The following is a 456,286-nucleotide window of genomic DNA, read 5'->3' on the forward strand; positions in this document are numbered from 1 at the left end:
TGATGTTCGAGTTACCCGAAACGGTCAACAGGGCTGCCTTATCAGCATTCAGGTTCAGACTAGCGGTGTTGGTCACATTGCCGAACGCATCGGTAGGCGACAGATCACCGGCGTTGAGCGTGATAGTCTCGACGCCCGCCACGTTCACGGTGCCGAAGTTCAGGCTGTCGCCATCCACGGTGGTAACGATGTTGAAGCTATCGGCGGTGCCGGTAGCGTCAGCCATCTTCACGGTCACACCAGCGCCGCCATCAACCAGTTCCAGCGTGCTGTTGTTGGCCATTTTGTCCAGGGTCAAGGTCGACATCGGATTGCCAACATCTGCGCCATGGGTGGTGACATTGACAGCAACAGCCGGGGCGGTAGCCGTGCTCTTCACGTTGGTGATTGCGAAGTCCGACGCAGCAGCGTCCGCTGCACTGAAATCCTTTGCGGTGAAGTCGACGGTGCTACCGGTGACAGGGTCCACAACAGCGGTCCAATGTGCGAACGTCTTCGCTGCAACTGCGGCAGCGATATCGGCCGGGGTCATGTCGCTCGACAGGGTAATGGTGACGCCATCAAACACGATGGTGTCAGCGTCTTCGATCGCACCCGATCCACCGAATGCGGCTTTGAAGACTTCATTGGTAGTTGCATCGCCAGGAGTAGTGACGGTTACAGCCACGGCAGCAGTGGTAGCATCCGTATCGACGATGGCGAAGTCGGTCGCTTTCACGTCGGGGGCCGAAGCAGCATTCTGGGCCTGGAAGGTCACGACGGAACCGTTGACGCCGGTCACGATGTAATGCGTCGACGACTGGTTAATGAACTTCGCTGCGATCTGAGCTGCAGTTTCGCCGCCAGCCAGGGTGATGGTGAGGCCGTCGAAGGTGATGGTGTCGCCACCGCGGACTGCACCCGACGAAGCGAAGTCAGCATTGAACACTTCCTTGACAGCAGCAGCAGAGCTAGCGGCAGAGTTGTTGCTCACGACGTAATTGATGCCGTCCATATTGGCCATGTTGACCGTAGTGGCGGTAGTCACTTTGTCGGTGATTTCCAGCTTTTCGAAGCCGTCGATCTTCCCGGCGAAGGTAGCGTTGGCCGAGAACGCAGCGGCACTGGCACCATTCATTGCGATGGTGTCGACGCCTGCGCCACCGCTCAGGGTAGCGGTCGGCAGAGCGGCGGCGCCGGTGCTGGTCAGGACCAGTTTGTCGTCGCCTGCCCCCAGGTCGACAGCCTTGCTGATGGCGGTTTCTGCGTTGGCGATGGTCACGGTGTCGCTACCTGCGCCGCCGGTGTAGGTGGTGGTGGTGCCGTCGGCGATAGTGAACTCGGCGGTGCCGGCGGTCATGCCGCTGGTGTTGATCGAGGTGGCAGCAGCCAGGCCGCCAGTCGCGGTGGTACCGGCAACGTTACCGGTGCCTGCGACGTTGACGGCGGTAGCCGTAGCCGAGATCAGGGTCGTCTGGACGTCGTCGCCGTTGATGGTGGCGTTGATGGTCTTCGTCGCGCCAGTTCCGACGCTGACGGTGCCGTCGACTTCGGTCAGGTTCAGTGCCAGGGTCGAAGCTGCGCTGCCGATAGCGAAGTCGCCGCCGTTCGACAGGGTGACGGTGGCCAGAGCCGTGTTGCCGGCGCCGACGCTGGTGATGGCGTCAGCACCGCTGGAGGTGTAACCGTCGATGGTGACGGTCTTCAGTGCAGCGCTGCCATCGATGGTGACGACACCGGTTGCCACGCCCAGGGTGTTCTGCGCGGAGACGGCAGCGAGACCTTGGGTGGTGGTGGTGGCGGTTGCATTGACCGTCGACAGCTCCAGGTCGGCCATGGCGGTGTTGGCCTTGCCGGTGAAGATGACGGTGTCGTCGGTGGCGGTAGTGGTGCTCCAGTTGGCCAGCAGAGCACCAGTGTAAACACCTTTGGCGCTGATGCCCGAACCTTGGGTGTCGCCAGTAGCAGTGATCACGATGGGGGCCAGAGAGAATTCATTTGGCTTGATCGCGCTTGCCGACAGGTTCGTGAACGCTTGTGCAACTTCGGCAGCGGTCAGGTCCTTGGCAGCGGTAAAGGTCAGGCCGCCGACGGTAACGGATTCGGTCGCTTTCAGTGCGGTGAACTTGACGCTGGCCACTTCGGTTGCACCAGCCACGGCTGCGCGGCTCTTAGCGGTAACATCGGCGTCCTGCTTGACGGTGACGTCGGTGGTCACGGCGGTGGCAGTGATGTGCACGTCGCCTTGGGTGACGGTTTCCTTGCCGCCGTCAGCGACCAGGGCGCTGACGCCACTGGTGGCTTTCTGGGTCACGCTGATGACCTTGCCGCCTTCCACGGTGATGTCGCCCATCGCGACATTAGTGGTAGTGGCGGCGGTGGCGTTGTTGACCGCTGCTGCACCGGTTGCGACGATGGTGACGTTGCCCGCTGCATCAGTGCCGTTGCCGGTAACGCCGACGTTGATCGCGCTGTGTGCGTCGCTGACGTTGACGTTGACGTTGTTGCCTCCAACAACGTTGATGGTGTCAGCCGCTACGAGAGTATCGACATTATCAACGGTTACGATGTGAGCCGCCGCACCAGCATCCTTCAGCGTGACGCCGACGTCAGTGGTCGCGCCAGCGGTCGCGGTGACGGTGCCACCTGCCTTGAGGACGTTCAGGTTGGTCACGCCGGTGGTGGCGGTGGTGTCGACGGTGACAGCCTTGGTGCCCGACACTTCGACGACTTCGACGCTGCTCAGGGTCGGCAGAGCGATGGCATTGCCGGTTTCGTCAGCGATGCGGACGGTGTCGATGCCGGCGCCGCCGTTGACGACGTCCAGGCCGCTGACGGTGTTCAGTTCGGCGGAAGCCGAGATCGAACCGCTGAAGATATCGTTACCGCCGGTGCCCGCCAGGGTATCCAGGCCTTTGGTGAACGCAGTAGCGGCGCCCTGGACCGGAGCATTGGTCAGGCCGTTCAGGGTGTCGGTGACGGTGTTCTGGTAAGCGGTGACGTCGGTCGAATTGCTAACGCCGCCCAGCAGCGAACGGCCTGCAGCGGCAGCCTGGTCGCCTGCGTACGCGGTGATTTCAGCCGGGGTGTCGATTGCGGTGGTGAACGAGGTGGCGACGGCCAGCTTGTTCTGCACGGTCAGCGCGTCCAGCTTGCCTTGCGCCGAGGTGTTGTCCAGCGCAGCCTGGGTGATCGAAGCAGCGGCGTTGGCTTTGGTCAGGGTGCCCGAGGTGATGGCGTTGACCCAGAAATTGAAACCGTCGAGGTCGGCGTCGCGGCCCAGGACGTTGTGGTAGATCGCGTTAACGAACTTGCCGATGCCGATCTGGCTGTTGTCGGAGCCGTACAGGGCAACCGATTCTGCCGAGTTGTTGAAGCTGTTGACCAGCTGCGCCAGTGCCGTGGTGCCAGCCGTGTCAGCCTGCACAGCAGCGTTCACTTCAGCGAAGGTCTTCGGTGCGCCCATAGCGTCGAGTGCTGCCGAGAAATTCTGCAGGCCGTAGTAATCGGCCGGACGGCCGAAGTACGAAATGTACAGTTGCTGAACTACGCTGGTGTAGTCTTGTGCTGCCATGATTTGAAATCCTTTAAGATTGTGTGGTTAGAACCAAGTCTGCTTCCGTAAGCTCTACAAACTTCCGGAACACTATTTGCAGAACTGCGAAGTATATTGCCAGATCGCCAGACTTGCGTTGTGACAGCGGTCACAAATCAAATTTTTTTTACCGATTAGCGACAAATTTTTTACAGATTCTCTCAAATACTCTCTTCAGAGCTGATCAATATCTGTACAAACTCTTAATTTCTGTTATCTCCCCCATAACGTTGCACCGCTAACGGTAACGCCGGGAATCGTCAGGGACTTGAATATATAGCCGGCCTGCTCGGCATTGGGGCCGCCAAGATAACCGCGAATGAGCGTACTTGTACCCACATCCTCGTACAGCACGCCTTTATCGGTGACGACACCATGGCCAGCGACGTCGACCTGGATACCAGTGGCTTTCACGGACAGTGAAGTTGCAAAGGTCCTTTTTGAGAAGTCCATATTCAATTGACCGGATTCAATATTGGCAGCACGATCAAGCCCATCGCTGTTGATGATGGCTTCGCCGCTCATCAGCTTGAAAGCCGCAGTGCCTTCTTTCGGCATGACTAGCGCAGAATTTTTCAACCGCGTAATGGCATAAGGTGCGTAATAGGTGGCGATCTCCGTGTCCGCGGAGCCGATGCGGCCCGGCCTGGCAGGCAGCCCGGCAATCGCCTGCCAACGTCCCCAGAAAATCTCCTGGACTACTGGCACATCCGGACGTGACGTGTCGACGATCACCGGTGGGGGCGGCGGCGTAATGACCGGCGGCGGTGTGATGACCGGCGGCGGCGTGACGACCGGCGGTTGCTGGGTTTGTTCGCCGACGGGCTTGGCATTGCTCAGCTGTTCCGATCGCTGCGGATCGAGGTTGACGGTTGCCAGCGGCCCAGGCGGCGCCTGCTTCACGGCAGGCTCGTCGCTGCGCGGCTTTTCAACCTGGTCGGGGAACAGCACCGGATTCTGGAGAAGTTGCGGCACGCGGTTGCCGCGCTCCACCTGGAGCAGCAATCCAGCTTGGCCGGCGAATAGCTCGCGGGTATCGCGGCCTTCGCACGGCCCGGTGCCGGCCGCCGAGCAATTCGCGCCGAAGCCGCTCATCACCACGCCGCCGGACAACACGGTCACGCGGGTAGTCTGCTGGTCGGTATAGACGGTAAAGTCGGTGCCGCGCACGCCGATCGCCGCTACCGGAGTGTTGAAGCGAAAGTTCTGGCGCGCCTGCTTGACGCCCTGCCCAGAAATAGACCGCGCCACGCCCTGCAACAGCTCGAGCTTGACATGGGTTTTCGACGAATCGTTCCTGTCGATCGAATAGGCCACCACCCGCGCCGTGCTGTTCGGGCGAAGGATGAGGAAGCCATTGTCGACGGTCCTCATATATATATAGCCATCTGCGCCGGTCGACAGTTCGTCGCCCTCGCCTACTGCGGCATCCTGCGTTGCCGCATTGCGTCCGACCTGGGCTTGGCCGCTGACAAACACGACGCGGCCGGCCTCCGCCGCATATACCATGTCGGCAAACGACCACAGCAGTCCCACGGCTAAAGCAAGTTTTCGTAGCATATAGTTCTCCTTGTCTAGCATTGTCCCTTCACAACTGCTAAAGTCTGTGACCTTCGTCACAATTTACAATATTACGGTTGAGCCCGCCACAACGTAATTTTTACTTGCCAGCAACACAACCCGTTATACTTCAGCTTTCTATCCCTCAAACTTTGATGAGAATTCCCGGTTTCCTTTGCACCGGCCTGCGTGACATCCGCGCTCAGCGTGGACTCATCACGCTCGTAGCGCTCGCCCTGGGAGCGTGGCTGCAATGGCATGGCGGAGCGACCCCGGTCACCGCTGCGGATGAGTGGCTTCGCGACAAATTCATTCAACTGCAGGCAACGACGGAACCGGAACGGCGTGTGCTGGTAATCGACATCGACGAAAGCAGCCTGGCGCAGCATGCATGGCCCTGGCCGCGCGCGCGCATCGCCGACCTGATCGAACTCGCGCTCGCCGACGGCGCCCTCGGCGTCGGCCTCGACATTCTGTTCGAAAAACCGGCAGATACGGCCGGCGATACGCGCCTAGCGATGCTGGCGGCCCACGGCCCTGTCGTCCTGGCCCAGATGTTCGATTACCTGCAGACCGGCGAACCGCTGGCGGGCGGTCACCTGGTCGGTGGCGCTGCTGCACGCGGCCCGATCGGCGCGACCGCCGCGCAAGGCTACCTCGCCAACCATGAAGGATTCGTGCATGCGCGCCAGGCCGGTAATATCGGCGTGGTGCCCGATGCCGACGGCACGCTGCGCCGCCTGCCGATGCTCACCAGCTACCGGACTCGAGTTTACCCGACCCTGTCGCTGGCCCTGCTTCAATGTTGCGGCGCCGCGACAACGGCCTTGCCGCCGGTTCGCGCGATCGAACGCATTCCCTATTCCCGGGACTGGCCTGCCTACGACGTGGTCAAGGCTGGCGACCTGCTGGCCGGGCAGATGCCGGCCGAAATGGCGCGCGGCCGCCTTGTGCTGATCGGCTCCTCCTCGCTGAGCATCGGTGACCGTGTGTCGACCCCACTGCACGCCTCCAGCGCCGGTCTGCTGGTCCATGCCTCGATGCTGACTTCACTGCTCGACCGCCAGCAGGGACTGGCGCCGGCGCCGCTGCCCGGCAAAGCCATTGCCTTTGGCTTCGTGCTCCTTATCGTACTGCTGACCAGCTACACGCTGCCGCGTCGCTCGGCCGCCGCCAACACCTTGCTGCTCGGCGCCGGCGCCCTGCTATGGCTGGGCATTGCCTGGCTGCTGGCGCCGCACGACCCCGATTTCGCGCCTGCCGGGCCGCTGTTCTGCTGCCTCTACCTGCTGGCGGTGGCCGTACCTTTCCATTGGGAGTTGGCGCAGCGGCGTTCGCGCCAGCTGCTGGGCACGCTGCGTCAGTACGTGGCCGGTGAAGTAGTCGACGAACTGCTGCGAAGCGACCTTAAGGATCCGCTGGCGCCGCGCCATCTGGAAGTGACGACCCTGGTGGCCGACATGGAGGGCTATACCACCCAGGTCGAGTCACTATCGCTGGAAGATGCGTCGCGCTTGACTACCGACTTCCTGGAGTGCCTGACCGGTCCTGTCCTGGCGCATCGCGGCACGCTCGACAAGTATACCGGCGACGGCCTCGTAGCCTTCTGGGGTGCGCCGCTGCCGAACGCCGAGCACGCCGACCTGGCGCTGGACGCGGCGGCGCAGATTGTGCATGAGGTTGCGCGGTTCTCCAGCCTGCGCATCGCCAGCGGCAAGCCTGCGCTCCGGGTTCGCATTGGCATCGAGAGCGGCGCCGCGATGGCCGGCGACTACGGCACCGCGGCGCGCAGCATCTACACGGCCGTCGGCGACAGCGTGAACACGGCCGCGCGCCTGGAACAGGCCGCGCGCGACTATCCGCATGACGTGATCGTCGGCGAAGGCACGGCCGCCCTGGCGCGCCGCCATCGCCTATTGCCGCTGGGCGAACGCCAGCTGCGCGGCAAGGGCCGGCCGATCCGCATCTATACCCTGGAGCGCAGCGAATGAAGCGCTGGCTCGCCCATGCTGCGCTGGCCGCGGCTCTGTCGCCGTGCCTGACCCAGGCCCAGGCGCCCGCGAACGAACCCGCAGCCGAGCAGGAGATGCTATACCAGTCTGCGCTGCGCTTGCTGGCCGAGGGCCGCCTGGAAGATGCCGCCGCGATGCTGCAGCGCGTCGTCTCGCAGGAGCCGCGCCATGCCGGCGCCTGGCTGGATCTGGCGATCAGCCAATGCGAACTCGGCAACGCGGCCGAAGCGGAACGCCTGTTCAGAACGTTCGAGCAGCGCTTTCCTTCACCACCTGGCATCGCCGAAACTATCTCCCGCTACCGCGCGACCGGCTGCGGCAAGCCGGCGTCGACACGCCAGGGCAGCACATGGCTGCTGGCCGCCACCCGGGGGCGCGACGACAACGTCAACCAGGGCGCGAGCGATCCGCGTTTCACTATCGGCACCGGCAGCGCCCACACCGAATACGAACTGGCCCCCGCTTTCCTGCCGAAACCCGACAGTTTCAGCCAACTGGGCGTTTCTTACCTGCGCCCGCTCGGCAATTCTGGCATCAGCCTCATTGCCCAGGCCTATGGCCGCTGGCACGACCACGAGCGCGCACAGGACACGACTTCTGCGCTCGGCGCCCTCGAGCACACCTGGAAGGCTGGCGGCTGGCGGCTACGCGGCACGGCCGCGCTCGGCTATGTAACCCTCGATGGTATCCTCTACCAGCGCCAGCAACAGCTCCAGGCGCGCGTGACACCGCCGCTGAAGCTCCCCCAAAACGCCGAGTTCGCCCTATACGGTAACCTGAACCACGTAAACTATCCGACCCGCTCTGCGTATGACGGCAACACGCTCGAACTGGGCGGTGTCTATGGCTATCGCACCATGCACGGCTTGTCCCAGGCGACCCTGACGGCATTGCGGGACGATAGCACCAATGGCCGGCCGGGCGGCGACCGCAAGGGCTGGTTCGGCAGCCTGCAATGGTATGGCGAAGTCAATGACCGCTTCTCGCTCGAAGCCGGGCTGACCCACCAGTACTGGCGCAGCGACGACATCTATTCCGCCGGACTGATCGAGACGCTCCGCCTGCAGCAGTCAACGACGCTACGCGCGGCTGGCAACTGGCTGCTGCGCCCGCATACCAGCGTGGTGCTGGAGTGGCGTGGTACTTTCAACCACGAAAATATCTCGCTGTTCCAATATAATAGCCGGGCTCTGCAGCTGAGCCTGCGTTGGGATAATTTTTGAGCGGTATGTCTTTTGAATTGATTGTTTTCCTGGCCGCTGCAAGCACGGTCGCCCTCGGCTGCCTGCTGCCGTCGCACTGGCTGCCTCTGCTTCCGCATGACAAGCTGTTGCATTTCATCGCGTTCGCGGGCCTCAGCACGCTCGCGCTGCGCATCGAACCGGCTTGGCCGCTGCGCACCGTATGGCTGCTGGGCCTGCTGCTGGCCGGACTGGCGATCGAACTCCTGCAGAAGCTGGTTCCGGGCCGCAGTTTTTGCTGGCGCGACATGGGCGCCAACGCGGCGGGCATCGCCGCGACGGCCCTGGTTTTCGGACTGTTACAGGTAATCTGAGACGCATGACATCATCGAGCAAACGCAAGAACGAAACAGATATCGAAATCGCTCCGAGCGAACTAGTGCCGGACCCCGCAGCGGTGGCGGCAGACGCGCCGGCGCCGCAGGAAGTCAACCTGCAGATCCACCTGCGCAAGATCCCGCTGCTGGCCAACCTCAGCGAGGAAGACATGGCGCGCGTCAAGTCCGACCTGCGTATCCGCCAGTACGCCAAGCGCGACATCGTCCTGCAGAAGGGCGCGCCCGGCGACAGCCTGCTGTTCCTGCTGACCGGTTCGCTGCAGGTGATTGACGTCACCGAGGATGGCCGCGCGGTCGGCCTGCGCATGCTGCAGCCGGGCGACTTCTTCGGCGAGATCGCCCTCATCAATGGAACGATGCGCTCGGCATCGGTGGTGGCGCTGACGCCGGTGCTGGTGGCGCTGCTGCCGCGGGCCACGGCCATGTACCTGTTCTCGCACGCGCCGTCGGTGGCCAACCACATGCTGCGTTTTCTGGCCGAGAAGATCCAGCGCGATTCGGCTTTCCGCTCCCTGCTCAGCATCCACAACACTTCGCGCCGCATTTACAGCTTCCTCGACCTGCTGAAGGAAAAAAAGGAAGGCGACGTGCAAGTGGTGGAAAACCTGCCGACGCACCAGGACATTGCCAACATGATCAATACCAGCCGCGAGACCGTCACGCGGGCCCTGCTGGCGCTGACCCAGCAGGGTATCATCGAGAAGGGCACGCATCGCATCATCATCATCAAGCCGGATGAGCTGCAAAAACTCATCCAAGGGTGAGCCAGGACTGAATTTGCAACAATTGGTAAAACGTAAATTACTACGTAGCACCATGTTATAATCGCCGACTTGTCATCGGGCGTTTGCCCGATCCGGAAGCGCTCCGCGCTGCTCCGATTCCTGATGTAATGATCGAGTCCGTACACCTATGATTTCCCGCTCAATGCTGGGTGGCGTCTGGCGCTACCGTGGTTTCATCACGGGTAGCGTACGCCGCGAATTCCAGGCCAGATACCGCAATTCCCTGCTCGGCGCCGCGTGGACGATCCTGAATCCGCTCGCGATGATCGTCGTCTATACCGTCATCTTCTCCCAAGTGATGCGCAACCGCCTGCCGGGCAACGCCGGCCAGTTCGCATACAGCATCTACCTGTGCGCGGGCGTGCTGACCTGGGGCTTGTTCGCCGAGATCACCACGCGCGGCCAGAACGTCTTCATCGAAAACGCCAACCTGATCAAGAAACTGCAGTTCCCGCGCATCTGCCTGCCGATTATCGTGCTGCTGAATTCCTTGCTGAATTTCGCCATCATCTTCGGCCTGTTCAGCGTGTTCCTCGTCCTCAGCGGCGCCTTCCCCGGCTGGACCTTCCTGGCGCTGCTGCCCGTGCTCGCCGTGCAGCTCCTGTTCTCGATCGGCCTGGCGATGGTGCTGGGCGTGCTGAACGTATTCTTCCGCGACGTCGGCCAGTTCTTTAACATCGTGCTGCAGTTCTGGTTCTGGTTCACGCCGGTCGTGTATCCGGTGACGGCCCTGCCGAAGGAGATCCGCGCCCTGCTGGTGCTGAATCCGATGGCCGCCGTGGTGCAGTCCTACCAGGACATCCTTCTGAACGGCCAGGCGCCGGCCTGGGGCAGCCTGCTGCCGGTCACGCTGCTGGCATTGCTGCTGTGCGCGTTGGGCATGCACCTGTTCCGCAAGCGTGCGGGTGAAATGGTGGACGAACTGTAATGGGCGCGATCAAAGTCGATAAACTGGGCAAGGCCTACAAGCAGTATGGGAACCGCTGGAGCCGGCTCGCCGAGTGGATCCTGCCGGGCAACCGTCCGCGTCACAAGCTGAAGTGGGTGCTGCAGGACATCAGTTTCCAATTGGCGCCGGGCGACGCCGTGGGCATCATCGGCATCAACGGCGCCGGCAAGAGCACCCTGCTCAAGCTGATTACCGGCACGGCGCAGCCGAGCACGGGCAGCGTGTCGATCATGGGCAGCGTGGCCGCCCTGCTCGAACTGGGCATGGGTTTCCATCCCGACTTCACCGGTCGCCAGAATGTGTACATGGCCGGCCAGCTGCTGGGAATTGCGCTGCACGAGATCGACGAGCTGATGCCGAAGATCGAGTCGTTCGCCGAGATCGGTGACTACATCGACCAGCCGGTGCGCGTGTACTCGTCGGGCATGCAGATGCGCCTGGCCTTCAGCGTGGCCACGGTGCGCCGGCCGGACGTGCTAATCGTCGACGAAGCGCTGTCGGTGGGCGACGCCTATTTCCAGCACAAGAGCTTCGATCGCATCCGCGAATTCCGCAAGCGCGGCACGACGCTGCTGATCGTCAGCCATGACCGCGCCGCCATGCAGTCGATCTGCGACCGCGCGATTCTGCTCGACGGCGGCCGCCTGGCCAAGCAGGGCACGCCCGAGGAAGTCATGGACTATTACAACGCCCTGATCGCGGAACGCGAAGGCAGCACCGTGGAACAGGTCGTGACGCCCGAAGGCAGGGTCCAGACCACTTCCGGCAACGGCCATGCCAATGTGATCGAGGTGGCGCTGGAGAACGAGGAGGGCCGCGTGCTCGAGATGCTCAATGTCGGCGTGCCGGCCACGCTGCGCATCCGCGTGAAGGTCAACCAGGCCTTGCCGCGCCTGGTGCTGGGCTACATGATCAAGGACCGCCTGGGCCAGCAGATCTTCGGCACCAACACGCACTACCTCGACCACCCGCTCACCGAACTCGCCGCGGGCGAAACCATCGACTACCGCTTCCACTTCCCGCTCAACCTCGGGCCCGGCAGCTATTCGATCACGACAGCCCTGACCAGCAACGAAACCCACCTGGCCGACAACTACGAATGGCGAGACCTCGCGGCCATCTTCACGGTCGTGAACATGAACCGCCGCGAGTTCGTTGGCAGCAGCTGGCTGGAACCGCAAGTGGAGATCCGACGTTGAACCAGACCCCGCCGAATCAAGTTTCTTTCTACCGCGCCTTCGAAGACCGCTACCGCGGAGCGCGACACACGATCAAGGACCGGCTGCGCGCCTATACGCCATTCACCGCCCCGCTGCTGCAGCTCGGCCGTCCGGCCGTCGCGCTCGACCTCGGCTGCGGCCGCGGCGAGTGGCTGGAGCTGCTGGGCGAAACCGGCTTCGAAGCCAAGGGTGTGGACCTCGACGAAGGCATGCTGGAAGCCTGCCGTGAACGCGGCCTGGATGCGAGCCACGGCGACGCACTGGCTGCGCTGCGCGCCCAGCCGGACGACAGCCTGGCGCTGGTATCGGCCTTCCACCTGGTCGAGCACCTGCCCTTCAACCTGGTACAAGAACTGATTGCCGAGGCATTGCGCGCGCTGCGGCCGGGCGGCCTGCTGGTCATGGAAACGCCGAACCCGGAAAACCTGACGGTTGGCGCCACCAGCTTCTACCTGGATCCTTCGCACCTTCATCCGCTACCCCCGGGCCTGCTGGGCTTCGCGGCCGAGCATGCGGGTTTCGCGCGCCAGCGCATCGTGCGGCTGCAGGAGGACCCTCACCTGCACGCGGACGCTCAGGTGGGCCTGATCACGGTGCTCGAAGGCGTCAGTCCCGACTACGCCGTGGTTGCGCAGAAGACAGCCGCGCCTGAAGCGCTGGCGCCCTTAGACGCCGCCTTCGCGACGCCATGGGGCATCACGCTCGGCCAGCTGGCGCAGCGCTATGAAGAACGGCTTGCCGCCCAGCACGCCGAGATCCACCGGATCCTGGCGCGCATCGAGCTGCACGGCTCGCAGCTGGCCGGCGAGCAGGCCCGCACTGACCGGCAGCTAGACGTGCTCCACGGGCAGCTGGGCGACACGCACCGTCAGCTGGGCGACGCGTACCGGCAGCTGGGCGAGCTGCACCAGCTGATGGACGAAGTGCGCCAGCATTCCGGTCGGCAGGACGAGCGCATCGCCCACGTCGAGGCGCACGCGGCCGAGATGTCGCAGCGCGTGGTCGACCTGCTGTCGAGCACTTCGTGGCGCATTACCGAGCCCTTGCGACGCGTGATGGCGCTGGTGTACCGCCTGCGCAATGCCCGGCGCGAAGGCCGTCTCGGCAGCGCCGTAAAGTGGCGCGCCAAACACCTGGTGCGGCGGACCGGCGGCGCGGTGCTGCGCCGTCCCGCCATGAAGCGCGCTGCGCGCGTCGTGCTGCGCAAGATGCCCGCTCTGGAAGCGCGCCTATATGCGCTCATGCTGAACAACAGCGAGGCCACGCGCGTGGTGCTGGAACCGGAACCGGACGAACTGTCGCCGCGCGCGGCGCGGGTGTACCGCCAACTGAAAGAGGAACAAGCAAGGATGAACAATGCGGATCGTCATTGACCTTCAGGGCGCGCAGTCCGAAAGCCGCTACCGCGGCATCGGCCGCTATTCGCTCGGGCTGGCGCTCGGCATGGCGCGCAACGCCGGTAGCCACGAGGTATGGCTGGTCCTGAACGCCGCCCTCGGCAATGCCATCGAGGACATCCGCCAGGCCTTTGCAGGCCTGGTGCCGCCGGAGCGTATTTGCGTGTTCGACATCGCCGGCCCGACTGCCGAGGCGAACCGCCACAACGCGCCGCGCGCGCGCGCCGCCGAGCTGGTGCGCGAGTACGCGATTGCCCAGCTGCGGCCGGACGCGGTGGTGATCACCAGCCTGTTCGAAGGCTACGTGGACGATGCCGTGGTATCGGTCGGCCGCTTCGCCGATGGCGCCGCGACCGCCGTGGTGCTGCACGACCTGATCCCCTACCTGAACCCGGAACAGTACCTGGCCCAGCCGGAACAGCGCAGCTACTACGAGCGCAAGATCGCCTCGCTGCGCCGTGCCGGCCTGCTGCTGGCAAACTCCGAGCATTCGCGCCAGGAAGCGATTGGCGCGCTGGACTTCGAGCCGGCGCGGATCGTGACGGTGTCGACGGCCGTGGACGAGCGCTTCCATCCGGCCGCCCTGGAACCTGAGCGGCTGGCTGCGCTGCGCGAGCGCTTCGGCATCGCGCGTCCGTTCGTCATGTGCGCGCCGGGCGGCTTCGATTCGCGCAAGAACATCGACGGCCTGGTCGCGGCCTGGGGCATGCTGCCGGCGCCGCAGCGCGCGGCACACCAGTTACTCATCGCCGGCAAGATCAACGATGGCGAGCGCCAGCGCCTTGCGGAGCTGGCGCGCCGCCATGGACTTGGCGCGAATGAACTGGCGCTGACCGGCTACGTCAGCGATGCCGAACTGATCGACCTGTACCGCAGCGCGGCGCTGTTCGTGTTTCCTTCACTGCACGAAGGCTTCGGTTTGCCGGTGCTGGAAGCGATGGCCTGCGGTGCATTGGTGATCGGCGCCGACAGCACCAGCATCCCTGAAGTCATCGGCAATCCTGAGGCCTTGTTCGATGCCCGCCAGCCGGCTGCGATCGCGGCCAGGATCGCCGAGGTGCTCGGCGCCCCGGCGCTGCAGGCGCGCTTGCGTGAACACGGCGCCAACCAGGCCCGCAAGTTCAGCTGGGACCACAGCGCAAGCCGCGCGATCGCCGCACTGGAAGCGAACGTGGCGGCGCGCGCCGGGGCGGCGGCGCCTGCCGGCGCGTTGGCGCCGGCCCGGCCGCGCATCGCCTTCCTGTCGCCGCTGCCGCCGGAACGCACCGGCGTCGCCGACTATGCGGTGCGCGTGCTGCCGACCCTGCTGCCCCACTTCGACGTCGAACTGATCGTGCACCAGCCCGAGGTGACGCTGCCGCCGGAACTGGCGCACCTACCCCGGCATCCGCTCGACTGGCTCGACCAGCATCCGGACCGCTATGCCCACATCGTCTACCAGTTCGGCAACAGCCCCTTCCACAGCCACATGATCCCGCTGCTGCAGCGCCATCCGGGCGTAGTGGTGCTGCACGATTTTTTCCTGAGCAGCATGCTCTCGTATGAGCAGATCACCGGTGCGATGCCGGGCGCGTGGACCCGCAGCCTGCTGCATTCGCACGGCTATGCCGCGGTGCAGGTCAGTCTGGCGCCAGGCGGCGTCGACCGCGCCAAGGAAGACTACCCATGCAACCTGGAGATCCTGCAGGACGCATCGCACGTGATCGTGCACTCCGAATATGCGCGCCGGCTGGCGCGCGACTGGTATGGCCCGGAGGCCGGCCGCGACTGGAGTCCGGCGCAGCTGCCGCGCGCCGCGCCGCTCGAAAACGACCGCGCCGCGGCCCGTCGCGCGCTCGGCATCGCCGACGACGCCTTCCTGGTCTGTAACTTCGGCTTCGTCGCGCCTACCAAGCACTGCCTGGAGCTGCTGCAGGCCTGGCTCGCATCGAGCTTGCAACACGACGCCCGCTGCCACCTGGTATTCGTCGGCGCCAACCATGGCGGGGATTACGGACGCCTGCTGACCGACACTATCGACGCTGCGGGCGCCGGCAGGAACGTGAAGATCTCGGGTTGGACTTCGGACGACGATTATTTCCGCTACCTGCAGGCGGCCGACATCGGCGTCCAGTTGCGGACCAGTTCGCGCGGCGAAACCTCGGGCACGGTCCTCGACTGCATGATCTACGGCCTGCCGGTCATCATCAATGCCAACGGCGCCATGGCCGAATTCCCGCACGATGCCGTCTGGATGCTGCCGGATGCGTTCAGCCAGCCACAGCTGGTTGAAGCGCTCGAGACGCTGCGCGCCGACGATGCCCGCCGTTTGGCGCTGGGCGCCGCCGGATTCGCGCTGATGGGCACCCGCAACAGCCCGGAACGCGTAGGCCTGATGTACAAGGAGGCCCTGGCCGCGGATGCCTTGAAACAGCGCCAGGGCGGCCCCGCCCTGCTGCGCGCGCTGCTGCGGACCCCCGGCCTCGAATCCGACGACGACATGCTGCAGCGACTGGCACGCTGCGTCGCACGCGCGCCCGACCCGCTGCAGCCGCGCCAGCTGCTGCTGGACGTGACGACGATCGCACGTCATGACCTGAAGACCGGCATCGAGCGCGTGGTGCGCAACCAGCTGCTGGAACTGCTGCAGCTGCGCGCCATCGGCTACCGTGTGGAACCGGTGTACCTCGACACCGCCGGCGGACAGCCGCAGTATCGCTATGCGCGCAACTATGCCGCTCGCCTGCTCGGCATCGAACAGGTGCTGGAGGGCTCGGATCCGGTGGTGGACGTTCTGGCCGGTGACATCTACTACTGTGCCGATCATTCGCCGCATGCGGCGATGGAAGCGGCCCGGAGCGGCCTGTACGCGGCCTGGCGCGCACGCGGCGTGAGCATCAACTTCGTGGTGTACGACCTGTTGCCGGTGCTGCGCCCGGAATTCTTCCCGCCCCGTGCCGACGTCACGCATGCGGCCTTCCTCGACTGCGTGGCAGGTGAAGCCGACCGCTTCATCTGCATCTCGCAGGCGGTATGCGACGACCTGGCCGCCTGGCTCGATACACGTGATGCGCCGCGCCGCGCCGGCCAGCTGCTGACGGCCCTGCACCTAGGCGCCGACCTCGAACTCGAGCAGCCGCACGACACTGTCGAATCGCCGCTGCTGCAGCAGGTTCGCGCCCGCCCCAGTTTCCTGATGGTCGGCACCATCGAACCGCGCAAGGGCCACCTGCAGGCGCTGGAGGCCTTCGAACGGCTCTGGGCTGCGGGCGTAGACGTAAACCTGGTCATTGTCGGCCGCGAGGGCTGGAAACCATTGCCCGATGCCGACCGTCGTACCCTGCCGCGCATCATGGAGCGCCTCCGCGGCAGTACGGAATTGGGCAAGCGCCTGCTGTGGCTGGACGGTATCGACGACGACACCCTGCAGCAGGTTTACCTGGCCAGCACCTGTCTGCTATTCCCGAGCGAAGGCGAAGGTTTCGGCCTGCCGCTGATCGAGGCCGCCCACCACGGCCTGCCGCTGCTGGCGCGCGACCTGCCCGTGTTCCGTGAAGTAGCCGGAGAGCATGCGCATTATTTTGCGGGGCTTGATAGCGAGTCGCTGGCCGCCGCCGTGCGCGAATGGCTTCGTCTGCATGCCGGTGAACGCCATCCCGCGCCCGGTGGGATGACCTGGATGACGTGGGCGGAGCAGGCCCGCGCACTGCTGGCCCTGCTGACCGCGCCGCGCAGCGAGCGCACGACATGAGCCGCCTGTACCGTACCGGCTTGGCAGCGCCCCCAACGCCCCTGGCCCGGCGCGGCGGCGCCCTCCTGCCCTGGCTCGGGGCGGACGGTGTACTGGGACTGGTAGTGGCCGCGTGCCTGGGCCTCGGCTTCGCCTTGTGGCTCTACAAATATCCCATGCTGCGGGGAACGGCGCCATTCTGGTGGCGCGAGGATGCCGACATCACGCAATATCTGGCGGGATTCAATGCCTTTGTCCACGAACCATGGCATTGGCCGCTGCTGCGCATCGATTCACTAAACACGCCGGACGGCACGCTTGCCACCTTCCTCGATACGATTCCGCTGTATGCGATGTTCCTCAAGCTGGTGCACCCCGGCGCCGGCTACTGGAATCCCTATGGCCTGTGGATTGCGCTGTGCTTTGCGCTGCAGGGCGTCGGCGCATGGTGGATCTGTCGCGAAGCAAGGCTGCGCAACTGGGCTGCGCTGGTGGCCCTGGCCCTGCTGCTGGCCGCGTTTCCTGCGCTGACCCGACGCATTCCCCATACCAGCCTGATGTCGCAATGGCTATTGCTGTTCGGTCTGGCGGTCTACCTCCGCAGCGGCCGTCTGGGCCGGATCGCCACGGGATCATGGGTTGTCCTGCTGAACTGCGCCTTCTACATCAACATCTACCTGTTCGCAATGACCTCGGCCTTGTTCGCTGCGGACGTGCTACGTGAACTGCTGCGCACGCCGTACAAGCGCAGCAGCATCGTGCGCGCCTTGCTGGCTCCGCTTGCCGTCTATGGGGTGCTGTTCGCTACCATGCTCGTCACCATGCTGCCGCTGCCGCTCGGCGCGGGCAATGGCGAATGGGGCTTCGGTTACTACTCCATGAATCTGCTGTCCCCGCTGAACGGGGGTCAACTACTGCATTTTGAGCATCCGGAATCCCAGCCCGGCCAGGGTGAGGGACACAATTACCTGGGCATCTTTTTGCTGTCGCTGACGTTCTTCGTGTACAAGCTGCGCCAAGCCCACGACTGCCACTTCCTGCGTCGGCACTGTGCACTGCTGGGCGTGCTTGCAGTGCTGACGCTGTATGCGCTGTCGAATCGTGTCTACCTTGGCGAGACGCTGGTCTACACCTTGCAGCTGCCGCAGCAGCTGGACGGCGTGACCTCGACCTTCCGCTCATCGGGACGGTTCTTCTGGCCGGTGGGATATGCGATCGTCGTCTTCACGGTACTCGGCCTGGTACGCCACTTGAAAGCCGGCCAGGCAGCCGCCGTGCTGATGGTTCTCTTGTTGCTGCATTTCTGGGATCTTCAGCCGCACAACGACCGCGTTCGCGCCGAGATCGCGCAGGCCAGTGGTCACTCCATCAATGCGGCGCAATGGGAAGCGTTCCTGGGCACCAAGGTACGGGCACTGCATTACTATCCGCCTTTCCATTGTGCGCCGACCTCCCCGTCGGCCGCGCTGTTGCCTACGATGGCTTATGCGGTCAGGCACGGTTATTCGATGTCCACCGGGTATATCGCCCGGGCGGTGAAACCCTGCACTGGCTACGCCGCAGATATCATGAACTTGCCGGCAAACACCGCCGTCGTCTTCGACAAACAGGTCTTTACCCGTCAGGATGCCGCAGAGCAGCTCATGGGCGCCAATGCGACCTGCGCCGACATGCAGATCGTGTTTTTATGCCGTCGTGATATCACTAATTTAGACAAAAAAATCCATGAAAAAATTAGTCTCGTTGGTCGCACCTTTTTATAACGAATCGGGCAACGTTCTGGAGTTTTTCAGGCGTGTTGCCAGTATCGCAGACAGCTTGCCGCAGTACCGCTTCGAAGTCATCGCCGTCAATGATGGCAGCCGCGATAACACTTGGGCGGAACTGCTCGAGGCGAAAGAACGCTACCCGTGGACGCACTTGGTCGATTTGTCGCGCAATTTTGGTAAGGAAAATGCCCTGACGGCCGGACTGGATCGCGCCAAGGGCGACGCGGTAGTGCCGATCGACGCCGACCTGCAGCATCCACCAGAACTGCTTGAACAGATGCTGGCCCAATGGGAACAGGGCGCCGAGGTGGTGCTCGCACGCCGGACAGACCGTCAATCTGACGGCAAGCTCCAGAAGCTCTCCGCTGTTTCCTTCTATCGCTTTCATAACAAGATTTCGAATGTGCAGGTGCCGATGGATGTCGGCGATTTTCGCCTGATGGACCGGCGTGTCGTCGAGGCCTTGCACAAACTGCCGGAAAACCACCGTTTCATGAAGGGCTTGTTCGCCTGGGTCGGGTTTCGCACGGTAACGATCCCATATGTCCATGCTAATCGTCATGCAGGAGTGTCCAGCTTCAATGCCTGGAAGCTGTGGAACCTGGCCCTGGAAGGCATTACCAGTTTCTCGACCGCGCCACTGAAGGTCTGGACCTATGTCGGACTAAGTGTCTCGGCCTTGGCGCTACTGTACGGCATCGTGATCGTCGGTCGAACCATGATTCACGGCATCGATGTACCGGGCTATGCTTCATTAATGGCGAGCGGTATGTTCTTGGGCGGTATCCAGTTGATCGGTATTGGGGTGCTTGGGGAATATGTTGGACGCATCTATCACGAGGTCAAGCGCCGGCCAGTCTACCTCGTGCGTGAAGAGCATGCTCATGAAGCTTCTTGAGCAGTTGCTGGCGCGCCACCGCGCACTGATCGTCTTCGGCGCGATCGGCTTGCTGAATACCCTGCTTCATTCATGCACCGTGGTCGGCCTCGTGGAAAATGGAATCGCCGGCCCAGTGCCTGCCAACGTGACTGGCTTTGCCATCGCTAATACCTTTTCCTACTTTGCCAACTGCCGCTTCGCGTTCGGCCAGTCGCCGACCTGGAATCGCTACCGCAAGTTCCTGGCTGTGTCCCTGCTCAGCCTTGCCCTCACTGTCGGCCTGTCAACGCTGGCTGAAGCGATGCACTGGCACTACCTGATGGGTCTGCTGCTGGTATTACTCTTCGGCCCGGTGCTGACGTATGCATTACATAAGGCAGTAACTTTCCACCATGCAACCTAGCGTCATTCAAGCTTCCGCTGCGCAGCGTGACCATGGGCTGGATGGCATGCGCGTGTTCGCAACGCTATTGGTGATCACAATTCATGTTTGCGCCCAAGGATTCTTTCAGATGGGTGAACGGAACTGGTGGGCGGTCAATTGCTATGAGAGTGCGGCACGGGTAGCGGTGCCCCTGTTCTTCATGATCAGCGGCGCATTGCTGCTCCCACGAACGCATACGATCCCGACGATCGGCCGCCGCATTTGGCGCATCGCCTTGCCGTTGCTGGCTTGGTCGGTCCTGTACTTACTATGGTTCCGTCATTCGGGAGAGCATCATCGCGCCTGGCTCAACCTGGTCGCCAACGGTCCTGTTGCGGGCCACCTCTGGTACCTGTACGCTCTGGCAGGCGTGTACGTGTTCCTGCCAGTGCTGGCAGCGTTCCACCAGGCGCTACCGCTACGCGAACAGGTGTTCTGCCTGGTGTTCTGGTTCGTTGCAGCCAGCCTGGTACCGCTTGAAATCTCGTTGACGGGACAGAGGGTGCTCGGCGTCGACTGGGCGGCGCTCCCGCTCTATCCAGGCTACATGGCTCTCGGCGCCATGCTATACCAGCGCCTGCCGCCCGTCCCGCAGCGCACCACGATTCTGCTCGCGTGGACTTCCTGGTTCGTGCTCACAGTAATGATCGCCTTGGCCACATGGTGGCGTAGTCATATCCTCGCGCACGCCGACGAAACTTTCTATGTTTATTCCAGTCCGCTGGTCGTACTGGCTTCCATACCCGCATTCATTGCGTTGCGCGCATTATGCTCAGCGGATACAAAGCCGGGCAGCCCATCGCATATTGCTGTCAAATTTTTCGCCAATGTCAGCTTCGGTGTGTACCTGACCCACGTATGGGTACTGTTCGTGCTGGGCATTTATGGCATTCACTATCGGTTCATCAATCCATGGATCGCCATTCCACTGCTGGTGCTGTTTGCCGCAGGAATTTCAGTCCTGCTTGTGCGCTTGCTACAGGCAATGCCCGTGATTCGCGCCATCGTGCCGCGCTGATACCGGTCGCAGCATGCCACCTTAGTTTGGCCGTGAATCGGTGCGCTCACGAACGGAACACCTGACCTGCTGCTGCCAAACTATGGAAATAAACACGGCTGAAGGAAGCTGAGCCGTCCATTTTCCAAGGAACACATGGCGACCGGTAGCAACAAAGAGGGAAGGCTGGAGAAGCCGCTCGACCAGCAGGGCGGCGGCCAGAGCGCCGGCGTACCCGCCGAGGGCGAAGTCGAAGGCAATGCCTATTCGCCGCTCGGCAATCCCGGCGTCCAGCACTGGCAAGCCACCTTCATCAGCCAGGACGGCCTCCAGGACCGCGGCAACATCTTCTTCGCCGCCGTCGAGATGACGCGCATGCCGATGACCGTCACCGATCCGCGCCAGCCCGACAACCCGATCGTGTTCGCCAACGGCGCCTTCTTCGACCTCACCGGCTACAACAACGACGAAGTCATCGGCCGCAACTGCCGTTTCCTGCAGGGGCCGCAGACCGATCCCCGCACGGTGGACGAGGTGCGCAAGGCCGTCTCGGAAGAACGCGCGGTCGCGGTCGACATCCTGAACTACAAGAAGGACGGCAAGGCCTTCTGGAACGCCCTGTTCATCGGCCCCATCTTCGACAAGGACGGCAAGCTGCTGTACTTTTTCGCGTCCCAGATGGACATCACCGAGCGCCGCACCACGCAGGAAGCCTACCTGCAGGCGCAGAAGATGGAAGCGATCGGCCAGCTCACGGCCGGCATGGCGCACGATTTCAACAACCTGCTGCAGGTCATCAACGGCAACCTCGAAGTCGCCCTGGTCACCCTGGAGCGGCCGGACATGGCGCGCCAGCAGCTCGAGCGCGCCCAGCGCGCCGCCATGCGCGCCGGCAAGCTCACCCAGCAACTGCTGACCTTCGCGCGCAAGCAGCGCCTGGAGCCGAAGCCGGTCAACATCAACAACCTGGTCGTCGATTTTTCCGAGATGCTGGTGCGCACCCTGGGCGGCAAGATCGAGCTGCGCCTCGACCTGCGGCCCGGCCTGCCAGTCTGCATGCTGGACCAGACCCATCTCGAGATGGCCCTGCTTAACGTCCTGATCAATGCGCGCGACGCCATGCCCGCAGGCGGTGAAGTGACGGTCGCCACCTCGATCGTGCGCGGCGAGGATCGCCTGAAAGCGCATGGCCTGCCGCCCGGCACCTATATCTCGCTGTGCGTGATCGACCAGGGCCAGGGGATGTCGCCGGATGTGCTGCGCCGTGCGACCGAACCCTTCTTCACCACCAAGGGCCCCGGCACCGGGCTCGGCCTGGCCATGGTGCACGGCTTCGTGCAGCAGTCACAGGGCCGCCTCGAAATCGCCAGCCATCCAGGCGAAGGCACCAAGGTCACGATGATCTTCCCGGTCGCCGACAACGGCGCCGGCCATGGCGACGCGGCGGCGGGAGCGGGCAACGCGCCATCGGCGGACCAGGCCCGGGCCAACGCAAACAAGCCCTGCGTGCTGGTGGTCGAGGACAACGACGACGTGCGCGAGCTGGCGGAACAGGTGCTGGAGATGGAAGGCTACGCCGTACAGTCGGCGGCCAGCGGCGAACAGGCGATGGAGCTGCTGCGCCAGGACGGCACGGTCGACCTGCTGTTCACGGATGTGATCATGCCGGGCGGGATGAACGGGCTGGACCTGGTCAAGCAGGCCCGCGCCCTGCGCCCCGGCCTGCCGGTGCTGGTCACGACCGGCTACATGGACGAGCTGCCGCGGGGAGGCCGCAGCGGCGGGCTGGAGATCCTGCCCAAGCCCTATCGGCAGGAGAACCTGCTGGAACGGGTGAGGAAGGCGCTGGAGGGAAACCGCTAGCCTGATGCGTCGTTTCCCGGCAGTACCGGGAACGACGCAGCGGCGGATTTACTGCTTCGGCAGGCCGCCCAGCAAGGCCGCCAGCTTCTGCTTGGGCTTGGCCGGCGCCACCGACACGGCTTCGGCCGGGTCCTTGCGCGGCGCGGCGGCCGGCTCGTAGGGCTTGAGGAACCACGGATCGATCTTCTCGCGGCGCGGCGCGCCCGGACCGCGCGGACCGCGTTCGCTGCGCTCGCCACGTTCGCTGCGCTCGGGACGCTCGAAGCTGCGGCCGTCGCCCTCGCGGCGTACGCCGCCACGGCGCTCGCTGCTCGGGCGCTCGCCGGTGCGGCCCGGCGCGAAGCCGGTCAGCTCGCCGCGCGTGATGGTCTGCTTGATCAGCTTCTCGATGTCGACCAGCAGGCGCTCGTCCTTGTCCGAATACACCGACAGCGCATCGCCGGTCGCGCCGGCACGGCCGGTACGGCCAATGCGGTGCACGTAGTCTTCGGCGTTGTACGGCAGGTCGTAGTTGATCACGCACGGCAGGTCGGTGATGTCGAGGCCGCGCGCGGCGACGTCGGTCGCCACCAGCACGTCGATGTCACCGTTCTTGAAGGCGTCCAGCGCGGCGATGCGCTCCTGCTGGGTCTTGTCGCCATGGATGGCCGAGGCCTTGACGCCGGCCTGTTCCAGGTAGCGCGCCAAGCGCGAGGCGCCGATCTTGGTGTTCGAGAACACCAGCACCTGCTTCAGGTCACGCGAGCGGAGCAGGTGCAGCACGACCTCGCGCTTCTGCTCTTCGTCGACCTTGTACAGCACCTGGGTGATCGAGGTGTTGGTCGCATTGCTGCGCGCCACTTCGATGGTCAGCGGGTCGGTCAGGAAGCTGGCGGCCAGCTTCTTGATCTCCGGCGAGAAGGTGGCCGAGAACATCAGGTTCTGGCGCTTCTTCGGCAGCAGGTTGATGATGCGCTGCAGGTCGGGCAGGAAGCCCATGTCGAGCATGCGGTCGGCTTCATCCATCACCAGCATCTGCACCTGGCCGAGGCTGATGTTCTTCTGCTCCACGTGGTCGAGCAGGCGGCCGGGGGTCGCGATCACGATCTCGACGCCGCGGCGCAGGATCTCGGTCTGCGGCTTCATGTCCATGCCGCCGAACACGACGGTGGAACGCAGCGGCGTGTGCTGGGCGTAGGCCTTGACGTTCTCGGCAACCTGGATCGCCAGTTCGCGGGTCGGGGTCAGGACCAGTGCGCGCACGGCGTGACGGGCCGGCGACATGCTGGTATTCGCATGCGGCAGCAGGTTCTGGATGATCGGCAGCGAGAAGCTCGCGGTCTTGCCGGTGCCGGTCTGGGCTGCGCCCATGACGTCGCGGCCCTGCAGCACCACGGGAATGGCCTGGGCCTGGATCGGGGTCGGGTGGACATAGCCCTGGTCCGACAGCGCGCGCTGGATCTCAGGCGCCAGACCGAAATCGGCGAAGCGCACGGTCGGTGCGCCGCCAGCATCATTAATGGTCGATTCAGACATTTCTTCTTTCGGGCGTTACGAACCCTCCCACGGGCCTGCGACGTTTCGCGACGCTTCTGGGAGAAATTCTGCTAAACAATTGCGCTCTACGCCGGGCACGGCCCTGCATAACCAACGCGAGAAACTCCGGGGTAACGGGGACGCGCCTATGCGGCGGTGGCGGCTTGGACGGACGTAGAGATACTAAACCGCGCTCAATTTACCTCAAATCTACCCCACTGTATATGAAATCATGCGTTTTCATCGCCCGATTACCGAGGTTTCATGCACATTTGCCTTTACATTCATTTACTTGGCTTTACCTGTTCCGCCATTCTGCCGACGCAGCTCGCATCCGATAATTGATGCATTGAATCAATAAAGGATCGCACTATGGTCGCAAGCATCAGCAGCAGCACCGTGTCGAACTGGGCCGACTCGGTCTTTTCCAAGCTCGACACCAAGAACCAGGGATACATCGAAAAGTCCGACCTGCAGGCGGCCCTGTCGAAAGCGGGCGCTGCCGGTAACGGCAAGGGCGCGGTGAACGTGGACGACACCTTCAGCGCGCTCGACGGCGACAGCGACGGCAAGGTCACCAAGAGCGAACTCACTGACGCGATGAGCAAGCTGTCCGACCAGCTCAACGCCCAGTTCGATGCGTCCCGCGTCGCCCACGGCGGCCGCGGCGGCCCGCCGCCCGAGGGTCCGCCGCCCGCGGGCCAGGACGGCGGCAACGCCGGCAGCGCCGGCAGCGCCGGCAGCACCAGCAGCACCAGCACCGACTACATCGCGGCCGCCGACACCGACGGCGACGGCACGGTCAGCGACGCCGAACAGGCCGCCTACGACAAGAAGCTGGCGAGTGGCCAGGCTGACGGCAGCAGCAGCAGCAGCAGCAGCAGCAGCAGCGACTCCGCGTCCGGGGGCACCGGGCAGGCGCACCGGAAAGACCCGGCGCGCGAACTGGCGCACGCCCTGAACCTGCTGAAGGCGTATGCGGAGAATGGCGGCGGCGACAGCACCAGCAGCGTCAGCGTCGAGGCCTGAGCCTCAGCGCCCCTGCCATCCCCGGGCGCGCGCCGCGCGCTCGGCGGCGGCATCCAGCGACGCGCCGGCGATGCGCTCGTCGATCGCATCGAGCACCGCAGCCGGCATCCCGCTGCCGGCCTGGCGGTAGGCGCCGGCCGCCGCCTCCCGGTCCTGCGCCAGCACCGGAATCCGCCACGTTCCGGCTTCCCGGCACGCCAGTCCCGCGGTCGATCCCAGCGTGAAGCTGCGGCAGTACTCTCCCCCTTTTGCCACGAAACTGACACCGACCCGTACCGATCCCGCCGGCGCGTCCGCCGCCAGCTGGCGCGACAGCGCATCCGCCAGTTCGCCCCGGGCGACCAGGGCATCGCCCTGCCGGCCGAACGGCGCGGCGCCGCCCTGCAGCTGCTGCCAGCCCAGCGCGCCGGCCAGCACGCCGGCCGCCACTGATGCCGCCATTCCACCCCACTTGCGCCACGACCAGCGCGCCGGCAAGGGCCGCGCGCGCGCCGACGCCAGCACGTCCACGCGCACGTGGCCAGGCAAGCGCGCGGGATCCGCTAGCAGGCGCGCCGGCACCGGCTCGTCGAGCACACCGGCAAAGGCAGCGAAAACGTCGGCGCGCAGGGCGCGATGGCGCGCCACCGCGGCGGCGACCTGCGGATCGTCGCGCATGGCGCGCTCGACCTGCGCACGCAGTTCCGGCGCCAGTTCGCCGTCGGCATAGGCCATCAGGGTTTCGTCATCAAAGCTCATCGTTCCTTCCTTGCCCGGTCGGACAACAGTTCCTGCAGGGCTTCCCGGGCGCGGGCCAGCCGGCTGGTCAGGGTGCCGATCGGGATTTCCAATACCTCGGCCGCCTCCTTGTAGGGCAGGCCGTCCACCAGCACCAAGCCGATGACCAGGCGGTGATCCTCGGACAGCAGGCTCATTGCTTTCTCGATCGCCATCCGCTGCTGGTGCGCCGCCGCAAAGTCGTCGCCCACGTGCTCGCCCTCTTCCTCCGGCGCGAACAGCTGGTCGCGCCGCGCGCGCGAACGCACTTCGTCGATCCACGCGTTCTTCACGATGCGGAACATCCAGCTGTCCAGGCGCGTGCCCGGCTGCCACTGCTCGGCGCGGGTCAGCGCGCGCTCGACGGCAATCTGCACCAGGTCGTCGGCATCTTCACGGTGAAAGCTGATCGAACGTGCAAACCGGCGCAGGCGCGGCAGCAGGCCGGCGATGTCGTTTTCCAGGTTGTCGCTCATGGTCTACAAGACAGAACGCTTGGGGGAGGGATTTTCTTCCCTGCCCCAAGCGTTTTATTGTTCAGGTCAAACATATGCATATTATCATCCACCCATGAAACGTCTTTATGTCCTCCTGCCTATCCTGCTTTTCTGTGGCAGCGCTTCGGCCCAGCTGCGCCTGCCGTCGCTGGGACTGCCGCCCTCCCTCGGCCCGCTCGACAGCCTGCGCCGTCCGGTGCAGCAGCTGGCCGACCGCGTCGACCTGCCCGACTTGCGCGCAGTGCGCCTCGACACGGTCGGCCGGCTGCTGCGCGCGCATCCCGACGTGCTGGAAGCCGATCCGCACGGGGAACCGGTGGTGCGGGCGCAACTGCTGGCCTGGTCGCCCTCCGGCGCCGGCCTCGCGGCGGCGCGCGAAGCCGGCCTGCGCGTGCTGCGTGAAGAACGGTTCGAGGAGCTCGGCCAGAGCCTGGTGGTGCTGGGCGTGCCCGACGGCAGCGCCACTGCCGCCCTGCTGGAGCGCCTGCGCGCGCTCGATCCCGAGGGACAGTACGACTTCAACCACGTGTACACCGGCAGCGGCGTAGCGGCGCCGGCGTCGCCGGAACAGGACGCATCGTCCGCAGCGCCCGGCGCTGCGGACGGGACCGCCGCCAGGATCGGCCTGGTCGACAGCGGCGTCGACGCCGGGCATCCCGCGCTGCACGGCAGCACGATCCGGTCCTGGGGTTGCGACGCGCCCCATCCGGATGCGCACGGCACCGCGGTGGCCGCACTGATGGTCGGGCGCGACGGGCGTTTCCGCGGCGCCCTGCCCGGCGCCAGGCTGTATGCCGCCGACATCTATTGCGCCGATCCCGCGGGCGGCTCGGCCGCCCGGATTGCGGCGGCGCTCGGCTGGCTGGCGCGGGAACGGGTCGCCGTGATCAACCTGAGCCTGGTCGGGCCGCCCAACCAGGCGCTCGAACGCATGGTCGCGGCGATGGTCGCACGCGGATACCTGCTGGTCGCCGCGGTCGGCAACGATGGCCCGGCCGCGCCGCCGCTGTATCCGGCCAGCTATCCGGGGGTGGTCGGCGTCACCGGGGTCGACCGCCGCGGCCAGCCGCTGCCGGAAGCCGCGCGCGGACCGCAGGTGCTGTTCGCGGCCCCGGGCAACAATATGGTCAGCGCCAGTCCCGGCGAGCCCCCCTACCGTGCGGTGCGCGGCACTTCCTACGCCGCACCGCTCGTCGCCGGCCTGCTCGCGCCCATGCTGGCGCGTCCGGACCGCGCACAGGCGCAGGCTGCGGTGGCCGCGCTGGCGCGCCGGGCCGGCGACGGCGCCACCGTCAGCAACACCTTCGGCCACGGCATCGTCGGCGCCGAGCTGCGCATCGATCCTTCACGCCTGCGCTGAAAATTTTTTTAAATTTTTTTTCGAAGCAATGGAATAAACGGCTGAGCAGCATCGTTTTCCCTACAACGGCGGCGGACAGTCCGCGCCAACTCAAGGAGAAACGACATGCACACCAAGACCAAGACCATCGCCCGCCAGATCACCCTGATCGCTGTCCTCGGCCTGAGCGCCTCGGCCCACGCCCAACTGCTCGGCGGCGGCCGGCTTGGCGGCTCGCTCGGTGGCTCCATCGGCGGCTCGCTCGGCGGCGCCGGGCAGTTCGGTTCGATGGGCGTGCCGGTCACGCGCGTCGACGCGCTGGGCGAAGCCCGCCGCGCCACCCGCGCCGCCGACACCGAAACGCTGCGCCGTACTGCGTCGGCCGATGGCACCGCATCCGGCCAGGCGGCCGTCAACGCTGCCGCCGGCGTGACCGGCAACGCTTCCGCCGCCCTGGCGCAGGCCGGCTCGCTCACTGCCGGCGCAGGCAGCGCGGCCGATGCGGCCAGGCGCGTCCCCACCGGCGCACCGGCCGCACCGGCCGCGCCGGATGCGCAGGCAGCAAGCACGAAGCCGGCGGCACTGCCGGCTGCGCCGACCGCGCAGCTCCTGGCCGGCGGTCACGGCAACATCGACGGGAACGGCGATGCAGCGCTGGGCGGATCCGGATCGGGCGCCGGCAGGAGCGCCTCGGGCGCCTCGACGCAGGCAGTGCGCGGCGTCACCGCGCCGGTCGGCCAGGGCGCCAGGACGCAGGCTGCGGCGACCCGCGGCTACGGCGCAGCGAGCGCGGCGAACGTCAGGAACACCGCGCGCGCGACCGGCCAGGGCGCGGCCTCGGGCGCCAGCGGCGCCGGCAGCACCGGCGGCAAGGCAGGGATCAGCGCCAGCCTGGCGCTCGGCGGCAACGCTTCGGCGGACGCAAGCGCCGGCAATTAAGCGGCAAGCAGGGAATCGGGCAGCGAATCGGCGGGTATGTGGCTCAGGAAGTAATCAGCCCGTGCTCGTCGAGCACGTCATGCAGCAGTTCCAGCCGGATCATCGGGTTATCCAGCATCAGCATGTTCTGCTTCTGCTGGTTCGGCAGCGGCAGCAGTTCGCACCAGCGGTTGGCGACCCAGCCGCAATCGTCGAGGCGGAACGGCGGCTGCACCGGCCAGCGGCTTTGCGGCACGTCGTGCAGCGAGGCCAGCACGCGGTCGAGGGCGTCGGCCGCGCCCTTCAGGTCGGACGGGATCCGCACCGCGTGGTCGTCTTCCAGCAGTTCGGCCTCGGCCATCCACAAGCCGTTGCTGCGGCGCTCGCTGCCCAGCACCTGGAAGCGCGCGCCGCCGCGGCATATCACCTGCAGCAGGCCCGGGGTCGAGGCCGTGGTGTCGTGTACCGAAGCCAGCGTGCCCGATCCGACGAAGCGCTCCAGCCCCTGCGGCGTGCGCACTTCCTGTCCGTGGGTCAGCAGCACGACGCCGAATGGCGCATCCTCCGTCAGGCAATGGCTGATCATGTCGAGGTAGCGCACCTCGAAAATCTGCAGCGGCAGCACGCCATCCGGAAACAGGACCGTGCTGAGCGGGAACAGCGGTAAGGAGATCGTGGCCATGCGCGCATCATGACAGATTCGCCGCGCGGGACGGAGCACGATTCAATCGCCCGGCCCCTGCACCGGAAGCTCGCGTACGGCCTCGAACAAGAGCGCCAGGCGCCAGCGCAGACGGCTCCAGCCGGGGTCGGGTTGGGGCAGCACCCGCACCAGTACTTTCGAGGCCGGCGCGGCGTCGCAGGCGAAGGGAAAGTCGCCGGTCTGCTCGAAGGGAAGGCGCACCACGTGCCCCGGCAGCACCAGCACCTGGCCGAACACGTGCGGCGCCAGGTCGCGGTTACGCAGCAGCAGCACGTCGCGCACGCCCAGCGTCAGGCGCACCTCGGCGGGCAGCGGCGCGGGGCCGGCCTGGCCGCGCAGCACCGCCGCCCCGCGCGGGAATTCCAGCACGCGTTCGCGGGTCGGATAGTGCAGCGGCGCCAGGGCGGCCCACAGCAGTACGGCGGCCAGGCCCGCGGCCAGCGACCATTGCAGGCGGCGCAGCAGGCTGGCGGGTGGAGTGGAGTTGGAGGCGTGCATCGGCATGGTGGAATGGGTGTCATAATTGTAGCCGCGGCAACAGTAACGCGCCAATGCCGCCGACTGTTGTGCGCCTTGCCGCACCACGGACGGGTATGCTCTTGCCTACCACCACGCCTTGCCGCGTACGACCTACATGCCCCTTTCCGATCCCGCCACCCATCGCGCTTCGCCACGCAGCCCGGCTGCCGTCCCGCTGCTGCTGGCCGCGCTGATCTTCCTGGTGGCGCTGATCGTGACCTATGTCGTGGCGGACAACGTCGAACGCAGCGCCGAAAACGAACTCGAAGCCACTTTCAATTACCGCGCCCGCGACCTGTCGGCCGTACTGGTGCGCCGCATGGCGGTCTACGAGCAGGTGCTGCAGGGCACGCGCGGCTTCCTGCGCGGCTCGGTCGACGTCAGCCAGGCCGACTTCGCCGACTATTTTGCGGTCCTCAAGCTCACCGACAGCTTCCCCGGCATCGAGGCGCTGGGCATCGCCGCCATCATTCCGCCCGACCGGCTCGCCGCCCACATCGCCGCGATGCGCGCCGCCGGCTTCGCCGAGTACGAGGTCAAGCCGGCCGGCCCGCGCGACTTCTATACCTCGATCACCCACATCCAGCCCTTCGGCGGCCGCAACCTGCGCGCCTTCGGCTACGACATGTTCAGCGAGCCGGTGCGGCGCGCGGCGATGGAGGCGGCGCGCGATACCGGCGCGGCGGTGGCCACCGGCCGGGTCACCCTGGTGCAGGAAGGGGCGCGCAACGTGCAGTCCGGCTTCCTGATGTACGTGCCGGTCTACCGCACCGGCCTGGCGCACGTTAGCGAGCAGGAGCGCCGCGCCGCCATCGCCGGCTGGGTCTTCGCGCCTTTCCGCATGAACGACCTGATGCGCGGCCTGGGCGGCGAGCATGTGAGCGACCTCGAGATCGAGATCTACGACGGCAAGCAGGCGATTGACGCCGCCCTGCTGTACCGCTCGCCCGGCGCCCGGCCTGCCGGCGCCCACGCGATGTTCTCGCACGCCGAGATGATCGATACCGCCGGCCGCACCTGGCTGCTGTCGGTGCGCTCCGCGCCGCAGTTCGAGGCCACCCTCGACAAGCGCCCCACTACCGCGATCGCGGTGACCGGGGTCGGCCTGGGCCTGCTGCTCAGCCTCGTGGTATGGCTGCTGGCGACCGAGCGCCGTCGCGCGCTGCAGCTGGCGAACGGCATGACGCTCGAGCTGCGCGAATCGCACGACCGCATCGACGCCGAGCGCCAGCGCATCCGCCTGATCCTGCAGAACGCCTACGACGCCTTCCTCGCGGTCGGCCCGGACGGCCGCGTCACCGACTGGAACGCCCAGGCCAGCAAGCTGTTCGGCTGGACCGAGGAAGAAGCACTCGGGCGCGAAGCCGCCGAGCTGATCGCCGGGCCGCCATGGCGCGAGCGCTGGCGCGCCCATTTCGCGGCCTTTACCGCGCGCGGCGAATGCGCGCTGCTGGCCGGGCCGACCGAGCTGAAACTGTCGGACCGCCACGGCCGCGCCTTCCCGGTCGAGATCGCGGTCACCGCCCTGCCCTCGGACGGCGGCTTCGGCGCGATCGCCTTCGTGCGCGACATCCGGCCGCGCAAGGAGGCCGAGGAACGCGAGCACCAGCGCCAGCAGCGCCTGGTCGAAGCGCGCCTGGCCCTGCAGCGCTCGCAGAAGCTGGAAGCGGTCGGCAAGCTCACCGGCGGGGTCGCGCACGACTTCAACAACATCCTGCACATCATCAGCGCCAACGTGCAGCTCATGATGCGCAACGAGGAAAGCAGCCGCAAGCGCCTGCTCAACATCATGGACGCGGTCGAACGCGGCAAGAAGCTGGCCGAACAGCTGCTGGCCTTCGCGCGCCGCCAGCCGCTGCACCCCAGCGTGGTCAACCTGGCGCAGCTGATCGAGCGCATGGACAGCCTGCTGCACCGCGCGGCCGGCGACGCGATCCGGATCGAGTTCGCGCTGGCCGCGAAGCTCTGGAATACCCTGGTCGATCCGAACCAGCTGGAGAACGTGCTGCTCAACCTGGTGATCAATGCGCGCGACGCCATGAACAACCAGGGCCGCATCACGATTGCCGCCGACAACGTCAGGGTCGACGAAGGCAGCGAGCTGGCCGACACGCATATCCAGCCGGGCGAGTACGTCCGGGTCGCCGTCAGCGACACCGGCAGCGGGATGCCGCCGGAGGTGATGGAGCGCGCCTTCGAGCCCTTCTTCACCACCAAGCCGGAGGGCAAGGGCACGGGCCTGGGACTGTCGATGGCGCACGGTTTCGTCAAGCAGAGCGGCGGCCATATCCGCCTGGCGAGCACGCCCGGCGAGGGCACCACGGTGACCATCTTCCTGCCGCGCGCCCTGCAGGAGAAGCCGGACCCGATGTACATCCGGACCCCGCATTAAGGAGAACCCGTGGCGCTTCCCAACCGCCCCGTTCCCGCCGACAGCGGCTTCGACCACACGCTGGGGCTGCTGTCCGAAGGCTACCGCTTCCTGACGGGCCGCTTCGAGCGCTTCGGTTCCGACATCTTCACTACCCGCCTCATGCTGCGCAAGGCGCTGTGCGTGCGCGGCGAGGACGCGGCGCGCATGTTCTACCAGCCGGGCCGGTTCACGCGCCGCCACGCGCTGCCGCCGACCACCCTGGCGCTGCTGCAGGACTTCGGCAGCGTGATGGCGCTGGACGGCGAGGCGCACCGCAAGCGCAAGGCGATGTTCATGTCGCTGCTCGGACCGCTGGAGCGCCAGCGCCTGGTGGGGCTGGCGGCGGCGCAGTGGCGCGCGCAGTTCGCGCGCTGGGCCGGCATGCCGTCGGTGGTGGTGCACCAGGAAGCGGAGCTGGTCCTGTGCCGCGCGGTGTGCCAGTGGGCCGGGATCCCGATCAGCGTGGAGGAAGCGCGCGAGCGCACGGCGGAGTTTTCGGCGATGATCGACGGCGCCGCCTCGGCGGGCCCGCGCACCTGGAAGGCGCTGATGCTGCGCCACCGCACCGAACGCTGGGCGCGCGCACTGGTCGACGCCGTGCGCGCCGGCCAGGCCCAGCCGCCTTTCGACAGCGCGCTGAACGCGATCGCGCGCCATCGCGACGCCGACGGCCGGCCGATCGACCGCAAGCACGCGGCGGTGGAACTGATCAACTTCCTGCGCCCGACCGTGGCGGTGGCGCGCTTCATCGCCTGCGCGGTGCTGGCGATGCACGAGCATCCGGCCTGCCGCGAACGGATCGCCGCCGGCGACGACGCCTACCTGACAATGTTCGCGCAGGAAGTGCGGCGCTATTACCCCTTCCTGCCGGCGATCGGCGGACGGGCGCTGCACGATTTCGACTGGCACGGCATGCAGATCGCGAAAGGCACCTGGGTCCTGCTCGACCTGTACGGCACCGACATGCATCCGGCGATATGGGGAGACCCCGAGGTGTTCCGCCCGGAGCGTTTCGAACGCCGCGAGAGCAGCGGCTTCGACCTGGTCCCGCAGGGCGGCGGCGACCCCTATTCGGGACATCGCTGTCCCGGCGAATCGGCGACGATCGACCTGTTGAAATCGGCGGCGAAGCTGTTCGCCACCGGGATCGCCTACGAAGTGCCGCCCCAGGACCTGTCGATCAGCCTGCGCCGCATTCCGACGCTGCCGGCCAGCGGCATGGTGATCGAGAAGGTCAGGGTGCTCGCTTGATCAATCGCGGATCAGGTGGCCCTGCTGCACGCGCACGCGCTCGCCGTTGCCATAGCGCGGACGGCCCTGCTCGGTGAAGGTGCGGTAGCCGCCTTTCGCCATCTTCACGCGCACGTCGGTGTAGGTCACGGATTTCATGTTGCGCTCGACGCGGTTGCCGGCATAGGCGCCGCCGACGGCGCCGGCAATGGTGGCCAGCGTGCGGCCGTTGCCGCTGCCGACCTGGTTGCCCAGCAGGCCGCCGACCACGGCGCCGCCACCGGCGCCCAGGCCGCTGCCGCGCTCGGCCGCGCGTTCATAGGTATGGGTCGAGACCACGGTGCCGCAATTCTGGCATTGCGCATAGTTGCGGTGATGGTCCGGCGCGGCCTGGGCGGCCAGCGGCGCGGCGCCGGCGGCGGCAAAAGCAGCGATCAGGGCAAGGCGGGCGCCGAGTGCGGATACGTTTTTCATGATGTTCCCCTTGGGTGTTGTTGTGTTAAGCATGGACACAGGGTAACTGTGGCGGGCTGTTCCGAAAAGAGCGAATCGGTATCAAATGCAAGTGGTTGTAACTGAGCCATTGCCTCTACACACTAACGGCCGGGGGATGAGGGTTTGGCACGGCTACGGCTCTGATCGATGAACACGCGAATGCCAAATGGTATAGCAGGGTCGTCAACGGTGCCGCCTGTGCGGCACAGAACGGAACATCGGCGCAAGCCGCTCTATCCTCGGGTCTCCTTTCCAATCGATGAAGGACCTGTCCATGGAAAAGCACCCATTCGACGTCGGCGTGGCCTTCGAGCGCATCGAGGAAGCCGTGAAGCCCTGGCCCAAGGCGGCGCTGTTCCAGTTGGCCGAGGAAGGCTATGCCTCCGTCTTCGAGCAACTGCTGGCCTGCATCATCTCGATCCGCACCTATGACGAGGTGACGCTGCCGGTCTCGCGCCGGCTGTTCGCGCGGGCGCGCACGCCGGCGGAGATCGCGCAATGTTCATGGGAAGAGCTGGATGCGTTGATCAGCCCGAGCACTTTTCATGAGCGCAAGGCGAACCAGATCCTGGCCATTGCGCGCGACGTCGAACAAACATTCGGCGGCGCCCTGCCCGGCGAGCGCGAGGTGCTGCTGTCGTTTGCCGGGGTCGGCCCCAAATGCGCGAACCTGGTGCTGGGCGTCGCCTGCGGCACGCCGGTCATCAGCGTCGACATCCACGTGCACCGGGTGACGGGACGCTGGGGCTATGTTGCCGCGCCGACGCCCGAAAAGACCCTGCTGGCGCTCGAGAAAAAGCTGCCGGAACAGTACTGGATCGACATCAATCGCCTGCTGGTGCCCTTCGGGAAGCACATCTGCACCGGCACCCGGCCGCGCTGCTCGACGTGTCCGGTGCTGGACATGTGCCAGCAGGTGGGCGTGACGGAACATCGGTGAACTCGGCAAGTTCCCCTGCCCTCTTACGGGCTTGAGTGGCCTCACGTCAGCCCCCGATGCCGATTCGGATGGCTTATCTCCTGCATAGACTTGAATGACCGATCGCAGGTCTGGCTCATTCATATCAAGAGGAAACGATGAACAGGACATTGAAGGTCATCACCGTGTTGGGGCTTGCGGCCGCTGCGGCCACGGCAGCCTCGGTCTCGGCGCACGACGACGGCAGGGACGATCGCTACGGCGAGCAACTGGTCCGGCTGGGCTACAAGCTGGTACCGCCCGGCGTGAAGCTGAACCTGGAAGGCAAGAACCGGGCCCTGGTCGGCCTGGGCAGCTATATCGTGAACACCAGCGGCTGCATCGACTGCCACAGCCATCCCTCGTATGCGCCGGGCGGCGACCCGTTCCTGGGGCAGCACGAAGTGATCAATGCGCCGGAATACCTGTCCGGAGGACGCCAGTTCGGGCCGACGATCACCGCGCCCAACATCACGCCGGATTACGCCGGCAAACCCGCCGGCCTGACGCGCCAGCAATTCATCCAGACCCTGCGCACCGGGCACAATCCCAAGGATCCGCCGGGCGAGATCCTGCAGGTCATGCCCTGGCCCACCTTCGGCAAGAAGAGCGATGTCGACCTGGCGGCGATGTACGAGTACCTGCGCGCGATTCCTTCGCTACCGGACAATACCCATCCGGGACCGTAGCGCGAATTTCATGCGGCGGCGGCCACGCCCGGGGGCGCAGCCGCATGCGGTCAGGATGATCGGAATTTCAGTATCGCTTCCGGGATGGGGAATGCAAGCAGACAGGGCGGTCAACCCGCTCCGGACCCGGCCGGTATCTGGCTGCCCTGATGGGCCTGCACCACTTTCAGGGTGTCCATCGATTGGCGGAAGGCGGCAATACGCCCGTCCCTGAGGGTGAAGACATGGACCCAGTCGCTGTCGAAGGCTGCGCCGTTGGACTTGACGGTCCACGCATGATGGCCCAGCACGACCACACGGTCGCCGTCGCCGAAGAATTCCTGGGGTTCGAAGGAGCGCAATTGCTGTACCTGGGCCACCATGCCGAAGAATTCGGCAACCTCCCCGCGCCCGCGTCGCCTGCCGGAAAACACCAGCCCGGGCATCTCGGGAATATCCCAGTCGATATCGTCCGCCATGTACGACAGCAGCAGGTCCTTGTCGCCCTCGAGGTAGGCATCGTAGAAGCGCTTCACGAATTCGATATTCTGCTGCGTGCCCATCACCGCTCCTTTCTGGAGAATGGCCGTCGGATCGGCCCGGCCCGGTTCAAGTTCCGGTATTCGCGATGATGGCACAGACCGGGCTTGAACGCCGTCTGTCGTGATTGGTAGGCCTCCCCGGAGTCGAACCGGGCACCAACGGAGTAGGATGGGTAGCCAACCCCTTTCATAGCGCGGCGAAGCTGCGCTATGCAGGAAGTCAACCACCTTCCTCCGAACGCAACGTGCAAGTTTCCAAGCATTACGCTCTCCATCAAGGCACGCTTTTACGCGAACTACGTCTTCCTCACTATCTCGCCGCTGCGATGGGGTCGTGCAAATCCGACAACTTAAGGCCGTCATATATACCCTTGTGAATTTTCACATGACAGGGCGTACATGCTGGAATCTGCTTTCTGTTCAGGATAGCCATGAGTCGATTGAACCCGGTCACCTTTTCCCCCATCTTCTTGACATGGCGTATGTGATGCATCGCCACTTTCTCGTCAGAACCACAAATCACGCAGTTCATCCAGAGTTTGCTTCGGGTACGCAGTGTTATGCTCTTCTGGAGAGCATAATCTGGGCTGGGAACCTCGCCGATCTTGAATCTGGTCGGGTCTCGTTTCCAGTCCACTACCGTCGGGAATGAAATGAAAGCCGTCTTAGCCTTCCGCTTCTTCTCGATCGCCAGCGCGTCACCAAATTTCTGGAAGATTCGTCTAACCGAAGTCCTATGCTTTCCAGCTAAGGTCTTCGCCGCTGAGTATTTCAGGATGTATTGAATCCTGCGTAGATCTGGATAGTTGTCTACGAAGCTATAGAAATTTATTAGCCCTCTCAGCACCGCTCCAGCCATCGAGACGATTTGATCGTCATCGAGGAACATCCATGCAGCCTTTCCGAGCGGGCGCCCGTCAAGGTCGCAGAAGCCTCTGGAATTTAGTCTGGTCACCAGCTTGTCGCACGGTGCAAACATTTGGGGTAACCATCCGGTAACCCGCTTCTGGTAATTGCGGCCGTTCTTATCAACGATACGAACCACCTTCTGCGAATTAGCACCCACCTTAATTCTAGTACCCAAGAAGAAAGCCTCTTCATCTTTGGCATGTCGAATGTGGGTCTTCTCCATGTTCAGAGTAAGTCCGAGTTTGTCCGCCATGAATGCTTTGACCTCATCACGGATTTGCACGGCCAGATGTTTTGGACCATTGATTCCCACACACCAGTCGTCCGCGTATCTTACATACTTCATCCTAATAAACGATCCGTCGTCCCGCATGGGACTGGATTGCTTCTGGGCCGTAAGAAGGGCTTTCAACTCTTTGAGTAGTTCCTTACGTTCGTCGGCGTCTTGTCCGGGCTCGCCTAGTTTCGAGCGTACCCTTTCAATCTGCTTCTGACGGTAGTTGTACTCGGTCGAGGTTCTTTTCTTATCCCCTTTCTCATGTGTCCCAATTAGTCCTGCCACGAACTCATCGAGTTCGTGAAGGAAGATGTTACACAGGATAGGAGATACGATTGAGCCTTGGGGTGTACCGACGACACTGTCTACGGGTGTTTTGAACTCGTAGTAGCCTGCCGTTAGTGCTTTCCTAATCAGGTTTATGAATCTTTCATCCTTGATCCTACGACGCAGGATGTTGATTAGGATGTCGTGGTCAATACAATCGAAGGCAGCCTTAACATCGCCTTCAATGATCCACGTTACTCCGCTCCAGTTGTTGCGGATAGACTTTAACGCTGTGTGGCAGCCTCGCTTGGCTCTGAAGCCATGACTGTCGTCGCTGAAACTGCTCCCATAGGGGCTGTCGTACACAGCTTCGAGGATCATTCTCATGACCTCTTGTACGATCTTGTCCCGAGGAGGAGCGATACCTAGCGGACGGGTTTTACCATTTGCCTTGGGAATGTGAACACGTCGAGCACGGGAGAACTGGAAAGACTCGTCCTTGATGTTCGATATGATCCTCTCAATGGTCCTCAGTGAGAATTCATCGAGTGTAGTCCCGTCGGGACCTGGCGTCATGTTTCCGGGGACGCTTTTGAGCTTCTGATACGCCACGACATACAAGTCGGTTTTGTACATTAGCCTATATAGGTCTCCGTTGACCCAACCGGGTTTGGCGTTGAGTTTACGTAGTGTTTCTAGTCGTTCCAGGTCTTTATTACTCATCCGAGTAAACCTTTCGCTTCTATCGACTTCCTTGCGTCTTCGCTTTCCCTTGCCCCAGAGTTACCTAGGCTGTATTGGGTGTACTTTGGTAGGCCGTGCAGGACTTGAACCTGCGACCCCGGAATTATGAGTTCCTTGCTCTGACCAGCTGAGCTAACGGCCCAACATTTCTACCACAACGGGTACTATCGAATAGTCCGTTGCCGAATCGTTCCACTACGTTGCCGTAACTTCATCGATTCTACCTGAGTTGCATATCTCAACTCAAGCTTCTAGGGATTACTCCCCGTAGGCAATCCCGTAGTTAACACATTCTCGCGGTCCAGTTTTAGGTGTCCCATACATCCTTCTCATCCCTACTTGGGTGCCGGCTGACGAAGAAGCTTGAGAGGTATTCATAATCGCTACCGCTCATTCGTCAAGATGGACGTAAATATGCGTGTCCACCAGTTGCTCGTGATGCTCCGGTCGGATTAGGTTTCAGACAATCAGCCTTCACCATGACTGGCCTAACTGACAGACCTGTTAAGCTTGCATATTAGCTTTCGTCTGCCTTTTGACGGCATGCTGCAGTCCCCTCAAAGTTTCCTTTTCAGGTATCCTAGGGTTTACCTCCCTAGTAAGCCGCTGTTTTACCCACATTGCTTCAGTGGGGTGAAACTATTTTCACAACGAGAATGCGCCCTATCTACGGCGCACTTATGAGTCCGCTGCTCTAACCAGGCATGAGCTAGAGGCCCGAAACTGGTGCATCCTGGGATGTTAAAACTCGCCACTTGCGGGCCGGCGCCGAAGCGGCGAAAACCCGAAGTGGCGAGAGCATATTGCTTTTAGTGCAGGTCCGTCAAGACCAACAAGCTTAGCTGCTCCCCTCGAGGAAACTCTTCAGCTTGTCAGAGCGCGACGGATGGCGCAGCTTGCGCAGGGCCTTGGCTTCGATCTGGCGGATGCGCTCGCGGGTGACGTCGAACTGCTTGCCGACTTCTTCCAGCGTGTGGTCGGTCGACATCTCGATGCCGAAGCGCATGCGCAGGACTTTCGCCTCGCGCGGGGTCAGCGAATCCAGCACGTCCTTCACCACGCCGCGCATCGAGGCATGCAGGGCCGCGTCGGACGGGGCCAGCGTGTTGTTGTCCTCGATGAAGTCGCCGAGATGCGAATCGTCGTCGTCGCCGATCGGGGTTTCCATCGAAATCGGCTCTTTCGCGATCTTCATGATCTTCCGGATTTTGTCTTCCGGCATTTCCATCTTGATCGCGAGGGTCGCCGGATCGGGCTCGGCGCCGGTCTCCTGCAGGATCTGGCGCGAGATCCGGTTCATCTTGTTGATCGTTTCGATCATGTGCACCGGAATACGGATCGTGCGCGCCTGGTCCGCGATCGAACGGGTGATGGCCTGGCGGATCCACCACGTCGCATAGGTCGAGAATTTATAGCCGCGACGGTATTCGAACTTGTCCACCGCCTTCATCAGGCCGATATTGCCTTCCTGGATCAGGTCGAGGAATTGCAGGCCGCGATTGGTGTACTTCTTCGCGATCGAGATCACCAGACGCAGGTTGGCCTCGGTCATTTCGCGCTTGGCCTTGCGCGCCTTCATTTCACCGGCCGCCATCTGGCGGTTGATGTTGCGCAGGTCCGGCAGCGGCAGCACGACGCGCGCTTGCAGGTCGATCAGGCGTTGCTGCAGTTCCTTGATCGTCGGGATGTTGCGGCCGAGGATGGCGCTGTAGGCGTGGCCGGCGTTTACTTCGCCGTCGACCCACTCGAGATTCGTCTCGTTGCCCGGGAAGACCTTGATGAAGTGGGCGCGCGGCATGCCGCAGCGGTTCACGGCCACGTCCAGGATCTGCTTTTCGATGTGGCGCACTTCGTCGACCTGGCCGCGCAGGGTGTCGCACAGCTTCTCGACGACCTTGGCGGTGAAGCGGATGCCCAGCAGTTCGGCGGAGATCGCTTCCTGGGCCTTGACGTAACCGTCCGAGTTATAGCCCTGCTTCTCGTAGGCCTTGCGCATCTTGTCGAACTGCTGTTCGATCGTGTGGAACTTGTCGAGGGCGGAATTCTTCAGCTGCTCGAGCTGCTCGGCGGAATAGCCGGCCGCGCCGGAACTTGCGCTGGCTTCTTCTTCCTCTTCCTCTTCTTCCTCTTCCTCCCCTTCGTCCTCCTCGTCGTCATCGGTGGACGTCGGCGCGACCGCGGTCGGCGAGGTGTCCTCGGATTCGTTCGGATCGACCATGCCGTCGACGATCTCGTCGATCTTGATCTCGTCGCTCTCGATGCGGCGCGAGGCGTCGATGATCTCGGCGATCGTCACCGGACAGGCGGAGATCGCCTGGATCATGTCGCGCAGGCCGTCCTCGATGCGCTTGGCGATCTCGATCTCGCCTTCGCGGGTCAGCAGCTCGACCGACCCCATTTCGCGCATGTACATGCGGACCGGGTCGGTGGTGCGGCCAAAGTCGGAGTCGACGGTCGACAGGGCGGCTTCCGCGGCGGCTTCGGCTTCGTCGTCGCTGGTGACGTTCGGGACGTTGTCGGACAGCAGCAGGGTCTCGGCATCGGGCGCATGCTCGTAGACGGCAATGCCCATGTCGTTGAAGGTGCCGATGATGCCTTCGATCGCTTCCGGATCGACGATATTGTCCGGCAGGTGGTCGTTGATCTCGGAATAGGTCAGGAAGCCACGCTCCTTGCCCGACTTGATCAGGGCCTTGAGCTTGTTGCGGCGAACTTCGATCTCTTCTTCGCTCGCTTCAGTATCCGACGAGAAGGCGTCTTTCAGCAGCGCTTTTTCCTTGGCCTTGCGGTCCTTGGCCTTGGCCTTGTCCGCAGCCTTCAGTTCGGCGCGCTCGACCGCATTCAATGCGGCGACTTCGTCGTTTTCGGGCGTGAATTCCTTGGGCTTGCGACCGCGCCGGCCGGGTACCTTGACGGCCGGCAGCACGTAGCCCGACGTGTCGATCGCGGCAAGTGCTTCCGCGTCGGTCGTCTGGCTCACAGGCGCAACACCCGCGACGCGGGCTTCCGCCTTGTCTTGAGAATTGTCCGCCTTGGCGGACATCCTGGTGGATTTGGTAGCCACTTTGGTTTCGGGTTTCTTGGTTGGCACAGGCGCTTTCGAAGTCACGACGACTACTTTACTAGGTTAAAGATAAAGTTTTGTTACCCGTATTTCTTACCCGCATCTATTACGACACTTTTGCCGCGCTAACTGAAACTCCAGGCCCGCTCTGAGACGAAAAAGCGTTTCAAAGCTTGCAATAGTTAGCGTTTTATTATAGCACGCACCCCCATATTTTCCAGTCAAGAACACCCGTGTCGCCACGGGCACACTTCAGGCAAATTTCGCTGGGGTTTCGTTGGCGGCTTCCCGCATCAAGAGGTCCTGCTGTGCTGTGATTTCGCGATAGCGGGCACTTACCTGATCTGGGGTCAGCCCAGAAGAAAACAACTGGTTCAACTCCTGTTTTAAGACATCCATCTTGATTTGCCGCACAGCACTAGTGAGCCAGACGCGATCCTGTTCAATATCCGATTCGGGTTCCGACGCGATCTCCGCGATCAGGTGGTCATACTCGGTGCTGGACTCCTTCAATTGCTGGGACAACGCGGCGAAGCTGGCGTTCGCGCCCAGGGCCTGGGCTTGTGCGATCAGCCAGCGCAACCGGTCCGCCGGCTCGGCGCCGAAGTGGTCGAAAGCGCGCAGCGCGCCCTCGTCCAGGCCCAGGGCCAGCGAGGGATGGCCCACCAGCATGCGCATGATCTGCAGCTCCAGCCCGACCGGCTCCGGCCGGCCCTGGCGCGGCGGCGCCTTGCGCGCAACCGACACTGGCTTGGACAATTCGAACAAGGCCTCGATCTCCGCCGGCGTCGACTGGGTCATGCTGGCCAGACCGCGCACGATCTGCAGGCGCAGCGCGGTCGGGGCCATCGCCTGCAGCAGCGGCTTGGCCTCGAACTGGGCATGCGCCCTGCCCTCCGGCGTGTCGAGCTCGTGCTCCTGCGTCACTTCGCGCAGCAGGAAGGAGGACAGCGGCATCGCCTCGTCGATCTCGCGGGCGAAGGCGTCGCCGCCGAATTCGCGCACATAGCTGTCCGGGTCATGTTCCTGCGGCAAGAACAGGAACTTGATGGTCTTGTCGTCCGACACCTGCGGCAGGCAGGCTTCGAGCGCGCGGCGGGCGGCGCGGCGGCCGGCCTTGTCGCCGTCGAAGCTGAAGATCACATTGTCGGTCTGGCGCAGCAGCTTTTGCACGTGGGTGCTGGTGCAGGCCGTGCCGAGCGTCGCCACCGCCTGCGGGAAGCCGAGCTGGGCGAGGGCGACCACATCCATATAGCCTTCCGTCACCAGCACATAGCCGGCGTCGCGGATCGGCTGGCGCGCCTCGAACAGGCCGTACAGTTCCTGTCCCTTATTGAACAGCGGGGTTTCCGGCGAGTTCAGGTATTTCGGTTCGCCGCCATCCATCACGCGGCCGCCGAAGCCGATCACCTGGCCCTTGGTGTTCCGGATCGGGAACATCACGCGCTCGCGGAAGCGGTCGTAGCGTTTCTTGTTGCCGCCATCCTCGTCGACCTTGTCGATGACGAGGCCGGACTCGACCAGCGCAAGCGCGTCGTAGTCCTTGAAGACCGAGCGCAGGTTGTCCCAGCCAGGAGGTGCGTAACCCATGCCGAAGCGCGCCGCCACCTCGCCCGTCAGGCCGCGGCCCTTCAGGTAGGCGATCGCATTCGGCGCCTGGCGCAGCTGGGCGCGGTAGAAGTCGCAGGCTTGCTGCAGCGCCTCGGTCAGCGCCATCGACTGGGCCTGCTGGGCGGCGCGCTGGGCCGGCGGGATCTTGTCGTCGTCGTTCGGCACGACCATGCCGACGCCCTGGGCCAGGTCCTTGACCGCGTCGACGAAGCCCATGCCCGAGTATTCGATCAGGAAGCCGATGGCGGTGCCGTGCGCGCCGCAGCCGAAGCAGTGATAGAACTGCTTGGTCGGGCTCACCGTGAAGCTGGGCGACTTTTCATTGTGAAAAGGGCACAGGCCCATGTAGTTGGCGCCGCCCTTCTTCAGCTGGACGTAGCGGCCAACCACATCGACGATATCAATGCGGTTGAGCAGATCGGTAATGAATGATTGCGGAATCACGTTGATAATTACAGTGTTTGTCTAAACTCAGACTATACCGCAGCGCCGGCTAGCAATTGATTTGTAGCAAGGCAACAGGGCATTGCCTTCCTAAATCTGGCTCAAGCGCCCGCCAGCGCTTTCTTCACTTGTGCCGACACGGCCGTCATGTCGGCGCGGCCAGCCAGCTTGGGTTTCAGGATGCCCATGACCTTGCCCATGTCCTGCGGACCGGCGGCGCCGGAAGCGGCGACCGCAGCCTGCACTTCGGCCACGATTTCCTCGTCCGACAGGCCGGCCGGCATGTAGGTCGACAGCACAGCCAGTTCCTTCTTTTCGATATCGGCCAGGTCCTGGCGGCCGCCGGCTTCGAACTGGGTGATCGAATCCTTGCGCTGCTTGATCATCTTCTCGACCACGGCGGTGACCTGGGCATCATCCAGCTCGATGCGCTCGTCCACTTCCTTGCGCTTGATCTCGGCAAGAACGAGGCGGATCGTGGCCAGGCGCTCGCTTTCTTTGGCGCGCATGGCGTTTTTCATGTCATCGGTCAGTTGTGCTTTCAAGCTCATGGATTCTCCGCGATAGGTTTTTGAAAAGGGAAAAAGGCAAAACCCGCTGCGGTATCGACCGGAGCGGGCTTCGACATATTCAGGCCTCGAAAGCCGGGACTGGCACAGGCCGTCACCGGATCAGGCAGCTGAACGGAATTAGTACAGCTTCTTCGGCAGCTGCTGGCTGCGGATACGCTTGTAGTGACGCTTCACGGCGGCGGCCAGCTTGCGCTTGCGCTCTGCAGTCGGCTTCTCGTAGAACTCGCGTGCGCGCAGTTCGGTCAGCAGACCGGTTTTTTCGATAGTGCGCTTGAAGCGACGCATAGCGACTTCGAACGGCTCGTTTTCTTTAAGGCGGATAGTGGTCATGTAAAAATGAAACCGTTGGATTTAGGGAAGAACGAAATTCTAACAGCTTTTCAAGAGCTGTGGTAGGTTTTCTCATCCTGGTCCGGCCATGTGCCGGAATTGCCACAACGAGAAAATCATTCGATGGCGGAGCCTGCCGCAACACCCGAAGCCCAGGCCCACTGGAAGTTATAACCGCCCAGCCAGCCCGTCACGTCGACCGTCTCGCCGATGAAATACAGGCCCGGTACTTTATTCGCCATCATGGTCTGCTGCGACAGCTCGCGCGTGTCCACGCCGCCCATGGTCACCTCGGCCTTTTTATAGCCTTCCGAGCCGGTCGGCACGATGGCCCAGCGGTTGATGGCGTCGCCCAGCTTGCGCAGCCTGGCGTCGGCCATGTCCGGCAGGCGCGCGTCCGGCGCGAAACCGTTCGCGGCCAACAAGCCTTCGGCCAGGCGGGCCGGCAGCCATTGCGACAGGATATTGCCGAGCTGCTTTTTCACGCTGGCCTTGGAAGCGATCAGCTCCTCGGCCACGTCCAGTTCCGGCAGCAGGTTCAGCACGATGGGCGCGCCCGGCTGCCAGTAGCTGGAGATCTGCAGGATCGCCGGACCGGACAGGCCGCGGTGGGTGAACAGCAGGTCTTCACGGAAGTAGCCATACCTGGCCCCCTTCCCTTTCTTCGCCCCCGTCTCGACGTCGACCTCGAGCGCAATCCCCGCCAGCGGCACGAAGGGCTGCCAGCCGGGGCCGTCGAAGGTCAGCGGCACCAGGCCCGGGCGCGGCTCGATCAGGTTCAGGTCGAAGCGCTTGGCGATGCGGTAGCCGAGGTCGGTGGCGCCGATCTTCGGGATCGACAGGCCCCCGGTGGCCACGACCACATTGGCGGCCTCGATGGCGCCGCCGTCGGTGCCGACCACAAAACCGCCGTCCAGCTTTTCCACGCCAGTCACCTTGCACGGCATGCGCCACTCCACGCCCCCGGCATCGCATTCCGCCTTCAGCATGCGAATGATCTGTTCCGAGGAATCGTCGCAGAACAGCTGGCCGCGGTGCTTCTCGTGGTACGCGATGCGGTGTTTCTTCACCAGCGCCAGGAAATCCTGGGCCGTGTAGCGCGACAGCGCGCTGCGGCAGAAGTGCGGGTTCTCCGAGATGAAGTTCTGCCAGCCGGCATTAATGTTGGTGAAGTTGCAGCGGCCGCCGCCGGAGATGCGGATCTTTTCGGCCAGCTTCGCCGCATGGTCGACCAGCACCACGCGCTTGCCGCGCTGGGCCGCTACCGCCGCGCACATCATGCCGGCCGCGCCCGCGCCGATCACCGCTACATCGTATCGTCTTGCCATGCCCATCGTCCCGCCGCGCTTTTGACGCGCACAAAAGACGAGATTGTATCAGTCGCGGATAGCCGGATTCATGCGCAGCCCACGCGCCACCCGCACGCAATGCGCCACCTGGGCCGCGATCGGCGGCGGCACCGGCTGTTCGCCGCGCAGGGCGCGCAGGATCCAGTCGGCGGTGGCGGGCGCGTCGCGCCCTTCCGGGGCCGGGGCCAGCTCGTCGGTCGGGGCGTCGCGCTCGGCCAGCAGGGTCTGTTCGCCGGCGTGGAACCAGTCGATCTGCTGGGCGCGGTTGGCATTCGCCACGGTCTCGCCTTCGGTGCCGCGCATCAGGAAAGCCTCGCCGCGCCCGGCCGGCGCCGCTTTCCTGAAGTACTCGGTGAGCATTGCCAGGTACTCGGGGTGGGTATAGGACACCAGGCGCAGCGCCGGTCCCTCGAAAGGCTGCAGGATCTTGACCAGGGTGTGGGTCGAATTCCGCACCCCGAGGATACGGCGCAGCGACAACTGCCCGGCCAGCTTCGGCGCCAGCGTCTCGATCGGCATGAAGCAGGGCTTGCGATCCGCAAAGGCGTCGAGCATGTCGGCGGTGGAGCCGGTGGGGCCAATGCCCATCTCGGCCAGGATCTCGGCCGTGGTGACGCGCCCCGGATCCTGCTGCACGCCGTGGATCAGCACCGGCACGCCTTCGCGCGCCAGCAGCAGGGCCAGCAGCGGCGTCAGGTTGGCCAGCTTGCGCGAGCCGTTGTAGCTGGGGATGAGCACCGGCGCGTAGTCGCCCGGCGGCGATGGCAGCGGCGCGAACGCGCTTTCCGCGGCATCCATGAAGCCGGCGATCTCGTCCACCGACTCTCCCTTGATGCGCATGGCCAGCAGGATTGCGCCCATCTCGAGGTCGGACACGCGTCCGTCCAGCATGGCTGCGTACAGCGCTCGCGCATCGTCGCGCGTCATGCTGCGTGCGCCCTTCACGCCGCGGCCGATCTCCTTGATGAAGCGGGCCGCCTGGAAGGGTTCGTGATCATGGTCGTGGGGCGTTTGCATGACGACAGCATACCGTCATTTTTTATACATTGCAGTGCAACATCGGCGTTTTCGGGCTAGACTGGTCCTCCCCTTCGGAAAATACGCTGAAAAAAACGTCTAGCCATGCTGATCACGCCCGATATCGAAAACACCAACGTCTCTGCGTTCGCGACCATGCCGTCCCCTAGCGAACTGCATCAGAAACTGCCGCTGACCGACAAGGCCTTCACCACCGTGATGAAAGGCCGCGAAACGCTGCGCAACATCCTCGACCGCAAGGACAAGCGCCTGTTCGTGGTCGTCGGCCCCTGCTCGATCCACGACCCGGTTGCCGGCCTGGATTACGCGCGCCGCCTGAAGGCGCTGCAGGCCGAAGTCGCCGACACCATGGTGCTGGTGATGCGCGTGTACTTCGAGAAGCCGCGCACCACCACCGGCTGGAAGGGCTATATCAATGATCCGTTCATGGACGACTCCTTCCGTGTCGACGTCGGCATGGAGCGCGCGCGCCAGTTCCTGCTCGACGTCTGCGAACTCGGCCTGCCGACCGCTACCGAGGCGCTGGATCCGATCTCGCCGCAATACCTGGGCGATTTGATCGCCTGGACCGCAATCGGCGCCAGGACCACCGAATCGCAGACCCACCGCGAGATGTCGTCCGGCCTGTCGACCCCGGTCGGCTTCAAGAACGGCACCGACGGTGACATCGAGATCGCGATCAACGCCGTGCTGTCCTCGTCCAGCCCGCACTCTTTCCTGGGCATCAACAGCCAGGGGACGGTCTCGATCGTGCGTACCAGCGGCAACGCCTACGGCCACGTGGTGCTGCGCGGCGGCGGCGGCCGTCCGAACTACGATTCGGTGTCGGTCGCGATCGCCGAGCAGGCGCTGAAGAAGGCCAAGCTGCCGGCCAACCTGGTGGTCGACTGCTCGCACGCCAACAGCTACAAGAAGCCGGAACTGCAGCCGCTGGTCATGTCGGACGTGATCCAGCAGATCAGGCACGGCAACAAGTCGCTGGTGGGCGTGATGATCGAATCGAACATCGTCAGCGGCAACCAGCCGATTCCGGCAGACCTGTCGCAGCTGAAGTACGGCTGCTCGGTCACCGACGGCTGCATCGGCTGGGAAGATACGGAAGCGATGCTGCGCAGCGCCCACAAGGAACTGCTGCAGCGGCCGTAGGGTGGGCACCCCGTGCCCACGCGTGACGTTCGCATCACGTTGGCTCCGCGCGTGGGCTCGAAGGGCCCACGCTACGTTACAATGGCGGATTCCGCTTTTCCTGTTCCGCTATTCCCATGATTGTCCTCGGCGTCGAATCCTCCTGCGATGAAACCGGTTTCGCTCTGTACGATACGGAGCGCGGCCTGCTGTCCCATGCCCTGCACTCGCAGGTCGCGATGCACGAGGAGTACGGCGGCGTGGTGCCGGAACTGGCCTCGCGCGACCACATCCGACGCGCCCTGCCGCTGCTCGAGCAGGTGCTGGCCAAGGCCGCGCTGCCGAAGGAGCGCATCGACGCCATCGCCTATACCCAGGGCCCGGGCCTGGCCGGCGCGCTGCTGGTCGGTTCTTCGGTGGCCTGCAGCCTGGCGCTGGCGCTCGACAAGCCGGTGCTCGGCGTGCACCACCTGGAGGGTCACCTGCTGTCGCCGCTGCTCGCCAGCGAGCGCCCGGAATTCCCCTTCGTCGCCCTGCTGGTCTCGGGCGGCCATACCCAGCTGATGCGGGTCGACGGCGTAGGCCGCTACACCTTGCTGGGCGAGACCCTGGACGATGCCGCCGGCGAAGCCTTCGACAAGTCGGCCAAGCTGCTGGGCCTGGGCTATCCGGGCGGGCCGGCCATTTCCCGCCTGGCCGAGTTCGGCGATCCGGACGCGTATAAACTGCCGCGCCCGATGCTGCACTCGAAGGACTTCAACTTCAGCTTCTCGGGCCTGAAGACGGCCGTGCTGACGGTGGTGAAGAACCATGAGGCCGGGATCGCCAACATCTGCGAACAGGACAAGGCCAACATCGCGCGCGGCTTCGTCGATGCGATCGTCGACGTGCTGACCGCCAAGTGCGTGTCCGCGCTCAAGCACACCGGCCTGAAGCGCCTGGTGATCGCCGGCGGCGTCGGCGCGAACCGCCAGCTGCGCGCCTCCCTGAACGCGGCGGCCGCGAAGAAGAAGTTCAAGGTCTACTATCCGGAACTCGAATTCTGCACCGACAACGGCGCCATGATCGCCTTTGCCGGCGCCCTGCGCCTGGAGGCCAATCCGCAGGCCGCGACCCACGATTACGCGTTCAACGTGCGGCCGCGCTGGCCCCTGGACGAGATCGAACCGGCCTGACATCCTGAACTTGCAAGCCTGATATCGATCCTACGGTGTGACCGCTTTCTCCTGAAGGATGGCAAACTCTGTAAGCTGAGTTTTACGGAGGTATCGCATGCGCGTAGTCAGTTGGAATATTCACTGGGGCTGTGGGAAGGACGGGCGCATCCGGATCCACGCCATCATCGATGTGTTGCGAAAGCTGAATCCGGACGTGATCTGCCTGCAGGAAGTGGCGGCCAATCACCCCGAACTCGAAGGCAGCGCCACCGCCTCCCAGTTCAAGCAGCTCGGCGGCGCACTCGGCGGCTACCACATGATCGAACAGGCGCCGAGCGAAATCTACCGTAACAACCTGCCTCGCCAGTTCGGCAATATCCTGCTGTCAAAGTACCGCATCACCCAGGCCCAGCGCCACATGCTGCCATGGCCGGCCGCGCCGGAATATCCGGCCGGCATGCCGCGCGGGATGATCGAAACCGTGCTCGACGCGCCCGGCGGCAAGCTGCGCCTGCTGACCACCCACCTCGAGTACCATTCGCCGCCGCAGCGCCGCGCGCAGCTCATGCGCATTCGCGAACTGCATGCCGAAGCCTGCGCCCGCGCCGCCATCTACCAGCCGGAACCCGAGCTCGAGCCGCCCTTCCAGCTGGGCTTCCGGCCCGGCACCGCGATCTACTGCGGCGACTTCAATTTCACGCCCGACTCCGACGACTACCGCGCGCTGCTGGCGCCGCCCGAGGATGGCGCCTTGGCCCTGGTAGACGCCTGGACGGTTCGCCACGGCGGCATGGCGCGCGCGCCGACCGCCGGGCTGCATGGCTATCCCTGGCCCGACCGCGCCGCGTGTTACGACTACTTTTTCGTGACCGAGGATTTGGCGCCGCGCGTGGCGGAAGTCAAGGTGCAGTCCGAGACTGCCGCCTCGGACCACCAGCCGGTCGTGCTGGATCTGGCTTAGACCGTCTCTTCCTGCCCGGCGAGCTGGCGCAGGGCCTGCTCGAACACCTCGGGTGGCTGGCCGCCCGAGATCAGGTGGCGTTCGTTGATGACGATCGCCGGCACCGAGCGGATGCCGGCGCGCTGCCAGTAGTATTCGCGCTGGCGCACCTCGTCGGCGTAGGTGTTCGAGTCGAGCACGGCGCGCGCCTGCTCCTGGTCGAGCCCGGCCTCGCCGGCGACCCGCACCAGCAGTTCGTGCGAGCTCGGATCTTCGCCCCTGGTGAAATAGGCTTCGAACAGCTTTTCCTTCAGTGCGCGCTGCTGGTCCTGGCCCAGGCCTTCGGCCCAGTGCAGCAGACGGTGCGCGTCGAAGGTGTTGTAGATGCGTCCACGCTTGCTCATGTCGAAGGTGAAGCCGACGTCTTCGCCGCGCTGGCGGATCATCTCGCGCGACTGCTCCTGCTGGGCCGGCGTCGATCCGTATTTTTCGGTGATGTGTTCGAAGATGTCCTGCCCCTCGGGGCTCATGCCCGGGTTCAGTTCGAACGGCTGGAAATGGATGTCCGCCTGCACTTCGCCGGCGACGCGCTCGAGCGCCTGGTCCAGCGATTTCAGGCCGATCGCGCACCAGGGGCACGATACATCCGACACGAAATCAATTCTCATTTTCTTGCTCACGACTCACCACCTTCCTGGAATTGGCGCCGCAACCACGCGGCGTTTGGCATATGGTGACACATCGAGAGAAAGCAGGCAGCGCGGGTACGGAAACCCCGCCCTCTGACCAAAGACAAACCGGGGTCAGACTCCGATTTTTGGAAATGACTAACGAGACATTGCCAAAATTTGGAGTCTGACCCCGGTTTAAGCCAGGTCAGATGGCGGCTTACTTTTTCTTGACCGCCTGCTTGGTGCCGGCGGCCTTGCTGCCGATGCGCGACTCCTTGCCGGCCAGCAGGTTGGCGATGTTCTTGCCGTGGCGGATCAGCAGCAGCGCGCTCATGATGATCACGGCGAACAGGATCTCGTTGGCGCCGAACAGCAGGCCGTAGTAGAACGGCGCGAAGATCGCCGCCACCAGGGCCGCCAGCGAGGAATAGCGGAAGGCATAGGCCACCACCAGCCAGGTCACGAGCGTCGCCAGGCCCAGCCAGACGTTCAGGCCCAGCAGCACGCCGAGCGCGGTGGCCACGCCCTTGCCGCCGACGAAGCGGAAGAATACCGGCCACAGGTGGCCGGCGAACACGGCGATCGCCACCAGGGCGATACCGCCGTCCTCGAGCCCGAAACGGTCGCCGAAGTGCACCGCCAGCCAGACCGGCAGCCAGCCCTTGATGCAGTCGCCCAGCAGGGTGGCGATGGCCGCCTTCTTGCTGCCGCTGCGCAGCACATTGGTCGCGCCCGGGTTTTTCGATCCGTAAGTGCGCGGGTCGGACAGGCCGAAGGCGCGGCTCATCACGACCGCGAAGGAAATCGAGCCGATCAGGTAGGCTGCGATGGTGAAAACAATGGTGTAAATGCTCGAACTGTCCATGCGGTCTCTTTCTATTCATCCCGTGCCGGTCAGGCCGGCGCGTGGAATATACACCATCGGCTGAGCCCGACGCTAATTCAGGGCCTAATTCAGCGCCTAATCGGCCAGCGCGCACTGCACCGGCCGGGCCTTCAGCACGTCGACCAGCACGGCCGGGTCGATGCCGACCAGGAAGCCGCGCCGGCCGCCGTTGATGTAGATCTTCGGCAGGGCCAGGATGCTTTCCTCGACGTACACCGGCATCGCCTTGCGCACCCCGAACGGCGAGGTGCCGCCGACCAGGTAGCCGGAATGGCGCTGCGCCACCTCCGGCTTGCACGGCTCGACCGACTTGCATGGAATGGCGCGCGCCAGATTCTTGGTCGAGACCTTGCAGTCGCCGTGCATCAGGACGATCAGCGGGCGCGCCGCCTCGTCCTGCATCACCAGGGTCTTCACGACCGCATGTTCGGACACGCCCAGTGCGCGCGACGACACCGCCGTGCCGCCATGCTCTTCATACTCGTAGGGATGCTCGGAAAAGACCACGCCGTGCTTGCGCAGGAACTGCGTTGCCGGGGTCTCTGAAATGTGCTCTTTCTTGGCCATGCGTGTTACGCTAAAAGCAAACGGAGGAGTTGCTTATTATGCAGCAAGAAATTCGCTTTGCCACCTTCAACGTCTGCAACCTGGCGCCGCCGGGCGCCAAGCTCTACGAGAACCTGGAACCCAGCACCCCGGAAGAGTACGAAGCGAAGATTGCCTGGACAGCGCACCAGATCGACATGCTCGGCGCCGACGTGATCGGTTTCCAGGAGGTGTTTTCGCAGGCCGCGCTGGCGGAAGCGCTGTCGCGCACCCGCCGCTACCGCGAAGCGATCCACGTCGGCTTCGACCCCGATCCGGGCGCCGACAAGCTGACCCCCAGCGTCTCCCTGGTTTCGCGCCTGCCGCTGGCGGACGCACCCGAATCCTTCCCCTACTTCCCGCCCGGGATCGCGATGCCGCCCGGGAACCGGGACCCGGAACGCTTTACCCGCGCGCCCCTGCACGCGGCGATCGAGGTGCGCCCCGGCCTGACGGTCGACGTCGTGGTCGTGCACCTGAAGTCGCGCCGTCCCGACTACCGCGCCAACGACAGCGGCGACGACCCGCAGCTGTTCGCGCTGGCCTCGCTGCGCTCGCTGATCCGGCGCGGCACCGAGGCCGCCGCCCTGCGCGTGATCCTCTCGAAGATGGGCCGCGAGAACCGCCGCCCGCGGGTGGTGCTGGGCGACTTCAACGACGTCGCCGACGCCGTCACCACCGGCATCGTGCTGGGCATCGGCGGCCCCAGCGGCGAGCGCCTGTACGACGCCTGCCAGCTGCAGCGCCGCCAGGACCGCCTGCGCCACGTCGGTTTTTCCAATCTGCACGAAGGCCAGTACACGACCATCGACCACATCCTGGTGTCCGAGGAGTTCAATGCCGAGCTGCCGGGCGCGCTGGGCGAGATCGCCGACGTGGTCTACCTGAACGACCACCTCGACCTCGGCCTGCCGGAAGCCTCCGACCACGGCCAGGTGCTGGCGCGCCTGCGCCTGTTCGATGCGCCGGGGGAGACCGAATTCTCGGCCACCAAGCCGGGCGGCCCCTATGTTCCGCCCTACGGCGACGCCTGAGGCCGAGCGTTGACGGTATGCATGCCGGTGTCCGGCGTGCTGTCCGCACCGTCCGCGCGTCCTGACGTCCGTCCCGGCTTTTCGACGTTTCAGCGTCCCGATTGCACGGCTCGTCGCATTCCGATAGCTGTTCGTCATCCCCTTCTCTATTCTGCTGCAATCCCCTTGAATAAGAAGAGAGAAGAGCGCCGCCATGAAAATCGAATCCCTGCCGCCCGCCTCCGCCGCCCCCTCGAACCCCGTCAAGGCACGGCGCCGCCACTGGCGCGTCCCCGCCATCGGCGTGGCTGTCCTCGCGCTCGCGGGCGCGGGCGGCTACGCGTACACGCAGGCGGGCAGCGCCAAGCCCGCCCCTGCCGCGGCGGCAAAGAAAGAGCCGGTGCACGAACTGTCGGCGCGCGACGTCGCCCTGGTCGAAGCGCGGCCGCTGGCGCTCACGCTGCCGCTGTCCGGCTCGCTCACCCCGCTGGCCCAGGCCACGGTGCGCTCCAAGGTGTCGGGCGTGGTCAAGCAGACCACAGTACAGGAAGGCATGCAGGTCGCGGCCGGCCAGGTGATCGCCCGCCTGGATGACAGCGAAGCGCGGGCCCGCGTGGCCCAGCAGCAGGCCGCCGTGAACGAGGCCAGCGCGCGCCTGGCGCTGGCGAAGAAGAACCAGGCCAACAGCGCCGCCCTGCTCAAGCAGAACTACATTGCCCAGAACGCCTACGACACCAGCTCGAACGCGGTCGACCTGGCCCAGGCCGCGCTCGACTCGGCACGCGCCCAGCTCGACCTGGCGCGCATCGCCCTGAACGACACCACCATCCGCGCCCCGCTTTCCGGCGTGGTCAGCAAGCGCCATGCCCAGGCCGGCGAAAAACTGTCGCCGGACAGCCCGGTGTTCTCGATCGTCGACCTCAAGCAGCTCACGCTGGACGCCCAGGTCCCGGCGTCCGACATCCCGCGCATCAAGGTCGGCCAGGAAGTCCAATTCAAGGTCGACGGCTTCGGCGAACGCAAATTCGCCGGCAAGGTCCTGCGCATCAACCCGGCCGCCGAAGCCGGCTCGCGCGCGATGCTGGTGTATATCGGCGTCGACAATCCGGACGGCGCGCTGCGCGCCGGCATGTTCGCCAAGGGTATGGTGACGACCGAAAAGACCAGCACCCATCCGCTGTTGCCGCTGCTGGGCGTGCGCCAGGACCACGGCCGCGACATCGTCTACCGCGTCGACAGCGGCAAGGTCGTGGCCCAGCCGGTGAAACTCGGCCTGCGCAACGAGGACGACGGCCTGGTCGAAGCGATCGACGGCATCGCTCCGGGCGCGCTGGTGCTGTCCGTCAAGCTGGACGGCGTCAAGCCCGGCGACAAGGTCAAGCTCCCAAACAATGGATAAGAACTAAGGGATAAGAACATGTGGATGACCCGTATCAGTATCAAGCACCCGGTGTTCGCGACCATGGTGATGGTCGGCCTGATGGTGCTTGGCCTGTTCTCCTACCGCAGCCTGGGCGTGGAGAGCATGCCGAACATCGAAATTCCCGGCGTCTGGATCGAGACCCAGTATCCGGGCGCGTCGCCGGAACAGGTCGAGAACGACGTCACCCGTCCGATCGAGGAAGCGGCGAATACCGTCGGCGGCATCAAGACCATCCGCAGTAACTCCTGGGAGGGCCGTTCCGGCGTCGGCGTCGAATTCCAGCTCAGCGTCGACATGGACCGCGCCGTGCAGGACCTGCGCGACCGCATCGGCACCGTGCGCGGCGGCTTCCCGCGCGAGGTCAAGGAGCCCGTGGTCTACCGCCAGGAAGGCGAGAACTCGCAGCCGGTGCTGCAGGTGGCGCTGCTGTCCAGGGAGCGCAGCCTGCGCGACCTGTCGATGCTGGCCGACCAGGTGATCGTCAAGCGCATCCAGGCCGTGGCCGGGGTCGGCCAGGTACGCATCAACGGCAAGCAGAACCGCCAGGTGCTGGTCGACATCCGCCCCGACCAGCTGCGCAGCCTGAACGTCGGCATCGACGAAGTCATGGCCGCGATCACCGCCACCAACGCCAACCTGCCGGCCGGCCGCATCAGCCATGGCGAGCGCGAAAACCTGGTGCGCATCGAAGGCAAGATGAAGGAAGCGGCCGATTTCCGCCGCATCATCGTGGCCAAACGCGCCAACGGTCCGGTCTACCTGCACCAGGTGGCCGAGATCAGCGACGGCGCCGCCGAAGAGCAATCGATCTCGCGCGTGGACGGCGAGCGCGCCCTCTCGCTGGAGATCTCCAAGGTGCAGGACGCGAATACCGTCGAGGTCGGCGCCAACGTCAAGAAGGCGATCGAGGCGATGAAGCAGACCCTGCCCAAGGACGTGCAGTTCCGCATCCTCGACGACGTGTCAAGCAGGGTCCAGCACCAGGTCGACAACGTCAAGGAGACCATCGTCGAAGGCGCCGTGCTCACCATGGTGATCGTGTTCCTGTTCCTGCATTCCTGGCGCAGCACCGTCATCACCGGCCTGACCCTGCCGATCTCGGTGCTGGCCAGCTTCATCGCGATGAAGTACTTCGGCTTTACGCTGAACTTCCTGACCCTGATGGCGCTGTCGCTGTCGATCGGCCTCCTGATCGACGACGCCATCGTGGTGCGCGAGAATATCGTACGCCACCTCGGCATGGGCAAGAGCCATGTGCGCGCCGCCGAAGACGGCACCAACGAAATCGGCCTGGCGGTGATGGCCACCACCTTCGCGATCGTCGCCGTGTTCGTGCCGATCGCCTTCATGAAGGGCATCATCGGCCGCTTCTTCCTGCAGTTCGGGATCACGGTGGCGGTGGCGGTGCTGGTCTCGCTGTTCGTCAGCTTCACGCTCGACCCGATGCTGTCCTCGGTGTGGCCGGATCCGGTCAAGGACCGCTTCAAGTACCTGCCCTGGCTGGGCCGCCTGATGGCCCGCATCGACCGCGGCATCGAGCATGTGCACGGCTGGTATGCGAAGATCCTGGGCTTTTCGCTGGCCTGGCGCAAGTCCACCCTGGCCTTCGCGTTCGCAGTGTTCGGCGGCAGCCTGCTACTGGTGCCGATGATCGGCGGCGAATTCGTGCCCCAGGTCGACAACGGCTTCATCCAGCTGAACTTCAAGGTGCCGGTCGGCTCCAGCCTCGACTACAACGACGCCAAGGTGCGCCAGATCGAGGCCGCGCTGCGCGAGTTCAAGGAAGTCGAGAACATGCAGACCGTGGTCGGCGCCTGGGACGGCCGCCACACTTCGCAGATCGGCCTCAAGCTGACCGACGTGCGCAAGACCCACCGCCGCTCGCAGCAGGAAATGGAACAGGCGATCCGCGACCGCCTGGCCAGCATTGCCGGCATCGACATGACCGTCGGTAACCGCCCCATCTTCATCGCCATCCTCGGCAGCAACGAGGCCGCGCTCGACCAGGTTGCCCATCGCCTGATCGACAAGATGAAGAAGATCAAGGGCGTGGCCGACATCCAGTACAGCCAGGAAGGGGCGAACCCGGCCACCATCGTCAAGATCAACCAGGAGCTGGCGACCGACCTGGGCCTGTCGGTGCAGCAGATCGGCGCCGCCCTGCGCCCCTTCGTGGGCGGCGACCAGACCAACCGCTGGCTGGCGCCGGATGGCCAGAACTACGAGGTCAACGTGCAGCTGCCGAAATCGGGCCGCCAGAAGGTGGCCGACCTGGCCGACCTGGCGGTGGCCTCGAGCAAGCTGGATGCCAGCGGCAACCCGATCATGGTGCCGCTGCGCCAGGTGGTCGAGTTCGTGCCGTCGACCAGCCCGCAGGTGCTCAAGCGCCAGGCGCTGGAACGCCGCGTGGCCATCATGGCGGGCCTGGACAACCGTCCGCTGGGCGACGTGATGAAAGAGGTCGACCAGGCCATGAAATCGATCGAGCTGCCGGAGGGCGTACGCTTCGACGTCGGCGGCCAGGCCGAACAGATGAACGAGACCATGGGCGGCTTCGCCATCGCGCTGGGGATCGCCGTCATCTTCATCTACCTGGTGCTGGCCTCGCAGTTCGGCAGCTTCCTGCAGCCGATCGCGATCATGACGGCGCTGCCGCTGTCCCTGATCGGCGTGCTGCTGGCGCTGCTGGTCACGAAGAGCACCCTGAACATCTTCTCGGTGATCGGCGTCGTGATGCTGATGGGCCTGGTGACCAAGAACGCCATCCTGCTGGTGGACTTCGCCAACCAGGGCCAGCGGGAAGGCAAGTCGCAATTCGCCGCGCTGATGGAAGCCGGCCAGGTGCGCCTGCGCCCGATCCTGATGACGACCCTGGCGATGATCTTCGGCATGCTGCCGATGGCGCTGGGCCTGGGCGAAGGCGCCGAGAACCAGGCCCCGATGGGCCGCGCGGTGATCGGCGGCGTGATCACCTCGACCCTGCTGACGCTGGTGGTGGTGCCGGTGGCATATACCTACCTGGACAGCTTCGGCAAACGGGCGAAGCGCTGGTTCCAGAAGGGGCATGAGGCCGAAGCCGAAGCGGATTCGGCAGAGGGACAGGCAGTCTGATCCGTCGTTCCCGCAGGCGGGATGGTGCCCCGGCACCATCCCCCAAGTGAAGCCGGCAAACCGCGAACGAACCTGGGTCCCCGCCTGCGCGGGGAGTCGTTTCCGGCAGTGCCGGGAACGACGGCGAGGCTAACTAAGCCGAATCCTGTTCCGGCTCGGCCACTGCCCCCGATTCCTCGTCCGGAGAGGCATCACCCTCCTCCCCCTTGTGCTGCTTGGCTTCCTGCTTGCGCCGCGCCTTTTCTTCGGCTTTTTTCTTTTTCTCCAGCTCCCGCTGCCGCTTTTCGTATTGGAAATTCGTCTTGGCCATGGTGTCCTCGTGCATGTGGGAAGGGTGCTACTAAACCATTATGACTCACCAGACCCGCCAGGTCTTGAGAATTAACCACGCGGGTGGTGCTGGGCATGCAGATGCTTCAGGCGCTCGCGCGCCACGTGCGTGTAGATCTGGGTGGTCGAAATGTCCGAATGGCCCAGGAGTAGTTGCACCACGCGCAGGTCGGCGCCGTGGTTCAGCAGGTGGGTGGCGAAGGCGTGGCGCAGCGTGTGCGGCGACAGCGGCGCCGTGATGCCGGCCTTTGCCGCATGTTTCTTGATCACGATCCAGAACATCTGGCGCGTCATCGGGCCGCCGCGGCCGGTCACGAACAGGGCGTCGTCGCGCTGCCCGTTCAGGATCGCGCCGCGCGCTTCCTTCATGTAGCGCTCCAGCCAGTGGCGCGCCTGTTCGCCGAAAGGCACCAGGCGGGTCTTGCTGCCCTTGCCGGTAATGCGCAGCACGCCGTCGTTCAGGCTCAGTTCGACCATCTTGAGGCCCACCAGTTCCGACACCCGCAGGCCGCTCGCATACATCAGCTCGAGCATGGTGCGCTCGCGCAGGCCGAGCGGGGTCGAGACGTCCGGCGCGTCCAGCAGGGCCTCGACCTGGGCTTCGCTCAAGGTGTGCACGAAGCGGGCCGGCTGCCGCGCCGAAGGCAGGTTCAGGCAGGGGTCGATCTCGATGCGGCGTTCGCGCAGCGCCAGCTGGTAGAAGCGGCGCAGCACCGACAGCCGCCGGTTGGCCGAGCTGGGCTTGGTGTCTTCGTGGCGTTCGGCGAAATAGGCGGCGATGTCCTGCGGCTGCACCGCATGCAGGCTGGCGCGGTCCGGACGCTTGTTCTCGAGCCAGCCGGCGAACAGGCGCAGGTCGCGCCGGTAGGCGTCCAGCGAATTCTTCGCCAGCCCGTGCTCGAGCCAGAGCGCGTCGCAGAAACCGTCGATCAGGGAAAGATTGACTGCTGCTGCCATGGCACGTCGTTAGGAAGCGCGCCTTCGTGGCGCAGCAGCCAGCGCTTGACCGTCAGCGTGAAGCCGTGTTCGTCGTCGCTGCTGGCGAATCCGCCCAGGCCGCCGCTTGCCGTCACGCGGTGGCAGGGAATCACCAGCGGGAACCAGTTGGCGCCGCAGGCCTGGCCGACCGCGCGCGGATGCGATTCCAGCAGCTTGGCGACCTGGCCATAGGTCAGGACCTTGCCGCGCGGGATGGCCTGGATCGCGTCCCAGACGCGGCGCTGGAACACGCTGCCGGCCTCGACCAGCGGCAGCTCGAAACGGAAATCGGCGTCGCCGAAGTAGCGCGTGACCTGCTCGGCGGCCTGTTCGGCGGCGGCGTCCTGCGGCGCTTTTTCGGTGTAATGCGGCGGCAGGTAGACCAGCTCGCGTACCCGCGCCTGTTCGCCCTGCGCTTCCGTGCGGATACCCATCGCGCCGAACGGCGCCGCGACGATGGCGCTGAAGAGTTCGCTGCCCTGTTGTGTGTTCATCGATTCAGTGTAGCAAAAAAAAACGCACCCTCGTGGGGTGCGCTCTTAGTCGGTTCACGTTTGCGGCCACTCGGTCAATGCCGGCGGCATCTATAAAACGTGTGTCTCCTCAACATTTCTCCGGTAGATCCAATGCTGGATTACCGATTTCTTCTGCCTCTCCCCAACTGTATCCGGGCCTTCGAATGCACCACCTTGGTGCTAAAGCTGCGCCATCATAACGCATTCGAATAAGAAAAGCGTAGTTTTTTATATACATTCACGAAATATATTTCAGCTATAAATCATGTGCGGCAGCCACAGGCTGATCGCGGGAATGTAGGTAACCAGCAGCAGGAAGCCGATCATCGTCAGCAGCCAGGGCAGCACCGCCACCGTCAATTCGGAAATCCCCATTTTGGTGACGCCCGAGGCCACGTACAGGTTCAGGCCGACCGGCGGGTGGCACATGCCGACTTCCATGTTCACGACGATGATGATGCCGAAGTGGACCGGGTCGATGCCGAGCTGGGTCGCGACCGGGAACAGGATCGGCGCCATGATCAGCACGATCGAGGACGGCTCCATCACGTTACCGGCCAACAGCAGCAGCACGTTCACGACCAGCAGGAAGCCGATCGGGCCCAGGCCCTGGGTGGTGAGCCAGCCGGCCATCGCCTGCGGCACGTTCTCGCTGGTCATCAGGAAGGAGAACAGCACGGCGTTGGTGATGATGTACAGGAGCATCGCCGACATCGCCGCCGAATCCAGCAGCACCTTGCCGACCTGGACCAGCTTCAGGTCCTTGTAGACGAACACCGCGATCACGAAGGCGTACACGGCGGCGATGCCGGCCGCTTCGGTCGGGGTGAACACGCCGCTGTAGATGCCGCCCATCACGATCACGATCAGGAACAGGCCCCAGGCGCTGCGGCGGAAGGCGGTCAGGCGCTCGGCCCAGGTGGCGCGCTGCATGCGCGGGTAGTCACGCTTGCGGGCGATGACCCAGGTCGTCAGGCCCAGCAGGAAGGCCAGCAGCAGGCCCGGCACCACGCCCGCCATGAACAGCTGGCCGACCGAGGTGTTGGTGGTCACCGAATACATCACCATCACGATCGAGGGCGGGATCAGGATGCCGAGCGCGCCCGAGGTCGTGATCACGCCGGCGCCGAAGCGCTTCGGATAGCCCTGCTTGACCATGGCCGGCAGGATGATCGAGCCGATCGCCACCACCGTCGCCGGGCTCGAGCCCGAGACCGCGGCGAACAGCGCGCAGGCCAGCACGCCGGCCAGCGCGAGGCCGCCGTGCCAGTGGCCGACCATCGAGGTGGCGAAGTTGATCATGCGCCGCGCCACCCCGCCGTGGGTCAGGAAGTTACCGGCCAGGATGAACAGCGGGATCGCCATGATCTCGAAGTTGTCGATGCCGGTGAACAGCTTCATCGCCACCGACTCGATCGGGACGTGCGTCATGGTGAACAGGAAGGTCAGCACCGTCAGGCCGAGCGAGATCGAGACCGGCATGCCGGTCAGCATCAGGACGATCAGCAGCGCGAAAATAATGGCGGCGTTCATGTGGATTTCCTTGCATCTTCGATTTCGTCTTCCAGGCCTTCGACGTAGGCATGGTCATGGCGCGGCAGTTCGCCGTTGCGGACAAAGTGCCAGGTCACTTGCAGGAAGCGGAAGCACATCAAATAGGAGCCCAGCGGCAGCGCCATGTAGACGATCCACATCGGGATTTCCATGTCGGCCGAGGTCTGGTCGGTGCCGGCCAGGCGCAGGATGAAGTTGAGGCCCAGCGTGCCGATGATGCCGGTGAACAGTGCGCCGGCCAGCAGTGCGAACACGATGAGCTTGTTGCGCCAGCGTTCCGACAGGCGGTTGACCAGCACGTCGACGCCGACGTGGATGCCGGTGCGCACGCCGTAGGCGGCGCCGAACTTGGCCATCCACACGAACATGAAGGTGGACAGTTCCTGGGCCCAGCTGGTGTTCAGGCTGATGAGCCAGTCCTGCAGGCCGGGGATCGGCAGGCCGGACAGGTAGCGGTGCAGCACCGCGATGAAGATGATGAGAGTGGCGCCGGCCATCAGGCTGGCGATGATCCACTCTTCGAGGCGATCGAGGAATTTCATGGGAGTTCCTTGGCAAATACGTCGCTCCCGCGGCAGCGGGAACGACGTGCACAAGCTAACGAAAACCGGAGTCCGGTCTTACTTTACCGAAGCGGTGGTCTTGTTGATCGCGTCGATCAACTCCGGACCGACGCGGCCCGCCATCTGCTTCTGCACCGGCACGAGGGCCTTGCGCCACTCTGCCTGCTCCTGAGGCGTCAGGTTGTAGATGGTGGTCTTGCCCGCCTTGCGGATGGCGTCCAGGGCCATGTCGTTGTCCTGCTGGGCGATCGCCTTCTCGTACTTGGTGGCGTCGGCCATGGCCTGCTGCAGCTCGCCGCGCACGTCGGCCGGCAGGCCGTCCCAGAACTTCTTGTTGACGATGACGGCATAGCCCAGGTAGCCATGGTTCGACATGGTCACGTGCTTCTGCACCTCATGCATCTTCTGGGTGTACATGTTCGACGGCGGATTCTCGGTGCCGTCCACCACGCCGGTCTGCAGGGCCTGATAGACTTCCGAGAAGGCCAGCACCTGCGGGTTGGCGCCCAGCGCACGGAACTGCGCGTCCAGCACCTTCGAGCTCTGGATGCGCATCTTCAGGCCGCGGAAGTCGGCCGGCTTGTGCAGCGGCTTGTTGGCCGACATGATCTTGAAGCCATTGTCCCAGTAGGCCAGGCCGGTAATGCCCTTCGGCTCCAGCTTCTGCAGCAGGCTCTTGCCGATCGGGCCTTCGGTCACGGAGTACAGCGCGGCCTTGGTCGGGAAAATGTAGGGCAGGTCGAAAGCTTCGAATTCCTTCACGCCCAGCGGCGCGAACTTGGCCAGCGAGGGCGCCAGCATCTGGACCGCGCCCAGCTGCAGGGCTTCGAGTTCTTCCTTGTCCTTGTACAGCTGGCTGTTCGGGTAGACTTCGACCTTGACGCGGCCCTTGGTGAGCTTTTCAGCCAGTTCCTTGAAACGCTCGGCGGCGCGGCCTTTCGGGGTGTCGGTCGCGACGACGTGGCTGAACTTGATGACGATGGGGGCCTGGGCCGATGCGTTGAGTGCGAAGCTTGCGCCCGCAACCATAGCAAGTGCCGCGACCATGGATTTGATCTGCATGATGTTGTCTCCGTTAAGTATGTTTTTTATATGTGATGCAGTCTGCTGAGCTTTTCATCCGCTCGCTATTGTGGAAAACCACAATAGCTTCTTTTCAGCAAAAGTAACACGTTATTGCATGAGAAACACATTTTCGATCCCACGCCCCGTGCCGGACGGCCCCTGGCGCTGGCTGGTGCCGGTACTGCTGGTGCTGCTGTTCCTGCTGGTGCTGCTGTGGCTGCCCTGGCAGGCGCGCCAGATGGAGGCCAACGAGCGCCAGGAACAGCTGATCGCCGACACCCTGTGGGTCGAGCAGACCCTGCGCTTCGAACTGGCGCGCAGCGAGGAAGCGCTGGCGACCCTGGGCGCCGACCTGGCCGCCGACACCCCGCCCACACCGCAGGCGCTGCAGGCGCGCCTGGCGCAGATGTTCAAGAACGGCCACGAACTGCGCCGCGTGGCCTGGCTGGACGCCGACGGCCGCCTGCTGGCCATGCGCGGCAGCGAGCTGCCGGGCAGCGGGCTGACCCAGTCCTCGCGCGAGGCGCAGGCGATGTCGCGCACCACGCGCAGCGGGCGCTACAGCGATCCCTACGGCGCCACCCGCAACCTGCACGGCTACGTCGACTACCACCTGCCGCTTTACCACCACGGCAAATTCGCCGGCAGCCTGATCGCCACCTACAACCTGCAGACCCTGCTCGACGAGAACGTGCCCTGGTGGTTCGCCCAGGACAACGCCCTGTCCCTGCTCGACCGCGACGACCACGTGGTGGCGCAGCGCGCCGCCGGCGGCCCGGGACGCGGGATCTATACCCACAAGCGCGCGCTCGACCTGCCGGGCGGGCAGATCGTGCTGGCCACCGACAGCGTGAAGGCCGCGCCCAAGCTGCTGCCCAACCTGCTGGTCGGCTCGGTGATCGTGCTGGCGCTGGGGCTGGTGCTGTCCCTGGCCGCGCTGTGGCGCCACATCGCGCGCACCATCGCCGCCGAGAACGCGCTGCGCCAGCAGATGGCCTTCCGTACGGCGATGGAGAATTCGCTGCTGACCGGCCTGCGCGCACGCGACCTGGAAGGGCGCGTCACCTATGTGAATCCGGCCTTCTGCCGCATCGTCGGCCTGCCGGCCGGCGAACTGCTCGGCAAGAAGCCGCCCATGCCCTACTGGGCGCCGGAGGAGACCGTCGAGTACGAGGAGCGCTTCCGCAAGGTCCTGGCGGGCCAGGCCACGCCGCAGTTCGAGACCGTGTTCCTGCGCCCCGACGGCACCCGCGTGCCGGTGCTGGTGTTCGAGGCGCCGCTGGTCGACAGCATTGGGCGCCATACCGGCTGGATGAGCTCCATCCTCGACATCACCGACCGCCGGCGCGCCGAGGAGCTGGCCCGCCAGCAGCAGGAAAAGCTCGAGACCAGCGCGCGCCTGGCGACCATGGGCGAGATCTCGTCGATGCTGGCGCACGAACTGAACCAGCCGCTGGCGGCGATCTCCAGCTACACGGCGGGCGCGCTGAACGTGTTGAACCGGGCAGGCGTGGGCGACGACGCCGGCATGCTGAAGCGCGCGCTGGAGCAGGCGAATACCCAGGCGCGGCGCGCCGGCCAGATCATCCGCAGCGTGCACGAGTTCGTGAAGAAGCGCGAACCGCGCCGCGAGCGGGTCGCCATACCGCAGGTGATCGACGGCATCCGCGCCCTGGTCGACCTGCAGGCGCGCCAGAGCTACGTCACGCTGCAGGTGGAGGTGCCGTCCGACCTGCCGCCGGTACTGGCCGACCGCGTGCTGCTCGAACAGGTGCTGCTGAACCTGACCCGCAACGCGATCGAATCGATGCAGGACATCGACCGCGAACGCCGCGTGCTGCGGATCGCCGCCGCCCACAAGGAGGAGCAGGTGGCGGTATCGGTGATCGACAATGGTCACGGCATCCCGCCCGAGGTGGCCGAGCGCCTGTTCTCGCCCTTCTTCTCGACCAAGGCCGAGGGCATGGGCATGGGCCTGTCGATCTGCCGTACGGCGATCGAATTCCACGGCGGCACCCTCACCCACGCCGACAATCCGGGCGGCGGCACCATATTCACGTTCACGCTGCAGCAGGCGCAGGCTCAGTTGCAGGATAAAATACCGACCTGAAGAACAGGAGCCCCTCTCATGCTGCACATCGTCGACGACGAAGACGTCATCCGCGACGCCCTCGAATGGCTTGCGCAATCGCGCGGACTGGCCGCGCGCGGCTATGCCGGCGGCCAGGCCTTTCTCGACGCCCTGGACACGCAACCCGACCCCCAAGGCGACCGCGGCGAATGCGTGCTGCTGGACGTGCGCATGCCCGGCATGAACGGCATCGCCGTGTTCGACCAGCTGGTCGCGCGCGGCCTGCTGGCGCGCCTGCCCGTGATCTTCCTGACCGGCCACGGCGACGTGCCGATGGCCGTCGACTCCCTCAAGCGCGGCGCCTTCGACTTCTTCGAAAAGCCCTTCAACGACAACCAGCTGATGGACCGCGTCGAAGAAGCCCTGGCCAGGTCGCGCCAGGCCGCCGCCTCCAGCGCCGTGCGCGAACGCCTGTCCACGCTGTCGGCGCGCGAACGCGAAGTCCTCGACCTGATCCTGGCCGGAAACATGAACAAGGTCGTGGCCGACAAGCTGGGCATCAGCATGCGCACGGTCGAGGTGCACCGCGCCCACATCTTCGACAAGATGCAGGTCAAGACCGCGGTCGAGCTGGCCGGCCTACTGAAGTAATTTTCCGTCTGGCACTGGACGTTCCGCCGCTTCAACCCTGGCGCGCCGATGGCGCCGCTTTTGGTTCCGGGACCCGCGCACGGCAGGTTTTCTCCGCAGTTTTTCAGGGGTTCGCTTGTAAAATCAATCTGAACACGCCGTGGCTAAACTGACCACGCCACTCATTTACTTAGGGAACACAGATGAGCGAAAAGACGATTGCAGACAAGATGTTCTTGAGGAACGCGAAATCGATGGTGATCCTGAACGGGAACGTCCATCCCGGGATGGTGTCGCAGATGCCGCCCAACCTGATCAAGAACGACCAGGACAAGGTGGACGTGGTGCTGATGTTCGCGATGAACCGCAAGGAACTCGAACAGTTCTTCCCGACCGCCAAGGAGCGCCTCGGCGAGAAAGGCTCGCTGTGGGTCGCCTACCTGAAGCAGACCGCGTCGAAGGCGACTGATATCAATCGCGACTCGATCAATGCCTATGCGAAGGAAAATGGTATCACCGGCGTCGCCATGATCTCGATCGACGGCGACTGGTCGGCTTTGCGCATGAAGCGCATCGAAATCTAATCGAAGGCGCCGTGGCGCGCCAGCGCCCAGGAAACGTGCTCGCGCACCAGCGCTGACGGATGCACCAAGCGGGCCCGCAACGCCGCCACGATCCGCGGGTCGCCCCTGGCGGACTCCCCAGCCCCGGTTGCCGCATTACCCATCCCCACCGCCAGGTTGCGCAGCCAGCGCTCATGCCCGATCCGGCGGATCGGGCTGCCCTCCATGCGGCGGTTGAATTCCTCTTCTTCCCAGCCGAACAATTCCACCAGTCCGGCCGCGCCCAGGCCGTTGCGCTCGTCGAAATCCGGCAGCGCCGCGCGCTGTGCGAACTTGTTCCAGGGGCAGGCCAGCTGGCAGTCGTCGCAGCCGTAGATGCGGTTGCCGATCAGCGGCCGCAATTCTTCCGGGATGCTGCCCTTCAGCTCGATCGTCAGGTAGGAGATGCAGCGCCGCGCGTCCAGTCGTCCCGGTCCCAGGATCGCATTCGTCGGGCAGGCGCCGATGCAGGCGTCGCACTGGCCGCAATGGGCGCCGGTCGCCTCGTCGACCGGCAGCGGCAGGTCGACCAGGATCTCGCCGATGAAGAAGGTCGAGCCGGCCTCCCGCGACAGCAGCAGCGTGTGCTTGCCGCGCCAGCCCAGCCCCGATTTTTCCGCCAGCGGCAGTTCCATCACCGGCGCCGAATCGGTGAACACGCGAAAGCCGAGCTCGCCGACCGCCGCCTTGACCTTCTCGGCCAGGGCCTGCAGGCGGTTGCGCAGCACCTTGTGGTAGTCGCGGCCGCGCGCATACAGCGAGACCACGGCGGCCTGCGGATCCTGCTGGCGCAGGCGTTCGCGCGCGCGCCAGTCGGCGTCCGACGCCATCGGCAGGTAGTCCATGCGCGCGACGATCGCACGCACCGTGCCCGGCACCAGCTCCGCCGGCCGGGCGCGCTTCATGCCGTGGCTTGCCATATAATCCATCTCGCCGTGGTGGCCGGCATCCAGCCAGGCCTGCAGGCCGGCCTCGTGGCGCGACAGGTCCACGTCCGCGATCCGCACGTCGGCAAAGCCCAGTTCCGCGCCCCAAGTCTTGATGGTGCGCGCGAGTTCGATCAGGTCAGACTGGGATGGGGACATAACTTACTATTTTATTCGATGCAGGATTTTTTGAAAGCTTACCTTCCGGACGAATCGGCGACCCAGGCCCTGGGCGGCGCCCTGGCGCGCGCGCTGGCGCCCGGCCTCGTGATCTACCTGCACGGCGACCTCGGCGCCGGCAAGACCGCCCTCACGCGCGCGCTGCTGCACGCGGCCGGCCACCAGGGCGCGGTGAAAAGCCCGACCTACACGCTGTCCGAGCCCTACCGGATCGTCCTGGATGGGCAGCCGGCCAACCTGATCCACTACGACCTCTATCGCATGTCCAGCCCGGAGGAATTCCTCGATGCGGGCTTCCGCGAAGACTTCGACGGCAGGAATATCTGCATCGTCGAATGGCCCGAAAAAGGCGCGCCGGTGTTGCCGCCACCCGACGTCACGGTATTGCTTACAGTCAGCGGCCTCGGCCGTGAGGTAGAATTGCAGGCGTTGTCTGAATTGGGCCTGCTATGCCTCGAACGCCTGCACTACCCCCCGACGCCCTGATCCCTGGTTCCCCCAAGCGCCGCACTGTCCTGAAAAGCGGCGGTACGCTGCTCCTGTCCGTCCTCGCTCCCGCCCTGCTTCCGTCCTCGGCCATGGCCGCGCAGATCATGGCGGTGCGCGTGTGGCCGGCCGACGAGTACACCCGCGTGACCCTGGAGAACGACGGCGACCTGAAAGCCACCCATTTCATGGTGGCCGATCCGCCGCGCCTGGTGGTCGACATCGACGGCCTGGCGCTGAACGATACCCTGAGGAGCCTGGTCGCCAAGGTCGAATCGAACGACCCCTACATCAAGCAGGTAAGGGTCGGCCAGAACCGCCCGAACGTGGTGCGCCTGGTGTTCGACCTCAAGGAAGAGGTCAAGCCGCAGGTCTTCACGCTCGCTCCGGTGGGCGGCTACCGGCATCGGCTGATCTTCGACCTGTATCCGGTGCGCCAGGTCGATCCCTTGTCCGCCATGATCGCCAGGGAGAACTGGTCCGATGGCGCGGTTCCGGCCACGCCGGCGCCGGCGCCCCAGCCGGGCGACGCCACGGTCGGCCAGGCCGGCCCGGATGCGATCGCCAAGCTGGAAGCCGACGCCGCGCGCGCCGGCAGCACCCCGGCCCAGCCGCAGCCGACCGCGCCGCAAGCCCAGCCGCGGCCGCCCGCCAAGGGCAAGGACGCGGCCGGCAACAACAGCGGCAAGGTGACGCGCATGGTGACCATCGCCCTCGACCCCGGCCATGGCGGCGAAGACCCTGGCGCCACCGGCGCCACCGGCGTGCACGAGAAGGACATCGTGCTGGAGATCGCGAAGCGCCTGAAAGCCAGGCTGGAAGACCTGCCGAACACGCGCGTGATGCTGACCCGCGACGCCGACTTCTTCGTGCCGCTCGGCCAGCGCGTGGAAAAGGCGAGGAAGGTGCAGGCCGACCTGTTCGTCTCGATCCACGCCGACGCCTTCATCCAAGCGTCCGCGCGCGGCTCCTCCGTGTTCGTGCTGTCCGAGAAGGGCGCCAGCTCGAGCGCGGCGCGCTGGCTGGCGAACGACCAGAACAAGGCCGACCTGATCGGCGGCATCAACCTCGGCAGCCAGGACAAGCAGCTCGCCAGCGTGCTGTTCGACCTCTCGACCACGGCCCAGATCAACGACAGCCTCAAGCTGGGCAAGGCGGTGCTGAGCGAGATCGGCGGCATCAACCGCCTGCACAAGGGCTCGGTCGAGCAGGCCGGCTTCGCGGTGCTGAAGGCGCCCGACATCCCCTCGATCCTGGTCGAGACCGCGTTCATTTCGAACCCGGAAGAAGAGGCCAGGCTGAAGGACGACGCCTACCAGAACCAGCTCGCGGACGCGATCACGAAAGGCATCAAGCGCTACTTCGCGTACAATCCGCCGCTGGCGAAGGGACGAACGGCCTGACGCCTGCCGAATCTTAGTCTGAGCCTGGGGAGGATTTGTAATGAGCGCATCTACCATCCAATTCGGGCAACTGCCCGCCCTGCTGCTGCGTGCGCCGGACGGCGCCGAGGCAAGCATCACCCTGTACGGCGCCCACCTGGTGTCCTGGAAATCCGTTTCCGGCACCGGCGCCGCGCCCCAGGAGCGCATGTTCATGAGCCGCCTGTCGGCGCTCGACGGCAGCCGCGCGATCCGCGGCGGCGTGCCGGTGATCTTCCCGCAATTCGCCGAACGCGGCGAGGGCATGCGCCACGGCTTCGCGCGCACCAGCACCTGGCAGGTACTCGACAGCGGCGAGCAGGACGGCGCCGCCTGGGCCCTGCTGGGACTGAACCAGGACGAGCTGTCGCCGCAGGCCTCGAGCGCCTGGGCCTATGCGTTCGAACTGGCGCTGCGGGTATCGGTGCGCGGTGCGGAACTCGACATGGCGCTCGAGGTGCGCAACATCGGCAGCCACCCCTTCTCCTTCGCGGCCGCCCTGCACACCTACCACCTGGTCGAGGACGTCGAAGCCGTGCGCATCGACGGCCTGCAGGCCGAGACCCTGGCCATCACCGACAAGCTCGACCAGGTATTCGAGCGCATCGCCGGCCCGCTCACCTTCGACAACGGCGCCGACAAGCTGCTGCACAGCCAGCGCGGTTTTACCGACGTGGTGGTGTGGAATCCGGGCGCGGCCGATGCCGCCGCGCTGTCGGATCTGGAGGATGAAGAGTACCGGAACTTCGTCTGCATCGAACCGGCCATGCTGGGACCGCAGACGCTGGAGCCGGGCGGGAGCTGGAAGGGCGAGTACCGCCTCAGTTCGATTCCTTGATCATCCGCCCCGCCGTCGACTGCACCGGCCGCGCATTCAGCGGATACAGGCGCGAGAACAGCGCCATCTGCGCCGGCGACGCCTGGCGCGGCTGCTTGAACACCAGCCACAGCACGCCCTCGGTGCAGGGCGGTTCGCTCAGCGAGCCCATGTAGGTGAAGTATTCGCGCTTTTCCGGCAGCGCATCGCTGGGGTCGAGCACGATCGACGGCGACACCACCTCGTTCTTCTCGAGCGGCAGGTTGTCCCAGATGGTCTGCATCAGGCCGTGCGGCTGGCCGCGCTCGAGCAGCACCGCGACGATCGCGATCTTGCCGTCATAGCTCTTGTGCACCAGGTGCATGACCATCTCGGTGCCCTTGCCGTTGATGCGCTCTTCCGACGGGCGGTGGAAGTGGAACTGCTGCAGCTCGTAGGTCTGGTTGCCGACCGTGATGAAGTTGCCGCCGCCAACCGTCACCTGGATCGTGTGGCCGTTGTTCACCTCGTTGAACGAGGACGGGTGGTAGTCGAAGCCGATCTGCTCCAGGTTGACCTTGATGCCGTCGCGCAGGTCGATTGGCGACTGGCGGTTGCCCATGCCGCATTTTGCCCAATCGACATTGATCTTCGACCAGTTGGCGGGGCCGGTTTCGCCCTCGTAGGACCAGACGGTGCCGTGCTTGGGCGCGGCGGCCAGGATCGCGGCCGCGGCCGCTGCCTTCTCTTCATCGCGGCGCTTGGCCTCGGCGGCTTTCTTCACGCGCGCGGACGCGGCGGCGCGCGCCTGCTGGCGCTCGCGCAGCTCGGCCAGGCGCTCGGCGATCTTGGCCGAGAGGGCGACTTCGGCCTCTTGTTCCTTGTCCTCCGCGGCAGCCGGCGCGGGCGCGGCCTTCTTGGGCGGCGCTTCCTTCCTGGCCGGCGCTTCCTTGCTGGCCGATGGCGCTTCCTTGGCGGCCGGCAGGGAGGCGGATGCGGGCCGGGAAATCGAAGCCGCGAGTTTGGCTGCCGCGGCGGGAGCAGGATCGTTCGCGCTCGCGCTCAGGACGACGCAGCTGCAAGCGAACAGGGCGATCAGGTTACGCATGGGATTCCAGTAGTGTTGCTGTCCCCTGCTTTATCGGCGTGACCGACAGTAAACTTGAGCCTTGTAAACGAACAGCGCGCCGTCGATGCGGCGCGCTGGCAAGAATGGCAAGAATGGCAAGAGGCTGGCTCAGCGGCTGAGCATGCGGCGACCGAATTTGTAGATGCCGCCCAGGGCCAGCGGCACGATCGCCGCGCCGACGCCGACCAGCACGATGGCGGTCAGGTGGTCACGCACCACCGGCATGTTGCCGAAGAAGTAACCGGCGGTCACGAGGCCGGCGACCCACAGCACGGCGCCGGTGATGTTGAACATCTGGAAGCGCGTGTGCGTCATCTCCGAGACGCCGGCCACGAACGGCGCGAAGGTACGCACCACCGGCACGAAGCGCGCCAGGATGATGGTCTTGCCGCCGTGCTTTTCGAAGAAGTCGTGGGTGCGCTTCAGGGCGTCCTTGTTCAGCCAGCGGTAATCGTGGGTGAACACGCGGTGGCCGATGGCGCCGCCGATGTAATAGTTCAGGGTATTGCCGGTGACGGCGGCCGTAATCAGCAGCAGCATCAGCAGCGGATAACTCATCTCGCCGGTGGCGCAGAAGGCGCCGGCGATGAACAGCAGGGTGTCGCCGGGGAAGAAAAACAGCACCACGAGACCGGTCTCGCAGAACACGATCGCAAACAGGACCGCGTAGATATACACACCGTACTGGGCCAGCAGGCTGCCCAGCGTCTTATCGACATGCAGGAGCATGCCGAAGAGTTGCATCAGATCCATGATTATCCTAAATGGTAGCGCCGCATCATACCATCAGACCGGTATCGAAAAATGGCCGGCCGATCAACTTTTGGTACAGAATTGACACGGCCCCTGTAAGTTTTCTAAAAGAACAAGGAGAGACGAGATGCAGGCTGTACCGAAAAAGATGGTGGGCGCCCTGGTGCTGGGCATGACGGCGATGCTGGCGGCCGGCGCGAAGGAATTGCCGCCGAAACCCGGCGTCGGCGAGGTGCTGAAGGGCTCGAAGCCGGGCGACTGGCGTCCGCTCGACGCCGAGAACACGCTCTACGTGGAGCTGCCGCAGGGACGCGTGGTCATCGAACTGGCGCCCCGCTTTGCGCCGAACCACGTCAGGAACATCAAGGCCCTGGCGCGCGAGCACTACTACGATGGTTTGGCAATCGTCCGCTCGCAGGACAACTTCGTGGTCCAGTGGGGCGACCCGCACGAAGACGACGAGCAGGCGCGCCAGGTGAAGAGCGCGCAAAAGACCCTGCCGGGCGAGTTCACGGTGCCTTTATCGAATGACAAGCAGTTCGTGCGCATGCGCGACATCGACGGCTTCGCGCCCCAGGTCGGGCACTCCGGCGGCTTCCCGGCCGCGCGCGACCCGAAGGCCGGCCAGACCTGGCTGACGCACTGCTACGGCATGGTCGGCGTGGCCCGCGGCAACGAGTCCGACAGCGGCGGCGGCACCAGCCTGTACGTCGTCACCGGCCAGGCGCCGCGCCAGCTCGACCGCAACATCACCGTGGTCGGCCGCGTCGTGGCCGGCATGCCGCTGCTGTCGACCCTGCCGCGCGGCCCGGCGCCGATGGGCTTCTACGAGCAGCCGGGAATGCAGGTGCCGATTGCCGCCGTGAAGGTCGCGGCCGACGTCCCGGAAGCCGAGCGTGTGCATCTGGAAGTGCTGCGCACCGAAAGCCCCCTCTACCAGGCCGTCCTCGACGCCCAGCGCAATCGCGGCGGGCCATGGAACAAATACTCGCCGAACTACCTGGACCTGTGTAACGCACAAATTCCCGTGCGCGAGCAGAAGCTTTGACTTAGCTAAAACCGGGGTCAGACTCCGTAAGACCGGAGTCTGACCCCGGTTTGGGAAAAATCAAACACCTGCCGTTGGCGCTTGGGCGGCGAGCTATAATTTGCGCATGAACGCCCCGGCCCCCATCCACCGCCCCATCCAGCAGCTCCCTGACCAGCTCATCTCGCAGATCGCCGCCGGCGAAGTCGTCGAGCGGCCCTCGGCCGTGGTCAAGGAGCTATTGGAAAACGCGCTCGACGCCGGCGCCACCCAGGTCACGATCCGCCTCGAGGAAGGCGGGGTCAAGCGCATCGCCATCACCGACAACGGCAAGGGTATCCCGCCGGAAGAGCTGCCGCTCGCGCTGGCCCGCCATGCGACCTCGAAGATCGCCTCGCTGACCGACCTCGAAAACGTCAATACGCTGGGCTTCCGCGGCGAGGCGCTGGCCTCGATCGCTTCGGTGGCGGCCGTTTCAATCACCTCGCGCACGGCGGACGCGCCGCACGCCTGGGAGATCGTCGGCTCGCATCAGGGCACCGTCTCGCCCTCCTCCGGCGCCTTCGGCACCACGATCGACGTGCAGGACCTGTACTTCAACACGCCGGCACGCCGCAAGTTCCTGAAATCCGAGCAGACCGAATACGGCCACTGCGCCGAGGTCGTGCGCCGCATCGCGCTGGCGCGTCCGGACGTCTCGTTCAGCCTGACCCACAACGGCCGCACCATCGACCATTGGAACGTCAGCGAAGCGGCCAAGCGCAGCGCCCAGATCCTCGGCAACGACTTCGCCGAGGCGCGCCTGCAGCTCGACGAAGCTGCCGGCCCGCTGCGCCTGCACGGCTACGTCGGCCTGCCGACCGCCTCGAAGGCGCGCGCCGACGGCCAGTTCTTCTACGTGAACGGCCGCTTCGTGCGCGACAAGCTGCTGGTGCACGCAGTAAAGGCCGCCTACGAGGACGTGCTGCACGGCGACCGCTTCCCCAGCTACGTGCTGGCGCTCGAACTGGACCCGGCGATGGTCGACGTCAACGTGCACCCGTCGAAGATCGAGGTGCGCTTCCGCGACAGCCGCGCGGTCCACCAGTTCGTGTTCCACGCGGTGCAGCGCGCGCTGGCCCAGACCTCCGCCACGGCCCACGGCAACGCGCCGGCCCCGGTCAGCGCGGCCGAGATCACGCCGTCGGGCGGCTCATTGGGCAACTCAGCGGGCGCCTCCTGGGGCGGCGGCTTCGGACGGGACTCCGGCAACGGCGGCACGCCCGCATGGCGCCGTCCGCACGAGCAGACCTCGTTCGGCTCGCAGCTGGCGCCGGCATCCCCCTACGCCTCGTCCTTCCCGGCCGGCAGCCGCTGGGATGCGGCGTCTTCCGGCGGCGGGGTTGCGCAGCGCACCGAGAACTATGGCGCCCTGTTCTCCGCGCCGAAGTCCGGCGATGCCGCGGACGGCAAGCCGGCGCCGTCGGGCTTCGAGATGCCGCTCCCGGGCGCGCCCCAACCGGCCCACGACGACGACTTCCCGCTCGGCTTCGCCCTGGCCCAGCTGCACGGCATCTACATCCTGGCGCAGAACCGCAAGGGCCTGGTGCTGGTCGACATGCACGCGGCCCATGAGCGCATCCTGTACGAGCAGTTGAAGAACGCGCTCGACGCCCAGGCCGGCGGCGAGCAGATGCAGGTGCAGCAGATGCTGATCCCGGTGACCTTCTTCGCCGACGCCGTCGAAGTCGGCACCGCCGAGGAAAACCGCGAGACCCTGCAGTCGCTCGGCTTCGACATCGCCGCCGTCTCGCCGACCACGCTGGCGGTGCGCGCCGTGCCGGTCCTGCTGAAGAACGCCGATGCCCAGACCCTGGCGCGCGACGTGCTGCGCGACGTGCGCGAATACGGCGGCTCGCGCGTGCTGATCGAGCGCCGCAACGAGCTGCTCGGCACCCTCGCCTGCCACACGGCGGTGCGCGCCAACCGCATCCTGTCGCCGCAGGAGATGAACGCCCTGCTGCGCCAGATGGAAGCGACCGAGCGCGCCGACCAGTGCAACCACGGCCGCCCGACCTGGGTGCAGCTCGAAATCGCCGCGCTCGATAAACTCTTCCTGCGCGGGCAGTAAGCCGCATTTATTTATGACTCAGAATCACAAATCGATGGCGGTGGCCATCATGGGCCCGACCGCGTCCGGCAAGACCGCCGCCGCACTGGCGATCGCCAGGGAGATGCCGGTCGAGATCATCTCGGTCGACTCGGCCCTGGTCTACCGCGAGATGGACATCGGCACCGCCAAGCCGACCGCCGACGAACTGGCCAGCGTGCCGCATCACCTGATCGACATCATCGATCCGCTCGAGTCCTACTCCGTCATGCAGTTCCGCGAAGACGCGATCCGGCTGGTGGCCGAGATCCAGGCGCGCGGCAGGCTGCCGCTGCTGGTCGGCGGCACGATGATGTACTTCAAGGGCCTGGTCGACGGCCTCGACGACCTGCCGACCGCCGCCCCCGCTGTCCGCGCCCGCATCGACGAGGAAGCCGCGCGCATCGGCTGGCCCGGCATGCACGCGAAGCTGCGCGATCTCGATCCTGCGACCGCCGACCGGCTGGCGCCGAACGACGCCCAGCGCATCAACCGCGCGCTGGAGATCATCGAGCTGTCGGGCAAGCCGATGTCCGAGCTGCTGGCCAGGCGCGAGAAGACGGCCCTGCCCTTCGAGCTGGTGTCGTTCGCGCTGGAGCCGTCCGACCGCGCCGTGCTGCACAAGCGCATCGCGCTGCGCTTCGACCAGATGCTGGGCGAGCGTGACGACGAAGGTATCGTGCTTGAGGTGGCAAGGCTGCGCGCGCGCGGCGACCTGCATCTGGGCCTGCCCTCGATGCGCTGCGTCGGCTACCGGCAAAGCTGGGAATACCTCGACGGCGCCTACGACCGCCAGCAGCTGCGCGAGAACGGCATCGTCGCCACCCGCCAGCTGGCCAAGCGCCAGCTGACCTGGCTGCGTTCGATGCCGGATCGGATCGCGATCGACTGCCTGGCGCCGGATGCGACCGCACAACTTCTTGCCATGCTGGACAAGCACATTCGAAGCGCGTAACCTTGACAGTTCTGTGTGCGGACGGCATAATGCTCCCCGCTTTGGTGATATAGCTCAGTTGGTTAGAGCACAGCACTCATAATGCTGGGGTCGGTGGTTCAAGTCCACCTATCACCACCAAATTTCAAGCGAGATGGCTTGGCTTGCAAAGGCTGAGCCATTTTGTTTTAGTACCGTTTAGCTGGTGATATAGCTCAGCTGGTTAGAGCACAGCACTCATAATGCTGGGGTCGGTGGTTCAAGTCCACCTATCACCACCAGAATAAAAGCCGCAGATTCGCAAGGATCTGCGGCTTTTTTCTTTCAAGCGAACCGGCGCCAAGCCTTGGTACAATGACATCACCATGACCAAGACCGCCCTCCCCCTCCTCCTCGGCCTGAGCTTGTGCGCCGCGCTGTCGGCCTGCAACAGCAAGACCTCCGCGAACGAAAAGAATTTCGGCGCCGCCATCACCCAGTACTTCGACAAGAAGGGTGAGATGTGCCTGGACCCCGTGACATGGCCGGTCGACGTGTACGAAACCGACCTGCGCCAGCAGAAGCTGTACCCGGACGGCGTGGCGGGCCAGATGGCGGCGCTGGAATCGGCGGGCCTGGCCAAGGGCGAGGACATGGAAGTAGCCGGCGCCCTGGCCGGCGGGCCGAAGCTGAAGGTGCGGCGCTACACCATGGCCGATGCCGCCAAACCTTTCCTGCACGCGAACGCGGGGCAACCGCCGCGCATGTGCTGGGGCCGCAAGTCGCTGGACAAGGTCCTGCGCTGGGCCGACCCGGCCAAGGTCGGCGACCACGATGAGAGCGCTGTAATCTACACCTACACCCTGTCGAACGTGGCCCCCTGGGCCAGGAAACCCCAGATCAAGGAGGCTTTCCCCATCCTCGGGCGGACCATCGACGGGGAACACAGGCAGAAGGAAAAGCTGTACGTCAAACTCACGCCGCAGGGCTGGGAAGGGCTCGGGCTAAATGACTGAGCGAGTGAGCGACTGAGATCAGCGGCTCTCCGGCACGAAATCCCGGATCCGCCGCACCTCCGCCGCATCCAGCTTCTTCAGCATCGCCACCACCAGGTCCACCATCTGGTCGAAATCGCGCCGGTTCAGGATGCCGTTGTGACTGCAGCGGCAGCTTGCGTTCAAGCGCGGTCTGCTTCACGAAAGCGGTCAGTTTCCGGTTCGGCAGCGCCGACGAGTCGTACAGGCCGCGTGCCGTCGAGTATGCCAATAAAATAGCGGCTTTGACAAACCACCCAGGAGAACCCAGATGAGCGACCATGCCGACGAGGTGACGCGCCGCGAGCACGCCGCGCGCCAGGCCATCAAGAACGGCTTCGACATGGAGGACGAGGAATCCGGCGTCGCCATGTTCGTCGCCTTCCACCTCGAAGAGCTCGCACCCGACTACTGGCAGGCGCGCACCGGCACGCCGCGCCCCGATCCGTCCGCGGTGCTCGACGTCCTCGAACTGCATGGCCATTGGGGCGAAGACGACGAGATGGAATACTTCGACTTCACCCTGCCCGGCGGCGTGACCGACTACGTCATCAGCGTGCACTTCGACGCCAAGGGCAAAGTCGCCGAGATCTCGATGGAGAGCTAGCTTGCCTCCACCGGCTGGCGGAAATGCTCGACCAGGAAATCAATGAACGCCCTGGTCCGCGCCGCCTGGTTCCGCCGGTTCAGGTAGTACACGAACAGGTCCGCCGACGGCAGCCGGTACTGCGGCAGCACGATCTTCAGCCGTCCGCTTTCGACGTAGCGCGCCAGGTCCCACTCCGAGCGCACCAGGATGCCGTGCCCATCCAGCGCCCAGCCCAGCACGATGTCGCCGTCGTTGCTCGACAGCGCGCCATGCACTTTCACCACCTCGCTGTGCTCGTCCCCTTCGCCCGCATAAAAGCGCCAGACGCCGTGCGCCTCGTCGTTCTGGCGATGCACGATGCAGCGGTGCGCGGCCAGGTCCGCAAGCGTGGCCGGTACGCCATGCTGCTGCAGATACAAAGGCGAGGCGCACAGGAAGCGCCGGTTGCTCATCACGCGGCGCGCGTTCAGGCGCTTGTCCGGCAGCGTGCCGAAGCGGATCGCCAGGTCGTAGCCGCTCTCCACCAGGTCGACCGGGCGATCGGTCACTTCCATCTGCACCTCGACCTGCGGGTAGCGCTTCGCGAATCCGGAGACGATGGGCGCGATCGTGGTGCGGCCGAAGCCCAGGGTCGCGTTCACGCGCAGCAGGCCCTTGGGCGCCGCGCGGCCGCTCGACACGGCGTCTTCCATTTCGCGGATCGCGGCCAGGATCCGGCCCGCGTGCGCCAGGTAGGTCTCGCCTTCGCTGGTCAGGCTGATGCGGCGCGTGGTGCGGTTCACCAGCCGCACGCCGAGCCGCGCCTCCAGCTGGGCCAGGCGCTTGGTCGCCGCCGGCGGGGTCAGGTCGAGCGCGCGCGCGGCCGCTGCCAGGCTGCCGTGGCGCGCCACCAGCGTAAAGAATTCCATGTCGGCGCTATGGTCGGGGATCATCTGCCATTCACTTCAGGTTAATAATCAATTCAACTTGAAGAAATTATAGGTCGATTGCCGGGAGCTAAGCTACTGACTCCATCACCACACGGCACCCGAGCAGGCACCTACCATGAAAATCGTCGAGATCCGCGAACAGACCCTCCCCATCAGCTCTCCCATCCGCAACGCCTACATCGACTTCAGCAAGATGACGCTGAGCCTGGTGGCGGTGATCACCGACGTGATCCGCGACGGTAAGCCGGTGGTCGGCTATGGCTTCAATTCGAACGGCCGCTATGGCCAGGGCAAGCTGATGCGCGAGCGCTTCATCCCGCGCATCCTGGAAGCCGACCCGGCCTCGCTGGTCAACGACAAGGGCGACAACCTCGATCCGCACAAGATCTGGGACTGCATGTTCACCAACGAGAAGCCGGGCGGCCACGGCGAGCGCTCGGTGGCGATCGGCACCATCGACATGGCGGTGTGGGACGCGGTCGCCAAGATCGAAGGCGTGCCGCTGTTCCAGCTGCTGGCCGACCGCTACGGCAACGGCCAGCCGGACCGCAAGGTATTCGTGTACGCGGCCGGTGGCTACTACCATCCGGGCCAGGATCATGAAGCGCTGAAGAACGAGATGCGCAGCTACATCGACCGCGGCTACACGGTGGTCAAGAAGAAGATCGGCGGCGCTTCGCTGGACGAAGACCTGCGCCGCATCGATTCCATCCTGTCGGTGCTGCAGGACGGCCAGAAGCTGGCGGTGGACGCCAACGGCCGCTTCGACCTCGACACCGCGATCAAGTACGCGAAAGCGCTGTCGCAGTACGACCTGTTCTGGTACGAGGAAGCCGGCGACCCGCTCGACTTCGAACTGCAGGCGACCCTGCGCAACTACTACGACAAGCCGATGGCGACCGGCGAGAACCTGTTCTCGATGCAGGACGCGCGCAACCTGATCCGCTACGGCGGCATGCGCCCGGACCGCGACTGGCTGCAGTTCGACTGCGCCCTGTCCTATGGCCTGGTGGAGTACCTGCGCACCCTCGACATGCTGCACCAGCACGGCTGGTCGCGTAAGCGCTGCATCCCGCACGGCGGCCACCAGATGTCGCTGAACATCGCGGCCGGCCTGGGCCTGGGCGGCAACGAGTCCTACCCGGACCTGTTCCAGCCTTTCGGCGGCTTCCCGGACGGCGTGAAGGTCGACAACGGCTACCTCACCATGCCGGACCTGCCGGGCATCGGCTTCGAGGGCAAGGCCGACCTGTATCGCGAGATGCAGAAGCTCTCGGCCTGAGCATCACGTAGCGGCCGGCGTCACTCCCCGACGTCGGCATCCTCTCCCAGCGCGAACTCGCCGCGCTGGAAGGCTTCCAGCACCGCCTGGGCCTGCAGCAGGTAATCCTCGGGCACGAGGATGCGCACGCCGCCGAGGGCCGGCGCGAGCAGCAGGTCGGTCTGCATCAGGTGGGCGTCGGCCAGCACCGCCGGGATGCCGGAGGCGGCCAGGCAGCCCTGCACCAGGCTGGCTTCCATCGGAATCAGGTAGCGGGCGACTTCGAACAGGTCGCGCCCGGGCAGCAAGGCTTCATCCGGCGTGCCGGCCAGCAGGGTGCTCGATACGTGTGTCATGACGCCTCCGCGAAGGTGAACCGCTCATGCTCATCTTACCAGCATGGGCAATGCCGACAGCAGATACAGCACCACGCCGATCAGGCCGCCCACCACGGTGCCATTGATGCGGATGAATTGCAGGTCCTTGCCGATGTTGAGCTCGACCTGCTCCGACATCTCGCGGCTGTCCCAGTGCTTGACGGTGTCGGCGATGTGGCTGGTCAGGAAGCCCGCGAACTCGGGCGCCGCGCCGCGCGCCGCCAGTTCCAGGTTCTCGTTGAGGGAAGCGCGCAAGGCCGGATCCTCGGCCAGCATGCGCCCGACCCAGGCGCCGGTCGCTTCCAGGCGCCGCCGCAGCACCGAATCTTCCTGGTCGAGGTCGGCCTTGATCCAGGCCTTCAGGTCGCTCCACAGCGCGCCGAGGTAGCCGTTCAGGGTGTCGTCGCCGATCAGGTAGCGCTTGATGTCCTCGCCCTTTTCCTGGAAGGCCGGGTCGGCCTGCAGGCGCGCGATGAAGTCGGCGGTGAAGGCGTCGAAGCGCTGGCGCAGCGGATGCGCCGGATCCTCGCTGACGCGTTTCAGGATGCCGGCCGCCAGCTTGACCGTGAGGTCCGCGCCTTTCCTGCCGATGAGCTCCGAGGGCAGCATCTTTTCCATGAAAGCGTATTCCTCGCGCAGCCAGTCGACGATGCCCTGGGCGATGAAGGCCTGGGTTTCCTCGTTGGCGAGCAGTTTCGCCAGCTGGACGATGCCTTCGTCCAGCAGCTCCTGGTGGCGGCCGTCGCGGGTGACGCTTTCCAGGATCGTCCCGGCGGTCCTGGACAGGTCGACGCCCTGGATCATGCCGTGCACGGCGCGCCGCACGAAGTTCTGCACGGCGGCGTCCTCGATGAAGTCGAGCGCCCAGCCGGCCGTCTTCACCAGGTAGTGGCCCAGGCGTTCCGTGTTCTCCGGCTTGACCAGCCAGTCCGCCACTTTCTGCGCCGGATCGTGGCGCTGGATCAGGCGCACGATCGAATCGGTGTCGAGGAATTTCTCGTGCACGAAGGCGGCCAGGTTGTCGGCGATGCGGTGCTTGTTGGCGGGGATGATCTCGGTGTGGCGCGAGACGAAGGGAATCGGAATGCGCCGGAACAGCGCGGCGACCGCGAACCAGTCGGCCAGCGCGCCCACCATCGCGGCCTCGGCGAAGGCTTTCAGCAGGCCGCTCCACCAGTTCGGCGGCAGAAACAGGGAAATCACGAACAGCGCGCCGGCGCCGGCGAGGAAGGACAGCGCCAGCCGCTTCGACTGGCGCAATTCGGCTTGCTTGTTGTTCATGCGGCCATGTTAACCCGGCCTAGACGATCCCGGCGCGCTGCAGCGTCTCCACACTGGCCGCGCTCCAGCCCCAGTCCGCCAGCACCGCGGCGCCGTCCCGGCCCGGGCTCGAGGGCGCCGCGCCGAGCTCCGCCGCGGTGCGCGAGAAGCGCGGCGCCGGCGCCGGCTGGGTCACGCCGTCGCGTTCGACAAAGGTGGCGCGCGCCGCATTGTGGGGATGCCGCGGCGCTTCCGCCATGTCGAGCACGGGCGCGAAGCAGACGTCGGTCCCCTCCAGCAGCGCGCACCATTCGGCGCGCGTGCGGGTGGCGAACAGGTCGGCGAACTTGCGCTTCAGCTCGGGCCAGTCGGCCTGGCGCCACTGCTTGCCGAACTGCGGGTCGTCGACGCCGGCCAGCGCCAGCAACTGCGCATAGAACTGCGGTTCGATGGCGCCGATCGAGATGAACCTGCCGTCACGGCAGGCATAGCAGTCGTAGAAGGGCGCGCCGCCGTCGAGCAGGTTGGCTTCCCGTCCATCGCGCCAGGAGCCGAAGGCGCGCAGGCCGTACATCATCGCACCCAGCAGCGCGGAACCGTCCGTCATGGCGGCATCGACCACCTGGCCCTTGCCCGAGCTCTTCGCCTCCCAGGCGGCGCACATCACGCCGAAGGCCAGCATCATGGCGCCCCCGCCGAAGTCGCCGACCAGGTTCAGCGGCGGCGCCGGCGGACCGCCGGCCCGCCCCATCGCGTGCAGCATGCCGGACAGCGCCACGTAGTTCAGGTCGTGGCCGGCGGCCTGCGCCAGCGGCCCGGTCTGGCCCCAGCCGGTCACGCGGCCGTAGACCAGGCGCGGGTTGCGGTCCAGGCAGGGGTCGGGGCCGAGCCCGAGCCGCTCCATCACGCCGGGGCGGAAGCCTTCGACCAGCACGTCGGCCTTCGCCACCAGGTCGAGCAGCACCTGGCGCGCACGCGGGTCCTTCAGGTCCAGCGCCAGCGAACGCCGTCCGCGCGCCATCACGTCGAACTTCGTGCCCAGCATCGGATACGGGTTCGGCGCATTCGGATCGGGCTTGCGGTCGATGCGGATGACGTCCGCGCCCATATCGGCCAGCATCATCGCCGCAAAGGGGCAAGGGCCGATGCCGACCATCTCAATTACCTTCAGTCCGGATAAGGGTCCCGGCATGTATGTCTCCGTTGCGAATGGTGGGCACGGGGTGCCCACCTTCACATGTATCGTCACAAGGAACGGGCGATGATCTCTTTCATGATCTCGTTCGCGCCGCCGTAGATGCGTTGCACGCGGGCGTCGAGATACATCTGCGCGATCGGATACTCCAGCATGTAGCCGTAGCCGCCGAACAGCTGCACGCACTGGTCGACGATCTTGCACTGCAGGTCGGTGATCCAGTACTTGGCCATCGAGGCCTGCACGGTGTCCATGCGGCCCTCGATCAGGTCCTGGATGCAGCGGTCGACGAACACGCGCGCAACGAAAGCCTCGGTCTTCGCCTCGGCCAGCACGAAGCGGGTGTTCTGCATCTCGATCAGGGCCTGGCCGAAGGCCTTGCGCTCCTTCGCGTGCTCGACCGTCAGCTTGATGGCGCGCTCGATCGAGGCCACGCCGCACACGCCGACGATGGTGCGCTCGTAGGGCAGTTCCGTCATCAGCTGGGCAAAACCGCGTCCCGGATCAAAGCCCAGCACGTTCTGCGCCGGCACGTGGACGTCGTCGAAGAACAGCTCGCAGGTGTCCTGGCCCTTCTGCCCGACCTTGTCCAGGATGCGGCCGACCCTGAAGCCGGGATTCTCACGGGTCTCCACCAGCATCAGAGAGACCCCCTTGGCGCCCGCGGCCGGGTCGGTCTTGGCGACCACCAGGACCAGGTCGGCCATGTAGCCGTTCGAGATGAAGGTCTTGGAGCCGTTCAGGCGATAGCCGTCGGCGTCGCGGATGGCGGTGCTGCGGATGCCCTTCAGGTCGGAGCCGGCGCCGGGCTCGGACATGGCGATCGCCGCGATCATCTCGCCGCGCGCCATGCGCGGCAGGTATTTGTATTTCTGTTCTTCGGTGCCCTGGTTCAGCAGGTAATGCGCGACGATGGCGTGCACGTGCAGGCCGAAGGCGGTGTCGCCGGCATAGGAGAGCTCTTCGAACACCACGCACTGGTGGGCGAAGCTGCCGCCCGAGCCGCCGTATTCCTCGGGGATGTCGGCCAGCAGCAGGCCCATCTCGCCGGCCTTGCACCAGACCTCGCGGTCGACGTGCTGCTGTTCGCGCCAGCGCTGCTGGTGCGGATTGACTTCGTGGTCGACGAAGCGGCGCACGGCGTCGCGAAAGCCCTCGAGCTCGGCGTCCATCCAGGGTGAGACGTAGTCCATATCTGCCCTCCCCTCAGACGCGGTACATGGTGACGACGCAGGCGCCGCCCAGGCCCAGGTTGTGCTGCAGCGCGACCCGCGCGCCCTCGACCTGGCGCGCGCCCGCGCTGCCGCGCAGCTGGTGGGTCAGCTCGAAGCATTGCGCCAGGCCGGTAGCGCCCAGCGGGTGGCCCTTCGAGAGCAGGCCGCCGGAGGGATTCGTCACCACCTGGCCGCCGTAGGTGTTGTCGCCTTCGACGATGAATTTGTCGGCGCCGCCTTCCGGGCACAGGCCCAGGGCTTCGTAGGTGATCAGTTCATTGTGGGCGAAGCAGTCGTGCAGTTCGACCACGTCGAGGTCTTCGGGGCCGATGCCGGCCTGGGCGTAGACTTTCTGCGCCGCTTCCCTGCTCATGTCGTAGCCGACCAGGCGCATCATGTCGCCCGCCTCGAAGGTGCCGGGACGGTCGGTGGTCATGGCCTGGGCGGCGATGTGGACGTCGGCGCGCAAGCCATGCCTGCGTGCGAAAGCTTCCGAGACCAGCACCGCGGCCGCGGCGCCGCAGGTCGGCGGGCAGGCCATCAGGCGGGTCATCACGCCGGGCCAGATCGCGGGCGCGTCCAGCACGTCCTGTTCGCTCACCTCCTTGCGGAACAGGGCCAGCGGGTTGTTGACGGCATGGCGGCTGGCCTTGGCGCGGATGCGGGCGAAGGCGGCCAGCGGGGTGCCGTACTTTTCCATGTGCGCCAGGCCGGCGCCGCCGAAGTAGCGCAGGGCCAGCGGGATCTCCGGCTTGCCGACCAGGCGGTCGGTGACGGCGTCGAAGTCGTCGAAAGGCGCGGGGCGGTCGGTGAACACCGAGGCCAGGGCGCCGGGGCTCATCTGCTCGAAGCCCAGCACCAGCACGCACTCCAGAGCGCCGCTGGCTACCGCCTGGCGCGCCAGGTACAGCGCGGTCGAGCCGGTCGAGCAGTTGTTGTTGACGTTGACGATCGGGATGCCGGTCATGCCGACGCCATACAGCGCCTTCTGGCCGCAGGTCGAGTCGCCGTAGACGTAGCCGACGTAGGCCTGCTCGACCTCTTCGTAGGCGATGCCCGCGTCTTCCAGCGCGGCGCGGGCGGCCAGCGCGCCCATCTCGTGGTAAGGGGCGCTCGCGCCCGGCTTGGCGAAGGGGATCATGCCCACGCCGCTGACGAATACTTTCTGGCTCATGCCTGTCTCCTTTGTTTTTCAGGTCACCCGACCTAGTTTCAGACAATTATAGGTCAACTGTACTAGTCGATAAAGTATAATCGCCAACATGGAAACGCTACTCGACAGCACCCTCAGGAACAAGGTCTCCGGCACCACCGAAAAGGGCCTGGGCCGGGCCCAGGACATCCTGCAGGCGGCCCGCGCCCTGCTCGCCGCCGAAGGCTATGCCGGGCTGTCGATGCGGCGCGTGGCCCAGGAGGCCGGCATGAGCCTGTCGAACGTGCAGCACTATTACGGCAGCAAGGACCAGTTGCTGGAAGCCCTGCTGCTGACCACCATGGATGCGTTCCAGGCGAGGATGGACGGCATTGCCGCGGCCATGAGCGAGCGCTCCCAGCTGGAGCGCTTCCTGTCCACGGTCGACATGTTCCTGGAAGAGATCACCGATCCGGTCATCCACGCCCTGTTCTTCGAGATCTGGGCGCTGGCCTCGCGCAATCCCTTTGCCTCGCAGTTGATGGACAGGATGCTGGGGCGCGAGCGCAAGACCGTCTATAACATGATCCGCGGCCTGAACCCGGCCATCTCGGATGAGGAAACCATGCAGCGCGCGATCCTGATGGTGGCGCAGGTAGAGGGCCTGATGCTGTTCCGGCTCGACAAGGACCGCCGCCGCGCCCAGTTCGATGCGGTGCGGGCGTCGCTGCGCAAATCTTTGCTTACTCTGGCAACGATGCCCTGATCCGCCGCTATCTGCCGCGTTCCCGGCAGAAAACCCCGCGATCTGCCGCGATGTCGCTTATACTGGACAGGTTTATCTTGTCAAGGAGGCCACGTCCGCATGCACCACAACATCAGCCTGATCACCACCATCGCCGCCGCCCTCGGCTTCGGCCTGCTGTTCGGCATGCTCGCCGTGCGGCTGCGGCTGCCGGCCCTGGTCGGCTATCTCGCCGCCGGCGTTCTGATCGGTCCGGCCACGCCGGGCTTCGTGGCCGACGTCGCGCTCGCCTCCCAATTGGCCGAGATCGGCGTGATGCTGCTGATGTTCGGGGTCGGCCTGCACTTCTCGCTCGACGACCTGCTGGAGGTGAAAGGCATCGCCCTGCCCGGCGCGGTGCTGCAGATCGCCGTGGCCACGCTGATGGGTATGGGGGTCAGCCACTTGTGGGGCTGGGGCCTGGGCGCGGGCCTGGTGTTCGGCCTGGCGCTGTCGGTGGCCAGCACGGTGGTGCTGCTGCGCGCGCTCGAAGACCGCGGCCAGCTCGACTCCTTCAACGGCCGCATCGCGGTGGGCTGGCTGGTGGTCGAGGACCTGGTCACGGTGCTGGTGCTGGTGCTGCTGCCGGCGCTGGCCGGTCCATTGGGCGGCAATGCGCCCGGCGGCCATGGCGCCGGCGATTCGCTGTGGCTGGCGCTCGGCAAGACCCTGCTGTCGGTGGGCGCCTTCGTCGCCTTCATGCTGCTGGTCGGCCGCAAGCTCTTCCCCTGGTTCCTGTGGCGCGTGGCCAAGACCGGCTCGCGCGAGCTGTTCACGCTGGCGGTGATCGCCGCCGCGGTCGGCATCGCCTACGGCTCGTCGGAACTGTTCGGCGTCTCGTTCGCGCTGGGCGCTTTCTTTGCCGGCATGGTGCTGCGCGAATCGGCGCTCTCGCACCGCGCTGCCGAGGAAACCCTGCCGCTGCGCGACGCGTTCTCGGTGCTGTTCTTCGTCTCGGTCGGCATGCTGTTCGACCCGCGCGTGCTGGTCGAGCATCCGCTCGAGCTGCTGGCGGTGGTCGCGATCATCCTGTTCGGCAAATCGCTGGCCGCCTTCATCCTGGTGCTGGCGCTGCGCTATCCGCTCAACACGGCGATCACGGTGTCGGCCAGCCTGGCCCAGATCGGCGAGTTCTCCTTCATCCTGGCTGCGCTGGGCATGTCGCTGGGCCTGTTGCCGGACCTCGGCCAGAACCTGATCCTGGCCGGCGCCATCATCTCGATCGCGGTGAACCCGCTGATGTTCAAGGCGATCAATCCGCTGCAGGAATGGCTGCGTTCGAAGTCGGACCTGGCGCGCAGGCTGGAGCGCTCCGCCGACCCGCTGGCCGAGCTGCCGATGACGGTCACGCACGAGCGCCTGACCGGCCAGGTGGTGCTGGTCGGCTACGGCCGCGTGGGCAAGCGCATCGCCCTGGAGCTGAGCAGGCAGGGCGTGCACTACGTGGTGGCGGAACAGAACCGCGAGATGGTCGAGGAGCTGCGCCGCCATGACCAGCCGGCCGTGGCCGGCAACGCCGCCGATCCGGCGGTGCTGATCCAGGCCCACATCGCGCGCGCCGCGATGCTGGTGATCGCCACCCCGGACACCTTCCACGTGCGCGCCATGGTCGAGACGGCGAAGGCCCTCAACCCGCACATCCGCATCCTGGTGCGCAGCCACAACGAGGAAGAGGCGCGCCTGCTGCGCGAAGAAACCGGCGGCACCGTCTTCATCGGCGAACACGAACTGGCGGGCAGCATGACCCGCCATGTGCTGGATGGTCTGGCGGAAGCGCCGGCGCACTGAGCGTCCGCGGGCCGCCGTCGCCGGCCCAGGCGTGCGTGGCGGATTCTTGTCGTCTTGTACAGTGGTTCCTCAGCCACTGCCGGGATGTCCGGATCCGACGACATGCAGCATGACCGCCACCTGTTTGCCTACCTGAGCGAGCGCCTGCTCGCCTCCGATCCCGCGCTCGAGCGGCTGCGCGGCGGCCTGCGCGCCGTGCTCACCGCCGGCATCTCCGCCGCCCTGTTCCTGCTCCTGACCCGCCTGCTGGGCCTGAAGTACGAGCTGTCCCTGGGCGGCATCGTGGTGCCGATGATCGCCGCCGTCGCCCTGCCGGATGCCGGGCGCCGCCAGCAGCAGGTGACGATGGCCTGGGTGCCGGTGGTCGCCAGCGCGATGCTGGTGCTGGGCAGCCTGGTGTCCGGCAATCCATGGCTGAGCGGGGGCTGCTTCCTGCTGACCATCTTCGCGGCCTTCCAGGTGCGCCGCTTCGGCCCGCGCGCCGGCGGCCTGGGCACGATCGCCTACCAGTCCTTCTTCTACGCCCTGCTGCTCAAGGTGCCGCCTGCGAAGGCGCAGTGGGTTCCGCTGTTCGTGTTCATCGGCTGCGCCATCGCCTTCGGCATCCGGTTCTGGCTCGTGCCGGAGCATCCCGGCCGCATGCTGCGCAGCGAGCTGCGCGCCTGGCGCGCCCGCATCGCCGTGCTGCTGCATGATCTCGCGCGCCGCCTCGAACATGGCGGCAAGGCTGCGGACAAGCGCATCGAGTCCCACCTGGCGGCCCTGAACGAACAGTCGCTCGGACTGGAATCGCGGCTCGCCGATTTCGCGAAGGCGCCGGAACACGGCGATGCCGCCGCCTTGCGCGATGAGGTGCTGCACGGCGAGCTGGCGGCGGAAGCCGTCGACGCGGCCGCGCGCGGCGCGGGCGGCGCCGCCGAACCGGACCGGCAGCGGCTTGTGGAGGGCTTGCGCGCGCTGGCGCACCAGGTCGGCCACGAGCATGCGATCGATCCTGCCGCCTGGGCTGCGCGGCACGAACCCGGCGCCGGCGCACTGCCCGAGGCGCTGCGCTGGCGGTTGCGCCGGGCGCTCGAGTCGCTGGCCAGCCTGCCCTCGCTGCGCCGACCCTTGCCGGCCATGTGCGACGAGCGCCAGCCTGCGCCTGCCTCCGCACCAGGCGGCGCGGGCAGCACGGACCAGGGCTGGCCGGACGACAGCACCCGGCGCGCCCTGCAGGCTTGCGCGGCCGCGCTGGGCGCGCTGCTGGCCGGACACGCGCTGTCGGCGGACCACTGGTTCTGGGCGGTATTCGCTTCCTTCGTGGTGTTCGCGCGCACGGCCACGGTCGGGCAGACCCTGTCGGGTGCATGGCGGCAGATCCTCGCCACGGTCGGCGGCGTTTGCGTCGGCATCGCGGCGGCGGAACTGGTGCACGGCAACCGCGGCGTCGAGCTGTCGCTGCTGTTCGTCTTCATCGCGGCCGGCTTCTACGCCTTCCACGGGCTGCAGAACGTCTACACGGTGCTGCTGAGCGCCATGCTGGCCATGCTGTACGAACTGATGGGGATGGACAGCGAAGGCCTGCTGCTGCTCAGGCTCGAGGAAACCGCGATCGGCGCGCTCAGCGCCATCCTCGCCGCCCGCCTGGTGTTCCCGGTCCATACCCGCGATGAATCCGCGAGCAAGAGCGCCGGACTGCTGCGGGCGGCGGGCAAGCTGTTGAGCGCCGTCTGGAGCGACCCGCAAGCTGCAAGCTTATCCACGGCGCGACGCGAGGCGATGCGCGAACTGGACCGCAAGCGGGAGGCGCTGCGCAAGGCGCTCGGCCCGGTCACCGGGACGGACTATCCGGGCTCGAAGGACAACCGCCGCGAACACGTGGCGCGGCTGGCGCGCATCGCCTACTGCGTGCGCCATGCCTGCGCGGTAGCGCTCTACCATGCGCCGCGGCTGGCGCAAGCGGCATCCCTGCGCGACGCCGCCGACGTGCTGGCGCCGCGGCTGGAGGACTCGGCCGCGCTGCTCGAATCGCCGGAACGGCGCAAGCAGCCGCAGGCGGCCTTGCCGGCGCTGGCGCCGCCCGCGGTGGACGAGGACGCCGACGCCATCCCGGCCCGGCTCGCCGCCCGCTGGATGCAGGAGACCGACGACGCCCTGCGCGCGCTGCGCGACGAGCTGCCGGCGCCAGGTAAACCATGAAAGCGGCCATAAAAAAACGGCGGACATCGCTGTCCGCCGCTTCATTCATTGCTGCCGTCGATCGCGATCAGGCGACCGCTTCGCCGGTCTCCGCGCACAGTTTCAGGCTGGCGTGGCGCGCCGCCTTCAGGCCTGCCATCAGGGCGTCCTTGTGCTCTTCCAGCAGGGAGAACACGGCGTCCTTGGACAGCACGTACTGCTCGAGCAGGGTGTCCTTGAGGGCGACGATCACCTTTTCGTAGTCGCGGATCGCGTCCAGCGTGTAGCTGTACAGCTCATCGGACTTCTCCTCGACCTGGCGCAGGGTGTGCTCGCCCGAGGCGTCGTTGGCAAGCTGGCTGTAGTCGATCTTGGCGCGCGAGTACATCGACAGGCGGCCCACCATCAGGTTCAGCATCTTGGTGATCTTCTCGATGTCGTTCTGGCTGCCGACCGAGATGCCGCGGGCGCCATAGAACAGCTCTTCCGCCGCCACGCCGCCGTACAGGCCGATCACGTCGCGCTCCAGCTCTTCCAGGGTCCGCAGCGACATGTCGTCGCCCGACTGCAGCACGTAACCCAGGGCGCCGATCTTCGACACGGCTTCGGTGCTGATCTTCAGCAGGTGCGATTTCTCCTTCACTTCGTCCAGGCTCATGCCGGCGCGCAGGAAGGGGTCGATCTGCATGAAGAAGTGGCCCAGTTCGTGCACGGCGATGCGCTCGCGCTGCTTGTGCTTCTCGGCGGTGGTGGCGCGGTCGGTCAGGCCGATGGTCGCACGCTCATACGCACGGAACAGCAAGTCGGTGTTGATGATGACCTTTTCCTGGATCGACAGCATCGATGCGCGCTCGACCACGGATTCCAGCAGCGCCGGGCTCAGGTTCTGGGTGATCTCGGCCACCTGGTCCAGGTCGAGGTCGTCGTAGTCGACCAGGCCTTCCTTCTTACGCGACAGGAAGCTGCGCAGCAGCTCGCGGCGCTCGGCCTTGTTCGGCAGGCGGAAGTTGATCTTCACCGAGAAGCGGCGCAGCATCGCTTCGTCCATCTCGGTCGAGGCGTCGTCGAAGTTCGAGGCGACGACCCAGATCACGCCCTGGCCCTTGTCGCTCTTCACGCCGTCCAGCAGGCCCAGCAGGGTGTTGGCGGTGTCGTCTTCCCATTTCTTTTCGCTGCGGCCGCGCGGCATGAACAGGCTCTGCGCCTCATCCAGGAAGATGATGCAGCGGCCCTTGCTCGAGGCCTTGCGGTACAGGGCGTTCAGCGCCTTCGAACCGCCGCCGACGTAGCCCGATTCCAGCGCCGAGCCGGAGGCCTGGATCAGCGGGATGTCCAGGCGCTTGGCCAGGTAGCCGACCAGTTTGGTCTTGCCGGTACCGGCAGGACCGGTCAGCATGACGTTGAAGGGCTTGTCGATGTTGTGCTCTTTGTACAGCTCGCGGTTGCGGATCATGTCTTCCAGGTGGAGGACTTCCTGCTTGATGTCTTCCATGCCGATCAGGTCGTCCATCGAGCCTTTCAGCTTGTCCGGCGAGATCAGCTGGGCGTTGCCGTTCATGCCCGGGATGCCGAATTTCATGGCGTACAGGATCACCAGCAGCACGGTCAGGTCGAGCGCGTGACGCTTCAGGAAGGACAGCACGTCGGAACCGAAGCCTTCGTTCTCGTCCTGCAGCACAGCCTTGTGCGAGGCCAGGTAGTCGTCCTTGGCGATCGAATACGGGATCGCGTTCTTCAGCAGGACTTCACGCTCCAGCGACAGGTGCGAGGTGCTCGGCACCTTCACCACGTGCAGCTGCGGCGCGCCCTTGAACTTGTAGATGTAGCGCGGTGCGTCGGACAGCGGATGGGCCACCAGCAGGTAATCCAGGCGGTCCTTCTGGGCGGCCAGTTCCGTGATCTCGGAAATATTCTGCGAATGGACCACCGGAGAAGGATCCTGCGGGACGTCGGCCTTGTAGATGAACCAGCCAACCAGCATGCCTAACAATACGGCAGTCGCAATACGGACATAAACATTCTTGAAGGCAATTTGGAGTCGGGCAAAATTGGGCATATATCAGTACTCTTTAATCTGAAAGGTGCTTCACGACATTGATATTGCGTGCCTTCCGAAGTGCCGAGTGGACGCGAAAGGCGGCGGTGCATTGGGACCGCATGGGATGCAAACGTAGTCGTCTGCTATTGTTTTGATGCCCGAAGGCAATGGGGATATGGAGACTATACCCCCAAAGAAAAGATAGGTGTATACCGTGCGCCGAAAAAATTTTGAGACACAACACTGATGATCAAAACGCTACCGGTTTTCTTTATGATTTCAACAAGTTAGCTAGAAAAAACGCAAAACAAACGCATTTATTTGCTTATTAACCAAGTAATAAAGAGATAATAAGTTTTGATTCGGATAAGGCAAAAAAGAATTCATTTTCTAATTGCTGAGTTACTGGTAACAAGACGTAACGCGCGCAATTCAAACTGCATTTTTGTTATGCTGGATCAGAACCCGGATGCGTGATCGGAGGGGGCATTGCCGGGTCATGCCGGTATTGTCGCCAGACATTTAGAAGGAATGACCGTGAAACGATACGTTCTTGCCGCAACACTCAGCCTGCTCTTCGGCAGCGCCGCCCAGGCCGCTGCCATCGACCTCGACGCCCACGCCATCCGCATCCATCGCCTTGCCGATATCTCGGCGGTTGCGCGTACAGAAGTGGTAGCACCGCCCTCGCCTTCCATGTCCGAGCTGCCGGAACCGGAAGTGTTTGCAATGATGCTGGTAGGGCTGGTCCTGATCGGCTACCGCGCGAGCCGCGACAGCAGCGAGAAGTTCAAGAAGGACTGACAGGAAAGGACGGGAAGTGATCGACGGCGCCGATGGCGCCGTTGTCGTTTGTGCGGTCGACGTACCGATGTTTCCCATATGGGGACGGAACCGCCGTTCGCAAGAGGCCGGTCAGGCCGCCTCCATGCACAGCGTGTGGAGCTTGAGCAGGGTCGCCCAGTTGCGCGAGGTGGTGGTATCGCCCAGCTGCTTGCCGAGCGCGGCCGCAGCGGCGCTGTCGAGAATGCCGCCCGGGCACCAGACATAGGCGGCGCGCCCGCCCAGCGCGGCCGCACCCGGATGCCAGTTCTGGCCGCACAGGGCTTCGAGCGACTCCCGTATCTGCGGATCGGCATGCGGGCTCGACAGAACGAACACCAGCAGGCGCGCATGGTCCCCGGCCTGGCCGAGCAAGGGATTGCCGGCAATGACGGCAGCGAGTTCTTCGGCGTCGAGCACCAGCACCCGCGCCGCCACGCCCAGTTTCAGCACCAGCGCGTCTTCGATCTCGCCGGCCACCTCGTCCTGCGGCCGCGCCGGCCCGCTGAACACGAGGTTGCCGCTGTTGAGAACACTGCGCACTTCGGCATAGCCAAGATCACCGACCAGCTTGCGGAGGTCGGCCATGGCGATGCGTTTTGCGCGCCCGACATTCACGCCCCTCAGCAGGGCGACATAGCATTTCCTTGTCATGGCGCGCATGGTACCTTGCCGACGGGCGGATGGCGTAACACACTTATGCCGGCCTTAAACCTGCTCCGACCGGCGGGACAGGTCCTTACTTGAGCAGGCCTTCGGCGCGCAGCGCCTGCTGCACGGCCGGACGGGCCGCGATGCGCTGGGTGTAGGCGGCGAACACCGGCCATTGCGCCAGATCAAACTGGACGAAGTTGGCCCAGCCCAGCACCGTGAACAGGTAGCCGTCGGCCACCGTGAACTGCGAACCCATCAGGTAATCGCGGCCTTCCAGCTGGCTGGCCACCCAGCCCAGGCGGTTGCTCAGGTTGGCGCGCGCCGCTTCCTTCATTTCCTCGGTCGAGGTGGGGCGGAACAGCGGGCTGAAGTTCTTGTGCACCTCGGTCGAGATGAAGTTCAGCCATTCGACCAGGCGATAGCGTTCCAGGGTGCCGTTGACCGGCGCCAGCTGGCGATCCGGGGCCAGGTCGGCGATGAACTGGACGATGGCCGGGCCTTCGGTCAGCACGGCGCCGTCGTTCAGCTCGAGCGCCGGCACATAGCCCTTCGGGTTGATCTTCAGGAAATCGGCGCCGCTGGCGGTCTGCCTGGCGCGGATGTCCACTTTCTCGGTGGTGAACTCCAGGCCTGCCTCGAGCAGGGCGATATGAGGAGAGAGCGAGCAGGCGCCGGGGCTGAAATACAGTTTCATGGTTGTCCTATCAAATAAAAGCACGCCGAGAATACAACAGTTTTCGTCGGCTTGCCGGGCCGGCCGGGGCTTTCACCCTAGCCGGGTGGTAATATAATTCCGTTAACAAAAAGCAAGAGGCAAGTATGAACGGGGCTTATCAGCTGGTACCCCTGGCCGATGCCGAACCGGGCATGGTGCTGGGCGAGATGCTGCGCGACGGGAACGGAAACGTGCTGCTGGCGCAGGGCGTGGTGCTGAGCGAGGGCATGCTGGCCTCGCTGGCGCGCCATGGCGTCGAGCTGTTGCCGATCCTCGCCGCCGGCCGTCCCGAACCCGTGGTCGATCCGGCCCGCGTCCAGGACAGGCTGGACCGGGTATTTCGCAAGCACGAGCGCGGCAACCACGGCGACTGGGCCAGCAACATCCTGCGCCAGTACATCGAGGACTATCGCCTTGGACGCGAGGTGCAGCGATGAGCATGCTGACCCCAGAACAATTGGCCAAGGATGTGCAGGACCTGCCTTCCCTGCCCGCCGTCGTGATGGAACTGCTCAGCAACATCGAACAGGAAAATATCGATATCTCGGTACTGGCGAAAAAAGTGTCTTACGACCAGGCCCTGACGGCCAAGACGCTCCGCCTGGCGAACTCGTCTGCCTTCGGCCTGCAGGTCAAGGTAGCGACGATCCAGCAAGCCATCACCTTCCTGGGCTTCCAGACCACCCGCAACCTGATCACGGCAGCCGCCGTCACCGGCTGTTTCCCGAACGGACGCTGCCCCGGCTTCAACGACAAGGCTTTCTGGCGCCATTCGATCGCGACCGCGGCTTGCGCCCGCTCGCTGGCGCGGCGCCTGCGCTTCAACCAGGATGTCGCCTTCACCGCGGGATTGCTGCACGATATAGGCCGGCTGGTGCTGGTGAGCGGCCATCCGCAGGCCTATGCCGAGGTGCTGGCCTGGCGTAGCCGGCACGATGGCGAAATGCTGGATGCCGAGCGCGCCGTACTGGGCGTCGATCATGTGGAGGCTGGCGTCGCCTTGGCCGAGCACTGGAATTTTTCGGACATGATGCGCCAGGCGATTGCCTGGCACCACGCGCCCGAAACGCCGGGCGCGGGTTTTCTGGCTGCCATCGTCCATGTTGCCAACGCGGTCGTGCATGCGCTCGACCTGGCGGGCGAAGAGGATGAATTGGCGCCGTCGCTGTCCAGTGTGGCCTGGGACGCGATGGGCTTGAACGAAGAGGCGTATCTGGATCTGTTCCGGGAAACGGAACAACAACTGGAAGAAATGTCGGCCATCCTGATGGTGTGAGGTCTTTCAACCTCCAGGCTCAAGATGGCCTAAGTAACGGCAGCAGGCGCGAACCGCCGCCGGGTCTGGCCGAAGGCATGACAGGACCGGCTGTCATGCCCACGGCGTCAGTGCGCATAGTTGCCGGATTTGGAAGCGTCGCTCTGGTCTTGCGGCTGGGCTTGCTGTTGCTGAGCGGCTTGCTGCGCAGCGGCCTCTTTTGCAGCTTTCTCTTCGGGTTTCGGACGGCCTTGTGCGTCCGACAGGCGATACTTGGTGCGGCGGTCGCCCATCAGGTCGCGCAGGTCGCGGATGCTCATGCCGGTCACTTCGTGCATACGGATCAGCAGCGACGCGCCGACCGGCAGGCGATGGTGACGGATCTTGCTGATCACCGGCGGAGCGACTTCCAGCATACGCGACAGTGCTGCGTCGTTCTTCAACTGCATCTTGCCGAGCAGGATGTCCAGCAAGTGGTTCGGGTTGTAGCTTTCCTGTGAAGACAGAGCGTGATGTGCCATGATTACCTCGTGAGTGGTTAAAATAGTTCTCTTACGAACTTTGTTAAAGACTTCGTTTCGTCAACATAAGTTCCCGGATCACGTTACCGAACGATCAATCGACTGTGCGCCGACAACGACCCGGACCCCGTGCGCTCCCTAACTCGCTTCCCCTACGAACTTGTTTTTCGAACAAATTATCAAACTCATACGTCGCGTTCACATTCGACCTGAGCACGAAAATCATTGGTCGAAATCAAGCTATCGTTTGGAAAGCTTGTCATACAGTCATTTCAGCACATGGTGACAGATTGTGGCGCACGCAAGAGTTTTCTTTAACTAAATTTGCACTTGCAGTTCCGTAGGAACTCTTTGATTTACAAGAAGAAATAAATCAAGTCGTGCCAGCAAGAACAAACATAACAGCTTGCAATGCGATTTCAATATTTAACAATGTAACCAACTGTATCAGAGATTTTTCCTTAGAAATTTATCATTCCCAGCAGCACCGAAATCCCGCGCACACGCCCATTTCCTGGGGCGTTTCCGATTTACGGTAAACTGGACTTCACTTGTCAAAGCATCAGCCATGCAGAAAAAAGTATTCATCAAGACCTTCGGTTGCCAAATGAACGAGTACGACTCGGACAAGATGGCGGACGTGCTCGGCGCGTCCGAGGGACTCGTACGCACCGACACTCCGGAAGATGCCGACGTCATCCTCTTCAACACCTGCTCGGTGCGTGAAAAGGCCCAGGAAAAGGTGTTTTCCGACCTCGGTCGCCTGAAGGAACTCAAGCGCGGCAAGCCTGACCTCGTGATCGGCGTCGGCGGCTGCGTCGCCTCCCAAGAGGGCGAGGCGATCGTCAAGCGCGCGCCCCACGTCGACGTGGTATTCGGCCCGCAGACCCTGCACCGCTTGCCGCAGATGCTCCAGGCGCGCCGTGCGAGCGGCGCCGCCCAGGTCGACATCAGCTTCCCGGAAATCGAGAAGTTCGACCACCTGCCGCCCGCCAAGGTCGAGGGTCCGGTCGCCTATGTCTCGATCATGGAAGGCTGCAGCAAGTACTGCAGCTACTGCGTGGTGCCGTATACCCGCGGCGAGGAAGTCTCGCGCCGCTTCGAGGACGTGCTGACCGAGGTCGCCGGCCTGGCCGCCCAGGGCGTGAAGGAGATCATGCTGCTGGGCCAGAACGTGAACGCCTACCGCGGCGCGATGGCCAGCGGCGAGATCGCCGACTTCGCCTTGCTGCTCGAATACGTGGCCGCGATCCCCGGCATCGAGCGCCTGCGCTTCGTCACCAGCCACCCGAAGGAGTTCACCCAGCGCCTGATCGACGCCTATGCGACGATCCCGCAGCTCGTGAACCACCTCTACCTGCCGGTGCAGCACGGTTCCGACCGCATCCTGCAGGCGATGAAGCGCGGCTACACCGGTCTCGAATACAAGTCCATCATCCGCCGCATCAAGGCGGTGCGCCCCGACATCTCGATCTCGTCCGATTTCATCGTCGGTTTCCCCGGCGAGACCGACGCCGATTTCGAAGCGATGATGAAGCTGGTGGAAGACGTCGGCTTCGACAACAGCTTCAGCTTCATCTTCAGCAAGCGCCCCGGCACCCCGGCCGCCAACCTCGAGGACGACACCCCGCACGAGGTCAAGCTGGCGCGCCTGCAGCGCCTGCAGGCGAGAATCGACCTGAACACCCGCAAGACCAGCGCCGCCATGGTCGGCAGCGTCCAGCGCATCCTGGTCGAGGGTCCGGCGAAGAAAGGCCAGGGCGAGCTTGCCGGCCGCACCGAAAACAACCGCATCGTGAACTTCGCCCCGGGCGAACTCGGCGAGGCGCTGGTCGGCCAGCTGGTCGACGTGCGCATCACCGAAAGCCTGGATTACACCCTGCGCGGCGACCTGGTCGCCAGCATTGATACGATTGCCAAAGCCAGTTGAAAACTCAAACGCCTACCCAGCCGTCGTACTTCTTCCCCGAGCCGCTCGATAACACGCGGCTCGCCCATCTCTGCGGCCCGCTCGACGAGAACCTGCGCCAGATTTCGGCCGCGCTCGACGTCACGATTTTCCGGCGCGGCGAGAAATTCATCGTCAGCGGCACCAACGCCGAGCGCGCGGTCGAGCTGCTCGAGCGCTTCTACGCGGTGGCCAACAAGGTCGTGCCGATCGAGGAAGTGCAGCTGGCGCTGGTGGAGCAGCGCGCCGGCCTGAAACCGAGCTTCGAACCGCCCGCCGCCGCCGCCGAGGCGAAGAAGGAGCCGGGCGAAGTGGTCAGCGAGGAAGCCGAAGAACTCGAACGCGACGAGTCCGGCGAGCTGGTCAGCCCGATGCTGAAGACCCGCCGCAGCGACCTGCGTGGCCGCACCCCGCACCAGATCCAGTACCTGAAGGCGGTGCTGGAACACGACATCAGCTTCGGCATCGGCCCGGCCGGCACCGGCAAGACCTATCTCGCGGTCGCCTGTGCGGTCGACGCGCTGGAACGCGACGCCGTCAAGCGCATCATCCTGACCCGCCCCGCCGTCGAAGCCGGCGAGCGCCTCGGCTTCCTGCCGGGCGACTTCGCGCAGAAGGTCGACCCCTACCTGCGCCCGCTGTACGACGCGCTGTACGACCTGCTCGGCTTCGACCGCACCCAGAAGCTGTTCGAAAAGCAGGTCATCGAGATCGCGCCGCTGGCCTTCATGCGCGGGCGCACGCTGAACCACGCCTTCGTGATCCTGGACGAAGCCCAGAACACGACGGTCGAGCAGATGAAGATGTTCCTGACCCGGATCGGCTTCGGCAGCAAGGCCGTGGTCACCGGCGACGTCACCCAGGTCGACCTGCACAAGACCCAGCGCAGCGGCCTGGTCGATGCGATGCACGTATTGAAGGACGTGCGCGGCATCGCCTTCAGCCAGTTCTCCAGCGCCGACGTGGTGCGCCACCCCCTGGTGGGCCGCATCGTGGACGCCTATGAAAAATCCGCGTCGATGCAGGAGCTTGGCGCCCTGCCCGGCGTGGCCAAACCGGTAGCCCGAAATGCAAGAAAAAAAGCATAAGCTGGAACTCGACGTCCAGTATCCCGACACCCGCCTGGAAGCGGAGATCACGCCCGCGATGATCGAACGCTGGGTCCAGGCCTCGCTGCTCGGCCCGGCCGAACTGGCGATCCGCTTCGTCGACGCCGCCGAAGGCCAGCAGCTCAACCGCGACTACCGCGGCAAGGACTACGCGACCAATGTGCTGACCTTCGCCTACAACGAAGGCGCCGAACTGGCCGACGACGAGCCGACCCAGGCCGACATCGTGCTGTGCACCGACGTGCTGCAGCGCGAGGCCGAGGAGCAGAAGAAGACGGTCGAGGAACACACCGCCCACCTGGTGGTGCACGGGGTGCTGCACGCGCAGGGCTTCGACCACGAGAACGACGAGGAAGCCGAGGAGATGGAACAGCTCGAGCGCGACATCATGGAAGCGCTCGAGTATCCGGATCCGTACGCCGAAAATTAGAAACAAACTTGGGTCCCCGCCTGCGCGGGAACGACGTGTCAGGCTTTCTTGAGCTGCTCCCCGATCGGCAGCTTCCTCACCCGCTTGCCCGTCGCCGCGAACACCGCGTTCGCGATCGCCGGCGCAATCCCCGACGTGCCGGGCTCGCCGATCCCGCCCGGCTCGTCGTGGCTGTTGACGATGTAGACCTCGACCGCCGGCGCCTCGTTCATGCGCATCACGCGGTAGTCGCCGAAGTTGGTCTGCTGCACCCGGCCCTTCTCGAAGACGATCTGGTCCCACAGCGCGGCGCTGGCGCCGAACACGATGCCGCCTTCCATCTGGGCGACGATGGTGTCCGGGTTGATGTTCTGGCCGCAGTCGACCGCGCACACCACGCGGTGCACGCGCACGTCGCCGTCCGGGCCGACCGAGACTTCCGCCACCTGCGACATGTAGCTGCCAAAAGCGAATTGCGCCGACACGCCGCGCCCGACCTTGCGTCCCGCCACCGGTTTCAAGGGCCGGCCCCAGCCCGCCTTCTCGGCCGCCAGGTTCAGCACCGCCAGCGTGCGCGGTGATTTTTGCAGCAGCGCGCGCCGGAACGCGACCGGGTCGGTCTTGCCCGCATACGCCAGCTCGTCGATGAAGCTCTCGACCACGAAGACGTTGTGGGTGGGGCCGACCCCGCGCCAGAACGCGGTCGGCACGCCCGGCGGCTCGTGGCGCACGTACTCGACGCGCATGTCGGGAATCGCATACTGGATGTCGGCCGCGGCTTCCACGGCGTCGGGGTCGACGCCGTTCTTGACCATCGGCGGCGCGAAGCGCGACATGATCGAGGAACCGGTCACGCGGTGGAACCAGGCGACCGGCATGCCCTTGTTGTCGAGCTTCGCCGACAGGCGGTCGTAGTAATAAGGGCGGTACATGTCGTGCTGGATGTCCTCCTCGCGGGTCCAGATCACCTTCAGCGGGCCCTTGGCCAGCTTGGCCAGCGCCACCGCCTGGATCACGTAGTCGACTTCCAGGCGGCGCCCGAAGCCGCCGCCCAGGTAATGGTTGTGCACCTTGACCTTCTCGACCGGCAGGCCGGCGACCTTCGCCGCCGCGCCCTGCGCCAGCGCCGGCACCTGGGTGCCGACCCACAGGTCGCAGCCGTCGGCGCGCAGGTCGACCGTGCAGTTCATCGGCTCCATGGTCGCGTGCGCGAGGAAGGGCAGCTCGTAGACCGCGTCGATGCGGCGGCCGCCATCCTGTCCCAGCACCTTCAGGGCATCGCCCTTGTTGGTGGCGACCGCGCCGGCGCCCTCCGACGCCTTGGCCATGTCGGCCACGATGCCGGCGGTGCTGACGCCGGCGTTGGCGCCGTCGTCGAATTGCGGCGCGGCCGCCGCCAGGCCCTGCTTGGCGGTCCAGAAGTTATCGGCCACCACCGCCACCGCGCCTTCGATGCGCAGCACCTGGCGCACGCCCTTGACCGCCATCGCCTTCTGCTCGTCCACCGAGGTCACCTTGCCGCCGGTGACCGGCGAGGCCGCCACCGCCGCGATGCCCATGTTGGGCAGGCGGGCGTCGATCCCGAACAGGGCCTGGCCGTTGACCTTGACCGGCGAATCCAGGCGCTTCATCGACTTGCCGATCAGGGTGAAGTCGGCCGCGTTCTTCAGCGTCACGGTCTGCGGGAAGTGCAGCTTGGAGGCGGCGTCGACGAACTGGCCGAAGTGTCCCGAGCGGTTCGAGGCGTCGTGGCGGATGGTGCCGGCGACCACCTTCAGCTCTTTCGCGTCGACGTTCCAGGTCTGGGCCGCCGCCTGCACCAGCACCGTGCGCACCTTGGCGCCGGCCTCGCGCAGCGGCTTCCAGGCGCCGCGTACCGAGGTCGAGCCGCCCGTCACCTGCCCGCCCAGCATCGGGTCGGCGTACAGGCTGTTGTCGGCCGGGGCCTGCTCCAGCTTCACCTTCGACAGGTCGGCGCCCAGCTCCTCGGCCAGCAGCATCGGCATCGAGGTGAAGGTGCCCTGCCCCATCTCGACCTTGTGAATGATCAGCGTGACCAGGCCGTCGCGATCGATGCGGATGAAGGCGTCGTGGGCCAGGCCCGGCGCCTCGTTGGAAGCGGCGGTGGCGGCCTGGCCGACGGCCTTCTCGGAGGGCGGTTCCTTGCGGTCGTTCTGCCCTTCCTTGCCGCCGCCCGCGCGGCTGCAGCCGAACAGCGAGAAGCCGAACAGCAGGCTGCCGCCGGCCACGGCGCCGGCCTTCATGAAGCCGCGGCGCCCACTCGATACTGTCGATACTTTATCTTTGGTTTCCATGTGCGCTCCTGATCAGGCTTTGCGGGTGGGGGCCGGCTGGGCGGCCGGGGCCACGGCGGGCGACGGGGTCCCCGCCGCGATTTTTATCGCCTTGCGGATCCGGCCATAAGTACCGCAGCGGCAGATATTGCCCGACATCGCGCCGTCGATATCGGCGTCGCTCGGCTTCGGGTTCGCCTGCAGCAGCGCGGTGGCCGACATGATCTGGCCCGACTGGCAATACCCGCACTGCACCACGTCCACCTGGCGCCACGCATCCTGCACCCTGGCGCCGACCGGATCGTTGCCGATCGCCTCGATGGTCGTGATCTTCTTGCCCGCCGCCGCCGAAACGGGAGTGATGCAGGAGCGGATCGGCTGGCCGTCCAGGTGCACGGTGCAGGCCCCGCACAGGGCCACGCCGCAACCGAACTTGGTGCCGGTCAGGCCAAGTACGTCGCGGATCGCCCATAGCAGGGACATGTCGTCGGGGACATCGAGGTTGGTCGTGGTGCCGTTGATATTCAGGGCGGGCATGGCAAAACTCCTTCGGTAGCGAATGAGCAACTATATGGCAAGCACGGCCTCAGATGGCGCACACATCCTCGAGCTACGCGAGCTGCATAAAAAACAGGCATCTCGGGTTTTGGTGTATCCTAATGCCCATTGCAACAACGGCTTCACGCCAACTATGCCCGAGCACCCTGCTGACGTCCGCACGGATGTCAAAACCCACCGGTCCCTCTTCGAACGGTTGACCGCACTGATCTCTCCCGAGCCCGAAAATCGCGCCGAGCTGCTCGAAGTGCTGCACGACGCCCACGAACGCAACCTCATCGACGCCGACGCCCTCTCCATGATCGAGGGCGTGTTCCAGGTATCCGACCTGTCGGTGCGCGACATCATGGTCCCGCGTTCGCAGATGGACGTCGTCGACATCACCAAGCCGATCGAGGAATGGCTGCCGGTCGTGCTGGAAACGGCGCACTCGCGCTTCCCCGCCATCGAGGGCGAACGCGACAAGGTGGTCGGGATCCTGCTCGCCAAGGACCTGCTGCGCTACTACGCCGAGGAATCCTTCGACGTGCGCGACATGCTGCGTCCGGCCATCTTCATCCCCGAATCGAAGCGCCTGAACGTGCTGCTGCGCGACTTCCGCGCCAACCACAACCACATGGCCATCGTGGTCGACGAGTACAGCGGCGTGGCCGGCCTGATCACCATCGAGGACGTGCTCGAACAGATCGTCGGCGACATCGAGGACGAATACGACTTCGACGAGGAAGAGGACAACGTCCTGTCGATCAAGGAAGGCCAGTTCGGCCCGCGCTGGCGCGTCAAGGCGCTGACCGAGATCGAGCAGTTCAACGAAGAGATCGGAGTCGACCTGCCGGAAGACGACGTCGACACCATCGGCGGCCTGGTCGCCAGCCACCTGGGACGCATGCCGCACAAGGGCGAAGTCTTCGACCTGGACAACCTGCGCTTCGAAGTGCTGCGCGCCGACGCCCGCCAGATCCACGTGCTGTTGGTCGAAAAACTGCCGACGCGCGATAGCGACGACGAGCACGACTGATGATTTTGCGCCGCCGTACCCGCCCGGCCGTCGCGCCGGACCCGGCGCTGCGCGGCACCCGCCCCAGCTTCACCGCCCTCGGCTTCGCCATCCTGGCCGGCGCCCTGAGCCTGTTCTCCTTCGAACCCTTCGGCTGGTGGCCGCTGCAACTGCTGTCGCTGGCCTGGCTGTTCTACCAGGTCGGCATGGGCAGCTCGACGCGCCGCGCCACCCTGCTCGGCTGGGCCTTCGGCTTCGGCTGGTCGGTGGCCGGCATGCACTGGCTGTACATCTTCATGACCCGCTTCGCGCACCTGCCGGCCTTCCTCGGCGCGCTCGGCGTGATCCTGCTCGGCCTCTACATGGGCCTGTTCGGCGCGCTCACCGCCGGCGTCGGCACCTGGCTGCGGCGGCGCTGGTCGCTGCCGGTCAGCGCCTTCCTGCTGCTGGTGCTGCCGATCCTGTGGGGCGTGACCGAATGGATGCGCGGCTGGGTCTTCACCGGTTTCCCCTGGGCCGCCTCCGGCTATGCGCATGACGGCGCGCCGCTGGCCGGCTTCGCGCCGCTGGTCGGCGTGTACGGCATCGGCGTGCTGGTGGCGATGTGCGCCGGCTGCCTGGTGATGCTGACCCAGCGCCGCAAGCTGCCGGCGGTCGGGCTGTTCGCCGCGCTGATGCTGGCGGGCGCCGGCCTGCGCACCGTCGAATGGACGCAGGTGACGGGCCAGCCGCTCAGCGTGCGCCTGTTGCAGGGGAATATTCCGCAGGACCGCAAGTTCGACCTGGCCTTCCTGACCAGCATCCTGGACACCTATCAAGGCATGATCACGGCCGCGCCGGCCGACCTGATCGCCACGCCGGAGACGGCGATCCCGGTCTTCGCGAACCAGCTGCCCCAGGCTTACCTGGAAGGCCTGCAGCGCTTCGCCGCCGACTCCGGCAGCACGCTGGCGGTCGGCATGCCGCTGCTGGACGGTCCCGGCAAGTACTCGAACAGCCTGGTCACGATCGCACCGCGGCCCCAGGCCTACCGCTACGACAAGGCGCACCTGGTGCCCTTCGGCGAATTCATTCCGCCCGGCTTCCGCTGGTTCACCGACATGCTGAACATCCCGCTGAGCGACGCCACCCGCGGCGGCGAGCTGCAGGCCCCGTTCGCCGTCAAGGACCAGCTGGTGCTGCCGAATATCTGCTACGAAGACGTGTTCGGCGAAGAGATCGCCTACCAGCTGCGCCATGCGCCGCGCCCGGCGACCATGCTGCTGAACGTGTCGAACCTGGCGTGGTATGGAGAGTCGACCGCGGTTCCGCAGCACCTGCAGATCTCGCGCATGCGCACGCTGGAGACCGGCCGCCCGATGCTGCGCGCGACCAATGACGGCGCCACCGCCGTCATCGACCACCGCGGCAGGATCGCGCAGGTGCTGCCCTTCTACAAGGAGGGCGTGCTGACGGCCACCGTGCAGGGCACGACCGGCATGACGCCCTATATCCGCTTCGGCAATTACCTGTTCCTCGCCCTCGGCGCGCTCGGCCTGGGCGGCGCCTGGCTGAGCGGCAGGATGCGCAATCGTCGCCAGGAATCGTGATTCGAATTCGAGTCAGCCGTCAAAAACCGCTAAAATTGGTGTTTTAGCAAACTCACCGTGTTCGTGGCCCGTGTGCCCGAAGCCGAACCATAGCTCCACGCCCAAAAATGCTCACATTCCAACAAATCATTTTGACCTTGCAAACCTACTGGGACAAGCAAGGTTGCGCCCTGCTCCAGCCGTACGACATGGAAGTCGGCGCGGGCACTTTCCACACCGGCACCTTCCTGCGCGCGATCGGCCCCGAACCCTGGCGCGCCGCCTACGTGCAGCCCTCGCGCCGCCCGAAGGACGGCCGCTACGGCGAGAACCCGAACCGCCTGCAGCACTATTACCAGTACCAGGTGGCGCTCAAGCCGGCCCCGGAAAACATCCTCGACCTCTACCTCGGCTCGCTGGAAGCGCTGGGCCTGGACCTGAAGAAGAACGACGTCCGCTTCGTCGAGGACGACTGGGAAAGCCCGACCCTGGGCGCCTGGGGCCTGGGCTGGGAAGTCTGGCTGAACGGCATGGAAGTGACCCAGTTCACCTACTTCCAGCAGGTCGGCGGCCTGGATTGCAAGCCGGTGCTGGGCGAGATCACCTACGGCATCGAGCGTCTCGCGATGTACCTGCAGGGCGTGGAAAACGTCTACGACCTGGTATGGACCGATTGGGAAGAGAACGGGGTCACCAAGCGCCTGTTGTACGGCGACGTGTTCCACCAGAACGAGGTCGAACAGTCGACCTACAACTTCGAACACTCGAACACCGAACTGCTGTTCCAGGCCTTTAACAACCACGAGTCCGAAGCCAAGCGCCTGATCGAACTGGCGCTGACCCTGCCGGCCTACGAGCAGATCATGAAGGCCTCGCACAGCTTCAACCTGCTGGACGCGCGCGGCGCGATCTCCGTCACCGAGCGCGCCGCCTACATCGGCCGCGTACGCACGCTGTCGCGCCTGGTCGCCCAGGCCTATTACGATTCGCGCGAGAAGCTCGGCTTCCCGATGCTGCCCAAAGCCGTTTAAGAACAGAACACCATGAACCAGACCTTACTTGTCGAACTGCAGACCGAAGAGCTGCCGCCGAAGGCCCTCGTCAAACTGGGCGCCGCATTTGCGAACGGCATCGCCAATGGCCTGAAGGCGCGCGACTTCCTCGAAGCCGACAGCGTCGTCACCGCTTACGCCACCCCGCGCCGCCTGGCGGTATCGATCACCAATGTGCGCGCCACCTCGCCGGACAAGGCGATCCGCGAGAAGGTGCTGCCGGTCGCGGTGGCCCTGGACAAGGACGGCAACCCGACCGCGCCGCTGGCCAAGAAGCTGGCCGCGCTGGGCTTCCCCGACCTGAAGATTTCCGACCTCGAACGCGCCCAGGACGGCAAGGCCGAGAGCTTCTTCTACAGCCATACCGCCCCCGGCGGCGTGCTGGCCGACGGGCTGCAGCCGGTGCTGGAGGAATCCGTCGCCAAGCTGCCGATCCCGAAGCTCATGAGCTACCAGCGGCCAGGCGGCGAGACCGTGCAGTTCGTGCGCCCGGTCCACTCGCTGCTGGCCCTGCACGGCGATGCCGTCGTGCCGCTGTCGCTGCTCGGCCTGTCGAGCGGCCGCGCGACCCTGGGCCACCGCTTCCTGTCGAACGGCCAGCCGTTCGAGATCGCCCATCCCGACCAGTACGCCACCACGCTGAAGGAGCAGGGCAAGGTCGTCGCCAGCGCCGAAGAGCGCAAGGAATCGATCCGCACCCAGCTGCTGGCCAAGGCCGGCGCCGACCAGGTGCTGATGCCGGAAGCGCTGCTGGACGAAGTCGCCGCCCTGGTCGAATGGCCGGTGGTGTACGAGTGCCGGTTCGAGGAAGTGTTCCTGTCGGTGCCGCAGGAATGCCTGATCCTGACCATGCAGACCAACCAGAAGTACTTCGCGCTGACGGACAGCGCCGGCAAGCTGCGCTCGCGCTTCCTGATCGTCTCGAACCTGCAGACCGACGACCCCAGCGCCATCGTCGGCGGCAACGAGCGCGTGGTGCGCCCGCGCCTGTCGGACGCCAAGTTCTTCTTCGAGCAGGACAAGAAGAAGTCGCTGGAGTCGCGCCTGCCGCTGCTGGCCAACGTGGTCTACCACAACAAGCTCGGCACCCAGCTCGAGCGCACCCAGCGCGTGACCCGCCTGGCCGGCGCCATCGCGCGCCGCCTGGGCTACGACATGCTGCTGGCCGAACGCGGCGCCCAGCTGGCCAAGGCCGACCTGCTGACCGACATGGTCGGCGAGTTCCCGGAGCTGCAGGGCATCATGGGCACCTACTATGCCCGCAACGACGGCGAGCACGAAGAAGTGGCGCTGGCCGCTTCCGAACACTACCAGCCGCGCTTCTCGGGCGACGCCCTGCCGTCGACGAATACCGGCCTGGCCGTGGCCCTGGCCGACAAGCTGGAAACCCTGGTCGGCATCTGGTCGATCGGCCTGCAGCCGACCGGCGAGAAGGACCCGTTCGCACTGCGCCGCCATGCGCTGGGCGTGATGCGCATGCTGGTCGAGAAGCGCCTGGCGCTGGGCATTTCCGAATTGCTGCTTGACGCCGCCGGCGTGTTCGACACCATGGCCGCTTTCAAGGATCCGAGCCAGGAAGTGACGGCCTTCATGCTGGACCGCCTGCGCGGCATGCTGCGCGACCGCGGCTTCTCGCCGAACGAGGTGGAAGCGGTGCTGGCCCAGAACCCGGACCGCGTCGACGACGTGGTGCAGCGCCTGGAAGCCGTGCAGTCCTTCGCCGCGCTGCCGGAAAGCGCCTCGCTGGCGGCCGCCAACAAGCGCATCACCAACATCCTCAAGAAGAACGAGGAAGCGCTGGCCCAGGCCGGCTCGGTCGACCCCGCCCTGCTGCAGGACGAGGCCGAGAAGAAGCTGTACGCCAGCATGCAGCGCGTGCAGCCCGAGGTCGACGCCGCCTTCGAGCGCGGCGACTTCAGCGGCACGCTCAAGACCCTGGCCCAGCTGCGCGACGACGTCGACGCCTTCTTCAACGACGTGATGGTGATGGCCGAGGACGTCAAGCTGCGCAACAACCGCCTGGCCCTGCTCGCCATCCTGCACCGCATGATGAACCGCGTGGCCGACATCTCGAAGCTGGCCGCATGAAGCTGGTCATCCTCGACCGGGACGGCGTCATCAACCATGACTCCCCCGAATTCATCAAGTCGCCCGCCGAGTGGATCCCGATCCCGGGATCGCTCGAGGCGATCGCGCGCCTGAACCAGGCCGGCTACCGTGTGGTGGTGGCGTCGAACCAGTCCGGCATCGCGCGCGAGCTGTTCGACATCACCACGCTGAACGCGATCCACCAGAAGATGCACGCGGCGGCCCAGCTGGTCGGGGCCGACATCGACGCCATTTTCTTCTGCCCGCACGCGGCGATCGATAACTGCGATTGCCGCAAGCCGAAGGCCGGGATGTTCGAGGAAATCAGCAAGCGCTTCAAGCTCAGCCTGAAGGGCGTGCCGACCGTCGGCGACTCGCTGCGCGACCTGCAGGCCGGCTTCATCAGCGGCTGCGTGCCCTACCTGGTCCTGACCGGCAAGGGCGAAAAAACCCATGCGACCGGCGGCCTGCCGCCGGGCACCCAGGTCTTCCCCGACCTGGCCGCGATGGTGACGGCCTTCCTCAAGCAATCTGCCGCTAGCCCGCCCTCTGCCTGATCTGCTAAGCTAAAGCTGAGCTAAGATAAGCCGAACCACTCGCCCGATCCACGTTCCGGAGACTATTTCTTTGCGTACTGCCACCCTGTTCCTGCGCTCCCTGCTGTTCACGATCATCATGATCGTCGCCACGGTGGTCTGGGCCTGCGTCTGCTTCCTCGCTGCGCCCTTCAAGTACAACACGCGCTTCTGGATCACCTCGCGCTGGAACGTCTTCATCATCTGGTGTGCCAAGGTCATCTGCGGCATCCGCTACCAGTTCAAGGGCTACGAGAATCTGCCGACCGGCCCGGCGATCCTGCTGTCGAAGCACCAGTCGGCCTGGGAGACCATCTTCCTGCTGCCGAACATGACGCATCCGCTGGTCTTCGTCTTCAAGAAGGAAATCCTATACATCCCCTTCTTCGGCTGGGCCATGGCGCTGCTGCGCATGATCCCGATCGACCGCAAGCGCGGCAAGCGCGCCTTCGCCGACGTGGTCAGGCACGGCAAGCGGCGCCTGGCCGACGGCCAGTGGATCATCATGTTCCCCGAGGGGACCCGCATCCCGGTCGGCCAGAAAGGCCAGTACAAGAGCGGCGGCACGCGCCTGGCGATTGCCGCCGACGCCGTGGTCGTCCCGATCGCGCATAATTCAGGTGAGTGCTGGCCCAAGAACTCCTTCATCAAGAGGCCGGGCCTCATCACCGTCTCGATTGGCAAGCCGATATCGCCAGAAAACCACACTCCCGACAGTCTGATGCAAGAGGTCGAAAATTGGATAGAATCGGAAATGCGCGTCATTTCGCCCCACGCCTACTGAGGTACCTGAATGAGCTGGGCGCGCAGACCAAGGCACCATCCAAAGCACCATCGCTGCAGCCCACCATGACCTCCCATAAGATGGACGCGACACAGCTCGAGCTGTTCGCGCAAGAATTGTTCGCGGCGCTCAAACCCGTCGTCGCGCCGCCGACGCCGACGCCGGCGCCGGCCAGGCCGCCGGCCCCGCTGTTCAAGGCGCCGCCCACGCCAACCCGTAGCCTGCCCGCGCCGCCGGTCGGCCCGAACGACCCGCCGCTGCGGAAGATCCAGCTCGGTTCGCACACCGTCCACTACGCCCTGCGCCGTTCGGCGCGGCGTTCGCACGGCTTCATGATCAGCGACGACGGCCTGCACGTGACCTCGCCGAAGCGCGCGCCGATGGACGATATCGAGCGCGCCATCCGCGCCAAGCAAAGCTGGATCCTGACCAAGCTGTTCGAACGCGCCGAGCGGCGCACGTTGCGCGAGCAGCGCACGCCGGTGGAATGGGTCGACGGCGCGCGCCTGCCCTACCTGGGGGGCGAGATCGTGCTGCGCCTGGAGGAGGCCGCGCGCAGCCACTGCGTGTTCGATGCGGACTCGCGCGAGCTGCGCCTGGGCGTGACGCAGGGGCTGTCGGAGTGGCAGGTCCGCGAACGCGTCAAGCTGTGGTTCCAGGCCGAGGCGAAGCGCACGTTCGGCGAACGCCTGGACCTGTACGCGCCGCGCGTGGGCGTACGCTATCAGGCTTTCGCGCTGTCGTCGGCGGGCACGCGCTGGGGCTCGTGCACGGTCGCCGGCAACATCCGCCTGAACTGGAAGCTGATCCACTACCCGCTGGCGCTGCTGGATTACGTGGTGGTGCACGAACTGGCCCACCTGCGCGAAATGAACCACAGCCCGGCATTCTGGGCCGTGGTCGGCGAAGTCTTCCCAGACTACGACGGCGCCAAGGCGGCGCTCAGGAAGCGGTCGATCGAGATGCCGGTGCTGTTTCCCGATTAAAGGGCGCCGCGCAGCTGCAGTTCACCCGCCGCGCGCGCCGCGGCGATCCCCTTCATCGCATCGACTTCCTTCGCGCTCAGGCAGCGGAAGGGAATCGGCAGCGTGCCGCGCTTGAGCACCATCATGAAGCCATTCGTGTAGGTGCGGATGCGCGCCACATCCTCCCAGCCGATCAGGGTCACGCCGGTGTCGCTGGTGCGCACGATGCCGTGCTGGTCGATGGTGAATTCGTAAGTGCGCCGTCCGCGGCGCAGCAGCGCGAAGTGCACTGCTGCCGCCAGGGTGCTCTTGATGCGCAGGTAGAGGCCCATCGGCCAGCGGATGTGGCGGCGGCGGATCAGGTAGCCGCCATGTTCCCACATGAAGCGGGTGTATTCGGCCAGCGTATAGCGGACCCAGAAATGCAGGCTGTACAGCGCTGCGGGCGGATGCACGATCGGAATCGGGGCCGGCGGCATTGCATCGACTCCCAGATCCGTCATCATTTCAGGCGCGTCCATGAGCGCGGCGTCGCCATCCACGTTGCCGCCCGCTCGCGCACGATTAGACCACAACATGTGCATCCCCTTTCGTTATTCAAGCTAAAGAGAATGGTAACAAAAGCTAACGAATAAATTGTCGCAAGAGTTCAACAGTGCGCACGGTCGCGCCGCGATGGCGGCCGGCGAAGGCCAGCGCCTGTTCGCCCATGCGCGCACGTGCGGCGCCATCGCCCAGCAGCCGGGCCGCCTCGCTCATCAGCGCATCGGCATCGGGCACGCGCAGCGCAGCGCCGGCCTCGACGGCTTCTTCGGTCGCCTGCAGGAAGTTGAAGGTGTGCTGGCCGACCAGCACCGGCTTGCCGACGGCGCAGGCTTCGATCAGGTTCTGGCCGCCCAGCGGCAGCAGGCTGCCGCCGATGAAGGCGCAGTCGCAGGCCGCGTAGTAGGCGAACATCTCGCCCATCGAATCGCCCAGCAGGACCTCGCTGTCCACCTGTTCAGGCAGCGCCGACCTGCGCGCCAGGCCCAGGCCGCGCTCTTCGGCCATGCGCGCAACCTCGTCGAAGCGCTGCGGATGGCGCGGCACCAGCAGGAGCAGCATGCCGGCCGGTTTGTCCGCCAGCGCGCGCCAGGCATCGAGGATCAGCGCTTCTTCGCCCTCGCGGGTCGAGGCGCACAGCAGCACCGGTCGCTGCGCGAAACGCGCGCGCAGCATGGCGCCGGTCTGCAGCGCCGTCTCGGGCGGCACCACGTCGAACTTGATGCTGCCGGTGACGGCCACACGCGGGGCGCCGAGCGAGGCGATGCGGGCCGCGTCCGCCTCGGTCTGGGCCGCCGCCAGCGTGATCCCGCGCGCCGCTTCCATCATCAGTCCGCCAAAGCGCCGGCCACGCCGCAGCGAGCGTTCCGACAGGCGCGCGTTCACCAGCGCCACCGGCACATCGTGGCTGGCGCAGCCGGCAATCAGGTTCGGCCACACCTCGGTCTCCATCAGGATGCAGATCGAGGGCGTGAAATGGCGCAGGAAGCGCCCGACCATGAAGCCGGTATCGTAGGGCAGGAAGGACTGGACCACGCGCTCCCCGTGTTTGCCGAACAACGCCTTGCCGGTGGCGCGGCCGGTCGGCGTCATATGGGTCAGCAGGATCCGGCAGTCCGGCCAGGCGCGCAGCAGGGCCTCGATGAGCGGCTCGGCGGCGCGGGTTTCGCCGACCGATACCGCGTGCACCATGATCGTACGGCGCAGCTGCCGGTCCGGGCCCGGCCTGGGTCCATAGAAGCCCAGCCGTTCGCCCAGGTGGCTGCGGTAGCCCGGTTCCCGGCGCCCGCGCCACCACAGGCGGCCCAGCACCAGCGGCAGCGCCAGCCACCACATGAAGGAGTAGAACAGCCGCATCGGATTTACTCCAGCAGGCGCCTGGCGGCGCCGATGACCTCGTCGCTGGACGGCGGACTGCCGGTATCGCCGAGATTCACGATGCGCGGCGACCAGTTGCCCTCGGTCTTCCAGCGCGGCGAATCGCCGTAGATCTCGACCGTCGGCCGGACAAACGCGGCGGCGATGTGGGTCAGGCCGGTGTCGACGCCGACCGCCAGCGCCGCGTGCCGCGCCAGCTCGACCGCATCCATCATCGACAGCTTCGGCAGCACGGTGGCGTTCGGCAGCGCGGCGGCCAGGCGCTCGGCTTCTTCCTTCTCCTTGGGCGAGCCCCAAGGCAGCAGCACAGGCAGCGGCGCCAGCGCGTGGCCGAGCGCGATCCAGTTCGCGGCCGCCCATTTCTTGGCGTCGCGTGCGGTGCCGTGGAAGAACACGGCATAGTCGCTCGCCGGCATCCAGGCCGGACGCTGCTGCGGATCGGGCGCCGGCAGGCCGAAGTCGGGAGCAGAATCGAGTTGATAACCGAGCGCCTCGGCGGCGACCACGCGGCCGCGTTCCACCGCATGGGTGCGCGGCGCCACCGGGATGCTGCGGCTGTGGAAGATGCGCGAGGCGCCTTCATAGCCCGAATCCTCGGTGCCGTTCGCCATGCCGATTTTCTGGCCGCCCTTGCGCACGCGCGCGGCGGCCATGATCAGGCCGGTCTTGATCAGGCCCTGGGTATCGAACACATAGTCGTATTCTTCGGCGCGCAGGTCGCGGAAGAAGGCGCGGACTTCGGCGCGCACGGCCGCCTGTTTCAGTCCTTTTTTCCAGCGCCGCAGCGCGAAGGGGATCACCTTGCGCACATGCGGGTTCAGGCGCACCAGGCTGACGTAGCCCTCCTCCACCACCCAGTCGATCCGGGCATCGGGATGGTGGCGCAGGATGTCGGCCACCATCGGCAGGTTGTGCAGGACGTCGCCCAGCGACGACACCCGCACCAGCAGGATCTTCATCAGAACGGCAGTTCGGCGTCGGGCTTGGCGGCCAGGATCACGCGGGCGAACTCTTTCTGGATGCGCGCCAAGGCCTCCGGGGTCTCGCCTTCGAAGCGCAGCACCACCACCGGGGTGGTATTCGAACCGCGCGCCAGGCCGAAGCCGTCCGCATATTCGACGCGCAGGCCGTCGATGTCGACCACCCGCTCGGCGCCGGGGAACTTCGCATCCGTGCGCAGTTTTTCGATCAGCGCGAAATTCTCGCCTTCCTGCAGGTGCAGGTGCAGTTCCGGGGTGCTGCTGGCCTTCGGCAGCGCGTTCAGCACGCTCGACGGGTCGCTGCTGCGGGTCAGGATCTCGAGCAGGCGCGCGCCGGTGTACAGGCCGTCGTCGAAGCCGAACCAGCGGTCCTTCCAGAAGATGTGGCCGCTCATCTCGCCGCCCAGCGGGGCGCCGGTTTCCTTCAGCTTGGCCTTCACCAGCGAGTGACCGGTCTTCCACATCAGCGGACGGCCGCCGTGCTGTTCGATCCAGGGGCCGAGGTGGCGCGTGCACTTGACGTCGTACAGGATCTCGGCGCCCGGATTACGCGACAGGACGTCGGCCGCGAACAGCATCATCTGGCGATCCGGGAAGATGATCTGGCCATCCTTGGTTACCACGCCGAGACGGTCGCCGTCGCCGTCGAAAGCCAGGCCAAGTTCGGCGTCGCCGTTTTTCACGGCTTCGATCAGGTCCTGCAGGTTTTCCGGATGCGCCGGATCGGGGTGGTGATTCGGGAAGTGGCCGTCGACTTCGCAGAACAGTTCCGTCACCTCGCAACCCATGGCGCGGTACAACTCGCCGACGAAGGCGCCGGCCACGCCGTTGCCGGCATCGACCGCGATCTTGATCGGACGCGCGATCTTGACGTCGCCGGCGATGCGCTGGATGTAGGCGTCGCGGATGTCGTGGGTGCTGTAGCCGCCCGGGGTGGCGGCCGGCGCGAAGTCGCCGCGCTCGATCGATTGATACAGGGCCTGGATGGCGTCGCCGTAGATCGCTTCGCCGGCCAGCACCATCTTGAAGCCGTTGTAGTCGGGCGGGTTATGGCTGCCGGTGACCATGATGCCGCTGCGCGCGTCCAGCACGTTGGTGCCGAAATACACCATCGGGGTGGCGACCATGCCGAGGTCGATCACGTCCACGCCGGCTTCGCGCAGGCCCTCGGCCAGGCTGGCCGCCAGTTCGGGGCCGGACAGGCGGCCGTCGCGGCCGATCACGACCTTGCGCTCTCCCTTTGCCAATGCCGCCGTGCCGAAGGCCTGGCCGATCTTTTTCGCGATGCCGGCGTCGAGCGTACTACCGAGTACACCGCGGATGTCATATGCCTTGAAGATCGTTTTCGAGAGAGGGACCATTATTTATACCTTGAGGAATTGGCGTGGATCGGCTTGCAATCGCTTGCGAAGCTGACATTGTAATGGCAAGCGCGGGAGCTTGGGAACGAAGCGCTCTTCCGTGCGGAGGGCGGTTCGGCTGGCCTGATGGCCGGAGAAAGGGAGAAGCGGAAAAACGGAATTGCGCGGAGAATGATCGGCGATGCTGCAATCCGCCGCCGCGGATCAGGCGGCGGCGAGCGCGGGAGTATTTTAGACGCGCAGTTTATCCAGCGATTTACCGCCTTCGACCCATTCCTTCACCCATTTCGGCTGGCGGCCGCGGCCGGTCCACTGCTGGGATTCATCGTCGGGATTGCGGAAACGAACGGCGACCGAACCCGATTTGCCGGTGGCCTTGACGCCACGGCCGCCAGCGGCGATCAGGTCTTTCAGGGGAACGCCGACGCTTTGTGCGATCGCCATGATCTGTTCACGCGCTTTTTGCACTTCCTGCTGCTCGCGCTGTTTCATTTCCTGCTTGATCTGCTCTTGCAGGTTGCGCAAATCGCCCAAGGACATATTAGACAGATCCATCATCGTTCCTTTGTAAGTGTTAAGTTGAAACAGATTTCATCGAAATCTCACGAATTGTCGCAATATACACCATCCGCAATAATCCGTTAGTTCTTTTTGTTCCAAATCAGCCAGCGCGGGGACTTGAATCGAACAATACGCGCGTACAACCAAACGTAACTGATAATGAACAACAAACAGAAGAATATCAGGGCTCCGGTATTTCGCCAGAACACGGTGGCCGGGATTACCGCCGTCAGTGAAAACAGCCACAAGTAAGGAGAGGTGCGTGCATTACGTTTCATCAGTGCGCGCGCTTCCTTGCGGCCCACGGTCCATTGCACGATACGCCGGAAAATCAGGCTATGCAGATGAATACCATCCGGCATAGCTGGAGATTTCCCTCGTACAAACATTCGCCTATAGGCAGAAAACAAGGTTTCGAAAGCCGGATAAATCAACAGTAATGCGGCATACCAGGTCGATACGGCGGGATTGCGCATCACCAGCAGCAAGGCCAGTTCGCCCAGCATGAAACCGATGAAGTAGGCGCCGCCGTCGCCGAGGAAAATCAGGCCGACCGGATAATTCCAGATGAGGAAGCCGGCAGTCGCGCCGGCCACCGTCAGGGCCGACACCAGCACGAACATGTCGCCGACCTGCCAGGCCACATAGGCCAGCGATACCAGCATGAAAATGGTGACCACGCTGGCCAGACCATTGAAGCCGTCGATGATATTCACCGCATTCGCGATGCCGGCCACCGCCAGTATCGTCAGCGGCAGCACGACCCACGGCGAGATCAGGTTCCAGCTCATGAACGGCATATCCAGCCGCGCGATTTTCGCATCCAGCACCAGATATCCGAACAGGGCCGCAACCATGGTTAATACCAGGCGCCGCGAGGGCCGCACTTTGCCGGTATAGTCTTCGACGATTCCGCCCGCGAAGGCGATCGACGAACAGACCAGCAGCGCCAGCAGCCAATAACCGAGGGAAGGCTCGCGCCATACCGAAATGCCCGCGCTGATGGCCACCGCCAGGAAAATCGGCAGCCCGCCGATGCGCGCCACGTCGTGCAAATGGACTTTCTGAACGCCGCCGAAATTGTTGTCGAGCGCAGGGCCGTGCAATTTCGAATGCTTGATGACCAGCAGGGTCAACAATGCGGAGGCAACAAAGCTCACGAGGAATGAAAACATTTATTATTCTTCAAATGCAATAGCCGACAAGGCAATCTGCATGCAGGCCGTAGATATATGAAGCGGCCGCCGGTTATTCGATGCACGCTACGGCAAAACGCCATTGTACTGGATTAAGGGCCGCGCCCTTGAAGTCAGCAGTTTACGCGCACACCTCCTGTTCCGATTGAGGAAGTTCGGAATGGTTACATTCATAAATCCTCGAAATACATTAGTATCGCCACATGATGAAAACTTATGTGATTGGCGACCTGCAGGGGTGCGCCCATGAAGCCGGCCTGCTGCTCGAAAGGATTGCCGCCGACGCGCACGCGATGGGCGAAGCGCGCATCCTCTTCGTCGGCGACCTGATCAACCGCGGACCGGCATCGCTGACCGCGCTGCGGCGCATGAAGGCGCTGTCCGAAAGCAGCCAGGGGCGCGTCGAAGCCCTGCTCGGCAACCACGACCTGCATTTACTGGCGGTGGCGGCCGGCGTCCAGAAGCTCAGCCGCTCGGACACCCTGGATGAGATCCTGGCCGCCCCCGACCGCGACGAGCTGGTCGCCTGGCTGCGCCGCCGGCCACTGGCGATGTTCGTCGATGCGCATTTGCTGGTACATGCAGGCGTGCCGCCGCAATGGAGCGCCGAACAGACCATGCTGCTGGCGGCCGAAGTCGAAGCAGTGCTGCGCGGCGACGGCTGGGCCGACTTCCTCGCGCAGATGTATGGCAACGAGCCGGACCGCTGGGACGATTCCCTGACCGGCATCGACAGGCTGCGCTGCATCGTCAACGCCCTCACCCGCATGCGCCTGTGCTGGCCGGACGGCCGCATGGACTTCCTGCACAAGGAAAGCGACAAGGGACCGGAGGGCTCAGGCCTGCTGCCCTGGTTCGACGTGCCGGGCCGCCGCACGGCCGACGTCACGGTGGTGTTCGGGCACTGGTCGGCCCTGGGCCTGGTGCTGCGTCCGAACCTGGTGGGCCTGGACAGCGGCTGCGTGTGGGGTGGGAAGCTGACGGCGGTCTGTCTGGACGACCGGTCGCTGTTGCAGGTGGACTGTCCGGAATACCGCCCGCACAGCGGGAAGAAATAAACGAGGCTTTTACTCTTCGGGCACCGCCACGCCAAGCGCGCCCGCAATCGCATCATGCGCCGCCCTGGCCAGCTCGCGCCGATGCGCGCCATGGGTATCGATCGGTTCCAGGCAGGCCAGCCGTGCAATCACCGGCTCGCCGCCGAGGATGCGCAAGATGCTGTCCACGAAGGTGGTCTCGCCGGTGTAGTCGACCGCCGGGTGCCAGCCGCCGGCGCCGTCGAGATAGGACAGCGCATACGGCTGCACCGGCGCCCCGGCGTCGATCGCCGCTTCGAACAGGTTGGCGTGGAAAGGCAGCAGGCTGCCCTGGCTGGAGGTGGTCCCTTCCGGGAAGAAGGCCACGCGCTGGCGCTGGGCCAGGGCGTCCACCAGGCCCTTGAAGATGTGGCGCAGGTCGCGCCGGCTGCCGCGCGCGATGAACACGGTGCCGGCCTGCGCGACCAGCCAGCCGAGCACCGGCCAGGCGCGGATCTCGGCCTTGGCCACGAAGCGGCAGGGATGCAGGGAATTGATGACGAAGATGTCGAGCCAGGAGACGTGGTTCGACACGATCAGTGCGTGCTGCAGGGGCGCGGCGCCGGCGCCATGTTCGAGGTCCACCCTGCAGATGCGCAGCAGGCGCGCCGACCAGCGCCGCACCAGCCGCTCGCGCAGCCCGACGCCGGCCCAGGGAAAGACCAGCGCGCAGGTCGCCAGGCCTTGCAGCAGGTGCAGGATGAGGCGCGCTAGGCGCGCCGCGAGCCGGACGCTCAACGCTCCCAGGCGAGGTGGCCGGCGACGATGGTCGCCTTCACCTGGCCGGACAGCTCGTAGCCGAGGAAAGGCGTGTGCTTGCCCTGGCTGGCCAGCGCCGACGGCGCCACCTGCCAGCGTGCTTGCGGATCGAACACGACCACGTCGGCATGCGCGCCGACCGACAGCGTGCCCGCCGGCAGGCCCGCCGTGCGGGCCGGATCGCGCGTGACCTTGGCGATCGCATGCGCCAGCGCATCCGCGCCATGCTGCTCTTCCACCCACTTCAGCATCAGCGACAGCAGCAGTTCCAGGCCGGTGGCGCCGGGCGAGGCTTCGCCGAAGGGCAGCAGCTTCTCGTCGTCGTCGACCGGGGTGTGATCCGAGCAGACGGCGTCGATGGTGCCGTCGAGCAGGGCGGCGCGGATCGCTTCGCGGTCGCGCTGGCTGCGCAGCGGCGGCGTCAGGCGCGCGTTCGGGTCGAAGAAGCCGATGTCGGCATCGGTCATGTGCAGGTGGTGCACGCCGACGTCGCAGCTGACCGGCAGGCCTTCCTTCTTGGCGGCGCGGATCAGGTCCAGCGCGGCCGCGGACGAGATGCGGCACAGGTGCACGCGCGCGCCCGATGCGCGCATCAGCTCGAAGATGGTGTGCAGGGCGATGGTCTCGGACATGACCGGCACGCCCGACAGGCCCAGGCGCGACGCCAGCGGGCCGGCATGGGCGACGCCGCCGCGGCCGATGTGCGGATCCTGCGGACGCAGCCAGACCGTGTAGCCGAAGGTCTTCGCATACTGCAGGGCGCGCAGCAGCACGGTGGTGTCCTCGATCGGGTGCTCGGCCTGGGCGAAGCCGATGCAGCCGGACTCGGTCAGCTCGGCCATCTCGGTCAGGGCCTTGCCCTTCAGGCCGACGGTCAGCGCGCCGAGCGGATGGACATTCGCCTGGTTCAGGATGCGCGCGCGATGCCTGAGCATCTCGACCAGGCCCGGCTCGTCGAGCACGGGGTCGGTGTCGGGCGGGCACACCAGCGTGGTCACGCCGCCCTGCACCGCCGCCTGCATCTCCGATTCCAGCGTGGCCTTGTATTCGTAGCCCGGCTCGCGCAGGCGCGCCGAGAGGTCGACCAGGCCGGGCGCCACCACCAGGCCGGCGGCGTCGATGGTGCGCGCGGCGTTGAAGCCTTCCGGCGCGCTGCCGAGGGCGGCGATCTTGCCGTCGGCGATAAAGAGGTCCTGGACGGCGTCGATGCCGTTGGCGGGATCGATCACCCGTCCGTTCTTGATATGTAGATTCATCATGCGTACGAGTTTAGGTGTGGCTACCGGCCAGAATGCTCATCACCGCCATCCGGGTGGCGATACCGAAGGTGACCTGCGGCAGGATCACCGCCTGCGCGCCGTCGGCGACGGCCGAGTCGATCTCGACGCCGCGGTTCATCGGTCCCGGATGCATCACGATCGCGTCCGGCTTGGCCAGCGCCAGCCGTTCCGGCGTCAGGCCGTAGCTCTTGAAGTATTCGCCGGCCGAGGGCAGCAACGCGCCCGACATGCGTTCGTTCTGCAGGCGCAGCATGATGATCACGTCGACGTCCTTCAGGCCCTCTTCCATGCTGGTGAACACGCGCACGCCCATCTGTTCCAGGCCGCCCGGCAGCAGGGTGTGCGGGCCGATCGCGCGCACTTCCGGCACGCCCAGCGTGGTCAGCGCATGGATGTCCGAGCGCGCCACGCGGCTGTGCAAAATATCCCCGACGATCGCCACCCGCAGGTTGGTGAAGTCCTTTTTATAGTGGCGGATGGTGTACATGTCGAGCAGGCCCTGGGTCGGGTGCGCATGGCGCCCGTCGCCGGCATTCACCACGTGCACGTGGTTCTGCTTCGTATCGTTCAGGTGCTTGGCGATCAGGTAGGGGGCGCCCGACTGCGCATGGCGCACCACGAACATGTCGGCATGCATGGCCGCCAGGTTGTCGATGGTGTCGAGCAGGGACTCGCCCTTCGAGGTCGAGGACGCCGCGATGTTCAGGTTGATGACGTCGGCCGACAGGCGCTTCGAGGCGATCTCGAAGGTGGTGCGGGTACGCGTCGAGTTCTCGAAGAACAGGTTGAACACGCTCTTGCCGCGCATGAGCGGCACCTTCTTCACCTCGCGGTCCGAGATGCTGACGAAGCTCGAGGCCGTGTCGAGGATGTGGTTGATGATGGACTTGGGCAGGCCTTCGATGGTCAGAAGGTGCTGCAGCTCGCCGTTCTTGTTGAGTTGCGGGTTATGCATTGTCGTCTTCGATGGAAAGCGAGAGTTGGCCGGCGCTGTCGCGCGACAGGGACAGCGACTGTCCCGGCTGGAGGGTAGCCCGGGCGCCGGTGAAATCGGCGGCGACCGGCAGTTCGCGACCGTCACGCTCGAGCAGCGCCGCCAGCATGATACGCTCGGGACGGCCAAAGTCGAACAGCACGTTGATCGCGGCGCGCACCGTGCGCCCGGTGTACAGCACGTCGTCGACCAGCAGGATGGTGGCGTCGTCGACGTTGAATTCGATGCGGGTCGGCTTCACGTCCGGATGCAGGCCCTTCTTCGCATAGTCGTCGCGGTAGAAGGATACGTCGATGAAGCCCAGGCGGCCCTGCAGGCCGAGGTCGGCGGCGAGGCGCTCGGCCAGCCAGGCGCCGCCGGAATGGATGCCGACGATGGCGGCATCGGGTACGCCGGCAAGCCCGGCGCGGACCTGCTCGAGCAGGGTGCGGTACAAGGCCTCGGCGTCGTAACCCGCGTGATCAGTAGGAGTTGGCATGATCGTCAAAGTATTGTTGCAAAATGATGGCGGCGGCCTTGGCGTCGATGACCTCGCCGCGCTTGGCGGGGATCACGGCGGACGAGTAGCGCTCGTCGACCAGCTCGACAGGGAGATTGAAGCGGCCGTTCAGCTGGTTGGCGAAGCGGCGCGCGCGCAGGGTCATGTCGTGCTCGGCGCCGTCCGGATGGAAGGGCTCGCCGACCACCAGGCGCGCAGGACGCCATTGTTCGATGAGTTCGCCGATGAGCTTGAAGCGGGTCGCGTTGTCGACGGCCTTGATGACGGAAAGCGGCTGTGCCTGCCCGGTCAGCGTGTTGCCCATCGCGATGCCGATGCGCTTCACGCCGAAGTCGAATGCGAAAACGATCTCTACCATTACAGGGACGCGGCCCCTTCACGCATGACCGGCCTCGCTGGCGAGCATGAACGGATCGATGCCCAGCAGTTTGATGGCGGCGTTGTAGCGCTCCTCGATCGGCAGGTCGAACAGCACGTGGGCGTCGGCGCCCACCGTGAGCCAGCCATTGCGGGCGATTTCCTCTTCGAGCTGGCCCGGGCTCCAGCCGGCATAGCCGATCGAGACCAGCATGCGCTGCGGACCGGTGCCGTTGGCGACGGCTTCCAGCACGTCGATCGAGGTGGTGAAGGCGACGTCGTCAGTGACGCTGAGCGAGGAAGAATAGCGGCCGCCCGGCGAATGCAGCACGAAGCCGCGGTCGTCCTGCACCGGGCCGCCGAACATGATGGGCTCGTCGACCACGCTGGGACGCAGGCTGTCGGTCACCTTGAGGTCGATGCGGTCGAACAGCACGTCCATGGTCATGTCGGTCGGTTTGTTGATGACGACGCCGAGCACACCCTTGTCGTTGTGTTCGCAGATATACACCACCGTGCCGCCAAAGATGGGGTCATTCATCGACGGCATGGCGATCAGGAAATGATTTGCCAGGTTCAGCTGGAACTGGACCGAGCTCGAGTGCACCAGACTCGCGGGCGCCTCATGGGGCATCCCGGGCATGGTTAGAGATTTGCCGACCTTACTTTTCTTCATACTCATACTCTCTGTTGGCTCACTCTCTCCGACCGCCGGTGGACCAAACGATAAGCTTGGGCTTTTCGCTAGTTTACACCGTTTTCCTTACGCGGCCATGAAGCCGCGTTGCGCGGGGAGCTGGGTCGAAGAATGGTAGACAGTAAAATTCTGGATTACATTGACTCCGCACACAAAGATGACGTTAAGAAACTCCTTGGTCTGGTTCCGGCGCGATCTTCGCATCGACGACCATGCCGCACTGCACCACGCACTGCGCTCATCCAACCGTGTCGCATGCGTGTTCGTATTCGACACCGACATCCTGGCCGGCCTGCCGCGCGACGACCGCCGCGTGCAGTTCATCCATGCCAGCCTTGGCGAACTCGATGCCCGCCTGCGTGAATGGGGAGCTTACCTGATCGTGCGTCAGGGGCGCGCCGCAGACGAGATCGGGCGCCTGGCAGCCGAACTGGAGGCGGAGTCGGTGTTCGCCAACCACGACTATGAACCGCAGGCCATCGCCCGCGACCGTGAGGTCCAGCAGCGCCTGCGCGCGGCCGGCCGCAGCCTGCAGACCTTCAAGGACCAGGTGATCTTCGAAACGGACGAGGTGCTGACCCAGGCCGGCGGCCCCTTCTCCGTGTTCACGCCCTACAAGAATGCCTGGCTGAAGCGCCTGGCCGCCCATCCGGACGCCCTGCAGGCCTTCGAGACCGCGCCCTGGGCCGGCGCGCTGGCGTCCGCCGCTCCGGGGCCTGCCCTGCCGACGCTGGAACAGCTCGGCTTCGCGCCGAATCCCGCGTCCATCGTCCCGTCCGGCATGTCAGGCGCGCAGGCTTTGCTGGATGCCTTTTTGACACGCATCGACAACTATCATACGGAACGCGATTTTCCTGCTCTCGACAGCACCTCGCGGCTGTCGGTCCACCTGCGCTTCGGCACGCTGTCGATCCGCGCCCTGGTGCGCATGCTGCTCGAACGCAGCGGCGACGGCGCCCGCACCTGGTTGTCCGAGCTGATCTGGCGCGAGTTCTACATGATGATCCTGCAGCGCCATCCGCGCGTGGTCACGCATTCTTTCAAGGCGGCGTTCGACAGGCTGCGCTGGGAAGAAGGAAAAGAGGCCGACGATGCCTTCGCGGCCTGGTGCGAGGGCCGCACCGGCTATCCGCTGGTCGACGCGGCGATGGCGCAGCTGAACCGCACCGGCTTCATGCACAACCGCCTGCGCATGGTGACGGCCAGCTTCCTGACCAAGGACCTCGGCATTTCATGGGTGCGCGGCGAGCGCTATTTCGCAGAGAAGTTGAACGACTACGAGCTGTCGTCGAATAACGGCGGCTGGCAATGGGCGGCATCGACCGGCTGCGACGCCCAGCCCTGGTTCCGCATCTTCAACCCGGTCACGCAATCGAAGCGCTTCGACCCGGACGGCGCCTTCATCCGCCGCTGGCTGCCGGCGCTGGCCGCGCTCGACAAGGCGGCGATCCACGCGCCCTGGCTGGCCAAACCGGTCCTGCTCGAGCGCGCCGGCTTCGTGCTGGGCCGCGATTACCCGGCGCCCATCGTCGACCATGAGCAGGCGCGCGAACGCACCCTGGCCCGCTTCGGCGTACTGAAGGCCGAGGCGGATTAAGAAAGCAGACCGTCGATTGCAGCCAGCAGCACGTCTTCCTGGAAGGGCTTGCCGAAATAGGCGTCCACGCCCAGGCCGATCGCATAGTTGCGGTGCTTGTCGGCCGTGCGCGAGGTGATCATGATGATCGGGATGGCCCGCGTGGCCTCGTTGTCGCGCAGGTTGCGGGTCAGGTCGAAGCCGTCCATGCGCGGCATCTCGATATCGACCAGCATCAGGTCCGGGCGGGTCTCCGGCGCCTGCACCAGCTCCAGGGCCTCGACGCCGTCCTTGGCCTGCAGCACCCGGTAGCCTTCGCGCTCCAGCAGGCGCTGGGTCACGCGGCGCACGGTCAGCGAATCGTCGACCACCATCACGGTGGCGCGGTGCGCCGGCTGGGCCGGCATCGCCGGCTGCGGCGGGCGCTGCGTCTGTTCATGCACCGGCAACAGCAGCGGATTCAGGATCAGCACGATCTCGCCCGAGCCCAGCACGGTGGCGCCGGCGATGCCCGGCATGCGCGCCAGCTGCGGGCCGACATTCTTGACCACGACTTCGCGGTTGCCCAGCACTTCGTCGACCTGCAGCGCCAGGCGGTTGACGCCGGCGCCCAGCACCAGCACAGGCGCGGAACGCTGCGCCGCGACGCCGCCCGGCTCGTCCAGCAGCTCGGGCAGGTAGCGCAGCGGCACCGCCTCGCCCTGCACCTGGATCGCGCCGGCCGCGTGCGCGCCCGACAGCTCGGCCTCGCGCACCTGCAGCACCTGGCCGACCAGGTTGGCCGGCAGCGCATAGGTTTTCTGGCCGCTCCTGACCAGCACGACCTGGTTGACGGCCAGGGTCAGCGGCAGGTGAATGGTAAACGCCGCGCCCTTGCCGGCCTCGCTGGCCACCTCGACGCGGCCGCCCAGCGCGCGCGCCTCGGAACGCACCACGTCCATGCCGACGCCCCGGCCGGCCAGTTCGGTCAGCGCATCGGCGGTCGAGAAGCCCGGTTCGAAGATCAGGTCGGCGACTTCGGGCTCGGAGGCCGACTCGCCGGCGCCCAGCAGGCCGGCCGCCGCGCCTTTCGCGCGGATGCGTTCCAGGTCCAGGCCGGCGCCGTCGTCGGCGAAGCGGATCTGCACCTCGTTGCCCTGCTGGCTGACCTGCACCAGCAGCTCGCCGGTTTCCGGCTTGCCGCTCTCGACGCGGCGCGCGCGCGCTTCGATGCCGTGCACGATGGCGTTGCGCAGCAGGTGTTCGAAGGGCGCCGCCATGCGTTCCAGCACGCTGCGGTCGATCTCGACCGCGCCGCCGCGGATGTCCAGGTTGACGCGCTTGTCGGTTTCCTTGGCGGTCTGGCGCGCGACCCGGAACAGGCGCTCGGACAGGCTGGCGAAGGGCACCATGCGCACCCGCATCAGGTCGCGCTGCAGTTCGCGCGTCAGGCGCGACTGCGCGGCCAGGTCGTCGACGGCGACATCCACCGTGCGGCTCAAGCCCTCGTGGAAGGAAGCGACGTCGTTGACGCTCTCGGCCATCATGCGGGTCAGTTCCTGCAGGCGCGTGAAGCGGTCGAATTCGAGCGGATCGAACTCGCGCTCGCCGGCGATCGACAGGCGCGAGGCGATCTGCGACTCGGCCTGCATCTCGACCTCGCGCAACTGGCGGCGCAGGCGTCCGAGGTTGTCCGAGAAGTCGGCCAGCGCCGACTTCAGCGAGCCGACCTGGGTCTCCAGCTTGGAACGCGTGATCGACACTTCGCCGGCCTGGTTCACCAGGCGGTCGAGGATGTCGGCGCGCACCCGCACCAGCGGCGCGCGCACGTCCTGCTGGCGCCGGTCCTGCTGCGGCGCCTCGGCCGCCGGGGCGTGCGGCGCGGCCGGCATCGCGGCCTGGCCGTCCGGCTGCTGCAGCTGTTCGAACAGCAGCAGCGCCTGGTCGTAGTTGGCCAGCAGCTCGTCGAAGGCGGCCGGGCTGGTGGTGCCGGCGTGCAGCATGTTCTCGATCTGGGTTTCCAGCGCATGCGTGTGCTGGCCCAGGCGCATCGCGCCGGCCATGCGGGCGCTGCCCTTCACCGTGTGCAGGGCGCGCAGCAGGCCGTGCGCGACGGTGTTCTCGGCCGGGTCCTGCTGCCACTGGCGCAGGTCCTTGCCGATCTGCGGCAGCAGGTCGGCCGCCTCTTCCATGAAGACCGGCAGCAGGTCCGGGTCCAGCTCGTCGGTGAAGACGGGCTCGGTGGCCAGCACGGGTTCCGGCGCGGGTTCCAGCGAGGGCTCGGGCTCGGGCTCGGGCGCCGCGACGTCAGGCGCTTCCCGGATCGCCTCGGCGGCCGGCTCCGCGGCGGGTTCCGGCTCGGGCTCCGGTTCCGGCTCCGGTTCCGGCGCCGGCGCCACCGCCTGCTCCAGGCTCGGCGCGTCAAACGGATCGTCGAAATAGCTGTCGAACAGGTCGTCGACGGCGGCCACGGCCGGATCCACCGGCTGCGGCTCGGCCGCGCGCAGGCCGGGCGCGGGCGCGTCCGGCTGCGCCTGCTCGAGGCTCAGCGGCAGCGCGCCGGCCGGCAGCGGCGGGTCGGCCAGGATGCTGTCGTAGGTCGCGGCGAACAAGGCGTCCAGGCGCTGCGCCAGCTCCGCGTCGGCGCCGTCGAACACGCTGTCGGCCTTCTTGCGGCCCAGCTCGTCGCGCAGGGCCTGCAGGCGCGCCAGCAGTTCCGGCTGCGCCGGCGCCAGCTCGCCCAGCGAGAACACCTGGCGCATGATGCGCACCCGCTCCACGGTCTCGTCGAGCAGCTGATGCTGTTCCTCGCCCAGCGGCGGCGTCGCCACCTGCAGCGCCTCCTCCAGCGCGAAGGCAATCTCGCGCAGCGCATGGAAGCCGACCGTGGCCGAGGTGCCGCCCAGCGTATGCGAGGCCTTCAACGCCTGCGCCGACACCCCGCGCAGGGGTTCCTCGCGCCACTGCGCGAAGTCGTTCGCCAGCGCGGCGATCAAGTCCTCGGTCTCGCCCAGGTAGATGTTATACAGCGGCAGCGGGATCTCGAGCCCGCCGATGCGCTTGAGGTTCTCTTCGGCCAGCGGGAAGGCGAGCACATTCGGCGGCAGCGTTTCCTCGCGCGCCGGTTCCGGCGCCGGCGCTGCGGGTTCGGCTTCAACTTCGGCTTCAGCGACAGGCGCGAACGCCCCGCCCTCCTGCACCCTCTCCGCGGCGGCGGCCAGCGCCTCGCCGGTGCGCGCCGGATGCTGTCCCGCGGCCAGTTCGGCCACCCAGGCGGACAGCTCGGCATGCGCATGGTCCAGCAGCGCCAGCAGGTCCGGCGTGGCGGCGCGCGACTCGGCCAGCCACAGGTTCATCGTCTTTTCGATGGCGGCGGCGGCGTGCGCGAACTGCTCCAGGCCGACCATGCGGCCGCTGCCCTTCAGCGTGTGGAAGGAACGGCGCAGGCGGGTCAGGGTTTCCTGGCTGTCCGGGCTGGCGTGCGCGGCCGGCAATGTGGCGGCCACCACCTCCAGCACTTCGTGGGCTTCGGCGATGAAAATCTCCAGCAGCTCGGCTTCGACCGCCGCATCGGCGGCCGCTTCCGGCGCCGCGGCCGGAAGCTCAGCCGCGGGCGGGGCCACGGCATCGGCAGCCGGCATCCCTTGTTCCATCGGCGCTTCGGCAGCCTGCGCCTCGCCAGCCTGCGCATCGAAAGGCAGTTCGCGGAACAGCTGCGCCTCGGCGTCGAAGCGGAAGCGGCTGCGCGCGGTCTCGGGATTCTGCGCCAGCGCGTCGATGAAGAAGCCGAGCGCGCCGACGTTCCTGGCCAGGTTTTCCAGCACCCGGGCACGCGCAGCGTCATCTGCTTCGCCGGCGGCCAGCGCACGCACGCGTTCGCGCACATGCGCGCAGGCGCGCACGGCCTGGTCCTGGTCGAGGATGGCAAGCGCGCCCTGCAGCTGGTGCAGCAGCGGATCGGCCTGTTCCAGCGCCTGCTTGCCTGCCTCATCGTGCGCCGGGTTCGCGTAGTATTCCTCGATCAGCTTCTCGACCTGGCGCAGGCCGGTGCGGATCTCGCCCGCCAGCACGGCCACGGTCTGGCCCTGCTGCAGCTCGCGCGCCAGTTCGCCCTGCCAGACCGGTGTCTCGGGCGGGGTCTCGCCCTGCGCCAGCGCCAGCAGACGCTGGCCGACGGCCTGCGCGTGCTGGCCGAAATCCTCGGGCAGGTGGCGCACCTGGTCGAGTCCGTGCTCGACGAACAGCATGGCCGCCGCCATCTCGACGCTGAAGCGGTCGCTGCCGCCGCCGCTCAAGGCCCGGCGCGCGGCCTCGCCCAGTTCGCGCAGCAGTTGCGCCAGCTGGGGGGCGCCCAGCTTGTCGCTGGCGCCGGCCAGCCTGGCCAGCGAGGCATCGAAACCGGCTTCCAGCACCGGCACGTCCGCACTGGCGATCCGGTCCCAGCCTTCCTTGGTCTGGGCCAGCGCTTCCTTCGCATCCTTCAGCGCTTCGCGGTCGATGCGGCCGTAGCGCCGCTCCAGGTAGTCGCGCGGGACCTGGCCTTCCAGGCCGTAGGCATCGCGCAGCAGGCGCGCATCGTCGGCCGGCACGTCGGCGCCCGGCTCCGCGGCCTGGGCGACGAAGAACAGGGCGTCGCGCAGCATCGCCTCCGGCAGGCTGGTATGACCCTGCACCAAGCGGCGCAGCTGCAGGTTGATCTGGCCGAGCAACTGCTTGAGATAGATGTCGCCGGCCAGCTGGCCGTGCGCGGCCAGGTCGGCGACGGTCTGCATCGCCAGCCAGAAGGCATGCGGGCGCGCCTCGCGCTGGGCCTGCGCGATCGGCGCCAGGGCATTGCGCATTTCAGCGGCGGCGTCCGTGCTGCCGCTCTTCAGGAACGGCAGCAGCGCCTTTTCGAAACGCGCGCGGCAGGCCGCCAGGTCGGGCGCTTCCGCCTCGCCGGCCGGCAGAGGCAGGGCCGCATTTGCATCCAGCACCAGCATCTCGCCGGGATGCACGCGTTCCGCGCCCAGCAGTTCCTGCAATGCGCGGTAATACGGGAACAGGCGCACCGGCTGCTGCCTGGCCTGCCCGGCCAGCAGCTCTTCCAGGTATTCGACCAGCGCCTGGTAGGCCTCGGCCACCACCGCCGCGTTCTCGCTGCTGATCGCCAGCGCGCCGTCCTTGAAACGGTCGAGCGCCTGCTCGGCCGCGCCGGTGAAGCGGTCGACGCCTTCCACGTCCACCATCTGCAGCGCGCCATGGGCCTGGTGCAGATGGGTCTTGGCGTGCAGCAGCAGGGTCGGCTGGGCTTCCACGCTGCGTCCCGCCGCGTCCTGCAGCGCCTTGGCCGAACGCTCGAGGGCGTCGCGGATTTCGCCGATCACCCACGACAGGGGACCGGTATCGAACGGGGCCACGGGCTTGGACGGGATCGGGGGCAAGGACGAAGAGTGGTTCATGGATGGTCTTATGCGGCGGAGACGCGGAAGCGCGACACCGAGTTTTTCAGCTCCTGTGCGAGCATGGCCAGTTCACGGATCGATTGCGCGGTCTGCTGCGTGCCGTCCTGCGCCTGTCCGGTGATCGCCAGGATGTGCTGCATATTGTGCGCCACCCCGTTCGCGGACGTCGCCTGCAAGCCGGTCGCGGTCGAAATCCCCTGGATCAGCTCGGCCAGGCGGTGCGACACCCGCGAGATGTCGGCCAGTGCGGCGCCGGCGGCGTCGGACAGGCGCGCGCCCTCGACCACGCCCTGGGTCGATTTCTCCATCGCCGCCACGGCGTCATGGGTGTCGGTCTGGATGGTGCGCACCAGCGCGCCGATCTGCTTGGCCGCTTCGCCCGAGCGTTCCGCCAGGCGCTGCACTTCCTCGGCCACGACCGAGAAGCCGCGTCCGGCCTCGCCGGCGGAGGCGGCCTGGATCGCCGCGTTCAGCGCCAGCACGTTGGTCTGTTCGGTAATGTCGGAGATCAGCTCGGTGATCTCGCCGATTTCCTGCGAGGATTCGCCCAGGCGCTTGATGCGCTTCGAGGTTTCCTGGATCTGCTCGCGGATCTCGCCCATGCCCTTGATCGCGTTCTGCACCGCGGCCGAGCCTTGCTGGGCTGCGGCCACCGACTGGCGCGCCACCTCGGCCGATTCGTTCGCCGACTGCGACACCCCGGTGATCTCGCCCGCCATCTGCAGCATGGTGGACGAGGTGTCCTGGATCTCGCGGGCCTGCTGGCCGGCCGCGACCAGCAGGTCGCTCGAGATCTTCTGCGCCACGTTCGAAGCCTGCGTCACCTTGCCGGCGGTGTCGATCACGCGCACCACCAGGCCGCGCAGTTCCTCGACCGTGTAGTTGACCGAGTCGGCGATCGCACCGGTGATGTCTTCGGACACGGTGGCGTAGACGGTCAGGTCGCCGTCCGCCACTTCCTGCAGTTCGTTCATCAGGCGCAGGATCGCGGCCTGGTTCTGGTCGTTGGTGGCCTTCGCCTCCTCTTCCTTGGCCTGGGCCAGCAGGCGCATCGCTTCCGCTTCCTGGCGGCGCGCATCGGCGCCGCGGGTGCGGTTGCGCGAATCCTGCAGCATCACGCGCGAGATGCTGCCGGCCATCGCCAGGGTGAAGATCGAGCCCGCCACCAGCAGCCAGAACCAGAGGCCCTTGCTGCCTTCGCCGACGCGGAACTCGCCCTGCAGCGCGGACAGCTGGGCGCGCAAGTCTTCGTTGTCGCGGAAGATGGTCTGCTCGGCGGCCTTGGCGGCGGTCAGGTCGGACAGCTTGTCCAGGAACGAGGCCACGACCTTCTGGCAGATATCGAACTTGGACTGGACTTCCTCCAGCTTCGCGCGCAGGTCCTCCTCGCGCACCGGGGCCAGGCCCAGCTGCGCGTTCCCGTTCAGCAGACCGTCGACGGTGGCGCGGAAGGTGGCGGTATCGCGCCCCATCTGGAACGCGGTTTCCGGGCTGATGCCGCCCGAGGTCAGGAATTCGCTGGCGCTGCGCGACAGGCGCTGGGTCAGCATCATCAGGCGGCCGAGCGCGGCCAGTTCGCGCGCGCTGCCGCCATGGGCCGTGCGCTGGGTCAGGATCTGCTCGGTCAGCGCCAGCATTTCCGGCGACAGGACGTCGAGCTGCTTCAGGCTCTTGTCGAAGCCGACCAGCTCGGGCTTCATCTTGAGGATGCTGGCCGCGGCGGCGTCCGAGACCTTCCACTTGGCGCCGGCCTTGCCCAGCTGGCGCGCGGTGTCGCCGGAGGCGGCCGGGATCTCGTTGCCGTTGAAGCTGCCGCCCTTGGCCAGCAGCTCGAGGTCGCGGCCCAGGGCCAGGCGGCTGTCCTGCAGCTGGGAGAAAGCGTCGGGATTGCCCTGCATCGCATTCGGCGCCGCCTTGCCGACACGCTGCGAGTGCATCAGGGCGTCGCTGGCGATCTGGGTCTGGCTGGATGCCACCGCACCGCTGCCGGCGTTGCGCCACAGCGAGAAGATGGTGACGAGGATGCCGACCGCGAAGGCCACCAGCAGGATGCGCAGCTGGCGCGGCAGCGACAGGTGGCCGATCAGCGGCAGGCGCAAGTCTTCGTCGGCGCCCTGCGCCGCGGCGGCCGCGGCGGCGGCGGCGCGCTTCTTGCGGCCGCCCAGGTTGCCGAGCCGCTGTGCGGCATCGTCGGCGGAGCCGGTCGGCACGGCGGCGCCCGATGCGCCTGCCGGTGCGCTCGCCTCGGGCATCAGGCCGATGCCGAACTGGGTGTCGGGCGAAGCCAGCACGGTGGCGCCGTCGTCCTTGTCCTTGGGGAGAAAATTCATCGAGAGTTTAGATGCGAATCCCATTCCAGCTCCAGTCCGAACCTGTTGTCGTTATTGATGTGTGAGTTAAAGGCCGACCTGCAGGAAGCGTTCGTCCTGCGCCAGCGCCGCCAGCGCCAGCGGGGTCCAGGCATTGCCGTCGGGGTCGACCAGGCGGCCGTCTTGCGGGCGCATGTCGGCGGCCTGGCGCAGGCCGTGCACGCGCGCGGCCAGGAAGCCGCAGGGCAGGCCCAGGCCTGGAGCGAAGGTCACCAGCCGCGCCGCCGGGCCTGCCGGTGCGCCGTCCTGTGCACCCTGCGCGCCGAAAAAACGCGCCAGGTCGACCACGCCGACCAGGCTGCCGCGGATATTCGCCAACCCCAGATACCAGGGCTGGGTCAGCGGCACGGTCGTCAGCGCCGGCACCGGGACGATCTCGCCGGCCTCGAGCAGGTCGAGCAGGTAGCGCTCGCCGCCGATCTCGACGCCCAGCTGGTGCGTGCGCCGGCCGCTGCCGGTGCGCGCGGCCTGCATGCGCTCGAGCAGCTCTTCCTGGTATTGCCGCAGGCGGGCGCGGCGGGCGGCCGGATCGAGGCTGGCCATGGTCAGGCGCCGAGCGCGGCGATCCTGGCCAGCAGCGCGGCCGGGTCGACCGGCTTGACGAAATAATCCTTCGCGCCCTGGCGCATGCCCCAGATCCGGTCGGTTTCCTGGTTCTTGCTGCTGCAGATGATGATCGGCACCGAGGCCAGTTCGGGGTCGCGCGTGATCGAGCGCGTGATCTGGAAGCCGTTCGCGCCCGGCATCACCACGTCCATCAGGATCAGCTGCGGTCGGTCGGCGCGGATCTTTGCCAGCGCCTCCTCGCCGTTCTCGGCGGTGGTCACGGTGAAGCCGTTGCGCACCAGGATGTCGGTCAGGTAGTAGCGCTCGGTCGGGGAATCGTCGACGATCAGAATCTTTTGTATGGCCACGATGGGCTCCGGATGGTTCATGCCGCCGGCGCCGTGTGGTCACGCACGGCCGCCAGCAGGCTGTCTTTGGAAAACGGTTTGGTGAGGTAGGCGATCGAACCGACCATCGCGCCGCGCGCGCGGTCGAACAGGCCGTCCTTCGAGGACAGCATCACCACCGGGGTCGCATGGAATTTCGCGCTCTTCTTGATCAGCGCGCAGGTCTGGTAGCCGTCCAGGCGCGGCATCAGGATGTCGCAGAACACCAGCGCCGGCTGGTGGTCGTTGATCTTGGCCAGCGCATCGAAACCATCCTCCGCCAGCACGACCTGGTACCCGGCCTGGGTCAGGAAGATTTCGGCGGAGCGGCGGATCGTGCTGCTGTCGTCGATCACCATGATCTTCAGGCCTGTCGCTTGGGTCGTCATATAAGTTTCACTTCAGCATGAACCCGCACGATAGCATAGGGCGCCGGGCTTGTGCGTGAAGTGTTGCTATACGTCAACTAGGTGAAAACCAAGGTGATGATGACCTGACAAGAAGCTTGGCAAGAAGGCATCGCCGACGTGGCAAATGCCCGCATTTTGCTGATTAAAACGACAACTCAGATGGCGGTCATTTCGAAATCGTCCTTGCGTGCGCCGCATTCCGGGCAAGTCCAGTTCATCGGCACGTCGGCCCAGCGGGTGCCGGGAGGGATGCCGTCTTCCGGGCTGCCTGCGGCTTCGTCGTAGACCCAACCACAAATCAAGCACATCCAGGTCTGATACACCTGCGTTTCATTACTCACGTCGAATCCTTAAAGATTAATGTTGCAGTAGCGGGAGCTTCCAGAACCGTAGCGAGCGGAAGCCGGCGCGTTCGGGAAGCGCAGCCGTACGTCCGGTACGGCGAGCATCGCAGAACGCGCCGGCGACGCGCAGTAGGTTCTGGAAGATCCCATCATCAAGTAAAATGGGAGGAGAGTATCTTAATCTAACGCCTGTGCAAAACCAACCGTCTCCCCTCATCCTCACCTTCGGTCCGGCCGATCCGGTCGGCGCGATGGGCATCCAGTCCGATGTGGCTGTCTTCGCCATGCACGGCTGCCATGGCCTGTCGGTGGTGACCGGGCTGCTGGTGGCCGATTCCGCGCGCGTCGACGACATCCATCCGGTCGAGTCCAGCAGCGTGGTCGAACAGGCCCGCATGCTGCTCGAGGACATGCCGATTGCCGCGATCAAGGTCGGCACCATGGCCAACCTGGAACAGGTCGCGGCGATCGCCGAAATCGTCTCCGACTACGCCCAGGTGCCGCTGATCCTCGATCCCTTCACCTCCGCTCTGCCCGATTGCGGCGTGCGCGACGACGACATGCTGACCCTGATCCATCAACTGCTGGTGCCGCAGGCACACGTGCTGATGCTGTCGCAGCCCGAGCTGGCGCGCTTCGCCGACTGCTGGCGCGACCCGGGCAGCATCGCCACCGTGGCCGAGGACGCGGCCGAGCTGACCGCCTTCGGCTGCGCCCAGGTGCTGGTCACCGGCATCGGCGGCGGCGACGGCGTCCGCGCCGACAACCTGTACGATGCCGACGGCCTGGCGGTCAGTCTGTCCTGGTCCCAGCACCTGCCCGGCCCCTTCGTCGGCGCCGGCAACACGCTGTCGGCCGCGCTGGCGGCGCGCATGGCGCACGGCATGGACGCGATCGAAGCCCTGACCTACGCCCAGGACTACACCTTCGGCGCCCTGCAGCACGCCTGCCGCTTCGGCATGGGCAGGCTCGTTCCCAACAAACTGTACAAGAAGAACAACCATGACTGAACCTATCTCGAAGAATGACACCCTGTTCGCCCGCGCCCAGCAGACCACGCCGGGCGGCGTGAACTCGCCGGTGCGCGCCTTCCGCTCGGTCGGCGGCACCCCGCGCTTCATCACCCGCGCCGAAGGCCCGTACTTCTGGGACGCGGACGGCAAGCGCTACATCGACTACATCGGCTCCTGGGGCCCGGCCATCGTCGGCCACGCCCATCCGAAGGTGGTGAAGGCGGTACAGGATGCGGCCGCGAACGGCCTGTCGTTCGGTGCGCCGACCGAAGGCGAGATCGAGATCGCCGAAGAGATCTGCCGCCTGGTGCCCTCGATCGAGCAGGTCCGCCTGGTCTCCTCCGGCACCGAAGCGACCATGAGCGCGCTGCGCCTGGCGCGCGGCGCCACCGGCCGCGACAAGATCGTCAAGTTCGAGGGCTGCTACCACGGCCACGCCGACTCGCTGCTGGTCAAGGCCGGTTCCGGCCTGCTCACCTTCGGCAACCCGACCTCGGCCGGCGTGCCGGAAGACTTCGTCAAGCACACCCTGGTCCTCGACTACAACAACATCCCGCAGCTGGAAGACGCCTTCGAATCGATGGGCGACACCATCGCCTGCGTGATCGTCGAAGCGGTGGCCGGCAACATGAACCTGATCCGCGCGACGCCGGAGTTCCTGCGCCGCATGCGCGAGCTGTGCACCGAATACGGCGCCGTGCTGATCTTCGACGAAGTGATGTCGGGCTTCCGGGTCGGCCTCGGCGGCGCCCAGGAACTGTACGGCATCACCCCGGACCTGACCGCGCTGGGCAAGGTCATCGGCGGCGGGCTGCCGGTGGCGGCCTTCGGCGGCCGCGCCGACCTGATGGAAAAGATGGCGCCGGTCGGCCCCGTCTACCAGGCCGGCACCCTGTCCGGCAACCCGGTGGCGGTGGCCGCCGGCATGACCACCCTGAAGCTGGTGCAGGAACCGGGCTTCTACGAGCACCTGTCGGGCCAGGCCAAGCGCCTGGTCGACGGACTCACTGCGGCGGCGAAAGAAGCCGGCGTGGCCTTCTGCGCCGATGCGGTGGGCGGCATGTTCGGCATGTACTTCTCGCACCACGTCCCGTCCAGCTATGGCCAGATGATGGCCGGCGACAAGGAGCGCTTCAACCGCTTCTTCCACGGCATGCTGGACGAAGGCGTGTACTTCGCGCCGGCGATGTTCGAGGCCGGCTTCGTCTCCGCCGCCCACGACGATGCGGTGATCGACGAGACCATCGCGGCGGCGAAACGCGTGTTTGCGCGCATCGCCTGATTGCAGGCCTCATTGCAATCCTCATTGCAATCTTAAGACAGGCTTATTTTTACTGTTTGTTGCACGGCGGAGCGTCTGTATGCGTTTCCGCCGTGCTACACTCCGCGCCGACCATGAACAGTCCCTCTAAAAACTTGAATCCTCCGGCGCGCTGAGCCATTCCCCGGCCGCGCCCGTTTTCACCCGCGCAGGCCGAATATGAAGTCCAAGTTCAAGCTCTTCCGGCGTCTCACCGACCACGCCACCCTCAAGTCCCTCGGCCCCGGCCTGATCACCGGTGCGGCGGACGACGACCCCTCCGGCATCGCCACCTATTCCCAGGCCGGCGCGCAATTCGGCTTCAATACCCTGTGGACCCTGGTCCTGACCTATCCCTTCATGGTCGGCATCCAGCTCGTCTCGGCGCGCATCGGCCGCGTCACCGGGCGCGGCCTGGCGGCGAACATCCGCCGCGCCTATTCGCCCTGGCTGCTGTACGTGATCGTGCTGCTCCTGCTGGTGGCGAACGTGATCAACATCGCGGCCGACATCGCCGCCATGGGCGCGGCCCTGCGCCTCGTGACCGGGGTCGGCTCGCCGCACCTGTATTCGCTCGGCTTCGGGATGCTTTGCCTGTCGCTGCAGGTCTTCCTGCCCTACAGCACCTATGTGCGCTACCTGAAATGGCTGACCCTCGGCCTGCTGGCCTACGTGGCCACCGCCTTCGCCGTGAACATGCCCTGGACCGAGGTGCTGGCGCGCACCGTGTGGCCGCACTTCAGCTTCACGAAGGAGTCGGTGGCCCTGGTCGTGGCCGTGTTCGGCACCACGATTTCTCCCTATCTGTTCTTCTGGCAGGCCTCGCAGGAAGTCGAAGAGATCCGCAACGACCAGTCCACGCGCGCCCTGCGCACCCGGCCGAAGGACGCCAGGGCCCAGATGAAGCGCATCAAGATGGACACCCTGATCGGGATGGGCTTCTCGAACCTGGTCGCCTTCTTCATCATCCTGACCACCGCCGTGACGCTGGGCGCGCACGGCATCACCGACATCCAGTCCTCGGAACAGGCCGCCCAGGCGCTACGCCCGGTGGCCGGCGAGTTCGCCTTCCTGCTGTTCGCGCTGGGGATCATCGGCACCGGCATGCTGGCGGTGCCGGTGCTGGCCGGCTCGGCCGCCTATGCCGTCACCGAGAGCTTCCGCTGGCGTAACGGCCTGGACCTGAAAGTGGTGGAAGCGCGCGAGTTCTACGGCATCATCGCCCTGGCGACGCTGGGCGGCGTGCTGCTGAACTTCGCCCCGATCGCCCCGATCGAAGCCCTGATGCTGGCGGCCCAGATCAACGGCGTGATCGCGGTGCCGATCATGACCGTCATGATGATGCTGGCGCATAACCGCAAGATCATGGGCCAGTACACGCTGACCACCCGTCACACCGTCATCGGCTGGTTCGGCGTGGCGATCATGCTGGTGGCGGTGGTGGCGATGTTCGCGACGATGTAGCGTCTTACAGGCAGCCCTCGGTGTACTGCACCTGGGGCCAGTCGCCGGCGTAGATGCGGTCGATCCGCCCTGCGCGTGTTTCGAAGCGCAAGGCACGGCCGTGGGCGGGACGGGTGCTGAGGTAGCGCTCGCGCTCGTCGTATTTGTTCGGCTCGGACAGCAAGCCCGGGTAAGCACGCTGCGCGCGGCGCACCGGATCGCCCGGCGCGATGCCGCGGCTGGTCCGGATACCCCGCTTGAACACATCGATCCGCCGCAAGGTCCCGTCGACGAACATCAGCGCCACCCCGCGATGGCCGGGCAGCGCCAGCTGATCGCAAGTCTGGCTTGCGAGAAGGCCGGGCGCAGTCGCCTGCAGGCGCGGGCCGGCGATGCGCCTTGCCTGGTCGAAGGACATGCCGATCCTGAATGGGCCGAAACCGTCGGGGCCGAGCGTCCATGCGGGCGCTGCACCTACGGACTGGGCGGCCAGGACCAGGGTCAGTGCCAGCGCTGCGGTTTGCCTGTGCATGCCGCCGCCCCTTCGATGGCTATTTCAGCCAGCCGCGGTGGCGGAAGTACAGGAAGGGCGCGATCGCGCTGATCAGCATCAGGCCCAGCGACCAGCCGTAGCCGAACTGCCACTCCAGCTCCGGCAGGAACTTGAAGTTCATGCCGTAGATGCTGGCGATCAGGGTCGGCGGCAGGAAGGCGACCGAGGCCACCGAGAAGATCTTGATGATCTTGTTCTGGTTGATGTTGATGAAGCCGACGGTGGCGTCCATCAGGAAGTTGATCTTATCGAAGAGGAAAGACGTGTGGCCGTCCAGCGACTCGATGTCGCGCAGGATCTGGCGCGCTTCCTCGAACTGTTCCGCATTGAGGAGCCGGCCGCGCATCAGGAAGCTGACCGCACGCCGGGTATCCATCATGTTGCGGCGGATGCGGCCGTTCAAGTCTTCCTCGTGGGCGATCGCATTCAGCGCCGCGGCCGCGTCCTGGTCGGTGAATTCCTTCTGCAGCACGCGCTGGCTGACGTCTTCCAGGCTCTCGTAGATGCCCTCGAGCGCGTCCGCCGAGTACTCGGCGTCGGTCGCGTACAGGTCGAGCAGCACGTCCATGTAGTCCTCGATCGAACCGGGACGCGAGCGGGCGCGCAGGCGCACCAGGCGGAACACCGGCAGGTCGTCGTTGTGGACCGAGAACAGGATCTTTTTCGCCAGGATGAAGGCCACGGTGACGATGCGCGACGGGCCTTCTTCCTCTTCGAGCAGGAAATCGGTGCGCAGGTGCAGGTCGCCGTTTTCCGCCTCGTAGTAGCGGGCCGAAGCCTCGATATCCGACACCTCGTCCTCACCCGGCAGGATGACGTCGTACATGGCCTTGACGACGGCGCGCTCTTCGTCGGTCGGATCGGTCAGGTCGACCCACACGGGCGAAACCTTCTCCAGATCGGCGCGCGAAGCGATGGGCACCTGGTTCAATCGGCCATTTTGTAGGACAAATACATTGATCATGCGCTGCTTTCTCGGCCGGATTCGGAAACAGCGCAAGTGTATACGTAAGCCCTGAGGCCGGCCACCCCGCAAGAAAGTTTTTTGCTGACTTAACAAGCATCAAACCGGGGTCAGACTCCGGTTTTTGGAAATGTTCTGACGGCTCTTTCCAAAATCGGGAGTCTGACCCCGGTTTGACGCAGATTAAGGGAGATCGGCGGCGTTCATGCGGCGCTGGATGACGCCGGTGCGGCGCGACAGGTAGTTGGTCTGGCGGTGGGCGTCGTAGTAGCGCGGGTTCGGCAGCATCACCGCCAGGCGCGCGGCCTGGGCCGGGTCGAGCCGGGCCGCCGTGCTGCGGTAGTAGTGGCGTGCGGCCGCCTCGGCGCCGAACACGCCGCGGCCGAATTCGACCACGTTCAGGTAGATTTCGAGGATGCGCTGCTTGCTCATCACCGTCTCGAGCATATAGGCAATGACCAGTTCCTGGCCCTTGCGCAGGTAGTTGCGCGAACCGGACAGGAACAGGTTCTTGGCCAGTTGCTGCGTGATGGTGGAGCCGCCGCCGATCACCTTGTGGCGCTTGTTGTTGCGCTCGTAGGCTTTTTCCAGCGCTTCCCAGTCGACGCCGTCATGTTCGGTGAAATTCGCGTCTTCGGAGGCGATCACCGCGCGCTTCAGGTTGTCCGAGATGCGCTCGTAAGGCACCCAGACCTGTTCCAGCTTCGCGTTCGGATTCTTTTCGCGCAGGCTCGAGAGCTGCGCGCGCATCATGCTCGTCGACGAGGGATTGAACTGGGTCCACCAGCAGATCATCGCGAAAAAATACAGCTGCACCAGCAGCACGGCCAGCAGCGGCCCCAGGACGATCCACTTCAGCCAGCGCCGGCGCCCCCTGGCACCGGCCTTGCCGGCAGTCTTGCCACCGGCGGCCGCCATGCCCGCCTTGAGCGCTTTCATCATAGTGTCGACCGCATCCGTTCCAAAAGAGTGGCGGTCTGCGGACGCACCCCGCGCCAGATGGCGAAGGCTTCGGCGGCCTGCTCGACCAGCATGCCGAGGCCGTCGCGCACCGCGGCGCCATGGCTGGCGGCGAACTGCATGAACGGGCTCGGCGTTTTCCCGTACATCATATCCAAAGCCAGCGTGCCCTGGCAAAACGCTATCGCCGGCACCGGCGGCATCGCGCTCGACAGGCTGGCGGAGGTCGCGTTGATCACCACGTCGAAGGGCGCGTCGATGTCCTCGAACCCGCAAGCGGATACCTGCCCCGGCTGGTCGACCTGGCCGGCGAAGTGCGCGACCAGGGCGTCGGCGGTGGCGCGCGTGCGGTTGGCGATCACGATCGCCGCGGGGCCGTGCTGCAGGATCGGCAGCACCACGCCGCGCGCCGCGCCGCCCGCGCCCAGCAGCAGCACGCGCTTGCCTGTCAGCGGCACGCCGGCGTTGCGGACGATGTCGGCCACCAGGCCCGGACCGTCGGTGTTGTCGCCGATGATCTCGCCGCCTTCGAAGCGCAGGGTGTTGACGGCGCCGGCCAGGCGCGCGCGTTCTTCCAGCCGGGTGGCGAGGGCGGCGGCTTCCAGCTTGAAGGGCACGGTGACGTTGGCGCCGCGGTAGCCGCCTTCGATCAGCCCCCGCACGGTGTCAGGGAAGCCGTCCAGCGGCGCCAGGCAGCCTTCGTAGACGATGTCCTGGCCGGTCTGCAGCGCGAAGGCCGCGTGGATGTCGGGGGATTTGCTGTGGGCGATCGGGTTGCCGATCACGCAATATTTGTCGCTCATTCTTCTCCGCCTTCTCAGGCGCCTTTTTCTTCACGCAGTTCTGCCTGCAGCTTGCCTTCCCGGGTAAAGGTGAAGGTCGTGATCACGATCCAGAGATCTTCCTTGTCGGTGGAGCGCATATTTGCCGGGAATTTGCCGAACGGCGCCGCCCGGCGCACGATGCCCAGCGCGGCCTGGTCCAGCGCGCGGTTGCCGGAGCTGCGCTCGATGCGCGGCCCGCCTTCCTTTTCATAGATGCTGCCGTCCTGGAAGACCGGGATGTACATCACCAGTTCGCCATACAGCTTGCGGCCGTTCTGCTGCGGGAAGCTGAGGGTGCCGACCTCCTCCACCCGCTTCTGCATCGCCTTGTAGTACATGGCGTAGCCGACCCCGCGCGTGCTGGGGCTGATGAAGGTCTTCTTCGGGCGCTTGTTCTGGTCGGAGATGCGCTGGGTGATCTCGGCCGCCTGGCGCGCGATGGCGGCCCGGGTATCGAGCATGTCGGCGCCGTTGTGCGCCGGGTCGGGCTTGACCTGTTCGGCGGCCGGCGCGGAAGTGAATCCGGACTGGCGGACCTGGGTCAGGACGTTCTTCTGCTGCTGCTCCAGCTCGGCGATGCGGCGCTGCAGGGCCTTGATGCTGTCGCCGTTCTCGATCTTGCGCAGGTCCGGCAGCGGCGACTGGGCGCGCCCGGCATCGGCATTGCCGCCGCCGTCGAGGTTGGCCTGGGCCAGCGCCTGCGCCTTGACGGGGGCGCGCTCGTGCCTGGCGTTGACCAGGATGACTTCCAGTCCCGGATCGGCCGGCTGCAGCCGGAACGCATCCGGCGCGACGAAGCGGATCGCCAGCAGGGATGCATGCGCCAGCACCGAGAAGGCGACGGCAATCATCAGGGGACGGTTGTATTGAAGGCTCTTCACGTGCTGCGGGATGGGACGGTTGGGAGTACGGAACTACCCATTCTACCGTGCAGGGCGATGAGTTTGTTAGCCCTTGGGACAACAAACAGTCTTGCGAGCAACAAAGGCTTGTTGCTCAGCCAACGGTCGTTGCTGGGCGGGCAAGGGATGCCCACCCAACATGGCGCCCGGCATCTCAGGTCGCCGGCACATCCGTCTGCGAAGCCGGATCGGTCACCGTCACCGAGCCTTCGGCCTCGACCGCTTCCGCAGCCGCCGCCTCGCCGGTATCCGCGGTTTCGGCAGCCGCTTCCTCTTCCTCCTCGAGTTCGAGCGCGGCCGCCGCTTCCGGCGTCGGCTCGGCCACCTCGAGCAGGCGGGCTTCCAGCGACAGGTCGACTTCGTCCCAGCGCACGATGTCCATGCGCACCTGGGCGCCGCGCGCCACCTGCTGCATGCCCGGCAGGCGGATCACCAGCGGGATCTCGACCAGGCGCAGAACCTCGTCCTTCAGCACCACCGCATCGACCTGGCGCGCGTTTTCCTGGCCCAGCCAGCGCAGGCACCAGTAGCGCTCCATGTTCTGCTGGAATTCGTTATACGCCGCGTAGGCCGCGTCGAAGGCTGAGACAATCGAGAACAGGGTCGCGTCGCGGTGCTTGAACGGGGCCACCAGCGGCGCCGTCACGCCGTTCGAGGCGCAGGCCAGGATCTGCCACTGGTTCACCAGGTCGGTATAGCGGCGCAGCGGCGAGGTACTCCAGGCGTACTGGTCGACGCCCAGGCCCTGGTGCGGCGCCGCGTGGGTCACCATGCGCACCTGGATCTTGGCGTTCCAGCCGCCCGCGCCCGGCCCCTGCGAGCGATAGATGCCCGGCACGCCGGAGTCGTGCAGCAGCTTGCCCCAGGTGCTGTTGGCGAAGATCATCAGCTCGGCCACGATCTTGTCCAGCGGCGCGCCGCGCTTGCGGCGCACGATGGTGACCACGTCGTCCTCGACGTAGAAGTTGAAGTCGACGCGATTCGCCTGTTCCGGCTTCAGGCCGAAGGCTTCGCGCTTTTTCATGCGGCCGGCTTCGAGCTGCAGCGCCCACTTCCACAGCAGGCCCAGCTCGTCCTTGTGCGGATAGTCGCCCGCGCCGCTCTCCAGCACTTCCTCGGTCACCAGGGCGTCGAGTTCATTAAGGCGCAGGTTGGTCTTGATCGGCACGCGCTCGGCGCGGGTCTCGGTCGACAGCACCGACCAGTTCTCCGGATTCAGCGTGGCGTACAGCGACAGCGCCGGGCAATCCTTGCCTTCGGCGAGAGTGAAGGCTTCCACGATCTCGTCCGGCAGCATGGTGATCTTATCGCCCGGCATATAGACGGTCGACATGCGCGCGCGCGCGATCTTGTCGATCGCGTCGTCCGGACGGATGCCCAGGCCCGGCGCGGCGATGTGGATGCCGACCCGCACCATGCCGTCGTCCAGGTGCTCGACCGACAGGGCGTCGTCGATCTCGGTGGTGGTCACGTCGTCGATCGAGAACGCCGCCACCCTCGCCAGCGGCAGGTCGGCCGGCGCACCCGGCACCGTCACTTGCGGGAAGCCGGCGCCGCGCGGGAAGTGCTCGAACAGGAAGCGTGCCATGTGCAGTTCCTTGGCCGAGGCGATGCCCCTGGTGGTCAGCATCAGGCGCTGCGGGGTGGTCTGCAGTTCGCTGGCGGCGGTTTCCAGCGCCTTGTACTCGATGCTGTTCTTGTCCGGCTTGAAGAGCAGCTGCTGCACCAGCGGCTGCATCGCCGCCGGCAGGCGGCCGGCCTTCAGTTCCTCGACATAGGAGGCCTGCACGATGGCCTGCTGCTTCTTCTTTTCGATACCGGCCAGGGCCGCGCGCAGCGACTGTTCGGGCGCGGCCTTGTAGCGGCCGCGGCCCTTCTTGTAGAAATAGATGGGCGCATTGTGCAGCGCCAGCACCAGGCCGGCGGCCTCGAACGGCAGCGGCGCGTGGCCGAAGTATTCGGCGCCCAGTTCGGTAAAACCGAACTCTTCCTGGCCTGCGACTTCCCACAGGAATTCGAGGTCGACCTCGAGCGCGATCGCCTTGGCCTGCTCCAGCAGTTCGGCCGGGGACGGCTTGTCGAACTGCAGCAGCACATCGCGCGACTTGACCTTGGTCCGCTTACCGCTCGGCATTTCGACCTGGTAGGCCTCACCTGCCTGCGACAGCACGGCGCCGACCTTGAAATCGCCGGATTCTTCGAAAAATACGTTCATATCACTTCACATTCATATCAGATTTCGCCGCCAGGTTCAGCACCGCCGGCAAGAATACCTCGGTGACCAGCAGCAGGCCTTGACGGCGGCGATAGACGCAGCGCCGCGCATGGTAGACGGTATCGGATCCCGGGCTCCGGCCCTCGCGGGCGAGCGCCGCCTGCACGCGCGCCAGCAGCGGATGGCCCGGGCGGATCCGGGCAAATTCGAGTTGCCCGCGCCTGACGCGCGGATCGTGGAACAGGGTCGTGCCGAGCGAGCGCTCGCCCAGCGCCGAGAACAGCGGCCAGTCCTGCGCGGTCGCGCTCAGCGGCACCACGGTGTGGCCGTAGACCACCGGTTCGCCGTCGCAGCGCAGCAGCACTTCACGTTCCCACACGCGTTCCGGCCGGGCCAGGCCGATCGCCGCGGCCTCGTCGGCCAGGCACAGGTTGCCGGCCTGGCGCAGCTTCTGCACGCGGAACTGGCGGCTGTGCGCGATCAGGCGCGCGGTCAGGGAACCGGGCGTGCAGAGCCAGTCGCGCATGGCGGCGCCGGCGCCCACCCCGTCGGCATGCGCGAGCCAGCGGGCCCGGCGCAGCGAGGCCGGCCTCACGACGCCAGGTCCGATCCGGCCACGGCCCTGGTGGATGCGTCGGCGCCGGGGATGCCGCAGAAAGCCAGCACCTCGTCGACATACTGTTCGAATTCCGACACCGCGTGGTCGCTGCCGTCGATCACGTGCTGGCGCGCCCCCGCATAGTGGGCGACCATGTCGCGGTAGTCCAGCACCTCGTCGCCGGTGGCGGCCAGCAGGAAGTAGCGCTCGGGACGCGTGATCCGCGCCACCCGCAGCGCGGCCAGTTCGTCGATGTATTCGCGCTTGAACTCGAACGGCTCGTCCGAATGCCAGGCGGTGGTGACGCCGACGTGCTGGTCCAGGTCCTTCAGCGGATCGACCGCCGGATTGATCAGCACCGCACGGCAGCCGAAGCGCTCGGCCAGCCAGGTCGCGTAGAAGCCGCCCAGCGAGGAGCCGACGATCGCCAGGTTATCCTTGTGGCGTTCGGCCAGGGTCAGCACCAGTTCCATCGCCGCCTTCGGCGAGGCCGGCAGCTGCGGGCAGATCAGCGCGGCCGCGCGGCCGAGCTCGACCATGCGCCGCTGCACCACGCGCGCCTTGAAGGATTTCGGCGAGGAGCGGAAACCATGCAGATATAAAAGGTGCTGCGCAGCACTCATGCCGTCTCGGTCCCCAATGCCTCCAGCAGCTTCTGGTGCACGCCGCCGAAACCGCCGTTGCTCATCACCAGGATGTGGTCGCCCGGCTGGGCGGCCTGCACGATGGCCTGCACCATATAGTCGAGCTGGTCGAAGCTGTGCGCGATCTTCCCCAGCGGCTGCAGGGCGTCGGCCAGCGACCAGCCCAGCGCCTGCTGGCTGCCGAAGCCGAACACCAGGTCGGCATCCTTCAGGCTGCCCGGCAGCGCATCCTTCATCGCGCCCAGCTTCATGGTGTTCGAACGTGGCTCGAGCACGGCCAGGATGCGGCCATTGGTCCCGATTTTCTGGCGCAGGCCGCCGACGGTGGTGGCGATCGCGGTCGGGTGGTGCGCGAAGTCATCGTAGACGGTCACGCCCTTCACGACCCCGCGCACTTCCATGCGCCGCTTCACGCTCTGGAAGCGGGCCAGCGAGTCGATCGCCTGGGCGGGCGGCACGCCGACATGGCGCGCGGCGGCGATCGCGGCCAGTCCGTTGGTGCGGTTGTGGTGGCCGGTCAGGTCCCAGTGCACGGTGCCCTGCAGCTCGCCATTGAACAGGACGTCGAAGCTGGAACCGCCCGGATGCTCCACCAGGCTCCAGTTCACGCCTTCGGATGCGCCGAAGGCTTCCTTCTCGCTCCAGCAGCCGCGCTTGAGCACGCGCGCCAGCGAGGCTTCGTCGCCGTTCACGATCAGGCGGCCGACGCCGGGCACGGTGCGCACCAGGTGGTGGAACTGGGTCTCGATCGCGCCGATATCGGGGAAGATGTCGGCATGGTCGTATTCCAGGTTGTTCAGCACCGCGGTCTTGGCGTGGTAGTGCACGAACTTGGAACGCTTGTCGAAGAAGGCCGTGTCGTATTCGTCGGCTTCGATCACGAAGAAATCGGACTCCGATTCGCCCGACAGGCGCGCCGAGATGCCGAAGTTCATCGGCACGCCACCGATCAGGAAGCCCGGCGAATAGCCGGCATCTTCGAGGATCCAGGCCAGCATCGAAGTGGTCGTGGTCTTGCCGTGGGTACCGGCAACGGCCAGCACCCATTTATTACGCAGAATATGCTCACCGATCCATTGCGGACCGGACATGTACGGCAGGCCGCGGTTCAGGATTTCCTCGATCAGCGGATTACCACGCGTCATCACATTCCCGATCACATACAGGTCGGGACCGAGGGCCACCTGGTCCGGGCTGTAGCCCTGGATCAGCTCGATGCCCTGGGCTTCGAGCTGGGTGCTCATCGGGGGATAGACGTTGGCGTCGCACCCGGTGACGCGGTGGCCGGCCTCTTTGGCCAGGACTGCCAGGCCGCCCATGAAGGTGCCGCAAATGCCGAGGATGTGGATGTGCATGGTTGTTGGAGCAAAAAAGCGAATACGCGATTCTACCCGACGCGATGCCATTTTCCGTTCAAGAGTATGATCACGGACATGATGCCAACGCCAAATGACGACCTCCAACAGTTGCGCGCGCGTATTGCTGCCACTGCCGCGCGCATGATCGCCCAGGATGGCGCCGACTATGCCACCGCCAAGGCCAAGGCCGCACGCCAGGTGCTGGGTGTCGATCGTCCCTCCCCCAATTATTTGCCGGACAATATCCAGGTCGAGGACGAAGTGCGCCGCTACCAGGCCCTGTTCCAGGGGCCGGCCCAGGCCGAGCGCCTGCAGCACCTGCGCAGCGCCGCCCTCGAGGTGATGGAGCAGCTGGCCGAGTTCCGGCCCTACCTCACCGGCGCCGTGCTGAGCGGCAGCGCGGGCGAGCACGACGACATCCACCTGCAGCTGTTCGCCGACAGCGCCAAGGAAGTCGAAATCTATCTGCTGAACCGCAACGTCGACATCGACATCTCGGAAACGCCGCACTTCAAGGGCGGCCGCCACGAGCCGGTCGAGACCGTCAGCTTCCAGTGGAAGAAAGAGACGGTGCACGCCGAACTGTATGAAATGAACGACCTGCGCGGCGCCCTGAAACCGCGCGCCGATGGCCGCCTGCAACGCGTGGACGCGGCCGGCCTGCGCGCCCTGATGACCAATGAGAGCATTGAACAACCGTAGCGAGCGGCAGCAATGCTGGTCGAGAAGCGCAGCTGTACAAATGTACAGCGAGCATCGCAGACCGGCAGTGCAACGCGCAGCAGGTTGTTCGATGCTCTCAAGACGAAACTCTGGAACATGATGAAAAAGAAGAACCTGGCGGGCTACGCCATCCTGGCCGCCGCCTTTGCCGTGTTCGGCGCCATTGCCGCCGTCAAGCAGGAGGCCAAGGGCCCGCTGACCACGAGCTATGCGCCGACCGACGGCCGCCCGCATACCGCCGTCACCAATCTATATGCGCAATCGCTGAACGACCTGTCCGGCAAGCCGCAGGCGCTGGGCCAATGGAAGGGCAAGCCGCTGCTGGTGAATTTCTGGGCATCCTGGTGCGCGCCCTGCGTGCAGGAGATGCCGGAACTGTCGGAACTGGCGGCCAAGGATGGCGGCAAACACGTCAATGTGATCGGCATCGGCATCGATTCGCCCGCCAATCTCAACGAATTCGTGAAGAAGACGAAGGTGTCCTATCCGCTGTATGTGGGTGGCATGAGCGGCACCGACCTGTCGCGCGAGCTGGGCAATGTGAATGGCGGCCTGCCGTTCACGGTGCTGATCGGCGCCGACGGCCAGGTACGCAAGACTTACCTGGGCCGCCTGAAGTTCGATCAATTGCGCGCAGATCTGGCCAAGCTGTAGTCATTCTGCATTCTGGCGGCGCCTTAGCGAACGGTCGTTCACTTATATTCCAGGCGCTTTATATCGCTTGCCAACACACAACGTTGGCGGCAAAATGCCTGTCTTTCGGGCAAACAGACGATACAACATGGCGAAAAAGCTACTGCTGCTCAACGGTCCCAACCTGAATCTGTTGGGGACGCGCGAGCCTGCGGTGTACGGCGCAACGACGCTGGCCGACATCGAGCAGGCTGCCACTGCCCAGGCAGCAGCTGCTGGCGCAAGCATTGCTTGCTTCCAGAGCAACCATGAAGGAGCGCTGATCGACCGCATCCATGCCGCGAGGCTGGAAGGGGTGAACGCGATCGTCATCAACCCGGCCGGACTGACCCACACCAGCGTCGCGCTGCGCGATGCGCTGGCGGCAGTGGAGATTCCGTTCGTGGAAGTTCATCTCTCCAATATTCATAGGCGTGAGGAGTTCCGGCACCACTCGTTTTTGTCCGCGATTGCACAAGGCGTGATCTGCGGGCTGGGAGCTGATGGATATCGCTTTGCCATCGACTTTGCGCTCAAATAGCGTTAATCTACGTCAACTTCACGCATTCTGTGCGGATTTGCGCAACACCTGACGCGCCGCATACTCAACAACAAATAATTCCAAGGGGTTTCACATGGATCTACGAAAACTCAAGACATTGATCGACCTCGTCGCCGAATCGGATATCGCTGAACTCGAAGTGACCGAAGGCGAAAGCAAGGTTCGCATCGTCAAGTCCTCCGCAATCCCGCAGAATCAGGTGGTCATGGTTCCGCCGCAAGGCGTCCAGCAATACTCCGCACCGGCCGTCGCCGGCGCTCCGGCCCCGGCAGCAGCCCCGGCCCCGGCCGCAGCCGCCGAACCGACCGGTCACGTCGTCAAGTCGCCGATGGTCGGCACCTTCTACCGCTCGTCGGCTCCGGGCGCTCCGGCCTTCGTCGAAGTCGGCGCCACCGTGAAGGAAGGCGACACCCTGTGCATCATCGAAGCGATGAAGCTCCTGAACGAAATCGATGCCGACATCTCCGGCACCGTCACCAAGGTCCTGGTGGAGAACGGCCAGCCCGTCGAATTCGGCCAGCCGCTGTTCGTGATCGGCTAAGCGTCAAGTTATATACAGTACGGGGCCAGTCTGCTTTTCGTGAAGCGGCTGGCCCCTGAAGTCTTTCTTCCTGTTGTATCCGGCTTGCCGCCGGCACTCACAGAAAACACCGCATACCATGTTTGAAAAAATTCTTATCGCCAATCGTGGTGAAATCGCGCTGCGTATCCAGCGCGCGTGCCGCGAGATGGGCATCAAGACGGTCGTCGTGCACTCGGAGGCCGACAAGGACGCCAAGTACGTGAAACTGGCCGACGAATCCGTCTGCATCGGTCCGGCGCCGTCGGCGCAGAGCTACCTGAGCATGCCGGCGATCATCAGCGCGGCCGAAGTCACGGACGCCGAAGCGATCCACCCGGGCTATGGTTTCCTGTCGGAGAACGCCGACTTCGCCGAACGCGTCGAAAAATCGGGCTTTGTCTTCATCGGCCCGCGTCCGGAATCGATCCGCATGATGGGTGACAAGGTGTCGGCCAAGCAGGCGATGATCCGCGCCGGCGTGCCCTGCGTGCCGGGTTCCGAAGGCGCCCTGCCGGACGAGCCGAAGGACATCATCCAGACCGCGCGCAAGATCGGCTACCCGGTCATCATCAAGGCCGCCGGCGGCGGTGGCGGCCGCGGCATGCGCGTCGTGCACACCGAGGCAGCCCTGCTGTCCGCCGTGCAGATGACCAAGACCGAAGCCGGCACTGCCTTCGGCAACCCCGAAGTCTATATGGAGAAGTACCTCGAAAACCCGCGCCACATCGAGATCCAGGTGCTGGCCGACGAGCACAAGCAGGCCGTCTGGCTGGGCGAGCGCGACTGCTCGATGCAGCGCCGCCACCAGAAGGTGATCGAGGAAGCGCCGGCGCCGGGCATCCCGCGCAAGCTGATCGAGAAGATCGGCGAACGCTGCGCCGAAGCCTGCCGCAAGATCGGCTACCGCGGCGCCGGCACCTTCGAATTCCTGTACGAAGACGGCGAGTTCTACTTCATCGAGATGAACACCCGCGTCCAGGTCGAGCATCCGGTCACCGAGATGATCACCGGGATCGACATCGTCCAGGAACAGATCCGCATCGCCTGCGGCGAAAAGCTGCGCTTCCGCCAGCGCGACATCATGCTGTCGGGCCACGCGATCGAGTGCCGCATCAACGCCGAAGACCCGTTCAAGTTCACCCCGTCGCCGGGCCGCATCACCGGCTGGCACCCGCCGGGCGGCCCCGGCATCCGCGTCGATTCGCACTCGTACGCCGGCTACTACGTGCCGCCGCACTACGACTCGATGATCGGCAAAGTGATCGCTTACGGCGCGACCCGCGACCAGGCGATCCGCCGCATGCAGATCGCGTTGTCGGAAATGGTGGTCGAGGGTATCCTGACGAATATCCCGCTGCACCGCGAACTGATGGTCGACGCCCGCTTCATCGAGGGCGGCACCAACATCCACTACCTGGAGCAGAAGCTGGCCCACAAGCCGGACCTGCCGAAGGGCGGTGCGATCGGTTCGAAATCCGAGGCCAAGGCTGCAGACCTTAAAGGCGAATAATGAGCTGGACTGAAGTCATAATCGAGATCGCCCGCGAGCACGCCGAGGGCCTGTCGGACGCCCTGATGGAAGCGGGCGCACTGTCGGTCTCGGTCGAGGATGCCGACGAAGGCACCGCCCAGGAAAAGCCGCTGTTCGGCGAACCGGGCATGGTGCCGACCGAGGCCGCCTGGGACCACAGCCGCGTGGTCGCGCTGACCGAGGTCGACGCCGACCAGGCCGCGATCGTGGCCGAGGCTTCCTCGGCCATCGGCCTGAAGCAGGTCCCCGCCTTCAGCACCCGTGCGGTGGCGGATGCCGACTGGGTGCGCCTGACCCAGTCGCAGTTCGAGCCCATCCACATCGGCAAGAACATCTGGGTCGTGCCGAGCTGGCACGAAGCGCCGGACCCGAACGGCCTGATCCTGGAAGTCGATCCGGGCCTGGCCTTCGGCACCGGCAGCCACCCGACCACCCGCCTGTGCATGGAGTGGCTGGAAGCCCACCCGGCGCCGGGCAAGTCGGTGCTGGATTATGGTTGCGGCTCGGGCATCCTGGCGATGGTCGCCAGGAAGCTCGGCGCGCAGGACGTCGTCGGCGTCGACATCGACCCGCAGGCGATCGAATCGGCCGGCCTGAACGCCGAACGCAACCACTGCGAGATCGCGTTCTTCGTGCCGGACGACTTCGTCGCCTCGAAACATGGCGAAGCCCGTTTCGACATCGTGGTCGCCAACATCCTGTCGAGCCCCCTGAAGCTGATGGCGCCGATGCTGTCCGGCCGCGTCGCGCCCGGCGGTTCGCTGATCCTGTCGGGCGTGCTGGCGCGCCAGGCCGAAGAAGTGGCTGCCGCCTACGCCCCCTTCATCAAGCTGAGCGTCTGGGCCGAGCTGGACGGCTGGGTCGCCCTGCACGGGGCTTTGGGTAGCAACTCGGGCGGCAACTAAGCGCATGGCGCTCGCGACCCAGTGCCCCCACTGCCACACCACGTTCCGGGTCGCCTCGGACCAGCTCAAGCTCCGCGGCGGCATCGTCCGCTGCGGCGCCTGCCAGAGCATCTTTGACGGCAGCGCCCACCTGATCGACCTGGACGCCCTCGCCGCCCGCAAGGGCGAGGCCGCGCCTGCCGAGCCTCCGCCACCTTCCGAACCGCCCGCGGCTCCCGAATCCGCGGCGCCCGCCGCTGAAGAAGCGGCCGTCTACACCCTCGATTTCGACCGCACCTTCGACCCGCTCGGCATCCTGCCGAAAGCGACGCCCGCGCCCGACGAGCCATCGCCCGCGCCGCGCGCACAGGTCTGGCGCAGCGGGAGCGTGACGGCAGCCGCGGCCGAGCCGAAGATGCAGGCGGAAGAGGAAGAGAACGAGGAAGAAGCGCCTGAAGCGCCCGCGGCCAACGACGCGGTCGCCAGCGACGCCGACGCTGACGTTGATACTGACGTTGACGCTGATACTGACGCCATCGTCGACACGGCGCCGCCGGCGGTCGAGGCGGACCTGCCGGAGGACGCAGCGGACCTGCCGCTTGCCGCCGACACGCACGAGGCATCGGACGGCCCGCCGGCTCCGGCCCCCGTTGTTACCACGCCTGCCGCCGCCTACGCGCCGCCTGGCCGCATCGAGCCCAGTTTCGACCTCCCGGTGGACGAGGAGCTGGTCGCCCAGCCGCTGCCCGGCGACGAGCACGCCTACCACGAGGACACGCCGGTCGCCGCGGCCGTGAGTGACGCGCCGGACGCTCCGCCCGCCGCCCTGCCCCTGCGCGCCTCGGTCAGCGGCAATGACACGCTGGTGCCGCCGCCACCCGCAGCGCCGGCGCCGGCGGCGAAATCGGCGCGCGCCAAGGCTGTCGAGGCACGCAACCGCCGCTCCAGGCTCACCCCGACCAGGATCGAAGCGCCCAAGCTGCGCGTGCCGGCCAGCGCCGAGGTCGACGAGCCGGAATTCGTCAAGCGCAGCCGCAAGCAGGAACAGTCGGGCCGGACCCGGCGCCTGCTGATGCTCGGCGGCGCCGTGCTGCTGGCGCTGCTGCTGCTGGCGCAGCTGGTGCTGGGCTTCCGCAACGTGCTGGCGGCGCGCTATCCGGGCGCCAGACCGGCCCTGAGCGCCGCCTGCGCCGTTCTGGGCTGCCGGGTCGGCCTGCCGGCCCAGATCGAGAACCTGTCCATCGAAACCGGCGAACTGACGACCCTCGGCGTCGATACCTATGCGCTCAATACGCTGCTGCGCAACCAGGGCAGCCTGGTGCAGGCCTGGCCCAGCATCCAGCTCGAACTCACCGACGCCAACGACAAGCCGGTGCTGCGGCGCGTGCTCGGCCCCGCCGATTACCTGCCGCCGGGCGTGTCCGCCGCCGCCGGCTTCGCTGCGCGCTCGGAACAGCCGGTCCGCCTGAACTTCGCGCTCGCCGGACTCAAGCCGTCCGGCTACCATATCGCCGTTTTCTATCCCTAGTTTCGTTTCACCCCATCCCCAGGATCCATCATGACCAAGACTGCGCTGATCTGCGGCTCGATCGCTTTCGACAAGATCATGCAATACCACGGCCGCTTCGGCGACACCTTGCTGGCCGACCAGCTGCACCGCGTAAACGTTTCCTTCCTGGTGCCGACCCTGCGCACCGAGTTCGGCGGCTGCTCCGTCAACATCGCCTACAACCTCAAGATGCTGGGCGGCGATCCCCTGATCATGGGCACCATCGGCCAGGACGGCGGCGACTACCTCGAGCGCATGGAAAAGCAGGGCCTGGCCACCAACGCGATCCGCACCGTCGGCCACGCCTACACCGCCCAGTGCTTCGTCACGGCCGACCTGGACAACAACCAGATCAACGCCTTCCACCCGGGCGCGATGCAGTTCTCGCACGAGAACAGCCTGGCCGACTACCTGCCGCTGCGCGTGGCGATCGTCTCGCCGGACGGCCGCGACGGCATGATCAAGCACGCGCGCGACTGCGCGGAGCGCGGCGTTCCCCTGATGTTCGACCCGGGCCAGCAGCTGCCGATGTTCAGCGGCGACGAGCTGCTGACCTTCCTCGACCAGGCCAGCTACCTCGCCTGCAACGACTATGAATTCGAAATGGTGATGGACCGTACCGGCCTGGCGCTGCAGGACATCGCCTCGCGCCTGGACGCGCTGATCGTCACGCGCGGCGAGCAGGGCTCGGACATCTATGCCGGTGGCGAGCACCACAAGATCCCGGCGGTGCCGGCCAGCAGCGTGGTCGACCCGACCGGCTGCGGCGACGCCTACCGCGCCGGCCTGCTGTTCGGTATCGCAAACGACCTGGACTGGCCGACCAGCGGCCGCCTGGCGAGCCTGCTCGGTTCGATCAAGATCGCCCACCAGGGCGGCCAGAACCACAGCTTCACTCCGCAAGAGATCGCGGACAGGTTCGAAGCGGCGTTCGGCTACCGCTTCTGAAGTTGTAATTAGAAGAGCGCCTGGCGCAGGAGGTACTGGACGATCTGCAGCAGGATCAGCGCGACCAGTACCGACAGGTCCAGGCCACCCACCGGCGGGATCACGCGGCGCAACGGGCGCAGCAGCGGGTCGTTAAGCGCGTGCACGAAGGGCGCCAGCGGCGCGTGCGGATTGATCCAGCTGAAGATCACCTCGATGATCAGCAGGCCCATGAAGCCGTAGATGATCCAGTTCAGGAAGCGGAACAAGGCATACAGCACGACCGCCTGGCCGCTCCACCCCGCCAGCAGCATCACTGCACTCGCCAGCAGCACGATCAGGAAGGCCCCGATCAGGCTGGCCCAATCATAGCCCCCCACACCCGGCAGGATGCGACGCAGCGGGCGTACCAGCCAATCGGTCAGCGTGAAGGTGAACTGGCCGATCGATGCCGGCGGCCGCACGCGGATTACCTGCATCCAGAAACGCAGCAACAAGACTCCACCGATGACGCCGGCCACGGTATCAACGATCAACTGAAGAATGGGCAGCACAAGCTCTCCTTAAAAAAAAACCGCTGTGTGAATCTCTCACACAGCGGTATTTTGCCTGAACCAGGCAAGAATGGGATTACGGACGGCTGCTGGTCGGGAAAGGCCATGCTGCCGGTGCAACCACGGTCTTCGGGGACGACTGGGCTGCCGAGGCGCCGCTGTCCTGCTTGGCGTCGGTCTTGGTGTCTGCCTTGGCTTCCGGCTTGGCTTCCGCTTTCGCTTCCGGCTTGGCTTCCGGCTTCGCTTCAGCCTTCGGGGCGGCGGCTTTCTTGGCGGCCGGCTTGGCAGCCGGCTTGGCGGCGGCTTTCACTGCCGGCTTGGACTCGGCGGTCTTGGCGGCAGCGGTTTTGGTTGCAGCAACTTTGGTGGCCGGAGCCTTGGCAGCGGCGGTCTTGGTTGCAGCAGCCTTGGTAGCCGGGGCCTTGGCAGCAGCGGTCTTGGTTGCAGCAGCCTTGGTGGCCGGTGCCTTGGCAGCAGCAGTCTTGGTTGCGGCAGCTTTAGCCGGTGCTTTGGCGGCGGTCTTGCTTGCAGCAGCCTTGGCCGGTGCTTTGGCAGCAGCGGTCTTGGTCGCAGCAGCCTTGGCGCTCGTCTTCGGCATTGCCGAAGTCGAGCCCTTGGCGGCGGTCTTGCTTGCAGCAGCTTTCTTGGCCGGTGCTTTGGCAGCAGTCTTGCTTGCAGCAGCCTTGGCCGGTGCTTTAGCGGCGGTCTTGCTTGCAGCAGCTTTCTTGGCCGGTGCTTTGGCAGCGGTCTTGGTTGCAGCAGCTTTCTTGGCCGGCGCTTTAGCAGCGGTCTTGGTTGCAGCAGCTTTCTTGGCCGGTGCTTTGGCGGCGGTCTTGCTTGCTGCAGCTTTCTTTGCCGGTGCCTTGACGGCGGTTTTGCTTGCAGCGGTCTTGCTTGCTGCAGCTTTCTTTGCCGGTGCCTTGACGGCGGTTTTGCTTGCAGCGGTCTTGCTTGCTGCAGCTTTCTTTGCCGGTGCTTTGGCGGCGGTCTTGGTTGCAGCTGCTTTCTTTGCCGGTGCTTTAGCAGCGGTTTTGGTAGCTGCGGCTTTCTTGGCCGGTGCTTTTGCGGCGGCGGTCTTGCTTGCTGCAGCTTTCTTGGCCGGTGCTTTAGCGGCGGTCTTGGTTGCAGCGGTCTTGCTTGCTGCGGCTTTCTTTGCCGGTGCTTTAGCGGCGGTGGTCTTGGTTGCTGCAGCTTTCTTTGCTGCCGGCTTTGCTGCCGGTTTGGCGGCGGCTTTTGCTGCCGGCTTTGCAGCGGCTTTTGCTGCCGGTTTCGCAGCGGCTTTCGCTGCCGGCTTTGCGGCGGCTTTAGCAGCCGGTTTCGCTGCAGCTTTCGCTGCCGGCTTTGCGGCGGCTTTAGCAGCCGGTTTCGCTGCGGCTTTTGCTGCCGGCTTTGCGGCTACCGCTTTCTTGGCGGCGACGGGTTTTTCTGCTGCGGCCTTTGCGGCCGGCTTTGCTGCGGTTTTCTTAGCGGCTGTTGCCATTTTGTGTTCTCCTTCTCTGCGATGAGAAAATACGCTACAAGGTTTGAACCCGTCCAACCCGGTCTGCTTGGTCGGGCGAATTATTCATCGGCGCACACACGGTGTCTGCGTCAATGAATCCGGCACCAGCTGAACTGCTGCAACTCCTCAAGTCTGCAGCACTTCAGCTATCGTCGTCGCCGACGACCGAAACGACAAAAGTTCGATGGTTCAATTGCTGTTCACACCGCTGCCCGCGCGAAGCGCGAAAAGAAAAAGCCGCCATGCCCGAAATTAATTCAGGCAATGCGGCTTGTTCTTTTCGCGAAGCTTACGTGCATACTGAATGAATCAGCGTCCCATTATTTGATCGGTTTGCCACCGTTTAGCGTGGTAAAAAAATCCACGTTCACGTTTTGACAAATTCAATCACGTAAAGTACACGAAAACCTTGTCAGTGCGCAACCCGCACACAGTATTTTTCATGTCTTTCCGTTGGGGCGAACTGCTATCGGCTGCTTTCAATCGATCGTCGCGATAACGTTTGATCCCATTCGTACTTCAGCTCCCTCAAAAAACAAGCGCGCACCTGCCGCGCATTCGAAAACAATCCTTCATTTATTACTGCTCACCGGCCGCGCTAATGCGCAGCAGGTCCATCTTGCATAACCACGCGAGGCCGCGCAGCAAAGTCTGCCTGTCGCAAGGCCCCAGCGTGTCGAGCAATTCATCGACCTGCGTTGGCCGCGATTCGATCGAGCCGAAGATCTGGCCGAATTCCTCGAGCGTCGGCAAGGACGACCCGGCGAAGCGGTTGATTCCCAGTTCGCGGTATTGGCGCAGCTGCGCGAGCGATGCGTCCGGCGCGAGTTCGACGGTCGATTCCGGCGCCAACTGCGCGCTCGGATAGCTTGCAAACACCGCGAACGGATCGAGCCGGTCCGGCACCGCTTGCGGCAGCGCCGGCGCCAGCACGGCATCGGCGCGGCGCCGCTCATCGAGCTCGCTCCACAGCGCGCGGTAACGCCCGAACACGACCTGCCAATCGAACTCCGCGCGCGCGCGCCGTCGTCCATTCTCGCCCAGCTCGCGGCGCAGCCCGGCGTCCTTGATCAAGCGTTCGTAGGCTTGCGTGAGCTGCGCCCCATCCAGCGCCACCGCCTGGCTGGTATGACCGCAATACTGGTCGTAACTGTCGATGCCATCGTCGTAACGCTGCGCGAGGTCAAGGCCGGCGCCTGCTCCGGGCATCACGGTCGCGATGCGATAGCCGTCGACGCCTTCGCGCACCGTGTCGCGGTAGCCGTTCCAGTCGCTTACCACGCAGGGCAGCCCTGCCGCCATCGCTTCCAGCGGCGTCAGGCCAAAGCTCTCCTGCACGTTGTCGGCGAGCGAGGTGAAGACGTCGGCCGCGGCCCGGGCGCTGGCCTGGTTGGCCGGCGCGCGGCCGTCGAGCAGCGTCAGTCGCACCGATGGGCACAGCTGCGCCGCGGCTTCGCGGAAGGCCTTCTCGATCGCGTCGTTGGCGAACCAGCCGCACAGGATCAGGTGCACCTGGCGGCCGCCCTTGTCGGCGCGCTCGAGCGCACTGAACATCTGCTGCGGATGCGCTTTCGCGTGGAAGGACAGGCGACCGAGGTAGAGAAAAGCGACGTCGTCGGCGCCGATATTCAACTGGCTGCGCACCGCCAGCCGCGCTTCCTCGCCACATGCGAGATCGCGGCTATGCACGCCGAGCGGAATCAGCGGCAGCTGCGGCAGTTCGAAACGCTGCGCACCGAGCCGCGCGCGCAGGTAGTCGGCCTGGCGTTCCAGCACTTCGCGCACGCTGTCGCGCACCACGCGCGAGGTGCAGATCACGGCGTCCCAGCTGCGTACCGGCGCCACCGCCAGGTTGGCGATCGCGCTCATCACCGCGTGGCTGGCGGTGGTGTGGGTGATGCCGCACAGGCTGTAGCGGCGCTCGCCCAGGCCCAGGCGGCGCCAAGCCAGGCGCTCGATCCCGGGCGCCGGATGGTAGAGCGTGCCGAAGCGCGCCAGGTCCTGCGGCCGGCCCTGGCTCACCCATTCGAGCTCGCCCTTGAAACCCTGCTCGCGCAGCCCGCGTTCGCACTCGCCGGCATGGGCTTCGCTGGCGGCGAAGCAGCCGACCCGGGACAGCTCGTCGCTGCGCGCGATGGCGCGCAGCAGTGCGGCGCCGGCCGCCTGGCGTCCCATCAACTTCTGTCCGCGGACCGAATAGTCGTCGGGGACGAAGTGCAGTGCGAAGCTGTCCCTCATGCCTTGTCCTTGCTCCTCTTCTCGCTTGCGAGCGGCTTCAGCAGCTCGAGGTAGGCCGGCAGGCCGACCGATTCGAAATCGTAGTCGCGCAGCACCGTCTCGCGCCCGCGCAATCCGACCGCGGCGATCTCGTCGCGGCGCGCGAGCAGCTCGAGGGCGCGGTCGGCCAGCGCGGCGCTGTCGAAGAAGCCGGTCAGGTAGCCATTTTCGCCATCGCGGATCACTTCCCTCACCGGCCCGGTATCCGAACCGAGCACCGGCACGCCCACCGCCATCGCTTCCAGCATCGACCACGACAGCACGAACGGATAAGTAAGGTAAATGTGCAGGCTCGAGACCTGCAGCACCGTGCGGTAGGTCGCATATGGCAGCTTGCCGAGGAAATGCACGCGCGACCAGTCCACCAGCTTGCCCCCGCTTTCGTCCAATTCGGCCTTGAGCGCCTCGCGGTAGCTGGCGAATCCTGCGGGCGGGCGGCGCCCGTAGCTGACGTCGTCGCCGCCGACCACGAGCACCTGCAGGTCGGCGTTGCCGGCCAGGAGGCGCGGCAGGCTGCGCATGAAGACGTGGAAGCCGCGGTAGGGTTCGAGGTTGCGGGCGACGTAGGTGAGGACCGGCTGCGCGCGCGTGAGCACGCGCCCGTCCGGCAGCGTCAGGCGCGCCTGCGGATCGGGCGCCAGGTAGGCGGTATCGATGCCCTCGTGGATGCGGCGGATCTTGTGGCGCAGCTCGGGCGGATGCACGCCGAGTTGCCAGTCGGTCGGGGTGACGCCGTCGTCGGCCGCCAGCAGCGACTGCATCAGCACCGAGTTCTTGATGCGGATGCGCAGGCGGTCGTCGAAGCTGGCCGGGTACTCGGGATCGAAACCGACGTCGAGGCCGTCCGCGGCCCACCAGAACTCGCAGAACACGACCAGGCGCGCGCGCGGGAACACATCCTTGACGAACAGCCCTTCGCCCCAGCCCGGATGGCAGACCACCACGTCCGGGGTCCAGCCCTCCTTCTTCAGCTCGACGCAAACGCGGGTCACGGCCTGGCCGCGCCGGACGCAGCCCTCGAAATACTTCAGGTAGTGGTGGGTCGTCTCGCCCGGCCCTTCCGGCTTCGGGTAGCCGATCGCGCGCAGCTTCGGTCCTGGTTTCTCGCGCGCGACCGCGGCCTCTTCGCCGATGGCGACGAGTTCGACGTCGGGCCTCGTCTGCAGATAGCGGATCAGGCGCCGGAACTGGCCGGGCAGGTTCTGATGGATGAAGAGGACGCGTAGCATGGCAGGCATGATAGCTTTAGTAGCAAGCCTGTGGCGCAATGGATGATCGACTCCCTTGCGCGAATCGCGATCAGGGCGCTGCGATCGCGATCACCGACCACTGCACATCGACGATCGGGGTGCGCGTTTCGCGGTCGCGGCGGTAGCTGTGATAGCGCCAGCGGCCATCGCCGCTGCCCTCGCACATGGTGCATTCCGCCTGCGCCGACACGCGCGCAAAGCCCGCCTGCGCGAGCTGCCAGCGCACGATCGCCGGCAGGTCGAGCCGGCGCGGCCGCGGCGCGATGGTCTCCCGCGGCAGCCCGGTGCGCTCGCGGAATGCGTCGATCAGCTCCGCCGACACTTCATAACAGCAGGGATGGGCCGCCGGTCCGATCGCCGCGACCCACTCGCCGGGATCGCCGCCGCGCTCGCGCAGCAGGCTGGCAAAGCGCTCGACGATGCCGGCATGGGCGCCGCGCCAGCCGGCGTGCAGGGCCGCGACCTCGCGCCCGTCCTGGCGTGCAAGCAGGATCGGCACGCAGTCGGCGGTGGCGATCGCGAGCAGCAGACCGGGCCTGGCGGTCAGCATGCCGTCGGCTTCGCCGCAGTCCTGGTCCGGCTCGCGCGCGATGGCGATGCGGGTGCCGTGGCGTTCGTGCTGGATCGGGCGCTGCGGCCAGTAGGCGGGCAGGAGCCGGGCCATGTCGTCGTGGCGGCGGCCGAAGCCGTGCACAAGGCCGTCGACCTGATCGAGAAGCGGGCTGCGGAGCATGATTGGACTCAAAAATGAAAAAGGCCCGGCGAGCGGGCCTTCCATTCTAATGCGATGGGTAAAACTCAGTCCCAGCTCAGCGCGCCGCCGGTCTGGTACTCGGTCACGCGGGTCTCGAAGAAGTTGCGCTCCTTCTTCAGGTCGATCATCTCGCTCATCCACGGGAACGGGTTTTCCTCGTTCGGGAACAGCGCTTCCAGGCCGATCTGGACGGCGCGGCGGTTGGCGATGAAGCGCAGGTAGCCCTTGAACATCGGGGCGTTCAGGCCCAGCACGCCGCGCGGCATGGTGTCTTCGGCGTAGCGGTACTCGAGCTCGACGGCCTTCAGGAACAGCTGCTTGATCTCTTCCTTGAACTCGGCGGTCCACAGCTGCGGGTTTTCCATCTTGATCGTGTTGATCAGGTCGATGCCGAAGTTGCAGTGCATCGACTCGTCGCGCAGGATGTACTGGTACTGCTCGGCGGCGCCGGTCATCTTGTTCTGGCGGCCCAGCGCCAGGATCTGGGTGAAGCCGACGTAGAAGAACAGGCCTTCCATCAGGCAGGCGAACACGATGATCGACTTCAGCAGCTTCTGGTCGTTTTCCAGGGTGCCGGTCTGGAACTGCGGATCGTTGATGACCTCGATGAACGGGATCAGGAACTGGTCCTTGTCGCGGATCGACGGGATTTCGTTGTAGGCGTTGAAGATTTCCTTCTCGTCCAGGCCCAGCGACTCGACGATGTACTGGTAGGCGTGGGTGTGGATCGCCTCTTCGAAAGCCTGGCGTAGCAGGTACTGGCGGCATTCCGGCGCCGTGATGTGGCGGTAAGTGCCCAGCACGATGTTGTTGGCGGCCAGCGAGTCGGCGGTCACGAAGAAGCCCAGGTTGCGCTTGACGATGCGGCGCTCGTCTTCGGTCAGGCCGTTCGGGTTCTTCCACAGCTCGATGTCGCGCTGCATGTTCACTTCCTGCGGCATCCAGTGGTTGGCGCAGCCGGCCAGGTACTTGTCCCAGGCCCACTTGTACTTGAACGGCACCAGCTGGTTGACGTCGGTTTTCGCGTTGATGATGCGCTTGTCGTCGGCGTTCACGCGCTTGGCGACGTCGGCGGCGGTAGCGCCTTCCGGTGCGCTTGCTGCGGCCGGTGCGCTGGAGATCGGTTCATCGTCCCATGACAGAGCCATGATCTTTTCCTTCTTTATATAGTTAGCTCGACGTCGCCCCCGCGGAGGCGGGAGCCCAAGTTCTGCTGGCGCTATCGCAACGCGTGCAACTTGGGTCCCCGCCTGCGCGGGGACGACGAATCAAAAATTACTGGCAGGCTTCGCACTCGTCGAAGCCGGCGTCGCCCGGACGCAGGTAGCAGGCTGCGCCTTCCACCACATCCGCCGCTGCCGCCGGTGCTGCCGCCGGGGCCGGAGCCGCCGACGCTGCCGACAGGCCGCCATCGACCGCCACCGCGTTCAGGGCGCCGGTGCGGGTGGTCGACTTCTCCATGTGGGTCGCCGCCACGGTGCGCAGGTAGTAGGTGGTCTTCAGGCCGCGCAGCCAGGCCAGCTTGTAGGTCTCGTCCAGCTTCTTGCCCGAGGCGCCGGCCATGTAGATGTTCAGCGACTGGGCCTGGTCGATCCACTTCTGGCGGCGGGAAGCCGCTTCGACCAGCCACTTCGGCTCGACTTCGAAGGCGGTCGCGTAGATGTCGCGCAGGTCCTGCGGCACGCGGTCGATACGCGACAGCGAGCCGTCGAAGTATTTCAGGTCGTTGATCATGACCTCGTCCCACAGGCCGCGCGCCTTCAGGTCGCGCACCAGGTAGCCGTTGATCTCGGTAAATTCGCCCGACAGGTTCGACTTCACGTACAGGTTCTGGAAGGTCGGCTCGATGCAGGCCGACACGCCGATGATGTTCGAGATGGTCGCGGTCGGGGCGATCGCCACGCAGTTCGAGTTACGCATGCCGAACTGCTTGATGCGGTTGCGAATGAGGGACCAGTCCATGGTCTCGGACGTATCCTGCTCCAGGTAGCCGCCGCGCTCCTCCGCCAGCAGCTTGATCGAATCCTGCGGCAGGATGCCGCGGTCCCACAGCGAACCTTCGTAGGACTGGTAGCGGCCGCGCTCTTCAGCCAGCTCGGTCGAGGCCAGGTAGGCGTAGTAGCAGACGGCTTCCATCGAGCGGTCGGCGAACTCCACCGACTTTTCCGAGGCGAACGGCACGCGCATCATGTGCAGGCAGTCCTGGAAGCCCATGATGCCCAGGCCGACCGGACGGTGGCGCAGGTTCGAGTTCTTCGCCTTGTCGACGGCGTAGTAGTTGATGTCGATGACGTTGTCCAGCATGCGCATCGCGGTGCGGATGGTCTTCTGCAGCTTGACCGCGTCCAGGCCGTCGCCCTTCATGTGGGCCGGCAGGTTGACCGAACCCAGGTTGCAGACGGCGATCTCGTCGGCGTTGGTGTTCAGCGTGATCTCGGTGCACAGGTTCGACGAGTGCACCACGCCCACGTGCTGCTGCGGCGAACGGATGTTGCACGGATCCTTGAAGGTGATCCACGGGTGGCCGGTCTCGAACAGCATCGACAGCATCTTGCGCCACAGGTCGAGCGCTTCGACTTTCTTGTACACGGACATTTCGCCGCGCGCGGCGCGCTCTTCATAGCCCAGGTAGGCTTCCTCGAAGGCACGGCCGACCTTGTCGTGCAGGTCCGGCACTTCGGACGGCGAGAACAGGCTCCAGGAGCCCTTCTCCATCACGCGCTTCATGAACAGGTCCGGAATCCAGTTCGCGGTGTTCATGTCGTGGGTGCGGCGGCGGTCGTCGCCGGTGTTCTTGCGCAGGTCGAGGAATTCCTCGATGTCCAGGTGCCAGGTTTCCAGGTAGCCGCAGACCGCGCCCTTGCGCTTGCCGCCCTGGTTGACCGCCACGGCGGTGTCGTTCGCCACTTTCAGGAACGGAACCACGCCCTGCGACTTGCCGTTGGTGCCCTTGATGCGCGAACCCATCGCGCGGACCGGGGTCCAGTCGTTGCCCAGGCCGCCGGCGAACTTCGACAGCAGCGCGTTTTCCTTGATCGCGTCGTAGATGGCTTCCAGGTCGTCGCCGACGGTGGTCAGGTAGCACGAGGACAGCTGCGAGCGGCGGGTGCCCGAGTTGAACAGGGTCGGGGTCGAGCTCATGAAGTCGAAGCTCGACAGCAGGTTATAGAACTCGATCGCGCGCGCTTCACGGTTTTCTTCGCGCAGGGACAGGCCCATCGCGACGCGCATGTAGAAGGCCTGCGGCATCTCGATGCGGGTTTCGCGGATGTGCAGGAAGTAGCGGTCGTACAGGGTCTGCAGGCCGATGTAGCCGAACTGCAGGTCGCGGTCGGCGACGATGGCCTTGGCCAGCTTCTGCAGGTCGAACTTGCCCAGCTCTTCATCCAGCAGCTCGGCGTCGATGCCCTTGGCGATGTACTGCGGGAAGTAGGTGACGTACTCGGCGGCGGCGCCGGCTTGCGCGACTTCCTTGCCGAAGACTTCCTTGCGGATGGTGTGCAGCAGGATGCGTGCGGTGACCTGGCTGTAGGCCGGATCCTTTTCCATCAGCGCGCGGGCGGCCAGGATGGCCGACTTGTGCAGCTCCTCGACCGGCACGCCGTCGTACAGGTTCTTCACGGTTTCGGCCAGGATGGCGTCGGCGTCGACGTGCTTTTCCAGGCCCACGCAGGCGGCGCCGATCAGGGCCGACACTTCGTTCATGTCCAGCGGGCGGCGCACGCCGCCGTCGACCACGGTGAACTGCGGCGCGGCGACTGCCGTGGCGCCCGACGCTTCCTTGGCGGCGCGGCGCTCGTCCATGCGCTTGGCGCGGTACAGCACGTATTCGCGCGCGACGTCATGCTCGCCCGAGCGCATCAGGGACAACTCCACCTGGTCCTGCACATCCTCGATGTGGAAGGTGCCGCCGTTCGGCTGGCGGCGCACCAGGGCCGCGACCACGTTGTTCGTCAGCTGCTCGACCAGGTCGCGGATGCGCGCCGACTCGCGGCCCTGCTCGCCGTTCACGGCGAGGAAAGCCTTGGTCATCGCAACGGCGATCTTGGAGGGAGCGAACGGCACCACGGCGCCGTTGCGGCGGATGATGCGGTAATCATGGTTGGCGACCAGATCGGCCGCGCTGGTGCCGGCGGCCGCCGTTCCTGGTTGCGGATTGATGGAGATGTCCGAAGATGTTTGCATTGAGCCTCCCAGGATGGCTTGCGCCACCGACTAAAAACGATGAATGCCAACTGTACAAAGTTGGCAGCCTATTAACTTTTTGAAGAATAATAAAGAGGAGAAGCCTGTCCTGAAAAAGCCTGCAACCGGCCCTCCTCTGTTTGGCTGACTCTGTCACTGACCACTAGATCTAGTGTTTGAGCGCCGTATGAACCTAAGTATAGTCGATATTCGGCAATATCAAAGAGTCTGCCCAACGGATTTTTTTGTAGCGCCAAGCTTGACTTTTTCCAAGGCGAATCATTATGGGGCTCGGAATGAAAGTAAGCACTAACATAGCGTTTTAAGGGCGCAACCATGGTGCGGCCTGCTGCTCAAGCGCTCAGCAAAACTCCATGCTGCGATGGCGAAAAGGCAACAGCTACTGAGCCATATCAAGGCTCCGGCGCATGGATGTCCAGCTTCTGCATCTGGTAGCGCAACTGGCGCACGCTGATGCCGAGCAGGCTGGCGGCCTGGGTGCGGTTGAACTGGGTCTGCTGCAGGGCGCGCTGGATGATGTCGCGCTCGACCTGGCTCAGGTAGTCCGGCAGGTTGCTGGGCAGCTCGCCGGCGCCCAGCGCGGGCATGCCCGGCGCCGCCTCGGCCGGCACGGCGGACGGTGGCGCGACGGAGGCGGCAGCCGGCGCGACAGGCGCGGACGCCGGCATCGCCAGCCCGGCCGGTGCCGGTTCGCGCGGCGCGGCGCCGGCGTCGGCCAGGCGCGCGCCCTTCAGCAGCAGATCGCCGGCCTCGATCACGCCATCGTTGGCAAAGGCGAGCGCGCGTTCCAGCACGTTTTCCAGTTCGCGCACGTTGCCGGGAAAGGCATAGCCGCGCAGCGCCTCCTGCACCCCGGCGCCAAGGCGCGCATTGCCCGGGCCCGCCAGGCGCGTCAGGATGGCCTCGGTCAGCAGCGGCAGGTCGTCGAGGCGCTCGCGCAGCGGCGGCAGGGTCAGCTCGATCACGTTCAGGCGGTAGAACAGGTCCTGGCGGAACTGGCCGGTCTCGACCAGCTTCGCCAGGTCCTTGTGCGTGGCGCTGATGATGCGCACGTCCACCGCCTCCTCGGCGGTGGCGCCGATCTTGCGCACGCGCCGCTCCTGGATCGCGCGCAGCAGTTTCACCTGCATCGCCAGCGGCAGGTCGGCCACCTCGTCCAGCATCAGGGTGCCGCCGTTGGCCGCCTGGAAGAAGCCGTCGCGCTCGTCGGTCGCGCCGGTGAAGGCGCCTTTCCGGTAGCCGAAGAACTCGGCCTCCATCAGCGCTTCGGGAATCGCGCCGCAGTTGACCGCGACGAAAGGCTTGCCGGCGCGCGCGCTCTGCGCATGGATCTCGCGCGCCGCCAGTTCCTTGCCGCTGCCGGATTCGCCGTTGATGGCGATCGGCGCCTGCGAGCGCGCCAGGCGCCCGATCTGGGCGCGCAGCGCCTGCATCGCCTGCGAACGGCCGAGCAGGCGTGAGTCGCCGCCCTCGCCCGCCCCTTGGGCCGCCTGGGCCGCCGGCGTCTCGGACAGGCGCAGCGCCGAGCGCACCATCGTACGCAGGTCGTCCAGCACCACCGGCTTGGAGACGTAGTCGAAGGCGCCCGCCTTCAGCGCGATCACCGCATTCTCGGCGCTGCCATAGGCGGTGATGACGGCGATCGGCGTGCCGCGCCCCTGGCCGGCGACCTCGCGCACCAGTTCCAGGCCGGTGCCGTCGGGCAGGCGCATGTCGGTCAGCACCAGCGCATAGCCGTGCTGGCCGAGCAGCGCGCGCGCTTCGCGCACGGTGGAGGCGCTGTCGACGTCCAGGCCCATCTTGACCAGGGTGATCTCGAGCAGCTCGCGCAGGTCAGCTTCGTCGTCGACTACCAGGATGCGGGGTGAGCCCATAGCGCTGTGTTTTCCTTACTCTTATATATAGTGTGTTCAGGCCGCGAAGGTGATCACGAAGCGCCCCGGCGCGTCGAAGCCGCCGGGGCCGTCGACCCGGTATTCGTAGTCGAGCATGGCGCCGTTGTTCAGGCACAGCTCGCGCGCCAGGTAGAGCCCCAGGCCGGTGCCCTTGCTCGAGGTGGTATAGAAGGGCTCGAACAGGTGGGCCCGCACCTCGGGCGTGATGCCGGGGCCGTCGTCCTGCACGTGCAGCTCGACGCGGCCGGTGGCGTCCAGCACCGGGAAGATGCGGATGCTGGCCGGCTTGCGGCTCGCATAGCGTATGGCATTGCCGAGCAGGTTGACCAGCACTTCGCGCAGGTGCAGGCCGTCGAAGCGCACCGTGCGGTGGCCGCTGTCGCCGATGTACACCATATTATCGGGCAGGCCATGGGTTTCCGTGAATTCGGCCTTCAGCTCGGCGAGGAAGGCGCCGAGCGGCACCGGCTCGCCGCCCGGCTGCACCTTGCGCGACAGTTTCAGGATGTCCTCGACCATGCGGTTCACGCGCGCCACGTTGTCGCCGACGATGCGCAGCAGGCGCGTCTCGGCCGGGCCGGTCAGGTCCTCGGCCAGCAGCGAGGTCGCGTGGCCGATCGCCGACAGCGGATTCCTCACCTCGTGCGCGATGCTGGCGGTCAGCCGGCCCATCGAGGCCAGCTTCAGTTGCTGCGCCTGGTTCTCGATGGCGCTCACGTCCTGCATGAAGATCACGCTGCGCTCGGCCTCGCCGTCCGGGGTGTCGACCCGTGCGAAGCGCAGCTTCAGGTGCAGCGGCTGGTCGAGGCGGCCACGCACCGGTCCCGCCTGCTCCTGCCAGCGCTTGACGGTGACGTAGGCCTCGGCCCGGACCCCGCCCAGCCAGTCCGCGAAACCCTGCGCCACCGGTTCCAGCGCGGGGACATCGGCCAGGCGGAAGCCGGCGCCGGACTCGATGCTGTCGTCTTCCAGCCCCAGCATGCGGCGCGCCGCCGGGTTGCCGGCAAAGACGACGCCGTCGTGCCCCGCCACCAGGATGCCGTCGCCGGCGTCGTCGACCACGATGCGGTACACCGCCTGCTGGATCTTGAGGTCGGCGCCGCGCCTGGCCGCCAGCTCTTCCTGGCCGATCAGCCGCGCTGCCAGCCGGCTCACCAGCAGCACCACGGCGAAGAAGGCCGCGCCCATCAGCCCGGCCTGGAACAGCGGCGGGTCCTGGTCGCGCATGAAGATCTGCCAGGTGCTCTCGGCCAGCAGGAACAGGGTCGCGAGCGAGGCCGAGAACAGCGCCAGGAGCAGCGGCGCGAGGATCGCCGCCCCGGCCAGCGGGAACAGGTAGAGCAGTCCAAGCCCGCTGCGCGCGCCGCCGGCGGCCAGGTAGAGCAGCGAGATGACGGCGATGTCGACCAGGATCTGGCAGGAGAGCTGCCACATGAAGCGGTGCTTCCAGCCCTGGGTGACGGTGGCGAACAGCAGGGACGCCAGCACATAGGCGATGCAGGTCTCGGCGTAGGCCGTGCCGCTCAGCTGGTTGCCGATGTGGCTGTGGCGCGTGTCGACCGCGAGGTAGACCAGCAGCACCAGCGCGATCACGATGCGCGTCACGTTGAGCGTCTGCAGCGAGCGCCAGAAGGTCTCCCGCGACGCGGCGGACAAGGTCTGCCAGGGCGACATGCGCCTCAATTCGGGCGCGAAGCGGCTGACTGGTGCGCGTGCGCCTGGCTGCAGTAGTCGCGTCCGCCCTCGTGCACCGCTTCGGAAGCCGGGAAATAGATGCCGCAGTGGGCGCAGCTGGTCATGCGCTCGGATTCCTCGATGCGGGCCGAGGCGCGTGCGGGGCCGGCGCCGGGCATCCCTTCCCCGCCCTGCGGCTGGTAGCTGCGCGCGCTGACCGCCGCCCGTAGTTTGCTGCGTACCGCCATCACCACCAGGATGATGAGCGCAATCCAGAAGAGCAGTCGCGTCATGTGAACCCCCGGTGCAAAACGACTTCAAAGACAAAACGGCTGCCGACATATGCCAGCGCCAAGGTAGCGAATCCCGCCAGCGTGAAGCGCAGCGCGGTCTTGCCGCGCCAGCCGCGCCAGCGGCGTCCGGCCAGCAGCGCGGCGAACAGCAGCCACGACAGCAGCGCGAAGAAATTCTTGTGGTCCCAGCGCAGCGCGCGCCCGAACAGCTGTTCCGAGAACACGATGCCCGACAGGACGGTCAGGCTGAGCAGTACGAAGCCGATGCCGATCATCCGGAACAGCAGCTTTTCCATGGTCAGCAAAGCCGGCAGCTGGTCGATGGCGGCGCCGAGCCAGCCCTTCTTCGCGCTGCGCGTATGCAGGCGGGTCTCCTGCAGCGCCATCAGCACCGCATGAAAGGCGGCGATGGTCAGCGTGCTGTAGGCCATGATGGCAACCGCGACATGCCAGCCGAAGGCCGGGGTCTGCTCCCCCACCGGCATCAGGCTGCCGGGGAACAGCGGCGGCAGCAGCGCCGACACTGCCGCGCATGGCATGATCATGCGGCGCATCCCGTCGAGCGCGATATTCCGGTTTTCGATCCACCAGGCCGCCACCGAGATCCACAGCGCGGATGACAGCATGAAGGCGAAGCCGACCCGCAGCGTGCCGTTGGACAGCATGTCGGGCCAGAGCGCCGCGCCATGCAGGACCCAGGCCAGCAGGGTCACGCCGGAAACGACGCCGCCCCGCTGCGCCGGCAGCAGGACACACACCGCGTACAGGATGGCCGCGGCGATGAAAAAGGTGGTTTGCATAGGGGCGAGTCTACACTATCCGGATGGGCGGAGAACAGCTTGACAACTTACCACGTCGTCCCCGCGGAGGCGGGGACCCGGGTTTGTTCGCGGCCCGCCTGCTGAACTTGGATTCCCGCCTTCGCGGGGACGACGCGCCAACTTAATCCACCGCAGCAGACTTGATTTCTGCTTCGTGATGCCGCTGCTGTTCCTCCATCACCAGTTGCCCCAGCTCGCGCTTGAGCGCGTTGAACTCCGGCGCCGACGGATCGCGCATGCGCGGCAGCTCGACCAGCATGTCGCGCTTGACCGTGCCCGGCCGGTAGGTCATCACGACGATGCGGTCGGCCAGGTAGATCGCTTCCTCGATGCTGTGGGTGACGAAGATCACGGTCTTCTTCAGCTTGGCCCAGATGCGCAGCAGCTCGTCCTGCAGGTTGCGGCGGGTCAGCGCATCCAGCGCGCCGAAGGGCTCGTCCATCAGCATGATCGGCGAGTCCAGCGCCAGCACGCGCGCGATCGCGACCCGCTGGCGCATGCCGCCGGACAGGTCTTTCGGGAAGCGCTTGCCGAAGTCTTCCAGCGACAGCAGTTTCAGGAGCTCGGCCACGCGCGCCGCGACCTGCGCCTTCGGCATGCCCTTGATGTCGAGGCCGAAGCCGACGTTCTGCTCGACCGTCATCCAGGGAAACAGCGCGTATTCCTGGAACACCATCCCGCGCTCCGGCCCCGGTCCGGCGACCGGTGCGCCGTCGGCGGTGATGCTGCCCCGGGTCGGCGGCGCGAAGCCGGCGACGGCGTTCAGCAGGGTCGACTTGCCGCAGCCGGACGGGCCGAGCAGGCAGACGAACTGGCCGCGCGGGATCTCCAGGCTGATGTTCTCGAGCGCGACCATGCGGCGGCCGTCGGTCTCGAACACCTTGCTGACCTGGTCAATGACAATATGCGCGCTCATGCTCAATGCTCCAGGCCGCGGTGCCAGCGCAGCAGATGGTTGTTCAGCCGGTTCATCGCCCAGTCGATCGCCAGGCCCAGCAGGCCGATGGTGATCATGCCGGCGATGATCTTGTCGGACCAGAAGTATTCGCGCGCTTCGGTGATGCGGAAGCCCAGGCCATTGTTCACCGCGATCATCTCGGACACGATCACCACGATGAAGGCGGTGCCGACGCCGATGCGCATGCCGGTCAGGATGTATGGCACGGCGGCCGGCAGGATCACGCGCAGGAACATGGTGGCGCCGCCGGCACCCAGGTTGCGCGCCGCGCGCAGGTAGATGGCGTCGACCTGGCGTACGCCGGCGATGGTGTTCATCAGTACCGGGAAAAAGGCGCCGATCGCGATCAGGAAGATCGCCGGCGGATTACCCAGCCCGAACCACAGGATGGACAGCGGGATGTAGGCGATCGGCGGGATCGGGCGCAGCAGCTGCACCAGCGGATTCATCCAGGCATACACGACGCGGCTCGCGCCCATCGCCAGGCCGAGCGGCAGGGCCAGCACGGCGCCGACCGCGAAGCCGACCACCACCCGGTACAGGCTGCCGAGCGAATCGACGATCAGCTCGCCCGAGAACATCCAGCCCAGCTTGCCGCCGCCGGGGTTGTTCTCGTGCCAGGTCGCATATTCCTGCAGCGGCAGCAGGTAGGCCACCCACTTGCGCCATACCGCCAGCGGCGACGGCAGGATATTCGCATTCACCCATCCCATGCTCGCCGCCAGCTGCCAGATCGCGATCGCGACGATCGGCACCACCAGGCCGACCGCGATGTCCTGTGCCCTTCGTTTCACCATACTGCTCTCCGATGATGACTTGGTGGGCACGGGCGCCCACCCTGCATTATTTGACGTTGAGGCTTTTCTTGGCCTCCTCCAGCAGGTCGGTCTTGACCCATTCCTTCGCCGCCGGCGGCTTGCCCATGCGGCCGACGCCGGTCTTGTGCATGATGTCGGTGGTGATCTGGATGTGCTCCGGGGTGACGTCGTAGGTGTACGCCGCATTGCCCATCGCGTCGCGGAAGTCGTCGCTGGTGATCTGGCCCTTGAACACGACGTCGCGCACGTACTTCTCGGCCAGCGCCGGGTCCTTGATGAAGGTGCTGGTGGCCTGCACGAAACAGCGCATGAACTTCTCGGCCAGCGGACGCTTGGTCGTGTAGAACTTCTCGGTCATCACCATGGTCCGCACCGGCTCGCCGATCGGGGTGTCGTAGGGCTTCAGGACTTCCACGCCGAAGCCCTTGTTGATCGCCTGCGAAGACTGCGGCTCGGACTGCATCATGGCGTCGATGTTCTTGCCCAGCAGCGCCTGGTTCAGGTCGGCATAGGCCAGGTAGATGACCTGCACGTCCTTGCCCGGCGCGGCGTCGGCGCTCAGGCCGGCCTTCTGCAGCTCGGCCATCAGCAGCACTTCCTGGATCCCGCCGCGGGTCACGCCGACCTTCTTGCCCTTCAGGTCCTTGACGCTCTTGATATTGCTGTCCTTCCCTGCCACCAGGCGCACGCCGCCCTTGGCAAAGCCGGCCACCACGTAGATCGGGGCATTGCCGGCGCGGCCGGAGATCGCCGCTTCCGAGGCCGTGGTGCCGACGTCGATCTCGCCGGCGATGATGGCCTGCATCACGTCGAGTCCCTTGGCGAAGACACGTTCCTCGACCTTGAGGCCGCACTTCGGCGCGATTTCCTTGATGTACGACACCGCGCCGTAGTGCGCGAACTTGAGGTTGCCGAGGCGGACCGTCTCCTGGGCCTGGGCGCTGCCCGCGGCCAGCAGGGCGGCGATGATGATGGTCTTGCCAAACGCTTTTGCTGTCATTGCTGTCTCCGTTATAGGTCTGCTTCGAGTTCTGCGTCAATGAGCTGCTGCGGTAATGCAAACTTAATATTTCACTGAGGCTATAACGTTCAGCAACAAATTGTCAAACGGTACCAGTGCATATTTACCAGCCATTATTCATTCGACCTGCTGGTGTGAGATCGATACCGGTGGTGACATTTGATGACTTTTAGCGCGCTCATAATCCGGATAATCACGGTATCGCCGCCCGCCCGAGGCCTCCGAAACACTTTTCCTGGACACCATGCGTACTTTCTCTCCCCTGATCCTCTGTGCCGTCCTGGCCGCCTGCAGCGGTGGCGGCGATTCGACGACAGTTACCCCGCCGACGGCGCCCACGCCGCCGACCTCGTCCACGCCACCGCCACCGCCACCGGCGCCGGCGCCGGCGCCAGCGCCGACGCTCACCCTGTCCAGCCCGACCGTCCGCACCATCGCCGGCGGCAGCGCCATTCCCCTCATTGCCAGGCTTTCCAGCGGCGGCGCCGTGCACTGGCAGCTGGCCACCGGCGCGCCCGGCTCGCTCAGCGCCGACACCGGCGATACCGTGCGCTACCTGCCGCCAGCCGGCGCGCTCGCCGTCCCTGCAGCGGTGGCGATTACCGCCAGCGGCGATGGCGGCGCAAGCGCTACCATGACCTTGGCGGTGACGCCGGATCCGGGCACGCCGGGACTGTATGCAATGGCATGGCGCACCACCACCGATCCCACCATGTTCCAGCCGGTCGGTGTGGCCGCCGACCTTGCCGGCAACGTCTACGTAGAGCTTTTAATTACCAACCAGAGCCCCTCCAGGAGAGGTGCGCCGAGCCTGGTCAAGATCGCGCCAGATGGCTCGATCATGGTACTCATCGGTATGGTAGACGGCGCAGGAAGCTGGTTTGGCCAACCCGACACATTGAACAACGCCAACCGCCTGTATTGGGCGTCGAACATGGTGCTGGATCGCGCCGGCAACCTGTACTTCTCCACCATGCCTGGCGGTTTTGGTATCGGCGTGGGCCAGCAGGCCAGCTCTGGGCCGGCGATCCTGAAGATCACACCAGCCGGTGTCCTCTCGGTACTGGCCGGCAGCGAAGAAGCGCAGGTCGGTGCGATGACTGACGGCACAGGCAGCGCCGCCCGCTTCCTGACACCGCATATCGTCGGCATCGACATCGACGACAATCTGTACGTCCTCGATACCAATGACACACCCCGCAAGGTCACCCCGGCCGGCGTCGTCACGACGCTGTCAGCCCTTCCCACCGGACTGAACTCAGATATGAACGGCAACACCTACGCCTATGACCGGACTTCAAACAAGCTGATGCGCACCGGCCCGGACGGGATCAGCGCCGTGGAAACCAGCGTGCCCTACTGCGCCAACTTCGTTCCCAGCCCGCCGCTCAGCTGCCTGGACGACAAGGGCCTGTACGGCATCAGGCCCATCGGCGGCGCGAGTTTCGTCGGCATCACTGCCGCAGGCGGTATCCGCCGGCTCGTCCTACGGCACTGAGGTAAAATGACGTATTGCACGCTAACTTTCCCCAAGACGCAGACATGCTAGACAATCTGACTCAACGCCTCGCCAAGGTCGTCAAGACCATGCGCGGCGAGGCTCGCCTGACCGAAGCCAATACCGCCGAAATGCTGCGCGAAGTGCGCCTGGCCCTGCTCGAGGCGGACGTGGCGCTGCCGGCAGTCCGCGAATTCATCGCCAAAGTGAAGGAAAAAGCCCTGGGCGAAGAGGTCATCGGTTCGCTGTCCCCCGGCCAGGCCCTGGTCGGCGTGGTGCAGAAGGAACTGGCGGCCCTGATGGGCGCCGACCTCGGCCCTGAAGCGTCCCAGCTCTCGTTCGCGCAGCAGCCGCCGGCGATCATCCTGATGGCGGGCCTGCAGGGTGTGGGCAAGACCACCACCACCGGCAAGCTGGCCAAGTACCTCAAGGAACAGAAGAAGAAGGTCCTGACCGTTTCCGCCGACGTGTATCGCCCGGCCGCGATCGCCCAGCTCGAATCCGTCACCAAGCAGGTCGGCGCCGACTTCTTCCCGTCCACCGCCAACGACAAGCCGGTCGACATCGCCCTGAATGCGCTGGACTGGGCGAAAAAGCACTACCACGACGTCCTGATCATCGACACCGCCGGCCGCCTGGCGATCGACGAAGCGATGATGCAGGAAATCGCCGCGGTGCACGCCGCCGTGAAGCCGATCGAGACCCTGTTCGTGGTCGACGCGATGGTCGGCCAGGATGCGATCAACACCGCCAAGGCCTTCAACGAAGCGCTGCCGCTGACCGGCGTGATCCTGACCAAGCTCGATGGCGACTCGCGCGGCGGCGCGGCGCTGTCGGTGCGTCACGTGACCGGCAAGCCGATCAAGTTCGCCGGCGTCTCCGAAAAGCTGGACGGCCTCGAAGCCTTCGACCCGGCGCGCATGGCCAACCGCGTGCTGGGCATGGGCGACATCCTGGCCCTGGTCGAAGAAGCGCGCAAGGGCGTGGACATGCAGGCCGCGGCCGACATGGCCAACAAGATCAAGTCGGGCGGCAAGTTCGACATGAACGACTTCAAGGCCCAGCTGACCCAGATGAAGAAGATGGGCGGCATGGCCGGCCTGCTGGATAAGCTTCCGGCCCAGTTCCAGCAGGCAGCCGCCGGCGCCAACATGGACCAGGCCGAGAAGCAGGTACGCCGCATGTGCGGCATCATCGACTCGATGACGCCGCAGGAACGCGCCAAGCCCGACCTGATCAAGGCCAACCGCAAGCGCCGCATCGCGGCCGGCGCGGGCGTGCAGGTGCAGGAAGTGAACCGCATGCTGAATCAGTACGAGCAGATGAACACGATGATGAAGAAGCTCAAAGGCGGCGGCCTGATGAAGATGATGCGCGGGATGAAGGGCATGATGCCCGGCATGCGCTGATCCTTCGATTGGTCCCGGAAAGCCGTGCGTGGCAGCCGCTGCGCACGGCTTTTTCACTCTGGCGCGACGTGGCCGGCACGATCTGCGATTTTGGTGCTTGTTAGAGTGAAAAAATTTCGAAAAAGACTTGCACGAACACTAAAACCCTACCAATATAAGCCGGTGCGAATTATTGCGCAATTTTCCACGTGTTCCGTTTAGGAGGCTCGAAGATGGCAACAGCCAAAAAAACCACCGCAGCGCCGGCAAAGAAGGCCGCTGCAAAACCGGCTGCAGCGGCGAAGCCTGCAGCAAAGAAGGCAGCTCCTGCCAAAGCAGCAGCACCGAAAGCAGCAGCAAAGCCGGCAGCAGCACGCAAGCCCAACGCCGCCTTCATGAAAGAGATGACCCCGTCGGCGACGCTGGCCGCAGTGGTGGGCGACAAGCCGCTGCCGCGTACCGAAGTCACCAAGAAAGTCTGGGACTACATCAAGAAGCAGGACCTGCAGGATGCTGCAAACCGCCGCATGATCAACGCCGACGACAAGCTGAAAGCCGTCTTCGGTGGCAAGGCCCAGGTATCGATGTTCGAAATGACCAAGCTGATCTCCGATCACCTCAAATAATAACGACGACAGGCTGCCCCCGCCGGCCCGATACCAGTCCAAATGAAAAGCCCCGGATTTCCGGGGCTTTTTGTTTTCGCGGTCGTCAGAGGCCGGCGGCCGCCTTCATCAGCTCGAACACCCGCGTATTCTCGATCGTCCCCTTGAACGGCGCCGCGCCCGCGCCCGCCGCGTACAGCTTGACGTCGCCGCCGCCGTGCCCTTCGCCGGACAGGCGCACGCCCGTCTCCTGGTGGTAGTCCAGTGCCTGCGCGCGCGCGTCGTCGACGTCGCTGCGGACATCCGGGCGGTTCGGGCCGCCGCCGTAGACCAGGGTCGTGTAGGTCTTGCCGTCCGCATCGCGCGCCGGTTCGCCGCTCGCATAGTCGTGCACGATGCCGAGGATCGGATTGCCGCGCTTCGGATAGCCGTTCATCACCATCGTGTGGTCATGGTCGGCGGTCACCACGATCAGCGTGTGCTCCAGGCCGGGATCGAGCTGGCGCATGCGGTCCAGCGCGGCCTGGATCGCGTTGTCGAAGTCGACCACCTCCTCCAGCGCGTTCTTCGCGTTCGAGTCGTGCAGCGCATGGTCGATCTTGCCGCCTTCGACCATCAGGAAGAAGCCCTTCGGGTTCTTCGACAGCAGCTCGATCGATTTGTTCGTCATCTCGGCCAGGGTCGGCTGGGTGGGCTTGCGCACGGTGGCGTAGTCGAGGTGGCTGTCGGCGTAGATGCCGACGAACTTCCGGTTCGGCAGGGCCGACGTCATGTCGGCGCGGGTGGCGGCCACGAAGTAGCCGCGCGCCTTGAATTCGGCCAGCAGGTCGCGTCCGTCGGCGCGGCCCTTCGGATTGGCGCTGGCGTCGAAAGGCGTGAAGTGGGGCCGGCCGCCGCCCATCAGGACGTCGACGCCATCCTTCAGCCGCGGGTTGTAGCCTGCGCCGCCGGGCACGATCTGCTGCGCGATCGCGTAGGCCGCGTTGCGGTTGCAGATGTGGGCGAAGGTCGAGGCCGGGGTCGCGTGGGTCAGCTCGGTGGTGGTGATCGCGCCCACCGAACGGCCGGCCGCCTTGGCCAGTTCGAGGATGGTCATCGGCGCGGTCCCGTTGTTCTCGCCGCAGCGGTCCACGGTCGCGTTGCCGTTGGCGTCCTTGCCCGGCGCCTGCGGCGTCGCATCCTTCAGCGAGATCACGTCGTTGTTGATCTTCACGCCGGTCATGTAGGCGCCCATCGAGGGCGCGCTGTCGGTCACCATCGCATTCGCGGAATAGGTCTTGACCCGCGCCGTGCGGTCGAGGCGCTCGAAATTCAGCAGGCCCTCTTCCTTGACCTTGTAGATGCGCGCGGCCGTGATCGTGGTCGGGCCCATGCCGTCGCCGAGGAAGAAGATGATGTTCTTCGCCTGGGCCGGCGGGCCTGGCTGGGCAACAGCCTGGGACTGGAATGCGGCCGCCAGCAGCAGCGCGCAGGGTGGGATGATTTTCATGTCGGTCTCCTTGCGCCTTACCAGCCGGCCGCGTCCTTGATCAGCGTGAATACGCGGGTGTTGTCGATGGTGCCGCGGAAGACCTCGGCGCCGAGGCCGGTCGCGCCGAGGTAGACGTCGGCGCCGCCGTGGGTTTCGGACGGCATGCGCACCGCCGCTTCCTGGTGGTAGTCGTCGGCGCTGACGATGGCGTCGGTGAGGCCGGCTTGCGAAGCGCGGCCGCCCTGCACCCGGTGCTCGCCGGTGCCGAAGCCGAGGATGGTATAGGGCGCGCCGTCCTTGTCCAGCCTGGGTTTGCCGTCCGGGAGGCTGCGCACCAGGCCCAGCACGCCGGGCTTGTCCGCGGTCGTCGGTCCGCTGCGCGGCGAGTAGCCGTTGATCAGCAGGGTGTGGTCGTGGTCGGCGGTGGCGACGATCAGGGTGTGCTTCAGGCCCGGATCGATCTTCTGCGCCTCGACGATGGCGGCTTTCAGCGCCGCGTCGAAGGCCACGGTTTCCTGCAGCGCGCGCTTGGCGCGGGTGCCGTGCAGGGCGTGGTCGATCAGGCCGCCCTCCACCATCAGGAAGAATCCTTTATCTGCGCCACGCTGCCCCAGCAAGGACACCGCCTTGCGCGTCATCTCGGCCAGGCTGGGCTGGCGCGCCGGATCGCGTTCGGCCTCATAGGCCAGGTCATCCTGCGCGAACAGGGCGATGGCCGGCCGGTCCGAGGCCGCCAGGGCATTGAACCCGGCCGCGTCATTCGCCGTACGGTAGCCGCGCGCCTGCAGTTCGGCCAGCAGGTCGCGTCCGTCGAGGCGCTTGCCGCCCGCCGCCGCGGGTTGGAAGTATTGCGCGCCGCCGCCGAACACGAGGTCGATGCCGCTGCCCAGCGCAGGGTTGTAGCCGGCGCCGCCCGGCACCATCATCGCCGCGACCTGGTTCTGCAGCTTGCGGTGGCAGGCGTGCGCATAGGTCGCCGCCGGCGTGGCGTCGGTGACGCTGGTGGTGGTGACGATGCCGGTCGCCAGGCCGCGCGCCTTGGCCAGTTCCAGCAGGGTCGGCATCGGCTGGCCATTGGTACAGCGGCTGCTGCCGTCGGCGGCGGGCGGCGTCGCAGTGGTGTCGCCGGACATCGAGATCACGCCGTTGTTCTGCTTGACGCCGGTCATGTAGGCCGACATCGAGGCCGCGCTGTCGGTCACCTGGGCGTTGTTCGAAAAGGTCTTCACGAAGGCCGATTCGGGCAGCGTATCGATGGTCAGCTCGCCGCTTTCTCCCACCGCGTAGATGCGCGCCGCGGTCAGGGTGTTGATGCCCATGCCGTCGCCGAGGAAGAAGATGACATTCCGGGGGCGCTCGCTCATTAAGTCGATGCTACGTGCAGGCGGCGCGCCGGCGCAGCCGCCGAGCGCCGCGGCGCCGCAGGCCATCAGCACGCCGGCGGCGAAGGTGGTCAATCGCATGTCTGCTCCCTGATGAGGAAAGCAAGCAGTCTAGCCGAGGAAGGGCCGCAGCATCAAATACAGGCCCAGCACCAGCAGGCCAACGAAGACGCCGCGCCGGAACGGCGCGGGCCGGATGCGCCCGCGGACCCGCCGGCCGGCCAGCATGCCGGCCAGCGCCGGAAGCAAGGCATAGCAGGACAGTCCGGCAGCCTCCGCCCCGAACTGCCCGGCCAGCAGCAGGGACGCCGCCAGCGCGAGGGTCGAGGTGGTGAAGGCCAGGCCGAGCGCCGGCGCCAGCATGTCGCGTTCCAGCCGCAGTCCCTGCAGGTAGGGCACGGCCGGGATCGCGATTACCCCGGTGACGGCCGTGACCGCGCCCGTGACCAGCCCGACCACGGCGGACGCCGCGCGTTCACCGCCGGGCGGTACGTGCAGCGTGAACGCGGCCAGGCCGGCCGCCGCAACCATGACCAGGGCGCCGCCCAGCGCCGCGATCGCATCGGCGGCAGCGCTGGCCGTCACCAGCATGCCGCCGGCCAGGGTGCCGACCGTGATCCCGGCCAGCAGCGGCCACAGGCGGCGCGCGAGCGCAGCCGCCGGGGGGCCGGCCGCCAGTTGCCAGGCATTCGTCACCAGCGAAGGCACGACCAGCAAGGCGGCTGCTTCGCGGGGCGCCATCATCATTGCCAGCAGGCTGACCGCGACCGTCGGCAGGCCGAGCCCGACCACGCCCTGGACCAGGCCGGCAACCACGAATACGAGGGAAATCAGGACAAGATCGGCCGCGTCGCGCACGTGTAAGATAGAAAGGAGAGCGTCCATGCCGGAGATTCTGCCGCATCACGGACGCTTCCAGAATGAGGGATAGCCGCAATCAGCCTTCGGATCTAACGAAGGCTCATGGAAGGATGACGATGAGATTCGACCTGGTCGACATGCAGCTCTTCCTGCACGTGGTGGAAGCCGGCAGCATCACCGGCGGCGCGGCGCGCGCCCACCTGTCGCTGGCCTCCTGCAGCGAACGGATCCACAGCATGGAAGAGACGCTGGGCGTGCCGCTGCTGTTGCGCGGACGGCGCGGGGTGACGTCGACGCCGGCCGGCGACGCCCTGGTGCGGCATGCGCGCCTGGTGTTCCAGCAGCTGCAGCGCATGCGCGCCGAGCTGGGCGACCATGCGCAGGGCCTGAAGGGCACGGTGCGCCTGCAGTGCAATACGGCGGCGCTGAGCGAGTACCTGCCGGACGCGCTGGCCGGCTTCTTGGCGCGCCACCCGCATGTCGACGTCGACCTGGGGGAGCGGCCCAGCCACGAGGTGGCGAAGGCGGTGCGCGAAGGCGCCGCCGACCTCGGCATCCTGTCGGACGCGGTCGACCTGTCGCAGCTGGAGAGTTTTGCCTTCCGCACCGACCGCCTGGTGGCGCTGGCCACGCCCGCGCTGGCGCTGCAGCTGGCGCCGGAAGGCCGGCCGGTGCCCTTCGCGCGCCTGGCCGACTTCGACCAGGTCGGCCTGGCCGGCGACAGCGCCCTGTTCAACTACCTGGAGCTGCAGGCCCGGCGCCTCGGGCGCACACTGCACGCGCGTGTGCGCCTGCGCGATTTCGACGCGATCGGGAGGATGGTGGAAGCCGGCGTCGGGATCGGCATCGTGCCCGAGCCGGCGGCGCGGCGCTGCGCGCAGACGATGCAGGTCGCGGTGCTGGAGCTACTCGATGCGTGGGCGCTGCGGCAGCTGGCGATCTGCGTGCGCAGCTTCGACGCCTTGCCGCGGCATGCGCAGCAGCTGGTGGATGCGTTGAGGGCATGACGGTTGAATTCAGTCGTAGGGTGGGCTTCCCGAGCCCACGCGTGACGCCTGATAATCAGTTCAGCGCAATCGCCGTGGAAGCGGACTTGAATTCCCAGTTCTTCCACGCCGCCAGCACCGCATTCGGATACTCCGGCCGGCCGCGGCTGCCGTTGTAGCGGCCCAGCGCCAGGTACAGGTTGCCGCCTTCCATGTCGATGTACATGCGCAGGATCGAGCAGCCGTAGCGCAGGTTGGTCTGCATGTCGAACAGCGCGCGGCGGTTCGAATCGCCGATCACCTTGGTCCAGAACGGCATCACTTGCATGTAGCCGCGTGCGCCGACGATCGACACCGCGTACTTGCGGTAGGCCGACTCCACCTGGATCAGGCCCAGCACCAGTCCCGGATCGAGGCCGGCGCGGGTCGCCTCGTACCAGGCCGATTCGAGGAATTCGGTGCGCACCTGCTCGTCCGGCAGGCGACGCTTCAGGCGCGCCGACATCGCGTCGAACCACTGTTGATAGCGCGCCTGCGCGGCGGCGTCGCGGAACACCGGCCTGGGCGGGCGTCCGTCGCGGATCGTCCGGGCCAAAGCCAGCCGGACCGAATCGGCCAGCGCTTCTTCCTTCTGGTTGCCGGCGTGCGCCGCGCCGCTGCTCAACAGTAAAGCCGCCAGCAGCGCGGAGCCGAGCCAGGCCGACGCCTGGCGCATGAAGCTGGAGGACATCACTTGCCCAGTTTGCCTTTGACGAAGGAGACCATGTCGGCAGCAGGAACGGCGGTCGCTTCGGCATCGCGGCGGCCCTGGTATTCCAGGTTGCCTTCCTTGAGGCCGCGCTCGCCGATCACCACGCGGTGCGGCACGCCGACCAGTTCCCAGTCGGCGAACATGGCGCCCGGACGCAGGCCGCGGTCGTCGACGATGGCGTCCACGCCGGCCGCCTGCAGCTCGGCGTACAGGCGGTCGGTCTCCGCCTTCACCAGCTCGCTGCGGTCGTAACCCATCGGGCACAGCACGATCTCGAACGGCGCGATCGCATCGGGCCAGACGATGCCCTTGTCGTCGAAGTTCTGCTCGATCGCCGCGCCCAGGATACGGGTCACGCCGATGCCGTAGCAGCCCATCTGCATCGGCACGGGCTGGCCCTTCTCGTCCAGGTAGACGCAGTTCATCGCGGCCGAGTAGGCGGTGCCGAGCTGGAACACGTGGCCCACCTCGATCCCGCGCTCGATCGCCAGCACGCCCTTGCCGTCCGGCGAAGCGTCGCCCTCGACCACGTTGCGCAGGTCGGCGACGATCGGTTCGGCCACGTCGCGGCCCCAGTTGGCGCCGGTCAGGTGGTACTCGGCCTCGTTCGCGCCGCAGACGAAATCGGCCATGTTGGCGACGGTGCGGTCGGCCACGACCTTGACCGGCAGCCTGGCGCCGATCGGGCCGAGGTAGCCCGGCACGGTGCCATAGGCTTCCTGGATCTCGGCTTCGGTGGCGAAGCGGAAGTCCTTCAGGCCCGGGACCTTGGAGACCTTGACTTCGTTCAGCTCATGGTCGGCGCGCAGCAGCAGCAGCCAGTTTTCTTTGGTGAGCTTGCCGTCGACTTCCTGTTCGACGGTCAGCGCGATCGACTTGACGTGCTGCTCCAGCGGAATGCCGAGCAGCTTGGCCACGCCTTCGCACTTGGTGGTGTTCGGGGTCGAGACCTTGGTCAGCGGCTGGGTTGCGGGAGCGCGTTCGGCGGTCAGGGGCAGCGCCTCGGCCGCTTCCATGTTCGCCGCGTAATCCGAGCTCGGGCAGTAGACCAGCGCGTCCTCGCCGGTGCTGGCGATCACGTGGAACTCGTGCGAGCCGGTGCCGCCGATCGCGCCGTTGTCGGCCGCCACCGCGCGGAACTTCAGGCCGAAGCGGGTGAAGATCTTCACGTAGGCGTCGAACATGGTCTGGTACGAGACCTGCATGCCCTCGACGTCACGGTCGAAGGAGTAGGCATCCTTCATGGTGAATTCGCGGCCGCGCATCAGACCGAAGCGCGGACGGCGCTCGTCGCGGAACTTGGTCTGGATGTGATAGAAGTTGACGGGCAGCTGGCGGTAGCTCTTGATCTCGTTGCGCACCACGTCGGTGACGACTTCTTCCGAGGTCGGCTGCAGCGCGAAGTCGCGGCCATGGCGGTCCTTGAGGCGCAGCAGTTCCGGTCCCATCTTGTCCCAGCGGCCGGTTTCCTGCCACAGCTCGGCCGGCTGCACCAGCGGCATCAGCAGTTCGATCGCGCCGGCATTGTTCATTTCTTCACGAATGATGGCCTCGACCTTGCGGATGACGCGCAGGCCCAGCGGCATGTAAGTATAAATGCCGGAGCCGAGCCGCTTGATCATCCCGGCCCGCATCATCAGCTTGTGGCTGACGATCTCGGCGTCGGAAGGCGCTTCTTTGAGCGTTGAAATAAAAAATCGTGAGGCGCGCATATCGGTGAATTCTTTTTAAAAAGAGAGGGTTATAATCGACCTAATTTTAAAGGATTAGCTGGCCGATGCATCCAATCTTTATACAAATGGCTCCGAAAGAAGTGGTGCATGCCGTTGTTCCGACGCGAGTTAACGGCAGAGGTACCTGAGATTCAAAGGGGCTGTAAGTAAAAATATAAGCGAGAGGTAGCAAAGACCGGCAGAAAGTTAGAGGTGAATTATGCTCGATCGTGAAGGGTTCCGCCCCAACGTCGGCATCATCCTGCTGAACGCCAACAACGAGGTGTGGTGGGGCAAGCGGGTGCGCGAGCACTCTTGGCAATTTCCGCAAGGGGGTATCAAGTACGGCGAGACGCCGGAACAGGCGATGTACCGCGAGCTCGAGGAAGAGATCGGCCTGCGCCAGGAGCACGTCAAGATCGTGGGCCGCACCCGCGACTGGCTGCGCTACGAAGTGCCGGACCATTTCATCAAGCGTGAAGTGCGCGGCCACTATCGCGGCCAGAAGCAGATCTGGTTCCTGTTGCGCATGGTCGCGCGCGACAACGACGTCAATCTGCGCCTGACCGACCATCCCGAGTTCGATGCCTGGCGCTGGCACGACTACTGGGTGCCGCTGGACGTGGTCATCGAGTTCAAGCGCGATGTCTACCAGCGCGCGCTGCAGGAGCTGTCGCGTTTCCTCACCTGGCCCGCCAACGGCCAGGGCGAGCGCCGCCACAGCTCGCGCTACCTGCGCCAGCCGCACGAGCGGCGCGGCCAGGAGCGCAGCAGCAGCGGCGGCAACGGGAGCAGCAAGGCGGTGGTCGCGGCCACCAAGGCCATTGCGGACGCGGTGGGAAGTTCCAAACTGGTGATGGCGCGCGACAAAGAGTAAGTACAAGTAGCGCAAAAGCAACAACTGGAAAGGCTGGCATGCCGGGATACCCGGCGTGCTGGCCTTTTTGCGCTGTAGAATTATCCACATGACAACCCCGCCACGCTACCGGGCACGCGCGCTGCCCTTCCTTGCCGCTGCGCTGCTCATGAGCCCGCTCGCGCGGGCCGACGATGCGCCGGCGCCGAAATGCCTGTATGTCGAGGTCGCGAAGCTGCCGGTACGCTATGTCGGCGAAGGCCTGCAGCCGGCCGTCGACGGTACGATCGACGGCGCGCCCGCCACCCTGCTGGTCGATACCGGCGCCTTCGACACCCAGCTGACCATGAACGGCGCGGCCAGGCGCGACCTGAACCTGCGCATGACGGGGCGCTATGTCGAAGGCGTCGGCGGCCGTTCGCGGGTGTACTCGACGCGGCTGAAGGATTTCTCGATCGGCCCGGCGCGCAGCACGCGCAGGACCGAACTGCTGGTGATCGGCGAGGCCAACCTGACCCCGGCCTTCGACGGCATCGCCGGCTCGCCCTTCCTGCTGCAGATGGATCTCGAAGTCGACCTGCGCAACAAGCTGGTCAAGATGTTCCGTCCGCACGACTGCAAGGACGACACGGAGCTCAACTACTGGCCGGAAGAAACGGTGGTGCTGCCCTTCGCGCGCAGCCTGGACCGCAGCCCGAACCCGCATTTCAAGGTTTCCATCAACGGCAAGGAACTGGACGCCATGATCGACACCGGCGCCCACCACACGATCCTGATGCTGGATGCGGCCAGGCGGCTGGGCATCGACGTCAAGGGCGCCGAGGTCAAGCGCAGCGGCGACGTGGCCGGCGTCGGTTCGGAGCGGGCGCCGCACTGGACCACCACCGTCAAGACCGTGCAGATCGGCGGCGAGACCATCAACAATGCCGAGATCGGGATCATCGATTCGCAGGGCTCGGCGCCGGCCGACCTGCTGCTGGGCCAGGACTTCCTGCGCACCCACCGCGTGCTGTTCGCGATGAGCCAGGAAAAGATGTACTTCGCCTATCTCGGCGGCCAGCCGTTCTCGCGCAGCGTCGGGGTGCCGGACTGGGTGCGCGCCGAGGCCGACGGCGGCAACGCCGACGCCCAGTATGCGCTGGCCACGGCCTACCGCAACGGCCGCGGCGTGCCGCGCGACCCGGCGCTGGCGGCATCATGGCTGGACAAGGCCGCGGCCGGCGGCGAGCCGCATGCGAACCTGGTGCAGGGCCGCCAGCTGGTGATGAGCAACAAATCCGCCGAGGCGATCCCGAAGCTGCGCGCGGCCCTCGAGCGCCTGCCTGCCGAGCGCTTCGGCCCGCTGTGGCTGTACCTGGCCCGCGTCCACAACGGCGAAGCCGATCTCGCGAAAACCGAACTGCAGGCCACCCTGAAAAAGCAGGACAACGACGAGTGGCCCGAGCCGATCGCCCAGTTCTACCTGGGCAAGCTGGACGCCGCCGGCCTGCTCGACCGCGCCGCCAAGGAAGTGAAGTTCGCCCGCGGCCGCAGCTGCGACGCCAACGCCTACATGGCCCGCTGGCACGCCGCGCAGGGCGACAGGGAGCGCGCCGCCTCGCTGATGGCGACCGTGCGCGCGCATTGCGGCCCGCCGCCGCCGGCGCCGGCCCCGGCGGCGGCGCCATGAAACTGATCGCCGAGCGCCAGGGCCGCAGCGACAAGCTCGACCGCCTGCGCTGCATCCGCCGCGACGGCAGCGAAACCGCGACCGCCATGCCGCGCCAGGGCATCCTGCCGCACGACCTGGTGCATTACGTGGTCGAATCCGGACTCGGCTGGCGCCATGGCTTCCTCGGCATGATCGCGGCCGGCTTCGACATCGGCTGGACCATGGAGCAGACCCACGATCCGGCCAACCAGGCCATCGCCGACCAGGCCATCCACGCCGAAGCGGTGGTCGAGAGCCTGCAGGCGCAGCTCTGGAGCGACGCCTTCGACGAGGTCCTGTTCCTCGACGGCGTGCGCAGCGCCTGCGAGGCGCGCGGCCGCAGCGTGCCGGCGCTCGCGCCGGGCGTGGGAGCGGCATTGTTCGAGCAGGCGCTGGCGCTGAACGGACGCTGGCAGCAGGTCCCCTTCCACGGGACCCTGGCGCTGGAGATGTCGGAAGCATAAGGCCGTACAAGCCGGCCCGGTCAACGCGAAAAAAGCAGGCGCGCTACAATGGCGCATGTTTACCCCCTCCTCCAACGACGTGCGCCGCTTCTTCTGCGAAGCCTGGCGCAAGCGCCGCGCCGGCGACATCCTGACCCCGATGGATGCGATCGCGGCCGACTGGATCGACCAGCACCCCGAATACCACGACGCGCTGATGGATGCCGACGAAGCCGTGGCGCGCGACTATTCGGTCGAAGGCGGCCAGCCGAATCCCTTCCTGCACCTGTCGATGCACCTGTCGATCGCCGAACAGGTATCGATCGACCAGCCGCGCGGCATCAAGGCCGCGCACGACGCCCTGGCCGCCCGCATCGGCGAGCACGACGCCCACCACGAGATCATGGAATGCCTGGGCGAGATGATGTGGACCTCGCAGCGCAGCGGCCTGCCGCCGGATGCGGAGGCCTATATCGACTGCGTCCGCAAACGCGTCCGCTGAGCCCACAAGCTACTGCGCGTTGCATTGCCGTCCTGCGATGCTCGCTGTACTCGCGTACAGCTGCGCTTCTCGAACAGCACTGCCGCCGCTCGCTACGCTCGTGAGCTCAGCGCTGTCTTTTCAATCGAGTTTATTGTCTGCGACCCTGTAGCGCGGGTCCTCGGGCAGGCTCACCTCGATCATGTCCTTGGCCCGATCCAGTAATTCCCGGCAATCGGGACTCAGGTGGCGCAGGTGCAGGCGCTTGCCGGCGCTGCGGTAGCGCTCCGCCAGCGCATCGATGGCCTGGATCGCCGAGTGGTCGGCCACGCGCGCGCGGCGGAACTCGACCACCACGTCCTGCGGATCGTCCTTCGGCGCGAACAGCGCCTGGAAGCCGGCGCTCGAGGCGAAGAACAGCGTGCCTTCCAGCTCATAGACTTTCCAGCCCTGGGCGTCCACGCTGGTCGATACGCGGATCTGCTTGGCGTGCTGCCAGGCGAACACCAGCGCCGAAACGATCACGCCGACCACCACCGCCGTCGCCAGGTTGAAGGCCAGCGTCACGCCGGCCACCAGCACGATCACCAGCGCATCGGCGCGCGGCACCTTGCCGAACAGGCGGAAGGTGCCCCACTCGAAGGTCTTTTCGCAGACCACGAACATCACGCCGATCAGCGCCGCCAGCGGGATCTGCTCGATGACGCTCGCCCCGAACAGGATGAAGGACAGCAGGAACAGCGAGGCCGCGATGCCCGACAGGCGGCCGCGGGCGCCGTTGCCGATGTTGATCATGCTCTGGCCGATCATCGCGCAACCGCCCATGCCGCCGAACAGCGCGGCGACGATGTTGGCCGCGCCCTGGGCCATGCTCTCGCGGTTCGGCTGGCCGCGGGTGTCGGTGATCTCGTCGATCAGGGTCAGCGTCAGCAGGGTCTCGATCAGGCCCACGCCGGCCAGCACCAGCGAGTACGGGAACACGATGCGCAGCGTCTCCATATTGAAGGGCACATCGGGGATGTGGAAGGACGGCAGGCCGCCGGCGATCGAGCCGAGTTCGCCGACGGTCCTGGTCTCGATGTGCAGGAAGTGCGCCAGCAGTGCCACCGCCAGGATGCCGACCAGGGTGGCCGGCACCGCTTTCGTGATCTTCGGCGTGAGGTAGATGATCGCCATCGTCAGCGCGACCAGGCCGAGCATGGTCCACAGCTGCGGCCCGGCCATCCAGCCGCCAGCGGTTTTGAAATGCTCGAACTGGGCCACGAAGATCACGATCGCCAGGCCGTTGACGAAGCCCAGCATGACAGGATGCGGCACCATGCGGATGAATTTGCCGAACCGCGCCAGCGCGAACAGGATCTGCAGCACGCCCATCACGACGATGGCGGCGAACAGGTATTGCGCGCCATGCTGGACGACCAGCGCGACCATGACGACGGCCAGCGCGCCGGCGGCGCCGGAGATCATGCCGGGACGACCGCCGAAGCTCGACGTAATGAAGGACACCAGCACGGCGGCGTACAGGCCGGTCAGCGGCGACACGTGGGCCACCAGCGCAAAGGCGATGGCTTCGGGGACCAGGGCCAGGGCGACCGTCAGGCCGCTCAGCAGGTTGGTCTTGATGTGGGAAGGTGATGCGGTCGTCAAGGCGGACTCCAAAAAAACAAAGTCCGCCGGCGTACCGGCGGACCAGAGAGACCGCTATTGTAGATGACTTGCGCGGATTACTTCCGAACCACCAGCGGCCCTGGCAGGCTTTGCAGGTAGGCCGCGATGTCGGCCTTGTCCTGGTCCGACAGCGGCTGGGCCATGCCGGCCATGATCGGGTTGTTGCGCCCGCTGATGCCCTTGTTGCCGCGCTGGTAGGAGGTCAGCGCATGCACCAGGTAGTCGGCGTGCTGGCCGGCCAGCTTCGGGTAGCTCGGATCGATCGGGCTCTTGTAGTCGACGCCGTGGCAGGAGGCGCAGTTGTACTTCTTCGCCAGTTCGGCGCCGCGCGCGCCATCGCCGCCGGCGAAGGCGGAAGCGGACACCGTCAGGGCCGCGGTGCAGGACAGGGCAAGGATCAGTTTGTTCATGGTCGTCCCCGGCTTATTTGTTGGGCGTGGCAGCCGTCTGCTGCGAATAGTAGGCAGCGATATCGGCGATGTCCTGGTCCGACAGCACGCGGGCGGTCGGCGTCATCTGCGGATGCTTGCGGTCGCCCTTCTTGTAGGCCTGCAGGGCGGCTTCGATGTACTTGGCCGATTGGCCGCCGATCATCGGCACCTGGTAGACCTCGGGGAAGGCGGTTTTATATTCGGGAATGCCGTGGCAGCCGATACATTGTTCGATCTTTTGCGGGGCTGCCTTCGGGTTGGCGACGACGTCCGCTGCTGCCGCTGCGCCGGCGGCAGTTGCCACGCCGGCAAACAACAGTACTGCTAGGGGTTTTCTCATGATTGCACAATCGTATGGTTGAATTGTATACCGCAACTGCTCAAAAACTTAGCATTTGTACTACGAATAGCCGATTCTATATGAAGAACATGGCTCAGTCTACAAAGCAACACTTCTGCGTCTGCGATTCATCTGCCATATACTGAATGTCATTTCTCCATGACTGTGAATGCCCCATGCACGCATCCCAACGTTTCGAAGGCAGCGACAGCTACGTCGCCACCGATGACCTGAAACTGGCCGTGAACGCCGCCCTCACCCTGGCCCGCCCGCTGCTGATCAAGGGCGAGCCCGGCACCGGCAAGACCATGCTGGCCGAGGAAGTCGCGGCCGCGCTCGACATGCCGCTGCTGCAATGGCACATCAAGTCGACCACCAAGGCGCAGCAGGGCCTGTACGAGTACGACGCCGTCTCGCGCCTGCGCGATTCGCAGCTGGGCGACGAGCGCGTGCGCGACATCCACAACTACATCGTCAAGGGCGTGCTGTGGCAGGCCTTCACCGCGCCGGAACCGGTGGTGCTGCTCATCGACGAGATCGACAAGGCCGACATCGAATTCCCGAACGACCTGCTGCGCGAACTGGACCGCATGGAGTTCTATGTCTACGAGACGCGCGAGATGGTGGTGGCCAGGCACCGCCCGCTGGTGATCATCACCTCGAACAACGAGAAGGAGCTGCCGGACGCCTTCCTGCGCCGCTGCTTCTTCCACTACATCAAGTTCCCGGACCGCGACACGATGGCCGAGATCGTGAAGGTCCACTATCCGCACCTGAAGCAGGAGCTGCTTGGCGCCGCGCTGGAGAACTTCTACCAGTTGCGCGACGTGCCGGGCCTGAAGAAGAAGCCCTCGACCTCCGAGTTCCTCGACTGGCTGAAGCTGCTGCTGGCCGAGGACATCCCGCTCGAGGCCCTGCGCAGCCAGGATGCGAAGGCCATCGTGCCCCCGCTGCACGGCGCCCTCCTCAAGAACGAGCAGGACGTGCACCTGTTCGAGCGCCTGGTGGCGATGGCGAGGCACAACCGATGATCCGCGTCGATCCGGTCACCCTCGAATTCAACGGCGTGCGCCTGGAGCCGCTGGCCCTGCACCACGTCGACGGCCTGCGCGCCGCCGCCGACGGCGAGCTGTGGAACCTGCGCATCACCTCGGTGCCGGCGCCGCACGAGACGGAACAATACGTCCGCACCGCACTGGAGATGGACAACCGGCGCGCCTTCGCCGTGGTCGACGTCTCCAGCGGCGCTGTCATCGGCTCGACCAGCTACCACGACATCCTGCCGGCCGTCGACCGCGTCGAGATCGGCTACACCTGGTACGCGAAAAGCCGCCAGCGCAGCCACGTCAACACCAGCTGCAAGCTGCTGCTGCTCTCGCACGCCTTCGATACCCTGGGCTGCGCGGTGGTCGGCCTGCGCACCGATAATTTCAATCACGCCTCGCAGGCCGCGATCGAGCGCCTGGGCGCGAAGAAGGATGGCGTCATCCGCCATCATGCGCTGCGCCGCGACGGCACCGTGCGCGACACCGTCATGTACAGCATCCTGCGCGGCGAGTGGCCCGAGATCAAGTCGCAGCTGCACTATCGACTGAGCCGCCATAGCGAGGCCTGACCCATGCTGATCGGCTTCTTCTTCGCCCTGCGTGACGCCAAGGTCCCGGTCACGATCAAGGAATTCCTGACGCTGCTGGAAGCGCTGCAGAAGAACGTGATCGCGCCCTCGCTCGACGCCTTCTACTACCTCGCGCGCCTGACGCTGGTGAAGGATGAAACCCACTTCGACAAGTTCGACAAGGCGTTCGGGCTCTACTTCAAGGGCATCGAAGCGGTGTTCGACGCCAAGGCCGACATCCCCCTGGACTGGCTGGTCCAGCGCCTCGAACGCGAGCTGACGCCCGAGCAGAAGGCCGAGCTGCAGAAGCTCGGCTACGACAAGCTGATGTCGCGCCTGGCCGAGCTGCTGCAGGAGCAGAAGGAACGCCACGAAGGCGGCAGCAAGTGGATCGGCACCGGCGGCACCTCTCCCTTCGGCCATGGCGGCACGAATCCGGAAGGCATCCGCATTGGCGGAAAAAGCCGCAACCGCAGCGCCGTCAAGGTGTGGGAGCAGCGCGAGTATAAAGACTATGACAGCGAGCGCGAGCTGGGCGTTCGCAACATCAAGGTGGCGCTGCGCCGCCTGCGCCGCTTCGCACGCACCGGCGCGGCCGAGGAACTGGCGCTGGAAGACACGATCCGCTCGACCGCCAACAACGCCGGCTGGCTGGACATCAAGATGCAGCCCGAGCGCCGGAACCGCATCAAGGTGCTGATGCTGCTGGACGTGGGCGGCACCATGGACGACCACATCGAGCGCACCGAGGAACTGTTCTCGGCGGCGAAGACCGAATTCAAGAACATGGAGTTCTTCTACTTCCACAACTGCGTGTATGACTACCTGTGGAAGAACAACCGGCGCCGCAGCACGGAGCGCTTCCCGACCTGGGACGTGCTGCGCAAGTACCCGCCCGACACCCGCGTGATCTTCGTCGGCGACGCCACCATGAGCCCCTACGAGGTGCTGGCGCCGGGCGGCTCGGTCGAGTACAACAACGAGGAAGCCGGCGCCGAATGGCTGGCGCGCTTCTGCAACGCCTTCCCGAAGTTCGCCTGGCTGAATCCGGAGCCGGAAAACCTGTGGCAGTACCGGCAGTCGATCGCCGTGATCAGGCAGATCATGAACAACCGGATGTTTCCGGTGACGATAGACGGGCTGGAGCGGGCGATGCGCCTGCTCAGCAAGTAATCAGGCGCGCGCCTGGATCGCCTGGCGCACGATCAGCAGCCCGACGATATCGATCCACATGTGCACCAGCATGGCCGCCAGCAGGCCGACATGCTCGAACACGAAGCCCAGCACCACGCTCCCGATGAACACGCTGGCCGCCTGCGCCAGCGTGGCCCCGTCCAGCTTGCGGAAGCGGTACACCGGCACGTGCGTGAGCAGGAAGATCAGCGAGACGATCCACACGCCCAGCAGCGGCTGCAGCGCCGCGCGGAACAGCATCTCTTCGCCGATCGCGGCGGCGATGGCGATCCACAGCGGATTCAGGCCGCCCAGGTCGAGCCGCGCATAGCTCTCGATGGTGCGGGCGCTGGAGGCCGACCTGGCGCTCAGGCGGAACAGTCCCCAGGACACGCAGGCCGCGACCAGCGCCAGCACCTGCCCCACCAGCAGCTGGGACAGCGGCCCGACCGGACGGCTGAACAGCGCGACCGGGTGCGGCCGGGAAAACCAGATGATGGGCGCGGCGATCAGGCAGAAGACCACGCAGGTCAGGATCTGGGCGCCAAGGCGGATGGGGGCGCGGGCCGGTGCTTCCGGCGGCGCCTGGGTCTGTTGCGATTGATTCATCCCGCCATTGTATCCGCTCATCCGGCACCGAATCGTGCGCTTCGCCTTATCCCAGCTGGTCCGCGACCGCGCGGTGCGCGCGCCGCGCCAGGGTCCGCCGGTCGGCGCCGCCGCCGTCCAGCGCCGGCAGCACGGCAAGGCGGGCATGGATCGGCGGCCCCGACAGCATCGCGACCATGCTCTCGATCAGCGAGGTCGTACCGATGTATTCGACGGCGCCATGCAAGCGTCCGGCGGCGTCGCGATACGCGATCGACACCGGCTGCACCGGCACGCCGGCGTCGATCGCCGCTTCGAACAGGTTGGCGCGAAACGGCAGCAGGCCGCCTTGCGCAGCCGAGGTCCCTTCCGGGAACACGGCCACGCGCTCGCCATCGCGCAGCGCGGCGACCATGACGGCCATGGTCCGGCGCAGGCTGCGCGGGTTGGCGCGCTGGATGAAGATCGTCCCGGCCCATGCGCACAAGGCCCCTGCCAGCGGCCAGCGCCTGACTTCGGATTTGGCGACGAAGCGGCAGGGGAACAGGGCATTGATGACGAAAATATCGATCCAGGAGACGTGGTTGGCGACCCACAGGCCGTTCGCCGCGGCGGCGCTGCCCGGCGCCAGCTCGACGCTGACGCCGAACAGGCGCAGCAGCTGCCCCGACCAGTGCCGGATCCGCGCCAGGCGCCGCGCGGGGCCCAGCCAGGGAAACAGCAGCGCGCAAATGCCCAGCCCCAGCAGCAGGTGCGCCAGGACGCGCAGCAGACGCGCGGCGATCCGCAGCCTCATCCGGCGTTCGCGCAAGCCGGCTGCCGCGCTGTCGCATGCAGCCAGACCGCGGCGATGCGTTCGACGTCTTCATACCCCGGCGTCCCCACTTCTTCGCCGAAGACGTCGGGGTCGAGCTCCTCGTAACGCCAGGACGAACAATGGCGATCGAGCAGGGGCGCGATCTCGGCCAGGAACTCGTCCTGCTGGTCTGCGATGGCCACGCCGGTGTAGAGGAACAAGGCGCCGCCGGGACGGAGACGGGCCAATGCCGCCTTGACGATCGCCAGCGACAGGCCGGCGCCGCGCTTGCCGCCGCCGTGCCGGTAGGCGCGCTTGCCCGGGTCGAGCAGGTAGGGCGGATTCGACACGATCAGGTCGAAGTCGCCGTCGACACCGTCGAGCAGGTTGCTGTGACGGGCCGAGAGCTTGCCCGCGCCGGCCAGGGCGGCGTTCACGCGGGTCAGGGCCAGGGCGGCTTCGTTGATGTCGAGCGCCAGCACTTCGGCGTCCGGGTACCGGCGCGCGATGGCGATCGCGGCCGGGCCGGCGCCGCAGCCGATGTCGGCGACACGCGACGGCGCCGCCAGCGCCGGCAGGCTGCGCTCGATGGCGGCCACGAAGCGATAGGTGTCCGGCCCGAAGAAGACAGCGCTCTCCTCGACCGTCGGATAGGCCGAATGAAAATACGCCAGCTCGCCCATGGTCGATGCGCGGACCGTGGCGCGCAGCCGGCCGCCCTCTTCCGCCAGCACGCCCGCCTCCTGCATCAATGCGAGCAGGTCCGGCGCCAGGTCATCCCGCGCGAACGCCCGGCTCCAGCCGAACACGTCGCGCAGACTCGTCCCCGCGGCCACATCGCGGCTTGCATTGACGCGCTGGTGCGTCAGCGGGGTGACCGTCGTGAACCGGTAGCCGGCCGTCTTGAGCGCCCGGCCGATCGCGATGAGCGCATCGGGCGCGGTCGATGTCGATGTCGATGTCGATGTCGATGTCGAGGACATTCAGGTTTTCCAATCAAAAATCACGTTGACCATGCCGATGGCCTTGCATCGGCAGCATGGATGCCATCACGAACAGGCCGAAGCCGGTAATGATCGTGACCACCGGGGCCCTGGCCGCGAGCAGCATGCCGTACACCGCCAGCAAGACCAGCGATGCCAGGTTTTCGCTGAAGGCCTGCACCGCGATCGACGCGCCGGGCTTCATCAAGGCGGCGCCGCGTTGCTGCAGCAATGCGTTCATGGGCACCATCAGGATGCCGCCCACGATGCCGGTCGCGCACAGGGCGCCGCACGCGGCCCACAAGCTGCTTGCCTGGCCGGTGAGAACGATGGCCGAGCCGAGCACGATGCCGACCGGCAGGACCCGCAGTGCTTCGGCGGCCGCGACGAAGCGCGCCGCCAGCAGCGAACCGGCGACCACGCCCGCGGCGAGGCAGCACAGCAGGACGGCGGCGCCGCCCAGCGGCAGCTTCAGGACCGTCTCGGCCCAGCGAATGACCAGGAACTGCAGGACCGCGGCAACGGCCCAGAACAGCGTCGTGACCGCGATCGAGACCTTGCCTTGCGGGTCGCGCCATAGCGCCGCCAGCTGCCGGTGGAAGCGCTTCAGGGGATGCGCGCGCGGGGCGGCGCCAGGCGCGGTGGCCGGAATCGCGGCCGCCAGCAGCGCCGCCACCGCACACAGGACCCCGACCACCAGGCTGGCCTGGCGCGGCGCCGTGTGCAGGCCGGCGATCCACAGCGGCGCGTCCAGCAATGCGCTCCCCAGCAGCGGTCCGCCCAGCATCGCGGCGACGGTGGCGATTTCGATCCCGGCATTGGCCCGGACGAGGTCCGCGGCGGGGACCAGTTCGGTGAGGATGCCGTATTTGGCCGGCCCGTAGCAAACGCCGGCCAGCCCGATGGCGCCGAACGCGAACAGCGGATGGGCATGGGCCGCAAGAAGGATGCAGCCGCCGAGCTTGGCCAGGTTGACCAGGACGATCAGGCGCCCCTTCGGCATGGAGTCCGCCAGGGTCCCGGCAAACGGCGCCAGCAGCACATATGACAGGTACAAGGCAATCCGCAGCGAAGGCGCCATCCAGTCCTGCGCGCCGCGCTCCGCCAGCAGGGCCAGGGCGACGATCAGGAGGGCGTTGTCGGCAAGGGCGCCGAGCAGCTGTACGCCGAGCAAGGCGCGCATGGCGCGGCAAGGCAGCCAGGGCCGCGCGCTCATTTTCCTTCCAGGAACTGCTTCCTGTAGCGGGCAGGCAGGTCGTCCAGGCGCAGCATGACCGGCAGGTCTGCGGTATTGAAACGCGGGTCGAGCGACGGCGGGCCCAGCACTTTGGCGCCGCAGCGCAGATAGCCCTTGATCAAGGGCGGCAGATCGCGCATGCCGATCGCGACGTCGACCTCGTCGGGCAGCGGCAAGGGCTGGCGCGGACGGAGCCGCCACTCGGGCGCGGCCAGGTAATCCGCGCTGACCTTGCGCCAGACCCGGCGCGCCTGCCGGCCGCCGTCGGCGACGCCGATGCTGGCGCAGCCGAACATGGTGTCGAGCCCGTGCTGCAGCATATAGGCGCCCAGCGCGCTCCACAGGGCCATGATCACCCCGCCCGAACGCCACTCGGCGTCGACGCAGGCGCGCCCGAGTTCCACCGCCGTGCCCGACAGCGGGCGCAAGGGCGCGAGGTCGAATTCGCTGTCCGAATAATAGCCGCCCGCGCGCCGCGCGCCGTCGGGATTCAGCACCCGGTAGGTGCCGATGAGGCGCGGCGCCAGCACACCGGCGGGATCGATCACGTGGACCAGCAAATGGTCGCAATACGCATCGAAACGATCGGCGTCGCAGCCGGGCGCGGTGCCGGGCGGCGGCGTGAGCCGCGCTCCCAGTTCGTTGGCGAAGATGGCATAACGCAGCCTTTGTGCACTGCGCACCTCGGCATCGGACATGGCCCAACTGGTCGCGAATTGCCAGTCGGCGTGGACAGGCGCGGAGATTGACCGGGTAAGCGAAAGGGGAAGTGGAACGTTCACGCAGACTCAATTCGAAGAAGGGTAAAGATCGATCAGGCGGTTTTGCCGGGTGTTCAGCCGCATCAGTTCGCGCAGCCTGATGGGACGCGCGCCGCGCTGGCGATTGGCGGCGCCGATCTCGAACAGCAGGCGCTGCTTGGCAAAGATCATGCGCAGGCCGGCGATCACGCCGGTGCCGGGATCCCATGCCTGGATCGCCTCCGAACCGGCGCCGTTCACTTCCATGATCGAAAAGCCGCGCCCGGCCTGCAATTCAGCGGCGCTGTCGAAGCGCACGTCGAAACGTCCGAAATGAAAGTCCGGCATCTCGCGCGCAATCCTGTCGATCGCTGCCGTCAATGCGTCGGTGATCAAGTCCCCGCCATCGCGGTACAGCCCGCCGATCCGCGTCGAGCCGATCGTGGCCAGACGCACGGTCTGGCCGGCGGCCGGCACACTGTGCAGGTCGTGCGGGCAGCGATGCGCGCGCGAGCGCAGCATGCGCAGCGCGCGCCGGTCCTGGCGGATCAGCGCATCCAGGGTGGAGTGGCCGTCCCCGCTCACCCGGGGATAATCGCGCAAGGTCAGGCCGATCAGGCGGCCTGCGCCGCTGTCCGGATCGCGGGCATAGAACAGCCCGGCCTCATGTTCCTGCGGCAGATAACGCTGGAGCACCAGTGTCTCGCCCTTCGGAAAATCGGCGATATAGGCGCGCAGGGCATCCATGTCCGCGAGTTTTTGCACGCCGTAGCCGCACAAGCCCAGGTCGGGCTTGGCGATGACCGGGAAAGGGATGCCCGCGGCGCCAAGCGCGGATGCCAGCGCGGCCGCGCACAGGCCTTCGTCGATGCGCAGGCCGAGATAGGGGGCGGTGGCGGCGCGTCCGAGTGGCCCCATCTGTTCGAAGTATTCGATCTTCCCCTCGCCGACCAGGCCGCCGGCGGTGATGTTGGGGTTGGCCGCCGAGGGCAAGGTCAGGCTGCCGTAGCGCAGCCCGAGCCAGAACCATTGGAGTGCCAGCGGAATGCAAATGGCCCATTTGGGCAAGTGTTCGAGATGCAGTCCGGGCTTGGTCGGCATAAATAGTGGTATTTACTTTGTAATTTCCCCCAAGTATCAAATGCACGCTTCAGCCGCTCTGTACGGAAGCGCACACTCCATGAAAGAAGAGCGTGTTAGTGTCGAAATACCCAACCACCACGCGAGGCAAGCATGTCCCATATCGTTCGTCTGATGGCAGCGGTCGCTGCCCTGTCCGCCGCACATATCGCCGGCGCCGCCGACTTGTCCCACAAGGACAGCAAATACATGGAAAAGACTGCGCAAGGATTGATATCCGAAGTCGCGATGGGCGAAATGGCCCAGAAGAACGCCGCCGATGAGCGCGTCAAGCAGTTCGGCAAGCGCATGGTGGACGATCACGGCAAGGACCTGGAAAACCTGAAGCAGCTTGCCAGCCAGAAGAAGGTGACGCTGCCCACCGCCCCGGATCATGGCCAGAAGAAGGAACTGGACAAGCTCGGCAAGCTGAGCGGCAAGGATTTCGACAAGGAATACGTGAAATACGAAGTCAAGGACCACAAGGACGACGTCAAGGAACAAGGCGAAGAGATGCAGAAAACCGCCGATCCCGACCTGAAGAAATTCGCCACCGCCGCCCACGACACCGTGTCGAAGCACAAGGAGATGATCGACGATCTCGATCGGAAACTCAGCGGCAAGTAAAGCGGCAAGTAAAGCGGCGGCAAGCAGGGCGGCATCACCCTGCCACGCCGTCCCCCGCCTGCAGGGCCGCATGCCAGTCCGCGTAGGGCGTGTTGGCGGCGAGCCGGCGGTTGTAGTCCGGCGCCCCATCGCTCCACCAGACGGGGCCGCGTTCGCCCAGGGCGCGCTTGGCCTCGTCGACCGCCGCGCGGGCGCTGCGCTCGGCGTCCGCATCGCCGGCCTTCCTGGCAAGGCCGACCCGGCGGCGCGCCGCCATCAAGCTGTCGACCAGCGCCTGCCTGGCGTCCGGCGCGAGCGCGGGATTGCTCGTGCGCCATAGACGCCCCCTGACGACGAAGTAGCGGCCGTCGGGCGTTACTGGATATTGTCGAGGGACTGGCATGGGCTTACTATGGACCTTCCCTCATCACAGGAGACATACATGCTGAACCACGTCATGGTCGGTGCAAACGACCTGGAACGTTCGAAACGCTTCTACGACGCGGTACTCGGAATACTCGGGGCCGGCGAAGCCTTCCGCGACACCACCCCGGGCGGCCACACCCGGCTGTTCTACAGCCACAACGGCAGCAACTTCTGTATTACCGAGCCCATCAACGGAGAAGACGCCACCGTTGCGAACGGCGGAACCATCGGATTCAAATGCGATTCGCCGGAACAGGTACAGCAGTTCCATGACATCGCGGTCGCGCACGGCGGCAGCTCGATCGAAGATCCGCCAGGCCTGCGCGAGGGCAAGCTCGGCAAGATGGTCCTGGCTTATGTCCGCGATCCCGACGGCCATAAGCTCTGCGCCATTTATCGGCCCAGGTAAATCTCGCCGATTTCCTTTTCCCGGGTCGCGATTTCATAGACGGGTTTCCCGCGCCGCCCGCAGGAACTCATCCAGCACCGGCGTGCAGTCGAGCAGCTCGGTCCCCTTGGCCCGGTGGAATTCCGGATGCCATTGCAGCCCCATCACGAAGGGCGCGCGCTGGTAGCGGATCGCTTCGACGATGCCGTCCGGCTCCGATACGGCTTCGATGTGGATGTCGCGCCCCAGGTCCTTCACGGCCTGGTGATGGATCGAGTTGACGATCGGGCGCTTCTGGTCGGGGAACATCTTGCCCAGCGAGGAGCCGGGCGGGAACACGATCGCGTGGCGGTGGGCGTCGTAGTCTTCGTGCACGTGGGCCTGGGCCTCGGGGACATTGGTCGCCACGTCCTGGTAGAGCGTGCCGCCGAAGGCCACGTTGATCAGCTGGCAACCGCGGCAGATGCCCAGCACCGGCTTGCCGGCGTCGACGAATTCGTGCAGCAGCTCGAGTTCGTAGACGTCGCGCGCGCGGTCGCCGCCCCATTCGGGCCGGGTCGGCGATTCCGAATATGTCATCGGCGAGACGTCCGCCCCGCCCTGCAGCACCAGGCCGTCGAGGTGGCGCGCGTAGTGGCGCATGGTGATGTTGCTAGGATGCAGCAGACCGTTGATGTTTACGGTCGGCACCATGAACACCAGGACGTCGCGCGACATCACCCACTGCGCGATCGACTCTTCGAGGTATTGCAGGTTCTTGCTGCGCAGCCCGACGGCCCCCGGTTCCGGATGGAAGATGCGGGCGGAGACGCCGATGCGCAGCGTACGCCGCATGAAGTCGCGGCCCAGGCGGTCTTGAATGGCGCGCCAGCGCGAGCGCAGGACGCGGCCGGCCAGGGCCAGCGGTGTATCGCCATGACGGAGGTAGCGCGACGATCCTCCGGTGGCGCGGCGGTCCGGCACGCGTGGCGGGCCGGCAGTTTCAAGCTTATCATTGTCCTCTACCATGCAGGCAAATATAGCCCTGCCGTAGCCGCGCACGATTGCATTTGTAGAATCGCTGCACTTGGGACTTGCAAACTTGCGCCCAACAGGCAAAAATACTGTATTTCCATACAGTGCACTGTCGGTTTCTCTTCCCAAAACGCGCATAAGCGCCGACACTGGCGCCTTTTGCCTCGTCGCCGGGCGTCCTTATTGCCGCGCGACAAGATAGAATGCGCAGGCATTCGAGTTAACACATATCCAGCATGGCCACCAAGAAAACTGCAACCGACTACAGCGAATCATCCATCCGGGTCCTGAAGGGACTGGAGCCCGTCAAGCAGCGCCCGGGCATGTACACCCGCACCGAGAACCCGCTGCACATCATCCAGGAAGTGATCGACAACGCCTCGGACGAGGCGCTGGGTGGGCACTGCAAGAACATCGCCGTGACGATGAACGGGGACGGCTCGATCACGGTCGAAGACGACGGCCGCGGCATCCCGGTCGGCATCCACCCGGAAGAAGGCGTCTCGACCGTCGAGATCGTGTTTACGCGCCTGCACGCGGGCGGCAAGTTCGACAAGGGCTCGGGCGGCGCCTACGCGTTCTCGGGCGGCCTGCACGGCGTCGGCGTCTCGGTCACGAATGCACTGTCGAAGCGCCTCGAGATCACCGTCTGGCGCAAGGACGAGCAGGGCAACGGCGTTCACCACCTGGCCTTCGAAGCCGGCGACGTGGTCGAGCCGCTGAGCTCCGCGCCGTTTGATCGCGGCGGCAAGAAGAACGGCACCCGCGTCACCGCCTGGCCGGACGGTAAGTATTTCGACTCGCCGAACATCCCGATGGCCGAGCTGCAGCGCCTGCTGCGCTCGAAGGCCGTGCTGCTGCCGGGCGTGACCGTCACCCTCACCAACGGCAAGACCGGCGACGTGCAGACCTGGCGCTACGACGAAGGCCTGCGCGGCTACCTGACCGAAGCGCTGTCCAATACCGTGGGCCAGGGCCAGACCGTGATCCCGCTGTTCGAGGGCGCGCAGTACGCGGTCGCCGGCGATGAAGGCTTTGCCGAAGGCGAAGGCGCGGCCTGGGTCGTGGCCTGGACCGAGGAAGGCGCCGTGGTGCGCGAATCCTACGTCAACCTGATCCCGACGGTCAGCGGCGGCACCCACGAATCCGGCCTGCGCGACGGCCTGTTCGGCGCCGTGAAGAGCTTCGTCGAAATGCACTCGCTGCTGCCGAAGGGCGTCAAGCTGCTGCCCGAGGACGTGTTCGCGCGCGTTTCCTTCGTGCTGTCGGCAAAGGTGCTGGACCCGCAGTTCCAGGGCCAGACCAAGGAGCGCCTGAACTCGCGCGACGCCGTGAAGCTGGTCTCCACCTTCACCCGTCCGCCGCTCGAACTGTGGCTGAACCAGCACGTCGACTACGGCAAGAAGCTGGCCGAACTGGTCATCAAGCAGGCGCAATCCCGCCTGCGTTCGCTGCAGAAGGTCGAGAAGAAGAAGTCCTCGGGCGTGGCGGTCCTGCCGGGCAAGCTGACCGATTGCGAATCGACCGACATCACCCGCAACGAGCTGTTCCTGGTCGAGGGCGACTCGGCGGGCGGCTCGGCCAAGATGGGCCGCGACAAGGAATTCCAGGCCATCCTGCCGCTGCGCGGCAAGGTGCTGAACACCTGGGAGACCGACCGCGACCGCCTGTTCGCCAACAACGAGATCCACGACATCGCGGTGGCGATCGGCGTCGACCCGCACGGTTCGGATGACAATCCCGACCTGTCCGGCCTGCGCTACGGGAAGATCTGCATCCTCTCCGATGCGGACGTCGACGGCTCGCACATCCAGGTCCTGCTGCTGACCCTGTTTTTCAAGCACTTCCCTGCCCTGTTCCGCAATGGCCACGTGTGCATCGCGCGTCCGCCGCTGTACCGCGTCGACGTGCCGGCGCGCGGCAAGAAGCCGATCCAGAAGCTGTACGCGCTGGACGACGGCGAACTGCTGGCGATCGAGGACAAGCTGAAGAAGGAAGGCCTGAAGGAAGGCGTGTGGAGCATCTCCCGCTTCAAGGGCCTGGGCGAGATGAACGCCGAACAGCTGTGGGAAACCACGATGAACCCCGATACCCGCCGCCTGCTGCCGGTGTCCTTCGGCGACTACAACCTGGCCGAATCGTCGGCGCGCTTCAACATGCTGATGGGGAAAGGCGAAGCCGCCGCCCGCCGCGCATGGCTGGAAGAGCACGGTAACGAGACGGAAGCGGATATCTGATACGAACGACTATGACCCAAGCAAGCCTGTTTGAACAACAAAACGAGCCGGCCGGCGACGACGCCGAGACGCTCACCCTGTCCACCTTCGCCGAACGCGCCTACCTCGACTACGCGGTCTCGGTCGTGAAAGGCCGCGCGCTGCCGGACGTGTCCGACGGCCAGAAGCCGGTCCAGCGCCGCATCCTGTACGCGATGCACGAGCTGGGCCTGGGCCCGACCGCGAAACCGCGCAAATCCGCCGCCGTGGTCGGCGACGTGCTGGGTAAACTGCACCCGCACGGCGACCAGTCCGTGTACGACGCGCTGGTGCGCATGGCCCAGGACTTCTCGCTGCGCTACCCGCTGATCGACGGCCAGGGCAACTTCGGCTCGCGCGACGGCGACGGCGCCGCGGCGATGCGTTACACCGAAGCCCGCCTGACGCCGATGGCGCGCGTCCTGATGGACGAAATCGACATGGGCACGGTCGACTTCCAGCCGAACTACGACGGCTCGGTCGAGGAACCGCGCACCCTGCCGGCGCGCCTGCCGATGGTGCTGCTGAACGGCGCCTCCGGCATCGCCGTGGGCCTGGCCACCGAGATCCCCTCGCACAACCTGCGCGAAGTGGCGTCGGCCGCGGTGGCGATGATCCGCAATCCGAAGATCACCCACGCCGAGCTGATGACCTTGATGCCGGGCCCGGACTATCCGGGCGGCGGCCAGATCATCACCCCGGCCTCGAACATCGCCGACATGTACGTCTCCGGCCGCGGCTCGATGAAGGTGCGTGCGCGCTGGAAGATCGAAGAACTGGCGCGCGGCCAGTGGCAGGCGGTCGTCACCGAACTGCCGCCGGGCTGCTCGTCGCAGCGCGTGCTGGAAGAGATCGAGGAGCTGACCAACCCGAAGGTCAAGGCCGGCAAGAAGACCCTGCTGCCCGAGCAGCTGGCGCTGAAGCAGACCATCCTCGGCGCGCTGGATGCCGTGCGCGACGAATCCGGCCGCGAGGCCCCGGTGCGCCTCGTGTTCGAGCCGAAGTCCAAGAACCAGGACCAGACCGAGTTCATGCTGATGCTGCTGGCGCATACCTCGCTGGAGAGCTCGGCCCCGATCAACCTGGTGATGATCGGCGGCGACGGCCGCCCGCGCCAGAAGGGCCTGACCGAGATCCTGCAGGAGTGGATCGACTACCGCTTCGTGACGGTCCGCCGCCGCACCGAATTCAGGCTCGGCAAGGTCAACGACCGCATCCACATCCTGGAAGGCCGCGAGACCGTCCTGCTGAACATCGACGAGGTCATCGCCATCATTCGCAATTCGGACGAGCCGAAGGCCGCGCTGATCGAGCGCTTCCGCCTGTCGGACCGCCAGGCCGAAGATATTCTCGAGATCCGCCTGCGCCAGCTGGCGCGCCTGGAAGCGATCAAGATCCAGCAGGAGCTGGCCGAACTGCGTGGCGAGAAGGAAAAGCTGGAGGACATCCTCGAGAATCCGTCCAGCATGAAGCGCCTGATCATCCGCGAGATCGAAGCCGACGCCAAGCAGTTCGGCGACGACCGCCGCACCCTGATCGAAGAAGCGCAGAAGGCCGTGGCCGAGCAGAAGATCGTCGACGAGCCGGTCACCGTGATCGTCTCCGAGAAGGGCTGGGTGCGCGCGCGCACCGGCATCGGCCACGATCCGGCGCAGTTCACCTTCAAGGCCGGCGACTCCCTGGGCTACGTCTTCGAATGCCGCACCGTCGATACCCTGCTGTGCATCGGCGACAACGGCAAGGCCTATTCGGTGCCGGTGGCCGCCCTGCCGGGGTCGCGCGGCGACGGCGTGCCGATCTCGACCCTGGTCGACCTGTCGGGCGGCGGGACTACGCCGTCCGCTCGCATCCTCTACTACTTCGCCGGCAACGCCGACACGCGCCTGCTGCTGTCGACCACCGCGGGCTTCGGCTTCATCGCCAAGGCCGGCGACATGGCGACCCGTCTGAAAGGCGGCAAGTCCTTCATCACGCTGGATGACGGCGCCGTGCCGCTGGCCCCGCGCGTGGTGGCGGACAATGCCGGCGCGGTGGCCTGCCTGTCCGAGAAGGGCCGTGTGCTGGTGTTCGGCATCGACGAGATGAAGGTGCTGACCAATGGCGGCCGCGGCGTGACGCTGATGGAACTGGAGCCGAAGGAAACGCTGCTGGCGGCCCAGCCGATCAGCCCGAAAGGCGTGAACGTGAGCGGCACCTGGGCCGGCGACAAGCCGCGCACCGTGGAGCTGTTCGGGGTCGGCCTGGAGCCGCACTTCGGCAAGCGTGCGCGCAAGGGCAAGCCGCTGTCGGCCAAGCTGAAGGCGAAAGACCTGGGGATGCGCACCACCGGCGACGGCCAATAAAAAACGTGACACCCGCCGGTACCCCCGGCGGGCGTCACGAACAGAATGCATCCGACCACAGGCGGACGCCCCTGCTTACGGACCGTGAGCGAATCAGGTAAACGCCTGAAAACCAGTCTACGAAACAAGCAGCGATGCCGCAACAAGTACACCATTACGGTTTCGTAAGCTTGCGCAGGCGCGCTTCCAGCGTCGCCGCGTCGAAGCCGCTGCCGCTGCGCGATCCATCGGCAAAATAGATCGTCGGCGTGCCCTGCACGTGCAGCTTGCGGCCCAGCGCCAGCACCTGCTCGCCGGGCGCGACGCAGCCGGCCGGCGCGGCCGGCGGCGCCTTCGTTTCCAGCATCCACTGTTGCCAGGCCTGCGAGCGGTCGGCAGCGCACCAGATATTCTTCGACTTGGCCGCCGAATCTTCCGACAGGATGTTCAACAGGAAGGTATAGACGGTTACGTTATCGATGCCGCGCAGCGTCTCGTGCAGCTTGCGGCAGTAAGGGCAGTTCGGATCCTCGAACACCGCCATCACCCGTTCGCCGTTCCCTTTCACGGTCTTGATCGCCATGTCCAGCGGCAGGTCGGCAAAGCGGATCGCCGCCAGCTCGTCGGTGCGCGCGCGCGTCAGGTCCTGCAGCGTCCCCAGGTCGACCACCTTGCCGACGAACATGTAGCGCGCGGTCGCATCGGTATAAAAGATGTCGCCGCCCGTGCGGATCTCGTACAGGCCGCCATACGGCGTCTTCTCCACCGCGTCCACCTTCACGTTATTGCCCATGCGCGGCTCGACCAGCTTGTGGACGCGCGCCTCGTCCGCCGTTTCGGCATGCGGCCGCGCCGCCGCGCTTGCCGCCGCATTTGCCGTCACTGCGGCGAGCGCCATCAGCGCGGCGATTCTCGCCATCGTCATCGTTTTCATTGTCTCCATGTCCTCGTTCTCATCATGTGCCGGCGCCCGGGCTTTCGGCGAGCTGCGCGGCGCAGATCCGCGCGCCCTCCTCGCGGCGCTGTTCCAGCACGGCGCCGTGCAGGCGCCGCGCCTGCAGTTCGTTCGAATCCACTTCCGTCGCCCCGACCGGAGCCTGCATCCTGCGCCAGTCCGCCAGGGCGGCGCTGCACTCGCCATCCTCGGCCGCAAACCAGGCCTGCGCCACGGCCGTGCCCAGCATCCGCTCGCGCAGCTGGGCGCGCTGCTGCAGCCAAGCTTCCATCTGGCCGACCTGGGCGGCATCGAGGGCGCCCTCGCCGGGCGGCGCGATGCGCAGCTGCGCGCGCAAGCCCCGCTCGGCATCCAGGTAGCGCAGATAGTCGCCGACCAGTCCTTCCGCCTGCGCCAGCGCCGGCTGCTTCAGGCGTTGGCGCAGGTAGGCGCGCAGTTCGGCGGCGCCGGCCTGGCGTGTACTGGCGGCCCCGGTCTTCACGATGTAGGACTCGATCAGCTGCCGCAGCGGCAGGCCGATGAGGAGACGGCCGCCGGCATCCACCAGCGTCGGCTCGCCCGGCGCCGCCATGCCGGCGCTGCTGCCGGGCGCGGACGCCGGCGCGGCAAGGGCGCCGGGGCCGATCGCGCCATCCCAGGCGGATGCGGCGGCGGGCGCCGGCCTGGCGGGCGGCGCGGCGCTGTCCTGCAGCCAGAACGCCGCCGTCACCCCGATGGCGATACCGGCCGCGCAGACCATGCCGGCGCCAAGCTTGCTGTCCAGCAGGAAGGCCATGGCGTCACATCTTCTTGCGCAGCGACTGTGCACTGGGCGCGACCGCGCCCGGCACCATCGGGGCCCCGCCGGCGACCGGCGCCGCGTAGCGCACTGTCGCCTTCCATTCGTCGCCGCTGCGCTTCCAGGTATCGACCACGAAGAAAGACTGGGGCGCAGCGCCATCCGCGATCGTCCACAGGAAGCTGACCAGCATCAGGTCGCCGTACTCGTGCACCGCCATCTGGTCGATCGACGACCTGGTCACGGGCGCGCGCAGCGATTCGCGCAAGGCTTCGGCGCGCGCGGTCGGCACGCCCGGCGCGGCGGCGCTGCGGATCTCGAAGTCGTCCGCCAGCAGGCGGCCCAGGGCCTCGGCGTCGCGCCGCTGCACCGCCTCGAGCCAGGCGTTTTCGAGCTTGGTGAAGGTGAGGACGTTGCGCGTCGGCGTCAGCGCGCCACCGCGCCCGTTCGGTGCGACCTGGCCGGCCGCGAGCGCGCCGCCGAAGGTGGCCAGCAGGCCCAGCAAAATCAGGAATCGTTTCATATGCCTCGACAGGAAAATGAAAAAGCTGGCGCCCGCCAATGCCGCGGCGGGCGCCACATCGTCAGGATAGCGTCAGACCAGGTCCGACGCCGCCCTGCTTAGGGATAGTGCTGCACGCACTTCTGGGTGCTGGCGATGAGCCAGTTCTGCTGGATCAGGTACTTCATGGTGCCGAAGGTCTGGTTGTACTTGGCGCCGTTCGATGCCGTCGACGTGGTGCCGAAGTTCCAGGCGCACTTGTCCGCGTTTTCCTTGCCGTCGAAGTTCGAGTACCAGGCGTTCAGGTTCGGATCGGTGACGGCTTCCTCCAGTTCGTGCGCCAGCACGCTGGCGGCGCCGTCCGCGCCCGGGGTGTTGTTCGGGCTCGGGCTGGTTGCGCCGCAGGCCGAGGCGCACTGGGTTTCGGCATTGCCGACGAAGGCGTACTTGATGTCCGTGCCACCCACCGCGGTATGGTCATGCCAGCCGCAGTACTGGGTGCAGAAGCCCGAGGTCGCGGTGGTCGACTTGTCGGTCAGCACGACGTAGACGCCGTTCGGATCGGACGGCAGCTTGCCCGTGGTAATCGCATCGGACACGATCGAGGCGATGTTCGCATCGGTCAGCTGGGTGCCGTAGGTGCCGGTGTTGCTGGTGCTGCCAGCCAGCGTCACGCTGTTCTGCACGTGCACGTTCGAGCCGTTGTAGTAGGTCGTGTTGATGTTGAAGTAGGGCGACCCGCCGATGTGCTGACCCAGGTTGGTCAGCACGGTCTGCGATGCGCTGTCCCACTGCGAGCCGTACCAGATGTAGTACATATTGGTCGGCGCCACCATCACCGGGCCGCCGTGGTAGGTCAGGTTGGAAATGTTGGCGCTGCGCTGCGCGCCGCCTGCCTGCCCGCTCGATTTCTGGGTGGCGACATTGTCCAGCTCGCCCCAGCCCTTGCCGGTCGGCTTGAACTGGGAATTCGGCGTTTCCTTGATGGTTTGTGCGTGCGCAGCGAAAGCACATGCCAGGCCTGCCGCGAGCAGGCTGAGTTTGCGGCTGAATTGCATTTTTTCTCCGTTTCGATCTTATTGAAATAATGGCGTCCCGGTTAGGACGGTCTCCAACCCCGCCAGCCAGGGCTGTTGGCCCTGGCCGTGACGGTTTATCCAAACGACAGGCACGACCTGTGGACGTGCGCCAGCCTGGCGTTCGAATGCCTTGCAAACCCGTCTGGTGAATCCAGGCGGATGCGAATCGTTAGGTGACGGAGGTGCTAGCGCGGCGGCAGCGGAACGTGCGCGCGCGAATGGGACAGCGGAAGGGAAATGCAGTAAGGCCGAGCTGGGGAACGCAACACGATACGACTCCTCCTGTTGAACCGGCGACTGAAATGTTAAAAATCCAGTCTACGAGACAACTGATGGGCTCGCAATAAGCGCAACATTACGGTTTGGTAATGTTACAAAAAACAACATCGGAGCAAAATCTGATTTAAATCAATGTCATAGATCAAGGGCGTGGCGTATCCCGTTCGCGCATGCGCGCAAAGCGGCCGACTTGCACATAGGAAAATGTGAAATTTTGGTGAAGGAGGGGAAGGCCGACGTGATGCGCCGGCCTGGGTGTCGCGCCGCCCGGACGGGCGTCCGGGCGGAATCTGGCGGCAGAATGCAGGATTACTTGGCGGCGTCCTTGTGTGCCTCGGCCACGGCCTTGGCGGTCTTCTCGGCAGCCTTGTTCTGTGCCTTGGCCTTGTCGGCGTTGGCGTCCACGATCTTCTTCTGGGCCTTCTCGTCGGCCTTGATCATGGTCTCGTGCGCATCGGCGTTGGCTTCGGCGATCTTCTTCTCGGCCTTGGCGGATGCCTTGGCCTTGTCTTCCGGATCGGCCTTCGTCACTTTGTCGTTGGCGTCGGCGATCTTCTTGTTGGCCTTGTGCTGAGCCTTGGCTTTCTTCTCGGTGGCCTTGTTGGTGGCTTTCGAGATCTTCTCGTCCTGCTTGGCGATTTCCTTCGATTCCTTCTCGTTCGCCTTGGCGATCTCCTTGTCGGCCTTGGCGTCGCCGGTCGAAGCGGCGGCGGTGCCCGCGGTGCCCGAGGCGCCGCTGGTCTGGTCGGTACCGACCACGGTGGTGCCGGCTGCCGGGGTCATGCCGGTGTTGGCGGCCGGGGCCTGGGTGGTGGCGGTCGATGCCGGGGCGCCGGTCGAGCTGGTGCTGTGGGCCTGGGTCTGGGCATATACCGAGGTGGCGAACAGGCCGGCGATCAGGGTGGCGAGCAGTTTATTCATGGTGGTTCTCCTATTCCGTCTATGGTGGGGAGGCGCTGGGCGCCATGACTTTTTATTAATGAGTTGCCAGAATAGGCCTCAGGCTGTATTGACTCTGTTCGACAACGCACATAGCCTGAGGAAGCCCTTGTTAAAGTTGTGACAAAACTTTTCAACGGTTTTCGGTATCGCCGCCGGCCGCGCGATTGACGGCCTTGCGGTCCGATTTTTCCTTGGCCTCCTGGTACTTCTCGCGCCCCGCCTCGGCCGAATGCTCGGTCTTCAGGCGCGAGCCCGGCGGCGTCTTGACCCGGTGCGTATTCGCCTTGCGGACTTCCTGCTCGGCCTTGGTGCCGGCCTTGCCGCGCCCGCCGGTCGCCTTCGCGTCCGTCGCCGTGCTGTTCGGTGCGGTAGTGTTGGTGGCCTGGGCGTTCACGCTGTCCGCCTTCTGCGGATCGACGCCGACCACGGCGGTGCTCTTGCTGGTGACCTGGCCGGCATCGTTGATGCCGGCCGCCTGCTTGCCGGTGGCGCCGTGTGCGCTGCCGGTGGTGGCCGTGCCGTCGGTATGCAGGCCGGTGCCCGAGACGCCGGCGGCAGTCGAGTTATGTCCCGACACCGCCTGCCCGATCGGGGCCGTGGTGGCGGTGCTGCCGGCCTGCTCGCGCGGCTGGGGTTTGGCTTTGGGTTCGGTGGTCTGGGTCTGGGCCTGGGCCGAAGCGGCCAGCAGGCCGCCGATGAGGATGGTGAGGAGTTTGTTCATGATGATTCCCGTTGCGATAGGTATGCACCGAGAATAGGAGCGGGGCCGCCCGTCATCTGTTCGGCAGCGCACCCTGCGGTGCGTTGCCGTCTGGACCTTTTTATTTCAATGGACGCGCGTACAAATCGATGATCTCGCTGATCCCGTCCTGGCACACGGGACAGAACTGCTCGCTGCGGTCGAACATGATGCACTGCATGGCCGGGCGGTAGTAGCCGCTGGCCTCGTAGTTCGCGCCCTCGAAGGCGCCGATTGCCTTGCGGTACTGCGCCTTCGCGAACAGCGCCTCCGTGTGCGCCAGGTCTTCCCGGAACAGCGCGCTCATCTCCGACTCCGGACGGTTTGCCGCGCGCAGCGCCGCACGCCGTTTCTGGTAAGCGCGCGAGTATTCCTCGTACTCGGCCTTCGGCCACGGCGTCGGCAGCGGCGTGCCCGCATGCACGTGCTGCTTCCATTTCAGCCTGGCCGGATCGCGCAGCGCGGTCACGTTCGGCTCCCACGGCTCCATCCGCGCCCCGCTCGACTGGTAAGCAACCGGCGAGGTGTAGTACTCGTCGGCCAGGCCGGCGAAATGGTGGCCGAACTCGTGCACGAACAGGTAGTTGGCCCAGTCGTTGCCGGCCGCCGCCGTGCTGAACTGGCCGAAGATCCCGCCGCCGCCGTAGGTGTCGTTGTTGACCAGGATCTCGATGAACTCGTAGGGCGCGTACTGGGCGATGTCGCGCAGGGCGCGGTTATCCAGGGTCAGCACGTAGCGCTCGCTGCCGAAGATGTCGTAGCGCGTCCCCAGTGCCGAGGCATGGTGCACGCCGGTCGAGGGCCGGGTGATGCCCGATTCCTGGGTCGGCACCGCCATCGCCCAGACGTTGAAATCGTTCCCCCGCTCCTTGAACGGCGAGACCTCGAACAGGTGTTTGCTCAGGCGCCGTGCATCCTGCTCGAACTTCTTCATGTCCTGTTGCGTGTAGCCGTCCCCCAGGATCAGCAGGTCGACCTTCTGCGGCGAGGGCCCGCTCACCTTGATCGGCATCGGCCTTGCCGGCGCCGGCGGCTGGCTGCGCACGACGTCCTGGGCCTTCGTGTCGACCTCGACGCTCCACGCCACCGAGAACGCGTTGCGCTCGTCGCGCTTCAGGATGCGCACCCGCACCGGCCGGTCCGGCTGGGGGAAGCGCACCGACTCGTGGAAGCCACGGCTGAGCTTGTTCGCTTCCTCGGTCGTCTTCCACTCGCCGAACACGGTCGAGAAATCGCGCGAGTACAGCAGGTCGCCGGTCTTCGCATCCGCCACTTCCAGGCGGTTGTTGCCGCGGTTGGTGTTGTCGAAGGGCTGGCTCATGTCGCCCGGCCAGGGCAGCGGCTCGATCAGCACGCGCTCGATCGCGTATTGCTCGGAGAGGGCGTTGCCGCTGTGAGTGTAGTCGAGGCGGACAGTGGCGGGCTGCTGGGCCTGGGCGGCACCGGCAGACAGGAGCAGTGCGGCGGCAAGCAGTCGAATCGGAGTGACAGGCATATGAGATCTTCGCGAGATGGGATCGCTGTATTTTAATCCTTGCAAGAAGTTGGCAATTAATACGTTGACTTGCCAATGCCCCCTCCGTATTATTTAGACATCCATCTAATTAGATAAAGGTCGAATTGCATGAGAACGCACAGCCTTGCTTTCGAACCGTTCCCGCACGCCCTCCAGCATGGTCGCCTGTCCCTGTTCTGGGCGCTCGCCGGCGCGCTCGCGATTCCCGGCGTGCTGCCTTATGCGTTCGCACTGCATCCCTCGCTGCTCGCGCGCATACCGGTGCCCTTGCCTGTGTTCTTCGCCCTCCAGCTCATCCAGGGATTCGTGCTGCTTCTGCTGTTGAGCTGGATCGGACTACGGCTCGGCCAGGGCAACGGGCTCGATTCTCCGCTCGCGCGTGCTTTCGTTTATCGGGCGCCAATCGCAGCGCCGCTGCGTACGCTGGCGGCCGCCTGCATCGCCGGCGGCGTGACTGGACTGGCGATCATGGTGCTGGACCGGGTCTTTGAGCCCTTCATGCCGCCAGCGCCCCTGCCGGCGCACGGGTATCCCGAACTCTGGAAGCGCCTGCTTGCATCGTTTTATGGCGGGATCACGGAAGAGCTGCTGTGCCGGCTCTTCCTGATGAGCCTGCTCGTCTGGCTTCTTCGAAAGCTCTCGGCGCGCAAGGAAGCGACGCCGGCCGGGTGGATGATCCGGACCGGCATCGTGGGCGCCGCGGTCGTGTTCGGACTCGGGCACCTGCCGGCCGCGGCCGGCGTCTGGCCGCTCAGCTTCGTGGTCGTCGCCCGGACCATGCTGCTGAATGTCCTCGGGGGCATTCCTTTCGGCTTCCTCTATTGGCGCCGAGGACTGGAGCATGCGATGGCGGCGCACTTTTGTGCGGACCTCGTTCTACACGGCATTGGCGGCAGCTGATGCGCGTCAGGGCTGCTGGTACTGGTAGATCGGCCGCCGGATCAGGATCGGACGGATATCGAGGCGCAGGTTGTAGATCGAATAGGCATCGGTCGACGGCGACTCGTAGCCGACGCTGTCGGCGGCGCGGGTGAAACGGAACTCGAAGCCGAGGTCGGGCTGCACGCCGTTCGGGCTGCCGAGGGTGATGCCGATGGCTTCCGGCTGGTCGCTGTCGATCAGCTTGCTCATCAGGTCGACGACCGTGGAGTTGCCGAGGATGTCGGCCGTGAACAGCGGCTCGCGGTAGTACGGCCGCGAGGGATCGAGCTTGCCGTCGGCCTTTTCCTCCGACGGCGTGAACTCGTGGGTGGCGATATTGAAGCGGTCGCCGTTGTCGAGGTAGCTGACGCGCACATTGCTGATATTGAAGGCGCCCTCGCGCACGCTGGCCTTGGCCAGGTCGAGCACCAGCGCGCCCTTGTAGCCGATCACTTCGACGTCGCGGTTGGGCAGCACCACCATGGCGGTGTCCTCGTCGATGCCCAGCCCCAGCTTGTAGCCCTTGGCCAGCATGGCCGGCAGCATGCGTGCGAAGCGGCCGCGCACCAGCAGGTGCTGGTCGACGAAGACGTCGTCGCCGACGAAACCGAGACCGTCGGTGATTTCCTTGCCCTCCTCCACGCCGAGCTTGAGCGTGGCGAGCACCGCGCGCGGGCGGCCGAACATGGTGCTGCTCATGATGGCGGCGCCGGCGCTGGTGCCGGCGATCACGCCGCCGCGCCGGTACATGTCCCAGAGGGCGTCGAGCACGCGGGTATTGCTGCCGTCCTCGTGGCGCAGCGCGCTCGTGATGCGGCTCTGGTCGCCGCCGGCGAAGAAGGCGCCGCCGGCAGTGCGCACCAGCTCGGCGAGCTTGGGATCGTCGGCCGCGGCGTGGTAATCGCTGCCGGCCAGCTTGACGGCCACCGGCACGAAAAAGGCCTTGGCGCCATAGGCGTTGAGGCGGTCGACCAGGAACTTGCCGGATTTTTCGGGATAGCCCGCCGCAGAAGCGAACACGGCAATGCGCGCATCTTTGCCGCCGGCCAATTGCAGGATGCGTTCCCAGACCGGGGCGTTACCCGGACGCAGGTTGCCGCCGATGATGACCAGCGAACCCTTGGGCGGCGCATTGGAGGCGGCGGCGTTTGCGTCGGCAGCCGAGGCAAACTGGACGCTGGCGAACGCCAGCAAGCCGAGGACGACACGCAATGCAATACGGAACATGGACTCCCTTCCCTACCGTGACCGATGGAACAATCCCAAGCGTGCGTAACGCTCCAAGCCTGATTGTAGAGGACTGTCGCCGTGTTGAGCCGAGTCAGGTGAGGTAAATGTTCGGGGAGTAACGCTCCATGATGGTCTCGGGATGCTGCGGCGCCGTGAATCCGAAGCGGGCGTACAGGCTGTGCGAGTCGGTGGTATTCAGGGTAAAGCGGCGCAAGCCCTGCAGGCTAGGGTGCTCCATGACGAAGCGGAGCAACTGCTTGGCATAGCCGCGGCCGCGGTACTCGGGAATGACGAAGACGTCGCACAGGTTGGCGAAGGTGGCGTAGTCGGTGACCACGCGCGCGAAGGCGACCTGGCGCCCATCGAGGTAGCCGCCGAAGCACAGCGAGTTCTCGATCGAGCTCTCGACCACGCTGCGCGAGATGCCCACCGCCCAGGTCGAATTTTCGCTGAGGTAGCGGTAGATCATCGGCACATCCAGGCGCGTACGATCGGTGCTGACCTGGAAACTGGAATCGTTGGTGGTCGGAATCATGGGCGGCGCGACTCGTCAAATCTGGTAAAAAAACCAATTCTAGCGCCGTTCGCGGCGCCAGGGTCGATTACGTCAATCGTGCGCTGCCTGCTTTTTAATGACTCTTCAGGTAGCGCTCGGGCAAAGCCAGGTGTGCGTCCTCGCCACGCCACAATACGTTCACGATCCACCAGCGCTTGCCGTCGTTGTAGAGCTGGATGCTGTTGATGCCGCGCTGGAAAGGCTTGGCATCGTCGGCCGCGTGGCGCGATTCGTAGGTGCTGAACACGTGCGCCACCTGGCCGAAGGTCTCGGCCGTGCGCGCCGCCTCGCGCTCGAAAAAGCCCATGGTCGCGAAGGCCTTGCTGTTGCGCGTGATGTAATCCTCGACGCTCATGGCGCGCAGGCCGAAGCTGCCGTCGGGACGGGCGCCGACCGCCATCAGCCGGCCTTCGGGCGCGAACAGCGAACGCATGCGGTCCCAGTCGCGCGGCTTGCCGGCCGGGCCGGAAATCACGTCGTACAGGGCGGCGACGATGCCATCGACGGTCTCCACGTCGGTGCCGCGGACCTGGTAGCTGGATACCGCCGGGACTGCCGGCGCCGCTCCCGCAGCCGGTGCGGCGGGCGCCGCCGGCGTTGCCGGCGCGGCCGTGGTCTGCGCCCTGGCGCTGCAGATGCCGCCCACGGCCACCGCAATCGCCACCAGGGCCAATGTCATACGCTTCATGCCTGTCTCCTCATCATTATTATTAACAGGCACATCATCCCGTATTTCTTTCCTGAAGTCATCAGCGGGCGTATCCGGTGCACAGTTTATAATCAGGGATCCAAGGATCTCCCTCACTTCCTCCATCATGACCGCACAACTGTCCAAAAAAGCCGAAGCCTGGTCGGCCCGCTTCTCCGAACCCGTTTCCGATCTCGTCAAGCGCTACACCGCCTCCGTCTTCTTCGACAAGCGCCTGGCGCTGTTCGACATCCAGGGCTCGCTCGCCCACGCCGAAATGCTGGCCGCGCAAGGCATCATCAGCGCCGACGACCGCGCCGAGATCGAGCGCGGCATGGCCCAGATCCGCAGCGAGATCGAAGCCGGCCAGTTCGAGTGGCTGCTCGATCTGGAGGACGTGCACCTGAACATCGAAAAGCGCCTGACCGAACTGGTGGGCGACGCCGGCAAGCGTTTGCACACCGGGCGCTCGCGCAATGACCAGGTGGCGACCGACATTCGCCTGTACATGCGCGCCGCCATCGACGACATCCTCGTCCTGCTGAAGGGCTTGCGCAGCGCCCTGACCGACCTGGCGGAACAGAATGCGGATACCATCATGCCGGGCTTTACCCACCTGCAGGTGGCGCAGCCGGTGACCTTCGGCCACCACCTGCTGGCCTATGTCGAGATGTTCGGCCGCGATGCCGAGCGCATGCAGGATACGCGCCGCCGCGTGAACCGCCTGCCGCTGGGCGCCGCCGCCCTGGCGGGCACCACCTTCCCGATCGACCGCCTGCGCGTGGCCAAGACCCTGGGCTTCGAGGACGTGTGCCACAACTCGCTCGATGCTGTGTCTGATCGCGATTTCGCAATCGAGTTCACGGCAGCCGCATCGATTTTGATGATGCACATCTCGCGCATGTCGGAAGAGCTGGTGACCTGGATGAGCCCGCGTGTCGGCTTCATCGACATCGCCGACCGCTTCTGCACCGGCTCCTCGATCATGCCCCAGAAGAAGAACCCGGACGTGCCGGAATTGGCGCGCGGCAAGACCGGCCGCGTCTACGGCCACCTGATGGGCCTGCTGACCCTGATGAAGGGCCAGCCGCTGGCCTACAACAAGGACAACCAGGAAGACAAGGAGCCGCTGTTCGACACCGTCGATACCGTGCTCGACACCCTGCGCATCTTCACCGACATGGCGGCCGGCATCACGGTCAAGGCCGAGAACATGCGCGCCGCCGCCCTGCAGGGCTATGCGACGGCGACCGACCTGGCCGACTACCTGGTCAAGAAGGGCCTGCCCTTCCGCGACGCCCACGAAGCCGTGGCGCATGCGGTGCGCGCCTGCGACGACGCCGGCTGCGACCTGTCCGAGATGGCGCTCGAGCGCCTGCAGGCGTTCTCGCCGCTGATCGAACAGGACGTGTTTGCCGTGCTGACGCTGGAAGGTTCCGTGGCGGCGCGCGACCACGTCGGCGGAACGGCGCCGAAGCAGGTGCGCCAGGCGATTGCGCGCGTGCGCGGGCAGTTAGGTAATTAACGTGATTGGGAGCGTCGAGTAGGTTCTTTTTCTACTCGACAGCTCCCCATCAAGCATGCGGATGAGATTTATAAATAACCCCATTTAATAGAATTTTAACGCATATTAATTTCACTTTTCCCCTATTTGTTTTGGCGAGGCATTCAGTTTAGAAAAATCTAATTCCCCCGTATTTGCCATAGCCTGCAGAAACGGCTGAGCCACCTTTGGATTAGTTAAGACGAGACGGATGAGCTCTATCTGATCGATCTCCTCTCCTTTTTGCTGCCTTATTATTAGATCTAAAAGCTCAGGAGCTTCCATTAATCCCATGATTGCTTGTATCTCGGGAGGAGGGGCTTCCTCCTTTTGGTAATTCGGGAATGGATATGCGGTTAATTTTGCAATCTCTTGAAAATGATTGTCTGGCCGGCCAGGCTCTCGATCAAAATGATCAAAAAAGTAAGCCAGTTGTGTTGCAAGTGCTTTTAAACCAGCAGTTGAGTTTTCATATTCAATATAACGAAGGTGAGCGATATCAAATGGAACTCGAGGACCCGATTTTTCTCGAACAATTATAGTTCCAGTGCGACAGGCATGACGTAAGCCCAACTCATAAAACACATTAGGATTGGGGAAAGTAACGTCTGCAACCACATAATCGGAATGCATGATTCTTGTGATGATATCTGTAGTCATGGTTCCCGGCAGCGCGACATCATCAGCTCGAACAACTTCAAGGCCTGGTCGTGCTTTCAGGATTGCCTCTTTAAGCAAATCATCATATTTATTTTTCAGATCTGCAGAAGTAATTACTCCATTTTCTCCTGGCTGATCACCGATTGCCATTACAACAAAACAAGTCTTCTTAGTCACACATATCTCCGGTCATTGAACTCTACGATAGCTTATCAAATTTCGCTGCTAATTTCTCTGCCTTCGGTGTAAAATTTACAATACACGATTTTCACCAATGTCAAGACAGTCATTGTGGCAAGATTGAAAGTTAGCCTTATCGAGGTAACCAATGCACCGCTATAAAAACCTGGGCGGCGAATCGGGCGTGGTCGCCTACGACATCGACGCCGGCCAGATCATCGTCCAGTTCAGGAACGGCGAGCGCTACCTGTATACCGAGGACAGCGCCGGCGCCGCCAACATCGCCCGGATGCAGGAACTGGCGCAGGCCGGCCGCGGCCTGTCCAGCTTCATCAGCCAGCACGTGCATGACCGCTACGAACGCAAGGTGCATTCGGGGCGGCTCGACTAAGCCCATCAAGAAAGCAGATCAGTGACCCACACTTCCCAGACCCAGCTGCCCGACCGGCCATTTTCCGCCTTCCTGTTCGACATGGACGGCACCATCCTCACCTCGATCAAGGCCGCCGAGCGGGTCTGGGGCCAGTGGGCCAACGGCCACGGCCTGGACGTCGCGGCCTTCCTGCCCACCATCCACGGCAAGCGCACCGAGGAAACCATCCGCGCGCTCGAACTGCCGGGCGTCGACCCGGCCGCCGAGGCGGCATTCATCACGCGCGCCGAGATCGAGGACGTGGCCGGCATCGAAGCCATCGAGGGATCGGCCGCCTTCCTGGCCAGCCTGCCGCGCGCGCGCTGGGCCATCGTCACCTCGGCGCCGCGCAAGCTGGCCGAGGCGCGCATCGCCGCCGCCGGCCTGCCGATCCCGGACGTGCTGGTGGCCGCCGAGGACGTCGAACGCGGCAAGCCGGCGCCCGATCCCTTCCTGCTGGGCGCACGCAAACTAGGCGTGGCGCCCGGCGACTGCCTGGTGTTCGAGGACACGCTGGCCGGGCTGCAGTCCGCGCAGGCGGCCGGCATGGCGAGCATCGTCGTGACCACCACCCACTCGCATCCGCTGGAAACCGACGTCACCGCCGTGCTCGACTACGAAGACCTGCGCGCCGTCGTGGAAGCGGACGGCATGCTGCGGGTGGAACGTCGGAATAGCTGAACGCTGTTCGCTATCGCGCTTCGCCCGGACTGACCGGGCCGCGGCCGGCGCCGTCCTGCTCGCCGTGGTCGGCGCGGTAGACGCGCGGCGCCAGGGTCTCGGTTTCGATCGGCAGCGGCGGCACCGGTTCGGCGCCGTCGCCGTGTGCGCCCGAATGCGCCTGCCCTGCCCGCTTCGGATAAGGCGTGCCGTCGCGCTTCGTATAGCTGTCGGTCCGGCCGTCGTACAGCAGGTCGATGTCCGGATAGCTGGCCTTGTCTTCCTCCTTGCGCGAGCCGACCACCAGGAACAGCGCGGTGCCCCAGCCGCGGTTGACCAGCTGGTGGCCGTTCGGCCGGCCGGCCGGGAAGGCCGCGCAGTCGCCGGCGCGCATCAGGGTCTCGCCCTCGTCGGTGATGAGCGTGGCTTCGCCGGACACGACCATCACGAACTCGTCCTCGTGCGAGTGCCAGTGGCGCTGCGAGGAGGCGGCGCCCGGCTGCAGCTCCACCAGGTTGACGCCGAACTGGGTGATGCCGCCGGCGTCGCCCAGCGCCTGCCGGCTGCGCCCGTTGACGGCTTCGGCAAAGGCTTCGGGATAACCGGTGCCGGTCAGCACGGGGATACTGCTCAGGTCTAGCCTCATGGGCGCTCCTCGGTGAAGTTTTGGACAGATGACAGTGTATAGTAGCCAAAAAGCCGAAAGCACCACGCATGTCCACGCAAGCAAACAGCCAGCAAGCCGCCATCCTCCAATCTCCCAACAAGGTCAAGCTGATCGACGCCGTGGCCGGCGCCGGCAAGACCACCACGCTGGCGATGGAGGCGCGCCAGGCCTGCGCCGACGGGCTGTCCGGGCGCGCCATCCTGGCCCTGTGCTTTTCGCGCGGCGCGCGCCTGCGCTTCCATGAAAAGCTGAAGGAAGAAGTATCGGAGGACAGCGCCACCTTCGTGATGACGGTCGAGGACTTCGCGCGCCAGCTGATCGAGGACCTGGCCGAGAAGGGCCGCATTACCCGGCCTGTCATCCACCAGGACGTCGAGGGCATCCGCGGCGAACTAGTCGCTGCCGCCGACCGCGTCTGGCAGCGCTACCAGGAACGCGGCATCCGCAGCGACTTCAATTTCGGCCTCGACGAGAACAACCAGCACCTGGACGACATCGCGCGCCGCCTGGCCCAGCTGAAGGCCGCGCTGGCGACCGGGGCCTTCGCGCCGAAGGACAATGCCTCCCACGACGACGACGCCCTGGACGACGATGCCGCGGACTATGACGAAAGCGGCGACGGCGACCTGGCCGGCCAGCCCGATCCGGTCGCGGACATCATCCGCGAATACGAGGCGGCGCGCCATCCCTACCCCGAGGAATTCCGCTGGCAGGGCCCGAACGATGCGGTGACCGACCTGGTCTACCTGCTGCAGCGCCAGCCCGCGCTGGCCCAGGACCTGCGCCGCTGGTCGCTCTACCTGGTCGACGAATGGCACGACGTGAACGCGGCCGAGTTCGAACTGCTGGCGCGGCTGCGGCGCGGCGCGCGCCTGGTGGTGGCCGGCGACAAGGACCAGACCATCAACCGCGACCGCGGCGCCGATCCGGTCTTTTCCGGCCAGCGTTTCGCGGACACCTACCGCGCCGACGGCAAACGCTTCCCGCTGGGGATGTCCTACCGCTTCGGCCAGGATGCCGCCGTGCTGGCGGACGGCCTGACCCACAACGGCTGCGAAGGCCGCCCCGACCGCGACACCCTGGTGCGCCGCGTCGCCTACGATCCGTCGCAGCCGGGCGACTGCGCGCGCCTGGTGGCCGACACCATCCGCACCGCGCTGGCGAAGGGCCGGCCCAAGCCGAGCAACCGCGACTTCGCCGTGGTGCTGCGCGACGTCGACCAGAGCATCGAGATCGAGACCGCGCTGATGGAAGCGAAGATCCCGTACAAGTGCGACGGCTTCGAGACCTTCCTGCTGCTGCCGGAGATCCTGCTGCTGCGCGGGATCCTGCACTACGTGGGCAACGACTACAGCGCCCTGCGCGGCCATGCCGAGACCTGCGTGCAGATGGTGCTGGCGCTGTCGCGCTACTTCTATCTCACGCGCGACCCGAAGCACTGGAACCTGCAGTGGGGCGAGCGCCAGTCGGTGCTGGCGTATGCGCAGCAGGAAGTACGGCGCACACCGGAGGTGCTGAAGAGCTTCTTCGACGGCGCCCTGCTGCGCGAGACCGAGTTCGACAGCCCGCAGGCGCGCCAGTCCAAGAACCTGATCCGGCCGGTGATCGCGCGCATGGCCTCGCTGGCCGGCTCCGCGACCGCCTACGAACTGCTGACCATGCTGCGCAAGGAGGTCGACCTGCACGACGCCACCAGCCGCGCCTTCGTCAGCCGCGACCGCGTGGCCTCGGCACGGCGCTCGATCGACGCCTTCCTGCGCTTTGCATCGAGCCACGGCCAGGTGCCGGCGGCCGAGTTCCTGGCCACCCTGACGCACATGGAAAACGACGTCGCGCTGGTGCGCAGGTCGAAGAATGCCAACAGCATCGGCACGCGGCGCAGCCTGGTGCGGGTCACCACCATCCAGGCGGCCAAGGGGCGCGAGTGGCCTTATGTTCTGGTGCCCTTCCTGGCGCAGGACGAGTTCGTGCGGACCAGGGATGCCGCCAATGAGGTGCGGCATCTGTATGTGGGTTTGACGCGGGTGATGAAGGAACTGGTGCTGTTCGAACCGGATGAGGGGCATGCCGACAGGCGCCTGGCTTACCTGAATAGTTAGCCCGTCGTCTGAATAGCTGGCATGTCGTCCCCGCGCAGGCGGGGACGACGGTGCTACTACCCGCGCTTCTGCACCAGCGTCAGAATGTCATAACTCGCCACCAGCTCGTCATGCTGGTTGGTCACCTGCACATCCCACGCCACCACGCCCTGCCCGCGACCCTGTTCGTCCGTGCGGTTGCGGTCCACCTTGCGCTTGCAGGTGAGGCGCGCGCGGATGGTGTCGCCGATCGCCACCGGGGCCACGAAGCGCAGGTTGTCCAGGCCGTAGTTGGCCAGCACCGGGCCCGGGGCCGGCGAGACGAACAGGCCGGCCGCCGCCGACAGCACGAAGTAGCCGTGGGCGATGCGCTTGCCGAATTGCGTGTCCCTGGCCGCGATCTCGTCGAAGTGCATGTAGAAGTAGTCGCCCGAGACGCCGCCGAAGTTGACGATGTCCGCCTCGCTCACGGTGCGGCGGTGGGTCAGCAGCGAATGACCGATTTCCAGGTCTTCGAAGCAGCGGCGGAACGGGTGGACCTCCGTCTCCTTGACCTCGGCGCCGCGCACGTACTCGCCCGTCACCGCGGTCAGCATGGTCGGCGAACCCTGCACCGCGGCGCGCTGCAGGAAGTGCTTGACTGCGCGGATGCCGCCCAGCTCTTCGCCGCCGCCGGCGCGCCCTGGACCGCCGTGCTTCAGTTGCGGCAGCGGCGAGCCGTGGCCGGTCGAATCGACGGCCGCGACACGGTCGAGGATGTGCACGCGGCCGTGCGAGGCGGCCGCCACCGGCACCGCATGCGCCGCGACCGCCGGGTCCTTCGTCACCAGGGTCGTCACCAGGCTGCCCTTGCCGCGCGCCGCCAGCGCCAGGGCCTCGTCGATGTCGCGGTAGCTCATCATGGTGCTGACCGGGCCGAAGGCTTCGACGTCGTGCACCGCGTCGTTGTCCATGCCGTTGCGGCACAGGATCAGGGTCGGCGAGAAGAAGGCGCCATTGCCGCAGCCTTCACCCACCGGCTTGAAGCCGTCGCGGGCGCTGAACAGGACCTCGTTGCCGCGCGCGAGCATCTCGACCCGCTCGCTGACGTCGCGGTGCTGGTCCATCGAGGCCAGCGCGCCCATGCGCACGCCCTCGACCTTCGGATTGCCGACCACGATTTTGGCCAGGCGCGCCCGCAGGCGCTCGCCCACGGCGTCGACATGCTGCTCGGGCACGATGATGCGGCGGATCGCCGTGCACTTCTGGCCGGCCTTGCCGGTCATCTCGCGCGCGACTTCCTTCACGAACAGGTCGAATTCCTCGTCGTCCGGGCTCACGTCCGGCGCCAGGATCGCGCAGTTGAGCGAGTCGGCTTCGGCCGTGAAGGGCACGGCTTCGCGGATCAGGTTCGGGTTGGCGCGCAGCTTGGCGGCGGTGTCGGCCGAGCCGGTGAAGGTGACGGCGTCGAAGCCGCCCAGGCGGTCCAGCAGGTCACCGGTGCTGCCGATCACCAGTTGCAGGCTGCCTTCCGGCACAAGGCCCGATTCCATCATCATCTTCACGGTGGCGTGGGTCAGGTAGCTGGTGGCGGTGGCCGGCTTGACGATGCAGGGCATGGCGGCCAGGAAGCTGGGCGCGAATTTCTCCAGCATGCCCCAGATCGGGAAGTTGAAGGCGTTGATGTGCACCGCCACGCCGCCGCGCGGCACCAGGATGTGGGTGCCGGCGAAGCCGCCGCGCTTGCCCAGCGCCATGGCCGGGCCTTCATGCAGCACGTTCGACGACGGCAGCTCGCGCGAGCCCATGCTGGCATAGGCGAACAGGGTGCCGATGCCGCCTTCGACGTCGACCCAGCTGTCCGGGCGGGTGGCGCCGGTCAGGTGCGAGACTTCGTACAGCTCTTCCTTGCGCTCCATGAGGTACAGCGCCAGGGCCTTCAGGCGCTGGGCGCGCGTCTGGAAGTCCAGCCGCATCAGTTCGGGAACGCCGCTCTTGCGGGCATAGGTGAGCGCCTCGTCGAAGTCGATCTTTTCCGCGTGGGTGTGGAAGACCAGCTGGTTGTCCAGGGCGCTGTGCAGCGGCTGGTGGGCTTCCTGGCCGTGCCAGCGGCCGGCGATGTAGCTTTGCAGGGTCGAAGGGGTGTGCATTTGCTTGTCTCCTTTACTTTTTCGGTTTGTGCGGCTCGTCGAACACCATTCGCCCGCGCCCAGGCTCTACTTCCGTGAACGCCTCGACCTCGCGCAGCGACTGCATCGACCTCACTGCCAGGTCGTGATACTGCCGCGTCCCGTAACTCTTCCACGCAATCTCGTCGTCCGACACCGCGCGCACCACCTTGGCCGGCGCGCCCAGCACCAGGCTGCGCGGCGGGATCGCCATGCCGGCCTTCACGAAGCTCGCTGCGCCGACGATGGATTCCGCGCCGACCACCGCCTTGTCCATCACCACCGCATTCATGCCGACCATCGCATTGCGCCCGACCCGGCAGCCATGCAACACGGCGCCGTGGCCGATGTGGCCGTCCACCTCGACCACCGTGTCGTCTTCCGGGAAGCCGTGCATCACGCAGGTGTCCTGCAGGTTCGCGCCCTCTTCCAGTACCAGGCGGCCGAAGTCGCCGCGCAGCGAGGCCAGCGGGCCGACGTAGCAGCGCGGGCCGACGATCACGTCGCCGATCAGCACCGCGGTCGGGTGCACGTAGGCGGTCGGGTGCACGACCGGGCGGATGCCGTCGATTTCATAGACCGGCATGTCACACCCGCTCGACGATGAGGGCGATGCCCTGCCCCACGCCGATGCACATCGTGCACAGCGCATAGCGGCCGCCCGTGCGGTGCAGCTGGTTCACGGCCGCCGTGACCAGGCGCGCGCCCGAGGCGCCGAGCGGGTGGCCGAGGGCGATCGCGCCGCCGTTCGGGTTGATGCGCGCGTCGTCGTCGGCCAGGCCGAGGTCGCGCAACACCGCCAGGCCCTGCGAGGCGAAGGCTTCGTTCAACTCGATCACATCCATCTGCTCGATGGTGAGGCCGGTCATCTGCAGCAGCTTCTTGGTGGCCGGGGCCGGGCCGAAGCCCATGATGCGCGGCTCCAGGCCGACCGTCGCCATGCCGACCACCCGCGCACGCGGGGTCAGGCCGTACTGGTCGACGGCGGACTGGGAGGCCAGCAGCAGCGCGCAGGCGCCGTCGTTCACGCCCGACGCGTTACCCGCGGTGACCGAGCCGTCCGGCGTCACCACGCCCTTCAGCTTGGCCAGCGCCGCCAGGCTGGCGTCCGGCCGCGGATGCTCGTCGGTGTCGAACACGCGCGATTCGCCCTTTTTACCATGCAAGGTCACCGGCACGATCTCTTCCTTGAACACGCCGGCGGCATGCGCGGCGGCCCATTTCCGCTGGCTGCGCAGCGCGAACGCGTCCTGGTCTTCCCGCGAGACGCCAAACTGCCTGGCCACGTTCTCGGCGGTCTCCGGCATCGAGTCGATGCCATATTCCGCCTTCATCCTCGGGTTCACGAAGCGCCAGCCGATGGTGGTGTCCTCGATCTTCGCGCTGCGCGAGAAGGCGCTGTCGGCCTTGGGCATGACGAAGGGTGCGCGGGTCATGCTCTCGACGCCGCCGGCGATGACCAGCTGCGCCTCGCCGGTGCGGATCGCGCGCGCGGCCAGGCCGACCGCGTCCAGGCTGGAGCCGCACAGGCGGTTGACGGTGCTGCCCGGGACGCTCGGCGGGAGGCCCGCCAGCAGGGCCGCCATGCGCGCCACGTTGCGGTTGTCCTCGCCGGCCTGGTTGGCGCAGCCGTAGTAGACGTCGTCGACCTTGCTCCAGTCCACGCCGGGGTTGCGGCCGATCAGCGCCGCGATCGGCAGCGCGGCCAGGTCGTCGGCGCGCACGCCGGACAGGGCGCCGCCAAAGCGGCCGAAGGGGGTGCGGATGGCGTCGACGATGAATGCGTCAGTCATGGAAAGTCTCCTCAGTTCTGTTGGTTGCGCTGGTCGACCACGCGCCGGGCCTTGCCCGTCAGCGAGCGCTCGATGCCTTTCGCAGGCAGCAGGTTCACGCTGGTCGTCACGCCGATGAAGGTCTTGATGCGGTGCTGCAGCTCGCCGGCGAGCGTCTTCACCATGTCATGCGGAACTTCCTGGTCGCGCAGCTCGCAGCGCACTTCCAGCTTGTCGAGGTGGCCATCCTTCGTCACCACCAGCTGGTAGTGCGGGGCCAGCGCCGGCATCTGCAGCACCTGTTCCTCGACCTGGCTGGGGAACACGTTCACGCCGCGGATGATCAGCATGTCGTCCGAACGCCCGGTGATGCGGCCCATCCGGCGCATCGAACGCGAGGTCGGCGGCAGCAGGCGCGTCAGGTCGCGGGTGCGGTAGCGGACGATCGGCAGGGCTTCCTTGGACAGCGAGGTGAACACCAGCTCGCCCTCGGCGCCGTCGGGCAGCACTTCGCCCGTATCCGGGTCGATGATCTCGGGGTAGAAATGGTCTTCCCAGATCACCGGGCCGTCCTTGCTCTCGATGCATTCGCTGGCCACGCCCGGGCCCATCACTTCCGACAGGCCGTAGATGTCGACCGCATCGATGCCGGCGCCCTCCTCGATCTCGCGGCGCATGGCGTCGGTCCAGGGTTCGGCGCCGAAGATGCCGACCTGCAGCGACGACGAGGCCGGGTCGATCCCCTGGCGCTTGAATTCCTCGACGATGTTCAGCATGTACGAGGGCGTGACCATGATGATCGAAGGCTTGAAGTCCTGGATCAGCTGGACCTGCTTTTCGGTCTGCCCGCCCGACATCGGCACCACGGTGCAGCCCAGGCGCTCGGCGCCGTAGTGGGCGCCCAGTCCGCCCGTGAACAGGCCGTAGCCGTAGGCGATGTGGACCATGTCGCCGGGACGGCCGCCGGCCGCGCGGATCGACCGCGCCACCAGGCCGGCCCAGGTGTCGATGTCGCGCCGGGTGTAGCCGACCACCGTCGGCTTGCCGGTGGTGCCGGAGGATGCATGCACGCGCACCACCTGCTCGCGCGGCACCGCGAACAGGCCGAACGGGTAGTTGTCGCGCAGGGTCTTCTTTTCGGTGAAGGGAAACTTCGCCAGATCGGACAGGGTCTTCAGGTCCTCCGGGTGCACGCCTGCTTCGTCGAAGGCGCGGCGGTAGTGCGCCACGTTCTCGTAGGCGTGCCGCAGCGTTTGCTTCAGGCGCTCGAGCTGCAGGGCCTGCAGTTCGTCGCGGCTGGCGCGCTCGATCGGATCGAGATCGCCGGGTTGGGGAATGCGCTGCACCATGCTATGTCTCCTTTAAACTTCCGCCACCATGCCGTTCACGCGGTGGGACTTGCCGCGGAAGAGCGCCACCTTGCGCCCTTCCTCGTTCGTGACCACGATGTCGTAGACACCGGTCTTGCCGGACAGCGCCTGCTCGACCGCCTCGGCCGTCAGCAGCTCGCCTTCGCGGCCCGGCGCCAGGTAATCGATGCTGCAGCCGGCGCCGACCGTGTTGAAATTGTGCGAGTTGCAGGCGAAGGCGAAGGCGCTGTCGGCCAGCATGAAGATGTAGCCGCCGTGGCAGGTGCCGTGGCCGTTCAGCATGTCGCCGCGCACGCGCATGCTCATGCGCGCATAGCCGGGACGGATCGCATCCAGCGTCATGCCCAGCTGCCGGCTGGCCGGGTCGCGTTCGTACATGGTCCTGCCGGCCAGCTCGGCCAGCGCTTGTGCGCGCTCTTGAACATCAAACTGCATGGAATCGGGCTCCTCTCGGATTGGCTGCGAGCTTGCGGCGCAGCAGCGGCGAGACGCGGTAGCGGTCTTCGCCATAGGTGTCGGCCAGGTTGTGCAGCACCCTGACGATGTGGCACAGGCCGACCGCATCGGCCCAGGCCAGCGGCCCGCGCGGGTAGTTCACGCCCTTCTGCATCGCGATGTCGACGGCGCGTGCGCTGCACACGCCCTGGTTGACGGCGTCGGCCGCCTCGTTGGCCAGCATGGCGACGGTGCGCATCACGGCCATGCCGGGCACGTCGTCGAGGTGGGTGACCGTGAAGCCGGCGGCCTGGAACATGCCGACCGCGGCGCGCCAGGCCTCTTCGCTGCACTGGTCGGCTTTCGCCAGCGCGATGCGGGTGGCCCTGGCCGGGTCCAGCAGCAAATCGAACAGCACCGTGTTCGGGCAGTTGTCGTCCAGCGCACGCTGGGTCGCGCTGCGGCCGTCGGTCATGAAGATGGCGGCGCCGCGCACGTGGAAGGCCGGCGCCTCGATCGCGTCGACGCCATCCAGCAGGCCCGGATGGGTGATCGATACGCCGGCCTCGGCCAGGCGTGCGCTCAGCACCTCGTGCAGGGCTTCGAAGAGCGGCTCCGGATCCTTGTGCGTGCGGGTCACGCGCACGGTCGGCGGCGGCTCCACGGCCGGCTCGGCCTGGGGCACGGGTGCCGCGGCGTTGTCGCCGTAGCGGTAGAAGCCGCGGCCCGACTTGCGGCCGAGGAAGCCGGCGTTCACCAGTTCCTGCTGCAGCACCGACGGCGTGAAGCGCGGGTCGTGGAAGTAGGCCTTGAACACCGACTGCGTGACCGAAAAATTGACGTCGTGGCCGATCAGGTCCATCAGCTCGAAGGGGCCCATGCGGAAACCGCCGCAGTCGCGCATCACCGCGTCCAGGGTGGCGGCATCGGCGGCCTGCTCCTGCAGCAGGCGCAGCGCCTCCGCATAGTAGGGACGGGCCACGCGGTTGACGATGAAGCCGGGCGTGGATTTCGCATGCACCGGGCTCTTGCCCCAGGCTTCGGCGGTGGCGTAGACGGTGTCCGCGACCGCCTTCTCGGTGGCGACGCCTTCGACCACTTCCACCAGCGCCATCAGCGGCACCGGGTTAAAGAAATGCATGCCGACCAGGCGCTCCGGGTGTTTCAGCTGGGCGGCGATGGCGGTCACCGAGATCGACGAGGTGTTGGTGGCCAGGATGCAGGCCGGGTCGACGATGTCTTCCAGTCCGGCGAACAGGGCGCGCTTGAGGTCGAGGTCTTCGACGATGGCTTCGACGACCAGCGCCGCATCCTTCAGTTCCGTTTGCGAGGCGGCCGGCCGCAGGCGCTCGCGCGCGAGGCTGGCCTCGTCGGCGCCCATGCGGCCCTTGGCGACCAGCTTGTCCCAGGCCTTGCCGATGTCGGCGATGGCCTTCTCGACCGCGCCCGGACGGGTATCGTAGAGGCGCACCAGGTGCCCGGCGCCTGCCGCCACCTGGGCGATGCCGGCGCCCATGGCGCCGCTGCCGACCACGGCGACGACGCTGCCCTTGTCCAATGCCTGTGCCATCTCACTCTCCCTTGAAATGGGGCTGGCGCTTTTCGATGAAGGCGGCCACGCCCTCGCGGTAGTCGTGGCTGTAGCCCAGTTCGCGCATCATGCCGGCTTCCAGCTGCAGCTGCTGCTCCAGGGTGTTGGTCGAGCTGGCCAGCATCGCCTTCTTGGTGAAGGCCAGGCCTTTGGTCGGCGCTTTCGCGAAGTGCTCGGCCATCGCCATCGCTTCGATCATCAGGGCTTCGTCCGGCACGCAGCGCCAGATCAGGCCCCATTGCTCGGCCTTCTCGGCCGGCAGCTTGTCGCCCAGCAGGGCCAGGCCCATGGCGCGCGCCGGACCGATCAGGCGCGGCAGCACCCAGGTGCCGCCGGTGTCCGGAATCAGGCCCAGCTTGCAGAAGGCTTCGATGAAGCTGGCGGATTTCGCGGCCAGCACGATGTCGCAGGCCAGCGCCAGGTTGGCGCCGGCGCCGGCGGCCACGCCGTTCACCGCGCAGATCACCGGCATCGGCAGCGTGCGCAGGGTCGTGACCAGCGGCGCATAGAATTTTTCGACCGATTCGCCGAGGTCGACGCCCGGCGCCCCCGGCTCGACCGCGCGGTCGTTCAGGTCCTGGCCGGCGCAGAAGCCGCGGCCGGCGCCGGTCAGCACCAGCACGCGCACGGTCTTGTCGGCCTGCAGCCGGTTCAGCGCGTCGCGCACTTCGCCGTGCATGGCCTGGGTGAAGCTGTTCAGGCGCTCGGGGCGGTTGAGGGTGAGGACGGCGATGCCGTCATCGATGGTGAATTTGATGGATGCGTAGGTCATGGTGTCTGCTCCTGTTTTTTATCACCGTGGTCCCCGCCTTCGCGGGGACGACGAGTCTCATTTATTCGTGCACGTCGAAATCGACGACGACCCTGTCCGTCACCGGAAAACTCTGGCAGCTCAGCACGAAGCCGCGCGCCACTTCGTAGTCCTCGAGCGCGTAGTTGACGTCCATCTCGACCTGCCCTTCGAGCACCTTGCAGCGGCAGGTCGAGCACACCCCGCCCTTGCAGGAGTAGCGCATGTCCAGCCCTGCGCGCAGGCCGGCGTCGAGCAGGGATTCCTTGTCCTTGTCCATGGTGAAGCTGGCGTGGACACCGTCCATGACCACCGTGACTTCGGTCTGGTGGCGCGGCTCCGCCGACACCGGGCGCGGCTTGCGCGGGGCCTGGGCGGCGCCGGCGGCGAACAGCTCGATGCGGATGCGTTCCTTCGGCATGCCCGCTTCCTGCAGCGCGTTCGAGACGCCGTGCATCATGTCCTCGGGGCCGCAGATGAAGGCGTAGTCGACGTCCTCCACGCGCAGCCAGTGCCGGAACAGTTCGCGGCACTTGGCTTCGGTGATGCGGCCGTGGAACAGCTCGATGTCCTGGGGCTCGCGGCTCATGATGTAGACCAGGTTCAGGCGCTCCATGTACCGGTCCTTCAGCTCGGCCAGCTCGTCGCGGAAGATCACGGACGAGGAAGCGCGGTTCCCGTACAGCAGGGTGAAGCGGCTGTCCGGCTCGGCCATCAGCGTGGTCTTCACGATCGACAGGATCGGCGTGATGCCGCTGCCGGCCGCGAAGGCCAGGTAGTGGCGGCGGCTCGCGGGTTCGAGCGGCAGGTTGAAGCGGCCTTCGGGCGGCATCACGTCGATCGTCACGCCGGGGCGGATGCATTCGTTGGCCCAGGTCGAGAACAGGCCGCCGTTCACGCGCTTGATGGCGACGCGCAGGCAATCGTCCTGCACCGCCGAGCAGATCGAGTAGGAACGGCGCACGTCCTCGCCGTCGATCATCGCGCGCAGGGTCAGGTGCTGGCCCTGCTGGTATTGGAAGGCCTCGCGCAGCTCGGGCGGCACGTCGAAGGTGACCGCGATCGCGTCGCGCGTTTCATGCTTCACCTTGGCGACAGTCAGGGGATGGAATTTGCTCATCGTCTTAATGGCACTTGAAGTAGTCGAAAGGCTCGCGGCAGTCGAGGCACTGGTACAGCGCCTTGCATGGCGTCGAGCCGAACTGGCTGGTCAGCCGGGTATGCTGCGAGCCGCAATGCGGGCAGGCGACGCTCGGTTGCTGGATCGCGTGGCGTTTCACCCCATGCTGCAGGGCGCTGATGTCGATCACCTGCTGCACCGGCGGTGCGATGCCGTAGCCCTTCAGGGCGGCCTTGCCGGCCTCGCTCATCCAGTCGGTGGTCCAGGCCGGCGACAGGCGGGTGGCGATGCGCACCTTGCCCAGGCCACGCGCGTGCAATGCCTGCTCCACGTCCTCGGCGATCACCTGCATCGCCGGGCAGCCGGAATAGGTCGGGGTGATCGTCACCACGCACTCGTCGCCGTCGAAGGCGACCTCGCGCACGATGCCGAGGTCGACCACCGAGATCACCGGGATCTCCGGGTCGGGCACCTCGCCGAGCCAGGCCCAGACCTGGGCGCTGGCTTGTGCGGTATCGGTCATGGCCTTACCACTCGACGCCGGGATAGGCGCGCTGCAGGAACTGCATCTCGGCCAGGATGTAGCCGAGGCGCTCGCTGTGCCGGCCCTGCTTGCCGCCGCGCTGCATGTAGGCGCCGGGGTCGGGCATGGGCAGGGTCGCTTCGGCGAAGACTTCCGACACGTGCTGCAGGAAGGCTTCGCGCAGCGCTTCCGCGGCGGGGGCGACGCCCTGCTCCACCATGGCCAGCTCGAGCTCGTCGTAGATGAAGACTTCGCCCGTATAGGTCCACAGCTCGTCGATCGCGGCTTGCATCTTCGCGTGGCTGACCGGCGTGCCGTCGCCCAGGCGCACCACCAGGTCGCCGCTGCGGCGCAGGTGGTAGGTGACTTCCTTGACCGATTTTTCCGCGATCTCGGCGATGCGCCTGTCGGTCGAGGACAGCAGCCCGCGCATCAGGAAGTAGTGCCAGGTGTCGAAGAAGAACTGGCGCACCATGGTCTGGGCGTAGTCGCCGTTCGGCTGTTCGACCAGCAGGACATTGCGGAACTCGCGGCTGTCGCGCAGGTAGGCGAGGCGGTCCTCGTCGCGGCCGCGGCCTTCGAGTTCGCCGGCGTAGCCCAGCCACATGCGGGTCTGGCCGAGCAGGTCGAGGGCGACGTTGGTGAGCGCCATGTCCTCTTCCAGCGCCGGACCCTTGCCGCACAGCTGGGACAGCTGCTGGGACAGGATCAGGGCGTTGTCGCCCTGGCGCAGAAGGTATTCGATCTTGGCCAATTCAAGGTTCACGGCCGGCCTCACAGGTTCTTGACTTCTTCCGGCATCGGGAAGAAGGTCGGGTGGCGATACACCTTGCTGTTGGACGGCTCGAACAGCGCGTCCTTGTCGCTCGGGCTGGAGGCGACGATGTCGGCCGCCTTCACGACCCAGATCGAGACGCCTTCGTTACGGCGCGTGTAGACGTCGCGCGCATTGTTGATCGCCATCTCGGCATCCGGTGCGTGCAGGCTGCCGACGTGCTTGTGGGCGAGTCCGTGCTGGCTGCGGATGAAGACTTCCCACAGGGGCCATTCTTTGCTCATTGTTGTCTCCGGGTTTTTACGTGGGCACGGGGTGCCCACCCTACATCAGGCGACCTGCCTGGCAGCCTGCTTGTCCGCATGCGCCACCAGCGCCTCGCGGAACCATGCGCCGTCTTCCCAGGCCTTGACCCGGGTGCGCAGGCGCTCCTTGTTGCAGGGCCCGTTGCCCTTCAGGACGTTGTGGAATTCGTCCCAGTCGATCTCGCCGAAATCGTAGTGGCCGCGTTCTTCGTTCCACTTCAGGTCGGGGTCGGGGACGCTCAGGCCCAGGAATTCGGCCTGCGGCACGGTCTGGTCGACCATGCGCTGGCGCAGTTCGTCGTTCGAGAACAGCTTGATCCGCCACTGCGTCGACTGCGCGCTGTTGACCGACTCGGCGTCCGACGGGCCGAACATCATCAGCGAGGGCCACCACCAGCGGTTCAGGGCGTCCTGGGCCATCGCCTTCTGTTCGGGCGAGCCCTGGGCCAGCTTCATCATGATGTCGTAGCCCTGGCGCGCGTGGAAGGACTCTTCCTTGCACACGCGGATCATGGCGCGCGCATACGGCCCATACGAGCAGCGGCAAAGCGGGATCTGGTTGATGATGGCCGAGCCGTCGACCAGCCAGCCGATCGCGCCGATGTCGGCCCAGGTCAGCGTGGGGTAGTTGAAGATGCTCGAGTACTTGGCCTTGCCCGCGTGCAGGGCCTCCAGCAGCTCGTCGCGCGAGACGCCCAGGGTTTCGGCGGCGCTGTACAGGTAGAGGCCGTGGCCGGCTTCGTCCTGGATCTTGGCCAGCAGGATCGCCTTGCGCTTGAGGGTGGGGGCGCGCGTGACCCAGTTGCCTTCCGGCAGCTGGCCGACGATCTCGGAATGGGCATGTTGGGAAATCTGGCGCACCAGGGTCTTGCGGTAAGCCTCGGGCATCCAGTCCTTCGGCTCGATCTTGACGCCGGCGTCGATGCGGGCCTGGAAAGCCTGTTCATCCGCGCTCATGTCGTCGCGCGTCTGTACCTTCTTGAGGCCGGTTTCTACCAGTTGGGCATACATGGTGGTCTCCGTTTGTGTTCTGTCTGAATCCATAATACGATACAAAAAACTGGATGTACACCAAAATTTTGAATCATATCGATGTGCAACAATCTATCCCATGCATCGTGATTACGGTAAAGTAACTGTATGAAAATGCTCACCAGCAGCGAGTGGATAGCCCGCTTCCTTACCACCGATCCGCCGCGCTCGAAGTCGCTGGTCATGACGATCTTCGGCGACGCCATCGCCCCACACGGCGCCCGCCTGTGGCTGGGCAGCCTGATCGAGCTGGTGGCGCCGATGGGCGTCACCGACCGCCTGGTGCGCACCAGTGTATTCCGCCTGGTGCAGGAAGGCTGGCTGGTCGCGAGCCGCGAGGGGCGGCGCAGCAGCTATGCCCTGCTGCCGGAGGCGCGTCCGCGCTTCGAGCGCGCGAACCGCCGCATCTACGCCCCGCCCGGCCTCGACTGGGATGGCCGCTGGACCGTGGTGATGGCACCGAACGGCAGCATCGACGCCAGCCTGCGCGCGGCCGTGCGCAAGGAGCTCGAGTGGGAAGGTTACGCGATGCTGGCGCCGGGGCTGCTGGCCCATCCGGCGGCCGATCCGGCGCCGCTGGCCGAGATCCTCGATCGCATCAAGGGCGCCGGCAAGGTCTTCGTCTGCAGCGCCGCCGAACTGCCCGGGTCCGGCTCGCGTCCGCTGGGCGAACTGGTGCACGAAGGCTGGAACCTGTCCGGCGTGGTGGCCGGCTACCGCCGCTTCATCGAGGAGTTCTCGCCGCTGCTGGCACTGCTGAAGGAAGAAAAGGAACTCACGCCCGAGGCGGCGTTCGTGATGCGCAGCCTGCTGATCCACGCCTACCGCCGCGTCCAGCTGCACGACCCGATGCTGCCGCTGGAGCTGCTGCCCCAGCCCTGGCCGGGCTCGGAAGCCTACGCGCTGGCGCAGGCGATCTACCGCCTGAGCTGGCAGCAGGCGGAGCGGCACCTGATGGATGTGCTGCGCAGGGAAGATGCGGATGCGCCCGAAGCGGATGCCGGCTTCTATGAGAGGTTCGGCGGATTGCGCTGAGGCGCGCTCATCGACAGCCGGATGCTCTCGACGCTGAGCTCGAGGTCGAGTCCCGGCCAGTACAGGCAGGTATCGCCGAAGCACTCGACCCGGCACAATTGCGCCACCGTCGCATCCTCGAACCAGGGATACATGGCGAAGGGCAGGTACAACTCTTCCCGATGACAGCGCAGCCAGAAACCCTGGCTGTCGATGCTGGTGATTTCGGCCCGTGCCACGCGAATTTCATTCTTCATTGTTTTCCTCCGAAACAGCAACGGTAGCAGCGGAGAGCAGGCCATCATTTGACCGGCAGCAGACGAGCCGATTTGCGCGGCGAAACAAGGTATGGTTATGATGCGTGCCTCACCACTCAAATAACAGGACCTGGTCAAACCGTCGCGAGCGGCCGCAGTTTCGGCTGAGAAGCGCAGCCGTACTTACGGTACGGCGAGCATCGCAAGCCGAAAATGCAACGCGCAGCAGGTTTGCCCAGGCCCCATCCACAACCATGTCTATCAAGATTAGCAGCCAGTTCGACGCTGGCGCCATCGAGGTCGTGAACGCCACAAGCGCGACCGCCATCGATCTGAACATCCGCAAGGATTCGCACGCCGACATCACCCAGTGGTTCTACTTCCGCCTGCAGGGCGCGCAGGCGCAGCCCTGCACGATCCGCCTGCTGAACGCCGGCCAGTCGGCCTACCCGGCGGGATGGGAAGACTACAACGCGATGGCGAGCTATGACCGCATCAACTGGTTCCGCGTGCCGACCAGCTTCGACGGCCAGGTGCTGAGCATCGAGCACACCCCGGCCATGGACAGCGTCTACTACGCCTACTTCGAGCCCTATTCCTGGGAGCGCCACCTGGAGCTGCTGGACCGCGCCCAGCTGTCCGAACACGTGCGCATGCTCGACCTCGGTTCGACCATCGACGGCCGCGACCTGAACCTGCTCGTCATCGGCGAGCCGGCGGAAGGCAAGAAGAAAGTCTGGGTGATCGCACGCCAGCACCCGGGCGAGACGATGGCCGAATGGTTCGTCGAAGGCATGCTCGACGCCCTGCTCGACCCGGCCCATCCCTTCGGGCGTCAGTTATTGAAAGAATCGGTGTTCTACGTGGTGCCGAACATGAACCCGGACGGCTCGGTGCGGGGCAACCTGCGCACGAATGCCGCCGGCGCCAACCTGAACCGCGAGTGGCTGAACCCGAGCATGGAGCGCAGCCCGGAAGTCTTCCTGGTGCTGAAGAAGATGCACGAAACCGGCGTCGACATGTGCCTGGACGTGCACGGCGACGAGGGCCTGCCCTACGTGTTCATCGCCGGCAGCGAATCCCTGCCGAACTTTACCGCCGAACAGGCCGCCGCCCAGAAGGCCTTCTCGGATGCCTTCATGGTCGCCAGCCCGGACTTCCAGGACGTGCACGGCTACGGCGAGACGCCCTACAGCGAAGAGACCCTGACCATGGGCTCGCCGCACATCACCCACGCCTTCGGCTGCCTGTCGCTGACCCTGGAACTGCCGTTCAAGGACAACGCCAACGACCCGGATCCGCTGGTCGGCTGGGACGGCGCGCGCAGCGCCCGCCTCGGCGCCGCGGTGTTGCAGCCGGTGCTGCAGGCGGTCCGCGCGATCAAGTAAGCGTACGAAGGAATACTCCCGGCCCACCCGGGAACCGGCCTGCGCCGCCCTCTGTCAAAAGCATGAGCGGCAGCCAGAGCGGAGAACGGGATGGGCAATGTCGGAGGAAGTGTTTATCGGCCGGGTGAAAGTCCGGACCCGGGGGCGACGCCTCCGGCCGGGCTGGCGCTGGGCGATGCGTGGTTCTGGCATGCCGAACAGACGCTGCTGCAGGCCCTGGTCGAGCATCCGCAGGTCGCGCCCGAGCATGCCGCGATCCGCCTGCTCGGCTTCAACGGCGCCCGTCTCAATGAGTACATCGGCGACGGCGCCTATGCCAGCGTGATCCGCATGCACCTGTCGCCGGAACTCCACTTCAGCGAGTTCTATCTCGGCGGCTTCGCCAACGACGCGCTCGAACACCGGCTGGCGCTGCGCGACGACTGCTCCGCCGCATCTTCCCCGGCCGCCTGCTTTTCGGCGGCGCGCCTCGACCTGCTGCTGTACCACGTCAGCGAAGGCCTGAACGGCATCATCCGCGCGATCCGCTGGGCCTACCGCAAGACGCCCTGGCAGCAGCCGATCTTCCTGAACGGCTACGACTATCCGGTGCCGGACGGCCGCGGCTTCGTCGACAGCCATGGCGGCTGGATCACGACCGTCATGGACGACGCCGGCGTCGATCCCGACCTGGCCTTCCGCACCGAAGTCATGAAGCTGGTGATCGACGCCGTCAACGACGAGGTGCTGGCCGAATTCCACGCGCCGTTGGAACACGTATTCCACGTCGACAGCCGCGGCATCCTGGCCAGCGATGTGCAGCACTACGCCGAGGACTGGGAAAACGAGGGTTACCCGACGCGGGACGGCTTCATGAAGATCCTGGAGCGGGCATGGTTTCCCATGCTCCGCCCCTTCGGCATCATTACAGGAAGGTGAACACCTGCTCTTCGCTCAGGCGCGACTTCGGCAGGCCGGCGTTGAAGTCGGTCTCGGCGTGGTAGCCGAAGCTCAGCATCACCAGGCTGGTCAGGCCGCGCTCGTGCAGGCCGAACTCCGCGTCCAGCGCGGCGACGTCGATGCCTTCCATCGGCGTGGTGTCGATGCCCAGGTTGGCGGCGCCCAGCATCGCGCTGCCGAGGGCGATATACACCTGTTTTTCCAGCCACTGCGGCAGGTCCTTCTGGGTGTAGCGGTGCAGGTTCACGTAGCCCAGGCGGCCCTTGGCCTGGCCGGCCTTCGCGGCCTCGTCGCGAAAGCGGCCGTCGCGCTGCTCCTGCTCCAGCACGGCATCCAGGTGCTGCTGGTCGGCGTCGGCGCGCACGCAGAACAGGATCACGTGCGAGGCCTTGGTGATCTTCGGCTCGTTGTAGATAAAACCGCCCTGCGCGCCCTTGGCCATGCGGGCCTTCGCTTCCGGCGTGCTGGCGACGATGAAGTGCCAGGGCTGCGAGTTCACCGAAGACGGGCTGTTGCGCAGCAGGCCGTAGATCTGCTGCATGAGTTCGTCGGGGACGCGGCGGGTCGGGTCGTAGGCCTTGGTGGTGTGGCGTTTGGTAGCGGCGGCAAGAATACTCATGTGCTTCCTTTCAAGTGCAATGCATAGCCACACATTATTGCAGGAACCAAAAAAACGCGTGCGAGGCGATCTGTCCCATGCTTGAGCGTGGGCATATTTCCACAGCGCATGTCGGTAATGCGGCAGCGCAAATTTCCTACGCGCAAAAACTGATATTGATGGAGATGCTTTTGGGCCACTTCTATCGATTTCTTTTTGCAGAGGATGGGATATGACACTGAAAAAATGGGCCTTCGCCGCAAGCCTGACCGCCGGCACCCTTGCCTCGGGCAGCGCTCTCGCACAGTCGAATACCGATGTCTACGGCATCATCGACGTGCTGCTTGGCCCGACGACCAACATCACCAAGGACAAGGGCACGACCTGGCGCGTCAGTGCGAGCGGCATGAACACCTCGCGTCTCGGCTTTCGCGGCAGCGAGGATCTCGGGGACGGGCTGAAAGCGGTCTATCAGCTCGAGATGGGTATCGCGCCCGATACCGGCACCGCCGACAACCCCTTGTTCAAGCGCCAGGCCAATGTCGGCCTCGAAGGCAGCTTCGGGCGCCTGGTGCTGGGACGCTCCTTCACCTCGGTGTATGACTTCATGCTGGCCTACGATCCGATGGGCTATGCGCCCTTTTACTCCTGGGTTCCGACCGGCAATGCCAGCGGCGCCAGCAAATACGGCATGACCACCGGCTTCGACAATATGGTCAAGTACACCGGCAAGTTCGGCAATTTCTCGATTGGCCTGAACTATGGCGCCGGCGAACAGTCGTCGACGATCGGCGACAGCGCCAAGGGCGCCGTGGCGCTGAACTATGCAAGCGGACCCTATGCGGTCGCGGCCACCTATGAGCGGATCAACGGAAACAAGACGGCGACGGGCGTCCGCGACGAGACGACCGCCTGGCACCTGGGCGCCTTGTACAACAGCGGCGGCCTGAAGCTGCAGGGCGGCGCCCGCGACTACCGGCTCGAGTCGGCAAAACCGCTGACGGCCGACCTGCGCGCGCGCCTGTACTGGGCGGGCGCCAGCTACCTGGTCGCCCCGCGAGTCACGCTGACCGGCGCGGTGTACTACCAGGATGTGCGCAAGGTGCCGGCGAACACCGACGCGGATCCGATCATGGTCGTGCTCCGCGCCCGTTATGCGCTGTCCAAGCGCACCGACCTGTACACGGTGGCGGCCTATGCCAAGGCCCGGCATGAGCAGCTCGTCAGCCTGTCCCGGGACGAAGCCGGCTACGGCAGCAACATGAGCAACCTGTCGGTGGGTATCCAGCACCGTTTCTGAGCTTGCGAAAACAAAAAGGCAGCCAGGGCTGCCTTTTTTATTGCCGTCCGCGATCCCTCAGCTGCCGGCCACCACCATCTTCTCGATCAGGATCGAGCCGGTCGACTTGTTGCCGCGCGTTAGCACGTCATTGCCGATGCCGACGATGGACTGGAACATCTCCTTCATATTGCCGGCGATGGTGATTTCCTCGACCGGGTACTGGATCACGCCGTTCTCGACCCAGTAGCCGGACGCGCCGCGCGAGTAGTCGCCGGTGACGTAGTTGGTGCCCTGTCCCATCAGTTCCGTGACCAGCAGGCCGGTGCCCATCTTGCGCAGCATGCCTTCGAAGGTGTCGGCGATTTTCGTTTCCTTCGACAGCATGTCGAGATTGTGCGAGCCGCCGGCGTTGCCGGTGGTCTGCATGCCCAGCTTGCGCGCCGAGTACGAGGACAGGAAATAGCCTTGCAGCACGCCGTCGCTGACGACCTTGCGGGTCTGGGTGCGCACGCCCTCTTCGTCGAAGGGCGAGGAGCCGACCGCGCCGACGATGTGCGGGTCTTCGACGATCTGGATGTGCGAGGGGAAGATCGACTGGCCGAGGGAATCCAGCAGGAAACTCGACTTGCGGTACAGGGCGCCGCCGGACGTTGCCTGGACGAAGGCGCCGAGCAGGCCGGCGGCCAGCGGGGCTTCGAACAGCACCGGGCAGGTGCGGGTATCGAGCTTGCGCGCGTTCAGGCGCGCCAGGGCGCGCTCGGCGGCATAGCGGCCGACCTTTTCCGGGTCGGCCAGCTTGTTCGGGTCGCGCGCCGAGCTGTACCAGTCGTCGCGCTGCATATGCGCGCCCTTGCCGGCGATCGGCGCGACCGACAGGGTGTGGCGCGAGAACGGGTAGCCGGCGCAGAAGCCGAGGCTGTTGGCGGCCACGAAATGCGACTGCTGGACGTAGACGCTGGCGCCTTCGCTGTTGGTGATGCGCTTGTCGACGCCGAAGGCGGCCGCTTCGCAGCGCTGGGCGATCTGTACCGCTTCCTCGGCGCTGATGTCCCATGGGTAGCACAGGCGCAGGTCGCGCGGATTCATTTCCAGCAGATCCGCGTCCGGCAGGCCGGCGGCGGGGTCTTCGGCGGTGAAGCGGGCGATGTTGTAGGCGGCTTCGACGGCGGCGCGCAGCGAGGCGCTGGAGAAATCGGAGGTGCTGGAATGACCGCGGCGCTGGCCGCAGTAGACGGTCACGCCGATGCCCTTGTCCTTGTTCTGCTCGATGGTCTCGACCTGGCCCTTGCGCACCGTGACCGCCAGCCCGCTACCCTCGCTGATCTCGACCGATGCATCGCTGGCGCCGGTTTCCTTTGCAATCGCCAGCACATCTTGTGCGAGCTGCTTGAGCTGATCCTGGGTATGGGTGAAGACGGAGTCGTTCATGTGCGTTTTTCGTAGCGAGCCCTAAAACAGTTATCATAGCAGCCGTTTACTGTTTTTACCGTCAAGCCGTGCGCTTGGCGAATCTAGATCATCATGCCAAATGCAAACCGCGGCGCTGTCGGCTTCCGCTCCGACGAGTTCGAACCGGAATACGACCGCCCCTCCAAGTCCGAACTGAAGCGGCAGAGTAACGAGTTGCAGAAGCTCGGCGAACAGCTCATCGATGCGCCGCGCGACCGCGTCAAGCGCGTGCCGATGCCGGACGAGGTCAAGGATGCCATCCTCATGGCCCAGACCATCACCAACCACGAAGGCCGCCGCCGCCAGCTGCAGTACGTGGGCAAGATGATGCGCTCCCTCGACGAAGAGGAAGTCGCCGTCATCCAGCGCACCATCGAGAGCTGGAAAGGCACCTCGAAGGCCGAAGCCGCCGCCCTGCACGCGCTGGAACGCCGCCGCGAGAAGCTGCTGGCCGACGACAAGGCGCTCACCCAGCTGCTGGAAGAGCATCCGCAGCTGGACGTGCAGCACCTGCGCACCCTGATCCGCAATGCGCGCAAGGAGCAGGCGGAGAACAAGCCGCCCAAGGCCTACCGCGAGATCTTCCAGATCCTGAAGGACCTGGCCAAGCCGGCCAAGGCTGCCCCGAGCGACGAGGTCGAAGGCGAAGGCGAAGAAGACGATGAGTCTGGAGAATAAGGTGCAGGAGCTGGTCGTGGGCCTGGTCTCGGTCTCGGACCGCGCCAGCGGCGGCGTCTACGAGGACAAGGGCATCCCGGCCTTGCAGGAATGGTTGCAGAAGACGCTGACCACCCCGTTCCGCGTCGAGACCCGCCTGATCCCCGACGACCGCGCCAGCATCGAGCAGACCCTGGTCGAGCTGGTCGACGTGCAGCGCTGCCACCTGGTGCTGACCACCGGCGGCACCGGCCCGGCGCGGCGCGACGTCACGCCCGAGGCCACGCTCGCCATCGGCACCAAGGAAATGCCCGGCTTTGGCGAGCAGATGCGCCAGGTCAGCCTGCATTTCGTGCCGACCGCGATCCTGTCGCGCCAGGTCGCGGTGATCCGCGAGACGCCGGATCACGCGGCCCTGGTCATGAACCTGCCCGGCCAGCCGAAGTCGATCAAGGAAACCCTCGAAGGCCTGAAGGATGCCGAGGGCAAGACCGTCGTCGACGGCATCTTCGCGGCGGTCCCCTACTGCATCGACCTGATCGGCGGTCCGTTCAGCGACACCAACCCGGACGTCTGCGTGGCCTGGCGTCCGAAGAAGAAATAAGGATCAACGCATGAGCGCACTGCTCGAACACGTCATCGTCGACACCAGCGACAACCCGGAAGTCTCCGTCATCTGGCTGCACGGCCTGGGCGCGGACGGCAACGACTTCGTGCCCATCGTGCGCGAACTCGACCTGGCCGGCCTGCCCGGCATCCGCTTCATCTTCCCGCATGCGCGCACGATGCCGGTCACCGTCAACGGCGGCTACGTGATGCGCGCCTGGTACGACATCACCGGCGCCGAACTGACGCGGCGCGAGGACGAGAACGGCCTGCGCGCCTCGCAGCAGGAAGTCGAAGCCTTCATCGCCCGCGAAAAGGCGCGCGGCATCCCGGCCTCGCGCATCGTCCTGGCCGGCTTCTCGCAAGGCTGCGCGATGACCATCCAGGCCGGCCTGCGCCACCCCGAGCCGCTGGCCGGCATGATCTGCCTGTCCGGCTATGTGCCGCTCTCGAGCAAACTGGCCACCGAGCGTACCCAGGAAAGCCTGGCCACGCCGATCTTCATGGCCCACGGCCGCCACGACAACGTGGTGCCCTTCAACCGCGCCGAGATGTCGCGCGACCTGCTGGTCTCGCTGGGCTACCAGGTCGAGTGGCACGAGTATGCGATGCAGCACTCGGTGTGTCTGGAAGAGGTGCAGCATCTCTCCAGCTTCTTCAAGAAAGTGCTGGGCTGAACGATGGCAAAGAAGGAAGAACTCGACGAAGAGACGATGGCGCTGATTAACTGGTGCATCGAGGTCGAAAAACATCTGGTGGCCGGCGGCGCCACCCAGCAGCAGGCGCAGGAGCACATCGAAGAGAACGTCGAGTGGTTCACCGACATGTTCTACGACGAGCTGACGCCGGAACAGGCGGCCAAGGAAGCCCTGGCCTGAGGGCTTATTCCGGCAACGGCGCCGCGCTCGACGGCGGCGCCTCGGTCTGCGCCCCATTCATGATCATCGCCAGGAAGGTGTAGTAGCCGTTCACGCCCATCAGGTCGACCACGCCCTGCGCGCCGAACAGCGCCAGGGCCTTGTCATAAGTGCGGTCCGACACCCGCTTGTCGCGCTGCAGCTCCACGCAAAATTCATACACCGCCTCTTCGTCGGCCGCCATGGCCTGCGGACGCTCCCTGCGCGCGATGGCGCCGATCAGCTCTTCCTTGACGCCGGCCTGGCGCGCGACCGGCGCATGGATCGCCCACTCCACCTGCTGGTTCCATTCACGCGCGGTGACGAGGATCGCCAGCTCGGACAGCCGGGTGCCGATGGCGCTGCGGTAGCGCAGGTATTCGCCGAGGCGCTGCGCGTGGCCCATCAGTTCCGGACTGCGCAACAGCGGCACGAAGGGGCCGTACAGGGCGCCGCGCGGGCCGTTGACGATCTCATGCGCCGCCTCGCGCTGGGCGTCGGTCCATTCGTCGGCGGGGATGGGGCGGAGGCGGTCTGTCATGCGGAGATATTCGCATGCCTTCCGGCAAAAATCAAAAGAATCCCGACGCTTCGCCTTTATTGTCAAGCGTCAACTTTTTGAAGGGGATTCCGATGAGCCGCATCCTTCATCGCAAGCTGGGCGAGACGCCGCCCGTGGCCGTCAAGGGCGACGGCATCTACCTGCAGGACAGCCAGGGCAAGACCTATATCGATGCCAGCGGCGGCGCGGCCGTGTCTTCGCTCGGGCACGGCCATCCGGACGTGATCGCCGCCATGCACGCCCAGATCGACCGCTGCGCCTATGCGCATACGGCCTTCTTCACCACCGAGGCGGCGGAGGACCTGGCCGAGCGCCTGCTGGCGCACGCGCCGGCGGGGATCGGCGGGGTCTGCCTGGTCGCGGGCGGCGCCGAGGCGATGGAGGCGGCCCTGAAGCTCGCGCGCCAGTATTTCGTCGAGGCCGGGGAACACCGGCGCACCCTGTTCATTGCGCGCCGCCAGAGCTGGCACGGCAACACGCCGGGGGCGCTGGCCGACATGCCGCGCGTCTCGCCCTGCTACGAGTACCGCTACCGCGTCGAAGGCCAGGGCACCGAACAGTACACGGCCATGCTGCTGGACGAGCTGGAAGCGGCGATCCTGCAGGCCGGACCGGAACGCGTGATCGGCTTCTGCGCCGAGCCGGTGGCGGGCGCGGCCGGCGGCGCGATCCCGCCGACGCCGGGCTACTTCCACGGCGTGCGGACGCTGTGCGACAAGTACGGCATCCTGTTCATCGCCGACGAAGTCATGTGCGGCATGGGCCGCACCGGCACCATGTTCGCGATCGAGCAGGATGCGGTGGCGCCGGACCTGATCGCGGTCGGCAAGGGCCTGGGGGCCGGCTACCAGCCGATCGGCGCGGTGCTGGTCAACGGCGCGGTCCTCGAGCGCCTGCAGCGCGGCGACGGCGCCTTCCTGCACCGGCACACCTATACCAGCCACCCGGTGGCGGCGGCCGCCGCGCTGGCGGTGCTGCAGGTGATCGAGCGTGACGACCTGCTGGCGCAGGTGAAGAAGCGCGGCGCCACGCTGCGGCGCATGCTGGGCGACGTGTTCGGCGGCCATCCGCACGTCGGCGACATCCGCGGCCGCGGGCTGTTCATGGCGCTCGAACTGGTGCGCGACCGCGCCGGCCGGGAGCCGTTCGCGCCGGAGCTGAAACTGCATGCGGCGATCAGGGCGCAGGCGATGCGGCGCGGGCTGATGGTCTATCCGATGGGCGGCAGCATCGACGGGCGCCGCGGCGACCATGTGCTGCTGGCGCCGCCCTTCATCGTCAGCGCGGCGCAGCTGTCGGAGATCGTCGCGCGGCTGGAGGAGGCGGTGAATGCGGCGGTGCGGGAAATCTCTTGAACGTCGTTCCCGCGCTGGCGGGAACGACGGCTATTATCCCTTCGGAAAAGCGAGCACTTCCTGCTGCTGCTCGCCCAGTCCCGCAATCCCCAACCTCAGCTTGTCGCCCTTCTTCAGGAAGCGCTGCGGCGTGCGGCCCAGGCCCACGCCCGGCGGGGTGCCGGTGCAGATGATGTCGCCCGGCTCCAGGGTCATGAAGCGCGACAGGTAACTGACGATCTGCGCCACGGTGAAGATCATGTTCGAGGTGTTCCCGGTCTGCATGCGCTTGCCGTTCAGTTCCAGGTAAAGGTCGAGGTCCTGGACGTCGAAGATCTCGTCCTTCGTCACCAGGAAGGGGCCGACCGGGCCGAAGGTGTCGCAGCCTTTGCCCTTGTCCCACTGCGAGCCCATCTCGAACTGGAAGGCGCGCTCGGAGACGTCGTTGACCACGCAGTAGCCGGCCACGTAGTCCAGGGCGTCCGCTTCGCTGACGTATTGCGCACGGGTGCCGATGACCACGCCCAGCTCGACTTCCCAGTCGGTCTTCTTCGATCCCTGCGGCAGCTGGATCGGATCGTCCGCGCCCGACAAACAGCTGGTCGCCTTCATGAACATGATCGGTTCCTTCGGGACCGGCGCGCCCACTTCGGCCGCGTGGTCCGAGTAGTTCATGCCGATGCCGATGAACTTGCCGACACCCTTGACCGGCACGCCGAAGCGCGGCTCGCCGCGGACGATCGGCAGGGTCTTCCAGTCGACCTTGGCGAGCTTGCGCAGCGCCTTTTCGGACAGCGCCGAGCCGTCGATGTCGTCGATGATGCCGGCCAGCGAGCGCAGGCGGCCCTCTTCGTCGAACAGGCCGGGCTTTTCCTTACCGGGGCGGCCGTAGCGAACTAACCTCATATTCTTCTTCCTCTGGATAAGCTTGGTGATTGGCCATTTTACCGGACGCCGTCCGGGCGCGTGGCCGCTTCTTGTGACAGCGCAAGCCAGAATCGGCAGGCCCAGCGTACTGTAATCAATGCACGTAAGAAACTTTTGCGCCGCGTTTCCTGATCAAGGGGAAGGATCACCGTGAAACCGCAGTTTGCCGCACTGGCCCTGGCCCTGGTCGCCGCCGCCAGTCCTGCCGCCGGGCCGGCCGCGAAGGATGCGGAGGACCTCGTCGCACAGGGCGCCGTCTTCCTGCGCACCCGGGGCAAGGCCGAGCTGATCAGGCGCATCAATGCCAGGGACCCGATGTTCTACCGCGGCGACCTGTACCTGCACATGCGGGATGCCAGGACCGGCGTCATGCTCGCGCATCCGCTCACCCCGTGGCAGATCGGCCAGGACCTGCTCGACGTGCCGGACGCCACCGGCAGGAAGTACCGGCGCGAGATCATCGAACTGGCGGCGACCCGGGGCAAGGGCTGGGTCGACTACACGTACAAGAACCCGGCCGACGGCCGTGCCCAACCCCGGAGCAACTACATCGCCAGGGTCGGCGACGTGGTGCTGGAGTCAAGCATCGACAAGAAGTAATTCTTTCCAGGAGAAGCCATGCTGAAAAAATTGAGGATCGGTCCCAAACTGCTGCTGGCGCCGTCCATGGTGCTGCTGTTGCTGCTGTCCTTGTCGGGTGCGGCCTACTATGGCATGGTGCGCCAGAACGCATCGCTGGAGAACATGGTCCAGGTCCGCGCCGCGCGCCTGCAGGCGGCCGCCGATATCGCCGGCGAAGCCAAGTATGCGCACGCCAACATCTACCAGTTGCTGGCCTCGATGGCGGGCAGCTTCGCCCAGGACCGCATCAAGGCATTGATCGCCGACATCGGCAAGAAGCACGAGGCGCTGCAGGTCCGGCTCACGGACCTGGCGAAGGTGGCCGAGCCGTCCGAGCGCAAGCTGATCGATGCCTCGATCGAGGCGCTGGCGGCCTACCACAAGAGCGTCGCCGACTGCATCGACCTGGCCCAGCTCGACCAGTCGACGGCGACCGGCGCGATGCAGACCGCGGAGAAGCGCTTCCTCGTGCTGAACGCCAACCTGGCCCAGCTGGCAACGCTGGAGCGCGAATTGAGCGGGCACGCCTATGCCGCCGCCAGGTCCGAGTTCCACGATCTCGGAATGACCATGGCAGGGCTGGTGCTGCTGTCGATCGTGCTGTCGCTGCTTGTCACCATGCTGGTGCGGCGCGCCATGCTGAAGGATATCCACGACATCTCGACCGCGGTCGGCGAGCTGGCCGAGGGACGGCTGGCCAGCGTGGCCGCCAACGACGGCCGCGACGAGATTGCCCAAACCTCGCGCGCGCTCGACCATACGATCGGCACCCTGACCGTCACCCTGCGCAGCATCATGAATGCGGTGCGCTCGATCGACACCGCGTCGAAAGAGATCGCCAGCGGCAACCTGGACCTCTCGGCCCGCACCGAGATGCAGGCCAGTTCGCTCGAAGAGACGTCCAGCGCGATGGAAGCGCTGACCCAGGCCGTCAGGAAGAACGCCGAGAACGCGCGCCAGGCGACCGGCCTCGCGGCCGAGGCCAGCGAGCTGGCCGCCAGCGGCGGCCAGGCGGTCGACCGCGCGGTGACGACCATGGAATCGATCCGCGCCAGCTCGCGCAAGATCGTCGAGATCATCGGCGTCATCGACGGCATCTCGTTCCAGACCAACCTGCTGGCGCTGAACGCGGCGGTGGAAGCCGCGCGCGCCGGCGAACAGGGACGCGGCTTTGCGGTGGTCGCGGCCGAGGTGCGCACACTGGCCCAGCGTTCGGCGTCGGCGGCCAAGGAAATCAAGGCGCTGATCGCCGATTCGGTCGCGATCATCGACAACGGCAGCGCCTCGGTCAACGAGGCCGGCGCCAGCATGGGCAGCGTGGTGGCTTCGGTCCAGCAGGTGAACGACATCATCAAGAGCATCAGCGCCGCCAGCGATCAGCAGGCCGAAGGCATCGGCGAAGTCAACCGCGCGGTCGGCCATATGGACGACATGACGCAGCAGAACGCCGCCCTGGTCGAAGAAGCCGCGGCGGCCGCGGCCAGCCTGCACGAACAGACCGTCAACCTGGCGCGCGCGGTCGCGATCTTCAAGATCGAAGGGACGGAGGCAATCGGCGAAGGCGATACCGAGGCCTTCCCCGCCCTGGCCGCTCCCGTGGACGAGGATCCGGAATTCGCCGAGCCGGCGGAGCGGCGCACCGCCGGCAGCCCGATGCGCAAGGCGCGGCGCACCCTGCCCGCCCAAAGCCAAAGCCAGCGCCAGGACCGTCCCGCGCGGACCCGCAGCGCCAGGGGCTGAGCCTGCGGCAGCGGGCGAAAAAACGGCGCCTCGCGGCGCCGTTTTACGTAGTGCGGGCGATTCAGGCCGTCACCGCATCCAGCTCTCCGCGCGCCGCACGCCGCCGCAGCAGCGCGGCAATCGCGACCACGCACAGTGCGGACACCGCGAGCGCCAGGCTGCTGATCCAGAATAGAACGGCATACGACGCCCGCCCGCCCATGATCGCCACCATCGCGCTCGCGCCGCCGGCCTGGGCCAGCGAGAAGCACAGGTTCATCGCCGTCCAGTTGCGCCGGTGCTGCGCGGCGCCGCCGATCTCGAGGGCATAGCTGGAGGCGGCGCCGACGATCCCCGGCGAGAAGAAGCCGACCAGTACCGACGACACCAGCAATGCCGGCGTACCGCTCGCCACCAGCGGCAAGGCGACGCCGGCAGCCTTCAGGGCGAAGCCCACGCCCAGGGTGCGGGCCAGGCCGAAGCGGTCGGCCAGCACCCCGGTCAGGTAGGGCCCGCAGGCAGCGCCGATTCCGAAGCAGCCCCAGAAGAAGCCGGCCGCGGCCAGGGGCCGGTGCAGCTCGCGCGTGATGAAGTCGGCCCAGAACAGCGTATGCGGCAGGTAGCCGATCGCATTCAGCGTGTAGGCCAGGCACAGCAGCATGACGGGACCGGAAAAGCCCTGCCGGGTGCGCCGCTTGCCGGCTGCGACAGCAGCAGCCGGAGCGGCCGCCGGGGTCGTGGCCGAAGCAGCCCGCCAGTACTGCCAGGCCGCGGCCGTGAGCAGCGCGCAGATGGCGCCCAGTCCCAGCCAGGCCTGCACCAGGCCGTAGGCAGCCAGGGGCGGCACCACCGTGGCGGCGGCGACGATGCCCAGGCCGACGCCCGAGAAGATCAGGCCGGCCACGCGGCCGCGCCGCGCCGCCTCCACGCGCGGCAGGATCAGTACCGGCGCCTGCACCATCAGGATGGCGCCGCAGGCCCCCGCCACCATCCGCCAGAACAGGAACCAGGGCATGCCGCCGCCGCGCCAGGCGCAGGCGAACAGGCTGAGTGCGCACAGCAGCATCGACCAGCGCACCAGCCAGCCCGGCGGATAGCGGCGCGCCAGCAGGGCCGCCAGGCCGATCCCGAGCAGGTAGCCGGTGAGATTGGCGGCGCCGAGATGGCCGGCGGCCTCGCGGCCGAACCAGCCCTGCTGCACCAGCACCGGCAGGATCGCCACGTAGGCGAAGCGCGCGATGCCGACCCCGGTCAGCGTCGCCGCCATGCCGCACAGGCCGGGAATGGCCGCTGCGGCACGATTGGACCATGGCTTCATGGGCTCAAGCCACGGCCAGGTCGTTCGCAGGCAGGCGGGCGCCCGCCTGTTGCGGCCAGGCGTCGAGCGCGCAGGCCTGCGTCACCGGTTCGGCCGCGCTGGACGGCGCCGCCTCGGCCGCCTCCTGCATCTCCCGGCGCCGCCGCTTGCCGCGGGCGATCGACTCCATCATGCAGCCGACGGCGCGCCCGGCATCGACCATGGTGGTCGAATTCGCACCCGGCCGCGGCAGCACGAAGGTGTAGAACTTGCAGCCTTCGACCAGGGTGCCGAGCGCCCACAGCGAGTTCTGCACCGCGCCGTCGGCGCCGATCACGTTCATGTTGCGGTCGACCGTGATCCCGCCCGGATGAAAGCTGCCGTTCATGAAGGGCTTGACGATGCCGCGCTTGACCATCTTGCGCATCAGCGGCGACTTGTCCTCGAGCGGACCGGGCAGCGAAGCGCGGGCCCGCACCAGCACATTCGCCTGCTCGCTCGCCCCGCTCCAGTGGCCATGCACCACGAAGCTGGCGGCTTCCTCGTCGTACACGCCGCGTGCGCCGGGACCGAAGTCGGCGCGTACCACGCCGGCGTCCATCAGCGCCAGCAGTTGGGTGATGCGTTCCTTCGGCGGCCCGACCGCCAGCCGGTTCATGATCGGCAGGAATTCGGCCAGCACCCAGCGATGCGACTGTTCGGTCAGGCCGGCGAAGTCGATCGCGCTGCGGATCACGTCGCGCACGTCGCGCAGCACATCGCAGGCCGATTTCAGCGGGCTGTTCAGATTGCCGAGCAGGGCCTGCTCGACGTCGCGCCACATGAAGCCGCGCAGCCAGTCGTCGTACTGGCGGCGGCTCTGCAGCGCGCGCGCCGGGATCGGGTTGACCAGCGCGTCCCAGGACAACTGGTCGCGGCGCGGCACATGCTTGTCGACCAGGGCCTGGCGCGCTTCCGCGCTGTCGGCGGCGAGGAACTCGTTGCTGAACACCAGTGCGGTGAGCCGGTCGTGGCGCTGGTGCAGGTAGGAGAAGTAGTAGGCGAACTGCATGTCGCACCACAGCAGCGGCATCACCTGCTGCTGGAAGTCGAGCTGGCCGCCGGGCGTCGCGGCGCGCAGCTCCTCGACCTTGGCCAGGGTCAGGAACTTCGCCTTGTACTGGCCGTACACGCCCTTCTGGTTGATCGCACGCGCCGTCAGCGGCAGGCCGGAACGCGCATACAGCAGGATGCGCGGCTCCTTGCCCGAAGGCCGGTAGCGCAGGCGCCCGGCCGGGTCGGTCCTGGCGCCGGCTTCGAACACGCCGCCGCGCGCGCTGGTCAGCTGGGCCAGCAGGTCGAAGGTGGTCAGGCCCATGCCTTCGATCGCAACCGTGTCCCGCTCGGTCACGCCCGACACCGCATTGCGGACCGGGTAGGGTTCCAGCACCAGCTGCAGGCGCGCATTGCGTTCGCGCGCGGCATCGACCTTGCGCGTCAGCTCGCGTTCAGATTCGTTGAGAATCTTGCGCGCGTGGCCGGTGGTCAGGAACACGAAATCGGCCGGATAGGCCTGGCCGTCATAGGACACCTGCCAGCCGTCCCCTTTCCACTCCAGGTCCTCGACGGTGGAAAAATTGTGCAGGTAGATCGTCACGTGCGGCGGCGCCAGTTTTTTCACGTATTCGAAGCACCAGCGCAGGTAATCCCCGAACAGCGCGCGCGAGTAATAGCCGTTGCGGTCGATGTCGACCCGGCCGGCCGGCGCGCCGGGCGCACTGCCGCTCTTGCTGCTGAGCCAATCGGCGAACGAGGGGCCGTACAGCAGCGGACCGCCGCCGCGCACGGTATCGTCGGAAAACTGGGTCATCTGGCACGCCACCGTATTCACCAGCAGATGCGAACCCTGGTCGGTCGTATGGCAGCCCGGACCGAACTCCTTGCCGTCGAAGACATACAACTCGAGCGGCGTGGCGCTCGCATCATTTCTGGCAAAAGCAATGATGCGATCGAACACGGACAGGCCGCGCGGGCCCAATCCGATAATTGCAATCTTATGCATGGTTACCTCATGTTCACGTGACTGGAAGCGCAGACGGGATGTCCGCAAGTCCTTCCCGCTGGGAAACAAAAACCATGGTAGGCACATAGGAAAGCCGCAAAATTGCGCTCACGCAATTTTTAAAACGACGCGGCAACAGTCACCAATTGTTGCTTGCGCTGTGCAGTAGGGAAACGCTCTCTTGCGTTCAGACAAAACCTACACCGTGTAGGGCGCTACAGTTCTTCGGGTCAACAATTTTCCGGAGGAAACTATGAATCGCTTCCGTCATGCCGTTCTGGTGGTCGCCGCGGCCAGCGCCTGCAGCTTTGCTTATGCCAACGAACCGAACGAGAAGGATGCAATCGCCCTGGTCGAAAAAGGCGCGGCCTTCATGAAAGCCAAGGGCAAGGACGAGATGATTAAGGAAATCAATGCCAAAAATCCGGAATACGTGCAGGGACCGCTGTACCTGGTCATGCGCGACAACAAGGGCGTGGTGCTGGCGAATCCGGTCAATCCGGCCATGATCGGCAAGGACCTGATCGATGTGCCCGACGTGGACGGCAAGATGTTCCGCCGCGAGATCCTGGAAGTGGCCAAGGCCAAGGGCAAGGGCTGGGTCGACTACAAGTTCAAGAACCCGTCCAGCGGCAAGGTCGAAGCGAAAACCTCGTACATCTACAAGGTCGGCGACGTCACGCTCGAAGCCGGCATCTACAAGAAATAAATTCTAGCGGAAGGGCTTGCTCACGTAGCGCGAGTGGGCCAGCCCGAAACGCCACGGCACGTCGATCGCCTTCGAGATGCCGATGCGCGGTCCGGTTACCACCTCGATGTCCCTGGGCGCGGCCGCCAGTTCGAACGGCGGCTGCGCCAGCGGGCTGCCGTTCAGCGCCCGTGTCACGCCCAGCGCCTGGCACAGCTTGCCCGGCCCCGAGCACAACAGCCATTTATCGGTCGTGCCGCGCCGCTCCTGCATCAGTTCCAGTCCCTCGACCGGTTCGAGCGCGCGGATCAGCACCCCGGCGCCGTGCCCCTCTTCCCGGCACACGAAGTTCAGGCACCAATGGATGCCGTAGGAGCGGTAGACGTAGGCGTGGGCAGGCGGGCCGAACATGGCGAAGTTGCGCTCGGTCGGACCGGAATAGCTGTGCGAGGCCGGATCCTCGCCGTCGTAGGCTTCGGTCTCGACGATGCGGCCGCCGACGCCGTCGACCAGCACGGTCACGCCGATCAGCTGGCGCGCAACGAGGTGGGATGGTGCGGAAAAATCGATACCTGCAAGAATCGTAGAAGACATGTGAGGATCTTATAACGGCTGCGTCCGGCGAGTCGCACGGCCGGGCAGCAGAGTGACAAGCACCACTGTCGGATTTGCTACACAAAATCAATACTTTGGTGCAACTTCGACCCTGCTGGTTTATAGTGACGAGCTTTGCGCATATTTCTGCGCAGCATCATTTCTCCCCTGCCATGAGTACTGCATCCGCCCTGGCGCGTCCGAGCGCCGCCGAGGATCCTGTCGATACCCTGATCAAGTCGATCCGCATTCCGCCGCGTCCCAGCCTGCTGGCGGACCTGCAGCGCGAGCTTGGCTCGCCGGACCCGAGCCCGGAGACGATCGGCCGCATCGTCGCCAGCGACGTCGGCATGTCGGGCGCCCTGCTGAAGCTGGCCAACTCGGCCATCTACGGCGGACGGCGCAAGGCCAAGTCGATCGAACAGGCGATTCTCTTCCTCGGCATTAACCAGGTCGCTTCGCTGATGACCGGGCTGCTGGCGCGCCAGGCGATTCCCGCCAACAGCGCAGCCCTGGCCAGCTTCTGGGACCTGTCGACCCGCCGCGCGCAGGCGATGGTGTTCCTGTCGCGCCGCCTGCGCATCGGCGAACCGGACGTCGCGCATACCTTCGGCCTGTTTTGCGACATGGGCGTGCCCCTGCTGATGGACCGCTTCGCCGACTATGAAGCGACCTTCGCCGCCGCCTCGCTGGAAGCCGAACGCCCCTTCACGGCGCTCGAACAAGAGCGCCATGCGACCTCGCACGCCGCGATCGGCTGCCTGCTGGCGCGCAACTGGGGCTTGTCCGACAATGTTGCCTGGGCGATCCTGCATCACCACGACTACGCCGTGCTGGACGATGCGAACAGCGCGGGCACGGTGGGCTCGCTGGTGGCGCTGTCGCTGCTGGCCGACAGCGCGATCTGCAAGTACCAGGGCCATGCTGAATCGCTCGAATGGAACAAGGGCGGCGCGCGCGCCTGCGCCTGGCTCGGCCTGTCGGCAGACGAAACCGCCGAGCTGCTCGACGAACTGCACGACGCCTTCCACGACGACCAGTAAGCTTCCGCTCGGGAGCGTCTTTACATCCCCTCCGGACCGGCAGATACTTGAAGCAAAAGTTCGCCGGTAACGGAGGAAGTGATGAGACAGCTCGTAGCGTTCCTGCTGGTACTGCTGGCCGGTTGCGCCAGCGCCCCGTCGACCGTCGTTCCGCCCACGGAGCTGTTCGCCGATGCGTCCTTCGCGCCGCCATCCGGACCGGTGGACGCCGCCGACCTGTTCACCCTCAGCCCGGAAATGCGCGACTACCTGCACAGCGCCGGGTTCAGCAACCTGACGCGCTCGCTGGGCAAGCAGCAAGGCCTGCTCGATGCGCTCTACACCAAGGGTAAACTCAAGCTCGAATATGACGCCACCTACACCCGCACCGCGGCCGAAACCTTCCGCGACCGGGTCGGGAACTGCATGTCGCTGGTGATCATGACGGCGGCCTTCGCCAAGGCGCTCGACATGCCGGTGCGCTACCAGAGCGTCGACATGGAAAGCTGGAGCCGCAGCGGCGACTTTTACCTGCTGAGCGGCCACGTCAACATCATGCTGGGTTCGCGCACGACCATGAGCGACATCCTGCCCGAGCGCGTGCTGGTGGTCGACTTCCTGCCGACGCCCCAGGCCGAAACCCTGGGCTCGCATCTGCTCAGCGAAGACGAGATCGTCTCCATGTTCCAGAACAACCGCGCTGCCGAAGCCCTGGTGGCTGGCCAGCTCGACGATGCCTACTGGTGGGCGCGCGCCGCCGTGACGCGCAATCCGGCCTCGGCGATGCCCTTGAATACGCTGGCCGTCATCTATGACCGCCATGGCGACAAGCCGATGGCGGAACGGGCCTACCGCGCGGCCCTGACGCGCGAGCCGGAAAACCTGACCACGCTGCGCAACCTCGAACCGGTGCTGACGGCGCTCGGCAAGACCGGCGAAGCGCAGGCCATCGCCAGGCGCCTGGCCAGCCTGGAGCCGGTGCCGCCCTTCCAGTTCTTCCACCAGGGCGTGGCCGCCTACAAGGGGCGCGAATACGGCAAGGCGCGCGACCTGTTCCGACGTGAAGTCAAGCGCGCGCCCTACAATGACGAATTCCATGTCTGGCTGGCGGCGACCTACCTGCAGCTCGGCGACCTCGCCGGCGCGCGCGACGAGCTGGCGCTGGCGGTGGAAAACAGTACCCAGAGCGAGGACCGCAAGCGTTATTCGGCCAAACTGGCCCACCTTCGCCAGCTCGGCATGCGTTGACCGAGGGCCGGGATATCAGTGCCGGCGCGGGCGCGGCGCCTGCTTCGGCATGCCGGTCCTGTCGAGGTGACGGAAGGTGATGCGCCCCTTGTTCAGGTCGTACGGCGACATCTCCAGCGTGACGCTGTCGCCGGCGATGATGCGGATGTGGTTCCTCTTCATCCTGCCGGAGGTGTAAGCGACCAGCTGGTGACCATTCTCGAGGTCCACGCGGAAGCGCATTTCCGGCAGCACTTCGGTAACTTTGCCTTTCATTTCAATCAGTTCTTCTTTCATCTCGTGTCCTTTACGTTGTTAACGCCAAATGCCCAGTTCCAGGCAATGCTGGCGCAGCGCCTGGGGCGGTTGACAGGGTCGAAGTCGGGAAAAAGCGGCTCCGGCTGCAGTGTCGAGCCGTATGGAGACTGGGGGGATGAAAGCGATATGGGGACGTTGCGGCGAAAAAAAAGGGCTGACGCCCTTTTTCCTGTCTATCCCTGCTCTTAGCGGCGGCCGCGGAAGCCTGGGCGGGGCGCCGGGGCGCCACGCTTTTCGATGTGGCGGAAGGTGATGCGACCCTTGCTGAGGTCATACGGCGACAGCTCCAGGCTGACCTGGTCGCCGGCGAGGATGCGGATGTGGTTCTTCTTCATCTTGCCGGAGGTGTAGGCGATCAGCTTGTGGCCATTCTCGCAATCGATGCGGAAACGCGAATCGGGCAGGACTTCCGCGACGACGCCGTTCATTTCGATGAGTTCTTCTTTTGCCATGTATCCTCCGGTAGGGCTGAAACGAGATGGATGGAGAAAAAAAAGCCCGCTGCTGCGGGCTTCGTTTCAATGTGACGCCAATGCGTTAATCGCCGCTCCAGCCCCTGCTATCTGCAAGGTGCGGAGCCCGGAGGCCCAGGCTATCTGCCAGGTGCATCCATCGTGTAATCCGACCAATGTATGTGGAATAACATCCCCTCTGGCTGATTCGCGCGCTGCATTACACATGCTGCGCCGCGCGCCTTTCGCGGGGAACGGCAGGACCATCGAGACCTGACCGCAAACGCAGTGTAGCACGCTTCCTTGTGCGGCGCACAAATAGTTTAGAACAGCTGACGAATGGCGCCGGTATCCAGGCCGGGATCGACCAGCCGCCGCCACACCGCCAGCTTCTGCTCGAAGCTCATCGCCATGTGCGCCGGCGACGACGAGGGCAGCACCACGGCCCGGTAGCCAGCCTGTTCGAACTGCGGTGCGAACTTGCCCGATGCCTGGCCGTTGAAGCCGACCGTCTCAAGCACAGGACATAAATGCCGCAGGCGCTCGAAGTCGTTGGCGGCCGGCTTGCGGATGGCGGAATCGAGGCTGCCTTCGCGCTCGCAGGCGGCCAGCACGTCCCACAGGCCGAAGCGGTGCGCCAGCAGGCGCGGCAGGCGCTCGTCGTAAGGGAGTCCGTAGAGGTCTTCGTCGACCAGCGCGCCGACCAGCTTCCAGAACTGGTTGCGCGGATGCGCGTAGTACTGCCGGGCCGCGAGCGAGGCGGCGCCGGGAAAGCTGCCCAGGATCAGGATGCGCGTGTCTGGCGCGATGACCGGGGCGAGGCCGGTGAGCAGCGAGGTGGATTCCAGGTCGGAGGTGCGCATGCCTGGATTGTAGCTGAGCGAAAAAAACGGCGGCACGCTCGCACGTACCGCCGCAAAGGGCATCCCCGGATTACCCACTCACTTCACATCACTTGCCGGCCAGCGCCACGCTGCCGGATGAGGGCAAGGCCGGCGCCGCGTCCCAGCCGCCGCCCAGCGCGCGGATCAGCGCCACCGTGGTGACCGCCCGGTCGCCGCGCAGCTGGACGGCGTTGCGTTCCACCGCCGCCAGGTTGCGCTGGGTGTCCAGCAACTCCAGGTAGCCGGAGCGGCCGGCGTCGTACAGCTTCTGCGCCAGGTCGGCCGAGCGCCGCGCCGACAGGAGGGCCTGGTCGATCTCGGCGCCCTGCCCCGCCAGCACGCGCAGGCCGGCGAGGTTGTCCTCGACCTCGGCGAAGGCCGCCAGCACGCTCTGGCGATAGGCGCCCACCGCCTCTTCGAGCGCGGCCTCGCTGCGTACCACGTTGCTGTGCTTGCGTCCGCCGTCGATCAGCGGCATCGACAGCGCCGCGCCCAGCAGCCAGGAGCGGCTGCTCCACTTGAACACGTCGGCTAAGCTGCCGCCCACGCCGCCGGCGTCGGCGCCGATGCTCAGGGCCGGGAACATCGCGCTTCTCGCCACCCCGATGCGCGCGTTCGCCGCTTCCATCGTGCGCTGGGCGCTGGCGATGTCGGGCCGCCGCTCCAGCAGGCTCGATGGCAGGCCGGCCGGGATCAGCGGCAGGCTGGCGTTGGCGTCGAGCGGATCGACCGCCTCGCCGAAGCTGGACGCCGGCTGGCCCAGCAGCACCGCCAGCGCGTGTTCCGCGGTGGCGCGCCGGCGCTGCAGGCCGATCGCTTCGGCGCGTGCGGTCGACAGTTCCGTCTTCGCCCGCGACAGGTCGAATTCGCCGATATCGCCCAGTTCGAAGCGGCGGCCGGTCACGCGCACGCTCTCCTCGCGCAGGCGCACGGTCTGGTTCACCGTGGCGATCTCCGCGTCCAGGGAACGCAGCCGGAAATAGGTCTGCGCGACATCGGCCTGCAGCGACAGCAGCACCGAACGGTAAGTCGCCTCGCTTGCGCCGGCATCGCCGCGCGCCGCCGCCACATTGCTGGACACGCGGCCGAACAGGTCGACCTCGTAGCTGGCGCTGAGATTCGCGCGGTAGCTGGTGCCGGGCGCCACCGGCGTACCCGGCGCCTGGTTGGCTTCCAGCGGCGACAGGCGGGCGCGCTGGGCGCCGATGCCGACGCCGATCTGCGGAATGCGGTCGGCTTCGGCAATGCCGGCGATCGCCCTCGCCTGTTTCACACGCGCGGCGGCCACCGAGAGATTCTGGTTGCTGGCCGAGGCCTGGGCGATCAGGCTGTCGAGGCGGGCGTCGCCGAAGGCGCGCCACCATTCGCCGCGCGGCTGGCTTTCGGCCGGCTGCGCAGTCTTCCAGGTGGTGCCGTCGGCGGCGCTGCGCACGACGTCCGGCGATGCGGCCGGCGTCGCCGCCTGCGACTCCTTGAACGCGGCCGGCGTCGATACCGCCGGCTGGTGGAAGGCTGGCGCCGCGCAAGCGCTCAGCAGCAGGGCCGCCAGCACGCTGGCGAAACGGGGGGCGAATTTCGCGACGGTCTTCACCACCGGCTGTGCCAGCGTGCGGCGCGAGGGCCGGGCCAGCGCTTCATCGAGCGCCTCATCGAGCGCCTCATCGCGAGCCAAATTTCGGGCTTGATAGGTCGTAGTCATTTGATAGCTCCTTCGAGTTCGGGGGCGTGCGGCGCTGCCGGCGCGCCGTGGACGACGGGCTTGCCGAAGCGCGCCGCCAGGCTGCGCAGCAGGACGTAGAACACCGGCGTCAGGAACAGGCCGAAGAAAGTCACGCCCAGCATGCCGGCGAACACCGCCACGCCCATCGCATGGCGCATTTCCGCGCCGGCGCCGTGCGAGAACACCAGCGGCACCACGCCCATGATGAATGCGATCGAGGTCATCAGGATCGGGCGCAGGCGCAGGCGGCAAGCCTCGAGCGCGGCGGCGACGATGCTGCGGCCGTGGTGCTCCAGCTCGACCGCGAACTCCACGATCAGGATCGCGTTCTTCGAGGCCAGGCCGACCAGCACGAACAGGGCGATCTGCGTGAACACGTTGTTGTCGCCGCCGGTCAGCTTCACGCCGATCAGCGCGCACAGGATCGACATCGGCACGATCAGGATCACGGCCAGCGGCAGCGTCCAGCTCTCGTACTGCGCGGCCAGCACCAGGAACACCAGCAGCACGCACAGCGGGAACACGTAGATCATGGTGTTACCGGCCAGGATGTCCTGGTAGGTCAGGTCGGTCCATTCGTAGGCGATCCCCTTCGGCAGCACTTCGCGGGCGATCTCTTCCATCGCAGCCTGGGCCTGGCCCGAGGACACGCCCGGCGCCGGGCCGCCGTTCATTTCGGCGGCGACGTAGTTGTTGTAGCGCTGGACGCGGTCCGGGCCGTAGGTGTCCTTCACCTTCATGATCGAGGACAGCGGGATCATCTCGCCGCTGCCGGAGCGGACCTTCAGCTGGGCGATCTGCTCGCGCTGCGAACGGAAGGGCGCATCGGCCTGCACGCGCACCTGGTAGGTACGGCCGAACTGGTTGAAGTCGTTCACGTACAGCGAGCCGAGGTTGATCTGCAAGGTCTGGTTGATCTCGGCCAGCGACACGCCCAGCTGTTTTGCCTTGACCCGATCGACGTCGGCGAACAGCTGCGGCACGTTGATCTGGTAGCCCGAGAACACGCCCGCGAGACGCTTGTCGGCCGCGGCCTTGGCCATGAAGGCCTGCACCGCCTTGTTCAGCTCATCGTAGCCGAGGTTGCCGCGGTCTTCGATCATCATCTTGAAGCCGCCCGTGGTGCCGAGGCCGTTTACCGGCGGCGGCGGCAGCACCATCACGAAGGCGTCCTCGATGGCGCCCATGCGCTTGTTGATCTCGCCGGCGATGGCTTCGGCGCTCTGGTCCTTGCCCTTGCGCTGATCGAAGGGCTTCAGGGTGGTGAACACGATGCCGGCGTTCGGCGCATTGGTGAAGCCGTTGATCGACAGGCCCGGGAAGGCGACCGAGGATTCCACGCCCGGGATCTGCTTGGCGACGTCCGACATCTTGCGGATCACGGCGTCGGTGCGGTCCAGCGAAGCGGCATCCGGCAGCTGGGCGAAGCCGATCAGGTAAGCCTTGTCCTGCGCCGGCACGAAGCCCGGCGGCACGGCCTTGAACATGAAAATACCGGCAATCGCGAGCAGCACGTACACGCCCACCGAGGCGCTCTTGCGCTTCAGGACGCCCTTCACGCCGCCTTCATAGGCGTGCGAGGAGCGGTGGAAGAAGCGGTTGAAACCCGCGAAGAAGCGGCCGAAGACCAGGTCCATGCCGCGCGTCAGCGCATCCTTCTTGGCGCCGTGCGGCTGCAGCAGCACCGCGGACAAAGCCGGGGCCAGGGTCAGCGACAGGAAGGCCGAGATCACGGTCGAAATCGCGATGGTCAGCGCGAACTGGCGGTAGAACTGGCCGGTCAGGCCCGACACGAATGCGATCGGCACGAACACGGCGCACAGCACCAGCGCGATCGCGATGATCGGACCGGACACCTCTTTCATGGCCTGCACGGTCGCGTCGTGCGGATTCAGGCCGTTCTCGATATTCCGCTCGACGTTTTCCACCACCACGATGGCGTCGTCGACCACGATGCCGATCGCCAGCACCAGGCCGAACAGCGACAGGGTGTTGATCGAAAAGCCGAAGCCCAGCATCACGGCGAAGGTGCCGACCACCGACACCGGCACCGCCAGCAGCGGGATCACGGAGGCGCGCCAGGTCTGCAGGAACACGATCACGACCAGCGCCACCAGCACCACCGCTTCGATCAGGGTGTGGACGACGGAGTCGATCGACTCGCGCACGAACTGGGTCGGGTCGTACACGATGCTGTAGCTCATCCCCTGCGGGAAGTCCTTCGACAGTTCCTCCATCTTGGCGCGCACGTCGGTCGACAGCTGCAGCGCGTTGGCGGTCGGGGACTGGAAGATCGGGATCGCCACGGCCGACTTGTTGTCGAGCAGCGAGCGCAGGGCGTAGGAGTTCGAGCCCAGTTCCAGGCGCGCCACGTCCTTCAGCAGCGTGGTGGCGCCGTCCTGGCTGGTCTTGACGACGATGTCGCCGAATTCCTCTTCCGACTGCAGGCGGCCCTGGGTATTGACCGTCAACTGGAAGTCGGCGCCCTTGGTCGGGCCCTGGCCGACGACGCCGGCGGCGACCTGCACGTTCTGCTCGCGGATCGCGTTCACGACGTCGCTGGCGGTCAGGTTACGCGCGGCGACCTTCTGCGGGTCGAGCCAGACGCGCATCGCGTAGTCGCCCGAACCGAACAGCTGGACGTCGCCCATGCCCTTGATGCGCGCCAGCTGGTCCTTGACGTTCAGGGTCGCGTAGTTGCGCAGGTACAGGTCGTCGTAGCGGCCGTCCGGCGAATTCAGGTGGACCACCATCGTGATGTTGGGCGAACTCTTGACCGTGGTGACGCCGATCTGGCGCACCTCTTCCGGCAGGCGCGGCAGCGCGCGCTGGACGCGGTTCTGCACGGCCGTCTCGGCCTGCTCGACGTTGGTGCCGATCTTGAAGGTCACGGTCAGCTGCAGCGCGCCGTCCGAGGTGTTCTGCGAGGTCATGTAGAGCATGTCCTCGACGCCGTTGATCTCCTGTTCGATCGGGGTGGCGACGGTTTCCGCGATCACCTTCGGATTCGCGCCAGGGTACTGGGCGCGCACCACCACCGAGGGCGGCACCACTTCCGGATACTCGGAGATCGGCAGCTGGAAGATCGAGATGAGGCCGGCCACGAAGACGATGACCGACAACACCGCCGCGAAGATCGGCTTGTCGACGAAAAAGCGTGAGATGTTCATTGTATTGATTCCTTATTTTGCATCTGCCATGGCCAGCTGCGCGGACTTGTCTTTCGCGGCATTGCCGGTGCCCGTGCTGGCGACCATCGGCACCGTCTGCGCCGTGATCGGCGCACCCGGACGCACGCGCTGCAGGCCGTTGACGACGATTTTCTCGCCCGGCTTCAGGCCGGCCTTCACCACGCGCAGGCCGTCGACCACTGGTCCCAGCTTGACTTCGCGGTACTCGGCCTTGCCGTCGCCGCCCACCACGAACACGAATTTGTGGCTCTGGTCGGTGCCGACCGCGCGGTCGCTGATCAACAGCGCCGGCTTCTCGACGCCGCCGCCGATCTGCACACGGGCAAACAGGCCGGGCGCCATCACGTCGTCCTTGTTGGCGAAGGTGGCGCGCATGCGCACGCTGCCGGCGCGGGTGTCGAGCTGGTTGTCGACGAATTCCAGCTTGCCTTCGTGCGGGAAGCCTTCTTCGTTCGCCAGGCCGACGCGCACCGTCACCGGCTGGCCGCTGTGCGCCTGCGAGCGCACGCGCAGGTAGGTGTCCTCGTCGCCGTCGAAGCTGGCGTAGATGCGGTCCAGCGAGACCACCGAGGTCAGCACGCTCGACGCATCGACCAGGTTGCCCAGCGTGATCTCGGCTTTCGAGACGCGGCCGTCGATCGGCGAGACGACGCGCGCATAGTTCAGGTTCAGCCTGGCGGTCTCGGACTGCGCCTGGGCGGCCCTGGCGTCCGCCTCCAGTTCCTTCTGCGCCGAGGCGCTGGCATCGTATTCGCGCTGGGCGATGGCCTTGTCGCCCAGCAGGCGTTCGGCGCGGGTCAGCTCCAGCTTCGCCAGGTCGGCCTTGGCGCGCGCCGCTTTGGCGGCGGCGTCGGCGCGGTCGGCTTCGGCCTGGAAGGGGCGCGGATCGATCACGAACAGCACGTCGCCCTTCTTCACCGTGGCGCCCGGCTTGAAGTTGACGGCGGTGATGAAGCCCGACACGCGCGGGCGGATCTCGACGTGCTCGACGGCTTCCAGGCGGCCCGAGAATTCCTGGGTATCGGCGACGAGCTTCTCGACCACGACCGCGCTTGAGACCGGCGGACCAGCCTGCGCCCGGGTCTGGGCTTCGGCGGCCTTGCCGGTGGCGTCGGAGCAGCCAGCGAGCGTCGCGGACAAGGCGGCGGCGATGCCGGCGGCGCCGAGCGCGAGTACGACGGGTCGTACGGCGGTACGTAATTGATGAATGGTTTTCATGAGTGAGCCCTCCGATCTTAATGACTTATTAATAATTAGGCGAAAGCGGTCCCTTCCGGTCTTGCATGCGGGATGCAGACAGAAACGCAGGAAAAGACAGGTCTCCCGTGCCCGAAAACGGGCACGTTGTTCTAGGTTTGGATGCTGTTAAGCCTTACCGGCCAGACGTGCCAGCCGGGCGATCCGTGACGGATCAGCTGCCGGGCGGGGCGTTGTCGGATTCGAGCCCGGCGATGAAGTTGGCGATTTCGTGCAGGGCATGGCCCGTACACGCGCATTCGTTGCGGGCGTTCGGTTCCTCGATCCGGGCGGGCGCCATGCGCCGCACGGTGGTGCGCACGCCGGCGTTGATCAGTTTGGCGCCGTAGGCTTCGGCCTCGTCGCGCAACGGGTCGTCGTCGGCCGACAGGATCAGCGCCGGCGCCAGGTTCTTCAGGCGGCTCGACTGCAGCGGCGAGGCATACGGGTGGCCGCGGTCGGCGGCGTGCGGCAGGTAGCCGCGGTAGGCCGCCGCGCATTCGTCGAACACCCTGGCCTTGTCGGGGCAGGTCGGCATTTCGCGCATCGAGCAGGTCGACAGGCCCGGATCGAGCATCGGCATGATCAGGATCTGGCCGGCCAGTTGCGGACCGCCGCGGTCGCGCGACATCATCGCCGCCACCGCCGCCAGGTTGCCGCCGGCCTCGATGCCGGCCACGATCAGGCGCTTGCCGGTCCAGCCCAGCTTGGCCTTGTTCTTCTTCGCCCAGCTCACGACCGCATGGGCATCCTCGGCCGCCGCCGGGAACGGCTTCACGGGCGCCAGCGTATAGGTCGACGACAGCACCACCGGGTAGCCGCTCGCGTCTGCGAGACGGCGCAGGAAGCCGTCGGACTCGTCGAGGTCGCCGTCGTCGAAGCCGCCGCCGTGGAAGAACACGATCAGGATGTCGCGCTTGGCGTCCACCGCGGCGCGGTACAGGCGCGCCGCCAGCGGCCCCTCGAAGCCGGCGACGTCGAGCTCCTTCACCACCAGCTCGTGCCGGTCGGCGGACTGTGGATTGTTCAGCACAGCCGCGTTCATTGCAGCATCCCGCCGGCGGAGACCACGTGGAACAGCGCCTGGTAAGCGGCTGCCTCGGCGCCGGCCGCATGGGCGTAGGCGCCCGAGCCGACCAGCCCCGCCATCAGCGTCACGCTGAGCGCGAACGCCAGGCCTTCAACAATTCCATCGCGATGTTTCATGATCTGCTCCCTTCCATTGGCGGCACTTTTATCAGTGACCGTGCCGATACTATAGACATGAACTAGAATCTGATAAATACCGCAATCGCGAATCCATTATTCAGATCCCTGAACAATCCAAATGAACAATAAGCTGCAAGCGATGGAAGTCTTCGTGCAGGTGGTCGATGCCGGCAGCTTCACGCGCGCGGCCGACACCCTGCAGATGCCCAAGGCCACGGTCTCGACCCTGGTGCAGTCGCTGGAGACCTCGCTGTCGACCAAGCTGCTGCACCGGACCACGCGCCAGGTCACCGTCACCACCGACGGCGCCGCTTATTACGAACGCTGCGTGCGGATCCTGTCCGACGTGCGCGATGCCGAGGAATCGCTGTCGCGCACGCGCCTGTCGCCCAGCGGCCGCCTGCGCGTGGACATGTCGACCGGCCTGGCCAGCGAAGTCCTGATCCCCGCCCTGCCCGACTTCTTCGCGCGCTATCCCGACATCATGATGGAGCTGGGCAGCACCGACCGCCCGGTCGACCTGGTCGAGGAAGGCGTCGACTGCGCGATCCGCGGCGGCGAACTGGTGGACAGCAACCTGATCGCGCGCCGCGTCGGCGTCATCAATTTCGTGACCGCCGCCTCGCCCGCCTACCTCGCGCAGTACGGCACGCCGCAGCATCCGCGCGACCTCGAACGCCACCGCTGCGTGAACTACTTCTCGGCCAAGACCGGCAAGATCTACGACTGGGACTTCCGGCGCGGCGACGAGCGCATCGACATCGCGATGCGCGGGGTGATCGCGCTGAACGACTCGAACGCCTACGTGCGGGCCGGCCTGGCCGGCCTGGGCGTGATCCAGATGACCGACTACCTGCTGCTCGAACACGTGGCGGCCGGGCGCATGGTCCAGATCCTGTCCGACTGGACCAGCGAGGCGCTGCCGGTGCACCTGGTCTATCCGCAGAACCGCCACCTGTCGGCCAAGGTGCGGGTGTTCGTCGAATGGGTGTCGGACCTGTTCGCCAACCATCCGCACATGCACCTGCGCGCCCAGGCACCGGCGGCGATCGGGACCGTGACCGCCGGGGCCGCGGCTGCTACCATGTCTTCATGACACCAGGGAGACCCGCATGCAGCCGCGCACCATCGACATCCTGCTGGAACAGTACAGCGAAAGCCACCGCAACCCGACCAATGAGCTGATCCATTTCGTGTGCGTGCCGGTGATCGTGTTCACCCTGCTGGGCATCCTGTGGAGCATCCACCCGGCGCTCGCGGTGGCGGCCACCCTGGCGGCGCTGGTGTACTACTTCAAGCTGTCGCGCCCCTTCGCCTTCGGCATGCTCCTGATGAGCGCCCTGATGCTGGCCGTGCTGGCCCTGATGCCGCCGATGACGGTGCTGCCGCTGTCGATCGCGATCTTCGTGGTGGCCTGGATCGGCCAGTTCATCGGCCACAAGATCGAAGGCAAGAAACCCTCCTTCCTCGACGATCTGCGCTTCCTGCTGATCGGTCCGCTGTTCGTGCTCGGCTTCCTGTACCGCAGGCTGAATCTGGCCTATTGAATCGGGCCTATTGAGATCGGTGTTCTTCGCCTATGATGGATTTGAGGAGGACATCATGAAACATGTTGCCGCCCTGGCCATCGCCGGCATCCTGGCCGGCTGCGCACCGCCGCCCGAGTCTGGCGGCGTCTACAACAGCTATCAGACGATGCATGAACAGACGGTCCGCTTGGGCACCGTGGAATCCGTGCGCGTCGTCAGCATCGCCAATCCCGAATCCGGGGTCGGCACCATGACCGGCGCCGCGCTGGGCGGACTGGCCGGCTCCGAGGTCGGCGGCGGCAAGGGTGCGGTCGCGGCCGGCATCGTCGGCGCCGTGGCCGGCGGCCTGGCGGGCCAGCACGTCGAGCGCGGCGCCACCGCCCGCAACGGCTTCGAGATCACGGTCCACCTCGACAGCGGCGAGCTGCGCGCCATCGTCCAGCCGGCCGACGAGATGTTCCGCCCGGGCGAGCGGGTGCGGCTGGTGAGCGACGGTTACATGACACGCGTGACGCACTGACGACAGATTTCGCGCTGATGCTCCAATGAAACCCGGAAAGCACGTATACTTTCCGGATGCCTTCCTACGTCCTGTTCACCATCGCGTCCCTGATCTGGGGTTCCACTTTCTGGGCCATTACCCTGCAACTCGGCGACATCCCGCCCGCGGTCTCGGTGGTCTACCGGTTCGCGCTGGCGTCCGGCGCGCTGTTCGCCTGGTGCCTGGTGCGCGGCGACGGCCTGCACCTCTCCTGGCGCACCCAGAAGTGGACGCTGCTGCAGGGCTTCCTTACCTTCGGCCTGTCCTATGTCTGCACCTACAACTCGGAGCAGTACGTGGTGTCGGCGCTGGTGGCGGTGCTGTTCGCGCTGATGGTGTTCTGGACGCCGCTGCTGTCGCGCTTCGTGTTCGGCACGCCGGTCCCGCGCAAGACCTGGACCGCCGGGGTCGGTGCGATGGCCGGCGTCACCCTGCTGTTCTGGCATTCGATCCAGGGCGCCCTGCACGACCTGGGCCAGGGCGGCCAGGGCCATTTCCTGCTCGGCCTGGGCCTCGGCATCGGCGCCTCGATCGCCAGCGCGGCCGGCAGCATCGTGGTCGGCAAGGTCCGTGAACAGTCGAGCAACCTGATCCTGACGACCGCCTGGTCGATGTTCTGGGGCACCTGCATGGTCGCGCTGTGGTGCCTGGCGAGCGGCCAGCAATTCGTCCTGCCGCACACGACCAGCTACGTGCTCGGCCTGCTGCACCTGGCCGTGTTCGGCTCGGTGGTCGCCTTCATCTGCTACTTCACGCTGATCAACCGCATCGGCTCGGCCAAGGCCGTCTATATCGGCGTGATCACGCCGGTGCTGTCGGTGCTCATGTCGATCAAGCTCGAACACTACCGTCCCGGCCCCGTCGAATGGCTGGGCATGGCGGTCTGCCTGGGCAGCGTCGCCTGGGCCATGTACACGCCTAAACGCAAGTCCCCTACTCTCAACCTGAACGATGCGCTCGACGCGCCGCTTGAAACACCATGACCGCTCCTCAACAGCCGAACCTGCAATCCACCTTCGCCATCCGTCCCGCCACCCCGGCCGACGTCACCCACATCATGTCGATGATCGTCGAACTCGCCGTGTTCGAGAAGCTCGAGCACATGGTGGTGGCGACCGAAGACCTGCTGCACGAAGGCCTGTTCGGCGCGCGTCCGTCCTGCGAGGCGATCATCGGCGAGGCCGATGGCGAGGTGGTGACTTTTGCCCTGTTCTTCCATAACTTCTCGACCTTCCTGACCAAGAAAGGCCTGTACCTGGAAGACCTGTACGTGCGCCAGGTCCACCGCGGCAAGGGCTACGGCAGCCGCATGCTCAAGCACCTGGCGCGCCTCGCCGTCGAGCGCGAATGCGGCCGCTTCGAGTGGTCGGTGCTGGACTGGAATATGCCGGCGATTAATTTCTACAAGTCCATGGGCGCCGAGATCCTGCCCGACTGGCGCATCTGCCGCGTGACCGGCGCGCCGCTGACGGCGCTGGCCGAAGGCTGACCAGGAACTGCCCAAGCGTCTGACAGAGCCTTCAGGGCAAGGCGCGCCGGCGAAGACAGTACGCTAGTACGGCGAGACGGTGCAACGCCGCCATGGAGGCTTTGTCAGACGCTCAAAAGAAAAACCCACGGGGCCGAGGCGCCGTGGGCAAACCCAATAGATGGGAGGGGAGACTTGAATCCAACGGTTTCAATATATCTCCCGGCGAACCGGCCCGGGGCTGTCCTTTACAAATGCTTACGCCCGTAACAGAAAGCGCAAACCTCTCGAATTCGCAGGGAACTTAACTGTCGTGCTCGATTGAGTGATCACAAATGCAATAAACCGCCGTGCATGACAATGTGGCCTTCAAACGAGGACACGGACATGAAGCCGAGCGTCAAGACGATTTTCCAGGCGATCAAGAGGATGGTCTACCGGGCCTGGCTGCGCTCCCGGCTCGACAACTACACGCGCAGCCTGCACATCATCGCGGCCCAGCGCGAAAACGATTTCTACGCCGAGCGCATGCTGCACCGCGCGATTTCCGCCACCCGGTCCAAGCTTCAGTCACTGTAACGCCTGCCCAGAAGGCGCTCGGCGAGCTCGAACGCGGCCTGGGTGAGCAAGGCCAGCAGCGCGGCGGGGATCGCCCCTGCCAGCAGCATGTCGTTGTCGTTCAGCGCCAGCCCGGTGGTGATGCGTTCGCCGAAGCCGCCGGCGCCGATGAAGGCGGCGATCGTCGCCGTCCCCACGCTCATCACGGCGGCGGTCTTCACGCCGGCCAGGATCACCGGCGCCGCCAGCGGCAGCTCGACACTCCAGAGCATCTGGCGGCGCGTCAGGCCCAGCGCCAGCGCGGCCTGCCGCAAGCCGGCCGGCACCTGCAGCAGGCCGGTGCAGGTATTACGGACGATCGGCAATAAAGCGTAGGCGCACAGGGCCACCAGCGCGGGCACGGTGCCGATCCGGCCCAGCAGCGGGATCAGGATCGCCAGCAGGGCCAGCGAAGGCACGGTCTGCAGCGTTCCCGCCACCGCCAGCACCGGCTGGCGCAGCCGCGGCGCCAGCGCCGCCAGCACACCCAGCGGAATCCCGGCCAGGCAGCCGAGCAGCACCGCGGCCAGCACCAGCAGGAGGTGCTGGCGGGCCAGCTGGGCAAAACCGTTGCCGAAGGTCTTGGCCAGCAATCCGTCGCGCTGCGCCCTGCCCTCCACCTTGCCGCCCTTGCGGGCCAGCCAGCCGCGCGCAATCTCCGCGAAGGGCCTGCCCTCCAGCTCCGCCTGCGCATTCATGGCGATCATGTCGTCGGCGCGGATGCTGCCTTCCAGCCGCTGCAAGGCCTGCCAGGCCTGCGGAAAACGCTGCGGCAGGTCGAGCCGGTACAGCAGCACGGCGTCGTAGCGCGGGAAATAATGCCTGTCGTCGTCCAGCACGCGCAGGCCGTACTGGCGGATCCTGGCGTCGGTCGAATAGATGTCGATGGCGTCGACCTGCTTCTGCGCCAGCGCCTGGTAGGCGATGCCATGGTCGATCCCGCGCGGCGTCTGGGGCAGGCCGTAGCGTGCGGCCAGGCCCGGCCAGCCGTCGAGCCGGCCGAGGAATTCATGCGTCAGTCCGAGCTTGAACGCCGGCTTCGCGGCCAGGTCGGACAGCGTGGCGATGCCGGCGTCGCCGCGCACCGCCAGCGCATAGCCGTTCGAAAAGCCGAGCGGCACCGCCACCCCGAGGCCGAGCGGGCGCAGGGCTTCGCGCATCGCCGCCAGCGAAGTCGGCCTGGGGTTCTTGAGGATCTCGAGGTCGATCGTGCCCAGGTATTCCGGATACACGTCGATCGCGCCGGTGCGCAGCGCATTCAGGACGATGGCGGTATTGCCGAGCCCCTGGCGGTGCTCGACGCGCGCGAACGGCGCGGCGCTCTGCGCCAGGATCTCGCCCAGGATATAGGACTCGGTGAAGCGTTTGGAGCCGACCCTCAGTACCTGATCGGCTACCTGGTCGGCCGAAGCCGTCCCCGGCAGGAACAGGACCAGGCACAGCACCAGCAAGGCAAACCTGCGCATAAGCCTCCATGTCGTGACGCCGGCGGATGGGTTGGCCCGGCCACGTGCATGATAGCCGGGTTCAGGCCGGGAGGCTCACGTGCGGCGCGCGCAGCACGCCGCCGTTGACCACGGCCCGGCACGGGTTCGCGCCGATCGCGTACGCCAGGTCCGCCGGGCGGGCGATGTCCCACAGGGCGAAGTCGGCGCGCCTGCCCGGCTCGATCGTGCCGATGTCGGCGCGCCCCAGCGCACGCGCCGCGTTGGCGGTAACGCCGCGCAGGGCTTCGAGCGGCGTCATGCGCCACAGGGTGCAGGCCATGTTCATCGCCAGCAGCAGCGAGGTCATGGGCGAGGTGCCGGGATTGCAGTCGGTGGCCAGGGCCAGCGGCACCCCAAGCTCGCGCAGCAGGCCCAGCGGCGGCATCGCCGTCTCGCGCAGGAAGTAGTAGGCGCCGGGCAGCAGCACCGCCACGGTGCCGGCGCGCGCCATCGCCGCCGCCCCTGCCGGCGACAGGTGCTCCAGGTGGTCGGCCGACAGCCCGCCGTACTCGGCCACCAGCGTCGCCCCGCCCTGGTCGGACAGCTGTTCGGCATGCAGCTTGACCGGCAGCCCGAGCCGGCGCGCGGCCTCGAACACGCGCGCCGTCTGCGCATGCGAAAACCCGATCCGCTCGCAGAAGGCGTCGACGGCATCGACCAGTCCTTCGCCCGCCAGCGCCGGCAGCATGCGTTCGCAGACCTCGGTGATGTAGTCGTCGGCGCGGGTCGCGAATTCCGGCGGCAGCGCATGCGCGCCGAGGAAGGTCGTGGCCACGTTCACCGGCAGCAGCCGGCCAACCCTGCGCGCCGTGCGCAGCATCTTCGCTTCGGCATCCAGGTCGAGCCCGTAGCCGGACTTGATCTCGAGCGTGGTCACGCCCTCGGCCAACAAAGCCCGGATGCGCGGGCTGCTTTGCCGCAGCAGCTCGTCCTCGCCGGCCGCGCGGGTGGCGCGCACGGTCGACATGATGCCGCCGCCCTGGCGCGCGATGTCCTCGTAGCTGGCGCCGTTCAGGCGCGCTTCCCATTCGTCGCTGCGATTGCCGGCATGGACGATGTGGGTATGGCAGTCGACCAGGCCGGGCGTGAGCCACAGCCCGCCGCAATCGTGCTCGCGCGCCGCCGGCGGCGCGTCCCCGCGCGCCCCGACCCAGGCGATGCGCCCGTCCCGCACCGCGACGGCGCCATCCTCGACGATGCCGTAGCCGTCCGCCATCGTGGCCATTGTCGCCAGGTGGGCGTTGACGAACAGGAGATCCACCGGCTCACTCATAGCGGCCGTCGTCTTCGTCGAGGTCTTCCTCGCTGTCGTAGTAATGGATGTCGGCGATGAAGATCATCCCCTGCCCCGCCTGCAGCGTCCAGGTCGTGCCCTGGTCGAGCAGCACCGCGTCGTAGCGGACCATATTGATGCGCTGCTGCTCGCTGCACAGTTCCAGGCTGTCGCCCTCGGCCAGGAACAGCACGGTGACGGGCGCGCGCGCGACGAAGCGCGATTCGCCGCTCAGCACGCGCCGGCCGAACTGGTGGTAGCAGCGGTCGAGGCGGGTCATGACGTTGAAGTCGGTGTTCGGCCCGCGGCTCAGCTTCGCCATCACGCGCGACTCGCCGTCGAAGAGGGCGACCGGATCGGCCTTCGACAACATGACCGGCTCGGCGTCGTCGACCTCGAGCGTCATGCCATGCCCATCGACCAGGGCCAGGGTGCGTTCCACGCCCGGGAACTCGGAGAAGGCGCCGTCTTCGGCGATGGTCGCCAGGCTGACCCGCCAGTCGAAATCCTCGAAGCCGGCGTCGGGCGGGAAGACCGCGATCTGGGTCGTGCTGCCGCCGCCGTTCTTCCAGGGCACCGGACTCAGGCTGGCATAAGGAATGAGCATCGTCATGGGTTACCTCACCGATCAGCGATTACATCTCGCGCAGGGCGCGCACGGCAGCAGTGTAACGCTGCGCGATCGCCTCCTGCGCGACGTGGCGCCCGCCGCGCACCACCCACTGGCCGCCGGCCAGCACGTCATGCACCAGGTTGTCGTTACCGCAGAACAGGAAGCGGCCGAGCACTTCGCTGGAGTCTACGCCATCGAGGTTGGGATGGGCGCTGTCCAGCACCAGCACATCCGCGCGCCGCCCCGCTTCGAGGCTGCCGACGGCGCGCCCGGCGGCGCGGGCGCCGCCGTGCAGGGCCTGGCGCCACAGGTAGGTGCCGACGTCGCGGCAGGCATCGGTCACGGCGATGTTGCGCTGCTGCCGCGCCAGGCGCTGGCCGTATTCGAGCCAGCGCAGTTCCTCGACCGGGCTCTGGGAGACATGGCTGTCGCTGCCGATGCCGAACAGGCCGCCGGCGGCGAGGTAGGGCGTGAGCGGGAACAGGCCGTCGCCGAGGTTGGCCTCGGTGGTCGGGCACAGGCCGGCGACCGCGCCGCTGGCCGCCAGCGCGGCCGTTTCGCCTTCCGACAGATGGGTCGCATGCACCAGGCACCAGCGGCCGTCGATCTCGAGCTGGCGCATCAGGTAGTCGACCGGACGGCTGCCCGTCGCCTCCAGGCATTGCTGCACTTCGAGCTGCTGCTCGGCGATATGGATGTGCAGCGGGCGCCCGGCCGGCAGGCCGGCGACCAGTTCGCGCAGCTGGCCACCGGAGACCGCGCGCAGCGAGTGCGGCGCCGCGCCCACTTCGAGCTGCGGCCCGCGCTGCGCGTCGAGCGCCTCGACGAGGCGCAGCACCAGCGCCGGATCGGTGCGGAAGCGCTGCTGGCTGGGTTTGAGCGGCTGTTCGCCAAAGCCGGCGTAGCTGTACATCACCGGCAGCAGAGTCAGGCCGATGCCGGACTGGCGCGCCGCTTCGGCGATGCGCAGCGCGGTCTCGGCCGGATTCGCGTACAGTGCGCCGCCGGGGTCGCGCTGCACGTAATGGAATTCGCAGATCGAGGTGTAGCCGTGGCGCAGGCATTCCACCTGCAGCTGGGCCGCCACCGCCGCCATCTGCTCCGGCGTGATGCGGCCGGCAAAGCGGTACATCAGCTCGCGCCAGGTCCAGAAGCTGTCCTCGCTGCTGCCGGCCCGTTCGGCCAGGCCGGCCATGGCGCGCTGAAAGGCGTGCGAGTGCAGGTTGACCATGCCGGGCAGGACATAGTCCGCCCGCGTGCTGCCTGCCGGCGCCTCGACCCCGGCGCGGACCTCGAGCAGGTCGCCGCGTTCGTCCCACGCCAGCAGCACGTCCTCGCGCCAGCCGTCCGGCAGCAGGGCGTGACGTGCGAACAGGGCGCGGGTCGACATGCTCATGCGCGCACCCACTCCACCGCCGCACCCAGCAGCCCGCGCAGCAGCGGCTGCACCTGCCCCGCCAGGTCGGGACGGTAGTCGAAAGGCGCCGCCTCGTTCATGTACAGGCACTGGGCCATCTCGAGCTGGATGGCGTGCACGCCGCCGGCCGGGTTGCCATAGAAGCGCGTGATATGGCCGCCCTTGAAGCGGCCGTTGAAGACGAAGGAGTACCGGTCCTGGCTGTCGACCAGCTTGATCATCGCGCCTTCCAGCTGCTGCGAGCAGGACTTGCCGTCGGCGGTGCCGAAGTTCAGGTCCGGCAGGCGGCCGTCGAAGAAGCGCGGCACCTGGGACGCGATCGAGTGGGCGTCCCACAGCACCACGCGGCCGTGCAGCGCCAGCAGGCGGTCGAGCTCCGCGCGCAGCTGATCGTGATACGGGCGCCAGTAAAGGTCCAGGCGGCGCCGGACTTCGGCCTCATCCGGCTCCATGCCTTCGCGGTACAGGCGCTCGCGGCCGAAGGTGTCGACCGGGCACAGGCCGGTCGTGTCCTGTCCCGGATACAGGTTGGTGTTCTCGGGCGGGCGGTTCAGATCGATCAGGTAGCGCGACCAGCGCGCCGACAGCACCGAGGCGCCCATCCCCTCGGCGAAGCCGTACAACGCGGGCAGGTGCCAGTCGGTGTCGGCGCGCGCCGCGGCGCAGGGCATCAGGCTTGCCGCCACGTCGTCGGGGATGTCGGTGCCCACGTGGGGCATCGAGACCAGCAGCGGCAAGCTACCCGCCTTGAACCTGAAATCCATCGTATCTCCTGAGCTGACCAAGCCGGGTTAAGGATGCAGCGCGGCGAACAGTTCGCGGCACGACGCGGACAGCTCGCCGGCCATCACCATCTTCTTCGCCAGTTCGATGTCCGGCGCGAAGAAGCGGTCTTCGTCGAAGGCGGCGACGCGCCCGCGCAGCTGGGCGTGCACGTGCTCCAGGTGGCTCGAACTCGTCAGCGGCCGGTGGAACTCGATGCCCTGTGCCGCCGCCAGCAGTTCGATCCCGACGATGACACCCGTATTGTGCGCCATCTGGTCGAGACGGCGCGCCGCGAAGGTGGCCATGCTGACATGGTCTTCCTGGTTGGCCGAGGTCGGCAAGCTGTCGACGCTGGCCGGATGCGCCAGCGACTTGTTTTCCGAAGCCAGCGCGGCGGCGGTCACATGGGCGATCATGAAGCCGGAATTCACGCCCGGCTCCTTGACCAGGAAGGGCGGCAGGCCGGACAGCGTGGAATCGATCAGCAGCGCGATGCGGCGCTCGGCGAGGGCGCCGATCTCGGCGATGGCCAGGGCCAGGGTGTCGGCCGCGAAGGCCACGGGCTCGGCATGGAAGTTGCCGCCTGAAACGACCGTGCCCCCGTTTTCCTCGAAGATCAGCGGATTGTCGGTCACCGCATTCGATTCGATCAGCAGGGTGCGGCCGGCATTCGCAATCAAGTCCATCACGGCGCCCATCACCTGCGGCTGGCAGCGCAGGCTGTAGGGGTCCTGCACGCGTTCGTCGCCGACCAGGTGCGAGGCGCGGATCGCGCTGCCGGCCACCAGTTCGCGGTAGATCTGCGCCGCCGCGATCTGGCCCGGCTGGCCGCGCACCGCGTGCACGCGCGGGTCGAAGGGCGCATCGCTGCCGCGCGCGGCGTCCAGCGACAGCGCGCCCGTCACCATCGCCGCCTCCAGCAGGCGCTCGGCCATGAACAGGCCGTGCAGCGCCAGCGCGGTCGAGACCTGGGTACCGTTGATCAGGGCCAGGCCCTCCTTCGCCGCCAGCGTCACCGGCTCGATGCCGGCCGCCTGCAGCGCCGCACGCGCGTCCATCAGCTCGCCCTTCATGCGCACCTGGCCGACGCCCAGCATGGCCAGGGTCATGTGGGCCAGCGGCGCCAGGTCGCCGGACGCGCCGACCGAACCCTGCGACGGGATGGCCGGCATGATGCCGGCGTTGTACAGCGCGACCAGGGTGTCGACGATCAGCGGGCGCACGCCCGAATAGCCGCGCGCCAGGCTGCCGATCTTCGTCAGCAGGATCAGGCGCACGACGTGGTCCGGCAGCAGTTCGCCGGTACCGACCGCGTGCGACAGGATCAGGTTCTGCTGCAGCTGTTCGAGCTGGGCCTGCGGAATGTGGCGCTTGGCCAGGATGCCGAAGCCGGTATTGATGCCGTAGGCCGGATCGCCCTTGGCGACGATGGCCTGCACGGTGGCGGCCGAGGCCTCGATGGCCTGGTAGGCTTCGGGCGCCAGCGCCAGGCTGCCGGCGTTCTGCCAGACGGCGCGCAGGTCGGTCAGGCGCAGGGCGCCGGGCTGCAGGGTCAGGTGGTTCAGTGCGTGGTTCATGGTACTTGCTTGATCATTGGGAGGTTCAGGCCGAAGCGTTTCGCGCATTCGATCGCGAGTTCATAGCCGGCGTCGGCGTGGCGCATCACGCCGGAGGCGCAGTCGTTCACCAGCACGCGCGCCAGGCGTTTATCCGCGGCCTCGCTGCCGTCGGCGACGATGACCACGCCGGCATGCTGGGAGTAGCCCATGCCGACCCCGCCGCCGTGGTGCAGCGAGACCCAGGTCGCGCCGCCGGCCGTGTTCAGCATGGCGTTCAGCAGCGGCCAGTCGGAGACGGCGTCGGTGCCGTCGCGCATGGCTTCGGTCTCGCGGTTCGGGCTGGCGACCGAGCCGGTGTCGAGGTGGTCGCGGCCGATCACGATCGGCGCCTTCAGCTCGCCGGTGCGGACCATCTCGTTGAAGGCCAGGCCGGCGATGTGGCGCTCGCCCAGGCCCAGCCAGCAGATGCGGGCCGGCAGGCCCTGGAAGGCGATGCGCTCGCGCGCCATGTCGAGCCAGCGGTGCACGCGCGCGTGCTGGGGGAACAGTTCCTTGATCTTGGCGTCGGTTTTATGGATGTCTTCCGGGTCGCCGGACAAGGCCACCCAGCGGAAGGGGCCGCGGCCTTCGCAGAACTGCGGGCGGATATAGGCCGGCACGAAGCCGGGGAAGTCGAAGGCGTTCTGCACGCCCTCGTCGAGCGCGACCTGGCGGATGTTGTTGCCGTAGTCGACGGCTTTGGCGCCCATGGCCTGGAAATCGAGGATCGCCTGGACGTGGGCGGCGCAGGATGCAGCCGCGGCCTTCCTGAGACGCGCGTGCTGCGCCGGATCCTGCTGCGCGGCCTGCCATTGTTCGACGGTCCAGCCGCGCGGCAGGTAGCCGTTGATCAGGTCGTGCGCCGAGGTCTGGTCGGTGACCAGGTCCGGCACCAGGCCGCCCTCTTTCGCGCGGCGCACCAGCTCGGGCAGCACCTCGGCGGCATTGCCGAGCAGGCCGATCGACACCGCTTCCTTTTTATCCTTGTACTCGCGGATCATCTGCAGGGCTTCGTCGATGCCGTGGGCCTGCTTGTCGAGGTAGCGGGTGCGCAGGCGGAAGTCGATGCTGCTCTGCTGGCACTCCACCGTGAGCGAGACCGCGCCGGCGAAGGTCGCGGCCAGCGGCTGCGCGCCGCCCATGCCGCCCAGGCCGGCGGTGAGGATCCAGCGCCCCGCCATATCGCCGCCGAAGTGCTGGCGGCCGGCCTCGGCGAAGGTTTCGTAGGTGCCCTGCACGATGCCCTGGGTGCCGATATAGATCCAGCTGCCAGCCGTCATCTGGCCGTACATGAACAGGCCCTTGCGATCGAGCTCGTTGAAGTGCTCCCAGTTGGCCCACTTCGGCACCAGGTTGGAGTTGGCGAGCAGGACCCGCGGCGCGTCGGGATGGGTCTGGAACACGCCGACCGGCTTGCCGGACTGGATCAGCAGGGTCTGGTCATCCTCGAGCGTCTTGAGCGACTCCAGGATCTGGTCGAAGCAGGCCCAGTCGCGCGCGGCGCGGCCGATGCCGCCGTAGACGACCAGGCGCTGCGGATTCTCCGCCACCTCGGCATCGAGGTTGTTCTGCAGCATGCGGTAGGCCGCTTCGGTGAGCCAGCTCTTGCAATGCAGTTCGCTGCCGCGCGGGGCGCGGATGTGACGGCTCGGATCGAAGCGCGGATCGGGCAGGTGGTCGGGACGGGGGGAAGCTTGGGTCATGGCAGGCTCCTGGAATATTTCTGGAAAGTCTAGGTTGTCTATACAACTTCGTCAATCCCCCGCCCCGTCCTTGTTACTTCTTCTGGTAGACCTGGCGGCCGGCAACCCAGGTTTCGAGCACCGTGGTCTTGTAGATATCGTAGGGCGACATCTTGAACAGGTCGCGGTCGATGACGATGAAGTCGGCGTACTTGCCGGCTTCGAGCGAACCTAGCGTCTTTTCCTGGTGGCCGGCATACGCTGCGTCAAGGGTGAAGCAGCGGAAGGCTTCCTTCAGCGACATCTCCTGCTCCGGGTACCAGCCGGCGATCGGCTGGCCGTTCTTGTCCTGGCGGGTGACGGCGGCGTGGATGCCGAAGAAGGGATTCGGCGCCTCGACCGGGAAGTCGGAGCCGCAGGCGATGCGCGAGCCCTGCTGCAGGAAGCTGCGCCAGGCGTAGGCGCCCTTCATGCGCTCGGCCCCGATCCGGGTCTCGGCCATGTTCTTGTCCGAGGTCGCGTGGGTCGGCTGCATCGAGGGGATGATGCCGATGCGCTTGAAGCGCGGGATGTCGGCCAGGGTCACGACCTGGGCGTGCTCGATGCGGTGGCGCCTGTCGCCCGCCTTGTTGGCCGGGATCTCCTTGGCGAAGGTGTCGAGGATCTGCTTGTTGCCGGCGTCGCCGATCGCGTGCACGTTGACCTGATAGCCCTTCTTGATGGCCTTGGTGATCATCGCGTCGATCTCTTTGTTCGTGTGGAACAGCAGGCCGTGCGAATGCGGATCGTCGCTGTAGGGCGCCAGCAGGGCCGCGCCACGGCTGCCCAGGGCGCCGTCGGCATACAGCTTCACGGCGCGCAGCGCGTACATGTCCTTGCCGTAGCTGTTGAGGGGCCCGTTTCTGGCCAGCTGGTCGAAGTCCGCGCCGGTGCCGCCGATCATGGCGTAGATACGGGCGCTCAGCTTGCCGTGGTCGGCGTAGTCGCGGTACAGCCTGTCCTCGCCGATGGTGATGCCGGCATCGTGCACGCTGGTCAGGCCGACGCTGGCCATGTTCTCCAGCGCGCGATCCAGCATCGCGCGGCCTTCCTGTTCGGTCTGCTGCGGCAGCACCTTGGTGACCAGGCCCTGGGCGGCATCGACCAGCACGCCGGTGGCGACGCCGTTCTCGTCGCGCACGATCTTACCGCCGGCCGGGTCCGGGGTGGCATTCGTGATGCCGGCCAGCGCCAGTACGCGGCTGTTGGCCCAGCCGGCATGGCCGTCGACGCGCTCGAGCCAGACCGGGCGGTCCGCCACGGCGCCGTCGAGTTCCTTCGCGGTCGGGAAGCGGCCCAGCTTCCAGATCTCCTGGTTCCAGCCGCGCCCGCGCACCCATGCCTGCTGCGGATTCGCGCGCGCATAGTCGGCGATCGCCTTCAGGGCGCCGTCCAGCGAGGTGGAAGTCGACAGGTCGAGCTGGGTCAGCATCGCGCCCAGGCCGAACACGTGGCCATGCGCATCGATCAGGCCGGGCAGCACGGTGCGGCCCTGCAGGTCCACGTGCTTCGCCTGCGGCGCCCTGGCCGCCACCTCCTGCGCCGTACCGACCGCGAGGATCCTGCCGCTGTCGTCGAAGGCCATCGATGCGAACTGGACGACGTCCCCTTTGGCATTCAGCGTGTAGCCGTTGGCATTGTCGATCACGGTATCGGCATGGGCCGCAGCCATGGCGCCGGCGGCGATCACGGCGAACTGCAGGGGTTTGAGGCGCATCGCGGGGCTCTCCATTCTTCATTCTCGTAAAGAAGCAGAGTTTATAGAAAATTGCGTATTGGTCAATCTGCATCAAACCGGGGTCAGACTCCATTTTTTGGCAATTGCTCAGCAAAATCTTTTCGGGTGTTCGTGCAGTTGCTCTTTCAAGAACATTTCATACGATTGATATCGGTTGAGCGGCAAATTTTTCCTGTCTTTAGTTTCATATGTTTCATCTGCCCGCCGCCGCCATGCCACGTCCACGCCGAATCGTCCTGCCTTCAGCCCCCCTGCATATCATCCAACGCGGAAACAATCGCGTGCCCTGCTTCGTCACCCCGAGCGACTACCTCGCTTATCTCAACATGCTGCAAGAGTGTGCGTTCGATTGTGCTTGCGCCCTGCATGCTTATGTACTGATGACCAACCACGTGCACTTGCTCCTTTCGCCGGACGACGAAAGCGGCGCGAGCACGATGATGCAGCGGCTCGGCCGGCGCTATGTCCACTATTTCAATCGCCGCCATGGCCGTACCGGCACTTTATGGGAAGGGCGATTCCGTTCCAGTCTGATCCAGGACGAGCGCTATCTGATGGTTTGTCATCGCTACATCGAGCTGAACCCGGTGCGGGCGAGAATGGTGGACACGCCGTCAGCCTATCCCTGGTCGAGCCATTCGGCCAACGCCTTTGGCCAGGACAATGCTTTGCTGACGCCCCATCTCAGCTACACCAAGCTTGGGACCGATCCGACAGCACGTCAGGCTGCGTACAGGCACCTCTTCGACGAAGCGCTGTCGGAAGAAGTACTGGATCGGGTCAGACAGGCCGGCAACGGTAATCGGGCATTAGGCGCTGTATGCGACGCGTCGTCGGACGCGAAACTGGTTTTGGAGACATTTCCAAAAATCGGAGTCTGACCCCGGTTTAATTTTGCTCAAGCTCCCGCTCCAGCAGCGCCCGCTTCCGCTCCACACCCCAGCGATAGCCGGAGATCGACCCGTCGTTGCGCACCACGCGGTGGCAGGGTACGGCGATCGCGACCGGATTGGCGGCGCAGGCGCCGGCCACGGCGCGCGCGCCTTGCGGCATGCCGAGTTGCGCGGCCAGTTCGGCATAGCCCACCGTGCGGCCGGCCGGGATCGCGCGCAGCGCCTGCCACACGCGCTGCTGGAAAGCGGTGCCGCGGAGATCCAGCGGCAGCTCGAGGCCAATGCGCGGCGCTTCGACAAACGCCACCACTTGCGCCACCGTGCTTTCGAAAGCCGGCTCGGCGCCGATCAGCTCGGCCTTCGGGAAGCGGTCCTGCAGGTCGCGCACCAGGACCTCGGGATCGTCGCCCAGCAGGATCGAGCAGATGCCCTTGTCCGTGGCGGCCACCAGCAAGGCGCCCAGCGAGCAGGCGGCCACCGCGAAGCGGATCTGTTCCCCGGCGCCACCGCCGCGCCAGCGCCCGGGCGTCATGCCGAGCACGCCCTGGGTGGCGGCATAGAAGCGCCCACTGGAATTGAAGCCGGCGTCATATCCCGCCTGGGTCACGCTGGCCGCCTGCGACAGTTCGCGCTTGAGCCGTTCGGCACGGCGCGCCGCCGCGTAGGCTTTCGGCGTAATCCCGGTATGCGCCTTGAACACGCGATGAAAATGGAAACGGCTCATGCCGCAGGCCTCCGCCAGGCTGGCCAGGTCCGGCTCGTCGATCGCATCGTCGATCAGGCGGCAGGCCCGGGCCACCGCGGCGGCCTGGCGCTCGGCCAGCGGCGGCTGCTCCGGCCTGCAGCGCAGGCAGGGCCGGAAGCCGGCCGCCTCGGCGTCGGCGCGGCTGGCATGAAAGGCGACGTTGACGCGCTTCGCGCCGCGCGAGGGGCACGAGGGCTGGCAATACACGCCGGTCGTGCGCACCGAGTAATAGAAGATGCCGTCGGCCTCGCGCATACGCTGCTGCACCGCGGCCCAGCGCTCGTCGTCGGTGCTGAATGCTGGCTTGTCCATGTCGATCTCCATGATTCGAATGCGGCCATCGTATCGGCATGGCGCGGGCAATGTCTTCCCGGGTCTTGCTTTCAAATCCGCGATGCTAGAATGTGGCGTCACTCGGCCCTGTGGCCCTTCCTGAATCCCGGAGAGTAGTTTGGACGAACAGTTCGCGCAAGACAGCACCCCCATTTTTCAGCGCATCAAGGATTACCTGACGGGGGAAATCGCCTCCGGGCGCTGGAAGGAAGGCGACCTGGTGCCGTCCGAGCAGGCGCTGGTGCGCCAGTTCGGCGTGTCGCGCATGACCGTCAACCGCGCCGTGCGCGAGTTGACCGCCGAACAGGTGCTGACCCGGCGCCAGGGGGCCGGCACCTTCGTCGCGCCGCAGAAATACCAGGCCACGCTGGTCGAGATCCGCAACATCGCCGACGAGGTCCGCGCACGCGGGCACGCCCACAGCAGCCGCCCGCTGCTGCTGGAGCAGGCGCCCGCCAGCGAAGCGCTGGCCCTGCAGTTCGAACTGCCCACCGGCACGCCGCTGTTCCATTCCGTGATCGTGCACCACGAAAACGGCCAGCCGATCCAGGTCGAGGACCGCTGGGTCAACCCGGCCTGTGCGCCTGCCTACCTGGAGCAGGACTATACCCGCGTCACCCCGAACGAACACCTGATGGTGGCCGCGCCGCTGCAGGGCGCCACCTACAGCATCGAGGCGCTGCCGGCGCCGCGCGAGGTCGCCGAGATGCTGGACATCGCCGAGGATGCCGCCTGCCTGGTGCAACGGCGCCGCACCACCTCGCAGGGTCGGGTGGCGACGGTGGCCACCATGTGGCATCCGGGCCAGCTCTACAAGTTCACCGGCAGCGTCGGCTGAAGGACGGCTCTTGCCGCTTGCACCACAGGGCAAAATAAATCCTTCGCCCCATGGTCAGGCGGCGCAATTGTCGGCAATAATAGGCTCAGGTCGAACCGCCCAGAACCTGCCAGCCGCTCCCGGCACAGCCCGGCCAGCCAGCCCGGCAGCTGCCATATTCCGCGGCCTGCATGCAGTGCGCCGCAACGTGTTAAGATTTTGTACAAAGCTTGCGAACACGTTTCAGGAAAATCGGTTATTATTTCAGCTAACCCCCGCCTGACACCCCCTTGCAGCTCTTCCACTATTGAATATTGCACACAGTGTCTCCACCATTGTGCGTTTCAGGCGTTAATTGACCTACCTCTCACTGAGGAAAACATGAGCGAAAACATCAAACACATTAGCGATGCATCTTTCGAAACCGACGTGCTGAAGTCCGAGCGCCCGGTCCTGGTCGACTTCTGGGCCGAGTGGTGCGGCCCCTGCAAGATGATCGCCCCGATCCTCGAAGAAGTCGCTAAAGAATATGACGGCAAGCTCCTGATCGCGAAGATGGACGTCGATGCGAACCAGGCCGTGCCGGCCAAGTTCGGCATCCGCGGCATCCCGACCCTGATCCTGTTCAAGAATGGCGTGGCAGCCGCGCAGAAAGTCGGCGCGATGGCTAAAGGCCAACTGACTGCTTTCATCGAAGAAAACATCCGATAATGACAGCCGGCGGCAGCGCGCCCGCGCTGCCGCCATTCCGGGAAGCTCATCGACTCCGATGCTTCCCTTTTAATCAACCCACGTAGTTCCCTCCCCTACCTTTATTTCCCGTCACGGGACACCCGACACATGCACTTATCTGAACTGAAGGCAATGCACGTCTCCGCCCTTCTGGAGATGGCGATCAGCCTGGATATCGACAACGCAGCCCGCCTGCGCAAACAAGAACTGATGTTCGCGATCCTCAAGAAGCGCGCGAAACAAGGCGAACAGATTTTCGGCGACGGCGCGCTCGAGGTGCTGCCTGACGGTTTCGGTTTCCTGCGTTCGCCGGATGCAAGCTACATGGCGTCGACCGACGACATCTACATCTCGCCGTCGCAGATCCGCCGCTTCAACCTGCATACGGGTGACTCGATCGAAGGGGAAGTGCGTACGCCGAAGGATGGCGAGCGTTATTTTGCGCTGGTCAAGGTCGACAAGGTGAACGGCGAATCGCCGGAAGCCTCGAAGCACCGCATCCTGTTCGAGAACCTGACCCCGCTGCACCCGCAAGTGCCGCTGCGTCTCGAGCGCGACATGAACGGCGCGGAAAACATCACCGGCCGCATCGTCGACCTGATCTCGCCGATCGGCAAGGGCCAGCGCGGCCTGCTGGTGGCCTCGCCGAAGTCCGGCAAGTCGGTCATGCTGCAGCACATCGCCCACGCGATCACCGCGAACCACCCGGACGTCACCCTGATCGTCCTGCTGATCGACGAGCGTCCGGAAGAAGTGACCGAGATGCAGCGTTCGGTGCGCGGCGAAGTGGTCGCCTCGACCTTCGACGAACCGGCCACCCGCCACGTGCAGGTCGCCGAGATGGTGCTGGAAAAGGCCAAGCGCCTGGTCGAGATGAAGAAGGACGTCGTGATCCTGCTGGATTCGATCACCCGCCTGGCGCGCGCCTACAACACCGTGATCCCGGCGTCGGGCAAGGTCCTGACCGGCGGTGTCGACGCCAACGCGCTGCAACGTCCGAAGCGTTTCTTCGGCGCCGCCCGTAACGTCGAGGAAGGCGGTTCGCTGACCATCGTCGCCACCGCGCTGATCGAAACCGGCTCGCGCATGGACGACGTGATCTACGAAGAATTCAAGGGCACCGGCAACATGGAAGTGCACCTCGAGCGCCGCCTGGCCGAGAAGCGCGTCTACCCGGCGATCAATCTGAACAAATCGGGCACCCGCCGCGAAGAGCTGCTGATCAAGCCGGACCAGCTGCAAAAGATCTGGATCCTGCGCAAGCTGCTGTACTCGATGGACGAGATCGAGGCGATGGAGTTCATCCTCGACAAGATGCGTGCGACCAAGAACAACGTCGAGTTCTTCGACATGATGCGTCGCGGCGGCTGATTCCGGCCGGGTTATAACGGAATCCACGAAAAGGCGAGTCGTACTCGCCTTTTTTGTTTTATGCGCTACGATTCGTGCAGATCAAGTCCGGACAGGGCTCAGCCCGGAAAATCGCCCTCATGCCAACCAGGAGCGATGATGACTTCCGACGAACTGCAAGACCTGCCTGTCCAGCGCAACAAGGACCAGCTGCTCGACAGGCGCCTGACCGTCCTCGAAACCCGCTTCGATACGACAATGACCATGCTGCCCAACAAAGCTGACCTGTCGGAACTGAAAGCCGAACTCAAAACGGACATCCACGGCGAATGCGCATGCCTGAATCCCCTCGAGCGTCCAATAAACGCCCAGGGCAAGGCGCATCGGCGATGACAGTACCCTTGCCGCCATGGGCCTTATTGGATGCTCGAGTTGCCTCGCGGCTCCGGTGACGCTATAATCTCCGGTTCATCACCACCACTGGCAAGTGATCGGCAATCGGGTCAAGAAGCAAGGCGACCGACGAAGTGCCTTTTGGCTACCAACTTAACCGAGGCAAAACCATGAAAACCGATATCCATCCGGATTACCGCGAAGTCGTCTTCCACGACCTGTCCTGCGATTTCAAATTCATCACCCGTTCGACCATCGCTACCCGCGAAACCATCGATTTCGAAGGCAAGCAGTACCCGCTGATCAAGATCGAGGTGTCGGCTGAATCGCACCCGTTCTTCACCGGTAAGCACAAGATCGTCGACACCGCTGGCCGCGTTGAGAAATTCCGCCAGAAGTTCGGTTCGGTCGGCTCGAAGACCAGCGTCGCCAACGGCTAATTCCCCGGCGAGCGAACACTCGGAAGCCTTCAGGCTTTCAGGAAAGGAAGCCTCCGGGCTTCCTTTTTTTTTGCCGCTATACTAGCCGGCATTAATCTATTGCATCACGCAACACTATCGATGAAACCAGTCCGCCTCCCCGCCGCCGCCACCCTCGCGCTGCCACGATGGGCCCTGTATGCACTTGGCCTGTTGTACATCCTGCCGGGCCTGATCGGGCGCGATCCGTGGAAGGACGATGCCGCCAGCTTCGGCATCATGTGGACCATGGCCCACGGCGGATTCCGGGACTGGCTGCTGCCCAACATCGCCGGCCTGCCCTCGCCCGAGGAAGGCCCGCTGGCCTTCTGGCTGGGCGCGCTGTGCGTCAAGCTGTTCGGCTGGCTGGTGGGCGACGTGCTGGCGGCGCGCATGTCGACCATCGGCATCTTCGTGCTGGGCACCGTGTCGCTGTGGCAAACGGCGTTCCGCCTGGGCCGGCGCGCCGAAGCCCAGCCGCTGCGGCTCGCGTTCGGCGGCCAGCCCGAACCCGACGACTATGGCCGCACCCTGGCCGACACCGCCGTCCTGATCTACCTGGGCTGCCTGGGCCTGCTGCTGCAAAGCCATGAAACCCTGGCCGTCACCCTGCAGGGCTCGCTGCTGGCCTGGTACCTGTACCGCTCGGTGCGTTATATCGAAGAACCCAGCACGCGCAACGCGGTGTTGACCGGCGTGGTGCTCGGCGCCCTGGCCCTGACCCGCGGCGTCGCCTCGCCGATCGTCCTGCTGGCGGCGCTGTTCCTGTGCAACCGCTTCCTGAAGATGCCGGCCCGCCCTACCCTGCGCAACGTGGGCCTGGCCGCCGGCACCGCCGTGCTGATCATGCTGGTCTGGATCCTGCCCGCCCTGCTGGCGAAGCCGTACGGCATGTCGCCGGTCAGCGAATGGCTGTCCTGGAACGCCAGCCAGCTGGGTATGCCGAGCTGGCATTCGATCAAGGCCTTCTTCCGGGTCGGCATCTGGTTCTGCTGGCCGGCCTGGCCTTTCGCCGCCTGGGCCGCCTGGGCCTGGCGCCGCCAGCACGGCATGCTGCACATCATCCTGCCGACCTGCTTCGTCGGCCTGCTGGTGCTGCTGGTGGTTTGCGATCCGGTGCCGGAAAACGGCGACCTGCTCAAGCTGCTGCCGCCGATGGCGCTGATGGCGGCCTTCGGCCTGCCGACCATGAAGCGCGGCACGATCAACGCGATCGACTGGTTCTCGGTGATGGTCCTGAGCCTGCTGGGCGGCCTGATCTGGCTGTTCTGGGTGGCCAAGCTGAGCGGCTGGCCGGCGCAATTCGCCAAGAATGCGCTCAAGCTGGTGCCGGGCTTCAAGCCCGAATTCGGCATCGTCGCCTTCATCGTCGCCGCCGCCACGACGGTCGGCTGGTTCGTGCTGGTGCACTGGCGCCTGTCGCGCCAGCCCTCGGTGCTGTGGCGCGCCGTGGTGCTGTCGTCGGGCGGACTGATCATGCTGTGGGTGCTCCTGATGACGCTGTTCCTGCCGGACCTCAACTACGGCAAGAGCTACGCCAGCGTGGCCCAGCAGATCGCCGCGCGCCTGCCGTCCGGCGCCGACTGCATCGAGACCAATGTCGGCCCGGCCCAGCGCGCCTCGTTCGCGTATTTCGGCCACCTGCCCTTTGCCGGCGTCGCCGGCGGCAAGTGCAACTACCTGCTGCTGCAGGACAGCATGAAGAAGACCAGCGAGGATGGACGCGCCGACGCCGCGCGCCAGAGCGTGATCCAGACCGGCGACGGTCCGCGCGGCGGCGAAATCGTGCTGGACGAATTCCGCCCCCGCGACTGGACCCTGCTGTGGGAAGGCCGCCGCCCGTCCGACCGCGACGAACGCTTCCGCCTGTACCAGCGCCGCTGACACGACGCCATAAAAGAAAAAGCCACCCGGACAGGTGGCTTTTTTTACGCCATGTGCGATCAGGCGCGAGGCTTCCGGATCCGGCTCGGCACCAGCTGGCGCCGCGCCGCCACGCCGAGCAGGCCCAGGCCGGCCAGCAGCATGCCCCAGGTCTGCGGCTCCGGCACCGGCGAGACCGTCAGGTCGCCGCCGAAGGCGCCGCCGCCCGCCCCCATCACCCGTCCGTCGACCTTCAGCGCGTAATTCCCGCTGGCCAGGCCATAGGCCGACAGCGACCACGAATCGGTCGGGTTCGATCCGAAGCCGGTTTCGTTGATGCCGGCGATGGCCGTGCCCATCACCGCCATCGTCACCGGATCGTAGCGGTACAGACTGAGGCCGGTGATCAGGAGATCCTTGGTCTGCGGGGTGTTCAGGTAGGACGAGGTCACCGAGGAGGCGGCGTCGAAGGGGCTACCGATGTTGAAGGTAAAGATATCGCTGAACGTGCTGCCGACGGTCGAGGCCGTGAAGGTATCGCCGAAATGCGCGTTGAAGCCGCCCACGCCATCGCCCGCTGTCACTAGCGGAACGGATCGGTCGATCGCCTGGGCGGCGACGCCTTGCGAGGCGAGCGCCGCGCCCGCGATGAGGGCGCTCAGAACGAGAGATTTCAGTTTCATGATAGTTCCTGAGATGAGTTATCGAAACTACTATCCGGGAGCCGGCGTACTGACACCGATCCTGAATCACAGCTTAAGTTCGTAGTTACCCCTCAACTGTTAGATTGCGCACAAATCTCAGCCGCTTTTCGCGAAATCGTGGCATTTTCGGCCCCTCGATTTCTTGAGCGAAAACACTTCATTCCTGGCAAGGTCTCGCTTGAGAAAGATCAATCCCTCCACGGCCGGGATTATCAGAATGGTGGATGTGCCTGCCATCCGGCGGCATCGCCAGCCAAGGAGTCCATCATGAAAAGCGTGACGTTTTCCGATATCGAGCGCGTCCGGGAACAGGCGCGTCCTGCCTCTCCCCTGGGTTTGCCGCAGCGTATGACGCGGCTGGCGCTGACCCTGGCGCTGGGCTTGCCGGCGCTGATATTCGCTTTCCAGCAACTGGATCCCAGCGCCCCGCTGGCCTACATCGTGCTGCCGGTCCTGGCCGGCGGCCTGCTGCCGATACTGCACATGATGCCCGGCCGCTTCGAGGTCATGACCCGCTTCGATGCCTGCCACCTGGTCTGCACCCTCGACGATGCGCTGGGCCGGCTCGGCTACGCACCGGCCGAGCGCGCTCCCGGCGCCGTGCGTTACCGCGCGCGCGGCGGCAAGGAGATCGCCGTGACCGTGCGCGCGCATGCACTCGAAGTCACGGGGCCGGTGCCGGCCCTGCGTGCGCTGCGCCGGCAGATGGCTGCCTGACCCCAGTAAAGAACGTCTCACAAATTCTCAGGGCAAGGCGCATCGTCGAAGACAGTACGCCAGTACGGCGAGACGATGCAACGCCGCCATGAGGATTTTTGAGGCGTTCTACACTTTCATCGGCAGGATCACCATCTGCAGTCCCTCGAAGTGCAAGCGGCGCTGCACGGCCAGCGCCGCCTGGTTGTGCAGCAGCCGGGTGAACCAGTTGTCCGAGGCAAAGATCAGCTTGCTGGTGAAGAAGATCGTGTTCGGGTATTCGCGGTTGATCTGCTCGCACATGCGGGTGACCTCCTCCACCGCATCGGTGCCGAAGCCGATGTAGGACGCCGACGCCATCCCGTGGCTCTGGCAGAAATCCACGAAGTATTCCAGGGTCCTGGCCGCATCGATGCGCATCTGTTCCATCGCGCCCTCGCCGCCGTAGGCATGCGCATCCACCGTGCGCGCATTCACGAACAGGAAATTCTTGAAGTGGCCCGGGAACATGCGCAGCACCCACAGCAGCGCATGCAGGCCGCCGCCGCGCGAGGTGCCGACGATGAACACCGCCGTCTGCGCGTCCGGATCGGGATCGATCGATCCCTTTACGGGCCCGAAGGGCTGGTCCTCGAACACCCGGTCCACCGACTGGATGGCGAGCTTGGTCTCGCGGTAGTGGTTACGGATGAACACGCACAGGCCGGCGATCGCGGCGACGATCAGCACGGTCGCCCAGCCTCCCTGCGTAAAACGCTCGACCAGCAGGATCGCCAGGATCCCGGCGCAGATCACGAAACCCACCAGCGACAGCAGGAAGCGGCGCACCCAGCGCGCATTGTCCGTGTCCTTGCGGTGGCGCCACCAGTACAGGCACAGGCCGAACAGCGAAATGGCGAAGGTCAGGAACACCGAGAGCGAATACAGCACCACCAGCAGCGTCACCTCGCCGCCGGTCCAGAACAGGATCGCCAGCGCGGCGATGCCCATCACCAGGATGCCGTTCTGCTTCACCAGCCGCGTCGACAGGTAGCGGAACTGGTGCGGCACCCAGGAATCCGAGGCCATGTTCGACAACACCGAGGGACCGCCGAGGAAGCCGGTATTCGCGGCCACGAACAGCAGCCCCGCCTCGAAGGCCAGCACCACGGCCAGCACCACATGGTTCAGCATGTCGCCGCCCAGCCCCATGCTGGCGATGATGCGGCGGAAGGTGGTGGCGTTCAGGGTCTCGCCGTGCACCGGCCGCGCTTCCCACAGCAGGTACAGCAGGATGATGCCGCCGGCAGTCACGGCCAGCGACAAGGCCATGTAGAACATCGTCATCTTCCCGGTGCGCACGCGCGGCTCGGCCAGCAGGTTGACGTTGTTCGACACCGCTTCCAGGCCGGTATAGGTGCCGCCGCCCTGCGAGTACGCCAGCAGCAGCATCCCGGCCACGCCGGCCCAGCCGATGCCGCCGGCCAGTTCGCGCGTCTCCGCCAGGGTGCCCGGCACCAGCGCCGGCAGGTGCGACGCGTGCGCGACGATGCCGTAGACGATCAGCACCAGGTGGGTGGCGACGAAGCCGAGGAAGATCGGCAGCAGGATCTGGATCGCTTCCTTCAGGCCACGCAGGTTCATCACGATCAGCAGCCCGATGAAGAAGGCTTCGGCGCCCAATTTATAGGGCTGGAAGCCGAGCGGCAGGAAGGACGCCAGCGCGTCGACCCCGGACGCGATCGAGATCGCGATGGTCAGCACGTAGTCGAGGATCAGGGCGCAGCCCGACACCAGCCCCATGTAAGGTCCGACCAGCTTGGTGGCGACGCGGTAGCCGCCGCCGCCGGTCGGGAACAGCTCGATCACCTGGTTGTAGGCGAGCGCGATGATGAAGACGGTGACGGCGGTGGCGACCGCCATGTACAGGCCGAGGTGGGTATGGGCGCCCAGCGCGCGGAAGGTCTCCTCCGGACCGTAGGCCGACGAGGACAGGCCGTCCGCGCCGAGCCCGACCCAGGCCAGGAACGCGACCAGCGCCATCGAATGGCGGGTCTCGCTCTGCATCGGGTCGAGCGCCTTGCCAAGGATGATCTCGCGTATCTTCTTGTTCTTCATCGTGCGCGCCGCACTGCTTGCGGCCGTGTCTCAGGGTAGCGAGATCATACGCTCGAACAGCCGCGCGATGCGTGCCCACTGGTCATTTTTATATCCGATGTGCTAAGATGCGCGCCTGCGCTTGCAGCCTCTGTGGCGGAATTGGTAGACGCACTTGACTCAAAATCAAGCGCCGAAAGGCGTGCCGGTTCGATTCCGGCCGGAGGCACCATCCACCTGTATCACTTCGTGTTACCAAATGCTAGAACCCGCGTACTCATAGAGGACGCGGGTTTTTTGTTGTGTTACGTCGGTTCATGTAATCGCACGACATGCTAAAAAATTGATGGTACTTTTGTTGGTACGCAGTTCATCCCTTCAACTTAGGTACCAACATGCCCTTAACAGATACTCGCGTCCGTCAACTTAAACACACCGGCAAACCTACAGGCGATAAGTACACAGATAGCCGCTCACTTCACCTACTCGTCAAAGAAGCTGGGAAGTACTGGAGAATGAGTTACCGCTTTGATGGCAAACAGCGTACCTTGGCTCTAGGTGTCTACCCGAGTGTTACGCTAGCCAAGGCTCGTCAATTACGAGACCAAGCACGTCAGCTCCTCAGTGAAGGTGTCGACCCAGTTGAAGCGAAGCGACGAGACAAGGTTGCCAAGGAGTCCGCAGCGAAGCATAGCTTCGAAGCGGTGGCGCGGGACTTGCTCAAATTGAGGGCATGCTCCTTGGCGCCGAGCACGATCCGCAAGAACACTGCATGGCTCGAGAAGAACGTGTTCCCAGAGATGGGCATGATGCCAATCTCTAAGATTGAACCAAGGGATGTACTGTTCATGCTCCGGAAGATCGAAGCACGTGGCGCCATTGAGTCTACCCACAAGATCAGGCAGCTTTGCGGTCAGGTGTTTCGATTTGCCGTTGCTAGTGGATTGGCCTCGCGGGATGTCACATTTGACCTACGTGACGCCCTGCCATCTGTACCGGAGGTGCACTATGCCGCTATCACCGAGCCCAAGCAGGCGGCAGCACTCATGAGGTCAATCAGTAACTACAGCGGGCACCCGTACTCACGTGCTGCGCTGAGGCTTGCCCCTCTATTTTTCGTTCGGCCAGGTGTTCTGCGTGCTGCCGAATGGAGTGAGTTCGACCTAGACCGTGGTGTATGGTTTATTCCTGCAACCAAAATGAAGATTAGGCAGCCACACATCGTACCCCTCGCTCGTCAGGCTGTTGGAATCCTACGCTCAATGCACCAGCTTACCGGACATGCTAAGTATGTTTTCCCAAGTATTCGCGCAAAAGACCGCTGCATGAGTGAAAACACCATCAACGCAGCGCTGCGTGCGATGGGGTATAGCAAGGACATGATGACGGGACACGGTTTCCGAGCAATGGCACGTACGATTCTTGACGAGGTGCTTGGCGAGCGTGTCGACCTCATCGAGCATCAGCTTGCTCATGCGGTACGCGATGCAAATGGACGTGCGTATAACCGGACTACTCACCTCCCAGCTCGCATAGAGATGATGCAACGTTGGGCCGACTACTTGGATCAGATCGCCCTACCGCAAGCAACTTCCTAGCCGTCCGACTCTTGTTACAATTTTTCCCCCTCGAATTCTGCGTTTTTCGAAGGGTTTACAACACGACGCATCAAACACAACCCAAAGTACGTCCGGTAACGCAACACTCATACCGAGTGAAGCGTTTTTTCAAAGGACTGTACACGATGCAAAAACTGCTACGAATTTGGGATATTGCCTCCACTAAGGACAAGTCAGGGCAGCTACCAGTTAGCCCTAGCACTGTATGGCGTTGGGTTCGCGAAGGCCGTTTCCCAAAGCCCTTCAAGTTGAGCAATTCGGTAACTGTGTGGGACGCATCCATGGTCGAAGAATTCATCTCAAAGCAGGCAGCCCCTAGCTCTGCAAATGAGGTGAAATCATGAGTCTCACGTTAGCTGACGATTCAATGGACGACAACGGTCGTCGCGTTCCAGAAGTGAAGTACCCATTATGTCAATCATCCCGAGAAGATAGGTTTAGGCTCATCCCTGCCGGCACTTTTGCGAAAGGGCCACTTCCAGTGTCGATCATCAAGGGTGTACTTCCACAGGCTGAGTTAGCGGTGTTTTACGGTGCATCAACTGCAGGTAAATCGTTCATACTTATCGACATGATGGGTGCAATCGCCAGAGGCCACTCATGGCGTGGCATAACGGTCAAGCAGCGTCGAGTAGTTTATATCGTCGCTGAGGGAGTTAAGGGTTTCCGCGCCCGTCTGAGGGCATACTCACAACGCCACGGGATTGACTTGGACACGGTCCCGTTTGTAGTGGTTACGGAACCACCTAACCTACTCCAGCAAGATGATAAGGCCTTGGCAGCTTCGGTTAAAGCATGGGGTGGGGCCGATATCATCATCTTTGATACGTTGGCTCAATCGACGCCAGGTGCAAACGAGAACACAAGCGAAGGCATCGGCAAGGCACTTGCCCACTGCAAGCGCCTTCATCGGGTGACTGGCGCAATGATTGTTCTCGTAGCCCACACTGGCAAAGATGCATCGAAGGGCGTTCGAGGATGGTCTGGCATCAGGGGAGCAGCTGACGTACAGATCGAAGTTGTATGTCATGGTGATCAGCGAGCAATCAAGATCGACAAGCAAAAAGACGGCAAGGATGGGAACGAATTTGGATTCCGACTTGAGGAAGTTGTAATTGGTCAGAACGATGATGGCGACGACGTAACTAGTTGTGTCGTCGAGCACCTTATGACCATGCCTGTGGCGGCACGCAAGAAGGAGCCCCAAAGTCGTAACCAAGCGTTGATTCTCCGCATTGCGAGCGAGCTGCTTAGGTCTGGCAAAGGGCCAGTGTCTGAAAGGGATCTGATCGAGGCATGTGTCAGTCAAATGCCAAGAAAAGAGTCTGCAGGATGCGACAACAGACGCCGCGACTTGGCAAGAGCTTTTATGGGTCTTGTAGCAGCGAACCTGATCGATACTCGTGCCGGACACGTAGAGTTGAAATAGCTCTACGTCGCCCTTCCATCCTTCCACCTGTTGTAAACAGGTGGAAGGATGGAAGGGCAGAGAGTTCATGGTCACACCTACTTGCGACTACTACCTTCCTCTTCGCTAACTCTGTCCCATGCGCGACCGAGACAACGCGGCCGACTCAAACTAATGCATCAATAAGATTGCGGTGCAGCACCAAATCGCTGAAGCCCCCTAAAAAGTCTCTTTTTCCTCAGCACTTGCTCTTTGCCTCCCCAACTAATCGAGTACCCTAGAATTCGGTCAGCCCATGCCTCGACAAATCGAGAATTGCAATCAAAAGTAATGGCTAATGGCAAAGAGCATATAGGCTGCCAGCCGTTTCACCGCTGATTGATTTCGGTACCGAGAACCTTGGCCAGAAGATACTCCGATCGTCGGAGTATATAGGCCCAACCGCCCAAAGCGCGTTCGGGCCACCCCCTCACGGGGGTCGAGAGTGAGCTGCGCGAGCGATCGGGGGGCGGAGTGGCGGTCTTCCGACCAATGGGAGGAATACCGTGCAGTAGCGGCGTAGACCCGGTGACTACCGGGGCGGAGCCGTGCCGTTGCAGCGTAGTCCCGGCGGACTGCCGGGCCGAAGCTGTGCACTTAAGAGTTGAGCTAACGACACCTAAGCGTGGGAGGAAGACATGAGTTTTTTTCTAACAGCCAAAATGCAGTCTCTTGCTTGGCAAGGTGTACACGCCTTCTCGACAAAGGATCTTCGTAAAATTCTGCATCATCTTCATCCAATCAAGTTTTACGAATCGCTCTACCGGTATCAACGTCTTGGAATCCTCGATCAGATCGCTACCGATGTTTTTACATATCCCGAAGTTGCCTCCAATTATCCCGCCAATGATGTGTTGTGCTCAATCGTCAAAGTTTTGAGGCAGGGATCGTATTCCTACGTAACCGGTGAGTCCGCATTGGCTGAGCACAATGATAACCGCCCGCGGCCCGATACCTTGACTATTGCTACAACAGGTGAGTCTGGCGAGTATGAAACCCCATACGGCAGAATTTTGTTTCTTCATACCAACCGTTCAATCTCTGAACTGGTGTCACTAACCTCGAGTTTGCCAGACAAGCCTTTGCGTATTGCCAATAAGTCACTTGCAGAGTTGGATATCCAACGTCGACAGGAGGTTTGTATGTCAAGTCAGTTTAGGCTAGTTCCAGGATGGAGCCCTTTTAGTAACAAACTCGGTCGAGTGCAGATTGTTCCTGCTTATGTTCGCCAGGAGCTTCCTCCGCTTTCGCCAAAGCTTGAGCCATATTCATGTTGGAAGGATTTGTATGCTTCAGACGTTTTTTGGCGCAAACACTTGGGATGGCGTATGTTCAAAGGGCTCGACGGTGCGCTGTATTACCAGTGCGCGCCGACGGGTGATGATCGTACTGAGTTCATGTTTCGGATCCTTCGCGATCGCAACCGCCTCGCCGACTTGGAGTCGATCTCCCACGACCGACGCAATCAGATAGCCATGATCGACAGCATGATGCACGTTTCCGAGGACGCCGAAGATAACTTCATTTCCGAGATGTGGACTGCGGTTGACGCAGCCATGCGCTCTGGCCTACTGCTGGGACTTGAGCTCGCTGGATGTCATCCAACGGTAAGTCTTGATCTGTTCTAGTAGACCTTTACGTTCCAAAAATGCGCAGCACACCTTGAACGAAACAGCCAGCACCGCTTACATGAGCGTTTAGCACTAGCCTAGTGAAAGGAGACCATTATGGAGAACGAAAAGGCCAAAAAGATTGTCAAGACTAAGCGCTCATTCAAATCCAAGATGAAATACCTTACCTCGGATTGGGCGGACGAGATTTGGGAAGGAATGTCAAGGATGAACGATGGCCGGGGTGCCGCTTGGCGCCTTGGCTTAGCTGCGCTTGCCATCACTGGCGCCAGGCCTGCATCGCTAGAGCGCGGTATCACGTTTAGTTGGCATGTCGACAAACAGGGGCTGGTATGGATGCGTGCAGAGATACCTGGTGCGAAAATCATTAAGAACAAAGATGGTTCGCCTTATCGTGGACAGGATTTTGTCAAGTTGGCTTGGATGGTCTCGAACACAGTTGACGCTGTACCGGACATCCCTGAGCGTGCACGTGAATTTCTTGCAATTTTCGAGGAGTTGCGTCACCGACGACCGGGTTTTAAAGGAGCGATTACTGTGTCGTATGGGAAGGACGCGATTGCCACTGCTGTGCGCGACCTCAGCAAGCGTCTTTGGCCCAAGAAGAAGCACCATGTCAGCCCGATCTGCTATCGGGAGCGGTTCTCAGCGCATGCTAAGGCTAGCGGTATGGATCCAGCACATTTGGCCGCTGCAATGGGCCATATTAGTGCCGAGTCTCAAGGAAAATATCAGGCATATCGTGGCAAAGCCAAGGGCAATGTTTCGCCAAGAAGCCTATTCACTGCTGCTTCTGCCCCAACAGCCATAAAAACCGCTCGAAGTCCAATGTCTCGTTTCAGAATGGCCTCTGCGAACAAGACTCGATCAAATTCAAAACACCTCTAACAGGCGAAGGAAATGGCGACCAGACCTCAGTCTGCTGCTGGCACCATCGCCTGTCATTTAATTTGCTGACTTGACGTAGGGTGTTTTACTGCCCAGTGGCAAAGCTCCAGGTCTTGGTCACGGCAACACCGTTGACGGTACCCTTGAAGCTCACGTTGTAGGTCGTGTTGGCCTTGAACGGTGCCTTGCCCACCAAATACGCCGTGTTCTTGCCCAGCAGTTTGGACGGGTCGTTGTCGGCCGTGAGTAAACGAGCATCTAGGGCCACCGTCTGACCGGCCTCGGTCATCGTGAACGACTCCACTTTCAGCGTCGTCGACTCTTCCGAAGCCACATCGATCGGGTACGAGGTCTTGATGGCAAAATCGTTGCCCACTACGTCCGCGAACGGCGTTGGCACCTCCGCCACCATTGACAGCGGTACGCCGGTCTGCTTGTCGGCTGGATAGGCGCCGAAGTAGTCGCTGGCGTTGCGCTGGCGCTTGTCGGCGATGCCGAACGAGAGCGTCGTGGTCTGGTACTTGTCATTGCCGGCGCTGATGCCGAAGTCGTGCGGCGCCTGGAACATCAGGCCTTGGCGGTGATACACCGTTCCCAGCAAGGATGCGAACGCGTTGGCGCCGCCGCGGCCCAGCCCGTACGACACTTCCTCGCCCGTCCAGGTCACAGCGTAGCCGGCAAAGCGTGCGCGGTCGATCGGCGCCACGCCGGTATAGCCAGGCCTAGCTGGGTCTTCCTCGTGCGCATACGGCACACCGGTCTTCGGATCGACGTCGCTGTAGTTGACGTCGCTGTTGGTCAGCATGTACGCCAGGTGGTTCTGGTTCGCCTTGTCCAGCGCCACACTCTGCGCCACCAAGCCGAGGCCATGCAGAGCGCGGAAGACGTTAAGCTGCGTGAAGAATTCCAGTTCTTGCGAGCCGGCTGCGTAGGCCGCTGCAGGCACAGTCAGCTGCAAGTCGGCTGGGGTTATCGACGGCGGCGTGCTCTGTACTGGAGGCGCTGGGTTAGATGCAACTGGAGTAGATCCACCGGTGTTTGAACCACCACCACATGCCGCCAAGGTGACCGCTAAAACGGTCAGAGAAGACAAAGAGCGATATCCCACAATTAACCTATTTTTGTCGAAAGAGTGACGGCTAGAGTACTGACATATCTCGTTCGGAAAAACTACCAAAGTTGGTAGTCGAGTGGAGTTATCACCCTCAAAGCAACTTCAAGATCAGCGCCTTCACAACAGCCTGCGTCTTGTTCACGGCGTTCAGTTTCGTGAGCGTCTGCTTGATATGGAAGTTGACGGTGTTAACGGATATATTGAGGATGCCTGCTGCTTCTTCCGATGTTTTGCCATCGGCAGTCCATTTAAGAACTTCCTTTTCACGCGCGGTAAGCACCACTATAGACTCTGGCAACAAACGCTCGACGGTTTGGGCGAACTTCGTGACGGCAAACATCTCTCCCAAACGAATTACTTCAAGCGAGAACTGCGCAAACTCTCTATGACAAACCTTATCGTGACCACGTGCTAGAGACAACATGCCAAGGGCACCACTATGATGACGCATTGCGATCGATACCCCATGCTCGACTCCATGACCGGCAGCGTCTTCCCAGAACGGCCTTGCCCTACTGTAAGTATGCGACCAGAGGACAGGTCCGCATGTGATTAGTGCATAAGGAATAGTGGGATCATTCGCAAGGTAATTTGAGCGCGCATACTCGGCTTGCCAAGCCGCTGAGTAGTTGTTCTCAAGGACCGTTTTAGGTGCCGAAACTGGTAAAGGCAGTTGGATTCCAGTGGCACAGTAATCAAACCCCAAATCACGACAGCGCTTCAAAAGGTAGCCGAAATCATCCCCTTGGTGACTGCCGACGACTTGGTAGTCGCACTCACGTGCCGCTCGACTCAGCATAAAAACTTCCTTGAATATTTAAATTCTGAACAGCGCTTATTGAAACTATCATTTGCCGGCTAGCAAACGCGACAGCAAAGCTTATGTCGGAAACTTACCACATGTTTGAGCTTATGGGAGCGAAATTCTACACCAGCGGAATTGGGTAGCTAGTAGTAATCGCGGGTGGAACGAATGCAGCGTAGCTGCCGAATATTATTCACAAAGCTTTTTCACCTTCTCATTTGTCTACACGGATAGCTATTTCAGGTGCAAAAAAATCAAATTGCTGCATTAACTTATTGTTATATTTATCGCGCAGGTTGTCCATTATTCCATTCGAGTTTTTAACACTCACGTCTGGGTCAGGCATGTAAGCCTGCCCGTTAGTCTCCTCAACCACAGGATCGATTGCAGCATTCTGCGCCAAGAATTTACTCTCTTTTGCCCTATTATATCTTGGAGAATGTGGGTTCAAATAGATCGTCAAACTTAATGCCGCACTCAAACGCATGCTTATGCCTGAAAAAATCACTATGCCTGAAGAAGTAACATGGCTTCCAGGTTGAGTCCGTCATACTGAAAATATTGGTTCTACCTAACAACGTGTCCTTAGCCTTCTCGCACTTTGCCTTGGAATTTATTCCTCTCGACAAATGAAAAATCATTCTAAGATCATGTTCATGAACTTTCGCAGAAGAGAGAAGCTGATCCCTTGCATTACTAAACGCACCTGAGATTGTTTCATCCCTTCCCAGAACAGCATCCTTCATATATACATCACCTTGCGATAACACCTTTCCGCGCTTAGCAACCTCTTTCTTGTCATCTTGTTTAAGCTTAGCTTCAATAAGAAAAGTCTCACCCTTAAAATAAGCAAGAAAGTCGGATTCTTTCCTCCCGTTAGGCTCTTCTAGCTTTTTAACGCTCAAGCCCAGCAACTCCAAAACAAACTTCGACAATTCGCCTGAACTCATTGACCTGATCTTATCAACAGGATCTACAAATTGAATCATAATTTTAATTTACTCAATTTTCGGCATACAATAATATTAATCGCAATATGATAAATACAAGACCTGGAGGGTTCCATTCGCGCTTACTTAATACTGTCGTAAATGAAATTTCCGGCAATCCCAAGGACTAGACTTGCAATTGTTGAAATTAATAAAATTAGCGCTTTGCGTTTCAATCGTTCAAGAACTTGGGTTCGATTTCTTTCTGCGGCATTAGATAAAACAACAAAAGAAGGGTTTGGCTGAGCCAAGAATATGCCTACAATGTAAATTAGCACTGCAACCAATAATGAATAAATAACAACTTTCAAATTACCTACTCGTCCAGTTGAGTTTCTTTCTGCTTCTAGAATCAAAATGTTAATTTTATCGTGAAGGACTTGTAAACTTGTATCACCCACCTTAATTAACTTCGCGGCTTTATCGCTTATTCCATCATTGCGCTCAGTCCACTGTGTGTAAGCCAGCGATCCGACCAGCATAATCGGGAACGAAAAAGCCGATAATGGACCAAAGGCTTTGCGAAGATAAATTCGCAATTTTGCTTCCGGCACCTGAATATTTGAAATTTCAGTTTCAATTAACCGCAAAATATCATCGGCCCAAGTTCGTTCCGTATGCCGAATTTCAACGCCGATGATCCCTGAGGCCCCGGATATACCAAGAATTGAATCGAAAACACCAAGAGCTTTTCGCCTGTTGTTAGCATCAAATCCTATGATAATCTCTTGGCGCTCCGGCGTTTCTTTGGATGGAAAATGAATTAAGAGAGCAAGATTGAACTGGACTGCGACACTAACAATATTTTGAGTTTCAGTAAAATGTTGGAATGCCTGCCAGCTAGTAATTTTCCGCTCAACTTTGTTCTCATACAAAATTTTTGCCTCGAATGCTAGTGGCTCAGGAGCATTTTGCTGTTGTATCCTTTGGAGAATGAGTGAAAAGAAGTGCACAAACCATTGGTGATCAACTGAAAAAGCTTCTTCAAAACGTCGAGATATACTTTGTGGTTGGCCTAGCAGTCCGGAGATGAAATCCCCAAGTTTTTTTTTATCAACTGGCAGTGCTACAGACTGATCAGCGACTTCAATATTGACAATTTCCAAAGCAGATCTCCTCAGGACTTATGCTCAAATTTTCGGCCGGCAGAACAGACCAGATTAATTATGATACCTAACAAAAGGTTGTTTGCACGAATGCCCGCTCTTCGCCGATAGTGGGCGTCGGATGGATCAGTGTAAGACGTTGTTGCTATTTAAGCAAGCAAGGGATTTTGTTAGATGCCCTATACCGGGGATAAGGTTGAATACTTCTTTCTCTTAGCTGGTTGTAGACCTTATAGCCTACCTGAGACATACTATTCTCAAGAAAGGAACATCAGGGCAAGTCCACCTTAGCCCATGCCGCTGCTAGAGCTTTCGCATCGTCCAGAGCATGATGCCGACGAAGGCCGTTGGCAAACGCTTCTTCCTGTGTCTGATTGAAGAACTGCTCGGACGGATGATCTCGAAAGGAGGGAACCGCAAATTTCCAACGTAGATCGCTAGGCAAAAACGGCGTCAGCAGCACGATGTCATAACTGGGCGCATCGCAAAAAAAGGTGACGGAAGGACTGCATGATTCCAGAAATTTAGCTAGCTGCCTGGAGACTTCTATGGGTTCGAGAACAGGACCGCCAAGCAGCGGTAAAACTGTAGTCTGAACAAACGGCGAGCAAATTTCGGGAGACACTCCCGCAAGCTCAAAGTACAGCTCCCTGTCTCCGGCAACTAAGCCAGCCGACACTAGATAAGGCTCCTCAAGACTTGTAAATTCCGTGTCAAGAAAAATCAGCACAAAGTTGCTCCTGCATGAGGGCCCTAATTTAGCCGAAGTTGCATTTATATCAGGTTTGCAAGGTAGACTATGAAGTAGTGCACTACGTTGCATCTTGCCCGGCCGTTGGTCGACTACAAGCAGAGTTATTCGGTAGTGTTGTATAAGTGCGACTACCGATAAGGACTACTCGACAGGCATTACAACCGCATGAGCTGACGTCTACGCTTGCCTCGGCGTCCTTGAACGGTGTTGGTATTTTTGTTGGTATCTCTTCCCACATACTTCCATTTTTCATAGAGGGATGTGATCCCGGCCGGAGGCACCACCCACCCCCAGCACCGGCCCCCTACCTAGCCCTTCTGCTCCCCCTGCTCCACCAACGCAAGACACACCCCGCTCGGATCGATGATCGAGAACTCGCGCGTGCCCCATGGCTTGACGCCGAGGGGGCCGTTCGGATGCGTGCAGCCGGCCGCCTGGCAGCGCTCGTACAGTTCGTCGATACCGTCGACGACGATGCGCAGGCTGGTCTGGTCGGCCAGGTACTTGTCTTCATTGAAAAAGATGTTCAGCCAGGCCGAATCACGGCCGACGATCGCGAACTTGGCCGGTTCGGCGTCGCGGTAGTCCAGCTCGAAGCCGAGCGCGTCGCGGTAGAAGCGGATCGCTTCCTCGACGTCGCGGGCGGGGATCAGGGGAGAGACACGCAAGAAACGGGTGGGCATCGGATCCTCATGAGAAAACGCCGAACGGGATGCCGGCGGATTCCCCACGATACCTCTGAGTTATCGGATCGTCAACAAATCAGATCCCTTCCTGGTAGGGCCGCGCATCCACCGGCACGTCGATCACGAACACCGTTCCCCTGTCCGCATCGCTGAACACCAGCGCGCTGCCGCCATGGCCCTGCGCCACCGTGCGCACATAGGGCAGGCCGAGGCCCCAACTGCCGGTCGTCGATTCGGCGGCGTCCTTCTTCGAGCGCACGAACTGCTGGAAGATGGCCTCGAACTCGCCCGGCGGGATCGGCTCGCCATGGTTGCGCACCGAGATCACGGCGCGCTCGTTGTCGACCCGCAGGTGGACGTCGATCGGCGCGCCGGTGTCGCCGTACTTCTGGGCGTTGTTGAGGAGATTCTCCAGCGCCCGCTCGAGCGCGGCGTGGCTCCACCAGCCGTTCACGGCGACGCCGTCCACGCGCACGTCGGCGCCCTGGTAGTCGCGGGCGCGCTGGGCGACCGATTCGACCAGGGCCAGCATGTCGAACTGGCTGAGGGCCAGCGGGAGGCGGTCGCCGGACTGGATCGCCAGCGCGTCCAGCAGCTCCTTCAGCATCTCCGCCATGCGCTGGCCGTTCTTGACGATGCGGCCGGCCCATTCGGCGATCGCGGGCGGCGGGTTCTGGCGCAGGATCAGCTGCGCGCCCATGGCGATGTTCGACACCGGCTGGCGCAGGTCGTGCGCGAGCGCGCCGGCGAAGCGTTCGCGCATCGAGTCGGCGGCGACGATGAAGGCGCGCACGCTCTCGCGCACCGCCATGTCGATGCTCAGGTGCAGAGCGCGCCGCTCGGGGCCGGTCAGGGCGACCTCGTGCGCATCGAGGGTGTCGAACAGTACGCTGCGGAAGACCTGGAACTCGGCCAGGATGGTTTCGGCGTCGTAGTCGGTCAGGCTGGCCCGCTCGACGCCGTGCTCGGCGCCGACGCTCGCGACGTCGATGCCGTCGCGTGCAAAATAAGCCGGCGTCAGGATCACGCACATGCGTTCGTACAGCACCGGCATGGTGTCGATCAGGACCGGATGGCTCAGCTTGCACGCGCGCGGCAGGCTCTCGCGCAACTGCTCTTCCCAGACGCGCAAGACGAGGTCGCGCAGCGACAGCATGCGCAGGGAGGGGATCGATAAACGGTCGGTCGGGATGAGGGAAGCGGTCACACTTGCACCTTGGAAGCCGGATTGCTGACCGTTCATGATACCCAAACGATCCGCGCCGGGTCGCACGCACATGCTCGCAGGAAGCGGGCAAAAAAAGGGGCAATGCGCTCAGCGCGGCTGCGGCAGCCCGCGATCGTCGTAGCGGCGCAGGATGCCTTGCAGGGTGCCGTCGTGCTCCATGCTCTCGAGGGCAGTCTTCATGCGTGCCGTCAGTGCATCCGGTACCGCGCGGTTGCAGGCGAGGTAGACGCGAACGTTGTTGAAGACCAGGATCGGCACGATCTTGCCGGCATAGCCCATGCGGGCCACGGTGTCGCTGCCGCGGCGGATGCTGGCGGCCCAGAGGTCGATGCGATCGGCCATCAGCTTGCGCGGATTGATCAGGTCGTTCGGCGCGGGATCGACCTCGAAGCCGCGCGACCGCAGGTACTGGTCGCGCGCATCGCCGTTGTAGGTGCCGATGCGGTAGCGACGCGCATCCTCCAGGCTGTCCAGGTGCAGGTGGCGGTCGGCGCGCGCCATCAGGACCCAGTCGGCCTCGCCGATCGGTCCGATCCACTTGAACAGGGCTTCGCGCTCGGGCGTGCGGGTGGTCGAGAACACGCAGGTGTCATGGCGCTCGAGCGCCGCGGTGTAGGCGCGCTTCCAGGGCAGCAGCTCGATCGTGTGGGTGATGTGGGCCCGCATCATGATCTCGCGTACGGTGTCGGCGCCGATACCGACCACGCGCTTTCCCTCCAGCATGCTGTGCGGCGGCGCGGCCTCGGTGGTGAGGTACAAGCGCGGTTCCGGCTGTGCCTGCGATGCGGCGCAGCCGAGGGCGAGCATCGCGGCAAACATCACTGTTTTGATTCGCATCGCACTTCCATTGCCAACGCTGCCAGGCGGCAGCGACCTATGTCCCTAGCATACCAGCAACATCAAACGCGCCGCAATCCATGACAACTCGACAATTTTCGTCAAATTGGTGGCGCTCACGCTACACGAATTGGCGCCGCTCAAACACTATCTGCTTGCACGACAACATTTTCCTGCAAGAAAGTGCCATACTTGCGTGCCCCGCAGAAATTATCGTCATTTTCCTCATTTTTATGTTGTTCTCATTGTTCAATGTCCCAGACGATCCGTCCCTGCTGAGCTACGGGATGTACACGCCCGGACTGGTCATCCTGTCGGTGCTGGTGGCGATCTTCGCCTCCTGGATGGCGCTGCTGATCGCCGGCCAGGCCGCCGTCAACCGCAGCCAGCGCTGGATCGTGCTCGGCAGCGGCAGCCTGGCGCTGGGTACCGGCGTGTGGGCAATGCACTTCATCGGCATGCTGGCCTTCGACCTGTGCACCGACGTCGACTACGACCCGGTCGCCACCCTGATCTCGGGCGTGCCGAGCATCGCCGCCTCCTTCGTCGCGCTGTGGCTGATCGCGCGCGAGCGCCTGGGCGGCTGGAACCTGCTGGTGGGCGGCGTGGTGGTCGGCGCCGGCATCGGCGTGATGCACTACGCCGGCATGGCCGGCATGCGCATGGGCCTCGAACTGCACTACGACCTGCCGACCTTCCTGCTGTCGATCGTGGTCGCGGTGGTGCTGGCGACGCTTGCGCTGTGGGTGCGCTTCGGCCTGTCGAGCCTGTCGCACCGCCTGAGCGAAGGGCGCCGCATCTTCCTGTCGGCCATCGTGATGGGCTGCGCCATCGCCGGCATGCACTACACCGGCATGGAAGCCGCGCGCTTCGTCGGCCGCGCCGCACAGACCGCGCACAAGGCCCAGGCCGACACCTTCCTGGCGCTGGCGATCAGCCTGATCACGGCCGCCTTTGCCGTCTTCGTGCTGGGCGCGAACGGCCTGCTGCGCTACCGCCAGCTGTTCCGCGAGCTGTCGCGCAGCGAAGCCTGGATGCGCGCCCTGCTGACCACCACGGTGGACGGCGTGGTCACCGTCGAGCGCGACGGCACCATCCTCGAATTCAATGCCTCGGCCGAGCGCATCTACGGCTGGAAGCGCGACGAGATCGTCGGCCAGAATATCCGCCTCCTGATCGACAACGAAGAAGCGTCGGCCAAGGCCGGCCTGCTGCGCGCGCTCGATAGCGGCACGATCACGCCGGGCGCCCAGAGCGCCGACGTCAGCGGCCGCCGCAAGGACGGCAGCACCGTGCCGATCCGCCGCGCGGTCGGCCATGCGCGCCTGGACGACAAGGACCTGTTCGTCTGCTTCATCACCGACATCTCCGAGCGCCGCACGATGGAACAGGCGCTGCGCGCCAGCGAGCAGCAGTTCCGCTCCCTGATCGGCAACATCCCCGGGATTTCCTACCGCAGCATGCTGCAGGGCGAGCGCCCGCTGGTCTTCATCAGCGACGCCGTCGAACGCATCACCGGCTATCCCGGCAGCGATTTCGTCACCGCGCAGGCCGGCGTGCCGGCGCGCCGCAGCTTCGACGCCCTGATCCACGCCGCCGACCGCGTGCGCGTGCTGGACGCGATCTCCGACGCGCTGCGCGAAGACCGCCCCTACCTGGTCGAGTACCGCCTGCTGCACGCCGACGGCAGCGTCCACTGGCTGTGGGAAAACGGCACCGGCGTGCGCAACGATGCCGGCGAGCTGACCTGGCTGGACGGCGTGATCCTCGACATCACCGAACGCCGCCAGATGGAAGACGCGCTGCGCGAAGCGAAGGAAAACGCCGAGCAGGCCGCCGCCGCGCGCGCCAGCTTCGTGGCGAACATGAGCCACGAGATCCGCACCCCGATGAATTCGATCCTCGGCTTCACCGACGTGCTGCTCGACGGCGAACTGGCCGCCGAACAGCGCCGCCACCTGGATACGATCCGCAGCGCCGGCCGCGCGCTGCTGCGCCTGCTGAACGAGATCCTCGACACCGCCAAGCTGGAAAAGGGCGCCGTCGAACTCGAGCAGAACGACTACAACCTGCTGTCCCTGATCGACGAACTGTCCTCGACCCTGGCGGCGAACGCGCGCGCCAAGGGCCTGCACGTCGACGTGCACTACGACCCGGCCCTGCCGACCTGCCTGCGCGGCGACGAACTGCGGGTGCGCCAGGTCCTCACCAACCTGCTCGACAACGCGATCAAGTTCACCGGAAAAGGCAGCGTCACCCTGCGCGCCGAGCTGCAGGGCGAACAGCTGCACTTCGAGGTACGCGACACCGGCATCGGCATCGCGCCGGAGCGCCTGCAGGCGATCTTCGATCCATTCACCCAGGCCGACGCCTCGATGACGCGCCGCTTCGGCGGCACCGGCCTGGGCACCACGATCAGCAAGCAGCTGGTCGAGCTCATGGGCGGCAAGATCTGGGCCGAGAGCGAGCCGGGCAAGGGCACCGTGTTCCACGTACTGCTGCCGCTGGTGCTGGCGCGCTTCGCGCCGCAGCAGCCGCGCGTGCGCACCCCCGCCGCCCTGCCCCCGCTGCGCGTGCTGGTGGCCGACGACGTCCCGCAGAACCAGGAGCTGCTGCAGCTGCTGCTGGCGCGCCGTGGCCACACCATGACCGCCGCCAGCGACGGCGCCCAGGTCGTCGAGCTGGCCGCGCGCGAAGCGTTCGACGTGATCCTGATGGACTTCCAGATGCCGATCATCGATGGCCTGACCGCGACCCGCCTGATCCGCCAGCAGGCGGAAGCCGCCGGCCGCGCGCGGGTGCCGGTCATCGCGATGACGGCCAGCGTGCTGGCCGAGCACCGCCGCGCCAGCGCCGAGGCCGGCATGGACGGTTTCGCGTCGAAGCCGGTCGACTGGTTCTCGCTGTCGCACGAGATCGCGCGCGTGCTGGGCCTGGGCAGCGCCCAGCCGGATCCGGAACTGCCGGCCCAGGAGCGCATGCTGCTGAACCGCCCGGCCGGCCTGCGCCGCTGGAGCGACAAGGAAGACGCCTATCTGGAAGCACTGGCCCATTTCGAGACCCAGCACGCCGGCGTGGCGCAGGCGCTGGCCGCCCAGGCGGCGCAGGCCGACTACCGCGCCCTGCGCATGCTGTCGCACAGGGTGCGCGGGGTCGCCGCCAACCTCGGCCTCGAACTGCTGGCCGACGCCCTCGGCAAACTCGAAGGCCTGGTCGACGGCGACAGCGGCAAGCTCTACCCCGGAACCGAAGAAACCCTGCAGGATTTGCTGGCCCACCTGTGCACGCTGCTCGACGGCGCACTGGCGGCGATCCGTGCGGCCCAGCCGGCGCCTTCCGCCAAGCCGGCCCAGGCCGCCCGTCCGGGCGTCGACCTGGAACGCGCCAAGCGTGCCGGCGGGGTGCTGCGCGAGGCCCTGCGGCGCGGCGGGCTGGACGATGCCGCCTCGGCCGGCCTGGCGGCCGCACTGACCGGCCACCCGCTGGCATCGCGCGCGGCCCAGGTGCACGCGGCGATCGCCGATTTTGATTTTGACCTTGCCCTGCAACAGCTGGACGCCGTGCTGGGCGCAATCGACGACATGGCACAGGAGATCACTGAATGAGTACCGTCAACCTTCCGCTGATCCTTGCGGTCGACGACGAAGCAAGCAACCTGCAACTGCTGCGCCAGATCCTGCAGGACCACTACCGCCTGCGTTTTGCCAAGGACGGTCCGCGCGCCCTCGAACTGGTGCGCGAAGAAGCCCCGGACCTGATCCTGCTGGACGTGATGATGCCGGGCATGAGCGGCTACGAAGTCTGCGCCGCCCTGAAGGCCGATCCGCGCACGGCCTCGATCCCGGTCATCTTCGTGACCGCGCTGACCGACACCGACGACGAGCTGGAAGGCTTCGAGGCCGGCGCGGTCGACTACATCACCAAGCCGGTCAGCCCGCCGATCGTGCGCGCCCGCGTACGCACCCACCTGTCGCTGGTGCGCATGGAGGAGCTGCGCGCGACGCGCCTGGAGATCGTCCAGCGCCTCGGCCTGGCCGCCGAGTACAAGGACAACGAGACCGGCCTGCACGTGATCCGCATGAGCCACTTCGCGCGCGTCCTCGGCCTGGCGGCCGGCATGGGCGAGGCGGAAGCCGACGACCTGCTGCACGCGGCGCCGATGCACGACGTCGGCAAGATCGGCATTCCCGACCGCATCCTGCAGAAACCGGGCCCGCTCGACCCGGACGAATGGAAGATCATGCAGAGCCACGCCGCCATCGGCGCCGAGATCATCGGCGAGCACCCGGGCGGCATGCTGGCGCTGGCGCGCAATATCGCCCTCACCCACCATGAGAAATGGGACGGCAGCGGCTATCCGAAGGGCCTGGCCGGCGAGGACATCCCGCTGGAAGGCAGGATCACCGCGATCGCCGACGTGTTCGACGCCCTGACCTCGGTGCGGCCGTACAAGAAGGCCTGGAGCGAAGAGGAAGCGCTGGACTTCCTGGTCGCGCAGAAGGGCAAGCATTTCGACCCGAAGCTGGTCGACCTGTTCATCGCGCAGATGCCGGCGATCCGGGCGATCCGGCAGCGCTGGACGGAGGATACGCAGGAATTGAAAGCGGCGTAATGCCGGCGATGGTGGGCTCGGGGAGCCCACCACAGCGACGTCTTATCCCAGCCGCGTCGCCGGCGTCAAGCCCACCTGCTCCCGCCGCGCCACCAGTTCCTGGTACAGGCCGGCATAGCTGTCGGCCATCTGCTCGGCGGTGAACAGCTGCCAGTAGCGGGCCTCGGCGCGGCGGCCCATCTCCTGGGCCAGCTGCGGATCGTCCCACAGCGTGCGCATCGCGGCGCGCAGGGCTTCGTGGTCGGACGGCGGCACCACCAGGCCGGTCTGCTGGTGGATGTTGATATAAGTGGTGCCGGTGCCGATCTCGCTCGAGATCATCGGCTTGCCGAACATCGCGCCTTCCAGCAGCGAGATGCCGAAGGCTTCCGAGCGAAGGTGCGAAGGGAAAGCCACCGCATAGCAGAGCTTGAGCAGCGCGACCTTGTCCAGATCATCCACCTTCCCGACGAACATCACGTTCTTCAGGCCCAGGCGCTCGGCGTGGGCCTTCAGCTCCGTCTCGATCGGACCGGCGCCCACGATCACCACCGGATAATTCGTGCCCGCCACCGCGTCGAGCAGGATGTGCAGCCCCTTGTAGTAGCGCAGCACGCCGACGAACAGGAAGAATTTCGGTCCAACCTTTTCGCGCCAGTGGTCCAGGCGCGCCTGGTCCGGCTCCGGATAGCTGGATTTGTCCAGGCCGAAGGTGATCACGCGGGTCTTGTCGCGGTAGCGATCCAGCACCGTGGACGAGCCCAGGTAGTTCGGCGAGGTCGCGACGATCGCGTCGACGCTCTGCAGGAAGCGGTGCTGCAGCGGCTGGTACAGGCGCAGCAGGGCCTTCTGGCGCACGATGTCGGAGTGATAGGTGACCACGCTGGGCTTGTTCACGCGCGCCAGGAAGTGGGCCAGGTCCATGAAGGGCCACGGGAAGTGGTAGTGCACGACGTCGGCCTCGAGCGCCATGCGCGCCAGTTCCGGGATGGCCTGCACCGATACGGCGTTCGACGCCAGCTCGAAGTTCTGCGGCACCCGGTGCACCATATGCCCTTCGAATTCGAAAGGTTGCAGGTCGGTCTTGCGCGACAGCGACAGCACCTGGTTGCGCACCCCAAGCCGCCCGGTCCCGACGCACATCTGGCGGATGACCTGCTCGACTCCGCCCACCGAATCGGGATAGTAGGTCTTGTAGAAGTGAAGGATACGCATGACTAAGTTGCCAAATCTTCAGATGAGTGAGCGGTAGACGGCAGCGGTCTGGCGTGCCGTCGCGTTCCAGGTCAGCTGGGCCGCGCGTGCGCGCCCGGCGGTAATGCATTGGGCCCGCAGCGCCGGTTCGCGCACCAGGGCCAGCATGGCGTCGCCGAGCGCGCCGACGTCGAGCGGATCGACTTCCAAGGCCGCGCCGCCCGATACCTCGGGCAGCGAAGTCAGGTTCGACGACACCACCGGCACCCCGGACGCAAAGGCCTCGACCACGGGAATGCCGAAGCCTTCGTACAGCGAAGGAAACACGAACACGCCGGCGCCGGCGTACACGTGGCGCAGCTGCTCGCTGTCGGTCAGGCGGTTCAGCCAGAGCACGCCGGCGCCCTCCGCCACTTCCGCGGCGATGCGGCGCAGCAGCGCTTCCGAGCGCGCACCGGCATTGCCGACGATGACCAGCTGGCGTTCGTCACGCACCGACTGCGGCAGCGCCAGCCAGGCGTCCAGCAGTCGCTCGACGTTCTTGCGCGGCTGCAGCGTGCCGACGAACAGAAAATAACCGGGCCGCAAACCATGGGCTTCCAGCGTGGCCGTGACTTCGCCCGGCGCGGGCGGCGCCAGCCATTCCTCGTCGACGCCGTTCGGCACCACCGAGATGCGGCGCTCGTCGACGCCGAAGCAGTCGACCAGTTCTTCGATCGCATAGTGCGACACGGCGATCACGTGGTCGGCCTTCTGCGCCGCCTTGCGCTGCAGCCAGTTCTTCACCGTCCGCAGGCGCGGGTTGCACCATTCCGGGTGCTTGATCGGCAGCGCATCGTGCAGGGTCGCCACCACCGGGCAATCCATCCGCACCACGCGGTAGTCGGTGGCATGGAAGACGTCGAGCGGCATGTGCATCCGGTGTGCATTCGGCGTCAGCAGGTCGACCACGGTGGCGCGCCCGAAGGATTGCGGCAGCGCCTGGCCCTCGCTGGGCGGCGTCGTGCCGGTCGGCCAGGAGAAGGGGCTTACCTCGCACCCGACGCCCGGCAGGTGGCGCAGCAGGGCGCGGGTGTAGACCCCGATGCCGTCCAGCCGTCCGCCAGTAAAACCCGGTTCGATCATGGTCGTTCCCAGGCCGACTCGTACTCCACTCACGCCGTGTACATCCAGCGCAGCGTGTCGGGCAGCGGGGTCGGCTCGATCCTGCCGATGACCCCGGCCAGCTTGGCGTTGCTGCCGGTCAGCGTGAGCACTTCGTTGGCGCGCACGAAGGCCGGATTGACGTGCACTTCGATGCGGTAGCCGGCGATCTCGCTCATCATGTCGATCAGGCTTTCCAGCGAATGCGGCTGGCCCGAGCAGACGTTGAAGGCTTCGCCGGCGGGCGCTGCCGCCAGCAGCCGGCGGTAGCTCTTCGCCACCATGCGCACGTCGGAAAAGTCGCGCGCGATCGCCAGGTTGCCCAGCTCGATGCGGCGCGCCTCCTTGCGGAAGTGCGACACGATCTTCGGCAGCAGGAAGTTCTCGGCCTGGCCCACGCCGGTGTAGTTGAACGGACGCGCGATCGTGATCGGCAGCTTGTCCATCCACAGGCGCGCCATGTATTCCATCGCCAGCTTGCTGACGGCGTAATCGTTGGCCGGGCTCGGGGCCACGCTTTCGTCGATGACGGCAACGTCGGCGTTGCCGTAGATGTTGGCGGAAGAAGCCAGCAGCACGCTGGACGGCTTGTGCGAGCCGGCCGCCAGCGCTTCCAGCAGGTTGCGGGTGCCGACCACGTTGACGCGGTACATCTGGTCGGCGTCGTTATGGGCCACGAAGGCGATCGCGGCCAGGTGCACGACCACGTCCGGCCGCACCTGTTCGACGGCCGCGGCGACCGAGGCACGGTCGAGCAGGTCGACGGCGAAGATGTCCGGGCCGGTCGGCTCACCCGGCAGCACGGTGCCGTGCACATGGTAGCCGGCGGCGCTCAGTTCGCGCGCCATGTAGTAACCGGTAAAACCGCGCAGTCCGGTGATCAGGGCGCGCTTGCCCTCGCCTTCGCGCGGTTCGACCCGACCGATGATCTCTTCCGTGACCATACGGTTCATGTCAGAAGGAGAAACCCAGTTCGTTGCGGCGCAGGTCGGCGTCGACCATCATCTGGCACAGCTGCTCGAGGGTGGTGGTGGCCTTCCAGCCGAGCTCGCGCAAGGCCTTGCTCGAATCGCCGATCAGCAGGTCGACCTCGGCCGGACGGTAGAACTTCGGCGAAATGCGCACCAGCAGCTTGCCGGTACGGCCGCAGTGGCCGGTCTCTTCCTCGCCCTGGCCCTTCCATTCGATGTCGATGCCGGCGCCGCGGAAGGCCATGGTCACGAAGTCGCGCACGGTCTCGGTACGGTTGGTGGCCAGCACGAAGGTGTCCGGCTGGTCGGCCTGCAGCATGCGCCACATGCCTTCCACGTATTCGCGCGCATAGCCCCAGTCGCGCTTGGCGTCCAGGTTGCCCAGCTCGAGCACGTCGAGCTTGTTGAGCACGATCTTGGCCACCGAATCGGTGATCTTGCGGGTCACGAACTCACGGCCGCGCAGCGGCGACTCGTGGTTGAACAGGATGCCGGAGCTGCCGAAGATGCCATAGGACTCGCGGTAATTGACCGTCATCCAGTGCGCGTACAGCTTGGCGACGCCATAAGGGCTGCGCGGATAGAACGGGGTGCTTTCGATCTGCGGCACGGCCTGGACCTTGCCGAACATCTCGGAAGTCGAGGCCTGGTAGAAGCGCGCCTTCGGATGGACGATGCGGATCGCCTCGAGCAGGTTGACCGCGCCCAGGCCGGTGATCGACGCCGTCGTGACCGGCTGTTCGAAGGACACGCCGACGAAGCTCTGCGCCGCCAGGTTGTAGACTTCGTCCGGACGGGAGGATTCGATCAGGCGGATGCTGGACGACAGGTCGGTCAGGTCGTACTCGACCAGCGACAGATTCGGGTGGTTCTCGATGCCCAGTTCCGCGATGCGCCAGAAGTTGACCGAGCTGGAACGGCGGAAGGTACCGGTGACGTGGTACCCTTTTTCCAGGAGCAGTTGCGCAAGATATGCGCCGTCCTGGCCCGTAATCCCGGTAATCAGGGCTCTTTTCGTTGTATGCATGTTCTAGGTATTCCAGGTGCTGGTCGAGGATGCCGCCGCGGCAGGCGGCCGGCGCTTGGGAGAGTCCGGACCAGATGATTCCGACAAACCCCGCATTGTAACAGAGCCAATGCTTGAAGCCTTGCACGGGAGAAAGCGTGCAAAATATACAATATATGCTTGACTATTATCACCCGAAAGCGCTGAAGAGCGGCGCGTGATTACGCATTGTTACGTCTAACTCAAAAATTATTACAAGTTCTTCAAATGTAGGGAACTTCTACATTTTTACGACAAGCATCGGGAATCCCCATGAAAAAGAGGCCGCAAGCGGCCTCTTTTTTATCGCTGAATTGTTAAGTTTCAGCGTGCCGACACGGCGTCCACCACGCACAGCGCGGTCATGTTGACGATCCGGCGAACGGTCGCCGACGGGGTCAGGATGTGCACCGGACGCGCGCAGCCCAGCAGGATCGGGCCGACTGCGATGCCGTTGCCGGCCGCGGTCTTGACGACGTTGTAGGCGATGTTGGCGGCGTCGATGTTCGGCATCACCAGCAGGTTGGCGTCGCCCTTCAGCGTCGACTGCGGCATGATCTTGGCGCGCAGCTTCGAATCCAGGGCGGCGTCGCCGTGCATTTCGCCGTCGACTTCCAGGTTGGGGGCCTTCTGCTGCACCAGCGCCAGCGCGGCGCGCATCTTCTGCGCCGACTCGCTGTTCGAGGTGCCGAAGTTCGAGTGCGACAGCAGGGCCGCGCGCGGGGTGATGCCGAAACGCTCCAGTTCCTCGGCCGCCATGATCGTGATCTCGGCCAGCTCTTCGGCGGTCGGGTTCTCGTTGACGTGGGTGTCGACCATCGCCAGCTGGCGCTCGTCGGTGATGACGAAGTTCATCGCCGCATACACATTGCTGCCGGCGCGCTTGCCCAGCACCTTGTCGATGAACTCGAGGTGGGTCTGGGTGGTGCCGTAGGTGCCGCAGATCATGCCGTCGGCGTCGCCCTTGTGGACCATCATCGCGCCGATCAGGGTGTGGCGGCGGCGCATCGCCAGCTTGGCCATGTCCTGGGTCACGCCCTTGCGCATCACCATCTGGTGGTAGGTCTGCCAGTAGTCGCGGTAGCGCTCGTCGAAGTCCGGGTTGATGACGTCGAAGTGCAGGCCGGGCTTCAGGCGCAGGCCGAACTTCTCGATGCGCTGTTCCAGCACCGCCGGGCGGCCGACCAGGATCGGGCGCGCCAGCTTCTCGTCGACCACCACCTGCACCGCGCGCAGCACGCGCTCGTCCTCGCCCTCGGCGTAGACGATGCGCTTGAGCTCGGGCGGGGTGCTCTTGGCGACCTGGAACAGCGGCTTCATGAAGGAGCCGCTGCGGTACACGAACTGCTGCAGGCTCTCGGTGTAGGCGGCCAGGTCCTTGATCGGACGGGTGGCGACGCCGCCGTCCATCGCGGCCTTCGCCACCGCCGGCGCGATGTGCGTCAGCAGGCGCGGATCGAAGGGCATCGGGATCAGGTATTCCGGACCGAAGGACAGGTTCGAGATGCCGTAGGTCGTGGCCACCACGTCCGATTGCTCGGCGTGGGCCAGCTCGGCGATCGCATGCACCACCGCGATTTCCATCTCACGGGTGATGGTGGTCGCGCCGCAGTCCAGCGCGCCGCGGAAGATGTAGGGGAAGCACAGGACGTTGTTGACCTGGTTCGGGTAGTCCGAACGGCCGGTCGCGATGATCACGTCGCTGCGCACGGCCTTCGCGTCTTCCGGCAGGATTTCCGGGTTCGGGTTGGCCAGCGCCAGGATCAGCGGGTTCGGCGCCATCGACGCCACCATCTCCGGCTTGAGCACGCCGCCGGCGGACAGGCCCAGGAAGATGTCGGCGCCGGGGACGACCTCGGCCAGCGAACGGTGCGGGGTGTCCTGGGCGAAGCGTTCCTTGTCCGGGTCCATCAGCTCGGTGCGGCCCTTGTAGACCACGCCAGCCAGGTCGGTGACGTAGATGTTCTCGACCGGGAAGCCGAGGTCGACGATCAGGTCGAGGCAGGCCAGCGCCGCCGCGCCCGCGCCCGAGACCACCAGCTTGCAGGTCTTGATATCCTTGTTGACGACCTTCAGGCCGTTCAGGATGGCGGCGCCGACGATGATCGCGGTGCCGTGCTGGTCGTCGTGGAAGACCGGGATCTTCATCCGCTCGCGCAGCTTGCGCTCGATGTAGAAGCACTCCGGCGCCTTGATGTCTTCCAGGTTCACGCCGCCGAAGGTGGGCTCGAGCGCGGCGATCACGTCGATCAGCTTGTCCGGGTCGTTCTCGGCGATCTCGATGTCGAACACGTCGATGCCGGCGAACTTCTTGAACAGCACGCCCTTGCCTTCCATGACCGGCTTCGACGCCAGCGGGCCGATATTGCCCAGGCCGAGGACCGCGGTGCCGTTCGAGATGACGGCGACCAGGTTGCCGCGCGACGTGTATTGATACGCGGTGGCGGGATCCTTGACGATCTCTTCGCAGGGAGCGGCGACGCCCGGGGAATACGCCAGCGCCAGGTCGCGCTGGTTCAGCACCGACTTGGTCGGCACGACGGCGATTTTGCCCGGGCGGGGAATCTGGTGGTATTCGAGCGCCGCAGCACGCAGTTGTTGGCGTAATTCTTCTTTTTTATCGATTGACGAATCCATGCTTTGGCGGCCTTCCTGTGCTGACTGACTGGGGGTCTATGATTTTATCAGAGTGAATCCTCTAATCGTGTAGGTATTTTTACCAACAGCCTTGCTAAAAAGTTGTACATACACACTTTCCCTTTCATGCTAGGCAAATGTCTCCCGGGCTGCCGGGCCGGATTACAATCCGCGCATGCTCTCCGAATTCGACCTCATCAAGCAGTATTTCACCCGCCAGGGACGCCGTGACGCCTCCGGCCGCACGGTGCTCGGCGTCGGCGACGACTGCGCCCTGCTGGCCCCCACGCCCGGCATGCAGCTGGCGGTCTCGTCCGACATGCTGGTCGAGGGCCGCCACTTCCTGGCCGGCGCCGACCCCTTCGACCTCGGCCACAAGTCGCTGGCCGTGAACCTGTCCGACCTTGCGGCGATGGGCGCGGCGCCGCTCGGCTTCACGCTGGCGCTGGCGCTGCCCGGCGCCGATCAGGTCTGGCTGGACGGCTTTTCGCGCGGCCTGTTCGCGCTGGCCGACGCGCACGGCTGCGAACTGGTGGGCGGCGACACCACCAAGGGGCCGCTGAACATCTGCATCACCATCTTCGGCGAACTCGCGCCCGGCACGGCGCTGCGGCGCGACGCCGCCCGCGCGGGCGACGACATCTGGATTTCCGGCACCCTCGGCGACGCCCGCCTGGCGCTGGCCGGCTGCCTTGGCGAACGGCCGCTCCACCCCGCCATCGAAGCGCTGGCCGCGCCGCGCCTGCATGCGCCGACGCCGCGCGTGGCCCTGGGCCGGCTGCTGGCCGAAGAAAGGCTGGCGCACGCGGCGCTGGACATCTCCGACGGCCTGGTCGGCGACCTGGGCCACATCCTGGCGGCCTCGAAGGTGGGCGCCGTGCTGGACGTCGACGCGCTGCCGGCCGGGCCGGCCCTGGCGCGCCAGGAGCGCGAACTGCGCCGGCGCTTCACGGCGGCCGGCGGCGACGACTATGAGCTGTGCTTCACCGCGCCGGCGGCCCGGCGCGAGGCGATCCTGGCGGCCGGCGCGCGCGCCGGGACCGCGGTGACGCGCGTGGGGCGGATCGAGGCCGGGCCGGGATTGCGGCTGGTCGATGGCGACGGCGCGGCGCTGTATTTACAGCTGCACGGCTGGGATCATTTCGCCTAAGTGCAACCCTCACGCGTGGGCACGGGGAGCCCACGCGCAAACTACGCCGCCTCTTCGTCGCGCGGCGTCTTGCGGTCGTCGTACGGCCCGTGCGTCAGCCAGTACTGGCGAAAGGCCAGGCGCACGTTGTCGCGCAGCTCGTTGTCGTTCCACGGCTTGGTATAGAAGCGGTAGATGGCGCCGCGGTTGATCGAATCGAGCACCGTGTCCACGCCGGTGTAGCCGGACAGGATGATGCGGATCGTGTCCGGATACATCTCCTTCACCCTGCTCAGGAACTCGATGCCGCTCATCGCCGGCATGCGCTGGTCGCACAGGATCACCTGCACGTGGTACAGCGCCAGCAGTTCGAAGCCCTCGGCCGGGGTGGCCGCCGTCAGCACCCGGTAGTTATCGCGCCGGAACAGGCGGTGCAGGGCCGCCAGCACGTTGACGTCGTCGTCCACCACCAGCAGGGTCTGGACGTTGCGGTCGTCCGGCGCCGGGCGCTTGGGCTGGGCGCGGTTCTCCAGCACCAGCTTGCCCAGCTCCTCGGCCGGCAGCGCGCGCGAGAAGTGGAAGCCCTGGATCTCGTCGCAGAAGTGGCGGCGCAGCAGCGCCATCTGGGCGCGCGACTCCACCCCTTCGGCGATCACCTGCATGTGCAGGCTGTGCGCCATGCTGATGATGGCCAGCGCGATCGCGGCGTCGTCCGGATTGGTCGTGATGTCGCGCACGAAGGCGATGTCGATCTTCAGCTTGTCGATCGGGAAGCGCTTCAGGTAGGCCAGGCTCGAATAGCCGGTGCCGAAGTCGTCGATCGCGATGCGGATGCCGAGCGCCTTCAGGCTCTCCAGCACCTGGATCGTGTGCTCGAAGTTCGACATCAGCGCGCTCTCGGTCAGCTCCAGCTCGAGCAGGCCCGGCTCCACCTTGTGCTTCTGCAGCGCGCTGCGGATGTCGCCCTCGAGGTCGCCCTCGACGAACTGGCGGCTGGAGACGTTCACCGCCACCCGCACGTCGCGCACGCCCTCCCTGTTCCAGGCGGCGATCTGGCGGCAGGCCTCGTCGACGATCCAGGCGCCGGCCCGCACCACCATCCCGGTCTCCTCCATGACCGGCACGAACTCGGCCGGGTAGACCAGGCCGAAGCCCGGGCGGCGCCAGCGCAGCAGGGCCTCCACGCCGCTGACCCTGCCGGTATTCAGGTCGAGCTTGGGCTGGTAGTGCAGCTCGAACTGTTCGCCGTCGAGGGCGCCGCGCAGCGCCAGCTCGAGGTCCAGGCGCGCCAGCACCTGCACGTTCATGCCGGAGGTGAAGAAGCGGTAGCCGTCGCGTCCCGCCTCGCGGGCCCGCACCATCGCCACGTCGGCGTACTTGACCAGGGTGCCGGGATCGGTGGCGTCGTCCGGGTACATGGCGATGCCGATGCTGGCCGTCAGCGCCGCCCGCTGGCCGTTCAGGTCGAAGGGCGCGCGCAAGGCTTCGCGCACTTCGTTGGCGACGCTGGCCGCCTCCTCTTCCTTCTGCTCGGGCGTGGTGGTGAGGATCAGCGCGAACTCGTCGCCGCCCAGGCGCCCGAAGCTGTCGCGGTGGCGCAGGGAGCGCACCAGGCGCGTGCTGAACTGGCGCAGCAGCTCGTCGCCCAGCGCCGGGCCGAGCGAATCGTTGATGACCTTGAAGCGGTCCAGCGTGATGAACAGCACCGCGATGCGCCAGTTCTTGTCCTGGGCCAGTTCGATGGCGTCGCGCAGGGTCTGGAAGAACAGGGTGCGGTTCGGCAGGCCGGTCAGGCTGTCGTAATTCGAGATGTGCTTCAGGCGCTGGGCCGCGTGGATACGCTCGCTGATGTCGCGCGCCACCGCGATCAGCATGCGCATCTGGTCGAGCTGCTGCAGCTGCCAGCCGATCTCGACCGGCACCGAGCCCTGCCCGTCGGCGCGCAGCAGTTCGGTCTCGACGATGTCGTGCTCGCGCGGCGCCTCGCCCGGATCGGCGTAGCGTTCGAGCTGGGCCCGTTCGGCCAGGCCCAGCGCCACCGGATCGATGCGCAGCAGGGCCTCGCGCGAAAAGCCCAGCATGCGGCAGGCGCCGTCACTGACGTCGAGCATCGCCATGTTCCGCGCGTCGACCAGGAAGATGGCGTCGGCGGTGGCGTCCATCGCGCCGCGGAAGCGCTGCAGCTCGGCGGTGCGTTCGCGTACCTTGCGCTCCATCCGTGCGCCGTACTCGCGCGACTCCTTGTGGAACAGGCGCACTTCCAGGAGGTTGCGGATGCGGGTCAGCATCTCGACCGTGTCGAAGGGCTTGCCGATGAAGTCGCGCGCCCCGGCCTCGAGCACGGCCAGCTTCTTGTCCGGTTCGGCCGTCACGACCAGCACCGGCAGCCAGGATTCGCGTTCCATCGGCTTCAGCGCCTCCATCACCTGGAAGCCGTCCATGGTCGGCATCTGCAGGTCGAGGATGATCAGGTCGAAGCGGTTCTGCAGGTGCAGCGCGGCGACCTGGCGCGGGTCGGTCGTGCTCGACACCTGCTCGTAGCCGGTGGTCTTGAGCAGGAATTCGAGCAGCTGCACGTTCACCGGTTCGTCGTCGACGATCAGGATGCGCGCACGCCGGATATCCGAAGGCGAGATCATAAAGCTAAGCTCATGGAGTGGTCCTTTCTTCCGCGGCGCGCTGGGCCAGCACGCCGTCGATGGCCTCATGGAATTGTTCGATGTCGATCGGCTTGGTCAGGTAGCGGGCGAAGCCGGCCGACAGGCCGCGCTCGATATCGCGCGGCATGGCGTTGGCGGTAAGGGCGATGACCGGGATATGCGCGGTGTCCGGCTCGCGCCGCAGCTGCGCCAGCACCTCGAAGCCGCTCATGCCGGGCAGGTTCAGGTCCATCAGGATGATCGCCGGGTGGTGGGTATGGGCCAGCGCCAGCCCGGCATGGCCGTCCGGCGCCGCCAGCAGGCGCAGGTCGGCGCGGAAGCCCACGATTTCCTGCACCAGGCGCAGGTTGGCCGGATTGTCCTCGATGTACAGGATCAGGCGCGGCACGGCGTCGCGCGTGGCGGACGCGCCATCGCCGTCGCCGGAAGACCCCGGCGCCGCCGGCTGCGCCAGCGCGCCGTTCATCCTTCCCGCGGCCGTCAGCTCGATCCAGAACGTCGAACCGACGCCCGGGCTGCTGGTAACGCCGATCTCGCCCTTCATCAGCTCGACCAGGCGCTTGGTGAACACCAGGCCGATGCCGGTGCCTTCCTGGGCGCCGTTCTCCTGCCCGAGGCGGTTGAAGGGCTGGAACAGCGCGGCCACCTGGTCCGGGCGCAGGCCAGCGCCGGTGTCGCGCACCGCCAGGCGCAGCCGGTCCGGCCCGCAGGCCTCGCATTCGAGCGTCACCGATCCGCCCTCGCGGTTGTACTTGACCGCGTTCGACAGCAGGTTCAGCAGTACCTGCTTCAGGCGGGTACGGTCGGCCTGCACCTGCGCCGCCACGTGTTCGGGGAATGCCACGCGGATGCCGTGCGCCGCCGCCAGCGGTCCGATCATGGTGCGGCACTCGGCCAGGATCTCGGCCAGCTCGACCGGCTCCATCGACAGCGTCAGCGCGCCCGCCTCGACCTTGGCCAGGTCGAGCACCTCGTTGATCAGGGTGAGCAGGTGGCGCCCCGACTTCAGGATATGGCCGGCGAATTCCTTCTTCTGCTCCGGCGTGGTGGGCAGGTTGTCGGCGGCCAGGATCTGGGCGAAGCCGAGGATGGCGTTGAGCGGCGTGCGCAACTCGTGGCTCATCGACGACAGGAACGCCGACTTGGCCTGGTTGGCGCTGCGCGCCTCCTCGATCGCCAGCTCGAGCTCGGAATTGGCCAGCTCCAGCTGCATGGTGCGCTCCTGCACGCGTTGCTCGAGCCCTTCGTTCAGGCGCATCACTTCCTGCTGGGCGAGGGCGCGCTCCAGCGCTTCGCGCGCGATCTCGTGGTTCGAATTTTCCAGCGCCAGGGTGCGCTGCTCGATCTCGGTCAGCATTGCATTGAAGGAATCGACCAGCGCCGCCGCCTCGTCTTCGCTGATGCGCGGCGCGCGGCGAGAGTAGTCGCGCCGCGCCACCACCTCGCGCGCGATGGTGGTGATGGCGTCGATGGGCGTGGTGATCGTGTGGCCCAGCCGCCGCACCAGCAGCCAGGCGATCAGCAGCGCCAGCAGGGTCGTGCCGATGCAGATCAGCAGGTAGTCGCGCACCCGCGCCATCAGCAGGTCCGACGAGCGCAGGTAGACCGTGCCAAGCATATCGCCGTTTTCCCGGATGGGTTTATACAGGACGAGTTCTTCGCCGTCCTTGAGGTGCCCGACCTTGCCCGGATGCGGCGGGAAGGCGCCGCTCTCGCCGGGTGCCAGGTAGGACGCGAACAGCGCACCGGACTGGTCGTAGATGGCGGCCGCGCGCACCGTCGGCCGCGAGCGCAGCATGGCCAGGTTCTCGCGCGCCAGGCGCGGGTCGTCGAAGCTCAGCGCGGCCGAGGTCGCGTGGCCGACCAGTTCGGCCTGGGTCGAGAGGTCGTTCAGCAGCGCACGCTGGTAGCCGCGCAAGTCGTAGGCGACCACCGTGCCGACCGACACCGCCAGCGCCGCCAGCGTGGTCGACATCACGATCGTGACGAGCTTGGTGCGGATCGAGCGCTGACCGATCATGCTGCCTCCGCCGTATGCCGCGCCGGCGACTCCCGGCGCGCCGGCCCCAAGTGGCGTTGCGCGAAACGTTCGAGCGGCATGTCAGTCCTACATCAATGAATGAACACTACCGGAACAGGCCCGGCAGGCGTGCAGGATAGCAGTAGCCTTTCGGACGATGTCGCACGGAACGACATCGGATATTTACACTGTCCACTGCTGCATGGCTTTTCGTTAAGGTTTTTAGCGCGCACCTGACCGAGGCGCGCTAGAATGGTCCGGCGCAGTACAAGAGGCACCTTAAACAAGGGAGAGGACATGGAGAACGATATTCTTGAACTGGCGGCCAGGGTCGGCAAACTGCTCGAATCGAAGCGCCTGCTGCTTGCCACCGCCGAGTCCTGTACCGGCGGCGGCGTGTCCCAGGCCATCACCGAAATCCCCGGCTCGACCGGCTGGTTCGAGTGCGGCTTCGTGACCTATTCGAATGCTTCCAAGACCGAGATGCTGGACGTGTCGGCCGCGCTGATGGCCCAGTTCGGGTCCGTCAGCGTGGAGGTGGCGGGCGCGATGGCCGAAGGCGCGGTCGCCAACAGCAATGCCGATGTGGCCGTGTCCACCACCGGCATCGCCGGCCCGACCGGCGCGGTGCCGGGCAAGCCGGTCGGCACGGTCTGTTTCGGCTGGTCGAAGGGCGGCACCACCTATACCGAACGCCTGGTCTTCCAGGGCGACCGCCGCGCCGTGCGCGAACAGACGGTGGCGCATGCGCTGACCGGACTGCTGCGCTTCCTCGAGTAAGGGGTGCCGGCGTTCGCGATGCGTGCAGGCCTGGCGGCGGGCGGCCTGCTGCTGGCCGCTTCCGCATCGGCCGGCGCTGGCATCACCGTCTATGCGGCCGGCGACATCGCCCGCTGCGCCGGCAGCGATCCGGCCTGGTCGGGCGCGGCCGACACCGCCCGCACCGTCGCCGCCGGCCTTGCCGCCGATCCGCAAGCCGTGGTGCTGACCCTGGGCGACCACACCTACCCGCGCGGCAGGCCCAAGGAATTCACCGACTGCTACGGCCCGACCTGGGGCCGGTTCAAGGACCGCACCTGGCCCGCGCCCGGCAACCACGAGTACTACACGCCGAAGGCCGCGCCCTACTTCGCTTACTTCGGCGCGCGCGCCGGACGGGGTTACTACAGCCTGGAGATGAACGGCTGGCACATCGTCTCCCTCGACAGCAACCTGGCCCCGGCCGAGCATGCCGCCCAGCTGGCGTGGCTGCGCGCCGATCTCGCCAGCCATCCGGCGCGCTGCACGCTGGCGTTCTGGCACCATCCGCTGTACAGCTCGGGCGGACATGGCAGCATCCCGACGATGCGCGATGCGTGGCGCCTGCTGCAGGAGGCCGGCGCCGAGCTGGTGCTGTCCGGCCACGACCACGACTACGAACGCTTCGCGCCCCAGGATGCCGACGGCCGCCTCGACCGCGCACGCGGCATGCGCCAGTTCGTGGTCGGCACCGGCGGCGCCTACCCGACCCCGTTCCTGCTCACGGTCGACAACAGCGAGATGCGCGACAGCGGCCGCACCGGCGTGCTGCGCCTGCGCCTGCTGGACGGCCGCTACGAGTGGGAATTCCTGGAATCCGCCCGCCTCACGCCGCTGGGCCTGCCTCCGCCCGACCGCGGCAGCGACGTCTGCCACTGAACATCGATGAACCATCACTGAACCATCCGAGCCGGAGCCGCGCATGAAGCCACGCTTGCCCACCCTCTTCCGCCTGTCCTGCGCGATGTCCGCCGCGGCCCTGGCCCTGGCCGCCACGCCGGTCGCCGCCCGGCAGCCCGCCCGCGACAGCGCGCCGGGCATCGGCAGTCCGCTGCCCCAGGTCGCCTATACGAAGACCACGCTGCCAAATGGCCTGGAGCTGATCCTGATCGAGGACCACCGCCTGCCCATCGTCGCCGTCAATGTCTGGTACCACGTCGGGCCGGCCAACGAGGCGCCCGGCCTGACCGGCTTCGCCCACCTGTTCGAGCACATGATGTTCGCCGGTTCGCGCCACCTGCCGCGCGGCCTGGCCGACCGCCTGCTGGAAGGCGCCGGCGCCACCGACAGCAACGGCAGTACCGACTACGACCGCACCAACTACTACGACACCGTGCCGTCCAACCAGCTCGAGCTGGCGCTGTGGGTGCACGCCGACCGCATGGGCTACCTGCTCGACGTGCTCGACCAGGCCGCGCTGTCGAACCAGCAGGACGTGGTGCGCAACGAGCGCCGCCAGAGCGTCGAGAACCGCCCCTACGGCATCGTCGAAGAGGCGCTGAACCACGCGCTGTTCCCGAAGAACCACCCCTACTACGCCTCGGTGATCGGCTCGCACGCCGACATCCAGAACGCGAAGCTGGCCGACGTGCGCGACTTCTTCGCCCGCTACTACGGCCCCAACAACGCCAGCATCGTGATCGCCGGCGACATCGACAAGGCCAAGGCGCGCGCCCTGGTGACGAAATACTTCGGCAGCTTCAGGCGCAGCTCGCCGGTGGCGAAACCGACCGTGACGACGCCGCCGATCACGCGCGAACGGCGCCTGACGGTGGCCGACCGGGTCGAACTGCCGCGCGTCTACATGGCCTGGCTGACCCCGCCGGCCTACCAGCCGGGCGACGCCGAGCTGGCCGTCACGGCCCAGATCCTGGCCGGCGGCAAGGCCGGGCGGCTGTACAAATCGCTGGTCTACGAGCGCCAGATCGCCCAGGACACCTCGGCCGCGCAAAACTCGAACGCGCTGACCTCGACCTTCGTGATCGACGTCACCGCCCGCCCCGGCATTGACGCCGGGGAACTCGAAGCGGCGATCGACGCCGAGCTGAAGTCGCTGCGCGACGCCGGCCCATCCGACCAGGAAGTCGAACGCGCGCGCAACACGATCGAGACCGCGATGCTGACCTCGATCGAGAAGCTGGGCGGCGCGGGCCTGGCCAACCAGGTCAACCAGTACAACCAGTACACCGGCGATCCGGGCTACCTGCCGAAGGACATCGCACGCCTGCGCCGCGTCAGCGCCGCCGACGTGCAGCGCGTGGCGCGCAGCTACCTGCAGGCGAATGCGCGGGTGGTGGTGGCGGGCGTGCCGGGCAAGCCGGAACTGGGCCCGGACCCGGCGGCGGCGCCCGCGAAGCCCGGCGCAGGCCCGGCCGACCGTACCGCGGCCGGCATCAACCGCGACGAAGCCTGGCGCCGCCAGCCGCCGAAGCCGGGGCCGGCGCCGAAGTTCACGCTGCCGCAGGGCGAGAGCTTCCAGCTGCCGAACGGCCTGCGCGTGATCCACCACTACAATCCTGCGCTGCCGCTGGTGGCGGCCGAGCTGGTGCTGAAAAGCGGCTCCGACGCCAACCCGGACGACGAGCCGGGCCTGGCCGGCTTCACCGCCCAGATGCTGCAGGAAGGGACCGCCACGCGCAGCGCGCCGCGCATCGCCGACGAGATCGCGCAGCTGGGCGCCTTCCTGGGCAGCGGCAGCAGCACGGATTCGTCGACGGTCTCGCTGCTGTCGCTGCGCTCGACCTTCGCGCAGGCGCTGGACGTGCTGGCGGACGTGGTCCAGCATCCGGCCTTCCCCACCGCCGAAGTCGAACGCCAGCGCGCCGCGCGCATCGGTGCGCTGACCCAGCAGCGCGACAATCCGGACGCCGTGGCGGCAGTTGCCGGCGCCTCGGCGCTGTACGGCGCCCGGCACCCCTACGGCTACGGCCAGCTCGGCACCGAGCAGGCGATCCGCGCCGTCACGCGCGACGACCTGTACCAGTTCTGGCGCCGCCACTACGTGCCCGCCAACGCGGCCCTGATCGTCTCCGGCGACATCGCGCTGGACGACCTGCGCGCGTTGGCGACCAGCCGCTTCGGCGGGTGGCCGCGCGCCGCGCCGGCGCCGGTGCTGCCGGGCGATCCCGGGGGGACGAAAGCGCGCCTGGTCATGGTCGACAAACCGGGCGCGCCGCAGACGGCGCTGCGCGTGACCGAGGTCGCCACGACCCGCAAGACGCCCGACTATCCGGCCATGCAGGTGATGAACGCCGCGCTCGGCGGCCTGTTCTCGAGCCGCCTCAACCTCAATCTTCGTGAAGACAAAGGCTACAGCTACGGCGTGTTCTCGGGCTTCCGCTACGACCGCACGCCGGGTCCCTTCGTCATCGCCGGCAGCGTGCGCACCGACGTGACCGGCGCCTCCATTTCCGAGATCTTCAAGGAAGTGCGCGGCATTCGCGCGAAACCGCTGCCCCCGGACGAGCTGGCCGGCGCGCGCGATTCACAGGTGTATTCGCTGCCGGGCCAGTTCGAGACCAACAGCGCGATCGGCGCCAGCCTGGCCGAGACCTATGTGTTCGACCTGCCGGCCGACTACTGGCGCACGCTGCCGGACCAGTTCCGGCGCGTGAGCGCGGCACAGGTGCAGGCGGCGGCCAACAAGTACCTGGCGCCGGAGCGGATGAAGGTGATTGCGGTGGGAGACAGGGCGAAGGTGCTGCCGCAGCTGAAAGACCTGGGGCTGGGGCAGGTGGAGATGCGGGATGCGGATGGGCAGCTGCCCTAGGCGGAAAACCGGCAGGCCGGGATCGGCCCGCCGGTATCCCTTCTCAGCGTAACTGCAGGTCCCACACCCCGCGGCCATAGGTGGACGCGCGCAGGAAGCTGCCGTCGGTCGGCATGTACAGGTCGCTCACCTCGACGGTCGGCAGGCCGGCGCCGAACTGGCTCCAGTTGGCCCCGCCGTCGGTGGTGCGATACACGCCCAGCCAGGTCGCCGCATAGACCGTATTGCCGCTCAAGTCATTCGGCGCCGCCAGCAGTTTCTGGATCGGCACGTTCGGCAGACCATTGCTCGCCGCGCTCCAGCTCGCGCCGCCGTCGGTCGACTTCACCACCCGGACGCTCTGGCTGGTCGGGTTCTCGGACGACACATACAGCACCGAGTTATTGGCCCAGGCAACGCTGCTGTTGTAGCCCAGGTGGCCCGGCACGATCGTGTTCCGCGTGGCCCAGTGCGCGCCGCCATCGGTCGTCACCAGCAGCCTTCCGCCGGGCCCGACCGCGGCCACGTGGTTCAGGTCGATCGGGCTGACGCCCAGGCTGTGCGAAGCGCCGCGAATGAAGGTGGAGGCCGTGCTGCCGCTGAAGATGGGACGCCACGAGGCGCCGGCATTGTCGGTACGATAGATCAGGCTGGCCGTGTTGGTGAAGTAGGTCTGGCCCGACGGGTCGGCCTGTGCGCTCGGGGTCGCGATCGGCGTCACGAAATAGGCGTTGCAGGCGTTCACGCCGTTGTAGGTGCAGGTCGCAGGGTCGAAGGCGGGATCCGCCCACTTCTTCTGGATGTTCGGATCCTTCTGCGAATAGTAGATGTAGCCGTAGACATAGCTGCCCAGCGCGGTCACCGTGGTCTTCGACTGGCTCCAGCCGACACCGAAGCCGTCGCCGCCGAAGCTCTGGTTGAACACGCCGGTATTGCCCGAGCGGATGCGCGTGCCGTTGTCCTGCAGGCCGACCAGCACGCTCTTCGGATCCGCGCCCGAAGTCGCCATCGAATAGATCAGGTGGTCCGCCAGGCCGACGTTCTTCTGGTCGTCCCAGCTCGCGCCCTCGTCCTTGCTGACGAACAGGCCGCCATCGGTACCGAACATCACGCGCTTCTTGCCGCCGGCGGTCGACACGATCGCGGTATGGTGGTCGGCGTGCACATAAGGCAGGCCGAACTGGCCGAGCCAGTTGCTCAGCAGGCGCCAGGTCTTGCCGCCGTCGGTGGTCTTGCCGGTATTCAGCTGGCCGCCGAGGTAGACCGTATTACGGCCGGGGTCGGTCGGATCGACCGTGATCATGTGGTTGTAGAAGCCCTGGCCGCCCATCAGCTCCATGGTCGGGTTCTCTTCGTTCGGGTTCACCGGCGCCTTGCTGTTCAGGCCCAGCGCGGTCCAGGAATTGCCGCCATCGTCCGTGCGGTACAGGTCCTTCTGGTCGCAGCCGGCGTCGCAGGAGCGCGCGACGTAGGCGTAGGCGACCTTGTCGCCCGGCGCGCCGACGGCCAGCGTGATGCGGCCGGCGCCGGCCGTCACGTTGGGCGCCGACAGCGCGGTCCAGGTCACGCCGTCGCTCGACTGGTAGATCGTGGCCGGGCTGTAGTAGCCGCTGGTGGCGACCGTGGCCAGCCAGCCGATGCTGGTACGCGCCAGGCTCCAGGCTGTGCCGCCGCCCAGCACCTTGGTATAGGTCTTGCCGGCATCCGCCGAGCGGAACACGCCGGAACCGGTGGCGACCAGCACCACGTCGGTGGCGCCGCGGGTATCGACCTTCACGTCCGTGACCGTGCCGGCATTGTCGAGGAAGACGAAGGGCGACCAGGTATTGCCGCCGTCGGTGGTCTTGAGCATGGCGCCGCCGACCAGGGGAATGCCGTCGAACGGGTCGCCGGTGCCGAAATACAGGGTCTGCGGATCGCGTCCGAAAGCGGCCGCGCCGCCGCTGGTGGTGATGACCTTGTCGGTGATCGGGGTCCAGGTCGGATACGGGGCTTCGAAGTTCGAGGTTTTCCAGATGCCGCCCGAGGACGACAGCACGTAGACCGTGTTCGGGTCGGTGGGATGGGGCAGGATGGTGCGCAGGCGTCCGCTGTCGGTCACGCTGAGCTTGATGCCGTTCTCGGTTTTGGTGGCGCGGGTCGGACCGATGGACTGCCATTGCGGCACGCCGGCCGGCGCCGTGGCGCCGGGCGCCAACTGCGGATACATGCTGCGCTGCCTGCTCCATTCCTGCGCCATGCGGCGCGAGAAATCGGCCGGCAGGGTGGCGCCGTAGCGCGCCTTGAGCCATTCGAGGCGGCCCAGCACGGTCGGACGATCTTCCTCGCCGCTGCCCGCTTGCTGGAACGCCCGGAAATCCTGGGCGCTGCGGTAACCGCTGTCATCGGTTGCCGTTTGTGCGTGCGCGATCGAAGCGACGCCGGCCGTGGTGAGGATAGCACCCAGCCATTTTCTTGGGATTAACGAAGCCATTCTGTCTCCATTTATCAGTTGTTGTAATCCGCAGATGCGGAACTGACGAGACTACTGCGGCCGTCCAGGCATGTCATGCATTTCAATAAACTGTTGTGCAAAAAAAGCAACTCAACATTACGAACTTGTAATGTATGCATGCACGATTGACAGGGCGCCGGCACACACAGCGCTTGCGCCGTCCTCGTATTTGCGCTTAACATGTGAACAGTTCTTCACATGTTAAGCATGAGCACACCTCCCGACACCGACCACCTGGTCGACGAACTCGCCGACCTGTTCCACCTGCTGGGCGACCCGACCCGGCTGCGGATCGTATTGGCCTGCCTGGCGCAGCCGATCGCGGTGGGCGACATCGCGACCAGGCTGGAGCTGTCCAGTTCCCTGGTCAGCCACCACCTGCGCCTGCTGCGCGCGGCCCGCATCGTCAAGGCGGAGCGCCAGGGCAAGCAGGTGTTCTACACGGCCGCCGATGCCCACATCAGCGGCCTGCTCGCCAACATGTTCGAACACATCGCCGAACCAGAACCAGCAAACGGATTAGACGCATGAGCCTTCACCACCATCACGACCATGGCCACGGCCACGGACACCATCACCCGGCCCCGGCCGACGCCGGTCGCGCCTTCATGCTGTCGATCATCCTGAACGCGGGCTTCGTCGTCATCGAATTCGCCTATGGCTTCATCGCGAATTCGACCGCGCTGATGGCCGACGCCGGCCACAACCTGTCCGACGTACTGGGCCTGGTCCTGGCCTGGGGCGCGGCGCTGCTGGCCAAGAAGACGCCGACGCGCCGCTTCACCTATGGCCTGCGCGGCTCCTCGATCCTGGCGGCGCTGGGCAATGCCCTGCTGCTGATGGTGGCCTGCGGCGCCATTGCCTGGGAAGCGGTGTTGCGCTTCGCCCATCCGGAACCGGTGGCCGGCACCACGGTGTCGATCGTGGCCGGCATCGGGGTGCTGGTCAACGGCTTCTCGGCCTGGCTGTTCATGGCCGGCAGCAAGGACGACATCAATGTGCGCGGCGCCTACCTGCACATGGCTGCCGACGCCGCGCTGTCGCTGGGTGTGGTGGTGGCGGGCCTGGTGGTGATGAGCACCGGCTGGACCTGGCTCGATCCGGCGGTCAGCCTGGTGATCGTGGTGATCATCGTGGCCGGCACCTGGTCATTGATGAAGGAATCGCTGCAGATGGTGCTGGCGGGGGTGCCGGCCAGCGTGGACGCGACCCAGGTCACGGCCTTCCTCGCCGCCCAAACCGGCGTCACCGAGGTGCACGACGTCCACATCTGGGCGATGAGCACCACCGAAACGGCGCTGACCGCCCACCTGGTGATGCCGGACGGGTACCCGGGCGACCAGGCGATCGACCACATCGTCGAGCACCTGCGCGAGGATTTCTCGATCCACCATTGCACGCTGCAGGTCGAGCAAGGGACGACGAATCACAGCAGCTGCGCGCTGCACGGCGGGCATGAGCACGACCATGACCATGACCACGCCGATGAGCACGGACATGCCCACGCGGGGCACGCCCACTGAACGTGGCCCTTATCCGGCCAGGTTCGCGTACAGCGGCGTGCTCAGGTAACGCTCGCCAAACGAGGGAATGATGGTGACGATCATCTTGCCCGCATTCTCCGGCCGCTGCGCCACCTGGATCGCGGCCCACAGCGCTGCGCCGGACGAGATACCGACCAGCAAGCCCTCCTCGCGGGCGGCCGCGCGCGCGGTCTCGAAGGCGTCGTCGTTCTTGACGGCGATGACCTCGTCGTAGATGTGGGTATTCAGCACTTCGGGGATGAAGCCGGCGCCGATGCCCTGGATCGGGTGCGGGCCCTTGGTGCCCTTCGACAGGATCGGCGACGCTTCCGGCTCCACGGCAATCGCCTGGAAGCCGGGCTTGCGCGCCTTGATCACTTCGGCCACGCCGGTGATGGTGCCGCCGGTGCCGACGCCGGCCACCAGGATGTCGACCTTGCCGTCGGTGTCGCGCCAGATCTCCTCCGCCGTCGTGCGGCGGTGGACTTCCGGGTTGGCGGGATTGTTGAACTGCTGCGGCATGAAGCAGTTCGGATCGCTTGCCACGATTTCCTCGGCGCGGCGGATCGCGCCCAGCATGCCCTCCGGCCCCGGAGTAAGGACTAACTCAGCACCATAGGCGCGCAGCAGCATGCGGCGCTCGTTGCTCATGGTTTCGGGCATGACCAGGCGGCAGCGGTAACCGCGCGCCGCGCACACCATCGCCAGCGCGATGCCGGTGTTGCCGCTGGTGGGTTCGACGATGATGGTATCGGGGCCGATCTTGCCGGCCTGTTCGGCCGCCTCGATCATGGCCCAGCCGATCCGGTCCTTGACGCTGTGGGCGGGATTGTAGAACTCGAGCTTGGCGAGGATGTCCGCGCCGGCTCCCCGGGATAGGCGCCGGATGCGCACCAGTGGAGTATTACCGATCAGTTCAGTAACGTCGTTTGCGATGCGCATTTGCCCCTCCGCGTCAGGTTGTGTTTTGACTTACTTAACGTCCAGCAGTTCCACGTCGAAGATGAGGTCCGAATCCGGCGGAATCCCGCCCGGACCTGGCGAGCCGCGCTTGCCGTAGGCCAGCTCGCTCGGGATGATCAGGGTGCGCTTGCCGCCCACCTTCATGCCGGCCACGCCCTGCTCCCAGCCCTTGATCACCTGGCCGGCGCCGAGGCGGAAATCGAGCGGCGTGCGGCCCGGGTTCAGCGAGGAGTCGAACTTGCGCCCGCGCTGCTTGGCTGCCATCGGTTTGTAGAACCAGCCCGTGTAATTGACCGTGACGTTGCTGCCGAGCGTGGCTTCCTTGCCCTTGCCGACGACGGTGTCGATGATCTGGATCTGCGGTGCGGTGGACTGGACGGTGGGCTGGGCCGGCGTGTCGGTCGCCTGCTGGCTGGCGCCGGGATCGGCGGCCGTGGTCTGGGCCTGGGCGGAGTCCTGTGCGCTGGCGGCAGTCGCCGCCAGTAGCAGGCTTACGAAGGCACTTTTTAAAACAATATGACGGATCATTGGACCTCTTTCATCGTTCAATTCATAAAAAACTGAACCTATGATAACAAGGCCTCTTCCGCTTGCACAGCATCGTTGGCGGCAGGCGCCGGCTCGGCCACGCGCGTCGTGACGCCGGCCGGGACGGCATTCGCCGCGTCGGCCAGCTTGCGCAGGATCTGCCCGGCGGCGACCATCCCGAAGGTGGCCGTGACGACCATGCTGGAGCCGAAGCCCGCGCAGTTCAGGCCGGTGATGCTGTTGGCGTCGATCTCGCAGGCGTCGCCGGCTTCCGGATAGCGCAGCGGTTCCATCGAGAACACGGCGTCGATGTGGTACTTGTTCTTCTCGCCGCGGGCAAACCCGTACTGGGCGCGCAGGACCTTGCGCACTTTCTTCAGCAGCGGCTCCTGCTCGGTGCGGGCGAGGTCGCGCACCTCGATTTTCGTCGGGTCGGTCTGGCCGCCGGCGCCGCCGATCACGATCAGCGGGATCGCCTGGTCGCGGCAATGGGCGATCAGGGCGGCCTTGGCCTTGACGCTGTCGATGGCGTCGACCACATAGTCGAACCTGCCGCTGCCGACCATCTGCGGGATGTTGTCCGGATCGATGAAGTCCTCGACCAGCTCGACTTCGCAGTAGGGATTGATCAGGGCGATGCGTTGTTTCAGCGCCTCGATCTTCGGCATGCCGATGGTCGAGGACAGCGCCTGGATCTGGCGGTTGATGTTCGACTCGGCAACGTTGTCGAGGTCGATCAGGGTCAGGCGGCCGATCGCGCTGCGGGCCAGGGCTTCGACGATCCACGAGCCGACGCCGCCGACGCCGATCACGCAAACGTGCGCCTGACGGAAGCGTTCCAGTGCACGCTCGCCATACAGGCGAGCAATACCGCCGAAACGGCGGCCGAAGTCGACTTCGTCGGCGAATGCGTCGACCTTCCCTTCAGCCGGCGCAAGGAGAGAGGTAAAAATAGTCGTCATGATGGGACTATTCTACCGGACGGAATGACGAGCCTTGCCCTAAAATAACTTTCAGTCAATCAAATTTTCACTCTCATTACGCGTCCGCAACACATACCATGAACGAACTCCTTCCAGACCCCGCTCCCGATTTCGACCAGCCGGTCGCCGTGCTCAAGCATTGCCACGGACGCATCCGCAAGCAGCTGGCCACCCTGGAAAAACTGCTGGCCCACCTGCCCCGGCACGGCGCCGACGAACAGGCGCGCCAGGCCGCCGGCGCGGTCCTGAAATATTTCGAGAAAGCCGCCCACCTTCACCACGAGGACGAAGAGCAGAACCTGATCCCGATGCTGCGCGCGGTGGCCCAGGGCGAGGATGCCGCCACCCTGCAGGCGCTGGCGCCGGTGATCCTGCAGGACCACAAGGACATGGATGCGATGTGGCAAGACCTGCATGAGCAGCTGAGCATGATCGCGGATGGCAGCGGTACGCAACTGTCGAGCGGCACGGTGCAGCGCTTTTCCCAGCGTTACCTGGGGCATATGGAGCGCGAAGAGAGCACGCTGGCGCCGATGGCCCTGCGCCTGTTCGGCCCGCAGCAGATGGCGCAGCTGGCCCAGGCCATGCAGCAGCGCCGCGGCATCGTTCCCGCTGCCGCGGCCGCTCCGGCCCCGGCCCCGGCGGCCGCGGTGGCGGTCGGCGAGCGCGTGGCCGACCTGCGCAAGGATTACGGCCAGGCCAGCCTGGACGAGCGCGATGTCGCCGACGATCCGATCCGGCAGTTCACCCGCTGGTTCGAAGAAGCCCTGAAGGCCGAAGTCAACGAACCGAACGCGATGGGGGTGTCCACCGTGGACGAGCGCGGCCGGCCGAGCTCGCGGATCGTGCTGGTCAAGCAGTTCGACGACCGCGGCTTTACCTGGTACACGAACTACGACAGCCAGAAGGGAACGCAATTGAACGCCAACCCTTTTGCAGCTCTGCTATTCTTTTGGAGCGAGCTTGAACGGCAGGTGCGGATCGAAGGAAGAGTCGAGCGCACCTCGGCCGAAGAAAGCGACAAATACTTCAACAGCCGACCCCTGAAGAGCCGGCTGTCGGCGATCGCCTCTCATCAGAGTGCGCCGATCGTCAGCCGCGCAGCCCTTGAACACAATTACGAGGACGTGGCGCGACAGTTTGGCGAAACCCCGCAGCGGCCACCGAACTGGGGCGGTTTTCGTCTGGTGCCGGAACGCATCGAGTTCTGGCAGGGGCGGCGTTCACGCTTCCACGACCGTATCGTCTATACGCGGCAGGAAGATGGCAGCTGGACGCGGCAACGTTTGCAACCGTAAGGGGCATCGCCCCCTGTAGCCGGCTGCGAAGCCGGCCTATGTCGGAGGGTTTCGCGTGTTCGACCAGTTGAAGCTATCCGCCTGGACATCAGGCATCCGCAACAAGTACAACCTGCCGCTGCGCGTGGAATTATGGAACGGCGAGCAGGTCGACTTGTCCTCTGAACAGCCGCGCGTGAAAATCCGCGTGCCGAGCCCGGGAAGCCTGCGCTACCTGCTGTCGCCCACTCTCGACAACCTGGGCGAAGCCTATGTCGAAGGTGCGCTCGAGATCGAGGGACGGGCGGCAGACATGATCCAGATCGGCAGCTCCCTGGCCGAGTCCACCGGCAAGCCGCCGCGCACCAGCCGGGTCGCCAACGCGCTGCGCCTGGTCTCGCCACACACACGCGAAAAGGACGCCGAGGCGATCCGCTACCACTACGACGTTTCGAACGAGTTCTACCAGGAATTCCTCGACCCGGCGATGGTGTATTCCTGCGCCTACTTCGAGAACGGCGACGAAGACCTCGCCACTGCGCAGACGAAAAAGATCGACCACATCCTGACCAAGATCGGCGTGCAGCCGGGCCATACCCTGCTCGACATCGGCTGCGGCTGGGGCGCGCTGGTGCTGCGTGCGGCGCAGAAGTTCGGTGCCCGTTGCGTCGGCGTGACGCTGTCGCAGAACCAGTTCGAACTGGCGCGCGAACGCGTGGCCCAGGCCGGCCTGCAGGACCGGATCGAAGTCCGCCTGCAGGACTACCGCGACGTCAGCGGCGAGTTCGACCGCATTACCAGCGTCGGCATGTTCGAGCACGTCGGCGTGCAGAACCTGCCCGAGTACTTCGGCCGCATCAACGGGCTGCTGGCGCCGGGCGGCGTGGCCATGAACCACGGCATCACGACCACCGACGTCGAACAGCGCTCCAGCCCCTACGGCTGCGGCGAATTCATCGACCGCTATGTGTTCCCGCATGGCGAACTGGCCCACCTGTCGACCGTGATCCGCACCATGCAGGAAGGCGGGCTCGAAGTGCGCGACGTGGAAAACCTGCGCCGCCACTATGCGCGCACCTGCGCGCTCTGGGCCGAGAATTTCGAGGACAACGCCGGGCGCATCCGCCAGCTGGCCGATCCGAAAACCTTCCGCATCTGGCACGTCTACCTGGCCGGCTGCGCCTATGCCTTCGCGCACGACTGGATCAGCCTGTACCAGATCGTGTGCGGCAAGGCGGGCCAGGACCCGGCCCAGATGCCGTGGTCGCGGCACTATATGTACGAGCCGCATCCAGCTGGGGATGTACTGACCAGACATTAACGTAGGGTGGGCACCCCGTGCCCACCCTACTTGACCCGTTCCGCGAAGGTCTTGCGGAACTTCGCCACCTTGGGCGCCACCACGAAGGCGCAGTAGCCCTGCAGCGGGTGCTGCGCGAAGTAGTTCTGGTGGTAGTCCTCGGCCTTGTGCCAGGTCTCGGCCGGCAGCACCTGGGTAACGATGGGCGCATCCCAGACGGCCGCCATTTCCGCCATCACCTTGCGCGCCGTCGCTTCCTGCTCGGGCGAGGTAAAGAAGATGACCGAGCGGTATTGCGTGCCGACGTCGTTGCCCTGGCGGTTCGGGGTCGTCGGATCGTGGATGGTGAAGAAGATTTCAAGGATGTCGCGGTAGCTGATCACGCTCGGATCGAAGTCCAGGCGCACCACTTCCGCATGTCCGGTCGTACCGCCACACACTTGCTCATAAGTGGGATTGGCAGCGGCGCCGCCCATGTATCCGGATTCGACGCGGGTCACGCCGCGCGCTTCGAGATACACGGCTTCCAGGCACCAGAAACAGCCGCCGCCCAGGATCGCCATTTCGCTTGCTGCTTGCTGGCTCATACACGTTCCTTGGCAAGGTAGTCATTTTTCATGGCTTTACTGTAACCCAAAGCGCAGGCCCGTGCATGCCGGCAGTGGGAGCGGTGCCGGGCCGCGCGGGCCATTGATGGCATAATGGCGAAAATGAACACCAGCTCTCCCCGCGCCACCGAGCGCGGTTTCGATTCCGCGCATTTCCGCCAGGCCCTGTCCCAGTTTGCGACCGGCGTCACCGTCATTACGACCCGCCTGGCCGACGGCACTTTCCGCGGACTGACCGCCAGTTCCTTCAACTCCGTCTCGCTGGAACCGCCGCTGGTACTGTGGAGCCTGTCCGGCAAGGCGAATAGCCTGCCCATCTTCAGCGGCAACTCGCACTACGTGATCAATGTGCTGTCCGCCGAGCAGGAAGACCTGGCGCGGCGCTTTTCGCGCCGCGGCGAAGACCCCTTCGCCAGCACCGACTACGAACTTTCGCGCACCGGCCAACCGATCCTGAAGGGCGTCGCCGCCTGGTTCGAATGCCATAACCGCAGTCGCTACCCGGAAGGCGACCACGTGATCTTCGTCGGCGAAGTCGAGGAATGCGCGGTGCACGCACAGCCGGTGCTGATCTTCCACGGCGGGCAATTCGGCTCTACGTAGAAAAATGAAAATGCCTGTCGCAGTTAGAAAAGCAGCGGCAGGACGGGATTTCTATAATGTCCGGGCACCGATGGCGCAGACCATCCCCACCCCACAAGATTCTTCTGAGACAGGAGTCCCATGAGCCGTTCCGATTCGCCCCGCAAAGCCCAGTTCCACTGGGATGACCCGCTGCTGCTGAACGCGCAGCTGAACGACGAGGAGCGCATGGTGCGCGATGCCGCTAGCGCGTATTGCCAGGACAAGCTGAAACCGCGCATCCTTGAGGCCTTCCGCCACGAGACCATGGACACGTCCATTTTCCGCGAGATGGGCGAACTCGGCCTGCTGGGCCCGACCATTCCCGAACAGTACGGTGGCCCCGGCCTGAACTATGTGTCATACGGCCTGATCGCGCGCGAAGTCGAGCGCGTCGATTCCGGTTACCGCTCAATGATGAGCGTGCAGTCCTCGCTGGTGATGGTGCCGATCTACGAGTTCGGCAATGAGGAAACGAAACAGAAATACCTGCCCAAGCTGGCCACCGGCGAATGGATCGGCTGCTTCGGCCTGACCGAGCCGAACCACGGCTCCGACCCCGGCTCGATGGTCACGCGCGCGCGCAAGGTCGCGGGCGGCTACTCGCTCAGCGGCTCGAAGATGTGGATCACCAACTCGCCGGTCGCCGACGTGTTCGTGGTCTGGGCCAAGGACGACGAAGGCGCGATCCGCGGTTTCGTGCTGGAAAAAGGCTGGAAAGGCCTGTCGGCCCCGGCGATCCACGGCAAGTTCGGCCTGCGCGCCTCGGTCACCGGCGAAATCGTCATGGACGAAGTGTTCTGCCCGGAAGAAAACGCCTTCCCGGAGGTACGCGGCCTGAAGGGCCCGTTCACCTGCCTGAACTCGGCCCGCTACGGCATCGCCTGGGGCGCGCTCGGCGCGGCGGAAGACTGCTGGCATACCGCGCGCCAGTACGTACTCGACCGCAAGCAGTTCGGCAAGCCGCTCGCGGCCAACCAGCTGGTGCAAAAGAAGCTGGCCGACATGCAGACCGAAATCACGCTGGGCCTGCAGGGCTGCCTGCGCCTGGGCCGCATGAAGGACGAGGGCACGGCGGCGGTCGAGATCACCTCGATCATGAAGCGCAATTCCTGCGGCAAGTCGCTGGACATCGCCCGCACCGCGCGTGACATGCTCGGCGGTAACGGCATCTCGGACGAGTTCGGCATCATCCGCCACATGGTCAACCTCGAGGTGGTCAACACCTACGAAGGCACGCACGACATCCACGCCCTGATCCTGGGCCGGGCGCAGACCGGCATCGCGGCGTTCTGATCCGGACGATGCGACGAAAAAAAACCCCGCCGCGGCGGGGTTTTTTCATGCCTGGCAGCGGCTCAGAACTTGTAGCCGACCGACAGGATGAACGAGTCCGGGTCCAGCTTCATGTGCTGATGCTGGTTGGTCGAGAAGTGCACGTCGGTGCGCAGACGGGTCTTGATGTAGGACGCGTTGGCGAACCATTTCTCGTTGACGTTGTACTGCAGGCCGAGCTGGCCGGCATAGGTCCACTTGTTGTCGATGCTGAAGGTGGTCGCCGTGCCGCCGCCCGGATTGGTCAGCGCGGTCATCGCGAACGAGCCGGTTTCCTTCTGGAAGTAGGCATAGGCGAGGCCGATACCGACGTACGGACGGATGCGCGAGCTCGGGGACAGGAAGCGGTACTGCAGCAGGGCGATGGCCGGCATGGCCTCGACGGTGCCAAGCTGGCCGGTGCCGGCGATCGCGCCCGCGCCGTAGATCTTGTGCTTGTACGGAGTACCAACCGCGGACTCGACCGAGATGTTGTCGGTCAGGCCGTAGGTAATGACCGCCACCGGCTGGGTGTCCTTGCCGACGTCGCCCAGCGAGTTCGGCAGCGCCGGCGCCGAGATCGGACCGCTTTCGACGTCCGGCTTCAGCTGGTTGACGCCAACCGACACGGTGAACTGGCCCTTCGACTGCGCCGCCGCGCCGGTCGCCACAGCCAGCGCGCCCGCAGCGACCAGCAATTTCACGACATTCTTGCTTACTTTCATAAATTCTCCTGATTCTTTTAAGATCGCCCCGCCTCCTCGGGCGGGGTTCTGCCGTGAATTACAGCCAGCCCTTGACGGTCATCTGCTCCAGCACGTAGCGCGCGATCAGCGCGTACTCGAACGGGGTCGGGTGCACGGAGTCGGCGAACATGTAGTGGCTGACGTCGCCAGCGATCAGGTTGTTCTTGTTGCAGACCAGCGAGGAACCGAGCGGGTTCTTGGCAGGGCTCAGGTCGCAAGCCGGGGTCGTGGTGTTGGTCAGGCCGTACGGCGCCGGATTGGTCGCCTGGTCGCGGCTGACGGCGGCCAGGTCGACGTACAGGACCTTCGGCTCGCCCGCGACGGCTGCTTTCAGCGTGTCGTTGAAGGCGGCAACCATGGCCTGGATCAGCTTCTGGGTGTCGGCCGACTGCGCCTTGGCCGACGGCGAGATCGACACGTCCGGCAGGTTGTTCACGACCACGTAGCCTGCGCCATTCGCCACGATCTGGGTCTTGACCAGGGCGCCCAGCTCGGCGCCGGCAGTGCCGAGGGCCTTGACCAGGTCCGCACCGTGGGCGGCCGAGTAGGCCAGGCCGGCCGCTTGCGCGTCGGCGCCTGCCTTGGCGCCGATGGCGGCGGCATTCGCGACGGCGGCGGTGTTGCCGTTCTGGGCGGCGGCGGTGATGGCGGCCGTGATGATCGCCGGGGCAGCGCTGCCCTTGGCGGCTTCAGCCTGGATCGCTGCGCCGATCGCGGCGGCGCCGGTCTGCGGGTTGGTGGTGCCCGGGGCCAGCTGGGCCACCAGGCTCTGCGCCAGTGCCTGGCCGCCGGCAGTGGTGGCGCCGGCCGACAGTTCGCCGAGCTGTTCCAGCACGTCGTTGCCGCCCGCCATGACGATGACCAGTTCATCGCTCTTGAACTTGCCACCGGTTTTCTTCAGGTGGTTGGCGATCTGGGTGACGACCGGCACGGTCATCTGGCCCAGGGATACCGCCGCGCCCGGCTTGTCGAGGGCCTTGTTGCCCGGGCCGATCGGGTTGGTCACGCGGGCGCCGCCCTGGGCGTAGTTGAAGCATTCCGGATGGTCGGTCACCGGCACCGAGAAGCCGGCGGACGCGGTGCCCAGCAAGCCGGTCTGGGCCGCGCATGGCGCCGGCAGGCCGAGCTGGGCAGCGATCAGCGTGGTGTAGTTCTTGCCGGTCAGCTCAGGGCTGACCGACGTATTGTTGCCGTTGATGGTGTACTGGCCGCCACCCAGGGCTGCGACAGCGCCGACGGCATAGGTGCCGACGTCGGAGAGGCTGTCGCCGAAGGTGATCTGGTTGCTGAACTTGGTCTTGGGCGTCTGGTCGCCGCCGCTGGGGCCGTTGCCACCGCAGGCGGTCAGTACGGCTGCGGTCAGCAGCGCGAGCGCGAAAGAGGTCTTACGCATTGTGTCTCCTAGATGAGGTTTTTCTTTGCTTTGAAACGAACGCCCGTGCTATTCGTATCACAACTAATATGCCAGTGTTCAGCTTGGTTGTATAGCGGAAAAGACTGTGTGTCGTACCTGGGCAATACTATTTGCAACACGGTATGGATGAAGCCGGCAGCGCTGGCGATTATAGCAACGCCGCCGAGCTTGTCATATGGAAAAACTGTATCCAGGCCGATCCTCAGCGCGCCAGCACGGACTGGAAGTAATCGCGTGTCGCCGCCATGCAGAAAGGCGCCACCAGCCCCGCGTGATAGCTGGCCGCCACGGCGTCGCCGCCGTTCGCTGCGCGCAGGATCGTGCGGGCAGCGACAAAGCCGGCTTTCGCGCTGCGGAAGGGGTCGTTCAGGCTGGGCGTATCGTCGATGTCGAGCTCGGTGATCGCCGCGCCGCGCGCCCGGAAATAAGCGGATGCCGAAGTGGTATTGAAGTACGGCACCGTCGGGTCATCATGGCCGCCGCACAACAGGGTCGGTGCGGTCGGCAGGTAACTGCGCAAATCGTTGCGCACCAGCCATCTACGCAGATTGTTCGCGGGGGCGCAGCTCAGCGGTGCGGTCGCGCTCTGGTCGCAGGGATGCAGCGCCATGTCCGCCAGGTAGGCGGCGCGGTAATCGCTGCGGATCAGGTTGTTGGCGCCGAAGTACTGGGTATAGCCCGGCGCCTGCGGCATCGAGCCGGCCGCGAACAGGGCGGTCGCCGGCAGCTTGCCCTGGCTGACCAGATCGCTGCCGCCCAGCGTGCCCGGCACCAGGTCGACGATGCTCGCGGCGTACTGCGCCTCGTAGACGTCGGCAGGCGTGCCGTAGATCGCCGCGCTGGCGTGCTGGGCCGCGTTGATGATGGTCGGCACGATGACGGTTGCGCCATCGCGCGGCGCGCCGCCGAACAGGTCGTCGCCGAAGCGGGCGATCGCATACGGGCCGGACATGCCGGCCGCGGCGGTGAGCGTGAACTCGGCGTTGCCCAGTTCCTGCATCGCGCGCTGGGTCGCCAGCGCCACATAACCGCCCTGCGAATAGCCGGTGACCATCAGCTTGCCGGAATCGCGCACGCCGATCGCGCCGAAACTGCTGCGCGCTGCGCGCAGGCCGTCGATCATGTCGGCTGCTTCCTGCACCCGGTCGAGATAGGGGTGATAGCCCAGCGAGGAACCGCCATAGCCGGCATAGTTGGGCGCGACCACGATGAAGCCCTGGGCCGCGAACACGGCGGCGGCCAGGCGCGCCTCGGTGTTGTTGGCGATGTCGGCCATGTCGTAGGACTTCTGCAGCGAGGTGCCGTGGGCGTACAACAGCACCGGCCGTGAATTGCTGCACGAGTTGCCGCCGCCGGTGGGCACGAAGATGGCTGCGCTGGCATCGGTCGCCTCGCCGGCGCCGCCGATGGTGTTGTAGTGCACGCGGTAGACCGAGACCGAGCACTGCGGCTGGCCGGCCACCGCCAGCGTGCCCTGCTGGGCCGACTCGAGGAAGCCGGCCAGCACGGTCGGCGACAGCGTCGTCAGGCTGGCGCCGCCGACGTTGACGGCGATCGAGGCGGCCTGGCCGAGCAGGCTGCCGCGGGACAGGCCGGGCAAGGGATCGGGGTTGGCGACGCCGACCGGCGTGCCGCCGGTCGTGGTGCCGCCGCTGCAGGCGGCGAGCAGGAGACCCAGGCCGAGGCTGAGGCCCAGGGTGTGAAGCGGACGGATGGATTTCATTCTGATTTGCTAACTTCGGGATCTCAAATGCGTCGTCCCCGCGCAGGCGGGGACCCAGGTTCTGTTTGCGTTTCGATAGCGCAAGCAGATTGGATCCCCGCCTGCGCGGGGACGACGTTGGGAAAACGCGGGGACGACCTTGGAAAGCGCACTTTACGCGCGCTGTTCGATTTCCCGAAAGCATGCCTTGCGCATGCGTTTTTGAGAAGCCCTGGTTTGTATCAGAGCTCGGTAGTGTTGTTTATCAGTCCGTGCACGATGCCGGTCGAGCCATGCGCGGCGCGGCGCAGGCGGTCGTTGACGCCCAGCCAGGCGCCGTCCTGCGGCGGGGCCTCGACCAGGATCAGGTCGGCGCCGGCGCCGTCCATCGTGCGCAGCGCCGCGTACAGCGCGTGCGCAAAACCTGCCGGCGTGGCCGGCAGCGCGACCTCGGCGTGCGTGGATGGCAGGGGCGAGTAGTGGATCAGCGCGACCTTGCGGCCGGCGCCATGCAGGCGCTCCAGGGTCGCGGCCAGGGTGGCCGTGTCCTGCATCGCCACCGGCGTGTGCGGTGCGTAATGCGATTCGAGGGTGCCGGAAGCGCGCGGCGCGGCGGCGTCCGGACGGGCCGGCATCTGGTCGATCACCGCGGCAATGCTCTCCGCCGAGATATGGCCGGGGCGCAGCAGCACCGGACCGTGGGTGGCCAGGCGCGACAGGTCGACGATGGTCGATTCGATCCCGACCTCGCTCTGCCCGCCGTCCAGCACCGCGGCGATGCGCGCGTCGCTACCGAATTCGTCGCGCACATGCTGGGCCGTGGTCGGGCTGACGTGGCCGAATTTGTTCGCCGACGGTGCCGCCACCCCGCCCTTGCCTCCCTTGAAAGCTTGCAGCAGGCGGATCGCGACCGGATGCGAGGGACAGCGGATACCGACCGTGTCCTGGCCGCCGGAGACGGCGTCGGGAATGTTCGGCGCGCGCTTCAGGATCATGGTCAGCGGACCGGGCCAGAAGGCCTCGGCCAGCTGGTATGCCTCGGACGGAATGTCGGCGCACCAGTAATCGAGCGCCGCCCGCATATCGGGCGCGGGCGCCACGTGCACGATCACCGGGTGATCCTGCGGACGCCCCTTGGCGGCATAGATGGCGGCGACGGCCGCCGGGTTCTCGGCGTCCGCGCCCAGGCCGTACACGGTCTCGGTGGGAAAGGCGACCAGGCTGCCGGCTTCGAGCGCGCGCGCGGCGGCGTCGATCGCTGCCTGGCCGGCTTCGCCCTGCTGGTCCTGCTGCTGGGTCACGGTGCGATCCCCAGGATCGCGCAGGCAGCCGCGAACTGGCGCTGCGCCTCGTCCAGCGTCGGCGCGACGAAAGTCACGTGGCCCATCTTGCGGCCGCGGCGCGGGTCGTCCTTGCCGTACAGGTGCAGGTTGGCGCCCGGCAGGGCCAGCACTTTGTCCCATGCCGGCTCACGCACAGGATCAGCTTCACCCGCGCCGTCGAACCAGACGTCGCCCAGGATATTCAGCATCACGGCCGGGGAATGCTGGCGCACGTCGCCCAGCGGCAGGCGCGCCATCGCCCTCACCTGCTGCGCGAACTGGCTGGTGATGCAGGCATCGATGGTGTAGTGGCCGCTGTTGTGCGGACGCGGCGCCATCTCGTTGACGACCAGCGAACCGTCCTCCAGCACGAAGAACTCGATGCACAGCACGCCGACATAAGCGAGTTCGGCGACGATCGCGCGGGCGGCGTCCTGCGCCTTGCGTGCGCAGTCGGCGGAGACGTTCGGGCCCGGCACGGTGGTCGTGAACAGGATGCCGTCGCGGTGCACGTTCTCGGCGATCGGATACACGACGGAGGCGCCGTCATGGCCGCGCGCGGTCAGCACCGAGACCTCGTAGGCCAGCGGCAGCATTTTTTCCAATAGGCAGGTCACCTTGCCCATCGATTCGAAGGCGGCGCGCACATCCTCGCGCGAACGCACGCGCACCTGGCCCTTGCCGTCGTAGCCCATGCGCACGGTCTTCAAAATACCGGGCAGCAGCTCGTCGGCGATGGCGTCGATGTCTTCCTGGGATGCGATGACCTTGTGCGGCGCCGGCATCACGCCGGATTTGTCCGCGCAGGCGACGAAGAAGGATTTCTCGGCGATGCGGTCCTGGGCCACCGACACGCCGTGGGCGTCCGGGGCCACGAAGACCTGTTGCGCCAGCCTGCTCAGGCTGGCGGCCGGGACGTTCTCGAACTCGGTGGTGACGGCCGCGCAGCGGCTCGCCAGCGCATCGAGGCCGGCGGCGTCCGTGTAGCCGGCTTCGACCAGGTCTTCGGCGACCTGCCCGGCCGGGCAATCGGCGCTGGGCTCCAGCACGGCGACCTTGTAGCCCATGGCTTGCGCGGCCTGGGCGAACATGCGGCCGAGCTGGCCGCCGCCCATCACGCCCAGCCAGGTGGACGGGTTGGCAGCGGGCAGCAGAGGGTGCAGTTTCTGATCACTCATTGACGATCACTTCTCATTCCTGCGGCAGGACCATGGCCTTGGCGGCCGCGGTCTGCCTGGCGCGGAAGTCTTCCAGTTGCGCCGCCAGTGCGTCGTCGGTGGCGGCCAGCAGGGCGACCGCCGTCAGGGCCGCGTTGGCGGCGCCAGCCTCGCCGATGGCGAAAGTCGACACCGGCACGCCCTTCGGCATCTGCACGATGGACAGCAGGGAGTCCTCGCCGCGCAGGTAGCGCGACGGCACCGGCACGCCCAGCACTGGCACGATGGTCTTGGCGGCCACCATGCCCGGCAGGTGGGCGGCACCGCCGGCGCCGGCGATGATGGCGCGCAGGCCGCGGCGACGCGCGCTCTCGGCGTAGGCGAACATCTCGTCCGGCATGCGGTGGGCCGAGATCACCTGCGCTTCGTGCGGCACGCCGAACTGCTTGAGGATGGCGACCGCATGCTGCATCACGTCCCAATCGGAATTGGAACCCATGATCACGCCGACCAGCGGTTTCTGGTCCTGGTTCTGGTCGGCCATCTCAGACCTTCAGCTTTTCGCCGGTCAGGCGTTCCAGGGCCTCGACGTACTTGCCCTGGGTCCTGTCGATGACATCCTGCGGCAGCGGCGGGGCCGGCGGCGCTTTCTTCCAGTCGGTCAGGGTTTCGAGGTAGTCGCGCACGAACTGCTTGTCGAAGGACGGCGGCGACATGTCCGGGGCGTAGGAATCGGCCGGCCAGAAGCGCGAGGAATCGGCGGTCAGGACTTCGTCCATCAGGTGCAGCACGCCGTTCTCGTCGAGACCGAATTCGAACTTGGTGTCGGCGATGATGATGCCGCGCGTGGCCGCGTAGTCGGCGGCGGTCTTGTACAGCTGGATGCTGATGTCGCGCATCTTGTTGGCCAGCTCGCTGCCGATGCGCTGCTCCATGTCCTCGAAACTGATGTTCTCGTCATGCTCGCCGAGGTCGGCCTTGGCGGCCGGGGTGAACAGCGGCTCGGGCAGCTTGTCGGCCTGGCGCAGGCCGGGCGGGAGCTGGATGCCGCAGATGGCGCCGGTGGCCTGGTAATCCTTCCAGCCGGAACCGATGATGTAACCGCGCACCACGGCCTCGACCAGGATCGGCTTCAGGCGCTTGGCGACGACGGCGCGCCCCTTGACCTGCTCCACTTCCTCGGGCGCCACCACGGATTCCGGCGCCACGCCGGTCAGGTGGTTCGGCACGATATCGCCGAGTTTTTCGAACCAGAAATCGCTCATCTGGTTCAGCACCATGCCCTTGCCAGGGATCGGCTCGTTCATGACGACGTCAAAGGCCGACAGGCGGTCGGTGGTGACGATCAGGATCTTGTCGTCGCCGACGGCATAGTTGTCGCGGACCTTGCCGCGGCCGAGCAGTGGCAGGGAGGAAATAGTGGATTGGTAGAGGCTTTTCATAGAGGGGATATCTTGATAAAGCGAAACCGGCGGGGGTTCCCGCCGGTGAGGAAGTGCATAATTTTACGTCATTTTTGACGCGCTGCCGCATTTACGGCTTCATCGTCGCTCCCGCGAAGGCGGGAACCCAAGTTCGTGAGGTATCAATCAAACCTGGATCCCCGCCTGCGCGGGGACGACGGTATTTCTTCTTACTGGACGATCTGCGCCAGTTCGCCAGCCTTGTAGCGCTCGGCCATCTTCTCCAGCGGAATCGGCTTGATCTTCGACGCCATGCCTTCGCAGCCGAAGGAGACATAACGCGCCTTGCAGATCAGGGTGGCGGCTTCGCGGGCCGGCTTCAGGTAGTCGCGCGGGTCGAACTTCGACGGGTTCTCGAACAGGTACTTGCGGATCGCGGCCGTCATCGCCAGGCGGATGTCGGTGTCGATGTTGATCTTGCGGACGCCGTGCTTGATGCCTTCCTGGATCTCTTCGACCGGCACGCCATAGGTTTCCTTCATGTCGCCGCCGAATTCGCGGATGATCGCCAGCAGCTCCTGCGGCACCGAGGACGAACCGTGCATCACCAGGTGGGTGTTCGGGATGCGGGTGTGGATTTCCTTGATGCGGTCGATGGCCAGGATGTCGCCGGTCGGCTTGCGGGTGAATTTGTAGGCGCCGTGCGAGGTGCCGATGGCGATGGCCAGCGCGTCGCACTGGGTGCGCGCGACGAAGTCGGCGGCCTGCGCGACGTCGGTCAGCAGCTCTTCGCGGGTCATGGTGCGGTCCGCGCCGTGGCCGTCTTCCTTGTCGCCCTTCATGGTTTCCAGCGAACCCAGCACGCCCAGTTCGGCTTCGACGGTCACGCCGATCGAGTGCGCGAACTTCACGACTTCCTTCGACACCTCGACGTTGTAGTCATACGAGGCGACCGACTTGCCGTCGGCTTCCAGCGAGCCGTCCATCATCACCGAGGTGAAGCCCGAACGGATCGCGGCCATGCAGACTGCCGGCGACTGGCCGTGGTCCTGGTGCATCACGACCGGGATGTGCGGATAGGCTTCGACGGCGGCGTCGATCAGGTGGCGCAGGAAGGCTTCGCCGGCATACTTGCGGGCGCCGGCCGATGCCTGCATGATCACCGGGCTGTTGGTGGCGTCGGCCGCGGCCATGATGGCCTGGACCTGCTCCAGGTTGTTGACGTTAAAAGCCGGCAGGCCATAGCCGTTTTCGGCGGCGTGGTCCAGCAGTTGACGCATTGATACGAGTGCCATGTTTAGCTCCAAACAATAAAAAAACCGGTGTGGAACCTCGCCCGCCATCGTCGCCTCGGCAAAATTGCTACCGTCATCCCCGCGAAAGCGGGGATCCATGCTGAGTATCTTCGTTCAGCTCAGTATGGGTTCCCGCTTTCGCGGGAACGACGGTCAATTACGGAAGCAACGGGTTATTTACGAGGATTCCTTCAAAAAATTTTCCGCATCGCCAACGCGCACGATCTTGAGCGCATTGGTGCCGCCAGCCTGCCCCATCGGCGAACCCCAGGTCACAACGATCAGGTCGCCCTTGCGTACGACGCCTTCACGCATGAGGAGTTCCTCGGCCTTGCGCAGCACGGCGTGGCTGCCGCCTTCCTGCATCAGGTGGAAGGAACGCACATTGCGGTACAGCGAAGCCTTGCGCTGGGTCGTCTGCGACGGGGTCAGCGCGAAGATCGGGGTGTCGATCGAGTGACGCGACATCCACAGCGCGGTCGAGCCCGACTCGGTCAGGGCCACGATCGCCTTCACGCGCAGGTGGTGGGCGGTGAACAGGGTGCCGTAGGCGATCGACTGGTCGATGCGGGTGAACTGCACGTTCAGGAAGTCGGCTTCCAGCTTGTTGTACTCCGACTGCTCGGCTTCCACGCAGATCGCCGACATCATTTCGACGGTCTCGACCGGGTACTTGCCCGATGCGGTCTCGGCCGAGGTCATCACGGCGTCGGTGCCGTCCAGCACGGCGTTCGCCACGTCCGACACTTCGGCGCGGGTCGGCACGGCGTTGACGATCATCGACTCCATCATCTGGGTCGCGGTGATCGCCAGCTTGTTCGATTCGCGTGCCATGCGGATCATGCGCTTCTGCAGCGCCGGCACCGCGGCGTTGCCGACTTCGACCGCCAGGTCGCCACGCGCGACCATGATGCCGTCGGACGCGTCGAGGATCTCCTGCAGTACCGGAATCGCCTCGGCGCGCTCGATCTTCGCGATCATCATCGGCTTGTGGCCGAAAGGCTCGCCGGCGATATTCGCCAGCTGGCGCGCCATTTCCATGTCGGTGGCGCTCTTCGGGAAGGAAATCGCCAGGTAGTCGGCCTGGAAGCTCATCGCGGTCTTGATGTCTTCCATGTCCTTCGAGGTCAGGGCCGGCGCGGTCAGGCCGCCGCCCTGGCGGTTGATGCCCTTGTTGTTCGACAGTTCGCCGCCGACCTTGGTCGTGGTGTAGATCTCGTTGCCGACCACCTTGTCGACGACCAGCACGATCAGGCCGTCGTTCAGCAGCAGCTTGTCGCCCGGCTTGACGTCGCGCGGCAGCGCCTTGTAGTCGAGGCCGACGCGGTCCTGGTTGCCCAGCTCGCCGTTCTCGCCCCATTTCGCATCCAGGATGAAGGGATCGCCATTGTTCAGGAAGATCTTGCCGTTCTCGAACTTACCGACACGGATCTTCGGACCCTGCATGTCGGCCATGATCGCCACTTCGCGGCCGCACTCGGCGGCGGCACGGCGTACCAGGGCAGCGCGATCGATGTGGTCCTGCGCCCGGCCATGCGAGAAGTTCAGGCGCACGACGTCGACGCCGGCGCGGATCATCTTGACGAGAATGTCGAAATCGGTCGACGCAGGGCCGATGGTTGCTACGATCTTGGTGCCACGGTACATGGTTATCCTTCAATGAAAAGCGCAGCCTGCGGCTGCGCTGGGTCTCACTCAGTTTTTATTGGCGCTGCGTTGCAGCAGGATCTCCACCGCCGGCAGCGTCTTCCCTTCGAGGAACTCAAGGAAGGCGCCGCCGCCGGTCGAGATATAGCCGATCTGGTCGGCAATATTGTATTTTGCGATGGCAGCCAGGGTGTCGCCGCCGCCGGCGATCGAGAAGCCCTTCGACTGCGCGATGGCGGTGGCGAGGGTCTTGGTGCCTTCGGCGAACTGGTCGAACTCGAACACGCCGACCGGGCCGTTCCAGACGATGGTGCCGGCCTTGGCGATCTGCGCCGCCAGCTGGGCGGCCGTCTTCGGGCCGATGTCCAGGATCATGTCGTCGTCGGCCACGTCAGCCACGTCCTTGACGGTGGCGGCGGCAGTCGGCGAGAACTCTTTCGCGCACACCACGTCCATCGGAATCGGCACGGTCGCGCCGCGCGCCGCCATCTTGTCGATGATGGTTTTCGCTTCGTTCACCAGGTCCGCTTCCATCAGCGACTTGCCGACGTTCAGGCCGACCGCCTTCATGAAGGTGTTGGCGATGCCGCCGCCGACGACCAGGTTGTCGACCTTGTCGGCCAGGCTCTGCAGGATGGTCAGCTTGCTCGACACCTTCGAACCGGCGACGATGGCCAGCAGCGGACGCTGCGGCGCGTGCAGCGCCTTGCCCAGCGCATCCAGTTCGGCGGCCAGCAGCGGGCCGGCGGCAACCACGGGCGCGAACTTCGCGATGCCGTGGGTGGTCGCTTCGGCGCGGTGCGCGGTGCCGAAGGCGTCGTTCACGTAGACGTCGCACAGCTTGGCCATCTTCCGGGCCAATTCATCATCGTTTTTCTTTTCGCCCTTGTTGACGCGGCAGTTTTCCAGCAGCACGACCTGGCCCGGCGCCACCTCCACGCCATCGACCCAGTTCTGCTTCAGCTCGACCGGCTGGCCCAGCAGCTCGGACAGGCGCCTGGCGACCGGCGCCAGGCTGTCTTCCGGCTTGAATTCGCCCTCGGTGGGGCGGCCCAGGTGGGAGGTCACCATCACGGCCGCGCCAGCCTGCAGGGCGTCGCGGATCGCGGGCACGGAGGCGCGCACGCGGGTATCTTCGGTGATGTTGCCGGCGTCGTCCTGGGGAACGTTCAGGTCGGCGCGAATGAAGACGCGCTTGCCTTTCAGCGCGCCTTGGTCGATCAGGTCTTGCAAGCGGGTGAAATTGAGGACGGCCATGTCAGCGTGGATCCGGGGAATAGTGGAAAAAACGTTATTTTACCTTAGCCGATGTTGCCGAAAACATGAAACACACGCAACAGTGTCAGCACCAGCATCCCGAATACGATGGTCTGCAGCATGGCGCGCCGCCACAGGTAGAACAGCAGGGCGGCAATACCGGCGATCAGTTTCGGGTTCGCCAGCGCCAGCGCCAGCTCGCCCTGCGGCCCCAGCACCATGTCGGGGAAGACGATCGCGGCCAGGGCGCAGGCTGGCGCATAGCGCAGCATTTCCTGCACCCGCGGCGGAATCGTCACCTTGTGGCCGACCAGCCAGAATGCGCTGCGGGTGCAGGCCGTGGCCACGCCCAGCACCAGGATCACGACCCAGATTTCCCAGTCAGCCATGGCCGATCCTGCCCCTGCGATTGCGTTTTTCCATCGTCTCTTCGTAGACCATCGCGGTAAGCATGCCGGCCAGCACCGCCGCCAGCAGGCCCAGTTTATAGGGCAGCCCGTGCGCCAGCACCGCCGTCACCCCGGCCACGGCCACGCCGCACAGGGCGGCGCTGTTGATGATCAGGGGCACCATGATGCACAGGATCGCCAGCGTGCCGGCGAAGCCGAGCTGCCATTCGGTGGGGACCGCGCTGCCGAGGAAGATGCCGATCAGCGAACCGGTCTGCCAGGCGATCCAGTTCGGATACATCAATCCCTTCAGGAAGGCCAGCTTGCCGGGCTCGGGCGCCGGGCTCGGATAGCGCTGCAGGAACAGGGCGATCGAGACGTCGCCGGAGATATAGCCCAGGTAAAAACGCTGCCACAGCGGCAGGCGCGAGAAATGTGGCCCCAGCAGGGCGGAAAAGATCACGAAGCGCAGGTTGACGACCAGCGCGGTGAGGAAGATCACCCAGATCGGCGCGTGGGCGGCGATCAGCGGCAGCGATGCCAGTTGCGCGGAACCTGCGAACGCCACCAGGGTCATACCGCTGGCCTGGGCCACGGTCAGGCCACTCTTGACCATCGCGACCCCGACCACCATGCCCCAGGCGCCGATCCCGAACAGGGTCGGGAAGCCGGTCTGGACACCTTCGCGCCAGCCGCGCGCGTCGGCTTGCGGATCGACCGGCAGGTCCAGATGCGGCTGGCTCATGTCGCGTTCCTGCAACATTCAAGGGGAACCAAGGGCACGGCGGACAAAAGACGGTCGGGCATGAACTGAATCTGTGACAGTGCGAGAGAATTTCTTAAAAGTAAATCTACTCGACAGTAATCGGCCAGCTATTCTACCGGACCATTCCGGCAATCAGTGCGAATCCGTTAAAATCATGGCTTCACATCATTCGCAATGACGGAGCTAGCTAAACATGAACGAGAAGACCATTCCTGTGGTGGAACTGGAAGCCAAGGACCTGCCGGCCTACTGCCCGAACCCGGCGATGCCGCTGTGGTCGTCCCACCCGCGCGTCTTCCTGGATTTCGACCACCACGGCCACGCCAAGTGCCCTTACTGCGGCACCCAGTACCAGCTGAAGCCGGGCACCGTCCTGTCGCATCACTGATCGAGCAGCAAACCTGGCCGTGAGCCGCTACTGCGCCGAATGCAGCGACCTGTTCGCCGGCATGCCCGGCTACCGTGCCCCCTTCTGGCTGCCCGGCGGCCACCTGCAGACGATCTACCCGGCCGTCGCCATCCGCAAGCCGGAGCTCGCGTTCCGGCGTGAGCGCTGGGACACGCCCTGCGGCCAGGACTTCATCGACGTCGATTTCGTCGACGGCGCAGAGGATACGCCCGGCAACGGCGCCGCGCGTCCTTTCGTCCTCCTCTTCCACGGCCTCGAAGGCTCGTCGAACAGCCATTACGCGCGCGGCCTGATGGCGGCGGTCCGGGCGCGCGGCTGGCATGGCGCGATCCCGCATTTCCGCGGCTGCTCGGGCGAAGCCAACCTGGCGCCGCGCTTCTATCACTCGGGCGACGCCGAGGAACTGGACTGGATCATCCGGCGCCTGCTGCCGCGCTGCGCCGGCCCCTTCTACGTGGCCGGCGTCTCGCTGGGCGGCAATGCCCTGCTGCGCTGGCTCGGCGAGCAGCAGCACGGCGCCGGGATCGTCGACGCCGCGGTCAGCGTCTCCGCCCCGCTCGACCTGGCGGCCGGCGGCGCGGCATTGTCGACGGGTTTCAACCGCCTCTACACGCGGATGTTCCTGGAAACGCTGAAGCCCAAGGCGCTGGCCAAGCTGGAGCGCTTCCCCGGCCTGTTCGACCGCGCCGCCCTGCTCGCCGCGAAGGACCTGTACAGCTTCGACAACGTCGTCACCGCGCCCTTGCACGGCTACCGCGACACCGACGACTACTGGCACCGCGCCAGCGCCAAGCACGTGCTGCACGACATCACCGTGCCGACCCTGGTGCTGAACGCGCGCAACGATCCCTTCCTGCCGGGCCGGCACCTGCCGGTATCGGCTGCGGCCCCGGTGACGCTCGAGTATCCGGATACCGGCGGCCACGTCGGCTTCCCGACCGGCCCCTTCCCCGGCCGCATCGACTGGCTGCCCCACCGCATCCTGCACTTCTTCGACGAGGTCGCGGGCGCTGGCACGCGCGCGCCGGCGGCTTCCCAACTATGCCAAGCTTGAAGACATGGACGACATCGTAATACAGGCCATGGCCAAGTGGCCGAACGTGCCCCACTGCTATGGCTGGCTGGCACTCGACGCGCGCGGCGCCTGGCGCATGCGCGACGAGGCCGCCCAGCGCGCCGGCGCCCCGGGCGACAAGCTGACGAACGCCACCCTGGTCGGCTTCATCAAGCGCAATTACCAGCATGACGAGCGCGGCTGCTGGTATTTCCAGAACGGCCCGCAGCGGGTCTATGTGAACCTGGAAGCCACGCCCTTCATCGCCCGCACCGACCCGGGCCAGGGCTTCATCCTGCACACCGGCGAAGCGATGCCGGCGCCCGAACAGGTGTTCATGCTGGAAGCCGGCAACATCGTGCTGCGCGCCGGCGACCGCCTGGCGCAGGTGGACGACCGCGACGTGGCGCAATTGCTGCAGGCGATGGAACTGGACGGCAAGCCGGTCGGGGATGACGCATTGCTGGCCTGGCTGGAAGGCGGCCCGGGACGGCTGGCTCTGCGCTGGCAGGGTCGGGAGATCGCGGTGGAACGCCTGGCGGCGGACGAAGCGCCGCAGCGCTTCGGCTTCGTGCAGGCGCCTACTTCCGCCACCACAAGGGATCGGTAAGCCCGCCCGGATCGCGACTGGCCGGCGCCCCGGCCGTGCCTGACCCGGAAACCGCACCCGGGCGCGGACTGGCGCCGAATCCCGGCATCGCGCCGAAGCCGGCCGCCGGCGTGGTCTCGCTGCTGGTCTCGATCCTGAGCTTCGGCCCGCCGTCCGGCGCGGCCGCCCACTTGTCCTTGTCCTTCTTGTCCTGTTTCTCGTCTTTCTGGCGCTGCTGCAGGTCGCGCTCGCGGGCGTCGATCACGGCCTGGTCGTAGAAGGACACGTCCTGGGCCTTGCGCGCCAGGTTCAGCTGGTCGACCGCGGCCGGCACGGCGCCGCTCAGGACATAGGATTCGGCCAGCGCCATGTGCTGCAGCGCGATCTTGCCCTGCGCCGCATAGGTCTTGGCCAGCTGGTCGTAGAGCTTGGGCTCTTCGCGGTACTGCTGGACCTGGTCGCGCAGGAAAGAAGCGGCCTGGTCCAGCTTGCCGGCGCCGATCATCGCATCGGCGTACTGTCGCGCCAGCATGCGCGACAGCGGGAACTTCTGGTGCGCCTGCTCGGCTTCCTGCACCGCCTGCGCCAGCACCTCCGGCGGCTGGCCGGGCGCCAGCTTGATCTCGACGTCGAGGCTGGCGAACATGGCCGAGCCATCGGTGCCGGTGCGCTCGGCCGACAGCACGCCCGGGCGCGGCTTCATCGAACCCTTCGCCTTGTCGAGCCAGCCCTGCGCCGTCTTCAGCTCACCCTGCCTCAGGGCGAGGACGGACAGGCCGTACATGGCGGCGGTCTGCTGCTGGGTGTTGTCCTGCTTCAGCTGGGTTTCGAAGGCGGCCTTGGCGTCCTCGCGGCCCTTCGCGCTCTCGTCCTGCAGCACGCGGGCGCGGGCGCGCACGAGGTGGAATTCGATCGCGTCCGGCTTGATGCGGCCGGGCTTGGGCGCCTCGCGGATCCGGTTCTGGATGTCGGCGATGCGCTCGCCGGTCAGCGGGTGGCTGGACAACCAGGCCGGCGCTTCGCCGTACAGGCGGGTCGTGCCCTGCAGGCGCTTGAAGAAGGACACCATGCCGGAAGTGTCGTAGCCGGCGGCGCGCATGGTCTGGAAACCGACGCGGTCGGCCTCGCGCTCGGCGTCGCGGCTGAAATTCAGCTGGCGCTGGATGGCCAGGCCCTGCCCGCCCATCACCACGCCCATCGCCGCATCGGCGCCGCCGCCGGCCTTGCCGACCAGGGCCGCCAGGATCAGCGCCGCCAGCGGCAGCAGCGCATCCTGTTTCTGCTGCCCCAGCATGCGCGCGATGTGGCGCTGCTGCACGTGGCCGATCTCGTGCGAGAGCACCGAGGCCAGCTCGGACTCGTTCTGCGCCGCGATCAGGAGCTGCGAGTGCACGCCGATGAAGCCGCCGGGCAGCGCGAAGGCGTTGATCATCGGATCGCGCACCGCAAAGAAGAAGAAATCGGCATTCGTCTCGCCGCGCGCGCCCGGCGCGAAGGAGACCAGGTTTTCGCCGAAATTGTTCAGGTACTCGATGATGGGATCGTCGTCGAGGTAGTCGCGGTCGCGCCGGATGTCGTTCATGATCTCTTCGCCGAGCTTGCGCTCGATGACCGGAGACAGGTCGACCCGCGCGGCGTCGCCGAGCGTGGGCAAGGTGGCGTCAGGGGTGCGCAGGGTCGGTGCGGCCGGTGCCGTGGGCGCCGCCAGGGCAAAGGAAGCGGACGCGCCGAGGCAGGCGGCCGTGAGCAGGGAGCGCCAGCGCGGGCGGCGACGTTCCGGAAGTGAAAGCTGCAACATCGCTGGATTCGGGTTCGGTTTCACGATGCTATGATACCGCGTCCCGGGGCCATGTCACTGTCCCGCCACGCTCCGGTTAACTTTCCCTTAATAAACGATTACAACAATATGTCGAGCCAGGATTCGCCGCTGACCCACTTCGATGCCACCGGCCAGGCCCATATGGTCGACGTCGGCGCCAAGCAGGACACCCACCGCATCGCCGTCGCCGCCGGCACGATCCGCATGAAACCGGAGACCCTGGAGCTGATCCGCTCCGGCTCCGCCAAGAAAGGCGACGTACTCGGCATCGCGCGGATTGCCGCGATCATGGGCGCGAAGCGGACCAGCGACCTGGTGCCTTTGTGCCATCCGCTGCCGATCACGCGGGTGGCGGTGGAGTTCGAGGTCGATGGCGCGGCGAACAGCGTGCATTGCCGCGCGCAGGTCGAAACCGTCGGCAAGACCGGGGTCGAGATGGAGGCGCTGACCGCCGTACAGGTCGGGCTGTTGACGATTTACGACATGTGCAAGGCGGCCGATCGGGGCATGGTGATGACCAATGTACGGGTGCTGGAGAAGCATGGCGGCAAGTCGGGAGACTGGACGGCGGACCTCGCCTGAGCGAAAGGGCAAGATTGCTATTTTATTTCTTTTGCGCAACATATTGGCGCAAAACTGTTAAACTGGCTGTTCAAACATAGCGTCTCCCGACACAAGTGAACAACCAGCAGTTTTCTACACGTTTTACCCGATTGGTACGCGACTGGCCGGCGCTCGCAGCGGCAATTTTCGGCATGGTGGTGACCGTCGCCAGTTACCTGGCCTTCCAATGGCAGGAACAGCAACGGATCGCCGCCCACGCGCGCTTCGATGCCGGCGTGTATTCGCGCATGCTGCAGGAAGGGGCGCAATCCTATGTGCACCTGAACCGGGATGTGGCGGGTTTCTTTTCCGCGTCCATCGAAGTGACGCCTGGTGAATTCAGGTCCTACATCGACAACATCCGCTCCCGCGAAACCCATCCGGGGCTCAGCTATATAGGCTATCTGCCGCGCGTCGCAACAAGCCAGGTCGCGCGATTCGAAGCCGAGGCGCGCAAGCGCATGCCGTCTTATTCGATCCGCAGCAATCATCCGGGCGGCGACGCGGTTTTCCCCTTGCTGTACGCCGCTCCCTTCGATGAAACGGTGAAGGGCTTCCTTGGCTTCGACTATGCGATGATTACCGAGCGCCGCGAGGCGATGCAGGCCGCGGCCGATCTCGGGAGATCCGTCGCCACCCGAAAACTGGCTTATCTCTCCTCGCCGGCGGGCGCGGACTATGTTTTCATCTTCACGCCGGTCTTCGACATGTCGAAGCCGATCGGCTCGCCGGCGCAACGCCGCGCCGCGCTGTCCGGTTACATCTTCTCCGTGTTTCTGCTCGACGATGTCATAGAAGGCATCATGGGCCACCGATTCAAGCAGCAGTTCGATCTCGAAATCTACGATGGCACGCTCGATCGCCAGCACCTGCTTTACGACGGCGACAGTTACCCGCATGCGCTCGATGAGACCGCGGCCTTCTATAAGGAAACCGTCGATTTCGCGGGCCGGAAGTGGATACTGCATTTCCAGCCCAAGGCAAGCTATACGGACCGCTATGCATTGCGCCACAGCTGGCTGATCCTGCTGTCCGGCGGCCTGGCCTCGATGGTCTTCGCATGGTTGACCTGGAAATGGCTGCATCGACGTCGCGCGCAGCGCCAGCAGGCCGAACATGCGCAACGCTTCCATGCCGTTTTCGAACATCACCCTTCCGCGGTATTTTCGCTGGATGCCCAGTGGCGCATCACCAATGCGAACTCGCAGACGATTCAGCAACTGGACAGCACCAGGAGCAAGCTGGTCGGTGCGTCGATGCTGAAGCTCGTCGCAGGCGACGATATGCAGCGGGTCGAGGCCTTGTTGAACGATGCCCTGTCGGGCGAGTCGGCCCGGTTCGACTGCACCCTCGTCACCAGCGAGCAGAGGCGTATCGAAGTCAGCATCGTGCTGATCCCCGTCACGACCGCAGGCAAGGTCAGCGGCGTGCTGGCCATTGCCGATAACATCACCGAGCGGCGGCAGTCCGAATGGCGGCTGCAGGAATCCAGGCAGATGCTGCAGCTCGTCATCGACAATATTCCCCAGCGCGTGTTCTGGAAGGACACCGAGCTGTATTTCCTGGGCTGCAACAAGGCTTTCTGCGCAGACGCCGGGCTGGACGATCCACAGCAAATCGTCGGCAAGACCGACAGCGACTTCGCCTGGAAGGAAGAAGCCGAGGCTTACCGGCAGGACGACCTGCGTACGATACAAAACGGTATTGCGCGCATCAATTACGAGGAAGCCCAGCACCGCGCGGATGGCAGCGTAGGCTGGCTCAGGACCAGCAAGATTCCGCTGACGGATGGGCAAGGACTCAAGGTCGGCGTGCTCGGCGTGTACGAAGACATCACCGAGCGCAAGCGCCTGGAGCAGGGGCTGGAGCACATGGCGCTGTACGACAGCCTGACCGGCTTGCCGAACCGGGCCCATTTCCTTGCGCGCCTGGAACAGGCTGTCGACAAGGCGAAATGGCATGGTACGCTGGTCGGGCTGATGTATTTCGATATCGACAAGTTCAAGCGAATCAACGATACCTACGGCCATGACGTCGGCGACGAAGTCATCGTCCAGTTCGCTACCCGGGTGAAAAACGCGATCCGGGAGAGCGACGTGGTGGGCCGTCTGGGCGGCGATGAATTCTGCCTCCTGATCGACATGCCCAACCGGCAGGCGGTGCACAAGCTGGCTGCCAAGCTCATCGACATTATGCGGCCGCTCATGCAGGCCGGCGGGAACGCCCTGCAGGTCGGCACCAGCATCGGCATCGCTTTCCACGAGCCGGGAATCATGGCCGATGAATTGATCCGTCGTGCCGATCAGGCGATGTACCTTGCCAAGCAGGCAGGCGGAAATCAATTCACAATAGCGTAAGATAGCGCACAGCCCGCTTAAAGGACACGATGGCACGACAGCATAGTCTCAGGACCTACCTGGCAGTGTTCGCCGTCGTGCTCACGGTCGCAACGGCGGCCGTCCTCGCCCTGGTCACGGAAGACGCCGCCACCCGCCAGCTGGAGCAGCATATTGGCGACAGCCTGGCCTTGCGTGCCCGGGAAATGGCTGACAAACTTGATCGCGGCATGTACGAGCGTCGCCAGGATATCCAGGTCGAGACGCGCGCCCTGACCGATCTCGGCCTGCACAATGGCCCCGCCTTCCTGCGCAAGCGGCTCGACGCCTTGCGCAAGGCGTCCGCCAGCTATGCGTGGATCGGCTACGCCGACACGGTGGGTACGGTGCGCGCCGCCACCGACGGCCTGCTGGAAGGACAGAATGTCGCGCAGCGCCCCTGGTTCAGCGGCGCGGTCAACACTGCCTTCACCGGCGACGTGCATCAGGCCCTGCTGCTCGAGAAGCACCTGAATCCGGGCGGCCGCGAGCCGCTGCGCTTCATGGACGTCGCGATGCCGGTGTTCGACGACAAAGGGACTTTCGCCGGCGTGCTGGGCGCGCACATCGACTGGCGCTGGGTTCGGGACGCGACATCGACGTCGGACGACGGCCAGCCCACCGAAACCTTGATATTGAGCGCGGCCGGCACGGTGTTGCTCGGCCCACGCGAGCTGCAGGACAAGCCGCTTGCCCTGGCTGGCATCAAGGCGGCGCAACAGGGTTTCCACGGCTACCGCATCGAACGCTGGCCGGACGGCCGGACCTACCTTGCGGGCTATAGTCTCAGCCGCGGCTACCAGAACTATCCGGGCCTGGGCTGGGTCGTGATCGTGCGCGAACAGCTCGACAACGCGTATGCGCCGGTGAAGGTGCTGAGCAAAAAGTTCCTCATCGTCGGCACCGCCATCGCCCTGCTGTTCGCGGCCCTGGGCTGGTTCCTGGCGGTGACCATCTCGCGGCCGCTGATCACCATTACGAATGCCGCCCTATCGCTGCAGCAAGACCAATCCAAGGTGGCATTCCCAATCAACAATGGCTTCCGTGAAGTGGCTGTACTGTCGCGTTCGCTGGCCAGCCTGGTCGACACGCTGCGGCAACGTGAAACGCAGCTGCAGGACCAGGCCATGCACCAGAGCGTTACCGGCCTGCCGAACCGCCTGTATTTCACGGCGATGCTGGACGAGGCCATCGGCGCGGCCGCCGCCGGCAATAAACAACTGGCGATCGTGGCGTTTTGCCTGGACCGCTTCAATACGATCACGGATGCGCTGGACAATGCCGCGGGCAACACGGCCCTGCTGCAGATGCTGGAACGGATCAAGACCTGCATCGATGGCGCCGGCGTGCTGGGCCACCTCGACAAGGAAGAATTCGTCCTCCTCCTCCAGGGACGCGAGACCCTGCTGTCGCGCGCCACCGCGCTTGCGTCCCGGCTCCAGCAGGCGCTGGCCGCGCCGGTGCACATTCGCGGTCTCGATTTCACGCTTGGCGCCAGCGCCGGCATCAGCGTCTATCCGGACAACGGCGTGGATGCCGAAACCCTGCTGCGGCACAGCGAAGCGGCGCTGCAGCAGACCAGGGCGCGTGGCGGCAATGGCATCCAGATCTTCGAGCGGGAGGCGCACGCGCGCATTCTCGAGCGCCTGGCAATGGAGCGCGACCTGCGCCATGCGCTGAAGCACAAGGAATTCGAGCTGTTCTACCAGCCCCAGTTTTCCTTCAGCCGCAATGCCATCGTCGGCGTCGAGGCGCTCATCCGGTGGCGCCATCCGGCGCGCGGTATGGTCTCCCCCGCCCTCTTCATTCCGGCGGCCGAAGCGTGCGGCCTGATCTCGCCCATCGGCGACTGGGTTCTCGAGCAGGCCTGCGCACAGGCGCGGGCCTGGCGCGAGCAGGGCCTGCCCGAGCTGACGATCAGCGTGAACGTCTCGGCTCCGCAATTCATCGGCGGGGAACTCGCCCGCAAGGTGGGCGCCACACTGGCCGCGCACGGGATCGATCCGCGGCAGCTGAAACTCGAGATCACCGAAAGCATGGTGATGCAGGACGCCGAGCTCGGCATTGCAGTCATGCGGGAGCTGGTGGCGCTTGGGCTGAGGGTGTCCCTGGACGACTTCGGCACCGGTTACTCGAGCCTGAGCAACCTGAAGCGTTTCCCCTTGTCCGAATTGAAGATCGACCAGGCTTTCGTCCGCGAGCTGGCGCCGCGCACCCAGGACGCCGCAATCGTCAGGGCCATCATTGCAATCGGCCACGACCTGGGGCTGTCCGTGATCGCCGAAGGCGTGGAAACGGCCGCGCAGCTGGACTTCCTGCTCGAGAGCGGCTGCAATGCGGTACAGGGCTACCATATCGGCAAGCCGGTGAGCGCGGCGGACCTGGCTGCGCGACTGCGCGAGCAAGCATGATCCCTGCCTGACGCGTGCCGGCAGATAGTGGCAGAATAGCCCTGCCATCGCTGCCGGGAGGCCGCCATGCAAGGCACCGAACCGCTCGACGTTCTTCCGCTCTGGGTCCTCCTGATCGGGATCATGTGCGTCGTCCTGCTGTCGGTCGAGGGCGGCTACCGGGTGGGACAGGCCCGGGCGCGCCGGGCGCATGAGATGGAAACGCCGGTCGGCGAAATGGTCGCCTCCACGCTCGGCCTGCTGGCCTTCATTCTCGGCTTTACCTTCGGTTTGGCGGCCTCGCGCTTCGATGCCAAGCGCCAGTTGCTTGTCGACGAGGCCAACGCCATCGGCACCACCTATCTGCGCGCCGAGATGCTGCCCGAGCGGCGCGACGAGATCCGGACCCTGCTGCGCGACTACGTGGACATCCGCATCGACGCGATCACGCCCGACAAGCTGGCGCAAGGCGTCCGCCGCTCGGAAGACATCCAGAACCGGTTGTGGGCGCTGACGGTGCCGATCGCGGTGAAGCACCCCGATTCGGTCATCGTCGGCCTGTTCGTGCAGACGCTCAACGATGTGATCGACCTGCACACGAAACGGCTGAACGCGGCCGTGCGCAACCGGATTCCCTTTGCCATCTGGGCGGCGCTGTACGGGATTTCCGTGTTTTCCTTCGCCGCCATGGGGTACCACTCGGGGCTGACCGGGACCAGCCGCTCGCTCGTCATCATCGTGGTCGCCTTCACGTTTTCCGTGGTGATCGTGCTGATCGCCGACCTCGACCGGTCGCAGGAAGGCGTCTTGCGGGTCAGCCCGCAGGCGCTCATCGACTTGCGGCAGTCGATGAAATGACGCGCGCCCACGCTGCCGGATCGACGCCCCTGAACAGCAGCCACAGGCAGAACGCGCTCTCCCCCACCAGCGAGGGCAGCAGGATGAAGGGGAACAGCACGCCCTGCAGCGGCGGCGACAGCACCATGCTGAAGCTGTTCACCAGGTAGCACAGGCCGGCGAGCTGCATCAGCCAGCCGATCGCCGCCGGGAAGTAGGTGGATTTACGGATCAGGTAGCCCAGGATCAGGCACTCGACGCCGAAGAAGATCAGGGCGATGCCGAAGGCATTGTTGTGCGCGAGGATGGCCAGGTAGGCCTGCGCATGGAGCGGCTGCGGGTTTGCGGCCTGGGCATACAGGGAACTCGTGAGCGGCGCCAGCGCCTGCTGCAGGAACAGGGCGCTGACGCTCTCGACGGCGAGCGAGACCAGGCCGAAATACACCGCCGCCAGCGCCAGGGTGCGGCTCACCGGGCGCAACAGCAAGTAGAAGACCAGCATCAGCGCGATGGCGCAGATCAGCAACAGCAGCTGTCCCGCCACCCCGAGACGCCAGAGGAATTCCGACGCAAGGATGCGCTGCGCGGTGGCGGCCGCGTCGCCGGGGACGATGAGGCTGCCCCTGACGACGGCTTCGCCCAGCAGTCCGATCACGATGATGACCAGGTACAGCGCGCCGCCGATGCGCGCCACCGGCTGGATGGGAATCTGCTCGTCCTGCGTGCGGTCCCGTCTTTCCGTCATGTTCGCCCCTTGATGAGTCAGGGCGAGGCTACGCTGGAAATAGCAGTCAGTCAACATTTCTAGCGGGCCGGGCGCAGCGCTCCCGTCCACGCCTCCAGGGACTGGCCACCCATCATCCCCATGGCCTGCCTGCTCGCTTCCGCGAACCATTCCAGGTACTGCCGCTGCAGGTTCATCATGTTCGTCATGAAGGCTTCCGCAGACCCCTGCCATGCCGTCATGAAAGCGTGCATGCCCTGTTCCTGGACATTACTGGCCGGGCCGAGCATCAGCTTTTGGGTGTTCGCCTGCATGGCTTGCTGGTACTGCGTGACGGCGCGGAACCAGCTGTCGAGAAAGGCGCCGGCCGGGTTGAAACTGATCGTCGTCGTCGTGGTCGTCACCATGCTCTCCTGTGTGCGATGAACCATCGAGTGTAATGCCACCCACCCCGCATATCCTGTGGGAGCACAAGCTAACGCATCATCCTTTCCACATGTTAAATTGCATCTTTTCACTGACTCACGAGGACAGGATGAAAGTACGTTTGCTAGCGCTGGCAGCCGCGGTTGCCGCGACCTTCGCCACGACCGCCGTCGCCATGGCGCCCTCAGCCATGGCCGCGGCGCGCGGTTTCACGGTCGAGGACCTGGTGGCGATGGAACGCGTCGGCACGCCGGCGGTGTCGCCCGACGGCAACCGCATCGTCTACACGGTGCGCAACACCGACCTGGCAAAGAACAAGGGCCATACCGACCTGTACATGGTCGACCTGCGCGCCGCCAAGCCGACGCCACAGCGCCTGACCGCGGACGCCGCCAGCAGCACCGATCCGGAATGGTCGGCCGCCGGTGACGCGATCTACTTCCTGTCCGCCCGCTCGGGCTCGTCCCAGGTCTGGCGCATGCCGGCCGACGGCGGCGCTCAGTTGGCTGAACCCAGCCAGGTGACGAGCATGCCGGTCGATGTCGACGCCTACCGCGTCTCGCCCACCGGCGACCGCATCGCACTCAGCATGTCGGTGTTCCGCGACTGCCCGGACCTTGCCTGCACCAAGGCCAAGGCCGATGCAAAAGAAAAGGACAAGGCCACCGGCCAGGTCTACGACCGCCTGTTCGTGCGCCACTGGGATACCTGGGCCGACGGCCGCAATGCCGTGCTGTATTCGGCACCGCTCGACGCCAACGGCCGCGTCAGCGCCGCCCCTGTCAGCCTGTCCGGCTCGCTGGACGGCGACGTGCCCTCGAAGCCGTTCGGCGACCGCGAGGAATTCAACTTCAGCCCGGACGGCAAGACCGTCGTGTTCTCGGTGCGCATCGCCGGCAAGACCGAAGCCTGGTCGACCAACTTCGACCTGTACGCGGTCCCGGCCAGCGGCGGCCAGCCGCGCAACCTGACTGCGGATAACAAGGCCTGGGACACCAAGGGCGTGTTCTCGCCGGACGGCCGCACCCTTGCCTACCTGTCGATGACGCGTCCGGGCTTCGAAGCCGACCGCTACCATATCGTGCTGCTCGACCTGGCAAGCGGCAAGAAGCGAAACCTCGCCGAGAGCTGGGACCGCTCGCCGGGCAGCCTGCAGTGGACCCGCGACGGCAAGGCCCTGGTCGTCGACGCCGAAGACATCGGCCAGCACAAGCTGTTCTCGATCGACGTCGCCAGCGGCAAGGTCACGCCGCTGACGAACAAGGGCTCGATCGGCGGCTTCGACGTGCACGGCGACACCGTCGCCTTCACCCAGGCCAGCCTGGCCGCCGGCGCCCAGCTGTACGCGATGAAGCTGGGAGCGAACGAGCCGGTCAAGCTGACCGACGTGAACACCGACAAGCTCGGCGACGTGCGCTGGGGCGAGTACGAGCAGTTCTCGTTCAAGGGCGCGAACGGCGACACCGTGCACGGCTACGTGATGAAGCCGTGGAACTACGAGCCGGGCAAGAAATATCCGATCGCCTTCCTGGTGCATGGCGGCCCGCAGGGCAGCTTCGGCAATGCCTGGAGCTACCGCTGGAATCCGCAGGTGTATGCCGGCGCCGGCTATGCCGCCGTGTTCATCGACTTCCACGGTTCGACCGGCTACGGCCAGAAGTTCACCGACGCCATCAGCGGCGACTGGGGCGGCAAGCCGCTCGAGGACCTCAAGAAGGGCCTGGCGGCGGCGGTGTCCAGGTATCCGTGGCTGGACCGCTCGAAGGCCTGTGCACTGGGCGCGTCCTACGGCGGCTACATGATGAACTGGATCGAGGGTAACTGGTCCGATGGCTTCAAGTGCATCGTCAACCACGACGGTGTGTTCGACACCCGCGGCATGGCCTACTCGACCGAGGAACAGTGGTTCACCGACTGGGAAAACGGCGGCCCCTATTTCACGGTGCCGGAAAAGCACGAGCGCTTCAACCCGGTCCTGCACGTGAACAAGTGGAAGACCCCGATGCTGGTGGTGCAAGGCGACAAGGACTTCCGCATCCCGACCACCCAGGGCCTGTCGACCTTCACCGCCCTGCAGCGCCGCGGCATCGAAAGCAAGCTGCTGGTGTTCCCGGATGAGAATCACTGGGTCCTGAAGCCCGCCAACTCGTTGCTGTGGCACCACACCGTGATCGACTGGCTGGATCAGCACATCAAGCCCTGATTCGTCTTTCGCACCACAAATGCCCGCCTTCGCGCGGGCATTTTTTTCGTATGCCGTGCGCATAAGTTGCTGTGATGCTATGATTCCCGGCTTTCCCGCGTGCGGTCCGTCCCCACCGCCGCCGGGCGTGAAACGGGACACGGAAGATCATCATGAGCAGCATGCAGACGGACCGGGACCTCGCCCCGCGGGAATTCACTTTCGAGTCGATGAACCTGCAGGTGGGCGTCCGGCTCCAGTTCATCACCTACCGGCGCATCAAGCCGGTGCAGTATTTTTCGACGCTCATCGGCTACGTCAAGGATGAGTACCTGATCGTCAGGATCCCGGTCGAAAACGGTACGCCGGTCGGCCTGGTGGAAGGCGAGCGGATCACGATCCGCGTCTTCTCCGGCGTGAACGTGTGCTCCTTCGCCTGCACGGTCGAGCGCGTCTTCGACCGTCCCCTGCTCTACGTCCACCTTTCTTTCCCCGACGCCATCCAGGGCACCAGCCTGCGCGCGGCGATGCGGGTCAAGGTCGAGATCCCGGCCCAGGTCCTGCGCGCGGGTGCGGCCGTGGCCGGCTGTACGCTCACCAACGTCAGCGTCAACGGCGCGCGCATCGAATCGGCGTCCAGCCTGCCGGAAGACGGCGGCGACATCACGGTGGAGTTCAGCCTGCCCTCGCCGGTCGGCGAGCAGGAAGTGCGGATCAAGGCGCGGGCGGCGGTCCGCAACGTCAGCGCGCAGCGTCGCGAGTCGGACGGGAGCGAGTTCTTCGCTTACGGCGTGCAGTTCCTGGACCTCGATCCGGTCCATTACACCATGCTGCAGAACCTGACCTACGAGGTGCTGCTGGCGGATCGGCAGAATATCGTCTGAGCGCTGCGGCGCTTTCTTCCGTAAGCCAAAAAGCAAAAAAGCCGCCCGAGGGCGGCTTTTCAGTGGACTACCGGAGATTATTACGGGGTAGTCGTGCCGGTGCCGGTCGAGCCGGTGCCGGTCGAGCCGGTGCCGGTCGTAGCAGCAGCAACGCTGTTCTTGGTCAGGGTCTGCTTGGCGGTCTCGTTGGAGATGTCGTCTGCCTTGACTTCCCAGGTAATGGTGGTCTGGTCGGTAGCGGTCGACGGGTTCATGGTGAAGCTCAGGCCATCAACGCCGGTGCCGATACCGGTATTGAATTTTGCGGTGATCTTGCCGGCAGCGACGGCGGTTTCCGCGCTCAGCTCTTTGGTCGCGGTGAAGCTCGGGACGCCGTTCGAACCGGTGGTGCAATCGGTTGCGACGCCGCCAGCTTCCTGGATGCAGTTAGCAACTGCGGTCTGCAGCGAAGCCAGCGAGCTCATGGCGGCGCCAACCTTGGCCTTGATGGTGTAGTTGCTGTAAGCCGGGATCGCGACGGCTGCCAGGATACCGATGATCGCGACGACGATCATCAGTTCGATCAGGGTGAAGCCGCCTTCGGCTTTCTTCATCATTTTCGGTGCTTTCATGGTATTTCTCCAGTTTTGGTACGACGATTGAGGGTTACTGCTTGTCCGGGTACGGCTTGCTTCTGCCCTTTACTATATGCAACCGCCGTGCCAGGTCGTTTCCATGCGGAATCGTTATACCGGAGACATCAAAACACGATGCCAGTACCATTTTTTGTCAGTATTACCCTTTCCGTATGACAATTTTTGTCAGCCGGGCATGGCAAAAATTGTCGCCTGCCAGAATTTGTTCGCGTCAGGCGGCTTGCGCCTTGCCAGCCATCCCGGCCGTGTCGATCGTACCGACCGCTTGCGGCAGGTAGTCGTAGACGTGGTAGTTACGCCAGGTTTCGCGCAGCCGGAATCCTTGCAGACTGCTCAGCCAATGCTCGTCGGGCAGATATAAATAGATGAGGATGACCGGACGCGGCTGTTCGGCCACCGATGCGGCGATATTCGCGAGCACCTTGTCCAATACTGGACGGCTGAAAGGATTGAAGAAGTACAAAACCAGCGCACCGGCCGGCAGGCTGAACGTGGTGGCGTCGGCATGCACGGATTCGACATGCGCCGCTCTGCGCTGCGGGTAACGGCCGATGTTCTGCGCTGTCTTCCGGTGCAGCTCCTCGCTGAATTCAACCCCGAGTACTTGCCTGAAAGGCAGTTCGCCGGCGACCAGCAGCGTGCGCCCCTTGCCCGAGCCAAAGTCGACGAAGGCGTAGTCCGGATAGTGGATGCCGAGCCGCCGCAGCAGCCGACGCAGCGAGTAGACGGGGGAAGGTTGGTAGCGCTCGCCATGGCGCTTGTTGTCGCCGGCGACATCCAGTTCCTTCAACTCGACGAAACTGCTGGTGTCCGTGCTATGGCGCCTGTCGAAGGCAAAGGCCATCCACTTTTCGAGGATCTGGCTTGGCGAGAACTTCCACCAGAGTCTGCGTGCGAAACGGTTCATGGCATCGGTCCTGTCGGGTTAACGCATGCCACCAATAGTAAGGCATGCGCATGACCCGGGAATCTTGCCAAAGAAAAAAAAACGGAGAGCCGAGGCTCTCCGTTTTCATGAAACCGACAGAACTGGCGAATTACAGCATGGCCTTCAGCAGGCGAGCCATTTCCGACGGGTTCTTGGTGACCTTGATGCCGCAGGCTTCCATGATTTCCAGCTTGGCTTGCGCGGTGTCGGCGCCGCCCGAGATCAGCGCGCCGGCGTGGCCCATGCGCTTGCCCGGAGGAGCGGTAACACCGGCGATGAAGCCGACCACCGGCTTCTTCATGTTGTCCTTGATCCAGTAAGCAGCGTTCGCCTCGTCCGGGCCGCCGATCTCGCCGATCATGATGACTGCGTCGGTATCCGGATCGTCATTGAACATCTTCATCACGTCGATGTGCTTCAGACCGTTGATCGGGTCGCCGCCGATGCCGACTGCCGACGACTGGCCCAGGCCCAGCGCGGTCAGCTGGCCGACTGCTTCATAGGTCAGGGTGCCCGAGCGCGACACGACGCCGATGCGGCCCTTCTTGTGGATGTGACCCGGCATGATGCCGATCTTGATCTCGTCCGGGGTGATCAGACCCGGGCAGTTCGGGCCCAGCAGCAGGGTCTTCGAACCGGCCTTGGCCATACGATCCTTGACTTCCATCATGTCGCGGACCGGGATGCCTTCGGTGATGCAGATTGCCAGGTCGAGTTCGGCTTCGACGGCTTCCCAGATCGCGGCGGCGGCGCCTGCCGGCGGCACGTAGATCACGGAAACGTTGGCGCCGGTGTTCTGCTTGGCTTCCTTGACGCTTGCGAAGATGGGAATGCCTTCGAAGTCTTCACCGGCTTTCTTCGGGTTCACGCCAGCCACGAAGGCTTCACGGCCGTTCGCGTAGTCGCGGCACATGCGGGTGTGGAACTGGCCGGTCTTGCCGGTGATACCTTGGGTGATGACTTTGGTGTCTTTGTTAATCAGAATCGACATGTTATTTCCTTTGCGAATTAGGCTTGGCCAGCAGCAGCGGCGACGACCGACTTCGCTGCGTCTTCCATCGTGTCTGCGGCGATGATCGGCAGGCCCGAGTCGGCCAGCATCTTCTTGCCCAGGTCTTCGTTGGTGCCCTTCATGCGGACGACCAGCGGCACTTTCAGGGACACGGCCTTCGATGCGGTGATCACGCCTTCGGCGATCACGTCGCAACGCATGATGCCGCCGAAGATGTTGACCAGGATGGCCTTCAGGCCCGGGTTCTTCAGCATGATCTTGAATGCTTCGGTGACTTTCTCAGCCGTCGCACCGCCGCCGACGTCCAGGAAGTTGGCCGGCTCGCCGCCGAACAGCTTGATGGTGTCCATGGTGGCCATCGCCAGGCCGGCGCCGTTCACCAGGCAGCCGATATTGCCGTCGAGCGAGATGTAAGCCAGGTCGAATTTCGAGGCTTCGACTTCGGCCGGATCTTCTTCGTCCAGGTCGCGGTAGGCGACGATTTCCGGATGACGGAACAGGGCGTTCGGGTCGAAGTTGAACTTGGCGTCCAGGGCGATGACTTTACCGTCACCGGTCACGATCAGCGGGTTGATCTCGGCCAGCGAGCAGTCGGTTTCCCAGTAGGCTTTGTACAGGCCTTGCAGGTTGGCGCGGGCAGCGGCGATCGACCCTTCCGGCACGCCGATCTTGCGGGCGACGTCGTCAGCTTGGGCATCGGTCAGGCCGACCGACGGCTCGATCACGACGTTGTGGATCTTTTCCGGGTGGCTGTGTGCGACTTCTTCGATGTCCATGCCGCCTTCCGACGAGGCCATCAGCACGATCTTCTGGGTGACGCGGTCGGTGACCAGCGAGACATACAGTTCCTGCTTGATGTCGGCGCCTTCTTCGATCAGCAGGCGGCGGACTTTCTGGCCTTCCGGGCCGGTCTGGTGGGTCACCAGCTGCATGCCCATGATCTGGTTCGCGTATTCGCGGACCTGGTCGATCGACTTGGCAACTTTCACGCCGCCGCCCTTGCCGCGGCCGCCAGCATGGATCTGCGCCTTGACTACCCAGACCGGGCCGCCCAGCTCTTCAGCTGCCTTGACGGCTTCGTCCACCGACATGCACGGAATGCCGCGCGGAACGGTCACTCCGAACTTTCGGAGGATCTCTTTGCCTTGATACTCATGGATTTTCATGCTGGCTTCCCTTCTTCTGTTACTGATTTAGAAATGCGGTTAAATAAATAGAGCTACAAGAACCGAATATTAACCCGTCACCACCTTCAAAACCCAGCGCGGGTAGTACCTGGCGACGGCGGGACCGTCGGTGCGCAGCGCGTGGCAGCGGTCGAGTTCATACGGACGCTCGGGCGCTAATGCATTCGTATTAGCGGCCTCGCGGTTTTCCATGGCGTCGTCGGCAAAGGCCTGGATTGCCGCGGTGGGCAGGACCTGTGCCAGCTCGGTCAAATGGGTGCATCCAAGGACGCCGGACAGGCGATCCTTCAAGTGCAACCGGAAATGTTTCAGCAGCGACAAGCCAATCAACTTCTTGTAGGCGGGCGCGATGGTGTCGCAATAACCGGGATAGGGTACGGCATCCGAAGAAGCTTCGGCGTCCGTGATAACCATGTCGCGATCGATGGTCACCCGCAGCTTGAGGTCGTGCACAGGCAGGCCGCCCGGGCGGGACCCGGAGGGCAACTCGATATCGTGGGTCTTGATGTCGCGGATGCAGGCGTCGAGGTCCCACAGGCCATCGTCGCGCGCGTACGCTTCGACCGTAATGGCGCGCGTGTGCCGTAGCTTACGCGGAGCGGGGGATGACAGGGGCATAAACACCAATGCCGGAATGCGGCGAAAAAAGTATGCAGCCGTTGTGCCTGATGCACGTTGCCGCAGCTTCTACGGCAACAACCGCTCTTGCGGCGCTGCTTAAACCACGAAAGTTTAGCACAGCGCGCTTGCAGATGCACCCGGCCAGCGGTTTGGCAAGGCCATTTGCGGGGAAGATGAAGGAAATTGTTGCAAAGATGATGAGGCAAAAGTGCAAGGGCACAGCGTCATTCCGCCGTTGAGGAGTTGTGCCCTTATTATCGGGACACATCGGCAGATGGCGCTGTGCACTTGCGCCTTGCCCTGAAGGCTTTGTTAAACGCGGTTTAGAAGTCGTCGTCCTCGTCCTCGCGTCCCTGCAGCGCGCTGCGGATTGCGCCCTGCGAAAAACCGCGCGCCATGAGGAAGCGCATTTGCTTGCTGCGATCTTCGGCGTCCTGCGGAACCCGGTTGAACTTGCGGCGCCAGACTTCGCGGGCGCGGGCAACTTCGGTTTCCTTCAAGCCGGACTTGAGCTCGTCGAGCTCTTCGCCCTTCAAGCCGTGCTGCTGGAGTTCCGCCAGCACGCGGCTGTTGCCGTAGCGGCCGGCACGGCGGTGTACCAGGGATTCGGCAAAGCGTTCCTGCGACAGCCAGTTGTTCTTTTCAAGGAAATCGAGGAGGGCTTCGACGTCGTCGCCCTCCTCGGCATAACGAGACAGCTTGCGCCCCAGTTCGATCCGGCTGTGCTCGCGCATCGAAAGATATTTCAATGCGCGAGCCTTGAGACTCAGGACCTGTTTCACCGGGGCGCTATCGACGATTACTCTGCGTCGCCGACAGCCGACAGCTCGGCCGCGCCGGCGTTGTCACCGGCGGCGACCGGTGCCAGTTCACGCACGCCCAGGGCGGCGCGGACCTTGTTTTCGATCTCGCGGGCCAGGGCCGGGCGGTCTTTCAGGTACTGGCGTGCATTGTCCTTGCCCTGACCGATGCGTTCGCCACCGTAGCTGTACCACGAGCCCGACTTCTCGACGATCTTGTTGTCCACGCCCAGGTCGATGATCTCGCCTTCGCGGGAAGTGCCTTCGCCATACAGGATGTCGAAGTGGGCTTCCTTGAACGGCGGCGCGATCTTGTTCTTGACGACCTTGACCTTGGTTTCGTTACCGATCACCTCATCGCCCGACTTGATCGAACCGGTACGGCGGATGTCCATGCGCACGGAGGCGTAGAACTTCAGCGCGTTACCGCCGGTCGTGGTTTCCGGGCTGCCGAACATCACGCCGATCTTCATACGAATCTGGTTAATGAAGATCACCAGGGTATTCGTACGGTTGATCGAACCGGTCAGCTTGCGCAGCGCCTGCGACATCAGACGGGCTTGCAGGCCCGGCAGGGAGTCGCCCATGTCGCCTTCGATCTCGGCGCGCGGGGTCAGTGCCGCCACCGAGTCGATGACCACCAGGTCGACGCTGCCCGAGCGCACCAGCGCGTCGGTGATTTCGAGCGCCTGCTCGCCGGTATCCGGCTGCGAGATCAGCAGCTCGTCCAGCTTGATGCCCAGCTTCTGCGCATAGCCGACGTCCAGCGCGTGCTCGGCGTCGATGAAGGCGCAGGTGCCGCCCAGTTTCTGCATCTGGGCAATGGTCTGCAGGGTCAGCGTGGTTTTACCCGACGATTCCGGACCGTAGATCTCGACGATACGGCCGCGCGGCAGGCCGCCGACGCCCAGCGCGATGTCCAGGCCCAGCGAGCCGGTGGACACGGTTTGCACTTCCTCGACCGGCGCATTGGCATCCATGCGCATGACCGAGCCTTTACCGAATTGCTTTTCGATCTGCGCGAGGGCTGCTGCCAGCGCCTTGCCCTTCTCTGCTGCGTTTACTGCGGATTTTTTGTCGTCCATGATTTTCTTTCAGTCCTAGAGTGAACCAAGATAGGGACCGCTCGCGCGATTTCAATAGGAAGTACTGTATAAAATCCCAGTGGTTTTGGCAAGCGATATTTACCGCTGCCTGATCGATTCGACATGTTGCGAGATATCAAACACAATATGCGGGTAAGCTAGGGTCAAACGACAAAACCAGGGGGAGATCATGCGTATTTTACTAGCGGAGGATGATAGCGTACTTGCCGACGGGCTGACGCGCTCCCTGCGCCAGTCCGGTTACGCGATCGACTGCGTGAAGAACGGCCAGGATGCGGACACCGCGCTGTCGACCCAGGAGTTCGACCTCCTGATCCTCGACCTCGGCCTGCCGAAGCTGTCCGGGCTCGACGTGCTGCGCCGCCTGCGTGCGCGCGGCTCGCTGCTGCCGGTGCTGATCCTGACCGCGGCCGACTCGATCGAGCAGCGCGTGGGCGGCCTCGACGCCGGCGCCGACGACTACATGGCCAAGCCCTTCGCCCTGTCCGAGCTGGAAGCGCGGGTGCGCGCCCTGACCCGGCGCGGCCAGGGCGGCGGCTCGACCGTGATCCGCCACGGCCCGCTGGTGTACGACCAGGTCGGCCGCAGCGCCTACATCGACGACCAGATGCTCGATCTGTCGGCGCGCGAGCTCGGCCTGCTCGAGATCCTGCTGGCGCGCACCGGGCGCCTGGTGTCCAAGGAACAGCTGGTCGACCACCTGTGCGAGTGGGGCGAAGAAGTGTCGAACAACGCCATCGAGGTCTATGTGCACCGCCTGCGCAAGAAGATCGAGACCGGCGGCATCCGCATCGCCACCGTGCGCGGCCTGGGCTACTGCCTGGAGCGGTATGCCGACAGCGCCCGCAAGGCCCCGTCCGCGGGCAGCGGCAAGTAAGGCGCGGGCAAGGCCGGCATGAAGTCCCTGAAGCGGCGCAGCGCCGGCCTCCTTGCGCCCGAATTTGCGCCGGAAAGCGAGCCCGGAACCGGCTACGACCCGGCGCTGGAAACGGCGCAGGAACCGCTGTATGCGCCGCCGCGGCCCGAGCCGGAGGAAAGCATCCAGCACTCGCTGTTCGGCGAGATCCTCGACTGGATGCTGGCCCCGCTGCTGCTGTTGTGGCCGATGAGCATCGCGATCACCTACCTGGTGGCGAAATCGATCGCCAACCAGCCGTTCGACCACGCGCTCGAAGACAGCGTCACCGTGCTGGCCCAGCAGGTCAAGGAAGTCGACGGCAAGGTGGTGGCGCGGCTGCCCGGCAGCGCGCGCGACATCCTGCGCGCCGACGACGTCGACAGCGTCTACTTCCAGATCACGGGACCGCGCAACGAGGTCGTCGACGGCGACCGCGAGCTGCCGCTGCCGGCGGCCGACGATGCCGAGCGCAGCGGGCGGGTGCACTTCCGCAACGAGAGCCTGCACGGCGCCCCGGTCCGGGTCGCCTATGCCTGGGTCAACCTGCAGCCGCTGCTGGACCCGGCCACCAGTGGCGGCGCCGAGCCGCGCCTGGCCCTGGTGCAGGTCGCGGAAACCCTGGAAAAGCGCGCCCAGCTCGCCAACGAGATCATCAAGGGCGTGATCCTGCCCCAGTTCATCATCCTGCCGGTGATCCTGGCCCTGGTCTGGTTCGCCCTGTCGCGCGGGCTGTCGCCGCTGGCCCAGCTGCAGGAACGGATCCGCGCCCGGCCGCCGGACGACCTGTCGCCGATCGATTCGCGCCAGGTGCCGGAAGAGATCTCGCCGCTGGTGGGTTCGCTGAACGACATGCTGGCGCGGCTGGCGCACACGATCGACGCCCAGAAGCGTTTCATCGCCGACGCCGCGCACCAGATGAAGACCCCGCTGGCCGGCATGCGCATGCAGTCCGAACTGGCGCTGCGCCAGCTCGATCCGGACGAGATCCACCGCTCGCTCGAGCAGCTGGCGAAGAGTTCGGAGTCGGCGACCCGCCTGGTCAACCAGCTGCTGGCGCTGGCGCGCGCCGAGAACCAGCCGCACGCCGGCCTGGCGCTCGAGCCGCTCGACCTGTCGCTGCTGGCGCGCGCCGTGGTGCAGGACTGGGTGCCGGCCTCGTTCTCGCACGAGATCGACCTCGGCTACGAAGACCCGGACGGCGCGCTGGAGATCCTGGGGAACGGCATGATGCTGCGCGAGCTGCTGTCGAACCTGATCGACAATGCGCTGCGCTACACGCCTTCCGGCGGCAGCGTCACCGTGCGCGTGCGCAGCGACGCCGGCCAGGCCCTGCTGGAAGTCGAGGACACCGGCCCCGGCATCGCGCCGGGCGAGCGTCCGCGCGTGTTCGAACGCTTCTACCGCATCCTCGGTTCCAGCGCTTCCGGCTCCGGCCTCGGGCTGGCCATCGTGCGCGAAATCGCGCGCCAGCACGGCGCCGAAATCGAGATCTTCAACAACCCGCGCAGCATCCAGAAGAAATACCCGGGCAGCCTGTTCCGGCTGACCTTCCCGCCACCCTCCGCCCCGCCCGATCCAGATGCCGACTGAGCCCGCTTCCGCTTCCTCTCCACCGTCCCGCGAGCGCATCGTCGCCGCGCGCGCACTGCACTGGCGGCGCGCGCGGCGGCTGATCCTGGTCCTGCTGGGACTGTGGCTGGCGACCGGCTTCGGCACCGTGTTCTTCGCGCGCGACCTGGCCCACATGTCGGTGTTCGGCTGGCCGCTGTCCTTCTACCTGGCGGCCCAGGGCGCCTCGCTGATCTACCTGGCGATCATCGGCGTCTACGCCTGGCGCATGCGGATCCTCGACCGCGCGTACCGCAGCATGCTGGGGGATGGGGCTTGAACAAGACGCGCAGCTACTTCCGCCGCCTGGCCCGCTACTACCTGTGGTTCACGGCCTGCCTCGGCATGTTCCTGGTGGCGCTGGGGATCCTGGAAAACGAGGGCATGCCGCGCCAGTGGATCGGCCACCTCTACATGTTCGCCACCATCGTGCTGTACGCCACCATCGGCGTGGTGGCGCGCACCTCCAACGTGGCCGAGTACTACGTGGCCGGACGGCGCGTGCCGGCCCTGTTCAACGGCATGGCGATGGCGGCCGACTGGATCTCGGCGGCCAGTTTCATCAGCCTGGCCGGCACGCTCTACCTGCACGGCTTCGACGCCCTGGCCTACGTGATGGGCTGGACCGGCGGCTTCTGCCTGGTGGCGCTGCTGATCGCGCCCTACCTGCGCAGGTTCGCCCAGTACACCGTGCCCGACTTCCTGGAGGCGCGCTACGGCGGCGCTGCCGGCAGGCGTAGCAACCTGGTGCGCGCGCTGGCGGTCAGCGCCACCATCGTGGTCTCCTTCACCTACGTGGTGGCGCAGATCTACGCGGTCGGCCTGATCGCCTCGCGCTTCACCGGCGTCGACTTCTCGGTCGGGATCTTCCTCGGCCTGGCGTCGATCCTCGTCTGCTCCTTCCTGGGCGGGATGCGCGCGATCACCTGGACCCAGGTCGCGCAGTACATCATCATCCTGGTCGCCTTCCTGATCCCGACCATGTGGCTGTCGGTGAAGTTCGCCGGCAACCCGGTGCCGCAGGTCGCCTACGGCTCGGTGCTGCCCAAGCTGGCCAAGCGCGAGGCCCAGCTCGCCAACGATCCGCGCGAGCAGGAGGTGCGGGCCGCCTTCAAGGCCAGGGCCGACGAATACGGCGCGCGCCTGGCCGGCCTGCCGCAATCCTGGGAAGCGGGCCGCATCGAGGCCCAGCGCCTGCTCGACACCGCGCGCGGCCGCAACGCCTCGCTCGGCGAGATCCGCAACGCCGAGCGCGAGCTGATCGCCTATCCGCGCACCGCCGACGAAGCCGCGCGCATCTGGGCCGAGCAGCGCGCCGCCAACCTGGAGCGCGCCCAGCCGCCCGAACCGCATGCCGAGCCCTTCCCCGGCAAGACGCCCGAGGAATCGAACCAGCGCCGCAACAACTTCCTCGCGCTGGTGTTCTGCCTGATGTTCGGCACCGCCGCCCTGCCCCACATCCTGATGCGCGCCTACACCACGCCCTCGGTGCACGAGACCCGGGTCTCGGTGTTCTGGGCCCTGTTCTTCATCCTGCTGATCTACCTGACCATGCCGGCCCTCGCGGTGCTGGCCAAGTTCGACATCTATACCGCGCTGGTCGGCACCGATTATGCTTCGCTGCCGACCTGGGTCTCGTACTGGGCCAACGTCGACAAGGCCAATCCCCTGATCAGCATCGCCGACATCAACGGCGACGGCATCGTGCAGCTGGCCGAGATCGGGATCGACGGCGACGTGCTGACCCTGGCCACGCCCGAGATCGGCGGCCTGCCCTACGTGATCTCGGGCCTGGTCGCGGCCGGCGGCCTGGCGGCCGCGCTGTCGACCGCCGACGGCCTGCTGCTGGCGATCTCGAACGCGCTGTCGCACGACATCTACTTCAAGATGGTCGATCCGGGCGCCTCGACCCAGAAGCGGGTCACGATCTCCAAGCTGCTGCTGCTGGCGGTCGCCTTCATCGCGGCCTACGTCGCCTCGCAGAAGCCGGCCGACATCCTGTCGCTGGTCGGCGCCGCCTTCTCGCTGGCCGGCTCGACCATGTTCCCGGCGCTGGTGGCCGGCGTGTTCTGGAAACGCGCCAACCACCAGGGCGCGATCGCCGGGATGCTGGCCGGCTTCCTGGTCTGCCTCTACTACATGCTGCACACCAATCCGATCCTGGGCGGGAGCGTGGACAGCGCCTGGTTCCACATCGCGCCGATCTCGGCCGGCGTGTTCGGGGTGCCGGCGGGCGCCGCCGTGCTGGTCGTGGTCAGCCTCTTGAGCCCGGCGCCGCCGCGCGAGAGCGCCAGCCTGGTCGACCATATCCGGGCACCGGAAGAGACGGAGGCATAAACGACAATGGGCGCCGGGTCTGGAACCCGGCGCCCATGCATCGGTCTATCGTTGCAATCAGACGACGATGGTCTGCGCCTCGCCCTCGTTGCGGGCGCGGATCTCGCCGATGCGGTAGACGGTCTCGCCGGCAGCCTGCAGCTGGGCAAAGGCGGCGTCCGCGTTCTCTTTCGAGACGATCACCGTCATGCCGATGCCGCAGTTGAACACGCGGTGCATCTCGGAATCGGCCACGCCGCCGTGCTGCTGCAGCCACTGGAACAGCGGCGGCAGGGTCCACGACTTGCTGTCCAGCACAGCGGTCAGGCCATCCTGCAGCACGCGCGGGATGTTCTCGACCAGGCCGCCGCCGGTGATGTGCACCAGGCCCTTCACTTCCATCGATTGCATCAGGGCCAGCAGCGGCTTGACGTAGAGGCGGGTCGGCGCCATCAGGACGTCGGCCAGCTTGCGGCCGTGGAAGTCGGCTTCCAGGTCGGGCTTGGAGACTTCGATGATCTTGCGCACCAGCGAGTAGCCGTTCGAGTGGATGCCCGACGAGGCCAGGCCCAGCACGACGTCGCCCGGGACGATCTTGCTGCCGTCGATGATCTGCGACTTTTCCACGGCGCCGACGGCGAAGCCGGCCAGGTCGTATTCGCCGTCCGGATACATGCCCGGCATCTCGGCGGTCTCGCCGCCCAGCAGGGCGCAGCCGGACTGTTCGCAGCCCAGCGCGATGCCCTTCACCACGGCGGTGGCGGTCGCCACGTCCAGCTTGCCGCAGGCAAAGTAGTCGAGGAAGAACAGCGGCTCGGCGCCCTGGACCAGGATATCGTTGACGCTCATGGCGACCAGGTCGATGCCGACCGTGTCGTGGCGGTTCAGCTCGAAAGCCAGCTTGAGCTTGGTGCCGACGCCATCGGTGCCGGAGACGAGCACCGGCTCTTTGAACTTCTTGCTGATCTCGAACAGCCCGCCGAAACCGCCGATTCCACCCAGTACGCCTTCGCGCATGGTGCGCTTGGCAAAGGGCTTGATCGCTTCGACCAGGGCGTCGCCGGCATCGATATCGACACCGGCATCGCGGTAGGAGAGAGAAACATTAGACGGTTGGCTCATGATATTTGGCAGCGGAGGCGGTAAAATAGATAGCGGTAGATCAACTGAACGCACCCGCGTCACTGCCGGGAACGGCCAACTGGTCAATCCGCTATTCTAGCAAAACGGCCCTGCCACGACGCGAAAACAAGAACAATATGCCTTTTTCCCCTCTGCCCGGATGAGATGCAAGCCATGAAACAGCTGGTGCTCGATTTAGGCGCAGCCGAACCGGCGCAAAGCCTCGACACCTTCCAGATAGGAGCGAATGCCGAAATGGCGCACCTGATGCACCAGTTCGCGCAACGCGCCTCGCGCGAGCATTTCTGCTACCTCTGGGCCGAAACCGGCGCCGGCAAGACCCACATCCTGCACGGCCTGGCCGCCACGCCCGGCGCGCGCTACATCGCCTGCGATGCCGATACGGAACAATTCACCTACGCGCCCGACGTCAGCCTCTACCTGGTGGACGACATCGACCGCCTGAGCCCGGAACGCCAGATCGACGCCTTCGCCCTGTTCAACCAGGTGCGCGAGCACGGCGCCTACATGGTCTGCGCCGGTCCGGTGCCGCCGGCCGTGCTGCCGGTGCGCGAAGACTTGCGCACCCGCATGGGCTGGGGCCTGGTGTACCAGATCCACGGCCTGTCCGACGACGAGAAGATCGCCGCCCTCACCCAGGCGGCCGAGGCGCGCGGTTTGACGCTGTCGGCCAGCGTGTTACCCTATTTGCTGTCCCATTTCAAGCGCGACATGCGCTCCCTGTCGACCATGCTGGATGCGCTCGACCAATATTCGCTCGAGACCCAGCGTCCGGTCACCCTGCCGCTGCTGCGTGACCTGCTGCTTCAGGGAAACCCGCAAACCGATTTAAAAGAATGAGCAACCTCGCGCTGTTTGACCTCGACCATACCCTGCTGCCCATCGATTCCGACTTCGAATGGGGCCAGTTCCTGGTGCGGAACAAGGTGGTCGACTGCGACGCCTACCAGCGCCGCAACGAAGAATTCTTCGCCCAATACAATGCCGGCACCCTCGACCCGGTCGAATACCTGGAGTTCGCGCTCGGCACCCTGGCCAACTTCGAGCCGGGCCACCTGAACGCGCTGCACGCGCAATACATGCGCGAGGTGATCGAACCGGCGATCCGCCCGAAGGCGGTGGAACTGCTGCAGCGCCACCTCGACGCCGGCGACCTGGTGGCCATCATCACCGCCACCAACGGCTGGCTGACGGCGCCGATCGCGCGCGCGCTGAAGGTCGAGCACCTGATCGCGGCGCGTCCGGAACTCGACGAACGCGGCCACCCGACCGGCAAGCTGCTCGGCAGCCCGACCCAGGGCCACGGCAAGGTCACCCACATGCACGCCTGGCTCGACGGGCTGGGCAGGCCGTTCACCACATTCGAGCGCAGCTGGTTCTACAGCGATTCGCACAACGACATCCCGCTGCTGTCGGTCGTCTCGCACCCGGTGGCGACGAACCCGAGCGCCAAGTTGGCCCAACATGCAAGCACCCTCGGCTGGCCTTTACTCCACCTGTTCAATGATTAAAAAATTCATCCGCAAGATCCTCGGCGTGAAAGACGAGCGCGACCCCACCCAGCCGGTCATCCTCGGCCCGGAAGAACACGGCATCGACCCGAAGCTGCTGTCGCCCAATGCGGTGCGCGTCACCCAGACCCTGCAGGAAGCCGGCTTCAAGGCTTTCGTGGTCGGCGGCGCCGTGCGCGACCTGCTGCTGGGCGTGAAGCCGAAGGACTTCGACATCGCCACCGACGCTACCCCGGAAGAGGTCAAGAAGCTGTTCCGGCGCGCCTTCATCATCGGCCGCCGCTTCCAGATCGTGCACGTGATGTTCGGCCAGGAACTGCTGGAGGTGACCACCTTCCGCGGCAACGCCGCCGTCAACGCGCCGAAGGACGAGCATGGCCGGGTGCTGCGCGACAATAACTTCGGTCCGCAGCACGAGGATGCCGAGCGGCGCGACTTCACCATCAACGCCATGTACTACGACCCGGCGACCCAGTCGGTGCTCGACTACCACGGCGGCATCCAGGACATCCGCGACAAGGTCCTGCGCATCATCGGCCAGCCGGAAGCGCGCTACCGCGAAGACCCGGTGCGCATGCTGCGCGTGGTGCGCTTCGCCGCCAAGCTGCAGTTCACGATCGAGCCGGCCACCCGCGCGCCGATCCCGGTGATGGCGCCCCTGATCAACAACGTGCCGGCCGCGCGCGTGTTCGACGAGATGCTCAAGCTGCTGCAGTCCGGCCACTCGCTGGCCTGCCTGAAGGAGCTGCGCGCTTCCGGCCTGCACCACGGCCTGCTGCCGCTGCTGGACGTGGTGCTGGAGCAGCCGATCGGCATGAAGTTCGTGACCCTGGCGTTGGAATCGACCGACGCCCGCGTCAAGGCCGGCAAGGGCGTCTCGGCCGGTTTCCTGTTCGCCTCGCTGCTGTGGCACCAGGTGCTGGAAAAGTGGAATGCCTACCGCGCCGCCGGCGAAGCGCCGATCCCGGCCCTGCACCTGGCCGCCGACGACGTGCTGGACAACCAGACCGACAGCCTGGCCCTGCAGCGCCGCATCGCCACCGACATGCGCGACATCTGGGCCATGCAGCCGCGCTTCGAGCGCCGCACCGGCAAGTCGCCCTATAAACTGCTGGAGCATCCGCGCTTCCGCGCCGGTTTCGACTTCCTGCTGCTGCGCTGCGAATCGGGCGAGCTCGATGCGGAGCTGGGCAACTGGTGGGCCACCTTCTACGGCGCCGACGTGAACGAGCGCGAGCGCCTGATCAACTCCGCGCGCGAGCCGCAGGGCGCCGCCGCCCAGAAGAAGCGCCCGCGCCGCCGCGGTCCGCGCAAGGCCGAAGGGGACGGCGCCTTCCAGCCCGATGCCGGCGCGCCGCAGTCCGCGGCCCCCGACGGCGAATGAGCGCCTGGGTCGGCATCGGCGCCAACCTGGGCGACGCGCAGGCCAACGTGCTCGATGCGCTGGAGCGCCTGACGTGGACGCCGGGCGTGCGCCTGCTGCGCGCTTCCTCGCTGTACCGCACCGCCCCCATCGATTCCTCCGGCGACGACTACATCAACGCCGTGGCCGAAGTCGATACCTCGCTGAGCGCCCGGGCGCTGCTGGCCGCGCTGCACGGGATCGAACAGGCCCACGGCCGCGAGCGCCCCTACCGTAACGCTCCGCGCACCCTCGACCTCGACCTGCTGCTGTATGACGACGAAGTCATCGAGGACGCGCCGACCCTGATGGTCCCGCACCCGCGCATGCACGAGCGCGCCTTCGTGCTGGCGCCGCTGGCCGAACTTGCGCCCGGCCTGAGCATTCCCGGCCGCGGCCGCGTGGCGGACCTGCTGCCGCGCGTGGCGGACCAGGCCATCGAGCGCCTGGAATAAGAACCGATCCCGGCAGCCAGGGCCCGGCTAGCCGCCGATGTTCCGGAAGGGGTCGAGCGCGAGGTCGATCAGCCGCCGCTCGCGCACGACGATTTCCGCCACCGCCGTCATACCGTAGCGCAGCGGATACACCATGTCTCCCACCTTGTAGTGGTCCTGTTCCAGCGCCACGCGGCCTTCGTACACCGGCTGCTTGGTCAGCGGCGAAGGCTTGGTCGCCGGGGCGATGAATTGCAGGGTGCCGCGTACGAGGCCATAGCGCTGGTAGGGAAAGGCATTGAATTTCAATTGCACCGGCAAGCCCTCGCGCAGGAAACCGCGGTCGTGCTCGGCGATTTCGATCTTCAGGATCGGTTTCGCGTTCTTCGGCGCGATGCCGCCCAGGGGTGAATTGGCCTGGATCTTGTCGCCGGGCTGGGTCGAGGTGACGTCGGTGATCACGCCGTCGACGGGTGCGACGATGAGCAGGAAATTTTCCTTGTCGATGTTCTCGAACTTGATGCGGGCGGCGGCGTCGGCCACCAGGCGCGCCGTCTGCACCTGCAGGCGCATCTTGTCCTCGGCATTGTCCATCTCGCGCTCGGCCGCTTCCAGTTGCAGGCGCAGCTTGGACAATTCCTGGCCGCTGGTTTCGAGTTCCGACCGCGCCTGGGTCGCTTCCACGCTTTGCCGGGCCGCGAGTTCGGAAATCCGCGACTGCGCCACGCGCATGGCGTTTTCGGCCGCCAGCAAGGCATTCCTCTTGCCCTCGACCTGCAGCTGCGAGACACCGCCGCCGCCGGGCATGGCGAACAGGCGCGCGTATTTGTCGGCTTCGTCCTTGGCCGCATCGCGCGCGCGCCGGGCTTCGTCGAGATTGGTGCGCGCTTCCTGCTGCTGGGCCGCCTGCCCCTGCGCCAGCTTGCTGGTGCCCTGGGCCAGGCGCTGCTGGTGCTGGCGCTCTTCGACGGCCACCGCCTCCTTCAGGGCCGCCACGCGGTGCTCCATCAGCGCTTTCTTTTCGGGAAATTCCTTCCAGTCGCGTTCGGCATCCTCCAGCTTCAGGCGCGCCTCCAGCGCGTTCTTGGCCGCCTCGATGGCGCCGCGGGCATACAGCCGGGCGACGACGTCGCCCTTGTTCACCGGCTGGCCCTCGGCGATGTAGATGTTGCTGAGCTCACCGTCGATGGGCGCATACAGGCGCCGGACCTCGGACGCGGGCGCGAGCGCGCCGCCGGCCGTCACCAGCACGTCGGCATGGCCGAAGAAGGACCAGACCAGCGCCGTCAGCACCAGCGCCACCATGGCGTAGACGAGCGCCTGCGTGAAACGCCAGGGCACGGCGGTAAGGATGCCGATCCCTTCCGCGCTATGGTCCTCGAGCGCCTCGCTCAGGGGCGCCATCGGTTTCGGCTTCAGGGACGGTAACTTCAGGGCTGGGAACTTCACGATTGGCCTCCTGCAATGCGAGCTTGCGGATATCGCTGAGGGCGGCGGCATAGGCGTCGCGGTACGCCGGCACGTGGGCGGACATGATCACGAAGGCGCGCTGGTGCGCGTCGCCCTGGTCTTCCCATTGCTTGAGAAACTGGCGGATCCGGGCGGCGTCGGCGGCGTCGCGCACCGGCGCCTGCGCCCCGCCGCGGGCGGCCGCGAAGGCGCGCAGCTGGCCGATCCAGTCGAGCTCGGTCAACAGTGGTGCGAGTTCGGGATTGGCGCGGTCCTGGCGGCGCATGGCCGCCACCTGCGCCGCCGCACGCTGGAACTGGCCCTTGTCGAGCGCGGCAATCCACGGCGGCAATCCGGCCTTGAGCTGCGCTTCGGTGTCGAGGGCGCGCAGGCGGGCGTTTTCGGGATCGCGTTCCAGCGCCGCCGAGGTGACGGCCGCCGCTTTCGCGTAATTGCCGCCGGACATGAGCTCGCCAGCCTCGCGCTCGGCCCCGCCGCCGCGCAGCAGCGCCCATCCCAGCAGGACCAGCAACATCAGCAGCACCGGCGCGCCGATAAGCCATGCCGGCCGGCGCCGGCCGCCCTGCGCCGCGGGCGGACCCACTCCAGCGTCCGTGGCGGGCGTGGCAGCTTCATTCTCCTGCGCGGGCGCGGGCTCGGCACAGAAGATGTCGAGGAAGGAATCGGCGACGGCGACGAAGGTCGTGCGCTCGGCATCCGCCACGGCCGGCGCCTGGGTCACGCCAAGGCGGGTCGGCGCGGCGTCGGGCGCGACCTCCTCCCATTGCAAGGCCACGCGGTAGACAAAATAGCGGCCGCCAAACGCGAGCGTGCCGCCGTCGTGCAGCGGCACCGCCTGTTCGTCGATGCGGTGGCCGTCGACGAAGCTGCCGTTGGTACTGCCGAGGTCCTCGATATACGGCTCGCCGCCCTTGAGGAAGATGTGCGCATGGCGGCGCGACAGGTAGTTCACCTGTGCCGGCTCGCTGTCGCGGTAACGCGCAAAGCTCTCTTCGGCCTTGCTGACCAGGAAGGGAAATTCCGTGACCACGATCGTCTGCAGCACCGTGCCGTCCTGCTTCGGCGTCAGCGTCAGGCTGGCCAGGCGCCTGCGCGGCGCCGGCGCCGGTCCCTGCTCCAGGCGCACGCGGAAAGTCAGCGTCTTGCCAAGGCCCAGGACGTCACCGCTGTGGAGCGTGGCGATCGCCGTCCTGACCGGCACGCCATTCACGCTGGTGCCGTTCGTGCTGCCGAGATCGGCAATGTAGACGGCATCCCGTTCGCAGAAGATGCGTGCATGGCGGCGCGACAGTTCGGAAGCGAGCTCGGGCGGATAGGCGTCGAACGGCGCTTCGGCGCGGCCGATCGCGAAGAGGCTGTCCTGGATCCGTATCGGCGCCAGCTCCGGATGGGACACCGGTTCGAGCACGATCCGTACCCCGGTCGCCGTCGCGGACGGGGAAGCGGCGATCGTCAGGTCGGGCAGCATGGCCAGCCGCTCCTCAATCGCGCGCCGCGTGGCGCACGTCCACCGCCGGCCAGCCGCCGCCCAGGGCCTTGTACAGGGTCACGGTATCGGACAGGATCTGCTGGTGGTTGGCCAGCAGCGCCAGCTGCGCGGCCAGCAGGGAACGCTCGGCTTCGAACACGTCCAGTTGCGACACCATCCCTTCCTTCAGCTGCGCCTCCACTTGCGCGGCGACGATGCCCAGGCGCTCGGCCTGCTGCTGCAGCTCGCCGCGCTGACGGCGGTGCGCGTCGAGGTTGACGAGCGCGTTCTCGACCTCCTCGAACGCATCCATGACGACCTTGCGGTACTGCTGCTCGGCCACCTCGTTGCTGGCCTGGCTCGTTTTCAGGCGCGCCTTGACGGCCGGGTCGAAGATCGGGAAATTGATGCTCGGAAGGAGACCGAAGGTGAAGGACTTGAGAAGCGAGCCGAGCGCGAAGCTGGAGGTGCCGCCGCGGCCGGTCAGGCTGACCGACGGCAGCTGGGCCAGCTTCGCCTGCCCGACCAGGTCATAGGATTCGAGCACGCGGTATTCGGCCGCCACGATGTCGGGCCGGCGCTTGAGCAGGTCCGACGGCAGGCCCTCGGGCACGGCGGGCAACTGGACGCGCGCCTGCAGCGAGCCCGTGGGCAGGGTGAAGTTCCCGGCCGGCACGCCGAGCAGGGTTGCCAGCGCATTCCCGGACAGGGACCGCAGGCGATTCAGCTCGATCAGGTCGGTGCTCAGGCGGTTGATCTCCGCACGCTGCTGCAGCACGCGCGTCAGCGGCAGCAGGCCCTGTTGCTGCATCGCTTCGTAGGTCGCCAGGATCTGCCGGTTCTTTTCCAGGGTCCGTGTCTGCTGGCCGATCTGCTCGTCGAACTGCAGGATCTGGAAATAGGTCGAAGCGACGCTCGATGCCAGCGTCAGGTAGCCGGCCCGCCAATCGGCCTCGGTGGCATGGAATTCGGCGGTCTGCGCCTCGGCGCCCTTGGCCACCTTGCCCCAGATATCGATGTCCCAGTTGACCTGCGTGCCGAGGCTGTACTGCTTGGTGAACTTCTGTCCGGTCGTCTTCTCGAAGCTGGCCCCGGCGCCGGCGTCGAGCGTGGGCAGGGAGCCGGCCCGCGCCTCCTCGATCTGTGCGCCGGCGACCCGGGTGCGCGCCGCCAGGATCTTGAGGTCGACGTTGCCGCGCACCGCGCGCTCGACCAGGCCATCCAGGTCGGGGTCGCCGAATCCCTTCCACCAGTCCTGCTCGATCATCGTTGCCGGCGCCACCGGCAGCGCCCCGCCGCCCGCCCAGGCCGTCTTGGCGGGGGTGTCCGGGCGCTGGTAGGGCTTCATGCTGACGTCGGCGCATGCGCCCAGCAGTACGAGGACGGCGCCGGCGGCGGCCGGCACCCGGTGCATCCTGATCGGACCGAATCGCGCGCTCATCGTTCACCCCGCTTGCCAGGCCTGGGAATCGACGAACACCTTGAGCAGGCGCTCGTCCAGGTGGCCGGCCCGGCATTCCTCGGCCATCAGGTCGAGCGCACGTTCGGCCGGGATCGCCTGCTTGTACGGCCGGTCGCGCGCCGTCAGCGCGTCGTAGATATCGCTGATCGTCAGGATCCGCGTCTGCATGCTGATCTCGCTTCCGCGCAAGCCCATCGGATAGCCGGACCCGTCCAGTTTCTCGTGGTGGCCGTGTGCAATCGCCGGCACGCCCGCCAGCTCGCGTGTCCAGGGAATCAGGATCAGGAAGGAATACGAATCGGCCACGTGGGCCTCGATCTGGCGCCGCTCGTCCGGGGTCAGGCAGCCCTTGCCGATGCTGAGCGCAGTGAATTCCTCGTCGCCGAGCAGGCGGAACCCGGGGTCGTCGGCGCCCGCGCACACGTGGTCGCGGATCGCGCACAGTCCCTCCGGCGCGGCCACGTGCGAGATCGAGGGTTCGTTGGCCTGCACGATGAGCTCGAGGAAGTCGTCGAGGCGCGTCCCTTCCTCCGCCAGGCAGGTTTCGATACGGTCGCGCTCGCGGCGCAGGTCGGCCGCGTCCAGCTCGCCGCTCAGCTGACGCTCCGTCAGGCTGCGCCAGGCATGCCGTTCGAGGCAGGCGCGGGCGTAGCGGAAGCGCTGTTCCAGCAGCCGCATGTCGGCATGGTGCAGCTTCTTTTCCTTGCGCAGCACGTGTTCGCGCACGCCGACCTTGCCGAAATCGTGCAGCAGTGCGGCATAGCGGATCTCGCGCAGCTGTTGCGGGGTGAAACTGGCCTTGCGCAAGGCGGGATCGTCCGCATGTTCGATCGCCATCGCCAGGTGCTCGGCATAGGTCGCCACGCGGAAGGAATGGCCGGCCGTGACCGGATCGCGCTCCTCGATCGCCTGCACGGAGGCGCACACGAAGCCGTCGAGCAGGCCCTTGATGTCCGAATACAGCTGAAAATTCTTCAGCGTGACTGCCGTTTCCGCGCACACCCCGCTGAGGATCTCGAGGTCGGCCTCCTTGAACGCATACGGGTCGGACGAGGTATCGACCTGGATCAGGCCAAGAACTTCGCCATCGAGGATCAGCGGCACGCACATGACGCTCAGGATCGCCTGGGCGACGATCGACTCGTGCGCGCCGTAGTGCCGGTCCGCCAGCGTATCCACGGACAGGACCGCGCGCTTGCGGCCCAGCACTTCGTCGACGATGGTGCGCGAAATCCTGACCTGGCCCGGGTCTTCCACGACCCCATCGCGGCGGCGCGCGGCGACGGGCTGCGGCAAGTCGCGCTCGCCACTGCGCAGCATGATGAAGGCGCGCTCGGCCAGCGGGAACAGGTCGAAGATGAAATTCATCAGCTTTTCGATCAGGGTGTCCCGGTCGGTGACGGCGCCCAGCGCAATGCCCACCTGGGCCATCGCATGCAGGCGGTGCACCGTGCTCTCGAGATCGCTGCGGCCGGCGTTGCGGGTGTCCACCACCGGGGCGAAACAGGTGGCATCCACCGAGCGCGTGATCACCGCGGGCGCGGCCCCGCGCTCGGGCAACAGCAGCGAATGGAACACGAGGCGGGCGGACGCCAGCGCCAGCTCGTCGCCTTCGGCCAGCACGTGCCAGGAGCCGGGCGCAAGGCGCTCGCCGGACACGAAGGTGCCGTTACGCGAATGCAAGTCTTCGACGAAATAGCTGGCGCCGCTGCGCCGGATGCGCGCGTGGCGGCGGCTGACGGTCTGCTCCGGGATGCAGACGTACCTGTCGCTGCTCAGTGCATCCTGCGGGTTGCGTCCGAGTACCGCTTCCTCATGCAGCGGAAACACGGCCGGCTTGCCCGGCTCCGCCCCCATCCATTCCAGATAGGCCCGGACTGGTCCGCTCGATGCGGAAAATGCTGCGTTGGGTTCCATATCGCCTCATCCGTGCCTCACCTGACGCTGACCGTGATCTTCTTTGAAACCACCGGCGGCGTGTGGACCCGATGGTTTTCGTCGCCCATCACCAGCTGTAGGGTGTGCTTTCCCGGCGGTAGTTCGAGCATCGTTTCGGTTTCGCCGGCGCCGAAATGCAGGTGGTTGCGGTCCGACGGGATCTGCTCTCCCGGCGCCGGCGGATCGGCATCGATCAGCAGGTGGTGGTGGCCGGTATTCTTGACCGCGACGCCTTTCGGTGCGACCCCCATGTTGCGCAGCCCGAACCAGACGCGGAAGGGCTTGCCCGACGCCAGCACCTCGCCGTCGGAGGGCCAGCCGATGTAGCAGTAGGCATTGGGTGGCGCGTCGGTCGAACCGGCGGGACCGCCGGCCAGGAGGGCCGCCAGGGCGACGGCGGGAAACAGCTTGCGCATGATGGTCTCCGGTTCCCTTGGCAGCTATCGCACGGTAATGGTGATCTTTTTCGACATGATGGGCGGCGCGTGCGGCACATGGTCCTTGTCGCCCATCAGCAGCTGCAGGGTGTGCTTCCCGGGCGGCAGCTCGATCCGGGCCTCGGTTTCGCCAGCGCCGAAATGCAGGTGGTTACGGTCGTTGGGTATCGGTTCCGTCATCGGCGGCAGTTCGGTATCGATCAGCAGATGGTGGTGGCCGGTGTTCGGCACCGCGGTCCCTTTCGGCGCGATGCCCATGTTGCGCAGACCCATCCGCACCCAGAACCTGCCGCCGTTGATGACCGTGCCGTCGTGCGGCCAGATGAAGTAGACCTGGGCGTTTTCAGGCGCCGCCGTCGGTTCCGCAACGGCCGTGGCGACCTGGAGGGACGCCGCCAGAAGAACAGGAAACACAAAAGGAAAGCGCATGATCGATAGCTCCTGCTTAGGCCCGACTGAGGTGCGCGTCAATACTTCTAAATCTGGCACACTCTGGGTCAGATCGCAAGGCACTTCTGTCGAACACATGCGAACCGGAGAGCGCTCATGGGTCAAAAAACCTGGATGGTTTGTGTACTGGCCGGGCTCTCCTGCACAGGCATTGCCGCAGCTTACGATCGCTTGCCTCCGCTCCAGCTCGCCGGTGTCGTTCCCAAGAACAGCGCCGAGCAGTTCGAGCTGGCGTTCTGGGAGTCGATCAAGGACAGCAAGCAGGTCAGCGATTACGAGGCCTACCTGAAGGCCTATCCGAAGGGACGCTTCGCGGCGCTGGCGCAGGCGCGCATCGCCACCCTGCGCGCGGCCCAATCGCATGGCGCGCCCGCCGCCGCGCCGCCGCCGAAGGAGATCGCCGCTGCGCCGCCGCCCCCGGCATCCAGGACGCCAGCCGCCAAGGCAGGCAACGCAGCCGCCGCCAAGGCGGCACCGGCCGCACCGGCCGCAGCTGCCCTGCCCGCCAGGGCCACCGCACCCGGCGCCGAGATCAAGGATTGTCCGGCCTGCCCGTCCCTCCTGTCCGTGCCCGGCGGCGTCTTCACCATGGGGAACAATGCGAGCGACCCCAGCGAGAAGCCTGCGCACCAGGTCAGCATCGAGGCGCCGTTCGCGATCGGACGCTACGAAGTCACCGTGCAGGAATGGAACGCGTGCGTCGCCGCAGGCGGCTGCCAGAAGATCGACACGGCCGCCGGCGCGCCGCCGAACGCGCCGATGCGCGACGTCAGCTGGGACGACGCCCAACAGTACGTCAAGTGGCTCGGCAGCGTCAGCGGCAAGCCGTATCGCCTGCCGACCGAGGCCGAATGGGAGTTCGCGGCGCGGGGTGGCACCACGACACGCTACTGGTGGGGCGAGCAAATGGTACAGGGCAAGGCCAACTGCAAGGAATGCGGCAAGCCCTGGCAAAACGAAGCCCCGGCCAATGTCGGCAGTTTCGCCGCCAATCCTTTCGGGCTGTACGACACCAGCGGCGGGGTCTGGGAGTGGGTGGCGGACTGCTGGCACAACAATTTCAAGGGGGCCCCGGCTGACGCCCGCGCCTGGGATGCGCCGGATTGCCGTGTGCGCGTCATCCGCGGCGGCTCGTGGCGCGAAGGCGCGTCCTACATGGTCACCTCCACGCGCTTCAAATACGATGCGGACGTGCGCCATTCGCAGAACGGCTTCCGGGTGGCGCGCAGTCTCAGGTGACTCGTCGTCGGCGCGGCCGGGAGCACGTCAGGGCTTGCGCGGGCTGGTGTGTATTTCCAGGAACTCGACCGCGACCTTGCCGGCGCCGCTGCGTGCGCGGATCTGCGCCAGGCGTTTGGCGGCGTCGGCCAGGTAAGCCGCGGCCGGTTCGGACACCGCCCGCGGGCCATCGAACAGCGCCACCGGCGTCGTCACCAGCACGACCAGCTCCACACCGAAGGGCTTGCCGATTCCCCACTCGCCCAGGCTGCCGATGGTCGCCGTATAGTGCGGCGGCGCCCGGTTGTCGCGGGCGCGCGCGTTCGGCAGCAGGTGGGTGACGCTGCCGTCCAACGCATAATAGTCGACCGTGACGAAGGACTCGGCGCCCGCCGTCGTCACGTCGACCATCAGCGAATCGCCTTCGGTCAGCCGGGCGTCCGGACCGTGCCCGTTACCTGCGAGCCGGATCGCCGCGCCGCCGCCGGCCTGGCGGTAGGCCGACCAGTACGGTCCGAAGACCGAGATCACGGGACACTTGGCGCGATCCACCTGGCGCACGTCGAGGTTCACGCTCGACACGCCAGGCAGCGCGGCCATCTCGTCCTTCAGGCCCGTGGCTCCCGGTGGCGTCGACAGCCAGCCCTGTACCGTCAGCGCATGGCCGTCGACCCTGCCGACCAGGGCCGCGCACGGGACGCGGTCCAAGGCCGCCGCGATCGCGGCCGCCGTCGGTGCGGGTGGCGCGGCGGGCGCCGGTGCGGGTGCTTGTATGGAGGCTTGCGGGGGCGCCGGGGTGGGCGCCGATGCCTGGGCCGGCGCCTGCGTGCGCGATTTCCCGCCCAGGTAGTGCCATCCGGCCACGCCAAGCACAGCGGCAACGAGGATGCCCGCTGCCGTCGCGGCCGCCGCGCCGAAGCGCAGGGTCTGCCCACCCGCGCTGAAATCGTGCAGGAAGCGCTCGGCGGATGGCGTGCGTGCGTTGCGCTCCAGGGCCAGACCGCTCCTCAGCGCCTGCCACGGGCCGCGCGCCAGCCCGGCCGGCCGCTGCGGCTTCATGCCGCCGCCGCGGGCCTGCAGGGCCGAGACGTTGTTGAACGGATGCCGGCCCGTCAGCAGCTCATAGGCGATGCAGGCCAGCGCATAGATATCGTCGCGGGGATCGGGGTCGAGGTGTTCCAGCATCTCCGGGCTCGCATAGGCCGGCGTCAGCGCCCCCAGGCTGCCGGGATCGAACACTGTGACGTCGGCGTCCTCTTCGGTTTTCTGGAACACGCGCGCGATCCCGAAGTCGATCACCTTGACCTTGCCGGCGTCGGTCAGGAATACGTTGCCGGGTTTGAAATCGCAATGGACGAAGCCGCGTCCGTGCGCATAAGTCAGTGCGTTGGCCATGCCGGTCACGATGGGCAGCGCGTCCGCGTACGGCATGCCGGCGAAACCCGGCGCGCGCAGCACCTGGCTGAGCGACTTGCCCTTCAGGTATTCCATGGTCAGGTACACCATCGGACCGTCACGGTCGAAATCGTAGACCGACACGATGTTCGGATGCGCCAGCGCCTGCGCCTTGCGCGCCTCGCGCTGCAGGGCGATCAGCGACTTCGGGTGGCCCCGGAACTGGACGTTCAGCAGCTTGATGGCGATATACGGCTTGCGGTCGGCCGCCTCCAGCTTGCGCAGGTCGAGCGCCTTGTACACGATACCCATGCCGCCGAAGCCGATGCATTCCTCCAGCACGAAGCGGTTGTTCAGCGTATCGCCGACGCCTTTCATGCGCGCGGGCTCGGTATCGACATCGCCGTCGTCATCGCGCGGCGGCGGTTCGTCATGCATGGTGTTCGCGCCGGGCCGGGTCTGGACGAAGGTATCGTCGCCGTCCTTGCGTTGCCGCGCGAGGATCAGACGCTCGATGCGATGCTGGATTTCCGTATAGACCTCAGCCGGGAGCGGCTTGCGCGCATGCTCTTCGCTCAGGACCTCGAGCAGCCGGCCCGCGCTCCCGGGGGCGTTCTCGAGCACGCGATCGACCTGGGCAAAGAATTCGGTACGCGGCAAGGCGCCGGTCTGCAATTGCCGGATCGCGTGGGCGAGGCTATCCATGATGTTGTTCTGTATAGATCCCGGGGCATTCTATTGAGACTAGCACGAAAGACGGGATGATCAAGCCCTCCCCGCAGCCGGATGCCGGGGCTGTCGGTTCGCGACAAACAGTGCATAAAACATGTTCGGTCCGGACCACCACCGCAGCCCATGCCGCTTGCCTCGTTCTGCGCCCTCGCCGCTGAGCAAATAAGCAAAAAATTCCTTTGTTTTCAATGGCTTGTACAAATCTCGCAGCGCACCTGGAGGACCTGGCACGCATCCTGCTGATAGTCCATCGAGCGCAGATCAAATGCCTCAACCAACCAAACCGACCTTCAAGGAGATTCACCATGAAAACCCTGATCATCACCGACCTGGCCCACACCGACAAACTGGACCGCACCGCCATGGCGGCCGTGCGCGGCGGCTTCAAGTTCGTCGCCCCGTCCTACTCGTTCGGCGACCTCACCTACGCGCCGAGCTACGACTCTTCGATCAACGCCAGCCAGAGCCTGGGCCAGGTCCAGAACGTGATGACCGCCACCGCCAACGGCTCGGCCTTCGTCGACGGCGTGGACGTCCACAACAAGGTCTCGCAGAACGGCCAGAACACCATCGAGCGCCGCTGATCGCCCACCCATCCGATTCCATTGATCCATCAATCCATCCTCGAGGAGCATTGCCATGAAAACCCTGACCATCAAAGACCTGGACCGTACCGAACAACTGGACCGCACTGCCATGGCGGCCGTGCGCGGCGGCTGGAGCATGTATGCGCCGTCCTTCAAGACCGGCGACCTGACTTACAAGCCGAGCTACGACTCGTCGATCAACGCCTTGCAGAACCTCGGCCAGGAACAGAACGTGATGACGGCCACCGCCAACGGCTCGGCCTTCCTGGACGGCGTCAGCGTGCACAGCAATGTGCACCAGAACGGCCAGAACAAGATCGTCGGTTGAACCCCCGTCGCAGCCATCGTTGACTATACTTTCAAGGAGCATTGCCATGAACACCCTGACCATCAAAGACCTGGACCGTACCGAGCAACTGGACCGCACCGCCATGGCGGCCGTGCGGGGCGGCTGGAGCGTGTACATGCCGTCGGTCAAAACCGGCGACCTCACCTACGCACCGAGCTACGATTCGTCGATCAATGCGGCGCAGAATCTCGGCCAGGTGCAGAATGTGATGACGGCCACCGCCAACGGCTCGGCCTTCCTGGACGGCGTCAGCGTGCACAGCAACGTGCATCAGAACGGCCAGAACAAGATCGTCGGCTGAACGGGAGAGACCCATGTCATCCATCGTCATCCACGACCTGGCGCACAGCGCCGCAATCGACGACCGCGCCATGACGGCGGTCCGCGGCGGCTACGCCTTCGGCAAGGACGTCAACGTCAATGTGAACGTGAACCAGCAGCTTGCACAGTTCCAGCAGATTGGCGTGAATGTTCTCAACAACAACGGCGTGATCGGCGCCGGGTTCGTCGGCCCCAATATCGATGTGGCCGCCGCAATGAGGGGCGAAAACAAGGCAGTGTTCTGAAACCGCCCGCCCTCGCCTCATCCCACTGCCGGGCCTGGTCCCGGCAGTGGGCTTGCAGTCCGTTTACTTGCCATTCCGAGGAGGCACCATGGCTACCATCGTCATCAAGGATCTGTCCGAAAACACCGAGCTGGATCGCCAGGCAATGCTGGCAATCGCCGGCGGCGCGCGCCTGCGCACCGCCGGCCGCTTCGTCCGGCCGGCCCCGCCACGGGTCCGCCTGTTCGATCCTGCGCGGGTCGGCAGCGCCAGGCCCGATGCGAACAAGGCGCCGCCACGCTGAGCGTTCGCAGTCCCGATACCAAGCCGTCCGGTGCGCAGCCGGACGGCTTTTTCTTTGGCGCTGTCCGCCTCGCCCCAAGCGCCGTTCGCACGCTGTCGGTTCGCGACAAACAGTGCGTAAAACATGTTCGGTCCGGAGCACCACCGCAGCCCATGCCGCTTGTCTCGTTCTGCGCCCTCGCTGCTGAGTGAATCATAAAAAAATACCTTTGTTTTCAATGGCTTGCACAAATCTCGCAGCGCACTTGGAGGACCTGGCACGCATCCTGCTGATAGTCCATCGAGCGCAGATCAAATGCCTCAACCAACCAAACCGACCTTCAAGGAGATTCACCATGAAAACCCTGATCATCACCGACCTGGCCCACACCGACAAACTGGACCGCAGCGCCATGGCGGCCGTGCGCGGCGGCTTCAAATATGTCGCCCCGTCCTACTCGTTCGGCGACATTACCTACGCGCCGTCCTCGGACTCCTCGATCAACGCAGCGCAAAACCTGAGCCAGCTCCAGAACGTGATGACCGCCACCGCCAACGGCTCGGCCTTCGTCGACGGCGTGGACGTCCACAACAAGGTCTCGCAGAACGGCCAGAACACCATCGAGCGCCGCTGATCGCCCTCCCATCCGATTCCATTGATCCATCAATCCATCCTCGAGGAGCATTGCCATGAAAACCCTGACCATCAAAGACCTGGACCGCACCGAACAACTGGACCGCACTGCCATGGCGGCCGTGCGCGGCGGCTGGAGCATGTATGCGCCGTCGTTCAAGACCGGCGACCTGACTTACAAGCCGAGCTACGACTCGTCGATCAACGCCTTGCAGAACCTCGGCCAGGAACAGAACGTGATGACGGCCACCGCCAACGGCTCGGCCTTCCTGGACGGCGTCAGCGTGCACAGCAATGTGCACCAGAACGGCCAGAACAAGATCATCGGCTGACTTGCCGCTGCGCGGGACCGGCACCGCTCCCGCGCAGCACTTACCCACTCAAGGAGAACATCATGTCCAGCATTACCATCCGCGACCTGGCGCACAGCGCCGCCCTCGACAACCAGGCCATGACGGCCGTGCGGGGCGGCATGGCCGCCCTCGGCAAGGACATCAACGTCAACGTCAACGTCAACCAGCAGCTCGGCCAGTTCCAGCAGATCGGTGTGAACGTCCTCAACAACAATGGCGTGATCGGCGCCGGTTTCGTTGCTCCCGACGTCCAGCTCGCCGCTTCGCTCTGGGGTGCGAACCACGCCGTCCTTTGAGGCGCACGGGAGACCCACGATGAAAAGCCTCGCCATCGACGACCTCGCCCGCAGCGAGCACCTCGACCGCCCGACCATGTCCGCCGTGCGCGGCGGCTGGCGCGTGAATGCGCCGGGCTACGCGTTCGGGAACCTGAGCCATGGCGGCGTCGACAATGCATCGATCTCCGCGGTCCAGCACCTGGGCCAGCAGCAGAACGTCCTGACGGCAACGGCCAACGGGCCGGCCTTCGGCGGCGGCGCGCACGTCGACAGCAAGCTCCCCCAGCGCGGCGACAAGGGCATCGTCCGACCTTGAGCACCAACGCAGCAAGATCGGAAAACCGACAAATTTGGACTACACTGGGGAGACCGGCTTCCGGTCTCCCTTCTTCCAGTACGGAGAAGCAGCATGGCTACCATTACCGTCAACGATCTTTCCGCCGATACGGCATTGGACCGCAAGGCGATGTCGACCATCCGCGGCGGCGATGGCGCGCCCTGGGTCTTCGGCTGGATCCAACCGTATATCGACGCCTCTGCGCGCCAGGTGCCGGTAATCAATTTTTACCAGATCAATAATTTCGCCGACCAGATGATCAACCAGTACCAGACGGTCTCGGTCAACAATACGGGCGCGAACGCCACCCTGAACGTGAGCGTGGACGAAAGCAGCCTGAACAAGGCGCTGCACCAGCCCTGACATGAGCGGCAACCCCACCTTCCTCTGGACGTCCGCCGCGCAGACGGACGTGGGCCGGGTGCGCAGCCGCAACGAGGATGCCTACCTGGACCAGCCCCAACGCGGCCTGTGGGCCGTGGCGGATGGGATGGGCGGCCACGCCTTCGGCGACGTAGCGAGCCGGACCGTCGTCGATGCGCTCGACAACCTGCCTGCGTACGCCGACATCGGGCAGTGCATCGCCGGCGCGCGCGAGCGGATCGGGCAAGTCAACGCATCCCTGCGCGCCGAGGCACGCGTGCGGCAGGTGCCGGTAATGGGCAGCACGGTCGTCACCCTGCTCGCCTGCGGCGCGGAAGCCGCCTGCCTGTGGGCGGGAGACAGCCGCATCTACCTGTACCGCCAGGGCCGCCTGCAGCAGCTCACGCGCGATCACAGCCAGGCCGCGGCGCTGCGCGCCCGGGGCGCGGATGCCGCGGCGGCCGCGGTTGGCGCCAACATGATCACCCGGGCCGTGGGTGCAAGCGATACGCTGGAGGTCGACGTGACGACCCTGGCCACGCACGATGGCGACATCTTCCTGCTCTGCAGCGACGGCCTCAGCACCCCCGTGCCCGAGCAGGCGATCCGCGAAACGCTGGCCTGCGGCGATTGCACCCATGCGGCGCAGGCCCTGGTCGGGCTGGCGCTGGCCAATGGCGGCAGCGACAACGTCACGGTGGTCGTCGTGCGCGCCTGCGACATGTCCGCCGACAAAACCCTGATGAATCCCGCGCTGGAGTGAGGCGAGTGTCCCTCAGTGCGCTCAATGCGTCTTGCGGAAGTCCTTCGAGTGCAGGCCGTGCTTCTTCAGCAGGATCTGCAGGTGCGAGCGGTTCATGTCCCAGCGCCGCGCCAGCTCCGCCACCGTGCCGCCGACTTCCTGCAAGCCCCGCTCCAGGCAATGGCGCTCCGCCTCGTCGCTGGCAGCCCGCTTGGCTTCGGCCAGCGAAACGCCGGCTGCCTCGCCCGCGTTGAGGGCCAGGCCAGCGCCCACCCCGGCCGCCGGCGGCCGGATATCTTCCGGCAAATGGGCCAGATCGGCCGTCTCGCCGGCCAGGCAGGCGAGGCGGTACATGATGTTGCGCAGCTCGCGGATATTGCCTGGATAGCCGTAGCGCAGCAGGAAATCGCGCAGGCGCGCCGTCAGGGCCACCGGGCGCCGCTTCAAGGCCTCCGCCGCTTCGTCGCCGTAGTAGGCGAGCAGCAGCGGGATCTCATCCTTGCGCTCGCGCAGCGGCGGCAGGGTCAGGTGGATCACGCTAAGGCGGTAGAACAGATCTTCCCGGAAGCTGCCCTGCTCGATCAGCTTGCGCAGGTTCTTGTTGGTCGCGGCGACGATGCGGGCGTCGACGGAAATCGTCTCGTCCGAGCCGACGCGCTGGATCTCGTGCGACTGCAGCACGCGCAGCAGCTTGACCTGGCCGGGCAAGGGCAGCTCGCCGATTTCGTCGAGGAAGATGGTGCCCTTGTGCGCACTCTCGAACTTGCCTTTCCTGTCGTTGGCGGCGCCCGTGAACGCCCCCTTCTTGTGGCCGAACAGTTCGGACTCGAGCAGGCTGTCGGGAATCGCGCCGCAGTTGACGGAAACATAGGGCTTGTCGGCCCGCGTGCCGTTGGCGTGGATCACCTTGGCCATCAATTCCTTGCCGGTGCCGCTTTCGCCGTCGACCAGCACGGGCAAGTCGGTGGGGGCGGCTTTCTCCGCGATCTCGAGGGCGTCGAGCAGTTTGGGGTTGTCGCCGAAGGTGCCTTCGAACACGAAGCTGCGCGCCAGCAGGGCGCGACGCCGTTCGCCGGCCGGCGGCTCCGCGACCGGTTCATCCGTGGTCCGACGTTCGGCGTCCACGCTGACGGCCTGCACGAAGCGTTCCTTGTGCGACAGCTGCATGACTTCGTCGCGCAGCGTATTCGCCTGGCGCAGCAGTTTTTCGATGTCGGGCCGTTCGAGCCGGGCCGTCCAGCGCAGGGTCGAGCGCATGATCTCGATCTTTTCCAGCAAGGCCGCATACGACATCGCCGATCCGCGCTCGCCGCCGGGATTGAACAGTTTCATGCCATCTCCGTGCCCAGCTGCTTCTGGACCAGTTCGTAGTACATGCCGCGCCGCGCCAGCAATTCGTCGTGACGCCCCTGCTCGACGATCTTGCCCTCGTACAGCACGACGATCTTGTCGGCCCGCATGATCGTACTGAGGCGGTGGGCGATGATGACGGCGGTGCGTCCCGCCAGGATCGCTTCCATGTTCGCCATGATGTTGCTCTCGGACTGGGTATCGAGCGCCGAGGTCGCCTCATCGAACACCAACAGGCGCGGATCGTGGTACAGGGCGCGCGCAATGCACAGGCGCTGCACCTGGCCGCCGGACAGGCCCACGCCCCGCTCCCCCACCACCTGCTCGTAGCCGAGCGGCAGCTTGCTGATGAAGGCATGGGCATCGGCCATCTTCGCCACCTCCTCGACGCGGCGGCGGTCCGGGCTGTCGTCGCCGCTGGCGATATTCTCGGCGATGGTGCCGGAAAACAGCAGGTTGCTCTGCATGACATATCCCACCTGGGCCCGGTAGTAATTCCGGTCGATGACGCTCATGTCGTAGCCGTCGACGATAATCTTGCCCTCGCTGGGCGGGTAGAAACCCACCAGCAGTTTTGCCAGCGTCGTCTTGCCCGAGCCGCTGCGCCCGACGATGGCCACGAGCTGGCCCGGCTTGATATCGATGTCGATATCCTCGAGCACGTAGGGCGTATCCTCGCCGCCGTAGCGGAAATACATGTGCTCGAGCCTGAGCTCGCCCTGCAGGTCCGGCAGCACGACGCGGGCCGCGACGTCGCTGGGTTTCTGCTCCGGCTCGACATCCAGCACGTCGCCGAGGCGCTCCATCGCGACGGTGGCGTCGCCCATCCGGCTCCACAGGCCGACCAGCCCCATCAGCGGTCCTAGTACGCTGCCCATCAGGGCATTGAACGCCATCAGCTGCCCAATGGTCAGCTCGCGCTCCAGCACCAGGCTGGCGCCGGCCCACAGGATCACGATGGTGGTCGCTGAATTCAGCACCTGGCTGCCGAGGCCGACGAGGATGCTGAACGACTGCGCGCGGTATTGCGTCTCGAGCGACTTCACGTATTTCTTTTCCCACTTCAGGCGCACGGGCCGCTCGCTGCCCATCCCCTTGATGGTCTCGATGCCTCCCAGTGCTTCCATCAGGAAGGATTGCGCATCGGTCGAGGCGGAGAACACCTCGCGCGCGTACGCCTTGATGCGGGGCGTCGCCAGCACCGTCAGCGCGACGATCGGGATGACGAAGCCGATCAGCAGCAGGGTCAGCTTCACGTTGTAGAAGAACAGCAGGGTGAAGTACATGAACACCATCAGCAGGTTCAGCAGTGTGGTCACGGTCGATTCGGTGAGGAAGGCGCGGATCGTCTGGTTTTCCGAAAAGCGCGCGAGGATGTCGCCGGTCTTGCGCTTGGCAAAGAAGGAATACGGCAAGGACATCGTGTGCTTGAAGAACTGCGCCATCATCGAAAAATCGAGGTTGCGCACCATGTAGTTGGACAGGTAGGCGCGCAGGGTCGACATGATCTGGGTAAACACGGTAGAGATGACGAAGCCCAGGATCAGCAGGTGCAGCAGGCCGACGTTCTGGTGCACCAGCACACCGTCGAGGATGTTCTGGATGATGAGCGGCGGTACGATCCCCAGCATCTGGATCACGAAGGTGGCGAGAAACAGATGCAGCAGGATCTTCCTGTATGGCCGCAGGTAGCCGACGAAGCGCAGCCATGGCGAGCGGGCCGCCGTCAGCTGCTGCAGCTGCTCGCCCGGCGTGAACACGAGGCAGGTGCCGCTCCAGCCGCGCTCGAACTCTTCCACGCTCAGCTTCTTGAAGCCGACCGCCGGGTCGGCCACCCATACCTGGCCGGGCGAGACGCCGTACACGACCACGTAGTGATAGCCTTCCCAGTGCACGATGAACGGCAGTTCGAAGCCGAGCAGCGCGTCGTAGGTGCATTGCACGCCGCGCGTGCCGAAGCCCAGGGCCTCGCCGGCGCGCGCGAGGCTGTCCAGGGTGGCGCCTTGCGTCGTCACGTTCGCCAGCTCCCGCAGCTTCCCGAGCGTCATGTTGATGCCGTAATGGCGGCACAGCATCGCGAGACAGGCCGCACCGCAATCCATTTCCTCGGCCTGCTCGACCCAGGCGAAGCGCTTGATGAGGTTTTCGCCGTGTTCCGGATGGGAAGCCAGGTCGAGCACGACGGGGCGCTTGCGCCGCTCCGCCAGCTTTTTCTGGCGGTGCAGTTCGCGCTCGAAAAAGCGGATGCGGTCCTCGACGGCTTCCCGAAACTTGGCATTGCGCTCCAGGATGAAATGCGCGGACTTTTCCGGAATCACCAGCACGGTGGCATCCGTGACGGCCACCACCGTGGCGGGCTGTTCCTGGCGCATCAGGGAGGCGCGCTCGCCGAAGATCTCGCCCGGCCCCAGCGTGGCGACCACGAATTCGTCGGTACTGTCGTGGACCACGACCCGCACTTTGCCCTGGCGGACGACGTACAGGCGGCGATCGTCGCGCGAGCCCTGCTTCAGGATTTCCTTGCCGGCGCCCACGCGCTTGACGCCGACGCTGCGCACGAAATCGTCCAGTTCCGGCTTGCTGACCTTGCCGCGCAGGTCGAACAGGCGCGCAACCAAACCGCCGGCCGCGCTGACCGCCACGTAGTTGTTGATGAAGTCGAGGGCGGCGGGATTGCGGGCGACCACCGGTTCGATCGCCGTGCGCGGGATGAACCAGACTTCCGTCTTCAGCGCAGCGCGCGCCGACAACTCGTGCCGGTAGCTGCGCAGCATGGCGATCTCGGCGAATACCTCGCCCGTCTTGCGCACGCCCATGCTGGTTTCCTTGCCGTGCTCCTCGCTGAACACGCGCACGGAGCCGGTGCGGATGACGTACAGCCCGTCGGCGGCGTCGCCGGCGCTGCAGATGGTGTCGCCGAAGGCATACGCGCGCGTCTCGATCGCGGCGGCGAGCTGCTCCAGCTCCTCCGCGGTGAACACGGACAGGATTTCGACGGCCGCCAGGAATTCAGCGGGGGATTGCTGTTGTTGCGCCACTGAGTCCATGTCGGTGCCCCGCGAACCCGTCCGTCACGTTGCGGCCAGACAGCCGCGTCCCGCCTCCGCCTTCTCAGCGCGCGGGACAGGCCTCGATGATGTGTTCCTGCGCCCGCGCCGCCAGCCATTCCTCGCGCAGAAGCCGGCGTACCTCCACCGTCGTGTCCTCGTCCAGCGTTGCCGGATGCCTGGCGTTGACCATGTAGATTTCGAACAGCGTCCGGTCGGCCGTGGGAAACGGCCCGAGCAAATCGCCGGCCGCGGCGCTGAACACGCGCGCCTCGATGTCGGGTTTCAACGAACCGCGCAGCACTCTGCCGATCACCCCGCCATTCTCGCGCGCCTCGCCCACCGAATGCTCGCTTACCATCTCGGCAAAGCTGTCCGGATCGTCGGTCAATGCGGACAGCATTTCCTTGGCCTTGCCTTCGGAATCGAGCACGATATGGCTGATCTCGACGCTGTCGAACTTCGGCGAATTGAGTTTGAAATAGTGCTCGACGGCTTGCTGGCTGCACACCTTTTCCATCATCTTTTCCTGGAGCAGGCCGTCGACGATGAAATCCTCGAACTCGTCGAGGCTGACGCCCAGTACGTCGAGGTAGTGGTTCATGTCGGTCGCCCGGTGCAGTCCCAGGATGCGCCGGAACTGGTCGGCACGCTCCTGCACCGCTTCCGGCGCGGGCTGCAGCCCCTGCTTCCTGGCCGCCAGCACGGTCAGCCTGTCGCGCACCATCTGCTCGACGAGCCCTTCGAACTGCCCGCTCAGCTTGAGTGTCCGGATGAAGTCTTCGGTATCGATGACGGTATCGTCGATGCGCACAATCCCGGCCATGGTCTCTCCCTCGTCGATACCTTCATCCTATCCGTTGTAGCAGGCCGACGGGTAAAGTCAATGTCGGCGGGACCGCCATGGCCAGCAGCCCTCCGGGCAGGAATTCTGTCTTGGCATTACACTACGCCGTCGGTATCATCCCGACAGCTTTTTTATGAATTGCAAAGGAAAAACATGAGCGGATATTTGCAGGGCAAGGACATGGCGGCGCCGGGCGCGGACCAGGCTGCGCAGGCGCCGGTGGCCGCACCGGCCAAACCGGTGCCGATGGCCGTGACCATCCCGTCGCTGCGCGCGATGCGCGCGGCCGGCCAGAAGATTGCCATGCTCACCTGCTACGACGCCAGCTTTGCCGCGCTGATGGACCGCTGCGGCGTCGAGATCCTGCTGATCGGCGACTCGCTGGGCATGGTCTGCGCCGGCTACGACTCGACCCTGCCGGTGACGGTGGCCGATGTCGCCTACCACACCGCCTCCGTGGTGCGCGGCCGCAAGAACGCGCTGGTACTGGCCGACCTGCCCTTCGGCAGCTACGGCACCAGGGAACAGGCCTACGACAGCTGCGCCACCCTGATGCGCGCCGGCGCCCAGATGGTCAAGATCGAAGGCGGCGCCTGGCTGGCCGAGACCGTACGCTTCCTGGTCGAGCGCGGCATCCCGGTATGCGCCCACATCGGCCTGACCCCGCAATTCGTGCACCAGCTGGGCGGCTACAAGGTGCAGGGCAAGACCAGCGAAGGCGCCGACCAGCTCAAGCGCGACGCCCAGGCCCTGCAGGACGCCGGCGCGGCCATCGTGCTGCTCGAAGCGGTGCCGGCGGCGCTGGGCAAGGAAGTGACCGAAATGCTGCAGGTGCCGACCATCGGCATCGGCGCCGGTCCCGACTGCTCGGGCCAGGTGCTGGTGATGCACGACCTGCTGGGCGTCTTCCCGGGCCGCAAGGCGCGCTTCGTGAAGAACTTCATGGACGGGCAGACCAGCATCGACGCCGCCGTGCAGGCCTATGTGGCGGCGGTCAAGGACGGCAGCTTCCCGGCGCCGGAACACTGCTTCTGACATGGCCGGCGCCACCCGCCTGTTCCTCGCGCTCTGGCCGGACCCTGCCGTGCGCGAGCAGTTGCGCGAGTGGCGTGAGCTGTGGGCCTGGCCGCGCGGCGCCACGCCCGTCCACACCGATAAACTGCACCTGACGCTGCACTTCCTCGGCAACCAGCCGAGCGACAGCCTGCCGGCGCTGCTCGACGGCCTGGCGGTGCCCATGTCGCCGTTCCGGCTGCAGCTGGGCGTTGCGGAGCTGTGGCATAAGGGGATCGCGGTGCTGTCGCCGTCGTCGGTCCCCCAGGAGCTGCTGGACCTGCATGCGGCGCTGGCAAGGGCCCTGACCGGCGTCGGCCTGCCGCTGGAGCCGCGCGCCTACCGGCCGCACGTGACCATGGCGCGGCGGGCGACGGGCGCCGCGGTCCCGCCGCAGGGGCCGGCGATCGACTGGTTGGCCGACCATTACGCGCTGGTGGAATCGAAGACCGGGGATGGCAGCGGCTATACCGTGCTGCGCGAATACCGATAATGGCTGCGTGGGCTCGGGGAGCCCACCCTGCGGTCGTGCCGCTACCGTTTTACTGCCCGCGCATTCGCGGCGATCACGATTCCCGCCAGGGAAAGCATCCCCAGCGCGACCGCGATATTCGTGTGCGCGGCAAGCGAACCGATCAGCGGCGGCGCCAGCAGCAGTCCGGCATAGCCCAGCGTGGCGACAGTCGCCAGTCCGCCGCCGGCCGACATGCCGGGCGTGCGCGCGGCGGCCGAGAACAGCAGCGGCACCACGTTCGCGGCGCCCAGCCCGATCAGCGCCAGGCCGCAGGCCGACAGCAGGGCCCGGGTACTGAGCACGGCCAGCAGCAGGCCGCAGAACATGCCGAGGCCGCCGATCACCATCACCCGCACCGCCCCGAAGCGCAGCACCAGGCGGTCGCCCGCGAAGCGGCAGGCCGCCATCGCGATCGAGAACGCCGAATAGCCGAGGGCCGCCGATGCCGGTTCGGCCCTGGCGCGCTCGGTCAGCAGCAGCGCGCTCCAGTCGACCAGCGCGCCCTCGACCGCGAAGCACAGCAGGGCGAGCAGGCCGAGGAACAGCGCCGGCCCGCGCGGCAGGGCGAAGTGGCTTTCGTGCTTCGATGGCGCCGTCCGCAGCACGAAGGGCGTACACAGCGCGGCGCCGGCGCCGATCGCCACGGCCGCCATCAGCGCGCCGCGGCCATCGCCGAGACCGGCGCCGATCAGGACGCCGCCCAGGGCCGCGCCCAGCAGCCCGCCCAGGCTGTAAAAGCCGTGGAAGGAAGACATGGTCGGGATGCCGCGCGCCGTCTCGACCTCGCTGGCGTTGGCGTTCATCGAGACGTCCATCACGCCGTTGCTGGCGCCGAAGGCATAGGCGGCCAGGAACAGCGGCGCCAGGCCCGCCACGTTCATCAGCAGCGCGGCGGTGAGGGCCAGCAGCCAGGCCGCGCCCAGCACCACCGGACGCGTGCCCCAGCGCCCCGCCATCCAGCCGGACAAGGGCATGGCGGAGAGCGCGCCGCCGGCGATCGTCAGCAGCAGCAGGCCCAGGGTGCCGGTATCGATGCCGGCGCGCGCCTGCACGACCGGCACGTGCGCGGCCCACAGGCCGATCGCGCTGCCGTTCAGCAGGAACAGGGCGGAGATGGCCCAGCGCGCCGCCGCGCTTCCATTGGCGATCGCGGCGGTGGCGGTGGCGGTGGTGCTGGGAGTGAGGTGGTCGGCGGATTTCATCCGCTGGATTATTTCACACCAGCAGCATCAAGTGTTCCCGCTCCCAGGAACTGATCACCCGCGAGAAGGTCGCGAACTCCAGCTCCTTCACCTCGCAGAAGGCTTCCACGAACAGCGGCCCCAGCATGGCGCTGAGCGCCGGGCAGCCGCGCAGCTGCTGGATCGCATCTTCGAGGTTGCGCGGCAGTTCGCCGTGGATGTGCTCGGCGCTGTCCACGGTCGGCGCGGCCGGCTGCAGGCCGCCGGTCATGCCGAGCCAGCCGCAGGCCAGGGTCGCCGCCATCGCCAGGTAGGGATTCACGTCGACGCCCGGCACGCGGTTCTCGACCCGGCGGTTGAGCGGCGTGGAATTCGGCACGCGGATGCCGCAGGTGCGGTTGTCGTAGCCCCAGTGCACGTTCATCGGCGCCGACTGGAAGCGCGACAGGCGCCGGTAGGAATTGACATGGGGCGCGAACAATAAGGTGCTTGGAGGCACGTATTTTTCCAGTCCGCCGATGAATTGACGGAACAGCGTGCTTTCGCTGCCATCCTCGTTCGAAAAGATGTTCCGGCCGGTAGCAAGCTCGACCACGCTCTGGTGCACGTGCATGGCGCTGCCCGGCTCGGTTTCCATCGGCTTGGCCATGAAGGTGGCGAAGATGCCGTGCCGCAGCGCCGTCTCGCGCACCGCGCGCTTGAACAGGAACACGCGGTCGGCCAGCTCGAGCGCGTCGCCATGCGTAAAATTGATCTCCATCTGGCCGGCGCCGGCTTCGTGGATCAGGGTTTCGACGCCCAGCTCGTGCTGCTTGCAGAAGGCGGACAGTTCCAGGAAGAAGGGATCGAAGTCGTTGACGGCGTCGATCGAATACGACTGCCGTCCCTGCTCCGTGAAGCCGCTGCGCCCGGTCGGCGGACTCAGGGGTTCGTGCGGATTGGTGTTGCGCGCCACCAGGTAGAACTCCATCTCGGGCGCCACCACCGGTTGCCAGCCGCGCTCGCGGTATTTGTCCAGCACGCGCCGCAGCACCGAACGCGGCGCCAGTTCGACCAGGCTGCCGTCGAAGTTCCGGCAATCGTGGATCACGCAGGCGACCCGCTCGGTAGCCCAGGGCACGACCCGCATGGTGGCCGGATCGGGCACGCAGACCATGTCCGGATCGATCGAGCCGACATAGGGCGTGTTGTTCGGCTGCTCGCCGTGGACGGTGTTCAGCAGCACGCTCTTGGGCAGGCGCATGTGCTCGCCGGACAGGAACAGGTCTTTCGGGAGGATCTTGCCGCGGGCGATGCCGGTCATGTCCGCGATGACGCACTCCACCTCGTGGATATTGTGGTCACGCAGAAAGTCCCGCATCGAACCGCCGCCCGCCTCGCTCATCATCGGTCCTGCCTTGCTTCGATGCGGATGAATATAGCACCGGCCTGCCGGCTGCCGCGCGCCGCTGCCGCTGTTACTTCCGCCCGCGTCACGATCCTGCGATTCGTTGCAAGGAATCCGCAGTTGGCGTCATCGCCGCCCCCTCGTCCGCATTCTGCGCCATACTTTCTGTTATGGAACACACCACCCAGCACGACATCCCGACCGCCCGCATGTGGCGCCTGTACGCCATCGGCTGGATCGTCTATCTGTGCATCCTGTTCTTTGCGGTGCAGGTGGACGACTTGCGTCATGGTCATTTCAACTGGCGTAACAGCGGCGACATCCTCTGGAGTTGGCCGCAAGCCTTCGTCCTGGCCCTGGTCTGGCCGCTGAGCGGCTGGATCGAGCGCAGGCGCCTGGCCGTGCCGCTGCTGTTCCTGGTCCACCTGCTCAGCGCTGCCATCTACGGCATCGGCTCCTACTGGCTGCTGTCGACGATGCTCGACACCGCGCGACCCCTGTCCTGGTATATCTGGCCGGTGCTGTACAGCATGATGACCTATGTCGTGATCGCCGCGATCTTCCAGACGGTCCGCATGGGTCACGCGCGACAGCGCCAGGCCATCGCCATCCAGCAGGCCCATACCCTGCTGGTGGCGTCCGAGCTGAACGCGCTGCGCAACAAGCTGAATCCGCACTTCCTGTTCAACACCCTGCATTCCATCATCGCACTGACCCGCAGGAACCCGGAGGCCGCGGAGACCGCGCTCTTCCAGTTCTCCGACATGCTGCGCTACGTGCTCGACACGGAAAAGAGCGGCAGCGACCGCGTGACGCTGGAGGACGAGCTGCGCTTCGTGCGCGACTACCTCGAACTGGAGAGCCTGCGCCTGGGCCCGCGCCTGAAGATCGAATGGGAAATCGACGCCGACGCCGCCGGCCTGCCGCTGCCGGCGCTGTCGCTGCAGCCGCTGGTCGAGAACAGCATCAAGCATGCGTTCAATCCGCACAGCCGGCCGGGCCTGCTGCGCATCCGCACCCGCGTCGACGAGGCGGCCCGGCTTCTCACCATGAGCGTGGGCGACGATGGCCCCGGCGCCGACCTCGCCGCCGTCAGGCAGTCGAACGGCCTGGGTATCCGCACCGTCGAACGGCGCCTGCAGCTCGAGTACGGCCCGGCCGGTGCGCTGCGGATCGAGACCGCACCCGGATCCGGCTTCATGGTGACGATGTCGATCCCCCTCGAAGCGGCCTGACCGAAGGAGACTTGATTGGACACGAAAACCGTATTCATTGCCGAGGACGAGCCGCTGGCCCGCGAGGTCCTGCGCGACGCCATCTACGCGCACCAGGGGCTGCGCCTGGTCGGCGAGGCCGGCGACGGCGCCACGGCGCTCGAACAGATCGACCGGATCCGTCCCGACGTCGTCTTCATGGACATCCAGATGCCGGAGATGACCGGACTGGAAGTGCTGCGCCGCCTGCGCTGCACGCCCGACATCGTGTTCACCACCGCCTACGACCAGTACGCGGTGACGGCCTTCGAACTGAACGCGATCGATTATTTGCTCAAGCCGTTCACCCGCGCCCGCTTCGACGCCGCCGTGGCGCGCCTGCTGGAGTCGCCCGCGCCGCCGCGCGCGATCGTCGACGCGGCCCTGGCGCAGGCGGTCCAGCGTGCGCCGGGCCGGCTGGAGCGCATCCTGGTGCGCGACCGCGGCCGCATCTTCCCGCTGTCGCTGAACGAGATCGAATACCTGAAGGCCGATTCCAAGTACACGGCGATCGCCGCGCGCGGCCAGACCTTCCTGGTCCGCATCGGCATCTCCGAACTCGAAGTCCAGCTCGACCCGGCCCGCTTCATCCGCGTGCACCGCTCGGCGCTGGTAAACCTGGACTTCGTCGATTCGATGCGGGCGGACGAGCAGTCGCAGCTGGTGATCCAGATGCGCGACGGGACGGTGCTGACGGCGAGCAGGGAGGCCTCGAAGGTGCTGCGCGAGATGGCCATCTAGACCCGGATCCAGGTCGTCTTCAACTCCGTGTACTTGTCGAACGCGTGCAGCGACTTGTCGCGCCCGTTGCCCGACTGTTTATAACCGCCGAAGGGCACGGTGATGTCGTCGTTGTCGTACTGGTTCACGTGTACGGTGCCGGCGCGCAGCTTGCGCGCCGTGCGGATCGCCTTGCTCATGTCCGCCGTCCACACCGCCGCCGCCAGGCCGTAGGATGTGCTGTTGGCCTGGCGTACCGCTTCGTCGAGGTCGGTGAAGGACAGCACCGACAGCACCGGCCCGAAGATCTCTTCGCGCGCGATGCGCATCGTGTGGTCGACGCCGTCGAACAGGGTCGGCTCGATGTACAGGCCGCCGGTTTCCGCGCGGGTGGCGGCCCCGCCCGCGAGCAGGCGCGCGCCCGAGGCCTTGCCGTCCTCGATATAGCCGAGCACGGTCTTCATCTGGGCCGCATCGACGATGGCGCCCATCACGGTCTCCGGGTCGAGCGGATCGCCCGGCGCGTACTTCGGCATCAGGGCCATGGCCTTGTCGAGGAAGGCTTCGCGGATCGGTTCTTCGACGAACAGGCGCGAGGGCGCGTTGCAGCTCTCCCCCTGGTTGAAGTAGATCGCGCCGATCGCACCAAGCACCGCGGCGTCCAGGTCGGGGCAGTCGGCGCACACGATGTTGGCCGACTTGCCGCCCAGCTCCGTCCAGGCGCGCTTCAGGTTCGACTGCCCCGCCATCTGCAGGATCTGCCTGCCGACGCGCGTCGATCCCGTGAAGGCGATGCAGTCGACGTCCATGTGCAGGCCGAGCGCCTTGCCCGCTTCGTCGCCGAAACCGGGCAGGACGTTGAACACGCCTTCCGGCACGCCGGCTTCGAGCGCCAGTTCGGCCAGGCGCAAGGAGGTGAGCGGCGCTTTTTCCGACGGTTTCAGGACCAGGCTGTTGCCGGCGGCCAGGGCCGGGCCGATCTTCCAGGCCGCCATCAGCATCGGGTAGTTCCAGGGGATGATGGCCGCCACCACGCCGACCGGCTCGCGCTGAATCAGGGCCAGGCTGTCCTGCGCGGTCGGCGCGACCTGGTCGTAGATCTTGTCGATCGCCTCGCCGTACCAGCGGATGCAGTTCTGGGCCAGCGGCACGTCCACGCTGCGGCTGTAGCGGATCGGCTTGCCCATGTCGAGGGTTTCCAGCAGCGCCAGCTCGTCCTTGTGCGCCAGCATCAGGTCAGCGAAGCGGATCAATACGCGCTTGCGCTCGGCGGGCGCCTTGCCGGACCAGCGGCCGTCCTCGAAGGCGGCGCGGGCGCCGGCGACGGCAGCATCGACGTCTTCGGCGCCGCAGCGCGCGACTTCGCCGAGCTTGCGTCCGTCGATCGGTGAGATACAGTCGAAACGGGCGCCGGCGATGGCGTCGATACGCTTGCCGCCAATGAGCGCGCGGCCATCGATCCGCACCGTTTTGGAACGTTCATGCCATGAGTTCGACGTCATCTTGTCTCCTTCTGGATGCATTGCTGTTGTCTGGTCGATACTAGCAAACAAAATCGATCCAATTGCCGATTTATGCCGCTATAATCGCGAATTTTTCCCGCCCGAAATTACTCTTTCGCCCGGAGCACAAGTGCAATGAACACCATCCTGATTTCGTCTGTCGTGCTCTACCTGCTGGGCACGCTCGGCCTGGGCGTCTGGGCCGGTTCGAGGATCAAGAATACCGCCGACTTCGCCGTGGCCGGCCGCAGCCTGCCGCTGATCATGGTGATCACCACCACCTTCGCCACCTGGTTCGGCGCCGAGACCGTGATGGGCATTCCGGCCAAGTTCGTGCAGGGCGGCCTGGGCGCGCTGGTCGAAGACCCGTTCGGCGCCGGCACCTGCCTGATCCTGGTCGGCCTGTTCTTCGCCGCCCGCCTGTACAAACTGAACCTCTTGACCATCGGCGACTACTACCGCGCGCGCTACGGCAAGGGCATCGAGGTGTTCTGCTCGGCCGCGATCATCCTGTCCTACCTCGGCTGGGTGGCGGCGCAGATCACCGCGCTGGGCCTGGTGTTCTCGGTGCTGACCGGCGGCGCGATGTCGGAGACCGCCGGCATGATCGTCGGCACCCTCGCCGTGCTGATCTACGTGGTGGTGGGCGGCTTCCTGGCGGTGGCGATCACCGACTTCATCCAGATGATCGTGCTGGTGGTGGGCCTGTCCATCATCGCCTACTTCTCCTCGCAACTGGCGGGCGGCAGCGACAATGTGCTGCACATGGTCCAGCAGAAGGACCTGTGGACTTTCCTGCCGCAGGCGAAGTTCACCGACGTCGCCTTCTTCGTCGGCTCGGCCGTGACGATGATGCTGGGGTCGATCCCGCAGCAGGACGTCTACCAGCGCGTGATGTCGGCCAAGAACGCCCCGACCGCGCGCGCCGGCGCCGTGATCGGCGGCGCCAGCTACATCCTGTTCGCCGCGGTGCCGATGTTCATCGTCGCCTGCGCCGTGATCGTGATGGGCAACGAGGCGATGGAGCTGGCCAAGAACGACTACCAGCGCGTGCTGCCGACCTTCGTGATGACCCGCATGCCGCTCGTCATGCAGATCCTGTTCTTCGGCGCCCTGCTGTCGGCGATCAAGAGCACCTCTTCGGCCACCCTGCTGGCGCCCTCGACCAGCTTTACCGAGAACATCCTCAAGAACCTGCGTCCGGGCATGAGCGACCGCCAGCAGCTGCTGGCCATGCGCGTCACCATCGTCGTGTTCGCGGCCATGGTGCTGGCGTACGCGATCGCGATGAAGGGCACCTCGATCTACGACCTCGTGTCCTCGGCCTACCAGGTGACCCTGGTCGGCGCCTTCGTGCCGCTGGTGATGGGGCTGTACTGGAAGCGCGCCACCACCCAGGGCGCGATCCTGTCGATCGCGGCCGGTATCGCCACCTGGATCCTGTATTTCCCGCAGATCTCCAAGCTGGGCGAGGCCTTCCCGGGCCAGCTGGCCGGCCTGATCGCGGCCTTCGCAGGCATGTTCGCCGGCTCGCTGGCGCCGCAGGTACTCAAGAACCGGCATGAGCCGCACAAGACGGCGGTCAGTGTTTAAACGATGAACTTGGGTCCCCGCCTGTGCGGGGACCCAAGTTTTTCATCGGCGTCAGTCCAGCCATCCCCTTCCCCGCACATCGTCCAGCGTCAGGTCCAGGCAGTAGCGGATCCGCTCCACCATCTCATCGATCTGCGCCGTGCTCATCGCCAGCGGCGGCGCCACGATCATCCGGTCGCCCACCGCGCGCATGATCACGCCGTTGTCGAACATGTGCCCGCGGCACACCATCCCGACCGCCAGCTCGGGCGCGAACGCTTCGCCGTCGTGCATGCTCGTCCCCTTGCGCCGCACCAGGTTCAGCGCGGCCGCCATGCCGATGCTCTCGGCATGGCCGACCAGCGGGTGCGCGGCCAGCGCCGCGAACGCGGCCTTCAGGTGCGGCCCGGTCTCCAGCGCCACCCGCTCGACCAGCTTTTCCTCTTCCATGATGCGCAGGTTCTCGAGCGCCGCCGCGCAGGCGACCGGGTGGCCGGAATACGTGAAGCCGTGGTTGAAGTCGCCGCCCTTCTCGACCAGCGCGTGCGCGACCCGGGCGCCGACCAGCACCCCGCCCAGCGGCACATAGCCCGAGCTCACGCCCTTGGCGAAGGCGATCAGGTCGGGCCGGAAGCCCATCAGCTGGCAGCCGAACCAGGTGCCCAGGCGGCCGAAGCCGCAGATCACTTCGTCGGACACCAGCAGCACGCCGTACTTGTCGCAGATGCGCTGGATTTCGGGCCAGTAGGTGGGCGGCGGGATGATCACGCCGCCAGCGCCCTGTACCGGCTCGCCGATGAAGGCGGCGACGTTTTCCGGCCCGAGTTCGAGGATCTTCTCTTCCAGCCAGCCGGCCGCGCGCAGGCCGAACTCCGCCTCGCTCATGCCCTGTCCGTGCTGGGCGAAATGCGGCTGTTCGATGTGGTGGATGCCCGGGATCGGCAGCGCGCCCTGCGCGTGCATGCCGGCCATGCCGCCCAGCGACGCCCCCGCCACGGTGCTGCCGTGGTAGGCGTTGCGGCGGCTGATGATCGCCTGGCGCCGAGGCTGGCCCATCACCTGCCAGTAGCGCCACACCATGCGCACGATGGTGTCGTTGGCTTCCGAGCCGGAGCCGGTGAAGAACACGTGCTTGATGCCGCCGACGCCCTGCGCCAGTTCGGCCAGGCGCGCCGCCAGCATCACCGCCGGCACGTTGGTCGTGTTGAAGAAGCTGTTATAGAAAGGCAGCGTGTCCATCTGCCGGGCCACGGCGGCCGTGATGCTGGCGCGGCCGTAGCCGACGTTCACGCACCACAGGCCCGACATGCCGTCGATCAGCTTGCGGCCCTCGGAATCCCACAGGTAGATGCCGTCGCCGCGCACCATCACGCGCGCGCCGCGATCGCGCAGCGCACCATGGTCGGTGAAGGGGTGCAGGTAATGCGCGCTGTCGAGCGCCTGCAGCGCGCGCGTGTCAAAACCCGGGCTGTCGACCTCCCGGACCGGCGCGAGCACGTCGGTGCCCGCAATGATGTCGCTTGCCATGATGGACTCCCATTGTTATCCGTCTTTTACACATGGAGCAGCAGGTGTTCCCGTTCCCACGGGCTGATCACGGTCATGAACTCCTGGTGCTCGAGTTCCTTGACCGCGGAATACACATCGATGAAGCGCTCGCCCAGGATGTCGCGCAGGCGGTCGTCGCCGCGCAGCAGGGTCAGGGCTTCCGGCAGGCCCTGCGGCAGTTCGACCGCCATCTTGTAGGCGCTGCCCTCGACCATCGGGGTCGGTTCGAGCTGGTCCTGGATGCCGAGGTAGCCGCAGGCCAGGGTCACGGCCAGCGCCAGGTAGGGGTTGGCGTCGGCGCCGATCACGCGGTTCTCGACGCGGCGGTCCTGCGAGCCCGATACCGGCACCCGGATGCCGACGGTGCGGTTGTCCACGCCCCACTGCAGGTTGATCGGCGCGGCAGTGCGGCGCACGATGCGGCGGTAGGAGTTCACGTAGGGAGCGACGATCGCCATCGCCGACGGCATGTACTTCTGCAGGCCGCCGACATACCAGCGGAACAGGTCCGAAGGCGCGCCGTCCTCGGTGCTGAAGATGTTGCGGCCGGTGTCGCCGTCGACCACGCTCTGGTGCACGTGCATCGCCGAGCCGGGTTCGCCGGCCATCGGCTTGGCCATGAAGGTGGCGTACATGTCGTGCTTCAGTGCGGCCTCGCGCAGGGTGCGCTTGAAATAGAAGACCTTGTCGGCCAGGCCGAGCGGCTCGCCGTGCTGGAAGTTGATCTCCATCTGGCCGGCGCCGATCTCGTGGATCAGGGTGTCGACGTCCAGGCCCATCATGTCGCAGTAGTCGTAGATGTCCTCGAACAGCGGATCGAACTCGTTGACGGCGTCGATGCTGTAGACCTGGCGGCTGGTCTCGGAACGGCCGCTGCGGCCGATCGGCGCGGCCAGCGGCAGGTCGGGATCGATGTTCTTGGCGGTGAGGTAGAACTCGAGTTCCGGCGCCACCAGCGGCTTCCAGCCCTTCTGCTCGTACAGCTTGAGCACGCGGCGCAGCACGCTGCGCGGGGCGAAGTCGACCAGGCGGCCGTCGGCGAAATAGCAGTCGTGGATGACTTGCGCGGTCGGGTCGACGGCCCACGGCACCATCGTGATCGTGCCGGGGTCGGCCTTCAGGATCATGTCGCGGTCGGTGGTCGAGATCGCGCGGTCGAAGGCGTCGTCGTTCTCGGGCGAGTTGCCGGTGACGGTCATGCCCAGCACGATTTCCGGCAGGCGCATGCCGCGGTCTTCGGTAAATTTTACACGTGGCAAAATCTTTCCACGGGCAACACCGGTCAGGTCAGGGACCAGGCATTCGATTTCGGTGACTCGCTTGCCGTTGAGCCACTCGTCCATGTCGTTATAAGAAAAATTGTCGCGGATAGCCATGATGATGCCTCTGTTCGTTGAAAGGTCGCGGGCGCGCAAGCGCGGCCCGCAGGGCGCGGGCTTGTCTGAACAGGGAAGCTATGGAACGGAGCGGGCCGCCCATTTTTCATAGGCGGTCATAGACTCTTCCGTTTCTTGGATTGAAAGCGGGCGCGGCAGGCATCGCCGAAGGCGCCGAACATCTTCATCGAGTGCGGGTTCTGGGCAATGCGCCATTCCGGATGCCATTGGACGGCCAGGGTAAAGCCCGGCGAGATCGAGACCGAAAATGCCTCGACCAGGCCGTCCTCCGCCACCGCTTCGACCGTCAGGCCCGGCGCGAGCCCGTTGACGCCCTGGCCATGCAGGGAATTGACGGGGATTTCGTCCTTGCCCAGGATGCCGTGCAGCATCCCGCCTTCGATGATGCGGATCTTGTGCGCGTCGCCGTACTGCTCGTCCATCCCCAGCTCGGGATTCTCGCGGTGGTCGAAATGCCCCGGCACCGCCTGCACCGCCTGGAACAGGCTGCCGCCCAGCGCCACGTTCATTTCCTGGAAGCCGCGGCAGATCGCGATGATCGGAATGCCGCGCTTGACCGCCTCGCGGATCAGCGGCAGCGTGGTCTGGTCGCGCGCCGGATCCTGCGGCAGGGTCGGGTCGAGAACTTCTTCGGAGTAATAACTGGGATGAACGTTCGATGCCGAGCCAGTCAGCATGATGCCGTCGCACAGGTCGAGCATGGTTTCCAGATCGAGCGCCTCGCCCAGCGACGGCAGGATCATGGGGGCGCAATCGGCGCCGATCACGACTGCGTCGACATATTTGTGCTGGGCCGCGTGATACGGATGTTCTCCAAAATCACGGGTACAAGCGGGGACGATAACGATCGGGCGCATGTTCTCTACCTTGAAGTGAGGCGCACACGGACCATCATACTGCAATCTGATCCGAGTGCGAGTGGCCGTTGATCCAAATCAATTAGATCTGATGACGGGATGGGTCCCTGTTCAGAAACCGATAGCAAAATCTTATCGTCAACTGAAGAAGCATGCCAACACGAACCGGCAATGGCAGCGGGCGTATCACCCGGGATGGCCGCCGTGAAGCCCGAGATAGCGCCCTTCCTCGTCGACGTGCGCCGGATCGACGTCCATTTCGCTGTCCGGCATGGCCGTCAACTTGTTGAGGATGATGAAGGCCATCGTTGCGTAAGCGTGCGACAAGGATTCGTCATGGTCGAGCGGGTATTGCGCGTAGCGATAAACTTTGATGGTCATCGATACCTCCAGTACAGTCTGCGTGTCTTTCTAGACTATCACCGAACTTCCGTATTCAGCGGCAAGCCGCAATCGTCAGGTCTTTTCGGACACTGGTTTTCGGCACGACGATCTGCGTTTCCTGCTCCTTGCTCGTCTGCACCTCCGTGGCCCGGATACCGTTGATCGTGAAGCAGGCCGGCGCGGGCACGCCATGCAGCGTGATGCGATACGACCGTTGCGCCGGCGCCCCCGCATAATCGCCGCGCGCGGCGCCGATATGCAGTACGCCGGCGGCGGCGCGGTAGCTGATCGCTGTCGTCATTTGCCTGCCGTGCAGCCGGTAATCCTCGGTGGTGTCGTCGTCCTCGATGAGCTGGCTGTCGCCGTCGGCGCCGCCGTACACGTCGAGTCGCAGCATCGACTTGTCGGCGAACCGGGTGCTGAGTGCGAATGCCTGCCCAGGAATGATCGAGCCCGCTTTCACGAACAGCGCGATTTCATTGGCATCCGGCTTGATGGGAATGACCGTGTCGCCTTGCAGGACATGCTGCGGTCGCCAATAGTCGAACCACTGTCCCGGGGGTAGCCAGACATCCTGCACCTGGTCGGCGCTGGTGAACGGCGCCACCAGCAGACTTGGCCCCCACATGTATTGCAGATCGTATTGCCAGGCTTTTTCCTGCTCCGGGTAGGCGAGCAGCATCGCGCGGGCGATCGGCATGCCGGTGCTGGCGGCTTCGTGCGCGGCCGAATACATGTAAGGCATCAGTTCATAGCGCAGCCTGGCGAACCGGTGGGCGACCGCCTGTTCTTCGCCGCTACGATCGAGCGGCCATCGCGATGGGCCGGCGCCGTGCGGTTTCCAGATCGGCGCGAAGCTGCCGAAGGCCATCGACCATTTCATGTACAGCTCGGCGTCCGGGCCGGTTTTCGCCGTCCAGTCGTAGAAACCGCCGGCATCGTGGCCCCAGTACGGGAATCCCGACAGGCCGGCAAGCTGCATGCCGCGGATCTGCATCTTCATTTCGTCGAAGTTCGGCTTGATATCGCCGCTCCACAAGGTAGCGTAACGCTGCGCGCCGGCGGTCATGCCGCGTACCCAGACATAGGGCCTCTCCTTGATGGCCGATGTATCCCAGCCCTGCTGGACCAGGGCTTTCGAAATCAGGAAGAACCAGTAATTGCGCATTTCGGCCGAACTCAGTCCATTGGCGAGGATCATCGTTTCCGGCGCAGCACCCTGTTCGTCGAATTCGTCGATCCATAATGCGTCGCCCGGATAGTGCAAGGCAGGATCCAGGGACTTCTTGTACAGGATGTCCCAGAACCACTTCCTGAATGCGGGATTGGTCAGGTCCGGCGCGCTCTGGGCGAAATCGATCTTGCCGGGTTCGGGCAGGTTGAAACTCCTGCGCCAGCCTTCGCTGTATTGCGCCACGCAGCGGTTGAAATCGAGCGTCGACACCAGGCCATTGGCCTTCAGCCAGCGCTGGTATTCGCGCGGGTCGGGATACCGGCCCTTGTCCCATTCGATATACGATTCGCAGCGCTTGCCGCCGCCGGCGCGCCAGCGGTTGTCGTTGACGACGTGGTCGAGCGGGAAGCCGGCCGCCCGGTGCGCCATGATCTTCTGCTTCCACCAGGCTTCGTCGGACGGCGTCGGCGAATCGTGGTCGTGGCTCTTGTCCGACAGGGCCAGGCCGAACATCGCTTTGGCCGGCAGGCGCGGCTTGCCGGTCAGTTCGACGTAGTGGGCCAGCACGTCCTTCGGCTGCGGTCCGGCGATGAAGAAATAATCCATGCGGCCATCGAAGCCCAGGGTATCGATGCCGAACTCGTAGTCTCCGTCCTTGCCGAAGTTGAAGAAGTTCTTGAAGGTGCTGTTCAGGAAGACCCCGTAGCCCTTGCTGGAAATATAGAAGGGCACCAGCAGCGGGGCCTGGTCGATCTGGGCGGCGCCGTAATTGCGTGTCAGCGATTGGCCTTTCAGGTCGATCGACTGCGAACGCCCGAAATAACTGTGCCCCAGGGCCGTGAAGTGTTCATGGTCGTCGAATGCAAAGCGCCGCCTGATCACCTGCCCTTGCCATTCGACGCCGCCGCGTTCCTGCAGGACCGGCGCCGGCCGGCCATCGATGAAATAACGGATCGCCAGCGTGTCCTGGTCGATATCGAGTTCGATGGCATTCGGTCCGTCGAGCCTGAGGATCGTCATGCCGTCGCGTCGGCTGACACGGAATGCATTCTTGTAATCGTGCGAGGCCACCATCTCGTAATGATGGTCGTCGAAATATTTTTCGCCGGCGCGCACGCTTTGGATCCGCACGATATTCTGTCCATAAGCAGTCAGGCGCAGCTGCTCGCCGTGCGCGCCGTTCACCAGTACGGTATGCCTGGACGGTGCGTTCTCCCTGGCCGGGGCCGCGCCGGCAGCGGCGGCCGCAACGATCAACATCCCCAGGCTTGCGGCACGGGCGATCGCGCGCATGCGCGTCACGCCGGCGCGCGGAAATGCGGTACGGCCCCTGGTCTTCAAGCTTTTCATCCCTGTCCGCCTTTTTTTCGGTTCGTTCCTGATGCCGCAAGTGCACAACCTGCGCCAGCCCGGCTGAATTGTACAGATCAGCTCGCGAATTGCGGTTCGCAACGCGGACCTGGGAAGCTTCCGCATGCAAGACAGTTGCGTGGGGACGGCCACGGCGTACCCAAAACGGGCCGGCGGATTGCGTGGTATCTTTGTCTTCTAACACGAACAAGCACGAGGAACCCATGCTGAACCTGAAAGATCCTTCCCTGCTGCGCCAGCAAGCGTATATCGATGGCGAATGGTGCGATGCCGTCGAAGGCCAGACCGTGACGGTGACCAATCCGGCCACCGGCGAATCGCTGGGCACCGTACCCCACATGGGCGCGCAGGAAACCCGCCGCGCGATCGAGGCCGCGAACGCCGCCTGGCCGGCATGGCGCAAGAAGACCGCGCGCGAGCGCGCCCTCATCCTGCGCAAGTGGAATGACCTGATGCTGGAAAACGCGGACGACCTGGCGGCCATCATGACCGCCGAACAGGGCAAGCCGCTGGCGGAGGCCAAGGGCGAGGTCGGCTATGCAGCCTCGTTCTTCGAATGGTTCGGCGAGCAGGCCAAGCGCATCGAAGGCGACGTGCTGGAATCGCCGGCGCGCGACCGCCGCCTGATCGTGACCAAGGAGCCGATCGGCGTCTGCGCCGCGATCACCCCGTGGAACTTCCCGTCCGCGATGATTACCCGCAAGGTCGCGCCGGCCCTGGCCGCCGGCTGCCCGATCGTCCTGAAGCCTGCCGAACTGACCCCGTTCTCAGCCCTGGCCCTGGCCGTGCTGGCCGAACGCGCCGGCGTACCGAAAGGCGTGTTCTCGATCGTCATCGGCGATGCGAAAGCAATTGGCGCCGAAATGTGCGCGAATCCGACCGTGCGCAAGCTGAGCTTCACGGGCTCGACCCCGGTCGGCCGCGTGCTGATGGAACAGTGCGCGCCGACGATCAAGAAGCTGTCGCTGGAACTGGGCGGCAACGCCTCCTTCATCGTGTTCGACGATGCCGACCTCGACGCCGCGGTCGAGGGCGCGATCGCCTCCAAATACCGCAACGCCGGCCAGACCTGCGTCTGCGCCAACCGCATCTACGTGCAGGACGGCGTGTACGACGAATTCGCGCGCCGCTTCACCGAGAAGGTCAAGGGACTGAAGGTCGGCAACGGCATGGAGCCGGGCGTGAACCAGGGTCCGCTGATCGAGGACAAGGCCATCGTCAAGGTCGAGAAGCATATCGCCGACGCGCTGGGCAAAGGCGCTCGCCTGCTGCTGGGTGGCAAGCGCCATGAGCTCGGTCACAGCTTCTTCCAGCCGACCGTGCTGGCCGACGTGACGCCCGACATGCTGGTGTCGGACGAGGAAACCTTCGGCCCGGTGGCGCCGCTGTTCCGCTTCAAGACCGAGGAGGAAGTGATCGCCCTGGCCAACAACACCGAATACGGCCTGGCCTCCTACTTCTACTCGCGCGACATCGGCCGCGTATGGCGCGTGGCCGAACAGATCGAGACCGGCATGGTGGGCGTGAACACCGGCCTGATCTCGAACGAGATCGCGCCCTTCGGCGGCGTGAAGCAGTCCGGCCTGGGCCGCGAAGGCTCGAAGTACGGCATGGACGACTACCTGGTCATCAAGTACATCTGCCTCGGCGGCGTATAAAGCCATGGCCCGCGATCCCATGGCCGAGGTCAAGGATGCGCCGCTGTTCGTCGTGCCGCGCACGCTCGAGCAGTTGCGCGCCTACCGCGACGGCCCCAAGCTGGCCGACCTGCCGGGCGAGAACCCGTCGGCGGAACGCGAGCGCCTGGCGGTGATGCTGGATGACCTGGCCACCCGCCTGCTCGCCGGGATCGCGGGACATCCGACCAAGTTCTGGGTGCTCAAGCAGTTCCAGCAATCGCTGGAGCTGGTGCAGGAAGAAGACACCGAGGCGCGCGAGCACGTCGGTGTCGAACTGGAGAGGCTGATGGAGATCCTCGGCGTCGACAGTTCGGATGGGGTGCTGAGCCACTACCTGGGCGGTATTTGATATTCGTAGTACTTGCGCGCATCGCCGCGCACCTGCTCGGCCGGGTACTTGGCCCGGTTGAGCACCATCTTCTCCTGCACGGCCGCCAGCAGGTCGACGTCGAGCTTGTCGGCCAGCCGCACCAGGTAGACCAGCACATCGGCCATCTCGTGCCGCACTTCCCGCAGCTTGTCCGGGCCGAGCTCCTCGGCGCGGCCGTGCTGCAGCCACTGGAAGTGCTCGAGCAGCTCGGCCGCCTCCACCGTCAGCGCGGACGCCAGGTTCTTCGGCGAATGGAACTGGTCCCAGTCGCGCTCGTCGACGAATTCGCGCACGATCTCCCGTAGCCGGGCGAGGTCGCCAAATGCCGAATCATTTGCCATAATCGTGCTCCAATACAAGTGTCCCTTGTGGGACGGCCATGATACAGCGGTCGCCTCCCCGAAGGCGCTGATAACGCTACCAAACCAGACGATGAACAAACCAGAAACCCTTCGCAACCGTGGCAGCGGCCGCGTCACCCTGTCCGAGGTGGCGGCGCGGGCCGGCGTCGGGACCATGACGGTGTCGCGCGCGATCAACCAGCCGGAACTGGTGTCGGCCGCACTGCGCGCGCGCGTCGAGGAGGCCGTGGCGGCGCTGGGCTACGTGCCCAACCGCGCCGCCCGCGCGCTGGCCTCGAGCCAGTCGAAGGTGATCGTGGTGCTGGTGCCGTCGCTGTCGAACGCCGTGTTCACCGAGGTCCTCGCCGGCATCCAGGATGCCCTGGAAAAGGATGACTACCAGATCCTGATCGGCAATACCCGCTACTCGGATGCCGAGGAAGAAAAGCTTCTCAATATTTACCTGCAGTCGAACCCGGACGGCGTACTGCTGTCGGGCCTCACGCACAGCAAGCAGGTGACGAAGATCCTGGCCTCGTCGAAACTGCCGGTGGTGTCGATGATGGATCTCGGCAGTTCGCCGGACGCGCTGTCGGTCGGCTTCTCCCAGCTCGAGGCCGGCTACACCATGACCCGCTACCTCATCGACAAGGGGTACAAGCGCATCGGCTTCATGGGCGCCCAACGCGACGAGCGTACGCTGAAGCGGGCCGAGGGCTACCGCCGCGCCTTGCAGGAAGCCGGCCTGTACGACCCGCAGCTCGAGACCATGGTGGCCGACCCGTCCACCATCGCGCTCGGCGCCGAACTGCTGGGGCGCATGCTGTCCGTGACACCCGACTGCGACGCCATCTTCTGCTGTAACGATGACCTGGCCCAGGGCGCGATCTTCCAGTGCCAGCGGCGCGGCATCGCCGTACCCGGCCGACTCGCCATCTGCGGCTTCAATGACCTGCCGGTGTCGGCCTGGATGAATCCGTCCCTGTCCACCATCGCCACGCCGCGCTACCGCGTCGGTTTCGAAGCGGCGCAGCTGCTGCGCGCCGTCATCCGCGGCGAGACCCCCGCCCTTACCCGCGTCGACCTCGGCTTCACCCTGATGGCGCGCGAGAGCGCCTGATCTTCCTTCCCGGCCGCTTCCCACGGGAGCGGCCGCGGCATCGCCCACTCCCTGTGCTGCGCCGCAGCATGGAAACTGCTTTACAAAACCATCGATCGGCGTAGACTCGCCACGTCTGATAGCGCTACCAAATTTATCATGATCTATCATCAGCCCGTCAATCAAATCATCGCCCCATCCCCGTCCGCCGAACCGGCCCGCTGGGTCGTCATGGGCGTCTCCGGCTGCGGCAAGAGCGAAGTCGGACAACGGCTGGCGCAGGCGCTGGGCGTGCGCTTCCTCGAAGGCGACGCCTACCACAGCGCATCGAACGTGGCCAAGATGGCTTCCGGGATTCCCCTCGACGACAACGACCGCGCCGACTGGCTGCATACCCTGCAGGCCGAGATCGCCGCTGCCCGTACGCGCGGCGAAGGCCTGGTGCTGGCCTGTTCGGCCCTCAAGCGCCGTTACCGCGACCTGCTGCGCGCCGCCGACCCCGGCCTGCGCTTTGCCCACCTGAGCGGCCCGCGCGAGCTGATCGCCCAGCGCATGCTGGCGCGGACTGCCCACTACATGCCGGCCTCGCTGCTCGACAGCCAGCTGCGCGACCTCGAACCCCTGCAGCAGGACGAAGCCGGCCTGCTGCTCGACATCAGCAAGCCGCTCGCGGCGCTCACCGAAGAGATTCTTCACCCCGAGGGTCGCTAGAACCCATTCATCAACACAACAAAGGAGACAAGCATGGCATCAACCAGAAACCAAGGGATTCCCCGGCGCCGCTGGGGCATCGGCGCGCTGCTCGGCGTAGGCGTCCTCATCAACTACATCGACCGCATCGGCCTGTCGGTCGCGGCGCCCCAGATCAAGGACGTGTTCCATCTGAGCGCCGTCGAACTGGGCTTGCTGTTCTCCGCCTTCGCGTGGTCGTATTCGCTGCTGCAGATTCCGGTGGGGATGGTGCTGGACCGCTTCGGTCCGACCCGGGTCGGACGCTGGGGCGCCTTCCTGTGGGGCATCGCCTCGGTCATCACAGCGTTCTCGAGCGGCTTCGCCGGCATCTTCGTCGCGCGTATCCTGCTGGGCGTGGCCGAAGCACCAGCTTTCCCGGTCAGCTCGAAGGCCACCGGTTACTGGTTCCCGCGCAATGAGCGCGGCCTGGCCACCGCCATCTTCGATGCCGCCGCCAAGTTCTCGAACGTGATCGGCGTGCCGCTGGTGGCGGTCACGGTGGTCACCTTCGGCTGGCGCTCGGGCTTCGCCCTGACGGCGACCCTGAGCTTCCTGTACTTCATCGCCTTCTATGTGCTGTACCGCGACCCGAGCGCGGACAAGAACCTGGCGAAGGCCGAATACGACTACATCCAGCGCGGCGGCGCCGCTCCCGAAGGCCCGGCCGATGCCGGCGCCCTGAATATGCTGGGCTACCTGCTGACCAAGGCCAAGGTCTGGGGCCTGACGCTCGGTTTCGCCGCCTACGGCTACACCTTCTACCTGCTCCTGACCTGGCTGCCCGGCTACCTGGTCGAATCGATGCACATGAGCATCCTGAAGTCGGCCGGCTTCGCCGCCATCCCCTGGGCTTTCGCCACCCTGACCGACCTGTTCGTCGGCGGCTGGCTGATCGACCACCTGATCTCGCGCGGCAAGAACGAATCGAAGGTGCGCAAGGCCGTGCTGATCGTCGGCATGACCTTCGGCCTGGCCGTGTTCGGCGCCACCCAGACCACCGACCCGGCCTGGGCCATCTTCTGGATCTCGATCGCGCTGGGCGGCCTGGCCTCGGCGGCGCCGGTCGGCTGGTCGCTGCCTTCGCTGATCGCGCCGAAGGGCGGCGCCGGCACCATCGGCGGCATCATGAACTTCGCGAACAACTTGATGGGGGCGGCCGCACCGATCGTGACCGGCATGATCGTCGGCGCCACCGCCTCGTTCACCAACGCTTTCTTCGTTGCCGGCGTCATCCTGATCGTCGGGATCATCTGCTTCGTGTTCGTGCTCGGGAAGATCGAGCCGATCCCGGATCCGGAACCCGTACGTGCACCGGTCACTGCCGCTTAAAACAATAACGAAGAAAGTAGAAAAAAATAATGAAAGCTAAGTTTTCCGCACGGCGCATGGCCGTGCTGTGCGCAGCGATGCTGTGCAGTGGCGCAGCGCTGGCCGACGGTTCTTCGGTCGCCTTCTATGGCGTGATGGATGTGGGCGTATCGGTCGACCAGGGCGGCATCGCCGGCACCTCGACCCGCGTGACCAGCGGCATGGCGACCCAGAGCCGCTGGGGCTTCCGCGGCACCGAAGACCTGGGCCAGGGCATGTCCGCGTTCTTCGTGATCGAGGGTGGCATCCACGCCGACAACGGCACCTCGACCCAGAACAACACGTTGTTCGGCCGTACCTCGATCGTCGGCCTGCGCGGCAGCCTGGGCTCGGTCTCCGCCGGCCTGCAGGACACGCCGCTGTTCACCACGCTCAACGTGGTGGTCGACCCGCTGCGCAACGGCGTGATCCGTTCCAACAACCTGATGGCCCCGACCGGCTTCCGGGCCTCGAATTCGGTGCTGTACCGTAGTCCCGACATCAACGGCTTCAGCGGCGACCTGATGTATGTAGCCGGCGAAGTCGCCGGCGACAGCGCCGCCAACCGCGCCTTCGGCGGCTCCTTCGGCTACAGCAAGGGCCCGCTCGCCGCCCGCATTGCCTACCACCGCAAGAACAACGACAGCGCCACCCTGAGCGGCACCGATCCGGCGCGCAACCTGCTGCTCGGCGCCAACTACGACTTCGGGCCTGTGCGCGGCTACTTCGGCTACGAGGTCAACAAGGGCCGCAACAGCACGCCCCTGAACAATGGCGCGGCGGTGTTCGGCGGCGCGCCGCCGATCGCGTCGACCGACACCCGCGACCTGCTGCTGGGGGCGTCCGTGCCCTTCGGCGTCAGCACCGTGGTGCTGACCTATGTGCGGCTGGACGACCGTACCATCCACAACCAGGATGCGCAGCAGCTGGGGGCCGCCTACATGTATGCGTTTTCGAAACGCAGCGATGTCTACGCTTCCTACGGTGTAATCCACAACCACAATGGCGGGGCTTACACCGAAGGCAATAGCGAAGAGCCGGGTACGGGCAACCGCCAGCTCGCGGTGGGCTTGCGCCACCGCTTCTGACGGCGCTCGTCGACGAACTGACGCACGAGCTCGCGCAACTGCAGCAGAGCGCTTACGCCGGGGTCCAGCCGTCCGCGTAGCGCGTCAGCAGCGCGTCGTATCTCTGCGTCAGTTCCTCGGCGCTGGACACGGTCATGCCGAGGTCGCGCAGCAGGCCATCCTTCAGGCCGTACACCCAGCTGTGGAGCGTCAGTTCCTGGCCGCGATCCCAGGCGTCCTGCACCACCGTGGTTTGGGCGCAGTTGATCACCTGCTCGGCCACGTTCAGCTCGACCAGGCGGTCGTGGGCGGCGGTAGGTTGCACGATCTCGCCCAGGTAGCGGCCGTGCTTGTGCTTGACGTCTTGCACGTGGCGCAGCCAGTTGTCGGTCAGGCCGACCCGGCGTCCGGTGAGGGCCGCATGCACGCCACCGCAGCCGTAATGGCCGCAGACGATGACGTGCTTCACCTTGAGCACATCAATGGCGAACTGGAGCACCGACAGGCAGTTCAGGTCAGAGTGCACCACCACGTTCGCCACGTTGCGATGGACGAACATCTCGCCCGGCATCATGCCCAGCAGTTCGTTGGCGGGCACGCGGCTGTCCGAGCAGCCGATCCACATGTATTCCGGGGCCTGCTGCGAGGCCAGCGATTTGAAAAAGTCGGGCTGCTTGGCGACGACCGATTCCGCCCAGGCACGGTTTTTGGCGAACAGCTCCCTGGTGATGGGTTTTGAATTAGGCATCTGATTCGACCTTGCGTTTAAGTCAATTGTTCATGCAAAAAAAACCGCTGGGACTCGCGCCATCCAGCGGTTGTCGACCTCTTACTCGAAGAAGTCCTTTACTTTATCCATCCAGCCCTTGCTTTGCGGGCTGTGCTTCGCGCCGCCTTCCTTGGTCAGGCGCTCGAATTCCTTCAGCAGGTCTTTCTGCTTGTCGGTCAGCTTGACCGGCGTCTCGACCAGCACGTGGCAGAACAGGTCGCCCGAATAGCCCGAGCGCACGCCCTTGATGCCCTTGCCCTTCAGGCGGAAGGTCTTGCCGGTCTGGGTGCCTTCGGGGATGGTGAAGGACACCTTGCCGCCCAGGGTAGGCACCTCGATCTCGCCGCCCAATGCCGCCTTGCTGAACGAGATCGGCATTTCGCAATGCAGGTCGTCGCCTTCGCGCTGGAACACCTCGTGCGGCTTGATGTGGATTTCCACGTACAGGTCGCCCGGCGGCCCGCCGTTGGTGCCCGGCTCGCCATTGCCCGAGGAGCGGATCCGCATGCCGTTGTCGATACCGGCCGGGATCTTCACTTCCAGGGTCTTGTTGCGCTTGATGCGTCCGGCGCCGCCGCAGGCCGCGCACGGTTCCGGAATGATCTTGCCGCTGCCGTGGCACTTCGGGCAGGTCTGCTGGATCGAGAAGAAGCCCTGCTGCATGCGCACCTGGCCGTGGCCGTGGCAGGTCGAGCAGGTGACGGGCTGGGTGCCCGGCTTGGCGCCGCTGCCGTGGCAGGTGTCGCACTTGTCCCAGCTCGGCACGCGGATCGTGGTATCGAAGCCGGCGGCCGCCTGTTCCAGCGTGATCTCGAGGTTGTAGCGCAGGTCGGCGCCGCGGTACACCTGGGGGCCGGAACTGCGTCCGCGTCCGCCGCCGAAGATATCGCCGAAGATGTCGCCGAATGCATCGCCAAAGCCGCCGGCGCCGAAGCCGCCGCCCATGCCGCTGTTCGGATCGACGCCAGCGTGACCATAACGGTCATAGGCCTCGCGCTTCTCCGGATTGGTCAGCATCTCGTAGGCTTCCTTGACCTCCTTGAACTTCTCCTCCGCTTCCTTGTTATCCGGATTGCGGTCGGGGTGGTACTTCATCGCAAGCTTGCGATAAGACTTCTTGATCTCGTCTTCCGACGCAGTCTTGGCGACCCCGAGGATCTCGTAAAAATCACGCTTTGCCATTTGTCGGCACCTTGCTGTTGTCTATCTACTCAAACTGTCTGTGCAAAAAAACCGAGCCGGGCACCAGAAGGCTGCATCGGCTCGGGATATTCCGCGAGGAAGGGCGGGAGGCCACCGGCCATCCCGCAACCCCCTATTGTGACATTACTTGGCGTCCTTGACTTCCTTGAAGTCGGCGTCGACCACGTCATCGTCGGCCTTGGCACCCGAATCGGCGCCCGGCTGTTGCGCGCCAGCCGCACCCGCAGCGCCAGCCTGCTGGCCCTGCATGTCGGCGTACATCTTCTCGCCCAGCTTTTGCGCGGCGGTGTTCAGGGCAGCGATCTTCGATTCGATCTCGGCCTTGTCACCCGACTTCAGCACGCCTTCGAGGGCGGCAATCGCCGACTCGATGTTCGACTTGTCGCCGGCGTCCAGCTTGTCGCCGTACTCGGTCAGGGACTTCCTGGTCTGGTGGACCAGCGCGTCGCCCTGGTTGCGGGCTTCGGCCAGTTCCTTGACCTTCTTGTCTTCTTCCGCGTTCAGCTCGGCGTCCTTCACCATCTTCTGGATCTCGTCTTCCGACAGACCCGAGTTGGCCTTGATGGTGATCTTGTTTTCTTTACCGGTGGCCTTGTCCTTCGCGCCCACGTGCAGGATGCCGTTGGCGTCGATGTCGAAGGTCACTTCGATCTGCGGCGTGCCGCGCGGCGCCGGCGGGATGCCTTCCAGGTTGAATTCGCCCAGGCCCTTGTTGCCCGCTGCGATTTCACGCTCGCCCTGGAAGACCTTGATGGTCACGGCCGGCTGGTTGTCGTCGGCGGTCGAGAACACCTGCGAGAACTTGGTCGGGATCGTGGTGTTCTTGTGGATCATCTTGGTCATCACGCCGCCCAGGGTTTCGATACCCAGCGACAGCGGGGTCACGTCCAGCAGCAGCAGGTCCTTGCGGTCGCCGGCCAGCACCGAGCCCTGGATCGCAGCGCCGACTGCCACTGCCTCGTCCGGGTTGACGTCCTTGCGCGGATCCTTGCCGAAGAACTCCTTCACCTTTTCCTGCACCTTCGGCATACGGGTCATGCCGCCGACCAGGATGATGTCGTCGATGTCCGAAACCTTCACGCCGGCGTCCTTGATGGCGACGCGGCACGGCTCGATGGTCTTGTTGATCAGTTCCTCGACCAGCGACTCCAGCTTGGCGCGGGTCATCTTCAGGTTCAGGTGGACCGGCGCGCCGTTCGCCATGGCGATGTACGGCTCGTTGATCTCGGTCTGCTGCGAGGACGACAGCTCGATCTTCGCGCGCTCGGCCGAAGCCTTGATGCGCTGCAGGGCGATCGGGTCCTTCGACAGGTCGAGGCCGTTGATCTTCTTGAACTCGTCGATGATGTAGTCGATGATGCGCTGGTCGAAGTCTTCGCCGCCCAGGAAGGTGTCGCCGTTGGTCGACAGCACTTCGAACTGCTTCTCGCCATCGACGTCCGCGATCTCGATGATCGAGACGTCGAAGGTGCCGCCGCCGAGGTCATACACGGCGATCTTGCGGTCGCCCTTGTCGGTCTTGTCCAGGCCGAATGCCAGCGCGGCCGCGGTCGGCTCGTTGATGATGCGCTTGACGTCCAGGCCCGCGATGCGGCCGGCGTCCTTGGTCGCCTGGCGCTGCGAGTCGTTGAAGTAGGCCGGCACGGTAATCACGGCTTCGGTGACTTCTTCGCCCAGGTAGTCCTCGGCGGTTTTCTTCATCTTGCGCAGGACTTCAGCGGAGATCTGCGGCGGCGCCAGCTTCTTGTCGCGCACCTGCACCCAGGCGTCGCCGTTGTCGGCCTTGATGATCGTGTACGGCATCAGCGAGATGTCCTTCTGGACTTCCTTCTCGTCGAATTTACGGCCGATCAGGCGCTTGACTGCGAACAGGGTGTTCTTCGGGTTGGTCACGGCCTGGCGTTTCGCCGGCGCGCCGACGAGGATCTCGCCGTCTTCCTGGTAGGCAATGATCGAAGGCGTAGTACGAGCGCCTTCGGCATTTTCGATGACCTTGGGCTGGCCATTTTCCATGATGGCTACGCAGGAATTGGTAGTGCCCAGGTCGATACCGATGATTTTGCCCATAATATTTTCCTTTTTAGTACTTAGTTTTCAGATGTGTCGAATATAGGGAAAAACTGCGTGCTTTCAAGAGCTTGGAAGCAGTCTCAGCAATATTTATTTCGGCTGAGCAGCAGTTACGATGGCCGGACGCAGCAGGCGATCGGCAATCATGTAACCTTTTTGCAACACTGCCACGACGGTATTCGCTTCCTGCTCCGACGGCACGACGGCCACGGCCTGGTGCTTGTTCGGGTCGAGCTTGTCGCCCGGCTGCGGCATCACTTCGACCAGGCGATTCTTCTCGAACGCGGCGGTGAGCTGCTTGAGGGTCATCTCGACGCCTTCCTTGATCGATTCCACGGTGGGGGCTTCGACCTTCAGCGCCATTTCCAGGCTGTCGCGCACCGGGACCATGGCCTCGGCAAAGCTTTCGATCGCAAATTTATGGGCCTTGCTCACATCTTCCTGGGCGCGGCGGCGGATATTGTCCGCTTCGGCCTTGGCGCGCATGAAGGCATCGTGCATCTCGGCCAGCTTGGCTTCGGTAGCGCTCAGCTGTTCTTCGAGGCTGGTCTCCTGCGACTGGGCCGCCTGCTTCTCTGCAGGATTGGCCGCATTCGCCGCAGTATCGGCTTCCGGTTGATTGGACACCTCTTGGTTTTCTTGGTCTTGCATCGAAAAAACTCCTAGAATCAAGGACTTGGCTGATCGGTTGACTTGTCCTGCTTATCACACGGGCCCCATATGAGGCGATCCCCTACGTTTTCAAGGGGAATTGCAGGGCTAACATGTGCATATCGCGTAGTTTTTTGTTACAGGATTTACGCAATAGCAGAACTCATCACCAGCCAGGCGTTTTACCATGTTTCCTAATAGGAACAGGGGAAGGATCATGAGACTGCATCTGATCAGCGGCGCCGTGGTGGTCTGGACCGCCCTTGCGCTGGCAGCGATCTGCCTGGCGGAACTCGGGGCGACGCCGCAAAACGTGCCATTTTAACAGCTCCGTTGCGTGGGCACGCCTTGCGGCCCCCAGCCCCGAGGGCCCCGCCCTAGGCGCCCAGCTTCAGCGCGTGCTCGCGCGCGGCTTCCGCATCCTTGCGCCGGGCCTCGTGCTGTGACGGACTCATCATGGTGGGCCAGCCGATCAGGTGCTGTTCGGCGATCTCCGCCAGCCCCGTGATCCAGGATGGATTGTCGTTCAGACAAGGGATGTAGTGGTATTCCTGGCCGCCGTTCGATTCGAACTCGTGCCGCACTTCCATATTGATTTCCTCCAGCGTCTCCAGGCAGTCGCTGGTAAAGCCGGGGCACATCACGTCGATGCGTTTCACGCCCTCGCGCGCGAGCTGCTGCACGGTCGGCGCGGTATATGGCTGCAGCCACTCGGCGCGTCCGAAGCGCGACTGGAAGGTGACCAGGTACTGCTCGGGCGCCAGGCGCAGGCGCGCCGCCAGCAGGCGCGCGGTGCGATGGCATTCGCAGTGGTACGGGTCGCCCAGCATCAGCGTCCGTTTCGGTACGCCATGGAAGCTCATCACGAGCTTTTCGCCGCGGCCGTGCTGTTCCCAGTACGCCAGCACCGAGTCGGCGAGCGCCTCGATATAGCCTTCATGGTCGTGGTAATGCTTGACCAGGCGCAGCTCGGGGATGTTACGCACCTGGCCGTAGTGGGCGTAGACGGCGTCCCAGATCGAGGCCGTGGTGGTGCCCGAATACTGCGGATAGGCCGGCAGCACCACGATGCGGTCGACGCCCCTGGCCTTCAGCTCGTCCAGCACCTCGGGCAGCGCGGGCGAACCGTAGCGCATCGCCATCGCCACCTCGACGTCCTCGTGGCCGCGCTCGTCGAGCAGTTCCGCCAGCTTCGCCGCCTGCCTGGCCGTGTAGACCTTCAGCGGCGAACCTTCGCGGGTCCAGATCATCGCGTACTTCTGCGCCGATTTACCCGAGCGGAAAGGCAGGATGATCAGATTCAGGATCAGGTTCCAGAGCGCGCGCGGGATCTCCACCACGCGCGGATCGGACAGGAACTGCTTCAGGTAACGCCGCACCGCCTTGCGCGTCGGCGCGTCGGGCGTGCCGAGGTTGACCAGCACGATGGCGCTCTTGGCGATCGTGCCGTGGGAGTGCGGCGGTTCTTTTCTGAAGGGCATGGTCTGGGAAAGGGCAAATTTGGCTGGTCATTATGCCATTCGTCGTCCCCGCGAAGGCGGGCGACGGATGGGTCAGGATGCCAGCAGCTCGCGCGCGTGCTTGCGGGTGGTCTCGGTGATCTCGATACCGCCCAGCATGCGCGCCACCTCTTCGACCCGTTCCTTCTTGTCCAGCACGTCGATGCGCGACACCGTCTTGCCTTCGCCGGTCGTGCCCTTGGCCACCTGGAAGTGCTGGTTGGCCTGGCTCGCCACCTGCGGCAGGTGGGTCACGCACAGCACCTGGCGGCTGTGGCCAAGGCGCTTCAGCAGGCGTCCCACCACTTCCGCGACGCCGCCGCCGATGCCGGTATCGACCTCATCGAAGATCAGGGTCGGCACCGTGGTCGCGTGCGAGGTGATGACGGCGATCGCCAGCGAGATGCGGGCCAGTTCGCCGCCCGAGGCCACCTTGGCCAGCGGCCGCGGCGCGACGCCGGCGTGGCCGGCCACCAGGAACTCGACCTGCTCCAGGCCGTACACGGCCGGTTCGCACGGATTCAGCGAGACCACGAAGCGGCCGCCGCTCATCGACAGTTCCTGCATCGCTTCCGACACCTGTTCGCCGAGGCGCTGCGCGGCTTCCCGGCGCGTGACGGACAGCTTGCCCGCCGCCTCCATGTAGACCGCCCTCGCCTTCTCTTCCTGGCGGCGCAGGCCTTCGACGTCGCTGGCGTCGGACAGCTGGCGCAGCTTGGCTTTCAGGGTGGCGTGTTCGTCCGGCAGCTCGTCCGGCGTGACGCGGAACTTGCGCGCGGTGCTGTGGATCGCCTCCAGGCGCGCATCGACCTGCGACAGGCGCTCCGGATCGAGCTCGACCTTGTCGATGTAGTTGTTCAGCGCGTACACCGCTTCCTGCAGCTGGATGCGGGCCGGCTCCATGCAGTCGAGCACGGCCTGCAGGCCGGCGTCGACATCGACCAGCTTGCCCAGCTTCTGGTTCAGCGAGGACAGTTGCGACAGGATAGGGTGATCGTCGGATTCCGACAGCGCATTCAGCGCTTCCTGCGCGCCCTCGAGCAGGCTGGCCGCGTGCGACAGGCGGCTGTGCTCGTTGCTGATCTCGGCCCACTCGCCCGGCTTCACGGCCAGCTTGTCGAGCTCGCCAACCTGCCATTCGAGCCGCTCGCGTTCGAGCAGCACGTTCTTCGCGTTGGTCTCGAATTCCTCGCGCTGGCGGGCCAGCGCGCGCCAGGCCTTGTAGCAGCCGGCGACGGCCTGCACCTGGGCGGTGGACTCGGGATTGCGCACCGCGATCTGGTTGTCCAGCAGGGCGCGCTGGGCGTCCTGCTTGAGCAGCGACTGGTGCGCGTGCTGGCCGTGGATGTCGACCAGCAGCTCGCCCAGCTCGCGCAACTGGCCGGCGGTGGCGGAGATGCCGTTGATGTAGGCCTTCGAGCGGCCGGCGTTGTCGATCACCCGGCGCAGCAGCGCGCCGCCATCCTCGATGCCGAACTCGTGCTGGTCGAGCCAGGCGCTGGCGGCCGGCGTGAGGGCGAAGTCGGCGCTGATATCGGCCTTGGCCGCGCCCTCGCGCACCATGCTGGCTTCGCCGCGCCCGCCCAGGGCCAGCTGCAGCGCATCGATCAGGATCGATTTGCCGGCGCCGGTCTCTCCGGTGAAGACCGTGAAGCCATTCGAGAACTCGAGCTCGATCGTGTCGACGATGACGAAGTCGCGGATGGAAAGTAGGCGCAACATGAAGTAACGGGTCTCCTGAGGATCGGAATGGGGTTTGTTACTTGAGCTTGCCGTCGCTGGACGGGTACTCGTTCCAGTGCAGTTTCTCGCGCAGGGTGTGGTAGTAGCTCCACCCCTCGGGATGCAGGAAGGTGATGGTGTTGGGCGAACGCGAGATCATGATCTGGTCGCCGTGCTGCAGGCTCGTGAAAGTCTGCATGTCGAAGTTCACGCTGATGTCGCGGCCATTCATGATCTCGACCACGATCTCGCTGGTGTCCGGCACCACGATCGGACGGTTCGACAGCGCATGCGGCGCGATCGGCACCAGCACGATGCCGGCCAGGGTCGGATGCAGCAGCGGGCCGCCGGCCGACAGCGCGTAGGCGGTCGAACCGGTGGGCGTGGAGACGATCAGGCCGTCCGAACGCTGGTTGTACATGAAGGCGCCGTCCACCGTGACCTTCAGCTCGGCCATGCCGGCGCCGGAGCCGCGCGCCACCACCACGTCGTTCACCGCCATCGAGCAGTGGATCTCCTTGCCGTCGCGCACCAGGCGCGCTTCCAGCAGGGTGCGCTCCTCGGCCTTGGACTTGCCGCTGAGGATCTCGGCCAGCGCGGGCAGCATGCGGCCGATCGGGATATCGGTCATGAAGCCGAGGCGGCCCTGGTTGATGCCGATGAGCGGCACCTTGTAGCGGGCCAGCTGGCGCGCCACGCCCAGCATGGTGCCGTCGCCGCCGACCACGATGGCGGTGCTGGCCTGTTTGCCGATCTCGTCGATCGTCATCGCGGCCACGCCGGCGACCTTGACGTGGCCGGCCGTCTCGAGCTCGAGCACGGGCTGGTAGCCGGCGCCGCGCAGGAAATCGACGATGGCTTGCACCGGCTCGTCGATCCCGGCTGTGTTGTGCCGCACGACCAGCGCGATGGTTTGTTGCGGTTCGGGCAAAGCGGACATACAACTCTCGACGGCAGGACTAGGGAGACAGAAGATTAACCGATTCGTCCGGCTTCTGCTATATCGCAACTCAGCAAATACTGTACAAACACACAGTATAGTTGGGCCGACGCCCTTCCCGCAAGAGACTCGACGGGCCGCTCAATGAAGAATACCGAACGCCAGCGCCGCGACGATCGCCAGGCCAACCGTCACCAGGTGCAGCAACATCAGGAAGATCCAGCGCAGGCCGGTGAGCTTGCGCGAACCACCATACACCCGCCGCATCGCGGTCGGCAAATAAAATGCCAGCCACAGGCCGAGCAGCCATTCGACCAGCCCGAAGCCCGACGGCACCAGCAACATCAGGGCCATCGTCAGGAAGGCGAAGCCGTTCGTATGCAGCGCGAACAGCAGATGCTCGCCGTAGCGCCGCCCCGAGCCGAGGTACAGCACCTTCAGGTAGAAGGCGAAGAGCGGCATCATGAAGAAGATCGCGTAGGGCGCGTAGCCGTAGAATGCGGTGCTCAGCAACTTTTTTTGTTCTTCGCCGGGCAGGTCGCCGAAGTGTTCGAGCTTCGCGACCAGGCTGTCGGCCAGGCCCTGGTTGATGCGCCCGACCGCGTCGTGCACTTCCTTCGTGCCCTTGCGGATTTCACCCGGGCGGTCTTCATTGAGCGGCTTGGCCTGCTTGCCGTGCCGCGCCGGTTCCTCGTCCTCGTCCTGCTGCGCGGCCGGCGCCGACTGGCTCTGGCCGATCTTGATCTGGTCGTGTCCGTTCTCGTGGATGCTGAGCTTCAGCACCGCGAAAAAGATCAGGCTGAAGCTCAGGTACAGCCGCAGCGGCTGGACATAACGCACCCGCCGCCCCTTGATGTATTCGAGGGTCAGGCGCCCCGGCCGGAACAAAAGCAGGCCCAGCGACTTCCAAAGCTTGCCCTCCAGCGCGACGTAGTGGCCGATGAATTCGTGCAGGAACTCGCGCGTGCTGGGCGGATGCAGCACGGTCTCCTGGCCGCATGCGTGGCAAAAGTTCCCGGACACGTTGACGCCGCAGTTCGGGCAGTCGGTGGCGGCATGATGGAGGATGGCTTCAGAATTCACGGCAATTCCCTGCATTGGCACAGAAACCAGCATGTTAAACAGTTAATTTCAAAAAAGCATCATCCAATTGCGCGACCCACTTCAGTGCTGCGCGTTAGGATTTAAGCAATTTGAGCAATGCCTGAGGAGAATGCCATGGTGGAAGAAGCCAAAGACCGCGTCGTCAACACCGACCGCAAGATCGAGGAGCAGGACTACAAGCGCGAGCCGCACGAGCGCGACGAATCGCCGGACGGCCAGGGCGTCAAGCCGCGCGGGATCATGAAACAGGCAGCCTCCGACCTGGAGCAGGGCCTGGTCGATACCGAAAACTACGAAGGCCGCGGCACGCCCGGGATCGAACAGGCGGTCGAGCCGAAGCCGGGCGCCACCGGCCAGGCCGTTCCGCAACCGGATCGCCATCGCGACATGCGCGACCACGATTCCGTGGCGCCTGTCGACGGCGGAAAGAACCGATGAGCAGGCGTGGCCTGCCGATCGTTCTGCTGGTTGCCGCAAGCCTCAGCGCATGCGCCGGGCCGGGTCTTTCGCAGCAGGCGCTTTCGCAGCAGGCCGCGACCGGCTACCTGCCCGGCTTCGGTCCGAATCCGGCGCTGCCGGCCCCTGAACATTCCCTGATCCCGACGCTGAACATCGCGCCGGCCGAGCCCTGGCCGCAGGGCACGCATCCGACACCCGCCGCCGGGCTGGCGGCCACCGCCTACGCCAGCGGCCTGGAGCATCCGCGCTGGCTGTACGTGCTGCCGAACGGCGACGTGCTCGTCGCGGAAAGCAACAAGCCGGTCAATGCGCCGAAGGAAAAAGGCATTCGCGCCAAGGTCCAGGGCATCGAGCAGAAGCGCGCCGGCGCGGGCGTCGAGTCGCCCAACAAGATCGTCCTGCTGCGCGGCGTGAAGGCCGACGGGACTGCGGAAATGAAAACCTTGTTTGCGCAGGACCTGAATTCGCCCTTCGGCATGGCCCTGGTCGGCAATGCGCTGTACATCGCGAACGCCGACGCGCTGTGGCGATTCCCGTACAAGACCGGCGACACCGCCCTCGGCGGACAGGGGACGAAGGTGCTGGACCTGCCGGCCGGGATCAATCACCACTGGACCAAGAACGTCGTCGCCTCCCCCGACGGCAAGAAGCTGTACATCACCGTCGGCTCGAACAGCAACGCGGCCGAGAACGGCATGGACATCGAGCAGGGCCGCGCCGCGATCTGGGAATATGACATCGCCAGCGGCGGGCATCGCATCTATGCGTCCGGCCTGCGCAACCCGAACGGCCTGGATTTCCAGCCGCAAACCAAGGCCCTGTGGACCGCCGTCAACGAACGCGACGAGCTGGGCAATGACCTGGTGCCGGACTATATGACGGCGGTGAAGGACGGCGCCTTCTACGGCTGGCCCTACAGCTATTACGGCCAGCACGTCGACACCCGCGTCGAGCCGCAAAAACCGGCGCTGGTCGCCACGGCGATCCCGCCCGACTATGCGCTGGGCGCGCACACGGCCTCGCTGGGCCTGGCCTTCTACGATGCCAGGCTGCTGCCGCAATTCAGGAACGGCGCGCTGATCGGCCAGCACGGCTCGTGGAACCGCAAGCCGCATTCGGGCTACAAACTGGTCTACGTGCCCTTCACCGACGGCAAGCCGAGCGGCCCGCCGCAGGACGTGCTGACCGGCTTCCTGAGCCGCGACGGCAAGGCCTACGGGCGCCCGGTCGGTGTCGCGGTCGACAGGCAGGGCGCCATCCTGCTGGCGGATGACGTCGGCAATATCGTCTGGCGGATCACGCCGGCGGCAAAGTAATCACTCACGAGGAGAACATCATGATCAAGCGTAAGGGAAGCGCCGTCTGGAGCGGCGGCCTGAAAGACGGCAAGGGCACGGTCTCGACCCAGAGCGGCGTGCTGAACCAGAGCCAGTACGGCTTCAACACCCGCTTCGAGGACGGCGCCGGCACCAATCCGGAAGAGCTGCTCGCGGCGGCCCACGCCGGCTGTTTCACGATGGCGCTGTCGGCCCAGCTCGGCGAAGCCGGCATGACCGCGCAAAAGCTGGAAACCACGGCCACCGTTTCGCTCGACAAGGTCGACGGCGGCTTCGCGATCCCGGCCGTCCACCTCGAGCTGGTCGCCACCATCCCGGGCGCCGACGAACAGGCCTTCCAGGAAGCGGCGCGCAAGGCCAAGGAAGGCTGCCCGGTTTCTAAACTGTTCAACGCCAACATCACGCTCGACGCCAAGCTGCAGGCCTGACCCGCAGGATGGGCATTTCAGGCCACCTGCCTGGAATGCCCCACCCTACGTCGGCGGTGCCAGCAAAGATTCGCCCGAGCGCATAAAATCCCCGCTTTACGTTCACCTATCACAGGAACAAGAATGCGCATCCTGCACACCATGTTACGCGTCGGCGACCTGCAGCGCTCCATCGACTTTTACACCACCGTGCTCGGCATGAAACTGCTGCGCACCAGCGAGAACCCGGAATACAAGTACACCCTGGCCTTCGTCGGCTACGGCAACAACCCGGACCACGCAGAACTCGAGCTGACCTACAACTGGGGCACCGACAAGTACGAGATGGGCACGGCCTATGGCCATATCGCGATCTCGACCGAAGACATCTATAAAACCTGCGACCAGGTGCGCGCAGCCGGCGGCAACATCACCCGCGAGCCGGGCCCGGTCAAGGGCGGCAGCACCGTGATCGCCTTCATCACCGATCCGGACGGCTACAAGGTCGAGCTGATCGAACGCGCCGACAATGCGGGCGGTGGCGGCCTGAGCAACTAAGAGCAACTTAGAGCAACTTAGAGCAACCAAGAGCGGCTAAATCGGCCGGGGCCGGCAAGCTTTTGCCGACCCTGCTACAATTTCCGCGCCTGTCCAAGCAGGCAAACAATTCAATTAAATACGTCTTCGGGGCGGGGTGAAATTCCCCACCGGCGGTATGGCCATCATGGCCGAGCCCGCGAGCGCCTGCCATGCAGGGTCAGCAGACCTGGTGAGAAGCCAGGGCCGACGGTATAGTCCGGATGAAAGAAGATGTGCGTTATTACGTGTCCTGCCGCCGTACTGGCATGCAGCGCCGCGCCGTTTCGCTTTGCCCTGATGCGTTCCTTTACCTTTTGCAAGGAGCGTCTCAATGACCAGCAACACCATCATCAACACCTTCACGCTCGACAGCGAGGACCTGGAAGGCCGCATCGCCGCCGCCCTCGAGGCCACGCGTCGCGGCATTCCCGTGATCCTGCTCGACGACTTCGACCGCGAGAACGAGGCCGACCTGATCGTCGCCGCCGAAAAGCTCACGGTGGAAACCATGGCCGTGATGATCCGCGAATGCAGCGGCATCGTTTGCCTGTGCCTGTCCGACAGCAAAGTACGCGCGCTCGAGCTGCCGCCGATGGCGCCGGAAAACGGCAGCCGCTACGGCACCCCGTTCACCGTCTCGATCGAGGCGCGCGAGGGCGTCACCACCGGCGTCTCGGCCCAGGACCGGGTGACCACGATCCGCGCCGCCATCGCCCCGGATGCGAAACCCGGCGACCTCGTGCGCCCGGGCCACGTGTTCCCGCTGCGCGCCAACCCGGCGGGCGTGCTGGGCCGCAAAGGTCATACCGAAGGCTCGGTCGACCTGGCCATCCTGGCCGGCCTGCAGCCGTCCGCCGTGCTGTGCGAGCTGATGAACGAAGACGGCACCATGATGCGCGGCGCGGCGATCGAACGCTTTGCGCGCGAGCGCGGCTATCCGATCCTGACGATTGCCGAGCTGATCGAATGGCGCACGCGGGTGGAGCAGAAGGCCGCTTAGTAAAACCTGGATTCCCGCCTGCGCGGGGACGACGGTATCAAGCGCTGACACGTCGTTCCCGCCCAGGCGGGAATCCCAGTTCGTCGCCAACTGCTACGGCAACAAAAAACGGCGCCGCAGCGCCGTTTTTCGTTCAAGCCATCAAGCCTTACGGCTGCGACAGCAGCGCATTGATCGGCTGCAGGTCTTCCTCGCGCAGCGAGCCGGCGGCCGCCTTCAGCTTCAGGCCGGCCAGGATGGTGTTGTAGCGCGCCTTGGCCAGGTCGGTGCGGGTCTGGTACAGCTGGCGCTGGGCGTTCAGCACGTCGATGTTGATACGCACGCCGACCTGGTAACCCAGCTTGTTCGATTCCAGCGCCGAGTTGCTCGACACTTCGGCCGCTTCCAGCGCCTTCACCTGGGCCAGGCCCGAGTTCACGCCGAGGAAGGACTGGCGCGCCAGCAGCGCGGCGTTGCGGCGATTCGCTTCCAGGTCATTGCGCGCCTTGTCTTCCAGGGCGATCGATTCGCGCACGCGGCTGGTGACGGCGAAGCCGCTGAAGATCGGGATGGTGTAGGACACGCCGATCGCGTTGTTGGTGGTGCGGCCCGACTGGTTGGTCTGGCCGCTCAGGTTGGTGTGCTGCGAGCTCGCTACCAGGTCCAGGGTCGGATAGTGGCCGGCGCGGTTCCTCGAGATGTCGCGCTTGGCCGATTCCAGCTGCAGCTGGGCCACCGACACGGCGTAGTTCTGGTTCTCGGCGGCCGAGACCCACTGGTCGACGTTGATCGGTTGCGGCGCGGTCAGGTTGACGCCGGTGCGCAGGGTCGCCAACGCGCTGGGAGGCGTGCCGATGATGGCCTGCAGCGCGGTCTTCTTGGTCTCCAGGTCGTTGACCGCGGCGATCTCCTGCGAAATCACCAGGTCGTAGGCGGCCTGGGCTTCGTGGGTGTCGGTGATGGTCTGGGTGCCGACTTCGAAGTTGCGCTTTGCCGAGGCCAGCTGCTCGGTCACGGCTTCCTTCTGGGCGCGGGTCGAGGCCAGGGTGTCCTGGGCCGCCAGCACGTCGAAGTAGGCCTGGGCCACGCGGGTGATCAGGTCCTGCTGTGCCTGGGCGAACTGGGCTTCCGAGATCGCCTGCTGCAGCTTGCTCTGCTGGTAGGTTTCCCAGCGGTCCCAGCGGAACAGCGGCTGCGCCAGCTGGACCGTGTACTGCTTCTGGGTCGTGGTGGCCGAGCCGCCTTGCACGATCTGGGTGACGCCGTCCTGGTCGGTGATGCGGGTTCCCTCGTTCCACGGCGTACTTTCGCCCTTGGCGCGGGTCACGTTACCGGTGACGCCGACGGTCGGCAGCAACCCCGCACGCCCCTGGGGGACGCGTTCCCGCCCCGCAGCCGCGGACGCGCGCGCACTCGCATAGGTGGCGTCGTTCGCCAGCGCCTGCTGGTACACCTGGAGCAGATCGGCTGCCTGGGCGTTGAGCGAGAAGAACGCGCCGGCCAGCAGCACGGCGATGAGGGGTTTCTGCATTACTTTCTCCATCGGAGTCATCAATAGTCAAAGGACACAGGCCGCCGATGCGTCAGTACTTCGGCATCGATGGATCGACCTGCACGGCCCAGGCGTGTATGCCGCCTGTCAAATTCGTAATCTTTTCAAATCCGTTACGTTCCAGGAAAGCCGCCACCTGCATGCTGCGCGCGCCGTGGTGGCACACGCAGACGATCTCCTGGTCATCCTCGAGCTCGCCAACGCGGATCGGGATCAGGTTCATCGGGATCTGGGTCGAGCCCGCGATGTTGCAGGTCTCGAATTCCCAGTTTTCCCGCACGTCGAGCAGCAGCGGTTTCGGACGCGACGGGTCGGCCAGCCAGGCGGCCAACTCGGGAGCGGTAATGTGCTGCATCGTCTGCCTCTTTCCTTCAGAACTCGAAGTGCGACACTGCCGGCGCGCCGCTCAGGTACTTCACATTGGTTTCGAACACTTTCACGGTGCTCCAGCTGGACTCGCCGGTGCGGGTCACGATGCAGAATTCCATGCTGGGAGGCTCGCCGACGATGGCGGCGATGCGGCCGCCCACCTTCACCTGCTGCAGGAAGGCTTCCGGCAGCACTTCCAGCGCGCCCGAGATCACGATCACGTCGTACGGCGCGCCCTTGTCCCAGCCTGCGGCGCCATTGCCCAGTTCCACGGACACGTTGCCGATGCCGGCCTTGGCCAAGTTCTTCTCGGCCAGTTCCTTGATTGCCGGATTCACTTCCACGGTGGTGACCTTGGCCGCGCGGTGCGCCATCAGGGCCGCCATATACCCCGAGCCGGTGCCGATTTCGAGCACGGTCTCATGCTTCTTCAGGCCGATCTCCTGCAGGACGCGCGCTTCGATCTTCGGCGCCAGCATCGCCTCGCCGCCCGGCAGCGGGATCTCGACGTCGGCAAAGGCCAGGTTCTGGTATGCGGCCGGCACGAACTGTTCGCGCTTGACCACGTGCAGCAGGTCGAGGATGTCGGTGTCCAGCACGTTCCAGGGGCGGATCTGCTGTTCGATCATGTTGAAGCGGGCTTGTTCGATATTCATCTAGGTACTCGGCGGAAAAAGAAATAATCCGATATTTTATCGTTGAACGGCCTCGGGAACACATCTTAGCGATATGGCGCCCAAGACCACGGGAAATTGCGACAGTCTGCAGTTTAAAGGGGATGAACGCCGGAAAATGGCGTCCTGACGCGACAAGTCACTCACGCGGCGCGCGGCAGCAGGCCGTTCAGCGCCATGTCGAGGAAGGTGTCGAGGAAGGCTTGCGGATCCAGTTCCGCACGCGGGCAAGGGCCGACCGAGTGCTTCCAGGTGATCAGCATGAGCATGGGTGCAATCAGCACCTGGGTCATCAGGTTGACGTCCAGCGGACGGAATTCGCCGCGCTCGATGCCTCGCTCGAGCATGCCGGCCATGGTCCTGGTGCCGCGGTTGATGACTTCTTCCTGGTAGAACCTGGCCAGTTCCGGGAAATTGTCGGCCTCGGCGGTGACGAGCTTGATGATGCCGGAGGCCTTGGTGGCGCCCAGGCGCTGCCACCAGGAATGGATCAGGTGGCGCAGCAGGTCGGCGCTGTGGCCCTCGAATTCGGCGACCGAGACTTCGGCCTCGCCGATGACGGGCACGATGCTGCTGCGGACCACGGCCTTGAACAGCTCTTCCTTGTTCTCGTAGTACAGGTAGAGCGTGCCTTTAGAGACCCCGGCACGGCGCGCGACGTCTTCCAGGCGTGTGGCGGCGTAGCCACGTTCGACGAACAGGTCGATGGCTGCCTCCAGCAACTCCTGGGGCCGTGCGTCCTTACGGCGCTCCCAGCGTGGCTTGGCTTCGAATGGGCATGGCATGCTTCTGTCCGACAACTAACTGTTGAGTCAGGAAATATAGACCCGGGCCTTGGGCCAGTCAAGCTTGGCGGGTAGTATACTGGCCTGCTGCCAACACCCGTATGTACGCCATGCCTCCCCCGCCCGTCCCTTTCGCCTGCCGCCCCGGCTGCGGCGCCTGCTGCATTGCGCCCTCGATCAGCTCGCCGATCCCCGGCATGCCGAACGGTAAACCTGCCGGCCTGCGCTGCGTGCAACTGGACCAGCATAACGCTTGCAAGATCTTCGGGCAGCCGGAACGGCCCAAGGTCTGCGGCGGCCTGCAGCCCTCGGGCGAGATGTGCGGCGACTCGAACGCGCAGGCGATGTTTTTCCTGAGCGAGCTGGAGCGGCTGACCGCGTGAAGCCGGCGATCGCAGCGGACTCTTGCCTGCAGCAAAAAAGCCACCACCTATTGCGGGTAACTCGACGGTAGGCGCCCCGGCCGTGGTAAGCTTGCGCCCTGCCTGCGGCACCAGGTAATACCGCGCAGCGCCCCTTCCCCGTTCCGATCACAATAACATCCTGACCAAAACTTCATGGACATCATTCTCGCCCTGAAAGCGATCATCATGGGCCTCGTCGAGGGCTTTACCGAGTTCCTGCCGATTTCCTCCACCGGCCACCTGATCCTGGCCGGCAGCCTGATCAACTTCACGGGCGAAGTCGCCAAGGTGTTCGAGATCGCGATCCAGGCCGGCGCCATCCTGGCCGTGATGTGGGAATACCGCGCGCGCATCGGCACCGTGCTTGGCGGCCTCGGATCGGATCCGCGCCAGCGCAAGTTCGTGCTCAACCTGATCGTCGCCTTCCTGCCGGCGGCCGTGCTGGGCCTGCTGTTCAGCAAGGCGATCAAGGCCCACCTGTTCGCCCCGGTGCCAGTGGCCCTGGCCTTCATCGTCGGCGCCTTCGTGATCCTGTGGGCGGAACGCCGCCACAAGATGCTGCCGGGCGCGCACCGCGTCGACACCGTGGACGACATGAGCATGCTCGACGCCTTCAAGGTCGGCTGCGCACAATGCTTCGCCCTGGTCCCGGGCACCAGCCGTTCGGGCGCCACCATCATCGGCGGCATGCTGTTCGGCCTGTCGCGCAAGGCAGCCACCGAATTCTCCTTCTTCCTCGCGATCCCGACCCTGCTGGCGGCCACCGTGTACTCGGTGTTCAAGGCGCGCCACGACCTGCATGCGTCCGACCTGCCGCTGTTCCTGATCGGCGGCGTGGCGGCCTTCGTTTCCGCCTTCCTGTGCGTGCGTTGGCTCTTGCGCTTCATCAGCACGCACGACTTCACGGGCTTCGCCTGGTACCGTATCGTATTCGGCATCCTCATCCTGGTCACGGCGCACTTCGGCTGGGTGATCTGGGCGGACTGACACCATGACGAGCGACATCCCGCAACGCGCGCTGCACATCCTGCAGACGGTCTTCGGCTATCCCGCCTTCCGCGGGCAGCAGGCGGAGATCGTCGAGCACGTGGCCAGCGGCGGCGACGCGCTCGTCCTGATGCCCACCGGCGGCGGCAAGTCGCTGTGCTACCAGATTCCGGCGCTGGTGCGCGACGGGGTCGGCGTGGTCGTCTCGCCGCTGATCGCGCTGATGCAGGACCAGGTCGACGCGCTGGCCGAAGTCGGCGTGCGCGCGGCCTTCCTGAATTCGACCCAGACCTTCGAAGAGACCCTGCGCATCGAAAAGCTGGTGCGCACGGGCGAGATCGACCTGGTCTACGTGGCGCCCGAGCGCCTGATGACGCAGCGCTGCCTGGACCTGTTCGAGGACTCGCACATCGCGCTGTTCGCGATCGACGAGGCGCACTGCGTCTCGCAATGGGGCCACGACTTCCGTCCCGAATACATCCGCCTGTCGATCCTGCACGAGCGCTTCCCGCACGTGCCGCGTATCGCGCTGACCGCCACCGCCGACCAGCTCACCCGCGCCGAGATCGCCCAGCGCCTGCAGCTCGACGAAGCGCGCCAGTTCGTCTCGTCGTTCGACCGCCCCAACATCCGCTACGCGATCGTGGAGAAGACCAACGGCCGCAAGCAGTTGCTGGACTTCATCGGCACCGAGCACACCGGCGACGCCGGCATCGTGTACTGCCTGTCGCGGAAAAAGGTCGAGGAGACCGCCGACTTCCTGAACGAGAACGGCATCCGCGCCCTGCCCTATCACGCCGGCATGGACTACGCGCTGCGCGCCGATAACCAGGCCCGCTTCCTGCGCGAAGACGGCATCGTGATGGTGGCGACGATCGCCTTCGGCATGGGCATCGACAAGCCGGACGTGCGCTTCGTCTGCCACCTCGACCTGCCGAAATCCCTCGAAGGCTATTACCAGGAGACCGGCCGCGCCGGCCGCGACGGCCTGCCCTCGAACGCCTGGATGGCCTACGGCTTGCAGGACGTGGTGCTGCAGCGCCGGATGATCGACGAGTCCGAAGCCGACGAGAATTTCAAGCGCGTGCTGTCGTCCAAGCTCGACGCGATGCTGGGCCTGTGCGAGACGCTGTCCTGCCGCCGCATGCGCCTGCTCGAATACTTTGGCGAGCGCTCCGGCCCCTGCGGCAACTGCGACACCTGCCTGCTGCCGCCGGTCTCGTTCGACGCCACGGTGCCGGTGCAGAAGCTGCTCTCGGCCATCTACCGCGTCGACCAGCGCTTCGCCGCCGGCCATGTGATCGACGTGCTGCGCGGAGTGCAGACCGAGCGTATCGGCCAGTGGCACCACGACAAGCTGACCGTGTACGGCGTGGGCGCCGACCGCAGCGAGCAGGAATGGCGCGCCATCGTGCGCCAGGTGATCGCGCTGGGCCTGGTGACGGTCGACCACGACGCCTTCAGCTCCCTGAAGCTGACGGAAGCGGCGCGCCCGGTGCTGAAGGGCGAACAGAAGGTGCAGCTGCGCCAGTACCAGAAGCCGGTCAAGCCGAAGCGCGCATCCACGCCGCGCGGCGGCTACGAAGAGATGGAACTGTCGAAGTCGGAACAGGCGATCTTCGAGAAGCTGCGCTGGTGGCGCGTCGAGACCGCCCGCACGCACGGCGTGCCGGCCTATGTCGTGTTCCAGGATGCAACCCTGCGCGAGATCGCCAAGGTCAAGCCGACCTCGCTCGACCAGCTGCGCGGGGTGTCCGGCGTCGGCGCGAAAAAACTCACTTCCTACGGCGACGAGATCGTCGCCATGATCAGCGACCTGGTCTGATCATTCCCGGAACAGGTGCACGAAGGTACGGCTCACCGCCAGCTTTTCGTCACAGCCCTTTACCAGCACCTGCATGCGCTCGGCGTCGATGCGTTCGGCCGCCAGGATCGCATTCGCGTTGACCACGGTGGCGCGGTGGATCTGCCAGAAGCGGTCCGGATCGAGCCCGCTCAGGAGGTCCTTCAGCGGCGTGCGCACCAGGGCTTCGTAATCGCGCAGCACGATCCGCGTGTAGCGGGTGTCGGACTGGAAGAACAGCACCTCGTCGACGTCGATCACGCGCACCTGGCGGCCGACACTGGCCTTGATCCACTTGATGCGCTCCTGGCGCACGCCCGGCAGCGCCGTCTTCAGCTGGCGCAGCAGCGCGCCCATCTCGGCGCCATCCGCGGGCGGCCGCGCCAGCTTGGCCTGCAGGCGCGCCACCGCCTTGTCGAGACGGTCGGCCTGCAGCGGCTTGAGCAGGTAGTCGACGGCGCCGGCATCGAAGGCATCCACGGCGTACTGGTCGTAGGCGGTGACGAACACCACGTGGGCCAGGCCGCCGATGCGCTCGGCCACTTCCAGGCCGGACAGGCCGGGCATGCGGATATCGAGGAAGACCACGTCCGGCTCGTGCTCCAGGAAACCGTCCCAGGCATCGTTGCCGTTTTCCGCCACGGCCAGCACCCGCGCTGCGGGCCAGCATGCCGCCAGCAGTTCCAGCAGGCGTTCGCGCATCAGGGGTTCGTCTTCGGCGATCAGCAGCGTCGGATTCGGATTCATGTTGTCCGCGGATAGGGAATCGTGAGGTCGGCGACCAGGCCCGGGTCGGCGTCGTGCAGGCGCAGGCCGGCGGCGTCGCCGTGGAGCAGGCGCAGGCGGCGACGTACGTTGTCCAGGCCGGCGCCGCCGTTTTCCGCCGCGAACAGGGTGCTCATGCCCACGCCGCTGTCCTGCACGCGGACCCGCAGCGCATCGCCGAGTACTTCGGCCGAGACCTTGACCTCGCCGCCGCGCAGGGCCGGTTCGATGCCGTGCTTGATCGCGTTCTCGACCAGGGTCAGCAGGATCATGCTGGGCAGCTGCACCTGTTCCAGCGCACGCGGGAGCTGCAGGCTGAAGCGCAGGCGCTCGCCCAGGCGCACCTGCATCACCTTCAAATAGGACTCGACCAGGCCGAACTCGGTGGCCAGGCTCACCTGTTCGCTGCGCATGTCGCGCATGCTGGAGCGCAGGAAGTCGATCAGGTTGCTTGTCAATTCGGCGGCGCGCGGCGCGCCATGCTGGGCCAGCTGCTGCACCGCGCCCAGGGTGTTGAACAGGAAGTGCGGCTCGATCTGGGCGCGCAGCAGGCGCAGCTGGGATTCGGACAGTTCGCGCGCCAGGCGCTCGCGTTCGGCGTCGCGCTGCAGCTGCGCGACCAGCGCTTCATGCTTGCGGTAGCGCCAGGCGCCGATGGCCAGCATCGGCACCGCCAGCGCCAGTCCGGCGCCGAGGATCATGGCCAGCATGCGCGGCAGCTTGTCAAGCACCGCGGCCGGCGACTGGTCGCTGATCCACAGGGTGGCGCCGGAGGTGGCCACGGCCGTCAGCAAGGCATACATGAGCATCGTCAGCACCAGCCTGAACTTGCGCCGGACCAGCTCGCGGTAGTTGAACCAGGCGCCGAGCAGAGCGACCATCAGCGCGATGCCGCAAACGTTGGCGGTGGCGACCGCCGCCGCCCAGCCGATGCCTGGCGAGAGCAGGTGCAGCCCCGCCCCGCACAGCGTGAACACGGCCAGCAGCGCAGCCGTGACGAGCCAGCCGCGCCAGCCTTTCAGGGCGATGCAGAAGTCACGCAGCTGCTGCCGCTCCACCGGCGAGCGTTGCGCGAAGCGGCAGTACACCAGGCGGCGATAGCCGTCCTCCGCCTGGGACGCGAGCTCCGGCCGCTCGAGCACCGCGATCTGCTCGTCCTCCCATTTCCCATACCAGTCCGCAAGCTTGCGCCACATGATGCCCCCCTGTGATCGTTAATATATAGCAACGATTACAGTCTAGGCACCCCGGACGCCGGTGGACAGCGGCGCGGGACGAAGCACGAATCCCGATGGATGAACGACGAGGCGCCTGGTGTCCGGCTTACTTCCTGGCGAAGACCAGGTCCCACACGCCGTGGCCCAGCTTCAGGCCGCGGTTCTCGAACTTGGTCAGCGGGCGGTAGGACGGCTTCTCGGCATAGCCGTCGGCGGTGTTCTGGAGCAGCGGCTCGGCGTTCAACACTTCCAGCATCTGCACCGCGTAGTCTTCCCAGTCGGTGGCGCAGTGGATGTAGCCGCCCGGCGCCAGTTTTTCGCACAGCAGCTTGACGAAAGGCGGCTGGATCAGGCGGCGCTTGTTGTGGCGCGCCTTGTGCCAGGGGTCCGGGAAGAAGATGTGCACGCCGGCCAGCGAACCGTCGGCGATCATGTTGTTCAGCACCTCGACCGCATCGTGCTGGATCAGGCGCAGGTTCTGGATGTCCTGTTCGCCGATCTGCTTGAGCAGGCTGCCCACGCCCGGGGTGTGCACTTCGACGCCGATGAAGTCGGTGTCCGGCATGGCCTTGGCGATGTGGGCCGTGGTGTCGCCCATGCCGAAGCCGATTTCCAGCACCAGCGGCGCGTTGCGGCCGAAGGGCGCGTGGAAGTCGAAGGTCTCCTTGCGGTACTCGATCAGGAACTTCGGCCCGAATTCCTCGAGCGCCCTGGCCTGCCCGGTCGACAACCGTCCCGCACGGGTGACGAAGCTGCGGATGCGGTGCTCGGTCGGGTCGTAGAGCATCGGGCGGCCTTGGCTGTTGGTGGGCGTATCGGAAGACATGATCGATCGGAGACAAGAGAAAGGGGTCGATATTATAGCCCCAACGGGACGGAGCCAGCCGCCAAGTTCGGACATAATGGCGTTTCGCAAAATGCAGAATTAAAGAGACAACCATCATGCAGTCCACCTCCCACCCGATCGCGACCGAAGACAACATCGCCTGCTTCCAGCTGACTTCCTACAGCTTCGGCACGCCGGGGACAGGCAAGAAGGCGTACATCCAGGCCTCGCTGCACGCCGACGAGGTGCCGGCGATGCTGGTTGCCCACGTGCTGCGGCGCGAGCTGGCGCGCCTCGAGCTCGATGGTCGCATCAGGGGCGAGATCGTGCTGGTGCCGGCCGCCAATCCGATCGGCCTGTCGCAGGTCGTGCACGGCGCGCCCTTCGGCCGCTTCGACCTCGCCAGCGGTCTCAATTTCAACCGCTTCTACAAGCACGTCGCCGCCGATCTGAAGGCCTCGCTGAAGGGCGAACTGGGGCCGGACCCGCAGGCCAACGTCGCCCTCGTGCGCGAACATGCGCGCCGTTCGATCGCCGACTGGAAGACCGACAACCCGGTCCAGGACCTGAAGAAAACCCTGCTGTCGATGGCGATCGACGCCGACATCATGCTCGACCTGCACTGCGATAACGAGGCCGTGCTGCATCTCTACACCGGGACCCCGCTGGCGGCGCAGGTCAAGCCGCTGGCCGCGCTGCTGGGCGCGCACGCGACCCTGCTGGCGCGCGAGTCCGGCGGCGAACCCTTCGACGAAGCCTGCAGCCGCCTGTGGTGGGAGCTGAGCGACCACTTCGGTCCCGAAACGCCGATCCCGATGGCCTGCATCGGCGTCACCGTCGAACTGCGCGGCGAGATGGACGTGCGCTACGACCTGGCCGAGAAGGACGCGCACGGGCTGCTGCAGTACCTGGGCTACCAGGGCGTGCTCGACATCGACCTGGATCCGCTGCCGCCGCTGGTCGCCGAGCCGACCCCGCTGGAAGGCGTCGAGCCGCTGTCGGCGCCGCACTCGGGCGTGCTGGTGTTCCACAAGCGCCTGGGCGACCGCGTGCAGGAGAACGAGGCGGTGGCCGACATCGTCAACCCGGTCAGCGGCCAGGTGACGACCCTGCGCGCGAGCCGGGCCGGCATCCTGTTCGCCAGCACCGCGCACCGGCACCTGCTGCGCGGGATGCATGTCTGCAAGATCGCCGGGGATGCGGCGTTCCGCAGCGGCAGCCTGCTGGGCAGCTAGGCCGCCAGCTTGTCGTCGAACAGGTAGCGCTGCGCCAGCAGCGCCGCCATGTCGTCCGCCGGCATCGGCCGCGCGACCAGGTAGCCCTGCACCTCGTTGCAGCCCAGCGTGCGCAGGATCGCCAGCTGCTCGGCGTTCTCGACGCCTTCCGCCACCACCTCCATGCCGAGCGCGTGCGCCATCGAGACGATCGCCTGGAAGAACACGGTGCCTTCCTTCGAGCGCCCCAGCTCGGCGGTGAAGGAGCGGTCCACCTTCAGCACGTCCATCTTCATGCGCTGCAATTGCGAGAGCGAGGAATAGCCGGTGCCGAAATCGTCGACGTGCAGCTTGACGCCGAGCGCGCGGATCGCCGCCAGCTCGGCCAGGATCTCGTCCTGGTCGCCCATCATGGCCGACTCGGTGATCTCGACCTCCAGCAGCGCCGGCGCGACCCCGTGGCGGCCGAGGGCCTCGGCCAGCTCGCGCCGCACGCCGCCGCGCAGGAACTGCTTGGGCGAGACGTTGATCGAGACCGGCGCCACCGGCGCGCCGCCGGCCGACCACGCGGCCAGCTGGGCGCAGGCGCGGTCGATCACGATCGCGCCGATCGGCACGATCAGGCCGCTCGATTCGGCCAGTGGAATGAATTCATCGGGGCGGATCATGCCCAGCTGCGGATGCTCCCAGCGCAGCAGCGCCTCCATGCTCAGCAGCTCGCCGCTGCGGGTGTCGACGCGCGGCTGGTAGTGCAGCACGAACTGGCGCTTGTCGATCGCTTCCAGCAGGCGCTGGCGCAGCTGGGCGCGGGTCTTCAGGGTGCTGGACTGGGCCGGGTCGAAGAAGCGGTACTGGCCCTTGCCTTCGTTCTTGCCGGCGTACATGGCGATGTCGCTGTGGCGGATCAGCGTCGCGGCGTCCTGGCCGTCGCGCGGGAACACGCTGATGCCGACCGAGGCGCCGATCACGTGCTGCTCCTCGGCGATCTCGAAAGGCTTGCCGAAGGCCTGGATGATCCGCTGCGCCACCATGCCGACCTGCTCGTCGTTGTCGAAGGGGCTGAGCAGGACGATGAATTCATCGCCGCCGAAGCGCGCCACGCGGTCGCTCGGGCGCAGCTGCGACAGCAGGCGCGTGGCGGCCGCCTTCAGCAGGCGATCGCCGACCGCGTGGCCGTGCGAGTCGTTGACCTGCTTGAATTCATCGAGGTCGATGAACAGCAGCGCCACGCCCTTCCCCGTGAGCTCGGCATGCGCCAGCGCCCCGGGCACGAAGTGCAGGAACCAGTGACGGTTCGGCAAACCGGTCAGGCTGTCCTCGTTGGCCAGGCGCGCCAGCTGGGCCTCGTGCTCCTTGCGCTCGCTGATGTCCTGCAGGGTGACGGCGAGACCGTCGCCGACCCGCACCAGGCGCCGGTGGCCCCAGCGGATGTTGAGCCGGTTATCGTCCGGCATGCGCCGGTCTTCCTGATAAAAGCCGGTCGCCAGCGCCTGGCGGTAGTGGGCGATCAGCTCCGCCGCACCGAGGTCGCGGTGGAGCTCGGAGATCAGGCTGCCGACCAGGCTGTCGCGTGTCATCCCGTAGAAGAAGGCGCCGCGCTCGTTGCAGTCGACGATGCGGAAGTCCTGCACCTGTTTCTTGCGGTCGCGCAGCGGCGACACCATGTAGAAGCCGTCGTTGCCGCTCTCGGTTGCGGTGCGGTAGGCGCGCGCCACCTCGTCCTGCTCGCGCGCCCGTGCGGCCGCCCGCAGCGACAGCATGCTGGCGATCCCCGATGCCAGCAGCAGCACCACGGTCGCCATCGACGTATAGGTGCGGCTGTCGCGCCAGTAGGCATCGGCGCCGGCCAGCGCCGCCTCGTGCGACAGCGCGACCAGCGCCACCACCGGATAGGCATTCGCCCGGCTCCAGCCCAGCACGCGCGCGCGGCCGTCGCCGAAGCTGGCCGGCCCGGCGCCGGCGTCGACCAGCTGGACGCCGCGCGCCACCGGCCAGCGCTCGGCATTCGCCGGCAGCAGGGAAGCGCGCGCATCCAGCCGCACGATGCCGCTGCTGTCCTGCTCGATGCGCAGGTTGCCGTCGACGCCCACCAGCGCCAGCAGGCTGTGCGCGCCCAGCGTGGCCGCGCTGACGAAGGAAGTGAAATAGGCGGCATCGACCGCCATCAGCAGCACGCCGCCGAACTCGTCGTCCGCGGTGTCGAGGCGCCGCGTGAACAGCACCGTGCCACGCAGCGCAGCCAGTTCCGGCGGCGGCATCGCGATCCGCAAGGCGGACGAGTTGTTGTCGCGGTGATGGACGAAGAAGCCGGCCGCAGCGAGGCTGGCGCCCTCGGCCAGCCGGAGCCCGCTCGACGACGCCAGCCTGCCGCCGCGCCCGATCACGCTCACCGCCACGAAGGCGCTGTCGGTGAACATGCCGTCGCGCCGCATGTCCTCGACCAGGGCGCGGTTGTGCGAATGCTCCCAGCTGTGCTTGAGCTGCATCGTGATCTGGTCCATCTGGGCCAGCGAGCGTGTGACGTACTGTTCGTAGGCTTCGGCGTAGGCGTCGGCCTCCTTGAAGGCCTGCTCGTCGGCGCGCCGGTGCTCGGCGTTCGCGCGCAGCACGGCGGCGGTCCACAGCGCGGCGCAGGCCAGCAGGGCCAGCGCGGGCCACAGCAACGCAAGGAATCGGTGGGTGCGCGGGGCGGTATGCGTGCTGGGCTTGCTCATGCCGCCGAGTCTAGCCAGCCCAGGTTACCGCTTGATGACAGCGGCGTGCCGCCCTGCTCAGCGGCCCCGCGCCCGCGCCGCTTCGGCCAGCACCTCGTTGACCTGGTCCAGGTCGGCCGGCTTGACGAGGTAATGGTCGAAGCCGGCCTGCTCGGCCTCCTTGCGGTCCTGGCTCTGGCCGTAGCCGGTCAGGGCGACCAGGGTGGCGTCCGCGCTCTCGGGCTGGGCGCGCAAGCGCCTGGCCAATTCGTAGCCGTCCAGGTCGGGCAGGCCGATGTCGAGCAGCAGCACTTCGGGACGCTCACGGCGCGCGCGTTCGAGCGCGCCCATGGCATCGTATTCGACGCAGACCGCATGGCCCTGCACTTCGAGCAGCGCGGCCAGCATCTGGGCGGCGTCGACGTTGTCGTCGACCACCATCACGCGCAGTCCGCCCGGCTCCTGCATGACGGCGCCGGCGGCGTCTTCGTCCGCCGCGTCGGCCGGCGTCGCCAGGCGCGGCAGGCAGATACAGAATTCGCTGCCCTGCCCGAGGCCGTCGCTATCGGCATGCACGGTGCCGCCATGCAGGGTGATGAGGCTCTTGACCAGGGCCAGGCCGATCCCGAGCCCGCCCTGGGAACGGTCGGGGGTGCGCTCGGCCTGGGTGAACAGGTCGAAGATGTAGGGCAGGATGTCGGGCGCGATGCCGACCCCGTTGTCGCGCACCGCGACCAGCACGCGCTGATCGTCGACCGTCACCGACAGCGTGATGCGGCCGCCCGGCGCGGTGTACTTGGCGGCGTTGTTGAGGATGTTCGAGATCACCTGCACCAGGCGGGTGCGGTCGCCGATCACGTGGGCGCTGCGGCCCGACAGCTGCAGCGTGAGCGAGTGGCGGCGCGCATCGACCAGCGGGCGCACCTGCTCCACCGCGGCGGCCACGATCACGTTCAGGTCGAGCTCTTCCTTCTCGAGCGTGACCAGGCCGCGGGTGACGCGCGAGACGTCCAGCAGGTCGTTCACCAGGTCGGTCATGTGCGAGGCCTGGCGCACGATGATCTCGCTGGCGTTGGCGATGTTCCTGGCATCGAGGCTGCCGATCTTCAGCAGCTGGGCCGCGGTCATGATCGGCGCCAGCGGATTGCGCAGCTCGTGGGCCAGCATGGCCAGGAACTGGTCCTTCTGGCGGTTCGCCGCGCGCAGCTCGTCCTCGACCTGCTTGCGCTGGGAGACGTCGCTGCCCTCGACGAAGATGCCGGAGACGGCGCCGTTGGCGTCGCGGATCGGCTGGTACACGAAGTCGATGTAGCGCTCCTCCAGCGGACCGTCCGGCTCGCGCTGCAGGCGCACCGGCAGGGCATGGCCGACGAAGGGTTCGCCCGTGCTGTAGACGCGGTCGAGCAGCTCGAAGAAGCCCTGCCCGACCACTTCCGGCAAGGCCTGGCGCGCCGCCTTGCCGACGATCTGGCGGTGGCCGATCAGCTGCAGGTAGGACTGGTTGGTCAGCTCGAACACGTGCTCGGGCCCGCGCAGCACGGCCATGATGCCGGGCGCCTGCTCGAACAGGGTGCGGAAGCGCTCGTTTTCCTCGTTGCGGTATTTCTCGGCCAGCACCTGGTCGGTGACCTCGACGCAGGCGCAGTGCATGCCCTGGATGACGCCATGTTCGTCGCGTACCGGCGAATACGAGAAGGTGAACCAGGTCGGCTCGTCGTAGCCGTGCCGGTTCATCACCAGCAGCAGGCGGTCGACGTAGGTGGCCTCGCCGTTCAGCGCGCGCTCGATGAAGGGCTCGATGTCGCTCCAGATCTCGGACCAGATGTCGTGGAAGCGCGCGCCCATCGCGCGCGGATGCTTGTCGCCGAGGATCTCGCGGTAGGGATCGTTGTACAGGAAACCGAGTTCCCCGCCCCAGGCGACGAACATCGGAAACTTCGAGTTCAGCATCAGCCCGACCACGGTGCGCAGCGCCTGCGGCCAGGTGCGTGGATGCCCCAGCAACGAGTCGCTCCAGTCCCGCGTGCGCATCAGGGCGCCGGCCTCGCCTCCACCGCTCAGGAACATGAGCGAGCCGGCAAGGCTATCGGTGTCGTGCGAAGGGATGTCAGGCCGCGGAGCGTGTTGTTGCATGGTCAAGACTGGTGGGACGAATATCCCAAGTTTGCCATATTTTCAAGAGGCGAGCCGCACATACCGCTGCCGCCGGGTTCCACGCTCCCGGCGGCAAGGACCGTCAACGGCACTGGCACCCGTTCAGCCGGTCCGGCGGCACCAGGCCGTGGTCGAAGACGTAATTGGCAATCCCGTTACCCTGCTCGATGCCCTCCAGGTTGAACTGCCAGTGCACGCCGAGGTAGACACGGCTGGTGCCGTTTTCCAGCTCGGCCTGCGACAGCGACGAAAAGGTGCGCGGCTTCCATGGCCGTACCCAGCCCTCGTTGTCGCGGGTCACGCCGTTCCACTCGTCCGATACGAGGGTAAAACTGATCTTGTCGGTGCCGTAGAAGCGGCGCAGTGTCTGGAACATCGCGCCGCCGAAGCTGGCATGGCCCGAGGGATAGGCCGGGAACGGTGGGGTGAAATCCGGGTTGCGGGTGTTGCTTGCCTGCGCGCCCAGCGGCGTCCAGCGTGGGTCGGCATGCGTGTCCGGATTACCGTCGCCCTTGCCGGTCGGCCCGGTGCCCGGATCGGCCTCGCGGATGCCGGTTACCGGACGCCAGAAGTCATAACGCCACTTGTCCTTCCAAGCTGCAATGCCGGCATCGGCCATGGCCACGTTGGCGAGCGCGAACAGGCGCGCCAGCTCGACCGGATCGGTGGTGCGGCCCTGCGCAACGCGCTGGAGGATCAGGTTGTACATGCACGGCGGCGTGCCGAGCCAGGGACTGCCGTCGTAGCTCCAGTAGATCCCGATCCAGGTCTGCTCGGGCGTGCGCACGGCAGGTGTGATCCTGCCGTCGCCACCGAGCCGCTTGACCTGTTTGAAGGCGCGAGTGTAGGCGTCGCTCGTCAGCGAAGGCGGCGGCGGTACGCTGAACTTGTCGACGGACGGCACCGCGAACGGGCGCACCTCGCCCCAGGTGACGCCGACCGCAGCCCTGCTCATGCTGACCGGATCGGGCCGCCACTTGCCCGGCTCGTTGCTCGGGAAATAGTCGACCCCGACGGTCCGGTTGGTATTCGCGGAATTGTCAGCGGCGCGCAATGCCAGGATGGCGGCCGCGGCCCGGCGCCCGAGGTCGATGCCGTTCCATTTCGCCCGCCCCGCCGGGATGCGGGCCAGGTCGTCCGCCAGCCATTTGTCGAAACCCGCCTTCTGCGCCGGCCACAGCGCGGCCAGGGCGTCGTGTGCGGCCTGGGCGACGGCGGCGTCGGGCGAGGTATCCGAGGGCGCGCGCGGCAGGCCGGCATAGCTCGGGTAGCGTCCTGCGATCGCGTTAATGGCGTCGAACATCGCCAGCTGGACGATGGCCATCGCGCGGCTGCCGTAGGTGGGTCCGGGCTGCTCGAGATAGGCGCGGTTCTCGCCGGCGGCCGGCGGCACGTAATCGAGCTGGACTGCCTTGACGGTGGCATTGTTCCAGAACATCACGCGACGGGTGGTTCCCGCGTCGCCGACGCGGACCGTAGCCAGCGCCGCGCCCTGCTGCTCGGCCGCGGCCAGGTTCGCGCCCGCGCTGGGCATGTCCTGCGCTTGCGCAGCCAATCCCGCGGCCAGCAAGCCGGCCAGGCAGGCATATCTTCTCCACAGCAGTTTCATGGCGCCTCTCCTTGAAGTTCATGCACGATGGATGAGTCCGAGGATGAGCATAAGGATGCGGCCGCCGTCATACAACGGCGTCCAAGCCGGAGCTTGAGGCAGCTAAAGGTCGTTGACGGCCAACAATGGCTCTGGGGAAGCGTTCCAGAGTCGCCAGCTGCAGACGGCGCAGGCTATCGGCCCGCACATGCCGCTGCGCAGCCAAAGGGCGGGCGCCAGGAGGCGCATCTCGCCAACCCCGGGCTGCTGAACCGGCAGGTCGACCAGCACGCCCTTCGACCATCCGCCGCCGGGCAACTGATGCGATAAGGTCGGGTTGCTTACGACCATCGCACTCCACGGACAGAGCGCTGCGGGCGATTGCCTGGTCTAGTGTATCGAGATCGGTTTGAGAGAGGGCCATGCTGCCGAGGTAACGTGGTGGCCGTCTCATTTCTCGGAAAGTGAGACTACTTCCTGCCGCCATTCTCAGCGGCACGCAAAGTCAATCCATGCCTTCATGGCTATCCCCACTGTCGGTATTTCTTACATATCGAGCAGGATTTAACGATTAAGCATCCAACAATTATAATTTCCTTTTAGAAATCATATAGTTGCGTTTTTGGCACGTTTATTGCTGATTAACAGTTTCCCAAATATAAAGGTTGAATATGAAAATTTCTGCCCTCATCGCAATTTCCCTTGCATCTCTTGCAATCAATGCAAGCGCTGCACCTATTACCTACACCTCAACGCTCAACGGTTGGTACTCTAGTTCGGGCGATCATGCCAATTTCAATACCAATACCTTCACGGGCGTTATCTATGGGAATTCTTACAACAGTTTCTATAATTTCCAATTGGCCCCCGTTCCAAAAGACAAAAAGGTAGTAAGTGCATCCATCACTTTCTTTGGGGGTAACGGCCAGTATTATTCAGAGGACTCGTCCGAAACGGTAGAAATCTGGGATGCCACCTCCCAGCCGGGCAGTAATGCTTCTAACATGACCGTTTATAATGATCTGATGTCCGGCATTAAATTTGGTGAGTACACGCTCAAAGGAACAAACTACCAATTGATGCCCGAGTTTACAGTCAATCTTAGCGATGCCGCTTTTGCTGCTATCTCAGCTGGTGACTTCTTTAGTGTCGGGGCACATCTTTCGACTTCGAATCCTTCCAGGATTGAAGGTCTGTGGGCGGGGTCTGACGCTATGCCAGCAGCCATGCTTTCCGTGCAAGTTGATGACATTCCGAATGCAGTCCCGGAACCCTCCTCTATTGCATTGATCGGTCTCTCTCTAGCCGGTCTCGCAGCCGTATTGCGTAAACGTCGTGCTTCCTAACCAAATAAAATCCGGCACATCGAACTTCGTACGCAGTTTTTAGTCATCGAGATATTAGCGATGAGAAGTCAAGCTTGTCCATGTCATTCGACGGCACCTCTACCGGAGCGCTGATTAAACACTTTTTCTTTCTTCTTGTTTAATGATCCGGTAGACCGTCGCCCGACCGATGCCGAGCTTGCGAGCTACCTCGGATGCATTCCGGCCGTTGAATAGGTAAGCACCTCGGCCCTTAGCTGTCTGCGCCACGCCGACGAGCGCCGGGAATGTAGATGTCAATCCCGCTCAATTTGTGGCGCACCTCTTCCTTCAGCAGGATCAGGCCGCCCTTCGGCACTGTACCGAGCTTGTAGCCCCTCGGCGCGCAGACAGCTCGCCGGCCTGGTCTGTTCTTTCTTCCGTTCCAGCAGCGCGGTACTCGCGCAGCAGCGCAATCCAGGCAGCCAGCCCTAGGGAGCAAACAGGGCGTTGATCGTGAAGCTGACCGTCTCGCCATCAGCACGCACGCCATCCGACGGAAGCCGCGGACAAACATGCGGTTCTTGTCGGTCTCGTAGTGCACGTTTAGGATGAGCAGATCCGAGACTTGCTACCAGGAATGGATAGATCCGGAGGCAGAAATTCGGCCTCAGCATCAGGAGAATTTGTGGAGCGACCTAGGGATTGTGGAGCAAATGACCAGTGTTCAGCGTACGGCTTCCACGATGGAGCGGGTGAAGGGAATCGAACCCTCGTCGTAAGCTTGGGAAGCTTCTGCTCTACCATTGAGCTACACCCGCGTTGCCTGCATTCTACGCGGCTTCTGACCCTTTTGACAAATTCCGACTGCCGCTCGCGTGATGCTGCTTAAGATGAGCAAACCGGGTAAATCCGCTATATTCATTCTTTCATTCAGGAAGACACTGATGGCTCACTTCGACATCGGCAACATCGTGCGCGAGCTGCACGACGCCCGCCAGCAATGGCGCCAGGCCCACCGTCCCGCCGGCGAGGTGCGCGGCATCGAATTCCCCTCGCGCGACGCGCTGGTGGAAATCGTCACTCAGCTCAAGGGCGCCCTGTTCCCCCTGCGCCTGGGGCCGCCCGGCCTGCGCCGCGACAGCGAGGATTTCCACGTCGCCCATGCCCTCGACTCCGCCCTGCACGCGCTGCTGCGCCAGGTCGAGATCGAGCTGCACTACAGCGCCGCCCTCGAGCAGCGCACCGACGGCGACATCGCCAGCCAGGCCCTGGAAGCCACCCGCGCCTTCGCCGCCGCCCTGCCCGAGGTCCGCATGCAGGTCGACAGCGACGTACTGGCCGCCTACCAGGGCGACCCGGCGGCGCGCAGCGTCGACGAAGTGCTGCTGTGCTACCCCGGCGTGCTGGCGATGATCCACTACCGCCTGGCGCACCGCCTGTACCAGCTCGGCCTGCCGCTGCTGGCGCGCATCATCTCCGAAAGGGCGCACGCGGCCACCGGGATCGACATTCACCCCGGCGCCAGGATCGGCACCGGCTTCTTCATCGACCACGGCACCGGCGTGGTGATCGGCGAGACCGCCGTCATCGGCCAGCGCGTGCGCCTGTACCAGGCCGTCACCCTGGGCGCCAAGCGCTTCCCGACGAATGCCGACGGCAGCCTGCAGAAAGGCCTGCCGCGCCATCCGATCGTGGAGGACGACGTCGTCATCTACGCCGGCGCTACCGTGCTGGGCCGCATCACGATCGGCAAGGGCGCCGTCATCGGCGGCAACGTCTGGCTGACCCACGACGTCGCGCCGGGCGCGCGTGTCGCGCAGGCGGCGTCGCGCGAGGAGGTGTTCGAGACCTTCGGCAGCCCCGACGCCCCCGCGTAAGAGCCGCTTACCTGGGACTCTCGACCGTATAACCTTTGGCCTGCAGCACCGCTAGGTAGCTCTTCGGTCCCAGGATATCGCTCATCGACAGCATGGCGACGGTGGAGGTGTTGTTGTCCAGCGCGTGCTCGGCCGCCTTCAGCCAGGACGCCAGGCGCTGTTCGCGCAGGTTCTGGAAGGCCGGATGCTTCCTGGCGGCCGGGCTGTTCAGCACGGCGTCGTGGCAGGCGTCCTCGCGCTCGGCGTAATCGAGGTTGCTGATCTCGGCGATGTTGCCATTGGCCCAGGCATTGGCGCGCATCCGCATCGCTTCCATGTCGCCCTCGAAGCGTTCGAGCGTCTTGGTAAAGCAGACCGTGTCTTCCATCTGCGAATTCTTGAAGTCTTTTAGCACGGGCCCCGGATTGTCGAGATCGACCATGAAGTTGGTCTGCGTGACTTTCACGCCGCGCTTTTGCGCGATGCCCTCGACCTGCGCGCGCACCTCCATGCCGCCGGACAAACCGCTCTTCTTGAGCCCCGCCTCCGTCAGCTTCTGGGCCGCGAAGAAAGGCCGGTAGCGTTCGACGCCATCGTCGTCGCCGATGTATTTCTGCTTCAGCACGCCCCAGCGTGCGTAGACGTCGGCCGGCAGCACGTCGTGCAGTTGGGCGCCGTCGGGGTTCTTCGTGATGCCGATGATCGACGGCAGCGCAGTCAGCGCCTTCAGGCCGCCCAGCCAGCCGACCCTGACACCCGTGCCGGGCGGTCCCAGCACTTCCTGCGACTGCCCGATCAAACGATCGACCCGGCTCTCATCCCATTCCATCTTCGACGGCAGCGGCGCATACATGCCGAACACCCACATCACGTGGCCATCCTTCGACACTTTCCACAAACCGGGACCGGGGCGGCGTCCCTCGACCACGACCGTGGTCGGCGGGGCCGCGTCTGCCTGCTCGGCGGGCGCGGATGGCGGCTCGCTCTGCGCCAGCGCCGCAGCGCTCAGCAGACCCAGGGAAAAAACACAGGCAAGACGTGCAGCAAGCATCGAGGCCCCCTTTATTGTTGTGTTGCCAAAGATTACCTAAATGGCACTGGCAAGGATAGGGGTACAACAAGATGTTACAAGCTGTGTATATATAAGAGGCCCTAGGCCGGCGGCTCCTCCGGTTGCCGGTTCAGGAGCTCGTGCGCCAGCTTCAGGCTGTCCACCATGGTCTGGAAGGCCTCGCGCTTGGCCTCCTCGCTCGGCACCCGCAGCACGTAGGAAGGGTGGTAAGTCGTGACGATCCAGTGTCCTTCATGGAAGACCGGATGGCCGATCGAATTCTTCAGCGTCACGTTCGCGGTGCGCATCACGGACTTCAGTGCGGTCGCGCCCAGCGCCACGATCACGGTCGGCTTCACGTGGGCCAGTTCCTTCTCGAGCCAGTAGTGGCAGGCCTCGATTTCCTTCTGCGCCGGCGTCTTGTGCAGACGGCGCTTGCCGCGCGGCTCCCACTTGAAGTGCTTGACGGCGTTGGTCACGTAGATACTTTCGCGGTCGACGCCGGCCGCCTCGCAGACGCGGTCGAGCAGTTTGCCGGCCGGGCCGACGAAGGGCTGGCCGGCCAGGTCTTCCTGGTCGCCCGGCTGCTCGCCAACAAACATGATTTTCGCCTTTTTCGGACCCTCGCCGCCGACCGCCTGGGTGGCGAACTGCCACAGCTCGCAGCGCCGGCATTCGTCGAGCTTCGATGGCTGCTGGCGTTCCGGCTGGGCGTCCTCGGGCGCGATCGGGATGGTCGTGCCCTTGCGCTGGCCGACGGCTTCGTACTGGCCGATCTTGCGCGCGCCGACCGAGGCTTCGGAGATCATTTGCGGCACGATTTTCCCCTCCGGCAGGTTCTTCCAGCGATGCGACGGAATATGCTGCTGCATCACCGACTGGTTCAGGCGCGCCGGGTTGAACACGCTGCGGTAATAGGTCAGCCACAGGGCCTCGCCGGTGTCTTCGAGGTCTTCGGAATTCTTCACCAGCGGACCGGTGTTGTGCAGGGTCTGGCCGTCCCACAGCACGCTGGCCTCGGGCGTGGCGATCATCCAGCTGACCTTGCCCATGCGGGAAATAAAATGCTCGGCGACCTGGGGCAGCACGTCGTGCTGCGGCTCGTACCAGGCGACGAAGCGCGGCGGCCCGGCCTCGGGCGGGCGTTCGCGGAATCGGATATAGGCATGCATGTCGTGCTCCTCGCGTCGCACCGCCTTTACCATGGCGTTCAGGCGCGCGCCATCCTCGTCGGCCGGGGACTGCACCTCGTGTTCGCCCTGCTGCCAGCGCCAGATCACGCGGTACAGGAAGGCCCAGCGGTCCGGCACGCGGCAGCAGGCGGCGCTTTGCAGCATGTCCATCAACGACCGGGGAACATGCGGCGGCGGATGGCGCGGCGGCGCATCCGGCGCTGGCGACGGCGGCTTGGAGGAATTATGCGGCTGCTCGGCCGTGGACGGCGCACCCGAGAACAGGTCGCCGCCCGCGGTCGGCGTACTCCAGGTGACCGCTTCCGGCGGCACGTCGTGGACCAGCAGCTCGCGCGCCGCCTCGCGCCATTCGGCGAAGGTCTCGACCAGCAGCGGCTGGCCCGCACGCTGCTGGTCGATCGCGCTCATGCTGCCTGCAGCTCCGGCCACAGGTTCATCTGCTGCGGGGCATCGGCCATGGTCCGCCGCAGCAGTTCGGAGGAGGCCGCGCCTTGCGCCGGTTTATAGTCGGCGGTGACCACGAAGGGGGCCAGCTTTTTCAGGCTGCAGCGCAGGCGCGACAGATCTTCCCAGCGGATGCGGCGCAGCCGGCGCAGGTCGATCAGGCGCTTGGCCGAACGCAGGCCGATGCCGGGCACGCGCGCGATCATGCCCTCGTCGGCGCGGTTCAGGTCGAGCGGGAAGTGATCGCGGTTACCGAGCGCCCAGGCCAG

At 65.5% G+C, this 456,286-nt stretch carries 418 protein-coding genes, 5 tRNA genes, 1 pseudogene and 1 riboswitch (2 of these 425 cut by a window edge); of the genes and pseudogenes, 187 read left to right on the forward strand and 237 right to left on the reverse strand.

Annotation, left to right across the window (positions count from 1 at the left end; all coding sequences use genetic code 11):
• A protein-coding gene (locus AM586_RS11080; protein WP_047821867.1) for a DUF4214 domain-containing protein crosses the window boundary here: on the reverse strand, positions 1–3,553 show its 5' portion. Its footprint begins 608 nt before the window's first position; 3,553 of the gene's 4,161 nt are visible here — the first part of the coding sequence; it begins with the start codon at positions 3,551–3,553; its stop codon lies off the left edge, out of view.
• A 234-nt stretch (positions 3,554–3,787) separates the two neighbouring features.
• Positions 3,788–5,134, reverse strand: coding sequence for a FecR domain-containing protein (locus AM586_RS11085; RefSeq protein ID WP_052233210.1), 1,347 nt, complete (start codon positions 5,132–5,134; stop codon positions 3,788–3,790).
• Between the two features lie 155 nt (positions 5,135–5,289).
• Here AM586_RS11085 and AM586_RS11090 point away from each other — a divergent pair, with 155 nt between their 5' ends.
• From AM586_RS11090 to AM586_RS11150, 13 genes are all read left to right on the forward strand, one after another.
• Complete coding sequence (locus tag AM586_RS11090) at positions 5,290–7,125, forward strand: CHASE2 domain-containing protein (protein ID WP_082439753.1); 1,836 nt, start codon at positions 5,290–5,292, stop codon at positions 7,123–7,125.
• Positions 7,122–8,369, forward strand: a complete 1,248-nt coding sequence (locus AM586_RS11095; RefSeq protein ID WP_047821866.1) for a tetratricopeptide repeat protein — start codon at positions 7,122–7,124, stop codon at positions 8,367–8,369. Before AM586_RS11090 ends, AM586_RS11095 begins: the two co-directional genes overlap by 4 nt.
• A 5-nt stretch (positions 8,370–8,374) precedes the next feature.
• The gene (locus AM586_RS11100) at positions 8,375–8,701 is read left to right on the forward strand and encodes a VanZ family protein (RefSeq protein WP_052233208.1); all 327 of its coding nucleotides are present in this window, start codon (positions 8,375–8,377) and stop codon (positions 8,699–8,701) included.
• A gap of 5 nt (positions 8,702–8,706) precedes the next feature.
• Positions 8,707–9,489, forward strand: coding sequence for a Crp/Fnr family transcriptional regulator (locus AM586_RS11105; RefSeq protein WP_082439754.1), 783 nt, complete (start codon positions 8,707–8,709; stop codon positions 9,487–9,489).
• A gap of 148 nt (positions 9,490–9,637) precedes the next feature.
• Positions 9,638–10,438 (forward strand): ABC transporter permease, encoded by an 801-nt coding sequence (locus tag AM586_RS11110; RefSeq protein ID WP_047821863.1) that lies wholly within the window; start codon positions 9,638–9,640, stop codon positions 10,436–10,438.
• Complete coding sequence (locus AM586_RS11115; RefSeq protein ID WP_047821861.1) at positions 10,438–11,658, forward strand: ABC transporter ATP-binding protein; 1,221 nt, start codon at positions 10,438–10,440, stop codon at positions 11,656–11,658. The genes AM586_RS11110 and AM586_RS11115 overlap by 1 nt, the downstream gene beginning before the upstream one ends.
• Positions 11,655–13,052, forward strand: coding sequence for a bifunctional 2-polyprenyl-6-hydroxyphenol methylase/3-demethylubiquinol 3-O-methyltransferase UbiG (locus AM586_RS28580; protein WP_197416362.1), 1,398 nt, complete (start codon positions 11,655–11,657; stop codon positions 13,050–13,052). Before AM586_RS11115 ends, AM586_RS28580 begins: the two co-directional genes overlap by 4 nt.
• Positions 13,036–16,806, forward strand: a complete 3,771-nt coding sequence (locus AM586_RS11125; protein WP_047821859.1) for a glycosyltransferase — start codon at positions 13,036–13,038, stop codon at positions 16,804–16,806. The genes AM586_RS28580 and AM586_RS11125 overlap by 17 nt, the downstream gene beginning before the upstream one ends.
• Positions 16,803–18,548 (forward strand): DUF6311 domain-containing protein, encoded by a 1,746-nt coding sequence (locus AM586_RS11130; RefSeq protein WP_156328082.1) that lies wholly within the window; start codon positions 16,803–16,805, stop codon positions 18,546–18,548. The genes AM586_RS11125 and AM586_RS11130 overlap by 4 nt, the downstream gene beginning before the upstream one ends.
• The gene (locus AM586_RS11135) at positions 18,511–19,452 is read left to right on the forward strand and encodes a glycosyltransferase family 2 protein (protein ID WP_047821858.1); all 942 of its coding nucleotides are present in this window, start codon (positions 18,511–18,513) and stop codon (positions 19,450–19,452) included. The genes AM586_RS11130 and AM586_RS11135 overlap by 38 nt, the downstream gene beginning before the upstream one ends.
• On the forward strand, positions 19,439–19,837 hold the full coding sequence (locus AM586_RS11140) for a GtrA family protein (protein WP_162600539.1): 399 nt from the start codon (positions 19,439–19,441) through the stop codon (positions 19,835–19,837). The genes AM586_RS11135 and AM586_RS11140 overlap by 14 nt, the downstream gene beginning before the upstream one ends.
• Positions 19,827–20,876 carry an acyltransferase gene (locus tag AM586_RS11145; RefSeq protein ID WP_047821854.1) on the forward strand — a complete coding sequence of 350 codons (1,050 nt, stop codon included), beginning with the start codon at positions 19,827–19,829 and terminating at the stop codon, positions 20,874–20,876. The genes AM586_RS11140 and AM586_RS11145 overlap by 11 nt, the downstream gene beginning before the upstream one ends.
• Before the next feature lie 135 nt (positions 20,877–21,011).
• A complete protein-coding gene (locus AM586_RS11150; RefSeq protein ID WP_047821852.1) occupies positions 21,012–22,718 on the forward strand; it encodes a histidine kinase famiy protein in 1,707 nt (568 codons plus the stop codon).
• Positions 22,719–22,766: 48 nt separating this feature from the next.
• Here the strand turns inward: AM586_RS11150 and AM586_RS11155 are convergent, their stop codons facing one another.
• Entirely contained in the window at positions 22,767–24,233 is a 1,467-nt protein-coding gene (locus tag AM586_RS11155) for a DEAD/DEAH box helicase (RefSeq protein WP_047821850.1), read from the reverse strand.
• Between the two features lie 372 nt (positions 24,234–24,605).
• Here AM586_RS11155 and AM586_RS11160 point away from each other — a divergent pair, with 372 nt between their 5' ends.
• Complete coding sequence (locus AM586_RS11160; protein WP_060567103.1) at positions 24,606–25,262, forward strand: EF-hand domain-containing protein; 657 nt, start codon at positions 24,606–24,608, stop codon at positions 25,260–25,262.
• A 3-nt stretch (positions 25,263–25,265) separates the two neighbouring features.
• On the opposite strand, the gene AM586_RS11165 is transcribed toward AM586_RS11160, so the two are convergent.
• On the reverse strand, positions 25,266–26,000 hold the full coding sequence (locus tag AM586_RS11165; RefSeq protein WP_047821848.1) for an anti-sigma factor: 735 nt from the start codon (positions 25,998–26,000) through the stop codon (positions 25,266–25,268).
• Positions 25,997–26,494 carry an RNA polymerase sigma factor gene (locus tag AM586_RS11170; protein ID WP_047821846.1) on the reverse strand — a complete coding sequence of 166 codons (498 nt, stop codon included), beginning with the start codon at positions 26,492–26,494 and terminating at the stop codon, positions 25,997–25,999. The genes AM586_RS11165 and AM586_RS11170 overlap by 4 nt, the downstream gene beginning before the upstream one ends.
• Positions 26,495–26,588: 94 nt before the next feature.
• On the opposite strand from AM586_RS11170, the gene AM586_RS11175 reads away from it, so the two are divergent.
• Positions 26,589–27,875: a S8 family serine peptidase gene (locus AM586_RS11175; protein ID WP_082439757.1), complete on the forward strand. Its 1,287-nt coding sequence runs from the start codon at positions 26,589–26,591 to the stop codon at positions 27,873–27,875.
• A gap of 105 nt (positions 27,876–27,980) precedes the next feature.
• Positions 27,981–28,793 carry a hypothetical protein gene (locus tag AM586_RS11180; protein WP_052233205.1) on the forward strand — a complete coding sequence of 271 codons (813 nt, stop codon included), beginning with the start codon at positions 27,981–27,983 and terminating at the stop codon, positions 28,791–28,793.
• A gap of 43 nt (positions 28,794–28,836) precedes the next feature.
• Here the strand turns inward: AM586_RS11180 and AM586_RS11185 are convergent, their stop codons facing one another.
• Positions 28,837–29,454 carry an LON peptidase substrate-binding domain-containing protein gene (locus AM586_RS11185; RefSeq protein WP_047821844.1) on the reverse strand — a complete coding sequence of 206 codons (618 nt, stop codon included), beginning with the start codon at positions 29,452–29,454 and terminating at the stop codon, positions 28,837–28,839.
• Positions 29,455–29,496: 42 nt separating this feature from the next.
• Entirely contained in the window at positions 29,497–29,979 is a 483-nt protein-coding gene (locus tag AM586_RS11190; protein WP_229411026.1) for a hypothetical protein, read from the reverse strand.
• 130 nt (positions 29,980–30,109) lie between these two features.
• Here AM586_RS11190 and AM586_RS11195 point away from each other — a divergent pair, with 130 nt between their 5' ends.
• Both AM586_RS11195 and AM586_RS11200 read left to right on the forward strand, forming a co-directional pair.
• The gene (locus tag AM586_RS11195; protein ID WP_047822090.1) at positions 30,110–32,386 is read left to right on the forward strand and encodes a CHASE domain-containing protein; all 2,277 of its coding nucleotides are present in this window, start codon (positions 30,110–30,112) and stop codon (positions 32,384–32,386) included.
• Positions 32,387–32,395: 9 nt separating this feature from the next.
• Entirely contained in the window at positions 32,396–33,658 is a 1,263-nt protein-coding gene (locus tag AM586_RS11200; RefSeq protein WP_047821842.1) for a cytochrome P450, read from the forward strand.
• Here the strand turns inward: AM586_RS11200 and AM586_RS11205 are convergent, their stop codons facing one another.
• The gene (locus AM586_RS11205; protein WP_052233204.1) at positions 33,659–34,111 is read right to left on the reverse strand and encodes a glycine zipper 2TM domain-containing protein; all 453 of its coding nucleotides are present in this window, start codon (positions 34,109–34,111) and stop codon (positions 33,659–33,661) included.
• 295 nt (positions 34,112–34,406) lie between these two features.
• Between AM586_RS11205 and nth the strand changes: the two genes are divergently transcribed.
• On the forward strand, positions 34,407–35,072 hold the full coding sequence (nth, locus tag AM586_RS11210; protein ID WP_047822088.1) for an endonuclease III: 666 nt from the start codon (positions 34,407–34,409) through the stop codon (positions 35,070–35,072).
• Positions 35,073–35,209: 137 nt separating this feature from the next.
• Complete coding sequence (locus AM586_RS11215; RefSeq protein WP_047821840.1) at positions 35,210–35,779, forward strand: hypothetical protein; 570 nt, start codon at positions 35,210–35,212, stop codon at positions 35,777–35,779.
• A 110-nt stretch (positions 35,780–35,889) separates the two neighbouring features.
• Here AM586_RS11215 and AM586_RS28095 read toward each other — a convergent pair whose 3' ends face one another.
• The 9 genes from AM586_RS28095 to ybiB all read right to left on the reverse strand — a co-directional run bounded on the left by AM586_RS28095 (position 35,890) and on the right by ybiB (position 46,884).
• The gene (locus AM586_RS28095; protein ID WP_047821838.1) at positions 35,890–36,321 is read right to left on the reverse strand and encodes a nuclear transport factor 2 family protein; all 432 of its coding nucleotides are present in this window, start codon (positions 36,319–36,321) and stop codon (positions 35,890–35,892) included.
• Between the two features lie 289 nt (positions 36,322–36,610).
• Positions 36,611–38,476, reverse strand: coding sequence for a reverse transcriptase domain-containing protein (locus tag AM586_RS11225; protein WP_060567105.1), 1,866 nt, complete (start codon positions 38,474–38,476; stop codon positions 36,611–36,613).
• An 86-nt stretch (positions 38,477–38,562) separates the two neighbouring features.
• Positions 38,563–38,639 (reverse strand) — tRNA-Ile (locus AM586_RS11230).
• A gap of 696 nt (positions 38,640–39,335) precedes the next feature.
• On the reverse strand, positions 39,336–41,540 hold the full coding sequence (gene rpoD / locus AM586_RS11235) for an RNA polymerase sigma factor RpoD (protein WP_047821833.1): 2,205 nt from the start codon (positions 41,538–41,540) through the stop codon (positions 39,336–39,338).
• A 273-nt stretch (positions 41,541–41,813) separates the two neighbouring features.
• Positions 41,814–43,616, reverse strand: coding sequence for a DNA primase (gene dnaG, locus AM586_RS11240; protein ID WP_047821831.1), 1,803 nt, complete (start codon positions 43,614–43,616; stop codon positions 41,814–41,816).
• 101 nt (positions 43,617–43,717) lie between these two features.
• Complete coding sequence (locus AM586_RS11245; protein ID WP_047821829.1) at positions 43,718–44,167, reverse strand: GatB/YqeY domain-containing protein; 450 nt, start codon at positions 44,165–44,167, stop codon at positions 43,718–43,720.
• A gap of 138 nt (positions 44,168–44,305) precedes the next feature.
• Positions 44,306–44,518 (reverse strand): 30S ribosomal protein S21, encoded by a 213-nt coding sequence (gene rpsU, locus AM586_RS11250; RefSeq protein ID WP_005665410.1) that lies wholly within the window; start codon positions 44,516–44,518, stop codon positions 44,306–44,308.
• Between the two features lie 116 nt (positions 44,519–44,634).
• Entirely contained in the window at positions 44,635–45,846 is a 1,212-nt protein-coding gene (locus AM586_RS11255) for an NAD(P)/FAD-dependent oxidoreductase (protein ID WP_047822086.1), read from the reverse strand.
• Between the two features lie 48 nt (positions 45,847–45,894).
• Positions 45,895–46,884: a DNA-binding protein YbiB gene (ybiB, locus tag AM586_RS11260; protein ID WP_047821826.1), complete on the reverse strand. Its 990-nt coding sequence runs from the start codon at positions 46,882–46,884 to the stop codon at positions 45,895–45,897.
• A 105-nt stretch (positions 46,885–46,989) separates the two neighbouring features.
• Here ybiB and AM586_RS11265 point away from each other — a divergent pair, with 105 nt between their 5' ends.
• The 3 genes from AM586_RS11265 to AM586_RS11275 all read left to right on the forward strand — a co-directional run bounded on the left by AM586_RS11265 (position 46,990) and on the right by AM586_RS11275 (position 50,148).
• Complete coding sequence (locus AM586_RS11265) at positions 46,990–48,051, forward strand: 3-deoxy-7-phosphoheptulonate synthase (RefSeq protein ID WP_082439760.1); 1,062 nt, start codon at positions 46,990–46,992, stop codon at positions 48,049–48,051.
• A gap of 116 nt (positions 48,052–48,167) precedes the next feature.
• Complete coding sequence (tsaD, locus tag AM586_RS11270) at positions 48,168–49,205, forward strand: tRNA (adenosine(37)-N6)-threonylcarbamoyltransferase complex transferase subunit TsaD (protein WP_047821824.1); 1,038 nt, start codon at positions 48,168–48,170, stop codon at positions 49,203–49,205.
• 97 nt (positions 49,206–49,302) lie between these two features.
• Positions 49,303–50,148 (forward strand): endonuclease/exonuclease/phosphatase family protein, encoded by an 846-nt coding sequence (locus AM586_RS11275; protein WP_047821822.1) that lies wholly within the window; start codon positions 49,303–49,305, stop codon positions 50,146–50,148.
• On the opposite strand, the gene AM586_RS11280 is transcribed toward AM586_RS11275, so the two are convergent.
• From AM586_RS11280 to ybaK, 3 genes are all read right to left on the reverse strand, one after another.
• Positions 50,145–50,795: a DsbA family oxidoreductase gene (locus tag AM586_RS11280; RefSeq protein WP_373887912.1), complete on the reverse strand. Its 651-nt coding sequence runs from the start codon at positions 50,793–50,795 to the stop codon at positions 50,145–50,147. The two genes, AM586_RS11275 and AM586_RS11280, sit on opposite strands and share 4 nt — an antisense overlap.
• Positions 50,796–51,015: 220 nt before the next feature.
• Positions 51,016–51,663, reverse strand: coding sequence for a glycerol-3-phosphate 1-O-acyltransferase PlsY (gene plsY / locus AM586_RS11285; protein ID WP_373887911.1), 648 nt, complete (start codon positions 51,661–51,663; stop codon positions 51,016–51,018).
• Positions 51,664–51,759: 96 nt separating this feature from the next.
• Positions 51,760–52,251, reverse strand: coding sequence for a Cys-tRNA(Pro) deacylase (gene ybaK, locus AM586_RS11290; protein WP_047821818.1), 492 nt, complete (start codon positions 52,249–52,251; stop codon positions 51,760–51,762).
• 38 nt (positions 52,252–52,289) lie between these two features.
• On the opposite strand from ybaK, the gene AM586_RS11295 reads away from it, so the two are divergent.
• From AM586_RS11295 to AM586_RS11305, 3 genes are all read left to right on the forward strand, one after another.
• The gene (locus AM586_RS11295) at positions 52,290–53,303 is read left to right on the forward strand and encodes an endonuclease/exonuclease/phosphatase family protein (RefSeq protein WP_047821816.1); all 1,014 of its coding nucleotides are present in this window, start codon (positions 52,290–52,292) and stop codon (positions 53,301–53,303) included.
• A 193-nt stretch (positions 53,304–53,496) separates the two neighbouring features.
• Positions 53,497–54,681 carry an efflux RND transporter periplasmic adaptor subunit gene (locus AM586_RS11300; protein ID WP_047821814.1) on the forward strand — a complete coding sequence of 395 codons (1,185 nt, stop codon included), beginning with the start codon at positions 53,497–53,499 and terminating at the stop codon, positions 54,679–54,681.
• A gap of 18 nt (positions 54,682–54,699) precedes the next feature.
• Positions 54,700–57,816 (forward strand): efflux RND transporter permease subunit, encoded by a 3,117-nt coding sequence (locus AM586_RS11305; protein ID WP_047821812.1) that lies wholly within the window; start codon positions 54,700–54,702, stop codon positions 57,814–57,816.
• 133 nt (positions 57,817–57,949) lie between these two features.
• Here AM586_RS11305 and AM586_RS28585 read toward each other — a convergent pair whose 3' ends face one another.
• The 6 genes from AM586_RS28585 to AM586_RS11335 all read right to left on the reverse strand — a co-directional run bounded on the left by AM586_RS28585 (position 57,950) and on the right by AM586_RS11335 (position 62,818).
• The gene (locus tag AM586_RS28585) at positions 57,950–58,126 is read right to left on the reverse strand and encodes a hypothetical protein (RefSeq protein WP_197416361.1); all 177 of its coding nucleotides are present in this window, start codon (positions 58,124–58,126) and stop codon (positions 57,950–57,952) included.
• 71 nt (positions 58,127–58,197) lie between these two features.
• On the reverse strand, positions 58,198–59,103 hold the full coding sequence (xerD, locus tag AM586_RS11315; protein ID WP_060567107.1) for a site-specific tyrosine recombinase XerD: 906 nt from the start codon (positions 59,101–59,103) through the stop codon (positions 58,198–58,200).
• Positions 59,076–59,618, reverse strand: a complete 543-nt coding sequence (locus AM586_RS11320) for a methylated-DNA--[protein]-cysteine S-methyltransferase (protein ID WP_047821808.1) — start codon at positions 59,616–59,618, stop codon at positions 59,076–59,078. The genes xerD and AM586_RS11320 overlap by 28 nt, the downstream gene beginning before the upstream one ends.
• A 273-nt stretch (positions 59,619–59,891) precedes the next feature.
• Positions 59,892–61,172: a TRAP transporter large permease gene (locus tag AM586_RS11325; RefSeq protein WP_047821806.1), complete on the reverse strand. Its 1,281-nt coding sequence runs from the start codon at positions 61,170–61,172 to the stop codon at positions 59,892–59,894.
• Complete coding sequence (locus AM586_RS11330; RefSeq protein WP_047821804.1) at positions 61,169–61,735, reverse strand: TRAP transporter small permease; 567 nt, start codon at positions 61,733–61,735, stop codon at positions 61,169–61,171. The genes AM586_RS11325 and AM586_RS11330 overlap by 4 nt, the downstream gene beginning before the upstream one ends.
• A gap of 78 nt (positions 61,736–61,813) precedes the next feature.
• Positions 61,814–62,818, reverse strand: a complete 1,005-nt coding sequence (locus tag AM586_RS11335) for a TRAP transporter substrate-binding protein (RefSeq protein WP_047821802.1) — start codon at positions 62,816–62,818, stop codon at positions 61,814–61,816.
• Positions 62,819–62,936: 118 nt separating this feature from the next.
• On the opposite strand from AM586_RS11335, the gene AM586_RS11340 reads away from it, so the two are divergent.
• From AM586_RS11340 to AM586_RS11350, 3 genes are all read left to right on the forward strand, one after another.
• The gene (locus AM586_RS11340) at positions 62,937–64,931 is read left to right on the forward strand and encodes an ATP-binding protein (protein WP_047821800.1); all 1,995 of its coding nucleotides are present in this window, start codon (positions 62,937–62,939) and stop codon (positions 64,929–64,931) included.
• A gap of 18 nt (positions 64,932–64,949) precedes the next feature.
• Positions 64,950–65,543 (forward strand): response regulator transcription factor, encoded by a 594-nt coding sequence (locus tag AM586_RS11345; protein ID WP_047821799.1) that lies wholly within the window; start codon positions 64,950–64,952, stop codon positions 65,541–65,543.
• A gap of 182 nt (positions 65,544–65,725) precedes the next feature.
• On the forward strand, positions 65,726–66,106 hold the full coding sequence (locus tag AM586_RS11350) for a DUF3052 family protein (RefSeq protein WP_047821797.1): 381 nt from the start codon (positions 65,726–65,728) through the stop codon (positions 66,104–66,106).
• Here the strand turns inward: AM586_RS11350 and queG are convergent.
• Positions 66,103–67,209 (reverse strand): tRNA epoxyqueuosine(34) reductase QueG, encoded by a 1,107-nt coding sequence (gene queG, locus AM586_RS11355; RefSeq protein WP_047821795.1) that lies wholly within the window; start codon positions 67,207–67,209, stop codon positions 66,103–66,105. The two genes, AM586_RS11350 and queG, sit on opposite strands and share 4 nt — an antisense overlap.
• An 18-nt stretch (positions 67,210–67,227) precedes the next feature.
• Here queG and tsaE point away from each other — a divergent pair, with 18 nt between their 5' ends.
• From tsaE to AM586_RS11370, 3 genes are read left to right on the forward strand one after another with little or no spacing between them, the layout of a single operon-like run.
• The gene (gene tsaE, locus AM586_RS11360) at positions 67,228–67,716 is read left to right on the forward strand and encodes a tRNA (adenosine(37)-N6)-threonylcarbamoyltransferase complex ATPase subunit type 1 TsaE (RefSeq protein ID WP_047821793.1); all 489 of its coding nucleotides are present in this window, start codon (positions 67,228–67,230) and stop codon (positions 67,714–67,716) included.
• Positions 67,680–69,119: an N-acetylmuramoyl-L-alanine amidase gene (locus AM586_RS11365; protein ID WP_047821791.1), complete on the forward strand. Its 1,440-nt coding sequence runs from the start codon at positions 67,680–67,682 to the stop codon at positions 69,117–69,119. The genes tsaE and AM586_RS11365 overlap by 37 nt, the downstream gene beginning before the upstream one ends.
• 40 nt (positions 69,120–69,159) lie before the next feature.
• Positions 69,160–69,975 (forward strand): D-hexose-6-phosphate mutarotase, encoded by an 816-nt coding sequence (locus AM586_RS11370; protein ID WP_047821790.1) that lies wholly within the window; start codon positions 69,160–69,162, stop codon positions 69,973–69,975.
• Here the strand turns inward: AM586_RS11370 and AM586_RS11375 are convergent.
• Positions 69,959–71,041 carry a carbonic anhydrase gene (locus tag AM586_RS11375; protein WP_047821788.1) on the reverse strand — a complete coding sequence of 361 codons (1,083 nt, stop codon included), beginning with the start codon at positions 71,039–71,041 and terminating at the stop codon, positions 69,959–69,961. The two genes, AM586_RS11370 and AM586_RS11375, sit on opposite strands and share 17 nt — an antisense overlap.
• A 129-nt stretch (positions 71,042–71,170) precedes the next feature.
• Positions 71,171–71,815: a VTT domain-containing protein gene (locus tag AM586_RS11380; protein ID WP_047821786.1), complete on the reverse strand. Its 645-nt coding sequence runs from the start codon at positions 71,813–71,815 to the stop codon at positions 71,171–71,173.
• 127 nt (positions 71,816–71,942) lie between these two features.
• Between AM586_RS11380 and AM586_RS11385 the strand changes: the two genes are divergently transcribed.
• The 6 genes from AM586_RS11385 (at position 71,943) to AM586_RS11410 (ending at position 76,899) form a co-directional block, all read left to right on the forward strand.
• Positions 71,943–72,863, forward strand: coding sequence for a peptidylprolyl isomerase (locus AM586_RS11385; protein WP_047821784.1), 921 nt, complete (start codon positions 71,943–71,945; stop codon positions 72,861–72,863).
• Positions 72,864–72,969: 106 nt separating this feature from the next.
• Positions 72,970–74,952 carry a DNA mismatch repair endonuclease MutL gene (mutL, locus tag AM586_RS11390; RefSeq protein WP_047821782.1) on the forward strand — a complete coding sequence of 661 codons (1,983 nt, stop codon included), beginning with the start codon at positions 72,970–72,972 and terminating at the stop codon, positions 74,950–74,952.
• 13 nt (positions 74,953–74,965) lie between these two features.
• Entirely contained in the window at positions 74,966–75,925 is a 960-nt protein-coding gene (gene miaA, locus AM586_RS11395; protein ID WP_047821780.1) for a tRNA (adenosine(37)-N6)-dimethylallyltransferase MiaA, read from the forward strand.
• Between the two features lie 43 nt (positions 75,926–75,968).
• A tRNA-Met gene (locus AM586_RS11400) sits at positions 75,969–76,045 on the forward strand.
• 63 nt (positions 76,046–76,108) lie between these two features.
• A tRNA-Met gene (locus tag AM586_RS11405) sits at positions 76,109–76,185 on the forward strand.
• 84 nt (positions 76,186–76,269) lie between these two features.
• On the forward strand, positions 76,270–76,899 hold the full coding sequence (locus AM586_RS11410) for a hypothetical protein (RefSeq protein WP_047821779.1): 630 nt from the start codon (positions 76,270–76,272) through the stop codon (positions 76,897–76,899).
• A gap of 18 nt (positions 76,900–76,917) precedes the next feature.
• Here the strand turns inward: AM586_RS11410 and AM586_RS28100 are convergent, their stop codons facing one another.
• The gene (locus AM586_RS28100; protein WP_156328081.1) at positions 76,918–77,064 is read right to left on the reverse strand and encodes a hypothetical protein; all 147 of its coding nucleotides are present in this window, start codon (positions 77,062–77,064) and stop codon (positions 76,918–76,920) included.
• 124 nt (positions 77,065–77,188) lie between these two features.
• Here AM586_RS28100 and AM586_RS11415 point away from each other — a divergent pair, with 124 nt between their 5' ends.
• On the forward strand, positions 77,189–77,524 hold the full coding sequence (locus AM586_RS11415; RefSeq protein WP_047821777.1) for a DUF2004 domain-containing protein: 336 nt from the start codon (positions 77,189–77,191) through the stop codon (positions 77,522–77,524).
• Here AM586_RS11415 and AM586_RS11420 read toward each other — a convergent pair.
• Positions 77,521–78,438, reverse strand: coding sequence for a LysR substrate-binding domain-containing protein (locus tag AM586_RS11420; protein ID WP_047821775.1), 918 nt, complete (start codon positions 78,436–78,438; stop codon positions 77,521–77,523). The genes AM586_RS11415 and AM586_RS11420 overlap by 4 nt on opposite strands.
• A gap of 112 nt (positions 78,439–78,550) precedes the next feature.
• On the opposite strand from AM586_RS11420, the gene AM586_RS11425 reads away from it, so the two are divergent.
• Positions 78,551–79,717, forward strand: coding sequence for a mandelate racemase/muconate lactonizing enzyme family protein (locus AM586_RS11425; RefSeq protein ID WP_047821773.1), 1,167 nt, complete (start codon positions 78,551–78,553; stop codon positions 79,715–79,717).
• A gap of 20 nt (positions 79,718–79,737) precedes the next feature.
• On the opposite strand, the gene AM586_RS11430 is transcribed toward AM586_RS11425, so the two are convergent.
• From AM586_RS11430 to AM586_RS11450, 5 genes are read right to left on the reverse strand one after another with little or no spacing between them, the layout of a single operon-like run.
• Positions 79,738–80,052 carry a putative signal transducing protein gene (locus AM586_RS11430; protein ID WP_052233201.1) on the reverse strand — a complete coding sequence of 105 codons (315 nt, stop codon included), beginning with the start codon at positions 80,050–80,052 and terminating at the stop codon, positions 79,738–79,740.
• Between the two features lie 30 nt (positions 80,053–80,082).
• Complete coding sequence (locus AM586_RS11435) at positions 80,083–81,354, reverse strand: DUF445 domain-containing protein (protein WP_047821771.1); 1,272 nt, start codon at positions 81,352–81,354, stop codon at positions 80,083–80,085.
• 19 nt (positions 81,355–81,373) lie between these two features.
• On the reverse strand, positions 81,374–82,525 hold the full coding sequence (locus AM586_RS11440; RefSeq protein ID WP_047821768.1) for a CaiB/BaiF CoA-transferase family protein: 1,152 nt from the start codon (positions 82,523–82,525) through the stop codon (positions 81,374–81,376).
• Between the two features lie 53 nt (positions 82,526–82,578).
• Entirely contained in the window at positions 82,579–83,721 is a 1,143-nt protein-coding gene (locus AM586_RS11445) for an acyl-CoA dehydrogenase family protein (RefSeq protein ID WP_047821766.1), read from the reverse strand.
• 13 nt (positions 83,722–83,734) lie between these two features.
• Positions 83,735–84,916, reverse strand: a complete 1,182-nt coding sequence (locus tag AM586_RS11450) for a lipid-transfer protein (RefSeq protein ID WP_047821764.1) — start codon at positions 84,914–84,916, stop codon at positions 83,735–83,737.
• Between the two features lie 88 nt (positions 84,917–85,004).
• Between AM586_RS11450 and AM586_RS11455 the strand changes: the two genes are divergently transcribed.
• From AM586_RS11455 to AM586_RS11465, 3 genes are all read left to right on the forward strand, one after another.
• Positions 85,005–85,640 carry a TetR/AcrR family transcriptional regulator gene (locus AM586_RS11455; RefSeq protein ID WP_047821763.1) on the forward strand — a complete coding sequence of 212 codons (636 nt, stop codon included), beginning with the start codon at positions 85,005–85,007 and terminating at the stop codon, positions 85,638–85,640.
• A gap of 99 nt (positions 85,641–85,739) precedes the next feature.
• Complete coding sequence (gene ybaL, locus AM586_RS11460) at positions 85,740–87,446, forward strand: YbaL family putative K(+) efflux transporter (RefSeq protein ID WP_047821760.1); 1,707 nt, start codon at positions 85,740–85,742, stop codon at positions 87,444–87,446.
• Positions 87,447–87,530: 84 nt separating this feature from the next.
• Entirely contained in the window at positions 87,531–89,627 is a 2,097-nt protein-coding gene (locus tag AM586_RS11465) for an FUSC family protein (protein ID WP_047821758.1), read from the forward strand.
• 67 nt (positions 89,628–89,694) lie between these two features.
• Here the strand turns inward: AM586_RS11465 and AM586_RS11470 are convergent, their stop codons facing one another.
• Positions 89,695–91,662, reverse strand: a complete 1,968-nt coding sequence (locus tag AM586_RS11470; protein WP_047821755.1) for an AAA family ATPase — start codon at positions 91,660–91,662, stop codon at positions 89,695–89,697.
• Between the two features lie 519 nt (positions 91,663–92,181).
• Here AM586_RS11470 and AM586_RS11475 point away from each other — a divergent pair.
• Positions 92,182–92,448, forward strand: coding sequence for a PEP-CTERM domain protein (locus AM586_RS11475; protein WP_047821753.1), 267 nt, complete (start codon positions 92,182–92,184; stop codon positions 92,446–92,448).
• A 111-nt stretch (positions 92,449–92,559) separates the two neighbouring features.
• Here the strand turns inward: AM586_RS11475 and AM586_RS11480 are convergent, their stop codons facing one another.
• A complete protein-coding gene (locus AM586_RS11480) occupies positions 92,560–93,120 on the reverse strand; it encodes a DUF1697 domain-containing protein (protein ID WP_047822082.1) in 561 nt (186 codons plus the stop codon).
• 85 nt (positions 93,121–93,205) lie between these two features.
• A complete protein-coding gene (gstA, locus tag AM586_RS11485) occupies positions 93,206–93,814 on the reverse strand; it encodes a glutathione transferase GstA (RefSeq protein ID WP_047821751.1) in 609 nt (202 codons plus the stop codon).
• Between the two features lie 125 nt (positions 93,815–93,939).
• Between gstA and AM586_RS11490 the strand changes: the two genes are divergently transcribed.
• Positions 93,940–94,272: a hypothetical protein gene (locus tag AM586_RS11490; protein WP_047821749.1), complete on the forward strand. Its 333-nt coding sequence runs from the start codon at positions 93,940–93,942 to the stop codon at positions 94,270–94,272.
• Positions 94,269–95,111: an HDOD domain-containing protein gene (locus AM586_RS11495; protein WP_047821746.1), complete on the forward strand. Its 843-nt coding sequence runs from the start codon at positions 94,269–94,271 to the stop codon at positions 95,109–95,111. Before AM586_RS11490 ends, AM586_RS11495 begins: the two co-directional genes overlap by 4 nt.
• Before the next feature lie 107 nt (positions 95,112–95,218).
• Here the strand turns inward: AM586_RS11495 and AM586_RS11500 are convergent, their stop codons facing one another.
• The gene (locus AM586_RS11500) at positions 95,219–95,611 is read right to left on the reverse strand and encodes a hypothetical protein (RefSeq protein WP_047821744.1); all 393 of its coding nucleotides are present in this window, start codon (positions 95,609–95,611) and stop codon (positions 95,219–95,221) included.
• Between the two features lie 568 nt (positions 95,612–96,179).
• Here AM586_RS11500 and miaB point away from each other — a divergent pair.
• Genes miaB through ybeY form a run of 3 tightly spaced genes read left to right on the forward strand, consistent with a single transcriptional unit; the run spans position 96,180 to position 99,098 of the window.
• On the forward strand, positions 96,180–97,541 hold the full coding sequence (miaB, locus tag AM586_RS11505) for a tRNA (N6-isopentenyl adenosine(37)-C2)-methylthiotransferase MiaB (RefSeq protein ID WP_047821742.1): 1,362 nt from the start codon (positions 96,180–96,182) through the stop codon (positions 97,539–97,541).
• A complete protein-coding gene (locus AM586_RS11510) occupies positions 97,538–98,647 on the forward strand; it encodes a PhoH family protein (RefSeq protein ID WP_047821740.1) in 1,110 nt (369 codons plus the stop codon). Before miaB ends, AM586_RS11510 begins: the two co-directional genes overlap by 4 nt.
• Entirely contained in the window at positions 98,628–99,098 is a 471-nt protein-coding gene (gene ybeY, locus AM586_RS11515; protein ID WP_047821737.1) for an rRNA maturation RNase YbeY, read from the forward strand. Before AM586_RS11510 ends, ybeY begins: the two co-directional genes overlap by 20 nt.
• A 38-nt stretch (positions 99,099–99,136) precedes the next feature.
• Here ybeY and AM586_RS11520 read toward each other — a convergent pair whose 3' ends face one another.
• Together AM586_RS11520 and AM586_RS11525 are read right to left on the reverse strand one after the other, a co-directional pair.
• Positions 99,137–101,392, reverse strand: coding sequence for a xanthine dehydrogenase family protein molybdopterin-binding subunit (locus tag AM586_RS11520; RefSeq protein WP_047821736.1), 2,256 nt, complete (start codon positions 101,390–101,392; stop codon positions 99,137–99,139).
• 12 nt (positions 101,393–101,404) lie between these two features.
• Positions 101,405–101,908 carry a (2Fe-2S)-binding protein gene (locus tag AM586_RS11525; protein WP_047821734.1) on the reverse strand — a complete coding sequence of 168 codons (504 nt, stop codon included), beginning with the start codon at positions 101,906–101,908 and terminating at the stop codon, positions 101,405–101,407.
• A 154-nt stretch (positions 101,909–102,062) separates the two neighbouring features.
• Between AM586_RS11525 and AM586_RS11530 the strand changes: the two genes are divergently transcribed.
• The 7 genes from AM586_RS11530 to AM586_RS11560 all read left to right on the forward strand — a co-directional run bounded on the left by AM586_RS11530 (position 102,063) and on the right by AM586_RS11560 (position 109,979).
• Positions 102,063–102,947 carry an HlyC/CorC family transporter gene (locus AM586_RS11530; protein WP_047821732.1) on the forward strand — a complete coding sequence of 295 codons (885 nt, stop codon included), beginning with the start codon at positions 102,063–102,065 and terminating at the stop codon, positions 102,945–102,947.
• The gene (lnt, locus tag AM586_RS11535; RefSeq protein ID WP_229411024.1) at positions 102,947–104,515 is read left to right on the forward strand and encodes an apolipoprotein N-acyltransferase; all 1,569 of its coding nucleotides are present in this window, start codon (positions 102,947–102,949) and stop codon (positions 104,513–104,515) included. Before AM586_RS11530 ends, lnt begins: the two co-directional genes overlap by 1 nt.
• 107 nt (positions 104,516–104,622) lie before the next feature.
• On the forward strand, positions 104,623–105,525 hold the full coding sequence (gene glyQ / locus AM586_RS11540; RefSeq protein ID WP_047821730.1) for a glycine--tRNA ligase subunit alpha: 903 nt from the start codon (positions 104,623–104,625) through the stop codon (positions 105,523–105,525).
• Between the two features lie 12 nt (positions 105,526–105,537).
• Positions 105,538–107,634: a glycine--tRNA ligase subunit beta gene (gene glyS / locus AM586_RS11545; protein WP_047821728.1), complete on the forward strand. Its 2,097-nt coding sequence runs from the start codon at positions 105,538–105,540 to the stop codon at positions 107,632–107,634.
• On the forward strand, positions 107,631–108,191 hold the full coding sequence (gene gmhB, locus AM586_RS11550) for a D-glycero-beta-D-manno-heptose 1,7-bisphosphate 7-phosphatase (protein WP_047821726.1): 561 nt from the start codon (positions 107,631–107,633) through the stop codon (positions 108,189–108,191). Before glyS ends, gmhB begins: the two co-directional genes overlap by 4 nt.
• A 70-nt stretch (positions 108,192–108,261) precedes the next feature.
• Positions 108,262–108,993: a 1-acyl-sn-glycerol-3-phosphate acyltransferase gene (locus AM586_RS11555; protein ID WP_109370461.1), complete on the forward strand. Its 732-nt coding sequence runs from the start codon at positions 108,262–108,264 to the stop codon at positions 108,991–108,993.
• A 65-nt stretch (positions 108,994–109,058) separates the two neighbouring features.
• Positions 109,059–109,979 (forward strand): M48 family metallopeptidase, encoded by a 921-nt coding sequence (locus AM586_RS11560; protein WP_047821724.1) that lies wholly within the window; start codon positions 109,059–109,061, stop codon positions 109,977–109,979.
• On the opposite strand, the gene AM586_RS11565 is transcribed toward AM586_RS11560, so the two are convergent.
• From AM586_RS11565 to AM586_RS11590, 6 genes are all read right to left on the reverse strand, one after another.
• Positions 109,976–110,536: a YcxB family protein gene (locus AM586_RS11565; RefSeq protein ID WP_047822077.1), complete on the reverse strand. Its 561-nt coding sequence runs from the start codon at positions 110,534–110,536 to the stop codon at positions 109,976–109,978. The two genes, AM586_RS11560 and AM586_RS11565, sit on opposite strands and share 4 nt — an antisense overlap.
• A gap of 46 nt (positions 110,537–110,582) precedes the next feature.
• Entirely contained in the window at positions 110,583–111,857 is a 1,275-nt protein-coding gene (gene waaA, locus AM586_RS11570) for a lipid IV(A) 3-deoxy-D-manno-octulosonic acid transferase (protein ID WP_047821722.1), read from the reverse strand.
• Positions 111,858–111,862: 5 nt separating this feature from the next.
• Positions 111,863–112,837 (reverse strand): lipopolysaccharide heptosyltransferase I, encoded by a 975-nt coding sequence (gene waaC / locus AM586_RS11575; protein WP_047821720.1) that lies wholly within the window; start codon positions 112,835–112,837, stop codon positions 111,863–111,865.
• The gene (locus AM586_RS11580; protein ID WP_047821719.1) at positions 112,837–114,219 is read right to left on the reverse strand and encodes a phosphomannomutase/phosphoglucomutase; all 1,383 of its coding nucleotides are present in this window, start codon (positions 114,217–114,219) and stop codon (positions 112,837–112,839) included. The genes waaC and AM586_RS11580 overlap by 1 nt, the downstream gene beginning before the upstream one ends.
• A 231-nt stretch (positions 114,220–114,450) precedes the next feature.
• Positions 114,451–114,774, reverse strand: a complete 324-nt coding sequence (locus AM586_RS11585; protein WP_047821717.1) for an H-NS family nucleoid-associated regulatory protein — start codon at positions 114,772–114,774, stop codon at positions 114,451–114,453.
• An 86-nt stretch (positions 114,775–114,860) separates the two neighbouring features.
• Positions 114,861–115,955, reverse strand: a complete 1,095-nt coding sequence (locus tag AM586_RS11590) for a glycosyltransferase (protein WP_047821715.1) — start codon at positions 115,953–115,955, stop codon at positions 114,861–114,863.
• Positions 115,956–116,182: 227 nt separating this feature from the next.
• Here AM586_RS11590 and AM586_RS11595 point away from each other — a divergent pair, with 227 nt between their 5' ends.
• Complete coding sequence (locus tag AM586_RS11595) at positions 116,183–117,034, forward strand: symmetrical bis(5'-nucleosyl)-tetraphosphatase (RefSeq protein ID WP_047822075.1); 852 nt, start codon at positions 116,183–116,185, stop codon at positions 117,032–117,034.
• A 9-nt stretch (positions 117,035–117,043) separates the two neighbouring features.
• Here AM586_RS11595 and AM586_RS11600 read toward each other — a convergent pair whose 3' ends face one another.
• From AM586_RS11600 to AM586_RS11625, 6 genes are read right to left on the reverse strand one after another with little or no spacing between them, the layout of a single operon-like run.
• Entirely contained in the window at positions 117,044–117,790 is a 747-nt protein-coding gene (locus AM586_RS11600; RefSeq protein ID WP_047821713.1) for a 1-acyl-sn-glycerol-3-phosphate acyltransferase, read from the reverse strand.
• Complete coding sequence (locus AM586_RS11605; protein WP_047822072.1) at positions 117,787–119,067, reverse strand: dihydroorotase; 1,281 nt, start codon at positions 119,065–119,067, stop codon at positions 117,787–117,789. The genes AM586_RS11600 and AM586_RS11605 overlap by 4 nt, the downstream gene beginning before the upstream one ends.
• A gap of 13 nt (positions 119,068–119,080) precedes the next feature.
• The gene (locus tag AM586_RS11610; RefSeq protein ID WP_047821711.1) at positions 119,081–120,046 is read right to left on the reverse strand and encodes an aspartate carbamoyltransferase catalytic subunit; all 966 of its coding nucleotides are present in this window, start codon (positions 120,044–120,046) and stop codon (positions 119,081–119,083) included.
• Complete coding sequence (gene pyrR, locus AM586_RS11615; RefSeq protein WP_047821709.1) at positions 120,039–120,563, reverse strand: bifunctional pyr operon transcriptional regulator/uracil phosphoribosyltransferase PyrR; 525 nt, start codon at positions 120,561–120,563, stop codon at positions 120,039–120,041. Before pyrR ends, AM586_RS11610 begins: the two co-directional genes overlap by 8 nt.
• A complete protein-coding gene (gene ruvX, locus AM586_RS11620) occupies positions 120,547–120,942 on the reverse strand; it encodes a Holliday junction resolvase RuvX (RefSeq protein WP_047821707.1) in 396 nt (131 codons plus the stop codon). Before ruvX ends, pyrR begins: the two co-directional genes overlap by 17 nt.
• An 18-nt stretch (positions 120,943–120,960) precedes the next feature.
• Positions 120,961–121,575: a YqgE/AlgH family protein gene (locus AM586_RS11625; RefSeq protein WP_047822071.1), complete on the reverse strand. Its 615-nt coding sequence runs from the start codon at positions 121,573–121,575 to the stop codon at positions 120,961–120,963.
• Between the two features lie 220 nt (positions 121,576–121,795).
• Here AM586_RS11625 and AM586_RS11630 point away from each other — a divergent pair, with 220 nt between their 5' ends.
• On the forward strand, positions 121,796–123,235 hold the full coding sequence (locus AM586_RS11630; protein WP_047821705.1) for a deoxyribodipyrimidine photo-lyase: 1,440 nt from the start codon (positions 121,796–121,798) through the stop codon (positions 123,233–123,235).
• On the opposite strand, the gene AM586_RS11635 is transcribed toward AM586_RS11630, so the two are convergent.
• From AM586_RS11635 to AM586_RS11660, 6 genes are all read right to left on the reverse strand, one after another.
• Positions 123,232–128,634 (reverse strand): Hpt domain-containing protein, encoded by a 5,403-nt coding sequence (locus AM586_RS11635; protein WP_047821704.1) that lies wholly within the window; start codon positions 128,632–128,634, stop codon positions 123,232–123,234. The two genes, AM586_RS11630 and AM586_RS11635, sit on opposite strands and share 4 nt — an antisense overlap.
• Before the next feature lie 8 nt (positions 128,635–128,642).
• Positions 128,643–130,991, reverse strand: coding sequence for a methyl-accepting chemotaxis protein (locus AM586_RS11640; RefSeq protein ID WP_047821702.1), 2,349 nt, complete (start codon positions 130,989–130,991; stop codon positions 128,643–128,645).
• A 42-nt stretch (positions 130,992–131,033) separates the two neighbouring features.
• The gene (locus AM586_RS11645; protein ID WP_047821700.1) at positions 131,034–131,549 is read right to left on the reverse strand and encodes a chemotaxis protein CheW; all 516 of its coding nucleotides are present in this window, start codon (positions 131,547–131,549) and stop codon (positions 131,034–131,036) included.
• A gap of 2 nt (positions 131,550–131,551) precedes the next feature.
• Positions 131,552–131,920 (reverse strand): PleD family two-component system response regulator, encoded by a 369-nt coding sequence (locus AM586_RS11650; RefSeq protein ID WP_047822069.1) that lies wholly within the window; start codon positions 131,918–131,920, stop codon positions 131,552–131,554.
• 17 nt (positions 131,921–131,937) lie between these two features.
• On the reverse strand, positions 131,938–132,327 hold the full coding sequence (locus tag AM586_RS11655) for a PleD family two-component system response regulator (RefSeq protein WP_047821697.1): 390 nt from the start codon (positions 132,325–132,327) through the stop codon (positions 131,938–131,940).
• A 176-nt stretch (positions 132,328–132,503) separates the two neighbouring features.
• Positions 132,504–132,656 carry a rubredoxin gene (locus AM586_RS11660; protein WP_047822067.1) on the reverse strand — a complete coding sequence of 51 codons (153 nt, stop codon included), beginning with the start codon at positions 132,654–132,656 and terminating at the stop codon, positions 132,504–132,506.
• Positions 132,657–132,883: 227 nt separating this feature from the next.
• Here AM586_RS11660 and AM586_RS11665 point away from each other — a divergent pair, with 227 nt between their 5' ends.
• The 3 genes from AM586_RS11665 (at position 132,884) to AM586_RS11675 (ending at position 136,469) form a co-directional block, all read left to right on the forward strand.
• Positions 132,884–133,702, forward strand: a complete 819-nt coding sequence (locus tag AM586_RS11665) for a hydroxymethylpyrimidine/phosphomethylpyrimidine kinase (protein WP_047821695.1) — start codon at positions 132,884–132,886, stop codon at positions 133,700–133,702.
• Positions 133,695–134,987: a glutamate-1-semialdehyde 2,1-aminomutase gene (gene hemL / locus AM586_RS11670; protein WP_047821694.1), complete on the forward strand. Its 1,293-nt coding sequence runs from the start codon at positions 133,695–133,697 to the stop codon at positions 134,985–134,987. The genes AM586_RS11665 and hemL overlap by 8 nt, the downstream gene beginning before the upstream one ends.
• A 198-nt stretch (positions 134,988–135,185) precedes the next feature.
• The gene (locus AM586_RS11675; protein WP_047821692.1) at positions 135,186–136,469 is read left to right on the forward strand and encodes an NRAMP family divalent metal transporter; all 1,284 of its coding nucleotides are present in this window, start codon (positions 135,186–135,188) and stop codon (positions 136,467–136,469) included.
• 4 nt (positions 136,470–136,473) lie between these two features.
• On the opposite strand, the gene AM586_RS11680 is transcribed toward AM586_RS11675, so the two are convergent.
• The 9 genes from AM586_RS11680 to mpl all read right to left on the reverse strand — a co-directional run bounded on the left by AM586_RS11680 (position 136,474) and on the right by mpl (position 145,463).
• Positions 136,474–136,980, reverse strand: coding sequence for a hypothetical protein (locus AM586_RS11680; RefSeq protein WP_047821690.1), 507 nt, complete (start codon positions 136,978–136,980; stop codon positions 136,474–136,476).
• Between the two features lie 19 nt (positions 136,981–136,999).
• On the reverse strand, positions 137,000–137,965 hold the full coding sequence (gene corA, locus AM586_RS11685) for a magnesium/cobalt transporter CorA (RefSeq protein ID WP_047821688.1): 966 nt from the start codon (positions 137,963–137,965) through the stop codon (positions 137,000–137,002).
• Between the two features lie 183 nt (positions 137,966–138,148).
• The gene (gene mtgA, locus AM586_RS11690; protein WP_047822066.1) at positions 138,149–138,883 is read right to left on the reverse strand and encodes a monofunctional biosynthetic peptidoglycan transglycosylase; all 735 of its coding nucleotides are present in this window, start codon (positions 138,881–138,883) and stop codon (positions 138,149–138,151) included.
• A 20-nt stretch (positions 138,884–138,903) separates the two neighbouring features.
• Complete coding sequence (gene aroE / locus AM586_RS11695) at positions 138,904–139,728, reverse strand: shikimate dehydrogenase (protein ID WP_047821686.1); 825 nt, start codon at positions 139,726–139,728, stop codon at positions 138,904–138,906.
• Between the two features lie 14 nt (positions 139,729–139,742).
• Entirely contained in the window at positions 139,743–140,600 is an 858-nt protein-coding gene (locus tag AM586_RS11700) for a TonB C-terminal domain-containing protein (protein WP_047821684.1), read from the reverse strand.
• 205 nt (positions 140,601–140,805) lie between these two features.
• Positions 140,806–142,866 carry a ribonuclease catalytic domain-containing protein gene (locus AM586_RS11705; protein WP_047821682.1) on the reverse strand — a complete coding sequence of 687 codons (2,061 nt, stop codon included), beginning with the start codon at positions 142,864–142,866 and terminating at the stop codon, positions 140,806–140,808.
• A 1-nt stretch (position 142,867) separates the two neighbouring features.
• The gene (locus tag AM586_RS11710; protein ID WP_047821679.1) at positions 142,868–143,461 is read right to left on the reverse strand and encodes a chorismate lyase; all 594 of its coding nucleotides are present in this window, start codon (positions 143,459–143,461) and stop codon (positions 142,868–142,870) included.
• Positions 143,458–144,087, reverse strand: coding sequence for a YqiA/YcfP family alpha/beta fold hydrolase (locus tag AM586_RS11715; RefSeq protein ID WP_047821677.1), 630 nt, complete (start codon positions 144,085–144,087; stop codon positions 143,458–143,460). The genes AM586_RS11710 and AM586_RS11715 overlap by 4 nt, the downstream gene beginning before the upstream one ends.
• On the reverse strand, positions 144,084–145,463 hold the full coding sequence (gene mpl / locus AM586_RS11720; RefSeq protein ID WP_082439765.1) for a UDP-N-acetylmuramate:L-alanyl-gamma-D-glutamyl-meso-diaminopimelate ligase: 1,380 nt from the start codon (positions 145,461–145,463) through the stop codon (positions 144,084–144,086). Before mpl ends, AM586_RS11715 begins: the two co-directional genes overlap by 4 nt.
• A gap of 78 nt (positions 145,464–145,541) precedes the next feature.
• Between mpl and AM586_RS11725 the strand changes: the two genes are divergently transcribed.
• From AM586_RS11725 to AM586_RS11765, 8 genes are all read left to right on the forward strand, one after another.
• The gene (locus tag AM586_RS11725) at positions 145,542–146,168 is read left to right on the forward strand and encodes a hypothetical protein (RefSeq protein WP_047822062.1); all 627 of its coding nucleotides are present in this window, start codon (positions 145,542–145,544) and stop codon (positions 146,166–146,168) included.
• Between the two features lie 120 nt (positions 146,169–146,288).
• Entirely contained in the window at positions 146,289–146,843 is a 555-nt protein-coding gene (locus AM586_RS11730; RefSeq protein ID WP_047822060.1) for a TlpA disulfide reductase family protein, read from the forward strand.
• Positions 146,844–146,970: 127 nt separating this feature from the next.
• Positions 146,971–147,402: a type II 3-dehydroquinate dehydratase gene (gene aroQ, locus AM586_RS11735; protein ID WP_047821675.1), complete on the forward strand. Its 432-nt coding sequence runs from the start codon at positions 146,971–146,973 to the stop codon at positions 147,400–147,402.
• Between the two features lie 94 nt (positions 147,403–147,496).
• Positions 147,497–147,964 (forward strand): acetyl-CoA carboxylase biotin carboxyl carrier protein, encoded by a 468-nt coding sequence (accB, locus tag AM586_RS11740; RefSeq protein ID WP_047821673.1) that lies wholly within the window; start codon positions 147,497–147,499, stop codon positions 147,962–147,964.
• 118 nt (positions 147,965–148,082) lie between these two features.
• Positions 148,083–149,495 (forward strand): acetyl-CoA carboxylase biotin carboxylase subunit, encoded by a 1,413-nt coding sequence (gene accC, locus AM586_RS11745; protein WP_047821671.1) that lies wholly within the window; start codon positions 148,083–148,085, stop codon positions 149,493–149,495.
• On the forward strand, positions 149,495–150,421 hold the full coding sequence (gene prmA / locus AM586_RS11750; protein WP_047821669.1) for a 50S ribosomal protein L11 methyltransferase: 927 nt from the start codon (positions 149,495–149,497) through the stop codon (positions 150,419–150,421). The genes accC and prmA overlap by 1 nt, the downstream gene beginning before the upstream one ends.
• A gap of 4 nt (positions 150,422–150,425) precedes the next feature.
• Positions 150,426–151,928: a zinc-ribbon and DUF3426 domain-containing protein gene (locus AM586_RS11760; RefSeq protein WP_047821667.1), complete on the forward strand. Its 1,503-nt coding sequence runs from the start codon at positions 150,426–150,428 to the stop codon at positions 151,926–151,928.
• Between the two features lie 30 nt (positions 151,929–151,958).
• Positions 151,959–152,897, forward strand: a complete 939-nt coding sequence (locus AM586_RS11765) for a carbohydrate kinase family protein (RefSeq protein ID WP_047821665.1) — start codon at positions 151,959–151,961, stop codon at positions 152,895–152,897.
• An 8-nt stretch (positions 152,898–152,905) separates the two neighbouring features.
• Here the strand turns inward: AM586_RS11765 and AM586_RS11770 are convergent, their stop codons facing one another.
• Positions 152,906–153,430, reverse strand: a complete 525-nt coding sequence (locus AM586_RS11770; protein ID WP_229411023.1) for a YggT family protein — start codon at positions 153,428–153,430, stop codon at positions 152,906–152,908.
• 76 nt (positions 153,431–153,506) lie between these two features.
• Positions 153,507–154,967 (reverse strand): transcriptional regulator, encoded by a 1,461-nt coding sequence (locus AM586_RS29270; protein ID WP_373995242.1) that lies wholly within the window; start codon positions 154,965–154,967, stop codon positions 153,507–153,509.
• Positions 154,968–155,023: 56 nt separating this feature from the next.
• Between AM586_RS29270 and AM586_RS28105 the strand changes: the two genes are divergently transcribed.
• Complete coding sequence (locus tag AM586_RS28105) at positions 155,024–155,239, forward strand: hypothetical protein (protein WP_162600540.1); 216 nt, start codon at positions 155,024–155,026, stop codon at positions 155,237–155,239.
• Positions 155,240–155,510: 271 nt separating this feature from the next.
• Here the strand turns inward: AM586_RS28105 and AM586_RS11780 are convergent, their stop codons facing one another.
• The 12 genes from AM586_RS11780 to AM586_RS11835 form a co-directional block, all read right to left on the reverse strand.
• Positions 155,511–157,169 (reverse strand): glycosyltransferase family 4 protein, encoded by a 1,659-nt coding sequence (locus AM586_RS11780; protein WP_052233199.1) that lies wholly within the window; start codon positions 157,167–157,169, stop codon positions 155,511–155,513.
• Positions 157,166–158,437 carry a glycosyltransferase family 4 protein gene (locus tag AM586_RS11785; protein WP_047821661.1) on the reverse strand — a complete coding sequence of 424 codons (1,272 nt, stop codon included), beginning with the start codon at positions 158,435–158,437 and terminating at the stop codon, positions 157,166–157,168. The genes AM586_RS11780 and AM586_RS11785 overlap by 4 nt, the downstream gene beginning before the upstream one ends.
• A 70-nt stretch (positions 158,438–158,507) precedes the next feature.
• Complete coding sequence (locus tag AM586_RS11790; RefSeq protein ID WP_047821659.1) at positions 158,508–159,191, reverse strand: polyphenol oxidase family protein; 684 nt, start codon at positions 159,189–159,191, stop codon at positions 158,508–158,510.
• A gap of 65 nt (positions 159,192–159,256) precedes the next feature.
• Positions 159,257–160,360: a ribonucleotide-diphosphate reductase subunit beta gene (locus AM586_RS11795; protein WP_047821657.1), complete on the reverse strand. Its 1,104-nt coding sequence runs from the start codon at positions 160,358–160,360 to the stop codon at positions 159,257–159,259.
• 127 nt (positions 160,361–160,487) lie between these two features.
• A complete protein-coding gene (locus tag AM586_RS11800; protein ID WP_047821655.1) occupies positions 160,488–163,397 on the reverse strand; it encodes a ribonucleoside-diphosphate reductase subunit alpha in 2,910 nt (969 codons plus the stop codon).
• 413 nt (positions 163,398–163,810) lie between these two features.
• On the reverse strand, positions 163,811–165,292 hold the full coding sequence (locus tag AM586_RS11805) for a sigma-54 dependent transcriptional regulator (protein ID WP_047821653.1): 1,482 nt from the start codon (positions 165,290–165,292) through the stop codon (positions 163,811–163,813).
• A 36-nt stretch (positions 165,293–165,328) separates the two neighbouring features.
• On the reverse strand, positions 165,329–166,987 hold the full coding sequence (locus AM586_RS11810; RefSeq protein WP_047821651.1) for a PAS domain-containing sensor histidine kinase: 1,659 nt from the start codon (positions 166,985–166,987) through the stop codon (positions 165,329–165,331).
• 5 nt (positions 166,988–166,992) lie between these two features.
• Positions 166,993–167,280, reverse strand: a complete 288-nt coding sequence (locus AM586_RS11815; RefSeq protein WP_047821649.1) for a PP0621 family protein — start codon at positions 167,278–167,280, stop codon at positions 166,993–166,995.
• Positions 167,277–168,080 (reverse strand): inner membrane protein YpjD, encoded by an 804-nt coding sequence (locus tag AM586_RS11820; protein WP_047821647.1) that lies wholly within the window; start codon positions 168,078–168,080, stop codon positions 167,277–167,279. Before AM586_RS11820 ends, AM586_RS11815 begins: the two co-directional genes overlap by 4 nt.
• Positions 168,081–168,222: 142 nt before the next feature.
• On the reverse strand, positions 168,223–169,017 hold the full coding sequence (locus AM586_RS11825; protein ID WP_047821645.1) for an ABC transporter ATP-binding protein: 795 nt from the start codon (positions 169,015–169,017) through the stop codon (positions 168,223–168,225).
• A 2-nt stretch (positions 169,018–169,019) separates the two neighbouring features.
• Positions 169,020–169,856 (reverse strand): ABC transporter permease, encoded by an 837-nt coding sequence (locus tag AM586_RS11830; RefSeq protein WP_047821643.1) that lies wholly within the window; start codon positions 169,854–169,856, stop codon positions 169,020–169,022.
• A gap of 46 nt (positions 169,857–169,902) precedes the next feature.
• Positions 169,903–170,877 carry an ABC transporter substrate-binding protein gene (locus AM586_RS11835; protein ID WP_047821640.1) on the reverse strand — a complete coding sequence of 325 codons (975 nt, stop codon included), beginning with the start codon at positions 170,875–170,877 and terminating at the stop codon, positions 169,903–169,905.
• A gap of 265 nt (positions 170,878–171,142) precedes the next feature.
• Here AM586_RS11835 and AM586_RS11845 point away from each other — a divergent pair, with 265 nt between their 5' ends.
• The 3 genes from AM586_RS11845 (at position 171,143) to AM586_RS11855 (ending at position 174,410) form a co-directional block, all read left to right on the forward strand.
• Positions 171,143–172,396 carry a hypothetical protein gene (locus AM586_RS11845; RefSeq protein ID WP_156328079.1) on the forward strand — a complete coding sequence of 418 codons (1,254 nt, stop codon included), beginning with the start codon at positions 171,143–171,145 and terminating at the stop codon, positions 172,394–172,396.
• A gap of 44 nt (positions 172,397–172,440) precedes the next feature.
• The gene (ffh, locus tag AM586_RS11850) at positions 172,441–173,805 is read left to right on the forward strand and encodes a signal recognition particle protein (RefSeq protein ID WP_047821635.1); all 1,365 of its coding nucleotides are present in this window, start codon (positions 172,441–172,443) and stop codon (positions 173,803–173,805) included.
• A 212-nt stretch (positions 173,806–174,017) separates the two neighbouring features.
• Positions 174,018–174,410: an SWIB/MDM2 domain-containing protein gene (locus AM586_RS11855; protein ID WP_082439768.1), complete on the forward strand. Its 393-nt coding sequence runs from the start codon at positions 174,018–174,020 to the stop codon at positions 174,408–174,410.
• An 85-nt stretch (positions 174,411–174,495) separates the two neighbouring features.
• On the opposite strand, the gene AM586_RS11860 is transcribed toward AM586_RS11855, so the two are convergent.
• Genes AM586_RS11860 through AM586_RS11870 form a run of 3 tightly spaced genes read right to left on the reverse strand, consistent with a single transcriptional unit; the run spans position 174,496 to position 178,127 of the window.
• Complete coding sequence (locus tag AM586_RS11860) at positions 174,496–175,878, reverse strand: alkaline phosphatase (RefSeq protein ID WP_047821631.1); 1,383 nt, start codon at positions 175,876–175,878, stop codon at positions 174,496–174,498.
• A 17-nt stretch (positions 175,879–175,895) separates the two neighbouring features.
• Entirely contained in the window at positions 175,896–177,323 is a 1,428-nt protein-coding gene (locus tag AM586_RS11865; protein ID WP_047821629.1) for an alkaline phosphatase, read from the reverse strand.
• Between the two features lie 30 nt (positions 177,324–177,353).
• Positions 177,354–178,127, reverse strand: a complete 774-nt coding sequence (locus AM586_RS11870) for a sulfite exporter TauE/SafE family protein (RefSeq protein ID WP_047821627.1) — start codon at positions 178,125–178,127, stop codon at positions 177,354–177,356.
• 92 nt (positions 178,128–178,219) lie between these two features.
• Between AM586_RS11870 and AM586_RS11875 the strand changes: the two genes are divergently transcribed.
• Positions 178,220–179,110 (forward strand): LysR substrate-binding domain-containing protein, encoded by an 891-nt coding sequence (locus AM586_RS11875; protein WP_047821625.1) that lies wholly within the window; start codon positions 178,220–178,222, stop codon positions 179,108–179,110.
• 55 nt (positions 179,111–179,165) lie between these two features.
• On the opposite strand, the gene AM586_RS11880 is transcribed toward AM586_RS11875, so the two are convergent.
• Positions 179,166–179,819, reverse strand: coding sequence for a lytic transglycosylase domain-containing protein (locus tag AM586_RS11880; RefSeq protein ID WP_373887910.1), 654 nt, complete (start codon positions 179,817–179,819; stop codon positions 179,166–179,168).
• On the reverse strand, positions 179,819–181,552 hold the full coding sequence (locus AM586_RS11885) for a proline--tRNA ligase (protein WP_047821623.1): 1,734 nt from the start codon (positions 181,550–181,552) through the stop codon (positions 179,819–179,821). Before AM586_RS11885 ends, AM586_RS11880 begins: the two co-directional genes overlap by 1 nt.
• A gap of 220 nt (positions 181,553–181,772) precedes the next feature.
• Here AM586_RS11885 and AM586_RS11890 point away from each other — a divergent pair, with 220 nt between their 5' ends.
• The 4 genes from AM586_RS11890 to AM586_RS11905 all read left to right on the forward strand — a co-directional run bounded on the left by AM586_RS11890 (position 181,773) and on the right by AM586_RS11905 (position 185,043).
• A complete protein-coding gene (locus tag AM586_RS11890; protein WP_109370464.1) occupies positions 181,773–182,429 on the forward strand; it encodes an RNA pyrophosphohydrolase in 657 nt (218 codons plus the stop codon).
• 88 nt (positions 182,430–182,517) lie between these two features.
• On the forward strand, positions 182,518–184,077 hold the full coding sequence (locus AM586_RS11895) for a retroviral-like aspartic protease family protein (RefSeq protein WP_082439769.1): 1,560 nt from the start codon (positions 182,518–182,520) through the stop codon (positions 184,075–184,077).
• Positions 184,074–184,562, forward strand: coding sequence for a hypothetical protein (locus tag AM586_RS11900; RefSeq protein ID WP_047822052.1), 489 nt, complete (start codon positions 184,074–184,076; stop codon positions 184,560–184,562). Before AM586_RS11895 ends, AM586_RS11900 begins: the two co-directional genes overlap by 4 nt.
• Positions 184,563–184,617: 55 nt before the next feature.
• Positions 184,618–185,043 carry a DUF1841 family protein gene (locus AM586_RS11905; protein ID WP_047821619.1) on the forward strand — a complete coding sequence of 142 codons (426 nt, stop codon included), beginning with the start codon at positions 184,618–184,620 and terminating at the stop codon, positions 185,041–185,043.
• 120 nt (positions 185,044–185,163) lie between these two features.
• Here the strand turns inward: AM586_RS11905 and AM586_RS11910 are convergent, their stop codons facing one another.
• The 3 genes from AM586_RS11910 to AM586_RS11920 all read right to left on the reverse strand — a co-directional run bounded on the left by AM586_RS11910 (position 185,164) and on the right by AM586_RS11920 (position 187,461).
• On the reverse strand, positions 185,164–186,669 hold the full coding sequence (locus tag AM586_RS11910) for a SulP family inorganic anion transporter (RefSeq protein WP_047821617.1): 1,506 nt from the start codon (positions 186,667–186,669) through the stop codon (positions 185,164–185,166).
• A gap of 77 nt (positions 186,670–186,746) precedes the next feature.
• Positions 186,747–187,100, reverse strand: coding sequence for a cytochrome c (locus AM586_RS11915; protein WP_047821615.1), 354 nt, complete (start codon positions 187,098–187,100; stop codon positions 186,747–186,749).
• 13 nt (positions 187,101–187,113) lie between these two features.
• Positions 187,114–187,461 carry a cytochrome c gene (locus AM586_RS11920; protein ID WP_047821613.1) on the reverse strand — a complete coding sequence of 116 codons (348 nt, stop codon included), beginning with the start codon at positions 187,459–187,461 and terminating at the stop codon, positions 187,114–187,116.
• 176 nt (positions 187,462–187,637) lie between these two features.
• On the opposite strand from AM586_RS11920, the gene AM586_RS11925 reads away from it, so the two are divergent.
• The 3 genes from AM586_RS11925 to AM586_RS11935 are packed head-to-tail and all read left to right on the forward strand — an operon-like array spanning position 187,638 to position 190,249.
• Positions 187,638–188,492 (forward strand): MoxR family ATPase, encoded by an 855-nt coding sequence (locus AM586_RS11925; RefSeq protein ID WP_047821611.1) that lies wholly within the window; start codon positions 187,638–187,640, stop codon positions 188,490–188,492.
• Positions 188,489–189,076 carry a GNAT family N-acetyltransferase gene (locus AM586_RS11930; RefSeq protein WP_047821609.1) on the forward strand — a complete coding sequence of 196 codons (588 nt, stop codon included), beginning with the start codon at positions 188,489–188,491 and terminating at the stop codon, positions 189,074–189,076. The genes AM586_RS11925 and AM586_RS11930 overlap by 4 nt, the downstream gene beginning before the upstream one ends.
• 3 nt (positions 189,077–189,079) lie before the next feature.
• Positions 189,080–190,249 carry a VWA domain-containing protein gene (locus AM586_RS11935; RefSeq protein ID WP_047821606.1) on the forward strand — a complete coding sequence of 390 codons (1,170 nt, stop codon included), beginning with the start codon at positions 189,080–189,082 and terminating at the stop codon, positions 190,247–190,249.
• On the opposite strand, the gene AM586_RS11940 is transcribed toward AM586_RS11935, so the two are convergent.
• The 6 genes from AM586_RS11940 to AM586_RS11965 form a co-directional block, all read right to left on the reverse strand.
• Positions 190,250–190,858: a CPBP family intramembrane glutamic endopeptidase gene (locus tag AM586_RS11940; protein WP_162600541.1), complete on the reverse strand. Its 609-nt coding sequence runs from the start codon at positions 190,856–190,858 to the stop codon at positions 190,250–190,252.
• A 46-nt stretch (positions 190,859–190,904) separates the two neighbouring features.
• The gene (locus AM586_RS11945) at positions 190,905–191,633 is read right to left on the reverse strand and encodes a 1-acyl-sn-glycerol-3-phosphate acyltransferase (RefSeq protein WP_047821602.1); all 729 of its coding nucleotides are present in this window, start codon (positions 191,631–191,633) and stop codon (positions 190,905–190,907) included.
• Complete coding sequence (locus tag AM586_RS11950; protein ID WP_047821601.1) at positions 191,630–192,616, reverse strand: class I SAM-dependent methyltransferase; 987 nt, start codon at positions 192,614–192,616, stop codon at positions 191,630–191,632. Before AM586_RS11950 ends, AM586_RS11945 begins: the two co-directional genes overlap by 4 nt.
• A gap of 13 nt (positions 192,617–192,629) precedes the next feature.
• Entirely contained in the window at positions 192,630–193,832 is a 1,203-nt protein-coding gene (gene lplT / locus AM586_RS11955) for a lysophospholipid transporter LplT (protein WP_082439770.1), read from the reverse strand.
• Positions 193,829–194,551 carry a GNAT family N-acetyltransferase gene (locus AM586_RS11960; RefSeq protein WP_109370466.1) on the reverse strand — a complete coding sequence of 241 codons (723 nt, stop codon included), beginning with the start codon at positions 194,549–194,551 and terminating at the stop codon, positions 193,829–193,831. Before AM586_RS11960 ends, lplT begins: the two co-directional genes overlap by 4 nt.
• A gap of 90 nt (positions 194,552–194,641) precedes the next feature.
• Positions 194,642–195,694: a hypothetical protein gene (locus AM586_RS11965; protein ID WP_047821598.1), complete on the reverse strand. Its 1,053-nt coding sequence runs from the start codon at positions 195,692–195,694 to the stop codon at positions 194,642–194,644.
• Positions 195,695–195,826: 132 nt separating this feature from the next.
• Here AM586_RS11965 and AM586_RS11970 point away from each other — a divergent pair, with 132 nt between their 5' ends.
• Positions 195,827–196,339, forward strand: a complete 513-nt coding sequence (locus AM586_RS11970; RefSeq protein WP_082439771.1) for a DUF4142 domain-containing protein — start codon at positions 195,827–195,829, stop codon at positions 196,337–196,339.
• 34 nt (positions 196,340–196,373) lie between these two features.
• On the opposite strand, the gene AM586_RS11975 is transcribed toward AM586_RS11970, so the two are convergent.
• The gene (locus AM586_RS11975) at positions 196,374–196,721 is read right to left on the reverse strand and encodes a hypothetical protein (RefSeq protein WP_047821594.1); all 348 of its coding nucleotides are present in this window, start codon (positions 196,719–196,721) and stop codon (positions 196,374–196,376) included.
• 39 nt (positions 196,722–196,760) lie between these two features.
• Here AM586_RS11975 and AM586_RS11980 point away from each other — a divergent pair, with 39 nt between their 5' ends.
• Positions 196,761–197,153 (forward strand): VOC family protein, encoded by a 393-nt coding sequence (locus tag AM586_RS11980; protein WP_047821593.1) that lies wholly within the window; start codon positions 196,761–196,763, stop codon positions 197,151–197,153.
• 33 nt (positions 197,154–197,186) lie between these two features.
• On the opposite strand, the gene AM586_RS11985 is transcribed toward AM586_RS11980, so the two are convergent.
• Positions 197,187–198,140 (reverse strand): gamma-glutamyl-gamma-aminobutyrate hydrolase family protein, encoded by a 954-nt coding sequence (locus tag AM586_RS11985; protein WP_047821591.1) that lies wholly within the window; start codon positions 198,138–198,140, stop codon positions 197,187–197,189.
• 242 nt (positions 198,141–198,382) lie between these two features.
• Between AM586_RS11985 and AM586_RS11990 the strand changes: the two genes are divergently transcribed.
• Positions 198,383–200,383, forward strand: coding sequence for a DNA topoisomerase IV subunit B (locus tag AM586_RS11990; RefSeq protein ID WP_047821589.1), 2,001 nt, complete (start codon positions 198,383–198,385; stop codon positions 200,381–200,383).
• A gap of 11 nt (positions 200,384–200,394) precedes the next feature.
• The gene (gene parC / locus AM586_RS11995) at positions 200,395–202,743 is read left to right on the forward strand and encodes a DNA topoisomerase IV subunit A (RefSeq protein ID WP_047821587.1); all 2,349 of its coding nucleotides are present in this window, start codon (positions 200,395–200,397) and stop codon (positions 202,741–202,743) included.
• A gap of 154 nt (positions 202,744–202,897) precedes the next feature.
• On the opposite strand, the gene AM586_RS12000 is transcribed toward parC, so the two are convergent.
• From AM586_RS12000 to AM586_RS12030, 7 genes are all read right to left on the reverse strand, one after another.
• On the reverse strand, positions 202,898–203,665 hold the full coding sequence (locus AM586_RS12000; protein WP_373887909.1) for a DsbC family protein: 768 nt from the start codon (positions 203,663–203,665) through the stop codon (positions 202,898–202,900).
• Positions 203,666–203,678: 13 nt separating this feature from the next.
• Positions 203,679–204,452: a hypothetical protein gene (locus AM586_RS12005; protein ID WP_047821583.1), complete on the reverse strand. Its 774-nt coding sequence runs from the start codon at positions 204,450–204,452 to the stop codon at positions 203,679–203,681.
• Positions 204,453–204,456: 4 nt separating this feature from the next.
• A complete protein-coding gene (locus AM586_RS12010) occupies positions 204,457–204,978 on the reverse strand; it encodes a nuclear transport factor 2 family protein (protein WP_047821581.1) in 522 nt (173 codons plus the stop codon).
• 98 nt (positions 204,979–205,076) lie between these two features.
• Positions 205,077–206,015: a hypothetical protein gene (locus tag AM586_RS12015; RefSeq protein ID WP_047821580.1), complete on the reverse strand. Its 939-nt coding sequence runs from the start codon at positions 206,013–206,015 to the stop codon at positions 205,077–205,079.
• 609 nt (positions 206,016–206,624) lie between these two features.
• Positions 206,625–207,236 carry a hypothetical protein gene (locus AM586_RS12020; RefSeq protein WP_047821578.1) on the reverse strand — a complete coding sequence of 204 codons (612 nt, stop codon included), beginning with the start codon at positions 207,234–207,236 and terminating at the stop codon, positions 206,625–206,627.
• Between the two features lie 151 nt (positions 207,237–207,387).
• On the reverse strand, positions 207,388–207,978 hold the full coding sequence (locus AM586_RS12025) for a hypothetical protein (protein WP_047821576.1): 591 nt from the start codon (positions 207,976–207,978) through the stop codon (positions 207,388–207,390).
• Between the two features lie 100 nt (positions 207,979–208,078).
• Positions 208,079–209,491, reverse strand: a complete 1,413-nt coding sequence (locus tag AM586_RS12030; RefSeq protein WP_047821573.1) for an IgA Peptidase M64 — start codon at positions 209,489–209,491, stop codon at positions 208,079–208,081.
• A gap of 129 nt (positions 209,492–209,620) precedes the next feature.
• Here AM586_RS12030 and AM586_RS12035 point away from each other — a divergent pair, with 129 nt between their 5' ends.
• Positions 209,621–210,412 carry a CPBP family intramembrane glutamic endopeptidase gene (locus AM586_RS12035; protein WP_047821571.1) on the forward strand — a complete coding sequence of 264 codons (792 nt, stop codon included), beginning with the start codon at positions 209,621–209,623 and terminating at the stop codon, positions 210,410–210,412.
• Positions 210,413–210,418: 6 nt separating this feature from the next.
• Here AM586_RS12035 and AM586_RS12040 read toward each other — a convergent pair whose 3' ends face one another.
• From AM586_RS12040 to AM586_RS12050, 3 genes are all read right to left on the reverse strand, one after another.
• Entirely contained in the window at positions 210,419–211,660 is a 1,242-nt protein-coding gene (locus AM586_RS12040; RefSeq protein WP_047821569.1) for a cyanophycinase, read from the reverse strand.
• A 94-nt stretch (positions 211,661–211,754) separates the two neighbouring features.
• Complete coding sequence (locus AM586_RS12045) at positions 211,755–212,198, reverse strand: GNAT family N-acetyltransferase (RefSeq protein WP_047821568.1); 444 nt, start codon at positions 212,196–212,198, stop codon at positions 211,755–211,757.
• A gap of 94 nt (positions 212,199–212,292) precedes the next feature.
• Complete coding sequence (locus tag AM586_RS12050; RefSeq protein WP_229411022.1) at positions 212,293–212,907, reverse strand: hypothetical protein; 615 nt, start codon at positions 212,905–212,907, stop codon at positions 212,293–212,295.
• Between the two features lie 127 nt (positions 212,908–213,034).
• Between AM586_RS12050 and argH the strand changes: the two genes are divergently transcribed.
• On the forward strand, positions 213,035–214,432 hold the full coding sequence (gene argH, locus AM586_RS12060; RefSeq protein WP_047821566.1) for an argininosuccinate lyase: 1,398 nt from the start codon (positions 213,035–213,037) through the stop codon (positions 214,430–214,432).
• 111 nt (positions 214,433–214,543) lie between these two features.
• On the opposite strand, the gene AM586_RS12065 is transcribed toward argH, so the two are convergent.
• A complete protein-coding gene (locus AM586_RS12065; protein WP_204116203.1) occupies positions 214,544–215,287 on the reverse strand; it encodes a hypothetical protein in 744 nt (247 codons plus the stop codon).
• Positions 215,288–215,438: 151 nt separating this feature from the next.
• On the opposite strand from AM586_RS12065, the gene AM586_RS12070 reads away from it, so the two are divergent.
• Together AM586_RS12070 and AM586_RS12075 are read left to right on the forward strand one after the other, a co-directional pair.
• On the forward strand, positions 215,439–215,681 hold the full coding sequence (locus AM586_RS12070; protein ID WP_047821563.1) for a hypothetical protein: 243 nt from the start codon (positions 215,439–215,441) through the stop codon (positions 215,679–215,681).
• A gap of 21 nt (positions 215,682–215,702) precedes the next feature.
• On the forward strand, positions 215,703–216,383 hold the full coding sequence (locus AM586_RS12075; RefSeq protein ID WP_229411021.1) for an HAD-IA family hydrolase: 681 nt from the start codon (positions 215,703–215,705) through the stop codon (positions 216,381–216,383).
• 10 nt (positions 216,384–216,393) lie between these two features.
• On the opposite strand, the gene AM586_RS12080 is transcribed toward AM586_RS12075, so the two are convergent.
• On the reverse strand, positions 216,394–217,008 hold the full coding sequence (locus AM586_RS12080) for a cupin domain-containing protein (protein ID WP_082439774.1): 615 nt from the start codon (positions 217,006–217,008) through the stop codon (positions 216,394–216,396).
• 68 nt (positions 217,009–217,076) lie between these two features.
• On the opposite strand from AM586_RS12080, the gene AM586_RS12085 reads away from it, so the two are divergent.
• Positions 217,077–219,128, forward strand: coding sequence for a UvrD-helicase domain-containing protein (locus AM586_RS12085; protein ID WP_047821561.1), 2,052 nt, complete (start codon positions 217,077–217,079; stop codon positions 219,126–219,128).
• Between the two features lie 56 nt (positions 219,129–219,184).
• On the opposite strand, the gene paaZ is transcribed toward AM586_RS12085, so the two are convergent.
• From paaZ to paaA, 12 genes are all read right to left on the reverse strand, one after another.
• Entirely contained in the window at positions 219,185–221,236 is a 2,052-nt protein-coding gene (gene paaZ / locus AM586_RS12090) for a phenylacetic acid degradation bifunctional protein PaaZ (RefSeq protein WP_047821559.1), read from the reverse strand.
• A 13-nt stretch (positions 221,237–221,249) separates the two neighbouring features.
• Positions 221,250–221,840: a phenylacetic acid degradation protein PaaY gene (gene paaY / locus AM586_RS12095; protein ID WP_047821558.1), complete on the reverse strand. Its 591-nt coding sequence runs from the start codon at positions 221,838–221,840 to the stop codon at positions 221,250–221,252.
• Between the two features lies 1 nt (position 221,841).
• The gene (gene pcaF / locus AM586_RS12100) at positions 221,842–223,047 is read right to left on the reverse strand and encodes a 3-oxoadipyl-CoA thiolase (protein ID WP_047821556.1); all 1,206 of its coding nucleotides are present in this window, start codon (positions 223,045–223,047) and stop codon (positions 221,842–221,844) included.
• 11 nt (positions 223,048–223,058) lie between these two features.
• Positions 223,059–224,375 carry a phenylacetate--CoA ligase PaaK gene (gene paaK, locus AM586_RS12105; RefSeq protein ID WP_047821553.1) on the reverse strand — a complete coding sequence of 439 codons (1,317 nt, stop codon included), beginning with the start codon at positions 224,373–224,375 and terminating at the stop codon, positions 223,059–223,061.
• Between the two features lie 12 nt (positions 224,376–224,387).
• Positions 224,388–224,831: a hydroxyphenylacetyl-CoA thioesterase PaaI gene (paaI, locus tag AM586_RS12110; RefSeq protein WP_047821551.1), complete on the reverse strand. Its 444-nt coding sequence runs from the start codon at positions 224,829–224,831 to the stop codon at positions 224,388–224,390.
• On the reverse strand, positions 224,821–226,401 hold the full coding sequence (gene paaH / locus AM586_RS12115; RefSeq protein WP_047821550.1) for a 3-hydroxyacyl-CoA dehydrogenase PaaH: 1,581 nt from the start codon (positions 226,399–226,401) through the stop codon (positions 224,821–224,823). The genes paaI and paaH overlap by 11 nt, the downstream gene beginning before the upstream one ends.
• A gap of 1 nt (position 226,402) precedes the next feature.
• Positions 226,403–227,194 (reverse strand): 2-(1,2-epoxy-1,2-dihydrophenyl)acetyl-CoA isomerase PaaG, encoded by a 792-nt coding sequence (gene paaG / locus AM586_RS12120; protein ID WP_047821548.1) that lies wholly within the window; start codon positions 227,192–227,194, stop codon positions 226,403–226,405.
• 61 nt (positions 227,195–227,255) lie between these two features.
• Positions 227,256–228,332 carry a 1,2-phenylacetyl-CoA epoxidase subunit PaaE gene (gene paaE / locus AM586_RS12125; protein WP_047821546.1) on the reverse strand — a complete coding sequence of 359 codons (1,077 nt, stop codon included), beginning with the start codon at positions 228,330–228,332 and terminating at the stop codon, positions 227,256–227,258.
• A 4-nt stretch (positions 228,333–228,336) separates the two neighbouring features.
• Positions 228,337–228,855, reverse strand: a complete 519-nt coding sequence (paaD, locus tag AM586_RS12130; RefSeq protein WP_047821544.1) for a 1,2-phenylacetyl-CoA epoxidase subunit PaaD — start codon at positions 228,853–228,855, stop codon at positions 228,337–228,339.
• Between the two features lie 4 nt (positions 228,856–228,859).
• Entirely contained in the window at positions 228,860–229,621 is a 762-nt protein-coding gene (gene paaC / locus AM586_RS12135; RefSeq protein ID WP_082439892.1) for a 1,2-phenylacetyl-CoA epoxidase subunit PaaC, read from the reverse strand.
• An 8-nt stretch (positions 229,622–229,629) separates the two neighbouring features.
• Positions 229,630–229,914, reverse strand: a complete 285-nt coding sequence (gene paaB, locus AM586_RS12140; protein ID WP_047821541.1) for a 1,2-phenylacetyl-CoA epoxidase subunit PaaB — start codon at positions 229,912–229,914, stop codon at positions 229,630–229,632.
• A gap of 45 nt (positions 229,915–229,959) precedes the next feature.
• Complete coding sequence (gene paaA, locus AM586_RS12145; RefSeq protein ID WP_047821538.1) at positions 229,960–230,946, reverse strand: 1,2-phenylacetyl-CoA epoxidase subunit PaaA; 987 nt, start codon at positions 230,944–230,946, stop codon at positions 229,960–229,962.
• Between the two features lie 129 nt (positions 230,947–231,075).
• Between paaA and paaX the strand changes: the two genes are divergently transcribed.
• The gene (gene paaX, locus AM586_RS12150) at positions 231,076–232,002 is read left to right on the forward strand and encodes a phenylacetic acid degradation operon negative regulatory protein PaaX (protein ID WP_047821536.1); all 927 of its coding nucleotides are present in this window, start codon (positions 231,076–231,078) and stop codon (positions 232,000–232,002) included.
• Here the strand turns inward: paaX and AM586_RS12155 are convergent.
• Positions 231,975–232,238 (reverse strand): DUF2442 domain-containing protein, encoded by a 264-nt coding sequence (locus tag AM586_RS12155; RefSeq protein WP_047821534.1) that lies wholly within the window; start codon positions 232,236–232,238, stop codon positions 231,975–231,977. The two genes, paaX and AM586_RS12155, sit on opposite strands and share 28 nt — an antisense overlap.
• A gap of 254 nt (positions 232,239–232,492) precedes the next feature.
• Between AM586_RS12155 and AM586_RS12160 the strand changes: the two genes are divergently transcribed.
• Positions 232,493–233,626, forward strand: coding sequence for a M14-type cytosolic carboxypeptidase (locus AM586_RS12160; RefSeq protein ID WP_047821532.1), 1,134 nt, complete (start codon positions 232,493–232,495; stop codon positions 233,624–233,626).
• Positions 233,627–233,716: 90 nt separating this feature from the next.
• Positions 233,717–234,544 (forward strand): hypothetical protein, encoded by an 828-nt coding sequence (locus tag AM586_RS12165; RefSeq protein WP_047821530.1) that lies wholly within the window; start codon positions 233,717–233,719, stop codon positions 234,542–234,544.
• On the opposite strand, the gene AM586_RS12170 is transcribed toward AM586_RS12165, so the two are convergent.
• Positions 234,531–235,184: an oxygen-insensitive NAD(P)H-dependent nitroreductase NfsB gene (locus AM586_RS12170; protein ID WP_047821529.1), complete on the reverse strand. Its 654-nt coding sequence runs from the start codon at positions 235,182–235,184 to the stop codon at positions 234,531–234,533. The genes AM586_RS12165 and AM586_RS12170 overlap by 14 nt on opposite strands.
• Positions 235,185–235,395: 211 nt before the next feature.
• Here AM586_RS12170 and AM586_RS12175 point away from each other — a divergent pair, with 211 nt between their 5' ends.
• Positions 235,396–236,463, forward strand: coding sequence for a porin (locus tag AM586_RS12175; RefSeq protein ID WP_109370467.1), 1,068 nt, complete (start codon positions 235,396–235,398; stop codon positions 236,461–236,463).
• Between the two features lie 57 nt (positions 236,464–236,520).
• Here AM586_RS12175 and pmbA read toward each other — a convergent pair whose 3' ends face one another.
• Positions 236,521–237,873 (reverse strand): metalloprotease PmbA, encoded by a 1,353-nt coding sequence (gene pmbA / locus AM586_RS12180; RefSeq protein ID WP_047821527.1) that lies wholly within the window; start codon positions 237,871–237,873, stop codon positions 236,521–236,523.
• A 93-nt stretch (positions 237,874–237,966) separates the two neighbouring features.
• Between pmbA and yjgA the strand changes: the two genes are divergently transcribed.
• The 4 genes from yjgA to AM586_RS12200 are packed head-to-tail and all read left to right on the forward strand — an operon-like array spanning position 237,967 to position 240,035.
• Entirely contained in the window at positions 237,967–238,572 is a 606-nt protein-coding gene (yjgA, locus tag AM586_RS12185; protein ID WP_047821525.1) for a ribosome biogenesis factor YjgA, read from the forward strand.
• A complete protein-coding gene (gene mog / locus AM586_RS12190) occupies positions 238,556–239,155 on the forward strand; it encodes a molybdopterin adenylyltransferase (protein ID WP_047821523.1) in 600 nt (199 codons plus the stop codon). The genes yjgA and mog overlap by 17 nt, the downstream gene beginning before the upstream one ends.
• A gap of 10 nt (positions 239,156–239,165) precedes the next feature.
• On the forward strand, positions 239,166–239,834 hold the full coding sequence (locus AM586_RS12195) for an alpha/beta hydrolase (RefSeq protein WP_047821522.1): 669 nt from the start codon (positions 239,166–239,168) through the stop codon (positions 239,832–239,834).
• Between the two features lie 3 nt (positions 239,835–239,837).
• Positions 239,838–240,035 carry a hypothetical protein gene (locus tag AM586_RS12200; RefSeq protein WP_047821519.1) on the forward strand — a complete coding sequence of 66 codons (198 nt, stop codon included), beginning with the start codon at positions 239,838–239,840 and terminating at the stop codon, positions 240,033–240,035.
• A 4-nt stretch (positions 240,036–240,039) separates the two neighbouring features.
• On the opposite strand, the gene AM586_RS12205 is transcribed toward AM586_RS12200, so the two are convergent.
• Entirely contained in the window at positions 240,040–240,594 is a 555-nt protein-coding gene (locus tag AM586_RS12205; RefSeq protein ID WP_047821517.1) for a carboxymuconolactone decarboxylase family protein, read from the reverse strand.
• Between the two features lie 92 nt (positions 240,595–240,686).
• On the opposite strand from AM586_RS12205, the gene AM586_RS12210 reads away from it, so the two are divergent.
• The gene (locus AM586_RS12210; protein WP_047821515.1) at positions 240,687–241,970 is read left to right on the forward strand and encodes an aspartate aminotransferase family protein; all 1,284 of its coding nucleotides are present in this window, start codon (positions 240,687–240,689) and stop codon (positions 241,968–241,970) included.
• Positions 241,971–242,003: 33 nt separating this feature from the next.
• Here AM586_RS12210 and AM586_RS12215 read toward each other — a convergent pair whose 3' ends face one another.
• Positions 242,004–242,855, reverse strand: a complete 852-nt coding sequence (locus AM586_RS12215) for a fumarylacetoacetate hydrolase family protein (protein ID WP_047821513.1) — start codon at positions 242,853–242,855, stop codon at positions 242,004–242,006.
• 171 nt (positions 242,856–243,026) lie between these two features.
• On the opposite strand from AM586_RS12215, the gene AM586_RS12220 reads away from it, so the two are divergent.
• Both AM586_RS12220 and AM586_RS12225 read left to right on the forward strand, forming a co-directional pair.
• Positions 243,027–243,476, forward strand: a complete 450-nt coding sequence (locus AM586_RS12220; protein ID WP_047821511.1) for a cache domain-containing protein — start codon at positions 243,027–243,029, stop codon at positions 243,474–243,476.
• 18 nt (positions 243,477–243,494) lie between these two features.
• Positions 243,495–245,237, forward strand: coding sequence for a methyl-accepting chemotaxis protein (locus tag AM586_RS12225; protein WP_047821509.1), 1,743 nt, complete (start codon positions 243,495–243,497; stop codon positions 245,235–245,237).
• A 61-nt stretch (positions 245,238–245,298) separates the two neighbouring features.
• On the opposite strand, the gene AM586_RS12230 is transcribed toward AM586_RS12225, so the two are convergent.
• On the reverse strand, positions 245,299–246,534 hold the full coding sequence (locus tag AM586_RS12230; protein ID WP_047821507.1) for a YbfB/YjiJ family MFS transporter: 1,236 nt from the start codon (positions 246,532–246,534) through the stop codon (positions 245,299–245,301).
• A 4-nt stretch (positions 246,535–246,538) separates the two neighbouring features.
• Entirely contained in the window at positions 246,539–248,554 is a 2,016-nt protein-coding gene (locus tag AM586_RS12235; protein WP_162600542.1) for an FAD/NAD(P)-binding protein, read from the reverse strand.
• A 253-nt stretch (positions 248,555–248,807) separates the two neighbouring features.
• Here AM586_RS12235 and AM586_RS12240 point away from each other — a divergent pair, with 253 nt between their 5' ends.
• Positions 248,808–249,263, forward strand: coding sequence for a cache domain-containing protein (locus AM586_RS12240; protein ID WP_047821505.1), 456 nt, complete (start codon positions 248,808–248,810; stop codon positions 249,261–249,263).
• Positions 249,264–249,266: 3 nt separating this feature from the next.
• On the opposite strand, the gene AM586_RS12245 is transcribed toward AM586_RS12240, so the two are convergent.
• Positions 249,267–249,836, reverse strand: a complete 570-nt coding sequence (locus tag AM586_RS12245) for a DNA-3-methyladenine glycosylase (protein ID WP_047821504.1) — start codon at positions 249,834–249,836, stop codon at positions 249,267–249,269.
• 173 nt (positions 249,837–250,009) lie between these two features.
• Between AM586_RS12245 and AM586_RS12250 the strand changes: the two genes are divergently transcribed.
• A complete protein-coding gene (locus AM586_RS12250) occupies positions 250,010–250,879 on the forward strand; it encodes an HDOD domain-containing protein (RefSeq protein ID WP_047821502.1) in 870 nt (289 codons plus the stop codon).
• 81 nt (positions 250,880–250,960) lie between these two features.
• Positions 250,961–252,106, forward strand: a complete 1,146-nt coding sequence (locus AM586_RS12255) for a tetratricopeptide repeat protein (RefSeq protein WP_047821500.1) — start codon at positions 250,961–250,963, stop codon at positions 252,104–252,106.
• A gap of 15 nt (positions 252,107–252,121) precedes the next feature.
• Here the strand turns inward: AM586_RS12255 and infA (AM586_RS12260) are convergent, their stop codons facing one another.
• From infA (AM586_RS12260) to AM586_RS28110, 8 genes are all read right to left on the reverse strand, one after another.
• Positions 252,122–252,382: a translation initiation factor IF-1 gene (infA, locus tag AM586_RS12260; protein WP_047821497.1), complete on the reverse strand. Its 261-nt coding sequence runs from the start codon at positions 252,380–252,382 to the stop codon at positions 252,122–252,124.
• A 206-nt stretch (positions 252,383–252,588) separates the two neighbouring features.
• Positions 252,589–252,855, reverse strand: coding sequence for a translation initiation factor IF-1 (gene infA / locus AM586_RS12265; RefSeq protein ID WP_047821496.1), 267 nt, complete (start codon positions 252,853–252,855; stop codon positions 252,589–252,591).
• Between the two features lie 323 nt (positions 252,856–253,178).
• Positions 253,179–253,718 (reverse strand): DNA-deoxyinosine glycosylase, encoded by a 540-nt coding sequence (locus tag AM586_RS12270; RefSeq protein ID WP_047822036.1) that lies wholly within the window; start codon positions 253,716–253,718, stop codon positions 253,179–253,181.
• An 88-nt stretch (positions 253,719–253,806) separates the two neighbouring features.
• Positions 253,807–255,438, reverse strand: a complete 1,632-nt coding sequence (locus AM586_RS12275; RefSeq protein ID WP_082439776.1) for an efflux transporter outer membrane subunit — start codon at positions 255,436–255,438, stop codon at positions 253,807–253,809.
• Positions 255,435–258,629, reverse strand: a complete 3,195-nt coding sequence (locus tag AM586_RS12280) for an efflux RND transporter permease subunit (RefSeq protein WP_047821493.1) — start codon at positions 258,627–258,629, stop codon at positions 255,435–255,437. Before AM586_RS12280 ends, AM586_RS12275 begins: the two co-directional genes overlap by 4 nt.
• Positions 258,630–258,641: 12 nt before the next feature.
• Entirely contained in the window at positions 258,642–259,868 is a 1,227-nt protein-coding gene (locus tag AM586_RS12285) for an efflux RND transporter periplasmic adaptor subunit (RefSeq protein ID WP_047821491.1), read from the reverse strand.
• A gap of 193 nt (positions 259,869–260,061) precedes the next feature.
• Entirely contained in the window at positions 260,062–260,931 is an 870-nt protein-coding gene (locus AM586_RS12290) for an alpha/beta hydrolase (RefSeq protein ID WP_047821489.1), read from the reverse strand.
• On the reverse strand, positions 260,928–261,092 hold the full coding sequence (locus AM586_RS28110) for a hypothetical protein (RefSeq protein WP_156328076.1): 165 nt from the start codon (positions 261,090–261,092) through the stop codon (positions 260,928–260,930). The genes AM586_RS12290 and AM586_RS28110 overlap by 4 nt, the downstream gene beginning before the upstream one ends.
• 121 nt (positions 261,093–261,213) lie before the next feature.
• On the opposite strand from AM586_RS28110, the gene AM586_RS12295 reads away from it, so the two are divergent.
• The 6 genes from AM586_RS12295 to AM586_RS12320 all read left to right on the forward strand — a co-directional run bounded on the left by AM586_RS12295 (position 261,214) and on the right by AM586_RS12320 (position 265,212).
• Positions 261,214–262,191 (forward strand): LysR family transcriptional regulator, encoded by a 978-nt coding sequence (locus AM586_RS12295; RefSeq protein WP_197416360.1) that lies wholly within the window; start codon positions 261,214–261,216, stop codon positions 262,189–262,191.
• 16 nt (positions 262,192–262,207) lie between these two features.
• On the forward strand, positions 262,208–262,642 hold the full coding sequence (locus tag AM586_RS12300; RefSeq protein ID WP_047821487.1) for a DUF962 domain-containing protein: 435 nt from the start codon (positions 262,208–262,210) through the stop codon (positions 262,640–262,642).
• Between the two features lie 55 nt (positions 262,643–262,697).
• The gene (locus AM586_RS12305) at positions 262,698–263,144 is read left to right on the forward strand and encodes a glycine zipper 2TM domain-containing protein (protein WP_047822029.1); all 447 of its coding nucleotides are present in this window, start codon (positions 262,698–262,700) and stop codon (positions 263,142–263,144) included.
• A 56-nt stretch (positions 263,145–263,200) separates the two neighbouring features.
• On the forward strand, positions 263,201–264,148 hold the full coding sequence (locus AM586_RS12310; protein ID WP_047821485.1) for a DMT family transporter: 948 nt from the start codon (positions 263,201–263,203) through the stop codon (positions 264,146–264,148).
• Positions 264,145–264,654: a GNAT family N-acetyltransferase gene (locus AM586_RS12315; protein ID WP_047821483.1), complete on the forward strand. Its 510-nt coding sequence runs from the start codon at positions 264,145–264,147 to the stop codon at positions 264,652–264,654. Before AM586_RS12310 ends, AM586_RS12315 begins: the two co-directional genes overlap by 4 nt.
• A 366-nt stretch (positions 264,655–265,020) precedes the next feature.
• Positions 265,021–265,212: a hypothetical protein gene (locus AM586_RS12320; protein ID WP_047822028.1), complete on the forward strand. Its 192-nt coding sequence runs from the start codon at positions 265,021–265,023 to the stop codon at positions 265,210–265,212.
• On the opposite strand, the gene AM586_RS12325 is transcribed toward AM586_RS12320, so the two are convergent.
• The 8 genes from AM586_RS12325 to AM586_RS12360 all read right to left on the reverse strand — a co-directional run bounded on the left by AM586_RS12325 (position 265,200) and on the right by AM586_RS12360 (position 275,821).
• On the reverse strand, positions 265,200–266,696 hold the full coding sequence (locus AM586_RS12325; RefSeq protein ID WP_047821481.1) for a glycine betaine ABC transporter substrate-binding protein: 1,497 nt from the start codon (positions 266,694–266,696) through the stop codon (positions 265,200–265,202). The genes AM586_RS12320 and AM586_RS12325 overlap by 13 nt on opposite strands.
• Positions 266,697–266,757: 61 nt before the next feature.
• The gene (gene hutI, locus AM586_RS12330) at positions 266,758–267,942 is read right to left on the reverse strand and encodes an imidazolonepropionase (protein ID WP_373887913.1); all 1,185 of its coding nucleotides are present in this window, start codon (positions 267,940–267,942) and stop codon (positions 266,758–266,760) included.
• A 40-nt stretch (positions 267,943–267,982) separates the two neighbouring features.
• Positions 267,983–268,603 (reverse strand): HutD family protein, encoded by a 621-nt coding sequence (locus AM586_RS12335; RefSeq protein WP_047821477.1) that lies wholly within the window; start codon positions 268,601–268,603, stop codon positions 267,983–267,985.
• 22 nt (positions 268,604–268,625) lie between these two features.
• Positions 268,626–269,999: a formimidoylglutamate deiminase gene (locus AM586_RS12340; protein WP_047821475.1), complete on the reverse strand. Its 1,374-nt coding sequence runs from the start codon at positions 269,997–269,999 to the stop codon at positions 268,626–268,628.
• Positions 269,996–270,784 carry an N-formylglutamate deformylase gene (gene hutG / locus AM586_RS12345; protein ID WP_047821473.1) on the reverse strand — a complete coding sequence of 263 codons (789 nt, stop codon included), beginning with the start codon at positions 270,782–270,784 and terminating at the stop codon, positions 269,996–269,998. Before hutG ends, AM586_RS12340 begins: the two co-directional genes overlap by 4 nt.
• Positions 270,785–270,811: 27 nt before the next feature.
• The gene (hutH, locus tag AM586_RS12350; protein WP_047821471.1) at positions 270,812–272,362 is read right to left on the reverse strand and encodes a histidine ammonia-lyase; all 1,551 of its coding nucleotides are present in this window, start codon (positions 272,360–272,362) and stop codon (positions 270,812–270,814) included.
• Positions 272,359–274,086 carry a urocanate hydratase gene (hutU, locus tag AM586_RS12355; RefSeq protein ID WP_047821469.1) on the reverse strand — a complete coding sequence of 576 codons (1,728 nt, stop codon included), beginning with the start codon at positions 274,084–274,086 and terminating at the stop codon, positions 272,359–272,361. The genes hutH and hutU overlap by 4 nt, the downstream gene beginning before the upstream one ends.
• A 73-nt stretch (positions 274,087–274,159) precedes the next feature.
• The gene (locus tag AM586_RS12360) at positions 274,160–275,821 is read right to left on the reverse strand and encodes an amidohydrolase (protein WP_047821467.1); all 1,662 of its coding nucleotides are present in this window, start codon (positions 275,819–275,821) and stop codon (positions 274,160–274,162) included.
• Positions 275,822–276,030: 209 nt separating this feature from the next.
• Here AM586_RS12360 and AM586_RS12365 point away from each other — a divergent pair, with 209 nt between their 5' ends.
• Complete coding sequence (locus AM586_RS12365; RefSeq protein WP_082439777.1) at positions 276,031–276,723, forward strand: transposase; 693 nt, start codon at positions 276,031–276,033, stop codon at positions 276,721–276,723.
• Positions 276,724–276,730: 7 nt separating this feature from the next.
• Here the strand turns inward: AM586_RS12365 and ada are convergent, their stop codons facing one another.
• Entirely contained in the window at positions 276,731–277,792 is a 1,062-nt protein-coding gene (ada, locus tag AM586_RS12370) for a bifunctional DNA-binding transcriptional regulator/O6-methylguanine-DNA methyltransferase Ada (protein WP_109370570.1), read from the reverse strand.
• Positions 277,793–277,931: 139 nt separating this feature from the next.
• On the opposite strand from ada, the gene hutC reads away from it, so the two are divergent.
• The 6 genes from hutC to AM586_RS12400 all read left to right on the forward strand — a co-directional run bounded on the left by hutC (position 277,932) and on the right by AM586_RS12400 (position 283,447).
• Positions 277,932–278,651 carry a histidine utilization repressor gene (gene hutC, locus AM586_RS12375; RefSeq protein ID WP_047821463.1) on the forward strand — a complete coding sequence of 240 codons (720 nt, stop codon included), beginning with the start codon at positions 277,932–277,934 and terminating at the stop codon, positions 278,649–278,651.
• Positions 278,652–279,011: 360 nt separating this feature from the next.
• A complete protein-coding gene (gene trxA, locus AM586_RS12380) occupies positions 279,012–279,341 on the forward strand; it encodes a thioredoxin TrxA (RefSeq protein WP_047821461.1) in 330 nt (109 codons plus the stop codon).
• Positions 279,342–279,470: 129 nt separating this feature from the next.
• Entirely contained in the window at positions 279,471–280,733 is a 1,263-nt protein-coding gene (gene rho / locus AM586_RS12385) for a transcription termination factor Rho (protein ID WP_047821459.1), read from the forward strand.
• 135 nt (positions 280,734–280,868) lie between these two features.
• Positions 280,869–281,105, forward strand: a complete 237-nt coding sequence (locus AM586_RS12390; RefSeq protein ID WP_060567111.1) for a hypothetical protein — start codon at positions 280,869–280,871, stop codon at positions 281,103–281,105.
• A 170-nt stretch (positions 281,106–281,275) separates the two neighbouring features.
• Complete coding sequence (locus AM586_RS12395) at positions 281,276–281,545, forward strand: type B 50S ribosomal protein L31 (RefSeq protein WP_047821456.1); 270 nt, start codon at positions 281,276–281,278, stop codon at positions 281,543–281,545.
• Between the two features lie 120 nt (positions 281,546–281,665).
• Positions 281,666–283,447: a glycosyltransferase family 39 protein gene (locus AM586_RS12400; protein ID WP_047821454.1), complete on the forward strand. Its 1,782-nt coding sequence runs from the start codon at positions 281,666–281,668 to the stop codon at positions 283,445–283,447.
• Positions 283,448–283,506: 59 nt separating this feature from the next.
• Here AM586_RS12400 and AM586_RS12405 read toward each other — a convergent pair whose 3' ends face one another.
• Positions 283,507–284,109, reverse strand: a complete 603-nt coding sequence (locus AM586_RS12405) for an FxDxF family PEP-CTERM protein (RefSeq protein WP_052233196.1) — start codon at positions 284,107–284,109, stop codon at positions 283,507–283,509.
• A 288-nt stretch (positions 284,110–284,397) separates the two neighbouring features.
• On the opposite strand from AM586_RS12405, the gene AM586_RS12410 reads away from it, so the two are divergent.
• The gene (locus AM586_RS12410; RefSeq protein WP_047821452.1) at positions 284,398–284,847 is read left to right on the forward strand and encodes a hypothetical protein; all 450 of its coding nucleotides are present in this window, start codon (positions 284,398–284,400) and stop codon (positions 284,845–284,847) included.
• A 108-nt stretch (positions 284,848–284,955) separates the two neighbouring features.
• Here AM586_RS12410 and AM586_RS12415 read toward each other — a convergent pair whose 3' ends face one another.
• On the reverse strand, positions 284,956–286,923 hold the full coding sequence (locus AM586_RS12415; protein ID WP_047821450.1) for an APC family permease: 1,968 nt from the start codon (positions 286,921–286,923) through the stop codon (positions 284,956–284,958).
• A 126-nt stretch (positions 286,924–287,049) separates the two neighbouring features.
• Between AM586_RS12415 and AM586_RS12420 the strand changes: the two genes are divergently transcribed.
• The 6 genes from AM586_RS12420 (at position 287,050) to AM586_RS28120 (ending at position 292,487) form a co-directional block, all read left to right on the forward strand.
• Positions 287,050–287,134 (forward strand) — tRNA-Leu (locus AM586_RS12420).
• Positions 287,135–287,297: 163 nt separating this feature from the next.
• Positions 287,298–288,500, forward strand: a complete 1,203-nt coding sequence (locus AM586_RS12425; RefSeq protein WP_047821448.1) for an integrase arm-type DNA-binding domain-containing protein — start codon at positions 287,298–287,300, stop codon at positions 288,498–288,500.
• Positions 288,501–288,646: 146 nt separating this feature from the next.
• On the forward strand, positions 288,647–288,865 hold the full coding sequence (locus tag AM586_RS29275) for an AlpA family phage regulatory protein (RefSeq protein ID WP_082439778.1): 219 nt from the start codon (positions 288,647–288,649) through the stop codon (positions 288,863–288,865).
• The gene (locus tag AM586_RS12435) at positions 288,862–289,950 is read left to right on the forward strand and encodes an AAA family ATPase (RefSeq protein ID WP_082439779.1); all 1,089 of its coding nucleotides are present in this window, start codon (positions 288,862–288,864) and stop codon (positions 289,948–289,950) included. Before AM586_RS29275 ends, AM586_RS12435 begins: the two co-directional genes overlap by 4 nt.
• A gap of 656 nt (positions 289,951–290,606) precedes the next feature.
• The gene (locus AM586_RS28115; RefSeq protein WP_156328074.1) at positions 290,607–291,596 is read left to right on the forward strand and encodes a hypothetical protein; all 990 of its coding nucleotides are present in this window, start codon (positions 290,607–290,609) and stop codon (positions 291,594–291,596) included.
• Between the two features lie 99 nt (positions 291,597–291,695).
• Positions 291,696–292,487: a hypothetical protein gene (locus AM586_RS28120; RefSeq protein WP_156328073.1), complete on the forward strand. Its 792-nt coding sequence runs from the start codon at positions 291,696–291,698 to the stop codon at positions 292,485–292,487.
• 85 nt (positions 292,488–292,572) lie between these two features.
• Here the strand turns inward: AM586_RS28120 and AM586_RS12445 are convergent, their stop codons facing one another.
• From AM586_RS12445 to AM586_RS12470, 9 genes are all read right to left on the reverse strand, one after another.
• Positions 292,573–293,445, reverse strand: a complete 873-nt coding sequence (locus tag AM586_RS12445) for a CAP domain-containing protein (protein ID WP_109370468.1) — start codon at positions 293,443–293,445, stop codon at positions 292,573–292,575.
• 247 nt (positions 293,446–293,692) lie between these two features.
• Positions 293,693–294,400: an autoinducer binding domain-containing protein gene (locus AM586_RS12450; protein WP_082439780.1), complete on the reverse strand. Its 708-nt coding sequence runs from the start codon at positions 294,398–294,400 to the stop codon at positions 293,693–293,695.
• Between the two features lie 220 nt (positions 294,401–294,620).
• Positions 294,621–294,809, reverse strand: coding sequence for a hypothetical protein (locus tag AM586_RS28125; RefSeq protein ID WP_162600543.1), 189 nt, complete (start codon positions 294,807–294,809; stop codon positions 294,621–294,623).
• Positions 294,810–294,831: 22 nt separating this feature from the next.
• Positions 294,832–295,356, reverse strand: coding sequence for a hypothetical protein (locus tag AM586_RS28130; RefSeq protein ID WP_162600544.1), 525 nt, complete (start codon positions 295,354–295,356; stop codon positions 294,832–294,834).
• A 122-nt stretch (positions 295,357–295,478) separates the two neighbouring features.
• A complete protein-coding gene (locus tag AM586_RS28135) occupies positions 295,479–296,501 on the reverse strand; it encodes a hypothetical protein (RefSeq protein WP_162600545.1) in 1,023 nt (340 codons plus the stop codon).
• Between the two features lie 271 nt (positions 296,502–296,772).
• Positions 296,773–297,231, reverse strand: coding sequence for a 3'-5' exoribonuclease (locus AM586_RS12455; RefSeq protein ID WP_162600546.1), 459 nt, complete (start codon positions 297,229–297,231; stop codon positions 296,773–296,775).
• Between the two features lie 332 nt (positions 297,232–297,563).
• Positions 297,564–297,938: a VOC family protein gene (locus tag AM586_RS12460; RefSeq protein ID WP_047821438.1), complete on the reverse strand. Its 375-nt coding sequence runs from the start codon at positions 297,936–297,938 to the stop codon at positions 297,564–297,566.
• A 79-nt stretch (positions 297,939–298,017) separates the two neighbouring features.
• Positions 298,018–299,148, reverse strand: coding sequence for a sensor histidine kinase KdpD (locus AM586_RS12465; RefSeq protein WP_052233194.1), 1,131 nt, complete (start codon positions 299,146–299,148; stop codon positions 298,018–298,020).
• 108 nt (positions 299,149–299,256) lie between these two features.
• Positions 299,257–300,006: an ABC transporter substrate-binding protein gene (locus AM586_RS12470; RefSeq protein ID WP_047821437.1), complete on the reverse strand. Its 750-nt coding sequence runs from the start codon at positions 300,004–300,006 to the stop codon at positions 299,257–299,259.
• A gap of 245 nt (positions 300,007–300,251) precedes the next feature.
• On the opposite strand from AM586_RS12470, the gene AM586_RS12475 reads away from it, so the two are divergent.
• Both AM586_RS12475 and AM586_RS12480 read left to right on the forward strand, forming a co-directional pair.
• Positions 300,252–303,611, forward strand: a complete 3,360-nt coding sequence (locus AM586_RS12475) for an MHYT domain-containing protein (protein ID WP_307162453.1) — start codon at positions 300,252–300,254, stop codon at positions 303,609–303,611.
• On the forward strand, positions 303,608–304,618 hold the full coding sequence (locus AM586_RS12480) for a two-component system response regulator (protein ID WP_047821433.1): 1,011 nt from the start codon (positions 303,608–303,610) through the stop codon (positions 304,616–304,618). The genes AM586_RS12475 and AM586_RS12480 overlap by 4 nt, the downstream gene beginning before the upstream one ends.
• A 42-nt stretch (positions 304,619–304,660) precedes the next feature.
• Here AM586_RS12480 and AM586_RS12485 read toward each other — a convergent pair whose 3' ends face one another.
• The 5 genes from AM586_RS12485 to AM586_RS12505 all read right to left on the reverse strand — a co-directional run bounded on the left by AM586_RS12485 (position 304,661) and on the right by AM586_RS12505 (position 311,587).
• Complete coding sequence (locus tag AM586_RS12485; RefSeq protein ID WP_047821430.1) at positions 304,661–305,812, reverse strand: glycosyltransferase family 4 protein; 1,152 nt, start codon at positions 305,810–305,812, stop codon at positions 304,661–304,663.
• A gap of 18 nt (positions 305,813–305,830) precedes the next feature.
• Positions 305,831–306,949: a glycosyltransferase family 1 protein gene (locus AM586_RS12490; protein WP_307162451.1), complete on the reverse strand. Its 1,119-nt coding sequence runs from the start codon at positions 306,947–306,949 to the stop codon at positions 305,831–305,833.
• Positions 306,946–307,887: a GDP-mannose 4,6-dehydratase gene (locus tag AM586_RS12495; RefSeq protein ID WP_082439782.1), complete on the reverse strand. Its 942-nt coding sequence runs from the start codon at positions 307,885–307,887 to the stop codon at positions 306,946–306,948. The genes AM586_RS12490 and AM586_RS12495 overlap by 4 nt, the downstream gene beginning before the upstream one ends.
• Before the next feature lies 1 nt (position 307,888).
• A complete protein-coding gene (gene gmd / locus AM586_RS12500; protein WP_047821425.1) occupies positions 307,889–308,932 on the reverse strand; it encodes a GDP-mannose 4,6-dehydratase in 1,044 nt (347 codons plus the stop codon).
• 342 nt (positions 308,933–309,274) lie between these two features.
• A complete protein-coding gene (locus tag AM586_RS12505; RefSeq protein WP_047821423.1) occupies positions 309,275–311,587 on the reverse strand; it encodes an NADP-dependent malic enzyme in 2,313 nt (770 codons plus the stop codon).
• Positions 311,588–311,762: 175 nt separating this feature from the next.
• Here AM586_RS12505 and thiL point away from each other — a divergent pair, with 175 nt between their 5' ends.
• Complete coding sequence (gene thiL, locus AM586_RS12510) at positions 311,763–312,737, forward strand: thiamine-phosphate kinase (RefSeq protein WP_047821421.1); 975 nt, start codon at positions 311,763–311,765, stop codon at positions 312,735–312,737.
• Between the two features lie 41 nt (positions 312,738–312,778).
• Here the strand turns inward: thiL and AM586_RS12515 are convergent, their stop codons facing one another.
• Both AM586_RS12515 and AM586_RS12520 read right to left on the reverse strand, forming a co-directional pair.
• Positions 312,779–315,355 (reverse strand): EAL domain-containing protein, encoded by a 2,577-nt coding sequence (locus AM586_RS12515; RefSeq protein ID WP_047821419.1) that lies wholly within the window; start codon positions 315,353–315,355, stop codon positions 312,779–312,781.
• Positions 315,356–315,365: 10 nt separating this feature from the next.
• Positions 315,366–317,396, reverse strand: a complete 2,031-nt coding sequence (locus tag AM586_RS12520; protein ID WP_047821417.1) for an ATP-binding protein — start codon at positions 317,394–317,396, stop codon at positions 315,366–315,368.
• 297 nt (positions 317,397–317,693) lie between these two features.
• Between AM586_RS12520 and AM586_RS12525 the strand changes: the two genes are divergently transcribed.
• Genes AM586_RS12525 through AM586_RS12535 form a run of 3 tightly spaced genes read left to right on the forward strand, consistent with a single transcriptional unit; the run spans position 317,694 to position 321,963 of the window.
• Entirely contained in the window at positions 317,694–318,176 is a 483-nt protein-coding gene (locus tag AM586_RS12525) for a CinA family protein (RefSeq protein ID WP_047821415.1), read from the forward strand.
• Positions 318,177–318,194: 18 nt separating this feature from the next.
• Positions 318,195–319,073 carry a metallophosphoesterase gene (locus tag AM586_RS12530; RefSeq protein ID WP_082439893.1) on the forward strand — a complete coding sequence of 293 codons (879 nt, stop codon included), beginning with the start codon at positions 318,195–318,197 and terminating at the stop codon, positions 319,071–319,073.
• A gap of 43 nt (positions 319,074–319,116) precedes the next feature.
• Positions 319,117–321,963, forward strand: a complete 2,847-nt coding sequence (locus AM586_RS12535) for a pitrilysin family protein (RefSeq protein WP_082439783.1) — start codon at positions 319,117–319,119, stop codon at positions 321,961–321,963.
• A 43-nt stretch (positions 321,964–322,006) separates the two neighbouring features.
• Here the strand turns inward: AM586_RS12535 and AM586_RS12540 are convergent, their stop codons facing one another.
• Complete coding sequence (locus AM586_RS12540; protein ID WP_047821410.1) at positions 322,007–324,415, reverse strand: hypothetical protein; 2,409 nt, start codon at positions 324,413–324,415, stop codon at positions 322,007–322,009.
• A gap of 228 nt (positions 324,416–324,643) precedes the next feature.
• Here AM586_RS12540 and AM586_RS12545 point away from each other — a divergent pair, with 228 nt between their 5' ends.
• Positions 324,644–324,967, forward strand: coding sequence for a helix-turn-helix transcriptional regulator (locus AM586_RS12545; protein ID WP_047821408.1), 324 nt, complete (start codon positions 324,644–324,646; stop codon positions 324,965–324,967).
• Positions 324,964–325,959 carry a cation diffusion facilitator family transporter gene (locus tag AM586_RS12550; protein ID WP_047821406.1) on the forward strand — a complete coding sequence of 332 codons (996 nt, stop codon included), beginning with the start codon at positions 324,964–324,966 and terminating at the stop codon, positions 325,957–325,959. Before AM586_RS12545 ends, AM586_RS12550 begins: the two co-directional genes overlap by 4 nt.
• 9 nt (positions 325,960–325,968) lie before the next feature.
• Here AM586_RS12550 and cysK read toward each other — a convergent pair whose 3' ends face one another.
• From cysK to tcdA, 3 genes are read right to left on the reverse strand one after another with little or no spacing between them, the layout of a single operon-like run.
• Entirely contained in the window at positions 325,969–326,901 is a 933-nt protein-coding gene (cysK, locus tag AM586_RS12555) for a cysteine synthase A (protein ID WP_047821404.1), read from the reverse strand.
• A gap of 30 nt (positions 326,902–326,931) precedes the next feature.
• Positions 326,932–327,450: an FKBP-type peptidyl-prolyl cis-trans isomerase gene (locus AM586_RS12560; RefSeq protein ID WP_047821403.1), complete on the reverse strand. Its 519-nt coding sequence runs from the start codon at positions 327,448–327,450 to the stop codon at positions 326,932–326,934.
• Between the two features lie 38 nt (positions 327,451–327,488).
• Complete coding sequence (tcdA, locus tag AM586_RS12565) at positions 327,489–328,412, reverse strand: tRNA cyclic N6-threonylcarbamoyladenosine(37) synthase TcdA (RefSeq protein WP_047821401.1); 924 nt, start codon at positions 328,410–328,412, stop codon at positions 327,489–327,491.
• Positions 328,413–328,510: 98 nt separating this feature from the next.
• On the opposite strand from tcdA, the gene pdxH reads away from it, so the two are divergent.
• Together pdxH and AM586_RS12575 are read left to right on the forward strand one after the other, a co-directional pair.
• The gene (gene pdxH, locus AM586_RS12570) at positions 328,511–329,731 is read left to right on the forward strand and encodes a pyridoxamine 5'-phosphate oxidase (RefSeq protein WP_047821399.1); all 1,221 of its coding nucleotides are present in this window, start codon (positions 328,511–328,513) and stop codon (positions 329,729–329,731) included.
• A 55-nt stretch (positions 329,732–329,786) separates the two neighbouring features.
• Positions 329,787–331,031 (forward strand): cyclopropane-fatty-acyl-phospholipid synthase family protein, encoded by a 1,245-nt coding sequence (locus tag AM586_RS12575; RefSeq protein WP_047821397.1) that lies wholly within the window; start codon positions 329,787–329,789, stop codon positions 331,029–331,031.
• Positions 331,032–331,057: 26 nt separating this feature from the next.
• Here AM586_RS12575 and msrA read toward each other — a convergent pair whose 3' ends face one another.
• Complete coding sequence (gene msrA, locus AM586_RS12580) at positions 331,058–331,597, reverse strand: peptide-methionine (S)-S-oxide reductase MsrA (RefSeq protein WP_047821395.1); 540 nt, start codon at positions 331,595–331,597, stop codon at positions 331,058–331,060.
• 123 nt (positions 331,598–331,720) lie between these two features.
• Here msrA and AM586_RS12585 point away from each other — a divergent pair, with 123 nt between their 5' ends.
• Positions 331,721–332,221, forward strand: a complete 501-nt coding sequence (locus AM586_RS12585) for a flavin reductase family protein (protein WP_047822015.1) — start codon at positions 331,721–331,723, stop codon at positions 332,219–332,221.
• Between the two features lie 120 nt (positions 332,222–332,341).
• Entirely contained in the window at positions 332,342–333,535 is a 1,194-nt protein-coding gene (locus tag AM586_RS12590) for an acyl-CoA dehydrogenase (protein ID WP_047821393.1), read from the forward strand.
• A gap of 62 nt (positions 333,536–333,597) precedes the next feature.
• Here the strand turns inward: AM586_RS12590 and AM586_RS12595 are convergent, their stop codons facing one another.
• The 12 genes from AM586_RS12595 to AM586_RS12650 all read right to left on the reverse strand — a co-directional run bounded on the left by AM586_RS12595 (position 333,598) and on the right by AM586_RS12650 (position 346,630).
• Positions 333,598–334,278, reverse strand: coding sequence for an OmpW family protein (locus AM586_RS12595; RefSeq protein ID WP_052234063.1), 681 nt, complete (start codon positions 334,276–334,278; stop codon positions 333,598–333,600).
• Positions 334,279–334,336: 58 nt separating this feature from the next.
• The gene (locus AM586_RS12600) at positions 334,337–335,692 is read right to left on the reverse strand and encodes an SGNH/GDSL hydrolase family protein (RefSeq protein ID WP_052234062.1); all 1,356 of its coding nucleotides are present in this window, start codon (positions 335,690–335,692) and stop codon (positions 334,337–334,339) included.
• 223 nt (positions 335,693–335,915) lie between these two features.
• Positions 335,916–337,436: a S9 family peptidase gene (locus AM586_RS12605; protein WP_052234061.1), complete on the reverse strand. Its 1,521-nt coding sequence runs from the start codon at positions 337,434–337,436 to the stop codon at positions 335,916–335,918.
• Between the two features lie 221 nt (positions 337,437–337,657).
• Positions 337,658–338,716: an L-threonylcarbamoyladenylate synthase gene (locus tag AM586_RS12610; RefSeq protein WP_052234060.1), complete on the reverse strand. Its 1,059-nt coding sequence runs from the start codon at positions 338,714–338,716 to the stop codon at positions 337,658–337,660.
• A complete protein-coding gene (locus AM586_RS12615; RefSeq protein ID WP_052234059.1) occupies positions 338,713–339,915 on the reverse strand; it encodes a 5-(carboxyamino)imidazole ribonucleotide synthase in 1,203 nt (400 codons plus the stop codon). Before AM586_RS12615 ends, AM586_RS12610 begins: the two co-directional genes overlap by 4 nt.
• A gap of 13 nt (positions 339,916–339,928) precedes the next feature.
• Positions 339,929–340,438 carry a 5-(carboxyamino)imidazole ribonucleotide mutase gene (gene purE, locus AM586_RS12620; protein WP_052234058.1) on the reverse strand — a complete coding sequence of 170 codons (510 nt, stop codon included), beginning with the start codon at positions 340,436–340,438 and terminating at the stop codon, positions 339,929–339,931.
• A 1-nt stretch (position 340,439) separates the two neighbouring features.
• Positions 340,440–341,336: a phosphoribosylaminoimidazolesuccinocarboxamide synthase gene (locus tag AM586_RS12625; RefSeq protein WP_052234057.1), complete on the reverse strand. Its 897-nt coding sequence runs from the start codon at positions 341,334–341,336 to the stop codon at positions 340,440–340,442.
• Between the two features lie 191 nt (positions 341,337–341,527).
• Positions 341,528–342,592, reverse strand: a complete 1,065-nt coding sequence (gene fba / locus AM586_RS12630; protein ID WP_052234056.1) for a class II fructose-bisphosphate aldolase — start codon at positions 342,590–342,592, stop codon at positions 341,528–341,530.
• A gap of 177 nt (positions 342,593–342,769) precedes the next feature.
• Positions 342,770–344,239: a pyruvate kinase gene (pyk, locus tag AM586_RS12635; protein WP_052234055.1), complete on the reverse strand. Its 1,470-nt coding sequence runs from the start codon at positions 344,237–344,239 to the stop codon at positions 342,770–342,772.
• Between the two features lie 48 nt (positions 344,240–344,287).
• Positions 344,288–345,496, reverse strand: a complete 1,209-nt coding sequence (locus AM586_RS12640) for a phosphoglycerate kinase (RefSeq protein ID WP_052234054.1) — start codon at positions 345,494–345,496, stop codon at positions 344,288–344,290.
• A 44-nt stretch (positions 345,497–345,540) separates the two neighbouring features.
• Positions 345,541–345,885 (reverse strand): AzlD domain-containing protein, encoded by a 345-nt coding sequence (locus tag AM586_RS12645; protein ID WP_052234053.1) that lies wholly within the window; start codon positions 345,883–345,885, stop codon positions 345,541–345,543.
• Positions 345,878–346,630, reverse strand: coding sequence for an AzlC family ABC transporter permease (locus AM586_RS12650; protein WP_052234052.1), 753 nt, complete (start codon positions 346,628–346,630; stop codon positions 345,878–345,880). Before AM586_RS12650 ends, AM586_RS12645 begins: the two co-directional genes overlap by 8 nt.
• Before the next feature lie 214 nt (positions 346,631–346,844).
• Here AM586_RS12650 and AM586_RS12655 point away from each other — a divergent pair, with 214 nt between their 5' ends.
• From AM586_RS12655 to AM586_RS12665, 3 genes are all read left to right on the forward strand, one after another.
• Positions 346,845–347,039, forward strand: a complete 195-nt coding sequence (locus AM586_RS12655) for a zinc-finger domain-containing protein (protein ID WP_052234051.1) — start codon at positions 346,845–346,847, stop codon at positions 347,037–347,039.
• 61 nt (positions 347,040–347,100) lie between these two features.
• Positions 347,101–348,114, forward strand: a complete 1,014-nt coding sequence (locus AM586_RS12660; RefSeq protein ID WP_052234082.1) for a YheT family hydrolase — start codon at positions 347,101–347,103, stop codon at positions 348,112–348,114.
• Positions 348,115–348,118: 4 nt separating this feature from the next.
• Positions 348,119–348,724: a DUF2946 family protein gene (locus AM586_RS12665; protein ID WP_052234050.1), complete on the forward strand. Its 606-nt coding sequence runs from the start codon at positions 348,119–348,121 to the stop codon at positions 348,722–348,724.
• Here the strand turns inward: AM586_RS12665 and AM586_RS12670 are convergent.
• Positions 348,696–350,501, reverse strand: a complete 1,806-nt coding sequence (locus AM586_RS12670) for a M48 family metalloprotease (protein WP_082439785.1) — start codon at positions 350,499–350,501, stop codon at positions 348,696–348,698. The genes AM586_RS12665 and AM586_RS12670 overlap by 29 nt on opposite strands.
• Before the next feature lie 108 nt (positions 350,502–350,609).
• Here AM586_RS12670 and moaC point away from each other — a divergent pair, with 108 nt between their 5' ends.
• From moaC to AM586_RS12690, 4 genes are all read left to right on the forward strand, one after another.
• A complete protein-coding gene (moaC, locus tag AM586_RS12675; protein ID WP_052234049.1) occupies positions 350,610–351,104 on the forward strand; it encodes a cyclic pyranopterin monophosphate synthase MoaC in 495 nt (164 codons plus the stop codon).
• A gap of 95 nt (positions 351,105–351,199) precedes the next feature.
• A complete protein-coding gene (locus tag AM586_RS12680) occupies positions 351,200–353,482 on the forward strand; it encodes a diguanylate cyclase domain-containing protein (protein ID WP_156328238.1) in 2,283 nt (760 codons plus the stop codon).
• A 29-nt stretch (positions 353,483–353,511) separates the two neighbouring features.
• Entirely contained in the window at positions 353,512–355,911 is a 2,400-nt protein-coding gene (locus AM586_RS12685; protein WP_082439786.1) for an EAL domain-containing protein, read from the forward strand.
• 66 nt (positions 355,912–355,977) lie between these two features.
• On the forward strand, positions 355,978–356,748 hold the full coding sequence (locus tag AM586_RS12690) for a hypothetical protein (RefSeq protein WP_052234046.1): 771 nt from the start codon (positions 355,978–355,980) through the stop codon (positions 356,746–356,748).
• Here the strand turns inward: AM586_RS12690 and AM586_RS12695 are convergent.
• Together AM586_RS12695 and AM586_RS12700 are read right to left on the reverse strand one after the other, a co-directional pair.
• Positions 356,720–357,472 (reverse strand): DUF4386 domain-containing protein, encoded by a 753-nt coding sequence (locus AM586_RS12695; protein WP_052234045.1) that lies wholly within the window; start codon positions 357,470–357,472, stop codon positions 356,720–356,722. The two genes, AM586_RS12690 and AM586_RS12695, sit on opposite strands and share 29 nt — an antisense overlap.
• Positions 357,473–357,531: 59 nt before the next feature.
• Positions 357,532–357,858, reverse strand: coding sequence for a hypothetical protein (locus tag AM586_RS12700; RefSeq protein ID WP_156328237.1), 327 nt, complete (start codon positions 357,856–357,858; stop codon positions 357,532–357,534).
• A gap of 128 nt (positions 357,859–357,986) precedes the next feature.
• Between AM586_RS12700 and AM586_RS12705 the strand changes: the two genes are divergently transcribed.
• On the forward strand, positions 357,987–360,080 hold the full coding sequence (locus AM586_RS12705; protein WP_052234043.1) for a S9 family peptidase: 2,094 nt from the start codon (positions 357,987–357,989) through the stop codon (positions 360,078–360,080).
• 152 nt (positions 360,081–360,232) lie between these two features.
• The gene (locus AM586_RS12710) at positions 360,233–360,943 is read left to right on the forward strand and encodes a flagellar brake protein (protein WP_052234042.1); all 711 of its coding nucleotides are present in this window, start codon (positions 360,233–360,235) and stop codon (positions 360,941–360,943) included.
• A gap of 80 nt (positions 360,944–361,023) precedes the next feature.
• Here the strand turns inward: AM586_RS12710 and AM586_RS29065 are convergent, their stop codons facing one another.
• The 7 genes from AM586_RS29065 to recA all read right to left on the reverse strand — a co-directional run bounded on the left by AM586_RS29065 (position 361,024) and on the right by recA (position 367,211).
• Positions 361,024–361,554: a prepilin-type N-terminal cleavage/methylation domain-containing protein gene (locus AM586_RS29065; protein ID WP_052234041.1), complete on the reverse strand. Its 531-nt coding sequence runs from the start codon at positions 361,552–361,554 to the stop codon at positions 361,024–361,026.
• A gap of 235 nt (positions 361,555–361,789) precedes the next feature.
• Positions 361,790–362,485 carry a class I SAM-dependent methyltransferase gene (locus tag AM586_RS12720; RefSeq protein ID WP_052234040.1) on the reverse strand — a complete coding sequence of 232 codons (696 nt, stop codon included), beginning with the start codon at positions 362,483–362,485 and terminating at the stop codon, positions 361,790–361,792.
• Between the two features lie 130 nt (positions 362,486–362,615).
• Positions 362,616–363,497, reverse strand: coding sequence for a succinate--CoA ligase subunit alpha (gene sucD / locus AM586_RS12725; protein ID WP_052234039.1), 882 nt, complete (start codon positions 363,495–363,497; stop codon positions 362,616–362,618).
• Between the two features lie 17 nt (positions 363,498–363,514).
• Positions 363,515–364,684 (reverse strand): ADP-forming succinate--CoA ligase subunit beta, encoded by a 1,170-nt coding sequence (sucC, locus tag AM586_RS12730; protein WP_052234038.1) that lies wholly within the window; start codon positions 364,682–364,684, stop codon positions 363,515–363,517.
• 69 nt (positions 364,685–364,753) lie between these two features.
• Positions 364,754–365,323: a DUF2889 domain-containing protein gene (locus AM586_RS12735; protein ID WP_052234037.1), complete on the reverse strand. Its 570-nt coding sequence runs from the start codon at positions 365,321–365,323 to the stop codon at positions 364,754–364,756.
• A 326-nt stretch (positions 365,324–365,649) separates the two neighbouring features.
• Positions 365,650–366,108, reverse strand: a complete 459-nt coding sequence (recX, locus tag AM586_RS12740) for a recombination regulator RecX (protein ID WP_082439787.1) — start codon at positions 366,106–366,108, stop codon at positions 365,650–365,652.
• 17 nt (positions 366,109–366,125) lie between these two features.
• Complete coding sequence (gene recA / locus AM586_RS12745) at positions 366,126–367,211, reverse strand: recombinase RecA (protein ID WP_060567119.1); 1,086 nt, start codon at positions 367,209–367,211, stop codon at positions 366,126–366,128.
• 190 nt (positions 367,212–367,401) lie between these two features.
• Here recA and AM586_RS12750 point away from each other — a divergent pair, with 190 nt between their 5' ends.
• Genes AM586_RS12750 through AM586_RS12765 form a run of 4 tightly spaced genes read left to right on the forward strand, consistent with a single transcriptional unit; the run spans position 367,402 to position 372,075 of the window.
• Positions 367,402–368,109 (forward strand): response regulator transcription factor, encoded by a 708-nt coding sequence (locus tag AM586_RS12750; RefSeq protein ID WP_047825833.1) that lies wholly within the window; start codon positions 367,402–367,404, stop codon positions 368,107–368,109.
• Between the two features lie 18 nt (positions 368,110–368,127).
• A complete protein-coding gene (locus AM586_RS12755; RefSeq protein ID WP_082439788.1) occupies positions 368,128–369,720 on the forward strand; it encodes a sensor histidine kinase in 1,593 nt (530 codons plus the stop codon).
• Positions 369,710–370,018, forward strand: a complete 309-nt coding sequence (locus AM586_RS12760; protein ID WP_047825832.1) for a DUF4212 domain-containing protein — start codon at positions 369,710–369,712, stop codon at positions 370,016–370,018. The genes AM586_RS12755 and AM586_RS12760 overlap by 11 nt, the downstream gene beginning before the upstream one ends.
• Positions 370,015–372,075, forward strand: a complete 2,061-nt coding sequence (locus tag AM586_RS12765) for a sodium:solute symporter family protein (RefSeq protein ID WP_047825831.1) — start codon at positions 370,015–370,017, stop codon at positions 372,073–372,075. The genes AM586_RS12760 and AM586_RS12765 overlap by 4 nt, the downstream gene beginning before the upstream one ends.
• 57 nt (positions 372,076–372,132) lie before the next feature.
• Here AM586_RS12765 and purM read toward each other — a convergent pair whose 3' ends face one another.
• Positions 372,133–373,176, reverse strand: coding sequence for a phosphoribosylformylglycinamidine cyclo-ligase (purM, locus tag AM586_RS12770; protein ID WP_047825830.1), 1,044 nt, complete (start codon positions 373,174–373,176; stop codon positions 372,133–372,135).
• 174 nt (positions 373,177–373,350) lie between these two features.
• Here purM and hda point away from each other — a divergent pair, with 174 nt between their 5' ends.
• From hda to folK, 4 genes are read left to right on the forward strand one after another with little or no spacing between them, the layout of a single operon-like run.
• Positions 373,351–374,037: a DnaA regulatory inactivator Hda gene (gene hda / locus AM586_RS12775; protein WP_047825829.1), complete on the forward strand. Its 687-nt coding sequence runs from the start codon at positions 373,351–373,353 to the stop codon at positions 374,035–374,037.
• Entirely contained in the window at positions 374,034–374,708 is a 675-nt protein-coding gene (locus AM586_RS12780; protein WP_047825828.1) for an HAD family phosphatase, read from the forward strand. The genes hda and AM586_RS12780 overlap by 4 nt, the downstream gene beginning before the upstream one ends.
• Positions 374,701–376,092 carry a polynucleotide adenylyltransferase PcnB gene (gene pcnB, locus AM586_RS12785; RefSeq protein ID WP_047825827.1) on the forward strand — a complete coding sequence of 464 codons (1,392 nt, stop codon included), beginning with the start codon at positions 374,701–374,703 and terminating at the stop codon, positions 376,090–376,092. The genes AM586_RS12780 and pcnB overlap by 8 nt, the downstream gene beginning before the upstream one ends.
• Positions 376,089–376,565 (forward strand): 2-amino-4-hydroxy-6-hydroxymethyldihydropteridine diphosphokinase, encoded by a 477-nt coding sequence (folK, locus tag AM586_RS12790; protein ID WP_047825826.1) that lies wholly within the window; start codon positions 376,089–376,091, stop codon positions 376,563–376,565. The genes pcnB and folK overlap by 4 nt, the downstream gene beginning before the upstream one ends.
• 27 nt (positions 376,566–376,592) lie before the next feature.
• Here the strand turns inward: folK and AM586_RS12795 are convergent, their stop codons facing one another.
• Genes AM586_RS12795 through AM586_RS12820 form a run of 6 tightly spaced genes read right to left on the reverse strand, consistent with a single transcriptional unit; the run spans position 376,593 to position 383,748 of the window.
• On the reverse strand, positions 376,593–377,948 hold the full coding sequence (locus AM586_RS12795) for an HlyD family efflux transporter periplasmic adaptor subunit (protein WP_047825825.1): 1,356 nt from the start codon (positions 377,946–377,948) through the stop codon (positions 376,593–376,595).
• A complete protein-coding gene (locus tag AM586_RS12800; RefSeq protein WP_052234034.1) occupies positions 377,914–379,482 on the reverse strand; it encodes an FHA domain-containing protein in 1,569 nt (522 codons plus the stop codon). The genes AM586_RS12795 and AM586_RS12800 overlap by 35 nt, the downstream gene beginning before the upstream one ends.
• Positions 379,483–379,495: 13 nt before the next feature.
• Positions 379,496–380,923, reverse strand: coding sequence for an efflux transporter outer membrane subunit (locus AM586_RS12805; RefSeq protein WP_373887942.1), 1,428 nt, complete (start codon positions 380,921–380,923; stop codon positions 379,496–379,498).
• A gap of 3 nt (positions 380,924–380,926) precedes the next feature.
• Positions 380,927–382,861 (reverse strand): HD domain-containing phosphohydrolase, encoded by a 1,935-nt coding sequence (locus AM586_RS12810; protein ID WP_229411208.1) that lies wholly within the window; start codon positions 382,859–382,861, stop codon positions 380,927–380,929.
• A 17-nt stretch (positions 382,862–382,878) separates the two neighbouring features.
• On the reverse strand, positions 382,879–383,298 hold the full coding sequence (locus AM586_RS12815) for a DUF4399 domain-containing protein (RefSeq protein WP_047825823.1): 420 nt from the start codon (positions 383,296–383,298) through the stop codon (positions 382,879–382,881).
• Between the two features lie 24 nt (positions 383,299–383,322).
• Positions 383,323–383,748, reverse strand: a complete 426-nt coding sequence (locus tag AM586_RS12820; protein ID WP_082439789.1) for a DUF4399 domain-containing protein — start codon at positions 383,746–383,748, stop codon at positions 383,323–383,325.
• Between the two features lie 192 nt (positions 383,749–383,940).
• Between AM586_RS12820 and AM586_RS12825 the strand changes: the two genes are divergently transcribed.
• The gene (locus tag AM586_RS12825; RefSeq protein WP_052234033.1) at positions 383,941–385,008 is read left to right on the forward strand and encodes a formylglycine-generating enzyme family protein; all 1,068 of its coding nucleotides are present in this window, start codon (positions 383,941–383,943) and stop codon (positions 385,006–385,008) included.
• Positions 385,009–385,035: 27 nt separating this feature from the next.
• On the opposite strand, the gene AM586_RS12830 is transcribed toward AM586_RS12825, so the two are convergent.
• Entirely contained in the window at positions 385,036–387,087 is a 2,052-nt protein-coding gene (locus AM586_RS12830) for a serine/threonine protein kinase (protein WP_047825821.1), read from the reverse strand.
• 332 nt (positions 387,088–387,419) lie between these two features.
• On the opposite strand from AM586_RS12830, the gene AM586_RS12835 reads away from it, so the two are divergent.
• The 11 genes from AM586_RS12835 (at position 387,420) to AM586_RS12885 (ending at position 391,605) form a co-directional block, all read left to right on the forward strand.
• Positions 387,420–387,698 carry a hypothetical protein gene (locus tag AM586_RS12835; RefSeq protein WP_060567122.1) on the forward strand — a complete coding sequence of 93 codons (279 nt, stop codon included), beginning with the start codon at positions 387,420–387,422 and terminating at the stop codon, positions 387,696–387,698.
• Positions 387,699–387,753: 55 nt separating this feature from the next.
• Positions 387,754–388,029 (forward strand): hypothetical protein, encoded by a 276-nt coding sequence (locus tag AM586_RS12840; protein WP_060567124.1) that lies wholly within the window; start codon positions 387,754–387,756, stop codon positions 388,027–388,029.
• Between the two features lie 46 nt (positions 388,030–388,075).
• Complete coding sequence (locus AM586_RS12845; protein ID WP_060567125.1) at positions 388,076–388,351, forward strand: hypothetical protein; 276 nt, start codon at positions 388,076–388,078, stop codon at positions 388,349–388,351.
• 13 nt (positions 388,352–388,364) lie between these two features.
• Positions 388,365–388,616, forward strand: coding sequence for a hypothetical protein (locus AM586_RS12850; RefSeq protein WP_060567127.1), 252 nt, complete (start codon positions 388,365–388,367; stop codon positions 388,614–388,616).
• Positions 388,617–388,704: 88 nt separating this feature from the next.
• Positions 388,705–388,899 (forward strand): hypothetical protein, encoded by a 195-nt coding sequence (locus AM586_RS12855; protein ID WP_060567130.1) that lies wholly within the window; start codon positions 388,705–388,707, stop codon positions 388,897–388,899.
• 334 nt (positions 388,900–389,233) lie between these two features.
• Complete coding sequence (locus tag AM586_RS12860; protein WP_060567131.1) at positions 389,234–389,512, forward strand: hypothetical protein; 279 nt, start codon at positions 389,234–389,236, stop codon at positions 389,510–389,512.
• A 55-nt stretch (positions 389,513–389,567) separates the two neighbouring features.
• Positions 389,568–389,843: a hypothetical protein gene (locus AM586_RS12865; RefSeq protein WP_047825819.1), complete on the forward strand. Its 276-nt coding sequence runs from the start codon at positions 389,568–389,570 to the stop codon at positions 389,841–389,843.
• A 62-nt stretch (positions 389,844–389,905) separates the two neighbouring features.
• Positions 389,906–390,160 (forward strand): hypothetical protein, encoded by a 255-nt coding sequence (locus AM586_RS12870; RefSeq protein ID WP_047825818.1) that lies wholly within the window; start codon positions 389,906–389,908, stop codon positions 390,158–390,160.
• A gap of 19 nt (positions 390,161–390,179) precedes the next feature.
• Positions 390,180–390,458, forward strand: a complete 279-nt coding sequence (locus tag AM586_RS12875) for a hypothetical protein (RefSeq protein ID WP_047825817.1) — start codon at positions 390,180–390,182, stop codon at positions 390,456–390,458.
• 93 nt (positions 390,459–390,551) lie between these two features.
• Positions 390,552–390,842, forward strand: coding sequence for a hypothetical protein (locus AM586_RS12880; RefSeq protein ID WP_047825816.1), 291 nt, complete (start codon positions 390,552–390,554; stop codon positions 390,840–390,842).
• 1 nt (position 390,843) lies between these two features.
• Positions 390,844–391,605, forward strand: coding sequence for a PP2C family serine/threonine-protein phosphatase (locus tag AM586_RS12885; protein WP_047825815.1), 762 nt, complete (start codon positions 390,844–390,846; stop codon positions 391,603–391,605).
• A gap of 21 nt (positions 391,606–391,626) precedes the next feature.
• On the opposite strand, the gene AM586_RS12890 is transcribed toward AM586_RS12885, so the two are convergent.
• From AM586_RS12890 to AM586_RS12900, 3 genes are all read right to left on the reverse strand, one after another.
• Positions 391,627–392,916, reverse strand: coding sequence for a sigma-54-dependent Fis family transcriptional regulator (locus AM586_RS12890; RefSeq protein WP_047825814.1), 1,290 nt, complete (start codon positions 392,914–392,916; stop codon positions 391,627–391,629).
• On the reverse strand, positions 392,913–395,981 hold the full coding sequence (locus AM586_RS12895; protein WP_047825813.1) for a peptidase domain-containing ABC transporter: 3,069 nt from the start codon (positions 395,979–395,981) through the stop codon (positions 392,913–392,915). Before AM586_RS12895 ends, AM586_RS12890 begins: the two co-directional genes overlap by 4 nt.
• Positions 395,982–396,045: 64 nt before the next feature.
• Positions 396,046–396,807 (reverse strand): peptidylprolyl isomerase, encoded by a 762-nt coding sequence (locus tag AM586_RS12900; RefSeq protein WP_047825812.1) that lies wholly within the window; start codon positions 396,805–396,807, stop codon positions 396,046–396,048.
• Between the two features lie 174 nt (positions 396,808–396,981).
• Between AM586_RS12900 and panB the strand changes: the two genes are divergently transcribed.
• Together panB and thpR are read left to right on the forward strand one after the other, a co-directional pair.
• Positions 396,982–397,863, forward strand: a complete 882-nt coding sequence (gene panB, locus AM586_RS12905) for a 3-methyl-2-oxobutanoate hydroxymethyltransferase (protein WP_197416478.1) — start codon at positions 396,982–396,984, stop codon at positions 397,861–397,863.
• Between the two features lies 1 nt (position 397,864).
• Positions 397,865–398,374: an RNA 2',3'-cyclic phosphodiesterase gene (thpR, locus tag AM586_RS12910; RefSeq protein ID WP_047825811.1), complete on the forward strand. Its 510-nt coding sequence runs from the start codon at positions 397,865–397,867 to the stop codon at positions 398,372–398,374.
• A gap of 41 nt (positions 398,375–398,415) precedes the next feature.
• Here the strand turns inward: thpR and AM586_RS12915 are convergent, their stop codons facing one another.
• On the reverse strand, positions 398,416–399,597 hold the full coding sequence (locus AM586_RS12915; RefSeq protein ID WP_109370472.1) for an MFS transporter: 1,182 nt from the start codon (positions 399,595–399,597) through the stop codon (positions 398,416–398,418).
• Between the two features lie 13 nt (positions 399,598–399,610).
• A complete protein-coding gene (locus AM586_RS12920; protein ID WP_047825858.1) occupies positions 399,611–400,960 on the reverse strand; it encodes a glutamine synthetase family protein in 1,350 nt (449 codons plus the stop codon).
• A gap of 173 nt (positions 400,961–401,133) precedes the next feature.
• Here AM586_RS12920 and AM586_RS12925 point away from each other — a divergent pair, with 173 nt between their 5' ends.
• Together AM586_RS12925 and AM586_RS12930 are read left to right on the forward strand one after the other, a co-directional pair.
• Positions 401,134–402,198 (forward strand): sensor histidine kinase, encoded by a 1,065-nt coding sequence (locus AM586_RS12925; RefSeq protein WP_229411206.1) that lies wholly within the window; start codon positions 401,134–401,136, stop codon positions 402,196–402,198.
• A gap of 15 nt (positions 402,199–402,213) precedes the next feature.
• Positions 402,214–402,957, forward strand: coding sequence for a LytTR family DNA-binding domain-containing protein (locus tag AM586_RS12930; RefSeq protein ID WP_047825810.1), 744 nt, complete (start codon positions 402,214–402,216; stop codon positions 402,955–402,957).
• Here the strand turns inward: AM586_RS12930 and AM586_RS12935 are convergent.
• Entirely contained in the window at positions 402,954–404,438 is a 1,485-nt protein-coding gene (locus AM586_RS12935; protein WP_047825809.1) for an aldehyde dehydrogenase, read from the reverse strand. The two genes, AM586_RS12930 and AM586_RS12935, sit on opposite strands and share 4 nt — an antisense overlap.
• Before the next feature lie 135 nt (positions 404,439–404,573).
• Here AM586_RS12935 and AM586_RS12940 point away from each other — a divergent pair, with 135 nt between their 5' ends.
• On the forward strand, positions 404,574–406,031 hold the full coding sequence (locus AM586_RS12940; protein WP_197416477.1) for a sodium:solute symporter family protein: 1,458 nt from the start codon (positions 404,574–404,576) through the stop codon (positions 406,029–406,031).
• Positions 406,032–406,082: 51 nt separating this feature from the next.
• Here AM586_RS12940 and AM586_RS12945 read toward each other — a convergent pair whose 3' ends face one another.
• From AM586_RS12945 to AM586_RS12965, 5 genes are all read right to left on the reverse strand, one after another.
• Positions 406,083–407,537: an aspartate aminotransferase family protein gene (locus AM586_RS12945; protein ID WP_047825808.1), complete on the reverse strand. Its 1,455-nt coding sequence runs from the start codon at positions 407,535–407,537 to the stop codon at positions 406,083–406,085.
• A 26-nt stretch (positions 407,538–407,563) separates the two neighbouring features.
• Complete coding sequence (locus tag AM586_RS12950) at positions 407,564–408,934, reverse strand: glutamine synthetase family protein (RefSeq protein WP_047825807.1); 1,371 nt, start codon at positions 408,932–408,934, stop codon at positions 407,564–407,566.
• A gap of 116 nt (positions 408,935–409,050) precedes the next feature.
• Positions 409,051–409,812, reverse strand: coding sequence for a gamma-glutamyl-gamma-aminobutyrate hydrolase family protein (locus AM586_RS12955; RefSeq protein ID WP_047825806.1), 762 nt, complete (start codon positions 409,810–409,812; stop codon positions 409,051–409,053).
• 186 nt (positions 409,813–409,998) lie between these two features.
• A complete protein-coding gene (locus tag AM586_RS12960; RefSeq protein ID WP_047825805.1) occupies positions 409,999–410,193 on the reverse strand; it encodes a hypothetical protein in 195 nt (64 codons plus the stop codon).
• Positions 410,194–410,248: 55 nt separating this feature from the next.
• Positions 410,249–412,720 carry a TIM-barrel domain-containing protein gene (locus tag AM586_RS12965; RefSeq protein WP_229411205.1) on the reverse strand — a complete coding sequence of 824 codons (2,472 nt, stop codon included), beginning with the start codon at positions 412,718–412,720 and terminating at the stop codon, positions 410,249–410,251.
• Between the two features lie 224 nt (positions 412,721–412,944).
• Between AM586_RS12965 and AM586_RS12970 the strand changes: the two genes are divergently transcribed.
• Together AM586_RS12970 and AM586_RS12975 are read left to right on the forward strand one after the other, a co-directional pair.
• The gene (locus AM586_RS12970; RefSeq protein WP_047825804.1) at positions 412,945–414,399 is read left to right on the forward strand and encodes an NAD-dependent succinate-semialdehyde dehydrogenase; all 1,455 of its coding nucleotides are present in this window, start codon (positions 412,945–412,947) and stop codon (positions 414,397–414,399) included.
• Between the two features lie 4 nt (positions 414,400–414,403).
• Entirely contained in the window at positions 414,404–414,769 is a 366-nt protein-coding gene (locus AM586_RS12975; RefSeq protein WP_047825803.1) for a DUF4844 domain-containing protein, read from the forward strand.
• Here the strand turns inward: AM586_RS12975 and AM586_RS12980 are convergent.
• Positions 414,751–415,131, reverse strand: coding sequence for a nucleotide pyrophosphohydrolase (locus AM586_RS12980; RefSeq protein WP_047825802.1), 381 nt, complete (start codon positions 415,129–415,131; stop codon positions 414,751–414,753). The two genes, AM586_RS12975 and AM586_RS12980, sit on opposite strands and share 19 nt — an antisense overlap.
• Before the next feature lie 91 nt (positions 415,132–415,222).
• Here AM586_RS12980 and AM586_RS12985 point away from each other — a divergent pair, with 91 nt between their 5' ends.
• The 4 genes from AM586_RS12985 (at position 415,223) to AM586_RS13000 (ending at position 419,397) form a co-directional block, all read left to right on the forward strand.
• Complete coding sequence (locus AM586_RS12985) at positions 415,223–416,251, forward strand: LacI family DNA-binding transcriptional regulator (RefSeq protein ID WP_047825801.1); 1,029 nt, start codon at positions 415,223–415,225, stop codon at positions 416,249–416,251.
• A 210-nt stretch (positions 416,252–416,461) separates the two neighbouring features.
• Positions 416,462–416,941 (forward strand): gluconokinase, encoded by a 480-nt coding sequence (locus AM586_RS12990; RefSeq protein WP_047825854.1) that lies wholly within the window; start codon positions 416,462–416,464, stop codon positions 416,939–416,941.
• 33 nt (positions 416,942–416,974) lie between these two features.
• On the forward strand, positions 416,975–418,291 hold the full coding sequence (locus tag AM586_RS12995; protein WP_060567133.1) for an MFS transporter: 1,317 nt from the start codon (positions 416,975–416,977) through the stop codon (positions 418,289–418,291).
• 29 nt (positions 418,292–418,320) lie between these two features.
• Positions 418,321–419,397: a porin gene (locus tag AM586_RS13000; RefSeq protein WP_047825799.1), complete on the forward strand. Its 1,077-nt coding sequence runs from the start codon at positions 418,321–418,323 to the stop codon at positions 419,395–419,397.
• A 52-nt stretch (positions 419,398–419,449) separates the two neighbouring features.
• Here the strand turns inward: AM586_RS13000 and can are convergent, their stop codons facing one another.
• From can to AM586_RS13040, 8 genes are all read right to left on the reverse strand, one after another.
• A complete protein-coding gene (gene can / locus AM586_RS13005; RefSeq protein ID WP_047825798.1) occupies positions 419,450–420,124 on the reverse strand; it encodes a carbonate dehydratase in 675 nt (224 codons plus the stop codon).
• An 81-nt stretch (positions 420,125–420,205) separates the two neighbouring features.
• Positions 420,206–421,327: a molecular chaperone DnaJ gene (gene dnaJ, locus AM586_RS13010; protein ID WP_047825797.1), complete on the reverse strand. Its 1,122-nt coding sequence runs from the start codon at positions 421,325–421,327 to the stop codon at positions 420,206–420,208.
• Between the two features lie 144 nt (positions 421,328–421,471).
• Complete coding sequence (gene dnaK, locus AM586_RS13015) at positions 421,472–423,415, reverse strand: molecular chaperone DnaK (protein ID WP_047825796.1); 1,944 nt, start codon at positions 423,413–423,415, stop codon at positions 421,472–421,474.
• 93 nt (positions 423,416–423,508) lie between these two features.
• Positions 423,509–424,069, reverse strand: coding sequence for a nucleotide exchange factor GrpE (grpE, locus tag AM586_RS13020; RefSeq protein ID WP_047825795.1), 561 nt, complete (start codon positions 424,067–424,069; stop codon positions 423,509–423,511).
• Positions 424,070–424,446: 377 nt separating this feature from the next.
• A complete protein-coding gene (gene hemH, locus AM586_RS13025) occupies positions 424,447–425,550 on the reverse strand; it encodes a ferrochelatase (protein ID WP_047825794.1) in 1,104 nt (367 codons plus the stop codon).
• A gap of 72 nt (positions 425,551–425,622) precedes the next feature.
• The gene (gene recN, locus AM586_RS13030; RefSeq protein WP_047825793.1) at positions 425,623–427,290 is read right to left on the reverse strand and encodes a DNA repair protein RecN; all 1,668 of its coding nucleotides are present in this window, start codon (positions 427,288–427,290) and stop codon (positions 425,623–425,625) included.
• A gap of 37 nt (positions 427,291–427,327) precedes the next feature.
• Positions 427,328–428,230, reverse strand: coding sequence for an NAD kinase (locus AM586_RS13035; RefSeq protein WP_047825792.1), 903 nt, complete (start codon positions 428,228–428,230; stop codon positions 427,328–427,330).
• Between the two features lie 141 nt (positions 428,231–428,371).
• On the reverse strand, positions 428,372–429,313 hold the full coding sequence (locus tag AM586_RS13040) for a DUF3667 domain-containing protein (RefSeq protein WP_229411204.1): 942 nt from the start codon (positions 429,311–429,313) through the stop codon (positions 428,372–428,374).
• A 135-nt stretch (positions 429,314–429,448) separates the two neighbouring features.
• On the opposite strand from AM586_RS13040, the gene AM586_RS13045 reads away from it, so the two are divergent.
• The 5 genes from AM586_RS13045 to ribB all read left to right on the forward strand — a co-directional run bounded on the left by AM586_RS13045 (position 429,449) and on the right by ribB (position 433,116).
• Positions 429,449–429,772, forward strand: coding sequence for a hypothetical protein (locus tag AM586_RS13045; RefSeq protein ID WP_047825790.1), 324 nt, complete (start codon positions 429,449–429,451; stop codon positions 429,770–429,772).
• Positions 429,769–431,109, forward strand: a complete 1,341-nt coding sequence (locus tag AM586_RS13050) for a sorbosone dehydrogenase family protein (RefSeq protein WP_047825789.1) — start codon at positions 429,769–429,771, stop codon at positions 431,107–431,109. Before AM586_RS13045 ends, AM586_RS13050 begins: the two co-directional genes overlap by 4 nt.
• Positions 431,110–431,129: 20 nt before the next feature.
• Complete coding sequence (locus AM586_RS13055; protein ID WP_269467316.1) at positions 431,130–431,558, forward strand: OsmC family protein; 429 nt, start codon at positions 431,130–431,132, stop codon at positions 431,556–431,558.
• A gap of 123 nt (positions 431,559–431,681) precedes the next feature.
• Positions 431,682–432,095 (forward strand): lactoylglutathione lyase, encoded by a 414-nt coding sequence (gene gloA, locus AM586_RS13060; RefSeq protein WP_047825788.1) that lies wholly within the window; start codon positions 431,682–431,684, stop codon positions 432,093–432,095.
• A 118-nt stretch (positions 432,096–432,213) separates the two neighbouring features.
• Positions 432,214–432,353, forward strand: a riboswitch (FMN riboswitch).
• A 94-nt stretch (positions 432,354–432,447) separates the two neighbouring features.
• Positions 432,448–433,116 carry a 3,4-dihydroxy-2-butanone-4-phosphate synthase gene (ribB, locus tag AM586_RS13065; RefSeq protein ID WP_047825787.1) on the forward strand — a complete coding sequence of 223 codons (669 nt, stop codon included), beginning with the start codon at positions 432,448–432,450 and terminating at the stop codon, positions 433,114–433,116.
• A gap of 148 nt (positions 433,117–433,264) precedes the next feature.
• On the opposite strand, the gene AM586_RS13070 is transcribed toward ribB, so the two are convergent.
• The 4 genes from AM586_RS13070 to AM586_RS13085 form a co-directional block, all read right to left on the reverse strand.
• The gene (locus tag AM586_RS13070; RefSeq protein WP_047825786.1) at positions 433,265–434,626 is read right to left on the reverse strand and encodes a TolC family outer membrane protein; all 1,362 of its coding nucleotides are present in this window, start codon (positions 434,624–434,626) and stop codon (positions 433,265–433,267) included.
• A 52-nt stretch (positions 434,627–434,678) separates the two neighbouring features.
• A complete protein-coding gene (locus AM586_RS13075; RefSeq protein ID WP_047825785.1) occupies positions 434,679–435,002 on the reverse strand; it encodes a rhodanese-like domain-containing protein in 324 nt (107 codons plus the stop codon).
• 16 nt (positions 435,003–435,018) lie between these two features.
• On the reverse strand, positions 435,019–435,672 hold the full coding sequence (locus AM586_RS13080; protein WP_047825784.1) for a protein-L-isoaspartate O-methyltransferase: 654 nt from the start codon (positions 435,670–435,672) through the stop codon (positions 435,019–435,021).
• 161 nt (positions 435,673–435,833) lie between these two features.
• Positions 435,834–436,475 carry a TetR/AcrR family transcriptional regulator gene (locus AM586_RS13085; protein WP_047825783.1) on the reverse strand — a complete coding sequence of 214 codons (642 nt, stop codon included), beginning with the start codon at positions 436,473–436,475 and terminating at the stop codon, positions 435,834–435,836.
• A gap of 110 nt (positions 436,476–436,585) precedes the next feature.
• Between AM586_RS13085 and AM586_RS13090 the strand changes: the two genes are divergently transcribed.
• From AM586_RS13090 to recQ, 3 genes are all read left to right on the forward strand, one after another.
• Positions 436,586–436,858 carry a YkgJ family cysteine cluster protein gene (locus AM586_RS13090; RefSeq protein ID WP_047825852.1) on the forward strand — a complete coding sequence of 91 codons (273 nt, stop codon included), beginning with the start codon at positions 436,586–436,588 and terminating at the stop codon, positions 436,856–436,858.
• Positions 436,859–437,032: 174 nt separating this feature from the next.
• A complete protein-coding gene (locus tag AM586_RS13095) occupies positions 437,033–437,866 on the forward strand; it encodes an undecaprenyl-diphosphate phosphatase (protein ID WP_047825782.1) in 834 nt (277 codons plus the stop codon).
• Between the two features lie 4 nt (positions 437,867–437,870).
• Entirely contained in the window at positions 437,871–439,691 is a 1,821-nt protein-coding gene (gene recQ / locus AM586_RS13100; protein ID WP_047825781.1) for a DNA helicase RecQ, read from the forward strand.
• On the opposite strand, the gene AM586_RS13105 is transcribed toward recQ, so the two are convergent.
• From AM586_RS13105 to trmB, 3 genes are all read right to left on the reverse strand, one after another.
• Complete coding sequence (locus AM586_RS13105; protein WP_047825780.1) at positions 439,692–440,456, reverse strand: LytTR family DNA-binding domain-containing protein; 765 nt, start codon at positions 440,454–440,456, stop codon at positions 439,692–439,694. It lies immediately after the preceding gene.
• Positions 440,453–441,670, reverse strand: coding sequence for a sensor histidine kinase (locus AM586_RS13110; protein WP_052234030.1), 1,218 nt, complete (start codon positions 441,668–441,670; stop codon positions 440,453–440,455). Before AM586_RS13110 ends, AM586_RS13105 begins: the two co-directional genes overlap by 4 nt.
• A gap of 127 nt (positions 441,671–441,797) precedes the next feature.
• Entirely contained in the window at positions 441,798–442,478 is a 681-nt protein-coding gene (gene trmB / locus AM586_RS13115; RefSeq protein ID WP_047825779.1) for a tRNA (guanosine(46)-N7)-methyltransferase TrmB, read from the reverse strand.
• A gap of 155 nt (positions 442,479–442,633) precedes the next feature.
• On the opposite strand from trmB, the gene AM586_RS13120 reads away from it, so the two are divergent.
• A complete protein-coding gene (locus tag AM586_RS13120) occupies positions 442,634–443,752 on the forward strand; it encodes a succinylglutamate desuccinylase/aspartoacylase family protein (RefSeq protein ID WP_047825778.1) in 1,119 nt (372 codons plus the stop codon).
• Here AM586_RS13120 and AM586_RS13125 read toward each other — a convergent pair.
• From AM586_RS13125 to AM586_RS28840, 4 genes and pseudogenes are all read right to left on the reverse strand, one after another.
• Positions 443,749–446,445 (reverse strand): EAL domain-containing protein, encoded by a 2,697-nt coding sequence (locus tag AM586_RS13125; RefSeq protein WP_047825777.1) that lies wholly within the window; start codon positions 446,443–446,445, stop codon positions 443,749–443,751. The genes AM586_RS13120 and AM586_RS13125 overlap by 4 nt on opposite strands.
• Positions 446,446–446,502: 57 nt before the next feature.
• Entirely contained in the window at positions 446,503–448,557 is a 2,055-nt protein-coding gene (locus AM586_RS13130; RefSeq protein WP_047825776.1) for an ATP-binding protein, read from the reverse strand.
• A gap of 103 nt (positions 448,558–448,660) precedes the next feature.
• A complete protein-coding gene (locus tag AM586_RS13135; protein ID WP_052234028.1) occupies positions 448,661–450,187 on the reverse strand; it encodes a vanadium-dependent haloperoxidase in 1,527 nt (508 codons plus the stop codon).
• A 204-nt stretch (positions 450,188–450,391) separates the two neighbouring features.
• A pseudogene (locus AM586_RS28840) lies at positions 450,392–450,499 on the reverse strand (cell division protein); the annotation flags it as partial.
• 338 nt (positions 450,500–450,837) lie between these two features.
• On the opposite strand from AM586_RS28840, the gene AM586_RS13145 reads away from it, so the two are divergent.
• Positions 450,838–451,512, forward strand: a complete 675-nt coding sequence (locus AM586_RS13145) for a PEP-CTERM sorting domain-containing protein (protein ID WP_082439792.1) — start codon at positions 450,838–450,840, stop codon at positions 451,510–451,512.
• 114 nt (positions 451,513–451,626) lie between these two features.
• On the opposite strand, the gene AM586_RS29280 is transcribed toward AM586_RS13145, so the two are convergent.
• Together AM586_RS29280 and AM586_RS13155 are read right to left on the reverse strand one after the other, a co-directional pair.
• The gene (locus AM586_RS29280) at positions 451,627–451,761 is read right to left on the reverse strand and encodes a helix-turn-helix domain-containing protein (RefSeq protein ID WP_373995244.1); all 135 of its coding nucleotides are present in this window, start codon (positions 451,759–451,761) and stop codon (positions 451,627–451,629) included.
• Between the two features lie 456 nt (positions 451,762–452,217).
• A tRNA-Gly gene (locus AM586_RS13155) sits at positions 452,218–452,291 on the reverse strand.
• 126 nt (positions 452,292–452,417) lie between these two features.
• On the opposite strand from AM586_RS13155, the gene epsC reads away from it, so the two are divergent.
• Positions 452,418–453,350, forward strand: coding sequence for a serine O-acetyltransferase EpsC (gene epsC / locus AM586_RS13160; RefSeq protein ID WP_047825773.1), 933 nt, complete (start codon positions 452,418–452,420; stop codon positions 453,348–453,350).
• Between the two features lie 7 nt (positions 453,351–453,357).
• Here epsC and AM586_RS13165 read toward each other — a convergent pair whose 3' ends face one another.
• The 3 genes from AM586_RS13165 to AM586_RS13175 form a co-directional block, all read right to left on the reverse strand.
• On the reverse strand, positions 453,358–454,380 hold the full coding sequence (locus AM586_RS13165) for a TraB/GumN family protein (RefSeq protein WP_047825772.1): 1,023 nt from the start codon (positions 454,378–454,380) through the stop codon (positions 453,358–453,360).
• A 101-nt stretch (positions 454,381–454,481) separates the two neighbouring features.
• A complete protein-coding gene (locus AM586_RS13170) occupies positions 454,482–455,981 on the reverse strand; it encodes a UdgX family uracil-DNA binding protein (RefSeq protein ID WP_047825771.1) in 1,500 nt (499 codons plus the stop codon).
• On the reverse strand, positions 455,978–456,286 hold the 3' portion of the coding sequence (locus AM586_RS13175; RefSeq protein WP_047825770.1) for a putative DNA modification/repair radical SAM protein. 921 nt of this gene lie beyond the right edge of the window; the window shows 309 of its 1,230 coding nt (coding positions 922–1,230); its start codon lies beyond the right edge, outside the window; its stop codon occupies positions 455,978–455,980. The genes AM586_RS13170 and AM586_RS13175 overlap by 4 nt, the downstream gene beginning before the upstream one ends.

The organism is Massilia sp. WG5 (assembly GCF_001412595.2).
Taxonomy (GTDB): Bacteria; Pseudomonadota; Gammaproteobacteria; order Burkholderiales; family Burkholderiaceae_D; genus Telluria.

Coding starts and splice junctions, on each gene's coding strand:
- grpE (WP_047825795.1), bottom strand. CDS start 424,069: ATGCAAGACCAAGAAAACCAAGAGGTGTCCAATCAACCGGAAGCCGAT.
- ybaL (WP_047821760.1), top strand. CDS start 85,740: ATGCACCACAACATCAGCCTGATCACCACCATCGCCGCCGCCCTCGGC.
- AM586_RS11340 (WP_047821800.1), top strand. CDS start 62,937: ATGAGAAACACATTTTCGATCCCACGCCCCGTGCCGGACGGCCCCTGG.
- miaB (WP_047821742.1), top strand. CDS start 96,180: ATGCAGAAAAAAGTATTCATCAAGACCTTCGGTTGCCAAATGAACGAG.
- dnaJ (WP_047825797.1), bottom strand. CDS start 421,327: ATGGCAAAGCGTGATTTTTACGAGATCCTCGGGGTCGCCAAGACTGCG.
- AM586_RS12025 (WP_047821576.1), bottom strand. CDS start 207,978: ATGAACAAACTCCTCACCATCCTCATCGGCGGCCTGCTGGCCGCTTCG.
- xerD (WP_060567107.1), bottom strand. CDS start 59,103: ATGGCAGCAGCAGTCAATCTTTCCCTGATCGACGGTTTCTGCGACGCG.
- moaC (WP_052234049.1), top strand. CDS start 350,610: ATGTCGAGCCAGGATTCGCCGCTGACCCACTTCGATGCCACCGGCCAG.
- AM586_RS13165 (WP_047825772.1), bottom strand. CDS start 454,380: ATGCTTGCTGCACGTCTTGCCTGTGTTTTTTCCCTGGGTCTGCTGAGC.
- AM586_RS11095 (WP_047821866.1), top strand. CDS start 7,122: ATGAAGCGCTGGCTCGCCCATGCTGCGCTGGCCGCGGCTCTGTCGCCG.
- AM586_RS11965 (WP_047821598.1), bottom strand. CDS start 195,694: ATGCCGACCAAGCCCGGACTGCATCTCGAACACTTGCCCAAATGGGCC.
- AM586_RS12460 (WP_047821438.1), bottom strand. CDS start 297,938: ATGCCCACCCGTTTCTTGCGTGTCTCTCCCCTGATCCCCGCCCGCGAC.
- AM586_RS12810 (WP_229411208.1), bottom strand. CDS start 382,861: ATGGAACCCAACGCAGCATTTTCCGCATCGAGCGGACCAGTCCGGGCC.
- glyQ (WP_047821730.1), top strand. CDS start 104,623: ATGCTCACATTCCAACAAATCATTTTGACCTTGCAAACCTACTGGGAC.
- AM586_RS12945 (WP_047825808.1), bottom strand. CDS start 407,537: ATGGCAAGCGACATCATTGCGGGCACCGACGTGCTCGCGCCGGTCCGG.
- paaI (WP_047821551.1), bottom strand. CDS start 224,831: ATGCAGTTTGATGTTCAAGAGCGCGCACAAGCGCTGGCCGAGCTGGCC.
- waaA (WP_047821722.1), bottom strand. CDS start 111,857: ATGCGGCTGTTCTACTCCTTCATGTGGTGGCTGGCGCTGCCGCTGGTG.
- purM (WP_047825830.1), bottom strand. CDS start 373,176: ATGAGCCAACCGTCTAATGTTTCTCTCTCCTACCGCGATGCCGGTGTC.
- AM586_RS11645 (WP_047821700.1), bottom strand. CDS start 131,549: ATGGCCAGCCTCGATCCGGCCGCCCGCCGCGCCCGCCTGCGGCAATAC.
- AM586_RS12600 (WP_052234062.1), bottom strand. CDS start 335,692: ATGCGTAAGACCTCTTTCGCGCTCGCGCTGCTGACCGCAGCCGTACTG.
- AM586_RS11465 (WP_047821758.1), top strand. CDS start 87,531: ATGTCCGGATCCGACGACATGCAGCATGACCGCCACCTGTTTGCCTAC.
- ffh (WP_047821635.1), top strand. CDS start 172,441: ATGCTAGACAATCTGACTCAACGCCTCGCCAAGGTCGTCAAGACCATG.
- ruvX (WP_047821707.1), bottom strand. CDS start 120,942: ATGGTAGAGATCGTTTTCGCATTCGACTTCGGCGTGAAGCGCATCGGC.
- AM586_RS11985 (WP_047821591.1), bottom strand. CDS start 198,140: ATGGTAGAGGACAATGATAAGCTTGAAACTGCCGGCCCGCCACGCGTG.
- AM586_RS12015 (WP_047821580.1), bottom strand. CDS start 206,015: ATGCAATTCAGCCGCAAACTCAGCCTGCTCGCGGCAGGCCTGGCATGT.
- AM586_RS11785 (WP_047821661.1), bottom strand. CDS start 158,437: ATGCTACGCGTCCTCTTCATCCATCAGAACCTGCCCGGCCAGTTCCGG.
- AM586_RS12525 (WP_047821415.1), top strand. CDS start 317,694: ATGGAGAACGATATTCTTGAACTGGCGGCCAGGGTCGGCAAACTGCTC.
- paaG (WP_047821548.1), bottom strand. CDS start 227,194: ATGACCTACGCATCCATCAAATTCACCATCGATGACGGCATCGCCGTC.
- queG (WP_047821795.1), bottom strand. CDS start 67,209: ATGTCCCCATCCCAGTCTGACCTGATCGAACTCGCGCGCACCATCAAG.
- AM586_RS13075 (WP_047825785.1), bottom strand. CDS start 435,002: ATGCAGCACATTACCGCTCCCGAGTTGGCCGCCTGGCTGGCCGACCCG.
- AM586_RS11385 (WP_047821784.1), top strand. CDS start 71,943: ATGCAGGCTGTACCGAAAAAGATGGTGGGCGCCCTGGTGCTGGGCATG.
- AM586_RS12085 (WP_047821561.1), top strand. CDS start 217,077: ATGTCCACGCAAGCAAACAGCCAGCAAGCCGCCATCCTCCAATCTCCC.
- AM586_RS12855 (WP_060567130.1), top strand. CDS start 388,705: ATGGCTACCATCGTCATCAAGGATCTGTCCGAAAACACCGAGCTGGAT.
- AM586_RS12595 (WP_052234063.1), bottom strand. CDS start 334,278: ATGAAAGTAAGCAAGAATGTCGTGAAATTGCTGGTCGCTGCGGGCGCG.
- AM586_RS11455 (WP_047821763.1), top strand. CDS start 85,005: ATGGAAACGCTACTCGACAGCACCCTCAGGAACAAGGTCTCCGGCACC.
- AM586_RS11440 (WP_047821768.1), bottom strand. CDS start 82,525: ATGCCGGGACCCTTATCCGGACTGAAGGTAATTGAGATGGTCGGCATC.
- can (WP_047825798.1), bottom strand. CDS start 420,124: ATGCCTAATTCAAAACCCATCACCAGGGAGCTGTTCGCCAAAAACCGT.
- AM586_RS12735 (WP_052234037.1), bottom strand. CDS start 365,323: ATGCCCCTGTCATCCCCCGCTCCGCGTAAGCTACGGCACACGCGCGCC.
- AM586_RS12285 (WP_047821491.1), bottom strand. CDS start 259,868: ATGAAAACCATTCATCAATTACGTACCGCCGTACGACCCGTCGTACTC.
- AM586_RS12605 (WP_052234061.1), bottom strand. CDS start 337,436: ATGAAATCCATCCGTCCGCTTCACACCCTGGGCCTCAGCCTCGGCCTG.
- mog (WP_047821523.1), top strand. CDS start 238,556: ATGAGTCTGGAGAATAAGGTGCAGGAGCTGGTCGTGGGCCTGGTCTCG.
- AM586_RS12520 (WP_047821417.1), bottom strand. CDS start 317,396: ATGATCGGTCAGCGCTCGATCCGCACCAAGCTCGTCACGATCGTGATG.
- AM586_RS12650 (WP_052234052.1), bottom strand. CDS start 346,630: ATGAGCCAGCCGCATCTGGACCTGCCGGTCGATCCGCAAGCCGACGCG.
- AM586_RS12540 (WP_047821410.1), bottom strand. CDS start 324,415: ATGGCTTCGTTAATCCCAAGAAAATGGCTGGGTGCTATCCTCACCACG.
- infA (WP_047821497.1), bottom strand. CDS start 252,382: ATGAAAGAAGAACTGATTGAAATGAAAGGCAAAGTTACCGAAGTGCTG.
- AM586_RS12535 (WP_082439783.1), top strand. CDS start 319,117: ATGAAGCCACGCTTGCCCACCCTCTTCCGCCTGTCCTGCGCGATGTCC.
- AM586_RS12305 (WP_047822029.1), top strand. CDS start 262,698: ATGAAACATGTTGCCGCCCTGGCCATCGCCGGCATCCTGGCCGGCTGC.
- AM586_RS13085 (WP_047825783.1), bottom strand. CDS start 436,475: ATGCCATGCCCATTCGAAGCCAAGCCACGCTGGGAGCGCCGTAAGGAC.
- AM586_RS12870 (WP_047825818.1), top strand. CDS start 389,906: ATGTCCAGCATTACCATCCGCGACCTGGCGCACAGCGCCGCCCTCGAC.
- hemL (WP_047821694.1), top strand. CDS start 133,695: ATGACTGAACCTATCTCGAAGAATGACACCCTGTTCGCCCGCGCCCAG.
- AM586_RS11800 (WP_047821655.1), bottom strand. CDS start 163,397: ATGCAAACATCTTCGGACATCTCCATCAATCCGCAACCAGGAACGGCG.
- AM586_RS11725 (WP_047822062.1), top strand. CDS start 145,542: ATGATGCCAACGCCAAATGACGACCTCCAACAGTTGCGCGCGCGTATT.
- AM586_RS12325 (WP_047821481.1), bottom strand. CDS start 266,696: ATGCGCAGGTTTGCCTTGCTGGTGCTGTGCCTGGTCCTGTTCCTGCCG.
- AM586_RS11305 (WP_047821812.1), top strand. CDS start 54,700: ATGTGGATGACCCGTATCAGTATCAAGCACCCGGTGTTCGCGACCATG.
- AM586_RS13045 (WP_047825790.1), top strand. CDS start 429,449: ATGGTGGAAGAAGCCAAAGACCGCGTCGTCAACACCGACCGCAAGATC.
- paaE (WP_047821546.1), bottom strand. CDS start 228,332: ATGAGCAAATTCCATCCCCTGACTGTCGCCAAGGTGAAGCATGAAACG.
- ybaK (WP_047821818.1), bottom strand. CDS start 52,251: ATGGCCAAGAAAGAGCACATTTCAGAGACCCCGGCAACGCAGTTCCTG.
- AM586_RS11825 (WP_047821645.1), bottom strand. CDS start 169,017: ATGAGCGCGCATATTGTCATTGACCAGGTCAGCAAGGTGTTCGAGACC.
- AM586_RS12925 (WP_229411206.1), top strand. CDS start 401,134: ATGGAACACACCACCCAGCACGACATCCCGACCGCCCGCATGTGGCGC.
- AM586_RS28110 (WP_156328076.1), bottom strand. CDS start 261,092: ATGAAACATCGCGATGGAATTGTTGAAGGCCTGGCGTTCGCGCTCAGC.
- AM586_RS12080 (WP_082439774.1), bottom strand. CDS start 217,008: ATGAGGCTAGACCTGAGCAGTATCCCCGTGCTGACCGGCACCGGTTAT.
- AM586_RS11130 (WP_156328082.1), top strand. CDS start 16,803: ATGAGCCGCCTGTACCGTACCGGCTTGGCAGCGCCCCCAACGCCCCTG.
- AM586_RS11950 (WP_047821601.1), bottom strand. CDS start 192,616: ATGTCCTCGACATCGACATCGACATCGACATCGACATCGACCGCGCCC.
- AM586_RS11920 (WP_047821613.1), bottom strand. CDS start 187,461: ATGAGAAAACCCCTAGCAGTACTGTTGTTTGCCGGCGTGGCAACTGCC.
- AM586_RS28120 (WP_156328073.1), top strand. CDS start 291,696: ATGGAGAACGAAAAGGCCAAAAAGATTGTCAAGACTAAGCGCTCATTC.
- AM586_RS11295 (WP_047821816.1), top strand. CDS start 52,290: ATGCAGCAAGAAATTCGCTTTGCCACCTTCAACGTCTGCAACCTGGCG.
- AM586_RS12275 (WP_082439776.1), bottom strand. CDS start 255,438: ATGACTACGACCTATCAAGCCCGAAATTTGGCTCGCGATGAGGCGCTC.
- AM586_RS11445 (WP_047821766.1), bottom strand. CDS start 83,721: ATGGACTACGTCTCACCCTGGATGGACGCCGAGCTCGAGGGCTTTCGC.
- AM586_RS12435 (WP_082439779.1), top strand. CDS start 288,862: ATGAGTCTCACGTTAGCTGACGATTCAATGGACGACAACGGTCGTCGC.
- AM586_RS12985 (WP_047825801.1), top strand. CDS start 415,223: ATGAACAAACCAGAAACCCTTCGCAACCGTGGCAGCGGCCGCGTCACC.
- AM586_RS12685 (WP_082439786.1), top strand. CDS start 353,512: ATGGCACGACAGCATAGTCTCAGGACCTACCTGGCAGTGTTCGCCGTC.
- AM586_RS11225 (WP_060567105.1), bottom strand. CDS start 38,476: ATGAGTAATAAAGACCTGGAACGACTAGAAACACTACGTAAACTCAAC.
- AM586_RS11675 (WP_047821692.1), top strand. CDS start 135,186: ATGAAGTCCAAGTTCAAGCTCTTCCGGCGTCTCACCGACCACGCCACC.
- AM586_RS11815 (WP_047821649.1), bottom strand. CDS start 167,280: ATGACGCGACTGCTCTTCTGGATTGCGCTCATCATCCTGGTGGTGATG.
- AM586_RS12405 (WP_052233196.1), bottom strand. CDS start 284,109: ATGAAACTGAAATCTCTCGTTCTGAGCGCCCTCATCGCGGGCGCGGCG.
- AM586_RS12505 (WP_047821423.1), bottom strand. CDS start 311,587: ATGGATTCGTCAATCGATAAAAAAGAAGAATTACGCCAACAACTGCGT.
- AM586_RS13170 (WP_047825771.1), bottom strand. CDS start 455,981: ATGAGCGCGATCGACCAGCAGCGTGCGGGCCAGCCGCTGCTGGTCGAG.
- AM586_RS28095 (WP_047821838.1), bottom strand. CDS start 36,321: ATGGGCACGCAGCAGAATATCGAATTCGTGAAGCGCTTCTACGATGCC.
- AM586_RS11890 (WP_109370464.1), top strand. CDS start 181,773: ATGCTCGATCGTGAAGGGTTCCGCCCCAACGTCGGCATCATCCTGCTG.
- fba (WP_052234056.1), bottom strand. CDS start 342,592: ATGGCACTCGTATCAATGCGTCAACTGCTGGACCACGCCGCCGAAAAC.
- paaH (WP_047821550.1), bottom strand. CDS start 226,401: ATGGCACAGGCATTGGACAAGGGCAGCGTCGTCGCCGTGGTCGGCAGC.
- AM586_RS11480 (WP_047822082.1), bottom strand. CDS start 93,120: ATGACAAGGAAATGCTATGTCGCCCTGCTGAGGGGCGTGAATGTCGGG.
- dnaK (WP_047825796.1), bottom strand. CDS start 423,415: ATGGGCAAAATCATCGGTATCGACCTGGGCACTACCAATTCCTGCGTA.
- AM586_RS11380 (WP_047821786.1), bottom strand. CDS start 71,815: ATGGATCTGATGCAACTCTTCGGCATGCTCCTGCATGTCGATAAGACG.
- sucD (WP_052234039.1), bottom strand. CDS start 363,497: ATGTCGATTCTGATTAACAAAGACACCAAAGTCATCACCCAAGGTATC.
- paaD (WP_047821544.1), bottom strand. CDS start 228,855: ATGACCGATACCGCACAAGCCAGCGCCCAGGTCTGGGCCTGGCTCGGC.
- AM586_RS29065 (WP_052234041.1), bottom strand. CDS start 361,554: ATGAAAGCACCGAAAATGATGAAGAAAGCCGAAGGCGGCTTCACCCTG.
- AM586_RS11705 (WP_047821682.1), bottom strand. CDS start 142,866: ATGAACGTATTTTTCGAAGAATCCGGCGATTTCAAGGTCGGCGCCGTG.
- AM586_RS12890 (WP_047825814.1), bottom strand. CDS start 392,916: ATGAAACTGTTCAATCCCGGCGGCGAGCGCGGATCGGCGATGTCGTAT.
- sucC (WP_052234038.1), bottom strand. CDS start 364,684: ATGAAAATCCATGAGTATCAAGGCAAAGAGATCCTCCGAAAGTTCGGA.
- folK (WP_047825826.1), top strand. CDS start 376,089: ATGAGCGCCTGGGTCGGCATCGGCGCCAACCTGGGCGACGCGCAGGCC.
- AM586_RS12835 (WP_060567122.1), top strand. CDS start 387,420: ATGAAAACCCTGATCATCACCGACCTGGCCCACACCGACAAACTGGAC.
- gmd (WP_047821425.1), bottom strand. CDS start 308,932: ATGCATACAACGAAAAGAGCCCTGATTACCGGGATTACGGGCCAGGAC.
- AM586_RS11585 (WP_047821717.1), bottom strand. CDS start 114,774: ATGGATCTGTCTAATATGTCCTTGGGCGATTTGCGCAACCTGCAAGAG.
- accB (WP_047821673.1), top strand. CDS start 147,497: ATGGATCTACGAAAACTCAAGACATTGATCGACCTCGTCGCCGAATCG.
- gmhB (WP_047821726.1), top strand. CDS start 107,631: ATGAAGCTGGTCATCCTCGACCGGGACGGCGTCATCAACCATGACTCC.
- AM586_RS12645 (WP_052234053.1), bottom strand. CDS start 345,885: ATGGCTGACTGGGAAATCTGGGTCGTGATCCTGGTGCTGGGCGTGGCC.
- thpR (WP_047825811.1), top strand. CDS start 397,865: ATGGCCGGCGCCACCCGCCTGTTCCTCGCGCTCTGGCCGGACCCTGCC.
- AM586_RS12310 (WP_047821485.1), top strand. CDS start 263,201: ATGCCTTCCTACGTCCTGTTCACCATCGCGTCCCTGATCTGGGGTTCC.
- pyk (WP_052234055.1), bottom strand. CDS start 344,239: ATGTACCGTGGCACCAAGATCGTAGCAACCATCGGCCCTGCGTCGACC.
- AM586_RS12850 (WP_060567127.1), top strand. CDS start 388,365: ATGTCATCCATCGTCATCCACGACCTGGCGCACAGCGCCGCAATCGAC.
- gstA (WP_047821751.1), bottom strand. CDS start 93,814: ATGAAACTGTATTTCAGCCCCGGCGCCTGCTCGCTCTCTCCTCATATC.
- AM586_RS12000 (WP_373887909.1), bottom strand. CDS start 203,665: ATGGAGACAATGAAAACGATGACGATGGCGAGAATCGCCGCGCTGATG.
- AM586_RS11915 (WP_047821615.1), bottom strand. CDS start 187,100: ATGAACAAACTGATCCTTGCCCTGTCCTGCACCGCGGCCCTGACGGTG.
- AM586_RS11590 (WP_047821715.1), bottom strand. CDS start 115,955: ATGTTTTCATTCCTCGTGAGCTTTGTTGCCTCCGCATTGTTGACCCTG.
- rho (WP_047821459.1), top strand. CDS start 279,471: ATGCACTTATCTGAACTGAAGGCAATGCACGTCTCCGCCCTTCTGGAG.
- mtgA (WP_047822066.1), bottom strand. CDS start 138,883: ATGGCGGCCGCCGGTGGCAAGACTGCCGGCAAGGCCGGTGCCAGGGGG.
- purE (WP_052234058.1), bottom strand. CDS start 340,438: ATGGCCGACCAGAACCAGGACCAGAAACCGCTGGTCGGCGTGATCATG.
- AM586_RS11835 (WP_047821640.1), bottom strand. CDS start 170,877: ATGACAGCAAAAGCGTTTGGCAAGACCATCATCATCGCCGCCCTGCTG.
- AM586_RS12335 (WP_047821477.1), bottom strand. CDS start 268,603: ATGACGATGCTCATTCCTTATGCCAGCCTGAGTCCGGTGCCCTGGAAG.
- AM586_RS11090 (WP_082439753.1), top strand. CDS start 5,290: ATGAGAATTCCCGGTTTCCTTTGCACCGGCCTGCGTGACATCCGCGCT.
- AM586_RS12030 (WP_047821573.1), bottom strand. CDS start 209,491: ATGCCTGTCACTCCGATTCGACTGCTTGCCGCCGCACTGCTCCTGTCT.
- AM586_RS11560 (WP_047821724.1), top strand. CDS start 109,059: ATGACCTCCCATAAGATGGACGCGACACAGCTCGAGCTGTTCGCGCAA.
- AM586_RS11975 (WP_047821594.1), bottom strand. CDS start 196,721: ATGCCAGTCCCTCGACAATATCCAGTAACGCCCGACGGCCGCTACTTC.
- AM586_RS11110 (WP_047821863.1), top strand. CDS start 9,638: ATGATTTCCCGCTCAATGCTGGGTGGCGTCTGGCGCTACCGTGGTTTC.
- AM586_RS12390 (WP_060567111.1), top strand. CDS start 280,869: ATGATGACTTCCGACGAACTGCAAGACCTGCCTGTCCAGCGCAACAAG.
- AM586_RS11140 (WP_162600539.1), top strand. CDS start 19,439: ATGAAGCTTCTTGAGCAGTTGCTGGCGCGCCACCGCGCACTGATCGTC.
- AM586_RS13080 (WP_047825784.1), bottom strand. CDS start 435,672: ATGAATATCGAACAAGCCCGCTTCAACATGATCGAACAGCAGATCCGC.
- AM586_RS12315 (WP_047821483.1), top strand. CDS start 264,145: ATGACCGCTCCTCAACAGCCGAACCTGCAATCCACCTTCGCCATCCGT.
- AM586_RS12215 (WP_047821513.1), bottom strand. CDS start 242,855: ATGAGGTTAGTTCGCTACGGCCGCCCCGGTAAGGAAAAGCCCGGCCTG.
- AM586_RS13120 (WP_047825778.1), top strand. CDS start 442,634: ATGCAGTCCACCTCCCACCCGATCGCGACCGAAGACAACATCGCCTGC.
- AM586_RS12875 (WP_047825817.1), top strand. CDS start 390,180: ATGAAAAGCCTCGCCATCGACGACCTCGCCCGCAGCGAGCACCTCGAC.
- AM586_RS11760 (WP_047821667.1), top strand. CDS start 150,426: ATGGCGCTCGCGACCCAGTGCCCCCACTGCCACACCACGTTCCGGGTC.
- AM586_RS11865 (WP_047821629.1), bottom strand. CDS start 177,323: ATGCGATTGACCACCTTCGCCGCCGGCGTGCTGATGGCCTGCGGCGCC.
- AM586_RS11565 (WP_047822077.1), bottom strand. CDS start 110,536: ATGTTGTGGTCTAATCGTGCGCGAGCGGGCGGCAACGTGGATGGCGAC.
- AM586_RS13070 (WP_047825786.1), bottom strand. CDS start 434,626: ATGCAGAAACCCCTCATCGCCGTGCTGCTGGCCGGCGCGTTCTTCTCG.
- AM586_RS12495 (WP_082439782.1), bottom strand. CDS start 307,887: ATGAACCGTATGGTCACGGAAGAGATCATCGGTCGGGTCGAACCGCGC.
- infA (WP_047821496.1), bottom strand. CDS start 252,855: ATGGCAAAAGAAGAACTCATCGAAATGAACGGCGTCGTCGCGGAAGTC.
- AM586_RS12720 (WP_052234040.1), bottom strand. CDS start 362,485: ATGAACCGTTTCGCACGCAGACTCTGGTGGAAGTTCTCGCCAAGCCAG.
- AM586_RS11870 (WP_047821627.1), bottom strand. CDS start 178,127: ATGGACGCTCTCCTTTCTATCTTACACGTGCGCGACGCGGCCGATCTT.
- AM586_RS11880 (WP_373887910.1), bottom strand. CDS start 179,819: ATGTCCTCCAGCTTCATGCGCCAGGCGTCGGCCTGGCTCGGCTCCGCG.
- tsaE (WP_047821793.1), top strand. CDS start 67,228: ATGCAGGATTTTTTGAAAGCTTACCTTCCGGACGAATCGGCGACCCAG.
- AM586_RS12320 (WP_047822028.1), top strand. CDS start 265,021: ATGAAGCCGAGCGTCAAGACGATTTTCCAGGCGATCAAGAGGATGGTC.
- AM586_RS12035 (WP_047821571.1), top strand. CDS start 209,621: ATGAGAACGCACAGCCTTGCTTTCGAACCGTTCCCGCACGCCCTCCAG.
- AM586_RS12860 (WP_060567131.1), top strand. CDS start 389,234: ATGAAAACCCTGATCATCACCGACCTGGCCCACACCGACAAACTGGAC.
- AM586_RS12560 (WP_047821403.1), bottom strand. CDS start 327,450: ATGATCCGTCATATTGTTTTAAAAAGTGCCTTCGTAAGCCTGCTACTG.
- AM586_RS11350 (WP_047821797.1), top strand. CDS start 65,726: ATGAGCGAAAAGACGATTGCAGACAAGATGTTCTTGAGGAACGCGAAA.
- AM586_RS11945 (WP_047821602.1), bottom strand. CDS start 191,633: ATGAGGCTGCGGATCGCCGCGCGTCTGCTGCGCGTCCTGGCGCACCTG.
- AM586_RS12980 (WP_047825802.1), bottom strand. CDS start 415,131: ATGGCAAATGATTCGGCATTTGGCGACCTCGCCCGGCTACGGGAGATC.
- AM586_RS12710 (WP_052234042.1), top strand. CDS start 360,233: ATGAGCAGCATGCAGACGGACCGGGACCTCGCCCCGCGGGAATTCACT.
- AM586_RS12665 (WP_052234050.1), top strand. CDS start 348,119: ATGGACGACATCGTAATACAGGCCATGGCCAAGTGGCCGAACGTGCCC.
- AM586_RS11135 (WP_047821858.1), top strand. CDS start 18,511: ATGAAAAAATTAGTCTCGTTGGTCGCACCTTTTTATAACGAATCGGGC.
- AM586_RS12040 (WP_047821569.1), bottom strand. CDS start 211,660: ATGTTCCGTATTGCATTGCGTGTCGTCCTCGGCTTGCTGGCGTTCGCC.
- argH (WP_047821566.1), top strand. CDS start 213,035: ATGACCGCACAACTGTCCAAAAAAGCCGAAGCCTGGTCGGCCCGCTTC.
- AM586_RS11580 (WP_047821719.1), bottom strand. CDS start 114,219: ATGGTCCCTCTCTCGAAAACGATCTTCAAGGCATATGACATCCGCGGT.
- AM586_RS12175 (WP_109370467.1), top strand. CDS start 235,396: ATGACACTGAAAAAATGGGCCTTCGCCGCAAGCCTGACCGCCGGCACC.
- AM586_RS12950 (WP_047825807.1), bottom strand. CDS start 408,934: ATGGCTATCCGCGACAATTTTTCTTATAACGACATGGACGAGTGGCTC.
- AM586_RS11205 (WP_052233204.1), bottom strand. CDS start 34,111: ATGAAAAACGTATCCGCACTCGGCGCCCGCCTTGCCCTGATCGCTGCT.
- AM586_RS11625 (WP_047822071.1), bottom strand. CDS start 121,575: ATGCCCCATGAGGCGCCCGCGAGTCTGGTGCACTCGAGCTCGGTCCAG.
- AM586_RS12865 (WP_047825819.1), top strand. CDS start 389,568: ATGAAAACCCTGACCATCAAAGACCTGGACCGCACCGAACAACTGGAC.
- mutL (WP_047821782.1), top strand. CDS start 72,970: ATGAACGCCCCGGCCCCCATCCACCGCCCCATCCAGCAGCTCCCTGAC.
- AM586_RS11940 (WP_162600541.1), bottom strand. CDS start 190,858: ATGAATCAATCGCAACAGACCCAGGCGCCGCCGGAAGCACCGGCCCGC.
- AM586_RS12290 (WP_047821489.1), bottom strand. CDS start 260,931: ATGAACGCGGCTGTGCTGAACAATCCACAGTCCGCCGACCGGCACGAG.
- miaA (WP_047821780.1), top strand. CDS start 74,966: ATGACTCAGAATCACAAATCGATGGCGGTGGCCATCATGGGCCCGACC.
- AM586_RS11300 (WP_047821814.1), top strand. CDS start 53,497: ATGAAAATCGAATCCCTGCCGCCCGCCTCCGCCGCCCCCTCGAACCCC.
- AM586_RS12020 (WP_047821578.1), bottom strand. CDS start 207,236: ATGAATAAACTGCTCGCCACCCTGATCGCCGGCCTGTTCGCCACCTCG.
- AM586_RS12585 (WP_047822015.1), top strand. CDS start 331,721: ATGAACACCAGCTCTCCCCGCGCCACCGAGCGCGGTTTCGATTCCGCG.
- AM586_RS12425 (WP_047821448.1), top strand. CDS start 287,298: ATGCCCTTAACAGATACTCGCGTCCGTCAACTTAAACACACCGGCAAA.
- AM586_RS11970 (WP_082439771.1), top strand. CDS start 195,827: ATGTCCCATATCGTTCGTCTGATGGCAGCGGTCGCTGCCCTGTCCGCC.
- AM586_RS11900 (WP_047822052.1), top strand. CDS start 184,074: ATGAAACTGATCGCCGAGCGCCAGGGCCGCAGCGACAAGCTCGACCGC.
- epsC (WP_047825773.1), top strand. CDS start 452,418: ATGGCTCACTTCGACATCGGCAACATCGTGCGCGAGCTGCACGACGCC.
- thiL (WP_047821421.1), top strand. CDS start 311,763: ATGCTCTCCGAATTCGACCTCATCAAGCAGTATTTCACCCGCCAGGGA.
- AM586_RS28105 (WP_162600540.1), top strand. CDS start 155,024: ATGAATCCGGCACCAGCTGAACTGCTGCAACTCCTCAAGTCTGCAGCA.
- AM586_RS12225 (WP_047821509.1), top strand. CDS start 243,495: ATGCTGAAAAAATTGAGGATCGGTCCCAAACTGCTGCTGGCGCCGTCC.
- paaB (WP_047821541.1), bottom strand. CDS start 229,914: ATGAGCAAAGAATGGCCCCTGTGGGAAGTCTTCATCCGCAGCCAGCAC.
- AM586_RS12400 (WP_047821454.1), top strand. CDS start 281,666: ATGAAACCAGTCCGCCTCCCCGCCGCCGCCACCCTCGCGCTGCCACGA.
- AM586_RS11790 (WP_047821659.1), bottom strand. CDS start 159,191: ATGCTCCGCAGCCCGCTTCTCGATCAGGTCGACGGCCTTGTGCACGGC.
- AM586_RS13055 (WP_269467316.1), top strand. CDS start 431,130: ATGATCAAGCGTAAGGGAAGCGCCGTCTGGAGCGGCGGCCTGAAAGAC.
- AM586_RS12935 (WP_047825809.1), bottom strand. CDS start 404,438: ATGACGTCGAACTCATGGCATGAACGTTCCAAAACGGTGCGGATCGAT.
- AM586_RS12760 (WP_047825832.1), top strand. CDS start 369,710: ATGCCGACTGAGCCCGCTTCCGCTTCCTCTCCACCGTCCCGCGAGCGC.
- AM586_RS11595 (WP_047822075.1), top strand. CDS start 116,183: ATGAAAACTTATGTGATTGGCGACCTGCAGGGGTGCGCCCATGAAGCC.
- AM586_RS12660 (WP_052234082.1), top strand. CDS start 347,101: ATGCCCGGCTACCGTGCCCCCTTCTGGCTGCCCGGCGGCCACCTGCAG.
- AM586_RS11330 (WP_047821804.1), bottom strand. CDS start 61,735: ATGAAATTCCTCGATCGCCTCGAAGAGTGGATCATCGCCAGCCTGATG.
- AM586_RS12750 (WP_047825833.1), top strand. CDS start 367,402: ATGCGTATTTTACTAGCGGAGGATGATAGCGTACTTGCCGACGGGCTG.
- pyrR (WP_047821709.1), bottom strand. CDS start 120,563: ATGCCAACTCCTACTGATCACGCGGGTTACGACGCCGAGGCCTTGTAC.
- AM586_RS11165 (WP_047821848.1), bottom strand. CDS start 26,000: ATGAGCTTTGATGACGAAACCCTGATGGCCTATGCCGACGGCGAACTG.
- AM586_RS12995 (WP_060567133.1), top strand. CDS start 416,975: ATGGCATCAACCAGAAACCAAGGGATTCCCCGGCGCCGCTGGGGCATC.
- AM586_RS11365 (WP_047821791.1), top strand. CDS start 67,680: ATGCCTCGAACGCCTGCACTACCCCCCGACGCCCTGATCCCTGGTTCC.
- AM586_RS11655 (WP_047821697.1), bottom strand. CDS start 132,327: ATGACGACCCAAGCGACAGGCCTGAAGATCATGGTGATCGACGACAGC.
- AM586_RS11845 (WP_156328079.1), top strand. CDS start 171,143: ATGCGTACTTTCTCTCCCCTGATCCTCTGTGCCGTCCTGGCCGCCTGC.
- ribB (WP_047825787.1), top strand. CDS start 432,448: ATGACCAGCAACACCATCATCAACACCTTCACGCTCGACAGCGAGGAC.
- AM586_RS11810 (WP_047821651.1), bottom strand. CDS start 166,987: ATGTCGCCCTGGCAGACCTTGTCCGCCGCGTCGCGGGAGACCTTCTGG.
- ybiB (WP_047821826.1), bottom strand. CDS start 46,884: ATGCAAACGCCCCACGACCATGATCACGAACCCTTCCAGGCGGCCCGC.
- AM586_RS12235 (WP_162600542.1), bottom strand. CDS start 248,554: ATGCATAAGATTGCAATTATCGGATTGGGCCCGCGCGGCCTGTCCGTG.
- AM586_RS11430 (WP_052233201.1), bottom strand. CDS start 80,052: ATGACACACGTATCGAGCACCCTGCTGGCCGGCACGCCGGATGAAGCC.
- paaA (WP_047821538.1), bottom strand. CDS start 230,946: ATGTATGCCCAACTGGTAGAAACCGGCCTCAAGAAGGTACAGACGCGC.
- AM586_RS28585 (WP_197416361.1), bottom strand. CDS start 58,126: ATGGCCAAGACGAATTTCCAATACGAAAAGCGGCAGCGGGAGCTGGAG.
- AM586_RS13110 (WP_052234030.1), bottom strand. CDS start 441,670: ATGTGGCGCAAGCTTGCGGACTGGTATGGGAAATGGGAGGACGAGCAG.
- pcaF (WP_047821556.1), bottom strand. CDS start 223,047: ATGACTGACGCATTCATCGTCGACGCCATCCGCACCCCCTTCGGCCGC.
- AM586_RS12990 (WP_047825854.1), top strand. CDS start 416,462: ATGGGCGTCTCCGGCTGCGGCAAGAGCGAAGTCGGACAACGGCTGGCG.
- aroE (WP_047821686.1), bottom strand. CDS start 139,728: ATGAGCGACAAATATTGCGTGATCGGCAACCCGATCGCCCACAGCAAA.
- AM586_RS11700 (WP_047821684.1), bottom strand. CDS start 140,600: ATGATTGCCGTCGCCTTCTCGGTGCTGGCGCATGCATCCCTGCTGGCG.
- AM586_RS12880 (WP_047825816.1), top strand. CDS start 390,552: ATGGCTACCATTACCGTCAACGATCTTTCCGCCGATACGGCATTGGAC.
- AM586_RS12755 (WP_082439788.1), top strand. CDS start 368,128: ATGAAGTCCCTGAAGCGGCGCAGCGCCGGCCTCCTTGCGCCCGAATTT.
- AM586_RS12545 (WP_047821408.1), top strand. CDS start 324,644: ATGAGCACACCTCCCGACACCGACCACCTGGTCGACGAACTCGCCGAC.
- AM586_RS11730 (WP_047822060.1), top strand. CDS start 146,289: ATGAAAAAGAAGAACCTGGCGGGCTACGCCATCCTGGCCGCCGCCTTT.
- AM586_RS12005 (WP_047821583.1), bottom strand. CDS start 204,452: ATGGCCTTCCTGCTGGACAGCAAGCTTGGCGCCGGCATGGTCTGCGCG.
- AM586_RS11780 (WP_052233199.1), bottom strand. CDS start 157,169: ATGAGGGACAGCTTCGCACTGCACTTCGTCCCCGACGACTATTCGGTC.
- plsY (WP_373887911.1), bottom strand. CDS start 51,663: ATGGACAGTTCGAGCATTTACACCATTGTTTTCACCATCGCAGCCTAC.
- AM586_RS29275 (WP_082439778.1), top strand. CDS start 288,647: ATGCAAAAACTGCTACGAATTTGGGATATTGCCTCCACTAAGGACAAG.
- glyS (WP_047821728.1), top strand. CDS start 105,538: ATGAACCAGACCTTACTTGTCGAACTGCAGACCGAAGAGCTGCCGCCG.
- recN (WP_047825793.1), bottom strand. CDS start 427,290: ATGTTGCGCCTACTTTCCATCCGCGACTTCGTCATCGTCGACACGATC.
- AM586_RS11860 (WP_047821631.1), bottom strand. CDS start 175,878: ATGAAAATCATCCCACCCTGCGCGCTGCTGCTGGCGGCCGCATTCCAG.
- AM586_RS11415 (WP_047821777.1), top strand. CDS start 77,189: ATGAGCGACCATGCCGACGAGGTGACGCGCCGCGAGCACGCCGCGCGC.
- msrA (WP_047821395.1), bottom strand. CDS start 331,597: ATGAGCCAGCAAGCAGCAAGCGAAATGGCGATCCTGGGCGGCGGCTGT.
- AM586_RS12805 (WP_373887942.1), bottom strand. CDS start 380,923: ATGAGCGCGCGATTCGGTCCGATCAGGATGCACCGGGTGCCGGCCGCC.
- AM586_RS11175 (WP_082439757.1), top strand. CDS start 26,589: ATGAAACGTCTTTATGTCCTCCTGCCTATCCTGCTTTTCTGTGGCAGC.
- AM586_RS11160 (WP_060567103.1), top strand. CDS start 24,606: ATGGTCGCAAGCATCAGCAGCAGCACCGTGTCGAACTGGGCCGACTCG.
- AM586_RS12920 (WP_047825858.1), bottom strand. CDS start 400,960: ATGAGCGAGGCGGGCGGCGGTTCGATGCGGGACTTTCTGCGTGACCAC.
- AM586_RS12780 (WP_047825828.1), top strand. CDS start 374,034: ATGAGCAACCTCGCGCTGTTTGACCTCGACCATACCCTGCTGCCCATC.
- AM586_RS11885 (WP_047821623.1), bottom strand. CDS start 181,552: ATGCGCGCCTCACGATTTTTTATTTCAACGCTCAAAGAAGCGCCTTCC.
- AM586_RS11490 (WP_047821749.1), top strand. CDS start 93,940: ATGAACGGGGCTTATCAGCTGGTACCCCTGGCCGATGCCGAACCGGGC.
- AM586_RS11320 (WP_047821808.1), bottom strand. CDS start 59,618: ATGAACACACAACAGGGCAGCGAACTCTTCAGCGCCATCGTCGCGGCG.
- mpl (WP_082439765.1), bottom strand. CDS start 145,463: ATGCACATCCACATCCTCGGCATTTGCGGCACCTTCATGGGCGGCCTG.
- paaX (WP_047821536.1), top strand. CDS start 231,076: ATGAAAATGCTCACCAGCAGCGAGTGGATAGCCCGCTTCCTTACCACC.
- AM586_RS11895 (WP_082439769.1), top strand. CDS start 182,518: ATGACAACCCCGCCACGCTACCGGGCACGCGCGCTGCCCTTCCTTGCC.
- AM586_RS11100 (WP_052233208.1), top strand. CDS start 8,375: ATGTCTTTTGAATTGATTGTTTTCCTGGCCGCTGCAAGCACGGTCGCC.
- AM586_RS11435 (WP_047821771.1), bottom strand. CDS start 81,354: ATGAACAACAAGCAAGCCGAATTGCGCCAGTCGAAGCGGCTGGCGCTG.
- lplT (WP_082439770.1), bottom strand. CDS start 193,832: ATGAGCGCGCGGCCCTGGCTGCCTTGCCGCGCCATGCGCGCCTTGCTC.
- AM586_RS12415 (WP_047821450.1), bottom strand. CDS start 286,923: ATGAAGAACAAGAAGATACGCGAGATCATCCTTGGCAAGGCGCTCGAC.
- AM586_RS11105 (WP_082439754.1), top strand. CDS start 8,707: ATGACATCATCGAGCAAACGCAAGAACGAAACAGATATCGAAATCGCT.
- AM586_RS11370 (WP_047821790.1), top strand. CDS start 69,160: ATGAGCGCATCTACCATCCAATTCGGGCAACTGCCCGCCCTGCTGCTG.
- AM586_RS11085 (WP_052233210.1), bottom strand. CDS start 5,134: ATGCTACGAAAACTTGCTTTAGCCGTGGGACTGCTGTGGTCGTTTGCC.
- AM586_RS11150 (WP_047821852.1), top strand. CDS start 21,012: ATGGCGACCGGTAGCAACAAAGAGGGAAGGCTGGAGAAGCCGCTCGAC.
- AM586_RS12845 (WP_060567125.1), top strand. CDS start 388,076: ATGAACACCCTGACCATCAAAGACCTGGACCGTACCGAGCAACTGGAC.
- AM586_RS11265 (WP_082439760.1), top strand. CDS start 46,990: ATGCTGATCACGCCCGATATCGAAAACACCAACGTCTCTGCGTTCGCG.
- AM586_RS11935 (WP_047821606.1), top strand. CDS start 189,080: ATGCTGATCGGCTTCTTCTTCGCCCTGCGTGACGCCAAGGTCCCGGTC.
- AM586_RS11495 (WP_047821746.1), top strand. CDS start 94,269: ATGAGCATGCTGACCCCAGAACAATTGGCCAAGGATGTGCAGGACCTG.
- AM586_RS12830 (WP_047825821.1), bottom strand. CDS start 387,087: ATGGATAGCCTCGCCCACGCGATCCGGCAATTGCAGACCGGCGCCTTG.
- hutH (WP_047821471.1), bottom strand. CDS start 272,362: ATGAACCACGCACTGAACCACCTGACCCTGCAGCCCGGCGCCCTGCGC.
- ada (WP_109370570.1), bottom strand. CDS start 277,792: ATGGACAAGCCAGCATTCAGCACCGACGACGAGCGCTGGGCCGCGGTG.
- accC (WP_047821671.1), top strand. CDS start 148,083: ATGTTTGAAAAAATTCTTATCGCCAATCGTGGTGAAATCGCGCTGCGT.
- AM586_RS12670 (WP_082439785.1), bottom strand. CDS start 350,501: ATGTTGCAGCTTTCACTTCCGGAACGTCGCCGCCCGCGCTGGCGCTCC.
- AM586_RS12690 (WP_052234046.1), top strand. CDS start 355,978: ATGCAAGGCACCGAACCGCTCGACGTTCTTCCGCTCTGGGTCCTCCTG.
- AM586_RS12200 (WP_047821519.1), top strand. CDS start 239,838: ATGGCAAAGAAGGAAGAACTCGACGAAGAGACGATGGCGCTGATTAAC.
- cysK (WP_047821404.1), bottom strand. CDS start 326,901: ATGCGCATCGCAAACGACGTTACTGAACTGATCGGTAATACTCCACTG.
- AM586_RS12515 (WP_047821419.1), bottom strand. CDS start 315,355: ATGATCTCGCCTTCGGATATCCGGCGTGCGCGCATCCTGATCGTCGAC.
- AM586_RS12395 (WP_047821456.1), top strand. CDS start 281,276: ATGAAAACCGATATCCATCCGGATTACCGCGAAGTCGTCTTCCACGAC.
- AM586_RS12240 (WP_047821505.1), top strand. CDS start 248,808: ATGAATCGCTTCCGTCATGCCGTTCTGGTGGTCGCCGCGGCCAGCGCC.
- AM586_RS12360 (WP_047821467.1), bottom strand. CDS start 275,821: ATGCGCCTCAAACCCCTGCAGTTCGCCGTGATCGCCGCCGGCGCCATG.
- AM586_RS11275 (WP_047821822.1), top strand. CDS start 49,303: ATGCGCGTAGTCAGTTGGAATATTCACTGGGGCTGTGGGAAGGACGGG.
- AM586_RS11325 (WP_047821806.1), bottom strand. CDS start 61,172: ATGAACGCCGCCATTATTTTCGCGCTGCTGATCGTCCTGATGCTGACC.
- AM586_RS11960 (WP_109370466.1), bottom strand. CDS start 194,551: ATGTCCGATGCCGAGGTGCGCAGTGCACAAAGGCTGCGTTATGCCATC.
- panB (WP_197416478.1), top strand. CDS start 396,982: ATGAGCGGATATTTGCAGGGCAAGGACATGGCGGCGCCGGGCGCGGAC.
- waaC (WP_047821720.1), bottom strand. CDS start 112,837: ATGAAGATCCTGCTGGTGCGGGTGTCGTCGCTGGGCGACGTCCTGCAC.
- rpoD (WP_047821833.1), bottom strand. CDS start 41,540: ATGTCCGCCAAGGCGGACAATTCTCAAGACAAGGCGGAAGCCCGCGTC.
- AM586_RS12800 (WP_052234034.1), bottom strand. CDS start 379,482: ATGCTGCCCGACCTGACGATCGCCGCTTCCCCGTCCGCGACGGCGACC.
- AM586_RS11715 (WP_047821677.1), bottom strand. CDS start 144,087: ATGAGTGCTGCGCAGCACCTTTTATATCTGCATGGTTTCCGCTCCTCG.
- AM586_RS12280 (WP_047821493.1), bottom strand. CDS start 258,629: ATGAACATCTCACGCTTTTTCGTCGACAAGCCGATCTTCGCGGCGGTG.
- AM586_RS12210 (WP_047821515.1), top strand. CDS start 240,687: ATGAGCCGCATCCTTCATCGCAAGCTGGGCGAGACGCCGCCCGTGGCC.
- AM586_RS11805 (WP_047821653.1), bottom strand. CDS start 165,292: ATGGGCTCACCCCGCATCCTGGTAGTCGACGACGAAGCTGACCTGCGC.
- pmbA (WP_047821527.1), bottom strand. CDS start 237,873: ATGAACGACTCCGTCTTCACCCATACCCAGGATCAGCTCAAGCAGCTC.
- AM586_RS28130 (WP_162600544.1), bottom strand. CDS start 295,356: ATGAGTTCAGGCGAATTGTCGAAGTTTGTTTTGGAGTTGCTGGGCTTG.
- AM586_RS11255 (WP_047822086.1), bottom strand. CDS start 45,846: ATGGCAAGACGATACGATGTAGCGGTGATCGGCGCGGGCGCGGCCGGC.
- AM586_RS12815 (WP_047825823.1), bottom strand. CDS start 383,298: ATGCGCAAGCTGTTTCCCGCCGTCGCCCTGGCGGCCCTCCTGGCCGGC.
- AM586_RS11795 (WP_047821657.1), bottom strand. CDS start 160,360: ATGGCTCTGTCATGGGACGATGAACCGATCTCCAGCGCACCGGCCGCA.
- AM586_RS12050 (WP_229411022.1), bottom strand. CDS start 212,907: ATGAAGCGTATGACATTGGCCCTGGTGGCGATTGCGGTGGCCGTGGGC.
- AM586_RS12070 (WP_047821563.1), top strand. CDS start 215,439: ATGCACCGCTATAAAAACCTGGGCGGCGAATCGGGCGTGGTCGCCTAC.
- AM586_RS11680 (WP_047821690.1), bottom strand. CDS start 136,980: ATGCACAGGCAAACCGCAGCGCTGGCACTGACCCTGGTCCTGGCCGCC.
- corA (WP_047821688.1), bottom strand. CDS start 137,965: ATGATCAATGTATTTGTCCTACAAAATGGCCGATTGAACCAGGTGCCC.
- AM586_RS28115 (WP_156328074.1), top strand. CDS start 290,607: ATGAGTTTTTTTCTAACAGCCAAAATGCAGTCTCTTGCTTGGCAAGGT.
- AM586_RS12255 (WP_047821500.1), top strand. CDS start 250,961: ATGAGACAGCTCGTAGCGTTCCTGCTGGTACTGCTGGCCGGTTGCGCC.
- aroQ (WP_047821675.1), top strand. CDS start 146,971: ATGGCGAAAAAGCTACTGCTGCTCAACGGTCCCAACCTGAATCTGTTG.
- AM586_RS13125 (WP_047825777.1), bottom strand. CDS start 446,445: ATGAGCAAGCCCAGCACGCATACCGCCCCGCGCACCCACCGATTCCTT.
- trmB (WP_047825779.1), bottom strand. CDS start 442,478: ATGCTCTACGACCCGACCGAGCACCGCATCCGCAGCTTCGTCACCCGT.
- AM586_RS12340 (WP_047821475.1), bottom strand. CDS start 269,999: ATGAGCATGTCGACCCGCGCCCTGTTCGCACGTCACGCCCTGCTGCCG.
- AM586_RS12450 (WP_082439780.1), bottom strand. CDS start 294,400: ATGCTGAGTCGAGCGGCACGTGAGTGCGACTACCAAGTCGTCGGCAGT.
- AM586_RS12885 (WP_047825815.1), top strand. CDS start 390,844: ATGAGCGGCAACCCCACCTTCCTCTGGACGTCCGCCGCGCAGACGGAC.
- AM586_RS12615 (WP_052234059.1), bottom strand. CDS start 339,915: ATGAGTGATCAGAAACTGCACCCTCTGCTGCCCGCTGCCAACCCGTCC.
- tsaD (WP_047821824.1), top strand. CDS start 48,168: ATGATTGTCCTCGGCGTCGAATCCTCCTGCGATGAAACCGGTTTCGCT.
- AM586_RS13090 (WP_047825852.1), top strand. CDS start 436,586: ATGCCTCCCCCGCCCGTCCCTTTCGCCTGCCGCCCCGGCTGCGGCGCC.
- pcnB (WP_047825827.1), top strand. CDS start 374,701: ATGATTAAAAAATTCATCCGCAAGATCCTCGGCGTGAAAGACGAGCGC.
- AM586_RS12480 (WP_047821433.1), top strand. CDS start 303,608: ATGAGTACCGTCAACCTTCCGCTGATCCTTGCGGTCGACGACGAAGCA.
- AM586_RS13135 (WP_052234028.1), bottom strand. CDS start 450,187: ATGAAACTGCTGTGGAGAAGATATGCCTGCCTGGCCGGCTTGCTGGCC.
- AM586_RS11855 (WP_082439768.1), top strand. CDS start 174,018: ATGGCAACAGCCAAAAAAACCACCGCAGCGCCGGCAAAGAAGGCCGCT.
- AM586_RS11425 (WP_047821773.1), top strand. CDS start 78,551: ATGAAAATCGTCGAGATCCGCGAACAGACCCTCCCCATCAGCTCTCCC.
- AM586_RS11875 (WP_047821625.1), top strand. CDS start 178,220: ATGAGATTCGACCTGGTCGACATGCAGCTCTTCCTGCACGTGGTGGAA.
- AM586_RS12530 (WP_082439893.1), top strand. CDS start 318,195: ATGCGTGCAGGCCTGGCGGCGGGCGGCCTGCTGCTGGCCGCTTCCGCA.
- prmA (WP_047821669.1), top strand. CDS start 149,495: ATGAGCTGGACTGAAGTCATAATCGAGATCGCCCGCGAGCACGCCGAG.
- nth (WP_047822088.1), top strand. CDS start 34,407: ATGGAAAAGCACCCATTCGACGTCGGCGTGGCCTTCGAGCGCATCGAG.
- AM586_RS12170 (WP_047821529.1), bottom strand. CDS start 235,184: ATGAGTATTCTTGCCGCCGCTACCAAACGCCACACCACCAAGGCCTAC.
- hda (WP_047825829.1), top strand. CDS start 373,351: ATGAAACAGCTGGTGCTCGATTTAGGCGCAGCCGAACCGGCGCAAAGC.
- AM586_RS11115 (WP_047821861.1), top strand. CDS start 10,438: ATGGGCGCGATCAAAGTCGATAAACTGGGCAAGGCCTACAAGCAGTAT.
- AM586_RS12295 (WP_197416360.1), top strand. CDS start 261,214: ATGAACAATAAGCTGCAAGCGATGGAAGTCTTCGTGCAGGTGGTCGAT.
- AM586_RS13145 (WP_082439792.1), top strand. CDS start 450,838: ATGAAAATTTCTGCCCTCATCGCAATTTCCCTTGCATCTCTTGCAATC.
- AM586_RS12010 (WP_047821581.1), bottom strand. CDS start 204,978: ATGAAACGATTCCTGATTTTGCTGGGCCTGCTGGCCACCTTCGGCGGC.
- AM586_RS12970 (WP_047825804.1), top strand. CDS start 412,945: ATGCTGAACCTGAAAGATCCTTCCCTGCTGCGCCAGCAAGCGTATATC.
- AM586_RS12795 (WP_047825825.1), bottom strand. CDS start 377,948: ATGGCGCCCCTGAGCGAGGCGCTCGAGGACCATAGCGCGGAAGGGATC.
- AM586_RS11180 (WP_052233205.1), top strand. CDS start 27,981: ATGCACACCAAGACCAAGACCATCGCCCGCCAGATCACCCTGATCGCT.
- AM586_RS11215 (WP_047821840.1), top strand. CDS start 35,210: ATGAACAGGACATTGAAGGTCATCACCGTGTTGGGGCTTGCGGCCGCT.
- AM586_RS11630 (WP_047821705.1), top strand. CDS start 121,796: ATGACGTTAAGAAACTCCTTGGTCTGGTTCCGGCGCGATCTTCGCATC.
- AM586_RS12915 (WP_109370472.1), bottom strand. CDS start 399,597: ATGAAATCCGCCGACCACCTCACTCCCAGCACCACCGCCACCGCCACC.
- AM586_RS11170 (WP_047821846.1), bottom strand. CDS start 26,494: ATGAGCGACAACCTGGAAAACGACATCGCCGGCCTGCTGCCGCGCCTG.
- AM586_RS12485 (WP_047821430.1), bottom strand. CDS start 305,812: ATGCGTATCCTTCACTTCTACAAGACCTACTATCCCGATTCGGTGGGC.
- AM586_RS11765 (WP_047821665.1), top strand. CDS start 151,959: ATGACCAAGACTGCGCTGATCTGCGGCTCGATCGCTTTCGACAAGATC.
- AM586_RS12300 (WP_047821487.1), top strand. CDS start 262,208: ATGCAGCCGCGCACCATCGACATCCTGCTGGAACAGTACAGCGAAAGC.
- AM586_RS12655 (WP_052234051.1), top strand. CDS start 346,845: ATGAACGAGAAGACCATTCCTGTGGTGGAACTGGAAGCCAAGGACCTG.
- hutG (WP_047821473.1), bottom strand. CDS start 270,784: ATGGATTTCAGGTTCAAGGCGGGTAGCTTGCCGCTGCTGGTCTCGATG.
- tcdA (WP_047821401.1), bottom strand. CDS start 328,412: ATGACGACTATTTTTACCTCTCTCCTTGCGCCGGCTGAAGGGAAGGTC.
- AM586_RS11345 (WP_047821799.1), top strand. CDS start 64,950: ATGCTGCACATCGTCGACGACGAAGACGTCATCCGCGACGCCCTCGAA.
- AM586_RS11930 (WP_047821609.1), top strand. CDS start 188,489: ATGATCCGCGTCGATCCGGTCACCCTCGAATTCAACGGCGTGCGCCTG.
- pdxH (WP_047821399.1), top strand. CDS start 328,511: ATGAACGAACTCCTTCCAGACCCCGCTCCCGATTTCGACCAGCCGGTC.
- AM586_RS11525 (WP_047821734.1), bottom strand. CDS start 101,908: ATGCCCGCCCTGAATATCAACGGCACCACGACCAACCTCGATGTCCCC.
- AM586_RS12625 (WP_052234057.1), bottom strand. CDS start 341,336: ATGAAAAGCCTCTACCAATCCACTATTTCCTCCCTGCCACTGCTCGGC.
- AM586_RS12840 (WP_060567124.1), top strand. CDS start 387,754: ATGAAAACCCTGACCATCAAAGACCTGGACCGTACCGAACAACTGGAC.
- AM586_RS11640 (WP_047821702.1), bottom strand. CDS start 130,991: ATGGGATTCGCATCTAAACTCTCGATGAATTTTCTCCCCAAGGACAAG.
- rpsU (WP_005665410.1), bottom strand. CDS start 44,518: ATGACCACTATCCGCCTTAAAGAAAACGAGCCGTTCGAAGTCGCTATG.
- AM586_RS11905 (WP_047821619.1), top strand. CDS start 184,618: ATGTTTACCCCCTCCTCCAACGACGTGCGCCGCTTCTTCTGCGAAGCC.
- AM586_RS11375 (WP_047821788.1), bottom strand. CDS start 71,041: ATGCGTAACCTGATCGCCCTGTTCGCTTGCAGCTGCGTCGTCCTGAGC.
- AM586_RS12245 (WP_047821504.1), bottom strand. CDS start 249,836: ATGTCTTCTACGATTCTTGCAGGTATCGATTTTTCCGCACCATCCCAC.
- AM586_RS12940 (WP_197416477.1), top strand. CDS start 404,574: ATGAACACCATCCTGATTTCGTCTGTCGTGCTCTACCTGCTGGGCACG.
- AM586_RS11195 (WP_047822090.1), top strand. CDS start 30,110: ATGCCCCTTTCCGATCCCGCCACCCATCGCGCTTCGCCACGCAGCCCG.
- AM586_RS13035 (WP_047825792.1), bottom strand. CDS start 428,230: ATGTCCGCTTTGCCCGAACCGCAACAAACCATCGCGCTGGTCGTGCGG.
- AM586_RS12410 (WP_047821452.1), top strand. CDS start 284,398: ATGAAAAGCGTGACGTTTTCCGATATCGAGCGCGTCCGGGAACAGGCG.
- paaZ (WP_047821559.1), bottom strand. CDS start 221,236: ATGCACACCCCTTCGACCCTGCAAAGCTACATCGCCGGCCGCTGGCAC.
- AM586_RS12365 (WP_082439777.1), top strand. CDS start 276,031: ATGTTTCATCTGCCCGCCGCCGCCATGCCACGTCCACGCCGAATCGTC.
- lnt (WP_229411024.1), top strand. CDS start 102,947: ATGATTTTGCGCCGCCGTACCCGCCCGGCCGTCGCGCCGGACCCGGCG.
- AM586_RS11125 (WP_047821859.1), top strand. CDS start 13,036: ATGCGGATCGTCATTGACCTTCAGGGCGCGCAGTCCGAAAGCCGCTAC.
- AM586_RS11410 (WP_047821779.1), top strand. CDS start 76,270: ATGACCAAGACCGCCCTCCCCCTCCTCCTCGGCCTGAGCTTGTGCGCC.
- AM586_RS13095 (WP_047825782.1), top strand. CDS start 437,033: ATGGACATCATTCTCGCCCTGAAAGCGATCATCATGGGCCTCGTCGAG.
- AM586_RS11820 (WP_047821647.1), bottom strand. CDS start 168,080: ATGCAAACCACCTTTTTCATCGCCGCGGCCATCCTGTACGCGGTGTGT.
- AM586_RS13000 (WP_047825799.1), top strand. CDS start 418,321: ATGAAAGCTAAGTTTTCCGCACGGCGCATGGCCGTGCTGTGCGCAGCG.
- AM586_RS12195 (WP_047821522.1), top strand. CDS start 239,166: ATGAGCGCACTGCTCGAACACGTCATCGTCGACACCAGCGACAACCCG.
- paaY (WP_047821558.1), bottom strand. CDS start 221,840: ATGCCGGTCTATGAAATCGACGGCATCCGCCCGGTCGTGCACCCGACC.
- AM586_RS12900 (WP_047825812.1), bottom strand. CDS start 396,807: ATGGCCGGGATTGTGCGCATCGACGATACCGTCATCGATACCGAAGAC.
- AM586_RS12960 (WP_047825805.1), bottom strand. CDS start 410,193: ATGACCATCAAAGTTTATCGCTACGCGCAATACCCGCTCGACCATGAC.
- recA (WP_060567119.1), bottom strand. CDS start 367,211: ATGGACGACAAAAAATCCGCAGTAAACGCAGCAGAGAAGGGCAAGGCG.
- AM586_RS11450 (WP_047821764.1), bottom strand. CDS start 84,916: ATGAGCCAGAAAGTATTCGTCAGCGGCGTGGGCATGATCCCCTTCGCC.
- hemH (WP_047825794.1), bottom strand. CDS start 425,550: ATGCCCTTCAGAAAAGAACCGCCGCACTCCCACGGCACGATCGCCAAG.
- AM586_RS11990 (WP_047821589.1), top strand. CDS start 198,383: ATGGCCACCAAGAAAACTGCAACCGACTACAGCGAATCATCCATCCGG.
- AM586_RS13050 (WP_047825789.1), top strand. CDS start 429,769: ATGAGCAGGCGTGGCCTGCCGATCGTTCTGCTGGTTGCCGCAAGCCTC.
- AM586_RS11335 (WP_047821802.1), bottom strand. CDS start 62,818: ATGCAGATCAAATCCATGGTCGCGGCACTTGCTATGGTTGCGGGCGCA.
- yjgA (WP_047821525.1), top strand. CDS start 237,967: ATGCCAAATGCAAACCGCGGCGCTGTCGGCTTCCGCTCCGACGAGTTC.
- ybeY (WP_047821737.1), top strand. CDS start 98,628: ATGCAAGAAAAAAAGCATAAGCTGGAACTCGACGTCCAGTATCCCGAC.
- AM586_RS12230 (WP_047821507.1), bottom strand. CDS start 246,534: ATGAAGCCATGGTCCAATCGTGCCGCAGCGGCCATTCCCGGCCTGTGC.
- AM586_RS11145 (WP_047821854.1), top strand. CDS start 19,827: ATGCAACCTAGCGTCATTCAAGCTTCCGCTGCGCAGCGTGACCATGGG.
- paaK (WP_047821553.1), bottom strand. CDS start 224,375: ATGGTGCAGCGCATTCCCCAACCCGGCGATCTCGATCCGATCGAGCGC.
- AM586_RS12695 (WP_052234045.1), bottom strand. CDS start 357,472: ATGACGGAAAGACGGGACCGCACGCAGGACGAGCAGATTCCCATCCAG.
- trxA (WP_047821461.1), top strand. CDS start 279,012: ATGAGCGAAAACATCAAACACATTAGCGATGCATCTTTCGAAACCGAC.
- AM586_RS12705 (WP_052234043.1), top strand. CDS start 357,987: ATGAAAGTACGTTTGCTAGCGCTGGCAGCCGCGGTTGCCGCGACCTTC.
- AM586_RS11605 (WP_047822072.1), bottom strand. CDS start 119,067: ATGAATCTACATATCAAGAACGGACGGGTGATCGATCCCGCCAACGGC.
- AM586_RS11470 (WP_047821755.1), bottom strand. CDS start 91,662: ATGCCCAATTTTGCCCGACTCCAAATTGCCTTCAAGAATGTTTATGTC.
- AM586_RS11925 (WP_047821611.1), top strand. CDS start 187,638: ATGCACGCATCCCAACGTTTCGAAGGCAGCGACAGCTACGTCGCCACC.
- parC (WP_047821587.1), top strand. CDS start 200,395: ATGACCCAAGCAAGCCTGTTTGAACAACAAAACGAGCCGGCCGGCGAC.
- AM586_RS12965 (WP_229411205.1), bottom strand. CDS start 412,720: ATGAAAAGCTTGAAGACCAGGGGCCGTACCGCATTTCCGCGCGCCGGC.
- AM586_RS12470 (WP_047821437.1), bottom strand. CDS start 300,006: ATGCGAATCAAAACAGTGATGTTTGCCGCGATGCTCGCCCTCGGCTGC.
- AM586_RS11980 (WP_047821593.1), top strand. CDS start 196,761: ATGCTGAACCACGTCATGGTCGGTGCAAACGACCTGGAACGTTCGAAA.
- gloA (WP_047825788.1), top strand. CDS start 431,682: ATGCGCATCCTGCACACCATGTTACGCGTCGGCGACCTGCAGCGCTCC.
- AM586_RS11190 (WP_229411026.1), bottom strand. CDS start 29,979: ATGCCGATGCACGCCTCCAACTCCACTCCACCCGCCAGCCTGCTGCGC.
- AM586_RS12155 (WP_047821534.1), bottom strand. CDS start 232,238: ATGAAGAATGAAATTCGCGTGGCACGGGCCGAAATCACCAGCATCGAC.
- AM586_RS12975 (WP_047825803.1), top strand. CDS start 414,404: ATGGCCCGCGATCCCATGGCCGAGGTCAAGGATGCGCCGCTGTTCGTC.
- AM586_RS12205 (WP_047821517.1), bottom strand. CDS start 240,594: ATGACAGACCGCCTCCGCCCCATCCCCGCCGACGAATGGACCGACGCC.
- AM586_RS12160 (WP_047821532.1), top strand. CDS start 232,493: ATGTCTATCAAGATTAGCAGCCAGTTCGACGCTGGCGCCATCGAGGTC.
- AM586_RS12550 (WP_047821406.1), top strand. CDS start 324,964: ATGAGCCTTCACCACCATCACGACCATGGCCACGGCCACGGACACCAT.
- AM586_RS11830 (WP_047821643.1), bottom strand. CDS start 169,856: ATGGTGAAACGAAGGGCACAGGACATCGCGGTCGGCCTGGTGGTGCCG.
- AM586_RS11155 (WP_047821850.1), bottom strand. CDS start 24,233: ATGTCTGAATCGACCATTAATGATGCTGGCGGCGCACCGACCGTGCGC.
- AM586_RS12895 (WP_047825813.1), bottom strand. CDS start 395,981: ATGGACTCAGTGGCGCAACAACAGCAATCCCCCGCTGAATTCCTGGCG.
- AM586_RS11280 (WP_373887912.1), bottom strand. CDS start 50,795: ATGAGAATTGATTTCGTGTCGGATGTATCGTGCCCCTGGTGCGCGATC.
- AM586_RS12700 (WP_156328237.1), bottom strand. CDS start 357,858: ATGGTGACGACCACGACGACGACGATCAGTTTCAACCCGGCCGGCGCC.
- recQ (WP_047825781.1), top strand. CDS start 437,871: ATGACGAGCGACATCCCGCAACGCGCGCTGCACATCCTGCAGACGGTC.
- AM586_RS12590 (WP_047821393.1), top strand. CDS start 332,342: ATGAGCCGTTCCGATTCGCCCCGCAAAGCCCAGTTCCACTGGGATGAC.
- AM586_RS11245 (WP_047821829.1), bottom strand. CDS start 44,167: ATGAGCTTGAAAGCACAACTGACCGATGACATGAAAAACGCCATGCGC.
- AM586_RS11530 (WP_047821732.1), top strand. CDS start 102,063: ATGCCCGAGCACCCTGCTGACGTCCGCACGGATGTCAAAACCCACCGG.
- AM586_RS12640 (WP_052234054.1), bottom strand. CDS start 345,496: ATGGCCGTCCTCAATTTCACCCGCTTGCAAGACCTGATCGACCAAGGC.
- AM586_RS11520 (WP_047821736.1), bottom strand. CDS start 101,392: ATGGAAACCAAAGATAAAGTATCGACAGTATCGAGTGGGCGCCGCGGC.
- AM586_RS12165 (WP_047821530.1), top strand. CDS start 233,717: ATGGGCAATGTCGGAGGAAGTGTTTATCGGCCGGGTGAAAGTCCGGAC.
- AM586_RS12270 (WP_047822036.1), bottom strand. CDS start 253,718: ATGCGCACCTCCGACCTGGAATCCACCTCGCTGCTCACCGGCCTCGCC.
- AM586_RS11660 (WP_047822067.1), bottom strand. CDS start 132,656: ATGTGCTTGATTTGTGGTTGGGTCTACGACGAAGCCGCAGGCAGCCCG.
- AM586_RS13130 (WP_047825776.1), bottom strand. CDS start 448,557: ATGCAACAACACGCTCCGCGGCCTGACATCCCTTCGCACGACACCGAT.
- hutI (WP_373887913.1), bottom strand. CDS start 267,942: ATGGCCACGATGGCGGACGGCTACGGCATCGTCGAGGATGGCGCCGTC.
- AM586_RS12045 (WP_047821568.1), bottom strand. CDS start 212,198: ATGATTCCGACCACCAACGATTCCAGTTTCCAGGTCAGCACCGATCGT.
- AM586_RS12955 (WP_047825806.1), bottom strand. CDS start 409,812: ATGCGCCCGATCGTTATCGTCCCCGCTTGTACCCGTGATTTTGGAGAA.
- AM586_RS12820 (WP_082439789.1), bottom strand. CDS start 383,748: ATGCGCTTTCCTTTTGTGTTTCCTGTTCTTCTGGCGGCGTCCCTCCAG.
- AM586_RS11185 (WP_047821844.1), bottom strand. CDS start 29,454: ATGGCCACGATCTCCTTACCGCTGTTCCCGCTCAGCACGGTCCTGTTT.
- AM586_RS11500 (WP_047821744.1), bottom strand. CDS start 95,611: ATGGCACATCACGCTCTGTCTTCACAGGAAAGCTACAACCCGAACCAC.
- AM586_RS11610 (WP_047821711.1), bottom strand. CDS start 120,046: ATGCATAACCCGCAACTCAACAAGAACGGCGAGCTGCAGCACCTTCTG.
- AM586_RS11635 (WP_047821704.1), bottom strand. CDS start 128,634: ATGAACCACTCTTCGTCCTTGCCCCCGATCCCGTCCAAGCCCGTGGCC.
- hutU (WP_047821469.1), bottom strand. CDS start 274,086: ATGACCCAAGCTTCCCCCCGTCCCGACCACCTGCCCGATCCGCGCTTC.
- AM586_RS12250 (WP_047821502.1), top strand. CDS start 250,010: ATGAGTACTGCATCCGCCCTGGCGCGTCCGAGCGCCGCCGAGGATCCT.
- AM586_RS11420 (WP_047821775.1), bottom strand. CDS start 78,438: ATGATCCCCGACCATAGCGCCGACATGGAATTCTTTACGCTGGTGGCG.
- AM586_RS13105 (WP_047825780.1), bottom strand. CDS start 440,456: ATGAATCCGAATCCGACGCTGCTGATCGCCGAAGACGAACCCCTGATG.